Source organism: Campylobacter sp. CCUG 57310, from assembly GCF_013201975.1.
GTDB lineage: Bacteria > Campylobacterota > Campylobacteria > Campylobacterales > Campylobacteraceae > Campylobacter_A > Campylobacter_A canis.
On sequence record NZ_CP053845.1, the window covers coordinates 1149932 to 1611304 of the forward strand.

Consider the following 461373-nt stretch of genomic DNA (forward strand, 5'->3'; position numbering starts at 1 on the left):
ATATTCAAACTCTTTTTTCAGCTCGTTTTCATCAAGTCTAACAAGAGCCAAAAATAGCTTTTCATCGAAATTTTGACCGGTTTTTATAAGATCATCGCCGTTTTTTTGAAAAACCCCGTCCTTGTTTATGATGAGAGTTGAAGAAATCGGCTTGCTATTTTGCCAAAGCAGCTCATTTTCGTTTAAAGAAAATGAGCCATAGCTCTTAAAAGCGTTATTAAACCCTTTTAAAATTTTAGTCTGAGTAAAATTTCCGCTTATGTTTTGAGTTTTTATGTTTGATTTTATCTCTTCAAAGTTAGTCGCAAATAAACTTAAACCAAGACTAAGTATTGCTATTAAGTTTTTCATTTTGATACCTTTTTATCGCTTTTTTAATGGGTTCAGGCAACACAAGACAAGTTTGTATGTCCTTCATATCAACCGCTACTTGCGAGCTATTTGCCACACTTAGTTTCTCTTTTGTTTTAACGTTTCTTATGATGTATCTAAATTTTAAAAAGCTCTCAAATTCAACCAAAATAGCCTCAACCTCGATCTCATCGCCAAAAAACACAGGCTTTGCATACTTGATGTCAAGCTTAACGACAGGAAAAGCAAAGCCGTCGTTTTTCATCGCTTCGTAGTTATATCCTATCTCATCAAGCAGTTCGCAACGCGCTGTTTCAAGGTATTTGATATAGTTGCCGTGCCAAACCACGTTCATAGAATCCACATCGAAAAACTGAGCTTTTATGATAACTTTCTTTGAAATTTCACTCATCATTGACCCCAAAAATCAAAAAAATTAAACCACTGAGAAGGCGTTTGAACGCATCTTTTTTCAAGCTCTCTTACATAAGCTTCAAGATATGGCTTAACGCTTGCTTGTTTATCCCTAAAAAGCTTTATCTGATCAGCGATTTTAATTAGCTCTATATCAAATTTATCTCCCATTTTTTGACACCAAAGAGAGCTTACGCCAACGCCTAAAATTCCGGCTATCAGATACGGTCCGTAGTTAAATTTAGCGCTTTGCCCAAGGAAGCTAACCTCACTAAATTTATCCCCGCTTATAGGCACTCTATCGCCCATTATGCCTATATGAAAGCCGCTATCTACTATGTTTTTAAGCTCCAGCATAGCCTCTACGTCAAGCTCGTTAACAAGCATTACTCGCACGCTTTTACCGCTTATCTTGGCTATTGTCCCTGCAAATTCCCGTGTATTTTTATCATAGGCTAAAATGACTATATCAAGTCCGCCGACTTTTGTTGAAAGCGCTTTGCAAATTTCTATATTCCCAAGATGAGCGGTCAGTATAACCTGCCCTCTTTTAGCATTTATGAGCTCATTTTGAATGGTTTGTAAATTTACGGCTCTAATCTCATCTAGTGTTATCTCGCCTCGCCACACTCTAAATTTATCGCAAATCGCAACACCGAATTCATAAAAATTACTAAATACGCTACTATCTTTAACACACTCTTTGCCCGCAAATTTGGCTAAATTTTCTCTAAATTTCTTAATATTTTCACGCTCCTTCTTTGAGGTGACGTAGTAAAAAAACACTACGATTTTTATCAGAAAATTCAAAAGAAATTTTGGCGTGTATTTTGTTAAGAATAGTGTCAAATTTAATAAATTTTTACCGCCTCGCTCATACTTTTGCCACCACATTTTATCGCTTTTAGAGCCTATTAATCTATCAAAAGCAAATTTTGGCATAGTTAAAAAATACTTAGCGTGCATAAGCGATATAAGCGCGTTGTCTCTTAGCATTTTAAAGTGCGACACGCCGCCTTTTTCGTAAAACACCCTTATATCTATCCATTCCATCTTAACACCGCTTCTATGGGCGTTTACAAGGATTTCGGTGTCAAATTCCATCCTATCGGTCTTGCTTTTGGAAATTGCCGTTTCAAGCTCTTTTAAGGGATAAATTCTAAATCCGCACATCCCGTCTTTGATATCTGCACCAAGAGTGTTGATATATATCCAAAAATTTGTTATTTTCCTGCCGTGAACCCTCGCTTTTGGCGCGCTTTCATCATAAACAGGAGCTGCGCATATGAGTTTTTTAAGCTCTTTTTTGCTACAAGCTAAAAACTCGCTTATTACGCTAAGATCGTGCTGAGAGTCCGCATCTATCTGAAAAAGATGGCTAAAGCCGTTTTCAAGCCCGAATTTAAACCCATCCTTCATAGCAGCTCCCTTGCCGCCGTTTTGCTCTCTGGTTAAGATGCTAACGCCTTCAAGGCTATTTAGCACGGCTTTGCTGGCACTATCTGAGCCGTCATCTACGATTATGATAGGCAAATCGTGCTTTTTAAGCTCGGTTACAAGCTGCTTTATGCGAGCCGGATGGTTGTAAAATGGGATTAAAAAGCCGTATTTATATATCAAATTTTATCCTGCCGCTTGAGCACTTTTCGCCGTTGCAAAATAGCTCGAAGTTGATCTTCTCATCGCTCACGTCAAAACAGACATCAAGAGTATCGTTTGGACGGACAAATTTAGTAAATTTTAGATTTTCTACGCTAGTTTTATCACTAAATTTTACCCCCACGCTCCTAGCTAGGGCAAATATAAAATCAAGCTGAAAAAATCCCGGCACCAAAGGAAGCCTCGCAAAATGATGAGTAAATATATCAAGCTCAACGCTCATAACGCAGCTAAATTTATACTCCCAAACATCGCTTTTGGTTCTAGTCCACTTTGGTGAAATTTGCCTAAACAAAACCTCTTCGAATTTATCCTTTGAAAATTTTCCTTGAGGATTTCTAGGTAGGCTTTCAACTATCTTAAAGTGCCTAATGCTATTTTTGTATTCTATCTTTAGTATCTCTTTAAGCTGCTCCACTATGCCAGCTTTGCCAAATTTTCTAAATTTATCAAGCCCGCTTTTATTTAATTCCAAAAGCGCAACCGCACGCTTAAATTTCGGATGAACTGCGCAATAACAATCGCTTAAAATTCCGCTTTCAAATAGCTTTTTTTCGATATTTTCTAGGCTTATTCGCTTGTCGTTTAGTTTGATTATCCTATCGATCCTGCCACGCAAGATTAGGCGCGAACCTTCTATGCCCGCGCAGTCGTTACTTTGAAAAAACTCGCACCAAGGAGAGCTTACGTTTAGCGCCTCTCTTTCATCAAGTCCGCCTTTAACAGGCTCAAGAAGCATAAGCCCGTCGCCTAAATTTTGCGCTATCGTACCGGTTTCGGTACTACCGTATATGTCAATTATCTTTGCATTACAAAGCTTATTAAGCTCTTCTCTAAGCTCGCTTTTTAGCTCGCTTCCCGCCGAAACTATACCGCAAATAGGCTTTATCTCGTCCGCTCTTGGACTTTGAACTAAGGCTTTAAGCAACACGGGAGAAGTTATTAAAACATGATTGTTAAGATCAAGCTCCAGGATTGCTTCAGGGTAGTTAAGCTCACGCGCGATAGCCTTTGAGCCAATCATCATAGGAAGAAATATCCTATAAGCAAGCCCGAACATATGCTGGTGCGAAACGCTTGCAAATATTATATTTTCAGGACTAAAGCCAAAAATTTTAGCCAAATATTCGCCCTCTACAATCATGCTTTTAAGAGATTTTTTTATATTTTTACTCTTGCCCGTTGAGCCTGAAGTCTGAAGATAAAATTTGCTATCCTCATTTAAATTTAGCTCGTAAATATCATTTACATCTAAAAATTCGGCAAAATTTTCATCTCTTACACTAAGCATTTCGCCGCTAAAAATCGGCTTTGGCAAAATATAAGCAACCGCTCCTGCTATCATCGCGCCAAAAAATGCTATGCAAAAATCACAAGCCGAACTTAGATAAATTTCAATCTCTTTTATGTTATTTTGTTTTAAATAGCTTGCAAATTTTTGAGACTGGGCAAATATATCCCTATCATCATCTATAAATCTAAAATTCTTAAACTTATCAATAAAACTCATCCGCCATCTCTTAAAATAAAAATCTTTCTATACAAAATCTCACCGCCAAAAAGAGCGCCCATAAGCAGATATGAAATCACTCCCGTATAAACGCTCCAGTAAATCTTATCTTCAAGAATAGATAAAAAAAGCGCCAAAGCGGCGTTAAAAATAAAAAAACCACACCAAATTTTAGTCAAATTTCTAGTATAGGCTATAACTTTTTCATTTAAATTCGCCTCTTTCACTCTGGCAAATTTCGTTATGATCGCCTCATTTTTTAAGCTATATGCAAAAACAGCCAAAAATCCAAGACTTACTAAGACGGGATATAAAAAGGCTAAAGCCGATCCTTTAAAGATAAGACAAAGCCCAAAAAATACCGCCGCCAAAAAAGAAACAAGCCTTAAATTTTTGCTTTCTAAAATTCCTCTTAGCGTCCATAAAATTCCAAGTGCGGCAATGACGATTAGACTAAATCGGTTTGCAAAAAATAGTGCAAAGGGATAAGCTATGCTTGCTATAAATATTCCCGCCCTTATCGCCGTTTTAAGCTTCAAATTTCTTTGCAACCGCTTTAACGATATCTTCAAGCGTCTTTACGCTCTTAAAATCCTCGGGCATAAGTCTATGTCCCGTTTTTCGCTTGATGTGATCGATTAGATCTATCGCATCTATACTATCTATCTCAAGCTCTTCATAAATAAGCGTTTCTGGCTTTATCCTGCTTTCTTCTATCTCAAAAAGCTCTATCAAAGAGGATTTTAAAATTTCAAATATCTCTTCTTGCTTCATTGCTCACTCCTCTTTTCAAAAATGTATTTTGCAAGCGAATTTACGCTATAAAATATCTCTTTTAAATTCGCCGTCTTTGAATCAAGCACGAGGCCGTATCGCTTCTGCACGGCAAGTCCAAGCTCAAGCGCATCTACGCTATCAAGCCCCAAGCCTTCATTAAAAAGAGGTGCGTTTTCATCAATATCGCTTGGCTTCATATCCTCCAAATTCAGGCTGTTTATGATAAGCTCTTTTATCTCATTAACTAACTCTTGCATTCAAACTCCTTCCTGTAAATTTCATTCATATACCTATGCAGCTCTTTGGCTCTTATAGGATTTGGCTTATGAGCAAAAAAACCTTTCATATCAAGGCAAAAAAGCTCATAAAAGTCATATTTTATCATAACATCGGGCGTGCTATACCAAGGCTCGCCCTTTCTTAGGCTTCTTGGCTGCATATTAATAGCAATGCCTATGATTTCGCTTGCCGCTTTTGTCGCAATATGAGATGCGGCTTTGTGGAAATTTATCTCATCTTTAGTTCTCGTTCCTTCGGGAAAGACGATCAAATTTTCTCCGTTTTCAAGAGCGCAAACGCTTCTTTCAAGCAACTCTTCGTTAGCCGTATTTGGTATATATCCACACGCTTTGATGGCGGATGATAAAAATACGTTTTTAGTAAGATCGCCCTTTACTATGCAGTTTGCACGGCGAATTTTAGATATCAAAAAAACCACGTCTAAAAGAGACGGGTGGTTTGCCACTATCATTTGGGAATTTTTGCCCAGATCGGTTTTGATATAAAATTTATAGTCTAAATAGCCAAAAAATTTGCTTACCGCTATGAAAAATTTCCAAGACAACCAAACGCTATCGCGGGATAAATTTTGAACTGTTTTAAATTTATGAAGACCGAGTATCACGATAGGTAAAAATATTAGATTTCCTACCATGCAAATAACTCCAAAAATAATAAAAAGCACAGCCGCCAAAGCTTGACGCAAAAGCTTTTTAAGGCTCATAGTCCCACTGCCAAGTGCAGTTTTTATCACTGCTAGTCCACGATGATTTTTTACATATATCAAAATTGAGCAAAAATTTAAGCAGTAAATTTTCATCGAGATCTTTTTGCTTTTCGCCTTGAATTAGCTTTAAATTTTGCCCTTTAGAAACTACCATGGCAACCATAAAAGAGGCTTCGTCTTGTTTAAAATACTCCTGATTTACAGCTTCATAATAAGCAAGCAAAAGCACTCTATCGTTACCGTTTTCAAGATGAAGTTTAGCTTGCACGAGAGCGTATTCGAGCGTAGCATACGCACATACAGCGGAAATTTCATGATTATTTTGCATACTGATACTAAGAAGCGAAGATATGGCGTTATGAACCGAAAGCGAAAATGAAGTCGGCGAGATAAGCTCGCCTCTTGCAAGCGTGCTTTGCAGGTCAAAACATCTATTTATCTCTCCGCTATATGAGCTAAAAACCACAGGCATATCGATATCGCCAAGACTTTTTGTAAGATGAAAGGCGCACCTTGCAGCCTTGCTTAGCCTGCGTCTTTCAAGCGGCGGGATATGCGAGATATCAAATTCTTTTGTATATTTTAAAAGCTCTCTTCTGCCGGCATTATCAAAAACAATAGCGTCAAAAAATTCAACCTTAAAGCTTAAATTCATTATTTTGCTATATCGCCTTTTAGCGTTACACCGGACATAAGCGCTCCGGCTCCGCACTGAAACTTGGTTTTAGAGTCAAAAGGCTGCTTTTTGTAATAACTGGTAAGGTTTATAACTCTCGTGCCGCCCTCTTTAACGGCTCGCTCCTGAAATGTCTTGATAGCTGATAAAAATGCCCATTCGCAAGCCTCTTTATCGCTTTTATTGAACGCATTTGTCTTTTTGTTTGAGGTGAGGCCCTTTTGTAAAATTTTACCTTTTGTGCCCGAACCAAAGCTTAGCTTGATGTCTTTATTAAGAACTTCGGCAGCCTTTGGCGACTTTAAAACTTCGTCAATCGAAAAGTAAAGCACGTCATCGCGCGCACTTAAATTTAAACCCAAAACCAAAACCGCTATACCAGCAAAAATTTTCTTCATCATTTCTCCTTTATTTGGCTATATCGCCTCTTAGTCTAACCGTAAATTTGTTAGTATAGAGGCATTGAAATTCCGTTTTAGAACTAAATACATTGCCGTATAAAAAGCTTACTATATTTACGGCTTTTGATCCATTTTCTTTTTTAACTCGTCTTTGAAAAGCATTTACCGCATCCAAAAAAGCTATTTCACACTTATCTTTTTTATCTGATATTTCGCCTCTTTGCTTTCTGCTTGCAGTGGCTGCCACTACAACTCTATCGGCTGTGTATGTATCTGCAAATTCCACTTTTACATCGGGTAATATATATTTTTTAGCTAAAGGATTTTTAAACGCCTCTTCAATGCTTAGATTAAATATCTCATCGGCATTTAAGCTAAAAATAAAAACCGCCAAAAACAATATCTTTTTCACTACTGCTCCTTATTAAATTTTCTTAAATATAAGCGATGTATTTACTCCGCCAAATGCAAAGTTGTTGCTCATAACAAAGTCGGTATTTATGGCCGTTTCTTCTCTTAAATATCTTAGCGGAGCGCAGCTTTCATCAATATGATTTAAATTTATCGTAGGGAAAAATCGCCCCTCTCTCATCATCATAACGCTAAATATCGCCTCAAGCCCGCCACAGGCTCCAAGAGTGTGTCCAAGATAGCTTTTAAGCGAGCTGATAGCTATATTTTCGCCAAAAAGCTCATTTGTAGCTATGCTTTCTGCTATATCTCCTTGCTTGGTAGCGGTTGCGTGAGCGTTGATATAACCTATCATATCGGGAGTTAAATTTGCTTCTTTTAGCGCTAGTTGCATCGCGCCTTTCATAGTAGCGCTTTGCGGTCTTGTTACGTGCGTTCCGTCACAGTTTGAGCCAAACCCGACAACTTCAGCGTAAATTTTAGCTCCCCTTTTCATAGCGCTCTCTTCGCTCTCAAGCAGCATTATACCAGCTCCTTCTCCAAGAACCAAACCATCTCGGCCTGAGTCAAATGGCGCAGGAGAGAGCTTTGGCGCCAAATTCTTAACACTGGTTGCATAAAGCATATCAAAGACATAAGCTTCGCTTGGACAGAGCTCTTCCGCGCCTCCTGCAAGCATCATATCTATCCTGCCGCTTTTTATACTCTCATAAGCATACCCGATAGCGTGAGATCCGCTAGTACAGGCTGATGAAGTGGGTATTATGCGTCCTGTTAGCTTATAAAAAAGAGCTATATTAGCAGCCGTCGTGTGAGGCATCATCTTTATATAAGTGTTGGCGTTACAGCTATTTTCGCCCGTGCTTAAAAGATTAGCCATGGATAAAATCGACTCGGTGCTGCCGGTGGATGAACCGCATGCCACACCCATCCTGCCGTCAGTAATTCTTTCATCATTCAAAAGTCCTGCGTCACTTAGAGCAAGTCCTGCGGCTTCAACGCTATATCTTGATACGATACCAAGGCTTCTAAGCTGCTTTCTATCCCACTCCTTTGGACACTCGTAATTTAAAATGGGTGCGGCAAGGCGAGTATTTAGATCATTATACCTATCCCACTCCTTCATATAAACAACAGCGTTTTCGCACTGCTTAAATTTTTCTCTTACTTCACTCCAGCTCTTGCCAAAAGCGCTTACTATGCCCATTCCCGTTACAAATACACGCATCAGCAAAGACCTCCGTTTACGCCGATAACTTGTCTTGTTATATATGAGGCATCTTCGCTTAATAAAAACTCAACCAAGGGCGCTACTTCTTCTGTTTTGCCCGCTCTTTTTGCCGGAATTGCTTTTAAAATTTCATCCATCGGCAAATTTTCATCTATCATATCTGTTTCAATAAGTCCCGGAGCTACGCAATTAACGGTTATATTTCTTGAAGCAAGCTCTACGGCAAGAGCTTTTGTAGCTCCTATAAGCCCCGCTTTGCTTGCAGAATAATTAACCTGTCCTCTATTGCCGATAATGCCTGAAACCGAGCTTATCACAACTACCCTAGCAGGCTTTCTCGTGCGTATCATAGGCATGAGTGCAGGCTTTAAGACATTATAAAAGCTATTTAAATTTACATCCATAACATCAAACCAGTCCTCTTTTTCAATCGCTACAAAGGTATTGTCGCGAGTTATCCCTGCATTTAAGACTACGGCGTAGTAAGCGCCGTTTTTTGATATATCCTCTTCAATGGCAAAATTTGCAGCCTGCGTATCACTCACATCAAAAGCAAGGCTTTTAACTCCAAGTTCGTTTTCAAGGTTAGTTAGCACATCGCTTTTCTTCTTCCCGTGCAAAACCACTTCATAGCCGCTACTTGTAAGACGTCTTGCTATCGCCTCGCCTATACCTCTGCTTGAGCCCGTTATCAAAACTCTTTTTTTACTCATTTACAATCCTTTGTACAAACTCATCATTAGGACTTATTACATTTAAACGGGCTTTGGCGGCCATTTTGCCATCCGTATAAAGCTCGCAATCATAAATTCCAAACCCCTCCTCATCCTGCAAAGAACATCTTGCTTCTATTACAACTTCGTCCCCTATATTTAAAAACGGCTGAAACATCTCAAATTTTCTACTTCCAAGCAAGAATCCAAGTCCTGATTTTAACCCTTTTAACTCACGCATCTTAGAATCATATATCCCAAGCGCTTGCGCCATCATCTCTATGCTTTTATACATCTCAAATTTGCCGTCTTGCAAAAATTTATTATCGCTTTTTATGATACTTTTAGTCTTGATATAATCTTGCTTAAATTCTAAAATTTCATCTATAAGAACGATAGAAGTGCCGTGAGGCAAATGATCAGCCAAACTCATCTAACCCTTTCAAAAATAATCGCCGCATTATCTCCGCCAAAAGCAAAAGATAACGACATGGCAGAATTTACAACGGCTTTTTCATTGATTTTAACCAAATTTACTCTCTTTATCTCTTCGTCATAAATTCCATCATATATATGAGGTGGTAAAACAACTTCTTTTTGCATGCAAAGCATCACACAAATAGCGCTTTCAATCGCTCCTGCAGCGCCCAATGTATGTCCTATCGCAGGCTTTATAGAACTTGCCGGTGTATTTGGCAAATTTGCATTTACTACGGCAGCTTCAACCTGTTCGTTTGCCACTGTTCCGGTGCCATGCAAATTTATATAATCAACCTCGCTTAAATTTGCTTTTTTAAGCGCTTCTTGGATACAAATTCCTTGCATTTTGCCGCTTGTTTCAGGCTGAGTCATATGAAACGCATCGCAATTTGAATGTTCGCCCGCTATAACAATATCAGAAATCTCATCCTTACTTAGCACAAAAAGCCCAGCACCTTCGCCTATATTTATACCGTCACGATTTTTTGAAAAGGGATTAGTTTCGCCCTCACTTAGTATCCCAAGAGAATGAAACCCGTTTATCGTAAGAGTATTTAGACTATCAACTCCACCGCAAATAACCGCATCGCAAATCCCGGCTTTAATAAGCCTTTTGGCTTCAATTATCGCCTTAACGCCCGAAGTGCAAGCCGTAGAAACGGCAAAGCAAACTCCGCTTAATCCGTAAAAATCAGTAATAAACTCGGCAGGATTTGCCAGAGCGTTTTGGCTGACATTGTATCTAAATATATCAAAAAAGCCTGTCTTAGCATGCTCTTTAAATATCTTGTAGTTTTCTTCAACTCCGCTCGTTGTAGTTCCTATAACGACACCTACGCGATTTTTACCATGCTTCTTTATGGCGTCTTTTATTGTATTATCAATTTGCATCATAGCGTTTAAGGCAAGCGCGTTTGTGCGGGTTTTAAAGTATTTAGGCGTTTTGGGGCTAAATTTTTCAAAACTAATATCTATCTTACCCAGCATTAATGATTTGCCCTCTATAAAACTATCACAAAGAGTTAAAAATCTTTTACTTGTTTGTAAATTTAAAATATTTTTATCCGCACTCATGCCGGCTGCGCTCACTATGGACGGCTTACTAACGTATATCAATGCTTTTTACCTTAAATTTTTCTTCATCTATTAAAATTTCCTTTTCATGCTCTTTGTTTTTTATCATATCAAGAACAGCCGCAAAAAGATCGTTGTATCTTAAATTTGGCGGTAAAAATCCAATATTTTCAAATTTGCCGTCTTTTGTTAAAATTCGCCTTGCCAAAGGAGCTCCAAGTACACTAATCAAAGTAAAATTATACCCCTTGTCGGTACTGGCTACATAAAGAATGCCTGTTCCTTGCCTAGAAATAACTTCAAAATTTTTTTCACTGAATTTAGGCAAAATGGGCGGTTGAAATTTAGCATTACAAGAAGATAGTAATATCGCCAAAACAAACAATTTTAGGAATTTAACCACACTCAAACAAAACTCTCGTCTTTATAAAAATTTAATCATTATATCTTTTTTACCTTTAAAAACCGCAGAAACTATAAACAAATCATTAACAATAAAGCTTTTTTTAAAATATCCTCTTGATCTTAAAGAATCTACAACTTTAAGCTCGCTAAAGCCCAAATTTTGAGCCTTTATCAAAGCTTCTTTGGTAGTATAAATTTGATAAAATTTTTCTTTGTTTTTTAGCGACTTGTTCCACTCTTGCTCTTCAAATTCCATAAAACAAAATTCGCTTATGCGATCAAAATTTCTATCTTTTAACTCTTCGACATCCACTCCAAATGCACCTTTCCCAAAAAGCACCGCCACACATCCATCTTTATGAGATATACAAAATTTGGAGCGCTTTTTAAATGTAAATTTTATAGCACGAGAATTTATGAAAGATTTTGATTGCAACAAATACGGATATCTTTTAATTCTTTTTTTATCTACCTTGCTAAGCATTTTTTTATTAAATTTAAGCTCTTTTTTTAAGCAGACAACGAGCTCTAATAAATCTTTCAAAAATTCTCCAATATTATAAATTTTCTATATATTTTATTTTATGCATCGGTATTCTTGCTACTATAACTGAAATATAAGTTTGATATTTTGTTTTTTAGAATATAAAATAGTAGCGATTTTAAATACTTAAAATTTAAATATCTTACAGCCCTCACTTCCAATCAAATAATTACTATCTTGACTTATTATATTTCACACAGAAAAGATATCTTAAGAAAGTAAAGAAGGATAAATTTGATATGTCTTGCCAAATATAGACAATAAAACTAAATTTAGCCTATCTTCACCCTTTTTTATTTGATATACTCAATTTATAAATTCTTAACATAATATTTTACTAGATAATTTTTCATTCTATATAGTAAATCTATCTTTTTAAATTTCCTCAGTTAGATACCCTCTCTTAAACCTCAAGTTTGCTAAGAGCATACTTCCACTTTCCAAATCTCGCCTCCATTGTTGGAGGCACCCTCTTAAACCCTCTCACACCTTGATCTAAACCGCATCTGCCGCAGTAGTCTATTACCGCTACTCATCTTTCTATTATTGCGCTATCTTGCTTTCTTATTTATCCTTATTTAGTCTTTCTCGTTTTTTGTTTTTTTAATTCTCTTATTTGCATTTTTTGCCTCAACTTGCTTCCGTTTCATTACCCGAACCACCTTCAACTTCATAAACGCTATAAATGTCTTATAAGTGATTATCGTAGAATGTTTTAATGTTGTTTCATCAGTAGAAAGTGGCGACCACTATATGTCTCTTTCATAACCTCACTCTACCATTCTACATCCACTGTCTCTTTTAATATTTTCCTGTTTCCATCCTCTTATCTCTTTATAGTCTTTCTATATTAATCCACCCCTACTCACCTTTATTTTCTCCCCCCCCCTCCCCAAAAACCCTTACTACCCCTTCTTCTCTTTCTTTATTTTTCCGTCTTTACTCTCTTTTGTTTTTTTAGTATCCTTCTTCATACTCTCTTTGGCGTCTTGTATCTTCTCTTTTGCATCCTTAGCCTTATCTGTCTTATCTTCTTTACTCTTAGCCTTCTTTGCCTCTTTCTTTAAGTTATCTTCTTTGTCTTTAACTTTTTTGCTTAGACTGTCTTTAGTATCTTTTACTTTGTCTGCCTGTTTAGTTGTTTTTTCTTTTGTATCTTTTGTTTTAGATACTTTATCTTTTATCTTTTTAGTAGTATTAGCAGGCATTACGCTTTTACCCGATACCGATATATCTTGCTTTAACGCCTCAAATGTCTTATCTCCTATTCCGTTTACATTCTTAATATCATCTATAGAGTTAAACTTATTCATTTTTCTATATTCCATTATAGCCTCAGCCTTGGACTCTCCTATACCCTTTAAGCTCATAAGCTCCTCTTTAGTGGCCGTGTTTAAATTTATCTGAGCAAATGCAGATAGCCAAAGCATAATCAGTGCTAATAGTATATTTTTTACCGTATTCATAGTAAATTCCTTTTTATTAAGATGTTTAAATTTAAGTAGTTAAAATTCTATAACACTATGTTAAAGAAATGATAAATTTATAAATAAGTATAAGCAAATTTATTTTAATCTAAATTTCACAAGAAGCGTCTTAATCTATTAAATTTATGATTGTGTTACTAACAAAGCTTAATAACAGGGAGCTTTACAATTCTATGAAAAAATGAATTAAAAGACGACCATAAAAAAATATGGACTTTTTACAATATCTTTTAATTCGTAAAGTAATCATACAAGCTTAATAAATAAAATAAACAAATAAACTATAGATATAAAGAATAAATACAGAAGTTACTTTGGATAATTGTAAATAAAGCAGATAAATATATAAAGAATTTAAAAACTAATCGGTTTAAATTTAAAAGTATGTAAAAATATAATAAATGTAAAAAATTTTTATCTTTATTGTTAATATTTTTGGATTAGCTGTTTTTGATATGAATTTAGAAGAATAATAACAAAGCCCGCAACGACCTACTTTTCCAAACATCCCAGTAAGGGAGAGTATCATCAGCCAGGACGAGCTTAGCTTCTTGGTTCGAGATGGAGCAAGGCGTTTCCTCGTCTGTATAGTCACGGGCAGTGTTAAATAAAAAATCATTGCAGAGTTTAACCAAGATATTTTTATTTATATCTCAACAACCTGCTTCCTAATTTCTTATTTAACACTGTCTTTTATTTGTTAAGAGTTAAAGCGTTTTAAACAACAATCTTTTCTTGCAAGGTTTACCCTTAACAAGGAAGTGATGCTTATTAAAAGATAAGCAGACGACCTATTAGTACTGGTCAGCTAAAGGACTTTCATCCATTACACACCCAGCCTATCAAACATATAGTCTTTATGAGGTCTTAAAAGAAGATTCATCTTGGAGTTGGCTTCGAGCTTAGATGCTTTCAGCTCTTATCACATCCCAACTTAGCTACCGAGCGGTGCCCTTGGCAGGACAACTCGTACACCAGTGGTTGGTTCAACCCGGTCCTCTCGTACTAGGGTCAACTCTCCTCAATCTTCTTACGCCCACGGCAGATAGGGACCGAACTGTCTCACGACGTTCTGAACCCAGCTCGCGTACCGCTTTAAATGGCGAACAGCCATACCCTTGGGACCTGCTCCAGCCCCAGGATGCGATGAGCCGACATCGAGGTGCCAAACCTCCCCGTCGATGTGAGCTCTTGGGGGAGATCAGCCTGTTATCCCCGGGGTACCTTTTATCCTTTGAGCGATGGCCCTTCCACACAGAACCACCGGATCACTAAGACCGACTTTCGTCTCTGCTTGACATGTACGTCTCGCAGTTAAGCTGGCTTATACCTTTATACTCTACGAACGATTTCCAACCGTTCTGAGCCAACCTTTGTAAGCCTCCGTTACATTTTGGGAGGCGACCGCCCCAGTCAAACTACCCACCAGACATTGTCCTGCATGAGGATAACTCATGCCAGTTAGCTATCAGAATAAAAAAGAGTGGTATCTCAACAACGGCTCACTATAAACTGGCGTTTATAGATCAAAGCCTCCCACCTATCCTGCACATCTTTATCCCAATAGCAGTGTCAAGCTGTAGTAAAGGTCCACGGGGTCTTTCCGTCTTGCCGCGGGTAGGAGGAATTTTCACCTCCACTACAATTTCACTGGATCCCTCTTCGAGACAGCTCCCATCTCGTTACGCCATTCATGCAGGTCGGTATTTAACCGACAAGGAATTTCGCTACCTTAGGACCGTTATAGTTACGGCCGCCGTTTACTCGGGCTTCGATCAAACGCTTCGCAGAGCTAACGTCATCAATTAACCTTCGAGCACCGGGCAGGCGTCACACCCTATACATCCTCTTACGAGTTAGCAGAGTGCTGTGTTTTTGGTAAACAGTCGGGAGGGACTCTTTGTTGTAACCTTCTTTGCTTACGGAGTAAATCCTTAACAAAGCTAGGCACACCTTATACCGAAGATACGGTGCTATTTTGCAGAGTTCCTTGAAGAGAGTTCTTCCACGCGCCTTAGAATACTCATCCCACCCACCTGTGTCGGTTTACGGTACGGGCAACTATTACTAAACTTAGAAACTTTTCTTGGCTCGACAGTATCAAGGATTCAAACGCTGTTCCGAAGAACTTTGTCTGCCTGTGGGGTCTCGGATAAAGAGTTACGGATTTGCCTGTAACTCAACCTACACCTTTCGACCAGCACTTCCATCCGCTGGCTCCTTTAACTCTAAGCGTCCTTCCATCGCACATAATAGTTGGCATTGGAATATTAACCAATTTTCCATCGCATACCCCTTTCGGACTTTGCTTAGGACCCGGCTAACCCTACGATGACGAGCATCGCGTAGGAAACCTTGGGTTTACGGCGTTAATGATTCTCACATTAATTATCGCTACTCATGCCTGCATGCTCACTTCTATCCGCTCCAGCGCTCCTTACCGGTACACCTTCAACGCTGAATAGAACGCTCTCCTACCACTTGCACTTAATTATTCATACTATCAAATTTATACTCTAAATTCTAGTGCTTAACCTGAAATTTAAAAGAACGGATTAAGCAAAGTATTTTCAATGAAACATTTTTGCTTACGCAAAAAGCGCTTCACTTGTTTTGAGATGGATTTAAATGTTGCGATGACATTTTCGATTGAGACTAGCCATATAGGCTGTCGATTAAGAAAATTTCAAGCTCATTTAAATACGCTCAAAAGACGAGCTAGTATAAATGATTAAGTGCAAGTCTAAAGCTTCGGTACTCATTTTAGCCCCGTTATATTTTCCGCGCAGAATCACTAGACCAGTGAGCTATTACGCTTTCTTTAAAGGATGGCTGCTTCTAAGCCAACCTCCTGGTTGTTTCAGTAACTCCACATCGTTTTCCACTTAAATGAGATTTAGGGACCTTAGCTGTTAGTCTGGGTTGTTCCCCTCTCGACGACGGATTTTATCACTCGCCGCCTGACTGCCATGATTACACACTAGGTATTCGGAGTTTGATAGGGTTTGGTACATTGGTGTATGCCCTAGCCCATTCAGTGCTCTACCCCCTAGTGTTACTACATGACGCTATACCTAAATATATTTCGGAGAGAACCAGCTATCACGATGTTTGATTGGCCTTTCACCCCTATCCACAAGTCATCCCATAGCTTTTCAACGCTAGCGGGTTCGGTCCTCCACCGGCTCTTACACCGGTTTCAACCTGCTCATGGATAGATCACATCGTTTCGGGTCTGCAACATCTGACTAAACGCCCTATTAAGACTCGCTTTCGCTACGGCTCCGGGTTTCCTTAACCTCGCCAGACATCACAACTCGCAGGCTCATTATGCAAAAGGCAGTCCATCACCCTGATAAATCATAGGGCTCTGAATGATTGTAAGCAAATGGTTTCAGGTTCTATTTCACTCTGATCACCTCAGTTCTTTTCACCTTTCCCTCACGGTACTTGTGCGCTATCGGTCTAGTAGTAGTATTTAGGGTTGGATAGTGGTCTACCCGGCTTCAGACAGAATATCACGTGTTCCGCCCTACTCAGGATACTGCTAAGTAAAACATCGCTTTCATATACGGGAGTATCACCCTCTATGCTTAAGCTTTCCAGCTTATTCTATTAGCTTTGTTTAGTCTATATTGCAGTCCTACAACCCCGTTAGTAAACTAACGGTTTGCCCTCTTACGCGTTCGCTCGCCGCTACTAGCGTAATCTCGTTTGATTTCTTTTCCTGAGGGTACTAAGATGTTTCAATTCCCCTCGTTCGCTCCATTACGGTAACTGACATCGCTATCAGTTGGGTTGCCCCATTCGGAAATACCCGGATCAAAGCCCCTTGACGGCTCCCCGAGTCTTATCGCAGCCTGGCACGTCCTTCATCGCCTCTACTAGCCAAGGCATCCACCATTTGCTCTTTGCAGCTTACCTTTTATTAGTATATTTCATATTCTAATTCGCATCACTTCCTTGTTAAAGGTAATATAAATAACAAAAATTTAAAATCATATATGAATATATGAAGCAAATTTAAGTTTATTACTAAATTTAAACTCTCATCCCCAAGACGGAAAGCATTAACTGATATATAGATAAGTTTTAACTCTAGATATCTTGTGACGTTAAACTTCTGAATACTGATTATATTCAAGAGATAAGATATTTAAATCTTTAACAAGTCCTGTAAAATTGTTTTATTTAAAACTTGCTTGTGACTCTTAACAATGATAAATAAAAGAACGTTTTAGACTTCTCGCAAGAGCAAAGCTCTTGCTCCGAGCAGGAGTTTCACTCCCTGCACCCACCTAAAGCACACCAACGCTTTAAGCGTTGCCGTATTTATTAGTAGATAGGCTATAATTCAAAGTCTAAAGCAAATATTCATTTTAGAATACTTGATTTAAACTTTGATGTTTAAAATCTTTTGTAGTTAAACTAATTTATTTACTAATTAATGGTGGGCCTAACAAGACTTGAACTTGTGACCTCACCCTTATCAGGGGTGCACTCTAACCAGCTGAGCTATAGGCCCTAATGTATTTGGTGGAGAATAGCGGGATCGAACCGCTGACCTCCTGCGTGCAAAGCAGGCGCTCTCCCAGCTGAGCTAATTCCCCAATTAGCTTCAATATCAATCTTTCAAAACTAAACAAGGATGATTGAGTAGATTAGTTTAAAAGGCTAATCTAAATTTTCCTTTGATGAATATCTTGTGAGAGAATATTCATTGTACTCTAGAAAGGAGGTGATCCAACCGCAGGTTCTCCTACGGTTACCTTGTTACGACTTCACCCCAGTCGCTGATTCCACTGTGGACCATAACCGGTTTGGTATTTGGGCTTCGAGTGAAATCAACTCCCATGGTGTGACGGGCGGTGAGTACAAGACCCGGGAACGTATTCACCGTAGCATGGCTGATCTACGATTACTAGCGATTCCGGCTTCATGGAGTCGAGTTGCAGACTCCAATCCGAACTGGGACATATTTTATAGATTTGCTCCATCTCGCGATATTGCGTCTCATTGTATATGCCATTGTAGCACGTGTGTCGCCCCGGACATAAGGGCCATGATGACTTGACGTCGTCCACACCTTCCTCCTCCTTACGAAGGCAGTCTATTTAGAGTGCTCGGCCTAACCGTTAGCAACTAAATACGTGGGTTGCGCTCGTTGCGGGACTTAACCCAACATCTCACGACACGAGCTGACGACAGCCGTGCAGCACCTGTCTTAACATTTCTGCAAGCAGACACTCTTCTATCTCTAGATGATTTGTTAGATATCAAGTCCGGGTAAGGTTCTTCGCGTATCTTCGAATTAAACCACATGCTCCACCGCTTGTGCGGGTCCCCGTCTATTCCTTTGAGTTTTAATCTTGCGACCGTACTCCCCAGGCGGTATACTTAATCCGTTAGGTGCATTACTGCCAAGACTAGCTTGGCAACAACTAGTATACATCGTTTAGGGCGTGGACTACCAGGGTATCTAATCCTGTTTGCTCCCCACGCTTTCACGCATTAGCGTCAGTTAAGTTCCAGCAGATCGCCTTCGCAATGGGTATTCTTCTTGATCTCTACGGATTTTACCCCTACACCAAGAATTCCATCTGCCTCTCCCTTACTCTAGATTATCAGTTTCCCAAGCAGTTTAACGGTTAAGCCGTTAGATTTCACTCAAGACTTGATAATCCGCCTACGCGTCCTTTACGCCCAGTGATTCCGAGTAACGCTTGCACCCTCCGTATTACCGCGGCTGCTGGCACGGAGTTAGCCGGTGCTTATTCCTTGGGTACCGTCATAATTCTTTCCCAAGAAAAGGAGTTTACGCTCCGAAAAGTGTCATCCTCCACGCGGCGTTGCTGCTTCAGGGTTTCCCCCATTGAGCAATATTCCCTACTGCTGCCTCCCGTAGGAGTCTGGACCGTGTCTCAGTTCCAGTGTGACTGATCATCCTCTCAGACCAGTTACGCGTCATAGCCTTGGTGAGCCATTACCTCACCAACTAGCTGATACGATATAGCCTCATCCTACACCGAAAAACTTTCCCGACTTAACTTATGTAAAGAAGGAGTATAGAGTATTAGCAGTCGTTTCCAACTGTTGTCCTCTAGTGTAGGGCAGATTAGCTATACATTACTCACCCGTGCGCCACTAAGATTAAAATAAGCAAGCTTACTTTAATCTCCGTTCGACTTGCATGTATTAGGCACGCCGCCAGCGTTCACTCTGAGCCAGGATCAAACTCTCCATATAATTTATATGAAGTTTTTAATCAAAAAACTTTTAATTTTTATTTATATTAATTAGTTTTATTTACTAACTACTTTCCGAAGAAAGCCTGAAAGTAAATTGGCTCAATCGATCACTTGTTTAGATTTCAAAGATTGACTAATTAGTTTAACAGTGTTAAGTTAGAGAACATGACGATTAAATTTTAGTTTAATTGTTGTTATCCGTTTTTGTGAAGCGAAAATTGAAGTATATAGAAATCACGCTTAAACTAAGATAAAAAACTAGTCTAAGCGCGTAAATTTATAAAATTTATTAAAACATCGTAGCTAAAAAAGTTTTAAGAGAAATTTTATTGTTAAAAATAATATCCTGAGTGCGTTTATTGTAGTTAAATTTAGATTCGTAGCTATTGCCGTTTTGCACAAAAACTCCGCTATCAAGCAAGCTTTGATCAATCATAACTTTTTGATCCTGTAAATTTTTAAACAAAAATTCCCCTGGCGTAGTGTCTATCTTGATATATCCGCTTAAATTCAAAATTCTCATAATGCTATACATCATAGAAAAATCTTGCCCATTTGAAGGATCTAATGAAATTTCCAAATTCGACTCATAGGTTTTATTGTCACTATTCTTAAAATTTAGCTTTTCAAACACGAGCTTAGGTCCTCTTTGAAGTATCGCTTGAAACATATTTTGAAGCTCTTGAAAATATAGTTCGTCATCTTTAGCTTTGGAATTTAAAATACCTTCTATGGATTTTTTATCGATATTCTCAACTCTTGTATCCATAACAAAATCAACAAGCTCTATATCATCATACTTGATTTTAGAAATTTTAGTGCTATCAACCTGAGTTATAGTTTGGCTGTCTGTTATCAGTTTAGTATCGCTAGATATATCGCTTATATCTAGAGAATTTTGCATAAAATTTAAGCCTATTTTTTTGATATTGGTCTTGGCAACATCATTGGCGAAAGTATAGTTTGCAAGACTTGAGATATCAAGAGGTTTTTCGTATTTAACATCATAATGAATACCCTCAAAGGTAATATTCATAGAATCGTCATTAACTTTTATAAAGTCATTTGAAATTTTGCTCTGCAAAATTTTATAAGCATCATCAAACTTAAAATCCATAAAGGTATCAGCCATATTAAATTTAACTCCATCGGCTTCTTTATCTATCTTAACAAGCTCGAAACGGGCGTTTTTATCTCCGCCTATCTTTTCAATCACCTTAAATTTAAGAGGCTTGGTGGTGTCAAAAATTTTATTTGACACATCTTTTAAATTTTCGCTTGCTAACTCTACATCACCGATAGTTTCAATTCCATTTATCAAATTTGAAACTCCATGACTTATAGAAGAGGTGATTTTGAGTTTTAAATCCTCCTTAAGACCTTCTTCTTTATTAAGAGCAAAAAGATTGTTTATGCTATCTTTTTTGATAACAACATCAAAATTTCCGTTAGAGGCAAAAAATCCTCCGCTAAATTTCTCATTTTCTACTGCAACGGCTTCTACGTTCTTTATATTATTAAGAACGCTATAAAATTTCTCCTCCACTTTCATAGAGTAAAATTTAAGCCCTCCAAATACCAAAGCAGCCAAAACCGCTACAAATATTAAAATTTTCTTCAATTTTTTTCCTTTTTTTTAGTTACTTGTTGTAGATAAAACCAAATAGAACCCAAAAGCACAAACATAATAATAGGCATAATCCAGCCGTGCGAGCCGAAATAAGAGCCTATATTCATAAAAATTTCACCCATATAAAAGCTTCCCACACCAAGCGCAATAGCCCAAACGATAGAGGCAAGCAAATTTAAAACACCAAATTTGACCACAGGATATTTCGTAAGACCGATAGCGATAGGCACCAATGTCTTTATGCCATAAACAAATTTTTGCATAAAGATCACTTTATCCCCGTGTCTTTTCATCAAAATATGCGAGTATGCAAGCTTGCGTTTATGATTTGCAAGATAGGGCATGACGGCTTGTTTGTTGTAGCGACCTACATAAAAAAGCATCATATCGCCTATGGTGTTTGCCGCTGTCGCCACCACGATACTTACGCTTAAATCCATTTTCCCGGCATAACTCAAAACCCCTGCTGCAATGATGGCAACCATACCGCCACCAAGAGAGTACAAAAACAAAACTATATATCCATAAGTGGATAGCGATGTGAGCATATCTTGCAAAGGCTATCCTTAAAATTTAGAAAAAGCGTTCATCAAAGATGAAAAGCCGTATGAGTCCATCTTAGGAGAGCTTTCGTTGCTTTTTGATATTACTGCCCCGCCAAAGCTTGCTCCTGCGAAAAATCCATCATTGCTTGCATAGGCATATATGCTGCTTGAAAAGCTAAAATCGCTCATCTTAGCGTAGTTATCACCTATATCTCCAAATGCAAACGAAGCTCCAGCCTCTATGGTTATCTTTCCTTGCTTGATATCTTCTATAAGGCTATCTTTCATTATAAATAGCACTAAAGAGCTGTTTTCATAACCTATCTGAAGCCCTATGCTTCCGCCGCTTATCTCTACTGGCACAAGCTCGCTTGGCGAGTAAGGATTGCCCAGTACCATTATACCCTTGCCGTGCATACCGCCAAGAACCAGACCTATTTTTTTCACACTAGGAAATATAACTACTGCCCTTGCGTTTTGCATAAGCGCCTTTGTCGGAGCGGAGCTGTTTTTTCTCATTGTTAAAGTAAATGAATTTGAGGCATCAAGCACAAGCTCATCGTTTGCAAAGAGCAAAATCGCACTAAAAATTATCAGTAAAATTTTCTTCATCAAATACCTTATTTCGCGTAATCAACCGCGCGAATTTCTCTAATGACATTTACTTTTATCTCGCCCGGATACTGAACCTTATCCTCGATCTCTTGCGCTATCTCCTTAGCTACAAGCACCGCTTCATCGTCGTTTATAAGTTTTGCATTTGCTATAACGCGAATTTCGCGTCCTGCGTTGATAGCGTAAGCTTGCTTGATGCCCTCTTTGCTTTTTGCGATATTTTCTATCTCTTCAACGCGTTTTAAGAAGCTTTCAAGAACCTCTCTTCTAGCACCCGGACGCGCCGCACTTAAGCAGTCGGCCGCACAAACGGCGGCACTCTCTACGCTTGTTGCTTCTTCGTGACCGTGGTGAGCGTATATAGCATTTATAACGACAGGGTGTTCTTTATAACGTTTACAAATTTCAGCGCCCAAATCAACGTGGCTTCCCTCGTATTCGTGAGTTAAAGCCTTGCCTATATCATGAAGAATTCCCGCTCTTTTTGCAAGCTTCTCATCTCCGCCCGTTTCTGCAGCTATGATACCTGCAAGATGGGCTACTTCAAGACTATGTGCAAGTGCGTTTTGTCCGTAGCTAGCTCTAAATTTGAGCTTGCCTATTAACTTTACGATCTCAGGATGCATCTTGCTAAGACCAAGGTCTATTACTATATTTTCGCCCTCTTCCATTATGCTGGCTTCAAATTCTTCGCATACTTTTTTATGTATATCTTCAATTCTTGCAGGCTGAATTCGTCCGTCTTCCACCAAAATCTCGATGACTCTCGTAGCGATTGCACGTCTGTAAAGATTAAAGCTGCTTAATATAATCGCGTTAGGAGTATCGTCAATTATGATATCAACGCCTAAAACCATCTCAAGAGTCTTGATATTTCGCCCCTCTTTTCCGATGATTCTGCCTTTTAGCTCATCGTTTTTGATATTTACGACGTTAATTAGCCTCTCAGCCGCAAATTCGCCCGCAAAGCGCGAAGTAGCCTGAGCAAGGATGTAATTTACCCTCTTTTTAGCTTCCCTTTTAGCCTCTTCTTCATGTTTTCTTACGATATGAGCTATATCTGCGCGACTCTTTTCTTCAACCTTCTTAAGCACGACTTCACGAGCCTCTTCTTCGGTTAAACCTGCCGCATGCTCAAGCACCTTAAGCGCTTCTTGCAGTTTAGCCTGGTAACTAACCTTTAAATTTACGCCCTCTTCGTATAAATTTTTAGCTTCGGTTTTTGATCTTTCAAGCTCGTCTTTGCTCTCTTTTAAAATTTCTTGTTCGTTTAAAAGAGCTTGCTCTCTCTTGCCAAGCTCGTCAAATTTCTGCCCGTACTCTTTTTGTAGCTTAATTGTCTTATCGTCATATTTTTTCTTGGCTTCAAATTCAGCCTCTTGAACTGAAATTTTAGAATTTTTAAGCGTTAATTCCGCCTCATACTCGATTGCCTTTGCTTTTGCTTTTGCCTGTTCTAAAAATATATTATAGTTTGCGTCATTTATCTTTTTGGCGACAAGATATCCTGCGCCAACGCCCACCGCACCTGCTCCTAATCCTACTAAAACTTCTATCATAAGTTCCTCTTTTTATATAATTTTTGGTAGGGGTAATGTAAAAATCACCTTGAATATCGTGATTTTGAGTGATGATTTTATCGATAAAATTCTCTTTAATCTGAACAAATATCACAATAGGTCGGTAAGGTAAATCACTAAAAAATCTATCATAAAAACCTTTTCCGTGCCCTATCCTAGCCATATTTCCGTCAACCCCAAGGACGGGAACGATAGCTACGTCTATCCGCTTGTTTAAAAATTTAGGTGAGATAGGCTCTTTAATCCCAAATTTTGAACGCTTTAGCGGAAGTTTTGATTTTACCATTTTTAAACTAATATCAAACATAAACGGAATAAAAATTTCATATTTTTTACATAATTTTCTCTTTAAAATTTGCAAATTCGGCTCGGACGGCAGAGGAATAAATATCAAAATTCGCTTAGGTCTTAACTCGTCAAGCAAATTTAAAAGCGGCTCAAACATCTTATAATGCGATGATTTAGCCTTGAATTTAAGCTCTCTTTTTAGTCTTATTCTGCTATCTTTTCTAAAATTTTCTTTTTGCAAAATTTAACACTCATTTTATGAAAGTAATGTATAATTCACGCTGAACTTCAAATTTAACAACAGGAAACTATATGAAATTCAGACTACTGATTATAACATTTTTAATATTTTTTGTAAGCGGTTGCAGCGATACGGATAAAAAATCAAGCAATGATACTCCAAGTGTGCAATCAGCCAAAACAAGCGAATTAAAAGAGATAAAACAAAGCGATAACCAAACAAATCAAGAGATCAAACAAGCGGAAATCAAAGAGGAGCAAAAGCAAGAAGTTAAGAAAGAGACGGCTAAAAAAGATGACGCAAGTTCAAACGATCCATTTGAGCTTACGTTCTTAAACGAAGAGAAGATAAAACTTCAAAAATTTGATCGCGGAGTCAAGGTTGAAGGAAACGATCAGGCGATACTTTTTAACTTTTTTGCCACTTGGTGCCCGCCTTGTAAAGCAGAGATACCGCACTTAAACAACCTGCAAGATAAATTTAAAGGCAAGCTTAAAATCATAAGCGTTTTGATGGAAGATAAGGCAAAAGACGAGATTGAAGCGTTTGCTAAGCATTATAAAGTAAAATTTGATATAACTTACGGCGCGAACAACCTCCACTTTGCAAAGTCTTTAGGCGGAGTTGTCGGTATACCGTACATGGTGCTTTATAAGCCGGACGGGACATACGCAACTCACTACGTAGGGCTAGTTCCTGAAGAGATGCTAGAAAGCGATATAAGCAAGGTGATTAACTGATGTTTGGATTTTTCAAAAAGGGGCTTGATAAAACACTTGAGGCGATTCGCTCCTCAAGACCGGCGGATAAAAAAATTTCAAAAGAAATTTTAGAAGAGATGCTTTTAGAAGCTGACGTAAGCTACGAGATAGTCGAAGAGATCATCTATTATCTTCCGCCTCAAGACGAAGTTAAAAAAGATGATCTAAAGAGAATTTTAAAGACTTATTTCATATACGAAAATGTCGCAGAGATAAAGCTGGATAAGCCCTTTGTAGAGCTTATTTTAGGCGTAAATGGTGCGGGCAAAACTACAACCATCGCAAAACTTGCAAATTTATACAAAACTTCTAATAAAAGCGTTATTTTAGGAGCTTGCGATACATTTAGAGCGGGAGCCATCGAGCAGCTAAAACAGTGGGCAAAACGCATAGAAGTTCCTATCATAGCTACAAATCAGGGACATGATCCTTCAGCGGTCGCTTTTGATACTATCTCTTCAGCACTTGCAAAAAACATAGATAACGTGCTTTTAGATACCGCCGGCAGACTTCAAAATCAGACAAATTTGGCAAATGAGCTTAGCAAGATAGTTCGAATAAGTGCTAGAGCTTATGAAAACGCGCCTCACCGTAAAATTTTAGTGCTTGACGGCACTCAAGGCAACGCCGGAGTTGCTCAAGCTAAGGCTTTTAACGACATGGTTAAGCTTGACGGCGTTATCATCACAAAACTTGACGGCACACCCAAAGGTGGGGCGCTGTTTGGAGTAGCAAGAGAGCTTGAGCTACCTATACTATACATCGGAGTTGGCGAAAGTATGAACGATCTGGTTAAATTTGAGCCTAACGAATTTGTGGATACCTTAGTAGACGGGATGTATAGCTGAAATTTTAGCTATCAAATTTTGTGCAAAAAAATAAATTGAGGCTAATTTTATTTACATGCCAAAATTAATCCTTTTCTCCTATTAACTTTGATAAAGAAAAACTATCAAAACCCACTCATTTCAATGCTTTTATTGCTTTGTTTTTTGTAGTTTAGTAAAAAGTTATGTCAAAGTTCAAACAAAGTCTTCTCCAGCTCTAATTTTAACTCTTACTTTATATATAAATTGTTATCATTAAAGAGCTGTGCTCTAACAAGAGTTTTTGCCTCTACTATTGAATGACTGAGAGATAACAAATTTATAGAGTGTAGAAGATGGCGATCTCATAGTAGAGTAAAGCTGATGACGCTAAAAGGGCTAAAACCAAAGAGCTTACAAAGCGGTAAAAGCTTTGGTGAGAGCCTGAGAGAATACGCTAAAAAAGGAATTGACGCAGGTATAATCACAAAGGCAAACGAGATACTAAGCTCATCGTTTGCCTTTGTGTCTAAGCTTATGAGTTAGGATTTTTAAATTCTATAGTTTTTTGCTCGCCAGAGTTAGGAGGGTATACTCCTAAAATCTTATCTAAAAAATAGTCCGTGCCGATGACTTTTAAATTTCTATCTACGTATGTATGTGTTATTAAAGTTCCAGCTATCTTGTCGCCACATCCAAATACAACTTCATGATTTTTTAGTTTATTGATCCAATTATTGTCAATTATTTTAACATCTATGTTTTTGCCATGTATGATAGTCCATTTGCTATCCCCAGCCAAATCAGGCTTTTTAATAAAAAAGCTTCCTTGATACTCGCTCTTTTCCTCCACAACACCCTCTACGTCTAGCGGGTCAAAAGTATAATCACCGACAAGAGCTAAATTTTCATCTTGAACCATTATTATAGGAGGCATTTTAAATCCTTTTGAATTTTTTGATATACCTGAAAGTGATTTAAGTATAGACGCCTTATCTATACTATACCCATAGCCTTTTAATCCAGCTTCGTCTATTACTTCAGCGATAATTTCATCTGTGGCTTTTGGTAGCTCTTTTGGCTCTTCTTGCAATTTTTTAAGAAGCAAGTGTTTTGCTTTTATAACAACATGAGCTACCATATCCTTTGCTGTTTCTTTGGGCTTTTTGATGAAATTTGCTATAGCTTCATCTGGTATTTTTTTAATATTATCATGCAAAAAAGTTTTTAGCGATCCGCTAGATACACCATCAAGTATAACCTCTGTATCCATTTCTGTATTTAAACAAGAGCAAATAGCGTTATTTAAATCGTTTATGCTATTAAGCAAAGCAGAAACATCCTTAAAAAATTCTACACTATTTTGTTGTTCTTCTATCTCAATATGTAGGCAGTATGTATTATCTTTTTGCATCATATCTCCTATATAAGTTAAAATTTAGCCGACAAATCGGCTAAATTTTAAAAGCTTCCCTCTCTTTTTTCAAACATCAGATAAGCAATGTAACTTATAGCAAACATCATAAGGCTAGGTACTATCCATCCAAGCATTGCGTCATAAAAAGGCATAGTCTTTACAAACGGAGTTAAAAGCGGTATAGATACGCCTATAATATCGAGTCCGTTTACTAGCCCAACGACAACGCAAGTATAGACGCAAGAGCGATATACAAGCTTGCTTGAGTCGATAATAGGATTAATAAGCGAAAGAATTATCAAGATAATGGCTATAGGGTATATCGCAACAAGAACGGGGATGCTGCCTTTTATAATGGTAGTAAGACCGAAATTTGCCACGCCAAAGCCTATCAGACACCACAAAACAACCCAAATTTTATATTTTACTTTGCCGTTTGTAAGCTCCTCAAAATACTCGCTCGCAGAAGTTATAAGCCCAAGAGTGGTAGTTAGGCAGGCTAGGAAAAATGCAGAACCCAGTATAACGACACCTATCTTACCGAAGTAATAATCGCTGACTTTTGACAAAAGAGCCGCACCGTTTATTTCAGTAGTATCCTTAAATAACTCGGCTGAAGTTGCACCAAGATATCCAAGCATAAGATATATCACCATCAAAATAATTCCCGCCATCATTCCGGCCTTAATCGTAGAAACAACCATATGACGCTCATCGTGAACTCCGTTATCTTTGATAGCGTTAATTACGATGATACCAAAGGCAAGCGAAGCTAAAGCATCCATAGTCTGATAACCCTCCACAAATCCCTTTGATGCGGCGTGATTGGCATACTCTCCCACTGCCGTTCCGAATTCTCCGATAGGGTATAAAAACCCCGCCCCAAAAAGCAAAAGTATCAGTATCAAAAGCAAAGGCGTAAGGTATCTTCCAAGCAATTTAACAAGCCTTGAAGGATTTAAACATACGTAGTAATTGAGCGCAAAATAAGCCGCCGAATATACAAAGAGCCAAATTTGAAGATTACTAGCCTCTATAAACGGCTTAATCGCTATATCAAAAGGCATATTAGCCGCTCTTGGTATGGCAAAAAGAGGCCCTATCGTAAGATACAAAAGAACCGTAAAAACTATCGCAAAAACAGGATCTATGCGCCTAACTAAATTTTGCAAACCCTTAGCTCTTGCTATGCCTGCAACCCCAAGAACGGGTAAAAGAACCGCGGTAGCGCAAAAAAACATAATAGCTATATAAAAATTCTCTCCCGCATCCTTGCCTAAAGTCGGCGGGAAAATGAAATTGCCCGCACCAAAAAACATGGCAAAAAGCGTTAATGAGATAACCAAAAACTGATTTTTACTTAATCCGGGTTTCATAAAAACCTCCATTTCAAAAACTTTAATCGTTAATTTTATTTTCATTAAGTTTAAAATAAATTTATTTTAGTGCTATTTTATTAAAATTTATTAAAATTGTGTTTCGTTTTGAAATAGATAAATGAAATTTGTGTAAATTTTGATTAAACAAATTTAAGAATACAAAAATTTAAATTCACTATTTTCGTAAATTTTATAAAAGGTTAAGTATAATCGACAAAAAGGATAAAAATGGCTAAAGCAAAAACTATTTTTGAATGTCAAGCATGCGGAAATCAGCAAAGTAAATGGGTAGGCAAATGCCCTGAATGCGGCTCTTGGGATAGTTTTTTAGAGCTTAGCAAGACTCAGATTAAGGCACTGGATGAAATTTCAAAAACATCAAATTCTCTAGCTCTAGCAAAAGAGATAAAAGATATAAAAATAGAGCAAATTTCACGCATAAGCACTCAGGATAAGGAGCTTGATTTAGTGCTTGGAGGAGGTGTCGTGGAGGGTTCTTTGGTACTAATCGGAGGAAGTCCGGGCATAGGCAAATCAACGCTTCTTTTAAAAATAGCTTCAAATTTAGCCTCTCAAAATAAAAAGACTCTTTACGTAAGCGGCGAAGAGAGCGCAAGTCAGATAAAAATCAGAGCCGATAGGTTAAATGCCGTAAAAGACGGGCTTTTTCTGCTCACTGAAATTTTACTTGAAAACATTATGACCGAAATCAGAAAAAATGATTATAAGGTTCTTGTCATAGACTCGATACAAACACTATACTCCGAAAAGATCGCCTCGGCTCCAGGCTCCGTATCGCAAGTACGCGAGATAACTTTTGAGCTAATGCGCCTAGCCAAAAACGAAAACATCTGCGTTTTTATCATCGGCCACATAACCAAGGACGGCTCCATAGCAGGTCCTAGGATTCTAGAGCATATGGTTGATGTCGTGCTTTATTTTGAAGGCGACGCAAGCAGAGAGCTTAGGATACTAAGAGGGTTTAAAAACCGATTTGGCTCAACTAGCGAAGTCGGGATTTTTGAGATGAGTTCTCAAGGATTAATCAGCGCAAACGATATCTCAAGCAAATTTTTTACTCGAGGAAAAGCGGTTAGCGGCTCGGCGATAACTATCATAATGGAGGGCTCTCGCGCACTAAGCGTTGAAATTCAAGCCTTGGTATGCGAAAGCAGCTATCCTAAACGAAGTAGCACAGGCTATGAAAAAAATCGCCTCGATATGCTTTTAGCGCTACTTGAGCGAAAGCTGGAAATTCCGCTTGGTCATTACGATGTGTTTATAAACGTTTCAGGCGGAGTTAAGGTAAGTGAAACGGCAGCGGATTTGGCGGTAATAGCGGCTATCATAAGTAGCTTTAAAAATCGTCCGATCAGCAAAGAGAGCGTATTTATAGGCGAACTTAGTCTAAATGGCGAAATAAGGGAGGTTTTTAACCTAGATCAACGACTTAAAGAGGCAAAAACACAAAAATTTAAAAATGCCATCATCCCTTCAAAACCGCTTGATAATCAAGGTCTTAAATGCTTCACAACAAGCGATATCACACAGGTTTTAGAGTGGATGTAATCATTAAGTATTATTTTTTATATTTTCTGCTAAGTTTAAAAAAGCATTTTGAAGTTTTGCAAGCGTTTGCTCATCCTTAGCTTCAAATCTAGTAACTATAACCGGAGTAGTATTTGAAGCTCTTACAAGCGCCCAACCATCATCAAATCTAACGCGAACACCGTCTATATCGATGATCTCTTTTATCTCCGGAAGCTCTTGCAAGTTATCTTGAAGTCTGATTTTTAAATTTTCAATTATCTTAAATTTTTCACCCTCTGTCGTGTTAATCTTAATCTCGTCGGTGCTGTAAACCTTTGGAAGTTTATCAAGCTCCGCGTCTAAATTTATGCCCTTTTGTATAAGCTCAAGCACCCTAAACATGGCATACAAAGCATCATCAAATCCAAAATATCGCTCTTTAAAAAATATATGACCGCTAACTTCCGCCGCCATATCGATATTTAGCTCCTTCATAGCCTTTTTGATATTACTATGACCGGTTTTGCCCATGAAGCTTTTGCCGCCGTTTTTATCAATCTCATCATACATATTTTGCGAGCATTTTACCTCGCCCAAAACTCGTGGGTTTTTCATGGCAAGCGAGTATAAATAGGCTAGCTCATCGCCTTTTATGTTGCGATTTTTAGTAAGCACGGCTATACGATCGCCATCCCCGTCAAAGCCAAACCCTATCTCAAATTCACCCTTTAAAGCCTCTTTAATGTCTTTTAAATTTTTCTCTTCGCTAGGATCGGGGTGGTGATTTGGAAAATTTCCATCAGGGTTAGGGTATAAAATTTCAGCATCTAAATTTAAACTCTTACAAATTTCAGGAAGCACAGCTCCTACGGCTCCGTTTGCACAGTCCATTATGATTTTTAGATTCATATTTTTAAGGTGCGCAAACTGATCTATGATAAATTTCTTATATTCGCTTGCGATATCGAATTTAGCTACTCTAAAATCATCTTTTATCTGCGTTTTAGCCTCTATCGTAGAGACAACATCATCTTTTAGTCTCTGAAGATCGGTACCAAAATAGCTGTCCTTAAAAATAGTAATCTTAAATCCGTTATACTCTTTTGGATTATGAGAGCCGGTTATCATGATATTTGCGTCAAATTTGTCGTTAAACACACTAAAATAACCAACCGGAGTAGGAAGCAGTCCAATATCAAAAACTTCTATGTCAGCACCGTTTAATCCGCTAACAAGCCAACTAAAAATTTCATCCGCGCTAAGTCTGGCATCATATCCCACGCTTACGTTTTTAGCGCCTCTTTTTAGCATTTCGCGACCTAAATTCAGACCTATTGCTTTTACACTGGTTTCATTTAAATCTCTATCAAAAATACCGCGTATATCATACTCTCTAAAAATTTCTTCCAGCATCAATCACTTCTCTTTAAAATATAATAAATTTAAAAAATTAAAGCCGATTATATCATCTTTTTATTAATTATCATTTAGCTATTAAGGCTATTTTCATACCCACAGCCTCTATCAAGTCGCAAGGATTGAGTCGCAACTGCTTACCTCTAACGCCTGCGCTTATATAAATGAAATTTTGATTTAAAGCTCGTTCATCGATAAATGTATCAAAGGTCTTTTTCATACCGATCGGAGAGCAACCGCCCCTGATGTAGCCCGTTATTTTCTCAAGATCTTTTAAATTTAAAAGCTCGCAACGTTTATGCCCGCTAGCTCTTGCCAAAGCTTTTAGATCCAAGCTTAAATTACCCTGTATACAAGCTACTACAAAGCCTCTTGGCTCACACTCGCATACTATCGTTTTATAAACTTGAGTTATATCGGCTCCACATTTTAAAGCTACGCTAACGGCGCTTAGATCACTCTCATCGACTTCATACTCAAACAGCTCATACTCTACGCTCTTACCGTCCAAAATTCTTGCTGCATTAGTTTTATGTATCATATTTTCTCATTTTTTAAATTTTGTTATATAATTATACAAAAAAAGGAGTATTGATGGCTGAAGAGATGGAAGAAAAGCAAACTAAAAAGGGAAATAGCTTCATTCTCATAATAATAATCATAGTTTTGGTATTGCTTTTAGTTATAGGCGGTCTTATCGCGTATCTTGTATTAAGTGGCAACGATCAACCAAACAGTATGCAAGACGGACAAACTCAAGGACAAATGATTTCTAAAAACGCTTCTATCAAGCGTTCAACCGACTATATAAACATGGGCCCTGTCTATCCGATGGATCAATTTATCGTAAATTTGTTAAGCGACAGCGGGTCAAGATTTCTTAAAACAAAGGTCGAGCTGGAGCTAAACGCCGAAGCATTAACCCCTGAAATAGACAAGAAAAAACCACTCATTAGAGATATAATAGTAAGGACGCTATCATCTAAAACTTTTGAAGAAGTAAGCACGATAAAGGGCAAAGATCGCCTAAAAGACGAGATAGTTGATCGTATAAACGAAGTGCTTGCCGACGGTCATCTTAAAAATATCTACTTTACCGACTTTGTGGTTCAATGATAGGGATTGATATCGTTGCCATAGATAGAATTTCAAGACTTAAAAAGCGTTACGGTGAAGCCTTTGCCAAACGCTTTTTAAATGAAAACGAGATCATTTTAGCAAAAACCGATGCGACTCTAGCAGGGTTTTACGCGCTTAAAGAAGCTGTTAGTAAGGCTCTTGGTTGCGGTATCGGCGATGAATGTTCGTTTTTTGATATAGAAATTTATAAAACCGAAAAAAACGCACCAAAAATCAAACTTTCAGAGAAAATTAAATCTAATTTTAAAATCTCGCAAGTAGACGCAAGTATAAGCCATGACGGCGGCTTTGCTATTGCGGCAGTTATATTAAAATGAACTCACAAAATAGCTCAAAGCTTTTATACAGGCTTGATAGCAGAAATAAAACTACTTTATTTATAGCTTGCACACCTATACTCTTACTTCTTATATTTCCGACATCATTTATGCTCTTTAGCGATGGAGCGAAGCTTGTCATAGGAGTAGTTTTAGCTACGGTTTTGCTTTATAATCTTTTTGATAAGTTAAATTTCAGATATATTGAAATTTACGATGACAAAATTATCATTGCAAAGCTTTTAAAGGAGATAAGCTTAGCAAAAGATGAAGTTGTCTCATGTCACTTCAAAAGCTTTCCTTTTATGCCGTATAAAGTTGATATCATAGTCAAACAAGATGGAGATAAACGCAAATTTTACTCAATAGACGGATTAAATTTTAGCCAAAGCAAGCGTATATGCTGGTTTGTTTTATCATCCGGTAGCGAGCATAAATTTAGCTTATAAAATTTTCAAGCACTCCGATACCCTCTATCTCGCAACGAACCACATCACCGCTTTTTAGAAATTTAGGCGGTTCAAACCCCATGCCGACTCCGCTTGGCGTGCCAAGAGATATTATAGTGCCCGCTTTTAGCGTCATAGCGCTACTTAACTCCTCTATCACGTATCTTTCTTTAAATATCATATTAGAAGTGTTTGAATTCTGTCTAAGCTCGCCGTTTACATAGCATTTTATGGTCAAATTTGAGCTATCCAGTTCATCAGCCGTAACAACCGCAGGACCCATAGCACAATGCGTATCAAGCGACTTGCCGAAATAAAACTGCTTATGGCGAATTTGCAAATCTCGCGCACTAAAATCATTTAATATCGTGTAGCCAAAGATATAATCTTTCGCGTCTTTTGCACTTACATTTTTAGCATCTTTTTTGATTATCAAAGCTAACTCAACCTCGTAATCAAGCTTTTGCGTTACTCTTTCGTGAGCTAAAATTTCGCCCCCATGTCCCACCGCCTCATTTACTCTCTTTGAGAAATAAACGGGATATTCGCGCTTGCTGTCAAATTTTTCGCCTTTGAATTTTGCAGATTCGGCTGCGTGATCCATGTAATTTATGCCAAGACAGATGATATCTTGACGAGGCTTTATGATAGGCGCAAGAAGCTTTGCCTCGCCAATCTTAAGCCCCCTCGCTTGAGCCTCAAAAACACTTAAAAGCCTATAGTCTTTATCGCTTGCACGCTCTATAAAGTCATTTAAATCTTTAAATTTAAGCCCTATTTCATCAAAGCTTATAAGCTCGTTATCACTACTTACTATGCCCGTTTTTACACAGCCGTCAAAAAATGTTACAAATTTCATCTCGTCCCTTTGTCAAATTCTATCATCTTAAACCTCTCGCCTAAAAATTCAGGGCTAGTTAAAAATTTAAACTGCTTTAAAAAGCTTTTGTAAGCACTATCTCCGCCGTTTTTAAGCACACATTCAAGCACCTCAGCGCCGCCAAAATCCACTATCGCTGCGGACTGTTTTTTAAACCCTTTAAAATCAAAACCGCAATCTTTAAATTCCTGCCTAACCTGCGCGAAATTCAGATCATAAGTTATGTCACTTACTCCAAAAAACTCTTTTAAATTTCTAAGCTCAAACGGACTAAAAACCCTATGCTCTTTATAAATTCTAAGCGTTATATCGCTCCTAGAGCCCATATCTCCGTAATCAAAAGTTATAAACTTAAGTTTGCGCGCCGAATTTGCCAGATCTTTTGCAAATTCGCTTAAGCCGGTTATGATCTCGCCTTTAGTGATTTCAAATTTCTTGCAAACTGCCAAAATTTCCTTATCTGCGCTATCCCAAAATAGCTCGTCATCCTTAACGTAAAGCATCTTATCGCCATCTACTACCTCGCAAGCAAAGCAGTCAAATAGCTCATTTGAGATGAAAAACGCCTCATCAAATTTACACTCCTTTAAATGCAAAAAATGATTTATGATAACCTCGTCGCCAAATTTTTGCTTTAAATTTTGAGTTTGAATTTTGCGCAAATTTGCGTGAGGCTCTATGATGTTAAATTTCAAAGTTTTTAAAATTTCAGGCTGAAAAGTAAAAATTCCGCTTATAAAATCGCCCATCATAGAGCCGTCATTTGCGCCTATCTCAACGATATTTGCATTTGGCGAGAATTCGCCCTTTTTAAGCAAATTTAAAAAATGATAAGCAAGCGTAACCCCAAAAAGAGCCCCTACGCTAACGGATGTGTAAAAATCCCCATTTTTTCCTATATTAACACCGTTTTTATAGTAGTTTTTATTTAGCCAGTTATCAAAATACGAGCTAAATTTTATACTCACTTATAGCCTTTGTAAGCCTTTTAAATCCCTCTTTGATCTCGCTTTTTTTGATATTTAAAGAGGGTAGAAATCTAAGCGTTTTTACTCCTGATTTTAATATCAAGACACGGTTTTTATTTGCCAAATTTATAAGCTTTGATATATCAATTTCATCTTTTAAGCTAAGTCCTAGCATTAGTCCAAGACCCTCTTTTTTATCAAAAATTTGAGGAAATTTAGAGCATAGAGCATCTAAATTTTCATTAAAAATTTCTATAGTTTCATCTAGCTTACCACTTTTTTTGATCTTTTTAAGCTCGCTTAAAACGGCAAGTGCTGTGCTAGTAGCAAGAAAATTACCGCCAAAAGTAGATCCGTGATCTCCCGGAGCAAATACACTATGCCTGCAAGCGCAAGCACCGATAGGAACTCCTCCGCCAAGCCCTTTGGCAAAGGTAATGATATCAGGCTTTATACCATAAAGCTTAGATGTAACAAACTCGCCCGTTCTATACACTCCGCACTGAACCTCATCTGTTATGAGAAGTAGTTTTTTCTCTTTTAAAACTTTTGCAAGGCGCTTTACTTCGCTCTTATCAAGCGCATTTATACCGCCCTCGCCTTGAACTAGCTCTATCATAACCGCAACGGTTTTTTCATTTATATTTTTAATTATCTCATCTATGCCGTCATAAAATTTAAAGCCTTCTATGTAAGGAGCGTAAATTTCAGGATGAAATTTATCCTGTCCGGTTAGCTTCAAAGTAGCTAGAGTTCTGCCGTGAAATGAATTTTTAAGAGTTATTATCTCAAATTTTTTCTCTTTAAAATTTGTCGCACCATACTTTCTGGCTAGCTTTATGGCGCACTCATTAGCCTCCGCACCGGAATTACAAAAGAAACTAAAAGCCTTAAATCCAAGCTCCTTTGATATCGCTTTAGCGAGCTTTTCTTGAGGCTTTATAGCGTATAAATTTGAGCTGTGAAGCATCTTTTGGCTCTGCTCTTTAATCGCTTTTACTATGCTTTTATTTGCATGTCCAAGAGAATTTACGCCGATACCCGAAGCAAAATCTATATAATCTCGCCCCTTTTTATCAAAAAGCATGGCGCCGTTTCCTCTTTCAAATCCAAAATCAAATCTCGCATAAGTGTCTAAAAGATACATTTCATCCTCCTTTAATCAAGCCTTGGCAAGTGCCAACCCCTATAATAGGCCAAAAGCCTAAAAACAATACCGAAAGCAAAAAGCCCCATTATCCACCATATATTAGTAAATCCAAAATGATGCATCACAAAATAGACCGCACCGACTACGATGCTAACGGTCGCGTAAAGACCCGTTTTTAAAAACCAAGGAACTTCGTTAAATAAAACATCACGCAAAATTCCCCCGCCTACGCCGTTGCAAAGCGCAAGCATAACAACTCCAAAGATATTATATCCATATTGCAAGGCGATTATCGCTCCGACGATAGAAAAGCTTACCAGATCCACGGCGTCTGTCGTTACAAAAAGGAATTTCTTCTCTATATCGCTACGCTTGTGAATCCTAAAAAGAGCGGAGAGAACAAGCATGACTATAACTATAATGCAAGGCATGTAGTGAGTAAATGAGTATAGAGGTCTAGATACTATGGTATCTCTCATAAATCCTCCGCCAAGAGCCGTCAGTAGCGCTGAGACAAATATGCCAAGCCAGTCGCAATTTCTCTTAACCGCAAACAAAAACCCGCTAACCGCCGCAGATGCGATACCGATATATTCGGGTATTAAAAAAATTTGTAAATCGTCCATACAAGCTCTAAAGTTAAAATTTAAAGGCTATTTTACATCTTTAAGCTATAAATTTGGTTGAATTTTAACTTTTAAGCAGTTAGTTTCATCGCCAAAAACGGTCTTTAAATTTAGCCAAAACAGCCAAAAATATCATATAAATTTTACTCTGATACCTGCTTAAAAATACTTGAAATTTATCTAGTCGTATCAAAAGGCGACTTTAAATTCCGTTATGCCGTTACCGCTCTTGCAGCTTATTTTGAATTTCAGCTCATCGCAAAATTTCTTAACGATATTAAGCCCTATGCCAAATCCTCCGTTTGCCTCGTCAAATCTCGTGTAAAGATCAAATATATGAGGTAAATTCTCTTTTGATATTCCCTGTCCGCTATTTGTGATAACAAGAGCTTTTTTATCAAGCTTCACGCTTACATCTCCGCCTTCGTTTGAGTATTTCACGGCGTTACTTAAGAGGTTATCAACTATCTTTCGCACCTTAAATTTTGAAGTTACAAGCGTGACATCCTTGATATCAACAGTTAAATTTATGCCTTTTTGCTTTAAATTTAGCGAGAAAAACTCAAGCCTCTCGCTTACTATATGAGCTAAATTTACCTCTTCATTCTCTTCGTATTTTTTATTTAGCCTTAAGATCGTAAGGTCTTCGTATAAATTTGATATCGTATGCGCGGCGGTTTTGATATTGCCAAGATATTTTTCAGGATCGGTTTTAAATAGCTCTATACTCATCAAAATCACGCTTAAAGGAGTGTTTATCTCGTGAGTCGTATCGCGGATAAATCCGTCTAAAAACTCTATCTTTGCGTATAGCGGACGCAGAGATAGCCTGATGATAAGATAAGCTATTAGCAAGATCGCGGCCAAGACTCCAAGCGAAACGAGCAAAATTTGAGCCTTGAGTGCTAAGAGTTTAACCTTAACATCAGTGCGCTTAATGGCTACAAGATACTCGTTTTGACTTTTTTTATCATGGACTTTAAACTGCACTACATTTTCTTCACCGTCCATGTAGTTACGCCCCATTCCCTGCTTTGGCTTAAAGTCATCTTCTATCACTTCGCCCGTTTTTAAATTTACGACATAAGCCTTCATGTCGTCAAAGTCATCATCGTCAAGCTCGCCGTTGTTGTGAAGTTTTATCTGAAGTTCGCGCTTAAAATCCCTAAAATCAAATGCGTCCTTGTCCATTATGAAGTGTTTTTCTCTATCATAAAAAACTTTGCCGAAAAACACCAAAAACGCAACGCTGGTTAAAAAATACAGCAAAAATATGGGCAAAACATGGCGTTTCTTAAACATATCTATATCCTAGCTTTGATGCGCTTACTATACGCTCCTTGCCAAGAATTTTGCGCAGTTCGGTTATATAAACGCGCAGACTAAGCTCGCTTGGATTCTCGTCATAGTCCCAAATTTGCTCATAAATTTCATCTCTGCTTATGAACCTATCTCGGTTTTTAAGCAGCAGAGTTAAAAGTTTGGCTTGTTTTTTAGGCATGGTTACTATCTCTTCGCCCTTATAGAGCACGCCTTGCTTCATATCAAAGCTGAAATTTTCATCAAGCATTTCAAATTCGCTTACGTTATGCACAAATGTTCTTTTAAGGATGTTATTTACGCGCAAAAGCAGCTCTTTAAGCTCGAAAGGCTTTTTGATATAGTCATCACATCCGCTCAAAAAGCCCTTTTGAAGATCGTTTATGGTGTTTAAAGATGTAGTAAATATGCAAGGAGTAAGCCTTCTAGCCTCTCTTAGCTCTTTTAGTAGTTCAAAGCCGTTGCCGCCGATGATTTTAACGTCAAATATCCATAGATCAAAGCTATTTTCATAGGCTAGATCCAAAGCCTCATTGTAGCTTTTGACACCCTCTACTTCAAAATTTTCACTTCGAAGATACGAACACATCATATCAAGCAGCATCGCCTCATCTTCGACTACTAAAATTTTAGCCACCATTACTCCTTAAGCTAAATTTACGGATATTACTATTTTTGATTTTAATAAAGCATAAATTTTAGCTTTAAGCTCTTGAGCCAAAGAACGCAAGAGCCATAAATTTACTGCCACATACAGCCAAAGCCTGCACCGTATCCCTGCGCGCTATTTTTATTCATACCCATTCCCTGGGCTTGATTCATACCGCAATTAAAATTTTGATTGCAGTTTTGATGAGCTTTCATCTTGTGTCCTTTGCCTGATTTATGATGCCAGCCGTGACCGTTACTTTGACCTACGCCATAAGCGTAAAATCCCATTTTACGAGCCTCTTTTACGCTTAAAGCGTCTATTTTATCCCTCATCATTGCTCTATACTCTTGCATAAATTTTACTCTCTCATCAGGACTCATCGCAGACATCTTCTTTCTCATCTGCTCTCTAAAGTCGCCTCTTATATCCGCTATCTGCGAATCAATCTTGACCGCGCGCTTATGAATTTCAAACGAAATTTCACTTAGCGTCTTTGCGTCCGCACTTGCTATCATGCTGTTTAACTGCTCGTTTGAACTATCGCTAATTGAGCTTGCAAACAAACTTCCCGCGATTAATATCGCAATCAAACCTAACTTTTTCATCTTCTCTCCTTGTGTTGAAATGTAAGTAAAGTATAAAGAAAAGTTGTGAAGAAAAAGTTAAGCAAAATTTATAAAATAATCTATAGTGTGAATTTAAATTTATCTTTTTAGTTAAATTTGGTATGTAAATTTAAGATTATAAGAAAGTCAAATTTGACCGAGTAGTTTCGGTCAAATTCCGTGTTGTATTAGATTAAATTTCTATGGGCTTAAGTGCCAGTTCGTTTGCCTCTTTAACGCTTAAATTTAAGACTTTTTCATTGTAGCTGGCGATAAATTTTTCTTTAAATTTCGCTTGCTCATCTTGGCTTATAGAGGCTATTTTCTTATCAAACTCGGACTTAAAGTCTTGCTTTGAAGCCTCGGCTTCAACTCTTAGCTTGGCGGCTCTTTTATCTATCTCAAATGAAATTTCGCCCAAAGTCTTAGCATCGGCGTTTTTTATCATTTTGGCAAATCCGCACGACTGAGCTTTGTCAAATTTCGCCGATAAATAAGCTTTAAAAGCAACTAATATGCTCATGATTTTTAATCTTTTCATATTTTCTCCTTAAAAGTTATGAAAAGATTTTAAAAAGAAGTTGTGAAGAAAAAGTTAAGTCGTCAAACTAAAAAAGAGCGTTTATCTTTTTGATGAAATTTATCGGATTTACCTGCACTGAGTTTACGATAACGCCAAAATGAAGATGAGGACCGCTAACTCTGCCGCTAGCTCCGCTTAGTCCGATTATCTCGCCCTTTTTTATCTTTGCGCCAAGCTTTACGTCAATCCTGCTTAAATGATAATACTGCGTATAAATTCCCTCTCCGTGATCTATCACAACCGAGCCTCCGGCGTAGTATCTATCTTTTGCGATTACGACTATACCGTCATTGCTGGACACTACAGGAGTACCGATAGCCGCACGAAAATCGGTTCCTGAGTGATAGCTCTTAACCAGATCGTTAAAAACTCTAGCAGTTCCAAATTCGCTTGTGATAACAGAGCTCATGGGACTAATAAACTCGGAGTTAAATTTAAGCCCTTTTGAATAGGTCGCATAAATTTTACTAGCCTCTTTGCGCTCCTTTTCAATTCTTTCTAAGACATCTTTTGGCGGAGTTACTTTTGAAGGCTCTACGCTTATCTTTTCTTTTTTATAATCTCCTTGCTCCACTTTAAAAATAACGCTCGTAATTTCGCCGTTTAACTCGTTTTTTAAAACCAACTCGCCCTTTTTATGATAGCTTGCTGAAACTATGGCAAATTTTAAATTTTTATCTTCTGGATGAGGATGCCAACTTCTTTTTTTACCGTCGATACTCAAATTTCCTGCAAAATTTGAACCAATCTGAACTATTTCAACATCGCCGTTTATAATGCTCTGAGCTACCAAATTTAGGCATATTGCCACTATTAAAAAAATCTTTTTCATGTAAACACTTTATATAAATTTAGCAAATAATTTTTAAATTTAATAAAAAAATACTATAATAATGCAATTAGTTTATCAAAAAAAGGAAAACAATATGAATAGATTGTTCAAAGTTACGCTTGGACTGCTTGTAATGTTTCAATTCGGGCTTGCCGATCTTACTCAAAATCAAAAAGTAAGAACAGCGCTTAATATACTTGATAGCTTTGGAAGAGGAAACAAAAGCTACAATTTAAAAGATATTAAAGCAATCGCGATCATTCCAAACATGACAAAAGGCGGAGTTATCATAACCGGTCATAGCGGAAGCGGAATTTTTGTCGCAAGAAACGATGATAACGAGTGGAGCAGCCCTGTATTTATCGATTACAGAGGTGCTGGCGTTGGCGTGCAGGCAGGATATCAGTCAAGCGATTTAATTTTGCTTTTTAAATCAAGCAGATCATATGACGGACTGGTAAACGGTAAAGGCTCAATTGATGTAAGCGCAGATGCTTCGTTTTTTAAATCGGGTGTTAAAACAGGGATCATGACGGATTTGCCTGAAATTTCGGCTTGGGCTACTACTCCTGCTGATAATTCGGGGCTTTTTGTAGGCGTTAGCATGAATGTATCAAACATCGTAGTAAATAATCAAGATACAAATGACTACTACGAAAGAATCTACAATATCGAAGACATATACAACAACTCTCCAAAAGAGAGCAGATACACTCAAAAGTTAAAAGAAGTTATACTGAAATATTTTGATTAAAATTTAGAAGATATGGTTTAGTCTTTGGCTAAACCATATAAAGAGAAACGAATCTTTTTTTATTGATCGGAGAAAATTGAGTCATATACTCAAAAGCCTCTTCGTAATCGCCGTCAGTATATTTTGCAACCTCTTCGATTAGTTCAAAAAGCTCTTCATCATCCATTGACTCAAAACTGCCTCTATTTTCCAAAACTTCCAGCAACACGGCGTCTAGCTCAAGCTCATCGTACGTCATAATCCACCTTTTAAAAGTTTTTGCGGAATTATGCCAAAAGAAACTTTAAATTCGCTTATTTTAATAATTCTTAAAATTCGCAAAATATTTCCCGGTCGCTCTTAATTTTATAACCAAATCAGCTTATCTTAACTATAATATAAATTATGATAGCGATTATAAATTCTGCAAATAAAATTCAAAATTTCAAACATAAAGAGTAGCACAATGCAAAATTTTGATAAATTCTATTCAAAATTTTCGGCTTTCTTAAAAGACTTTAACTATAAAAATTCTATCCAAAAAGAAAGAATCCTAAAGATACTTTATGTCAGTGATGAGCACTTAAGTGCAGCCGATATAAAGGCTATTTTCAAGGATGAATTTGAAGAGAGTATAAGCCTGACGGCAATTTATCAATTTTTAAATTTTCTTGAGGAGATAGCTCTTGCTATAAGCTTTGAAAAAGGCGGGGTTAAGAAATTTGAGCTAAATTTAAAATCGCATCACGATCATATAATATGCATAAAATGCGGCAAAGTGGCTAGCTTTTACGATGAAACGATAGAGCGAAGACAAGATGAAATTTGCAAAGAGAGAGAATTTAAAAACGAAGGACACACAATGATACTTTACGGAGTTTGCGCACAATGTCAAATTTAGTTATAAAGTCCAAAACAAACGGACGCGTGAGGCTAAAATCAAAAGAATTTAGCCCGGCCAATATAGGCAAGATAGAAAAAATATTGCAAAATAAAGTTAAAAATTTAAGGCTCAATCCCTACTGCCACTCACTTATAGTGCATTTTGACGAGAGTAAGATAAATTTAGATGAAATTTTTAAAAATTTAAAAAGAGCCATTCCGAATTTAATTCCAGATCAAAATTTAGCAGACAAACCAAGCTTAAAAGATAAAAGCAAAAGAATTTCAAAAAGCGCTTCAAAAGCCTGTTTGCCTTGCAGTGTAGATACTAAACCTAACTGGAAAATCAAACTTCTAAAATTTTCAGCCCTTACTCTGATAGCAGGAGCGATTTTTGTTAAAGAGCATATCATGCTAACCCCGATCGGCATTATCTCTAAACTTGCTCTTGGCGCATTTAGTCTCTATCTTTCCGTCCCGCTTTTAAAAGAGGGCCTAAGCGAGCTAAAAGAGAAGAAAATCAGCCTTCAAAGCTTCATCGCATTTGCGCTTATTATCGCGATTTTAGGCGGAGAAGTAACGGCTGCATTTGAGATCATCTACATACTTAGAGGAAGTATGCTCTTTGAAGAATACACGGCGAACAAATCTCGCAGAGAGATTGAAAATTTAATAAGCTTAGATGCCAAAAAAGCGTATGTCCTGCAAGGAGATTTGGAAGTGGAAATTCCGCTTGAAGAGATAAAAGAAAAAGACATTATAGTATGTAGAAGCGGAGAGAAGATCGTAGCCGACGGAGTTATCGTAAACGGAAGTGCAGAGATAAACGAAGCTATCATAAACGGTCGAAGCGAGAGCGTTTATAAACAAAAGCACGATAGCGTCTTTGCAAATACGCTCGTTGAAAAAGGCAGAATATACATCAAAGTAAGCGCAACAGGCAGTGAAACGTATATTTCAAGAGTGATTAGCGAAGTGCAAAAAAGCCTTGCAAACAAAAGCCAGAGCGAACTAAGCGCCGATAAGCTGGCTAGCCGCGTGCTAAAGCTGGGCTCGGCTTTAAGCGTTGGGACGTTTTTTGCGATGGGTTCGTTTCTAAGAGCTTTTAGCGTGATGATCGTGATGAGCTGTCCTTGCTCTACGGTGCTTGCCGCAAGCTCGGCAATAAGCGCCGGCATAGCAAGAGCCGCAAAAGACGGAATCCTCATAAAAGGCGGAGAATTTTTAGAAAATATCAGCCAAAGCGATGTGTTTTGCTTTGATAAAACGGGCACTTTAACTACAAGCAAGCCGGTATTGGTGCATTTTGAGCTTAAAAAAGGCGTTAGCAAGGAGGAGTTTTTCAAAATTGCGGCAAGCTGCGAATACCACAACACTCACCCGCTTGCAGTCTCAATCCTTGAATATACAAAATCACTTGGCATAAGCGTAAATTCAAAATTTAAAAGCGAAATTTTACCCGGTCTTGGCGTAAAAGCGACATTTGAAAACAGCGAGTATCTGCTTGGAAATTTAAATCTGCTCAAAAATCACGGAATAAAAAGAGTAAATTTTAAAGTTGATGAATTTAAAAACAATGCAAACACTATCGTATATCTCGCAAAAGACGGCGTTGTGCTAGGCTTTATGGCGTATGAACACGAGATAAGAGAAGGAAGCGTAGAAGCGATAGAAGCTTTAAAAAACAGAGGTGTAAAAAAGGTCGTTTTATTAACGGGAGATGATGAGAAGGTAGCGACCGCATTTGCAAAGAAATTTAAATTTGACGAGATTTATCACTCGCTAATGCCTGATGATAAGGCTAAGATCGTGGAGTATTTGAAAGCCCACGGTAAAGTCGTAATGATAGGAGACGGCGTAAACGATACGCTTGCTATGAGCAAAGCGGATGTGGGTGTATCCTTTGCCAGCGGAGGAAGTGAAGCCGCGATAGAAATTTCAAATATAGCTATAACAAACTCAAGACCTATGGATATAATCAGGCTTTACGACCTAAGCAAATTCGCACTTAAAGTAGTAAATCAAAACTACCAAATCGGCACAAGTACAAATATGCTAGGAGCCGCTCTTGGCGCTCTTGGAGTGCTAAACCCTGCCGGAGCAGGTCTGGTACATATAGCTCATACCGCAGGGATCATAGCAAATTCAAGCAGAATAGGCATAAAAAGTTGATAACGATATGCAAAAAACTTTAAGTTAAGCTTAAGTTAAGAAGTGGATAATAACGACAAATAAAGTAAATTTCAAAGGAAAACATTGACCGCAACGCCAAATTTAGTAGCCACGGATATGATTTTAAAGATAGCTTCGTATTTCACGCCGATTCACCACACTACAGGACGCTTAAGAGTGCGCGTTAGCAGCAAGATAAAAGACGAAGCGCAAAATTTAGACATAAGCAAAATAGACGAGATGATAAACAGTATAGACGGCATAAAAAGCGTCAAATTTAATAAACTTATAGGCTCGGTAACCATAGAATACGATAAAGAAGTATTTGCAAAAGAAATTTGGGACGATCTGCTTGCGGGCAGAAACATGGATCAAATTTCAATCAGGATAAACGAACTTGCAAGGAATATATATGCAAAATGAGAATTTTGATGAAATTTTAGTTACGGCGTGCGCGCTTGAGTCAAGAGGCGTAAAGCTGTATGAGAATTTGCAAAAGCAAGATGATGTCTTTGCTCAAATTTTAGCGGTTAGAAAAAGCGGTCTAACGCTTTTAGAGCAAAGCTACGGAAGCGTTAGTTATAAGGAGCAGGAATGCTTTTTTGCGCCGTCAAACGACATTCAAAGCTCGCTTATAAAAGCTCTTAATTACGAGATAGAATTAAATGCCGCATATGAAAATTTAACTCAAAATTGCAATGATGAGGGCTTAAGAGATATATTGTTTAGACTTTGGGCCACTTCTCATAACGAATACATACCTGCTCTTAAAGCAAGGCTATGTACCGAGCTAAATGCCCAAAACAATGGCTATGCATCAAATTTCAACAAGCAAGAGTATAAAAAAGATGATTGCGATGATGATGATAAAGATGAGTATAAAAAGCATGAATACGGCGATAAATTCGGCTTTGGCGGATTTAACGAGAACTCATTTAAAGAGATGAGTAAAATTTTAGAAAAAGTAGCCTCAGGTAGAGGATCACAAGAAGATATTGCGGCGCTTTTAAACAGTCCTCATATATCATTTTTCGGTGGGCTTGCACTAGGTGGGCTTGCCGGGGTATTTTTAAACAACATGATAAAACAAGAAGGCAAAGAAGATGATAAACAAAACCAACAATAAAGGATTCAACATGGCACTACCATTTATAGCAGGAGTTGTGGCAGGCGGACTTGTCGTAGCGGCATTTAACAATAGAAAAAAAGTAAAATCGGCACTTGAGTGCGGACTTGAAAAAGGTAAAAACGTAGCAAACGAAGTAAAGGAATTTACTACAGAGAAATTTGAAAAAATTTCAAAAGACATCAAAAAAGAGGTCAAAAAAGGTAGAAAAAAAGCTGAAGCCAAAGTAGAAAAAACCGAAGAAAAAGCTCCGGCAGCAAAGAAAAAAAGAGCGCCAAGAGCTAAAAAACCGGCTGCTCCTAAAGTAGATACAACACCGGCGGCAGGCGCTGAATAATGAACCCGCTAACTTCAACAACAAGGCTTCCTATCGATCATATGATAAGCGGAGCCTTAATCGCAGGCATAACGGTGGGCGGACTAAGCTACAACGAATACAAAAAAGGCAACATAAGCTGCAAAGAAGCGACTAAAAAAACTCTAAAGCTAGGCTTGCAAGGAGGCATAGCCGCAGCTTGTGCGATCAGTGCTTCAAATAAACTCGTAAGAAGAAACTATATAGGTGCGGCGCTTACTACGGCAATCGGCGTAGGGACTATAGTATTAACAGAAAAATTAATAAATCCAGAGGAACAAATATGAACAACCCTTATATAAATTCAACTCAAACCGTAAACAAGCTAAACGATGACGGAAGCACTACTACGACGACAACGACCGTAAGAACTACGGGCATGCCAAGTGCTTTTGACAAAAGCGTAAATGGCGCATTAAAAGACTTCGTTCCTGAAAATTTTAACGCCGCTCACTTCATCAAAGGAGCTTTAATAGGCGGTGCGGTAGCTTACGTATTATCAAATGAAAAAGCTCAACAAGCGATATTCTCCGCTATCGTAAAGGGATCAAATTTGCTTCAAGCCGGATTTGAGGAGCTAAAAGAACGATTTGAAGACGTAAAGGCTGAAATTGAGTCACAAAAATAAAATTCGCATCGCTCATCAAAGCAAAAACCGAGTTAGGTTTATCTGCGATGAGATCACTTCAAACTGCGATGAAAGTTTTTTAGAAGCTCAAATTTCGGAATTTAAATACGTAAAAAGCGTAAGGCTCAATAAAAAAGCAAAGAGCATAATCGTAGAATTTTACTCAAATTTAGACGATATAACTAAATTTTTAGAAAATTTAAAGATCAAAAACCTAACTAAAACAAAAGAAGAGCCAAGCAAGGCAGAAATCTATAAAGCGGCTTTATCTATGGCGCTTAATCCGCTTTTGCCCGATCATAAATTTAAAGGATTAGCCACGCTTTACGCATCGGCTCCGCTTTTTAGCGAAGGTATTAAGGAGCTTTTTAGCGAAGGTGTCACATCAAAAGTACTTGAATCCATGGCTGTTGGAGTAAGTCTTGCAAGGCGTGATTTCTTGGCGGCAAACAGTACAAATTTGATGCTTGCGCTTGGTGAATACATGGAAGAAAGCGCAGTTCACAGAAGCGATGATTTGGTAAAAGAGCTTGCAAAGCCAAATATCGAAGAGGTCTGGGTAGAAAAGATAGAAAAAGGCAAAAAAACCCTTACGAAAGTAGCCACCCAAAGCGTAAAGATAGGTGATATCGTAGTAGTGGGTGCAGGCGAAAGTATCGGTATAGACGGATATATAGTAGAAGGCGCGGCAAGCGTAAATCAAGTATCCATGACAGGTGAAGCCGAACCCGTGAAAAAAGAGCGCGGCGATCGTGTGATGAGCGGAACGGTAGTTGAGGATGGACGCATAAAAATTTGGGCGGAAGGAGTCGGCGAAGAGACGGCGACAGCTCGCATAAAGCAATACATCCAAAGCTCGCTTAATGAAAAATCAAGCGTCGGGCTAAAGGCTACCAAGCTTGCCGATAAGCTAGTGCCAGTAACCTTATCGCTTGCCGGTCTTTCTTATATCATGAGTAGCGACATGACTCGTGTAGCTTCAGTGCTTCAGGCTGATTACTCATGCGCTCTTAAGCTTGCAACTCCCGTTGCCTTTAAGTCAAGCATATCAAAGGCGGGTCGCAACGGAGTTCTCATAAAAGGAGCAAAGGCCATAGAGGCGCTTGCCGCTGCGGATACATTTGTATTTGACAAGACCGGCACGCTTACTTACGGAAGCTTGCAGGTAGTAGAAATCCACTCGTTTAAAGAAAACGTAAGCAAAAGCGAGCTTTTAAATTTAACGGCAAGCGCAGAGGAGCACTACTTCCATCCTGTAGCAGAAGCCATCGTAAAAGCGGCTCGCGAGATAGGATTTCACCATATCCACCATGACGAGGTTGAATTTATCGTAGCTCACGGCGTTAAGACTTATGTAGGCGGCAAGGAAGTCGTGATAGGCAGTAGGCATTTTCTTGAAGATGATGAGAAAATTTGCTTCAAAGAGCATGAAAGCATCATAAGCAACGCCATTACCAACGGACTAACCCTTCTTTACGTAGGATATGATAAAGAGCTCTTGGGCGTAATAGCCATGAAAGATACGATGAGAGAAAACGCCAAAGAAGCACTTAAGCAGCTTAAAAAAATGGGCGTAAAAGAGCTCATAATGCTAACCGGCGATATCGAAAGTAAGGCTCATCAAGTAGCAAACGAGCTTGGTATCGATAGGGTATTTGCCAACTGTTTGCCTACGGATAAGGCAAAGATCATAGAGCGCCTCAAACAAGAGGGCAAAAACGTAGCTTTCATAGGTGATGGCATAAACGATGCGCCGAGCCTTATGCGTGCAAATGTCGGTATAAGTATGCAAAAGGGTGCCGATATAGCAAAAGCCACGGCTGACATAAGCCTGCTAAAAGACGATATATACGCAGTTGTTACCGCAAAAGATATGGCAAATAAAACCATGCGACTTATAAATACGAATTTTAACGCCACGGTCGGCATCAATTCGCTTATATTAGCAGGCGCTACATTTGGGCTTTTAAACCCTATCGCAACTGCATTTTTGCATAACGGCACCACGATAGGACTACTTGCAAATTCCATGAAAGGCGTAAGGCTTAAAAAGGGCGATTCATAATAAATTTTAATCTTGGGATAATTAATGGATAAATTTTTAAACGATATAAACGATAAGTTGGATTTTTTAAACGGGTTTTTGTATAGCTATTTTTTAGTTATTGTTCTTATTTTTGCGGGAATTTACTTTAGCTACATCACTAGATTTGTTCAGTTTAGGATGTTTGTCGAAGCCCTTAAAGTGCTAGTTGAAAAGAAAGATAAATACAACAAATACCAAATTTCGCCGTTTCAAGCACTGATGATCTCAACCGCCTCAAGAGTAGGCATAGGCAACATCGCGGGAATTTCCGCAGCCATAGTCGCAGGCGGTCCTGGGGCGCTATTTTGGATGTTTATCATGGCGTTTTTAGGCTCGGCTTCTGCGTTTGCTGAAAGCACCCTAGCGCAAGTTTATAAGACTAAAGACAGGCTTGGGTTCAAGGGAGGTCCTGCGTATTACATCAAAAACGGACTTGGCATAAAGTGGCTTGGAAGCTTGTTTGCCGTTATCCTGATCATTACTTACGCTTACGGTTTTAACGGACTTCAGTCATACACGATGACTTCGGCTTTTGAAATTTATTATGATCAAAGCGGAAGCGGAGTTTCATTTCAAGACAGCCTTCTTCCGTTTGCCATCGGGATAATTTTAATGGCGTTTAGCTTCTTGCTGTTTTTCTCAAAAAGCCACGTCATAGGCAAAGTAAGCTCTTATGTAGTTCCCTTCATGGCTCTTACTTATGTAACGCTTGCTTTTATAGCTATCATCATGAATTTAGACGAAATTCCGCAAGTTATGAGGCTTATATTAGATAGCGCATTTGACTTTAAGGCGATTTTTGGAGGATTTGCAGGTAGCGTGATAGTTATCGGCATTAAGCGCGGTCTATTTTCAAACGAAGCCGGTATGGGCTCAGCTCCAAATGCAGCCGCAGCGGCACACACAAGTCATCCGGTAAAACAAGGGCTAGTGCAAGCTCTTTCGGTTTTTATCGATATGACTATCTGTATAGCTTCAGGACTTATAGTATTATTTTCCAAGGCCTATCTTACAAAGCAACTAGCCGCAAACGGCGAGCCACTAACGGCGCTTCCGCTCATTCAAGCGGCTATGAGAGAGTATTACGGCGATATAGGGCTTCACTTTACCACGGTTGCGGTGGTGCTATTTGCGATCACTTCGCTTATAGGCAACTTCTACTACGCACAAGCGAATATGAAATTTTTAACCAAAGACAATAAACCTATGCTACTATTTAAAGCTACAGCCGTTATTATGGTATTTGTGGGCTCGCAGATGAATTTAAAAATAGCTTGGAATATAGCAGACGTTACCATGGCATTTATGGCCACCATAAACATCATAGCGATACTTCTGCTTTCAAAGGTCGTCATGAAGGTATTAAAAGACTATGAAAATCAACGCAAAGCAGGCGTAAATCCGGAATTTCACCCTGAAAGCCTCGGTATAGAAGGCACAACTTGCTGGAAAGGAAGATAATGATAAGCGGAGAGCTTTTAAATTTAAACACGCACAGAAAGGCTGCTAAAGTCGGCATGAGCGTAACTTTAGCGACAGTTTGCCTTACTTCATTTAACCTAAAAAGCAAAGCCGCTAAAAGACTTCATGTCGCTTCAGGATGGGCTTTTGTAGGCTTTTCTTTATATCATGCGGGGCTTTATGATAATGGAATTTTTAAAAATATGATAATAAATGCCCAAAAGAAGCAAGCCGTAGAGAAAAGACTTGCCAAAAATGCAAAGACGAAAAAGATCAAAGATGCTGATAAACGAAGCTGAAATTTTAGCCTACATCAACGAGGATTTGCCCTACTTTGATCTTACGACAAGTCTTCAGGATATAGACAAAAACGCTGTTTTAGAGATAAAAACAAGAGAAGATATCATCGTAAGTTGCGTTGATATCTCGGCTAAGATCGCAAATTTACTAGGATGTGAGGCTAAAATTTGCGTGCCAAATTCCAAGCAGGCAAGAGAAGGCGAAACGATAATTAAAATTTCAGGAAGCTATAATGACGTGCATAAGGCTTGGAAACTAGCTCAAATTACGCTTGAATACGCTTGCAAAATTTCAACTTATACGAATTTGATGGTTAAAGAAGCAAGAAAAGTAAGCGACAAATGCCAAATTTTAACCACAAGAAAGACATTTCCATTTGCCAAAAAGCTCTGCTTAAAGGCTGTCTTAGAAGGAGGCGGAGGAATTCACAGACTAAATTTAAGCGATAGCGTGCTGTTTTTTGATAATCACATTAAAGCATACGGTAGTTTTGATGATTTTTTAGCCCAAATTCCAAATTTTAAGGCTAGAGCTCCTGAAAAAAAGATCGCCGTAGAGTGTGAAAATCTTGAGAATTTCGCCAAGCTTTTAAAGGCCGGTGCAGACGTGATTCAGTGTGACAAAATGAATATAGATGAGCTTAAAGAGGCTGTAAATTTAAAAAACAGAGCTAACTCAAATGCTATCGTTATAGCAAGCGGCGGCATAAACGCTAAAAACATAGCTCTTTATGCGACTACCGGCATTGATGCGGTTACAACCTCGGCCGTATATACACAAGGGATGGCTGATTTAACGAGTGCATTAAGTCTGATATAATCTATCAACACTATCTTCTACCAACTTTATTCTTATGCCTGTTATCATCTCATCGTTGCAAGATTTAATTCTATCCGAACCGTAAAATAAAATTTCTTTATTTTTAGAAACCTTATAGAGAGATAATAAAAACTCGTCAAAATCCTCTAAATTTTTATACACATGACAACTTATAATTATTTTATTATGATTATAAAAAACGAGTGTAGAAAAACTCCTGTAACTCTCACATAGAAAGCAAATATTATCTAATGGGAATTTTTCGCCTACAAAGGTTATTAAATTTTTATTTGTTACTACAAGTCCTTGCCTGATAAATCCCAATACATCTCTATAAACAAGCACAATAAAGGTTATACCAAGCACTACTGCACCGAATTTATGAAAAATAGAATTTTCTATAAAAATGAAATACGAAGCTACGATAAAGAGAGTACTAAAAATAATTCTAAGAAGGGCTAAAAACCTTATGCAGCAAAGATATTCACATACTATCCCTTCATCACTATCAAGCTTTATGCATTCAGGAGTTTTGATAAAGTATCTCAAATTTAGCCCTCAAAATCAAAACGGCGGCGCGGCCAAACAGCAATACCGCCAAATTTTATCAAAGACTTATCTCTTTTATGTCCGCGATTTTTAAAAATTCCTTGTAAATTTGTCCGATTAGGGCGATACGATTCTTGCGAATTTGCTCATTATCAACGTTTATCATAACCTTATCAAAGAAGCCGTCAATCACGCACTTTAATCCAAACAGACTTTGCAAGCGCTCCTTATAAGGCTCATCTTTGCTTATAGCCTCTTTAAATTTCGCTTGAAGCTCTTTTTCGGCATCGCTTTCAAACAAGGCTTCATTAACCAAGCCTATCTCTTCGTCTTTAATGATATTTGCAAGGCGTTTAAAGGTGCTGAAATTCTCTCTAAAATCACTCGCCGCACTAATTTCACTAAGCGCATTTATGGCTTCACACTGAGCTAATATATCCTTTTTCTCGCTTGCTATACAAGCTTTGATGATGGAAGGATTGACGTCAAAAAATGTATAAAGCCTATCAAATATAAAATTTTCAAGCGTTTTTAGATCAAATTTAGCATAATTTGGCGCAAGCGAGCTAAGAATTTCGCTCACGTTAAATTTAAGCCCTTCATTTAGCACAATCCTTATAATGCCGTTTGCGGCGCGGCGCAAAGCGTATGGATCTTTATTCCCGCTTGGAATTTTGCCTACGCTAAATAGCCCCATGAGCGTATCGATCTTTGCGCTTATCGCAACAACCGAACCAAATACACCGCTTGGACACCGGCTATTTTCACCACTTGGCAGATATTGCTCGGATATCGCCAAACTTACCGCCCCACTCTCGCCCTTGGCCCTTGCGTAGTATCCGCCCATCACGCCTTGCAGCTCAGGAAATTCATAAACCATCTGCGTTGTCAAATCAGCCTTGCTAAGCATTACCGCTCTTTCAAGCAAAGCTTCATAATTCTCGCCCACCTCGGTCTTTAACCTAACCGCATAAATTTTAGCCAGCTCATGAGCCGCCTTAAGCTCTCTTAACTCTTTATCGTAAGTGCTTCCAAGCTCTTTTAGATATGTTATGTTTTTAAGCTTTTCAGGGCTAAAATCAGCCGCCAAATCGCTTTGCCAAAAGAACATAGCATCGCTTAGTCTTGCGCGAAGCACTTTTTCGTTACCTCTTATAATAAGCGCATAGTCATCGCATATCGCGTTACTTACAACTACAAAATGATTGCTTAGTTTGCCGTTTTTAAATACCGGGAAATAGCGTTGGTTTTCTTTCATGGAAGTAATGATAACCTCGCTTGGCACTTCTAAAAATTTTGCGTCAAACCCGCCAAGCAAAGCGGTCGGAAATTCAGTAATCGCCACAACCTCATCAAGCAAAGCCTCATCTATCTCTATGCTAAAGCCGCTTTCTTGCTCTACACTCTTAAACTGAGCGAGAATTTTCTGCCTGCGAGCTTCTTGATCTAAAATCACGCCTATCTTATCCATGCTATCAAAGTATTCGCGAGCGTTTTTTACACTAAATTTCTCATAGCTAACGCTTCTGTGCTGATAGATGCTATTTGATGACGCCACGTCAAATTTATTAAACTCAACAACTTCACCGTCAAGCAGACAAAGAAACGATCTAATCGGACGGATAAACTCGAATTTGCCTTCTCCCCAGCGCATTGATTTGCCAAAATTTAGGCTTAGTAAAAATTTCTCTATCATATCACCAAGTAGCTCTTTACTAGGTCTTCCTTCAACCGGCTTTTTATGATACAAAACTTCTTTGCCGTTTATCATCTCAAATTTCAGCTCACCAATATCTATACCGCACTTTTTAGCAAAGCTAAGCGCAGCAGGCGTAAATTCGCCATCTTTCATCGCGACTTGCTTTGGAGCGCCTATAAATTCGGCAAATCCATCAGGCTGCTTAATCGCAAATTCAGGATGATAAAAGACAATCCTTCTAGGTGTGTAATAAAACTCACACTCGCTTTTTAGGCTATTTTCAGCCAGCACCTCTTGCCATTTGGTCTTGATATTTCCCGCCTCTTTCAAAAACGGAATCGCCGGCAACTCTTCAACGCCGATTTCAATTAAAAGCTCTTTTTTCATAACTCACTCTCTTTAAATTTCATCTTTTTTATTAAGTTTTCTTTTTTCATTTTTATCTCTCACCTGCACGACAAATCCGCGCACCAAAAACACCATAAAAAGCACAAAAGCAACCAGTATCAAGCCATCAAGCAACGCCATCACTCGACCACCAACTGAATTTCGCCTTTATAAACCCCCACGCGCACGGCTTTAAATTCCGCATTTTTTGTATCGGCCAATTTGCCTTTAGGGCTATAAACCCTAACGCTTCCGTAAGGCGTGATGAGTCTGCCTTTTTTTATCTCGCCTGAAATGCTTTCTATCACGTCTCCGGCTCTGGCTTCATTTAGCCTGCTAGCGCTTAGCATTTGCGTTTTGACATCGGCAAGCTTATCGTGCATTTTAACCACTCTCATGGAATTTACCTCAAGAGCGCCTTTAAATTCGCCGATACTATTTACGACCACGTCCATTACGCTTCCGAGCAAATAGCTATTATCAGGGTCATATACGTAAATTCCGCGTCTGTTTTGCGATATGATAAAGCCTTTTTTATCCTTGTATATGACGCAAACTTTCTCAAGCTCATAAGGTGCTTTGCTTGGGTTGTTAAAAAGAGTATCGATACTTGCTTTAGTAAATTCATTTGCCTTTTTGCCAATGCTAATTTTAAATCTAAGCGGAAAATGATCGGAATTTAGTCCCGCAATCTTTTCGCCGAATTTTGGCTTTGAATTGGCAAAATTTAGAGGTTTTATGACTTCAAAACTGCCATAAACATACTCTATACCTCTTTTATCAAACATACTTTTTGACATCACGACGTGATCAATTGGGCTTAAATTTATATGCGAATATCTTTCATCTTTTGGCAAAAACTCCCACAAATCGCTCATCTGCCTGCTAATCAGTATATCGTTTAGCAAAGATTTCTCTCCGTATGGAGTGTTAAAATCACCCAGCAAAATAGCGTTTTTATCCTCTTGTATAGCGTTTTTGAGCGTTCTAAAGGCTGCTTGTCTGCTTTTAAGCGAGTTTTTTTGCGCAGGCATATGATTTACATATACGCTAAAAACCTCGCCGTCAAGCTCAAAATCAACCATTACGATATCTCTTGTTTTTACGTTTGGCACTTTGAAAATTTGAGTTTTAAGCGGCTTTATTTTTGACAAAAGCCCAAGCCCTATAGGCGCTCTTTTATCCTTTGAAAAGGCAAAATATTTATACCCCGTCTGCCTCATAAGCTCTTTTAAAATTTCTTCATTTTCTATCTCTTGAAGCGCTATTATATCGGCATCAAGTCTTTTTATATCCTCTTTGATACGGTCAAATTTAGCGTTTGCCTCTTTTAAATTCCATGCCGATTTACCGATCACAAAGTCTTTATACTCGCTTCCGTCGTTTTTAGCGTCAAAGAGATTTTCGACATTGTAAGTCGCTATGCTAAGCTCGCTAGCCAAAGCAAAAGCGGTAGCAACTAAAAAAAGTAAGAATTTTTTCAAATAGTGTTCCTTAAATCAAATTTATCTATATTTTGGCGTATTGCTTCGTATGTGATAATTCCTGCGCTCGTGGCCAAATTTAAGCTTCTTCCGAGCTTTCCCATAGGAATAGTTATAGCGTTGGCGAAATTTCTTTGCATAAGCTGCATAGGAAGCCCCGTACTCTCACCTCCAAAAAATATAAAATCTCCTTCTTTAAATTCAACGTCAAAATAAAATCTATCCGTCTTTGTCGTAGCGTAAAAAAACCTATCTTCAAATTTTGCATTTGCGTGCAAAAACTCATCCAAGCTCTCCCAAACGCTAAGCTTTAAATCCTTCCAGTAATCAAGTCCCGCTCGTCTAACGGCTTTTTCGCTTAGATCAAACACGGTTGGCTTAATGATGTGCAAATTCAAATTCGCATTGACGCACATTCTACCTATGGAGCCTGTGTTTTGAGGAATTTGCGGACTTACAAGAACGATGTTAAACATTAAAAGACTATAACCTTATTTTTATGCACGAAAAGTCTATCTTCCAAGGCAAGATCAAGTGCTGCCGAAAGCACGTTTTTCTCGCAACTTCTGCCTGCTTTTTGCATCTGTTGCCAGCTCATTTCGTGATTTACGCTAATAACGTCTTGAGCGATTATCGGACCCTCATCAAGATCGTCATTTACAAAATGCGCCGTAGCACCGATGATCTTAACTCCTCTTTCATAAGCTTGCTTATAAGGATTTGCGCCGATAAATGCGGGCAGGAACGAATGATGTATGTTGATAATTTGCTTTGGATAACGCTTAACGAAATTCGGCGATAAAATTCTCATATATTTTGCCAAAACAGCATAATCAAATTTATACTTACCCATAGTCTCAAGCACCAATTCTTCGTGCTTATCGCGCTCTATACCGTCTGCGTTGATATAGTGAAACGGGATATCAAATCTGCTTACAAGCTCTTTTAAATTTTCGCGATTTGCGATGACCGCAAGGATATTTGCATTTAGCTCGCCGCTATCGAATTTTATAAGTAGATCGCCGATACAATGCGCTTCCTTAGTCGCTAAGATAATGATATTTTTCTTAGTAGCCTCGATGCACTCTATGATAGCACCCTTTGGTAAAAACGCCTCAAGCGTGCCAACAAATTCGGCAGTCTTAACCTCGCCTGCAAGCGAAGCCCGCATGAAAAATCTATTGCTGTCATAATCGACAAATTCGTTATTAGTTTCGATATTAAGGTGGTATTTAAAAACCACATCGCAAATTCTATAAATCAAGCCCTTTTCGTCTTGACACTCAATTTTAAGTATGTATTTTTTCATCTAACCTCTTTTAAATAAGCTCTGATTTTAGCTAAATTGCGCTTTTATATCTATTAAATGGAGGTTTATTTTAAAAATTTAGCGAGCAAAATCTTTTAAAAATTCATCTATGGCTAGCCTTTGGCGCCTTAAAATTTCAGCTGCGATCTGCTCGTTTTTAAAGCCCTCTTTTATAACGGCTGCAGAGTCTATTTTGGTGTCAAATTTCTTATCATATATGCCAAATTTCTTGGCTCTTTTTACAAGACTAGCCGAATTTAGCCCGAGCCACTCTTTAAGTGGCATTTTAAGAGAAATTTCCAAAAGCTCCTTATCGCTTACCCTACGGCTAAAAAACGGCTGAGTAAAGCAAGCCTTAAAGCTATTTGGCAAATTTAGCTCCTTTAAAATTTGCTCTTTTAACTCAAACATACCTGCAAGCAGATACAAAAACTCACGCTCGTCTTTTTGAAATTTGATAGTGCTTGCTAGCTTTTTGATAAATTTATCAGCCTGATTGCGGCTTAAATTTAATCCAAAAAGAGCTTTAAAAAGCCCAAGCCTATATAGATATCTAGCTCCCACATCTTGAAATTTGGCTCTAAAAAGCTTCATTAGCTCAGCTGATATCCTATCCTTGCTAAGATCGTCTATGCTAAGAGTTTTCATTAGTTTTAATGTCTTTGGTGCAACCATAAAATTTAGCCTAGCGCTAAACTGCACAGCCCTTAAAACTCTAAGACTATCTTCGCAAAATTTCTCATCATCAATATGCCTTAAAACTCCCTTTTTAAGATCGCTCATCCCGCCGTTAAAGTCTAAAATTTCGCCGCTAAAGATGTTTATCATTATGGAGTTTATAGTAAAATCCCTGCGCTTTGAAGCCTGCTTTTCGTCATTACAGTAACTTACTTCAAACGCCTTATGACCATCGCCTACTTTACTTTCGGTGCGAGGCAAGGATAGATCAAAATTTTCAAATTTATAGACAAAGTAGCTTTTCCCAACTCCACTTGCACCGTTTTCATTCATCAAAGCATCAAATTTGGCAGGTTCAATATCATAAATTTCTATATCAAAGTCTGTTTTTTCGGGTTTAAATTTCGCTTTTAAGCCGGTAGCTCTAAGCTCGCCAAGAAGTATATCGCGCACAACTCCGCCTACCAGATATGCGCGATTGGTATGAGGCGAGAGTATATCTCGCACTCTATTTAGTTCATTTAGTTTGGAGATTTTCGAGCCTATTTTCGACATTTGCAAGCACAAATTCCAAAAATTTTAGCGTAAGTTCAAGTCTGTCTTCTAAATTTTCCCTGCCGGTTGCGTTTAGTCCTTCAAAAAGCACTAAAATTCGCTCTTTGAGATTGCGTAAAAATATCTCTTCGCCGTTTATCTCGCCGTTAATTTTACTCTCTTCTATGATTATAGGTTGCCCTGCAGGCTCTTTTAGCCCATGCTCTTTAGCGTTTTCAAGCTCTGCGGCAACCTCGTCGATAGCCATTTTTGCAATATCTTCAAGTTTCATATCTTAATCAGCCACCTTTTAAATTCATTTATCTCTTCGCTTGTTTTCATGTTTATAAAAAAATCCCGCATCTGTTCATTTACGCTCTTATCGCGTTTTCTAAGACCGCTAAGACGCTTAATGGCGTTTAGGGCGTCCTTATTATCAGGGCTTGCTTTAAGAATGTTTCTATAAACCAAAAGCGCATCATCTTTAAGCCCTTGGGCCTCATATATCAAAGCTTCGGTTATCGTATTTTTCATCATGCGTCTATAAAATCAACTATAATTCCGCCCATTTCGCTTGTAGAGCAGACCTCTTTAGCGCCAAATTCGGCTATATCTTTTGTCCTATAGCCCTCTGCAAGTGCTTTTTGCACGGCATTTTCTATGTCTTTTGCAGCCTCTTCTTCGCCAAATGAATATCTAAGCAACATTGCGGCGCTTAATATCGTAGCGATAGGATTTGCTATGCCCTGTCCTGCGATATCGGGAGCCGATCCGTGGATAGGCTCGTAAATGCCTACCTTGCCGCCTATGCTCGCACTTGGAAGCAATCCTATCGAGCCTACTACCATGCTTGCCTCATCGCTTAATATATCACCGAATAAATTTTCAGTAAGTATCACGTCAAATTGGCGCGGGTTTCTTACCATCTGCATAGCCGCGTTATCCACATACATAAAATCAAGCTTCACCTCAGGATAGCTCTTGGCAACTTCGGCAACCGTTTCCCGCCAAAGCTGACTGGTCTCAAGGACGTTTGCCTTATCAACCATACAGACGTGTTTCTTGCGACTCATCGCCGCTTCAAAGGCAACCTTTGCTATGCGCTCAATTTCAGGCTTTGTATATATCATGGTGTTAAAAGCGCTACCGTCTTTCTTCTCACGAGGCTGTCCAAAGTAAATTCCTCCAGTTAGCTCGCGAACTACTATAAAATCCACATTTTGAAGCACGCTTGGCTTAAGAGTGCTGGCATCCACAAGCTCGTCAAATACAAATGCAGGACGCAAATTTGCGTAAGCACCAAGTTCTTTTCTAAGCTTTAAAAGTCCGCTTTCAGGGCGCAAATGGCGAGGCATATTATCCCATTTATCTCCGCCTATCGCTCCAAAAAGTACCGCATCGCTATTTAGCGCACCTTGCAGTGTAACATCGGGAAGTGGCTCTTTAAAAACATCAATCGCGGCTCCGCCCATTAAGAAAAACTCGTAATTAAGCTCAAATCCGTGCTTTGCACTAACCACATCAAGAACCCTTACAGCCTCATCTACTATCTCAGGACCGATCCCGTCGCCTTTAATTACCGCAATATTATATCTCTTCATTATTTTCCTTGTAAATTTTTCTTCGCATATTCGATAAGTCCGCCACTTTTTAAAAGCTCTTGCATAAATTCAGGTATCGGGCTGAATTTATACTCTTTTTTAGTGCTTAAATTTACTATCACGCCGCTATCAACGTCGATTTTAAGCTCATCGCTCTCGTTTATCTCGTCAGTCTCGCTTATCTCTAGTATCAAAAGACCCGTATTAAAGCTATTTCTATAAAAAATTCTCGCATAAGATTTTGCTACTATAGCTCCTATGCCTGCTGCCTTAAGAGCCAAAGGAGCATGCTCTCTACTGCTTCCGCAACCGAAATTTTCGCCCGCTACTATAATGTCGCCGTTTGAAATTTTAGAGCTAAATTTAGGATCGGCATCTTCCATTATGTGCTTTGCAAGTTCATTTTCGTCAGAGGTGTTTAGATAGCGTGCGGCGATAATGATATCGGTATCTATATTGTCGCCAAATTTCCAAACTTTACCTTGTTTCATATCAAACCTTATCGTTAAATTTTGTTTGATTTTAACAAAATAAAGCTAAATAATTCATCAAATATAATTAAGAATACCGAATAAAAGAGCTTTAAAAGCAATCTAAAAATCGCCTTTAAAGCCTTTAATAAGAAAGGATAAGCAAATTTATCTTTTTATGGAGCACTTGCCCATAAAATAGCATGCCGGGCAAAATCCCGTAAGCCCTACAATGATAGGCACAAGCCCTATCAAAGCCCAATAGCTTTTAAAAAAATACCATATCAAAGCCATCAACAAAATTCCAAAAATCACTCTTATAGCTCTGCTTTTCGTGCTTAGCATTTTATGTCCTTTGTTTTAGTTTATTAGAATGATAGCTAAAAACAAATTTTTTATCTGTAACATTATCACTTAATTTTAATCCATAAAAAAACATAAAGCGTATAAAGATAAATTTGCCTTTAAAAACAAATTTAAAGAGTGCTATCAAGCAGATAAATTTTGCCTCTTTTTTGAGATATCGCTCCGCTTTTTTCCATCTCTTTTAATATCCTTGAAACGGCTTCACGCGCGCTTCCAAGGTGATTTGCAAGCTCTTCGTGAGTGATGGTTATTTCGCCGTTTTTAGAATTTTCCATTAAAAAATTTTTAACCCTACTTACAAGAGGCGCAAAGAGCGCTTGCTCCATAACGCTTATGGCAGCGGCAAACCTAGCAGAAATCAGACTAAGAGCATGATTTAGCACGCTTGCGTAGCTATTTTTAATATCTTTAAAAATTTGAATCGGTATAAGTATCGCCTCGACGTCTTCTTGTATGCTAAGCGTTATCTCGGTATCAAAAGAACTCATGGTGCAAGATGAACAAATAACGCAATTATCGCCGCTTTCAAGCTTAAATATCGTTATCTCCTTGAGATTTTGAGAGGTTATAAACGCCCTTAAAACACCGCTTTTTACTATGATGTAACCGCAGTTTTCATCTTTGCTATATATCAAAGCTCCCTTTTTAAGTCTCTTTGCAACTGCGCTTTCATAAATTTTCTTAGCATCTGCCGGAGAAATTTCAAACCTATCTATAAACTCTTTATCTAAAATTTTCTTATCTTCTTTGCTTAGCATAACAATCCTTTGTGACAACGTCACTGAGAAATAGAGCCATTATAGGTAATATTGCATAAAGATAAATTAAAAGGATTTTTATGAGCGAATTTCAAAATAAAAATGGCGCAACGAGCAAGATAAAGAACTTTCCTATTATGTTTTTTTGCCGTTATTATGGGGGCTTGGAGGGCTAAGTCTTGCTTATGAGAAGCTAAATTTGGTCTTTAGCCTATCAAATTTCGTATTTGAAATTTTAAGATCTCTAACAAGTTTGGTTTTTATCCTTATCACCACTATTTATCTGATTAAATTTATAAAATTTAACGAGCAGGTTAGAGAGGAATTTGCCCATCCCATCAAGATAAATTTCTTTGCGGCATTTAGTATTTCGCTATTTTTGCTATCTGCGATGTGGCGTGAATTTGATCTTTTGCATCAAATTTTATTTTATTTTGCACTCGCGATTCAAAGCTTTTTAACGCTTTACGTGGTTTCGTTCTGGATAAATAAAAACATGCTAATATCTCACTCAAATCCCGCTTGGTTCATCCCGATAGTCGGCAACCTCGTAGTAGTTATCGCAAGCAAAGAAAATGGCTTGTTTTTGTGGTATTACTTTAGCGTGGGAATGTTTTTTTGGGTGGTTTTATTTACTATCGTTTTTTATCGCATTATCTTTCACGATCAGCTCGCACAGAAATTTATCCCTACTCTTTTTATACTCATAGCTCCGCCTGCGGTAGGATTTTTAGGCTACTTGAAACTTACGGGCAATTTCGATACGATAGCTCAAATTTTATTAAATTTAACGCTATTTTTCGTGCTTCTTATACTTTTTATGTTTCGCAATTTCACAAAGCTAAAATTTTTCCTGTCATAGTGGGCATTTACCTTCCCTACCGCAGCTTCCAGTATGGCGTTTTTAAGAGCATACGAGCTAAGCGGCGAGCTGTTTTTTGCGATTTTAAGCGTGATTTTATTTATCTTGCTTGTCTTTTTCATATGCCTAGTAGGCTATTTTACGATAAGAGCGATTATTAAAAATGAAATTTGCGTGATCGAACAGCCCTAGATGCTAAGCATCCAAACACCTACTATACACATCAAAGAAGCGGTTGCTATCTCAAGTGCGCGCAGATGGTTTATAAGTAATTTTTTAAGCATGCTTCCGCCAAGAGCGTAGATGTTTAGGCAAATAAACTCGATGAGAACCAGCAGAAACAAAAGCAAATAAGCCTCTATACCAAAAGGATCGTTCTGGTTTAAAAAGGGCGGTAAAATAGCAGCTAAAAATATCCAAGCCTTCGGGTTTGATATGCTTACTACAAGCCCTTTAATAAATAGCTTTTTATGGTTTTTATCGTTTTTTACGCTTTTAACACTTAGTTTGCCGCGACTAAAAAAGAGCATAACGCCAAGATAGATGATATAAAGCGCACTGCAAAATTTTAAAATTCTAAATGCCGCTTCAAATTTAAGAAGCAAAGCTCCTGCACCAAATATACAAATAGAGGCTATAAATCCTACCGAAAAGAGCTGTCCAAGTAGCATAGCAAAAGAGCGCTTATAGCCTATGCTCATGCTAAGCCCCAAGATAAAAGTCATATTTATGCCCGGCATTAAGCTTATAGGAAAAAATATGGCGATAAAAAGAAGATAGTTCAAGCAAAATGCCTTAATTTAAAAAATTAATTTTGATTTTTAAAAGAAAAAGGATAAATTTAAGATAAAAATTTAATAGGCGACACTGAATTTGCCGCCTATTAAAACTTAATGAGTAAGGAAAAATTCTTGAATTTTTGCTTTATCGTTAGTTGTCGCAAGACCTAGCATAAGTAGCACACGAGCCTTTTGAACGTTTAGATTATCGCTTGTTACGAATCCGTATTTAGTGTCGTCAACTTCGCCGTTCATAGTAGTCTCGCCTGTGCCTACACGAGAGTCTCTAACCACGACTAAGCCGCCTTTTACCGCTTCACCTAGAGCCTCAAGAGCACTTGGGAATGGATTTCCGTTGCCCATGCCGGCATTAATTATACCTTTTGCACCCATTTTAACTGCGGTATTTACAAAATCAGGATTGTCGTTTGAGTGGCTATAAATGATATCTACGCGTGGAAGTTCTTTTATCTTAGCGATATCAAAAGCGCTATTTACGGTATGCTTTCTAGCAGGAGTCATATAGTATTTTACGTTTCCGTAAAAGACGGTTCCGATTCTACCCGTATTTGGCGACTTAAAGGTATCAACGCTTGTCGTATTCATCTTAGTAACCTCTCTAGCGGCGTGAATTTCATCATTCATCACTACAACCACACCTTTACCTACGCTATCTTTGCTCATAGCTACATTTACGGCGTTAAACAAATTCAAAGGACCGTCTGCGCTTAGCGATGTTGAGTTTCTCATAGCGCCAACCATAACTATAGGCTTATCGCTCTTAACGACTAAATTTAAAAAGTACGCAGTCTCTTCCATGGTATCTGTTCCGTGAGTGATAACCACTCCGTCTGCTTTACCGCTTGATAGCAGCTCATTTACTCTATTTGCAAGCTTTAGCCAAACCTCGTTATTCATCTCTTGAGAGCCGATATTTGAAATTTGCTCTCCTTTGATCGTTGCGATCTTGTTGATATCAGGCACGGCGGCTATTAGTTTATCAACCGTTACGGTTCCTGAAGTATAGCTTGTATCAAGAGCTCCCGATCCGCTTCCCGCGATCGTTCCGCCTGTTGCTAAAATATAAATCGTAGGCTTTGCTAAAGCCATCGTAGCACTAAAAATCATCACGATAAACACCTTTAACGAAAAACGCATATTAAATCTCCTTTGAAGTTTAAGTTTCAAACTGTCAAGATCTTGTATTTTGAAATTTCAGCTTGAATTATACACTTTAAACTATATAAAGTCAATTAATATTATTTTTTTATTATTTTTTAATTTTTCTACTAAATTCTCAAAAGAAACATATAAATAGCCGTTGAAAAAACTATGCTTAAAAGCGCATTTTTAAATTTAAGATGAATTAATATAGCGCAAACAGCAGAAACGATCTCGCGTCCACCAAAAGGAAATTCTTTAAAATTGGTATCCTTAAGGGCGTAAAAGACCAAAATAACCATTATAAAAAGCCCCATATGTCGCTCAACGCTTAAAAGCCACTTGTTTGGCTTGTCTTTTTTAAATATCCAAAACGGCGTAACTCTGGTTAAAAACGTCGCAACCGTAGCGGTTAGCACAACTAAAGACATAACAAGCGGGCTTGAGTTTAAATTTATGCCTGAAGTTAAGATATCGCTCATTTGATTCTATCTCCTATGACAATAACCGTAAATCCGATGAAAAGCGATAGTAAAAGCATATATGACGGCGGGAAAAATGCGGTTGCAAACACGCCCAGTCCAAGCGAAAAGAAAAGAAGCTTGTAGTTTTTATCATCCTTAAACATCTCGATAGCAAGAACTATAAAAAGCGCCGTTAGACAAAATTCAATCCCGCTATAATCAATCCTAATGCCCTTGCCGACTAAAATTCCAAGCAGAGTGCCCACCGCCCAGTAAGTTTGAGTAAGCAAATTTATAAGCGTGTATGCTTTGTCCTTTTCTTCTTGCGAATTTGTCTTAAGCGTCTTAAATATCGCAAAACTTTCATCGGTTAAGGCAAAGATGTTGTAGTATTTAAACTTAAGCCCCTTAAAGTCCTTTAAAAGGGCGAGCGAATAAAAAGTATGGCGCAAATTTATAACATAACTTGCGATAAAAATTTCAACCAAACCCGTACCCGCACTAAGCATCGAAAGCAAGGCAAATTGCCCTGCTCCGGCATATACTATCAAGTTTAAAGCCATGGTCATAAGAGGAGCTACGCCTATATTTTCCGCAAGCAAGCCAAAGGCTATACCAAGCGGAATAAAACCGAGCATAACGGGAATTGTGATCTTAAAAATGGTATAAAAGCTCAATATTAGCCTTGCGATTTAAAATTTAAGGCGAATATTACTCAAATTTTATTAAATTTTATAGTCCTTTTGAACTCTCGCCAAAATATATCGCATCAAACACCCAAATTCCAAGGATAAGCGCGATTATCAAGATAAGATATATCATGGCTTATCTCTTAAGATTATTTACGATTTGAAGCATATCATCGCTTGTCGTTATCGCCTTTGAATTAGCCTCATACGCACGCTGGCCGGTGATAAGATCGGTCATCTCCTCAACCAGCTGGACGTTACTCATCTCGACAAATCCTTGCTTGATCTGACCAAATCCGTCAAGCCCTGCCGTTCCTACGACCACATCGCCGCTTGAGCCTGTAGGAAGGTAGTTGTTATCGCCCATCGCGTGAAGCCCGCTTGGGTTTATAAAATTTGCAAGCTCTATCTGACCGATCTGCGTCATCTCGACATTACCCGGCTGCAAGACCGAAACCGTGCCGTCCGTGCCTACAGAGATATGTGTAGCATCGGCAGGTATGCTCATCTGCGGGATCAAAGGATATCCGTCTGAATTTACTATCGTGCCTTCGCTATCAAGCTTAAACGCACCGTTTCTGGTATAAGCCGTGGTGCCGTCAGGAAGTTGCACTTGAAAAAATCCATGCCCAGCAATAACCATATCAAGGTTGTTACTTGTTTCTTTAAAGTGTCCTTGCGAGAAAATTTTAGTTATCGCCGTAGGGCGCACGCCAAGACCAACCTCTATGCCTGTAGGGCTTTTTGTCGTAGAGCTGGTCGAAGTGCCTGCATACTCCATAACCTGATACATAAGATCGGCAAATTCGGCTCTGTTTTTCTTATATCCCATCGTATTTACGTTTGAGATATTGTGTGAGGTTACGTCTATTTGGGTCTGCTGCGCTATCATGCCGGTTGCAGCTGAGTAAATCGATCTCATCATGGCTTATCCTTTTAAATTTTTTAAACTTGTAATTAGCAAGTTATGTTCCAAATTCTGTTTTTTATATTAAATTCTGCAAATACTCGCAAATTTTTACAGCAATGTTTTAAACTGCAAAAGCGAAGTATTTTAATATGGATTTAAATGTCGTGCAGTAAAATTTTGGTGCAGATAGGACAAGTAGTCCATCAAGCCAAATTTTGCAACTTCATTTAAATGCGCTTAAAAGACGAGTTTTTAAACCTTAGTTGAAGCCAGCTTGCTGATGGCGTCTTGGTTAAGATCGTCCATATGGCTTCTCATCACTTTTTGATACATATCAACCAATCGGTTTGTCTCGATAAGCCCCACCATCTCGGTTACGGCATTTACGTTTGAAATTTGAGTATAACCCTGAGCAACGGCATCAACATCATCGCCAAGATCTCTTAACTCTTTTAAATTTGGCAAAACGTATAGATTATCACCCTCTTTTGTAAGATTTCTTATCTCTTTTGGCTGAGCCAGATAAAATCTTGCAATCTGCTCATCGTTTGCGTAGATATTTCCATTTTTATCCACACTTAACCTCTCGTCTTGCGGAATTTGTATCCCGTCTGCTCCGCCTTCAAAATAGTTATTTGGAAGCACTTTAAAGCCCTCTTTTGTAACCAAAAATCCCTCATCATCAAGGCTAAAAGCGCCGTTTTTAGTAAGCCTAACTTCGCCTGTTTTGGTTTCAACCAAGAAAAAAATATCCTCGCGCTTTATAGCAAAATCAAGCGTATTGCCGGTAAATTTCATCCCGCTATTGCTAAAATCAACATACTGTTCTGAAATTTGAGGCACTCTATCAATAGTTCTATTTAAAAATTTAGCAGCTTGCTTTGTGTGATTTTCAAGCGGCAAAACATCTCTAAACTCTTGAAAAATTCTCTCAAAATCACCCACAACCACATCGTCACGCTTAAAGCCGATTGTGTTTATGTTTGCAAGGTTATTTGAGATGACATCAAGGCGGTTAAACTGCGTAACCATCGCGCCGGCAGCTTGATAATATCCGTTTTGCATTATAAAATTTCCTAAATTTTAATATCTCAAAAAAGATTAAGCAAGTTGTGTTCCAAACTGTATTTTGGCAAAGATTAAGAAAATCTCGGTATAATACATACCTTTTACTTACAAGACTACGGATAGCAAAGGAAATTAATGAGCAGCGCAAAAAAAGAGACTTTATCCCTCGTTGAAGAGTTATTTAAAGAGAATTCCAAAGGCTACGTAACATACGAAAAACTTATCAAATTTTTTGAAAAGGCGCCTACAAGTGCGATCGCAAAAAAAGTAGAAGCCCTAGCTAAAACACACAAAATCAAACTGATAACCGCAGCTGAAATAGCCAAGATGAAAAACATCGAGGACGCTAAAAAGCGAAAAGAGGAGCGCGAAAAGCTTCAAGATGAGATCTTGGAAGACGAATTTGACCTTGCCAGCGAAAACGATCTGCTTGAGTGGTCACGCTCAGACAGTCCCGTGCGTATGTATCTACGCGAAATGGGGCAAATTTCGCTACTTACAAAAGACGAGGAGGTGGAAATAAGCAAGAAGATCGAGCTTGGCGAGGATATCATCATCGATGCCTTTTGCTCCGTGCCGTATCTGATTGATTTCATACTTGATTATAAAGAGCCTCTTATTAACCGCGAAAGAAGAGTCAAAGAGCTATTTAAGAGCTTTGATGATGAGGATAACGGCGAAAACGAAGAGGAGGAGGAATTTGACGAAGAGGCGGAATTTGAAGAGGAAACCTCAAAGAAACCTTCTAAAAAAGAGGATAAAAGAGCCGAAAAAGTTATAGAGAGCTTCAAAGCGCTTGAAAAGGCTAAAAAAGACTGGATGAAAATGGCCAATAAACAAAGCGACGTTGAGCAAGAAGATGAGCTTTTAGCAAAGCTAACATTAGTCTTTAAAAAGAAAATTCTAAAAGACAAGCTAATGGATCTAGGACCTACAAGCAAGCTTATAAGCGAAATCGTAAAATCAATGGAAACAGCCTTAAAGAGCGACGATGAGTTTGATAGAGAGCTTAAAAGACTTGAGTATAAACTTCCTATGTTTAGCGACGAACTTAAGAAAAATCACAAAAGTATCCTAAAAGACATCATCAAGCTTAGCAAAGAGGATATCATAGCTCGTGTGCCCGAGGCTACGATGGTTTCAACTTATGTCGAGATTAAAAAGCTATTTCAAACAAAAGAGGCTAGCAAGCAGGGATTTAACCTTGATCCTGTGCAGCTAAAAGAAATTTTAGAGCAGATCAAACGAGGTAAGAAAATTTCAGACGAGGCAAAAACAAGAATGGCTAAGTCAAACCTGCGTCTTGTGGTAAGTATCGCCAAGCGCTATACAAATCGTGGCTTGCCGTTCTTGGACCTCATCCAAGAGGGAAACATCGGTCTTATGAAAGCGGTTGATAAATTTGAGTATAAAAAAGGCTATAAATTTTCAACCTACGCCACATGGTGGATACGCCAAGCTATAAGCCGCGCAATAGCCGATCAGGCGCGCACTATACGCATACCTATCCATATGATCGAGACTATAAACAGGATAAACAAGATAAACCGTAAATATCTTCAAGAAGAAGGCAAAGAGCCTGACGTAAGTGTGATCGCCAAAGAGGTTGGGCTAAGCGTAGATAAGGTTAAGCAGGTTATCAAGATCACAAAAGAGCCGATCAGCCTTGAAGCACCAATCGGTAACGAAGAAGACGGTAAATTTGGCGATTTTGTCGAAGATAGAAGCTCGCTAAGCCCTATGGATCATATACTTAAAAACGACCTTAAAGAGCAGATAGATGAGGTTCTTGATCAGCTTAACGAGCGTGAAAAAGCGGTTATCAGAATGAGATTTGGTTTGCTTGAAGATGAAAGCGATCGTACTCTTGAAGAGATCGGCAAAGAGCTAAATGTGACTCGCGAGCGTGTCCGACAGATAGAAAGTTCGGCTATCAAAAAACTAAAACATCCAAAAGTAGGACGCAAACTTAAAAACTACATTGAGGGCTAACAAATTTAGATAGCCCTCACTCGCTTGCCCCGCACGAATTCATAAATCGCTCCAAAATTAATTTTATAAACCTACGCATTTCAATCCAAAAATACCAAAAATGCTAAGAGCAAAAGCCAAATTTATGCCCGCAATCTCTTAGCGTAAAAGAGTTGCAAAATTTATCTGCTTAAATTTTAAAAAGTAATTAAAACAATATCCAAAGCATCGCTTGGCAAGCAAGCAAAGAGAATTTGATAGCACACTTATACCTTGGAAGAACTTTAAAAAATATGCAAAGAAATTTATCTTATTTAAATACGTTTTTATATAAAATCAAAGCTAAATTTACAAAGGATAAAAATGCAAGAATTTAAAACCACGCAAAAAGACGAGCAAGAGATATCTTACATGTTAGCAGGTGCTAGAAAAAATGGTATAATCGCCGCTTTGGTAATGAGCTTTTCATCTTTATTAAACGCTATGTTTTTATTTTTTGCAAATAATCTACCGCAATTAACAACCCAAAAAACAGTCGGTTATAAGCAAATTTTTAGCCTTATCGCAGTGATAATATCAATATATTTTTACTACAAAGCCCTAAAAACGATATCAAATTTAAGCGGTAGTAACGCGCTAAGAAACTATCAAAAATTTATCGCTTCGTGTATATTTATTATCGCGCTTTATACAACCCTATATTTTACGCAGGCTAGCAAAACAACTCTTTATGCAATTTTCGCATTGGTTATTATAGCTACTGTATTTGGGCTTACAATGTGGTTAAAAATTCACTACAATCTTGCCCAAATAACCGAAAATAAAATTTTTAAGATATATGCCACAAGCTCCATCACAGCATTAATACTTACAATTATCGCGAGCATAGGCATCTCAGTATTCATATTTTTTACATATATGCCAAATCCAAACGAAGCTATATTAATGCAACTAAAAGCGCAAACTTATATGAATATCTCCGCCTATGTCACAATGCTTGGGCTAAATTTTATCTTACTATTTGCTTGGATTAAGGTAGAGGAGATAAATTTAATCCCGCTTAAGGCTTAGCGCGGATAGGCTGCAAGCAAGTCGCTTAAAAACAAAGCGATGATTTTAAGCCGGTTTTGCTTAGTAAAGCAAATTCAAATAATAAAATTTGCGCACAAGCGCTTTGGCTTCATAGCTACACGGTATAGCAAGTAGAGTTAGTCAGGCAAGAGCCTAAACTCTCGCCTCGCAAGATTAAAAATTATAGTGAAAATTCATCATAAACGATCTCTTATCACCCAGCCTTGCGTTTGAACGCCAATATTTTTTATCCAAAAGATTGTTTATGGCTAGGGTTATTTGAGCATTTTCATTAAAGTTGTAGCCCGCACTTAGATCCACTCTTGCAAAGCCCGGCAGGTGGTTTTGTTCTACTTTACTACTTGAAACCGTGTAGTTGTAGCGCTTAGAATATCCCGTAACGCCACTTTCCACATACCATTTCTTATCTTCTACGTAGCGAAGAAAGACGTTACCTTGCAGCTTAGTGGTGTTGTTTAAATTTAGCCCTTCGTATAGTTTGTTTGAATTGTCTTCAGTTGTTTTAGCATCCGTATAGCCAAGGGAGCTTCTTAGGTATAAATTCCCATAAATTTGCCCCAGCACGTTTAGTTCTACGCCCCTGCTTCGCTCTTTACCGCGCAAAGCCCAAGTGTATGGGTCGTTGGTGGCATCAGGTTGATAACGTATGTTTTTATGCTCTATTTGAAATACCGCCAAATTTGAGCTAAATCTATTATCCGCCCAGTTGCTCTTTAGTCCGATTTCGTATTGGACGTTGTTTTGAGGCTTTGTGTCAAGTGTTGATATATCGTTTGTGCTTATATTTATATTTCCTCGTCCGCCATAAGGAGCAAAGCTCTGCGAATAAGAAACGTAAGCGGTATGATTATCGGTAAAATCCCACAAAAGACCCACTCTTGGGCTAAACGAATTTCCGTCATAGCTATTTGTTTTGCCGTTTATATCTCTTGTCTTAAATTTATAAAAGTCAAATCTTCCGCCGATCAAAAGTCTGTATTTATCATCAAGACTGATGAGGTCTTCAAAAAACACCCCGTGATTTATAGCCTTGTGTCTATTGTCGGTAGTAAGCTTTTCTAGTCTCGGCGACGCCCAGCTGCTAGAAGGTGCATAAGGATCTACTACTGCGGTATGACTTCTGTTGAACCAAAGCTTTGGCGCTCTTTTTTCAAGGACATGATCGTATCCAAAAGCTATATTGTGCTTAATTCTTTCAAATTCAAGCTCCTTTGTTAGCGTAAGCGAGTTTGAGATGGTGTTGTTATCGGTCTGTTGCTTTGCATAGTTTTGCCTGATCTTGTTGCCGCCTACTATCGTTCCGCCGTAAAAGTGGTCGAAATTTTGACTGGCTTGCCTATAACCAAAGATCCATTTTAGGTTCATATCCTTTGCCAGCTCGGCATTTAATTCCGTGCGAAAGAAATGAAGTCTATCCTCGACGAAATCGCCGCTATGCGCAAAGCCCTTTTTATAATCAAGCCCAAGCTTATCGTATATATCCTTAGTAGGCGTTCTATCAGGAACTCTCCACGCATTGTCAAATGTGTATTGAGCCTCAAAGCTAATATCGCCCTCTTCGTTTGTTACTATAACGCTAGGACTTATCATAAAATTTCTATACTTGATATCATCTCGCCAAGATTTTCCTCGCTCGCCGTCTGCTGTTAGCCTAAAGGCTAGTTTGCTATTTGCAACGTGATTTACGTCAGCTCCCATACCCATTCTATACCAGCTGCCGTATCTGGCGGATATCTTTTGCAAAGGTATGAAATTTGCTTTTTTACTTACCAAATTCACAACCGCTCCGCCGTCGCTTCTTCCGTATAGTATAGAAGCCGGACCTTTTAGAATTTCAACCCTTTCTACGTTTGCGGTGCTTCTTCTTATTTGACCGGAATCCCTTACTCCGTCTCTATAGATATCTCCGCCGTCTACACTAAAGCCTCTTATCCTTATGCTCTCTCCGCGCATATCATATCCAGCGTCAACGCCCGCGTTTCCTTCCAGTATGCTTGAAAGATCGTTAGTGCCGTAGTTGCGGTTTTTTTGTATGTCGATTGTCTCGATAGTTTGCGGGGTCTGTTTATTGCTTAAACCATTTCTATTTAGCTCCGCGCTATCATAAGTAATGTAGCCTTTTAGACTATCTTGCTCTGAAATTCCTTCAACTTCTACACTTGGAAGCACAACCGAATAAGATTCGCCGGCATTGGCTAAAGCCAAAGTAGCCATGATGACGCTTGAAGCAAAAATGCTAATTCTCATTAATTTCCCTTAGATAAAAATAAAATTGATAGTATATATCATTATTTTTTAAAACCTTATTAATTATAAATTAAGTATATGTAAAAGATAAGTTATCTTTTAAGATTTTAAAAATTTGCAAGTATAAACTTATATATTCAAGCTCTTTTTTGATTTGGCAAGCAAATTTAATTCAAATTTATTCAAAAAGTAATACACAAATTTAAACCTCTTGCCTTCAAGCCGTGCGAGTACAAAAAGACAAATTTATAGCTATCTTTATATTGATTTTATATCAAATTTATATAACAAATTTTATAATATATTATTTTATATTTTATATATTATAAATACTAAATTTAAGAATTTAAAAAGTATATTTAAATAATTTCAAGGAGAGAGCATGAGTAAATTTTCAACTCTTATATTAAGTCTTGCGCTTTGCGCTTCATCTTTATTTGCAGACCGTGTCATCACCGATCAACTAGGAAGAGATGTAACCCTTCCCGACGAAGCTAAGCGCATAATCGTGCTTCAGCACCAAAGCCTAAACGTACTTAATCAAATTAATGCTATGGATAAGGTCATTGGCGTGCTTGAAACTTGGGAAAAAACGCTTGGCAAGAACTATGCTCGCCTTGCTCCAAGCCTTAAAGATATGCCAACTCCGGGCGACCTAAAGGTCATAAACTACGAGTCGGTTCTCAAGCTAAAACCCGATGTCGTTATCGTAACCAACTACATCCCAAGCGAATATATCGCAAAAATGGAAGAGCTTAAGATACCAGTTGTTGGCATCAGCTTTTCAAAAAGAGAGGATAAAGAAAAAGATAAGCTAAATCCTACGCTTGAAGACGAAGCCAAAGCTTACACAGAGGGCTACTATGAAGGCGTTGAGATACTTGGCAAAGTGGCAAACCGTGAAAAAGAAGCAGCTGAGCTCATTAAATTTGTAAAAGATCAACAAGCTTTCTTAAAAAGCAAAATGGACAATATAAAGATAGATAAAAAAGTTAGAATTTACATGGCAAATCCCGATCTTACCACCTACGGAAGCGGCAAATACACGGGAGTGCTGTTTGCAAGAGCAGGCGGAGAAAACGTGGCTGCAAAAGATATCAAAGGCTATAAGCAAATTTCAGCTGAAAATTTAATCGCCTATAATCCCGACATGATATTTGTCCAAGAGCGCTATCCGCAAGTTCCAAACGAGCTTAAGTCAAACCCACAGCTTGCAAACGTAACGGCTATCAAGATGAATAAAATTTACATGATGCCTGAATTTGCCAAAGCTTGGGGCTATCCTACCGCAGAAGCTATGGCGCTTGGCGAGGAGTGGCTGGCTATAAGGCTATATCCTGAGCATTTCAAAGGTGTAGATTTTGATAAGAAAGTTGAGGAGTTTTATCAAAAATTCTACCGCACATCATACTCTAAATGATGTTTCCAGCACTCATCATCATCTGGGTTATAACCTGCCTCGTCTCGCTTGGGATGGGGCAGTATCACATCGAATTTAGCGAAGTTTTAAGCATTTTAATAGGTAGTAGCGATAACGAAACGGCTAAAAGCGTCATTTGGAGCATTAGAGTGCCTAGAATTTTGCTTTCAAGCCTTTGTGGAGGAGTTTTAGCGCTTAGCGGGCTTAGCTTGCAAGCTGTTTTTAAAAACCCACTCGTAGGCCCTCATATCGTAGGAGTTAGCACCGCAGCGGCATTTGGCGGAGCGCTTTGCATACTCATAGGCTTTGGCTCGTTTTACATCGTAGGCTTTGCCTTTTTCTTTGGAATTTTAGCTCTTTTGGCGCTATTTTTCCTAGCTAAATTTGTCTCTAAAGCTGACATTTTCTCGCTCATCTTAGCAGGTATCGTCATAAACGGCGTATTTGCCGCACTTACAAGCTTAGTGCAGTATCTTGCCGATAACGAAGAGGTATTACCAAACATCATCTACTGGCTACTTGGAAGCTTCGTAAGCGCAAACTACGATAAGCTCACGCTTTTAGCCGTTATCAGCCTGCCTTGCGCGACACTTTTGATCATGCTTAGATACAGGTTTAACCTGCTTAGCCTAAACGACGACGATCTTAAAGTTTTAGGCGTAAATATCACGCTTCTTCGCTCGTTTATACTGATCCTTTGCACTCTTCTTATCGCCGTGCAGGTAAGTGTAAGCGGAAATATCGGCTGGATCGGGCTTGTCGTGCCTCACATCGCAAGGCTCATATGCGGAAGCGACCACACTCGCTCGATGCCCGCTTGCTTCGTTATAGGAGCTATATTTATGCTGTTTGTAGATGACTTAGCCAGAAGCATAAGCAGCGCGGAAGTGCCTCTTAGCATAATTTCAGCACTGATCGGAAGCCCAGTTTTTGCGATACTCTTAAAAAGGAGCGCGTCAAATGCAAAATCTGCTTGAGATAAAAGATTCTGCTTGAGATAAAAGATGCGGGATTTTACTACGAGGAGCAAAAATTTCTATTTCGCAGGCTAAATTTCGCCCTTGCCAAAGGCGAAACACTAGCGATACTGGGACTAAACGGACAAGGCAAAAGCACGCTTATGTTTTGCATGATGGGAGTTTTAAAGCTCAAAGAGGGCGAAGTAAAAACGCAGGCCAAATTCGCCTTTTTACCGCAAAATTTTAGCGTTGCGTTTGACTATAGCGTGCTTGATATAGTTTTGATGGGGCGGATTCGTGAAATTTCGCTTTTTTCAAAGCCGAGCAAAGAGGATATCAAAATTTGCGAAGATGCACTTTGTAGCTTAGAAATTTCACACCTTAAAAACAAAAGTTTTAACTCCCTTTCAGGCGGACAAAAGCAGCTTGTATTGCTTGCTAGAGCGATTGCAAGCAGAAACGAAGTGATGTTTTTAGATGAGCCCGCAAGCGCACTTGATCTAAAAAACCAAGATAGGGTTTTAACGCTGATTCGTAATTTAAAAAAGCAAAGCAATGCAAGTATCGTCTTTACCACTCATCAGCCAAACCACGCTCTAGCCGTAGCTGACAGCACTCTCATCCTTAAAAACGACCTTAGCTACGTCTTTGGCAAAAGCAGCGAAGTACTAAACGAAGGAAATTTAAGCTCGCTTTATGATGTGGATATAAGAGGAGTTAAATTTGATATAGACAGCAAGCAAATACCAAGTATAACGCAAATTTTTACTACTCAGATATAAAATAATTTAATAAGTATTTAAAGTATGTTTATATAAAATATTGTGATCATCTCACAACTAACACTACTATGAATAAATCTTATATTACAATAAGTAAGTGAGATAAATAAAAATAAAGAGTTGCTATGAAAGAAAATTTGATCAACGAAAAATTAAAAAATAATAGCTCTAAAGAGTTGTTTGAAAAAGCAAAGCAAGAAGGTATATTTGGTAGTTCGTTTTTAGGAGTCGGAATTTTAACAAGCAATGCTCCCATGTATTTTGATAATGGGACTATATCTGCTGCAATGTCAATAATGTCAGCAATTTATCTATACAAAGCTCTTAAAAAATTTGAGCAGATATCAAATGTAAGCGTTCATAAATTTTACAAATTAAGCCTTGTATTTTCAGTTATTTTTTTGATATCTTATATAGCTACTGAATTTTATTCATTATATTTTGCCATTCCTCTAGCGATATCTGCTGTCTGCATGGCTTATGCCTGGTTTATATCTACTCTTAAACTGGCAAACATCACTAGAATTTCAAATTTTAAATTATATTTAATACTTCTAACTATAGATATAATATTTGCATTATATATAAGATTAGCCAAAATAGATAATGAAATACTAATATATACAGAATTTGGACTGCTTGTCATAATTCAAATTATATATATTAGTGCTTGGGTTAAGATAGAAAACATTAAAAGCGAGCAGCCTTTAGCTTGTATTTAAACTAAAGTTATTCTTGTTTAGCCATTCATTTTTGATAAATTTTCATTCTTTAAATTTACCTCCATCAGCCTTATCTCCTCTTCGCCGCTTCTTACGATATCAGAGTCGCATTCAAAATTCTTCACGTCTATCTTCTTTGGATACTCGACATTTGCCAAAATATGCCTAAATATATTTATCCGCGCGTGCTTTTTGCTATCAGATGATACTATCGTCCAAGGACAAGCAGGCGTGTTTGAAGCAAGTAGCATGGAGTATTTGGCGATGGTGTATTGATCCCAGAGTTCTTGGCTCTTAGCATCCACAGGCGAAATTTTAAACTGCTTAAGCGGATCGGTAAGGCGCTCTTTGAAGCGTTTTTTCTGCTCCTCTTTTGAAACCGACAGGTAAAATTTAAAGAAAATTATGCCCGAGTTTTTTATCATCTCTTCAAATTTTGGCACCTCGCGCAAAAATTCCTTGTGCTCTTCTTGAGTACAAAATCCCATCACAGGCTCAACTCCTGCTCTATTGTACCACGAGCGGTCAAATATCACGATCTCTCCGGCGCTTGGGAGGTGCGCCACATACCGCTGAAAGTACCACTGCGAGCGCTCTACGTCGCTTGGCTTTTCGAGTGCTACTATACGACATCCGCGCGGGTTTAGATGCTCAGTTAGGCGCTTTATACTTCCGCCCTTTCCTGCCGCGTCACGCCCCTCAACGATGATAAGCACTCTTAGACCCTGCTCTTTTACGTGGTTTTGAAATTTCAAAAGCTCAATCTGAAGCTTTCTAAGCTCATGCTCGTAATCAAATTTAGCCTTTTTATCCTCTTTTTTATGTTTTGACATGGGCTTTCCTTTTATAAATTTCATATATAAAATGCTACTTTTTAGATTCTTAAATTTAAATTAAGCACTCTATATTCCTGCATATTTAACACTGGCTTTATATTATTCTTGTAAAATACGACTAGAAATTTTTAAGGACAAATATGTTTAAAAAAGCGATTTTTTCTATATTTTTACTTATCGTATCAGCCTTTGGAGATCCGCTTTCGGTTGCCGAAGCTTTTGGATTAAGCGCGAAAACCGACAGCCAAAATGTCGAATTTAGGTTTGATCTGGCAAAAGATATATACGTATATAAGGACACATTAAAAGTAATCAGCAAAGGCAAGACACTAAACGATCAGCTAAATTTGCCAAATTTTATAAACGACGGCAGTTTTGACGTATATCCTGAAAAATTTAGCTTATTTGTGCCTATAAGTTTGCTTAAAGAGATAAATCAAAGCGACAGCTTTAATATCACGCTTGAGTATCAAGGTTGCGCCAAAAACGGCATTTGTTACCAACCGCAAGTAAATAATTACAACGTATCAAGCGGCTTAAGCGGATACAAAATAGCGTTAATTCCAAAAGATGGCGATACGACCGTAGCCTCTAGCCTGCCTGGCGAAAGCGACTTATCCGAGCAAGACAGCATCGCTAAAAATTTAAGCGACAAAGGGTTTGTTTTATCGCTTATTACCTTTTTTGGATATGGAATTTTACTTTCGCTTACCCCTTGTATATTTCCTATGATACCGATACTTTCAAGCATTATCGTATCCAAATCAGGAGACAAACTAAACGCTAAACGCGGATTTTGGCTTTCATTTATCTATGTCTTTGCCATGGCTTTAGCCTACGCGGTAGCGGGTATAGTAGCAAGTATCTTTGGTGCGGGACTTAGCGGCATGCTACAAACTCCTGCGGTGCTTATCGGCTTTAGCTTGGTCTTTGTTGCACTTGCTCTATCGATGTTTGGACTTTACGAGCTTCAAATGCCTTTAAAAATCCAAAATTTACTCAACAAAAAAGCCGAAAATAAAGACGGAATTATAGGAATTTTCATCATGGGATTTTTATCCGCTCTCATTGCAAGTCCATGCGTCGCAGCACCTCTTGCGGGCGTGCTTCTTTATATAGCGCAAAGCGGAAATGTGCTCTTTGGCGGATCGGCTCTATTTATCATGGGGCTTGGCATGGGTGTACCGCTTCTAATCATCGGTGCAAGCTCGGGCAAACTGCTTCCAAGACCGGGAATTTGGATGGATAACATTAAAAGACTCTTTGGCTTTATCATGATATTTATGGCTATATGGCTTAGCGCGCGAGTACTTGGCTCTAAGATAGAATTCTTACTTTACGGGATCACAGGAGTATTTATGAGCGTATATTTTGGAGCTTTTGACAGCACAAATGAAAACAGCAGCTCCGGTAAAAAGGCTCTTAAATCGGTATCTCTAATCCTATTTATATACGCATTCATACTTATCATAGGCTCTTTTACGGGAGCGAAGTCGCTTGCAAATCCCCTTGCAAATTTCGGCACATCGGGAGCTATAAATAACAAAGAGGCAAAATTTATCAGCGTATCAAACGTAAATGAGCTTGAAAATGCGATAAAAAGCTCAAGCAAGCCGGTTATGATTGATTTTTACGCTACTTGGTGCGTAAGCTGCAACGAACTTGACGAGATAACATTTAAGGAGCAAGCGGTATTAAGCAGGCTTGAAAATTTAACTTTAATACGAGTAGATGTTACTAAAGGAAGCAAAGAAGACAACGAACTCATGAATAAATTCGGGCTTATAGGTCCGCCTGCGCTGATATTTTACAAAGGCGAGGAGGAGCTAAAAAGTGCAAGAGTTATAGGTTTTTATCCGCCTGAGAAATTTTTGGCCCACTTGGATAAATTTAATCTTTAGTCTAAGGAATTTAAGACAAAAATTCAGAAGCAAATTAAAAGTGCCTCCGCACAAAAGTCATAAATTTATGACTTAAATTTGACTTTGAAATATATCACAACACAAACTTAAATTACTAGCGGCATATGTTTAAAATTAACGTCCTTTCATCTGAATGGATTATTCAAAATCTGCCAAGGCTCTTAAAATACCAAATAGTATCACTCAAATCAATAAAACAAATCCTAATCAGTAGATAAACCGCAAACGAAATTTATCTCATACTTCTAAGCCAAAGAGGCAAATTGGATTGCTCATTTTTTAAAGTAGTAGCTCCGCCATGCCCAGGAAAAAGCTCAAAGTCACCGCTCATGCCAAGACATTTCTCAAGGCTTTTTTTCATATCGTTTTCATTTGAATAGGGAAAATCATAACGCCCTATCGAGCGATAAAATAAAAAATCCCCGCTAAATATCACGTCATCAACTCTTACCATCGAACATCCGGGAGTATGGCCCGGAAAATGCAGATAAGATATATCAAATTCTCCGATTTTAAAGCTCACGTCTTCAAATTTAACGCCGCCTACCGTTACGGCATCGCTCATAGTCTCGTATCCTTCACCGAAAATATCTCTTTGAAGCATGAAATTATCGTCCTTATGAATATACACGTCAATATTAAATAAATTTTTTAAGCTAACGTTTGAAAAAATATGATCTGAATGTCCGTGAGTATTAAGTATGGCGATAGGATTTTTTACATTTTCGGTTACAAATTTAAAGGCGTTTTCGCCAGGGTCAATGATGAGCTCAAAGCCGTTTTTAGAAACTATATAGCAATTTGTCTGGTATGAGCCGCAAGATTTAAATAACACTTTCATCTAAAAATTCTTTAATGTAAAATAAATATAATTTTTATTGTATATTTTTTAAGCTTAAAAGATTTTTTTATAAAAAAATAAGTATAATGCTAAAGAATAAATTAAATACTTGGTAATAAATATATGAAAGATTATAATCAGATCAGCTCTAAGTTACAAATTTTCTTATCTGACTACCTTGCAAAAAGCGGAGCGGAGAATTTTGTCATCGGTATTAGCGGAGGTATCGATTCAGCAGTTGTAGCAACGCTTTGTAAGATGGTTAAGCCTAAAAATACTTACGCTCTTATAATGCCTACTAAATTTTCAAACGAAGATAATTTAAAAGACGCCCTAACGCTTTGCAAAAAGCTTGACATCGGCCATAAGATCATAAATATCCAGCCCATTTTAGATAGCTTTAGCGGTAGCATAGGCGAAAAACTATCGAATTTAAGAAGCGGAAATTTAGCCGCCAGGGTTAGAATGAGCTTGCTTTATGACTATTCGGCAAGCATAAACGCTTTGGTAGTAGGCACAACAAACAAAAGCGAACTAATGCTTGGATATAGCACTATCCATGGAGATTTGGCATGTGCTTTAAACCCTATCGGAGAACTTTTTAAAACCGAAATTTTTGAATTTGCGAGATTTTTAGGAGTAGATGAAGGTATCATCACAAAACCGCCTTCGGCAGACTTTTATGAGGGTCAAACGGACGAAGGAGATATGGGATATGAATACGAAAAAATCGATAAGGTTTTAATAGATATAGAAAAAAAAGAGAGCAAAAAAAAGCTGTTAGGCAAATTTGACAACGCGCTTGTAAATATGATACTTACAAGAATATCAAAAAACAAATTTAAGCTTAGCATGCCACCGATTGCCAAGATAAACTAAATTAAGGAGTTGAAATTATGGAGGAAATTACATTTTACAAGCCATCTATCGACGAAAAAGAGATAGAGCTTATAAAAGAAGCCCTTAAGGACAACGGAGCTTCTATGATTAGTAGGTTTGAAGCGGAGCTTAAGAAGTATTTTGGCGTAAAACATGCGGTAACGACAAACAACGGAACGGCAGCACACCATCTTGCGCTTTGCTCTATCGATCTAAAACGCGGAGATAAGCTTATATGTTCGGTAAATTCAACTCCAAGCGTAGCGCAATCAATCAGGCATTTTGACGCCGAGCCGATATTTGTAGATGTAAACGAAGATGATTTTAACATGAATCCAAATTCGCTAAGAGATGTCCTTAAAGTAAATAACCACAAAAAGCTAAAGGGCATATTTGTAAATCACGTAGCGGGTCAAGCTACCGATATGGATGAAATTTACGATATAGCTAACGAATACGGCATAAAGGTATTTGACGACGCAGGCAAAGGCATAGGACTTACCTATAAAGATAAGAAAATAGGCTCTACGGACGACTCCTCACTTGCTTGCTTTAGTATTCATTCTCAGCTTACAAATCCGATCGCAACTGCCGGCTTTATGGTAACAAATGACGATAATATCGCAGAAAGAGCTAAGCTGCTTAGAAATCACGCCATCATAAACGGCATTGATAAAGACGGAAATTTAAGCTATATATACGATGTGGTTGATATCGGCGTTAAATACGATCTTACGGCACTTTGCGCAGCTTATGCGATGGGTCAATTCGGTAAAAACGATAAATTTATCAAAAGACGCCAAGAGATAGCTAAAATTTACGATGAACAGCTAAAAGACTGCCCGCACATCACGACTCCGATTAAAAAACGAGATCATACCTACGTGCAATACATCATAAAAGTCGATAAAAATCGCGATAGCTTTGCTAAAGAGCTACTTGAAAACGGTATTCACACTTCGCTTCATCATATACCGATGCATCTTTTAAGCTATTACAAAAACAAATACGCACTTAAAGTAAATGCTTATCCAAACGCGCTTAAAGTCTATCAGCAAGTGCTTTCATTGCCGATTTATGCGGCTTTAAAAGATGAAGAGGTTTATAAAATTTGCGAAACGATAAAAGAGATAGCTAAACACCGTGTTTAAGAGGTTTGTGCATAGTTTTGCGCAGCGATATTTTTATAGTCCTGATTTAGCCTGCAAGCTTCTTGCGATACTGCTTTTACCTCTTAGCGCCATTTATTTTATAGTTATTTGGGTCAAATTTAAGCTTGCTTCTAAAAAAAATTTTGATATCCCGATAATAAGTATTGGAAATTTGACTCTTGGCGGAAGCGGAAAAACTCCCCTTTGTATAGCTATAGCAAACGAATTTGAGGGCGGTTTTATCATCCTTAGAGGATATAAGCGCGCCTCAAAAGGACTTAAACAAATTTGCATAAACGGCGAAATTTTAACCGATGTCAAAACAAGCGGCGATGAGGCGATGGAGTATGCAAAAAGCGTTAAAAACGCAAATGTCATCGTAAGCGAAAACCGCGATGAAGCCATAAATTTAGCTCGCAGTCTTAAAGCCAGATACGTCTTACTTGATGACGGCTTTTCTAAATTTCACATCAAAAAACTTAACATCCTCATTAAGCCCTCGCACGAGCCCTATTTTGATTTCGTCATACCAAGCGGTGCTTATAGATATCCTAAGAGCTTTTATACATTTGCAGACCGTATCGTGCAAGAAGGAGTTGATTTCGCTCGAGAAAGCGAGATTATTAACCCAAGCGATAGGATGGTTTTAGTTACCGCCATAGCAAATCCGGCAAGACTTAGCCCATTTTATGAAAAGTGTGTGGGACGAGAGTTCTTTGAAGATCATCATAGCTTTACCAAAGGCGAGCTTGAAGAGATTTTAAAGCGTTACAAAGCCACTTCGCTACTAGTTACCAAAAAAGATTTCGTAAAGATAGAGGAATTTGGCTTGCCGATATCCCTAATCACTCTTAAAACAACTCTTTCAAGCGATTTTAAAGAGCTTATCAAAGCTAGTCTCTAGGCAAAATTTGCTATAATCGCCCAAAAAGGATCAAATTTGCAAAAACATATCAAAACAGCCGAGATTATCGTATCCGCACTCCCGTATATACAAAAATTTAGAGATAAAATTTTTGTCATCAAATACGGTGGCGCAGCGCAAATAGACGAAAAGCTAAAAAACGACTTTGCGCGCGATGTGGTGCTGTTAAATTTAGTAGGCATAAAAGTCGTGATCGTGCACGGCGGAGGCAAAAAGATAAACTCCATGCTTGAAAAACTTGATATCAAAAGCGAATTTGTAGACGGACTAAGAGTGACCGATGAAGCGACGATGGAAGTAGTCGAGATGGTGTTAAGCGGGCTAATAAACAAAGAGATAACGGCTCTTTTAAACAAGCATGGCGCAAAAGCCATAGGCATAAGCGGAAAAGATGCTAATATGCTAAATGCGGTCAAATCACATAGCGGCAAATACGGCTTTGTGGGCGATATTACCGATGTAGATGAAAATATCGTGCTAAATTTGCTTAAAGAGGGCTTTGTGCCCGTTATCGCGCCTATCGCAACCGATAAAAACGCAAACAGCTACAACATCAACGCCGATCTTTGCGCAAGCGCGATAGCCTGCAAGCTAAAAGCCGAAAAGATAATGTTTTTAACAGATACGGCAGGGATCTTAGACGGAGAAAAAAATCTCATAAGCAAGCTTGATGAAGCAAGCATAAAAGAGCTTAAAAACTCAGGCGTAATAAGCGGAGGCATGATACCAAAAGTAGATGCCGCACTTGCTTGCGTAAAAAGCGGAGTTAAAAACTCACATATCATAGACGGCAGACTGCCCCACTCCATACTTCTTGAGCTATTTACCGATGATGGAATAGGAACAATGATAAGATGAAATTTGTGATAACTTCCTGTGATAAAAAAGGCGCAAAAAAACTTTCAAAAAAACTCATAAAGCGTAAATTCGCAGCTTGTGTAAGCGTGATAAAGGCCAAAAGCACCTATGTATGGGAAAGGGAAATTTGCTCTGAAAAAGAGAGAATTTTGCTCATAAAAACAGCTAAAAAATTTAAAAAAATAAGCAAATTTATAAAATCCAACCACAGCTACGAGCTTCCTGAAATCGCAATTATAAAAGCTGACGGTGTGCTTAAAAAATACGCAAAATGGGTTAGAAAATCGACAAAAGGCAAAAAATGAAACTTCACCAAACAAGAGCCAATGAAAATGAAAATTTAAACGCGGTTGAATTTAGCCACGCGCTTCTTGCGCCTAGTTCAAACTACGGAGGGCTTTATGCTCCGCTTAACCTGCCTAAGCTGGATGATGAATTTTTCGCGCAAGCAAAGGAGTTAAATTACGAGCAAATCGCGCTTGAGATCATTAAAAAATTTGAATTTGACGTTAAAAACGATGTCTTTGAAAAAGCCCTTAAAAGATATCTGAAATTTGACAAGCCAAACGAGCCCGTTCAGATAAGAAAAATCGGCGAAAATTTATACATAAACGAGCTTTATCACGGACCTACTAGAGCTTTTAAGGATATGGCGCTTCAGCCGTTTGGAGTGATTTTAAGCGAGCTAGCAAGATCAAAAAACGAAAACTATCTCATAATGTGCGCCACAAGCGGAGATACGGGTCCTGCTACGCTTGAAACATTTAGCGATGCTCCAAATATAAAAGTAGTCTGCCTCTACCCAAAAGACGGCACAAGCGAAGTTCAGCGCCTTCAAATGATAAACGCAAGCGCTAAAAATTTAAAAGTTATCGGCATAGAAGGCAACTTCGACGATGCACAAAGAGCGCTTAAAACGCTTTTGGCTAGCGAGAATTTCAAAACAGCCCTAAAAGAACTTGGAGTATCTCTAAGCGCTGCAAATTCGGTAAATTTCGGGCGAATTTTATTTCAGATCATATATCACGTCTATGCTTATGTATATCTTTTAAAAACAGGTGTTTTAAAAGCGCAAGAGAGTTTTGATATCATCGTACCAAGCGGAAATTTCGGCAATGCGCTTGGAGCATACTACGCTAAAAAAATGGGTGCAAAAATAGACAAAATCAAAATCGTCTCAAACGCAAATAATATCTTAACCGAATTTTTTACCACCGGCGTTTATGATCTTAGAGGCAAAACCCTTGTAAAAACCATAAGTCCGGCTATGGATATATTGATCTCATCAAACGTAGAGAGATTGCTTTTTGATAAATTTGGAGCAGTTAGAACAAAAGAGCTTATGCAAAATTTATCTCAAAACGGTCTTTACAGACTAAATTTAGATGAACTAGAAGAGCTTAAAAAAGATTTTGAAGCTGATTTTTGTAGTGATGAAGAGTGCGAAGAGATAATTAAAGAGCAAGCAATCAAAGACGTCATAATCGATCCTCACACGGCCACTTGCTTTAAGATGAGTTCAAATTTGACCCGTCCAACCATGATCACCTCTACCGCTCATTGGGTTAAATTTGCGCCAAGTATGTTTAAGGCGTGCAAAAATGAAGATCTAAAAGATGAAAAATCAGGACTTGAAGCCTTAGCAAAAGAATTTAGCGATATCGTTCCTGAGTCTATAAAGTCGCTATTTAGCTCACAAGCCGTTCATACCGACATAGCGCACAAAGATGAGATAGAAGATAAAATTCTAAACTGGATAAGGCAATGATAGTAATACCAGCTCGCCTTGCTTCAACAAGGTTTCATAATAAAATTTTACAGCCCATCAACGGCTTGCCGATGTTTATCGCAACCGCAAAAAGAGTGCAAAACGTGGATGAAATTTTAATCGCGGTTGATAATGAAGAGGTGCTTGAAATAGCTAAAAAATATGGATTTAAAGCGGTCATGACAAGCAAGGATCATCAAAGCGGAACCGACCGTATAAATGAGGCGGTTACAGTTTTAAACCTTAACAAAGACGAAATCATCATAAACGTTCAAGCCGATGAGCCTTTTATAGAGCCTGAAAATATAGCCAAATTTAAAGATTTCTGCGAAAAAAACCTAGAAAAAGCATTTATGTTTTCATGCTACAAAACTATAGACGATAAAAATGCCGACGATAAAAATCTAGTTAAAGTCGTAACCGACAAAGACGGCTTTGCACTGTATTTTTCTCGATCAAGGATTCCTTTTAACAGAAGCGAATGCAACGCTTATAAAGCGCATCTTGGCATCTACGGATACAGCGTAAAAGCGCTTAGTGAATTTTGCGCATTTAAACCCTCTTTCCTTGAGGATACGGAAAAATTAGAGCAACTAAGAGCGCTTGAAAACGGTAAAAAAATAGCCATGCTTGAAGTAAGTAGCCAAAGCATAGGTATTGACTGCGAAGAGGACTTGCAAAGAGCCTTGAACAAATTCTTAAACAAATAGCCTTGTGTTGATTTAAATTAACGATTTGCGCGATGAGATTTGCTAAATTTACGCCAAAGGAAGCAAAATGACGCAAGAAAAATTTATAGAACAAGTTAGCACAATGGCAAAGTTTTTAAGCATAAATTGCAAGGATAATCATCCAAGCGCTTTTAAAAACGAAATAAATTTAAATCTTGCATACAAAGGCGAAAATCTCAACTTTAATGTTTCTACATCACTTTGCAAAGAGTGCGAAGAGTTGTTTTACTATGCTCACGAACGCCTTAGCCAGTGTCCGCACGAAATAAAGCCAAGCTGCAGAAAGTGTCCGCATCCTTGCTACGAAAAAAGCAGATGGAAACAGATGGCAAAGATAATGAGATATAGCGGCATGAAGCTTGGACTTACTAAAATTAAAAAGATATTTGGATTATCAAGTAACCACTAGGCTATAAAATACTATTTTAACCTTTTCAATAACTCTAAACTTTTATTGCTCTTTAGACTTCTCTTCCGCTCTTCTTATAGCTCCTTGCTTTTGCAGATTATCTTTGTAAATTTTAAAGATATGATCTTCTAAAACAACTATCTGAAAAGTTCCTTCAAAAACCTTTATATCTTTAGTTCTTCCAACTACTCTTACTTCACGTTTCTTGCTTTCGCCAAAGTGAGCGTGAGCATCAAATTCTATCATCTCGTTAAGCCTAGTCGGGGCATAGAAGTGAATTTTAGCTCCTATCATCACACTGTGAGTTTCATTTACGGAAGCAAGCGCCGCATAGCTAGCCGCAGAGAATACAAATCCACCATGTATAAGCCCTTCGCTGTCCGCCACCATTTCGCTGCTAGCGAAAAAATTCGTCTTAGCGTGATTTGGCTCAAGCGCCGTAACTGTTCCGCTTAAATTTAGCTTGATATTTGGAGATGTTTTAAGTTCGTTGCGAAACGGATTTTCATCCTCGGGCAGTATTACGCTTTCTTGCACACTGTCATCAAATATATTTTCACTCATACTTTTCCTTAAATTCCAAGTTTTAGGTAAACTCTTTTTGGCGCAGGATATCCTTCGATAGTCAAATTCGGATCGTTTTCATCTAAGAAATTTTCCAAGCTCTGACCCAAAATCCAATCCGTCTTTCTCTGCTCGCTAAAATCCGTATCCTTGGTAGCTAAAATTTCAATATCCTTAAATTTAGCTCTTTCACACCAACCCGTTAGCGCATCTATAGTCGGCACAAAATATATATTTGGTATCTTTGAATATGTCTTTTTAGGGCTCAGCGCGAATTCGCCGCGCATATCTATATACATCGTATCTAAAAACACCTCGCCGCCTTTATTTAATGAGCCTTTTAGCTCTTTTAGCATTTTTACCGGATCACTTCTATGATAAAGCACTCCCAAGCAAAAAAGCGTGTCAAATTTATGCTCACAATACGGCAAATGCTCAACTCCAAGCAGCTCATAATAAATACTCGAACGCACAAAACGATTGATAAATTTAAACTGCATAAACGTATTTATGCTAGGGTCAAAGCCAATCAATTTTTTTGGCTTAAAAGGTAGCATCTTAAATAGATAATAGCCGTTATTGCACCCTATGTCGCCTACGATTTTACCCTCTAAATTCATATGTGGCTTCAAGATGTTAAATTTCACAAAACTTCGCCACTCAGAGTCGATAAAGATATCATCTATCTTAAACGGACCCTTGCGCCATGAGCGTAAATTTAGCGCCATATCCAAGATATCTTCACGCTCGCTTTCATTTAAATTTGTGCGAATTTCTACACAATCGCCGAAATTTAGTTCGCTTTCACGCTCTTTCATATCACAAATTCGCTTCCAAATTTCAGCGTTTGTTTTGCTGTGAAGCTCTTTTAAGCGTAAATTTCTGATTTCGTCTAAGTTCATTTTGGCCAATCGACTATATTTTTCGGGCAATCCTTGCGGTAAGTTCCCGTAGCGTCATAATACTCTTTACAATCATTATAATAATTCGTAGAAACTCCGCGCTCATTTACGAACAAGCATCCGCCAAGCAAAATTCCAACCGATATCAAAAGCAAAATTTGTCTCATAATGCTCATCTATTAAAATTTATTTAAAAAATTTAGTGTATTTTTTCTTCATGTATTCAATTACTTCGATGACTTCATCAACACCCTCGGCTTCACTTGTTTCAAGGGCGTCTTCAATGCACTCTATATAAGCTTCAGCTGCATCTTGCAAGCACTCTTTTTTCACGCCCGCGTAGTAAAGCATGCCCTCAAGCATGACCGAAAGTTCGTAACTTAACTCATCTATACTTAGCTCTTCTTCTCTCATTTTTGCTCCTTTTGCATAGTTTTTTTAGTTATCAGATCAACCATCTGCGCTTTGATATTTTCATAATTAAAACTATCTTTAAACGCAGCAAACAGTCCGCCGCTAGCGTTTATATGTCCACCGCCATTTACCAGATGCTTTGCCATCGCGCTTACATCAACCTTGCCGTTAGCTCTGAAACTTAGCGTTTTTTTACTCGTAACATCGATAAAAAAGTCCATATCATCATTTGCAACCAAAAAATCATTGCCTATCACGGAAGTATTTCCGATATTATAGGTTAAAATTCCTCTAAATTCGTTGTAGTTAATCGTAAATTTTTCTTTGTTTTCGCTTAGTAACTTCACAACATAGCTTGATATAAGGTTACTTAGCGTGTCGTCTTTGTCTGCTCTAAAAAACTCTTTTTTAAACCCAAACACAGCTTCGTCAAGTCCGATGTAGTCGTTTTTGTCGTTAAAAAACTCTCTCGCTCTTGAGATAAGGTAGCTTATATACTCAAAGCTCGCTTGCTCAAACATCACTTTATTTATCTCTTTTGCATTTGCAACAAGACCCAAGCAGACCTTGCCCATCTCAAAGTTTTCATCATCTTTAAGCCATATATCAACAGCATTTACCACATCGCTAAATTTCTTAAGACTCTCGTCAACTCCGTAAATTCCTGCAAAAAAATCATGTGTTATCTTAGTAGCGCACCTTGAGCTATCAAGGAAATACCAGCCAAATTTGCTCGCACACTCGGCTCCGCTTTGGTGATGATCAAGCAAGATCAGCTTGGCGTTTTTACCGTCAAGCGCTTTTTCGAATTCTTCGCATTGAGTAACGGTTAAATTTAAATCCGTTATCAAAACAATCGCTTTTTCGTCATTCAAATTGGCCAAAATTTCACTAAATTTCTCATCGATCTCACGCCCGTAGTTTGAGTTATAAAATTTCACATCTTTAAAATAGTGCGCCGTGATAGTCTGCGCGCCGTATCCGTCAAGATCGGTGTGAGAGAGGTGATGTATCGTCATCTTTTTCCTTTATAAATTTTCAATCTCAATCGTGCCAAGCGTTTCAAAAGGCGTATTTGGCGCAACCTCGGCGAAGCTAAGCACCACGATATCTATGCCAAAATTCGTGCAGATATCGGCTATAAATTTTCTAAGACTTGGCTCAACGCAAAGCACCATAGCTCCGTGCTCCGAAAGCGCACGTCTAGTCCTTGCGTCTCTGAGGGCTTGAACGATAGCCGAAGTTTGAGCGACATTTATCATCAAATGATAAGCTCCGTCTTTATATTGCACGGCGTCTATTAACTTTTGCTGTGCAGAAGCTTCGATAATATAAAAATTTAGCCGTCCGCTCTCATCCACATACATCGAAGTTATCGCGCGAGCCAAATTTGAGCGCACATGCTCGATGATCATGTCGATATTTTTGCTAACTTCGACTATATCGCTAAGAGATTCAAGTATGCTAAGCATATCTTTTATAGGAATCGAGTCTTTTAAAAGAGCTTTTAAAACCTTTTGTATAAGCCCGATAGGCGCTATTCTAAGCGTATCTTCAACGATAACGGGATACTCTTTTTTAAGCTTGTCAAGTAGGTTTTGCACCTCTTGACGGGTTAAAAGCTCGGCTGAATTTTGCTTGATAAGCTCGCTCATATGCGTTGATATCACGCTTGCAGGATCAACTATCGTATATCCGCTTAAGATAGCGTCTTCCTTCACGCTTGAATCAATCCACAGCGCATCAAGCCCAAATGCAGGCTCTTTAGTAGCGATTCCTTCGATAGTATCGCTAACCAGTCCGCTATCCATGGCTAGAAATTTATCCGCGTAAATTTCACCCTGACCTATCACGATGCCCTTTAGCTTAAAGCGATACTCGTTTGGCGGAAGCTGAAGATTATCTCTTATACGAATTTTTGGCATTAAAAAGCCAAGCTGGGTAGCGATATTACGCCGCATAGCACGAATTCTCTCTATCAGATCGTTATCGGCTAGTTTTAGCAATCCATAACCAAGATCAAGCTCTAAAATTTCAAGCTTTAATATATCATTTATCTTCGCTTCCTCTTCGCGCGCTATCTCCTCATCGCTCTTTTTAGGAATTTTTTGAGTAGCGGCTTGCTGAGCGTTTTGCTCTTGCGTGGCCTGTGTTTTTGAAGCCGGCAAGATAGAAATTTTACCCTCTTGCGTCTGCTTCATAACGTATCCGATACCCAAAAAAAGCAGTCCCATAAAGCCAAGTGAAAGTGTAGGAAGTCCCGGAACCAAAGCAAACATAAACAGTATAAAGCCAACAATCAGCAAAGTTTTGTATTCCCCCAAAAGTTGAGTTAGCACTCCCTCTGCGAAATTTTCTTCATCTTTACTAGCTCTGGTTATGATGATAGCGGTTGCGGTTGATGTGATGAGTCCCGGAATTTGACTTACAAGCCCGTCTCCTATGGTAAGTATAGTGTATGTCTGAGCCGCGCTTGCCATGTCCATATCATGCTGAAAAGCTCCGATCAAAAAGCCGCCGATGATATTTATAAGAGTGATGATAATGCCCGCTACGGCGCCACCTTTTATAAATTTAGACGAACCGTCCATCGCTCCGTAGAAATTCGCTTCGGCGATTATTGATTCGCGCCTTTCGCGCGCTGTTTTTTCATCGATGAGTCCCGCATTAAGATCTGCATCTATAGCCATCTGCTTGCCGGGCATCGCATCAAGAGTAAAGCGAGCCTGAACTTCCGAAACGCGAGTAGAGCCCTTGGTAACGACCATAAAATTTATAAGCACTAAAATAGTAAAAACGATAATACCGATTACGTAGTTGCCGCCTACGACAAACTGCCCAAAGCTTGAAATAATCTCACTAACCGCGTCAGGACCGTTGTGTCCTTCGCTTAATATCATTCTTGTCGTTGCGATATTTAAAGAAAGCCGAAAGAGCGTAACGATAAGAATTAGCGTCGGAAAGGTGCTAAGGTCGGTAGGTTTTGGTATGTAAACCGAGATTAAAATTATCAAAACCGAGATAGACAATGAAAGCGCAAGGAAAAAATCAAGCACCGCACTTGGAAGCGGAACTATGATAATAGCTAAAATCGCCATTATCACACCTACAATCGCTAGACCCTTAAGCCTTAATATAGGCTCGATAAACGGCGCAACTAAAGTTATGATATTACGTTTTTTTTGAGCCAAGGCTACTTCTTAATGATGTGTGACAGTTTTATCGTGTCTAAAAAATCATCGATTTGAATTTGAAGAGTGTTAAACGTCGACCAAATTTTACACATAGCGCCTTGATTGCTAGGGCAATCCTCAAGCGACGAAGAGCACTCAAATACTGCTGTTTTGCGCTTTTCCGCGCTTTCAAATATACGCTTAATGCTTATATTTTCAGGAGCATCGGCCAGCAAAAAGCCTCCGTTTGCGCCCTTAAAAGATATCAAAATTTTCTCTCTGGCAAGTCCTTGTAAAATTTTTGCTAAAAAACTTTTTGAAATTCCAAGCTCGTTTGACATCGTATCGACATCCACGGGAGAGTCCTTTTGAGAGATGTATATAAGCGAGAGCAAAGCGTATTCGCTGGCTTTTGTAAAAAGCACAAATTCTCCTTTTTTGGTTGTATTTTATAAAAAACTATCTGCAAATTTGATTAAATAGTAATTTTTGAGATATTTTAGCAAATTTTTAAATTTTATGATATAATCGGCTTTTTTAATTTCACCAATCAGGAGGTCATTATGGCTTTGGATTCGGCTAAAAAAGCAGAAATAGTTGCGAAATTCGCCAGAAAAGAAAACGACACAGGTTCACCTGAGGTTCAAATAGCGCTCTTAAGTGCGAGAATTGCTGAGCTTACAGAGCACTTGAAAGTATTTAAGAAGGATTTTTCTTCAAGACTTGGTCTTTTAAAACTAGTCGGTCGTAGAAAACGTCTTTTAAAATATCTTAAAAACAAAGACTATACAGCGTATTCAAAACTTATAGCTGAGCTTAATTTAAGAGATAAATAATCAATAAGCCTCTTTTGAGGCTTTCTTCATTCAAAACCTATATATTTTATTTTGATCTAAAAACAAGATTCTTTAAATTTATATTTTTATTTACTCCGTTTTTCATTTTATCAAAAAATATAACTATCTTTTTATGTGACCACTCATAGATGTTTTTAAATTTTGATCCTCTGTTTGCATAAATTGCCGCAAAAACCTCTTCAAGCTGGGCTCTTTCTTTTTGTGTTAATCTATCCATCTAAATTTCCTATCAATTTTCTTATTTTTTTAACTACATACACGACATCTTCATCATCAAGCTCACAAAGAAGCTGACACACTGCGATAGCGGCTTGAGGCTTTGAAATTCCAAGCTTCCAATCCTGATAAGTTCTCATTGATACTCCAAGGCGTTTTGCCATTTGGGCTTGTGAAATTTTTTTACCCATATTTTTTGATTCGACAGCATTGTGCAACAAATTAAAAATATCACTTATCTCTACCATTGTGTAATTATACATTTTATATTATTAAATATACATAAATTATTATAATATAATGAAAATAATTTATATAAAATCTATTTTATATTATATAATATATTTTATTTATATTATTTTATACATTATTTCGTATAAATTTATTTAAATATATACAAATTTGATAAATCTAATATCCAAAAGACAATACTTTCCTTGTTAATTAAAATATGAGCATATAAGGCTAAAGTTATCTAAATAAAATCTTTTAATTTAAATACTTGACAATATCTAACTCAATATTGTATAATGCTTCTAGCAATTAAAATAAAAGAGTGCTAATATGATAAAAACCAGCAAGAGAGATTTGATACTGCAATCTATCATAAAAGCTTATTTGAATGACAATTCACCGATTGGTTCAAGCGAGCTTTGCTCTCGTATGTCAGTAGCGATTCCAGCTTCGACTATCAGGGTTTATTTTAAAAAACTATCAGATGAAGGAGCCATCACACAGCTTCATATAAGTGGAGGAAGGATACCTACCGCTTCAACTATGAACGCATATTGGCAAACTCATCTTAGCTTTGACAAAGGGCTTGAAATTTCAGATGAGTATTTTTTGAAAGAACTCGCCAGAGATTTTGAGATTTATTGTATGATTTACGGCAATAAGTATCAAATTTTAGAAGAAATTTTGAACTTAAACGATAGATTTTTAGTTTTAAATTTTAGTAGTGACGAGATTGCTCTTAAATTTGATCGTAGAGTCGAGAAATTTTTAAACAATCTTTTAGGAATTAGCTTGGATAGACTTGAGGAGATAGCGTCTCAAGTAGGATTAAACGAGCTTAAAAACAGAATCAAAGAGTTAAAGAGGACGAAAATTTATTTTCAGGAAAATGAAAAAATAGTCTTTAGTATGTTTAAAGACGAGAGATTTAAAATGATATTAGATCCCGGCTTTGAGCGGTTAATGGGCTCAAATTTAGCGTTTTCTCCGCTTTTTGACGACGGATATATCGGTATCAAGCAGGACGTAAAATATCTTGGCGATGAGGCTAAGATGATTTGTGCGGGAAGCGTTTATACGGATTATGAAAAATTTTTTAACTATATAAAGGATGCGGCATGAGTGAAGAGATAAAAGCACAAGATCTAATACCTGATGAAGGTAGCGATGAGAGCATTAGCTTTGGCGATGATAATCTAAAAAATCTTGAACTTCAAAAGCAAATTGATGAGCTAACGGATAAGTATTACAGAGCCAATGCTGATTTTGAAAATATCAAAAAACGCTTTGAAAAAGAAAAAGTTGATCTAGTAAATTATGCTAACGAAAAATTTGCAAGAGATCTTTTGCCGGTGATTGATGCTCTGGAAATGGCGGCGAATTTCAACCCGGAAGGCGATGAATTTGCAGCCAAAATCAAAGAGGGCATCAATATCACCATAGACCAGTTTAAAAAATGCTTTGAAAAGCACGGCGTAACGGCTATTAGCACGGACGGCGAATTTGATCCGAATGTGCACAATGCCATGATGAGGGTTGAAAGCGATGCTCACGAAAGCGGTGCGATCGTGCAAGTGATACAAAAAGGCTACCTTATAAACGGTAGAATTTTGCGTCCTGCAATGGTTTCTGTGGCTAAGTGATTTAGCTTAGTGTCAAAGATTAATGCTTAGTTGAAAAACGCGTTAAATTTAAGCTAAAGTTGCGCTAAATTTTAAAAATAGCGAAAATATAAAATAAAATTGAAATAAAAATCTAAAATAAAGGAAAAACAATGGGAAAAGTTATAGGAATAGACCTTGGTACGACAAACTCTTGCGTAAGTGTCTATGAGCGAGGTGAGAGCAAGGTTATACAAAACAAAGAGGGCAAAAACACAACTCCTTCTGTTGTGGCATTTACAGATAAAGGAGAGGTTTTAGTAGGCGACAGCGCAAAACGTCAAGCGGTTACAAACCCTGAAAAGACCATCTACTCTATAAAAAGAATTATGGGTCTTATGAGCAATGAAGATGCCGCAAAAGAGGCTAAAACTCGCTTGCCATATCATGTTGTGGATAGAAACGGTGCTTGCGCTATCGAGATAGCAGGCAAGGTATATACCCCGCAAGAAATTTCGGCTAAAGTCTTAATGAAGCTAAAAGAAGATGCAGAAGCGTATCTTGGAGAGAGCGTTGTAGATGCTGTTATAACAGTACCTGCTTACTTTAACGATAGCCAAAGAAAAGCAACAAAAGAAGCAGGCACGATAGCGGGACTAAACGTGCTTCGTATCATAAACGAGCCTACGGCAGCCGCTCTTGCATACGGGCTTGACAAAAAAGAGGCTGAAAAAATAGTAGTTTATGACCTTGGTGGCGGTACTTTTGACGTAACGGTTCTTGAAACAGGCGATAACGTAGTAGAGGTTCTTTCAACAGGCGGTAATGCGTTCTTGGGAGGCGATGACTTTGATAATCGCTTGATAGATTGGCTAGCTGACGAGTTCAAAAAAGAAAACGGAATCGATCTAAAAGGCGATGTAATGGCGCTTCAAAGACTAAAAGAAGCTGCCGAAAACGCCAAAAAAGAGCTTAGCTCCGCTCAAGAAACAGAGATAAATTTACCATTTATCACAGCTGATGCGACAGGTCCTAAGCACCTTGTAAAAAAGCTTACAAGAGCAAAATTTGAAAGCATGATCGATGATCTTGTAGGAGAAACGATTAATAAGATTAACGAGGTTGTAAAAGAGGCGGGATTAAACAAATCCGAAGTAAAAGAGATTGTTATGGTTGGTGGTTCTACGCGCGTGCCATTAGTTCAAGAAGAGGTTAAAAAGGCTTTCGGCAAAGAGCTAAATAAATCCGTAAATCCTGATGAAGTGGTTGCCATAGGTGCGGCGATACAAGGTGCGGTTATCAAAGGCGACGTAAAAGACGTATTGCTTCTTGACGTTACTCCGCTAAGCCTTGGTATCGAAACACTTGGCGGCGTGATGACAAAAATTATAGAAAAAGGCACAACTATACCTGTTAAGAAAAACCAAGTGTTCTCAACAGCCGAAGATAATCAAAGTGCAGTTACCATACATGTGCTTCAAGGCGAGAGAGAATTTGGAAGAGATAATAAATCTCTTGGACAATTCAACCTTGAAGGAATCCCACCTGCACCTCGCGGAGTGCCTCAAATAGAGGTTGAATTTGACATTGACGCAAACGGAATTTTAACTGTTTCAGCTAAAGATAAGGCGACAGGTAAAGCTCAAAACATCACGATTTCGGGTTCAAGCGGACTAAGTGATGACGAGATAAACAAGATGGTAAAAGACGCAGAGCTTCATAAAGAAGATGATAAAAAACGCAAAGAGGCGGTTGAGGCAAGAAATCAAGCCGATTCACTAGCTCACCAAACAGAAAAGAGCCTAAACGAGCTTGGAGATAAAATTTCAGGCGAAGATAGAGCAAATATCGAAAGCGCTTTAAATTCGTTAAAAGAGACTCTAAAAGATGAAAACGCAAACAAAGAGCAGATAGACGCTAAAGTAAAGGCGCTTAGCGAAGCAAGCCACAAACTAGCAGAAGCGATGTACAAAAAAGATAACGCGCAAGCCAGCGAGCAAAGCGGCGGAGCAAACAAGAAAAAAGATGACGATGTAATCGATGCCGAAGTTGAATAATATAGAAATTTAAGGGGTGGTTTCGCCCCTTAAATTTTATCTCAGCTCATGCAAACCACAAATTCTTTCAAATAAGTTTTACATCGATTAAGTAAAAGTTAATCGATGTAAAATCTAGCAATATACATCTGGCTGCTCTTATCCGCATAAACAAACGGCTTGATTTCCAAGATCACCATAAGCTTTTTTCTTAAGCCTGTTACAAGTTGCACTTGCTCTCGCAACATAAAACTCATCAGAGCTCCTAACTTGAAAAAAGTGTTTTACGAGCGGCATACTATGCAAAACCGATACGCTTTTATAATCAGAATTTTATAGATGATATGAAGCAGAAATTTAAAAAATGGAGAGTTTAAACCCTCCATTTAAATTTTATCCAAGTAGCCTTGCAACTTGATTTTGTAAATTTGAAGTATTGTGAATTTGAGCGAATATAGAAGCGTTAAGCTTGATAGTGTTTGAATTCAAAGAGCCGATGTTTTTTGCTAAATCATCGTTTAATAAATTAGCTTCGCTTGCTCTTAGCGCGGTGTTTTTAGCCAAACCTGCGTTTATGCTTGAAAAAATTCCGTTTTGAGTAGAGCCTATCTCGGAGCGAAGAGAGTTGATCGAAGATATAAAATCAACCACGCTTTGCTGATCGTTTATATCCAAATTCTTTAAATTCACACTCGATAAATTCACGCTTGCGGTTTTATCTCCCGTAAAAAAGCTCAAATTTTCAGAAAATATATTTTTACCGTTAAAGCTAGCTTGCGTGATACTATCTTGCATGGATCGCGTAAGAGCATTTGCTTCTCGGGTTAGCATATTTCTTTGATCTTGATTTAGTATAGGGCTATTCATTTTAACGGATAGTTCATTTATCCTATCGGCACTTTTGGTTATGTTTTCAAGCGTAGAATCCGCTATCTGAAGTATCGCGATAGCGTCGTTTGCATTAGCTATACCCTGCTCTAAAGCCGAACTTTGGCTTCTTAAATTATCCGCTATAATCAAATTCGCACTGTCCTCGCCGCTTATGGCACGGTTTGCCGCTATGTTGTTTAGGGCTTTTTGAGTCGCGTTTTTTGCTTGATCCAGATACTGATTTTGAGTGCTTGCAAAATTATTTCCAAGTTTCATACAAATCTCCTATTTTTTTACTCATTATACAGATAGGCTCATAAATTTCTTATAAACCAATGCCGGTTAGCTCGTTATATCTAATTTCAACCGATCGCTTATGCGCAGTCAATCCCTCAGCCTCCGCAAGCTTCATGCAAGCTTGCCCGAGCTCCGTGATGCCTTTTGCGCTAACGGATATGATAGAGCTTTTTTTAATAAAATTTTCAACACCCAAAGGCGAGTAAAATCTAGCGCTTCCTCCGGTCGGTAAAGTATGGTTTGGTCCTGCAAGATAATCGCCCATAGCCTCAGGCGTAAAATGCCCTATAAATATAGCGCCCGCATGCCTTATATCACTCATAATCTCCATAGCGTCATTTGTGGCTATCTCAAGATGTTCAACCGCCAGTTCGTTCATCAACTCAACGCACTCTTTTATATCGCGAGCTACGATAATCGCACTTTTATTCTCTATGCTGGCTCTTGCGATTGATTCTCGTTGCAAGCTTTTTAGCTCCTCGTTTATACACCTTTGAACCTGCGCGGCGAAAGCTTGGTTTGGAGTTATCAAAAACGCACTGGCAAGCTCGTCATGCTCCGCTTGACTTAGCATATCTATAGCTATATGGCGAGGATTTGCGCTCTCATCGGCTATCACCCCTATCTCACTAGGTCCCGCTATCATGTCGATATTTACTTCACCATAAACAAGCTTTTTAGCAGTGGCCACATAGATATTTCCGGGACCCGTTATCACATCTACTTTTTTTATCAAATTCGTTCCATACGCCATAGCGGCAATAGCGCTCGCTCCGCCTACTTTATAAGCCTCTTTGATGCCGCAAATATGCATCGCCGCCAAAAGCAGCTTATTTACCTTGCCTTCAACGGCAGGAGTGCACACGACTATCTGCTTAACCCCTGCAACTATGGCAGGTATAGCGTTCATAAGAAGCGAGCTTGGATACGCCGCCTTTCCACCGGGTATATAAAGCCCCGCTCTATCTACGGGCGTATATTTAGCTCCCAAAAGAACTCCTTGATCGTCCTTTTGTGTCCATGTTTGAGGAAGGCTTTTTTCATGATAAGCCTTAATGCGATCATAGGCTAAATTCAAAGCGTGTCTTAATGAATCATCTATTCCGTCATAGGCTCTTTGCATATCGACAGGATCTATTTTAAAATCCGCTTCATTTGGCTTCCAACGATCAAATTTGCCAACCTGTTCAAAAAGAGCCGCGTCGCCATTTTTTTTCACATCGTTTAAAATTTCCAAAACAACGGGAGTTACGCTTCCCATATCCATATCCGAGCGATTTACCAGCTGTTTAAAGCTATCTTTAAAATTCTCATCGCTTGTAAGTAAAAATTTCATCTTATCGCCTTTTATTTATCTTTCTTTCATATCTAAGCTTTTGGCTGACATTGCCCAAAATTCCGCCCTGATGGATATATAAAATCTCGTTTTCAAATTTATCCAAATTTGAAAAAAGAGTTATAAGCCCAACAGGGTCGTATATGAGATCAAATTCCACCTTTGTCTCTTTTAAAATTTCTTGCCAAATTTCATAAAGCTCAAATTTCAAATCTCCGAAGTGATACTTCTTTGGCGGATTTAAAATTTCAACTTTTGAATTCAAATCAAGAGCCGAAATTTGCTCCCTTAAATACTCCTCATCCCCCACGCAAGGACAAGTTAGCACTCTAAATTTAGTGTGCTTTGCAAGATAAGCCGCACTCGTTCCGGTTCCTGATGGCAAAAATATATCAACCGTTTTGTCGCTACCGCTAGCCCAGCTTTCTATCTCTCTAGCTTGAGTTATAAAACCCGCTTCAGCCTCGGGCTGCGCCACGCCTTCATTTATAAAAAGCGCTTCTTTGCCGCTTGCAAGCTCTTTTGCTTTAGCTTCTCTATTTCCATCTATAAAAAGCTTCATGCCGTTTTGCAAGGCGAATTTGAAATTTCCGATAGGATTTTCCTTCAAATTTGAGCTTAGATGAGATACTACGTAACAAAACTCAAGCCCCTTAATCTTGGCAAAAACGCTTAAGCTATACATCGCATTTGACTGGCTTGAGCCATAGCTTACTACTCTTTTAACGCCGTTTAGATTTGAATTTAAAAAATACTCAAGCTTTCTGGCTTTATTGCCGTTAAATTCGCCTCCGATAAGATCATCTCTAAGCAGATAAAAGCTAAGATTTCTAAATTTGATAGGCTCAATATTTTTTATTTTGTCGCTCCAAAAACTCTTCGATCTCTCTCATGGCTTCTTTATCCGAGATTGAAATCTTAATCTCAATCCGCCTTGAAGCCTCTGCATCTTCTTTGCCGTCTTTCATGATAAGATCGCTAAAACTACGCCCGCTAGCTATAAGATACTCTTCTAATCTCTTATCGCTATTCCAAGAGTATATAAACTCAAGCACCTCATAAGCGCGCTTTTGCGACAGATCAAGGTTATACAGATAGCTTCCTACCGAGTCGGTGTGTCCTTCAATTACTATCTTGTCGATATGCTTGCGAATTTCATCGCTATTTAAAACAGCCTCGAAGTAACTCTGCAAGATCTCTTTAAGCTTCTCTTTTGACTCTTCTTTAAGAGTGTGCGAGCCAACATCAAAAAGTATCGAATTTGGCAGAGCAACAACTCCTGAAGCAGGATCGATATGAACCTTATCGCCAAGCTTAGAACGTAAATTCGAGATGACGTTTGAGTGCAAAAGACCTAAATTTTTAATCTGCGTTTTAGTATCATTGTAATCTTTTTCAAGATTTTCATACCTCAATCCTTGAGCCTCAAGACTTGCCAAAAGCTCGCTTACTTGGCGTTCTTTTTCGCTAAGGCTTATTATAAGTTCTTTAACCTGCAGATCCAAATTTTCAATCGTCTTATTTGCATCATCAAGCTTATGCGCATAAGCTGAAGTGATATTTTCAAGGCGTGATTTTTCATCTCTTATCGTGCGCAAGCGCTGGTTTACAAGCTCGTTTATCTCTGCTAATTCTTGGTTTTCAAGCTTTGCGGTGTTTAAATTCGAAAAGATATTTTGTATAAGAGCCTCTTTGTTTCTAAGCTCTTTTTGAGCTATAGTAAGATTTTGCTCTTGGGATTTTAAATTTACTTGAAGACGCGCTATATCGCTTTGCGTAAGGACGTATTTGACGACTACCGCACCGATTATCAGCATAAAGACAAACATGAGCCCGGCCATCAAATCGGCATAAGATATCCAAAATGTCTGATCGGAATTGTGTCTTTTATCTTCTATCTTCATCTAATATGCTTGTTTTTTCTATGCTTTCAAGGATTTCACTAGCCTCTTCGTCAAGTTTCATAATGTCTTTTCTAAGCTCGCTAATAAGCGTACTGTTATCTTCGTATGCCAAGCTAGCTTCATCGTCAAAAGCCGTTTTAAAAGCCTGCACTCCGTCTATCAAAGAGTCCTTAAAGCCGTCCATAGCTTGCTTTTGCTTTTCTAAAATTTCATTGCTAAATATATGAAGCGAATTATTAAAGCTCATAACTCCGCTTTGAATTTCGCTCACGCTTCGTTCAAGACGTGAAATTTGATCGCCGCCGACTTCATAAAGTCTGTTGTATTGCTCTGAAAATTTTATCTGCATATCTTTGATGTTGCGATTAAATTGATTGATGACGTTTAAAATTTCGCTATGAATTTTAACCAAATCCCTTTGCTCTTTTGTCGTCTTTAGTAGCGTATTCATCGTTTGCTTTACGCTTTCACTGCTAAGCTTAACCGCATTTTCTTCGGCCTTTAAAATGTCAGTAAAAATTTGAAATTTCTTGTTTATAGCCCTATCAAGCTCGGTAAAAAACTCCTGATTGCTCACATGCTCAAAGATAACTCCGATCTTTTCAAAGTGCGTTAAGCTCTGCTGCAAATAGCGTTTATCGATCTCTTCCTTGCTCCAGAAAAAATCACTCGTGGCGTTTTTTTGCCGTCTAACGAGAGTTTCAAATTTACTCATCCCATATCGCTCAAAAAATATCCACCAAAGTGCAAGAAAAATTCCGTAAATAGAAACGTAAAACGCAGTCGCAACACCGCTTAAAAGGATAGAAATTTCCTTTTCAAGACCGACTGTGTTTGATGAGTTAAACTCGGGCATCGAGATAGCTATGCTTATAAATGTTCCTAAAATTCCAAGCATAGGGAAAATTCCCGCTCCGACCGAAGCGAAATTTTCATTTCTTAAATTTCTTGTATAGTAAGCTACAAAATCATCAAAGCTGGCATTTGACTTGGTATCTTTGCCGATCACCAAAAGATGCTTGATGATGTATTCTTTGAGACTTCGCTTGAAGTCAGCCCCGCTTTGCTCAAAATAGCAGCAAGCAAGCTCGGCGCTATGTTTAGCAAAGATTAGCGCAACGACAAGTATAACACCCATCATAATGACGGTGTGAAGTCCGATATCGAAATTTATCTTTTTAAAATAACCAAGAAGCGCTACTACATAGATAAGAACGGGTACAAAAACTATCTTAAGATAGACAAACGACGCTCTCCTGCCCTTGGTTTCAGGGATAGCCAAGTCGGCAAATGCGTTATTTTTGACATCCATACTTAAGCCTAGTTTCTATTTAAGCAGTTTAGATCCTCAAAGGCTACCATCAAACGATTAACCATACTCTCTTCGCCGCATCTTAACCATTTGCGCGGATCATAGTATTTTTTATTCGGCTTATCTTCGCCTTCAGGGTTTCCGATCTGTCCTTGCAGATAGGCTCTATACTCGAGCTCATATCCTCTTACTCCATCCCAAAACGCCCACTGCGTATCGGTGTCGATATTCATCTTGACAACTCCGTAGCTAACGGCATCTTTGATATCTTTTAGCTCGCTTCCGCTTCCGCCGTGAAAGACGAAATTTACGGGATTTTTGCAAGAAGTATTAAATTTATTAGCGACATACTCTTGAGAATTCTTTAAAATTTCAGGTCTTAACACTACGTTTCCAGGTTTATAAACCCCATGTACGTTACCAAAACTAGCCGCTATACTAAATCTATCGCTTATCTTGCTAAGCCTTTCGTAGGCAAGAGCCACATCTTCAGGCTGGGTATAAAGAAGCGCGTTATCAACTCCCGTGTTATCCACACCGTCCTCTTCTCCTCCCGTTACACCAAGCTCTATCTCAAGGCTGATACCCAGCTCGCTAAGCTCGGCTAGATACTTTTCGCAAGTGCTTATGTTATCTTCCAAGCTCTCTTCGCTAAGATCAAGCATGTGAGAGCTAAAAAGCGGGGTTGAGTGAAATTTCTTATAGTCGCGACTAAATTTGATAAGCTCATCTATCCAAGGAAGCAACTTTCTAGCAGCATGATCAGTATGAAGGATTACAGGCACTCCGTAAGCTTTAGCAAGCATATGTACATGCGAAGCTCCGGCTACCGCACCCAGTACCGCAGCGTTTTGGCAGGCTTTGCCCGCATAAAACGCTGCTCCTCCGTTTGAAAACTGAATAATAACGGGTGAGTTAGCCTTCTTCGCCGATTCCAATACGGCATTTACCGAGTCGCTTCCTACGACATTTACGGCAGGGATCGCAAACCCCTCTTGCTTGGCATAGTTATAGAGTTTATTTACATCATCGCCTACCAAAACTCCCGGCTTTACTATATCTAAAACACCCATTTTACACCTCTTATTTATATTCTATTTTTGCTTTAGAGCGAAGAGCGTCGCCTCTTTTTCTCATCTCGTCTCTAAATTTTTCCATCTTTAAGCCGGCTTCTATCTGTCCTTTTGCCTCGTTTAAAGGAACCGCTCCTGCAACTTTGCTATCTTCTTTTAAGATTACATGGTAGCCAAATTGCGATTGAACAGGTTTTGTTGTGATTTCGCCTTTTTTAAGTGCAAATGCCGCATCGGCGAATGGTTTAACCATTTGAGATTGACCAAACCAGCCAAGCTCGCCGCCATTTGAGCCTGAGCCTTGATCGATTGATTTTGATTTTGCAAGCTCCATAAATTTAGCCACAAGAGCGTCGCCTTTTAGATTTTTTAGTTGAGCTATTATCTCGTTTGCAGCCTTCTCGTCAGCTACTAGGATATGTTTAGCTTTAGCTTGAGCAGGGATTGAAAACTGCTCTTTGTTTTTATCGTAAAATGCTTTTATATCAGCTTCGCTTACTTTGATATCATCATAAATTTTCTTCATCCATATATCAAGCATAATAGCGTCTTTTGCCTCTTCAAGAGCCTCTTTAAACTGCGCTTCTTTTTCTACGCCGCTTTTTTTGGCCTCTTTTGCAAGAAGTTTTCTGCTGATAGTCTCGTCTATAACTTTTCTTTGAGTATCCTCAGGAAGTTGTTGCAAATGCACGCCAGGCATTGCGCCAAGAGTTATAGCCACATCCTTATCCTCGATATTCATACCGTCAACAGTTGCATAAACTGCTGCGTTTAGACTTACGGCCGCAGCCAAACTTAAAGCCCCGAATAAAACTTTATTCATCATGCTTATTCCTTTTTAAAAAATTTGTTTAAAATTATAGCAAGAAAGTAATTAATGTTAGGTTATAATTTATTAAAAATTTTTACTAAAAGGACTTAAAGTAGCCCGATATGAGAACAAAAAAAGATATAAAAGCGATCAAAGAGCAGTTTTTGCTCCATTTTAAAGATGCAAGAAGCGAGCTTAAATTTAACAATCTTTACGAGCTTTTGGTGTGCGTTATGCTATCTGCTCAGTGCACGGATAAGCGAGTAAATTTAATAACGCCTGAGCTTTTTAAAAGCTATCCGGATATAAAAAGTATGGCAAACGCGAACTTGGCAAGCGTTAAAATGCTCATACAAAGCTGTAGTTTTTTTAATAACAAAGCCCAAAATTTAATAAAAATGGCAAAAAGCGTAATGGAGAATTTTGGCGGTGAAATTCCGCTTAGCGAAGAAGAACTGGTAAGCTTAGCGGGTGTCGGACAAAAGACGGCTCACGTAGTTCTTATCGAGCACAACGGAGCAAATTTAATGGCCGTAGATACGCACGTATTTCGCGTATCTCATAGGCTAGGTTTAAGCAAAGCCAAAACGCCTGAAGGAGTTGAGATGGATCTAACAAAAGCTTTTAAAACAGACCTAAACACGCTTCATCAAGCAATGGTTCTTTTTGGCAGATATACATGTAAGGCGATTAAGCCAAATTGCCACGAGTGCTTTTTAAGCGATCTTTGCAAGAGCAAGGATAAGAGAATTTAGCTTAAATTTAATTGGCTTGCGAATTTAAAATAGCTACGGCATATAATGCTTAAAATACCGTAGCTAGGTTATTAAAGATTATTGAAAACGAGCGATTATATTTCTTACTACCTTATCCATCATCTGGACAGACTCTATCTCGCAGCGCTCATTTACCGAGTGAGGCGAGTGGATGTTCGGTCCTATAGAGCAAGCTTCAAGCCCGGGCTGCTTGCTTACTAAAATTCCGCATTCAAGCCCTGCGTGAACGGCTGAAAATTTAGCTTCAGGCTTAAATTTCTTAAGCTCTTCAAGTACTACTTCGCTAAATTCGCTAATAGACGGACTCCAGTTAGCCGAACGATCTCTTACGCTAACGTCAAATCCAAGAGCATCAGCTAATGTCTTAGTCTCAAAACCTACGATATCAAGCCCCTCTCTAGTCATAGCCCTTCCGAAGAAGTCAAATTCCACCAAGCCGTCTTTTTGCTTGACGGTTGAGAGATTTATGCTGTTATTTACCATATTTAGCTCGACATTATAGCTTCTTACGCCTTGCGGGAATGAGTTGATAAGGGCTAAAATTTTACCGCTATGAGCCAGCACCTCGGCACTATCTTCATTAAGAGCAACTACTTCTACAAGGCCGTTTGATTTTAGCTCTTGCGCGCAAAACACCTTGCATCTTGCATTTGCAGGGATAGAGTTGCTTCTTTCTCCAAAATCAAGATTGATTAGCTCACAATCGTTTTCGGCTAAAAATTTGCCGATTACTTTTATGGAGCTTGGGATGTTTTTATGAATTTCATTGCCCGAGTGACCACCCGGAAGCCCGGTAACGCTTACTTCATAAACTTTTCCGCTTTTTTTAACTTTTTCATCGCTTACCTTTGCGCTTACGTTTATACCGCCTGCGCAGCCTAAAGTCACACGATCATCCTCTTCGCTGTCTAAATTTAACAAATTTGGAGCGATAATCTTACCCTTAAATCCGTTTGCGCCTACAAGTCCAACTTCTTCGTCGTTCGTAAATAGACACTCCAAATTTGCAAACTCTCTCATCGCGCCCATCATCATGGCTACGCCTATGCCGTTATCTGCACCTAAAGTTGAGTTTTTAGCTCTTAAAATCCCGTTTTCTTCGATAAGCTCTAGCTTTGGAGCAGCACCTACGCAAACCATATCATAGTGGCTTTGAAGGCAAATTTTAGGATTTCCCTTGTGAGCGTGTATATTTCCAAGCTCGTCCACACCTACATTAAAGCCTTGAGATTTGGCAAATTCGACCAAGAATTCTCTCATCTGTTCTGTCTCATAGCTACAGTGAGGAATTTCACAAAGCTTTTTAAAGTCGCTCATAACGTCATTTTTTTGCATTTCTACTCCTTTAAGTTGTTTATTATCTTACCTTTATAGCCTGTTGTTGCTACTGCGTCTAAGAGTTGTTGCTCGCTTATATCTTTAAGCGTCTTAACAACTGCCGTCTTATCGCGCAAACTAGCCTTTACTTCTTTTACGCCATCTACTTTTAATAGCGCTTTTCTAACCATAGCCGTACAAAGCGGACAGTGCATCTCCTCAACCAAAATAACAACTTTTTGATCGGCAAACGAAAAAGCGCAAAGCAAGATAAGAGCGATAAATTCACGCATAGATAGCTCCCAAAACTTCAGGATATGATAGCAAAATAAACACAAAAACAGCTAAAAAAACGTATATCAAAAGCCATTTTTTGCCTATTTTTTTAAGTGAGCAACTTCTATCTTTTTTAAAAAAATAAAATATAGAAAGAGCCAAGCAAACAAGGGCAAGAATACTTAAAATCCCTCTAAATTCGCTTAGCTGCTCGGTAAAACCAAAAAGAGTAAATGTAGATCCAAATATCAAAAAAACAAGTGCCGGCAAGCAGCAAAGTGTAGCCGCAAAGGCACTTATTATCGAAGCAATAGCTAAAAATACACTTCTCAAGCTTTTAACTCTTGTGCGGTATAGTCGTAGCTAAATTCTTTTGGCGAATAATAATTTGCCGTATTTCCGTCAGTTTCCGCATACGGATAGCCAAAGTTGTTTAGCGGAATCTGCTCGGGCTCGGGCTTTAAGATGAAGTCGCGCCCGTAGTTAAATCCTACCCAGCACATCTCCCAGTTGCCAAAGAGATATTCGCGAATTTTGTTTAGCTTCTCATCGCTATTGCTTAGCTTTTCGCCCAGACGCACTTTAGTAACATCGGCAGGATCTACGGGTATCCAGCCGTATCCCTTAAGATAAAATTCCGCCCTGCAATGCTGTCCGCCTGAAATTTTAGCAAGTCCGTTTTCATCCGCCTTGCCCATCTCGTTTGAAAATCTGCTTTGACCAACTCTTATGCCAAAGAGCTCTCTAGCAGGTATCCCAACTGCTCTGCAAAGCCCTACAAAAACGGAGTTTATATCGGTGCATTTGCCCACAAGCTTTCCGCTTTCAAGTATCGCTTTTACATCTCCTAGACCGCATCCTATGACGCTATTATCACGCTGCATGGTGTTTGCAACCCAAGTGTATATCGCTCTTGCTTTTTCAAGATCGCCGTTAATTCCCTTGACGATCTCTTCGGCTTTTTGCTTTACTATTCCTGTGTTTGGGATTTGCTTGGTAGGTTTTAAGAAAAACTCAACTTCAGGGCTAAGTTTTTCGTTTTCGTTGAAATTTACCTTGCTAAAATCAGTGTTTCTCTCATGTGTCCGGACACGAAATTTAAGCTCCAAATTCGCATCTTTTTCGTTTTCGTTAAAGCCCGCATAAAGCGTAGGTATCACAAGATCTGAGATGTAGTGCTCTTTTGCGTTTGTCGATACATCATAGTTGCTTACAAGTTGCTGATATTCGTTACCGACAAGAAGCGGAACCCAAAGCCTGCTAAGCTTGCCCTGCTCTTTTAAACTATGCTTAAAGCTAACGTCAAAAACTCTATTTTTATTAGGAGACTTGAGCGCTTCACTACTAGCTAAAACAACATTAGGTGCAAAACTAGCCGCACCGACAACAGCACTAAATTTGAAAAAATCACGTCTTTGCATGAAAATGCCTTGTATAAATATAGTTGCACCGCAACTCTTAAGAGGTATTTTACTTGCTAATTACTAAAATTCGTTTGAAAATTTTATACTACTTAAAAGCTATAAATGTGGCGAAATTTGCCCACCTAAACAAGCACTCCACGCTCTTAAATCCCGCATTTAAAGCAAGCTCTCTGTTTTCGGCTTCAGTATATGGTATCAGCACGTTTTCAAGAGCTTCTCGCTTTTGAGCGATTTCAAATTTAGAATACCCTTGATTTAGCTTGTAGTTTTCGTAAATTTCGATGATATTTTTACTTAATGTCTTATCTTCAAATATCATCTTTTCGCTAAAGACGAAAATTCCGTTTTCATTTAGGCTCTCATAAATTTTGCCTACGAATTCCTGTCTTTTTATAGGGCGGATAAACTGCAAAGTATAGTTCATAAGCACCGCATCTTGCACACCTAAATCGCACTCCAAGATATCGGCAAGCTCAAGATTTATATTTGCGCCATAAGCTCTTATCTTGGCGTTTGCATTTTCAAGCATGGCGGCTGCGTTATCTATACCGCGCAAATTCAGATCATTTCTCGTCTCATAAAGCCTTAGCAAAGTAGAAGCCGTAGAGCAACCAAGATCAAGCACGAAAGCTTCTTTTTTTAATGTTTTTACAAGAAATTCGACAATGAGGCTTTGGGCTATATCATAGTGCGGAACCGAGCGGTTTATCATATCGTCAAACACGCTAGCGACCGCAGCGTCAAATTCAAACTGCTTTTTTATCGGCTCTTTAAAAATTTCATCTCTCATCTTTGCGCCACGCCCCCTCTTATCATCTTGTCGTCTATATACAGATCACAGGTTCCTACAAATTTAGAAGCCTCGCTTATATCGAATTTAATCTGCGCTTTTAAACTGCTTAAATCGGCAAATTTCATATTTCCGCGAAGTCGCTTTATAAAGCATACCGCCACGTGGCTTGCGTTTGATATATTTTCGTTTATGACGTGAGTTTCTACGCTAAATTTGCCGTCCGTGCTTAAGCGATTTCCGATAAAAGTTACCGAACCGTAAGTCTTATAGCCTATTCTGGTTCTGGTTGCATAAACGCCCTCGATAGGCAAAAGATAGTTTTTCACGTCCAAATTTAAAGTCGGCACAAGCTCTTTTTGCCCTATTCCTTGACCTTTGATCACATCGCCTTCGATTGAGTATTCACGCCCTATCAAGAGATTTGCCTCGTAAATTTGCCCCTGTTTTATAAACTCTCGAATCGCAGAGCTATGCACGCCCATACCTTCAAAGCAAACTTCCTCTACGATATCGACTTCGCCGTCAAAAATTCGCCTTAAATCATACTTATCCCACGCCCTGTTTCGACCAAATCTAAAATCAAATCCCACAACTATCTTTTTTAAATTTTTAAAATCTCTTTTCAAAAGAGCTATAAATTCATCTCCGCTAAGCCCTTTTATAGCGTTAAAATCATACAAAAAACACGGATATCTCGAGTATTCGGCGCGCTTAAGCTTTGGAGTGATGTTTGCCTTGTTTTTATCGATGACGACAAGTCCGCCAAATTCGCCTAAGCGATTTAAAAGCTCCCTGTGCCCGCGATGCACCCCGTCAAAATGCCCGATAGCAACGGCGGTGATATTATCCTTTGTTAAAAGCGTAGAAAAATTCGGCATTTCCTTCCTTTCCTCTTACTTCGCACTGCCGACACTCCCGTAATACCAAGCCCAAATTTGCAGCCGCAAGCTCAAATTTCGCTCTTGCTCCCGATAAAGCCTTGGCATCGGTTACGACTCCTTTTTTATTGCGCTTAGCTTCACGCCCCACCTCAAACTGGGGCTTAAAGAGTATTATTATATCCTTTTTGGCGACCTTTAAAATATCGGGCAAAATTTGCACTACCGAGATGAAGCTCACATCGCAGGTTACTACGTCAAATTTCATATTTTCATCTTCAAATTTTGCCTCACGGGCAAACTCTCTTATGTCGGTATCTTCTTTCACCTCAACCCTGATATCGTTTTTTAAGCTCTCGTCAAGCTGGCTATTGCCCACGTCAAGCGCGGTTACTCTACTTGCGCCCTCTTTAAGCAAAATTTGTACGAATCCGCCTGTACTGCTGCCGATATCAAGAGCGGTTTTGCCTTTTAAATCAAGCTTATAATGCTCTAAAAAGCTCTTTAGCTTAAGTGCACCTCGTCCGACGTAAACCTCTTCAAGCAAATTTATACTATCCTCGTCGCTAACTTGCGAATTTGGCTTGGTTTGAGTCTTGTTATTTAATAAAATTTTACCCGATTTTATGAGCTCGCTAGCTTTATTTCTGCTGATATTTAGCTTTTGCGCCGCAAATATATCAAATCTCATCACAACTCCTAAAAGCAGCCAAATCTAACCTCAAAACATCTCCACAAGCTCTTCTTCGCTTATAACCCTAACGCCAAGTTCGCGCGCCTTATCAAGCTTACTTCCGGCTTCGCTTCCTGCTAAAACAAAATCTGTCTTTTTGGAAACCGAGCCTGAAACCTTAGCGCCGTGAGCTTCTAAAATAGCCTTAAATTCATCTCTGCCCTTACTAAGCGTGCCTGTTATCACAAATGTTTTACCGCTTATATCGCTTTGCTTAACTTCAAATTTCTCAAATTTCGGAGTTACAAAGCTTAAAAGTTCTGTTAAATTTGATCTATTTACCTGCATAAACTCCACATAGCTCTCAGCCATCGCATCACCAAAACCGTCAATGCTCATAAGCTCCTCATAGCTAAGTTCTAGCCACTTGTCGCCAAACTGTCTTGCTATCTTCTTAGCCGCAACTTCTCCGATATGTTCTATTCCAAGCCCTGTTATGAAGCTATGCAGATTCGGAGTGCGCGCCACATTGATAGCATTTAGCAAATTTGAAATTTTCTTATCCTTAAAGCCCTCAAGACTTGATAATTCATTTGCACCAAGCCTGTATATATCGGCTATTTTATTTACAAAACCCGCTTCAAAAAGCTGATTTACGATAGCTTCGCCAAGCCCGTCGATATTTAGACATCGCTTTGAAGCGTAGTGGATGAGTGAGTTTATGACGCGTGCCTTGCACTCTAAATTTTGGCACTTGATAAAAACCCCTTCATCAAGCAGCATAGTACCGCAAACCGGGCAGTTGTGCGGACGCTCTATCGGCGTTTCAGAGCCGCTTCTGCGCTCTTTAAAGACTCCCGTTATCTTGGGTATCACATCGCCTGAGCGGATTATGCTTATAAAATCGCCTTTCATAACGCCAAGGCGCTTAATCTCATCGAAGTTATGAAGAGTAGCTGATTTAACCTTAACGCCGTCGATATTTACCTCATCAAGCACGCCTACGGGAGTTACGACACCGCTTCTTCCCACCTGAAGCGCCACATCAACAAGCCTTGTCGTCTTTTCAATCGCAGGAAATTTATAAGCAACCATAAATTTCGGGAATTTTTCGGTGTATCCAAGCTCGTTTGAAAACGCTACGCTATCAACTCTTACGACCATTCCATCCATCATAAATGGCTTATCTTCGCGCAAATTTAAAAGTTCGTTGTAAGCTGTTTTTACCTCTTCAAGCGTAGAGCAAATTTTAAAAAACTCCTCGCGGTCAAAGCCAAGCGAGTAGATAAATTCCATGATCTCAGAGTAGTTTTTAAGCCCTAAATTTTGCGCCCCATAACCCCACGGACGAAACTGAAGCCGCCTGCTTGCAGTTATCTTGCTATCAAGCTGTCTTAAGCTTCCAGAGGCTGCGTTTCTAGGGTTTGCAAGCTGGGTTTCGCCTCTTTGCATGCGTGCTAAATTTATATCGTCAAAATCACTCTTTGAGATGACGACCTCACCACGAATTTCGATCTCGCCGCTATAAGCGATAGTTGTCGGGATGTTTTTAATTACTTTTGCATTTGTCGTTACATCTTCGCCCGTTATGCCGTTACCGCGAGTTATGGCGCGTTTTAGCTCGCCATTTTCGTAAAGAAGATTAAGACTAGCTCCGTCAAATTTAGGCTGGATAACAAATTTTTGCCCGAGCTTATCGCCACGATTTAGCCAAGCTACCAGCTCAGCCTCGTCAAATATATCCTCCATGCTCCACATACGCTCGATGTGATCAGCCTTTATAAAGCCCTCGCTTACCTCGCCACCAACTCGCTTAGTCGGCGAAAACATCGAAATTTCAGCAGGATTTGCGCGCTCAAACTCAAGCACTCTGTGATAAAGCTCGTCATACTCCTCATCGGTTGCAAGCGGAGAGTCATCTTCATAATATGCCTTCGCCCACAAATTTAGCAGATCAACGCTTTTTAGATACTCTTTTTTATCCATTTTGGCTCCAAAGGCTTAAATTTCTCATCGCTTCATCCATCTTAAACATCTGCACATGTTCGCTCACATCGTGTGTTCTGATTATGCTTGCGCCGTTTTCAAAGGCTTTTTGATGTAGATAAAGGCTTCCCGGAAGTCGCTTGCTAACCTCGCTTGGACTATAAAAATTTATGACGGACTTTCTACTTGCACCGACCAAAAGAGGCAAGCCAAAGTGCAAAAAATGCTCCAAATGCTTTATCAAAAGCAAATTATCTTGCGGCGTTTTTCCAAAGCCGATACCGACATCAAGCACGATATCTTCGCATCCCAGCTCGCGCACTTTAGTGATTTTATCCGCAAAAAAGCTATCTATCTCGCCGAGTAGATCATCATAATACGGACTGTCTTGCATATTTTCAGGACTGTTTTGCATATGCATGAGGCAGTACTGTACGCCGTACTTAACGGCAAGGCTAGCTAAATTTGTATCTGCCGTGATATCATTTATCATCTTAAAGCCGTGATTTAACGCGTATTCAAGGCAGTATTCATCAAAGCTATCAAGGCTAAATTTCGCCTTTTCATGCAAATTTAGGCGGTAAATTTCAGCCACAATATCCTTAAGTCGCTCAAACTCGACTTTAGCGCCTACGTATTTGCTGCCCGGACGCGAGCTAACCGCGCCCACATCGATATACTCAGCACCATCTTCTATCATCTCTTCTATCTTTTTTATGCCGCTTTTTGTATCTACTCTGCTTTGCTCGTTAAAGCTATCTTCATTTACATTTACAACGCCCATAATTTCAGCCCTGGCTGGCTTTTTAAAGCTTGATTTTAAAAATTTAGCCAAATTTTTAAGTCCAAAATCCTGCGCAGCCTCTTTTTTTGCAAGCTCTTTTATCTGTGTATCGGTTGCGATTAAAAGCGCGGTTGAGTTCTCGCCGTTTAAAATCGTATTTTTGTGAGTGACAAGCTCGGCTCCTATGCTAAGCGCGTCTTGTTTTAGTATGTTTGCAGCAGGTGAGCGGATATCTTTTAAAAGGAAAAAATTTAGATTCGCCTTTTTTTTCATTATCGCCTGGCCTTCTTTGCTGGGGCTTATAAATTTGCAAATTTCATCAAAATTTGTCTCTTGATTTATCTTAAAAATTTTCACCTTCGGCCCTTTTCATATATCATTAGCAAAATCGGCGTTAAGAGCGCGTGTGATTTCGTATTTAGCTCGGCAAGCTTAACCGCCTTGTAAAAGTAGCTTAACTCATCTTGGCTAAATTTAACTCCCGCTTCGCTAGCCTCTAGGGCAATTGAGGAAATCAGCTCCTTTAGCTCGTTTTTACCGAGCTTATCGGCTCTTTCAAGTTCGATTTGTTCATCTATGAAGCGATAAATTTCTTTTAACTCAAGACGAGTGAAATTTAACCCGCTTTTTATGCGTTCTTTTTTTATAAGCCTGTTTTCAGTGATTAGACGTGAGCGAATCGTTTGAAGCAGCATGTTTTTAGATTCGCAAGCGATTATAAATTTGATATTTCTAGGAGGCTCTTCTATGATCTTAAGGAGTGAATTTTGCGCTTCTATGCGAAAATTTTTAGCCATAACAACAAGCAGTTTTTCGCTATTTTCTGCGATATAAGCCTCGACTATGACCTCTTTTGCATTTTCAAGCAAGAAATCTTCACTTATAAAAAACCTTAAAAAATTTGGATCATAAAGCCTTAAAAGCTCCTCTTTTAAAGCTTCAAAATCACTCGTGATAACGATCTTGCTATGCATGAAATCTAAAGCATTACTTTAGCAAAGAGCGCCGCATCAATGCTTTTATCAAAAAGTTTATAAAGCGATAAAAGCTTGATATCCAAAAGCTCGTCGCTTGAGCTTAGATAAAAGCTGTTTTGCGCTTGCTCGTCAAACAGCCACATGTAGCTATCATCCTTGCCTTTGGCTATCTGCGCGCTTTTGTCGTTGCTTTTTCCGACATAAAAGAGAACATATCCATTTGGAAAAGCAAGGCTTAGCATGTCTAAAAGCAGTGAAATTTCCTCTTTTGAGCTAATAGCATCAAAGGAAGGATAGATAGCTCTAAGCGACATAAACGGCAATATCGGGCGAGAATTTGTAGGCTTGTTTATATTTTTAAGAAAATATCTCTCAAACCAGCTTCTGTCATGATCGGTTATCATGATAAAGGTTCGCCCTTCAAGCAAAAATTTAAGCTTGGATGCAAGCAGAGGCGTCCATTCCGTGCGCCTTTCTTCCATCCAGCTCATTAGCGATCCTTGCTCTCTGATCGCTTCTAACGTCCACTTTATAAAATCGCTCATTTATCCAGCTTATATGCTTGATGTAGTGCGCGAACCGCCAGTTCTCCGTATTTTTGATCAACAATAACGGAAATTTTTATCTCACTTGTCGAGATCATTTGTATATTTATGCCCTCATCCGCAAGCGTTCTAAAAGCAAGCGAAGCTACGCCACTATGGCTTTTCATACCTACTCCGACTACGGAAACCTTGACTATATTTTCGCTGTATTCTACGTGTTTTGCCGCAGCTAATTTATCCACGCACTCTTTGGCTACTTCAAGCTCGTTTTGAGGCACCGTAAAGCCTAAATTCGTAGTTCCGTCTTGCCCTACGTTTTGGATTATCATATCGACATTTATATTTTTTTCAGCAAGAGCCGAGAAAATTTCAGCAGCTATGCCAGGCTTATCCACGACACCTCTTAGAGTAACTCTTGCTTGGTTTTTATCAAGTGCTATACCGCTTACTAAAACTGCTTCCATATTCTCTTCCTTTGTTATTAATGTTCCTTCGTTGTTATTAAAGCTACTTCTTGTAACTAAATTTACGTTTAATTTTTTAGCCAGCTCAACCGAGCGATTTTGAAGCACCTTAGCTCCAAGGCTTGCAAGCTCAAGCATCTCGTCATAGCTTATCTTATCAAGCTTTTTGGCTCTACTTTCTATCCTAGGATCGGTAGTATAAACTCCATCCACATCAGTGTAAATTTCACACAGATCGGCATCCAAAGCTCCTGCTATGGCAACTGCGCTTAGATCGCTTCCGCCACGTCCCAGCGTGGTTACATTTCCGTTTTTATCTATGCCTTGAAAGCCCGCTACTACTATTATCTTGCCCTCTTTTATCTCCTCTTTCATGCGGCTTGTGTCTATCATTTCGATTCGTGCTTTAGTATGCACTTCATCGGTAATGATGCCAGCTTGCCTGCCCGTTAAGCCGACCGCCTTATAGCCCATATTATTAATAGCTATCGTAAGAAGTGCGCAGGTAACGCGCTCGCCTGAGCTTAAAAGCATATCCATAGCTATATCGTCAGGATGCTTGGTGAAGTGCTCTGCGTATTCGATTAGTTGATTTGTTACGCCACTCATTGCCGAAACTACGACTATGACATCAGCACCGCTTTTTTTAGTCTCTATCACTCTTTTGGCGACCGATTCTATCCTTTCAAGCGTTCCTACACTCGTGCCTCCGTATTTTTGAACGATTAGCATTAGATAAATCCTTTCTCTTTAAAATATCCCATTACCTTGCTATAAATCGGCTTTTTAAAATGGTTTATATCGTTTAAAGCCTCTTTGGCATGGACGAATTTATACTGATTAAATTCCGGAATTTTGGTTTTGATATCTATTTTAGCACCGGCTTTTAGCTTTACTAAAAAGTATTTTTGAGTTTGTCCGTCATAAGGGTATCTCTTGGCTTTTAAGACATTTGGCGGGAAGTCGTAACTAAGCCACTCTGGATACTCGCACAAAATTTCAACCTCATTTGTGCCTATTTCTTCTTTAAGCTCTCTTAAAAGAGCCTCTTTAGGATTTTCCCCCTCGTCGATTCCTCCTTGAGGAAACTGCCAAACACCTTGCAAATCACATCTTTGAGCTATAAAAACCCTACAATCAAAAGGATATGTAGCAGCCAAAACAACGGCGGCGACATTTGATCTGTAGCTTTTTTGCATAAACTAAACCTAAAATAAAAATTTTGTTAGATTTTAACTTAAAAGAGTTTATATGAAGCTTTAAAATCGCCATTTTCAGCTATCGCAAAGAATTTAAAACGAGATTTGTTACAATTGCGAAAATTTTAGATTAAAGAGGATCATGCTTTTATACATACACATTCCATTTTGTGAAAGTAAATGCCCTTACTGCGCATTTGGTTCCGTTACGGGCAAACAAAACCTAGTAAGCGATTATTTTCATTCGATGATAGTTGATTTGCGCACGCAAATTACAAAATTTAACGTTGGTCACGGCGAGATCGAAAGCGTTTTTATAGGCGGAGGCACTCCAAGTGCCGTTAGTGCCGAATTTTATGAGTCGTTATTTAAAGAATTCGCTCCGTTTTTAACTTCAAACTGCGAGATAACCATCGAAGCCAATCCAAATTCCGCAGATTTAACATGGCTTAAATTTATGCGCTCACTTGGCGTAAATCGCATGAGTTTCGGAGCTCAAAGCTTCTTTGAAGACAAGCTTAAATTTCTTGGTCGCAGCCACGATTCTAAGCAGGTTTATAAAGCCGTCCAAAATGCTAAAATCGCGGGCTTTAAAAATATCAATGTAGATCTTATTTACGGTACAAAATTTGACACTAAAAAACGCCTATTAACGGAAGCTCAAAATATCAAAAATTTAGATATTTCGCATGTTAGCGCGTATTCTTTAACGCTTGAAAAAAATACTCCGTTTTATAAAAAGACAAGCTATCAAAAAGACAGCCCAAGACTTGCTAAATTCTTAATAAACGAGCTTGAAAACATAGGTTTAAAACAATACGAAATATCAAATTTCGGTCAAATTTGCAGACACAATCTTGGCTACTGGCAAGGCAAAAACTATCTTGCCGTAGGAGCTTATGCGGTTGGATTTATGAACAATGTTAGATTTTACGGAAGTGCAAATTTAAGCCAATATATCAAAAATCCTATTAGCAAACAGACCGAATTTTTAAGCAAAGACGAGTTGCAAACGGAACGAATTTTTCTTGGAGCAAGAAGCATAGTCGGTATAGACGCTCTTGATCTAACACCGCTTCAACTACAAAAAGCTGAAATTTTACGCAAGGCAAGAAAGCTTAACTTCAAAAACGGGCGATATCAGGTTAAAAATTTCTTGTTGGCCGATGAAATTTCTTTGTTTATAATCGGTTAATTTATGCAAATTTGAGATAAAACCTGATAAAATGCCTGACTTAAACTAAAAAATCAGGATAAAAAATGTTTGGTATGAGCCTACCTGAAATCATCATGATAGCCGTTATTGCAGTGCTTTTCTTAGGGCCTGAAAAGCTTCCTCAAACCATGGTCGAGATAGCGAAATTTTTTAAAACATTCAAAAAAACCATAAACGACGCTAAGGCGAATTTCGATCAAGAGATAAAAATTCAAGAACTCAAAGAGGATGCCAGAAAATACAAAGAGAGTTTTACTCAAACAACCCAAAGTGTGCGCAAAAAACTTACCTTTGAAGAGCTTGACGAGATCAAAAAAGGAGTTAGCGACGTTACGGGCGGACTTAGCGAAAATTTAAATTCCATTAAAAAAGATATAGAAAGCATAGAAAATCCAAAAGAGATGATAAAAGATAAAATTTTAAACTCAAGCACAGAACAAAAATCCGAAGCAAAAGGCGATGATAGCGTAACTGCAATAAAATCTGAAGAGAAAAAAGAGGCGTAATGTTTGAAGAGTTAAAACCACATTTAGTAGAGCTTAGAAAGAGGCTTTTTATAAGCGTTATGAGCGTAATCGTGATGTTTGTAGTATGTTTTAGCTTTTGGAATCCGATCCTTGCTCTTATGACCGCTCCGCTTAAAAACGCACTTCCCGCAGGAAGCAACATCATCTTTACTCAGGTTCAAGAGCCGTTTTTTACTGCGATGAAAGTCGGGTTTTTCTCGGGATTTATGCTATCTTTGCCGGTTATTTTTTGGCAGTTTTGGTTATTTGTAGCGCCAGGACTTTACGAAAACGAGAAAAAATACGTAATTCCGTTTGTCCTATCGGCTACTTTTATGTTTCTCATGGGGGCTGCGTTTTGCTATTACGTAGTGATTCCTATCGGATTTAACTTTCTCATAAATTTTGGCGGACAGTTATTTACCGCACTTCCTAGTATCGGTGAGTATGTGGGGTTTTTTACTAAGCTTTTAATAGCTTTTGGCATAGCTTTTGAGCTTCCCGTCATTACCTTTTTCTTGGCAAAACTTGGGCTTGTGGATGATGCGATACTTAAAAATTCATTCAGATACGCGATAGTTATTATATTTATCTTCTCAGCCATCATGACTCCTCCTGATATCATCAGCCAGTTTTTAATGGCGATTCCGCTCATCGGACTTTACGGGCTATCGATATTTATAGCCAAAAAAATAAATCCTGCCAAAATCGAAGAAGAAGAAAAGCAAGAGCCAAAGAAGAAGCATGTCGTAGAAGAAGACGATGATGAAATATACTACAATGGCGACTGATATCAACGCACTTTGCAGCTATGATTATCACTTGCCTGCTGAACTCATAGCAGATCGCCCCACTCTGCCCAAAGAGGATGCGAAACTGCTTGTTTATGAGAGGGAAAAAGATAAAATTCATCATCTTAAATTTAAAAACCTTCATGAAATTTTACCCCAATGCGATATCGTCTTTAACGATACTAAAGTGATAAAAGCTAGAATTTTAGGACACAAGGATAGCGGCGGGGCAAGCGAAGTGCTGCTTAACGCTGCGCTTAATGATGATAAATTTAGCGTTTATATACGCGGCAAAGTAAAAGCCGGAACGCAGATAAAATTTGACGCTAATTTAAAGGCTACGGTTTTTGAAATTTTTGAAGACGGAACAAGGATTGTCAAATTTAGCCAAGATGATAAAATTTTAAGCACAAACGAGCTATTTAGTTTACTTGAAAAGATCGGACAAGTTCCGCTTCCGCCTTATATAAAAAGAGCTGACAACAAAGACGACGAGAGCTGGTATCAAAGCATATTTGCAAAGCATCACGGTGCAGTCGCAGCTCCTACGGCAAGCCTTCATTTTAGCGACGAGATGATAAAAGAGCTTAAAAAAAGCCATGATATAAGCTTTATAACCCTTCATATAGGCGCGGGAACGTTTAAAAGCGTGGAGAGCGAAAATATAAACGATCATAAAATGCACGGAGAATTTTATGAAATTCCAAGTCAAACTCAAGAGCTTATCAAATCAAACAAGCCGATTTTAGGTATCGGAACGACTGTTACAAGATGTATTGAAGAGTTTGCAAGAAGCAAAAAACCTAGCGGAATTTGCAAGTTGTTTTTAAACCTTAACAACAAGCCAATTCGCCAAAACTACTTGCTTACAAATTTTCACCTGCCAAAATCAACGCTAATCATGCTCGTAAGCAGCTTTATAGGGCTTGATAAGACTATGCAAATTTATCAAACCGCCATAGAAAACAGATATAAATTTTACTCTTACGGCGACGGGATGCTTGTAATATGAATATCAGCCATCTTTTTGTGATTTTGTTTTTGATCTACATGCTTATTTTGATAATGTATGTTTTGTATTCCAAAAGCTTTAATACTAAATTTAACGATCAAAGAATAAAAATTGCGAAAAAAACAAACAAATATTTTTTAGATTACAAGAAAAAACCATACGAGCAAACTGATCTTGTAAGCTATATGTTTTTTCTTACCTCATCTCTTAACGAAGATGCCAAAAATAGTAAAAATTATCTTTTGCTTGATTACAATATCAGCTATCCAAGAGTTTTTAAAACCGACGCTTCTCATATCATAAAGCTTACGGACGCACTAGCTCAAATAATGCTTTTAAACCTTTCAAATTCAACCATTATCATTAAATTTCTACTAAGCAGTTACAAAAAAAATCAGATCAAATTTACTATCTCGGTCTGGGCTAACAAAAATTTCGCCAAAGAGTGCAAACAAGTCGAAAATATACATATCTGCATGAGTCAAAAAAGTAGAGAATTTTATCGATTTGCTAAAAAACTCGCCTCCGAAAACGACTCTGAGATAAGATTTGACTTTGAAACTCAAGAATCAATCAAAATTTCAACGGACATAACTTTAGAGCTATCGGAAACTAAAGTTGATATACTTAAAAAACTAAAGATAAGAATGGATAATAAATTTACCGCCCTCATTGCCGAGAGCAATCCCTATGCCTTTTCTATCCTTAAAAACGATCTTGAATTTATGGGTATTGACGTTAAGCCTACGTCAGATTGGGATATCATAAAAAGGCACGTGGAAGATACTATTTTTAGCCCAAATATCATATTTGTTCAGGCAAAACTGCTAAAAAGCGTAGATATTCGAAAGATCAAAGCTTCACTCATCGAAAAAAACATACCTCTGGTAATCATACAAAACGAGGGTCGTTGTATAAATATAGATTCTAAAATTTACGTTGAGTATTTAACGCAACCATACACTTCAGACGCGCTTATAAGCATACTAAACAACACTCACGAATATCGTTGCAATAAAAATCAAAATTAAATAAGCAAATTTGGGATTTATAAAATCTTTAAATAGCGCTTTAAAATAATCATCGCGGCTATACTATCAAGCTTTCCGTCTTTTGCGGAACTTTTATGAATTTCGCTTGCCTCAAAGCTGCTCATGGCTTCATCGACATAGACTATCTCTCCGCTAAAATTTAGAAGCGATACAAAATGGCTTATGCGCCTTCTCATCTCATCTTCGCTACTTCCGCCAAGAGGCACTCCTACGACTAAAGTCTTTGCACCAAGCTCTGATAAAACGGCGTTCACGTCGCGAGCCGCTTGATTGCGATTTTTTCTTAGAATCGGCTTTTGAGGCATTACTACACCGCCCACTCCAAGCGCTACGCCTATTCGTTTTAACCCCACATCTATAGCAACCACACTCATGTTAAACTCACTCTAAGGCCTGATATGACAAGCTTTCCAAATAGTTCATACTCATAAATTTTATCTCCGAATTTAGCCAACGCCTCATCCAAATTCGCTCCATTTTTGCAAAAATCTAAAATTTCATCTTTTGCTTTAGGTGGATTTGTTGTAAATTTAGAGGCAAATTCATCAAAATCATTTATAAGCTCGGCTTTGCCACAAGCCAAAAGCTTGTTTGTGCCATCACTTTCGCCAAGTCGCTGAGGCAAGACGTAAATTTTAACTCCAAGCTCTTGAGCCATCCTTGCACTTTGCATGGAGCCGCTTTTAAGATCGGCTTGCGCGACAACCAAAGCCTTGCTGAGAGCTACAACTATTCGGTTTCGCTCCAAAAACCTATGAGCAGCAGCAGGAGTAGAGAAATCATACTCGCTTAGAGCAAGGCAGGAGCCGTAAATTCGTTCTATGGCTTTTAAATTCGCTCTTGGATAGACTATATTAAGTCCGTTGCCAAAAACGGCTATAGTGTTTGGAAAAGCGCCTTCATGAGCCTTGATATCCACACCCAAAGCCGCTCCGCTTACTACGCAAATTCCGGAATTTGAGAGAGTTTTAGCTAAATTTAAAACGCAGTTTTTGGTATACACGCTTGCTCTTCTTGAGCCTACTATCGATACCATCGGAAGCTTTAAAAGCTCTAAATTTCCCTTATAATAAAGCTTCTTGGGAGGCTTTTTAAGTCTATTTAGCTGAGGAGGAAGCTCACTTAAAAAATTCACAAAATATCCTTTAGATAAACAACCTCTACGTCCTTTAATATCTCAGAGCTATTTTTCAAAACATCCATAGTGTTTTTATAAGGATGTCCTATAGCTATAGCTCTACTATGCTTCTTAGCAAGCGCAACGGCGTATTTTAGCTGCTTTGTTATAGCGGCCTTGCTGTCTTCGTGATCTAAAAATACATCCCTTGAGATATACGGCATGGAGTGCTTTTTGGCTGCGGCTGCGACTTTTGTATTGGCTATCGTTTTACTATCGATAAATATCAAATTCTCATGTTTAACAGCTCTCATAAGCCTATCCATGGCATCAAAATCGCTTGTAAATTTGCTGCCTGTATGGTTGTTTATATATATCAAATTAGGAAAATCGCGCTTAATCGCCTGAAGTCGGTTTAAAATTTTCTCATAGCCGTCATCCACTCTTAAAGTATCTATCTCCTCACCTTTAAAATTTTTAGCCTGAAGCGGTAAGTGAATCATATGAAAGCTGAATTTTTTCGCAAGCTTTGGCGTATCGGGATGATCTTTGGTGACAGGGAAAAACGACGGAGTAAGCTTTAGTTTGATTGATTTTATCGCATCTACTTGATGTTTGTGAGCAACATCGTCTATTATGATTACCAACTTTGGTTTGCCAAATTGCTTCTTTGTGCCGTTTAGCACCTGAGCTTTACTGGTATCCAAAGAGGATTCGGGCTCTTTTGTCTTCCTTTGAGGAGGTTGCTTCTTGGGCACTTCGCCAACTCTGCGCTCATCTTTCTTGGCTCCGTCTTTATCAAACACTTCTATATGTATAGAGCCTTTTTTAGCAGGCTTTTCATCAGGAATTTCAGGCGGATAAAATTCTTGCTGTTCTTTAGGAGCTATTTTTGGCTCCGGTGTAGTGCTATCTGTTTTATTTAAAGTATCTTCTTGCTTGATAGTTTCTGATTTTATCTCTGGCTTTACTTCGTTTTGAGTTTTAGGTTTTATCTTTGGCTCAACACTGATTTTAGGCTCGATTTTTGATTCTGTTTTAGGCTCAAATTTGACGGCAGGCTCTTTTGCCGGCTGGTCTTTTTTGACGCTTTGTTTATCAAGATACTTTTCTATTTTTTTTATAGTGTTTTGACTATCTTTATTTGAGTAGATATAAGACAAAGCCGCGTAGGTAAGAGCTCCTACGATAAGGCATACGATAATGATTTTAAGATAACCCCAAAAAGCGCTCTTTTGCTCTTTTTTCTTAACGCTTTTAGTATTTTTAGCTACGGTGCGCTTTTTGGTAGTTTTTTTCTTTGTTTTAGGACTCAATTTTAATTTTTGCTTTGATCTACGATTTTACCTGCGCTTATCCAAGGCATCATAGCTCTTAGCTTCTTGCCTGTTTGATTAAGCAAGCTTCTTTCGGCGATTCCTCTTTCGGCATTCATTCTTACGTATCCAGCTTTGCGCTCAAGGATGAAGTCTTTTGCAAATTTGCCGTTTTGAATCTCTTTTAAAATTTCCTTCATAGCCTTTTTACTGTCTTCGTTTACGACTCTTGTTCCGCTTACATAATCGCCATACTCGGCAGTATTTGAGATAGAGTAGCGCATATCCGCCATTCCACCTTGATACATAAGATCAACGATTAGCTTTAGCTCGTGCAGACACTCAAAATAAGCCATCTCAGGCTCATAGCCCGCCTCAACCAGCGTTTCAAAGCCTGCATTTACCAATGCGCAAAGTCCACCGCAAAGCACAGCTTGCTCGCCAAAAAGATCGGTTTCGGTTTCGTCTTTAAACGTAGTTTCTATGATGCCCGTTCTTCCGCCGCCTATAGCGCTTGCATAGCTTAAAGCAAGCTCTTTTGCCTGCCCTGAAGCGTTTTGCTCAACCGCTATCAGATCAGGAATTCCGCCGCCTTTTACAAATTCGCTTCTTACGGTATGACCAGGCGCTTTTGGAGCTATCATTATGACATCAATTCCTTCAGGAGCTTTGATCTGTCCAAAATGAACGTTAAATCCATGTCCGAAAGCTATCGCATTGCCCTCGCTTAAATTTGGCTTGATCTCGTTATAAAAAATTTCAGCTTGCATCTCATCCGGAGTTAAAATCATAATCACATCGGCCATTTTTGAAGCCTCGCTAACGGTTTTTACTTCAAAGCCTTTGGCTTCTGCTTTAGCCCAGCTTTTTCCGCCTTTTGCAAGACCTATTACTACTTTTACGCCGCTATCTCTTAAATTTTCAGCGTGTGCGTGCCCTTGGGATCCAAATCCTATCACGGCAACCGTCTTACTTCTAATAAGACTTAAATCGCAATCTTTATCATAGTATATATTTACCGCCATATTTTCTCCTTTGAGATAAAATTTGCGAGATTATACAATCAACCAACTCAAATGTCACTGAAACAAAATCAAATTTACGATTTAAGTTTTTTAAAAAGCCATTTAGTGTAAAATGCCCAAAATCAAATTCAACTTTAAAGCGTGAAATTATGAATCAATCAATATATAAACATATTAAAGCACTACCGCCACTTGATGATACGGTTATAAAAATTCAGACGATTTGTGCTGATGAAAATAGCTCTATTGGCGATCTTGCACAGATAATAGAAAAAGACCCTATGCTTACGGCAAACATATTGCGTTCGGCAAATTCTCCGCTTTACGGCTTTAGTCGCGAGATAACAACCATCTCAAGAGCGGTTTCGCTATTTGGCATGGCTACTATTCGAGGTTTTGCACTATCAAGTGCGGTCAAAAAGAGCTTTAAGATAGATCTTGATCCATACGATATCACAAGTCAGGATTTTTTAAACATCTCAATTATGCAAAACGCTCTTATGTATAACTGGTACTCTAAGATAAATCCAAGAGCATTAAGCGTTTTATCTCCGGCTTCATTTATGCTTGAAGTAGGCAAAACCGTCCTTTCTCACGAGCTGGTAGAGACCGGTAAGGGAGCTGACTTTAAAGCAAAATTAAAAGAAATTTCAAATCCTTTTGATCTTTCAGAGCTTGAAAACGAAATTTTAGATATATCAAACGAAATTGTAACGGCTAAGATATTTGAACAGTGGAATCTTGAGACCGAGCTTGTGGACTCTATCTTTTATTCAAATTCCCCTGAAGATGCTCCTGAGCATATCAAGTCTTACTCTGTAGCTTTAAGAATAGTAAAAAATGCGGTAAATATCTTCCATCAGCTTGATGACGAAAGCATCCAAAACACTCTGCCTTTCCTAGATGAATACGGCTTTGCCCACGATAAGTTTTTAGAAGCCGTGGCTAAAGTAAAAGCTAATTTGTGAAAGAATTTTTAACCAAACTACTTGATGGATTAAACGGGAAGGAGATTTTAAGCGAACACAAAGAGACGCTTAGAAATCTCCTAAATTTAGGCGCCATAACCTCTCATAACGACAAATTTTATCTTAATAACGGTTTTGTTTGCGGCAAGCTTGACATAAGCTCAAACGGCACAGGATTTTTGATACCATTTGATAAGAGATTTAAACAAGACATATTAATAGAAAATAAAAATTTAAACAACTCTCACTACGGCGATATCGTCTTAGCCAAACTGCTTCCCCTTAAGAAAAAACGTCAAAGCGCAAAGGTCGTTCTTGCTTTAAAATTAGCCAACGAAACGAGTGTGGTTTATACCAAACATTTTGGTCAAGCTATTTTAGGAGTAAATTTAAAAACAGGTCTTAGCTTAGCCTTAAAAGCTACTCAAAAATCACTAAAAACCCTACCGATAGGAACTCTGCTTAAGATAAATAATCTTAACAACGAGATTACCGAAGTTATAGGCAATATCAACGATCCTTTCTCCGATGAGAAAATTTCACTTGCGATCTATAATAAAAACGATAAATTTAGCGAGGCAAGCGAACTTGAAGCTGCATCTTGGGGAGATAGCGTTGATGCTAGCATGTATCCAAGCAGAGTTGATCTAAGTGAGCTTGAGTTTTGTACTATTGATCCCATTGATGCTAAAGACTTTGACGACGCGATATATTTTGATGAGAAAAATTTAGAAATTTACGTCGCGATCGCGGATGCAAGCGAATACGTAAGCAGCTACGGGGCAATTGACAAAGAGGCTAAATCACGTGGATTTTCGATATATTTTCCGCATATAGCCATACCTATGTTACCAAGAAGCCTAAGTGAAAACATCTGCTCGCTTAAACCGAACGTAACAAGGCTTGCGTTTTGTTTTAAGATCAAACTTAATAAAAATTTAGATGTCGTTGGCGAAGAGCTCTTTGAAGCTATTATAAATTCTAAAAAGCGATTCAACTACGACGAAATCGATGAAATTTTAGAAGACAAAAGGACAAGCGAAATATCTTGGATAAAGCCGCTTTTTGAGCTAACATCAAATTTACGCACAAAAAGGCTTAAAAACGCATTTGATTTTAGAACACAGGAGCTTAGAATGAGCCTTGATGATGAAGGCAAGCTTCTTTCAACTCGTTTTGAAACCGACTCAAACTCCCATAGGCTTGTTGAAGACTGCATGCTACTAGCTAATAAAGCCGCAGCAAGGCTGATAGATAGCGTAGGAGTTTTTAGAAATCACGGAGCGCCAGATATCAGAAAGATAGAAAATTTACTTCAGGATTTAGCCGCTCTTGGATTTGATTTCACATACGAAAGCGATTTAGCCAATCTAATACGCAAAATTCAAGCCCAAGCAGATACTATGGGCAACCGCGAAGAGATAGATAAACTGATCATAAAAGCTCAAAAAAAGGCCGAGTACTCAGCTCAGAATTTAGGACACTTCGGGCTTGGATTTGATCGCTACACTCACTTTACAAGCCCGATTCGCCGCTACTCGGATCTTACTTTGCACCGCTTGCTTAAAGCGAAAATGAAAGATGACAAAAAACTCTTTAACTACCTGCTTTTAAATATCGAAAGTACTTGTGCGAATTTAAGCGAACTTGAGCGAGAAGCTGATAAAGTGGCATACGACTTTATGGACAGGAAATTTGCCAGATGGGCAAAAGAGCGTATCGGACAGAGGTTTAAGGCTTACGTAAGCGAAAATCAAAATATGCTTGTCGCAAAGCTTGATGATGAGATAAAAGGCGCAAGAATATTTTTAAACTCATATTCTGCCGAGCTGCTTCAAAAACTTATCATAGAAATTACCGACGCGGACATAGCAAGCGGTGAAATTTTCGGCAGGGTAATTAAAAAAATCGATGTATAGAAGAGAGCTTGAAGGACTACTGCAAAGTCCAAAATTTCCAAATACATTTCTGCTTTTTGGAGCGGATGAATATCAAATAGAGCTATTTGCAAAGGAAATTTTAGCCAAATTTGAAGGGCTCAATTTACTTAGTCTTTACTACGACGAGTATGATTTTAACCTTGCTAAATCACATCTTTGCGAACCTTCGCTTTTTGGCGACGAGGCTTTGCTCCACATAAAAAGCGACAAAAAAATCCCTTCAAAAGAGCTTAAAATTTTAATCGAAGCTTGCAAAAACGGTGGCGCTTTTATATATGAATTTTACGAAGCGGACACAAAAATAACCTTTGATACACAAAAAGCCTTCGGCGTAAATTTCGCTAGATTTTTTAAGCCAAATTCGCCTGATGAAGCCGTAACTCTATTAAGCAGGCAAGCGGGTAAGATAAATTTAAATATAACCAAAAACGCTCTTTTTGAGCTTTATAGAATTCACAACGAAAATTTATATTTAGCCGCAAGCGAACTAAACAAGCTTGCAAGCCTAAATGAGCCGATAAATGAAAATACGGTCAGAAATTTGGTATTTTCGCTTTCAAGCATAAGTTTTGATGACTTTTTTGATAAATTTATAAATTTAAAAGACATCAGGCAGGATTTTTTCTCATGCGCAGACGATGGAAATTTCAACGAAATATTATTTATAAATTCACTCTATAGAGCCTTTTTTAGGCTGTTTAAACTGCATAGCTTCATAAAGATAAACGGAAAATTCGATATCAAAGAAACTCTTGGCTACACACCGCCTCCAAACATCGCAAACGAGCTTAAAAAGCAATGCTTGAGCATAAATTTAAAAACATATAAAGAAATTTTTATGGCCTTAAATTTAATGGAATTTGAGATAAAGACCAATGCAAAGCTTGATAAAACGCATTTTTTACTATCCTCGCTTATCTCTACGCAAAATTTAATCCATAAAAACAGCAAATATTAAGTAAAAAAAAGATAAAATCAGTCCTTGTCTTTAAACGGACATCCCCTTGCTCGCATGCGAGCTTAATACCCACAAGGAGAATTAATGAAGCATTACGAACTTTTATTCGTATTTAAGCCTACCTTGACAGAAGAAGAGGTAAGCGCAAAAGTTGATTTCATAAAAGAAATCCTTACAAAAAATGGTGCAGAGATTACGTCTTTGCTATCGCTTGGCACAAGAAAGCTTGCTTATACGGTTAAAAAACATGAGCGTGGCGTATTTTTTGTAGCTTATTTCACAGCTCCTACAGTTGCGATTGCAGAAGTTGAGCGCATCATAAGAATCAATGAAGATATCATCAAATTCTTAACAGTGAAATTTGAGAACAAAAAAGAAGTTGCGGCTTGGGAAAGACTAAGCAAAGGTATCAAGCAAAGCAAAAAAGAACCAAAACCAAAAGCTGAAGAGACTCCGTCACAGGAAGCATAAGGACGAAAAATGTTTAATAAAGTCGTTTTAGTAGGAAATCTTACAAGAGATATCGAGCTTAGATACACAACAGCTGGCGCAGCGATAGGAAACAGCTCTATAGCTGTTACTAGAAAATTTACCGCAAACGGCGAAAAACGTGAAGAAACCTGCTTCATCGATATTACATTTTTTGGCAAACAAGCTGAAATAGCAAACCAATATCTTTCAAAAGGCTCAAAGCTTCTAGTTGAGGGTCGCTTAAAGTTTGATCAATGGACTGACAATAACGGTCAAAACAGAAGCAAACATAGCGTAAGCGTTGAAAATATGGAGATGCTAGGCGGTTCAGGACAACAAGGCGGATTTAATCAAAACAGTAATCAACAAGCTAATTACGGACAAAGTAGCGGTTATGGCAATCAAGGCTACGGCAACCAGGGATATAGCCAAAACGCAAATGGCTATAATGCCTCAAAAGCTCAAAACCAACAAAGCTACAATAGGCAACCAAGGCAAGATGATTACAACGATAAAATTCAAGATATAGATGTTGATGCTGACAAATACGACAGCGACGAGACAATACCATTTTAATTAAGGATTAGGATTTAATTATGGCAGAGAAAAGAAAATATTCAAGAAAATATTGCAAATATTGTGAAGCAAAAGTTGATTTTATAGATTACAAAGACACAACGCTTTTAAAATACTCTCTTTCAGAGCGTTTTAAAATAATGCCAAGACGTCTTACAGGTAACTGCAAAAAACACCAAGAGATGGTCGAGCAAACTATCAAAAGAGCGAGACATGCGGCATTTATACCTTACATAGTAGATCGCGACAACGTAGTTACAAATCCTTTCGAGGGTCTATAATACAAAGCCCTTTTTAGGGCTTTTATCTTTTTATATATTTAAATTTCACTTTTAATTTCTTAAATTTCATAAACTTTATCAATATTTACGTAGTATAATTTCCTTACTCTATTCAAGGAGATAATATGCGACTTCATGAAATTCCAACACCCGCTTTAATAATAGATAAAAAAATCGTAATGCAAAATTTGCAAAAAATGCAAGAGTATCCAGAAAAATACAAAGTAAATTTGCGTCCTCATACTAAAACTCACAAAATGCCGTATTTCGCCAAGCTTCAAGAAAATTTTGGAGCCAAAGGCATAACTGTGGCTAAAGTAGGTGAAGCCGAAGTGATGGCTAGAAATGGGCTTAAAGATATATTTATAGCAAATGAAATAGCAGGCGATGAAAAATTTGAGCGAATCATAAAACTCACAAAAGACGGCATAAATTTAAGCTTTGGGATTGACAGTATCGAGCAATCAAATTTAGTTCAAAGCGTATTTGAAAAATTTAGAGTTAAAGCTAATGTGTTAATAGAAATAGAAGTAGGCGAAAATCGCTCAGGAGTAATCGAAAAAGAAGATTTTGCAGCTCTTATAAACCATCTTAAAATTTGCAAAAATATAAATTTCAAAGGCATATTTTCACACGACGGTCACTCATACAAAGCTACCGACAAAAAAGAGTGTGAGCAGATTCACTTAAAAAGCCAAAAGCGCACTCTTGAATTTGCGTCTATCGCTAGCGAGCTAAATTTACCAGCCGAGATAGTAAGTATCGGATCTACGCCTTCGTTGATTAATGATTTTGAGATACTAAAAGGCGTAACGGAGATAAGGCCTGGAACTTATATCTTTATGGACGCATCTCAAGCCATGGCTTACGGCGACTTTAGCATGAATGCAGCTACCGTGCTTACGACTATCATCAGCAAGCCTACAAACAAACGCGTGATAACCGATGTAGGAGCAAAGGGTCTAACCCAGCAAAGACGCACCGTAGGATTTGTGGCTACACCGGGACTTGGCAAGATAAAAGGAACTGACGTATGGATTGACTCCGTCTATGACGAGCATGCCATAATCTATGATAAAAATTTAAGAGATAGCGTTAATATAGGCGATAAGCTTGAAATTTACCCAAACCACATCTGCCCTGTCGTAAATTTATATGAATTTGCTTATTTAATTGAAGATGGGCAAGTTGTAGACAAAATAGAGGTAAGCTGCAGGGGTAAAATTTACTAAAGAATAACACGAAAAGGTATTAAATGTCAAAAATTAAAAATGTCCTAAAAATAGCTTTAATAGTCTTAATAATAGGACACATAGGAATGTATATAGCCCAGAGGAGCGAGTGGCTATACAAAGATCAACTATACAGAAAAGCAAAAGAGTGGCTAATAGGCGCAAATTTTATGATGGTGTATGGCAATTTTCTAACCAAACTCCCTTTCATAGACGAAAAAAGCTTTATCATTCAACCTGTACTTGCTTTGCAGGATTATTTCATAAAAAGATGGAAAGAAAATCTGCCAAACGACGATGCAGAGAAATACACGGACTGGTATGTTTTTAGATTGATGATGTATATCGCCTCCGACCGCATTTATCTGTTTATAAAGTACGATATGGACGAAGTCAAAAAAATAAATGAAAAAGCATGGGAAACTATAGAAAATATGGTTAAATATGAAGCCAAAGACAAGATGTTTCAAGAGATTAGATATGCCGCTTTTAATAACTCGTCCGTTATTTTTGCAAAAAACGTACTTGTGAATTGGTCTAATATAGAAAACAAAAACGGGCGCAAGTTGGTAAATATAAAAACCGAAATGAAATTGCAAGACGTGAAACAGCACGAAAGGCTCATAAAACTGCGCGAATATATAAAATATATGAATACGCTTTACTCCTCAAAATATCCCGAAATCTATGATAAAGCCAAAAAGGCCGAAGCGGCTGAGTATTATGAAAACGCAAGGCTACACTCCATCGTAAGCCAAATTTTACACTGGCAAATACTCACGAATGAATACGCAAATATAGACAGTTTTTGCCAAACGAATAAAAACGAATACTTAAAAGATTACACCCAAACTAGGGATTGGCTGGTAAAAAATAAAGAAGATTTGGAGAAACACGATATAAATATTCATACGACCGTAATAAGATCAGTGGACGATAAGATAAAGGAAGTTTGTGAAAATTTAAATCTTTAGATAATCAGCATTAAGTTTAAGCAACTTTAACAACAAAAATGAAGTCTTGCTTTTACTCCACAAGACTTCATTAAATTTCAAATTTATTTTGAGACCAAAGCGACTTTTAAAACATCTTCTATCGTATCAACAGCAACGATCTTTACATCGGTTTTTACGTCGTTTGGCACATCGTCTAAGTCGCGCTCGTAGTTTTTACGAGGGATTATTGCAGTCTTTATACCGGCCTTATGTGCCGCGATAAGCTTTTCTCTAAGCCCTCCTATAGGTAGCACCCTGCCGCTTAGCGTGATCTCACCCGTCATAGCCACATCGCTTTTTACTTTTGTATCGGTTAGTATAGAAGCGATAGCAGTTACCATCGTAATACCGGCACTCGGTCCGTCTTTTGGAGTTGCTCCTTCGGGAACATGAATATGCAGATCATATCTTCTATACACATCACTTACGGTCGGTTTTTTCTTATCTTCGGCCAAATTTGGAATTATCTTAGCAGGTACTTTTAGCTTTTTCTCATCTATTAGAACTTTAACAAGGCTAAATGCGATATACGCACTCTCTTTCATCACTTCTCCAAGAGAGCCCGTCACTTGCATGGCACCTTTGCCTTGTATCCTTATAGCTTCGATCTTAAGCACATCTCCACCCACACTCGTCCAAGCCAGACCATTCACCTGCCCTACTTGATCAACCTTGTCGGCAAGCTCTATCTCAAAGACCTTTTTTTCCAAAAATTCATTTAAATTCTTAGTCGTGATACTTACTTTGCTTAAGCTACTATCCATAAGCAGTTTTTTAGCCGCTTTTCTAAATATATCGGCAAGCCTTCTTCTCAAATTTCGCACACCGCTTTCTCTAGTATAGTCACTTATGATAAGCTTAAGCACATCTTTTCCGAAGCTTACCTCGCTTGGCTTAAGTCCGTGCTTTTTTAGCTCTTGAGGAATGAGATATTTTTTAGCTATCTCGAATTTTTCTTGCGGAGTATATGAACTAAGCTGGATAAATTCCATCCTGTCGCGAAGCGCAGGCGGTATTGACCCCACATCATTTGCAGTAGCTACAAATACCACTTTGCTTAGATCGATATTGAAATTTAAGTAATAATCTCTAAATTTATTATTTTGCTCAGGGTCTAAAATTTCAAGCAAAACCGCCGTAGGATCGCCGCGAAAACTTCTGCCGACTTTATCGATCTCATCAAGCACTACCACAGGATTCATCTGCTTAGCCTCTATGAGACCTTGCACTATGCGTCCCGGCATCGCTCCTATATAGGTTCTTCTATGCCCCCTAAGCTCATTTACGTCCTCAAGCCCGCCTAGTGCTACGCGCACGAGCTCTCTTTTAAGCGCTTTTGCGATGGAATTTGCAAGGCTGGTTTTACCCACTCCCGGAGGTCCCGCAAAGCACAAAATCGCTCCGTTATTTACTTTATCGGCAACTCCTCTAAGCTCCAAAAGCTCACGCAAAGCGAAATATTCCTCAATCCTTGCCTTCGGTCTTTCAAGTCCGTAGTGATCGGTATTTAGATGTTTGCTTACTTCGGCAACGCTTGATTTTTTATTAGCTATATTTTCAAAAGGCACTTCTATAACCCAGTCAAGATAGCTCTGTATAGTGTTTGCATCCGCGGAATCAGGATGCATCCTACCAAGCTTGTCTATCTGCTTTTTGATCTCCTTATAAGCATCTTCGCCCATAAATTTCTTCTTTTTCTCAAGCTTTTTTCTATACTCTTCGATCTCTTCCTCGCGAGTCGTATCGCTACCTAGCTCTTGCTGAATTTGCTTTAGCTGTTCTTTTAAAAAATACTCTTTATTTACTTTATCGATACGCGAATGAACCTTGCTTTTAATCTCTCTTTGAAGCTTATTAGCCTCTATCTCTTCGATGATAAAGTCGATTAGTTTAAGCAGTTTTTGCTCTAAATTTTCCTCTATAAAAAACTCATATGCCGTTTGCTTTTTAAGTCTAAGCGAGCTTAAAACCAGATCGCACACTCTGCTTACCTCAACGCTTTCTTCGATAGTTTTTAGTAAATCAGGCGGGAAAAAATGGCTAAGCGCAGCTAGATCACGCACCTTTTCGCGAAGCACGGTTACGAGCGCATCACTTTTTACGGCTGTCGGGCGCTTTTCATGGATGATATCCACTGTAGCTCTTAAAGGCTTGCCTTTAGACTCAAGGACAACCCTACCCTTACTCATGCCCTGAAAGAGAATTTTGACTCTTCCGTCAGGCAAAGGAACCTTGCGCATGATAGTCCCAATGACACCCGCATCATAAATTCCTTCAAAGTCACGCGCGCCTTCGTTTTGAGGCTTTGTCGGGGCTACTAAAATTTGGCTTTGGTTTTCGATAGCCAAATTTAAAGCGGATAAATTTTCATCATCGCTTAAAAATAGCGGAGTTATCATAAATGGATATAAAAATAGCTCGTCTTCAACGATTATAGGAAGCTCTGTGGGAAATGTTTTTGATTCGTTTATCTGCAAATTTATCTCCTACTCAAAAATTTTTCTATACCAAGGAAGCTGAGGCTTAATAAGCTTGGCGTCATTTAACGGCGAATTTTCAACCTTTTTCTTATAAATTTCAGCAGATTCGCTTCTGCCTGTTCGCTCGTACAAATCTGCAATCTGCTCGTCAAGATAAAATATCGCAAGCTGAAATTTCGTAAGCATCGTCTCTATAAGCGGTCGATATTTGGTATTTGGATAGATGTAAAGAAATTTTTCTATCTCGTTAATACTGTCTTGCATAAGCTTTTGATTGCGATTTGGTTGAGAAAACGAGTCGAAATTCGCCTTTATCTTAAGATAGTGGGCAAATTCGGTCTTAGGTCCGTTGTCGCCGTATCTCTTAATATACTCATCAAGATAGAAATTTGCCAGCAAATACTCCTCTTCGTTTGCGTGAGCCTGAGAAAGGATAAGCAAAATTTGCTCTAAAAGCGGGCTTGCTACGTGTTCGCTTGACATTGAAGTATAGTGTTTATCGGCACTTTCCAAGTCGCGATCTTTTATATCGGCAATGATTTGAGAGTACCATTCTTCTGGAGTTAAATTATAAAGCTCGCTGTATTTTTCGGCACAACCGCTTAGTAAAAAAATAAAGATCGTCGCATATAATATTTTAGTGACAAATTTCATAAATGTCCTTATATTAGAATTTAAAATGTGATATTTTACTATGCATTGGGTTATTTTTCGATAAATTTAAAATAAATTTACAATTTAGCTTAAAATATAAAAAAATTTGATACAATATTGTAACATTTTAAAAGCAGGAGAACTTTGATGGTATTTGAGGTTAAAAGTCCTATTTTAGGCTTTGAGCACATTAAAAGCATGGAGCTTATAGAGCTTGACAAATTTTTTGTAAAACTTAAAAGCAAAGATGATGAAACATCTTTTACAATGATAAATCCATATGCTTTAAGAAATTACGAATTTGAGATACCGACATACTATCAAGAACTCATGGATATAAATGATAATAGTGAGTTAAGAGTATATAACATAATGATTGTAAGCGTTCCGATAGAAACTTCAACCGTAAATTTTATGGCTCCTATCGTGTGCAATATGACAAATATGACGTTATCTCAAGTGGTTTTGGACGTATATAACTATCCTAACTATAAACAAGCTGAGAAAATTTCAGATTTTATACAAAAATAATGTTTTGCTTTTAACAAATAAGGATTAAAGATGAAAAAAATAAAAATAGCGTTGATTTTTCTTGTAATTATAAGTAGCAATGCTTTTGCGGAATGGATTTATGAGGACAAAAACGGATTAAAGCATACTATAGAAAATGTAGAAGGAAGTAAATACAAAGACATTAATGCAGAAAAAACTCTTACACAAAGAACTACAAACAGCAGAAAAATATATGGCGACATAGAAACTATAGGAGCTACTATATTAATCCCTGAAGAAAATCAGCCTGGAGGCGGGGGGTTTCATTACATCCCTGATTCTACCACTCAAAATGGCTCTTCTGTAGTAAAGGATTTTAAATACATACAAGAAGACGGTGGAGTAAATTCGGCAAAAGCTACATTTAATTTTACTAATAAATATGTTAGCGAAAATATTGATGCAGATAAAATAATTTTTGCTAGGCTATATTGGGGAGGTGGTTTTTCAAAACGTTGGAACTATACAGATATAGATAATATGTTATATTATTATCTTGAAGAAATAAAAGATTTTAATACCGTAACATTTAAAACTCCGGACGGAAAAACACATAACTTAAAAGCAGAAGGAGATCAAAATATAAAATGGTATGGATCCTATTCTGAAAGAGGTATGCAATTTATGTATCAAGCAAGCGCAGATGTAACTCAACTAGTAAAAGATTCTATCGGAAAAGGAAAAACATTTAGCGCAGGAAATATAAAAACAACAACAAAAAAACCCCCTAGCATAGGAGGCTTTAGGGACAACGGTTGGTCTTATGGTCTATATGCACCCCACTATGGAGGCTGGGCATTATCGATTATATATGATTTTGGACCCAATGAAGGAACAAGAGCTAAACTAAAGCCGCGTGGAGTATATGTATATGATGGACTTGCCATACTCGCACCTATACATTTAAATAAAAATCAGAATTCTAGAACCGACACTCTTCCTATAAATGTTAGCGGATTTTTTACTCCTGCTAGCGGCAAAGTAAATTCAAATCTAACAGTTTTATCCTTTGGCGCAAAAAAAGAGGTCGGAAGCGAGAATATTAAAATCAAAAGAGAGTCTGATAAAAAATTCTATGCCGTAACTTCAGCGCAAAACAACCCGGAAGGACAACAATTTAATAGTACTATAACAAGATTTGATAAACACATGGATCCAAACAAAGTTTACAATAATCAAATGGATCTTGATATATTTGACTTAGCGGATCATATGTCGCACAAACAAACTTCTACGGATATTGAACTAACTGCGCAAGTTATAAGAGGACGGCATTATACTTACGGAGAAAGAGCAAATATAGGTTTGGTTGCTTTTTCTACAGAATTATATATACCTGAAGTTTGTTATATAGAAGAACTATACCACCGAAGTAAAAACAAGACTGAAGAAAGTGATTTCAAAGAAGTAAGTAAAAATGCAAGCAGCAGAACAGAAGCAAAATCAGGAGATACTTTAAGGGTTAAGCTTACTATTTTAAATAGAGGCAACGAAGACGCATTAAAAGTAGCAATAGGATCTGAACTAAACGAAAAAAGTATAAAACATATCCCCGATACAACTTTTGTAAAACCTAATGCTGACGCTAAAGATGCGTTTATCGTTTCGGAAAGTGATAAACAAGGAGACAATAATGCAAATTTCTTCAAAAAACAGGACAATAAATTAAAATTTTTTGTAGGAAAAGGCGCAAGTAGTGGTGACGGCGGTACACTTAACAAAGAAAATAAAGCATTTATTCAATACGATACAACATTAGAAGAAAAATTTGAACAAAACTCATATAGTGCAAAATTTGAAAACAAAGAGATAGGCCTTCACTTTGAAGGAGCTATAAATAAATGCGACAACACAAATTATCACTTGATAATCATTAAAAAAGTTTTAAATAAAGTAGTAAATAAAAATTTCAACAATTTAGGAGATTCTGAAAATACCTTTACACAGCTAGCCGGAAGAAGCTTTGATGCCAAGCTTATTAATTTCAATATAACAGAAGGTAAAAATCTTGCAAATTTTGACTTAGAGAATAATATTGTAGTAGATGCTGTAGATAATGCTACTGATGATGTAAAATGCAAAACAGCGCCAAATATAATGCAAGATAAAAAAATATTTACATCAAAAGATTTAGAAGGCAAAAGTATAATAGATGTAAAAAATATTTTAATAAACGAAGCTTACCAAAGAGTTTATTTTAGAATTTCATATGTAGACAAAAATAACAAAGTAATACAAACATCATGCTCTTCAGATCCTTTTAGTGTAAGACCAAAAGAACTTAAATTTTATAATTCAAAAAATGGAACAACTAATTTTGGCAATCTTGTCGGAGGAAAAGGATATACTAATATATGGCTTCAAGCCGTAAATAACAATAACCAAATAACAAAAACATACTCAACTGTCGTAAACCCGATAAATTTCAGCAGATCAAGTGCGGCAGGAGCTCCGAACAAGACAGATTGCCCTGATTCAAATTTTGCATTTCAAAACCAAACTACATTAGAAGCTGATTTTAAAGACGGAAAAGGAGAATTAAAAAGAGTCTGGGATGGCGCTGGCAAGATTTTTGCACCTGAACACGGAACCAATTTTGTATATCCTAATGTAGGTCATGTGCTAATAGAAGCTAAAGACAAAAAATGGACAATAACAGATCAAACAGAAGATTGTATCGTAGACAATGATACAATTACTGAAAACAGCGAAGGTAAGATAGGTTGCGATATAAGCGCTAGAAATGATTTAAATTTGCTCTTTGTGCCAAATGATATATCAATTAATAATTTACAAATTCTAAATTTTAATAACGGAGCTATGACCTATCTTTCAGGAGATGCTACCGGCATGGAAGCGACTGCGAATTTCAATATAACTGCAAGACTGGCCGATAATGCAAATACGACAGCAACTCTATACACTAGAGGCTGCTACGCCAGAAACGTTACTTTCACTACAAGTATCGTAGGAGACGTGAGTGATTTTACAGATTTACAAGGAAAAGCCATAAACGATCCTTCAGACAGGACGGCTGCTGTTTTACAAAATATATTGTATTTCAATCAAGAAATCCAAGATCCTGACGATAGTAAAAAAATCATAAACAGTAAAGTAAAGACAACTATTGACAACAACGGAGCATATTTTGCCGATAAGAGATTTTTCTTAAACGGCACCGCACCTTATACAGTTAGATTTAACTTTGCTAGAGATATTAGATTTGCAAGAAATCCATTTAGAATCACTTCAAATAACTTTACTTTTAATAATATTTCAGATACTGATTCGGTAGCTGGCGCACCTTATGCGGCTCCTTTAAACGTTACAAATGCTGATTTCTACTACGGAAGAGTCTATGCACCTGACTATGAAGGTCCTGCGACAGGATTTAATGCTAATGTATACTATGGTATATTTTGTAACGGATGCAATCCGGCTGCCGAACCAAACAGATATCCTTTGGTAAACGCAACAAGCCAAACTCTACCACAAACAACAAGCTGGTTCATAAATACTGCTCATACAGCTATACAAGGAAGAGTAACCGCATATCAACCGACACTAAATACGACAACGGTAACTCCTGACACAACAACACCTACTATAAAAAACGGAATTGAACAGATACGACTTTCAAGCACTGCTGCTCCTGCGGAAGATACTATAAGAATGAGTGTGCCGCAATGGTTACTATTTAATCCTGTTGATGTGACAGCCTTAACAAACAACTTTAATGTAAAATTTTATGGAAATGTCATCAGATGGGGAGGAAGATCTCTTAATAAAGACAAACAAGAAGTAGGCGTAGGAAAAATAGTAGGTGGAGGGCAAGGAGATATGTCTGACAGATTTGATAATATATCAGAAAAAACAAACAAGAGGTTAAACTGGTAATGCAAAGAGGATTTTCTTTAATAGAGCTTATCGTATCTATCGTAGTAGTAGGTATAACGCTTATGTCTATCCCCGTTTTACTATCTCAAACAGCAGCCAACAATAATGCAGCTATTATTCAAGAAAGCGTAATGGATGCCAAAACAAGAATGGCGCTTGTGCTAAAGGCGCCATGGGGTTGCTTTGGAAATAAAGCGGATTTTGATAAATTTGGAAATTTACGAACGCCTATTTTTAATCAAACAGGAAGTGATAGAAATTTTAATTTTTATGCCGCCAACGGTATTGTGTCTGATAGAAGAAGAAATATCAATAATGTAGCAGACTTACCTGGTAACTGCGCAGGCGGACAAAGACTAAACGACTTTGCAGGCAGTATCATCGTAAATAGTGCCGCAGGATACAATAGAGATGCTATAGTAAATTCAACACTAAATACAACAATAAACCCCGATCCAAATACCAATATGAACGATACTGCAAACCCGAACATGAAAGAAATAGTGATAACAACAACTACAAACAATACGCAAAGCGATGGTGCTAATCATACTATAATACTTAGAGCATATTCGGCAAATATAGGCGATAGCCCTACAATCGAAACAAGAGTATGGTAATGAAAAAAGCATTTACTTTATTAGAGCTTATAGTAGTTATTGTTATAGTGGGAATTTTATCACTAATGGGAGTTGAAATTTCTCTTAATATATATAGAGGCTACCTTCAAAGTAGATCCATTAACACACTTGAAGCTCAAACAGAGCTTGTGCTAGAGCAAATTTCAAAAAGGCTTGCGGCACGCATAAAAAGCTCAACTATAGGAAGGCGAGATGCGGCTACTTTCGTATCTACGCAAGATCCAAATTTGAATAGTACTTATCCAATACTAGAATGGGTAAGCTATAGCTACGAAACGTTTCAAAATAGCGGATGGAGTGGCTTTATCGATTTAAACCATGCAAATACAACCAGAACCAATGCTGCAGGTGCAGGCACTATAGAGACCCCTTTTAGCAATCTAGCAAATGCTTCTACCGATATAGCTAATCTAACAAACAATCTAGCATCACTTAATGCTGGCAATAATCAAGTTGGTATATTATTCAGAGGAACTCCAATAAATATAGCTACATCTTTTGGATATAATGGTGCAAATGCTAATTCAATAGGCATAGTTACAGGAAGAATCAATAATACAACGCTAAATATAGTCTACCCTGCAGGAAGTCAAATTTCAGAGCAATACTACCTACTTCATACTGCTTATGCGGTGGTACCGACAAATGCTGCAGGCGGAATAATGCAGCCTGGAGCTGCCGAAAGTGATTTTACTCTTATGCTTCATTATAACTATAGACCGTGGATAGCAGGTGCTCAAAATCAGTTTAATGGAGTCAGTACAAGCAGGGCAGTTTTGGCAACAAATGTTACTAGATTTAATTTTTCTGAAGCAAACGGAATAATAATTCTAAAACTTTGCATAAGAGATGGAAATAGATCTCTTGGAACAAGAAACGGCGTAAATGAAGCCGAAGCTACCGTATGCAAGACAAAGGCGATATATTAATGAAACAGATGAGAAAAGGCTTTAGCTTAGTAACAGCTATATTTTTTATGGTTTTAGTTGCCACCATTGCAACCCTTGGGCTTAGTCTTTCAGTAACCACATCAAAGCATACTACGGATATCTTTTTAAGAGAACAAGCTGAATTGTTAGCTCAAAGCGCAACCGAGCTAGCAGTAATGAATTTATTACAAACTACTTTTAGTGCAACAAATTGCCCTACTGCAGCGGGTGGAGATAGGCGTATTTTCAAACCAAATCCTTTGAATTTTCCAGACAACGCTAATCCGCTATTCACCATCCAAGTTGAAGTAGTTGAAATTTTTGGTGTTATGAACGGTTGCGGCACTCCTATAACTCTAGACGGAGCAGGAAACAATCCCTCAACCGGCACAGTTATCTTAGATGTAACGGTAACTTCAAATCCTAATTTTAACATTCCGGTTACTTTTCATAGACGCACTATCCAAAAGCTTTAATATGTTATAATAGACGCACATTAATGCAAAGGAGCTATGATGAATACAAGCATCACAGGAAAACAATTTGAACTAACCGATCCGATCAAAAGCTACATCCAAAACGCTTTTGATTCGCTCAACAAATACAATTTAGATATTATTTCGGGACGTTGCGTCGTTTCGGCTGATGAAAAAAACGGCAAAAAAGGTTTTAGCGTAGAATTTGCTATAAATTTGGCTAGAAAAGATACTATAGTTATTCGCCAAAAAGACAAGGATTTATACGCAGCGGTTGATCTTGCGATAGATCGCGCCTCAAAGGTACTTCGCAGAGAGCATGATAAGAACGTAACCGTTAAAAACAAAGACGACGGCAAAGCTATAAGGGCAACCATAGCCGATGAGCCTAGCGACGAAGATATAGATGAGGTTATTCCTATGGAGCTTGAGCTATATAAGCCGCTTGAGATAGAAGAAGCGCTAGCAAAGCTTAAAGATAGCGATATGCAGTTTTACGTATTTAACGATATAGATGCCAAAATGAGAGTTTTATACAAACGCTCAGACGGCAAATTCGGACTTTATTAAAATTTAGGGGCAGCCTTTGCCCCATCATTCTATTTACTTAAATTTACTTTTAATCTCTTAAAAACTGACATAAACCAAACTATCAGCTAACTTAAGCGACTTAAATTTTACCATCAAAATTTGAAGTTAATTTTATCTTCCTTGTTTTTTCCTGACTTGAGTTATGCTTTCGCCTCCAAGCCCGTAATTATCCATTTCGATTTCATCTATTATCACTACCGTTGAAGCCTTGTTTCTTCCTAAAATTTCAGCCACAAGCTCGGTTACTCCCGATATCAGTCTCTGCTTTTGCTCTGTGGTTACAGGCTCTTTTTCTTTTGTGATTTTGATATTTACAAACGGCATTTTCATCTCCTTATGGTTATAAATTTCATGCCAAAACCCATCTTGCGGCAAATAAACAAGTCAAATTTTAGCGCTTTAGACAACGTTCTTAAAATTTATTTATGCTAATTTTCTCTAAACGATTTTTTGCCGCAGCCGTTAAATTCTCTTCAAATTCATAGTATTCAAACGTCGCTCCATGCTGAAACACTCCGCCTAATATATCTCCGCTTTGACGATTTTTAAGATCTATCTGCGCTATCTCAAATCCATCAAGCGTGGCACAAAATTCACGCAGTCTCTCAGGCGGATTTTTAAGCTTAGTAAAGAGAAAGCAAAAGCCCTCTCCACCCTGCCTACCCACTCTGCCTCGTAGCTGATGAAGCGTGGCAAGCCCTAGCCTTTCAGCCCCCACTACGACTATCGTACTAAGCCTAGGCAAAGAGATTCCCACTTCAACAACTGTAGTTGAGAGCAAGATATCTCCACTCTGTCTAAATTCACGCAAAATTTGCTCTTTTTGCCTATCTTTACCGTGGGTTATAAATACATTTTTAAAATTTTTAAGCCAAAAATCCTGCGCCTCGCTTAAGCTTTGATAGCTTGAACTTTCGCTTATTTCTACCAGAGGATACACGATAACTACTTGCTTATTTTTTGCAATTTCTTGCCTGATGTGATTTAAAAGCCGTTCAAAATCCCCGCTTTGTAAAATTTGCGAATGTATAGTTTTTTTAAACGGCATCTGCTTTAAAAAGCTAAATTCCACAAACGAGCTTTGTATCATACTAAGAGTACGCGGTATGGGTGTGGCTGAAAACTGAATCACATGAGCGTAGTTTTGCCCGTCGCGCACCAGCTGATTTATCTTCTCGCGCTGGTTTGAACCGAAGCGATGTTGCTCATCTATCATAACGACAGGCGATTTGACAAGCTCGTTATAAAGAAGCACATGCGTGCCTATTATCAAATTTACGCCTTCAAATTCAAGCTCTTTTTCACCGCTTTTTACAAGCTTGATATTCATAAATCGAGGCAACAACCTCACCGCTTCATCGTAAATTTGCTCGGCAAGTATAGAAGTAGGCGCCATCACGATTGCAGCTTTAGGATATACGCTTAAAGCCGTAGCAAGGATAACTATAGTCTTACCGCTTCCTACATCGCCCATGACAACTCGCCTTTTTGCCTTATCGCCGCTAAGATCAAGCCTGATATCGGCTATGGCGTTTTTTTGATCATCGGTAAGCTTAAACGGCAAGGATGCTATCCAAGGGCTTATATCAAAAGTTTCTACTTTTTCGCTTGCAAAATCGGTTTTTTTAGCACTTAGCTTTCTTAGATAGTTATAAATCTCAACAAATTTTAAAATTTCAAGCCCGTGCGAGCCTTTGTCTAAATTTTCAAGCAAATGTGCGCTATTATGATCGCTCTTGTGCAGATCGCTTAAGAATTTGGCTTCACTCTCGTTAAGTCCTTCGGCAAGCAAATTTTCTATAGTTACATATCTGCTTGCAAGCTCTTTAAATCTATCGTCACGCAAACTTAGTTTGTATTTTGGGATTATCTCGTTTATTTTTGTGATTATCTTTGGATTTGTTATCTGCCAAGAGCCAAAAGCAAAGGAGCATTTGCCGTTTATATAAATTTGCTTACCTGTTTTAAATGCTCCAAAATGCCAAGACTTGGCATTAAATATGATGATTTTAACGTTTTGCTCCCAGCTCTCACACCACGCCAAGATATGCAAGATCCCGCTTTGCCTATATGAGTTTTTTATCACCACTTCGATGCTCACGTTAGCGTCTTTTGGGCTTTGGGTTATAGTCGTGTCATCAAAGCTCTTTGGAATTTTAAGAGAAAGATCAAGTAGCGTAAATACGCCTATTTTGTTTAAAATTTCCTTGTCGCCGGGTTTAAATTTCATTATAAAGCACGGCAAAACTTAGCTTGGTTATCTCATCGTGAGAAGCTATAAATTCGTTAAGCTCGCTAAGTTTTAGCTTAGAAATTTTATCAAGCTCATCTTTAAACGAGCCGATCTTAAAGCCGTTATAAACCTCACCTTGAGCGATATTTAACCTGTTAAAAAGCGTCTCTTGGCGAAGCGGTTGAGAACCCAGCAAAAATCTCTTAGCCTGAGCTAATTCGCGTGCCGTAACGCCCTTTTTGACAAATTTATCAAATTCGTCCTTCACTACTGCTATAGCCTCGTCCTTACTCTCGTTTTTGGTTTGAAGATAACCTGAAATTTGAGAGTAGCTTAGCATAAATCCGCTTCTTGCGTAAGCTGAATACGCAAGTCCTCGTTTTACTCTAATTTCCTCCATAAGCCTAGCGCCAAAGCCGCTCTCACCTAGTATAAAACTAGCCACTTTAGCCTTAAATCTCTCATCTATACCCACCTCAAAAGGAGCGCCGAAGTATATATAAGCCTGTTGGCTTGGCTTAATGATAAACTTTTGACTCATCTTTTGGCTAGTTTGCAGCTTCTTTAGCTCTCGCGCCTTGCCGTCGCTTAAACCGCTTAAAATTTGCTCTAGTTTTAGCTCGTTAAGATCTACATCTCCGCCAAAAACAACCATCAAATTCGCCAAATCAAGATGAGAGCTGATAAATTCTTTAATCTCTTTAAGCGTGATTTTAGACACGCTCTCTTTAGTGCCTATCGACCCTCTTGCAAGTGAAGTGTTTGGATACAAAAGCTCGTTTAAAGCAGACCGCGCTACATAATCAAAGTCGCTTTCATTGCTTAAAATTTCGCCTATTACTAGCTTTTTTAGTTTATCAAGGATATCCTCGCTAAAATTTGGATCTTTTAAAAGCTCGGATAATTTTAAGCATGCAAACTCAAAATGCTCTTTTAAGCAGCTTAGATCGATATTTAGCGTTTCAAATCCTGTTTGTGCATGAAGCGATATGGCACGCATCTCAAGCTCTTTTGCAAAGGCATTTGAGCCTTTTTTAAGAGTGCCTTCGTTTAAAAGTCTTGCGCTTAAATTTGCAAGTCCCGCAAGCTTACCGTCCTCATAGCTTCCCGCCACTTTAAAAACAAGCTTTAAAGACACTACAGGCAAAGCCTTTGAGCTTTCAAAGACGACTGGAATTTGAGTGTTTTTAACTTTTAAATTTACAACTTTCATTAGTAGAATTTCTCCAATATATCGTAATTTGTATTGCGTTTTGCAGGTTTTTCGCCCACATCGCGTATTAAATTTATCATCTCGTCCTGATTCATTCTGTATGCTGCGCCTGCGGCTTTTACGACGTTTTCTTCCATCATGGTTGAGCCTAGATCGTTTGCACCAAAGAGCAGTGCAAGCTGCCCTATATAGCTTCCTTGCGTTACCCAGCTGCTTTGGATGTTTTTAAAATTATCCAAAAAGAGCCTTGAAACGGCAAGCAGTCGCAAGTAGCGGTTTGATGATTGTTTTTGTATTTCCGGTCTCTCGGCGGCTAATTTGGTATTTAACCCTTGAAAACTCCATAATATAAACGCCCTAAAGCCTCCGGTAAGATCTTGCAAATCCCTAATATGCTGCCAATGCTCAACTATCTCGCGAGTCGTCTCAACCGTGCCAAACATCATAGTCGCAGTTGATTTTACGCCGATCTCATGAGCCTCTTTATGGACCCTTAGCCAAGTTTCGGTGTCGCATTTTTTAGGTGCTATGATATCTCTAACCCTATCGCTTAGCACCTCGGCACCGGCTCCCGGAATAGAATAAAGCCCTTTTGCCTTTAGACGAGCTAAAACTTCGCGAGTTGAAATTTTAGAAATTCTTGCGATGTAATCAATCTCAATCGCAGAAAAACCGTGAATAGTGATCTGCGGATAAGTTTTACTGATCCACTCGACTAAGTTTTCATACCAGTCGATCTTAAGTTTAGGATGAACGCCGCCTTGAAAGAGAATTTGCGTACCGCCTATGGCTATTAGCTCCTCTATCTTTTGCCCGATTTCTTCAAAGCTTAACACATAAGCATCTTCTTCTTTTGCATGGCGATAAAATGCGCAAAATTTGCAATCAACCCAGCAAACGTTGGTATAATTTATGTTTCTATCAACGATAAAAGTTGTGATTTTTTCAGGATGAAGCTCTCGCTTTTTGGCTAGCGCCATAGCTCCAAGCTCGTTAAGCTCGGCATTTTCTATCAAATTTATAGCTTCATCTACACTAAGTCTTGCCAAAATTTTCCTTTGTTTCAATTTGCAAAAGTGTAGCTAAAAATGGTTTTAATTATAATAAAAAATGATTTATAAAGACAATTGTGAAATTTGAAATAAAAAATATTTTGTTAGAAGTTAAATTTGATTACCCCGAGATATGTTTCTCGGGGTAAATTTAGATTAAAAATCTGTTTTGATGTCTGAGTCTATTTGAATTTGGATAGTCTTACCGTCTACTTGATTTACGCTTTCATAGACTTTAAAGCCCGCTTCGGCTTTTGACTGATCGGCTGACTCTCTCCACTCGCCTTTGCCTGCAACTTTATCGTTAGCATCACCTAGTATCTTTAGTACGGTGTTAGAATCATCGGTCACGTCAAATACGTCTTTAGCTGTGATAGTTAGCTTAACAGCCCCACTAGCGCCGTCATTACCTAGCTTTATAGCCTCAAAGCTATCTATCTTCTTGTCTAGATTTGCAACTTTACTTAGATCGATATCTGAGTTAAACACTAAAGTATCTTTGCCCAAACCACCATAGATAGCTTTCTTGCTGGCATCATACTCAACAACGTTGTCTTTGCCGTCATCTGTGATTTTCATGCCAAAAGATACAAGCTTACTTGAAATACCTTTTTGATCAACAACTTTTGATGTAACAGTTATATCAGTTCCCGGCTTCGTAAGTATAGTTGCTCCAACTTTTCCAAAGTCTATATCTTGTTGAGCTATTCGGTATTCTTGTGTAATATTTTTTGTATTGTCATCAGGATCAGTATAGCTTATAACCATTTTATCGCCCACTACAACATCGTCAGGAAGACGCATAAATATCTTAGTAGAGCTTGCATCTCCGTCTTTTGCATTTTGCTCAGGATTGATAGTTATTACACCTTTATCAAAACTACCTTCAGTAAACTCCATAAATTTTACATCTTGCATTTTCAGCAACTGCGCGCTATCTTCACTTTCTGATTTATCTTTACCTTCGCTATTTGTAAGCTCTGCTTTTACAGATGTTTTTTGTTTTTCAATCATGGCTATATTTTCAAGCTTGATAGCATTATCAACAATTTTTAATTGAGCATTTGTAGTATTATCCGTAACAGTTACAACACCTTTATCATCTTTATGGATAGTAAATTCTTTGACAATAGGTGCTTTATTTGGTTCATTGATAGTTACTTTCAACTTATCGCCCTCTATAACGTTACTTGGAAGCTTAATGCTTACCGTAGTAGATCTGAAATTAATATCTTGCATAGCTTCATCTCTACTCATAATACCATCATTGCTAACATCCTCGTCAAATACAACCTCTAACTCTTGCTTAATAGTTTCTAGCTCAACTTCTTTGCTTTGAGTTATTATATCTTTTCCTGTAACGTCTTGAATTTTAGCAGTCACTGATGTTTTTTGACCTTCAAGCACTCTAAGGTTTTGAATTTTAATTGTATTTTCAATAACATCGACTTTTTGCCCTTTAGAATCAATTGCACTAATTATACCCCTAACATCTTTTTGAATAGTAAACGTTTCGGTTCTTGAAACAGATCCGCCACCTGCTTGCGGTTCGCTAATAGTAACTACTACTTTATCGCCAGAAACAACATCTTTTGGAATTGTTACGCTAGCAGTTGTCTTATGTAACTCTGTATCGCCCATACTTTCATCTCTGCTTAACTTGCCATTTCTGCTAGCATTATCCTCATCAAATGAAACGGTTAATTCTTTTGTAATAGGAGATAAAGATAATGTTCCTTCAGCAGAACCTCTGCCGTCTATTTCAGCTTTAACAGCAGAAGATCTATCCTCAGACATCCTGATGCCTTCTATTCTAATATTGCCGTCACTATCAACAGGGACATCCTTTCCCGCCTGATCTCTAACAGTTATCCCCGCCTTACTACTTTCTACCGCATATGTTCTAACCTCAATCAATCCGTCTGCATGAGTTATACTTACTTTTAAAGTGTCTCCCGTTGTTGCGTCGCTTGGGATAGTAACTCTAGCCGTAGTAGTATCCAAAGAGCCGTCCTTCATCGCTTCATCTCTAGTTAGCTTACCGTCTTTACTATCATTATCTTCATTAAATATCACGCCGATTTTTCTAACACCGGGACCTGTTCCGGTAATCTCAAGAATATTAGAAGCGCTTACTTTGTCGGTTCCTTTGCTATCCGTTACTTTGGCTTCAACATCAATTTTATTTTCTTCAGTGATATGTATAGCAATCTTGGCTACATTATCAGTTACTTGTATCTCTTCACTTCCACCCTTAAGAGTTATATTGCCACTATCGTCTTTATGAATGGTATATTGCTTTTCAAGAACACCTTTTTTATCTCCAACAGATAATGTTAATTTATCGCCATCTACTATATTGCTAGGAAGTTTAATGCTGACAGTCGTTTTATTTGTTTCATTATCTTTAGAATTTTCACCTGGAGACAAAATTCCGTTTTCACTAGTGTCCTCATCAAATTTAATAGACATATCATCATTTAGCTTAGTCAAGATACTAGAGTTATTAGCCTCTGCTTTACTTATGCCTTTACTATCCTGCGTTTTGGCTTCTACAGTAGTTTTCTTATCAGGACTCATAAAAACACCGTCTATCTTGATAGTGTTATTATCATAGACTTTTACTGCTTTTCCTTGCATATCTTTAATGATTACTACCCCGTTCAGATCTTTTTCAATGCTATACTGGGTATGCATTACGCTATCTGTTCCTTCTTTAACAGTAACCATAAGCTTATCGCCGCTTACGACATTACTTGGGATTTTAATGCTTACGGTAGTTTCATACAAATTCTTATCTTTAGATGCTTCATCTCTTGATAAAATTGTATTCTTACTAGTATCTTCATCAAACATTACAGCCATTTCGTTAAGATCTGCTAAAGTGTTTTCACTTGTTGCTGAAGAAGTTCCAAAAGCATCGGTTATCTCGGCTTTAACAGTTGTCTTTTTACCAGGAAGAGTATCGATACCAATTAGTTTAAAACTATTATTTGTAGCCATATCTATAGGCTTGCCGGTACTATTATCTATTATGGTTACTTTTCCGTTATTTTTGTCTTTATTTATAGTGTATTCTTTAATAGTTGTTTTATCAGCTCCATTTTCTTGAGGCTCTACTATAGTTACTTTTAGTTTATCACCTGTAACTGTATTTTTTGGAATTTTAATAGTTACTGGAGTATTGAAAAGATCATTATCAGACACTGCATCATTTCTACTTGTAACCTTAGCGCCTTTAGCTTCATCAAATATTACTTCAGGCGTTTTTAAGGCTTCTACGCCTATAGATTTAACATCTGTCGAGGCATCAGGCTTTGAGTCAGAATAATCAACTTTAGCCTTAATAGTAGTATCGTTCGCTTTGCTTTCAGGATCATTTATGTCTCTTGGCTTCATTGCAATATTAGGCAACTTAAATACGTAAGGATCGTCCGTTGGAACTAGAGCTTTATCCGTGCCGCCGCCTGAAATGGTTACAAGACCTGTATTTTCATCAACAGTAAACGTATATTCTACATTCTTCTCTGCCTTACCAGGCTCTTTGATAGTTAAAATCAACTTATCGCCTGTTTTTACATTATCAGGTATAGTGATTGTTGCTGTAGTTTTATCAAGCTTGCCATCAGAGATAGCTTCTTGTCTGGTTAGAAGCTCAAGATTTTGTATCTCGTCAAATTTAACATCAATAGTTCTTAGTCCAAGCTCAACGCAGTCTGTATTAGAATTTTCACTTTTATCGACACCGCCATCCTTATCTTTTAAGATAGCCGAAACTTCTGTTTTTACACCAGATAGAACAGGGATATCGGTAGTTACTTTTTTATTATCTATATCAGTTTGAGTAAGGGTTACCTCTTTTGTTAGTTTAGGTCCGTTAGGATTGTTAATATCAGTATAAGCTACTTTCATCTTATCACCGACAACAGCTCCTTCAGGTATAGTAATCTCTGCGGTTGTTTTTCGAAGATTATTATCTCCTTTTTTATTTTCTTCTCCGGAAAGGTATCCATCATTATTGGTATCTTCAATCAAAGTAACAACAGGCGCTATATCTATCCTTGCTTCATCAGAACCTAAATCGCTTATACTGCCGACCGCATTTGTAATAGTAGCTTCGACTTTATACATGCTCTTGTTTGTCAAATTTCCTATTTGTACATTTTCACCATTGTTTCTAAGACTATCTAGCATATTTTGATCGGTAATCTTTATAGTCTTTGTATCTATAACATTTCCATCTTTATATACTTTAATATTTAAGATATCGCCGATCGAAACTTTTTTATCGCCACTATCTTGAGGAATTTTTACATTGACAGTTGTCTTGCTTTGATCGCCGTCACTAGAATTTTCGTCATGATTTATAATTTTATTATCGGTTCCTGCGCGCGCGCCATCTTCTACAAAAGTAACTTCAGGTGGTGGTGGTGGAGTCAAGCTTACAAGTATTTTGTCGCTTACAGTTTCACTCTTGTTGCCTGCTTTATCGGTAATAGTAGCTTCTGCCGTATATGTTTTATTGTTTTCTATAGATACATTTACTTCATAAAATTTATCATTAAAAATTGATTGGTTAATAACCACCTTATTAGTTCTTGTTATCAAACCATCCGCAACTTTAATATCTATAGTATCTCCCACTTTGGCATCATCAGGTATAATTACTCTTACTCTTGTAAATTGCTCATTACCATCTGATCTATTTTCAAACCTATTCAATATTCCATCATTATTTAAACTAGGATTTGCATTTCCTACACTATATCCATCCTCTACAAAAATTATTTGAGGACTTTTAACTGATATATCTACTGTTACCCCATCACTTCCTTTAGGACTTTCATTACCTGCCTTGTCGGTAATAGTGGCTTCTACTTTTGAAAGCTTGCCGTCTTCAACAGGAATATTTTCCATAACATAGCCATTATTTTTGATGTCAGGAGTAACTATTACTGTTTTGTTTTCCTTTGTTCCATCCGGTTTTGTAATAGTGATATTTAATGTATCGCCTACCTCTGTTGCAGGAGGAACTGTTATGGTTACTTTTGTTTGATTTGGATTGCCGTCTGAATCGTTTTCTGATTTGTTTAGTAATCCGTCATTATTTGTATCTTCATCAAATTTAACCGTAGGCGCAGGGGTTGGAGTTATATCTACTGTTACCCCATCACTTCCTTTAGGACTTTCATTACCTGCCTTGTCGGTAATAGTGGCTTCTACTTTTGAAAGCTTGCCGTCTTCAACAGGAATATTTTCCATAACATAGCCATTATTTTTGATGTCAGGAGTAACTATTACTGTTTTGTTTTCCTTTGTTCCATCCGGTTTTGTAATAGTGATATTTAATGTATCGCCTACCTCTGTTGCAGGAGGAACTGTTATGGTTACTTTTGTTTGATTTGGATTGCCGTCTGAATCGTTTTCTGATTTGTTTAGTAATCCGTCATTATTTGTATCTTCATCAAATTTAACCGTAGGCGCAGGGGTTGGAGTTATATCTACTGTTACCCCATCACTTCCTTTAGGACTTTCATTACCTGCCTTGTCGGTAATAGTGGCTTCTACTTTTGAAAGCTTGCCGTCTTCAACAGGAATATTTTCCATAACATAGCCATTATTTTTGATGTCAGGAGTAACTATTACTGTTTTGTTTTCCTTTGTTCCATCCGGTTTTGTAATAGTGATATTTAATGTATCGCCTACCTCTGTTGCAGGAGGAACTGTTATGGTTACTTTTGTTTGATTTGGATTGCCGTCTGAATCGTTTTCTGATTTGTTTAGTAATCCGTCATTATTTGTATCTTCATCAAATTTAACCGTAGGCGCAGGGGTTGGAGTTATATCTACTGTTACCCCATCACTTCCTTTAGGACTTTCATTACCTGCCTTGTCGGTAATAGTGGCTTCTACTTTTGAAAGCTTGCCGTCTTCAACAGGAATATTTTCCATAACATAGCCATTATTTTTGATGTCAGGAGTAACTATTACTGTTTTGTTTTCCTTTGTTCCATCCGGTTTTGTAATAGTGATATTTAATGTATCGCCTACCTCTGTTGCAGGAGGAACTGTTATGGTTACTTTTGTTTGATTTGGATTGCCGTCTGAATCGTTTTCTGATTTGTTTAGTAATCCGTCATTATTTGTATCTTCATCAAATTTAACCGTAGGCGCAGGGGTTGGAGTTATATCTACTGTTACCCCATCACTTCCTTTAGGACTTTCATTACCTGCCTTGTCGGTAATAGTGGCTTCTACTTTTGAAAGCTTGCCGTCTTCAACAGGAATATTTTCCATAACATAGCCATTATTTTTGATGTCAGGAGTAACTATTACTGTTTTGTTTTCCTTTGTTCCATCCGGTTTTGTAATAGTGATATTTAATGTATCGCCTACCTCTGTTGCAGGAGGAACTGTTATGGTTACTTTTGTTTGATTTGGATTGCCGTCTGAATCGTTTTCTGATTTGTTTAGTAATCCGTCATTATTTGTATCTTCATCAAATTTAACCGTAGGCGCAGGGGTTGGAGTTATATCTACTGTTACCCCATCACTTCCTTTAGGACTTTCATTACCTGCCTTGTCGGTAATAGTGGCTTCTACTTTTGAAAGCTTGCCGTCTTCAACAGGAATATTTTCCATAACATAGCCATTATTTTTGATGTCAGGAGTAACTATTACTGTTTTGTTTTCCTTTGTTCCATCCGGTTTTGTAATAGTGATATTTAATGTATCGCCTACCTCTGTTGCAGGAGGAACTGTTATGGTTACTTTTGTTTGATTTGGATTGCCGTCTGAATCGTTTTCTGATTTGTTTAGTAATCCGTCATTATTTGTATCTTCATCAAATTTAACCGTAGGCGCAGGGGTTGGAGTTATATCTACTGTTACCCCATCACTTCCTTTAGGACTTTCATTACCTGCCTTGTCGGTAATAGTGGCTTCTACTTTTGAAAGCTTGCCGTCTTCAACAGGAATATTTTCCATAACATAGCCATTATTTTTGATGTCAGGAGTAACTATTACTGTTTTGTTTTCCTTTGTTCCATCCGGTTTTGTAATAGTGATATTTAATGTATCGCCTACCTCTGTTGCAGGAGGAACTGTTATGGTTACTTTTGTTTGATTTGGATTGCCGTCTGAATCGTTTTCTGATTTGTTTAGTAATCCGTCATTATTTGTATCTTCATCAAATTTAACCGTAGGCGCAGGGGTTGGAGTTATATCTACTGTTACCCCATCACTTCCTTTAGGACTTTCATTACCTGCCTTGTCGGTAATAGTGGCTTCTACTTTTGAAAGCTTGCCGTCTTCAACAGGAATATTTTCCATAACATAGCCATTATTTTTGATGTCAGGAGTAACTATTACTGTTTTGTTTTCCTTTGTTCCATCCGGTTTTGTAATAGTGATATTTAATGTATCGCCTACCTCTGTTGCAGGAGGAACTGTTATGGTTACTTTTGTTTGATTTGGATTGCCGTCTGAATCGTTTTCTGATTTGTTTAGTAATCCGTCATTATTTGTATCTTCATCAAATTTAACCGTAGGCGCAGGGGTTGGAGTAGTGTCGCCATCTGGAAAACTTGCTCCAAGTGATGTTCTAAAATCTCTAGTATTTGATAAAGGATTATCCAGATCACCATAATCTGCAACCACGTTAGATATACTACCACTTCTTGTAAAAGATGTTTGGCTAAAAGTTCCTTCAGAATTTATAGCGCCACTACCGCCTCCGGCTGCAGTCGCCTCCAAACCTTCTAAATTTTGACCCCTTAAGATACCCTGCTGCAAAGAATTTATATCTGCAATTACATTATCTTGCGATCCTGAGTCTATAAAACCTTGATTTAAAGCTAGTTCATCATTACCCAAAACTGTTGCTTCTTTACCATTGTTAAGAGCTATAACAATACTACTTGATTCTCCTTGGGTCTTTATGGTTTCTCCTAAATAAACTTCATCTCCAAGCTTAAGAGTTCTCTCGTTTCCGTTAGCGTCTACTGCTAAAACTGTTCCTGAAATTTGCTTTACTACACCAGTGATAGTTGCCATAGCACATTCCTTTTTTTAAAATTTTTTATATTATACATTAGACTGCGTAAAATTTTCTATTGTACTTGGGTACAATAGAAAATCTCTCTATCAATTCATTTTTCACACTGTTTAATTTGACAAAAATACTAATATCTAAAACAAATAATATTAATTTACGTATTTAAAATAATCTTTAATATGATAAAATAACTGCCCAATACCAAAATTTCAAAGGAGTTAATCATGAAAAAACTAGCTATCATAGCTACAATAACACTGCTTTTTGCAGGATGTGCACAAGACAAGCCAAAACCTACGGCAAACCAGATGCAAGATGGATGTCCGCATCATCAAATGCATCATAACGACGGCAAATCCTGTGGTCACTCTTGCGAGCAAGGCTGTGCTCATCATGGCGACCATGGACATCATCACGGTCATCACCACCACCATTAATATAAAATTTGAGTGCCCTAAAAGCACTCAAATTTCGCTTTAGTCGTTTTTTAGTATGACTTTATTTCCTTTTGTGCCGACTACTTGGACTTTCTGTCCATCTTTTAAATCACCGTCATAACTCCAAAGAGTACCTTTAAAATATACCATTCCTTCTTTTATCTCGCCCTCTCCGATCTCGTTTAAAAAGTCATCTTTTACCTCATCTTTTGAGCTATAAAACCTCTCTTTCATAGGCTTTTTAAGCAGGATTAAGAGCGCAACGGAGATAAGCGAGGCGAGTAAAATTTGAACATGCCACGAAAAATCTATAAAAAATCCTAAAATTCCGACAGCTAAAAATCCAAGGCCAAAAAATAGAAGAAAAAACGATCCCACAAGCAACTCTGCAACCACCAAAAGCATACCAAAAGCCAAAACAAGATACGGAGGTATCATCTCTACTCCTTATTTTGCTTTATTTGATATAAAATCCTTTAGAACGCTTAGCGAACCTATAAGTTCGGTAGCCTCATAAGGGACTAAAATTTTATCATTGGCACTGTTTTTAGCCAGCTCGTTAAATGCCGCGACTCTATCTCTAGCAAGCAAAAATTCAGCCGCATTTTTATTCTGAGCCATACTCTCGTTTATCATATCCATCGCGTCTTTTTGACCTTGGGCTATGGCGATTTGCTCGTATTTTTTCGCATCCGCCATTCTTTCGATAGCTTCAGCTTGAAGCACTTTTTCTTGTTTTAAAGCCTCTGCGTTGCGTATCAAAGCCTCTTTTTCAGCTTGAGCCTTAAGCTCGATAGCTCGCTTTTCACGCTCGGCTTTCATCTGCATATTCATAGCCGCTTCAATGCCGGCAGGAACCGAAATTTCAGAAATTTCAACGCGCATGATCTTTACGCCCCAGTTGCTGGCAGCATCGCCAAGAGCTACTTGAAGAGCCGAATTTAATCGGTCGCGAGAGCTTAACGTATCATCAAGATTCATAGCTCCTATCTCGCCGCGCAGGGTCGTCATAGCCAAATTTGCGATAGCTTTTTTATAGCTATCTACGTTATAAAGCGCCATTTTTCCGTCGGTTACTTTTAAAAATACGATTCCGTCAACGGATATATTGACGTTGTCTTTAGTGATAACTTGCTGCTTAAGTATATCCACAAGCTGTTCTCTTACCGTTATAACCGCGCGAATTTGATCTATAAAAGGTATGATAAGGTGAAATCCGCCATCTAAAATTTTATGAAATTTACCAAGCCTCTCGATAATCATAATATCAGATTGAGAGACGATTTTGATACCTGCTTTTAAAAACAAAAACGCTAAAACAGCTACCACGAGCCCAAACACCATAAATTCGCTATACATCTTAACTCCTTTTTGAAATTTATCAAATTATAACACATATACATTTAAAGGGCGGCAATACAAATTTATAAACAAATTTGTTATATAATTGCTAACTTTAATCAAGCTATAAAGGCAAAAAATGAAAAATTTTATATTTTTAGGCGTGGCTTTGATTTTATTTAGCGGTTGCGCCTCGCAAAATTTAAGCAAACAAGATTGTGATACCAAAGAAACTCTGCCAGCCTGTAGCGTTAGCGCCGACGTAGCGGGAGTGTATGAGGCTAGCATCTTATGTGCCGACTGCAAAGTGGCCGTTAGCACGCTAGAGCTTTTTAAAAACGGAAATTTTATGCTTGAAACTGTCATCCATAAAAAAAGCTCTCAAAGAACCCTTGAAAACGGAACATACACTATAAAAGGCACCGAAGTAACTCTAGTAAATCAATACAAAGAAAAGACGGTTTATAAATTTGACGGAAGAAATTTAACCAAGCTTGAAAACAAAGATAGCTTCATAAAAGAGGTTTTCGGACAAAATTTGATCTATAAACCTCTAAAGTAGGTTTTAAAACAAGATTGATTTACGATTTTAAAGCTTATAAATGCCTCTTTAAAGACTTGGTTTAATATCTTTTAATAATAAAAAGTTGTATAATCGTTTAAAATAATAACTTTAAGGAGGCTTTTTGATGAGAATTTACATAAATGCTTTACTGTCGATTTTAGTAGCCGTCATCTTCATAGGGTGTACTCCCAAAAGCGCTCCTGAGCCAATCGTAACGCCTGATATAAATACAACCCAAGAAGTAATCAAACCAAAGCCTAAGCCAAAACCAAAGCCTAAGCCAAAACCAAAGCCTGAAATAAAACAAGAAGAGGTCAAAAAAGAGCTTAGCCAACAAGATTACTATAATAAAATTTTCATCAAAAGAGACATATCGGCAAACTCTCAAAGTATAGTTTTTACACATTATAAAGACGAAACAAGAGTTGTTGTGTATTCAGATAGCCTAACCGATGAAGGCAGGCAAAAATGCAAATTTGACGAAGCGGTAAATTTCAAAGACGGAAAATTTTATTATGAAAAAGATGGAGTCAAAGCCGCATTTTCTCTTCTGATAGAAGATGGGATTTTAAGCGTTACGACTAGCGGTAAAAAAGTAAATTTATGCAAAAACGGCACCTTTCACGGTATATATAAAGAAAATAAAAAATCCAAAAACATAATCGCCAAATACTCATTTACAAAATTTAGCAAAGACGCCAAACTTGAAGACATCCTAAAAGAGTATCCACAAGATCGCATCAAAAAAGGTGCGGGGTATCCCGATAAAAAAGGCAACGAAACATTTGAATACTATGTGCTTGATTCTAAATTCGAGCCTCTGTTTTACATCATAACCGCAGCAGACGACAAGATACTTGAAATTCACGTCATATCACCGATTTACAAGACTCCGCAAGGACTATCCACGGCCTCTACGCTAAAAGATATCTTTAAGCAGCTTGAAGTGACAAAGATATCCTCAAAAGAGGATAAGATATTTATGGAGGTCAAAATACTTGGCGTGAAATTTGAATTTGACGGCTCAAATTTGATAGGCAAAAAACAACACAGCATAGATACTTTAAGCATTGACAGTCCAGTTTCTAAGATCATAGTGCTGTGGGATAAATAAGTTTGAATAAATTTATATCGCTTTTAAAGAGAGAGCGAATTTTTGCAAGGCTCTCTCTTATTCAACTCATTTGTTATTTTGGAGTTTGGTTTTCTCATACGGGAGTTTTTACGCTTCTTATAAAGCTTGACGCGCCTGTTTGGGCGATAACTCTAGCCGCAGCTACGGCGTTTTTACCCGGAGTCGTGCTAGCTCCTTTTAGCGGCGTTATCGTAGATAAATTCAACCCAAAACCTATGCTTGTATCTCTTATCGTGATTGAAGCGATAACTGTTTTTATCCTGATTTTTATCAACTCTCTTGATATGCTTTGGTTGCTTTTTATCATCATTTTTGTCCGATCGGCGGCAGGCGGGACATATTTTCAGGTCGAGATGAGTATGTTTCCTAAAATTTTAACCAAAGAGGATTTAAAGCTAGCTAACGAAATTCACGCTCTGATATTTTCTATCTCCTACACCTCGGGCATGGGACTTGCGGGAATTTATATACACTTTTTCGGGATTAAAAGCGCATTTTTGCTTGATTGCGCTCTATACGTATTTGCTCTATTTTTGCTTTTAAAGCTAGATATAAAAAATATGGCGAAAAACAAAGGCGAGAAGGCTTTGCATATGCTTAAAGAGGGGCTTGGCTACATAAAGCAAAATCCTCTTGTGATGCATCTAATTATCTTACACGGCATCGTAGGAGTTACTTCATATGATGCTCTTGTGGCGCTTTTAGCCGATTATCAATACAAAGAGCTGCTTTCAGCTTCGCTTGTAATAGGATTTATAAACGCGGCTAGATCCATCGCGCTTTTGATAGGTCCGATACTTCTTAGCAAATTTGTAAATACAAAGACCTTATTTTATATCTACATCGGTCACGGCATAGGCGTTTGCATATGGGGAATTTTGCAGTTTAACTTCTATCTTGGCTTTTTAGGGACGATGGCGGCAGGGTTTTTTACCTCAAGCCTTTGGAGCTATACCTTTACCCTGCTTCAACAGAAATGCGACGATAGATACTACGGACGAATTATCGCCTATAACGATATGGTTTATCTTGGCATAGGAGCGCTAACTTCAGCCGGCATAGGATTGCTATTTAAGCTAGGTCTTAAGCTATGGGGCATTACTATCATTATGGGGTGTATGTTTTTCCTAGGCGCTATCTACTGGAATGCGGTTTATAAGAGATATAGAAATTTGCTAGATTAAAAAAAGATAAATAAAATAAGACTTGCAACTCTAACTAAAGCACAAGTCTTAAAAATAGCTAAAAATCAGCAACTAAAGGCTAAAAATCAAAGCCTATTATGCTTCAGGTTCTAAATTCGGCTAATTTGTTATTAAGCGTGTCAGTCATTTTGTTTAAGTGTTCGGCGGCACTCGCTATTTCTTCTACGCTTCTTGCATTTTCGGTTGAAATTGAATTGATATTTGAAATTCCGCTCATTATTTCACTTACGCCTTCGCCCGTCTTGATATAATCCTCAGCTGTCTTATCAGACATTACTATAGCGTCACTCATTACTTCGCTCATTATATTTATAGTTTTTTCCACATCGTCTGCAACAATAGTAAGATCTTGTATCTGTTTTGAATTTATACCCATCTGTTCACTTGAATCAGATATAGCTTGAACTATCACGCTAATAGTTGCATTTATCTCAGTTAATGAGCTTTGTGTCCTCTCGGCTAGTTTTCTAACCTCATCGGCAACTACGGCAAACCCGCGTCCGTGCTCACCGGCTCTAGCAGCCTCTATAGCAGCATTAAGAGCAAGTAAATTTGTCTGATCGGCTATATCATTTATTACAACAAGTATGGACTTCACTTGCTCGGCATCTTTGCTGAGCCGTTCTATATTCATAGCCATTTCGCTCTCGGTTCTTGCAGAAGATTCTATTTGCGAACTAAGTTTTCTGATCGCATCATTCGCTGATTTTATATACTCGCTTGCTTTTTGAAGATCGTTTTTACTCTCTTTGGCTACTAAAACCGATGCTTGCATCATCTCTTGCATATTAGAGCATTTTTGGGTAGTATCGGCTACTATCAAAGTTGATTCCTCAACTCTTCTTCCTGTTTGCAAGGACGTGGAACTCAGTTCGTTTGCTACAGACGAATTTTCTGCAGATAGACCTTTGGCGTCACCTATAAGAATTCTTACTTTTTCTATAAAGCTATTTATCGCTTCACTTGCCTGAGCTATCTCGTCTTTGCCGTTTATAGCAAGCTTTCTTGTAAGATCTCCGTCTCCGCTTGAGAGATTTCTGGCTCTATTTATTAGACTATTTAAAGGATTAGTTATAGAAAATTTAGTATAAATCATCGCTAAAATTAAAGATATAACCATTATAACAGTTGAAGTTATAAAGAATTTTTTCATATTCTCATAAGAAGTTTTTTCCATATCATCATCTAACTCATTTACTCTAGCATAAGTGCCGTCAAGAGCGGTTCTTATGATAAATATCATATCCATGTCACCTACTTTTATTTTACGGCTATTTCCTATACTAGGAACTGCTTCCTTCTGATTTTGTGCTTTAAAGGAATATTCAACATATTCATCTTTTGTGCTAGTTTCTATAAATTTTTCTATGAATCTCATCCCGTTAGCATCAGTCACATCGAGTTTATTGGTATTATTCCAGTGAGGTAAAGTAGGATGAAGTATAAAGTTTCCTTTGTCGTCAATTATAAATATATATCCTTTGTTGTCTTCACCAAATCTTATCGATTTTACAAAGTTAATAACATTTCTCTTTATAGTCTCGCTAGACTCTCCTAAATCCTCATATTCTTTAATAATAGCACTAATAAAACCATTTACTATATCTATCTCTTCGTCTAAGGCTATCTTTTTTTCATTTACAATAGCTTTTAAAAATTCATGTTTAGAATACTCGATTGCTTTATCGTTCATACTATCATACAAATAAACTATTCCCGACAACAAAACAATAAATGACAAAACTATCATTATTGTTACTTTACTTGAAATTTTCACACCAAACTCCTTCTTGTAATACAAAAATATTTATCTATTATTTAAATAGCTCTTAAATAATTTGTAATTATAACTCTACTAAAATAAAGCAAAACTTATTTTTACTATTGTGTGTATAAATTTTTAATAAATAATAATCTTAAATTTTAACATAATATGACGAGCTTGTAACAATAACTTTTTTATAAAGCGAAGTATAAGGCACCAAATCCGCATGCCCGGTATAAAGCCTACCGTCATCATTTAGGATTTTATGAAATCTCTCGATAGTCTTTAGCTTATAATCCTCATCAAAATATATCATCATATTTCTTGAAAATATCACGTCAAATTTACCGAGCTTAAAGAGCGAATCGTCAAAGATATTTACCACGCTAAATTCGCTTCTTGGCAAAAGCTCTTTTTTAATCTTAAATCTATCATCAACCTTATCAAAATATATATTTTTTTGATTATCGTTTAGTCTATGAAGCGAGCGTTCGGAGTAAGTAGCTTCGCGGCATTTGTCAATCGCTTCTGAGTTTATATCTATGCCGACTATCGAAATTTCAGACAAATTTAGCAAATTCGAATTAGCTAAAATTCCAAGCGAATAGACCTCCTCTCCCGTTGAACAAGGTGCACAAAGTATGCGCGTAAATCCACGCTCTTTGGCATAATAAATCGCGGCTTGAAGCTGAGCTAACTCTCTATAAAAATAAGTTTCGTTGATAGTGATTAGATTTAGCACCTCTTGCCTTAAAACACGATCAACTATAATCCTTGTGCTTAAAAGCTCAAAAGTCTCGATCGAGTGAGCTTGAGCGAAATTTGCCACGCGTTGTTTTATAGTCTCTTTTTTACTCTCCAGATCAACACCGCAGATGCTTTTAATGTTTTGGATAAACTTATCAAGCCCTTTCATATCGCTAGGCAGAGGGGTTGCTTTAGACTCTTGCAAGTTATCCGAAGGCGAAACTTTCTTAAATTTATCAAAAAACACTCACAAACCTCTCTAGCTCCGCTCTTATCTCGCTGATAGAAAGCGATCTTAAATTTGAATTTATCTCTTTGGCCCGTTTTGGCATACCATATACTATCGCGCTTGCTTCGCTTTCGGCTATGCAAGTTGCGCCGGCTTTATATAGCTCATTTAGTCCTTTTGCACCGTCATCTCCGATACCCGTTAAGAGTATAGCCATCACATCGCAAAATTTACAAGCCTGCACGGCGGATTCAAAGAGCAAATTTACATTCGGATTATAAGTAGTCTCCTTGCCTTTTGCACAAACGGCTGCACTAAGCGGCTGGGTAGGCAAAATTTCAGAGTTCTTTTCGCATATATAAATTTTATTTTTTAGCTGCGTTTTGCCTTCAAGCTTTAACACATCGGCATTGCACTCTTTATCAAACTGAGTTATAAAACTCGGTATAAACATAAGGCTCATGTGCTGAGCTATGACTACACTTGCGCTGCCGATATCTAAATTTTGAAAAAGCTTTTTAAGGTGTCCGGGACCTCCCGTAGACGCTCCTATCAATACTAACTTCTGTTTCACTTTCCGCCAACTTAATTTTTAATTTTGCGCATTATATCTTAAAAACGCAATATATTTAAATTTAATTTATTTTTTATTCGTCATCTTATATAAAAAGCTAAAAATTTCAGCCACCGCCTTATACAAATTCGGCGGAATCTCCTCATTTATATCAACTTTGCTTAAAAGCTCGACAAGATCGGCGTCCTCTTTAATAGGTATATCATGCTCTTTGGCTAAATTTATAATGTTTTTAGCCACTTCCCCGGAGCCGCTTGCAAGCACTTTTGGAGCGTTATCTTTGGCTTTATTATAACCAAGAGCGACAGCTTTTTTTGTTTTTATCTTAGCCAAACAAGCTCCTAAATTTTCTTATCAAAGCCCATATCAAGCCCGTCAAATCCCGTATAAGCGGAATTTGCCAAAAGCTTTGGCAACGTTTTTAGACTAAAATTTGATACTATCAGACCCTGATCGCTTATAGACTTTTTAAGCTCTTTCGTGCCGCTTAAAATCAACTCTTTAAACTCATCTTTTTGCGTAGCTATTGATATATCAAGATATTTGTTTTCGCTTAATCCTACCATGATATTTATGGCGCCGAATTTTTGAAAATTTAGATCGATTTGCGCGTAATGTTTTTGCTTTTTGCCGCGTTTAAAGGATATATTTCCTCCATCAACTCCGTCCCAGACATAAGGAAGATAGGTTTGAAGTCCGCCGGCTACGCTTGAGACGAGTTGATTTATCTCGATTTGCGCAAGCAGTTTTGAGCTTAGTTGATTGATTTGAGAGTTTGGTTCGCTTTTGTTTTGGATATTTAAAAGCGTGCTTTTTACATCGTTTTGAAGCGTTTTTATAGCATCTTCTGTAATCTTTGGCTTTATTAGTTCGATATCTTTTTGGGCTAAATTTTGTTGCTTAAAGAGGTTTGAAATTTCATCAAGTCCGCTCTTAGCGTCAAATCCCGCCTTATCGGCCAGCATTAGAGCTTGATTTAGCCTTTTAGCAACGGTTTTTAGCATATCTTGAAGGCTTAAATTTTCGCTTGCGTTTGAACGATTTAAAATTTGCTCTCCGAAGGAATTTATCAAATTTGACTGCTTTAGGGTGCCTTCGACGGACTTTTCAAGCTCGTTTACGGCGCTTAAAAGCTCTTTTAAATTTGAGCTATAAATTTTGCTTTGGGCTAACTTTTCACCCGCCATATTTGGGAGTTTTTCTTTTAAATTTATTAAAATTTCAGAGATTTTTAAAAGCTTAGTTTTTACACCCTCTTCGCTTAAAGCAAGTCCTTTTTGATTCATTAAATTCGCCTGCTTATCTAAAAATTTAGCCATATTTTCAAGCTTAGAGCTTTGCGTCAGCAGATGCTTTATATTTGAAGAATTAAGAATTTCTTTATTTTGCGCTTTAGCACTGTTTAAAATTTCAGAAAGTTTATTAAAGCTTGCGTTTGTGCTTAAAGTATCGTCCTTTGCAAGAGTTAAAATTTCATTTAAAAGCTTTGGATTAGAAAGATTTTTTATATCTCCTAATAGCTTATTTATAGAGCTTGGAAGCGTGTTTTTATTTACAAGGAGATCTTTTAAATTTGCTTCAAGCATGACGCCTGAGCTTTTTATCTGCTCGTTAAACAAAGAGCCCTTAAGCTCGCTAATAGGCTTTAAAAACGCTTTTAGCTTCTGCGCAAGCCCTTTTAGTTCCGGATTTTGCTCGGCTAGAGCTATAAGATTTTTAAGATCTTTAGCCAAATTCGGTGACACTTGCAGGCTCTTGGCCTGATTTGTGATCTCTGCCAGTTTTGCTTCGCTAGGATTTGATTTTAGCTCGTTCAACAAGCGATTTACAAGTCTATCAAGATCTTGCAAGCCCTTTTCAACAATTACTTCGCTTTGAGTTTGATTTGAAGGGCTTGGCTGATTTTTAAAAAGCGAGCCGACACCCTTTGTGTCACTATTTTTATTAAGGGGTCTGTTTTCTACCCCTGCGCCTTTTGTGATTAAATTTTTAGTTACTTCCATACCGATAAATCGCCGAAATTCGATTTTATTTTAGCTGTTTGCCATAGTGCCTGGACTATGCTCAAAGCTTTTGCGATATTTTTCAGGAACCGTTTTTTGAGTAAGGGCAAATAGTATCAAAAGCGTTAAAAGCACGACATAAACCCACATAAACCCGCTAGCTCCGTAAAAACTCATAACCACACCCATAATAACAGGCGAAAACAGCGAGCCGATAGAGTAGCTAAAAAGTATCGCGCGCCCTACTTCGATCGATTTTGATTTATGCACGAGCATATCGTTTGCTCTGGCAAGCGCAAGAGCATATAGACAAAACACGCCCGAGCCCAAGAAAAACGACAATGCGTATTGTAAATTTATACTTAAATCAAATTTCACAAAAATAATCGCAGCCGCAAGAGAGACAAGGCAGCATCCGATGATAACGGGTCTTCTACCGAATTTATCTGAAATTCCCCCTATGATACCGTGCGCGATAAATCCTCCCGCCATCGCAATCGTCATAAAAAACGACACCTCTTTAGGACTAAATCCTTGAAGCAAGATATAAACGCTAGCCATGGAAAAAAACCCATTTACAAGCACTCCCGCTACTATGCTCGTGATCAAGGCAAGCGGCACGAGAGCGAAAATTTTAGGTATGCTTATGTTTTTACGCTCAGGTATCGGAGGCTCTTTTATGCGAACTAAATTTAAAGGTATGCTTGATATCAGGATAAAAGCCGCACTTATCAAAAAAATCTCCGAAGAGCTAAGATCAAGACTGAGCACCAAAATACCAAGCCCGAAACAGACGTAAAATACGATCTCGTAAAAGGCTATCACGCGCGAGCGAACTTCGTTTCTCGCTCTTTCGTTAAGCCAGCTTTCAACTATCATCAAGATAGAGTAATAGCAAAATCCAAGACAGCCCCGCAGTAGCGACCAAAAGTATAAATTTGAGCTTAGCTCATGAAACATCGCGGCAATGCCAAAAAGCGATGAAAATATCGCAAAACTTCTGATATGACCTACTTTTGAAACAATCTTGTGCGACATTATGGTACTAAGCATGGCTCCTATGAAAAACGCGGCTATTACAAGACCTGTCGCAAGCTCGCCTGCGCCCATTCTTTTAAGCTCTATACCCGCCGAACTTATCACAAGACCGTTTCCGATAAACAAAAACGAAATGCCGACAAACAGCGGCCCCATCGTCTTTATCGTCCTTTTACTACTAATCGCCACGAACAATCACTCCATACACCAAAGCTCCCACGGGCATAACCGCAAGAGCAAGCAAAAATGCCGTCATATCAAAAACTTCGTTTCTGTTTAACGCCAAAAATCCGACCACCAAAAACGCATAAGCCATGAGTCTAAACGGCACAAATGCGGTTTGCAAATTCTCAAATTTTATATTTTTTTTAGCAAGTCGCTTTTCTCTTTTTAAAAGCTCTTTTGCGCTTAAATTTTCTAAATTTTCCTCTTTTTTATCAGTCTGAGGATGCTTGTGAGAAGCCAAATTTGAGCCTTCATCAACCTCGCTGTTTTGATTTGCCCTAAATTCTTTCGCCTTAGCTTCAAATTTAGCTTTTAAGTCATCTTGCGAACTCTCGCCCCAAATTTCATCTTCATCATCGTCTTGCAAGGTAAGCCTAGCCTCTTCCACCTTTGAAAGGACGAGATTTTTATAGCTTCTAAAACTTGCCAGCAGTATTAAAATCGAGCCAAAAAATGCAACTTGCGAACTAAAAAACCAGCTTTTACCCATAAAAAACGAGCTTATCAAAAGCAAAATTTCAAATCCGCCATAAACGATAAAAAGCCTTTTATCAATGAGCACTACTCATCTTCCTCGTCGTCTTTATCGCTCTTTGCGGGCTTAAATTTACTCTCATCTTTTAACTCTTCAAAGCTCTTCATCTGCTTATCATAGGCTTTTTTTACATTTAAAACAGCAGCTGCGATACCAAGAGCAAATCCCGCAAAAAGCGCCCAAGTCCAGCCTGTTTCTTTCATTACCCAAAATCCAAGTCCTGCTCCTATTGCAAGCGCTACAACTATGGAAATTCCAAGGCTTAACTGCTCGGCCCCCTTTACAATCTCGCCTATTTTTAGTTTAGCCATTTTTTATCTCTTTAAAGGCCTCATTAGCCATATCTACGGCAAATTTGATCTCATCTTCGCTCATCACCGAGCAGATAAATCCCGTCTCAAACTGACTAGGAGCAAGATAAACGCCGCGATTTAGCATAGCTCTGTGAAATTTGGCATACATTTTCGTATCGCTCTTTAGCGCGTCGTCGTAGTTTTTAACCTCGTCTTTTGCAAAGAAAAAGCCAAACATAGAGCCGCTAGTACAAATTTGCAGATCTATGCCGTTTTTATCGGCAGCCTCTTTAAAGCCCTCAACAAGCATCTTGGCAAGTAAGCCGAGCCTATCATAGAGCTTTTCGTCTTTGTAAATTTTGCTAATCGAAGCGATACCTGCAGCCATAGCAACAGGATTTCCGCTTAGCGTGCCCGCTTGATAAACGGCGCCCTCAGGGCTTAAGCAGTCCATTATCTCGGCCTTCCCGCCAAATGCAGCCGCACTCATTCCTCCGCCTATAACTTTACCGAAAGTTACCATATCGGCTTTTATTTTATTAAATTCAAACGATCCGTGCTTGCTTGCTCTAAAGCCGCTCATCACCTCATCAAAGATAAGCACCGCCTTATACTCATCACAAAGTGCCCTAAGCCCTTTTAAAAACTCATTGCAAGCAGGCACAAGACCCATATTTCCGGCTATCGGCTCGATTATCACCGCTCCTATTTGCGCACCGCTTTTAAATATCGCTTCAACGCTTGCAAGGTCGTTATATTTTGCCAAGTAAGTATTTTTTACCACATCCTCAGGAACTCCCGAGCTTGAAGCGTTTCCATAAGTGGTAGCGCCGCTTCCCGCCTTAACCAAAAGCGCATCGCTATGACCGTGATAGCAACCTTCAAATTTGATGAGACCATCTTTTTTACTGTATCCTCTTGCAACTCTTATTGCGCTCATCGTAGCTTCCGTGCCTGAGCTTACGAAACGAATTTTTTCTACATTTTCAAACTCATCGCAAATAAGCTTAGCAAGTTTCGTTTCAAGCTCACAAGGCGCGCCAAAGCTAAGCCCTCTTTTAGCCGTTTCTATAACCGCATTTTCTATATCCTTATCACAGTGTCCAAATATAAGCGGTCCCCAGCTTTGAATAAAGTCAAGATAGCGATTTCCCTCTACATCCACAAGATAAGCGCCCTTGCCGTAACTTACCATAAATGGCTCGCCGCCAACGCTGCCGAATGCTCGAACGGGCGAATTTACGCCACCTGGAATATAGCTCTTTGCCTCTTTGAAAGCCTCTTTATTTGTCATCTTTTTTGTCCTTATCATCATTGAAATTTTTTACGTATTCGTATAATAAAAGCGTCTCTTCATCTGTTAAAAAATAGCTTGGCATAACGTCTTTTGGGCGCTTTAAAGCTTCGCTAAATTTCCAAAAATCAAGGTTGTTGATACGAGGAGCTTTTAGTTCTGCATCAACCATTTCATTTTTCTTTTTGTCAAAGTGCTTAAATTTAGCTATGAGCGCACCTTCGCCTTTTTTGCCGTGGCACTTATCGCATCCTATGCCGCGCGGGTTTGAGTAAAGCATCTTGGCGTATTCGTTTTTGGTTATAAAATCGCTTGCAAAAACGCAGTTAAAAAGCAAGATCGGCAGAATAAATTTTCTCATACGCCCTTTTCGTTTTTTGTAAAATTTAATATAAAATTAGCTATGATACAATCTTTGTGATTAAAACAGCATAAAGGATTGGTTATGATTTTGCTAGATGGAAAAGCCGTAAGCGCAAAGATGAAAGAAAGAGTTAAAAACGAAGCCGTGAAGCTCAAAAATTTAGGCGTTGAGCCTGCTCTTGCGGTGATACTAGTCGGAGAGGACAAGGCAAGCCAAACATACGTCGCTTCAAAAGAAAAAGCCTGCCACGCTTGCGAGATTAAATCCATCATGCACAGGCTACCCGAACAAACAACTCAAAACGAGCTTTTAGCACTAATAGATCTTTTAAATTTAGACGATAGTGTGGACGGGATTTTAGTCCAGCTTCCGCTTCCAAAGCATATCAACACGGATAAAATTTTAGAAAGCATAAGTCCAAACAAAGACGTAGACGGCTTTCACGCGATAAACGTCGGCAAACTTTCAAGCGGACTTGACGGATTTGTGCCTTGTACGCCGCTTGGCATAATGGAAATTTTAAAAGAGTACGACATAGACGTAAGCGGCAAAAACGCCTGCGTAATCGGAAGAAGCAATATAGTAGGCAAACCTATGGCAAATTTGCTCCTAAACGCAAGCGCAACGGTTACCGTAACTCATAGCAAAACCAAAAATTTAAAAGAAATTTGCAAAAGCGCAGACATCCTCGTAGCTGCGATAGGAAAGCCGTTTTTTGTAACCGAAGATATGGTAAAAGATGGCGCTATCGTGATAGATGTGGGCATAAACCGACTTGATGACGGAAGACTTGTAGGTGATGTGGATTTTGATAAAGTAGCTTCAAAATGCTCTTACATCACGCCGGTTCCCGGCGGAGTGGGTCCGATGACGATTGCCATGTTGCTTTCAAACACCATAAAATCAGCCAAAAACAGAGTAAAAAAGGCATAAATTTTGAAAAAGGCATTTAATAAATTTTTAGATTTCTCAAACAGCTGGACAGGCACCGTAGTAATCGTCCTTCTTATAATATTTTTCGTTGCGCAAGCCTTTGTTATCCCTTCAGGCTCTATGAAACACACGCTTTTGATAGGCGATCATCTATTTGTCAAGAAATTTAGCTACGGAGTTCCGACACCTCGCATTCCCTGGCTTGAGGTTAAGGTGCTGCCTGATTTTAGAGGCAACGGACACCTTATAAACGGAGAAGGTCCAAAACGCGGCGATATCGTGGTCTTTAGATATCCTCACAACGAAAAAATACACTACGTAAAAAGAAATTTCGCGCTCGGCGGCGATGAGGTTGTATTTAGCGAAAAGCAGATGTTTCTTCGTCCGCACGAAGGAGATGAGTTTATCAAAGCAAACTATCCAAGCGAAAAAATCGTAAATTTTGCAGGCAAAAATTTCGTAAAAGAGCCTTATGATTTTCCGGGAATTCAATACGATGAGAAGATAAATCTCTTCGAGCAAGCTTTATACTACCTAAACGCAGGCAAATTTGCCATGCAACCTGTGATAATAGATAATTTGCCAAAGATAAACGAGCTTCCATTTAATGCGTTTTATTTTAAAGTGCCTGATGAGGAATACTTCATGGTGGGCGATAATCGCGACCACTCAAACGACAGTCGCTTTTGGGGAAGCGTTGCGTATAAAGACATAGTCGGCAAGCCGTGGTTCATCTACTTCTCGCTTGATGATGATTATAAGATCAGATGGAACCGTATAGGAAGGCTGATAGACACTATACAAAACGAACCTGAATTTGCTAAAACCGCAAGAGATGAGAAACATGATGACGGCGACAGGATTGAGTAAAATTTCATTCTCGCAAAATTTAAAGGAATTTGATAGTGAGCACGCTTGAAAATATCGACATAGTAGAGATAGCAACTCTAGTCGTAGCTCTAACCATCGCTATCGTGGGGCATGAGATAGCTCACGGATTTGTAGCGTATAAATTTGGCGATGAAACAGCCAAAAATCAAAACAGACTTAGTATAAATCCGATAAGACACGTAGATCCCCTTGGCACCATCATAGTACCTGCGCTTTTGTATCTAAGCACCGGATTTGTGATCGGCTGGGCAAAACCCGTGCCCGTAAATACCTATACCGTCATAAGAAACGGCGGATACAAGGCTGCTATTTTGGTCTCTTTAGCAGGAATCATATATAACTTCATCCTTGCGATTTTAGCCTTTTTTGCTATCAAAAGCGGCTTTGTGCCGTCTATTTTGATACAGTTTTTCTTTATGCTGATGGCTGTAAATTTGATCTTAGGGATGTTTAATCTCTACCCTATCCCTCCGCTTGACGGCTCAAAAGCGCTTGAATATCTATTTAGGATGTTAAATTTACAAAGCGTGGCAAATTTACTATCAAGCGCACAAAAATACGGCATGATCGTGCTCGTTATCATTGTAATCTCACCTATCAGCCAACAAGTATTTTATCCTATAAGATATGCATTCGCCCTGTTTAGAAATATGCTTTAGGGCTTAAATTTTCTCCTAAATTTGCTCTAAATTCGGCAGTAAAATCTTTCTTTAATCCTACATTTGCTATAATCAGACATTTTTAAATCACGGAAAATTTATGAATATCGATAAAATTTTTATAGCAAGCGATCATGCAGGATTTGAGCTTAAAGAGGAGATAAAAGCGTTTTTAAAAACGCTAAATTTTGACGCAATCGACCTTGGCACAAACGACGCCGTTACAAGTGTTGATTATCCGGACTTTGCAAATTTGATGGCCAAAAATATCTGCCAAGCAGAAGAATACGGCATACTTATATGCGGAACGGGCATAGGCATATCAATAGCGGCAAACAGGCATAAAAATCTCCGTTGCGCGCTATGTCACGATACCTACACCGCCACTATGGCGCGCGAACACAATAACGCAAACGTGCTTTGCTTTGGTGCAAGAACGACAAATTTAGAAGACGCAAAGCAGATGGTTAAGACCTTTTTCTCGACCGAATTTGTAGGCGGAAGACACGCAAGAAGAGTTGATAAACTAAGCTGTTGCGAGGCAAAAAATGATCTCTGATTGGCTAGTCTTAACATTTTTAATCTGTATTTGCATCTACCTTGCCGTTATGGTATTTTACTTTAAAACACTGCTTAAAAAAGAGCGCTCCACAAAAGACTTCATGAAAGGAAATTTACAAGACACCGAAGTGGTAATAAGAAAGCTTCAGGTGCAGCTTCAAAGAAGCCTTGGAAATATCGACATCCTAACCGATGAGCTAAACAAAGTAAAAAACGACGCAAACGCTCTTCGCACAAGAAATTCTCAATACAGACTGGAAAACGAAAAACTCAGGCAGCGCATCCGTGAGCTTGAGGGCAAAATCGAAGCATTATTATAAATTCAAGGAACGATATGAAAGAACTAACTCCACAGCAAAGAAAATTTTTATTAGACTCTATCCGTTGCGTTAATGACTTCCCAAAGCCGGGTATCGTATTTCGCGATATAACTACACTTTTAAACAACAAAGAGGCTTTTGATCTGCTTATGGATCACTTGGTTGAGAGATACAAAGAGCTTGATATAGATTTTATCGCAGGAATCGAATCTCGCGGATTTATCTTCGGTGCTGCGCTTGCAGCTAGGCTAAGAGTGCCTTTTGTGCCGATAAGAAAGCCTAAAAAACTTCCATACATAACTATCTCTCAAAAATACTCTCTTGAATACGGAGTCGATGAGATAGAAATTCACATAGACGCTTTTGGCAACAAAAATGGTGCAAGAGTTCTTTTAATAGATGATCTTATAGCAACGGGAGGAACGGCAAAAGCCTCAGTTGAGCTTATCAATCAAACTGATGCCAAATGCGTTGAGGCTTGCTTTTTGATAGATTTAAAAGAGCTTAAAGGAAGTGAAATTTTAAAACCGCTTACTAAAATTTATAGCATTTTAGAGGTTTGAAATGGAAGAATTCCTAATCGAACTTCTTGCCAAATACGGCTACATCGTGCTGTTTTTATGGTGCATGATGGAAGGTGAGATGGCTCTTATAATGGGCGGAATTCTGGCACACTCGGGACACATGGATCTGCCTCTAGCGATATTTATCGCGGGGCTTGGCGGTTTTGCAGGCGATCAGGTATATTTTTATCTAGGCAGATACAACAAAAGATACATAGCCAAAAAGCTAGCAAAACAGCGGCGAAAATTCGCTATAGCGCACATCTTACTTAAAAAATACGGCTGGCCTATCATCTTCATACAGCGCTATATGTACGGTTTTCGCGTGATCATTCCGATGAGCATAGGCATAACAAGATACAGCGCAAAAAAATACGCATTTATAAATTTGATAAGCGCGTGGTGCTGGGCGGCTATCACGATAATACCCGCTTGGTATCTGGGCGAGGAAATTTTAATCATGTTAAAGCACGCCAAAGAGCACTGGTATATAGCAATCCCTATCGTGCTTGGATTTTTGGGCACTCTGCTTTATGGGTTTAAGAGGATTGAGGATAAAATTTTAAAAGAAAGAAAGGTAAGAAAAAATGAAATTCAACATAATCAATAAACCTATCGACAAGATAAAGGCTGACTTGGAGCTGATTTTTGTCGTGGATAAAAATTTAAAGCATAAATTTATAAAAGACGACAAAAGCTTTAAATTTAGCAACTACAAAGGTGATAGTCCCCTACTTCTCATAGAAAATGCAAGACTTTATATGCCGCTAGCCAAACTTGAATTTGAGGAATTTAGACTAGCTGCGGCAAAAGCTTATAACGCCGTCAAGGAGCTAAACGTAAAAAAACTCAAGCTTGCAAGCTATCTTGGCGAATGCACCAAAATGAGCTTTCAAAGCTTGGTTGAGGGCTTTGTGCTTGGAGCTTACGAATTTAACAAATACAAAGAGAAAAAAGAAGCTTACGCACTAGATGAGATCATCTTTAGCTCGGAGGAATTTAACGGCAAAGAAGTTGATATATCAAAAGCCCAACTTGGTATCAAGCATGGTGAAATAATGGCAAATGCGGCAAATTTCACCAAAGATATCGTAAATGAAATTCCTGAAATTTACACTCCGGTAAAAATGGCTGAAGATGCGCAAATTCTAGCTAAAAATTTAAAAAACGTAACATGCAAAATTTACGACGAAAAATTCCTAAAAAAAGAGAATATGAACGCATTTTTAGCCGTAAATCGCGCAAGCGTGCATCCTCCTCGCCTCATACATCTTGTCTATAAACCAAAATCTCCTAAAAAGAAGATCGTATTTGTAGGCAAAGGCTTAACATACGATAGCGGCGGACTTAGCTTAAAGCTTACTGATTATATGCTTACGATGAAAGCCGATAAAAGCGGAGCGGCGGCAGCGCTTGGTGTCATTAAGGGAGCAAGCGAACTTGAGTTGCCTTTTGAAATTCACGCTATTTGCGGAGCGACTGAAAATATGATAGGAGGAAACGCCTACAAGCCTGATGATGTACTGATCTCACGCTCAGGAGTAAGCATAGAAGTAAGAAACACTGACGCAGAAGGTCGTTTGGTACTTGCTGACTGCCTAAGCTGGGCGCAAGAGCTAAAGCCTGATATCTTAATCGATATGGCGACACTTACGGGCGCTTGCGTAGTGGGTCTTGGCGAATACACCATAGGGCTTATGGGAAATAACGAGGAGCTAAAGAGCGAGCTTAAGGCAAAAAGCGCAAAAAGCGGAGAATTTGCTTCTATCTTAGAATTTAACCGCTTTTTAAAAGAGCTTGTAAAAAGCCAGATAGCGGACGTTAGCAACACCGCTTCAAGTAGATACGGCGGAGCCATCACGGCCGGCATATTCCTTGATAAATTCATAAAAGAAGAGTTTAAAGATAAATGGATTCATCAAGATATCGCAGGTCCTGCATATACCGAAAAAGCGTGGGGATACAACCAATCAGGCGCAACGGGTGCGGGCGTAAGGATGAATTTATACTATCTTAACGCACTTGCAAAGGAGCTGTAATGGGTCTTGGAGTAGGCATAGTAGGGCTTCCGAACGTCGGCAAATCAACTACTTTTAACGCTCTTACAAAGGCGCAAAACGCAGAAAGCGCAAACTACCCGTTTTGCACGATCGAACCAAACAAGGCCGTCGTGCCGGTGCCTGATAAGAGATTAAACGAGTTGGCTAAAATCGTAAATCCAAATAAAATTCAGTATTCTACTATCGATTTTGTCGATATCGCGGGACTTGTTAAAGGTGCAAGCTCGGGCGAAGGACTTGGAAATAAATTTCTTTCAAACATCCGCGAAACCGAAGTCATACTTCATATCGTGCGCTGCTTTGAAGACGAAAATATCACTCACGTAGAAGGCGGCGTAGATCCGGTACGAGATGTGGAAATCATAGAAACCGAGCTCATCCTAGCCGATATCGAGCAGCTAAATAAAAAAATCGAACGCCTGAATAAAGATGCAAAAGCCAATCAAAAAGGCGCAAAAGAAGCGCTTGAAATAGCAACTAAGCTTTTAGCTCACTTAAATGAGGGCAAGAGCGCAAGTAGCTTTGAAGACAGAGAAGAAGAGGCGTTTGTATCCCTAAATAAAGAGCTAAGACTACTTAGTGCAAAAGAAGTAATATATGGCGCAAATGTCGACGAGGAAGGTATTAGCGAGGATAATGAGTATGTAAAAAAACTTCGCGAATTTGCCGCTCGTTCAGGGCATGAGGTGATAAAGCTATGCGCCAAGATAGAAGAGGAGCTTGTAGGACTAAGCGATGAAGAGGCGCATGAGTTTTTAAGCTCGCTTGGCGCAAACGAAAGCGGTCTTGAAAAGATCATTCGCACCGCTTTTGCTAAACTAAATTTGATAAGCTATTTTACCGCAGGCGTTGTCGAGGTGCGAGCATGGACGATCACAAAAGGCTGGAAAGCTCCAAAAGCCGCAAGCGTAATTCACAACGACTTTGAGCGAGGCTTTATCAGAGCAGAGGTAATCAGCTACGATGACTACATAGCTTGCAACGGCGAAACCAGTGCAAAAGAAGCGGGCAAAATGCGCCTTGAAGGCAAAGAATATATCGTGCAAGACGGCGATGTAATGCACTTTAGGTTTAATGTCTAACGACAAAAGTGGTAAATTTAAATAAAAGCTGGTCGAGGCTGTTTAAACACGCCTTGGCTAGCTTTTATGATTTTTGCCGCATTGATTTACTTGGATAAGCAAAATTTAATCATTAATTAAACTTTAAAAAACGATTATTTGGTTTGCTTCAATGTCATTTTTCTATCTTTAGTATTTTATCTTCATTTGAATTTTAAAAATCCTGCTCATAATACTTTAGTATGGATTTAACTTCGCAATTTAATCTGATATAATTGGCCTTTGCTAATTTAAATTTTACAAACACAAAAAGGAAATTTTATGAAAACAAAAGGCATCTTTGCTATAAGTTGCGCTGCTATTGCGCTATTTTTTACAGGCTGTAAAGAATCTACGTCATATACTATTCAGCCTCCTATGAGCGATCTTGAACTGATAAATTTGCCTAAAAATATTGAATTATACGGATCAAATTTTACGCTTAAAGGGCAAAATTTAAAAACGGCGGAATTTTATCTTGAAAACGAACAAAACTTCGGCTGGAGCAAACTAATTAGCGTAAGCTTAGATAGCAAAGCTGAAATCAAAGCATATAAAAAGATTTTTGAAAACACTCTAAAAAGTGGGCAGTTTGGCAAGACAAAATTTGAGTTTAAAGATATCTCTGATAAAGAATATCAAGGATATACGATCTACTATCCCGTAAAAGGAGATAAGAATTTTGATAACTATGAGATAAATTTAATCCAAACCAAAAAGCTTGATTGCGGACTTGCAGCTACGCACTATGCGGTTAAATTTAGTAGCGATACGGACGAAAAAGTTATTACAAATTTTATAGATCAAAAACTAAGCGCGATTAAAACTGATTTTCCAAATATAACTTGCAAATAATCCAAATCAAATCCGTCATTTATATGCTTTGACGGATTTGGATTTTAGTCTAATCTTAAAAAGGAATTTAATGAGTGATTATAGTTTAGCGCAACATTTTGGCGTGAATTTAGCAGAGCTTTTATCGGGCAAGATCAAGGCCGTTTATCCAAAATTTGACGAGCAAAAATATATAAAAAATATAGCAAACAAGGTTAATGACCTAGCATATTCAGGCAGGATAGAGCTTCACGCAAGAGAACTTAACTCTACGCTAAATTTGGATTACAAAAGCCAAATAGAAATTTTAACAAGCGTTTTAGGCGAAGAAAATCCAAACGAAACAGGCATGTTTAAGCAGTATTACTGGGTGTTGCCTATGGGCAAATTCGTTGAAATTTATGGCATTAACGACTTTAAAACCTCCATAGAGGCGATTTCTGAGATAACCAAGCGAAATACGGGTGAATACGCGATAAGAGCTTTTATAAGAAAATATCCCAAGGATACTCTAGAAGTCATGAAAAACTGGGCCAAATCAGAAAATTTTCACCTTCGCAGACTTGCATCTGAGGGCTTGCGTCCAAAGCTTCCTTGGGCGAGCAAGCTTGAAAATTTCATAAACGATCCTTCGTCGGTATTTGAAATTTTAAAAATTCTAAAAGAGGACGAAATAAAATTCGTGCAAAGATCGGTGGCGAACAATATCGCTGACTACCTAAAGGTAAATTTCAATGCCGCCAAAGAGCTACTGCTTGATTGGGGCAAGTCGCCAAATCAAAACACGCAGTGGATAGTAAAACACGCCACAAGAAAAATTAAAATTTAACCATTGAGCCAAATCGTACGATAAATTTGGCTCAAAATAAATTTTTAAGCTAACTATCCAAAAAATAACTTAACTAAAATCCCGCCTACTAGGGCTCCGATAGCAAAGGCACAGGCAAGATTTATCTTGTGCTTTTTATTGATGCCTTCTGATTGTTTTTCATAGTGTTTTTTAACCCCTTCAAAGGTTAGGCTAAGTATCTTTTCGTTCATTTGATTTAGCCCCTGCGCAAACTCCCTAACCTGCTCTTCGTTTACGTATCGCATAGTTTTTACGGTAGTGCTTGCAAGTCGCTCGAAATCCTGCGAATTCTCCCAAATTTCAACAACGGTGTTGTTTTCTATATGCTCTTTAAGCTCAAGCGTCTCTTTGAGCTCCGAATTTTCCACAAGTTGCGTTCCCATCGCGATCTCCTTATTTGATTAACCCTATAGATTCGCCGAATTTCAGTGTCTTGCCTTCAAAAAGATTATGTTCTAACGCACCATCTTCGGCTATCATCACAATAGTTGATCCAAGCTCGAAGTAGCCGAGCAAGTCGCCCTTATTAACCCGTAAATTTTCATATTCGTAGCTTTGTATAAAAGAAGCCGTAGCGTTTGTCTGGATTCGCTCGTCAAAAATAAATTTCATCTTGCCAACATTTAAAGCGCCCACAAATACCAGCCAAAGTATCTTACCCTCGCCTATTTTGCACTTTAGAATCACACGCTCGTTTTTAGCATACAAATTTTCAACCTCTTTAAGAGCCTTTATGCTTACGCTATAAAGATCTCCCGGGATATAAAGAGCGCTTAAAATTTGCATATCGCTTGGTGAGTGATAGCGATGGTAGTCGCGCGGAGAGAGGTAGATATTGATATAATCAAATTCGCTTGATCTGAATTTATCTTCAAGAGCCGAGCCTAAAAGTTCGGCGATATCATACTCGCGTCCTTTTATACTTAAAGCCTTTTGCGCGTTGCTTTTTCCACACTCAAGGCAAAGTCCGTCGCTTGGACTGATAAGAACCTCTTTGGCTTCATCAAATTTTCTCATTATCACAAGCTCTCTTGTAAAAAGCGCGGTTAAACTCTCATAATCTTGAGGTCTTTTAAACTCGCTCATATCGATTTTAAAATATTTGACATAGTTTGAATTTATAAAATCTTGCATAAATTTAGGAAATGCGGTTCCTGCAATTTTGCCGAAAATTTGAGAAATCCTCTTTCTCATCTACTCTCCTTTAAGCTCCAACAAAGAAATTTCACTAGGCGCAAGCACTCTTACGGGAGGTCCCCAAAATCCCGCACCCCTGCTTACATACACCTGCATTTTATCATTTACTTGATAAAGCCCCGCTAAATACTTCTGATCAAGCTTTACAAGAAGCGAAAATGGGAAAATTTGTCCTCCGTGAGTGTGTCCACACAAAACCAAATCCACATCTTTATGCATGTATTTGATAAATTTAGGCTGATGTGCAAGCAAAACGGTCGGCAAATTCTTATCGGTATTTTTAAGAGCAGCTTCTAAATCAGGCTCATAAAATTTATATCTATAGCCGATGAGATCATAAACTCCGGCTAAATTTATACCGCCTATACTCACGCTTTCATTGCCTAAAATTTGAATACCGATCTTTTTAATCTCTTTTAGCGTTCCTTCAATGCCGTTATAATACTCATGATTTCCCGGTGCATAAAATGTCCCGTAGCGAGATTTAAACTCGGCAAAAGGAGCTATATACTCGCCAAGCCTTCTTGGAGGAAGATCGGCTATATCTCCTACTATAACGACCGCATCGGCATTTAGTAAATTTATACGCTCAGCCAAAGCCTTGGCAAAAGGAACTCCTAAGAAATCTCCTAAATGAACATCGGTTATCATTGCTATCCTAAGAGGTCTTTTAAGCCCCTTAAGCACGATACTTTGGCGCTTTACTTCAGGAACGTGTGAAGCGTTATACATACCTTTAAAAAAGTAGCTAAATGCAAGAATTAATATCGTAACATCAAGATAAAATCTTAAAAATTTACGCCTACTTTCGCTAAAAACACGCTTCGTAACCGGTCTAAAGGCGACTATAATCAAATTTGAAAAGAGAACAAACGAAAATAGTATAAAGCTAAGTGCAAGCATAAGCGAAAAAGCGAGTCTAAATTCCGCATTTAAAAAGTTAAACCTAAGCGAAAAAGCAAGCAACACACCGCCCATAGCAAGAGTCGCAAAAAACACGCCAAGCAGGAATTTGTGCAGACCTCGCCCCTCGGTTTTAGCAAACAGCCCTCTATAGGCAACAAAATTCATAAAAATTATAATAAGTGAAGAAATTACATAAAACATCGCATAAATTTATCCAAAATTATTAAATATCTGTCACAAAATGGCGAAATACCAAATAAAACAATTAAATTTAGCAAAATCTAATTTATTAAACACAATCAAATCAAGTGATATAATAAAAAATATAAATATATAAAGGACGCAAATTTTGAAAAAATTTTATTTTATAAATGTGGTTTTATTGTTTTTGGCATTAAATTTTATTCAGGCAAGCAACTTTGAGCAGATAAATACACAGACACAAATCGACTCAAAGCGAGATTTTAAAAACACTTTTTTATATGGAGTTACCATAGATGATAGCTGGTATGACGCAGTCAAGTTATCAGGTATCATAAATACTCTAAAAAGCATGCCAAGTAAGCCTATAGTAAGGATAGTTATGTCAAAAGATACTCATCCTTCAGGCTACGTCCAAATGTTTAAAAAGATAAATGAAGTCGCTTACATAATGGCAACGCCCGTTGATTCGTATGAAATGAAATTATATAAAGACATTAAAAGCTATAAAAAACGCTTTGAGGATTCTTATAACAACTTAGCACCTTACGTTAAAATTTGGGAGGTTGCAAACGAAATAAACGGCGAAGGCTGGTTGGGAGATGATCTGAATTTGATAGTTGATAAAATGAACGCGGCTTATGAATTTATACTAAGCAAAAACGCTTTAAGCGCATTAACGCTTTATTATACGCCGCCAAATTTTCAAAAAATCAAGATGCTGGATTGGGTAAAAAGATATGTTGGCAAAAATATAAAACAAAATATAGACTATGTTTTTGTAAGCTACTACGAAGATGATAATGACGGATTTTTGCCTGATTGGAAAAATATTTTTGATGAGCTGCAAGTAAAATTTCCAAACTCAAAATTAGGCATAGGAGAGTGCGGAAATGTGAGCAAAGATGCAAACAAAACAAGCAAGGTTAATATGGCTAAAAAATACTACAATATGCCGAAATTTAATGAAAATTTTATCGGCGGATATTTTTGGTGGTATTTTGTTCAAGATTGCGTGATGGATAAAAACGATGAGCTTTTGTTTGAAATTCATAAAGCTATGAGAGTTAAAAAATAGTAAATTTAAAAAGATTATTTGAAAAGTAAATTTTAAAACAGGCGAGAAATCTCCCGCCCGTTTAATTTGAAACGATTATTCTATCGTTCCGCTTTTTAGTCTCTTGTCATAGATCTCTTGAAGTTTTCTGATATCGTCTTTCACCTCAAAAACTCCATGCCAGTGAGCATAATCAGGTCCGTTCATCAAAGCGCCCTGTCTCATACGGCGACCTTCGTGATGCCATAAGTGGTAGTAAATTCTTTGGAATTCATCTGCCCAAGGATCTTCTTTAAGAAGCTTTTTGGCTTTAAGATCATCAAGCATAGCTTTAGCGTCTTTGTGATAATCGTTATAAAGCATTACGTGCTTATCGGCCATCTCAAAGAAATTATCGGTATGCAAGGATACGTGGCACTCTTTACAAACCATCTTCATCTCTTTTCTGGCAGCTTCCGGACCATCTACGTGACCTGCCAAAGGCGTGCCTACGTTTAGTTTGCCTGTTTTTTGATACTCGCTTACCGCGGTGTCGTTACCGCCTGTTCTTAGCTCGCTATGCGGCGCCCAAAGATTCCATTTAAGGCGTCTTGAAACGTTGTGAGTAGTTTGCAACTCTCCAACTCCGCTCATATGGCAAGTCGCGCAAGTCGGCGCTCTATAATCAGGAACAGCCCAAGTATCGGGAGCACTGTCGAAATTCCACGTATGACCCTCTGAGTTAAAGATATGTCCGTGCATTGAGTTGTTGTAAATTTCTATATCCGGATGATCAGGTCCAAGGTGGCAAGATGCACAGGCTGCAGGTTTTCTAGCCTCGCTTATAGCAAATTTATGCCCGCTGTGGCATGATTTACATCCGCCGATTCCACCGTCAGGATATAAGTTTCCTATACCGTAGTTTGGCCATGTCTCTTTAGTCGGGCGATTATCGCCGTCCATCTTAATGATAGAGCCGTGGCACTGCATACAGCCTGTTGAATCAGGAGAAATTTGCAAATCAGGATGACCTCTACCTTCAAAGTGATACATCAAATCAAGCATGCCCTTTTTAGCATAAACCTGAATACCGCCTCTTGCGTGACCGCTCTCGTTAAATTCCTTAACTTCATTGGCGTGACACTTCTCACAGGTTTTTGGACTTACCAAAACCGACACGTGGTTATCGCTATCTTTTGGATGCACTTTTTTACCCACCATAGGACTATCGGCCGGATGCGAGTGACAATCCGTACAGCTTACTCCGACATGCGCGTGACGGCTATTTTTCCAATCAGCAACGATGCCGGGAGTCTCTTTTGCGTGGCACTCAACGCAGCTTTTAGCAAGCGGAGTTAAATTGCGATTAACTTTTAAGTTTTTCACAAGATTTGCATCCGAAATGCTTTCTGCAAATGCGAACGAAAAAAGACAGGTTAATAATACAACAACTTTTTTCAACATTGTTCCTCCTTTATAGGTTTTATTTATTGTCTGCATTTATATTGTCCCAGTATTTAGTAATCTCAATGCCCATATTTTTGTGTCCCACGTTATTATGACACTGAACACAGGTTTTATTTATATGACCTGCAAAATAATCCCTATGAGCAAGCCAAGCTTTATCGACTTGATTATTAGCCTCTTTTAAATTCGAATGACAGGTCATGCACCCGCTGTCGTAAGTAAATTTATAAGCGTGATCTCGCTTTTTATGCCAATCAATCTTACTTACATCGGTAAATACGGTTTTATACCCGTCATTTATAGAAACTTTTGCCTTCGTCCATAGATACATTAAGGTATTATCATGCGAAAGATGACAGGCTGAGCACTCGGCTTTGACGCCAAGTTTGTTGTTGCCTCCGTGAACGTCGTTTTTATATGCCGTTACCATAGGATTCATAGTATGACACATAGTGCAGAATTTATCGCTTCCGGTATAATGAAGCATATCAGCAATACCGATTGATGATATTAAACCTATAAATATGCCAAGTGCAACCGACCAAACAAAAAACTTCTTTTTCATACGGATCCTTCTTGTAACATTTTATTTTCTTTAAATATTATAATAAAATATTTAAATTATTATACCTAAGCCGGAATTAAAAATTATTGACGAAAATCAATTAATCTTAATTTGATATTAAATATTAGTTATCAAAAAAATCTTTAAGTTTATCTTCGGAAATACTGATGATTTTGTTATTTGAGTCCAAATTTACAAGCTCTTGGGCTTTAAATTTAGCAAGTATTCTTGAGAAAGTTTCAGGAGTTATGTTTAAAATAGAAGCTATCTTGATGTGTTTTAAGGCATTAAAAAGATCAGAGTGATTTACTAAAAATTTAGCCACTTTTGCCTCCGAGCTTAAAACAAGCTCTTGATGGATAAGTTCGCTTGCGATTTTTAGTTTCTGAGATAGAGATTTTATGATGCCGACTGAAATTTTAGGATTGGATAGAAATTCTTTGTAAAATTTATCATAATCTATCTTTAGCACTTCGCCGGAAGATACAAATATCGCCGTAGCTGGAAATTTGATATTTTCAAAATTCGCAAGCTCGGCGACAAAGGTCATGCCGTTTAGTTGATGAAGGAAAATTTCCTTGCCTTTAGGCCCGATTTTATAAAGTTTCAGCGAACCTTTTATCATGAGATGAAGCCACTTTGACTCCTCTCCTTCCATAAATAAAAACTCGCCTTTTTTATATTTTTTAACTATGCTTATATCTTCAAGTCTTTTAAGTTCGCTTTCATTTAGCTCGTTAAAAAATCCTATTTGCCTAAGCATTCCTCTGCCCGCTGTTATTTTGATTATATTCAATTTTCATGAAGGAGAGCTCCTTCATGAAACTAATTTTATTTTCTAAGAAGATCTCTAATCTCAGTTAGCAATACTATATCTTCGCTTGGAGCGGCAGGTGCTGCAGGAGCAGGCTCTTCTTTTGGTTTTTTAAGTGAATTTATAGCCTTGATAACACAAAAAATACAAAATGCGATTATTAAAAAATCAACCGTAGTTTGAATAAATGCACCGTAATTAACCGTTACGGCAGGCGCTTCGCCGGCAGCTTCTTTAAGCACAAATTTAAGATCGCTGAAATTTACTCCTCCGGTTAAAACTCCAACGATAGGCATTATCACGTCGCCAACCAACGATGAAACGATCTTGCCGAAAGCCCCGCCGATAACGACACCCACAGCCATATCAAGCACGTTACCGCGCATCGCAAATTCTTTGAATTCCTTAACGAAACTCATTTAGTACTCCTTGTGATTAAATTTTATTAGATATAAAATTCGATTTAGTTTTAAGACGCTAAATGAAAATCAAACTAAATATTGCGTTATTATAAACAATTTTGTTTAACACATTATTTACATACAAAATGCTATAATCAAGCCCAAATCAACTTAAGGAAATGCTCAATGTATCGTTTTGCACCCTCTCCTACGGGAGATATGCATCTTGGAAATTTGCGCGTAGCTATATTAAATTATCTTTGCTCTTTACAAGATAAAAGTGGCTTTATAGTGCGCATAGAAGATACCGATAAAGAAAGAAATATACCGGGAAAAGACCAAGAAATTTTAGAAATTTTAACTAAATTCGGCATCAAATGGGATCAGCTCTATTATCAAAGCGAAAATTTAAAATTCCACCGTCAGCTTGCTTCAAAACTAATGATAGATAAGCGAGCGTTTGCCTGCTTTTGCACCGAAAGCGAACTGGAAGCAAAAAAAGAAAACGCTAAAGCCAAAGGCATAGCATATCGCTATGACGGCACTTGCGAAAGGATGAGCAATGAAGAGGTTTTAGCTTGCGAAAAGCCTTTTGTGATCCGCATGAAAAAGCCAAAAGAAACGATGAAATTTACAGACGCTATCAAAGGCGAAGTAAGCTTTGAGCCCGAAAATGTCGACAGCTTTGTCATCATGCGTGCCGATAAAACCCCTACTTACAACTTCGCCTGTGCGACTGACGATATGCTTGAGGGCGTTACTTTCGTCATACGCGGAGAAGATCACGTAAGCAACACGCCTAAGCAAGAGCTTATCAGAGAGGGGCTTGATTACACGAGTAAAATTCGCTACGCACATCTTCCTATCATCTTAAATATAGATGGTAAAAAGATGAGCAAGCGCGAGAACGAAAGTAGCGTAAAGTGGCTACTTTCTAAAGGATTTATGCCAGAAGCCATAGCAAACTACATCATATCGCTTGGCTATAAAGCTCCTGTGGAAATTTTTACTATAAATGACGCTGCACAATGGTTTGACATCTCTAAAGTCTCGCCAAGTCCTGCGAAATTTGATATAAAAATGCTTGAACATATAAACAGAGAACATATCAAACTAGCTAGCAGCGAGCGACTTGCCGCACTTAGCGGATTAGATGAAAATTTAGCGGATCTAATCAAATTTTACACCCAAGAGGCAAGCTTGCTAAACGAGATCAAGCAAAAGATAGAGGCGATATTTGCGCCAAAAAACATCCCTGATGAGTTTAAAAAGGAGTGCGAGATCATAAAAAGCGCTGCAAATTCATTGAATTTAGATGAATTTCAAAGCTTTGACGAGTTTAAAAAGGCTTTAATGAGCTCTACAAATTTAAAAGGCAAAAGCTTTTTCATGCCGCTTAGAATTTTGCTCACAAACGAACGGCACGGACCTGAACTAAGCGAGCTATTTCCGCTCATCAAAGGCAATTTAAAGGAAATTTTAAAATGATTTTATCAACTCTCATCTCGGCCATAGCAAGTATTTTACAGATGGTTGTGCAAATTTACGTTTGGGTCATCATCATCTCGGCTATCGTTAGCTGGGTAAGACCCGATCCTTACAATCCTATAGTCCAGCTTCTTTATCGCTTAACCGAGCCCGTATATGCGCTTATAAGGCGCTTTGTGCCGACCGTGTTTGGGGGCATAGATCTAGCGCCCATCATCGTGCTTTTGGCTCTTAAATTTATAGAACTATTTTTCATAAGGCTACTCTTTGAATTTGCTGCTTCGCTTTAGTCTTACCTTGGTCGCATTGAGCGCATTTGCTTTTGGCGGAGTAAAAGATTTTGAAGAGATAAAGGATAAGCCAAAGGGTTTGGCGAAAGATTACTATATATATCGATTAATCAGCGAAGGCAATTACACTAAAAAGCAAGTTGAAATTTTAAACGAAGATATTTTTAGGCGCTCTCCTACGATGCTAAAAGTGCTTGATACTATCATAAAGCCTAAAAAAGTCGCTTCAAACTGCGATAGCGTAAACGCCACAAACATAATGGACGCAAATTTAACCTGCCAAAGAACTCTGCTTAGAGTGCCTTTTATGATGAAGATAAAACAGGCCCAGAGGGCGCTTCTAGCCGATAAATTTGATGATATAGATAAAAACGTCGCAAGAAGGCTAAGAGCGCTTAACGCTAAAAATGCCGCTTTAAAATTTGCCGATCAAAATGACACGGATGCGTTTATAGCGCTATTTAACTCAAGCAGTCAAAAAGACAAAGAGAAATTTAACGTCAAATTTGAGCCTCATTTTATGAATTTACTTTCAAACCAAAAATCATTTCAAAAGATCGCAAGTAGTCTTGTGATAGATAAAAAAATGGCTAAATTTAGAGAAAATTTCTTAAATATTGACGCTAACGCTTCAACCCAGCAGCACTCTTATATGCTAGGGCTTAACGCTATCTTGCTTGATTCGCCGCACATCGCGCTTAAATTTTTTAAACAAGCCGAAGAGAGCTTTCAAAACCAAGGCGCAAAGGACGCCGCAATTTTTTGGCAATACCTCATAACTAAAAATCAATTTTTGCTTGAAAAGCTAAACAAAAGCAGCGACATAAACATCTACACTTTATACGCAAACGAACTAACGGGCAAAGAAATTCCAAAAGTTTTTTCGCCGACACCGACCAAGCAAAAGCTCGAAGACTACGATATCAAAGATCCGTTTTTATGGCAAAAAACCTTTGCTATCGTAAAAGAGGTAAATGCGACTAAAGCTCTTGAATTCGCAGAGCTTTTTAATACTAAAGAAACACTTGGGCAGCACGCTTACTTCATGGAAAAAGCAAGCGGATATAAAGATCACTACTTTGTCATGCCGTTTTTAGAAGAACTTGAGGATATAAATGCGACCAGAAAGGCTACGATTTATGCTATCGGTAGGCAAGAAAGCAGGTTTATCCCATCTGTGATATCTACATCTTACGCGCTTGGAATGATGCAGTTTATGCCCTTTCTTGCAAATCACATTGGCAAAAAAGAGCTTATGATAGAGGGCTTTGATCAAGACGATATGTTTGATCCGAGGGTTGCTTTAAAATTTGCAGATCACCACTTAAACTATCTTGAAAAATTCTTGCACCATCCGCTCTTTATAGCTTATGCATATAACGGCGGTATCGGCTTTACCAAGCGCATGCTTCAGCGCGGAGATCTATTTAACGAAGGAAAATTTGAGCCGTTTTTATCGCTTGAGCTTGTGCCATATGCCGAAAGCAGGCACTATGGCAAAAAAGTGCTTGCAAACTACGTTATATACTCGCACTTGCTTAATTCCAGTACATCGATTTTGAAACTTTTTGAAACTCTAAGCTCACCTGATTTGACGGATAAATTTCGAAAGAAAGATTAAGTCTATCCGAACTCTTTTCAGGTGCGATTACTTCAATATATTTGCCCCACGGCATTTGAAACGTGATGAGCTTTAAAAGCTCGTCATTTTCGTCTAAAATTCTAGTTTTAATGCCGCTTATGTCGTTATTTAGACTAAAACTTTTTAAATTTACGTCAGCATCTTTTGGGTGGATGGCGATTATAAATTTCTCATCTTTGTCTTCTTTTATAAGCTCGCTATGAACGGGATTTAGATAAGTTCCTAAAATCAAAATTTTAAAATCTTGTTTGATTATTTCACTCTTGCTTGTATAAGCCAAAAGCTCGTTTTTAAGAGGTTCGTGAATGACAATTTTATTAGAACACCCCAAAAAAGCCGTCATAAGAGCTAAAAATATCAGTAAATTTTTCATAATAATACCTTGAAATTTTTTCTTATTTTATCTTTAATTTGGGTAATTTTTGCTTTAAGAAAGCCTAAATTTGTTATAATCTTACGAAAATTTAGAAGTTGGAACTAGATGAAAAGATTGGCAATGGCGTTTTCAGGACCCTCAAATAGCGGCAAAACTACGCTTATATTAAAGGTAGGGCAAAAATTTATAAAAGACGGACTAAAGGTGGTTATCATTAAGCACGATCCGGGCGACAAGGCTCGCTTTGACGTCGAAGGCAAGGATAGCTATAGATTTAGCGAGATAGGTGCTGACGTGGTTGTGCTAAGCCCCACGCGCACGACATACTTTTCAAAAGAGCAAAAGAGTCTTGATGAAGTAGTGTCTATGGTGGGCGAATTTGACCTACTGTTAGTAGAAGGGCTTAAAACCCTGCCGCTTCCTAGGCTAAGCGTGTTTAAGGACGAGATAAACGCTGAGTATATCGGGTTTTCAAACGCTATTGCAAGCTATAAAAAAGAGTGTGAATTTGATATTTTAAATATGAATTTAGACGATATAGACACTATTTGTGAGTGGATTTTACAAAACGCAAAGGCTTTATGATGGAAAGAATTTTTGAAACGATCAAACAAATCGCCGTTAAGATTGCAGAAGAGATAAAATTTGCCGATCTTGGCTACACAGATCACGCAAACGCTACTGGAGATACCCAGCTTAAGCTTGATGTGCTAAGTGATGAGATCATCACGCGCGAATTTGCAAATTTAGAGTGCGTAAAAGCGCTGGTTAGCGAGGAAAAGGACAAAATTTTAGCGCTTAACGAAAATGCAAAATTCATAGTAGCATACGATCCGCTTGACGGCTCAAGCTTAGTTGATGTAAATTTTGCTATAGGCTCGATATTTGGCATATATGCAAACGAACTAAAGCCTGAAAATTTAGTAGCTTCGGCATATAGCGTCTATGGGCCGCGCCTTGAGCTGGTTATCTGCACGGATAAGCCAAAGCTTTATAGACTTAACAAAGAGGGGAAATTTCAATTTATCAAAGATTTGCAGTTAAAAGAAAAAGGCAAGCTAAACGCCACGGGCGCTACGCAAAAAGGCTGGAGCGATACGCACGCTAAATTTATAAGAGAGCTTTTTGAGCAAGGATACCGCTTAAGATATTCAGGCGCAATGGTGAGCGACCTGCATCAAATTTTGCTAAAAGGCGGCGGGCTTTTTAGCTACCCGGCTACCACCGATGCGCCAAACGGCAAGCTTAGAATGCTTTTTGAAGTGCTGCCTTTTGCCTTTATCTATGAGCGCGCAGGCGGAGCTACGAGTGACGGCTACTCTGCAAGTCTTTTTGATATAAAGATAGAAAAAATCCACCAAACCACACCATGCTTCTTTGGCTCAAAAGACGAGATAAAGACGCTACACAAATTTTACGGAAGCAAAAATGGCTGACGAGCTTAAGCAAAAAGACAAATTCGAGCTTGAGCTTGATAACCAAATAGACATATTAAAGTCATGCCAATCTCAAAAAAACCTAACAAGCTGTTTTGCCTGCGAAAATTTATTTGAATGCGAAATTCGTAAAAATTATGTTGATGCCGTCTATAATTCGATGTCTAAGGGCAGCACCGGCGGATTTGATTTTTAATTAAGGAAGATTATGAAAGCTTATATAACAACACCTATTTATTATGTAAATGACGTTCCTCATATCGGACACGCCTACACTACGATCATCGCCGATACGATGGCTAGATTTGCAAGGCTTAAAGGCGAAGAGACGTTTTTTTTAACAGGAACCGATGAGCACGGACAAAAGATAGAACAAGCTGCGCAAAAAAAAGGCAAAAGCCCAAAAGCATACGCAGACGAGATAAGCGCAAAATTTAAAGAGCTTTGGGATGAATTTGAGATAAGTTACGATCACTTTATCCGAACGACCGATGAGAGCCACAAACTAACCGTTCAAAACGCTTTTAACAAAATGCTTGAAAAAGGCGACATCTACAAAGGCGAATACGAGGGTTTTTACTGTGTTAGCTGCGAGACGTTTTTTACCCAAACTCAACTTTTAGATAACGAGTGCTGTCCTGACTGTGGGCGACCGACAAACTTAGTCAAAGAGGAAAGCTACTTTTTTAAACTATCAAAATACGAAGACGCCCTGCTTAAATGGTACGAGCAAAATGAGCAGTGCATACTTCCGAAAGGTAAGAAAAACGAAGTTGTAAGCTTCGTAAAAGGAGGACTTAAGGACCTATCCATAACTCGCACCAGCTTTGACTGGGGTGTAAAACTGCCTGCAAATTTAAATGAACCAAAGCACGTGATGTATGTCTGGCTTGATGCGCTAATGAACTATCTTTCAGCACTTGGCTACACTAGAGACGGCGAGAAAATGGGCTTTTGGGAAAATGCGGTACACTTAGTCGGCAAGGATATCTTGCGCTTTCATGCGATTTACTGGCCAGCGTTTTTGATGAGTCTTGATTTGCCGCTTCCTAAGCATATCGCAGCACACGGTTGGTGGACTAGAAACGGCGAAAAGATGAGCAAGAGCAAGGGCAACGTAGTCGTGCCAAAAGAGGTTGCAGACGCTTATGGACTTGAAAATTTCAGATACTTTATGCTGCGTGAAGTACCTTTTGGTCAAGACGGGGATTTCTCGCAAAAAGCACTTATCGAGCGCATAAACTCAGAGCTCAGCAACGATCTTGGAAACTTGCTAAACCGCATAATCGGAATGAGCGGTAAATACTCAAACTACGAAATTTCAAGCAAAGACGTAAAAAAATACCATAAAGAAATCTTGGACGAATCAACCGCTCATCTAAAAGCAGCTTGTGAGAATTTAGAAATTTTTGCCACAAATCGCTACTTAGAGGAGCTTTGGCGAGCGCTAAATATCGCAAACGCAAGCATTGCAAAATTTGAGCCTTGGAATTTGATAAAAGAAGGAAAAAAAGATGAAGCAAACGCTCTTGTAAGCCTTTGTGCGAATTTACTTGCGCGCGTGGCAATCTTGCTAAGTCCTGCGATGCCAAAGACTTGTGAGAAGATAGCCAATGCGATGAAATTTGAAATTTCAACTCAAAATTATCAAAAGATAATACTTGAAAACGAAGTTTTAGACTTTGTTTGCGAGCCTACGGCGCCGCTCTTTCCAAAGATAGAAAAAGAGCTTATGAGCACTCCTGCACCAAGCGTAGCCGAACCTAGCAAAGACGAAACGCCAAAGATAAAGATAGATGAGTTTAAAAGGTGTGTTATCAAAGTTGGAACTATCTTAGAGGCTTCAAATATCGAAGGCAGCGACAAACTACTTAAATTTAAGATAGATCTTGGCGAAAGCGAGCCAAGACAGATCGTATCGGGAATCGCTAAATTTTATGATCCAAAAGAGCTTGTCGGCAAGCAGGTTTGCGTGCTGGCAAATTTAAAAGAGGCTAAGATATTTGGCAATATCTCTCAAGGCATGATACTTACGGCAGAAGACGACTTGCTAGCGCTGTTAAGTCCTATCTCAAGCGTTAAAAACGGAGCGATCGTCGGCTAAATGATGAATATAGAAAACTTAAAACGTCTAATCAACGGCGATAGCATGAATACGCCAAGTGTCACAAGCGTTGTTGATTTTTCGTTTGAGGCTAAGAGTATTCGCCAAGGGTACGCATATATAGGCATAGATGCTACGCAAGAAGACATCAAAGAAGCTACGGCAAACGGGGCATACGCGGTCTTAATCGATAAAGAGTGCGAGATTACTGACAAGGAAGTCGCATTTATCAGAGTTGATAATCTAAATACGGCTATCATGCGTCTGGTTCGCTTTGAGAGTAGCTCAAAAAGACTTAAATTCTGCTCCATAAATGCCGTTCAAAAGGCTATCTTAAAGCGTATGAGTCTAGCAAAAAACGCATCTATCCTTCCGACTGACATAAAAGAGCTCTTTATCAAAATTTTTCACGCCAAAGAGGCCGATACGTTCTTTTGCGATGATCTTAAAATTCTCTCTAAGGTTGCGCCTTTTTACGATACCGCATGGACAGATATGAGTGCTGAAGCCATAAATGAAGGCTCGATTTTCTTTACGACTCTTATTTGTAGCGGCATCTATTATCAAAATTTGGCTATATCCAAAGTCTTTAAAGGATTTTTAGCAGGACTCATAGGATATCTAAACAAAAACGAGATCGAATTTAGACTCGGTGATCTGCGAGGGATCGAGCACTTTGAGCCGATATTTGTGGATAGAAATTTTAAAATCACTCCATTTGGAGCAAGCTTTAGGGCTTTTATAGTAGAAAACGACGAATCTCTTTTTGAGATGGAAGCAAATTTTTTAAGGCGAAATTTTAGCGAAATGATAGAAATTTGCGTTCCTGCAAATTTCAGATCAAATTTAGAACCAACCTTTGTTTTTAATGATTTAAGTGAGCTTAAAGAGCTTACAAATTTCCGATATGCGCTTGTTAAATGCCAAAAATCAGAACTGGAAGCGATGCTAAACAAGCAAGACAAAGAGGCGAATTTATTTGGATTTTAAGCAGTAATCCCGCCAAAACTAAATACAAAAAACTGCTTTTGATGGCTTAGTCTAATTAATTTTACTTGCGTATTATAAATTTCTCTTATCGACACTAGTGATAAATTTACTTACTGATAGGTTCTTTGCAAACTCATGTGTTAAAAGCAAATTTGTTTAGTTTGTTGTTTTCTTATACCCTATCTCATCTCTTACGCCCGCTTGCTTAAATCCTCTAAGCCTAAGCAAGCAGCTATCACACTGCCCGCACGCCTCCTCTTCGCTCTCATAACAGCTCCAAGTAAGCTCTAAAGGCACTTTAAATTTCAAAGCCTTTTGCACGATATCAGCCTTTGTAAGATTTACAAGCGGGGTTTTTATCTCTATCTTTGTTTTTATAGCCGTGCCTTCGTTTATAACCGCCGTCATCTTATCTATAAACTCGCTCGTGCAGTCAGGATAGCCGCTTCCGTCAGCCTCTATCACTCCGATATATATCGCTTCGGCTCCTTCTTTTTCGGCAAGCGAGGCGGCGATTGATAAAAATATTCCATTGCGATACGGCACGTAAGTTATAGGGATATCTTCTCCAAGGCTATTTTTAGGAACGTCTATAGATGTATCGGTTAGTGCGCTACCTCCGATATGAGCGATGAAGCTAACATCAAGCACCAAGGATTTGCTTACGCCAAGATCGGCGCAAATTTGATAAAAAGCCTCGCGCTCTTTTTTCATGGTGAGCTGATTGTAATCAAAATGAAGCGCTATTATCTCATACCCGGCACGCTTTGCCATATAGGCACAAAGAGTGCTATCCATGCCTCCGCTTATGATACAAACCGCCTTTTTCATCTATTGCCTTTGGTCTAAATTTGATGTTTTGCTTTAAATTTGAGTTTATAAATGCAAAATTTAGCTAAAATTATACTCAAATTTATCAAAGGAAGTCTTATAAATGATACTTTGCGAAGATGATTATCCCGAAATTTTAGATGAAATTTGCGAATTTTTAACAAGCGGCGACGTGGAATTAAGTTTCGTTGATAATGAGCAGATGAGAGAGATAAATCTAAGCCAAAGGGGTATCGATAAGACAACAGATGTGCTTAGCTTTCCGCTTGTTTATCAACTTCATTTGCCTCTTGGATGCGTTGTTATAAACACAAACTTGGCAGAGCAAAAAGCTGTCGAACTAGGGCATGAAAGAGATTCCGAAATAGCCCTACTCTTTACGCACGGCTTGCTTCACCTGCTTGGCTTTGATCATGAGATAGATAGCGGAGAAATGAGAGCTAAGGAGTGCGAAGTGATAGAGAAATTTAGCCTTCCAAAAAGCCTGATAGTGCGCACTATGGATGAGGATTAAGAGGCTTTCTTTTTCTCTTTTTTCTTCTCTTCTTCGAGTTTCTTTTTCTCTTCTTTTTCAAGAGTGCTTTCGATAACGTATTTTTGATCTATGTAGCCAAGCTCTATAAGCTTGTTAAAAATTTTAGCCGTAAGCGGTCCTGCGGCAAGTCCGCCGTGTCCGCCATGCTCTATGATGACGGTTACGACATATCTTGGATTTTCATAAGGACCGTAAGTAGTCATCCACGCATGAGAGCGCTGAAGATACTTCATATCTTCTTCTTTCATACGTTTTTTCTCTGTTTGCGAGATCGCTACGACCTGTGCGGTTCCCGTTTTTGCCGCAAGCTTTAGCTTTGCCTCCTTAAAGTGCTTAAACGCCGTGCCTTTTTGGTGATTTGCAACCTCATACATCGCTTTTCTTATATATGGAAGCTGTTTTTTCTCAAAAGCCGTGAATACATCATCGCTTTGCTCAAATTTAGCCACCTCTTCACCCACACTATGCAAAAAATGCGGTGTGATATTTTTGCCGGTTGCAAGCATGGCGGTATGTCTTGCTATCTGCATAGGGGTTACTAAGAAATTTCCCTGTCCAATGGAGCTATTTAAAGTCTCGCCGTGATACCAAGGCTGACCGTACTTTTGCATCTTCCATTCACGACTCGGCACGATTCCTATAAATTCATTAGGTAGATCAACTCCAGTTTTTTGACCAAACCCAAGGCGCTCGAGCACCGGTGCGATAGCGTCTATACCGATTTTAAGGCTACCTTTGTAAAAATAATCATCACAACTTTCTCTAATCGCCGAGTTCATATCTACAAAACCGTGTCCGTACTGGTTCCAGCACCTAAAATTTCGTCCGCCGACCTCAAGAGTGCCGCTACAATAATACCCCGAGCTTCTATCCATCTTGCCTGAGTTTAAAAATGCAAGCGCAACGCCCATTTTGATAACGGACCCTGGAGGATAGTGTCCGTTTACCAGCTTATTTAAAAAGGGATGATCTATACCGTTTATCAGCTCGTCCCATTTGGCTTTTGAAATTCCCGTCACAAAAGGGTTTAAGTCATACTCAGGAAAGCTTCCAGCCGCCAAAATCGAGCCGTCTCGCACATCCATTACGATAACAGCGCCTGCGTCTTTGTCAAAAATTTCTTCCACATATCTTTGCATCTCAAGATCGATGCTTAGAGTGATATCTCTGCTCTTTGGATAGGTCATAGATATCTCTTCTACCTGCTCGTTTAGGGCATTTACCTTTATCTTCCTAACGCCCTCCTCGCCTTGCAAGATAGAGTTGTAAAACCTCTCTATACCGCTTTTACCCGTGTGATTGGTAAGCTTGGCGATAGGGTCGTTTAAAACATCATCTTTGTTCGCTCTTCCCACGTAGCCGATGATATGAGAAGCAAGGTGCGAATATGGATAATGCCTTTTGGAAGCGGGCTTTACGCTTAAAACTTCACGAAGCGAAAGCGAAGAGATGTGAGGTATCATCGTGTCATAATCGATAAAATTTATGATCTCGATGAAGTCTTGATTATAAGGCGAATCGGCTTTAACGTAATCGCGTTTTAGCTTGGTAACGTTTATATCTTCAAAAATTTGGGCCAAATTTAAAAGCTCTTCGTCTAAAATTTTACTCTTGCTTAAATGCGGCTTGACAGATACCGAAAATCCAAGACGATTTACCGCTACAGGATTTCCTTTAACGTCTAAAATTTGCCCTCTTACAGGGGGAATAAATTGAGATTTTACTACGTTTTGCTCGGCAATCTCTTCGTAAATTTCGTTTGACTTGATACTAATATGATAAATTCTAACAAGCAGCAAGATCCAAACGCTAAATATGACGGCAAAAACTATGCGCATTCTCATGCAAATCGCTCGCGAAATAAAATAGTCGCCAAAAGAGCTTCAAAGGCTATGTAAATAAAATACTTGTGGTCAAAATTTAGCATATGTAAATTTGCGACGTATCGCAATAGTAAAGTGATCAAACAAGTCATAAAGTATCCGCTTGCGACAAAAACTATAAGCAAAATTTCACGCGATTTAAATGTTACAAGCAGCCAATCAGAAACCAGATAATAAAACAGCAAAAACCCTATCATCGTAGAAAAAAGCGCATATCCATGCACCTGCTCGGCAAAAATCAGATAAAAGATAGCAAAATACCATCTTTTGTCATACTTTTTGACTTTTTTATTTTTTTCGATATTTAAGATAATCATATAGGTAAAAAATATACCTATAAGCGGCGGCAAGTAGGTAGCTACGCTTGTGGCGGCTTGATATACAAGCAAAAACGCCGTCCAAAGAGCGAATTTTAGAATTTGTAAATCAGAGCTATTTCGTCGCATACCGGAAAGTGCTTGCATTTAATACAATCGGCCCAAATTTTTTGCGCAGGCAAATCAGACTTTGGAATTTCAACAAAACCAAGCTTTTCAAAGAAGCTTTTTCGGTAAGTTAGAGTAAAAACGGTCTTGATTTCATACTCTTTAGCCTCCCTAAGTATCTTTTGTACGAGCTTGCTTCCAACTCCGCCGCCTCTTAAATTTTTAGACACTACAAGGCTTCTAACCTCGGCTAAATTTACAGTATGTATATGAAGTGCACAAAACCCGACAATCTCTTCTTCTTTGCCGTCTTGATGCAAACAAGCAAGCATATAAGACCTGATATTGGTTGAAATTTCATCGTCACTTCTTGGCAGGATAAGTCCGCTTGCAACCTCTTCACGGACAAGCTCTTGCATAGCTTTTATATCTTTTAGTTTAGGCTTTCTGAAGTTTATTGCGCCGTTCATCTATACACCCAATGCATTTTTTACTATTAGCTCATTAGCTTTATCAATGCCTATCTTTTTAAGAACAGATACAAAGTGAGCGTTTGGATAGGCCTTTAAAGCTGCGCTTTTTTCGCTTTGATTTAGTTTATCCGCCTTTGTTAGGATGTTTAAAATTCTCTGATCGGCTCTTAAAAAGCTTTGCAGGTAGTCATTTACATTTTTATCTATCTCAAGATCAAAATGCCTACTATCTATAAGATGAACGAACAACTTGATATTAGATCTTTGTTTTAAATATTCGTCTAAATTTCTCTTCCATTCGTTATGCATACTTTTTGCCACTCTTGCATAACCAAAACCGGGCAGATCGACAAATACAAGATTGATTCTTTGCTCATCGTATTCGTAGCCTACTTCAAAAAAATTTATAAGCTGAGTTTTACCTGGAGTAGAAGAGCTTTTGGCTAAATTTTTATGATTTACAAGAGCGTTTATAAGGCTACTTTTGCCCACATTTGATCGCCCCAAAAAAGCAACCTCGCTACCGCTAACAGGTGGAGCTAGGGAAATATTTGGCGCCGAGATTAAAAATTTAGCATTAAGCGCTCTAATCACTTGTTCTTACTCTTTTCTTCAACCTGAAAGATAAATTTAACCGGCTTTTTGTTTCCGCTATTTACATTATACGTTCCGCTGTTTTGATTTACGGTTATCTTTTCGCCATAGACTTTTTTATCGGTTTCTTCTTCGTGCAAAAAGCCGTTTCCGTTTATGGTGTATAAATTCGGTGCAGGCTCGTAAATAAGCTCGTTTCCGCTTCCGTTGTAATTTTTATTTTGTATAATGACTTTAAATTTGGCATCTCCGCTGGCTACATATTTAAGAGGGTTTCTTTTGGCGTCAAAGTATATCAAAACCTTATTTGCCGTTAAAACATCCTTGCCCTTTTTTATATTTACATTTCCGCTAAATTCGCTTATAAGCTTTTTTTCATCGGCGTAAAAATCATCAGCGGTTACCTCTACCTGCTCCGCAAAAAGAGCCGACAAACCAAATAAAACAAAAGCCCAAATTATCTTTTTTCCTCTATCCATGCGCGGATTCCTTTTACATATGTTCTTTTTAAATTTGCATCATAGACCAAAGCATCACCTACGACTTTGTCGCCATTTTGAGTCATCACAAACGAAGTATCGGATACCGCGAGCTTTGATTTGATATCATACACCACTTCATCCGAGACAAATTTAAGCCCATCGCTACTTATATAATCGACATTGCCTTTAAATTTAAGCGTATCGTTTTGATAAAAAGCCTTATCGGATGTTAAATTATGCTCTTTATTATCTTTTATAATTTCGGCTTTAAAGCTAAGAAATTCATCCTTATCGCTATACTTATTCCACTCGTCAGCCTCGTATCTTGCGTTTATGATAGTGGAATTTAGCTCATAATCAATTACATCGTTTATCTTCATACTGGCGATAGAATTATCAGGCTTAATGCTTTGAGTATGATACGGATCTTGTATGGTCAGATAAACCATCGCTACGCTAAAAATAGATATAACGAAGTAAAAAATCTTTATAACCAACGTTTAGACCACTCTTCATAAAGATTTTCATGCTTTATCAAAATTTCAATCATCTGCCTAATCGCCCCATTGCCACCCTTAAAATCAAGCTTGGTTTTTACATCAAGCTCTTTTATGGCATTTTTTGGCTTGAAGCTCCACTTTACAGCCTTTAAAAGCTTATAGTCATTATAGTCATCACCTATAGCGGCTGCGTTTTCAAAGCTTAGTCCTTCGAATTTTAAAATTTCTTCAGCTACGGCAAATTTATCGCTTACGCCTTGATATACGTGATCTATCTTTAAATTTTCAGCTCTTCTTTCTACTATTGCGGATTTTCTTCCTGTTATGATGGCTACTTTTTTACCAAGCTTAAGCCAGCTTTCTATGGCGTATCCGTCTTTAACATCAAAGAACTTAATCTCCTCGCCGTTTGCGCTATAGACTATCTTACCGTCAGTCATACATCCATCAACGTCTAAAAATATTATCTCTATCACAGCACTCCCTTTGTGCTTGGAACTCCGATTCTTTCGTTTTTAGCAAGCGCTCTTCTAAGAGCCACGGCTAGAGCTTTAAAGCTTGCTTCTATGATATGGTGAGAGTTTTTGCCACGAATTTTAGTTATATGAAGCGTGATATTTGCGTTAAATGCAAGAGCTTGGAAAAATTCATTAACAAGCTCGATGTCAAAATCACCTACTTTGCCATCGCTAATACTTTCATAAACTAAAAAAGGTCGGTTAGACAGATCAAGGGCGCAATTAACCGCCGCTTCATCCATTGCAACAGTAGCTTCTCCAAATCTTTCTATCCCGTTTACAGGATAAATGATCTCTTTTAAAAGAGAGCCTATAACTATGCCCGTATCTTCAACCGTATGATGAAAATCTATATGCAAATCACCCTTTGCAACAAGCCTCATATCAAACAAAGCATGCTTGCCAAAGGCTTCAAGCATATGATCAAAAAATCCTATACCCGTGCTTACCTCGCACTTTCCGCTTCCATAAATTTCCAAATCTAAGCTTATATCGGTCTCTTTGGTCTTTCTTATCTTTTGCACGCTTACTCCCTTGCGATAAATGCGCCTTCTATATGCCCTGCTTCAATGAAGTCTCTAGCCTCGTTTTCGCTTCTAAATCCTGTTAAGAAAACTCTATAAATCGGCTTATTATCAAGCGTATATTTTCTAATTTCGGCGGTATAGTTTTTAGTTGAATGCTTGTTTTTATAAGTTGTAGCACCGCTTAAATTTCTAAACGCCCCGATTTGAACCATAAATTCTCCGCCCACAAACACATCTTGCGGTTTTTGCGCTACAACTACGCCTCCGGTTGTCTTTTGCTCTTTTGTTGTACCAGAAACAACCGTGGAGCTATCGCTTATCTTGCCGTTAAATCCTATCACCTCTAAAAATACTGGAGCTGTTCCTGCGGCTATCATATCTATCTTGGATGCTGCGGTTTTGGAAAGATCTATAACCCTGCCTGCCACAAACGGACCTCGATCGTTTATACGCACCACAATGCTTTTTTTATTTTTTAAATTTACGACTCTAACCATTGTATTCATCGGCAAAGTCTTATGCGCGGCAGTCATATTGTACATATTATAAATTTCGCCGTTTGAAGTTTTTTTACCATGAAAATCAGGACCATACCAACTTGCAATACCGCTGGCCGTATCTCCTACGCTAACAACCGTAGGATAGTAAGTCTTGCCGTTTATCTTATAAGGGCGCATAGTGGCTTCATGCACTTTTTTAGAGTTATTTATCTTTTCTTGTGTTGGTCCCTTTGGTCCGCTTGGTCCTAATATCCCGCTCACGACAGAACAGCCTGTAAAAAATATAGCTACAAAAACACTAAGAAGCGTAAATTTTATACTATTCTGAAGTTGCAAGCTTTGCTCCGATAGAAGAATTTGAGCTCATCAAGCTATTTGCATCCTTTAAATCCTCAAAAGCGACATCAAATTTCTTTGCAACTTCACTTAAAGTGTCTCCGCTTTTTACTATATATTCAGCCAGATAATTAACATCTTGATCGCTAGGAATGACTAATTTTTGATTTGGCTTTATCTCGTTTGAAGCAAGAGCGTTATACTCCTTGATAATCTTATGACTTACGCCTGTTTTTTCAGCGATTGCAAGGAGCGTTTCGTTTTTGCCCACAGTGTAAATTTCAAATTTACGATTTTTAGCAACCTCGAAATTATTATCAAACATCTCTTTTTTATTTTTTGGTATATACATATAATACGGCTTATCAACAGGCGGAGTATAGACAAATTTAAGATGAGAGTTGTACTCTTTCATTCTTTTTAGACTAAGTCCGATACTGTCGCCTACCTCCATCAAAGTAGTTCCTCCGGGCACTTTTATCTTCTCAATCTCCATGCCCTTTGCATTTGTTATAAGCTCGGCATCTTTTGAACTAAGGAAGTTCTTATCGTTTGCGATATGCGCAACGGTTAAAATTTTCTTAACAAAATTTCTAGTTTCCTTTGGGATATAGCCTTTATTTGCGTCAAGCAAAGTAGCCAGATCATCCGTTCCTGCCTTTTTAATAGCCGATCTTAGCTTAGTGTTGCCGCAGTTATACGCCATCATAGCAAGATACCATTTCCCAAATTCGTCTTTTAAGCTCTGAAGATACTTGGTAGCCGCGATAGTTGCCGCGATAGGATCTTTTCTCTCGTCCGTATAGTTATCCACTCTAAGACCGTAAAGCCTTGCGGTAGGCGCCATAAACTGCCAAATTCCGATTGCACTCTTGCTTGATACGACATTATTGGAAAATCCTGATTCTATCATTGCAAGATACAAAAAAGACTCCGGAATACCTGAGTCTTTGATGATTTTTTGAAGAGTAGGTATGTGCCTATGTCCGTTTTTTAAAGTTTTTACGAATTCCTTCTTCTTGCTCTCTTTTATGCTATTTTTTATAGAGCTATAGTGTGGATTTTTCATAAATTTAGCATCTATATCAAACTCTTTTAATATCTTCTTTTGTATTTCTATATGATCTTTGTTTGCCGTTGATGCAGACAAAACTCCAAAACAGGTCATACACAAAAGAATTATCTTAAAATATCTCATTTTTCTCCTTGGTTTATGCTGTTTTAAAATGCCCAAAAAGCATCTTTGCATTTGACGTTGTTAAATTTATCAACCTCTCTTTATCTAAATTTAAAATTTCAGCCATTTTCTCAGCAACCAGCTGAGTATATATCGGCTCGTTTCTTCTGCCTCTATACGGCTCTGGAGAAAGATACGGACCGTCTGTTTCAATTAGTAACTTATCTTGTGGAATTTTAGGCAAAATTTCCACTAAATTTTTAGCGTTTTTAAATGTCAAAACTCCGCCTATGCCAAAATAGAAATTCCCGAATTTATTTAGCTCCAAAAGCAAAGGCGATGCGTTATAACAGTGCATTACGGCGCCTACAAGCCTACTTGCATACTCTTTTAGTATGTTAAAAGCATCCTCATTGGCATCTCTAATATGTAAAATAACGGGCATCTTTAGCTCGCTAGCCAAATCAAGCTGAGAAGCAAAAACCCTCTTTTGAAGCTCTTTTTCGGCTATTTTTTGACTATCGTCTTTTAGCAATCTAAAATAATCAAGCCCACACTCTCCGATAGCTATACACTTCTCATGACCGGCAAATTTACGAAGCGTATCGATATCTAAATCCTCTTTATGATATGGATGAACGCCTGCGGCAAAAAATACATTATCAAATTTCTCAGATATCTTAGCAGCTTTTGGTAAATCATTAATATCAGCCCCCGGGATTAAAACCCCTCCTACACCTTCGTTGTAGGCATTTTGCATGACCATATCAAGATCATCATCATATCTATTATCGTCAAGATGGCAGTGAGTATCTATGATCACAGATTGATCTCCACACGGTTTCTTCCGTTTTTCTTAGCGGCATAAAGAGCCTTGTCTGCAAGCTCTAGTATTTCATCTACGCTAGATTCGTTATCTCCAAATGCCAAACCAATAGAAACGGTCATTTGGATATTTGCTTTTTTTAGCATAACTACACTTGATGCTATAGCGGCTCTTAAGTTTACAAAAAATTTCACGGCCTCTTCTTGGCGTATATTCTTAAGTGTCACACAAAACTCCTCGCCGCCAAAGCGAGCTACTATATCGCTTCCCTTAGTGGAGTCTATAAGTTTTTTAGCTAAAAATTTAAGCGCTCTATCGCCGCCGTCATGCCCATATGTATCATTTATCTTTTTAAAATGGTCAATATCTATCATCGCCAAAGCGTAATTTTCATTTTTTTCTGCGATTTTCTTTAAATATTCATCCATGTCGCTATAAAAATAACGCCTATTATAAGCGCCCGTTAAAAAGTCACAATTAGCAAAATTTGCAATTCTTTCTATGTTTTCCATGGCTTCTATAGTGTTATTTACTCTAGATATTAGCTCTTCTTTTTCAAAAGGCTTTGCTATGAAGTCATTAGCGCCACTTTTAAGAAATACGGCTGCATTTATCTCGTCCTTAGGAGAGGTCATTACGATAACTCCCAAAGAGTTTTTATCCTTGTCTTTTCTTACCTCTTTTAAAACTTCAAGACCGTCTTTAACAGGCATTCTATAATCTGTAATAATCAGCTTTATATCGGGATTATCTTTAAAATAGCTAAGAGCTTCTTCGCCGTGAGCTGCGGCAAATACTTCAAACTGCAAGCTTTTTAAAATTTTTTTCGAGCTATTTCTAAAAGTCAAAGAATCCTCAATGACCATTACTTTATATTGTCTATTTTGCCTAAGACGATTAATCATATGAAATATATAATTTATATCCTCCATATTGCCTTTATAGACATAATCCACAATATCTTTATGTATGAAAGTCTCTCTTGTTTTGTTATCCACACTTCCGGTTAAAACTATGCTCGGCAAGCCTTTTGAGATGACATAATCAACAACTTCTCCGTCTGGTGCATCAGGCAAATTTAGATCAAGCAATGCTATAAAATAATCATTTGGATTTTTTAAAAATTCCTGCGCCTCTTTTAAACTATAAGCTATATCAACCTGCATATCGACGTTGTCTTCCATCTTTTTAGCTATTAGTTTTGCAAGTGATTTGTTATCCTCTACTATTAAAATTCTATTTTTTTCCATATTTTTTATATTACCTATTAAATTTTATATTTAAACTATATTAACTTTTTTCAAAAGCGTTAGATATTATCATCTTTTTTCTTTTTTAAAAATAAAATTTCGGACATAACTACCCGTCTAAAAGCTGCTTGGCAAATTCCATCGCCTCTTTGCTTACGGTCTCTCCGCTTATCATTCTGGCAAGCTCAGATATTCGTTCGCTGTTTTCAAGCTCTCTTACGATGGATTTTTCTTCAAGTTTTTCAACCAAAAAGTGAGAATTTGCTTTTGAGCTAAGTTGAGGCTGATGCGAGATAGCAAAAATCTGATAGAATTTCGCCAAATTTAAAAGCACATTTGCGATACTCATCGCCTCTTTTCCACTTAAATTCGCATCTATCTCATCAAGGATTATTACCCCTTCTCCGCTTCCTGAAATTTGCGTTTCACTTGCTATAAAGGCAAGTCGCAAGCGGTTTAGTTCGCCCGAGCTTAAATTTTTTAAATTGGTCTCGTTTAAACTCAAAGCTATCTCGTCAACGCCGAATTTATCAAGCGGCTTTTGGCTTATTTTAAGAGTGATTTTGCTCATATAAAGCTCTTTAAGATATGAATTTATAAGATCCTCAAGCTCTTTTAAATTTTCACTCCTTGCCTTTGTAAGCTTGCTTGACATATCGTTAATCTCGCTTTTTAAAGCGTTAAATTTAGCTTCAAGCAAGCTTTTTTCAAAGCTTATATTTTCATATTTACTAAGCTCGGCTTTTCGTTTTTTTAAAGTTTCAAGCGCTTCCTCGATGCTTGCGTATCTGCGAATTAGCGAATTTAGCGCCTCGATCCTATCCAAAACTCCCTCTATATCGATATCTTCAAGCTCGTCCATATTTAGGTTGTCGCGCGCTATTCTAAGCTCGTTCATACACTCTTCAAAAAAGCTCGCATCTATATCGCTGATATTTAGCGCATCTATGACGGCTCTTTCAACGTGAAATACGGCTTCGGCCCTACCCCAAGCTTCATTTATCTTATCTTTTTTACTAAGGCGTTTTTTTATCTCCATAAGCTCTTCAAATTCGCCTACTTTTGGGCTAACTGACTCTATTTTTGATATCTCAAAACTTGCAAATTCCTTAAGCTCCTCAATCCTTCTTTCATCTTCTATTATATTTTGCAACTCTTTTGAGATTTGATCAAATTCCTTAAATTTTGCCTCAAATTCCTGCTTAAATTTTAAAAATTCTCCGTTTTTTTTACTTTCGGCGATATCAAGCAAATTTAAAAATCTCTCGTTTTCAAACTCGTTTATCTCTTTGGCGGACAGATATTTTATATGCTCTTTTGCGATTGAGGCGAGATTTTTCTTTGAGATAGCCTGAGAGTTGATAAAATACCTTGTCGCCTTATCTCTAAACAGTTTAAAAGTATTTATCTGCTCGCTCTCAATCCCATACTCCTCGGCACTGAATTTATACTCCACATCCGCTTCAATCAGCTTTGCGTCGCTATCCTTAAGCCCAAAAACAGCCATTATCGCGCTCATCAAAACCGACTTGCCCGCACCGCTTACGCCGGTAAATACGCTAAGTCCCTCCTTAAATTTCAGCTCAACGCTATCAAAATTTAGATATTCCTTTATCAAAAGCCTCTCAATCATTATAACCCCAGTGAAGTTTTTCTTTTAAAATTTGAAAGTAATCCCTGCCGATATGGCGGATAAATTTTGCCGATTTTTCACTCAAAGCAACGCTAACACTATCTAAATTTGACATGTTAAACCTATCTTGCCCATCGATAACCAAAACAGCATCGCTTTGGGTTTTAAATTTCATCTCAAAGCCTCTTGGAAGCACAACCGGACGCTGAGTAAGCGAATGAGAGCATATCGGAGTAACGGCAAAAACATCGCTTAACGGATAGATGATAGGTCCGTTTGCGCTCATGTTGTAAGCAGTCGAGCCGATCGGCGTTGATATAAGAACACCGTCGCCAAAATACGAGTTAAAATCTTTTCCGTTTAAAAGCGCATTGATATGAGCCATAGAGCCTGGTTTCAAGCTTAGTATCGCAGCTTCGTTAAAGGCTATCTTTTTTACCGTATCGCCGCTTTTTTTATGCATAAATACATCAAGCATAAACGGAGTTTCGATATCAAATTTTCCCTCAAAAAAGTCTTTAAAAAACCCTTCGCATTCATCCATCGTGATATCGGTTAAAAACCCAAGTCTTCCTGCGTGAATTCCAAGCACAAACGGCGAAATTTCTGCACTCTGTCTGCAAACGGATATGATCGTGCCGTCTCCGCCTAAAGAGATTAGAAAATCACAATTTTTAGCCAAATTTATTAGCTCAAAACCTTGCTTATCAACCTCTTTAGCGCAACTTTTTTCAAGCAAAATTTCTACACCGTATTTGGCTAAAATTTTCTCAATCGTCTTTAAATTTTTAGCCAAATCGGCATTTATCTTAGCTATAACTCCGACTTTTTTTACATCGGCAATATTTAAATTTCTCTCTTTTTTCATAGTTTTGATTGTAGCATATTTTGGTTTAAAAGCTCGGCAAAAGCAAAATTTGAGTATAATCAGGCTTTCAAAAACGAATTTTAAGGAGTATCTAATGCGAAGCCATTATTGCGCAGAGCTTAGTGCGGCGGACATCGGCAAAGAAGTCGATCTTTGCGGCTGGGTCAATACATATAGAGACCACGGCGGAGTTATCTTTATCGATTTAAGAGATAGAACAGGGCTAATCCAGCTGGTTTGCGATCCTGCCGATAGCATAAGCGCTCATGAAATAGCGTCAAAAGTTCGCGACGAGTATGTTTTAAAAATTAAAGGCAAGATAAGAGCGCGTGGCGAAGGACTTGTAAATCCAAGGCTAAAGACCGGCGAGATCGAAGTCGTAGTTGGCGAAGTAATAGTTGAAAACCCAAGCGAACCGCTTCCGTTTATGATCAACGATAACTCGGTAAATGAAGACATCAGGCTTAAATACCGCTTTTTGGACTTAAGAAACGAGCGCTTGCAAAATATCTTTAAAATGCGCTCAAAGGCTGCGATTGCTGCTAGAAACGCACTTGATAGGCTTGGCTTTATAGAATTTGAAACGCCTATCCTAACTCGCGCTACACCCGAAGGCGCAAGAGATTATCTGGTGCCAAGCCGCGTATATCCGGGACAATTTTATGCACTTCCGCAAAGCCCTCAGCTATTTAAGCAGCTTTTGATGTGTTCTGGCTTTGATAAATACTTCCAGATAGCAAAATGCTTTAGAGACGAGGATTTGCGAGCTGATCGCCAGCCTGAATTTACGCAGATTGATATCGAGATGAGCTTTATTAAGCAAGATGATATATTAAATATGGCTGAAGAAGTTCTAAAAGACATCTTTGCAGCCTGCGGATATGATGTCAAAACGCCGTTTAGACGCATGAGCTACAAAGAAGCTACCGAAACATACGGCTCGGATAAACCTGACCTTAGATACGATCTAGCTATGGTTGACGTGATTGATATATTTGCTCGCTCGACAAATGAAATTTTTAGCTCTATCGCAAAAGATCCTAAGAAAAACCGCATAAAAGCGCTTAAAGTGCCAAACGGAGATAATATATTCAGCAAACGCGAGATGAATAGATTTGAAGAATTTGTGCGCAAATTCGGAGCTCAAGGACTAGGATACTTCCAGATGAAAGAGGACGGATTAAAAGGTCCGCTTTGCAAATTCTTTGAAGAAAAAGACCTTCAAGAGATAGTTGATAGATGCGAGTTAAAACTTGGCGATGTCGTATTTTTCGGTGCAGGCAAGAAAAAGATAGTGCTTGACTATATGGGAAGATTTAGAATTTTCTTAGCTGAGCAAATGGGAATCATCGATCAAGACAGAATGGAATTTTTATGGGTGCTAGACTTCCCTATGTTTGAACAAAACGACGACGGAAGCTACTCTGCAATGCACCATCCGTTTACCATGCCTAAAAATATAGACGAAGAGGACCTGGAAGATATCCTATCCATAGCTCACGACGTTGTGCTAAACGGCTTTGAACTAGGTGGAGGAAGCGTGAGAATACATAAAAATGACGTTCAGCAAAAGGTATTTAAACTTCTTGGCATAGATGAAGCCGAGCAAAGAGAGAAATTTGGCTTCCTGCTTGACGCGCTTAGCTTTGGAGCGCCACCGCACGGAGGTATAGCGATAGGATTTGATCGCCTTGTGATGCTGGCTACTAAATCAACCAGCATTCGCGACGTCATCGCATTCCCTAAAACACAGCGCGCACAATGCCCTATGACAAAAGCGCCAAGCGAAGCAAATTCCGAGCAACTTCGAGAGCTTGGACTTAGACTAAGAGAAAAAACCAACTAAGGAAATTTGATGAAAAAACTATTTTTAATAATCGGAGCACCGGGAAGCGGTAAGACAACAGACGCAAATTTGATCGCAAAAGGCGATGAAAGCTTTACTCACTACTCCACGGGCGATCTGCTTAGAGAAGAAGTTGCCAGCGGAAGCGAGCTGGGCAAACTTATCGACAGCTACATCTCAAAAGGAAATTTAGTCCCTCTTGAAGTGGTCGTAAATGCGATAATAAGCGCTATAAAAAGCTCCAAAACACCAAATGTCGTGCTTGACGGATATCCTAGAAGTGTTGAACAGATGAGTGAGCTTGATAAAGTCCTCTCTGCGCAAAATGAAATCGCGCTAAAAGGCGTTATCGAAGTTGCCGTTAGCGAAGATGTAGCCAGAGAGCGTGTGCTTGGACGTGCAAGAGGCGCCGATGATAACAACGAAGTCTTTAATAACCGCATGAAAGTATATCTTGAGCCAATCGGCGCAATTCGTGAATTTTATTCAAGCAAAAATTTGCTTCACGAGATAAACGGCGAAAGAACGATCGATGAGATCGTAGATGATATGAGAAAGCTTATTTTAAATTTACTCTAATGAAAAAGCTTATTATCGCTGCGCTTATGACGCTACTGGCAGGGTGTGGATTAACAAACACTTCAATAGAAGCCAGCTATACTAAGTGCAGCGATAACGCAAGTAAAGCCATTGAACGCAAGATAGATAAATTCTTAAAAAACACCAAGGCAAGTGATATAAATTTGGATTTTGTTTGTGAAATCGGTGAGGGTAGCGATGAAATTAGCGCACCTACTTATTTGATATTAATCCGAGAAAAAGCCCCAAATTCTTATTAACCTTTTCTTAACAAATTCCCATTACAATTTGACTTAATTTATAACAAATTTCACAGATAGTTATAATAAGAGCAACAAAAGTCGGCTCCACGGAGCTTAAAAAATAAAAATTTAAAAGGATAAAACAATGTTAAAGAAAATCACTATTTCAGCTCTTTTGGCTAGCTCGCTTCTAGCAAGCGGAGGATTTACGGGTGCTAACGCCAACACTACGCAAAATCAAGGCGGATTTACCGGCAAGGGAAGTGCGACTTTAATGAGCGTAAAAGAGGCTTTAAATTTAAGAGATGACGCCCCTGTCATACTTGAAGGTAAAATAAGATCGCAAATCAGAGCCGAACACTACGAATTTGTAGGTAAAAGCGGCGATGTAGTCGAGATAGAAATAGACAATCACATCTGGAAAGGCGTAACGGTAGATGAAAACACGCCTATAAGAATAACGGGCAAAGTCGATAAAGATCTTACAAAAACAACAATAGACGTAAAATCTGTTGAAATAATAAAATAACCAACCATACACTCTAAAGCCTTTTTTAAAACTCAAATTTTGCAAAGAGGGCTTTAGGGCAAATTTGATTTGCAACTCACCAAAACAGCCATATAACTTATCATAGCTTTACAAAGGCTAATTTAAACCAAAACTTTAAAACCGCCTCATCTCAATGTCTATTAGATTTAATCTCAAACCTGCTTTATCAAGTATCATAAATCAACTTATACCAAAGCCGATATCAAGTGCAGGCTGTCAAATTTAACTTAAATAAAAGCCGCAAATAAGTATAATCACACGCAAATAAACCAAGGAGCAAACATGGATATATCAAAAATCAAAGCGGGCTCAAATCCCGATAAAATCAATGCCGTAATCGAAATCCCATACGGCTCAAACATAAAATATGAAATTTGCAAAGACAGCGGTGCGGTTTTCGTTGATCGAGTACTGTATTCTGCGATGTTTTACCCTGCAAACTACGGCTTCGTACCAAACACGCTAGCAGAGGACGGCGATCCTGCCGATATCTTGGTGCTTAACGAGTATCCTTTGCAAGCCGGCAGTGTCATCCCTTGCCGATTGATCGGAGTTCTCGTGATGGAAGATGAGGCGGGAATGGACGAAAAACTTCTTGCGGTTCCTGTTAGCAAAATAGATCCAAGATACGAGAATATAAAAACATACAAAGACCTTCCTGAAGCGACGTTAAATAAGATAAAAAACTTCTTTGAAACCTATAAAATGCTTGAACCGAACAAATGGGTAAAAGTAAAAGAGTTTAAGTGTGCCGATACGGCAAAAGAAATTTTAGATAAAGCGATAAAAAGCTATAAATAATATAAGCCCCTAAATTTGGGGCTTTAAAAGGTAAAATTTGAAACAAATACTACTTATACTAACAGCTTGCGCCTCATTACTTGCCGCCTCACAAGAAAGAGGCGTCATAGATATGCACGGAGGCAAAACTCAAAAATACGGCGGATTTTCAAAGAAATTTGAACACAAAAAACCGGCAGACTCCAATACTACAAAATAAATTTTAAAATAAAACAATAAATAGCAATCATGCTGTTTATTGTTTTATCTACATCCATAAAATTTGATATATAAATCATTTAATATCTTGATAAAATTTTAAAGAAGTAAAATATAGAATTATATATTTAAACTTGCATTCTTTAAGATATAAACTACAACAATAAATTTATTATTTAAAAAGTTATAATAAGAGATAATTGTCGGTAATTTTATGAGAATGATTTTTAATATTTCCATATAAAAATCATATTACCAAAGTTAATCAATTCTTAAGAAGGATAAAACCATGCAAGACTTAACTCTAATGACCAACATAGAGGATCTAAGACAAGTTTGCTACCACAATGTTCCAAAAATGTTCTACGAATACGTAGATACGGGCTCTTGGACTCAAAGAACCTACCATGAAAATCACACTGATTTTAAATCTATCAAATTCAAGCAGAAAATTTTAGTTGATATGACAAACAGGAAGCTTGAAACCAAATTGTTAGGAGAGACGGTCAAATTCCCGGCTATGACCGCTCCTGTAGGTTTTATGGGTATGATGTGGGCGGACGGCGAGATACATATGGCTAGAGCCGCACAAAAATTTGGTATACCTTTTACTCTTTCTACTATGTCGATTTGCTCTATTGAAGATCTTGTAGAAGCAGGAATAGAGCCGTTTTGGTTTCAACTTTATGTTATGCGCGATAGGGATTTTATGAAAGATCTCATAAGAAGAGCTAAAGACGCTAAATGCTCTGCCTTAATGGTAACTGTTGATTTGCAAGTACTGGGAAATAGACATCGCGATATCAAAAACGGTCTTTCTACTCCGCCGAAATTCACAATACCGAATTTAATAAATTTAAGCACTAAAATACCATGGGGATTAAGATATCTTAAAAATAGAAGATGGACATTTAGAAACATCGCCGGACACGCCAAGAACGTAAGCGATTTAAGCTCGCTTAGCTCTTGGACCAAAGAGCAGTTTGATCCGAGTTTAAACTGGAGCGATATAGAAGAGATTAAAAATTTATGGGGCGGAAAGCTTATTTTAAAGGGCATTATGCTGCCTGAAGATGCAGAGAATGCGGTTAAGCACGGAGCCGATGCAATAATAGTTTCAAATCATGGCGGACGTCAAATGGATGACACGATCTCTTCTATAAAAGCTCTTCCCGACATAGTTTCGGCTGTCGGCGATAAAACGGAAGTTTGGATTGATAGCGGATTTTATAGTGGTCAAGATATGCTAAAAGCTTGGGCTATAGGAGCAAAGGGTATTATGCTAGGAAGAGCGCCTGTTTACGGATTGGGCGCTTACGGAGAAGCCGGGGTAACAAGAGCTCTTAAAATTTTATATGACGAGATGGATACTACAATGGCTTTTGCAGGACACCGCAATATCCAAAACGTTACAAGCGACATCTTGATACCGGGCACTTATCCTACTCCGATATTTCGCAAATAGTCATAGGCAAATTTAGCTTTAGCGGATTTAGATTAGGAGAAAAAATGCAAAATTACTTTATACAAAACTACGATCCTGTTTCAAATTTATGGCTTAGCGCAGCTATCGCCGCTTTGCCTATATTTGTATTCTTGCTTTCTCTTGTAGTTTTTAAACTAAAAGGATATGTAGCGGCATTTTTGACCGTCATCGTTAGTGTCGTGGTGGCTATTTTGTTTTACAAAATGCCTATTATAGCAGTCGGTATGAGTTTTATTTACGGGTTTTTATATGGTCTTTGGCCTATTGCTTGGATTATCCTGTGTGCTATTTTTCTTTACAAACTTAGTGTTAAATCAGGATATTTTGAGGTGCTCAAGGCTAGTATCATGATTATATCGCCCGATCATAGAATTCAAGTCATGCTCATAGCCTTTTGTTTCGGCTCTTTTTTAGAAGGAGCGATAGGTTTTGGCGCTCCTGTTGCGATATGTGCTGCACTGCTAATGGGCCTTGGGCTTAAACCTTTAAGTGCAGCAGGACTTAGCATGGTAGCCAACACCGCAGGTGCTGCCTTTGGAGCGGTGGGTATACCGATTACGGCTTTAGCGGGAACCGTAAATTTAGATCAGACTCTCATATCAACTATGGTAGCTAGGATGCTTCCGCCTATAACATTTTTAGTTCCATTTTTTCTGGTTTTTTTGGTGGGTGGCTTTAAACGAATAAAAGATGTATTGCCTCACGTTATCGTGGTTGCAGCTAGCTATACCGTTACACAATACGCAACAGCTAAATTTTTAGGTCCTGAGCTTGTAAATATAACATCGGCTATCGTATCTATCTTTATGCTATCCATTGCTATTAACTTATTTAAGATAAAAAATATTTTTAGACTTGACGGCAAAGAAGATTTCACACAAACAAAGAATCTTGGATTTGAGCAAATTGTAAAGGCGTGGCTGCCGTTTATATTTGTTATTGTTGCTATTGTTGTTTGGAATTTAGACATATTTAAAAGCATAATGGGATTTGCGGATATCAAATTCGAAATACCGAATTTACACAACACGGTAGTGCAAGCAGCTCCTATAGTAGAAGGAGAGCAAGCTATATCGGCTATCTATAGTTGGTCCATCATAAAAGCTACGGGAACGGCAATACTGTTAGCGGCAGCACTTACTATACTTACTCTTAGAATCAAATTTGAAGTGGCGAAAGATTCTGCGATAGAAGCTATAAAAGAGATGACAATGCCGATCATAACTATAGGATTCATAGTCTCTTACGCCTATATAGCAAAATACAGCGGTCAAGCCGCAACTATGGGACTTGCCTTTTCAAGTACAGGTAATGCATTTAGCCTATTTTCGCCTGTTATAGGTTGGCTTGGTGTCTTTTTAACAGGTTCGGTTACTAGTGCAAATTTGCTTTTTGGAACCCTTCAACAAGTAACGGCTAATCAGTTAAATGTACCCGATGTTATATTTCTAGCCGCAAATACTGTGGGCGGAGTAGTCGGCAAAATCATCAGTCCTCAAAGCATAGCCGTAGCATGCGCAGCCGTAGGAATGGCAGGGAGAGAAAGCGAAGTACTAAAATTTACGCTTAAATATTCTCTTATTTTTATAGTTTTAGCAAGCATCATAACTTGGCTCGTGGTTCATGTATTTCCACAGCTTGTGCCTATAGTAGTGAATTTCACTAATTAGAGTTTATAAATCAAAATAATGGGCTTAAAAAGATTTTTATTAACTAAAATTTTTAAGCCCATTTAATAAAATCACAAAATAACCTGCATATAAATTAGACAAAAACTTATTAAAATTAGAATAAAAAGAGCAATATCATTACTGCTAAAGAAATTTATCATACATTTTATATTATCGGGATCGCTTAGATAAATTATATATAAAATCGAAAGTCAAAATATCGTGCGTGCAGCACTCGCCACGCCACCGGGCTCAGTCTGAATCGACGGTCTAAACATATAGATAAAAGCGGTAAAAAACACTATTATAAGAGCAAGGACAAAAAGCTTTTTCATGGATTTATTATAACGAGTTATTTTATAAGACGTGATAAATATAGCTAGTGCTAATTAATTTGAATAGATCGCGTTTAAATTTTAAAAACTACTTAATGCCCTTTTTAAGCTTTCGTATCAAAAATCTAGCCGGATGAAGTGCGTCAAAAAGGCTCTTTTCTATACATAGCGGGCGTTCAAAAGCAAGATCACAGATGAGCTCAGCCGCAAGCACGGCGGTGCAGAGTCCGCGCGAGCCATGGGCGGTATTGATATAGACATTTGGGATATATTTGGCGTTTAAATTTTCGCTTTTATTTTTCGTCCAAAGAAGCGCTTTATAACTATTTTTATAAAATTCCTCATCATAAAGCCTTCCGACAATCGGAAATCTATCTCCGCTATAGCTTCTATAGCCTACTTTTGAGCCTAAAATTTCAGGCTCTTTGCCACTCAAAAACTCGACTATATCGGCTAAATTTTTCTCATCATCGCTGCTTCTAGGATCGTCTAGTTTTAAATTTCTATCATAGGTTGCACCGACAACCTGCACGCCATCAACCTCAGGGCAAACGTAGCCTTTTGCACTAAAAGGCAATTTTGTTTTGATAGCCTCTTTGATATGCGTAACCTGCCCGCGAACCGAGCTAAGCCGCATATCAAACTTCGCAAAGAATTCCATACTATCACTACCGATAGCAAGTATCAAAACGTCGCTAATTATGGTTTTTCCATTTTTAAATTTCGCCGATATTTTACCATCTGGCAAATTTTCATAACTCTCAAAATCGTATCCAAGCAAGACATTGGCGCACCTGCTTGCAACCTCACACATCTTGCGAGGTCTAGCCTTAGCACCCTCTTTTATAAATGCACTTGGATACGGCAAGCTGCTTAAATTTATATCAAAAACTCCATTTTGACTATCAAATTCCTGCCACTTTAAAAGACGCTCAAGCAGCTTATCTTCGTGTGCATAGTCTATAACACCGCTAAATTCGCACTCGCTTGAACTCATCGTATCTTTATAAAACCTAACGGCCTGCAAAAAAGCGTTCATGTGCATTCTGCCAAGCTCTACCTCCGGCTTTGTGATAAGCGGCATTAAAATTCCAGCATGATTTCCAGAGCCGTTTGTAGCTATCTTGTCTTTCTTTTCAGCCAAAGTAACTTTTACGCCAAGCTCATTTAGCTTATAAGCGCTAACACAACCTGCCACGCCCGCACCTATGATAAGCGCTGTTTTTGCCTTTTTAGAGTTATTTTGCGTGTCGTATCTACTAAACCAAGGGTTTTTTACTACGCCTTTTTCGCTCATAAGTCTAGCGCTTATCATCTCGCGCTTTTTGCCAAAGCCTTTTAGCAATGTAACTTCAAAATTATTTTTAACAAGAGCGTCTTTTACGACTCTTGCGCTTGAATATGTTCGCAATATCGTATCTGTTTTGCTTAGATAACAAATTCCTTTAAAAACTTCATCGCTCCACATACTATCGTTTTTGCTGGGTGCAAATCCGTCCATAAACCAGATATCGGCTCTAAAATCAAGCTCGGGCAAAATTTGATCGATCTTGCCAAAGCAAAGATCAAGCGTGATACGTGAATTTGCAAAATTTAGCCGGTGAAATCCTTGTATAAGCGGCGGATAGCTTTTTATAAGCTCATTTGAAAGCTCTTTAAAAACACCTAAATTTTGATAAATTCTAACAAGATTTTCCCTGCTGATAGGGTTTGCCTCGATACTAACATAATGCAAAAATTTGCTTGAGTCTTTAAATTTGTTTAGTGTTGTTAAAAAATTTAGCCCCGCTCCAAAGCCGGCTTCAGCGATGATAAACCGATCTTGCCTGTCCCAAATTTCATTAATTGCACTTGCAAATACATACTCGCTCTCGCCGGCAGGATTATCGGCGCTAAAGTATATATCTCCAAAATCATCGCTATAAGCAACTCCGTCTTTAAAGGAAATTTGAGCGGTTTTCATTGCTGATTTGCAAAATAGACATCAACGCCGTTAGCAATTCCTTTAGCGATAGCGTCTTGGTAGTTTGACTTACTTATTAGCTTGCCTTCATCAGGATGTGAGATGTAGCCCACTTCAAGCAAAACAGCGGGCATAAGCGCACCCACCAGAACCCAAAACGGAGCCTCTCTTACTCCACCGTCAACGACCTTTGAATTTATCTTTTTGGTTCTGGCAAGAACCTCTCTTTGGATATCGATAGCAAGCTTGTTTGAGGCTATGATCTTTTCTCTGTTTAAGAAATTTAAAAAGGTCTGTTTAGAGAAGAAATTCATCTCGTCTATGTCCGATTTGTTTTCAAGTGCGGCTACATTTTTGCTACGCTCGCTTCTTGCAGGCGAGAGGAAAAATGTCTCGATACCTTGCATAACTTCGCCTTTTTGCTTATTTGGAGCGGCATTTGCGTGTATAGAGATGAAAAGATCGGCAAGCTTGTCGTTAGCAAGCTTGGTTCTACTTCTGAGGTTTATAAATTTATCCTTTGTGCGGGTATAAAAGACCTTATATCCGCGTTTTTTAAGCTCATCGCCTGTCTTTAAAGCGATATTTAGCACGATATTTTTCTCTTTTAGCTTTCCATTTATAGCGCCCGGGTCATCGCCTCCGTGTCCCGCGTCAAGCACGATAGTCTTACCGCCTGTTTTTTTAATAGGTATCGCGCCTTTATTTGAGCTTTGCTCGTTTTGAACTTGCTTTTTATCCTGCTTCAAGCTTTTTTGCTTGTCGTCTTTAGCTACTTTTAAAGCAGGCTTTTTTTGTCCGGCCATTATAAAATGAACGGAATTTGCATCTATATAAAAATCAAGCTTTTGCTCTTTTTTGTTTGAAAAAACCACCCGAATAGTATTTTTATCAAACTGACTTACTCTAACTTCTTCTGAAAGCACATCTTTAAAAGTGTGAGATTTGCTTGTCCAAACGCCTCTGAAGTCATATACGTTTCTAAACATCCCTTGAGTGTTCAAAAGCATATGTTTGATATCGCTTGGGTGTAAGGGTTGATTGAATTTAATCTCAAAACTATCTTCATTTTTGATAATGGCAAGAATTTTTAAAGGGTTTTTCTTAGTAGAGTCTTTATCTATGATGATAGTCTCTTCTTCTACGTAAGTTTGCTTTTTTACATCCTTTTTAGCAGACGTCTTAGTGCTTTTAGTATCGGCTTGTCCGATATTTTTACCTTGATTTATTGTAGCAAGCTCTTTTTCATAAGGCTGTGCGTCAAGCTGAAGAGCCTTGGAACTCTCAATAAGCCTTTTTAAAGTTTCTATTTTGGTCTTGGTATCATTATCGATAATTGACTTGATATAAAGACTCTTCATATCGTGATGAAGCTCAAGCTTAACTTTTTTGCTCGCATTAGTAAATGCGCTGTCAAATTTCTTAAGCCTTGCGCTATCGGCGTATGAAAAACCGACAATCAAGAGCAATAATAGTAAAATTCTACCTATCTTCGCCATGTAAAAGTTTTGCAAAAAGCCTCTTTACGCTTATTATCTCTGTTAGTTTATATCCGTTAGCACCCGTAAAAAACAGCCCCGTTTCTTTTCGTCCTGAAAATGCGTCAAAAAGTCTATCGGCTATACAGTAGCCGACCTCTTTTGCCTCTTTTCCTCTTTGGCAAGGAGCTACGCAGTTGCTTATGCAGCTTATCTTTGGCCCGGTCTTTTGATCGACTAAATTTATAAGATTTGTCCTAACACCCCTTGCCGGATAGCCCACGGGGCTTTTTATAAGCTCAATATCCTCTTTTTTAGCGTTTAGCAAGACTTCCTTAAAGCCTTCGCTGGCATCGCACTCATGCGTTCCTATAAATCTAGTCCCCATCTGAACACCGTTTGCACCAAGAGCCATAACTCTTTTGATATCGCCATTATCCCAAATTCCGCCGGCTACTATTAACGGGAAATCACCCCACTCTTTAATTTCCTCTTTTACCGGCTTAATCAAATTTTCAAGCTGATATTCAGGATCAAGGCACTGCTCGTAAGTAAAGCCCTGATGCCCGCCGCTTAAAGGACCTTCAAGCACAACGGCATCAGGCAGGCGGTTATATCTCATACTCCAGCGCTTACAGATGATCTTAAGAGCTTTAGCCGAAGATACTATAGGCACAAGCGCTACTTCTTTAAAATTTTGCGTAAATTCCGGCAAATTCGTAGGCAGGCCTGCTCCGCTTATGATCACGTTTATACCGTGCTCGCAAGCATCCTTTACGATACGAGCATAGTCGTTACTCGCACAAAGCACATTTATACCAAGCGGCAAATTTCCGCAAATTTTTCTTGCGTTATCGATGACAGCCTTAAGTCCCTCGCGCGAATAGAAATTTTCGCTTCCCAAAGGCTTTGAATTAAGCTCTTTTGTGATATGAGTTCTGTTTTCATAATACCCTGTTCCAACCGAGCTAATCACTCCAAGTCCGCCTTCTAGGCTAACATTTCCGGCAAGTCTGTCCCAGCTTATGCCAAGCCCCATTCCGCCTTGAACTATCGGATACTTTATCTCGTATTTTCCGATTTTGATCGAGCTAAATTTCATTAAATTACCTTTAGTCTTGCAAATTTTCTCTTACCGACTTGCAAAACATACTCGCCCGAATCAAGTTTCATCTGCTCATCACCTATTTTTATCTGATTTACACTAACGGCATTTGCCGCTATATCGCGTCTTGCTTGCGAATTAGTAGAGCTTAGCTTGCAATGAGCAAGAGCTTCCACTATCCAAACGGGCGCTTTTAGGCTAAATTCCTCTATATCGGTTGGAATTTGATTTTGCGAATGCACTCTATCAAATTCAGCCTTAGCCTCATTGGCTTGCTCTTTGCTGTGATATCTAGCGGTGATCTCAAGAGCAAGAACCTCTTTAACCGCTTTTGGATGAGCCTTGCCGTTTGCGACTTCGTCTTTTAAAATCTTAATTTCACTTAAACTTTTTTCACTTAAAAGCTCGTAATATCTCCACATAAGCTCATCGCTCACGCTTAAAATTTTGCCGAACATATCGTTTGCGTTGTCCGTCACGCCGATATAGTTTTTAAGGCTTTTACTCATTTTATTAACCCCGTCAAGACCCTCAAGTAAAGGCATCATGATGACGGCTTGCTCTTTGCCGACATTATAAATTCGCTGCAAAGTTCTTCCCATAAGAAGGTTAAATTTCTGATCCGTTCCGCCCATTTCGATATCGCATTTCATCGCTACGCTATCATATCCTTGAAGCAACGGATATAAAAATTCGCTTATCGATATTGAAGCTCCGCTTTTAAATCTCTTTTCAAAGTCGTCTCTTTCAAGCATTCTTGCTACAGGAAACGTGCTTGTAAGCTCAACTATGCCTGCCGAGCCAAGCTCGTTTAGCCATTTTGAGTTAAACATTATCACCGTTTTTTCGGGATCTAAAATTTTAAAAACCTGCTCTTCATAGGTTTTAGCATTTTTTGCTACGGTATCTTTATCAAGCTTCTTTCTTGTTTCGCTTTTGCCTGTCGGATCGCCGATTTGCCCCGTAAAGTCGCCTATTAGAAACTGAACGATCGCACCGTGTTTTTGCAAAAGCGCCATCTTTTGAAGCACTACCGTATGACCAAGGTGTAAATCAGGAGCCGTCGGATCAAAGCCGGCTTTAACGTAGAAATTTTCACCCTTTTCGTAGTAGTTTTTAACTAAATTTACAACTTGCTCTTCGCCGATTATCTCCGCAATACCCTTTTTAACCTCTTCTATTATTTTTAAAATTTTTTCTTGCACCGCCTCTTTCCTTAATTTTGATGATAAGCATCATCAAGCGATATAAATTCCATTATCTTATAGCGATCTTTTAATCGCTCTTTTATCTCAGCCATATCTAAATTTTCTCCGATTTCTACGGTTAGATCAAAAAGATCAGCCGTAGCGTCGTGAGTCTCTAAAAGAGTTATTGTAGCTAAATCAACTTGCATTCTAGCAAGATATGTTAAAAATTCAGCCAAAGAGCCTCTGCGATTTTCAAGGCTTAAGATGATCTTGTATCTATGTGGAGCATTGCGAGTCCATTTGACAAATATCATTTCGTTTTTATCTTCGACAAGCTTCATCGCTCGCTCGCAAAGCTTGTGATGAACGGTTACATGAGATCCGCTCCTAAAGCCAAGGATATCATCGCCTCTTTTTGGATTGCAACAATAATCAAACTCAACGGTTGCTATTTTGTGATTTGAGTAGATAACTATATGATCAAATTTTTGCTTTCTAACAAGATATTTATCCGTTAGCCTAAGCGCAAAGGGTCTATCTTTTCTTATGTATTTTTTAAGCGCATTTACGACATCTTGCAGATACACCGAGTCATAAGCGGCTTTAAAAATTTTCTTAGTTAGCTTTTCGCTCTCTAGCCAAACCAAAATTCTATTTGTAGAAACTCCGAAAATTCCGCTTAAAATTTCAAGCGCTACGAGATTGTTTATGTCTTTTATCTTTTGTTTGCAAAGCGATCTTATAGTGGCTTTTGCCTTGCCCGTCTTTACGCTTCCAAGCCAAGAACAGCGATATTTAGGCTCATCTCCGGTTACTATATTTACTATATCGCCGTTTTTAAGCTCAGTTAAAAGCGGCACTCTCATACGATTTATGTAAGCTTCTTTTGCGTGAAGCCCTATCTCGGTGTGAATTTCATATGCATAATCAAGCGCCGTAGCACCGCGCGGCAGGGTAAAAATATCTCCCTTTGGCGAATAAACGGCTATATCCTCTACATAAAGGCTATCTTTTGCGTATTCGTATAGCTCTTCAGGATTGTTTTCAGTCTCGTTTTGCATGCCGATATCGCTTAACCAGTCAAGCTTAGGATTTAAAAACCCGCCGTTTTTATACTTCCAGTGTGCGGCAACTCCGTATTCTGCGGTTTTATGCATATCAAATGTGCGAATTTGAACTTCAAATATGCTTTTATTGTCAAAAATCGTAGTGTGGATTGTTTGATAGCCGTTTTGTTTAGGAAGCGCTATGTAATCCTTAAATCTTGAAATGAGAGGGTTGAAATTTATGTGTAAACTTCCAAGAGCAAGGTAGCAATCCTTAGGCTGCTTAACTAAAATTCTAGCCGCCAAAAGATCAAGCACCTCTTCTATAGAGATACCTTTTCTTTGCATTTTTAGGTATATGGAGTAGTGATGCTTAACCCGCTTTTGTATCTCAAAACTGCCTTCGGTAAAGCCGTTTTGCAATAAAATTTGACTAAGTTTATCAATAAATGAATTTAGCTTAAGCTGAAGCTGCTGCTTATGCTCAATTATGTAGTCATCTATCTTCTTATACTCTTGCGCAAGTGCATATTTAAAGCTTAAATCCTCAAGCAAATTTTTAATCGAAGAAATTCCAAGCCTGTGCGCGATCGGGGCATAAACCATAAGAGTTTCTTCGGCGATTCTTTTTTGCTTATCAAGCCTTAATGCATCAAGAGTAAGCATATTATGAAGCCTATCGCAAAGCTTGATAACAAGCACACGTACATCTTCAATCGACACCAAAAGCATCTTGCGAAAAGTCATCGCCGAGGCCGCAAGTCGCTCGTTAGAATCAGAACTTGCAAGCTTATCTTCTCTAATCGCAACAATCTTAGTTAGCCCCTCAACCAGCTTAGCTACCTCTTCGCCAAATTCTTCTTGTAAATTTTCCGTAGAGCATTCGGTATCTTCAACCACATCATGCAAAAGAGCAGAGATGATCATGCTGTCATTCCCACCCATATGAGCAACTATGGAAGCTACTAAAATAGGATGTATCGCGTAAGGTTCTCCGCTTTTTCTAAATTGCCCCGCATGAAAAGTTATGCACCAATCAATAGCCTTTTCGACATTTGGAGTAACTTCAAACAAAGAGTATAGTATCTCTTTTGCTTTTGTAACATCTCTGCAATCAGAAATTTTATCAACGAGTTGCTCTAAAAAAAGCCCGTTATTTATTATCTTCAACCATGCCCTCTAAGCCGATTTTTCCTTCGGCTATTTCGCAAAGCGCAATATCTGCAAATTTCATCTTGCTTACATCTTTATCAAGCAGACTTTTAGCTCCCGCGGCAAGCGCTTCAGCACGCTTTGCCACTACCAAAGAAAGCTTATATCTATCGTTTCCTACTGTTTTTAACGCTCTTGCGGCTACTTCTTCTAGTCTCATCATCTCTCCTTAAATTTAGTTTTTAACTACCGAACAAAATGCCGATTCGTCTTCGTTGATAATGCTTAATAAATTTCCGTCCTTAAACATATTGCATACTAAAATCGGTAGCTTGTTATCCTTGGCAAGGGCTATGGCAGTATCATCCATAACTTTTATATTGTCATTCATGGCCACTTCATAGCTAAGCTCTTTTAGTAGTTTGGCATCATCAAATTTCTTCGGATCTTTATCATAAACACCATCTACTTTAGTAGCTTTTATGATCATATCCGCATCAATCTCAATAGCCCTTAGGGTCGCAGCCGTATCGGTCGTAAAGAACGGATTTCCCGTTCCTGCGGCAAATATAACTACCCGTCCTTTTTCAAGATGTCTTTGGGCGCGTCCTACGATAAAGGTCTCGCAAATCGCTTCCATCTTGATAGCGCTTTGAACGCGCACGCTTAAGCCTGTTTTCTCAAGCGCCTCTCTCATGGCGATTGAGTTTATCACGGTAGCAAGCATACCCATATGATCGCCGCTTGTGCGCTTTATGATGCCGTCTTTTGCCGCACTTACGCCTCTTATGATATTTCCGCCGCCTATAACTATACCTACTTCAACGCCGTTTTCAACAAGTCCCTTAATCTGATTTGCGATAAATTTCAAAATTCCGTTATCTATCCCGAATCCGCTCTCACCTGCTAACGCCTCGCCCGAAAATTTAACCAACACTCGCTTTTTACGTTCCATAAATTCTCCTTAAAATTTACGCATTTTAGCAAATTTGTGTTTAAATTTTACTAATTCTAAGCCCCAAACAGCTATTTAAGGCTTATCATCTCAAGCGGATTTATGTGGTAGTTTTTCTGTGTAACTTCAAACGTAAGATCTCTTGCCACGCGTCCTATAACATATCCTCTAGGAACTTTTGAGCCGACCTTTATCGTAGGAGCTATCTGGCTTAAATGAGCATATATAGTGTGAATTCCGTTTGCATTTTCTATGATCACCACCTTATCAAGCATAGCCGTATCTTTGGCAAAGACTACTTTACCGCTTAGCACGCTTTTAACCTTGGCATTTGGCGAATTTGAGCTAAGAACTACCGATTCGTTAAAAATTTTGATGTTATATATAGGGTCTATATAGTTGCCGAATTTTTGCTTTACGGTAAAGCTATCAAGCGGAGCTATGGTCTTTTCGCCGCTATATTTTTTTACTTTACTTGCCTGATAACTTGATCCTATCTGTTTGACGTCGCTGTCATCGGGAGTAGTTTTATTTATCACTATTTGAGTGCTTCCGTCAGATTTCTTATCTTTTGATTTTTTAGCCGCCTCTTTAGCCTTTTTCTCAGCCTCTTTTTTGGCCGCTTCACTCTCTTCTTTGGCTAGTATCTTAAGCTGCTCAAGCGTCTTTCTGATCTCTTTTTGCTCTTTGTGGATGACAGAAAGCTGCCTTGAGTAGTTATTTTTATCTTTTTTTAAATTTGCAAGCGTCTTTGACTGAGCCTCTTGCAAAGCGGCAAGTTCTGATTGCTTTTCTTTGTATCCTTTGAGGTTTGATTTGATATTTTCTATCTTTTTGTTTTGCGTTTTTATAAGTTCCAGCGTCTTTTCATAATCTTTCGCCAAATTTTTAAAATCCTCTTTAAGCACGCTGTTTAAATTTGATAAAATTTCAGTGGCGATAATGCTTTCGTTGCTATCCTCATACTCTTTTGGCGTTATCAAATCAAATGCAAAATGATCCGCGATGATACGGATTAAGCTTTGTTCGATATATTTTTGATTCTCAAGAAGCTCTTTATTTTGCTCGGTTAAATCTCTTAGTTCGGAATTTGCATCTATAGCGTTTTTTTCAAGATCGGCTATTTGAGCGATAACCTCTTTCATCTTCTTGTCGCTTTCCTTAACCGCATCTTCGCCCGCCAAAATATCTTTTGCAAGATCGTCAAGCTTTTTATTAAGCTGTTTTTCTATCTCTTTTGAAATTTCCAAAGATGAGGTTTGAACCTTGATCTTTTCGTTTGTAGTCGCACAAAAAGCGAGCGAAAAACAAAAAAATAAAAGAGTAAAAATTCTCATAAGCTCTCTTTTTTAGCTCGTCTCATCACAAAGCTAACCGCTATCATGCTTAAAATAAGCGATATGCCAAGAAGCGTCGCTCCATCAACTATGATGTCGATTTTGGCTAGGTCTATACCCACTTCACTTGCCGTAGCTTTTATGATCTCAAAATCAGGAAGCATGATATAAAGAGCCACAACACAAACCGTAGCTATAAAAGAATCAATCACCGCGATCTTGTAAAGAACTCCCGATTTTAGCCAAAAGGAAGCGCCAAAAAGCGTCATGATATCAATTCTCTCTTTATGCTCATAAAGCCAAATTCTCATCTGCTTAAACAGCAACATAAGCCCTATAACAAGTATCAATAGCGAGAAAATTTGAGATATTTTCTTGATCAGCTGAAGAATTTTGTAAATTTTATCGTGAGTTTTTGAAAATGTCTCAACCTTGCTCACTCCGTCTATTTTTAAAATTTTATCTCTTATTTCGTTCATATAACCGGTGCTTGGAAAGCTATTTAGCTTGAGCGAATAAAATTTAGGCAAGGCGTTTTCAAGAGCGGATATATTTTTAGCCGAAATATCCTTAGATAGTCTATCAAGGACGGATTTAGCACTTAAGCTTTCAATGGATTCAAAAGTATTTACCATCGGCTTTATCATGCCCTCGTCAAGCTCTTTTGAGCTTACGATTATGATGTTGTAATCTTTATTCATCAATCTTTCATAATCTTTTATCGTATTTTCCGTAAGCGTTATAAACTGAACGCAAAAAAGTAGCGCTATCAGCGGAAAGATCACTCCCAAATGGTTTTTAAGCGATCTCATGCAAGCCTCCGTTTTCTATGACGAAATGGCGATAAGGTATGCGCAAAGTGGCAGGAATTTTATGCGTTACGACCACTACGCAAGTTCCCAAAAACTCTTTTGCCGATCTCAATAAAGACCAAATCACATCGCTAGAGTAATCATCCAAATTCCCTGTAGGCTCGTCGCACAAAAGCAGATGCGGATTGTGCGCTAAGGCTCTTGCCATGGCTACTCTTTGCTGCTCACCGCCGCTTAGCTCAAGCGGATATTTATGGGATTTATGAAGCAAATTTACATGCTTTAGCAGCTTTTGAGCTTGGTTTTTGCAAACGTTTTGCGAAAGTCCTTTTATCATCAAAGGCAGCATAACGTTTTTTTCGACACTCCATTCGTTTATAAGGCGGTAGTTTTGAAAGATGATACCGATCTTTTTTCTTAATTCGTCCAGCTTGCCTTGCTTGATGTTTGCCATCTCGCTTAAGCAGACGTTTAAAGAGCCCGAATACGGCTTGATCTCTCCGTAAAGTGACTTTATTATCGTTGATTTGCCGCTTCCGCTCTTGCCTGTTATTAAAACAAAATCGCTCATATCTATTTCGAAATTCACATTTTGCACGATGAGTTCGCTTTGAGTATAGCCCAAAGATAGCTCTTTAGCGCTAATTATTTTTTGCATTCGCCAAATACTCCTTTAACGCCAGATGCGCCTTTAAATTTTCCCTTGTAACAAGCGGCTTTTTGATTAGATATTCACACTTTTGATTTCCAACCAAGACATAGCAATGCTCCGGTGAAGCAAAAGCTCCAAACGCCACACGAATTAAAATTTCACCGCTTTCTAGCTCAAATTTCTCCTCTAAATGCAAAAAGCAATCATCCATTTTTATAGTGAAATTTTTAAAATTTGAAGCTATTTTTTGCGTATCGTATCCATGCTCAAATTTTAGTTCATCAAGTATTTCGAGCTCAGGACTATAAGTCTCACACTCAAAAATAGCGTCGTAGATGTCCTTAGACTGCTTTTTCCATCTGTCTTCATATTTACTACTAACGGCTAAATTTCTATTTTTATAAAGGCTTAGCTTTGCGCTTGTAAGATTTAAAATTTGCTCTATCGTGTAGTCGGTATAAGCTCTTGAATCGCTTCTAAGCTCAAATTTACCGCCATTTTTTAGCGTTCTTTCACACTCTTTTATAAATTTTTCAGACACTACCCTTCTGTGAGGTGCATCATCCCAAGGCACGGGAAAATGAAGAAAAATTCTATCTATAAAATTTGATTTTATAAGAGATAAAAGCAATCTTGCATCGGTATTTATAAGCGCTACATTGCTTAAATTTTTAGCTCTAGCAAGCTTTGCAACCTGCTCTAACGAGGGTTTATAAACCTCTATGCCGATTACCAGCGCATCCGCGCTAGTTTCGGCTTGATAGAGCAAGTGTCTGCCAGAGCCAAAGCCGATCTCTATAAAAATTTTGCTAAATTTAGACTCTTTTAAAATTTCTAAAATTTCGTTAGTATCAACGATAGCTGATGATTTTTGGGTTAGATGAGTTTTTTTAACAGCCATCGCTTCGGTTAAAATTTCTTTACAATTTAGCTCTTTAAATTTAACCAAAGCGCGTTGTAAAAGCCCTATTTTGGCTGGCTTTGTAAGCTTTTCACCCTTTATCACAAAGCCTTCTTTTTCGCGCTTTTTAATAACTATAAAAAACTCCTCGCCACCGCTTTTAGTGTAGATCAAATTTGAGTTTCTACCCTTTGCTTCCCACTGAAATTTGATATCTTCATCGCCGAAAGGCAAAGGGTTGAATTTTAAGTTTTTGGCTACGAAATTTGGCATTATTCGATACTTACCGATGCCTTTTTGGACTCGTCTGAATTTATGCCGTATTCATCTACGGCGATTACCCTATAAGTGTATTTAAGTCCGTAAGCTACGTTTGTATCGATAAATTCGTTGCCTGTTATATTTGTAAATTTTTGCTCTCCGCTATCGCCGCCCTCTCTTATGACCGTATAGCTTCTTGCCTTTTCGGAACTACTCCACTGAAGCTTCACCGCAGAGCTATCCGCAACGATTGAGGTTACTACAGGAGCTTCAATCGCCGCTAACGTAGACCCCACTACGGCTTCTTCCGGACGCTTTGACTCAAGTCCGTCTTTATCTACGATAGTGATTTTATAGTATCTTGTAGCGCCGTTTTCGTTTATTAAATCCTCGTAGCTGTTGGTTTTGGTTTTAGCAAGATAGGTGTAAGGCAGAAATTTATTTGAAGCGCTGTAAATTTTATAGTATCCAAAATCATCGCTTGCTACGCTATCCCAAGTTAAGATGATCTTTTTAGGAGTGTTGTTGCTGGCTTGAATGTTTGTCACTGTGCTAGGAAGTGGCTTGGTCGTAGAATCGACTATGGCGCTTGGCTTTGAGACGGTTCCCGTACTTGTTTTTACGAAAACTCGGTATTTATAAGCTCTGCCCGATTTTACGCTATCGTCTATGTATTCGGCATTTAGCCTGCCTTTAACCTCTGCGATCTGTCGCCAGTTTTCCTTGCCGATGTCAGCTTTTTCGACTATATAAGAAGCTACGCGAAGATCAGGGTGCGGTCTCCATATAAGCTTAACGCGCTCAGGCAAATTTGTAAGCGCTCTAACGAACGGCACCGAGTCCATAAGAGCTTTAGTGCTTGCACTTATCATGACACCGGAGTTTGAAATTTGCTTATTTGCGTTATATGTTCTCATTTCGTATGAATATGTCGTTTCAGGAGCCAAATTTGAATCCACGTGGTGGCTTGCGAAGCGATCTTTGATATCTGCTACCACTTTCATCTTGCCGTTGTTTTCGTTCGGATTTGAGCGATACAGATAATACCCCGCCACTTCAGGGCTTGGCGTAGGCGTCCATTCAAACCCGATTTCGGTCATATCGCTTATGGTTTTTAAATTTTGGATAGTCGGCAAGCTTGCATTGACTTGCGTAGGCGTGCTAGGAGATACGCAGCCACTTATCACAACCGCTAAAAGCGTCAAAGAGCCCTTTAAAATCAATTTTTTCATCAATAGTCCCTTTCTCAAATTTACTCAGTAAAATTTCTTCAAAATCGCCCCAAATAGAAGCGACAAAACTCATATGCTCACCGCTACTGGGATGCTTGAAATAAAGTCCGTAGGCGTGAAGCATAACTCGCCTGATTTTATCATTTTCGCTCTTAAATCCGTATAAAGTATCGCCTAAAATATGGCGGTTTATGCTTGCAAGATGAACTCTTATCTGATGAGTTCTGCCTGTAAAAAGTTTAGCCGCGATCAAATTTATATTTCCGCTTTCCACCAAATTCAAAAATGCGCTTTTAGCCTCTCTTCCGTCTTTAGTAATGGCTTTTTTAAGGCGATTATTTGGATTTCTGCCTATCTTTTTTTTAATTACGCAAGCTTCTTTTAGCGGCAAATCAGTGATGGCAAGATAAATTCTGCCCATTGTTTTATCGCTAAGCTGAGCGGAAAGTGCCGCGTGAGCGCGGTTGTTTTTAGCAACCACTATCGCTCCACTAGTGCCTTTATCCAGCCTATGAACAATTCCTGCCCTACTCTCTCCGCTTAAGGTAGAGAGCAAAAAGCCCTTTTTGCCAAGCCAATCCACAAGAGTAGCTTCCTTAACGCTTGGTGCTCCGTGCACGACTAAATTTGCAGGTTTATTTAGCACGATAAGATCATTATCTTCATAGATGATCGGCACATCAAAATCAGCTTCAAATTCTAAATTTTCACTCACGGCTTTTTTGAACTTAACTTCGATAACATCGTCTAAATTTAGCTTAACCGAGCCCTTTAAAACAGGTTTTAAATTTAGCTTTACACATTCGTTTTTGATCAAATTTGAAATTTGATTTCTTGAAATTTTAAGCTTTAAGGAAAGATAACTGTCGATTCTTTCGTTTATATTAGGCGCCTCTACGACGATAGTTTGGTTCAATCCATTACCTTTTTGTGTTATAATTCGGCTAAAAACAAGGCGAAAATTTTGATAAGACTTGATAGGCGAATTTTAACTCATTTTGATTTTGTGCAGCCCATTTTAATACTGCCTATTATAATTTTATCATATATTTTAGTACTAGAAGCAAACAGCGTCTTAGCCAGTAAGCAGATAGTTTATTTTGCGGTTGGCTTTTTGGCATTTGGCTTTTTTTTCTTGCTGCCGATTAAAAAGATCGAATGGATAATTCCGATGTTTTATTGGATTTGCATCATACTTTTAATAAGCGTTGACCTCTTTGGCGTAACCAAGCTTGGCGCAAAACGTTGGCTTGAAATTCCATTTGTCCACTTTACTATCCAGCCTTCAGAGATCATGAAGCCGTCATTTTTGCTTATGCTAGCATACCTCATCAAGCGCAGACCGCCTGACATCAAAGGATACGGGCTTAAGGATTTTTTGATATTTAGTTTTTATATCCTGCTGCCTACATTTTTGATTATGAAAGAGCCTGATCTTGGTACAGCTCTTATACTTCTTATAGTCGGATACGCCGTACTTTTTGTGATCGGAGTTAATAAAAAAATTTGGATTACTATCTTTGTAGCTATCGGAATTTCCGCACCTCTTATCTATGAAAACGTCCTTCACGATTACCAAAAAAAGCGAATAACCGATTTTTTAAGCGAAGAGTCAAGCTATCACGTGCGCCAAAGCATCATCGCCATAGGAAGTGGCGGACTTACTGGAAAACCAAAAGATGAAGCCACTCAGACGCACTTTAAATTTCTGCCGATTTCTACGAGCGATTTTATCTTTGCTTATACGATTGAGCGATTTGGCTTTATAGGCGGTCTTGGCTTGCTTATGCTTTATGGCTTTTTGATAGCTCACTTGCTTAGTCTAAATTACGGTCTAAAGGATGATTATTTCACGCAGGTTATCACGACGGGAATTGGAATTTTGATATTTATCTATGTCAGCGTAAATATCATGATGACTATCGGTTTTGCGCCTGTTGTGGGCGTGCCGTTACCATTTTATAGTTACGGCGGAAGTAGTTTTGTAACGTTTTTAAGCCTGTTTGGGATTTTACAAAATTTGCTTACATTTAGGTTTGATCCTACATACCGCTTTGTGAAGATTAAATTTTAATTTAAGCCAAATTCATGGCTTAAATTTAGACTTTCTTTAAAAACTCGGTTTTAAGCACGATAACGCCCATTTTATCGATCTTGCACTCAACCTCTTTGTCGTTTCCCGTTAGCTTGATGTTTTTAGCCATTGTTCCGCGTTTAAGAGTTGCGCCCGCACCTTTTACTTTAAGATCTTTAATCAAAGTTACGTTATCTCCTGCGTTTAGTTCTGTTCCGTTTGCATCTTTTGGCATGTTTTCTCCTTATAAAATTTCAGCCATTATAGCAATTAAATATACAAACAAGCAAAAACATATAATCCAAAACTAAAATTTGATAAAAATTTGCATTTAAGAGTATGGCAAAATATCCCCAAATTTAGGGGATATTTTAACTATTAATAAAAGCCGCTTGGTTTTCCCGTTAGATCGATCATGATATTTTTCATCTGAGTGTAGTGCTCAAGTATGATTTTGTGCGTCTCTCTGCCTATGCCTGAGTTTTTATATCCGCCAAATGGGCTTCCGGCAGGAATTTGGTTATAGCAGTTTACCCAGACGCGACCTGTTTCCATCGCGCGTGCGGTTCTTAGCGCTTTTGTGATATCTTTAGTAAAGACCCCACCGCCAAGGCCATATTCGCTATCATTTACCATCTTAATAAGCTCTTTTTCATTCTTAAATTTGATGATAACGCCTACAGGTCCAAATATCTCCTCTTGCGCTACTCTCATATCGTTTGTTACGTTTACAAGAAGAGTAGGCTTCACAAATGACTTGCCCGCACTTGCAAGCTCTCCGCCGACCGCTACTTTTGCGCCTTCTTTTTTGCCGATTTCTATGTATTCTAGTATTTTTTTGGCCTGCTTTTCATTTATCTGAGAGCCCATTTGAGTCTTTTTATCAAGAGGATCTCCAACTTTTATCTTTTTAAATTTCTCAACAGCTGCGGCTACAAATTTATCGTGTATACTCTCTTCGACAAAAATTCTACTTCCGGCACAGCATACTTGACCTTGATTAAATAAAATTCCTATCTGAATTCCATCAATTGCCAAGTCAAAATCAGCATCGGCATAGATGATGTTTGCCGACTTTCCGCCAAGCTCAAGTGTCGCAGGTATGATCTTCTCAGCTGCGGCGATAGCGATATCTCTTCCTATTTCGGTTGAACCTGTAAAGGCTAACTTATCTAGACCGTTATGCTTTGTTATATATTCTCCCGCCTTACTGCCTTTTCCTGTGATTACGTTTACCACGCCTTTTGGCAATACATCCTTAATCAGCCTCATAAGCTCAAGAACGCTAAGGCTGGTTTCTGAAGACGGTTTAAACACGCTGGTATCACCAGCTGCGATAACGGGAGCTAGCTTCCATGCCGCCATCAAAAACGGAAAATTCCAAGGGACTATCTGACCCACAACTCCGATAGGCTCGCGCAAGATCACGGAAAGCTGCTTTTCATTAAGGACATTTGCACTTCCCCCTTCAGCTTGTATAACGCCGGCAAAATACCTAAAATGCTCTGCCGCATAAGGGATATCTACGTTCATAGTTTCGCGAATCGGCTTACCGTTTTCCATCGTTTCGACAGTCGCCAAAAACTCTTTGTTCTCATCTATAATATCCGCGATTTTTAAAAGAATTTTTGAGCGCTCCGCTACGGTTGAGCGTCTAAACGTCTCAAACGCCTTTCTTGCGGCTTTTACCGCAGCATCGACATCTTTTTTAGTCGCATCGGCTATTGAGGCTAATTTCTTACCTGTTGCAGGATTAAAAGTATCCAGAGTTGCACCGTCGCTAGAAGGCACAAATTCACCATTTATAAACAGCTGATATTTATCTTGCAGTTTAACCATAATACAATCTCCTTTGGTAGAATTTAACAAAAAAATTATATTACTCAAACTTAAATACTCGGATAACTGGATAATATTTATTAATAAATTTTTATATAAAAATATCAATTTTACTTCCGGTATTTTTATATAAAAAGTTACTAATGGTGGGTTCGCCAGAAGCCGAACTATATCGTTTTAAGTCAATACCGATAAGGATTTAAGGTAAGTAGCCAAAGGGCTAGTCACCTAATTAGTCACCTAATAAAATTAAGTGAAAGTATGGTAAAAGCAAGTAAAAAGTATGCAAATAACAGCTATGTGATTTTTTGCCAAAAAAGAGAATACAATTTTAAACGAAGCAATAGCCTAAAAAATAGCATTACTTAAATTTACTTATAGTATAATTGCATACAAATAAATACAAAGGATATATAAATGACTACACTTATACAGTTTAGAGTTGATAAAGAGCTAAAAACCGAAGCCGAGAATTTATTTAAAGATATGGGGCTTGATCTAAGTACCGCTTTAAAATTGTTTTTAAAGCAGTCTATTAATAAGCGTAAAATTCCATTCTCTATCACTACTGCAAATGATGAATTTTATAGCGATAGTAATACGGAGTATCTAAAAAATATATTGGATAATATAGACAATAAAAAAGTAAAGATGATAAGAAAAAGTATAGATGAGCTTGAGGCATTAGATAATGCTTAATATAGAGTTTTATCCCGATGTGTGGAGTGATTATTTAGAGCTAATCAAAGACAAAAAAATATCGGCAAAAATCAATACTCTTATTAAGGATATAGCCGGAAATAAAAACAATAGTAATCTTGGTAAACCGGAAACTCTAAAAGGTGACTTGGTAGGTTGCTACTCTCGCAGGATAGATATTAAAAATTGAATAGTTTATAGAATAAAAGATAATAGCGTACAAATTTTACAGGCGGGGACGCATTATAATCAGAAATAATCAAAGATTGACAAATTCCGAATGGATAAATAAACAAAAATATGATCTTTTTTTATTACAATTCTAATATACTAAAAACTATCTAAGCAGATATAAAGCCGGTAGCTTCTAGAGTTTTAAAGAAACATATTTTTTAATGCAAGTCTAAAAGAGCTTGGCATATGTAAGATATTTTATAGTTTTTTAAATCCAAAATTTATTATGCCTTGAAATTTCAATTGGCAGTACTTCAAATTTTTCTTTAAAAATTTTACTAAAATGCGCCAAAGATCTGTATCCGACAATGCTAGCCGCCTCTTTTACACTTACATCATTTCTCAATAAAAGCTCCTTAGCACTTTTAAGCCTTTCCTCTTGTAGCATCCCATAGATAGTTGTGCCAAAACACTGCTTAAAACCTCTTTTTAGCTTAAATTCATTTATAGCACAAATTTTGGCAAGTTCTTTGATGGATGGCGGATTTGACATATTTTTGAGCAAAATTTCTTTAGCCTTTTTTATAGCGGCTATATCATGGTCGCATAAATTTAATCCTTTGCAGCAATCACAATTATCAGAAGTTGAAAAACTTTTATATATCATCTCTAAAATTTTAGACTCAATAAAAATTTCCCTCATTTTATCTCTATATATATGAGAATTTTCTAAATCCTTGAGAATAAGTTTTTGTGCTAAATTCGTAGAGCTTGCTTTAATGCTTATAGTTTCGGATTTTTCCATCTCGTTAAATATTGGAAAATCTTTTATTAAATTATTATCCATAAAAATGCACTGGCTTTTAAAGCGTTTTTTACGCTCATAAACAACCCTGCCCCTAAAAGGCTCTTTTATAACTCCTATCCAAGCATCATTTGGTCTAAATATACCATTATTGGCACTTTGACTGTTCATACAAACCGAACTATTTCCTGTATTAAAATACATAAAAGAGTATTTGCCTATATCAGCGGAATTAAATACCCTATCATCATCAAAATACATGTCAAATATTCCATAACCAAAACCGTTTGAGTTATTAAATATCTGAGTATTTAAAACCATATCATTGGTTTTTATACTTAACTCCTTTAAGCATCTCTCGTTATTACCCCATGTTTCGTTAAAAAATCTCTCAAGTTCGGGGAAGCTACTCATAAAATCCCTCCATCGTTAAATTTAATCCCTCTGCCATTAATAAAGTAATAGTAATAATTATCAAATTATAGTAGTATTAAGCTTGAATAAATTTTAAGGAGTGTTACATGAGTTCAGGTTATATAAAATTTATAGGCATTATCTCTGTTGTCGCAAGCACTTGTTTATTTGCAACCGATAATATTTCGCTAAAAGAAGTAACGGTATCGGCAAATAAAATGGAGGAGAATATCAAAGATATCCCTCAAAGCGTAAGTGTCATAGATGAAACCGAGATAGAAGAAAAGCGCATTAAAGATACCGATGGTGTAATGCGTCAGATTCCAAACCTAAGTGCCGAGCATTTTATCTATAAAACAAGAGTAAATTTTCGCGGTATAAATCACTCCGATTTTACCAATTCAAACCCTGTTACCGTCTATATAGACGGTATTGCCAGCAGTAACAACATGGGCAATTATAACTCTATTTTAAATAATGTCGAAAGAGTTGAAATTTTACGTGGTCCTCAAAGCACTATTTATGGCAAAGACTCGATCGGAGGCGTTGTAAACGTAGTATCCAAACAGCCTAAGAACGAGTGGAGCGGTGCCGTGGGAAGCGAATACGGTTCATATAACTATATGATGGGAAATTTTAACGCAAACGGTGCCTTAATAAATGATATTTTGTTTTTAAATGTCGGAGGATACGCTTCAAAAGATGACGGCTGGATAAAAAACGAATATAACGGCGATAAAAAAGCAAACAAAACAAACGATCATAAATTTGACGCAACCATTACGGTTAAGCCTACCGATAGGCTGACTGCAAGATTAACCTTGGTTGAAGAAAGAAGCAAAGAGTATTTTTATAGGGGCGGCACAGGTCTATTTGGAACTATAAATTTAAAAGATGCCAAAAGAGCAAATTTTGAAGTACCTACCGATAGTTTAGTTAAAACATTTTCTCAGGCGCTCGGAGTTGATTATGAGTTTGATAGAGTTAAATTTTCGTCCGTTACCACTCATAAGAAATCAAAGGCAAGCGGAATTTACGATAGCGACTTTACTTATGCACCGTCGCTTCCTTCTAACGGCTTAATCCAATTTCAAGATGTGCATTTAGACACTTTATCGCAAGAATTTAGACTAAACAGTATAAATACAGATAAATTTAAGTGGGTAAGCGGTCTTTATTTTGAGCGAGAAAAGACTCAAAATAAAAGAATGGGGCAGCAGTTTAATCAAGGCGGAATGAAGATGGAGATGGATGCTCCCGCAACCATCAAAGCAGATACCGCTGCAGTATTCGGACAGGGCAGCTATGAGTTAACCGATAGTTTTTTACTAACTCTTGGAGGAAGATTTCAAAAGATCAAAAAAGATATAGATATGGCAGCTTTTATGACTCCTCTTGGTATGTCTAAAGGAGCTCCTATTAATACCTTAAAAGACGGCAAGTCATGGAATAAATTCCTTCCAAAGGCGGGATTGACATATAAGATAAACGATGATTTAAGCGCTTTTGTTTCATACTCTCAAGGCTATTTGTCCGGCGGATACAACTACTATGCATTCATAAAAGAGCAAGCCTTTGATGCACAAAAGAGCTACAACTATGAGATAGGTCTTCGCGGAAATGCTTTTGACAATCGCCTTAGATTCAGTTTTTCCGCATTCCATATGGATATAAAAGACATACATCTATACTCAATCCTACCGGGAGGAATATTTGTTACAAGCAACGGAGGTAAAGCAAAAAGCGATGGGATAGAGCTTGAAGCCCTTTATAGAGTTAGTAGCGAGCTTGATATAAGCGGAGCGTTTGGTATAAATAAAACTAAATACAAAGAAAATATCCAGTATCCAAACGCCGTTAATAAAAGGATAGAGAATACTCCAAACTACACTTTTAACCTAGGTGTTGCCTACACTCATCCAAGTGGAATTTATACAAGGCTTGATCTAAGAGGTAATGGAGATAAGTATTTTGATGCGGAAAATAAATTTAAACAAAAATCTTGGATGACGGCGGACATTCGCGCCGGCTATAGGTTCAAGGCATTTGAAATCTACGGATACATAACAAATATCACAAACAATTCTCATGTGGTAACATTTATGCATCACGGAGGAATATCGGGCATGAATCACTTCGGTGATCCAAGAAGATTTGGCATGGGCGTAAGATACTCTTTTTAGGATTTAAACTCTCAAATTTAGGCTTAAAAACTTAAGCCTAAATTTTAACTTTGCATAACCAAAATTAAGGAATTTGTCATGAAAGAGAAGCAAGGAATTTTAACTAGGATTATGAATCCGGTTATAAAAGATATAAGGCTTGCAATGATACTTGCAGGCATCGCTTCGATTTGTTACGTGCTAGCTTTTAGCACCTTTGCTTTTGTAGTATCGTCTCTTGTAAAAGGCGAAGTAAATTACACTCTGATGTATATTGGAGCAGGCTTTATAATAGCAGAATATCTTTTGCGCTCAAACGCTTTTAAGACTTCTCACGTAGCCGCTTTTAAGCTGGAACAAATTTTACGAACCAGACTTTCTGAGCATATAGCCGCAATTCCTTTTGGTGAAGTTATAACCAAAGGAAGCGGAAGGCTTAAAAAAAATATGCTGGACGATGTAAAAAACTTGCACTCGTTTGTAGCCGATACTACTCCTATGCTGGCAAGAGTAGCTGTTACTCCCGTAGCGTGCTTAATCGCGCTTGGATTTTTTGATTTGAGGCTTTTATCGCTTAGTCTGGCTTTAGTTTTTGCAAGTGCGGCATTTATGAGTCTAGCGTTTAAAGATAATGAAAAATACAGAAGAGAATATGACGACAACCAGGCTCTTATAAACGCTTCCATAATAGAATTTGTTCAAGCTATGCCCGTAGTTCGAACATTTAGTGATGGAGCTAGCTCTTTTAAGCGCTACAACGATGCTCTCAATGCATACTGCAAGAGTCTTAAAGAGTGGATAGCGCTTACTACCACAGCCTCAAGAGTTGCTATAATGCTAGCCAGTCCCATTATAACTCTTGTTGTAGTGGGCGTTGCCGGTAGTTATTTTTATATAAACGGTAGCTTGGAATTTGGTAAATTTATCGGAGTATTGATACTTGCGGCAGGCATTATAGAGTCTATGATGCCGCTTATGTGGGTAAATAATTTTGTTCAACAATCAAGAGCCGCAGCAAGCGGAATTTTAGAAATTTTAGACATAAAACCTCTTAAAATTTCAGATTCTTTCAAAGAACCGAAGGATAGCTCGGTAGAATTTAAAAATGTAAGTTTTAAATACGAAACAAGAGACGAATTCGCTCTTAAGGATGTTAGTTTTAAGGTTGATGCCAGAAGCGTAACGGCACTCGTTGGTCCAAGCGGTGCGGGCAAGAGCACGGCGGCACAGCTTATCCCTCGTTTTTGGGATGTTTGTAATGGTGAAATTTTAATAGGCGGAGTTGATGTAAGGCAAATTGAGCCTATGAAGCTTATGAATTTTGTCTCTTTTGTATTTCAAGATACGTTTTTATTTAACGACACCATCTATGAAAATATATCAATGGCAAAGCCGAGCGCTACAAAAGACGAAGTGATAAACGCAGCTAAAGCCGCGCAAATCGATGAGTTTATAGATGCTTTGCCAAATGGATATGATACCCTGTGCGGCGATAGGGGTACAAATTTAAGCGGAGGGCAAAAGCAACGCATAACCATAGCTCGGGCAATATTAAGAGACGCTCCTATAATAGTGCTTGATGAAGCTACGGCATTTGCAGATCCCGAAAATGAAGAAAAGATCATAAAGGCCATTTCAAATCTCATAGTAGGCAAAACCGTAATTATAATAGCTCACCGCCTATCAACTATCAAAAAATCCGACCAAATAGTAGTCTTTGATAAAGGGAAAGTCGCAGAAAAAGGGCTTCACGAAGAGCTTTTATCAAATAATAGTTTATATGCCAAGCTCTGGGATAGTTATACACAAACTCAAATTTGGAACATATATAAAAGGACAAATCATGAGTAATAATGTAAAATTCGCCTCTATCAAAGAGCTTTATAATATGTTTTTAGAGATTGCAGGCTCGTATCAAAAAGAGTATAAAAATAGTCTTTACTCCGGCGTAATAGCAATAGTAGCTCAAGCCGTTTTGCTTTGTTTATTTTACCCTCTGCTTGTTTTTGCTTATCATGAAGATAAAAGCTTTTTAAATTTCGTTGTTTTATCCATGATGGCGCTACTTATAGTGTTTATGATAGCCAAATTTAAAAGCTCTTACTACGATCATGCCGGCACCTTTGTGGATGTAGGATACGATCTTCGCTTAAAGCTTGGCAAGAAGCTAACCTCAGTACCTCTTGAAAGCCTAGCTAAATATAAAACCGGCGAACTAAATGCGGTATTTGCAAGCAATGTTGATTCTGCCGTAATGTTTATGAACATGATACCTCTTATGTTTTTAGAGCCGATTTTAGTATGCTCTTTTGTCATAATCGCTACTATTTTTGCAAATTTCAAGATCGCCCTTATACTTATTTTTATACTGCCGCTTGTTATACCGCTTTATAAGCTAAAACGTAAGATGGCAGTAGAGGATAAAAAGATATTCATGGATGCAAATGCAACTCTTGAATCAAGCATAATAGAATATATCCAAGGCATAGGAGTGCTTCGCTCGGTAAATTTGATCGGCAAAAATTCACAAAAGCTACAAAAGGAAATAGCAAACGTAAGACAAATTCAGCTTAATGAAATGAAAGGCTCAAATTTACCAACTTTGCTAACGGGAAGCTTGATTATATTTACTACTTTGATAGCGGTTTTTACGGGAGTTTATCTAAATATAAACGGTGAAATTTCACTTGGTCTATTTGCGGCATTGCTTGTCATACTTCCAAGACTAAACGAGCCGTTTTCTATCCTTTTGATAGTAGCTAGCGTATTTGATCTTAGTGAAAACGGCTTTAGGCGAACAAAAGAAATTTTAAACATGAAAGAGCTTGAATTTTATCCGCCCATAGCGATACCCGATAAATTTGATATCGAATTTAATAAAGTTGATTTTGCCTATTTCGGTGCCGATAAAAATTCTCTCAATAATGTCAGCTTTAAAATTCCCGCTAAAAGCATGACCGCTATAGTAGGAGCCTCCGGAAGCGGTAAAACAACAGCGGTAAAGATGCTTATGCGATATTCAGATGCACAAAAAGGCGAGATAAAGATAGGCGGAACGGATATAAGACATATAAAACAAGAAGAGCTTATGAAGTGTCTATCCGTAGTCTTTCAGGATGTCTATTTATTTGACGATACGGTGCTAAATAATATCCGTATGGGTAGAGCAAATGCAAGCGACGAAGAAGTAAGAAATGCATCCAAAACCGCACTTTGCGATGAATTTATCACAAGGCTTCCGGACGGCTATGAAACTAGAATCGGCGACATAGGGGGGAATCTTTCAGGCGGAGAAAAGCAACGTATCAGTATAGCTAGGGCGATACTAAAAGACGCTCCTATAGTTATCTTGGACGAGCCTACGGCGGCTCTTGATACTGCAAGCGAGCTTGCGGTACAAAAGGCGATTGATACTTTAGTAAAGGATAAAACCGTCATAGTAATAGCTCATAGGCTATCTACCATCGTAGGAGCGGATCAAATTTTAGTATTTGACAATGCAAATTTGGTCGAAAAAGGATCTCACGAAGAGCTATTAAGCTACAAGGGCAGATACTATAATATGTGGCAAGCTCAGCAGAATGTAAAAATTTGGCATGCTAAAAATAAAAATGTATAGCAAAAAATCGATAAAATCATATTTGGTTGATTTTGATTTATCATACTATAAAATCGAGTTTTTCTTAGGTATAAAATTTAAGCGTTACATGGAAGCCTAGCTTGAATTCGTCTATTAAAATTTTAAATTTCAAAGCCCGAATCGCCTTTTTAATAGTCTGTTTAAATATGGCTCAATACATAAGCATTGGTTTTTTCTCCGAAAGCTTGGCGGCTATACTTAGACAAGACGGACTTAGCCTAGAAAAGATAGGCGCAGTATATTTTATAGGTTTATTTTACGGGTTTAGATTTTTGTGGGCTCCGTTTGTAGAATTTGCAGTTGCAAAAATGGGCGGAGTTTATAAAAATTTTATTACGGTTGTCTTAATGCTAATGATAGTATCTCTTGGGATAACTGCATTTTTAAACGTCAGAGAAAATTTGAGCTTTATTCTTGCTATGGCGGGCATGCTTGGCTTTTTGTCCGCCACTTCGGCTATAGCTTCAAGTGCTTTAATTATTAAAATTTCAACTCCTCAAAATTTAGCAGGCGCAAATTCGCTAGCAGCTAGCGGAAATTTCATAGGTCATGTTTTAGGAACAGGAGTTACGCTGATCATATATTCAAATTTTGGCTGGAAAGCTTCCACTATATTTTTGATATTTCTTACCATTGTTGCTCTTTTTATGATTGCAACCTTTAAAGAGCGACCAAGAGAACTTGAAAGAGGGCAAAATCGAGTTAGCTTTAAAAGTATGGCGTTATTTTTCAAAGATAAGGAATTTTGGCTAAGTGTGCTTATGATACAAGGCATCGGAGTGTGCATGTCTTTTGGACTAATCAATCCTATACTTGTCGATAGCGGACGAGGTCTTGACGAGATAGGCAAAGTAGTGCACATATACGGGCTTTGCGGTGTTATCATAGGTAGCATTACGGCAAGCTATCTTATAAATAAATTAGGCAATATTAAGACTATGATTTTGGCTATGCCTATTCAAGCTTTCGGGATTTTAACACTACTTTTGCCGATTTTAGGATATGCGAATTTAATAATATTAATTCTTGTGTGTCAAATTTGCTTTGCCGTATATACTATAGGCGCCGTAAGCATCTCAACTATGATAATGAGCAAAGCCACAAAATCTCCGGTAAGCGAGTGCGCCTTGCAAAGTAGCATAAGTATGTTGTTTCAGTATTTGTCGTTTGCCCTTGGCTTTATTATCGCTTCTTTAGTTGGCTACAAAATAACTGTTATTTTTTCGTTTGTTATCTGCTTTATTGTTTTTTTATATCTTTTAAAATTTAAAAAATTGATGTAAATATTACTTGATTTTAATTTAACCCAAACACAAACATCCTGCAAGAATTTCTAAAGGCGGGAATAAGTCCAAAAATCCTACCTCTAAGACTCCATCTGTTTTTATGCATATCCATCATCGTGCCTGTTTTTAGGTGTTTTATGGTGGTCTTATCCCACTCTTCAACCTCGCTTGGATCTTCTATGCCCATCTTAAAATCAACTCTTTTTTTCATAAATTTAAGCGTATCATGCTTCCTAGAATCCATATTTGCGGCAAAATTATTTATAAGATCAAGCGCGACTATGCCTTCAAACCTCTTAGCTAAATTTAAAAAGAACTCTTTAAAAACTTCTTTTTCAAAATACATCGCAACGCCTTCTAGAGCAAAGGCGAATTTAGCATTTGGATGCTTTGCTTTAAGTTCGTCCATCCAAGCGGTTTCAAGCATGGAGCTAGAGATACTAAAGTTTTTCTTGGCTTTTGGCATGAGTTTGTCGCGAAGTACGATCACATCGGGAAGATCAAGGTCGTAAAAGATAGCATTGGGACATACCGACTCAAGCCTAAGCGGTCTAGTATCAAGCCCGGCGCCAACCTGCACGATAACTACCTCATCGTTATCTTTGGCAAATTCCACAAGTGCGTCATCGATAAATTTCGCCCTTATTATAACTCCTACGCGACTTAGATCGCCAGCTTCAAATTTAGCAAAGTCATAATCTATCTTTTTAACTATCTTGCCTGAAAACTCATCTCTTAAAATCGGCTCTTTTACTTCGTTTTCAAGGCTTCTAAAGTATAAGTTTATAAGCAGGGTTTCCGAGATGTCATCGTTAAAACCAATCTTTTCCATATCTTTAACCTTTATAATAATTTGTATCAGTATTATAATCAAAAGTGGTTTAAAATTTGATTGTGAGTTAAAAATATATATCGTTTGATTCTTTTATTATTTATTACAAATACTCTTGTGCAAGCTTTCCTACTTCATTGCCTATCTCAAATTTTGTATTATCGATATATTTGTTTTCAAGGTCGCGTCTAAATCTATAAAGCCATAGAGACTTTGGGCACTGTAACCCTCTTGTATATTGCGATTTGGATAGCATTTTGGTCCTTTTTGTTTTTATAATTATAACAGATTGGATGAACAAGAGAGTGTCTTAAGTTAGCATAACTTATAGTATAAATCAACTTTAATAATTTCATATGTTATTTAGCATGATATGCAATATTTCTGTTGCACTACTTATCTGATTTATATAATTTGTTTTTAAATTTTAAATTTGCTATTATTTTTTAGATACTTTTGGTATTATTTTAAAATACTTAAACTTTATATTTTAGATACTTAAAAACACTAGTTACCTAATGCTTTGCTAGTCACCCAATTAGTCACTTAATAAAAGTAAAACTATTGTATTTCAAAATTATGGAAATAAAAGCTAAAAAGTGGAATATAAATGAATTTTAGGTAATTTTTTATACATTGAAAGTATAGTAAAAGGAAGTGAAAAGTATGTGAAAAAAGGTTATGTGAAATTTTAAAACAATTTATCTGTTTTTCTTATTTTGATTCTATAATCAATCACAATACAATTATCTAATATTCAAAAGATCTCTTTTTTTGTTTTTGGCATATTTTTATACTTTGTTTAATGCCATGAGAATTTTAGACTGTTTTAAAATGAAAGTCTTGTGCATTTGCTACATAATAACGTAAAAAATGCCAAACCAAGTCTTAAGTAGTTTAAATAAGTTGTTTTAAAAAATTTTGAGCCTGCTCTATTCAAAGACTTTGTTTTTTTGATTTATTTTTAACTTAAATGCTAGCTAGTTTTAAATTTGCTGCATCGGTTAAAAATTTAGAGCGGTTTGAGCTTACTTTGTCAATTTTTTCTAGTAATGTTTTAGGCAAATTTACATTTACTCTTACTCTTTTTTCTTCGCTGATAGGCTCAGGTATTACAGATCCGCTTTCTAGTAAAGTCTCTAATGTAGCCTTAAAAGCGATTTCAAGTTCATCTAATGCCTCAGTCTTACTCTCTCCATCTCCGTAAAAAAATGCAGTTCCGTTAAATTCAGGCATGAAAGCACCCCAGCCACCGCCTTCGTTTTCAGGTATCTTTTTTAGTTCTATTTTGTATGGTAAATTTAAGTAGTAGTTTATATCTTTTTTCATCTCCATTCTCCTTTTATGGCTTTTAAAACCGCTTTAACGTAAAAGATTTTCATAGGTTTATGATAAGGCAGTGTAATTAATAGTTTTCCGTTTGAAAAACTATGATGAGAACCTTTTACGCTTTTTAGCTCAAATCCATACTCTTTTAACAGTTTTTCTAAAACTTCAAATCTTACATTAGTTGGATTGTTTTCAAGCTCTTTCAGTAATTTGTCTTTTCTACTCATACTCTAAGCCTTTATTGTGTATTATACACAAAAATAGTTAAAGCAAGATAAATTAGCGTGATAAAAGTTTCATGTTGCAAGAATAAAAGACTTGTATATTTGTTACGAATTTATAGATAGTTCTATAATGTAGTTCAAATATTATACACTCCTATAAAAACCTGCATAGACAAATTATTATCTATGCAGGTTTTTAATTTATGCTAACTTAGTAGCATCTATAATATCTATTGTCCGGTCTGCCTTTTCGTCGTCTTTTAATTCAAAACTTGATTCGCTACAGAAAATGGAATAGAACAAGTTATGCAAATGAGGTATTGCAGGACTTAAATTAATATAAATAATTTTCTTAATCAACCAACACCTTTTTTAACATAACATACTCAGTTGTTCTATACTCTTCTTTAAAACCGCAACTTAGAAATAGTTTTATTGCTGTATTATCAATTGCTATATAGTCATATATCTCTTTGATACCGTTATCTCTTGCTTTTTCACACAATAGAATTAATGATTTCTTGCCATATCCTTTTTTACGGTAAGGTGCATATATAATAACGTTTACAACATATATACTTCTTTTATCATCAAAATGATAAGCAACTTCACCTATAAATTCATTGTCTTTTTGTATGTATCTATAAAAATATCTATTATCTTTATTTGAGATCCATTTATTATGCCATTGCTCCCACTCATACTGTGGAAAGGAAATTGTACCTCTCCAAGAGCGATTATACTCCATTGTCTTTTCATCGCTTAACATTTTTTCTCTAAACCATAGATCTTGAAGTTTTGGAATATATAGGGTTAGCATTTTATTTTACTTATCTCCATAATGTGTTTTACATTGAGCTATCTCTATGGTATCTTGATTGGTTAGTCTAAATACTAAACGATGTTTTTCGTCTATTCTGACGCTATAAAATCCGGATAGATTTCCTTTGAGTGGCTCCGGTTTACCGATACACTTATATCCGTTACGCTCAATGTCCTTAATAAGTCTGTTTATTCTCTTTAACATGTTCTTATCTTGACTTTGCCAATAAAGATAATCTTCCCAAGCATTATCAGACCATATTTTTTTCATGCGCTTACTCTTCTATAAGCTCGTGTATGGTACCGTCGCCTTTTTGCAGTTGCCTAATTGAATTTTCCAATCTGCTAATGTTATCTTGACCGTAAAACGGATCACCGGAAATCTCAAAAGGTATCTTACGTTCTCTAATTACTTTTTTAGCAAACATTGTAAAAGCCGAAGTCATAGTTAATCCCATCTCGGAACAAACTTGTTCTAAATCCTTTTTTAAATCATAATCCATTCTAAAATTTACATTTACACTTTGTGTGGCCATAATATCTCCTTTTTAAAGCATTATATTATATTTGTAATGATATATTATATCAGATTATTTACAAATATATATATTTTATTTTGTATATTTCATAAAATAATTATATTAATATTATTTTAATTTAAAATTTTATTATCATTCATACGCTCCTTTAGACGCATCTAAAAATATTTATCGGTATTGTTTAAATTAACAATAATCGCTTAATCAATATTTTGATATAATCAACTACATTTTAAAATAAGAGTTTATAAATGAAAAAAAACTTAAAGCTATTGACTTCTTCTGCTCAGGAGGCGGTATGACACACGGTATAACGCAAGCTGGCATAGAAGTTATAGCAGGCATAGACAACGATTTAAGAGTAAAAGAAACATATGAAAAAAATAACTCTAAAACAAAATTTATACTCGCCGATGTTTTTAGTCTTAAAGAGTCGGAACTGTCAAATGCCGTAAATATTAAAAAATGACGATAATTTAATATTGATAGGCTGTAGTCCTTGCCAGTATTGGTCCATTATACAGACCAACAAGAAAAAATCTCAAAAATCAAAAGATCTACTCAAGGAATTCCATAGGTTTGTAAGATATTTTAATCCCGGATTTGTAGTCGTTGAAAACGTTCCCGGCTTAGAGAGAAATGCAACGGAAAGTGGACTGAAGACTTTTATGGAAGATCTGGATAGTATGGGGTACGTTGTGGAATACGGCGTATATAATTTAAACGAATACGGTGTTCCTCAAACCAGAAAAAGATTTTCATTAATAGCATCGAGAGTTTGTAAAAATAAAATCTCTCCCATTAAATCAGGAGAAAAGAAGGTTGTGAAAGATTTTTTGGGAGAATTAAACGGTTTTGTAAAAGTGGAAGCAGGACATAAGGACGAAAGCGATTTTCAGCACAGTGTCGCTGGGCTTAGCAATGAAAATTTGATAGCTCTAAAAAAACACCTAAAAACGGTGGAAATGCCGCAAAAAAACGAAAATTTTTTAAAGGGACAGGTTTCGAGGATAGCTATAGTCGTATGAGTTGGGATAAGCCCGCTCCGACTATTACAACTCGTTTTTTCAGCATCTCGAATGGTCGTTTTGGACATCCCGAGGAAGATAGGGTCATATCAATAAGAGAAGGAGCTACACTTCAGACTTTTCCAAAAAATTATGTATTTTACGGAAACAAAGAAAATATGGCTCGTATGATAGGCAATGCGGTACCCCCGGAATTCGCTAAAAAAATAGGAGAATCTATAATGAGGAGCTTAAATGGCGAATGAAAATTTTAAAGTATCTCCTAGAATTTTATCCCATCTAGGTGAAGACTTGATAAAAAGTGAAGATATGGCTTTGCTTGAGCTAGTTAAAAACGCTTATGATGCCAACGCTACACTTTGTTCAGTATTTTTTGAATTTAATAAAGATAGAAATAAGCTAGAAAAAATAATAATAGAGGACAATGGCGACGGAATGAGCGCATATATCATAAAAAATATCTGGCTTGTCATAGGAACCGAGTATAAACATAAACAAATTAGCAAAAGTTTAAACAATAATGACACAAGCAAAAGAATACCATTAGGGGAAAAAGGTATAGGTAGATTAGGCGTTCATAAACTAGGAGAGAAAATTTTGCTAATTAGCAGGCGGATCGATAGCAAAGAAGTCGAGCTTGCAATAGACTGGGGCAAGCTTAGAGAAATCGATAATATAGATGACTTTAAAGTTTTAATTACCGAAAACGATACTCCAAAATATTTTAAATCAAAAACCGGAACAAAAATAATTATATCAGAATTAAAGTCAGAGTGGAACAATAGACAAATTAGGAACGTACATAGATCCATAAATTCGTTAAATAGTCCATTTGACGATGTTAATGATGATTTTAAAGTTAACATATCTTCAAATAGCGATATTTTTAAAGGTCTTCCAGAATTTAAAGATATCGTAGGCGCAGCTTTGTATTTAGGTAAAGCCACTATCGCAGGCGATAAAATAGTAAATATAGAATATAAATTTAAGCCTTGGGAAACGCTCTTGCAAGTAAAAAACGGAAGAGAAAAAACAACCAAGGATTTTCAATCATATGAATTAGAACTAAAAAGTTATTCCGGAAAAAAGGAAATTCCGATAGATCTCTCAAAATTTAAGATAGGAAAAATAGAATTTGATATAGCGATATTTGATCTAGATAGTCAAATATTTAGTTGGGTAAATACTGAAAAAACATCCGTAAAAGAGTACTTAAAAGAAAATGGAGGTATTCGTGTCTATCGCGATGGAGTAAGAGTATATGATTATGGAGAAAAAGACAATGATTGGCTGGGTATAGACATAAGAAGAGTTCGTAGGCTTGGTGGAAATATAAGCAACCATATTGTTATAGGTTCGGTAAAAATTAATAGACTGGAAAGCTTGGATCTCAAAGAAAAAACAAACCGTGAAGGATTTGTCGAAAACGAAGCGTATCAAGCATTTGTTGATGCTATTAATTATACTCTTGATTTAATTGTAAATGAAAGAAATGAAGACAAAGCGCGATTAACAACTCTATATAAAAAACATAAAGTTATGGAGCCAGTTTTATCGGATTTAGACGAGTTGTTAAATCTTGTTAGAGAGAAAGTATCGGAAGACGACTTAAAACAAGACATCATAAGATATATTTATAGAATCAACAAGCAATATACTGAAGTTAAAGAAATTTTAATAAAAAGTGCAAATGCCGGATTAAATTTAAGTGTAGTTATACACGAAATAGAAAAACTAATAGCTTCATTATTTCATACTATCGACAATAATCAAAAAGAGAAGGCTCTAAGCCTATCAAAGCAACTTGAAAAGATTATACAAGGATACTCTATATTAATAAAGTCTTCTAAAATAAAAAAAGGATTATTGTCAAGCATAGTTAAAACAGCTGTCGATAACTATGAATTTCGTTTCGAAGATCACAAGATCGAAATCTTGCTTGATTCGACTGAAAATTTAGAAGCTTACTATGCAAAAAGCGAGACGATCGCAGTTCTTACAAATTTGCTGGACAACTCTATATTTTGGCTCTCTTATTCAAGAACACCAAACGCAAGCATATCTCTTTACGTAACAGACAAGATAATAAACGGTCACGGTTCTATAGTTGTATCCGACAATGGTCCAGGGTTTGGTTTGCCTACAGATATAGCGATAAAGCCGTTTATTACAAAAAAACCAAATAGTATAGGCTCTGGACTTGGTTTACATATAGCGGATGAAATGATGAAAGCCATGAAAGGAAAAATGCTATTTTTAGATGAGCAAGATATAAATTTTCCTGGCGAAGTCATAGAAAAAGGCGCAACCAAAGCTATTGTAGCGTTATGTTTTCCGATGCAATAGAAATAAATAAAAGGAGTTATTTGTGAGTAGTTTTCTATCCGATTTTGCAAGAAGCGTTTTGATAATAGACGACAACGAGGAAGAAATTAAAAAATTAAAAAAATGCTTGGAAAAAAAGGACATAATGGTTAAATATGAAAACCCGCCTAAAAGTAAATCCGGAATAGATAAAAAATATAAAAAACCGTTTTTAAATAGAAAGCTTATTTTTGTGATTTTATGATAGATGAAAGTAAAGATGCTACGTACAACATATCTTCTGTTTTAAGACCGCTTTTTACAAAAAGCCATAGGCAAAGATTTTAGCATTTACGGCTTAGTTATGTGGACAAAGCACGAAGACCATATTGATGAATTTAAAACAAAAATGCAAGAAAAAGATAAATACAAATATGATTTTCCTTTGTTTATAATCAGTATGGATAAAACAAAATATCTATCAAATACTTTTGATACTGTCCTAGACGATCTTGAGAAGAAACTAAAAGAAGACATTGCAGCAAATTTTTTAATCAACTGGAGCAATTTGATTGACAATAGCAAAGCTAAAATATTGCGTTCTATTTTTGACATTGTTCCAAATCATCTTACAAATAGCAACAACATGGAATATGTTTTGGCAAAAATGGCTATGAGCAAGATAGAAAACGGTAATGATAAGGTTGATGAAAATACCGATTTGCCAGAAGAGTATTCAGATAATGCATTTAGGGCTTTTAACGATTTATTATTATCGGAAGCCGAAAATATTGATTTTAAAACTAAAATTTTTAAAAACATCAAAAAAGAAATTGCAATTGATATAAAAGACACAAAAACAAAACTGATAGAAACAAAGAATACCCCTATGGATGTATTAGATATAATAGCCGCTTTAAATAGTCAGATGTTAATAAAACCGGGAGAGGATATTAAAAATAAACCGATTATTCCAGGCATAGCGTACAAGATCATTAGGAAAAAGCATATTTTAAAATATCCCGAAGCAGGACTTGAAATCAAAAAACACAAGATTACAGACCTTATTCCGATTGTTATCGACATGACTCCTCCTTGCGATTTTTTAAACAACAAAGCATTACGACATAGATTGCTCTATGGTTTTATGTTTGAATACAGCAAAGATAATATAAAAATCATAAAAGATAACCTAAGTAAAGATTGTTATTATAAAGAATTTAAACCTTTTAAATTGAGTATTGAAAACAAAAATAAAATATATTGTGCCGTGTTTGATTTTAGAATAATAACATTTGAAGCAAAAGAAAATTTGCAAAATAAAAAAGCTTACAAAATTTTATTTAGAGCAAAAAGAAGATTATTCGCCGATATTCTACAAAAAATGTCTTCTTACGTATCAAGACTAGGGCTTCCGATTATAGAATAATGCCAGATATTTTTACAAAACAAAAACGATCCGAGATAATGTCGCAAATTCATAATAAAGATACAAAGCTTGAAATTATAGTAAGAAAATTTCTATTCGCAAATGGTTTTAGGTACAGAAAAAACGATAAGCGCTATCCAGGCAAACCGGACATAGTATTACCAAAATATAAAACTATTGTATTTATACACGGTTGTTTCTGGCATGGACACGATTGCAAAGTCGGTGCATTGCCGAAAAGCAAACAAGACTTTTGGCACAAAAAAATAGCTTCCAATATAAACAGAGACAAGAAAAATGTAAAAATAATTGAAGAATCTGGATGGAAAGTGTATATAATTTGGGGGTGTGAGCTCATTGGCATATTTAGAGATAATACATTGGAAAAATTAAAATCATTTTTAATTGAAAATAAACCTCGGTAATCATAAAATATTATCTATGATTTAATTACGCTAAAAACTTGCAATAAATACTGTTGTTGTAAGGCGTCAGACAGAATACTAAACACTTTAAGTATTTAATTTTACAAGAAACTCTACTTTCATTGATTGTCCGCTTTTTAGTCATCGATTCATTACTTTTCTACGATCGGACACTCGAAAAGACTAGACATTACAATCCGATATCCATCAAGAATCGCGAAACTAAACTCCAAATGTGTGCTAACCCGTTCGTTGAGGAATAAACTTTGTTTAGCCGAACTTGATTTGCTCTTAACCCCTCTACAAACTCATTAAAACCGTCTAAGCTAAGCCAAATCAAAATTCCTTTATCTTAAATTTCGCCAGCTTCTAATAAGGAGTCGCGATTTTATCAGAATCCATGGCATGAAGTTGAAGAATTAACTTGCCTTTATATATCAGCTGTTCACGATGAAAACTAAAACCGAGATTTCGAATGCTATTAGCGCTTGCCCCTACATCACATTCTGCAATCATTGTTTAATTGCCTTTTATAGGCTTATATATTCTGTATTAAATTATAATTTGTTATATAAATTTCTTAAACCAATTATCTAGAAAAATCATTTGTTGTTCTGTATGAAACCAATGCTCTCCGTTTTTCATAACCGTCAAATTTGCACTTATCTTATTTGCAAAATTTGTCATTGTTTCCAAAGAAGTCATATTATCATTCTCGGCATAAAGAATGCTAGTCGGTACATTCCAAGCGATCGGATTATCTCTAACATAAGAAAGATATTTCCAGGATAACGTTTCTCCAAAGGATGTTGTAATTGTTTTTTCTTTATACAGCTTCTCTTCTGATACGTTTTCCCATATCATCATATTTAAAATTAATTTTTCCATATCTACGATCGGCGAAATAAGCATAGCTTCTTTGATAGATTTATCCTTCAATGACAACATGGAATAATAAGCACCTATACTATTTGCTATTAAGAAAATTTCACGATATTGAGGTGCTATAAATTCATAGAATTTCGGAAATTCCATCTTAGCTTCCCAAGGAAATTCTGCCTTGTAATCAAAACCTATAACGTCATGTTCATCGCTGAAAAATTTTTTGTAGTAGTCAGCCTCTCGGACGTTTCCACCTTTACCGTGTATGTATATGACAGCATTTTTCATTATAGTTGCCTTGATAAATTTTAATTTGCCCAACTCGTTTTTGTTGCATTATATTATTTTTCATATATTTTGTCATTCATCAATAGCCAGTACGAATCTTTTGTGAAGCTTTTAAGACAAAAATACGGACTTGACAGGCTTTGAAAACTCAAAAATCGGAAGTGTTACTCTAAAAAGCTTCAATGGTACAAAAGAGGTTCAAATACAAATACAAAAACAGATAAGTTTTGACCAAAGATTGATTCTTGCAAAGGAGAAAATCGATGAATATCTTGATAAAAAGACCTAAGGCGCGGATGCAGAGATAAGAACTCTTACCACAAGAGCATTTGATGTTAAAAACGGCAAGATAGACGTAAAACAGATACTAAGGCTTAAAGTAATATCCGATCGAGGCTCCAAAATGAAAAGAAGCAATGCCTATGGTAGATGAAGCGACTAAGATAATAGGTACAAAAAGCTATATAAGATTCAAGAAAAAGCCAAGAATAAAGTAGATACTAAAATAACCATGATACAGCTTGATTTTGCGGCGATAAAAAAGAGATGAAATGTCAATACAGATACCAGTAGGCTTTAGAGACGAACCTACAACAACTACTGCATGATCTGGCAAATGCAAAAACTAAAAATTTAATACTTTTAACCTTTAATTTAAAGCTTCAAATATATAAGAAACTCAACTTTTTATCTATCAGATAGCTTATAGCAATATTTACTATGGCTTTATATTTGTGTTATTAGAGTTGAATTTTGCCTTGCCACCTAATAGTTTGCTTGCCACCCCATTTGCCACCTAATAAAAGTAAAACTATTGTATTTCAAAATTATGGAAATAAAAGCTAAAAAGTGGAATATAAACGAATTTTAGGTAATTTTTTATACAGTAAAAGTATGGTAAAAGAAGGTAAAAATACACTGAAAGTATGTAATGGTGGGTTCACCAGGACTCGAACCTGGGACCATCCGGTTATGAGCCGGATGCTCTAACCAACTGAGCTATGAACCCGCTAGTTGAATTGAAGTTGTGATTATAACAATGCAAACCTTATTTATCGCTAAATTTTGTTTTAATTTTTTAAAAATGTATAATTGTCATTAAATTTAAAAACGAAAGCGACAAAATGAATACAAATTTAACTAAAGCGATGCAATTTTTTTTAGATAATCCAGGCAAAGAAAATGAAAATAACCTTATACAAGAGCTTAAAAAAGCCCAGTTTATGGCTCCTGTTATTATCAATCAAGCCCTAGCGAAGCCTGACGGAAAGGCATTTTATGAAGAAGAAGGCTCAAATATCAAATTTATTCTTCTTGAAGACGAAGAGAGCGATCTTAGCTATTTTCCCGCTTTTACAAGCAAAGAAGAGATGATGAGGTGGAGAAACGATAGCGAACAAGAAATTTTAAATTTAGAGCTTAAAAACTATCTTGCTATGCTAGAAGCATCAAAAGAAAAATACACTGGCATAGTTATAGACGCATTTTCGTATAATCTAATCTTAAATTTCAAGACAATTAAGCAAATTTGTGAAATTTAACCTTAAATTTCACTCGTTTTCCAGCTCGCTTTGAGCAACGCTCTCATCAAATCCAAGCTCAAGCGTCTTTATCTCGCCGATAGAATTTCCTGCGATACCTTTGATCGAGCCAAACATCTCTATTGCATTATCACGAACCTTTTCTATCTGTTTTTCGCGGCTTTTCCAAATTCGCTTCATCGCATTTTGCTCTTTTATCAAGTCTTCTTGCATAGAAGTAAAGCCCTCTACGATAGCCTCAATTCGCATTTTAAACTCATTGCTCGTTAGATAAGAGTAAAGAAGCTCGATTTTGCCTGTTTTATTTTGCACGGAGCTTTTAGCGAAATTTAGCTCAATCACCGAATTTCTAAGCACGAAGCTAAGCGCCTTAAACTCCTCATACGAACACACCCACACTCCATCAACCAGCCCCAGCCGCTCCATATCTTTTGGGCGGGCTTCGCTCACAAGCACTCCCACGTCAGCACCGCTTGAGCGCATATCGGATCTAAATTTCTCTATCCACTCATTTGAAAAGTTCTTGGTTCGCTTGCTTTCATAGTAAATTTTACCGCAGTTTTGCACCTCTCTAGTATTTACTATCTGCATGCAGTCAGCGCCGTTTGCGCCCTTTTTAACCTCCTCGATAGTATCAAGCGGGAATTTCGCCCTCAACCACTCCTCGATCGCAAGCTCCTGCACCTCACCTTGAAGCTGCTGGCTACCCTGCTCTATGCGTCTTTGAGCTTCGCTCAGCTGCTTTTTAAGCGCTTCCATCTGCTCATCTTTTTGGCGAAATTTAAGCTCATTGGCAGATGAAATTTCCTTTTGCAAGCGCTCCTTTTCGGCTTGCAACTTAGCCGAAAATTCAAGCTCGCTTTTAGCCTTGATACTTGCTTCAAGCTCATCTTTTTCGCGTTTGAGTTTTTCTATTTCCACGGTTTTTAAATTTAGCTCGCTAACCTGCTTCGACTTGGCTTCAAGCTCGGCTTTTAGCGCATTTACAGCGGCTAAATTTTCATTTTCAAATTTTATCTTTATCTGTGCTTCAAGCTCACTTTGCCTAAGCTTTAAAGCCTCAGCTACTCTAGCGTCAAATTCCGCCTGCTTAGCTTCAAGCTCCTTTTGCTTTGCGTTTAGCTGCTCTAAATGCGTCTTATACTGCTCTCTTTTAGCCTCAACCTCTTTTTCAAAATTCTTTTTTTCGGCGGCTAATTTTTGGTTAAATTCCTGTTCGACTTGGCTTTTAAAAGCCGAATTTACATCTACATCAAACCCGCAGTTTGGGCATTTTACGCTATCTTTCATTTATAATCTCGTCTTCATCTTTTCAAATTCATCCTGCACGACTTTCTGATTTGGCTCATTTGTCATCTTATCTATGGCATCGCCCCAGATGCTAATTGCTATAATAGCGATACTTGAAGCTACAAAGCCCGGCAAAATTTCATAAACGTAAGAATTTAGCCCAAAAGCTATCCATGCAAGCACTGTTATGCCACCGACTATCATTCCTGCAAGTGCCGCCAGAGCGCTCATGCGCTTATAATAAAGACTAAACAAAAGCACAGGTCCAAAGCTAGCCCCAAATCCGGCCCAAGCGTTACCTACCACTCCCAGCACGGTATCGGTTGAGCCAAATGCCAAGAGTGTTGCCACTAAAGCAACCACAACTACGGCATATCTGCCAAATATCACCTGCGTCTTTTCATCGACTTCTTTTTTATAAAATGCAAGAATAAAGTCCTTCGTAACAGAGCTTGCGCTGACTAAAAGCTGGCTTGAAATCGTACTCATGATCGCTGAAAGAACGGCTGAAATGATAACTCCTACGATAAACGGATGAAACAGCGTCTCCCCAAGCTTTAAAAATACGGTTTCAGAGTCTTTTAAAGGCATGCCAAGCTGACTATAATAAACAAAGCCTATAAGCCCGCTCATGATAGCGCCAATGAGCCCAAGCGCCATCCAGCCGATACCTATCCTGCGCGCCTGAGCAAGCTCGCTAGAGCTTCTTATCGCCATAAAACGCACTATGATATGAGGTTGTCCGAAGTATCCAAGACCCCAAGCCATGAGTCCTAGTATGCTTAAAAATGTCTGATTGTGAAATAAATTTAGGTGGTTTTCGCCGTATTTACTAATCTCACTCCAAAGGCTAGTTCCACTTGGAATTTCGATGTTAAAAAACGCAACGGTAGGGACTAAAATAAGCACTAAAAACATAAGCGAACCTTGAAAAGCATCGGTTATCGCAACCGCTCTAAATCCGCCAAAAAAAGTATAAAACACAACGATAAATAGTGTAAATATCGCTCCTATTTTAAAATCAAGCCCGAAAAAACTCTCAAAGCTCTTGCCGCCCGCGATGATACCGCTACTTACGTAAAGAGTAAAAAATACAAGTATAACCACGCCTGAGACTATACGCAAAATTTTAGTGTTGTCTTTAAATCGGTTTTCTAAAAAATCAGGAATAGTTATACTATCGCTTGCAACTTCGGTATAAACGCGAAGCCTTTTAGCCAAAAATAGATAGTTACAATACGCTCCTATAGTAAGTCCTATCGCAATCCAGACGTTTGCGATACCTGTAGCATAAAGCGCACCTGGCACTCCAAGCAACATCCAACCGCTCATATCGCTAGCTCCTGCGCTAAGAGCCGTTACAACCGGTCCTAGTCTGCGATTATCCAGCAAGTACTCACTCATATTTGCGTTTTTGTTATAAGAATACTTACCGACAAACAATAAAAATCCAAAATAAAGAGCAATAGCAAGATATGCGCCAAATTCCATAAAACAAGCCTTTTGGTTAAATTTAAAGCGATATATTAACATTAAATTTATTAAAATTTAAAAATTTGCTCTCTTAAATTTGCTCGTATGAGCGGAAATTTCACACTAAAACAGTATCAATTAAGCAAAAAAATATCAATTTTTTTGTATATTTGACATTTACGTTTCATTAAAGGCAACCAAATTGAACGAGAAATTTTTCAAGCTTCTTTTTTTCTTAACCATAGTCTGTGTCGGTGTTTATTTTACCTACCCTACCGAGCTTAACGCAACTCAGCGCTTAGCATATCTGCAAAGTTATAAAACAACTCTCATACTAACCGCAGGCGGTATAACCATAGGCATAGTACTTGGATTTTTCCTTGCGTTTTTACGCTTCTTAAAGATCAAGCCGCTTACTTTTATCATAGACGAATACATCGACATCTTGCGCGGCACTCCGCTCATGCTCCAGCTTATGGTTTTTGCGTTTATCATACTTGTTTCGTTTGAAAATTTATACGCAGCCATCGTAGCTCTTGGGTTAAATAGCTCCGCATACGTCGCAGAAATCGTTAGAAGCGGTATCGCTAGCGTAGATAGAGGACAGATGGAAGCGGCGCGCGCTATGGGGCTTGATTACTCAACCTCAATGGGACAAATCATAATCCCTCAAGCGACAAAAAACATCCTTCCCGCTCTTGCCAATGAATTTATATCGCTGTTTAAAGAAACATCCATCGTAGGCTTCATAAGCGTAGCCGATATCACGATGCAAAGCAGAAGCTTTCAATCGGTTCTTTACAACCCAAAGCCGCTTATATTTGCGGGCGTGGTTTACTATACAAGTGTTAAAATTTTTTCGTATTTGGCTAAAAAGCTTGAAGAGAGGCTAAATAGACATGATTGAGATTAGAAATTTAAACAAAAACTACGGCGATTTGCAGGTTTTAAAAGATATTAGCGTAGATATCAAACAAGGCGAGGTAATAGCCATCATCGGACCAAGCGGCGGGGGTAAAAGTACATTTTTGCGCTGCATAAACCGTCTTGAAGAGCCTACAAGCGGACATATCAAGATAAACGGCGAAGATATACTGAGCAAAAAAGCCGATATAAATAAAATTCGCCAAAAGATAAGTATGGTTTTTCAGCATTTTAATCTGTTTGCAAACAAAAACGTCCTAGAAAATTTAACTCTAGCTCCGATTAAAGCGGGAATTTTAAGCAAAACGGATGCGGAAAAAAGAGCCGACGAACTTCTTAAAAGCGTAGGATTGCTTGATAAAAAATATGCCTTCCCACACAAACTTTCAGGCGGACAAAAACAACGCATAGCTATAGCCAGAGCGCTTGCCATGAATCCTGACGTGATACTTTTTGACGAGCCGACCTCAGCGCTTGATCCGGAGATGATCGGAGAAGTGCTTGATATCATGAGAGATGTCGCAGCCAAAGGCCTAACGATGCTTGTAGTTACTCACGAAATGGGCTTTGCAAGAAATGTGGCAAACCGTATATTTTTCATGGACGGGGGCAAAATTACCGTAGATGATACACCTAAAAATATCTTTGAAAATCCGCAAAATCAAAGACTAAAAGAATTTTTAGGAAAAGTGTTAAATCATTAATTTTAAAGTATTATAATTACGCAAATTTCATTAAGGAGAGTTAGATGAAAAAATTATTCGCACTGCTTTTGGCGGGCTTAGTTAGCCTTGGCGCTACCGAACTTAAAGTAGGAACAGCCGCAAACTATCCGCCGTTTGAGTTTATCGACGATCAAAACAAGATTGCTGGTTTTGATATAGATCTGATAGATGCTCTTTCTAAAAAAGTAGGATTTAAATACCAGTTCGTAAATATGAATTTCGACGGACTTATTGTTGCTCTTAAAACAGGCAAAATAAACGTGATCGCAAGCGCGATGAGCGCAACTGACGAAAGAAGAAAGTCTATTGATTTTACCGACGCTTACTATTTAACTGAAAATATCTACCTTCGCAAGAAAGGCAATGACGCTATAAAAGATAAAGAGAGCTTAAGCGGTAAAAAAGTAGGCGTGCAACTTGGCACGGTTCAAGAGATGGCGGCAAAAGAGATAAAAGGAGCTAAAGTAACTCCAGCCGAAGAGACCGTAAGTCTAACGCTTGGACTAAAAACAGGCAAGCTTGACGCGGTGATATTTGACAGCTCTATAGGATACGGATACCTTAAGAAAAATCCTGATCTGGAAGAATTTCATAAAGAATCAGACGGAAGCGAAGGGTTTTCTATAGCTTTTGATAAAGACAAAAATTTAGATCTGATAGAGAAGATAAATGCTGCTTTAAAAGAGCTTAAACAAGACGGCACTTACGATAAACTACTAGAAAAATACGATCTTAAATGATAACCTCTCACGCAATTTTTAAACTCAAATTTAAAAGTTGCGTGGCTCTTTTTGTTTTTTTACTTATTCCTACTTTCGCTTTAGCCGATCAAAAAGTAATCGCAACCTTTGTCAAAAAGATAAACGACGATACTTTTGTTTTTAAGATAAATCCTATAAAATCAGCTCCGTGCAAGCTTTACGGTATTGAAATTTATAAACTAAAAAAATGCATAGACGATGAAAAACAGCTAGAAGAATTTAATAAATTTTACGAAGATGAAATTTATAAATTTATAAAACCCGGAAGGAATTTTTACCTTGAAGCCAAACAAAATTTAGGCGATAGATGGCTTTGCGAGGTAAGCGATAATAGCAGAATTTTAAACAAAACTCTAGTAAAAAACGCTCTAGCCAAACCAAAAAACAAAGAATATAAGAAGATAAAGGTAACTTCAAACAAGATAAAAGATAAATTTCCCGAAATTTTCGAGTGCTTCCAAAGCGGCAAGAAGCCCGAAGCAAAACCAAAAGAAGATAACGAGCAAGAGATATTGTGGGACGAAACACAAGAAGAAGAGGAAAAACCAAAAATTCAAATAGAGTTTAAAGAGGCAAATGAATGAAAAACATACTTATCATAGCAGGATCTGATAGCGTCGGAGGAGCCGGTATTCAGGCTGATATCAAGACCTGCGAAGCCTTTGGCTGCTACAGCGCAACGGCGATTACTGCTCTTACTGCGCAAAACACCGACGGCGTAAGCGCTATCAGTGAGGTTTCGGGCGAATTTTTAAACGCACAGCTTAAAATGATAACAGACGAGCTTAAGATAGATGCGATCAAAGTCGGAATGCTCTTTAATAAAGAGCTTATCTTGTGTGCTAAAGGCTGGATAGAGCGTCTTAATGTGCCAACCGTTATTGATCCTGTCTGCGTTGCAAAATCGGGAGCAAACCTGCTTAAAGATGACGCGATAGACGAGCTAAGAGAGCTTTTAAATCTGGCAACGATAGCCACTCCAAACATATACGAAGCGCGTGTTTTAAATATCGATACTTCAAATTTGCCATGTGACATCATCTTTAAAAGAACTGTAGCAGATGAAATTTGCGAAGATACATTGCACACAAAAGCCGGCGAGATAATTAAATTCCAAGAGGAGTTGATAGAGCCAAAGATAATACATGGAGCCGGATGCAGTTTTGCCAGTGCGCTTGCTTGCGCTATTGCATTAGGAAATGACACGAAAAAGGCGATCAAAATCGCTAAAAAATTCATCTTAAACTCTATAAAATCAGCACACACAAGCAAATTCGGCGTGAGAATTTTAAATCACAAAGCAGGATTTAATGGCTGAAATTTATGCGATTAGCGATGATATTTTAACTCCCGATGATACTATCTTAGAGCAAACTCGTGAAATTTTAGAATGCGGGATAAAACATTTTCAATATAGAAGCAAAAAAGCCGTTAAAGATGAAAATTTAGCACGCAAGCTGCTAGCGCTTTGCGATGATTTCGGAGCGAAATTTATCGTAAATGACGATGTGGCTTTTGCTAAAAAAATCGGAGCGAAATGCGTTCATATCGGTAAAGACGACGGCGACATAAAAGCTATGCGAGAAATTTTAGGCAAAGATGCATTTATAGGTGCAAGTTGCTATGACGACATAAATTTAGCCATTAAGGCGCAAGACGCAAGAGCAAGCTACGTGGCATTTGGTAGCGTTTTTTCAAGCCCTACAAAGCCCGCCGCGACAAGGTGCTCTTTTGAAACTATACTGCAAGCTAAAGAAATTTTAGATATACCAATCTGCGTAATCGGCGGCATAAACGCTCAAAATATCGATATAATTTTAGCTCTTGAAATAGATCTTATCGCCGTTATCTCAGCTCTTTATAAACCTGAAAACATAAGCGAAAATTACAGAAATTTAAGCAGATTTTTGTAGTATTTTCAAAACATGAAAAAATAAAATTTTATAAAATTATATATGCAATAGTTGTCAATTCTTAAATTTTACCTGCAAATATCGAGTGAAGCGCAAGCTCCTCGCCCCAAACGTTTTTATGCTTCTCGATACTTTTTTTAATAGCGCTTATAAGATAAAGCACATCGTCTTTAGTATGCGTATAGTGCAGGCTCACTCTAACCCAGCCGGGCTTTTTGTCAAATGTTTGATTGTCTTTTAAATTTAGCAAATCATGCCCGTAAGGTCCTGCACAAGCACATCCTGCTCGGGTTTGTATGCCGTAGTCATTACTAAGAGTTGCGGCAAAATCATAAGGCGAAATGCCTTTAACATTAAATGCAAATATCGGCACGCGAGCCAAATTTTTAGGCGAGTAGCATATCACGTCATCGATATTTGCAAGTTCGTTTGCAAACAGCTCGTTTAATTCATCTTCACGCTCTTTAATACGCTCAAATCCGATCTCGTTTCTAAGCTTATAGGCCAAATTCGCCCTTATCATCTGAATTATCCCCGGAGTGCCGCCCTCTTCTAGCTGCTCGAAATTCTTTACAAACTGATGACTCGTCCTGCTTACGTAAGCCACCGTTCCGCCAGCCGCAAAAGTAGGCTCACAGCTATCTATAAGCGATTTTCTAATCGCCAAAAGCCCACAGCTTCCGACCCCGCCAAGCAGTTTATGAGGCGCTAGAAACAGCGCATCAAAATAATTGCAATCCACATTGGCATAAGCGCTAATACTTGACGCATCAAGAGCAAGTACTCCGCCATGAGCTTTAATCATCTCATAAATTCTTTTATAATCGCTAATAACACCCGTAACGTTTGAAGCTGCGCTAAAAGAGGCGATGATCTCGCGGTTTTTATTCATCTCAAGCACACGCTCAAGCATTTTAAAATCAATTCCGCCGTCTTCATCAAGCCCTATTCTAAAGACATCGCACATACCTTCGCGAAAACTAACTTCGTTTGAGTGGTGTTCGTAAGGCCCCACGATAACTAAAGGCAAATTTGAAATCGCTTTTATATTGTATCTTTTGCGAGTATTTGGCGGTATATAAAGCCCCATGATCTCTTGAAATTTCTTTATCGCGGCACTTGCTCCGCTTCCGCAACCAATGAGATAGAACTCATCGTTAAGAGCAAGTAAATTTTTAAGCTCGCTTCTTGCGTTTTCGTATCTGCGCTGGGTTAAAATGGCATTTGATGAGCTATCAGAATGTGTATTGGCGTAAGTTTTTAGAAATTTTAAAACTTCTTTTTCGATAGGCTCATAAGCAAGCCCCGAAGCGGTATAATCAAAATAATAAATTCCGTCTTTTAAAATGATATTTTTTCTAACTTCATCCAAATTCAGCACATTCTCGCCTTAGTTTTTAAAAGTGATTATAACCAAAAGTGTGCTAAAATGGGCTAAAAAGGAGAACAAATCCATACGTTAAAATCCTCTTATAAACGCTTCAAACACCTTGATATACATGAGCTTATAAATTTCCATTGCGTTTTTGACGCTCATGATATAAGTGCAAATTTTTACGATGTTTTTGAGGCGATTGAGGTTTGTATAGTAAGAGAATTTCAAAATTTAAAACCAAAATTTAGCTTTAACACTCCGCTTAAAAACGAACTTAGCCTTGCACTAATGCGCCTTGCAAAAAGCGATAGAAAGCGGTTTAATATCCATAAAATTTTCTCCCAACAAGTTGCCAAACGAGTTTATAAAGAGCTTTTTGAAAGAGAACTCATAAGTGTCGAAAAGAGCCTTGAAAAGCCTATAAAAGCGCCAAAAGGACAGCTTTTAAAAAAGCATTTAAGAAGATATCAGGTAGAGGATAAAATACGTTTTAGCGATAATTTCACTAGATTTTGGTTTAGATTTATAGAGCCAAATTTAAGCCTGCTTGAAGAGGCTAAATTTGATAACGTTATGCGAGATATAAGGGCGAATTTTGATGATTATGCGAGCTTTGGATTTGAGCTTATTTGTAGGGAGCTTTTGGCGCACAAATTTGGCGTAGAATTTGATAGAGTAAGTAGCCTGTGGACAAGAGAGGTTGAGATCGATCTGTTTTTAAAAATTAACGAGCAGATCATAGTCGGAGAGGCGAAATTTAAAGAGCATAAGATATGCAAAAATGTGCTAAATTTGCTTGCTAAAAAATGTGGCAGATTGCAGCTTGAACCGTATAAATTTGCGCTTTTTTCAAAGAGCGGCTTTAGTAAAGAGCTTGAGAGATTAAAAGACGAGCGAGTAATGCTTTTTGATATGAAAGATTTTGAGGAGCTGATAAATGGATGAAAAAACAAGCATACAAGATGGGTTAAAAAGCCTGATAGAGCAGACTTATCTAATCGAGCAAGAGTATAAAAACCTCACGAATTCATACTCAAATTTGCAAAATTTCATAAAAGAGATCGTGGAAATTTTGCCCACCGCCATCTGGGTTATAGATGAAAAGGGCGAAATTTTCTTGCAAAACTCAGAAGCGCTTAAAATTCCAAAACTTTTAAATTTAATCGATGAAAATAGCGAAGAGATAGAACTACACGGTCAAATTTATCTCATAAAAACAACTCAAAAAAACGGCAAAAAAATCATCTCGGCAACAGACATAACAAAAGAAAAGCGAACAGAGCGACTAGCCTCCATGGGACAGGTTGCCGCTCACTTAGCTCACGAGATAAGAAATCCCATAGGTTCGATCTCGCTTCTAACTTCAACCCTTTTAAAGCGAGCCGATGAAAAAACAAAGCCCGTAGTAAGCGAAATTCAAAGGGCCATTTGGCGAGTAGAACGTATCATCAAAGCAACCCTGCTCTTTACAAAAGGTCTTAGCATAAATCCTAGCGTGTTTAATTTTAACGAATTAAAAAGCGAATGCGAGGAAGCCATCGCCTACTACGCCTACTCAAAAGAGATAAATTTCAACTTAAATTTTCCAAACGCTTACTATAATGGCGACAAAGACCTGCTTGCGATAGTCTTTCAAAACATGCTTTTTAACGCGATTGACGCGATTGAGCAAGGCGATGATGAAAGCGGGGAGATGAGGCTTGATTATGAAAAAACAGCCGAGGAGCATCGCTTCGTCATATTTGATAGCGGAGTAGATATAGCAAATGCGCAAATCGTCTTTGAGCCGTTTAAGACGAGCAAGCTTAAAGGAAACGGGCTTGGGTTGCACCTGTGCTTGCAGATCATAAACGCACACAAAGGAAGTATCGAAATCATGCTAAATCCGAAGCGATTTTGCATAAATTTGCCTATTTATAAGGCAAAAAGCGAGTAAATTTATAAAATTTGAAAGGCAAAAATGAAACTTGATAGAAAAATTTTAGACGAATTAGAAATTTGGCACGAAGAGCTAAAACCACTTAAGATGAGCGAGCTTTTTAAAAACGGTGGCAAAAATATCGCCTTCGTAAGCGTAGATATGATAAACGGCTTTTGCTGTGAGGGCGCGTTATCTAGTCCTAGAGTGGGCGCTATAGCTAAAAATTTGGCAGATACATTTAAAAGAGCGCACGATGAATTTAGCTTTAAAAATTTCATCTTAATCCAAGATAATCACGGTGAAATTTCAAGCGAATTTGACGCATTTCCGCCACATGCGATAACAGGGACAAGCGAGGCTGAAACGATAGATGAGATTAAAAATTTAAGCTTTTTTGATGAGATGAAAATTTATTATAAAAACTCGATAAGTTCGGCATATTGCGACGGATTTAACCGCTTTTTAGAGCAAAATCCAAATGTCAATACCTTTGTCATCTTTGGTGACTGCACCGATCTTTGCGTTTACAACCTAGCCCTTCACATCAAGCTAAGCGCAAACGAAAAAAACATAAAACGCGAAGTTATCGTAGTAAGCGATCTGGTGCAAACCTACGACGCGCCTTGGCACAACGGCGATTTTTATCATCTGGTGTTTTTACGACATATGCAAATAGCGGCAAATATAAAAGTTGTCAAATCTCTTGAATAAATTTAGGTGAATTTAAACAAAACCGACCTAAAAGCGGCTTATTCTAGATATTAAAGACGAATTTCAAAAAGGCTTACTTTAGCATTTTGATAATGAGCGGGCAAGCCTTTAGTATCATTTAGCTCAGTAAGTCCAAGGAAGAAAAATCCGCACTTTTGACAATGCTTAATAAACCCTAAATTTTCACCTATCGTATCAAGCCTGATAAAATTTTACTACTTTTTAGAGCATACTCTTTAGCCCAATCTACTATATGCCAAACTAAATTTTGCCCTCTAAAGCTACGATTTACCGCTATACGATGTATAATGGCCGCATCCGCGCTTCTTTCTTGCCAAATTTGAGCGGCACCAAAGGCTATCCGCCCAAACGCAAGCTATTGTGCCCTCTATTTTTATGTTAAACCGCCTATTTTATTTGATCTCAGCATTTATAAACTCACGGCTAAATTTCGGCAAAGGAGCAGCACCTTTTATCTTTTGAAGCTTAACCGCCTCGTCATAAAGATATAAAATGTCGCCTACATCGTCTTTTGAACTGTTTTGTATAGTCACTGTTTATACTGCTAAGCTATTTACCTTTTCTTCAAAATTATCGCTTACTACAAATTCCGTGTTATAAACTAAAATTTGATTTTGCGCGGGGTTAGCTATCTTGATGATTAGACTTTTATTGTTCTTTTCAACTCCATTGCGGTGATCTTGCTGAGCTAGGCGGTAGATATTTGTTATCATATCCTTGCTAAGGCTTACCATGTCCAAATTGAGCTCAAGCGGTGTTAAATTTCTAGGCTTTTCTTTTAAATTTGAGCCGTTAGAGCCGTTTTGATAACTTCCGTTGCCGTTAAAATTTCGCTTCTTAAAGGTTCGCGCCTTAAAATTCATATCCTTAGCGTCCTCAAGACTAACCATCTCTATAAGCCTTATGCGGTTGAACTGTCCGTCTCGAGAGAAGTTTATCTTAAAGGCGTAAGGAGTCTCATAAACTGCATTTCCAAGCTTTTCAAGCTCGGCAAGTTCGCGATCAAATAGCGTTATTTCGATATTTCCGTGAAAATCAAGCACGTTTAAAGTGCCGATTTTCTTGCCGCTATTTTTAGCTATCCTCGTGCTGATATCTTCGATCTTTCCAACCACAAGCAGCTCCGCACTCTCGCCGACACTTTCAAATTCCGAGCTTAAAGTATAGCTTATCTCGTCAATTTGCGCCTTAAAGTCCTGCAAAGGATGACCCGAAAGATAAATTCCCACGCTATCTCTTTCGTATAAAAGCCTCTCTTTTAGCTCAAATTCCGTATCGTCCGCCAGCAAATTTACCTTCACGTTATTCATGCTCTCATCTTCGCCAAAGAGGCTTTCTGCGCTATTTTTCTTAATCTGCGCAGCGCTTTTGCAAGCTTCCATTATATTATCAAGGTTATTAAACATCATCTTTCTAGTAAAGCCAAAAGTATCAAAAGCACCTGATTTTATGAGGCTTTCAACAACTCTTCTATTTACCCTAAAGCTGTCTATACGGGAAACAAAATCGTCAAGCTCTTTAAATTCTCCATTTTTACGCTCCTCAATAATATTTTCTATCGCTGCACCGCCAACGCCTTTAATCGCTCCAAGACCGTAAATAATAGCGTCGCTTCCGTTTTCGCTAACAACGCTAAATTCTTGCATAGAGCGATTTATACAAGGTGGAAGTATGGATATGTTCATACGCTTTGTTTCGTCGATGTATTTTGCGATTTTATCCGCGTTATCCTCCTCGCTCGTTAGCAACGCCGCCATAAATTCGGCAGGATAATAGGTCTTTAGGTATGCAGTTTGAAAGATTATCATCGCATAAGCTGCGGCATGCGATTTGTTAAATCCGTAAGAGGCAAATTTCAAAATCATCTCAAAGAGCTCGTCAGCCTTTGTTCCGTTTAGCCCCTTTGTAATCGCACCTTCTACGAACTGCCCTTTAAGCCTATCCATCTCCTCTTTTATCTTTTTACCCATTGCACGGCGCACCAAGTCTGCACCTCCAAGACTAAATCCGCCTATGGTTTGAACTATCTGCATAACCTGCTCCTGATATACGATAACGCCGTAAGTAGGGGCTAAAATAGGCTCAAGTTCCGGGAAAATATATGTTATCTCGGCTTCTTTATGCTTCCTTGCAACAAAATCAGGAATAAGATCCATAGGCCCAGGACGATAAAGTGCAACCATCGCGATAATGTCATCAAAACAGTCAGGCTTTAGGCTAAAGCCAAGCTTACGCATACCCTCACCTTCCACTTGAAAGAGTCCTATCGCTTGTCCGCTTTGAATAATCTCATAAGTTTTTTTATCGTTTATATCAATCGTCTCCCAAATAATATCTTTACCAAAGCGATTTTTGATAAGCTTTATAGCGTTATTAATAACCGTTAGGGTTTTAAGTCCAAGGAAGTCAAATTTGATAAGATCCACATCCTCAAGATATTTTAGACTATATTGCGTTACAAAGTGATCTTCCGCGCTATTTGGCTGGCGAAATAGCGGAGTCTTATTCCAAAGCTCTTCATTTGAGATAACAACTCCCGCCGCATGCATGCCTGCGTTGCGGTTTAACCCCTCCAAGTCAAGTGCAAATTTCCAAATTCTAGCCGCATTTGCGTTTTTATCGATGAGCTCTTTTATTTTTGGTTCTTTTTCAAAAGCACCCTCAAGAGTTATGCCAAGCTCGTCAGGTATGAGCTTTGCCATCGCGTCAGCCTCGGCATAAGGCATATTGCAAACCCGTGCAACATCGCGGATGACGCCTTTTGCAAGCAATTTACCAAACGTTATAACCTGAGCTACGTTAAATTTACCGTATTTTTCGATCACATAATCAATTATCTCGCCTCTTCTATCCTGACAAAAATCCACGTCAATATCGGGCATGCTTACGCGCTCGGGATTTAAAAACCTCTCAAAAAGCAAGTTGTAAGGTATGGGATCGATATCCGTTATCCTAAGACTATACGCCACCAAGCTTCCGGCAGCAGAACCACGTCCCGGACCCACCGGCACGCCGCGCTTCTTAGCCTCCCTTATAAAATCCCAAACGATCATCATGTAGCCCGGAAAATTCATCTTATTTATGATATCTATCTCAACTTCAAGGCGCTTTTTATACTCTTCGTGCTTTTCTTCAGGCACAAATTTAAGCCGCTCGGCAAGACCGTTTCTGCACTCATACTCAAAAAATACCGAGTCGTTTGCAAAGCTGTAGCGATTATCAGGCTCCGGCAGACTTAGTCCTCGCTCGGCTGCGCATTCAAGAGTAAATTTAAAATTTGGCGGTGTAGCGTCGCCAAGCTTTATCTCAAGATTGCATTTTTCTGCAATCTCTTGCGTGTTTGCTATAGCTTCGGGGATATCGGCAAAAAGCTCGCTCATCTGAGCAGGAGTCTTAACGTAAAACTCATGCACGCTATGGCGCAAGCGGTTTGGATCATCAAGCAGTTTGTTCATCGCGATACACATGAAAACTTCGTGCGCGTCGGCTCTTTGCTGGAACGTATAGTGTGTATCGTTAGTGGCGATTATCTTTATGTCAAGCTCTTTTGCTATACGCAAAATTTGATCATCAATCCTGCGCTGATCACCGATACCGTGGCGCATGATCTCAAGATAAAAGTCCTCACCGAAAATTTCCTTATACTCGCGCGCCACTTCAAGCGCTTTTTCATATCCGCCCGCTCCGTAGCGCAAATTTCGTTCGCTTTCGTTTAGATGCCAATTTACTTCGCCTTGAAGGCATGCGGAGCTACATATCACGCCCTCGCTATGCTCTCTTAATAGTTTTTTATTGATACGCGGATAATAGTAAAAGCCCTCTATATAGCTCATTGAGCTTAGATACATCAAATTTTTATAGCCGATCTCGTTTTTAGCAAAAAGACACAGGTGAAAGCGCTGCTTAGAGCTCTTATCTCCGACATCTTCGCTGTTGTGTATATAAGCTTCTATGCCGATTATAGGCTTTATGCCCTCGCCCTTCATCGTCTTGTAAAAATCAATTGCGCCAAACATATTTCCATGATCTGTTATTGCTACCGAGCTTACGCCTTGTTTTTTAAGCGTTTTGGCAAGCTCTTTTATCTTGTTGGCTCCGTCAAGCAAGGAGTATTCGGTATGCAGATGTAAATGTGTAAAATCGCTCATAATCATTCCTTTATTAGGCTTGATTTTACAAAAGAGTAGCTTTTAGAGCGCTTTTATATGGCTTATATTTTCTTTAAAGGCTTCGAGCAAATTTGATAAAGTGTCGCATATTGCTTCGTTTAAGCCGAGTTTTTTAGCTAGAAATTTATAGTAAATTTTTGCACCGTCTTTTAAATTCACGGCAGGCGCATTTGAAGTTTTTGATAACTTTTTATCCCCACTTTTAAGCAGGCTGTGATGGATAAAATTTGCGTTTTTGAAATTTAATCCAAGCAAATTTGCCATATATTTTTGGGCGGCCGAACACTCAAGCAGATCCTCTCCTCGCACGAGCAAATTTACTCCAAGCATCTCGTCATCAATAAGGCTTGCAAGGTTATAAGCGGCGGCGCCGTCTTTTTTATATATCATAAAATCACCCATGTCTTTAGCCAAATTTATACTTTTGCTTTGGTTTAGATTTGCAAGCCCAAATCTTGTGCCGTCGCAACCAACTTCTATCATCTCATCGCTATTTACGTGAAGTCTGACGCAGGTTTTACCCAGAGTAAATTTTAGATTTTTGTTTAGGCAAATTTGTTTATAGATGCCGTTTTCAAAGGAATTTCTCATCGAATGAGAGCACTCGCAAGCATAACAAACTCCTAAATTTTCAAGTCTCTTAAGCGCGGCTTCGTAGTTTGAAGCTCTAAATTTAAAGCTAAATTTTGATTCAAATTCAGTCACCGAGCTGGCTCCGCCGTCAAAGTCGACACCAAGCATATCAAGCACACGAAAGATGTTTTCAGTATATTGGCTTTTGTATCTCACAAGATCGTAATCATCAATACGAAGGTGCAAAATTCCGTCAAAAGCACGCGTAAAAAGATAGGTTAAAAGAAAGTTATACACATTTCCGGCGTGAAGAAATCCGCTTGGAGTAGGAGCTATACGAGAGATAATTTGAGAATTCATCTAGAATAGTCAAGACTTATGAAATTTTAAAAACAAAAAAGAAAATTTAATCACATAAATTTAAAGCCGCCCAAGCGAGCGGCTAAATTTTAATCTTTCGGGCGAGCTTCATTGACTCTTAAAGTTCTACCACCGATCTCTTTATCGTTTAGTGCCTCTATCGCTTTTGCGCCTGCAGCGTCATCCATCTCAACAAATCCAAATCCCTTTGAGCGATCCGTCTCGCGATCTCTTACTATCTTTGCGCGTTTTACTTCGCCAAACGGCGAAAAAGTATCCTTAAGCTCTGCCTCAGTCATGCGATATGACAAGTTACCGACGTAAATATTCAAAGTAACATTTCCTTAAATTCAAATTTCCGATAAAATCGGTTGTCTGATAATACCTGAATTTGCAAAAAATAGCTAGTAAATTTAGCCTTTAATATAAATTTGGTCAAATTTTACCCAACAAATAAAAGACCTTCTTTTACATCTTTGTAAATTTGCTCACCACAAAGATTTCTAACCAGCTCAAGAGCAAATTCCATAGCCGTAGCAGGTCCGCGAGAAGTGATGATGTTGCCGTCTTTTACTACATTTTGTGAGCTTATATAGCCGTCTTTACCAACTTTTGTTTCAAAGCCGGGGTAGCAAGTGTAACTTTGTTTTATCACTTCAGCTTTTGCCAAGGCCATAGGCGCTGCGCAAATGGCTGCTACGAATTTGCCGTTAAGATCAAATTCTTTTAAAATGGCTTTAAGCCTATCGCTATCAGTCAAATGCTGAGCACCCGGTAAGCCGCCCGGAAGCACTATCATATCAAACTCACTCTCGGAAATTTTGTCTAAAGTAGTATCGGCATTAACTTTTACACCGTGAGCTCCTGTTAAAATATCTGCATCAAGTCCTACAAATTTCGCCTGAACTCCGGCTCTTTTTAATATATCAATAATGGTTATCGCTTCTATCTCTTCAAAGCCATTTGCAAGCATTACAGCAACTTTTTTCATATTTACTCCTTTGAATTTTTGTGAAATTTTATATTATTTTATCAAATATATGTTACAATTATTCAACTTTTTACCGGAAAGGAATTCACAATGGAAGTAAAGATAACTTATTGTAACTCTTGAAACTACAGACCGACAGCTTCTCGTGTAGAAGAAAAAATTTTAGAACAAGTCCCTGGCGCATCGGTAAGTAAAGTCGTAGGAGATAGCGGCAATTTCATCATTGAAGTAGACGGTAACGTGCTATACTCCAAAAAAGACCTGATAGGAACATCGGTAAATGCGCTTCCGAATCATGATGAAATAATGGAAATAGTAGAGCGTATAAAGGCGCTTTGATAAGTCATTAGTCAAAGTCAAATTTGGCTTTGACTATTTTGTTTTGCAATATCTTAATTTATTAGAGAACTCAAAAAGATTTTAAATCTTATTTTGTTTTCTTATTATTGTATCTTCGAATTTGATTCAAAGATTTTCTTTAAAAATATAGTAATGATTAAAATAGTCGTTTAGTAAGAATTTCATAATTTTAAAATTAATATTGAGGCACTATGGAAGCTTACTAAAAGTAAAAGTTAATAGGTTTTTCTAAAAAAGAAGCGATTTTAGAAAAACCAAATTATTTTAAGTGGTGCCTTTTGATAATTTTATAAAACACCAAAAGGCTATTTGTAAATTTATTTATTAGCTCGCTCGATATACTCGCCTCTAACGGTATCTACGCGGATAACTTCGCCTTCAAGCACGTGAAAAGGAATTTGCACCACAGCACCGCTTTCAAGCGTAGCAGGCTTCTTACCGCCTTGTGTATCTCCTTTGAAATTTGGTGGAGTTTCAACTATCTTTAGCTCAACTACTTGAGGAACTTCCACACCGATAGCCTTGCCGTTATGAAAGAGGATATCAACCATCATTCCGTCTATCATCCATTTTTTCACATCGCCCACATCATCATCGCTTATAGCCACCTGCTCGTAAGTAGCGGTATCCATAAACTGGCAATACTCACCGTCGTCATAAAGATATTGCATCTGTTTTTCTTCCAAATTCGGCTGATCGGCTTTATCTCCGGCGTGAAATGTCTTTTCAAGTACTTTACCGTCTATAAACGACTTAATCTTGGCTCTTACAAAAGCAGCTCCCTTGCCCGGTTTTACGTGTTGATATTCGACCACTTTGTAAGGAATACCGTCTAATTCGATCTTTAAGCCCTTTTTTAAATCGCCCATTGAATATGTCGCCATAAATTCTCCTTATAAATAAACTTGGCGATTATATCAAATTTACAATTATAAAATTATTATTTGAAGCGGAAATTTAGTAGTAAATTTTATAAATATAAAAAGCAAGAAGTGAAATTTAGCGCCAAATTTTAGTTCTGCTTGCTACCGAATTTAAATTTTCCTTCTTTTTTCTTACTGTGATCCATCTGAGAATAAATCTCTCTTGTTAGTTGCTCGCTAACACTTGGCTCATCCTCGGGCATTTTTTGAAATTTCTTTTTCTCGACTAAAATTTTCTCAAAATTTTGAGCACTTTTTTTACGCACTTCACTTTCGCAGCCCGCAAACAAAACCACCAAAAACGCAATGAAGAAAAATTTAATCAATAAAAGCCTTTAAATTTAAAATATAGCCCCTCCAAAAGAGGGGTTAAAACCATCAAATAACAGCGTATTTTGCCCAAACGCAAACATCAAGCTCGTTAAGCTTGCCAAGAGTCTCTTTGGAAACTTTTTCATCCACAAGCACTACCGCAAGCGCAAATCCATGATCGTCGCGTCCAAGACGGAAGTCTGCGATATTTATCTTCTCTTCGGCTAAAATTGCACTTATCTTAGCAATAACGCCAGGAACGTCTGAGTTTTTAAAGATTATCATCTTGCCTTTTGGTTTAAAGTCGGTCTTAAAGCCATTGATATTTACTATGCGTTGCTCGGCTTCGTTAAATACCGTGCCGCTAACTGAAGTGATGCCTTGATCGGTGGTTATTTTAACGGTTATTTTATTTTTATATCCGCTCTCAGGCACGATAGTAGTGTCTGTTAAAATTCCTTTTTCATCGGCGATAAATTGTGCATTTACATAGTTTATCTTATCCCCTAAACTCTCTTTTAAAACACCGACTATAGCAAACGTAAGCATTGATTTTATATAGTTGCCCACCTGCCCGTTAGCTTCAACCTTAATAGCCTTAACAGGAGCCTGAGTAAGCTGAGCTCCTAAAAACGACATCTTCGAGATAAGCTCGATATAGGGCTCCACAAAAGGCGGTAAGTCCTCTGTCTTGATAGGTAAATTTAAAGCGTTTGGATAGCTTATGCCTCTAGCTGCACTTATGGCTTGCTCGGCTGCGGCAACTGCGATATTGCTTTGAGATTCAAGAGTGTTTGCGCCAAGATGAGGGGTAACGCTTACATTTTCAAGATCAAGCAAAGGATGATCGGTAGCCGGCTCGCGAGAGAATACATCAATACCGGCAAAGGCTATCTTGCCGCTTTTTAGTCCGCTATAAAGCGCTTCTTCGTTGTAAAGTCCTCCACGAGCGCAGTTGATAAGCCGCACACCGTCTTTCATCTTCAAAATTTCATTTTCGCCGATGATATTTGCGGTTTCTTTCGTCTTTGGTGTGTGGATAGTGATAAAATCGCACGCTAAAATATCATCAAAATCTCTTGTATAAACTCCGCCCATATCGGTTACTTTTGACGGATCGATATATGGATCGTAAGCTATGATCTTCATACCAAAAGACGCCGCTCTAATGGCAACTCTTGAGCCGATATTTCCAAATCCTATGACACCTAAAGTTTTATTAAAAAGCTCAACTCCATACCACTTCTCGCGCTTCCAAATTCTATCCATCTTAAGGTCGTTATGAGCATAAGGAAGGCTTCTTGCAGCGGCCAGCATATGAGCCATAGTTAGCTCAACTGCGGCTATCGTGTTTGCCGTAGGAACGTTCATAGCGATAATGCCTCGCTTCGAGCAACCGTCTATATCGACATTATCTACACCAACCCCTGCTCTAACGAGAGCTTTTAAATTTTTAGCAGCATTTAAAAATTTCTCATCAATCTCCGTTGAGCTTCTAGTAATAGCCACATCGGCTTCGCCAATGATATTTAAAAGTTCATCTTTTGGCACCGAAGTAGCATCTATTACTTTTATATTTTCTTCTCGGTTTAAAATTTCAAAACCTATTTTATGAATAGCGTCGCATACAATTATCGTTTTCATAATCTGATCTCCTTTATGCTTGAGTGTATATCGTAAGTTTTAAGTTCGTTTATAACGTGGTTTAAGACATCTTTATCTTGTGTGTTTAGATAGATTAAATTTGTTGAATTTTGCTTGACTATACTAAAATCAACCGAGACGCTATCAAGAGTTTGGCTAAGACAAAACATAGAGTATATATCGTCTTTATCGATAATCAGTTGATATACACTCTTGGTTTTAGGAATTGCTTTGTCTTTAAACTCTATAAATATCTCGTTAGTCGCTAAAATATACTCTTTTTGAGGCAAATTTGCAAGCTCATTCACCCACAAATTTACCTGTTTATTCTCATTTTTTATCTCTGTTTGCTGAATTGTTTCGTTACTCAAATCGCCTTGAGCCAAATTTGCATTTGCATACCTCCAAAGCATAAAGCCCGAAGCGCAAACAAAAATCAACAAGCAGACGACGACAAAGGCAAACAGATGCCGTTTCATTTAAATTTACGACAATTGTTCTTTAATGATATCGCCCAAAGTTACCTTGTCATCGCTATTTATCTCATTTAGCACTTCGCGCTCTTTTTGCTTAGCAAGACGTCTGATACTTAGGCGAATTCTATTCTTTTTCTCGTCGATAAATGCGATTGCAGCTTCGATATTATCGTTGATATTAAGCTCTTCGGCTTTTACATTGCCCATATCTTCTTTACGAATAAGAGCATCGATATTATCGCCAAGCTCTACAAAAATTCCAAATTCTTTAATATCGCGAATTTTGCCGGTCACGATATCGCCGACATTGTATTTTTTAGCGTATTCTTGAACAGGACTTTGCTTTAGATCTTTTAAGCTAAGCGAAATTTTTTGCTCGGTATTGTCGATCTTAACGATCTTAACTTCAATCTCATCGCCAACTTTAAACATATCTTTGCACTTATCATTTCTGTCCCATGAAGCATCTTCGTTGTGAAGCAATCCTTCAACCGCTCCTATCTTAATAAACGCTCCAAAATTTGTAACCGTAGTAACGGTACCTTTTACCACATCGCCTTCTTTAAATTTAGCCTTAAATTCATCAAAAGGTTTTGGCAAAAGATTTTTTAAACTTACTCTTAAACGGCGATCTTTTACGTCTATTTCGATAACTTCGACATCAAGCTCTTCGCCCTCGCTTATATGATCTTTTGGATTTTTGATATTTTTATCCCACGAAATTTCAGAGATGTGCAAAAAGCCCTCTATGTCATTTCCAAGATCAACGAACGCGCCGTATGGTTCGATATTGCTAACGATTACTTTTATAGTATCGCCGACTTCCAGTCCATCTTTGATCTCGTCCCAAGGATCAGGCATTGCGGCTTTAATCGATAAAGAAAGATGTTTTTTGTCATCATCGTATTTGATAACTTTAACTAAAACCTTATCGCCTTCTTGATAAAGCGAACCCGGATTTACGGGACCTTTGTAGCTGATTTCGCTATAATGAACAAGTCCATCGACTCCACCGACATCAACAAACATACCGTAAGTCGTGATCTTTTTAACCGTTCCTTCTATAACTTCCAGATTATCTACTATTGAGGAGATGGCCTCTTTTTTCTTGCGACGATTCTCGTCAAGTATTCTCTTTCTTGAAACGACTATGCTTTGCTCTTCTTTGTCAACTTTAATAACTTTTACTTTGTAAGTTTTTCCTATGATTGAGCCGGCATCTTTAAAGCCGCTTTGGGATTTCGGCAAGAAAAATTCTATACCGTCGTTATTTTGAGCTACGAAACCGCCTTTGTTCTTACTTACGATTTTTACATCAAAAACATCTTCGCTATCTTCATTGTAAGCATCTATATAAGCTTTAACCTTCTCTTTTCTTAAAGCTTTTTTATGAGAAACTATAGGCCTTCCGCCTCTTGAACCAGTAATCGCAACTTTTAACGTATCGCCGACATTAAATTTAAGATTTCCATCCTCATCGCTAATCTCAGTGATATTTAAAATACCCTCTGATTTTTTACCGACATTGACAAAAACCTCATCGCCTTTTATATCAACGATAATTCCGTCGCTATCTTCTTCGGTCTTTTTAAAAGACTCCTCTAACATCGCAGCAAAGTCTATATCTTCGATATCTTCATCCTTTGCCTTATTTATTTGAACATTTTTGTTCACCTCAGCCATCTTGGTCCTTTTGAGTATATTTTATCTGCGCCTGCAAGAGGGCAAATTGAATTTATTATACTTAAAATATCTTATTTGCAGATTAACTATCTGAATTTTGGGTACAAATTTCAATTTAAATCTAAAATTTAATTTCAAATTTTCACAAATTTTAATTTCGTTTTAAAATTCAGATAGCATAAATTTTAATCAGGCTTTAGCTCTTTAATTTTATTTATAACATCTTGGATAATCCAATCAGGAGTGCTTGCTCCCGCGCTTATTCCGCAATGATTTTTCCCTTCAAACCATGCGCCTTCAAGCTCGCTTTCATTTTCTATGAGGTAGCTATCGTCGCAAAAATTTTTAGATATCAGATAAAGCTGTTTTGTGTTTGAAGAATTTTTTCCACCTATTATAACCATAACATCGGCTTTTTGAGCTAAATCCTTCACAGCTTCTTGATTTTCAAGAGTAGCGTTGCAAATAGTATTAAAGACCCTTACTTCTTTAGTTTTTAACATTAAACAATTTACAATCTGCATAAGTTTTTCGACTTTACGAGTAGTTTGGCTTACCACGGCAACTTTTTGAGATAGTTTTATGCCTTCTAGCTCGCTCTCTTCAAGTATCACATAAACCTTGCCTGTAGCGTATGATTTGACACCTTTAACTTCAGGGTGATTTTCATCGCCAAAGATAACGATATCATAGCCTTCTTTACTCATCTTTTCACAAATTTGCTGAGGCTTCGTCACAAAGGGACAGGTGGCGTCTATAACATTTACGTTACTGCTTTTAAGCCTTGCAAGATCGGTTTTGGTTATACCGTGAGTACGGATTATAGCCTTTTTTTCTTCGCTTAGCTCCTCAATTCCCTGCAAAGTTTTAACGTTAAAATTGAGTTTTAATCTATTTATCTCTTCGTTATTGTGTATAAGAGGTCCTATGGTTGCCGCATCTTTAGCGTTTTCAGCGATCTTTATCGCTCGCTTAACTCCAAAACAAAATCCGTAACTACTAGCAAGCTCAATCTTCAACGCTAGCTCCAAGCTCTCTTAATATAGAGCCGAATTTCGGAAAAGAGGTAGATATAAATTCGCTCTTTTCGATCACCATTCCGCATTTAAGACCTAAAATAGCAAAGCTCATAGCCATACGATGATCGCCGTGGCTATCTATGATCGCACTATTTGCCTGCGCACCCTTGACGCTAAAACCGTCTTCAAATTCACTCACTTCAAGCCCGCACTTCTTAAGTCCTTCAACCATAACGGCGATCCTATCGCTCTCTTTTACTCTAAGCTCTTTTGCATTTCTTATGACGCTTACTCCGCTTGCATTGGCAAAAGCCACGGCAAGAGCCGGCACTTCATCAATAAGCCAAGAGATATTTTCGCTTACTTCAACGGCTTTAAGAGGAGCGTATCTTATCTCGATCTCGCCTATGCTCTCGTATTCGCTGCTGGTCTCTTTAAATTTTATATCTGCACCCATTTTTTCAAGTACCCTGTAAGCCTCTATACGGGTTTTATTTAAAAGCATATTTTTAAGCACTAAGTGTGAATTTGGAATGATCGCCGCCGCAACCGCAAAGAAAAATGCAGAGCTTGGATCGTTTGGTACAAAAATTTCAAGAGGCTTAAGAGGATTTTGCATCGGTTTTATAGATACTTCCGTGCCGTTTCGCTCTATTTGCGCACCCATTCCTTTTAGCATTCTTTCAGTATGATCTCGGCTTAACTCAGGCTCATTTATCATGCATCCGTTTGATTTAAGACCCGCTAAAAGCAAAGCGGACTTAACCTGGGCCGAGGCTATTTTACTATCAAATTTAAAATACTCAAGCTTGCTTCCTCGTATCGCAAGCGGTGCTCTATCGCCGTTATTTGCGCCGTCTATCTTGGCTCCCACACCAACAAGAGGCTTTGCGATCCTTGCCATCGGGCGGCGGTTTAGATATTCATCTCCGCTTAGCACGAAAAATCCTTCGCTTGCAGCTAAAAATCCCATAAGCAGTCTCATCGCCGTGCCAGAATTTCCGCACTCAAGCACGACTTCGGGCTCTTTTAAATTTTTAGGCGGGATTATCGTTAGCTCATCATCAGTTTGGGAAATTTCAGCCCCCAAAAACTTGACAATATTTAAAGTATTTAGAGTATCTTCCGCTTTCAGATAGTTTTTTATGCGAGAAGGCTTATCAGAAAGCAACGAAAATATCGCACACCTATGAGATATCGATTTATCAGGAGCGATAACCTCTAATTTTGCATCTATCCTGTCTCTTAAAGCAAAAATTTTCATCTTATCGTAATACCTAAATTCGTATTTAATGCGCTTAAAATTTTATCCATTATAAGCGCGATATCATCGTCCTCAAGCGTCTTTTGATCATCTTGAAACGTAAATTTGACCGTTAAACTGGAATTTGATCCTAAATTTTTATCTCTATAAATATCAACAGGTAAAAATTCTTTTAGGCACTCGATGTTAAGAGCTTTTATACACTCTTTTATCTTTTCAAATCTCATATCTTCAGGCACGATAAGGCTTAAGTCCCTACTTATCGCAGGAAATTTAGAATAAGCCTTCGCTACCGTTTTTTTGCATTTTAGCTTATCAAATTCCACTTCACATAGATATGTTTTTGGCAAGTCACGACTGTTTTCAACTCTTATATCAACTCTGCCGATGTATCCTACGCAAATATCGTTTTGATAAATTTTAGCCTGCTCAAATTCGCTTAGATAGCCCACATCACCGCTTGGCTTAAGCTCAAAATCACCGATTATATTTTTAATGGCTAACGCAAAACTTAAGAAGTCAATCTCGGCAGGCTTTGCGGAATTTAGCAAAGTAGGCTCCTTAACAAGTCCGCTTGCGATAAAGCCAAATCTCTGTGCCTGATCGCCGTTTTCGTTAAATACGCTACCAAATTCAAAAATTTTAACTGATTTTTTATAATTTTTGATATTTCTCTCGGCAGATTTTAAAAGATGATTTATAAGAGTCGGTCTAAGCGTATTTAACTCGCTTGTAATAGGGTTTGCAAGCTCAGCCTTGCAAGGCTTAAACCCAAGCTCGCTTAATTCTTTTGCATCATCAAAGACATAGTGAACCGATTCAAAAAACCCAACATCAGCAGCTTTTCGCCTTAAATTAAGAGCTCGTTTGTAGTCTTTGTAAGTATCATTTATCCTGCTTTGCTCACTGAATTTAAGAGGTTTTGAAGCTATGTTATCAATACCTATCATTCGCACTATCTCTTCGCAAACATCTTGTAAATTTAGCGTATCATGACGAAATTCCGGAACCTTTACATTTACGCTCTCTTTTTCGGCGTTTAAATTTACTTCAAATCCAAGCTTTTTAAGTATCCTAACCACATCATTTCTAGCGATCTCTTGCCCTATCATCTTATTCATTTCGCTCATCGTAAAACTTACGAATTTAGGCTCTTTTGTAAGTAAAGTCTGCTGCGAACCCGCATAAAGAACGGCATTTTTGAAATTTGCAAGCAGTTTAAACAGATAATCCGCCCCAAAATCGATATTAGGCTCAGAGCCCCTAAGCGAACGATAAACTTGCGTAGAACGAGGAATTTGCTTATCTTCAAATATAGTCGTGGCTATAACTTCAGGGTCAGTATAATTAGCCTCGATAATGATCTTTTTGCTATCTTTTTCAAGAGCCGCCGAGTCGCTTTGATATATGCCCGCAACTCCTAAAATTTGACCGCCTACTAGAATTTTGCTGGCAAGAAATTTATCTTTTTCAAGATCAAAAACAACCCTGTCTTCATCTTTTTTAAGCTTATCATAATCATACGCGTTAAATAGCACTCCGGTTGAGTGCGTAGCATATTCCAAAAGTCTTTCCACACAGTGTTCTTTAGTGCATTCAATGAGTGCTAATCTAATCTTCATAAGCAAATTCTCATTAATAGCATCTTTTAGCTCAAACACCCTATATTGAAAGCTGCTTTTTAAATTTTCCTCTGCATGAATCGCTAAAATTCGCCCGATTCCAAGCAAATTTTCAGCTTCGTCGTATTTGCTTGCATTTTTTAAAGGCAGATCAAGAGCTGCCGAAACATCCCTAGCGATACCGTAAACGCTTAAGCAATCGCCCCTGTTTGGCGTTAGCTCTATCTCTATAAAAGTATCGTTTAGTATCGGATACTCGTTAAGCTCTTTGCCGAGTTTAAGCTCTCCGATACTCTCATCAAGAGGCATAATGCCGTCGTTTGTTTTTACTAATCCAAGCTCACTGGAAGAGCAAATCATACCGTTTGACTCTACGCCTCTAAGCTTAGCGCGCTTTATCTCAAGCCCGCTTGGCATAACCGCTCCCACAAGCGCTACAGGCACAAACTGTCCCGCTTCGACGTTTTTAGCACCGCAAACTATCTGAAGAGTTTCGCTTCCGACATCTACTTGACATACACTTAGCTTCTCGGCATTTTCATGCTTAGCTTTGCTTTTTACATACCCTACTACGATTTTTTCAGGAATTTTTATCTCATTAAAGCTATCAACCTCAAGACCTATTGAATTTAACGTCTTTAAAAGAGTTTCGTTGCCAGTATTTGATATATCTACCCACTCATTTAGCCAATTTCTTGAAATTATCATTTAAACTGCTCCAATAATCTTAAATCTCCCTCAAAAAGCGAGCGCAAATCAGGAATTTGATGAAGTAGCATTGCAAATCTCTCTACTCCAAGCCCAAAGGCATATCCGCTTACGTTTTTATAGCCGACCGCCTTAAATACGTTTGAGTCAACCACTCCGCATCCAAGCACTTCAAGCCAGCCTGTCTGCTTGCATACTCTACATCCTTCGCCCTTACAAAAGATACAGCTTATATCAACTTCGGCCGATGGCTCCGTAAAAGGAAAGAAGCTTGGGCGGAAACGAACCTGCACGTCGCCAAACATATATCTTAAGAAATTTTCAAGCATACTTTTTAAATTTGCAAAGCTAACCACTCCCTCATCCTCAACCACAAGCCCCTCGACCTGATGAAACATCGGAGTATGCGTTAGGTCCATATCGCGTCTAAAAACGCTTCCCGGAGCTATCATGCGAATAGGCGGCTTAGTGCTCATCATAGTTCTAACTTGAACCGGGCTGGTATGCGTACGAAGCAGCTTAAAGTCCTTAAAGTAAAACGTATCTTGCATATCTCGCGCAGGGTGATATTTAGGCAAATTTAGCGCTTCAAAGTTATGAAAATCATCCTCTATGAGAGGTCCTGTTTCAAGAGAGAAATTCTGCATCATAAAATACTCTATGATCTTATCCATAGTAGCCATCACAGGATGAAGAGCACCCGTTGAATTTGGCTCGTTAAAGAGCGTCACGTCTATGGCGCTTGCTTTCATATTAGCCTTTATTTCGCTATTTTCAAGCTCTGATTTTTTGCTTGCAAGCAGGGTTTCAAACTCATCTCTTAGCTTGTTTAAATTCGCCGCAAATGATTTTTTTTCATCATCGCTCATGTCTTTTAATTTCGCAAATTCGGATGTGATAAGACCTTTTTTGCCAAGTAGATCAACTCGAATTCTGTCAAGTTCGGCTAAATTACTGCACCTACTTATACTATCTTTATACTCTTGCAAATTCTTACCTCGTGTTAAATTTTTTGTTCTGATTGTAGTCAATTTTTAATAAAATCTGCATAAAAGGTCTTTTGCTTTATAAAATTTAGTTTTGAATTGTTATAATTTGAAAATTTTAAACAGGAGAAAGAAATGACAATTTTTGAAAAGATAGTAGCGGGCGAAATTCCTTGCAACAAAGTGCTGGAAAACGATAAATTTCTGGCTTTTAACGACATAAATCCAAAAGCGCCGATTCATATCCTCATAATTCCAAAAAAACACTTTAAAAATTTCCAAGAGATGGACGCGAGCTTAATGAGCGAGATGACTAAATTCATCCAAGAGGTCGCAACTCTTATGGGGCTTGATAAAAGCGGTTATCGCCTAGTAACAAACAACGGCGAAAACGGCGGTCAAGAGGTTATGCACTTGCATTTTCATATGCTTGGCGGCGCCAAACTCGGCTGGGTTGATGCAGCTACCGATCCGCAATCAACATTTTAAACCGACCGGAAGGGCTAAACACCCTTCTTTTGGTGTAAATTTCTATTTTTTAAATTTTATCTTCGATACAAGCCTTTTTCAAATCCAAATTTTAGATTATCTTAAATTTTTCAGCCACTCGTTAATCAAATTTATCTGCTTTTGCACGCTAGAATTTGCCGTGCCTCCAAGCGACGTTCTAGCCTCTTTTGAGGCGTGCAGATCTAAAAATTTAACCGCATTTTCGTCCAAATTTTCATCGACATCTTTTAACTGCTCAGAGCTAAGCTCGCTTAGATCAACGCCCAAACTCTCAGCCTTTGCCACAGCCTTACCCGTGATAAAGTGAGCGGTTCTAAACGGCACGTTTTTTTCTCGCACTAGAAAATCAGCCAGATCGGTTGCGCTTAAATGCCCTTTTTTAGTAGCTTCAAGCATATTTTTTTCATTAAATTTAGCCTCTTTCATCATCTCATTTAAAATATGAACCGATGTAAGCGCAGTATGTACGCTATCAAAAACACTTTCTTTATCCTCTTGCATGTCTTTGTTATAGGCTAACGGCAAGCCTTTCATGGTAGTTAAAAGCGCTATCAAATTTCCATTTACGCGACCCGTTTTTCCGCGGATAAGTTCCGCTACGTCGGGGTTTTTCTTCTGAGGCATGATAGAGCTTCCCGTAGAGTAAGTATCGCTAATGGTTACAAAGCCAAATTCTTGCGAACTCCAGAGTATCAACTCCTCGCAAAGACGCGAAGCATGAGTCATCAGCACGCTTATGTTAAATAAAATTTCCATAGCAAAATCACGATCAGAAACGCTATCCATCGCATTTTGCGTAACGCCGCTAAATTTAAGCTCTTGCGCCACAATCTTTCTATCTATAGGATGTGGCGTGCCCGCAAGTGCAGCTGAACCTAGCGGACAGAGATTATTTCGCTCGTGCGAGCTTGCAAATCGTTCATAATCGCGCTTAAACATAAAAGCGTAAGCAAGCAAGTGATAAGCAAGGCTTACCGGCTGAGCGTGCTGAAGGTGCGTAAAACCGGGCATTAGCGTATCAAGATGCTTACTTGCGATGGAATTTAAAGTAGAGACAAAAGAGTAAATTTCATCCATGATTTCAAGCGAGCTACGCTGCACATAAAGTCTAAAATCAAGAGCGACCTGATCGTTTCTGCTACGCGCCGTATGTAGTCTTCCTCCAAGCTCACTTCCGATGATCTCGCTTAAGCGCTTTTCAACCGCCATGTGGATGTCTTCATCCTCGATTTTAAACTCAAATTTATTATGCTCTATCTCGCCCAAAACTATATCAAGTCCTTTTATGATGGTTTGTGCCTCTTCTTGCTTTAGTATCCCGCACTCGCCAAGCATTTTTGCATGAGCCTTGCTACCTGCGATATCTTCGCGATAAAGGTTTTTATCAAATCCTATAGAGGCGTTAAACTCTTCAAGTAATTTGCTGCTTTCGTTTTTAAATCTGCCCGACCACATCTTTTTCATGATTTTTCCTTTTTAAATTTAAATGCTATTTTATAAAATTTAGCCTAAAGAAAATCCAAATCGCCTAAAGATTATAAAAATTCCACGATTTTAAAATTTGAAGCTATAATAGTAAAAACTCTAGGGAATTTTAAAACTTATGCCTTTAGAGCTTAATATGAAAGAGTATGCCTCAAAAGAGAAATTTGCAAATTTTGGGCAAATTTTATCCTCAAACGATTCCGCTTAAGGGGATATAAAAGTCGGCGATTTGTTGCTGTATAGATCAGATACCCTAGTGCTGTTTTATAAGGATTTCAATGAGAACTTTTATAAATACACAAAAATCGGCACTATAAAAAATACCGACGAGCTTTTAAAAGCGCTTGGAAATGGTGATGTGAAAGTAAAATTAAGCTTCAAAAATAGTCTTAAACCTACTTTCTTAAACCTCTTCCTATAAGAACAAATACTATTATCACGCCGATAACCATAAGTGTGGCTTTGATGATATAAATTTTGCGTTCGCTTTTGGCTTTTGGCGAACTTTCGCTAAGGCGAACTTTGACCTCATCTCCACCGCTTGTCTTTATCGTAAGTATATCACCCTCCAAGCCGCTTAAATTCACGCTTAAAGTGTTTGTTCCGCTTTGTTTAATCTCTGAATTTAAAAGAGCGGATGAATTATAAGAGTAGCTTGTAAGCAGGTCGTTACAGTCCTTTGGACGAAAGAAAATTTCATATACGGTATCCGGTTTTACGCTCAACACATCGCCGTCTTTTGCATCAAAATAAGGAAATTTAAGCGTTTTGGTCTTGAAATTCCACTTTATCTGTTTAGGTTCATTTTCTTGAGTGTAACTAAAAATAGCCGTATAATCTGCGCCAAATTCAAAAACATCTCTTGAAAACGCAGCAAACTGATGAGATGAAAATTTGCGGTTTATGTCGCTTTTTTGATCTAGAATTTTTAAATTTCTAAGCTTCTCATCGCCTTTATAAATTTCAAAATTCAGAAATTTTATATCTTTTAAGCTCTCGTTAAATTCTATACTTACAGGGTTTGAAGTGATCTTGCACTCAGGAAACGGATCTGGAACTTCGCCGCTAAAATAAGGCACAACAGGAGCTTTATCAGGGAATTTTACATGCTGTTTGGTTGATTTTAAAAACCCTTCAAGCCTAGTGTCTTTTACTTTGATATCTTTATTCGCACAGACATTTGTGTAGAATTTACCGAGGCCGTTATCACTCGCACCTCTTTTGCAAAAGCCATTAAGATTTGAGTTGCCCATCAAAAAAACATAAGCGCTAAATTTATCAGAAGTTGCCGCGCTGAAACCTACTTCATTTACGCTTAAATTTAAAAAGGCAAACCGATGATAAATCGCCGAAAAAAGCCCGTCTATGGAGGTTATAAAGTCACTCTTATAAGCTATATTTTCAAGCACGTGCATAGAGTTATAGCCTGCAAATTTTGCTCTATCGCCCGGAGTTACACCTGTAAATTTTGCAAGCCCGGCACTCTCGTCATGCCCCATATATGAGTTGGCCACGCTGTATTCGGCGTGATTTTTAGAAGCCAAGCTCAAATTTTCATTAAATTTAAGCGCAAACAGCCCCGAGCCTCTGCGGTAGTCGTTTAAATAGCTAAGCGCATCGCTATCGATTATGTAAGAAATTTGAGGCTGGCTTGCCTCTTTGAGTCTTGCGGGATCGTAGCTATTTTTGTAGTCGCACCCCGCAAGAAAAATAAATCCGAAAGCAATCAACCCAAATTTAAGCTTTTGGGCCTGCTTTTGCGTATTCAACGCCCTCTTTCACATCTTCATATCGTTTGAAATTTGCTTCAAACATCTTAGCAAGCTTATCTCTCATGGCTATATATTCATCTTTATTTTCCCAAGTATTTATCGGATTTAAAAGCTTTGTTTCCACGCCAGCAAGCTCTTTTGGGATAGATAAGTTAAATTTCTCAAAATTCTCAAACTCACACTCTCTTATGCTTCCGTCAAGTATAGCATTTATGCAAGCGCGAGTAGCTTTTATGCTCATTCTTTTGCCGACCCCGTAAGCGCCGCCGCTCCAGCCGGTATTTACAAGATATACATTTACATCGTGCTTATCTATTTTTTCACCTAAAAGCTTAGCATATACGGTTGGATGAAGCGGCATAAATGGCTCGCCAAAGCAAGCGGAAAACGTCGCTACAGGCTCGGTTATACCGCGCTCTGTTCCTGCAACTTTAGCCGTATATCCGCTTAAGAAATAATACATCGCCTGCTCTTTTGTAAGCTTTGCAACAGGAGGAAGCACGCCAAACGCATCCGCCGTTAAAAATATAATATTTTGCGGATGTCCGGCACTTAGACTTGGCTCGTGATTTTCAATATGTTCAATCGGATAGCTTACGCGCGTATTTTCAGTCTTGCTTCCGTCTTTATAATCAACCACTCCGTTTGCATCCGCCACGACGTTTTCAAGTAGTGCGTTGCGCTTAATAGCTGCATAAATTTCAGGCTCGCTCTCAGGATCAAGGTTTATACATTTTGCGTAGCATCCGCCTTCAAAGTTAAACACGCCGTCATCGTCCCAGCCGTGCTCATCATCGCCTATTAGCTTTCTTTTTGGATCTGTTGAAAGAGTGGTTTTGCCCGTTCCGCTAAGACCGAAGAAAAGCGCCGTATCACCTTCTTTGCCTACATTCGCAGAGCAGTGCATGCTTAGCTTGCCTTCAAGAGGAAGCCAGTAGTTCATCATCGAAAAAATACCCTTTTTCATCTCTCCGCCATACCATGTTCCGCCTATAACGGCAACGTTTTCTTCGATATTAAATATAACAAAAACTTCTGAATTTAGACCGTCTTCTTTGAAATTTTCATTTGAACATTTACAAGCGTTATAAACTACAAAATCCGGGCTGAATTTCGCCAAATCCTCTTTACTCGGGCGAATAAACATATTTTTTACGAAATGCGCCTGCCAAGCAACCTCTGTTATAAATCTAACCGATTTTTTACTCTTATCGCTAGAGCCGCAAAATGCGTCTTGTACGTAGATATCTTTACCGCTTAATCTATCCTTGGCCTTTTTAAGAAGTTTGTCAAAAAGCTCTTTTGAGATAGGCTGATTTACCTTTCCCCAAGCGATGTATTTAGCGCTTGGATCTTGCTTCACGAAATACTTATCCTTAGGGCTTCTGCCAGTAAAAATACCCGTATCGACCATAAAGGTTCCGTTGCTACTCACCCTTCCTTCGCCGTTATTTTTCTCATGCTCAAAAAGCTCATCATAGCTTAAGTTATGATAAATATTTTTGATACCCTGCAACCCCAACTTATCGAATTCATTTACCATTGTTGTTCCTTTTTATTTATATCATCTGATTTTATTTTTATAAAGCATAGATCAAAAAATACTAAATTCTAGCTAGAATTTGACCGTTTTTGACCGTTTGCCCCTGTTCTACTTCGATTGAACTCACTACGCCGTCTTTTGGCGCAACTACTTCTATCTCCATTTTCATAGCTTCTAAAATAATAAGAATTTGTCCTTTTTTAACCTTATCTCCCACTTTTGCTAAAATTTTAAATACATTTCCCGGCAAGCTGCTTACCACGGCTTCGCCGCTACCGTTTTCATTGGTAGCCTTTCTTCCCGCAGGTGAAATTTCAGGAGGCATCAGCATAGCATCGCCTACGGGCTTTATGCTTTTAACCTCTACTTCTGCATCTTGGCTATCGTAAATTTCAACTTCGAATTTTTTACCGTTTACGACAACGCTATATTTTTCATTTACGCCGTCCTTGCTCTCTTTGGTAGTGCAAATTTGCTCTTTTGCCTTAGGCATTTGAGAAATTTTGCGCACATTTACCTTGCCCTCTCCTTTTAAGAAAGCTATGCCTTTTTCCTTGCATGCGGCTGCTATAAAGATATTTTCTTCTGTTGCTTCAATGCCCTCTTTTTTAAGTAGCTCTTTTGTAAATTTGATTGATTTTGTTTCGTCACGATCTGCGATATCTATGGCATTTTCTTTGGTAGGTTTAAGCCCAAGCTGCTCGCTTGCAAGCTTGATGACCTCTTTATCAGGTTTTGACGGGGTCTTGCCGAAGTAGCCAAGCACCATCTTACCGTAGCCTTCGGCGATCTTCTTCCATTTACCAAACATTACGTTATTAAAGGCTTGTTGAAAATAAAACTGACTCACAGGAGTTACGCTAGTGCCATATCCTCCCTTTTGAACCACCTCTTGCATAGCGTCGATCACATCAGGGAATTTATCTAAGATATTATTATCTCTCATCATTTGAGTATTTGCCGTAAGCGCACCGCCCGGCATCGGAGAAAACGGTATAAGAGGGCTAACTTCGGTAGCTTCAGGCGGTATAAAGTAGTCCTTAAGACACTCTTTTAAAACTCTTTCATATTTTAAGACTTTTTGAGTATCAAGTCCGCCAAGATCGTAGTCCTTGCCTTTAACGGCGTGAAGCATAGTAAGTATATCAGGCTGGCTTGTGCCCCCACTTACGGGACTTGCGGCTAGATCGATACCGTCTGCGCCCGCTTCAAGTGCGGCTAGATAACACGCCACGCTAACGCCTGCTGTTTCGTGAGTATGAAGCCTGATGTGAGTTTTTGCAGGAAGTAGCTTGCGAGCCATTTTGATAGTCTCATAGACCTTTTGCGGACTACTTGTGCCGCTTGCATCCTTAAAGCAAACGCTATCGTAAGGAATTCCTGCGTCTAAAATTTCTCTTAAAATTCTCTCGTAAAACGCCACATCATGAGCGCCTACACATCCGGGAGGCAGATCCATCATAGTAACCACAACTTCGTGCTTAAGTCCGTGATGAACTATCCGCTCGCCGGAGTATTTTAAATTCTCAACATCGTTAAGCGCATCAAAATTTCTAATAGTAGTCGTGCCGTGCTTTTTAAACATCTTAGCATGCAGATCCACAAGCTCCCTACTGCCCGTATCAAGAGTTACGGTATTAACGCCTCTGCTTAGGGTTTGCAAATTTGCGTCTTTACCCGCTATCTCTCTAAATTTATCCATCATAACAAAGGCGTCTTCATTCAGATAAAAATAAAGGCTCTGAAAGCGCGCGCCGCCTCCGAATTCAAAGTGTGTGATACCCGCTTCTTTTGCTGCGCTCACGGCAGGCAAAAAGTCATCCATCAAAACTCTCGCACCAAAAACAGACTGAAATCCGTCTCTAAAGGTGGTATCCATTACATCTATGAATTTTTTCGCCATAAGTCGCCTTTCCGTCGTAGTTTAAATTTGCTCAACGAAGCTAATTTTATCTTTATTTGCTTTAATTAATAATTATAAAAATGCAAATTTTATTAATTATTTGTTGGCTTTGTAAGCTCGTAAGTAAATTCTACTTTTTTGTTCTCGTTTGGTTTAAGCTCAAATTTCCAGCTTACTTCGCCCTGCTTGCTTATCTCGCTCTCTTTTGGCGTATTTTTAACGGCTACGCTTATGCTCTCATGCGTTGAAACGGGAACTTTTTCTATGAGAGTTATATCCCAAGGCTTATCTGAGCCGTTTTTTATCTCGTAGCTAAAGCCGGTTGAAATTTTCTTTTTGTTACCGAAAAAGCTCTCTTTAGTAAAATTCACAAGACTCTCTTTTTTAACGCTTATGAGATCGTTTTTACCAAAATATACGAAATTCTCTTCGTTCGGTTTTAGACTAAAGCTTGAGCTCTTGCCTACGCTTATGCCGTCTATCTTCATGGCCGTGCTTGCATACTCCATGCTTTTTATAGGAGTAAAGATAGCCTTGATATAGCCGTTTGAGCCGCTGTATCCGTCTATGACTATCTCAAATTTAGCCTTTACGTTTTGTCTATCATAGACAAATTTATTATCTTCGCCCGCTTTTAAATTTACGTTTGAAATTCTCCATGAATTTGATAGGGTATTTTGAACGTTTTGTCCGCTTACTTCGCTTGCGGTCATCTTAGCGCTTCTCATCTTAAGACTTGCAGTATCAGCCATCTCCATCATCGGTGCAGCCATGCTATTTACAGGTCTAGGCTCGGGCTTGCCCTCATACCACGGATAAAAATGCGGCGGGATCAAATTTGACGAGTAGCTAAAAGGATAAAGCGCGATATCAAGGTTCTTTATATCTTTTACAAACGGGCTAGTTAAGCTTAAGCCCTGAATGATATCTACTTGCGATTTTGAGGTGTCGGCTGAAATTTCATTTTGCAGATCAAGTTTTACATTTACGGGATATGAAATTTTTACGAATTTAGGCTCGCACTCAAAGCTTAGATCAAGCTTTTTAACCTGCTTTACTTTAAATTTATTCAGTTCTAAATTTAGCTTTTCAAGCTCTTTTTGAGTGTCTGAAATTTCATCTAAATTTTTTAACACAACCTCATAAAGCTTATCGCTCTCATCTTTTAAACTATCAGCCGTCATCTTATCGCTTGGAGTAAAGTGCGATAAAAAATTTGACTTTGAGTTGAGCGCGGATAGTTTGTTATTAAGGTTTTTAATACGTTTTGAAAGCTCCTCATGCAAGCTATACTGATCGTCTTTTACGAACTCGGCATCATTTAAGGTTAAATTTTGTACTTCACAGCTTGCCGAAATGTCGATATCTCTTATATTTATGGTATTTGGAACCTCGATAGAAAAAGAGCTTTTAGCATCGCTTAAATTCTGATGAAAAAATGCTCTGTTTTTATAAATTTCAAGCAAGCTTGAATCAGCCAAAACAAAAACCGCAGGGATAGAAATAAGACTTAAGGCTTTCATAAATTCTCCTGTTTTAAATTTATAAAATTATAACGCCTAAATGTTAATGCTCTATTTTAATCAAACTCTCCTTGCAAATTTGCAAGGAGCGGTTTTAAAGTAGTATTATGGTAAATATTATAAGTATGGAAATTTGAAGCAGGATAAACGGCACTACGCCTTTATAAATATCCATCGTGCTAACTTCAGGCGGTGTAACTCCCTTAAGATAAAAGAGACTAAAACCAAAAGGCGGAGTTAAGAACGAAGTTTGTAAATTCATGGCTATTATAATGGCAAAATATAGAGGATTTATACCTAAATTCATAGCGATAGGCACCAAGATAGGAAGCACGATGTAAGAAATTTCAACAAAGTCTATAAAAAACCCAAGCACAAAGATAGTAATCATAGCTAAGATTATAAAGCCCCATTTTTCACCAGGCAAATTTGACATAAAGGCTTCTACAACCTCATCGCCTCCGGTGTAGCTAAATACCATAGAAAAGGCTGTTGCGCCTATTAGTATGGTAAAGATTATGGCGGTGGTCTTAACGCTTTCTTCAAGTGCTTCTTTTAAGATTTGAAATGAAAAAGTTCTGTAGCAGATAGAAAGGATTATCGCACCCACACAACCAAAAGCGGAACTCTCAGTCGGTGTAGCAATACCGTTAAAGATAGAACCAAGAACAAGCAATACAAGCACAAGAGGCGGCAAAATGGCCTTAATAGCATTAAAAATTTGCTTGCTTTTTGGTATCCCGCTCTCATCAATCACCGGCGGAGCGTAGTCTTTATTCATATAAGAAACAAATAAAATATAAGCTATATAAGCTCCTACAAGAGCAAGTCCCGGAGCTATAGCCTCGCGAAATAGATCTCCAACAGGCACGGTAAATACATCACCCAAGATGATAAGCACGATAGAAGGCGGGATAATCTGCCCAAGTGTTCCCGAGGCGCATATAGTACCGCATCCTAAGGCTTTATTGTATCTGTACTTTAGCATAACAGGCAAACTCATCACGCCCATAGCCACAACACTTGCTCCCACAACTCCCGTTGAAGCCGCAAGAAGAGCGCCGACTAAGACGGTGCTGATAGCCACACCTCCGCGAATTTCTCCAAATAAAAACGCCATGCTTTCAAGCAAACGCTCTGCAAGCTTGGTCTTTTGTAAAATTATGCCCATAAAGACAAAAAGCGGAACGGCTATTAGGATTTTATTCTCCATTATAGAATAAATTCTATAAGGCATAAAAGCAAACATCTCTTTAAAAATTTCAAGCCCGCCCAAAAAGCCGTCTCCGTCACCAAAGCTCTCCACCATAGCCCCTATAAGCCCAAAGATAACAGAAATCGCTCCAAATGTAAATGCAACCGAAAATCCTATAGCAAGCATAAAAAGAGCAGCCAAAAACATCACAACGCCGGTCATTTTCGCTCCTCTTTTTTGCACGCTATATATAAATTTAGGTATTTGATAAAGTAGCCTATGCTAAAAAATATCAAAAGATAGAAAGAAAACGGTATAAAAGCCTTTATAATCCAGCGATAAGGAAGTCCGCCCGGATCCGCACTTCCTTCATTTGATTCATAAGCTTCAACCACATAATCAAAGCTAAGCCAAGCCACAAGAAGCGCTAAAGGAAGGATAAAAAACACGACTCCAAGCATATTTATAATCGCCTTTGTTTTAGGCTTTAATCCCTCATAAAAGACATCGACTCTCACATGAACGTCCTCTTTAAGCGCGTAACTCATGCCAAGCATTATGATAACGCTAAAAAAGTGCCACTCAAGTTCCTGAAGCCCTACGTTGCCGTATTTGAAAAAATATCTAGCAGTTACGTTAAAAAACACATCGGCTATCATCAAAAACATCACAAATATACAGATATATCCGATAATATCTGCTAGTTTATTAAAAATTTTCTCTATCTTTAGTAATTTTTGCTCCATCTATTGCCCCACAATCTGCCTAATCATAACGAGCACGACGCAAGTCGGCGCTACGTATCTAAGCAAGAAATACCAAATTTTAAACACAATTTTACCCATATATGGCAAAAACAGCTCTTCTAACATCTCTTTTTTCATAAAAAATCCGACAAAGACAGCTATAACTATACCGCCAAGAGGAAGCAGGATATTTGAGCTGATATAATCAAGTATGTCAAAAAATCCTTTGCCGAAAAACGTTAAGCTCTCTTTAAACATATTCGTATTTGAAAGCGCACAAAGCACGCCAAGCACATACACGCAAATTCCTACGATCAAAATCGCTTTAAAGCGCGAAATTTTATACTCTTTTACTATGTGAAATATAAGCGGTTCGACCATAGAAATAGCCGAAGTAAGCCCTGCAAAAACAAGAGCGGTAAAAAAGGCAAAACTCAGTAAATTTCCTATAGCTCCAAGCTTGGCAAAAAGCGTCGGAAGCGAGATAAACGCAAGCCCAACACCTTGACTAGGCTTTTCTCCAAACTCAAATACAAATGTAAATACGATAAGCCCTATAACTATGCTAAAAACTATGTTTAGGATAACAACATAAAGAGAAGATGTAAATAAATTTGTCTTGCTATCAAGGCTAGTTGAGTAGGTGATGATCGCGCCTATGCCAACGCACATCGTAAAAAACGCAAGTCCAAGCGCCATAAACACGGCTTCGCTAGTTAGCTTTGAAAAATCAAATACAAGCAAAAATTTAACCGCTTCACCAAAGCCCTTCATCTGCATGGAATAAACAAGCATCGCAACAAGAAGCAGCGAAAACATAGGTAGCAGCCATAAATTTATGCGCTCAATTCCTCTTTTTACTCCACGTGAAAGTATAAAAAAGTAGGCAAAAAAAGCGATAGAAAAGTAAAAAACCTGCCCTAGGATATCAGTTGAGATGAAGTTGTTAAAATTCTCGCCCGATTGGCTTATCTTAACAGGCAAAGTTCCTAAAGACGCGACCGCATACTTGATAACCCAGCCGATGATAAGCGTGTAAAAAGAAGCCACAAAAACGCCCGTAATCATCATGACTCCCGCAAAGCTCCATAAATTTGAGTGTCTTGGAGCAAGTATCCTAAAGGCATTTACCGGATCTGCGTTTGAAATTTTACCCATCGCCATCTCGGCAAAAAATATACTAAGCCCCACAACTACGGCGAACACAAGATACAAAAGAACAAAAGCCGAGCCACCGTTGCTACCGACCATATATGGAAATTTCCAAGCGTTTCCAAGTCCGATAGCAGCACCTACGATTGAGAGTATAAAGCCTATTTTAGAAAATTTATCGCTTGGCATAATCTAGCTCAAAATGGCATTTACGGATATGACGACTATGGCAATCGGAGCAATATATCTAATCATAAAATACCAAAGATCAAACATAATTTTACTCATATAAGAACCGTAAAGCTCACGTAATGCCTCTTTTTTGATTACAAATCCGACAAAAACCGATACCGTGATACCGCCTATAGGCATGATGATATTTGAAACCAGATAATCAAGACAATCAAACAAACTTTTGCCAAAAAAGACCAAATTCTCTTTAACGCCTTCGATATTTGAAAATATACATAAAATTCCGGCGATATATACGAAAGCGGCTATGCTGATAAGGGCTTTTTTGCGCGTAAAGCCAAATTCTCTTATAAGATAATATGTAAACGGCTCAAGCATCGAGATAGCCGAAGTAATACCTGCAAATATAAGAGCCGTAAATAACGCAAAGGCAAATATATGCCCAAATGTGCCCAGCTTAGCAAACAATGTAGGCAAGGAGATAAACACAAGCCCTACTCCCTGACTAGGTTCGGCGCCAAACTCAAACACAAAAGTAAATATGACAAGACCTATTAAAATTCCCATTATTACGTTAATGATGACGATGATTATGGACGAGCTTACCAAATTCGTATTGTTTGGCAAATTTGCAGAATAAACTATGATGACACCCACACCCAAAGAAAGCGTAAAGAACGCCAGTCCAAGCGCTGTAAGAACGCTATCAAAAGTTATCTTGGTAAAATCAGGCACCAGCAAGAATTTAGCCGACTGCATAAAGCCGTCCATAGTAACGGAATATGCAAGCATTGCTATCACAAGCACCAGCAAAGACGGCATAAGCCACACATTTACACGCTCTATCCCACTCTTGATACCTTTTGAAACAATGTAAAAACAAATTATATTTGTGATAGTAAAAAATAGAATTTGAGACGATACGTCTTTTGAGACAAAATCGCTAAATATAGCGGCCGAAGTCTCTATATCAGCTGGTAAATTCGTTAAAACCATAAAAGCGTATTTAAATATCCAGCCTATAACGACGGTATAAAACGATACGAGAATGATCGCTCCAAGCATCGTAAAACCCGCAAATTTCCAGCTGTTTTTGTTCGTGGTCGCAAGCTTTTTAAAAGCATTTACAGGATCTGATTCTGAAAGTTTTCCTATCGCTACTTCACCAAAAAATATGGTAAGTCCGATAAAAAACGTCAAAAACAAATACAAAAGAACAAAAGCCGAGCCGCCGTTTTGTCCGACCAAATATGGAAATTTCCAAGCATTTCCAAGACCTACCGCACTTCCTGCAACGGCTAATATAAAGCCGATTTTAGAGAACTTATCCTGCACTTAGCAAACCTTAATTTTATTTAAAATCATTAAAAAATCTTAAATTAGCATAAAAAAGCTTTTAAATTTCTAAGCTTAAAAATATTTCATTAATTTTGTTAATAAATTCGTATAAAATCGAAACAGCTTAAAAATATTTTGTAAATTTGTAGCATTTTTAGATACAAACAAATTTAGTTGATAAATTTTTCAAAATTTAACTAAATCAAAGCAAATTTTATATAAAATGCGCTACAAAGTTTCAAAGTAGGGGCCTGATCCGAACTGGCTTAAATTCATCAAAGGAAATTTCATGAAAAAGATTCTTTTTCTTATGGCTGCACTTGCTTCATTTGCATTTGCAGGTGACGGCGAAATGCTAAAATCATACTCAGTTCTTGCAGCTGCTCTTGGTCTAGGTCTTGCGGCACTTGGTGGAGCTATCGGTATGGGAAGCACTGCTTCTGCTACAATCTCAGGAACAGCTAGAAACCCTGGCGTTGGTAGCAAACTTATGACAACAATGTTTATCGCTCTAGCGATGATCGAAGCGCAAGTTATCTACGCACTTGTTGTTACACTAATTATTCTTTACGCAAACCCAATGTTTTAATATTTCAGCCCAACTTCGGGCTGAATTTCTTTATAAATTTTACTTCTGTTGCGATCATGGTGGAATTGGTAGACACGCTATCTTGAGGGGGTAGTGCCGGTAGGTGTGCGAGTTCAAATCTCGCTGATCGCACCATACTTCAAACTTAAATCTTAAAATGTATTAAATTTTATTTAAATCAAATATAAGATTTAATTTATACCATAACTACAAAAAATACTAGCATAATAAATAATTTCAATCAACACTGCAAAGCTACACTTTAAATATAAAATATTTTATTTATATCTATAAATATTATTATCTTAAAATTTTCTTCAATCAAACATCAAAACAAGGAGATGAAATGAAAAACAAAAAAAGAGTTAGGTTTCCTTGAGGCTTACAAACAAAATCCTATCAAGGCTGATCTTGACATATTCAGAAGGAAGACCGATGAGAGCAGAAGAGGATTTTTAAAGAAAAGCTCGCTTCTAGCGTTTGCGGTACTGATTGGAGCAAACATCCTTTTTGCGGCTAATTATCCAAGCGAACTTATGCCTACAGCACTTGCCGCAGTAGATGAAAATTTCAAAATAGAGGGAAAAACGGACTTCTTTACCACAACGACAAGCCTATAACGGCAGAAACCTTGCCTCAATTTTTTGATTCGGAATTTGTAAAACCTGAGCATTTTTTTGTTAGAAACAATAGTTTAGCACCGGAGATAAAAGATCTCGATCCTAAAAATTGGAAGCTCGTAATTGACAGAGAGAGCTGTATTAAGCCTACTACTTTTACTCTTGAAGAGCTAAAAAAGAAATTTAAACACTACACTTACGCTCTAACTGTCGAGTGTGGCGGAAACGGTAGAGGCGAGATCATACCTGCCACAAGCGGTACTCAGTGGGGAGTTGGCGCGATAGCTTGCGGAAGATGGACAGGCGTGAGAGTAAAAGACGTATTAGAAAGTTGCGGTATTAAAAACGATGCAGTTTACGTAGGCTACGAAGGTATCGATATCCCGCTTGACGGAGATGCTAGTAAAAAGCCGATTAGCAGAGGAATTCCTATTAAAAAAGCTCTTGAGGAGGAAACGCTTATAGCATGGGCTTACGAAGGAGCCGATATTCCATTTATGAACGGCTATCCGTTAAGACTTGTTGCTGGAGGTTTTCCGGGTTCCGTTTCAGGCAAATGGCTAACTAAACTTTCTGTTAGAAATATAGTTCATGACGGACCAAAAATGTCAGAATCGTATAAAGTGCCTGTTAATCCGGTAGCTCCAGGAACAAAAGTAAGCAAAGATACCGAAATGAAGATAATTGAGTCAATGCCTGTAAAATCAGTCATATCTCATCCTGTTACAAATTTCAAAACGGAGCTTGACAAGACACTTGAAGTTCGCGGCAAAGCATGGGCAGGCGATTTAGAAGTAAAAGAGATGGATATCAGCATCGATTTTGGCGAAACATGGCAAAAGGCAACTATAGAAAAACCTCTAAATAGGCTTGCGTGGCAGTCATGGAAAGCTTCGGTCAAATTCTCTCAAAAAGGATACTATGAAGTCTGGGCAAGAGCTACGGATACAAACGGCAAAAAGCAGCCGATGGTTCTTCCTGCATGGAATCCAGCCGATGGTTCTTCCTGCATGGAATCCAAAAGGCTACCTAAACAACAGTTGCCATAGGGTAGCCGTATATGTGGGGTAGGCTATGAAAAAATTACTCGCACTGCTGCTTGGGCTTAGCTTTGCACTAGCAAGCGAGCCTAAGATCGACCCTGAAACAGGGCTTAAGATAGATGAAGGCTGGGAGCTTATCATAGGAAACTGTATGGCATGCCACAGCTTAACGCTCGTAACCAAACAAAAAGGTGATAGGCAAACATGGAAAGACTTGATAAGATGGATGCAAGAAACACAAGGGCTTTGGGAATTTGATCCTGAAAGTGAAAATTTGATCCTTGCTTACTTGGCTAAAAATTACCCTAACGACTACACGACAAGAAAGAGAATTCCTTTAAAAAATACTCTTAAAAATTAACATCAAAAGAGGGAATTTCCCTCTTTTGATCCCATTATTTATACTTGCTAAAACTAAGCTATCTAATTTTGTTTTGTATTTAATTTTTACCATTCAAACCAACCGCTGCTAGATTTTGATATTTAAATAGCTTAAATTTTGACTATTTAATAAAACATTTAAAAATGCGAAATCAATTTTAAATCATTGGAATTTAGCTAAAAAGGGCATATACGCCCTTTTTGTTACATAAATACCGGAATTTGCGTGTGTTTTAAAAAGTATCTCGTAGTTCCGCCAAGGAAAATTTCTCTAAAGCCGTTTTCGCCGTATCTGCCTGCAACTATAAGATCAAAATTCCCTTCCTTCGCAGATCTTAAAAGCGCTTCACCCGGAACTGAAGTAGTCTTTACGATTTCAAAAGTCGCGTTTATCTCGTGTATCTTTAGATACTCTTCAAGCTTTTTTAAGCTCTCTTCGGCAGATTCGTCAGGATGAGCCTTGCAAGTGATACAATGAACCTTTTTTGCTTTTTTAAGCAGTTCTATCGAGCTTGAAAGCGCGCGCGAATTTTGAGTAGAGCCGTTCCAGCTTACAAGGATATTGTCCGTGCCAAATTTCGTTAGTTTTCTTGGTATGGCTATTGCCGTCTTGCCGCTTTTTAGAACCGCAGCCTCAAATGTGCCAGTAACCCTACCGTCAAGCGGAGCTGCAGCTACAACCATATCGCAAAATTTTGACTCATGCTCTACAACAACGCTTCTTTTGCCACTTTTGGTAACAAATTTTGCACTTGCCTTGCCCGTAGGAGTATCGCTTATCTCCACGCCAAGTTCGGCACAAATTTTCTTAAACAAAGCCTCGTTTTGCTCATGCTCCACACCAAGCTCCGCCTTTGCAGCTTTTAAAAACTCCTCATACAAAACTCCGCCACGAAGAGTCATTTTCATATTATAAACCGCGCTTGGATCAAGCTGACTAGCTAAAATTTCAATATGCGTATCAAAATGCTTGGCTACGAGCAAAGCCCCATAAATTCGTTCTTTTACATCATCTCCGGCACCTATTGGGAAAAGCAACTTCTTATACTGCATGATACTATCCTTTTGAATTATTCTGCTAAAACAAGGGAAATTTTATGCCCTTTTTGCTCGCTTACTTTGACCTTTACTCTATCGCCCTCTTTTAGCGGTGTTGAAATTTTTGAGATATGAAGCAAGCCGTCAACTCCGCCCTTAAGTCCTACAAAAGCTCCAAATTCGACTACTTTTTTAACCTCGCCTTCAAATTCATCGCCTATATTAAAGGTAGGCTTTGCTCTATCTTTATCTCTGCCGTCTCTTCTTTTTCCGCCAAATCCGTTTTTAGAGCCGTCTTTTGATACTATTTGGATGATATAATCTTTCGCCGCATCAACCTTTGTCTTTTGAGCTCCTGCGATTTTTACTTCGCCCTTTTCTCTATCAAGATCAATGGAAACTTCAAATTTCTCTATGATCTCTTTTATGGTCTTGCCGGCTTGTCCGATGATATCTACTATCTTACTAGGATCAACGCTAAACAGCTCAAGTTTAGGTAAAATTTCATCGTTTACGGCTATCTCTTCGTTTGCTTTTTCCATCAAATTTAAGATATGAAGTCTTCCTTCACGAGCTTGATAAAGAGCCTCTTTTAAAACATCAAGGCTAATTCCTCCAAGCTTTATATCCATTTGAAGCGCGGTTATACCCTCGCTACTTCCGGCAACTTTAAAGTCCATATCGCCGTCATGATCTTCAAGCCCCATTATGTCGGTTAAAACCGCATGCTTGTCGCCTTCAAACACAAGCCCCATGGCAACACCTGCTACAAGTTTTACGGTATCTACTCCTGCGGCACGCAGAGCAAGAGAGCCGCCACACACGCTTGCCATAGAACTTGAGCCGTTTGATTCTAAAATTTCAGAAACCAGACGAATCGTATAAGGAGAATTTACATCCACACTTGGAGCAAGAGCGCGCTTAGCCAAGTTTCCGTGCCCAAGCTCTCGTCTGCCAGGAGCCTTTAGAGGGCTAGCTTCGCCTACGCTAAAGCCCGGGAAGTTGTAGTTAAACATAAATTTATCCACGATTGCAGATTTTTCGGTAAGCATATCATACATCTGCGCATCCGTATCCGTTCCAAGCGTAGCTACCACAAGCGCTTGAGTCTGTCCGCGCGTAAAGAGACAAGAGCCATGTGCATTTGGCAATATATTTGTCTCGATACTTATAGGGCGCACATCCTTAAGTCCTCTGCCGTCGGCTCTTAAACCTTCGTTTATGATCTGGTTTCTAACGATTTTTTTCTTATATTTGCCAAGAACGTTCATTATCACGTCCTCTTCCCAGCCCTCTTTTTGCGCAACTTCATCGGTTAAAACTTGTTTGGCTATCTTATTTAGCTCGCTTGCGCGCTCGCTCTTTGCCATCTGATTGATAGCAAATTTCACATCGTCTTTATAAAATTCATCAAGATATATCGCGATACTTTCGTTTTCTATCTCAGGCTTTAGTTCAAGCTCGGCGTCAGCCTTTTTATGCGATTCAAACGCCTCTTCATAAGCGTTTGATGCTCTAAGTATCGCTTTGCCGGCTTCGGCTATAGCCTCTACGATAAGATCTTCGCTAAATTCATTCATGTCTTGCTGTAAAATAATACCGTCGTTTAAATTTGGATCCATAATCGCATCAACGGCTATCATAGGCATAACTTCACCTCTTGCTTGAGCGATACTCCTCATCTCTATCATCAAAAGCTCGTCTTTAACGCCCGCCACATATAGATCAAGAGCGCTACTTTTTAGCTCCGAGTTGCTTGGGTTTATAACAAATTTATCGTCTATATACCCGACTCTTACACCACACACAGGAGAATTCACAGGAATATCACTTAGATAAAGAGCGACAGAAGCTGCATTTAAAGAAACTACTTGCAAATCAACTTCAGGATCGGCAGAGAGTACCATAACTACGATTTGCGTAGGATACGCATAACCCTTTGGGAAAAGAGGTCGCAAGGAGCGATCTATGATGCGAGCTGTTAGAGTCTCAAAGTCACCAGGCTTAGTTTCGCGCTTAACGTATCCGCCGGGAATTCTGCCCGCGCCATAAGCTTTTTCTATATATTGCACCGTTAGCGGTAAAAAATCCTCACTTACTTGAGTATCCTCTCTTGCTACGGTTGCCAAAACGACCGTATTTTTCACTCGCAATAAAACAGCTCCGCTTGCTTGTTTTGCGACTTTGTTTATATCATAAATTTCAATCTGGTTATTAACTTCTATTGAATATTGCATGCTTTAATATCTCCTTGTTTTTGTAGTGGTATATAAAATGGACTCTCTTCCAATATAGAGAGTATAACTGACGGCTTTGGTTCGATCTTGTTCTTGTAGTAAAAATCCACGTCAATAAAATTTGCGATCTTATGTACGGCATAAATTTCATCTACAAGTTGAGTTAATTGACTTGCTACATTGGTAGCTATAAGCGGAGTAGCGTATCTAACGGATTTAACACCTTCTTTCATAAGAGTTTTGATGCAAATGAGAGCAGTTATGCCCGTCTCGCAACCCTCGTCAATCAACAAGATGTTTCTATCTTTTAAATTTCCTATTAAATTTCCTTTTCTGTACTTATATACGTTTTTTAAAATTTTCTCCTCATACTTTCTTTGAGCTTCACCGTATATGAAGTCATAACTTATCCCAAATGACTTAACAAGCTCGTCATGCACAAGTATCTCATCGGTTTCGCTTACCATAGCAATCTCGCACTCAGGATTGTTCGGAGCAAAAACTCTTTCCGTAAAGAGCATTTCGTAGCTTAAATTTAGCCCTCTTGATACTACGTCAGTTAATATAACGGAGTCGATAGAAGAGCAGATAACAAGATAGTTGTTCTCCGCAAGCTCTTTTTTGGGCAAAATTTCAAGTAGCTTAGCAGCGGCTTCAAGCTGGTTTTCAAACATAAGCTCGTCTATATAACTCATCTGCTTTGATCCTTTGAGCCGTCATCAGTAATACTGTCTAACGAGAAATCGTAATTAATACCACCCATAGGATAGAAATTTATCGTAAAATAAACGCCTTTTGACTTCTTGGATGCCGAACCGCTTGTTGTTGTAACGGGTTCAATCTCTTGCTGATAAATAACGGAGTAGTTCCAGCATTTTCTCTTATGCGAAACTCCTAAATGCCACTGCTTGGTATATTTTTTTTGCATATCATACTGGAGTCCGCCAAGCAGTCTATACTGACGAGGCAAATTTATAAAACCTGAGCCGTAAATAAAATTTTGCTTATCTTGTAAGTTTTTGCGTTCAAAGGTATGCCATAAATTTGAGCCAAAATATTGGTTTGAATAGTTGATGCCCGATTGTATTTTTTCTAATTTTTTATATTTATTAGAATACTCAAGCTTATTATAAAGAGATAAATTCGTAAAAGGAAAAACGGCTATTATATTTTTTAAATTCGAGTACTCGCTCTTTTGCGTATAGTATCCTTGAGAAATTGTGTGTCTTAGATACTTTCTGCCCTCACCGGTGAAAAAATACTGTGTTAATCTGCCGGCAACTTCATCTTGGGTGTATTGAGAGCCTATGAAATTTTGATATTTGCGACCAAGCATATCATAGACATAGATATCCTCATCGTTTTGAGTAGCTTCATAATCATCAGGCAAACTACCGTCATGATATCCTCTAAACACATAATCAATCCCAAAATTTAAGCTATGATAAAAGCTCTCATAAGCTTTAGCCAAATCAGTATGAAGCGAGAATTTATGCGCATTTTCCATATAACTTGCACTCTTATCCTCATCGCCTGTCGGTCTATAAATTTTGTTTGAATAATTAACCAAAGTAGCATAAAAATCATGATAGTAGGAGAAATTCAGATATTCGTCTACAAGAGGAATATGCAAAGACAAAGGAAGCTTAAACTCGTATTGAGTAGCCTTTACACCTATCTTTCTAGTGTAATTGTGCGAATGCAAATCAACAGAGTATAGCAAATTCGGCAAAAAGATAGAATCTACGTATTTGTGATACTGAAAGCTAGGATACTCCTGCAATGTGTCTTTATTTTCGTTTAGGCTACCTACTTTTGCAGTATCTATATAATATCTTGCATAAGCTCCAAAATAGTGCTGATCGCTACTTATAAAGTAGTTAAATTTAGAAGTAACAAGTGAATTTTCATCATTATTACCCCCGCTTCTACTCTTTAAATTTATATAATCTATATCGTTTAATTTAGTAGCGTCAAGCCACAATCCCTCTTGCAAATTCTCGTTTATAAGATGCTTTACCAAGCGATCACGCTCATACCTTACCTCTATGCCTTCGTGAGTTTTATTTTTCAAAGGAAGTCTGTTTGAGTTTTTGGCAATCTGCCTTTCTTTATAGCTTGCCTTGTCCCAAAATTTGCCCATAGCAATAAAGCCTTTAGAATAAGGCGAATCAACAAATCTAAATTTAGAATAAATTCCATTACCGCGCATCGTTCTAATCTGCGGATTTAGCTCTATGTCCCATGAGTTATATTCGGCTATATAAATCGGCTGCCTGTAAAAAAATCCATCGCTTTTACCGTAGCCAAATTCAGGCGGAAGCAGCCCCGTTCTGCGTCTGGTATCGGTTGAAAATCCAAAATAAGGCAGATAAAAAACAGGAACTTTGCCCAGATAAAAAACCGGATTATAAAGGTGCAAGAATTTACTTTGCTTATTTAGCTTTCCGCTACTAAATTTGATACTCCAATCAGGATCTTGGACATTGCAACTTGATACGATAGAGCCGCTTGTTTTGTAGTATTTCTCATTGCTCTCACTCTCATCGCTTTGCATCCAAACTTCCATATCGCGATTCATCATAAATAGCGCTTCGTAGCTACTATCCTTGCTGTTTAGATCGATTTTAGCATACCCGCAGCGAGATACTTCATCCTCTCCACGCATTACGTTTACGTTGCCAAACAGCTCTAAGATACGTTTTTGCTGATCATAAACAGCCTTGTCCGCGCTTATCAGATACTCTGAAGAATAAACAAGTACGTTTTTTTCAGCCGTTACGATATCTCCTTGACGATTTACGTCATCGGCTAAAAGCTCAAAATCCTGAGCGCTTAAAAGAGCTGAAACGGAAAAAATAAGTATAAAAAATATTCTAATAAACATCGATCACCACTGTCTTTGCGACCAAATCATGCCACGTTTGAAGGGTTTGGTTTCCAAGCGCCCAAGCAAAGCCAAGGAAAAAGCAGTTTTCACTAATGATCCTAACGATACTTCTTATGATGGAAGCGCCCAAATTCGGCTTATCTAAAAGCGCTAAATCTACACAAACTATCTTCATGGCGATTTTGCCAAGAGTTGCGCCGTAATACCAGATAAAAAACGCTTGATACAAAACCTTTAGCATCACAACTTGAGGAATCAAAGAGTAAGTGATATTCATCACCTCTTCATAGCTGCTCGTCTCTGCAAATTTGCCCCAGTAAATCACGGTAAACAAGATGGATATCAAAAGCTCATCTATCAGATAAGACATGGCGCGCTTTTTGGCAGAAGCTAAGCGAATACCTTCTCTGTCAAGCTTATCTAGGATATTTTCGCTCATCTAAGAGCCTGCCAAGCGATATCTTTGCGATACTGCATACCGTCAAATTTTACATTTTCGCATAGTTTATAAGCCCTATCTCTAGCCTCTTTTATGTTTTTTGCACTTGCTACGCATACTAGCACTCTACCGCCGTCAGCGTAAATTTCACCGCTCTCCTCGCTAACGCCCGCATAGGCTATATGAGAGCCTAGGGGAACATCTTCTACGCTTATTTTGGCTTTAGGGCTATTTTTATAAGGATAGTTTTTGCTAGCAACTACGACTCCAACAGCAAATTCATCCTTTATCTTAACGTCTATTTCGCTAAGCCTTCCGCTTGCTGCCTTATATAAAATTTCACTCAGATCAGATTCAATCAAAGGCATCAAAACCTCACACTCGGGATCACCGAAACGAACGTTAAATTCAAGCACATAAGGCTCGTTTTCAACCACCATGAGTCCTACAAAGAGCACTCCGCAAAACTCATTTCCCTCAGCTTTCATACCCCTTAAAGTAGGCTTTACTACTTCTTCTTCAACTTGTTTTATAAGCTCTTTCGTAGCTAGCGGACTTGGTGCATACGCCCCCATACCGCCCGTGTTTGGACCCTCGTCATTATCAAGCAGTCTTTTGTGATCTTGAGCTACCGGCAAGCTTACGAAATTTTCGCCATCGCATAGAGCAAAAAAACTAAGCTCAAATCCGTCCAAAAACTCCTCTACAACTACTCTTTTTCCGGCCTCGCCAAAGCTTTCGCCGCTTAACATCTCTTTAGCAGCTTCAAAAGCCTCTTCATGAGTTTTTGCTATTATTACGCCCTTGCCTGCGCATAGTCCGTCCGCCTTTACCACGATCGGCGTTTTTAAAGATTTTATAAATTCATTTGCTTTATTTACGTCATCAGTATTTAGATATTTAGCCGTTTTTATAGCGTGTCTTGCAAGAAAATCTTTCATATAAGCTTTTGAGCCCTCAAGCCTAGCGGCACTCTTGCTTGGTCCAAAGACAGTTAAGTCGTTTGTCTTAAAGATATCAACTATCCCTTCGCTAAGAGGCGCTTCAGGACCTACGATAGTTAAATTTATACCTTTGTCTTTAGCAAATTTTGCAAGCTCTTCATAATTTTTATATTTGATATTTTCGCCAAGTTTTGAAGTGGCTCCATTGCCCGGAGCAAAGTAGATTTTACCGACGTTTTTTTCACTTTTAAGCTTTAAGCCTATGGCGTATTCGCGCCCGCCGCTGCCGACTATTAGTATATCCATGCCGTCTCCGTAAATTTAAAACACCCGAGCGAGCGGTGCGTAAGTAAGCGGCCCTAAATTAAAGCCAACCTTGCAAATAGGCGACATCCCTTAGGTTGCAACTTCTCGCGCTTTTAGGCGTTCAGGCAAAGCCACATCACACAGATATCGCACATCTTCGCCCATACTAATGTGTTGGACCCAAAAAAGTACGCTGCCAAATCACTCAGGCAAGTAAATTATATAGTGATTTTGCTTAAAGTAATGTTTTAGCAAGCCTTATACAAGACTCTACGCTTTGAATTTCACTTGTGGTAGCAGTTGTAAATTTATCCAGCTCTTTGCTTGTCGTTTGTCCTATGCTAACAGCCTTATAGCTATCATCCCAGCCAAAATTTGAGATAAAATTCTTAACCGCCGAAGGAGCGGTAAATATGATCACGCTTTTTGGTTCAGGCTTTAGCCCTATTTCCGCCTTCAAGCAGACATTTTCGTAAGCTACTATCTGAGTTATATTAACGCCTGCGGTTTCTAAAATCCCACCTAAATTTGAAACTGTTTTTTTAGCTCTTAGATAAAGCGTTTTTTTATCTTTTAAAAGCAGTAAAATTTCGCTTGCAAACTCTTTTCCATAGGAGTTTTGCCCGATATAAATTCTATCAAATCCTACCTGCTTTGCCGCGTTTGCACTTGCGTCGCCTATGGCGTAAATTTGCAAATTTTTATCGATTTTGATTTTATTAAATTCTAACGCTTTTATAGAGTTTTTAGAGGTTATGATAAGCGCTTCAAATTCGCTTAAATCAACTTCAAATTCGCTAAATTTAATCTCATTTAACCTAAGCGTCTTTGCGCCCTCATAATCAAAATTTGAACCGACTAGATAGATCATTTTAGACTTCCCTTCTTTTGAAAATAGGCTTTTGCTCTATCTTTTAAAATCGTATATATCGTAACTCCATCGCCGCTGCCGTATTTTTTTATAAGTGCGTTATGAAACTCCAAAGTGTTCTTACTTTCTCTTGCTATCTTTTTTATCTCCTGGGAATTTTTGGATAAAAGATTGTTTGTCTCGGCATTTTTTATTGGGCTTAATTGATCTTGTTTGGTTTCATCATCCAAATTTGAGCTGTTTTTAGACTCCTTGGACAGAGTTTTTATTTTAGGTGAAGCAAGCATTTTGGAGGCATAAATTTGTCTTGCTTTTTGTTTAAAAGTTTTATATATAACCAGCCCATCATCATCGCCGTAAGCGTTTTTTAGCATGATATGAAGCTCTTGAAGATTTGAAGATTTTAACAAAATATTTTCAACCTCTTTGCTTCTATTCTCGTCTATTTTTAAACTTACATCTTTTTGTAAAGTTATTTTTTTAAATTTCTCCCTTTTTTCGGCTCTTAAAGCGTTAAAAAATCCTATTACGCTATCATAAAATTTATCATTGCTAACTACGCAAATTTTACCCTTCTTATCAAAAAATTTTCCCATTAAAAATACTATTATCTTATCTGCAAAATCCCTATCCGCATCACTTATCATAAAAATTTTAAACTTTACTTTTTTAGAGTTTAAAATTTTTAAAGTCTGCATGGATATCTTTTTTCTTGCATTTGTAACTATATAAACCCTATCTTTTTTCTTGGGATCTATTATCTTAAAGATATTATCAACACATATATTTTCATCATCTATTATAAATCTTTTCAATTTTCTCTCCAAATTTAGAGTTTATCTATGCTTAAAAACCCTCTCAAGCCAAAAGCCAAATGTCGTATCGGGGATAAAAAATTCCCCATCTTGCTTATCTATTATCTCTTTAGCAAAAAGCTGTTTAAGTGCCGCTTGCAAGGACGTTTTGCTTATGTTAAATTGCGACAAAACACCGAGTGAAAAATACTCTTTTTGTCCTTTGATGATGATTTCAAGAGCTTTTTTTTGATTGCCTGTAAATGTATCAAAAACCAGCCTGTAAGCGCCATCTTTGCTTTGCAGCACTATATCAAGTGCGCCTAAAACCGCTTTTTTATCAATTGTTTTTTCATTTTCATAGATAAAATACAAAACATTTTGTATAAGCTTCGTATCAAATTTGCATATACCGGCAAGCTCGTTTATCTGAGCCTGAGTTGTTTTTAAGAAATTTTTAGCGTATTTATAAATTTCATTTTGCTTTAACGCGCCAAGTTCAAAATGAGTAGCCATCTCAAAAAGAGGCATTTTATGGCTAAAAAGTGAAGTTAATATATGCCGCTTTGAGCCAAGAAATATAAACGAGATATTTTTACTGGTCTGCATAAATTTACGCAACCTCGCATCTATCCTAAGCCCGCTAAACTCGGCTATTTGCTGAAATTCATCGATGATAAAAACTACTTTTTTCTCTTTTGAAATTTCATCAAGCATATTAAACAGATCATCCATCGCCTCGTCAAAGCTTGCGTTTTTTATCATCGGACTTGCCGAAAGTTCGTAAGTAAGCGGATCAAGCGTGATCTCAAAGCTTATTCTTTTGAGTTTGGCAAGGATAAACTTAAATGTACTTTGAAAATTTGCTTTTTGTGATTTGGCGACATTTCTAAGCAGCTCTTTTACAAAATCCTCTCCGCAAGTCATATCGAAGATGTCGCTATATATACAGACAAATTCCTCTTGATGACGGCGCATAAACTCCTTAATGAGCGTGGTTTTACCCATGCGTCTTTTTGAATAGATAAGCAAATTTGAAGAGTTTTTGGCAAATTTATAAATTTTATCAAGTTCGTTTTGCCTACCGTAAAATGTCGAGCCGTCAGCTAAGGTTTCAAATGGAAACGGATTTTTCATAGAGCGCCTTATATTGTTTGGTATGTAGATATTATACCATTATTTTTATACTAAAACTAAAATTTAAAAGATACTTTTTATTTTAAAAGTCCGTTTTTAACTAGATATTCTCTTGCAACATCATTGGCGCTACGCTTTAAAACCCGCACGGCATAGTTCATATCACTCATCTGCTCACTACTTATCTTGCCGTTTAATTTACTTAGAGCATGCCCTATCTGCGGATATTTATCAAGCGTATCTTGTCTCATCAAAGCGGCCGCTTCATAAGGCGGGAAAAGTCTCTTATCATCCTTAAGCGCTACAAGATCAAATTCTCTTATCTCGCTATCGGTCGAGTAAGCATCTATCACCTGAACTTCTCCGCTTAATATAGCTTTGTACCTTAATGCAGGCTCAACGGTTTTAACATTTAAATTTAAACCGTAAAGGGATTTAAGGCCTAAATTTCCATCTTCTCTGTCGTTAAATTCAAGAGTAAATCCGGCAGCTAGACCGTCTTGAACCGACTTTAAATCAGATATGCTTTTGATATTGTTTTCATGAGCAAATTTGCGCAAAACCGCAAGCGCATAAGTGTTTTCAAACCCAAGCGGCTCAAGTAAAACAAGGTTATCCTGTTTTGCCAAACCCTCTTTTGCCGCTACATAAACTGTTTTTGCGTCATTTGATAAATTTGTGCTCGGAGCTTTAAGCAGGCTTGAGACGATAGTGCCTGTAAATTCGGGATAAATATCGATATCTCCTGATTTTAACGCCTCGTATAAAAAGCTTGTCTTGCCAAAATTCGCTTTAAGTTTGACCTTTAAATTAGTCTCATTTTCTATAAGTTCTTTAAATAAATTGATTAAAATTTCAGGTTCGGCACCAAGCTTGGCCGCTATCACGATACGATCCTTTTGCATACTCATATTCGGCACAAAAGACAGCGCAAGAGCGAGTAGAAGCGTTGCAAGAGCGGTTATAACGAGCTTAAGCTTTTGTCGCTCTAAAAATTTAATCCCCGCACTAAAAATCATCGCCAAAAGCGCAGATGAGATCGCTCCTATCAGAATTAGCGAAGTATCGTTCCTATCGATACCAAGAAGCACAAACGTCCCAAGCCCGCCCGCTCCTATGAGTGCTGCCAAAGTAGCAGTTCCTATGATCATAACCGCAGCCGTTCTAATGCCTGAGATGATAACAGGCATAGCAAGAGCCAGCTCAAATTTCTTTAGGCGCTCAAATTTACTCATACCAAACGCTCTGGCGGCTTCTTTTAGCGCAGGATCTATCTCACGAAGACCCGTAAGGGTATTTTGCACGATAGGAAAGAGTGCGTAGATGACAAGAGCTATTATGGCCGGTATCGCACCGATACCAAAAATCGGTATAAAAAGCCCCAAAAGAGCAAGCGAAGGTATAGTTTGAAAGATGCCTGCAACCTGCAAAACAAACTCGCTTATACGCTTGTGATTTGAGATAAAAATCGCAAGAGGAATCGCTATAAAGATAGCCAAAAGAAGCGAAGAAAGCGAAATTTGCAAATGCTCAAGAGCAGCTCGCACAAGCTCATCTTGCCTCCCATAAAGCGTAGAAAAAAGCTCACTCATACTTGCGTCGCCTGGAAAAATTTAGCCACAAACTCATTAGCGGGCATATCTTTAATCTCTCCTGCGGTTCCCACTTGCACGATCTGCCCGCTATTCATCACACAAATTCTCTCTCCGACATTTTGCGCTTCGTTCATATCGTGAGTAACAAACACGACAGTCATGCCAAGATCTTTATGAAGCTCCTTAATAAGCTCCTGAAGTTCGGCTCTTGAGATAGGATCAAGCGCGCTAAAAGGCTCGTCCATAAGTAAAATTTTAGGCTCGGTTATGATGGCTCTAAGGATGCCTACTCGCTGCTGCTCTCCGCCAGAAAGCTCGGCGGGATAGCGGTGCAGATAGGTATCAGGCTCAAGACCTACTCTTTGAAGCAAATCTTTAGCCAGTGATACACGACGCTTTTTGCCGTATTTTTTCATTTCGGCTATAAGGGTGATATTTTCGCAAACGTTTAAATTCGGAAAGAGCGCTATTTGCTGCAAAACATAGCCGATATTTAATCTAAGCTTGCGCAGATCGTAGCTTGTGATATCTGCGCCGTCTATGCTAATCTTTCCTGATGTCGGCTCTATGAGGCGATTTATCATCTTTAGCGTAGTCGTCTTGCCACTACCGCTTGATCCTGCAAGAACAAAAAATTCGCCCTTTTTTATGTTTAGAGTGAAATTTTTAATTACTTCAGTATCGCCGTAAAGCTTGCTAACTCGCTCAAAGCCGATCACCACATTCCTTTAAATTTGCTTTAATTTTTGATAGTAGTTTATCATAAAAAATTGTATGTTGCCTTGCAAATTTAAAAATATAATGTCTAAAAAACAGATACAATCTCGATAAATTAGTAGTTTAATCAACTTTTAATATTGTCAAACTTAATTTCAATCTCGGATTAAAAATTTAATCAAGCTTGCAAATACTTTAAAAAAGTAAATTTGACATTATATAAAGCTAACTAGACTCTAAAATCAAAAGAAATTCATTAAAAATTTGCTTTTGATTTCCAAGTTTGCTAAAAAATTTTATATCTATATCTTCGACTACAGGAAGGGCTTCATTTATCTTTTTTCGCCCTATTTTCGTAGCACGAACCGTTTTTGCACGAGAGTCTTGCGGATGAACGGTTCTTTTTACAAAATTCTTTTTCTCAAGCAGCTTTAAAATTTGTGATACAGTCATTATGTCCATGTCGGAAAACTCGGCGATCATTACTTGCGTAACCTGCTCATGCTCTCTTGCAAGCGAAGCAGCGGTACATAACACGACAAACTGAGGATGAGTAAGTCCGCTATGAGTAAGTGCTTGTTTTATCATGCCGTGCCATTTGTTATAAGCCTTGATAAACAAAAGACCTGTTGATTTTTGTGGCTCATCTTTATATATGGAATCGAATTTTTCTTTACTCATTAAATTTCCTTATACGATTTTCCTAAAAACTGAAAAATCATAACATAATTTTACATTGATACTTCTATAAAATGTATGTCTTATTGATTTTATTTTTTCATAAACTTATTGTTTATCTTAAGATATTACCGGCAAGATTTAAGTTTTGCCGGTATTTGAGTTTAAAAGTTCTTACTTAATTTCTCGCAGATCAAAATTTAAATCGTTAAATTTACACTACTTTTTTGATTTTATTTTTTAAAATTTAAAGTTTATACTAATAAATTTACAAATACTAATTATACTTATTTTATACTTTGCGCTTTTTGTCTTAAAGCAAACATTGATTTTGGCACATCAGCAAAAATTTGCTTAAGAAGTTCCATTTTTTGCACGTTTATGTCTTTGCTTTCAAGCCTTACGGTATGCTTTATATATACGAAATTTTTATTCTCAAATATCTCATGACCAAAACAAAGAGTTCCAAAAGGAGTATTAGACTGATTCCAAAATTCCTTATTTGGCTCGACTTTGGTAAGGATAAATTTGATTTCAGGCATTTCTTTTAATTTCATAATTCCCGTAGAGCCTGTGCTAAATTTGCCATTTAAAGCCATATTTTCCAAATTGTTTTCCCATTCGAACCATTTATTTGTATCCAAATAAAAGCTCCAAATCTTCTCCTTTGAAGCATCAATCCTAACTGTAAAACTAAATTCCATACTTTACTCCTTCAAAAATTATAAGTATACTTATTATATGTATATTTATAATATATGTCAAGTGCAATTTATCCGCCATGCTGTTTTTAAATTAGCCTTGCAATTTAATATAAAAATAATATGATAAATTTAGCCTCTACAGCCTTAACAACAAGCGTCACTTTTTAGCCGAAATAAATTTATGTATTTTATTCTTTTTAAATAAAAATCGTGACAAGCTTGAAATATAAACAATTGAAGTCTCGCAGTTGCCCATTAAACCTAATAGATAAACAAGTAATTGCAGGCTTTGAAAGTTAAAATTTTATTTATCTCTTGTTACTATTAAAAGCATTTTAAATTTATCTTTTATCTTTAGTCCGTGCGGGATCTTGCCCGGCATCACGATACTATCGCCCGCTTTGATATTAAAATGCTCATCGCCTATCGTAAGCGCAAGCTCTCCTTCAAGAGCAACTAGTAGTGCGTCACCCGGCGCAGCGTGGGTGGAAAGCTCCTGCTCACCGTGAAAACCCATAAGCGTCATCGTGCCGTTTTCGTTTTTGACAAGGGTTTTGCTTACGACCTTATCCTCTTGATACTCGATCGCATCCGTAAGAGCGAAAATTTCAGCCTTCGGCAGGTGGTTTATCATTGTATTCTCCTTAAAGTCTATTAAAATCATCTTTGTCTTTTCTTTACTCACGACCTTGCGCCACGTCTCTTTTTCTATAATAAAAGCTTCGTTTTGTTTAAGGCTTAATTTCTCATCTTCACAAAATAGCGAAATTTCACCCTCTAAAATCCATACTAACGAATCGCCAAATCGCTTCTCCTTATCAAGCTCTTCGGTCACATCAAGCGCGTAAAGATCAAGGTCTAAATTTTTATTTGAAAAAAGTCTTTGGCTTACTATACCGCCGCTTTCAAAGCAAATTTCGTCTTTGATATTGTAAATTTTACTCATTATTTTCCTTTGTAAATTTGTATCAACTATCAAATCAACAAATGAATTTTAGCAGGCTGAACGATAAATAATCTTGATATAGATTATCTTTTTTTTAAATTTATTAAATAAATTTTAGTGTCAATATAGACTTGTTATTTTAGTATTTATAATTTAGACTTAACTATAAATAAATGAATTTATAGTGGCTATTAAATACAAAATCCAAACGATATTCAAGATGCAAAAGAAGAAACAATCAAGAAGATAAAGAAGGCAAAAATAATTTTTCAAACAAATCGCCTAGATGATATCTAAGCAATTTGTTTGAAATTAATTGATATAAAATATTGACTTGAAAAAATCAAAAGCTTATTTTATTACTCCCACTCAATCGTTGCAGGCGGTTTAGAGCTTATATCGTAAACTACGCGGTTTATGCCACTAACTTCGTTGATGATGCGGCGCGAAACATTTTCAAGCAGATCATAAGGAAGCCTTGAGAAGCTAGCCGTCATGCCGTCACTTGCATCCACCACGCGGATACAAACGGCATTTTCGTAAGTGCGGTTATCACCCATTACGCCAACTGAATTTACGTTTAGCAGTACGCAGAATGCTTGCCAAGTTTTGTTATACCAGCCGGTTGATTTAAGCTCGTCACGAAGTATCACGTCAGCTTTGCGAAGCAGCTCTAGGTTAGGAGAATTTACCTCACCCATGATACGTATCGCAAGTCCAGGACCAGGGAATGGATGACGGAAAACAAGATCACGAGACAAACCAAGCTCAAGCCCAAGCTGGCGAACTTCATCTTTAAAAATATCTTTTAAAGGCTCTATCAGCTCAAAGCTCATCCATTCAGGCAGCCCGCCTACGTTATGATGACTCTTTATCGTCTTGCTTGATCCTACTACCGAGCTTTCTATGATGTCTGTATATAGCGTGCCTTGAGCTAGGAATTTTACGTTATCGTGCTTTTTGGCTTCTTTTTCAAAAATTTCTATGAATGTTTCGCCGATTATCTTGCGTTTTTTCTCAGGATCGGTTACGCTAGCAAGCCTCTCAAGAAAAATCTTGCTAGCATCGATACTTACAAGCTCCACGCCAAGCTTGGTTCTAAAAGTCGCTTCAACTTGCTCTCTTTCGCCTGTTCTTAAAAGTCCGTTATCGACAAATACAAGTATGACGTTTTCAGGGATTGCGTTAGCTAAAAGTGCTGCAACCACGGAGCTATCCACGCCTCCGCTTACTGCGCATAGGACTTTTTTATTGCCCACTTGCTCTTTTATCTTCGCAATTTGCGTTTTAGCAAAGCTTCCCATATTCCAAGTGCTTTCGCAGCCGCAGATATATTTGGCGAAATTCTTTAAAATTTGCGTTCCAAATTCGCTATGCTGCACCTCTGGATGAAACTGAAGTGCATAAATTTTACGCTTATCATCGCCAAATACGCAATAAGGAGAATTTTCGCTTACGGCAAGCGATTCAAAGCCGTTTGGTAAATTTAAGACCATATCCGAATGGCTCATCCATACGATCTGTTTTTCAGGCGTATCCTTAAATAAATCATGAGGCTTGATTACGTTTAATTCGGCCTTTCCGTATTCTTTTTGATTTGCAGCCACAACTTCGGCTTTATTTACGTGAGCGATAAGCTGCATGCCGTAGCAAATTCCCAAGATAGGAAACTTCATTTTAAATACGCCCTGATCGCAAAAATACGCATCATTTGCATAAACGCTTGCAGGTCCGCCGCTTAAAATTATCCCTTTTGGCTTTTTAGCTTTTATATCTTCAAGCTTAGCGTTAAACGGCAAAATTTCGGTATAAACGCCTTGTTCGCGAAGGCGACGAGCGATAAGCTGGGTGTATTGCGAGCCAAAATCCAAAACTATAATATCTGATTGCGTCATTAGTATAATCCTAAAATTTCAAATTGCACATACCAAACGACAAGCGATACGATATAGCCTACCACTATCGTCCAAGCATGCTTCATGTGAGCGCCAAACGTATAAATTCCTTTTAGCTTGCCCATTACTCCAACACCCGCAGCAGAACCAAAGCTGATCATAGAGCCGCCGATTCCCGCTGTTAGCGTTACGAGCAACCACTGATCAAGTCCCATTTCAGGGCTTGACTTAAGCACCGCAGACATTACAGGGACGTTATCAACGATTGCCGATAAAAATCCCACCGCGATATTCATAGTCGTAGGTCCGAATTTATCATAAAGCGCAACAGCGTGATTTAAAAATCCTAAATAGTGAAGCGCGCCGACTGCCGCCAAAATACCGAAAAAGAAGTAAAGAGTGTCGTTTTCTATCTTTGACATGTAGTGAAATACATGCATAGGCTCTTCGTTTTTATACACTCTTTTATAGTAGTAAGTATAAAGACTAAGCAAAGAAAGACCAAATATCATACCCCACATAGCAGGCAAATGGAAAAGTTGGTGCGACATTACGGCAGAAAAAATTGTGAAAATTCCAAGCCCGATTACTACTTTGCCGCCTTTTTTGATAGTTACTTTAGGCTCTGTAGCAGGATCAAAGTGAGGACTTCCTTCAGGAACTACGCGCACAAGCAATACCGCAGTAACGATCCAGCCGATAAGAGAAGCAGGAAAAAGAGCCAAGAAATCAATAAACGGAGCCTTGCCTGCAGCCCAAGCCATAAGCGTAGTAATGTCGCCAAACGGACTCCATGCACCGCCTGCGTTTGCCGCTACGACGATGTTTATAGCTCCTGCGACCAAGAAATTCGTATTGTGTCTATCTATGGTTATTAAAACCGTAGAAAGGATAAGTGCGGTAGTTAGGTTGTCAGCTACCGGGCTTAAGAAAAATGCTAGCACACCCGTTAGCCAAAAGAGTTTTTTGTAAGTGTAGCCTTTTGAAACGAGGTTATATTTAAGCGTGTTAAACACGTCTCTTTCGATGAGCGCTTCGATATAAGTCATCGCAACCATTAAGAAAAATACAATTTGCGAAATTTCAAGGATCAGGTGATCGACCTCGTTTTTAAGAGAGCTTATCTCCATGCCGTTTAAAACCATATAAAAGCCGATAAGTATAAACATAAACGTTCCGATAAACATAGCAGGCTTTGCTTTATTTATATGGAAATTTTCTTCAGCGGCGATAAAAAAATACCCCACGACAAAGATGACAAGACAAGCTATGCCTATCCAAGTCGTAGTAAGGTCTACAGGCTCGTTACTACCGCCTCCTGCGGCGAAAGCAAGCCCAAACAAAAGGCTTAAAAGTCCAAAAATCCTCATTTTTTCTCCTTAAAGTTTATTTATTTTTTCGGTTTTAGTAGTGTTTATTCTGTCTGAGTCGTCATAAAACGGATCGGCTTTATACCCGCACCCGCTAAGAAAAATTAACAAAAAAAATGCTAAAATCGCCTTATGAAAGACGCTAAATTTATCATAAATCATATCGTAAACAATCCCTTTTTCTATAAGCTAAAAAACCAAAGCGAGTGCGCTAAATTCGTTAAGCTACTAAGCTTAAATCATCAGCGCCTCATAGCCTTTTGCTACGTTAAAAACAGCATTTTGTTTTTTGCTCTTAAGCACCCTTTGGGGCTTCAAGAGTTTAAACGAGATAGTAATATAAATATGTTAAAAGGCTTATTAAAAATTTATGCTAGCGCAAACGAAGGCTCTATTTTAGGTCAAATTTCAGATATAAAATTTTTCGTTACTAAAAATTTGCGCTTTAGCGTTACACCTAAAATCGCAAAAAAACAAATTTACATAGAAAAATCCAAAGGCAAATTTATAAATCTAGCCAAAAACCCTCAAATTTACGCTAAATTTGAGGATATTCGAGAGGTTATAAGGTCGAATTTAGATGCTAATTGACGAGATTCGCTCGCTGCCAAGCAGCTCGGGAATTTATCAGTATTTTGACAAATTCGATAAGCTTCTTTACGTAGGCAAGGCTAAAAATTTAAAAAACCGCGTTAAGAGCTACTTTAGCTTCACACCCTCTCTTGCGCCTTCGCCTAAAGTAGGAGCTAGAATTTTTCAAATGATAAGCCAAACGGTTCGCCTTGAATACATAGTAACTCCAAGCGAAGCCGACGCGCTGATACTTGAAAACTCTTTCATCAAGCAGCTAAAGCCAAAATACAATATTCTTTTGCGAGATGACAAGACCTATCCTTACATATATGTCGATTTTGACGATGAATTTCCACGATTTGACATTACTCGCAGGATCATAAAAGGCAAAAACATCAAATACTTCGGACCCTATTTTAAGGGAGGAAGAGAAATGCTTGAAGCGCTTTATCTAAATTTTAAGCTCGTTCAAAAAAGAAGTTGCGTCAAGGGCAAAAAATCTTGTTTATTTTATCAGATCAAGCGTTGCGAAGCGCCGTGTGAAGGCAAAATAACCAAAGAAGACTACGGTAAAATAGTAAATTCAGCCATATTAGCCCTTCAAAACCCGCACAGCTTGCAGGCGAATTTGTCAAATTTGATGATGCAATACGCAAAAAACCAAAACTACGAACAAGCTGCTAAAATTCGCGATAAGATAGAAATAATAAAAGATTTGGAAGTAAAGATAGAAGTTGATCTTGCCAAACTTGAAGATTTTGAAGTATTTGCCATAAATCTGCATGAAAATTTTATCTGCGCGGTTAGATTTAGCGTGCAAAACGGCAAAATAATCGGTGTAAATCAAAACATAACACCTTCTAAAACCGCCTCAAGCGAAGAGATAAACGAGGCTTACAAGCAGATCATCTTAGAAAGCTTTAGTATAGACAGCCCGGTGATAACGACTAAAATTTATACTAATGACGAATTTGAAGATGCAAGCTTGATAGAGGAAATTTTAAGCAAAAGGCACGGCAAAAATTTTAGCGTCAAAACTCCAAAAATAGGTGAAAAAAAGCGAATTTGCGAGATGGCTAAAACAAATGCCGAAATTTCTATCAAAAACTATATAAAAAGCCACGATAATGACTTTTTACGCTCGCTTAAAGAGTATTTTGAACTCACTCACACGCCTTATAGGATCGAAGCATTTGACAACTCTCATATGTTTGGCGAAGCTTGCGTGGGAGCGATGATATGCTTTGATAACGGCGAATTTGTAAAAGAGCGATATCGTCATGTGCATTTAGAAGCTAGAAACGACTATGATCAGATGAAAGAAATGCTTATAAACAGAGCTTTGCGCTTTGACAAGCTGGCTCCGCCCGATCTATGGGTGATAGACGGGGGCGAGGCTCTTTTGAATTTAGCTAACGAAATTTTAAAAAGCAGCGGTGCAAATATCGATGTGATCGCAATATCAAAAGAAAAAATAGACGCTAAGGCGCACCGAGCAAAAGGAGCCGCAAAGGATAAAATTTACACCGCAAAAGGAATATTTTCGCTCGCTACGGACGATAAAAGGCTTCAGTTTTTTCAGAGGTTGCGCGACGAGGCGCACCGCTTTGCCATAACCTTTCATCAGAAAAGCAAAAAGAAAAAGGATTTGCACGCAAGCAAGCTTGCAAATGCGGGAATTTCAGCAGGAAGTATCGCCAAGCTCATTAAATTTTATGGAAATTTTGAAAGTATATTAAACGCCCAACTTAGCGAAATAGCAAAAGTTACAAACAAAAGCGTAGCAAGTAAAATAAAAGCTCTTAAGGATAGTGAAATTAAAGACTAAATTTTAAAGAGCAAATTTGCCAAGCGTTTAGCGGCTTTTCTTTTCTAAATCCTCATATCTTTTATAAAATTCGCAACTATCCTCATATCCCATATCGCAACCCATTTTTAGTAACTTATTCGCTCTTGCTTTGTCTTTATTCACCCCCTTTCCTTCATAGTACAAAAATCCTAAATTCATACAAGCGCCCGGATATCCTCCCTCACAAGCCATGGTAAATAAATTTGCGGCTTTTTCATACTCAATAGCGCCGTATAAAGAGTTGTTGTATAGATTTCCAAGCGCAATGCAACTATCTAAAAATTCATTTCGCAAGCGTTTTTATAAAGCTCTTTAGCTCTATTTATGTCCATATCGACACCATATCCGCTCTCATACAAAGATCCCAGCTCATAGCAAGCCTGCATTAGTTTGCCGTCGCAAGCAGTTTTAAAAAGTTCGCCCGCTTTTTCATAACTAAGCTTAAGATCAACCCCGTCATAGTATAAATAAGCGATTTCTAAGCAAGCCTTTGCATATCCGAATTTGCAATATTTGTAAAAAGACTCATTAATAATCTTTTGGTTTTGGCTAGGCTCAAACGATGTTGCGTAACGTGTCGCGGCAAGATAACACTCTAAAGAGTCGTTTATCTCGCAAGCCATTTGAAAAGAGGCGTTAATTTTTGGATATTTAAGCTCAAGCTTGGCTGCTAGAGCATAAGAAATTCCAAGCTCTTTGCAAGAGATGATATCGTTAAGCAAGCAAGCTTTTTTTAAAAGATTATTTGCTTTTATATCCTGCTCCTTGGTATCTTCTTCAAAATAAACAAATGCAAGATAGCGACACCCTAAAGGTTCCTCAAGATTACAAGCAACATGAAAAAACTCACTCGCCTTATAGCGGTTCATAGTTAATCCAAACGCTCCATGCAAATAAAAGCTTCCAATGCAGTAGCAAGCAAAGCCAAGCCCCATATCGCAAGCTTTTTTATGGAATTTAACTCCTTTTTCATAGCCTCTCTCATCTCCTTCAAGCAAAGAAGCTCCTGCGACAAGACAGCTTCTTGCATCTCCTGAATTACAAAGCGCCTCTTCGTCGCTTAAATTATCAATGCCGGCGTTTAAAACGAGAGTAAAAAACAGCAAAACGTATAAAATTTTTATCATTGATTTTGGACTTTTATTGATATCAAAAATCAAATTCTATAATTTAACTACTAGATATTTGCTTAAATTTGTTAGAAATTTTATGAATTTATAAATAGAAGATAAATTTGACTTGAAAGTCTAAAATTTCAAGTCAAATTTGCTAAATTTTAGGCTTAATAACCCTTTGCTTTTAGCGTTTTGTAGTTATCGCACGCAGGCTGATATCCTAGCTCGCAAGCTCTACCGTAGTGCTTTTTAGCCGTTCTTAAGTTTCTCTCTACGCCAAAAGCTTTATCGTAAAGCTCGGCAAGATTATTGCACGCTCTGTATTCGCCGGCATCGCATGCGGTACCGTATAGCATGATAGCCTTTTTGTTATCTTGCTTTACGCCTTGTCCGTTTGCATAGAGAACTCCAAGATTACTGCAAGCTAGAGCGTGTCCACCGTCGCATGCCTTAGTAAATAGCTCAAAAGCTTTTTTAAAGTCTTGCTTGTCGCCCTCTTTCATATAAGCCGTGCCTAAATCATTGCAACTTACAAAGTTTCCGCCTTCGCACATCGCTTCAGCATTGTTCATGTTTGCCCACAGAGCCAAAGCTCCGACAGTTAAAGCAAGGATAATTTTCCTCATTTTAATTCTCCTTTTTATAGAAATTTTATTTATCACTCTTTTTTTCTTGCGAACTATCGCCTTTAAACCAGTTTATAACCTTATCAAAGACGCTTTCATCGGCACTACTTTTGCCGCCTTCTATACCAAAACTCGCCTGAAGCTTGTTTAAAAGCTCTCTTTGCTCGTCATTTAGCTTGCTTGGAGTTTGAACCGAAATTTGAGCTATCAAGCGACCTACTTTTTTGCTATTTATACTTTTTACGCCTTCGTTCTCAAAGACAAATTGCTGCTTATCTTTAGCCCCTATCGGCAATTTTAGCTCAGTCGTGCCCTTAAGCGTCGGTATAGTTATCGTCTCGCCAAGCATCGCCTGAGTAAAAAACACAGGAATTTCGATATAAACATCATTACCGTTTCTTACGAAGTGCTCATCCGGCTCAACAGAGATATTTACGTAAAGATCTCCTCTGCTTCCATCAACCGAGACATTGCCTTTACCGCTAACTCTCATCCTCATACCGTCATCAACGCCGGCAGGGACATTTATCTTGACGCTATGTTTTTCCTCTTCGTATCCTACGCCGCTACACTTACCGCATCGCTCTTTGACAACTTCGCCGGTACCGTGGCAATACGGACACTCCTGCACAAAACTCATAAAACCGCGTTGCTGGCTTATGCGACCTCTTCCGTGGCAATGCGGACAAGTCTGATGCAAGCCGTCTTTCGAGCCTGTACCCTTACAGCTTGCGCACGGCTTTTTAACTTTATACTCAAGCTCTTTTTCTATACCGAAAATCGCTTCGTTAAATTCTATCCCTATTGATATCTCAAAGTCAAGCGGATATTTATCCAGGCTTCTTTTTTTCCTGATTGTGCCGCCAAAATCTCCGCCGAAAAACGAGCTAAATATATCTCCCAAATCAAAATCCGCTCCAAATCCGCTAAAGCCGCCCATGCCGCCTTGAAGACCTGATTTGCCGTATCTATCGTAAATGCTCTTTTTCTCCTCGTCGCTTAGCACTTGATAAGCTTCGTTTATAAGCTTAAATTTATCTTCGGCCTCTTTATTTCCTTGGTTTCTATCCGGGTGATACCTAAGAGCAAGCTTTCTAAACGCCTTTTTTATAGTTTCTTGATCGCTTGTTTTACTGATTTCTAAAATTTCGTAGTAATCAATCTCCAAAAAAATCTCCTAAATTCGTCTATTTTAAAAGGCGATTTTATCCTATTTAAACTAAATTAAATTTTATTTATCATTTTTTAAAGAAAATACAGGAGCGGTGAGGGTTGGTTTTGTGTTTTCTATAATTTTAAAATTTTTAGTTATAATTGCGCTATCATAGTAAGAAAGGAAACAAAATGATTAATGTTTTAATGATTGAAGACGATCCGGAATTTGCTCAAATTTTGTCTGAATACCTAGATAGTTTTAACATCAAAGTTACAAATTTCGAAGATCCTTACCTCGGACTAAGTGCGGGGATAAAAAATTATGATTTGATCATTCTTGATCTTACGTTACCGGGAATGGACGGACTTGAAGTTTGCAAAGAAATTCGCGAAAAATACGATATACCTATCATTATCTCTTCAGCTAGAAGCGATATAAGCGATAAGGTCGTAGGTCTTCAAATAGGTGCTGATGATTACCTGCCAAAACCATACGATCCAAAAGAGATGCACGCTCGCATCATGAGCTTAATTCGCAGATACAAAAAGACTAGCGAAAGCGTTGAAGAGACGATTGATTCTCTCTTTAGAATAGATGAAAAAAGACATGAAATTTACTATAATAACGAGGCTCTGACCCTAACTCCTGCAGAATACGAGATACTTACTTATCTTATCAAGCAGCACAGCTTTTCGGTATCTCGCGAGCAGCTGGTATATAACTGTAAAAGCCTAAAAGATAAAGACTCAAAGAGCTTAGATGTCATCATAGGAAGATTAAGGGCAAAGATAGGCGATAACTCAAAAAGCCCTAAACATATCTTTTCGGTAAGAGGAATAGGCTATAAACTCGTAGGATGATACGCTACTCTATAACCACGAAAATAACGGTAGTATTTGCTATCGCTTTCTCACTTGTTTGTATGTTGCTTTTAACTTTTGGCAACATACAACTAAACGATATGCTCGAAAAGACTAAAGACAAGCAGATGAGTGCTATAACTTATCTTGTCGATCTTTACGAGCGCTCAAATCCGCCAAGCGACCTCTCTCAGTATTTTAAAAATTTCGGTTTAACCTACGTGGATAATAAAAATTTAGCTGCAGATATCATCGCAAACGGGCATGTGGTCCAAGCCAAGCAAACCCCGATAGGCATGATGCAATCAATCCACTACAAAGACAATGTTTTTTTGCATATCAAAAATTCAGCCTTTCAAATTCTGCTTGAGAGCAATGACGCTAAAAACATAAACGATCCGCTTTGGATAGGATTTTTTATCACGACAACCCTACTTGTATCGTTATATATATCGGTTATCAACTCGCTTGCTCCGCTTAAAAAACTTGGTAATGATATGCGAAAATTTGCTGCTGGCAACATGGACGTAGAGATAATCTCTCCAAAAACAGTAAAAACGGATGACGAAATTTCACGAGTCGCGATCGAATTTGATAACGCTGCAAGCAAGATTAGAGAGCTTATCCGCTCGCGCCAACTGTTTTTAAGAACTATTATGCACGAGCTGAAAACCCCTATCGGCAAGGGGCGGATAGTATCTGAAATGGTGCAAAACGAAACGCAAAAAAACAGGCTAATAACCATATTTGAAAAGCTTGATATGCTCATAAACGAATTTGCTAAAATCGAGCAGCTACTATCTAAAAGTTATGCGCTTAACTACCAAGAGTGCTTCTTTTCTATCATCATGGATCAGGTTAAAGATATGCTCATGCTTGACAAATTCGAAGAAAAAGTATCCTGCGAGATCAACGACGACATGCTGCTTCGCGTGGATTTTCAGCTCTTTACTCTAGCGCTTAAAAATTTGATAGATAACGCCATAAAGTACGCCGACGATAAAAAAGCTCATATAATCTGTGATAAAAACGAAATTTACGTTAAAAATTTGGGCAAACCGCTTGAAAAACCGATTGATTATTATATGCAAGCTTTTATCAGAGAAAAAAATAGCAAAAGCGCAGGAATGGGGCTTGGACTATACATCATCGAACAAATTTGCAAGATGCACAAATTTAGCCTCACATACTCCTACAAAGACGGTTATCACATCTTTTGCATAAATACAAAACCAAAGGAAGCAGTTGAAAAAAGGGCTTGAGAAATTTAACGAGCTTGTGTCCGCGTTTGAAAAGCTTCCCGGAGTCGGCAAAAAATCAGCCCAACGCTTTGCTTATCACGTCTGCTTGCAAGATACTTTTGGCGGGCTTAAGCTGGCTCAAAGTATAGAAGATGCTGTTAGATTTACAAGAAAGTGCCAAATTTGCGGCGGGCTTAGCGAAAACGAGATATGCGATATCTGCAGCGATGAAAAGCGCGACAGTACCCTTGTAGCCGTAGTAGAAAACGCAAAAGATATCTTAGTGCTTGAGCAAAACGGAATTTATAGCGGGCTATACTTCGTGCTTGATGAGATAACTCCTGAAAATATCGGCAAGCTTGAAAATATGATAGTCAAAAACGGCACTCAAGAGATAATTTTCGCCTTCACACCAAACATAAACAGCGACGCGCTTATGCTCTTTATCGAAGATCAGCTAAAAGATCTAAATGTAAAATTTAGCAAGATAGCTCAAGGAGTTCCGACCGGAGTTAGCCTTGAAAACATCGATCTACTCTCGCTTATGAAGGCGATTGAAAGCAGAACGCAGGTATAAATTTACGCTTAATCTGCAAAGAAAGCTCATAAAAGCTTTGAAATTATAAAATCAAACAAAACATGTGCTAAGCCGTAAGCCTTGCTTTGGCACAAATTCAAATTTCTAAAATTCGTAAGTCAAATTTTAAAAGCCGATAGTTCAAGCTTAAAATTTGATGATTATCTCTTTGTATGATTTAAAATTTACGGCATTAAGCCGTAAATTTAAGTTGATTATTTTGAAGATTTTTCTATATAAGAAAACTCAGAAATTTTAGTCCATTCTCTAGCTTTTTTCAAAAACGCTCTTTGAGAATCAAGAATTTCTTTAAACAACGCGTCCTTGCTAGCCTCTTCGTCTAAAATTTCATCAGTCGCTTTCTTAAGCGCACTCATCACATCCTCAGGAAATGACTTAACCTGAATATCAGGAAATTCGCTTTTCATCTTGTTCCAAAATTCGCTATTTTCATAATACGCTTTTGTGAAAAGATCGCTTGCGACTTTATTCATAGCTCCTTCTAAAATCGCCCTTAGATCCGCAGGTAGCTTTTCAAAGCTCTTTTTATTTACGAAAAACTGAGTCTGACCGCTTGGTTCTTGCCAGCCGGTGTAGTAAAATTTAGCAACCTTATGAAAGCCAAGCCCCATATCAAAAGCAGGACTTACCCACTCTACAGAGTCAATCGTCCCCATCTCAAGCGCCATATAAAGCTCGCCGATAGGAATCGTGTTTATCACTACACCGAGTTTAGCCATAACCTCGCCGCCAAAGCCGGGAATTCGCACTTTTAGGCCTTTAAGATCATCTAAGCTCTTAACCTCTTTTTTAAACCAACCGCCCATTTGAGTGCCTGTGTCGCCCGCGTTAAATACTTTAATGTTGTATCTATCATAAACTTTAGCCTCAAGCTCTTTACCGCCGCCAAATTCATACCAAGCGCGAAGCTCGCTTGCCGTCATACCAAAAGGAAGCGCGGTAAAAAACATCGTTCTTGCGTCTTTTCCTTTATAATAATAAGAAGCAGTGTGTCCAATATCGTATTGTCCGCTCTTTACAAAATCAAGTATGCCAAATGGCGACTTGTGCTTTGACGGATGATCAACTCTTATCTCAAGTCTTCCTCCCGACATCTCTTCGGCAAGGCGCTTAAATTCCTTAATCGCATCTCCAAGCACCGGTGTAGTGCTCTCCCAAGTGCTGGCTACTTTAAGTTTATATGTCTTGCTGTCCGCAAAGCCAAAAGTTACGGCAGCCATCGTTAATAAAACAGCTAAAACCGCTTTTGGCTTCATCGCGTTTAAAAACATTATCTCTCCTTTAGGTTAAAAATATCTAGGAATTATATAAAATTTTGCAAGAGGCTTTATAAAAATGTGTAGATAAAAGTTTCGTTTTTCGTTAAAAGCTACGAATTGTAACTATTTTGTTTCTAAAATTTAGATAGAATTACCAAAATCAAATCAAGGGCAACTATGATAAAAAAGACAAAAATTCTAGCGACTATCGGACCCGCCAGCGAAAGCGAAGAGATACTTGAAGAGCTTGTAGAAGCCGGAGTAAATGCATTTAGACTAAATTTCAGCCACGGCACGCACGAATATCACAAAGCAAATATAGAAAAGATAAGAAGAATAGAAAAAAAGCTAAACTATCGCATCGGCATCTTTCAAGATATCTGTGGACCAAAAATAAGGATAGGTAAGCTCAAAGAGCCTTTTGCACTCAAAGCGGGCGATATCATAGAGGTTTACGGCACTGAAATACTAGGCGAGCAAACTGCACAAAATCGCTACAAACTAAGCATCAACCAGCCTCAAATTTTACCTATATTAAAAGAGGGAGAATACATCTACTTATATGACGGCTCAATCCGTGCAAGAGTCATAAAAAGCGGAAAAGTCGTAGAGGCGATGATAGAAAATAACGGAATTTTAAGCTCAAACAAGGGAGTAAATTTCCCAAATACAAAGATAAATATCGAAGTTATTACGCCAAAAGACAAGGAAGATCTTAAATTTGGCGCTCAAAACGGAGTAAATTTCGTAGCGATATCCTTCGTACAAAACGCAAACGACATCATCAAAGCAAGAGAAATTTTAAAAACCTTTGGCTCAAAAGCTAAAATTTACGCCAAGATAGAGAAATTTGACGCCGTAGAAAATATAGACGAAATCATAGCAGTAAGCGACGGTATCATGGTTGCGCGTGGAGATCTTGGCATAGAAGTACCTTACTACAAAGTGCCAACCATACAAAAGCTAATCATCAAAAAAGCAAATGAAGCGGCCAAACCAGTCATCACGGCAACTCAAATGATGCTAAGCATGACAGAGCATGAAACCGCAACAAGAGCCGAGATAAGCGATGTGGCTAACGCCATCCTTGACGGTACCGACGCGGTCATGCTAAGCGAAGAAAGTGCCATAGGCAAAAACCCCGTAGCCGTCGTAAAAGCGATGAAAAATACTATCGTGCAAGTGCAGCAAATTTATCCTTTTAATAAATTTGACGCTTTTAGCTACTACGATGAGACCGACATGGTAGCCTCCAGCACCACACGCCTTGCTACTCAACTTAAGGTTGACGGCATACTTTCAGTAACGGGCTCGGGAAAATCGGCTATAAAAATGGCAAGGTACCGCACGGATATCGATATCATAGCAGTTACCCACGATGAAGAGACGGCTCATTCGCTAACTCTGGCTTGGGGCGTGATACCTGCGTTTACGGTTGAGCAGGATATGCTAAATTTAATCATCGCCAAAACAACCAAAAAGGCGTGCGATCTTGGATTTATCCAAAAAGATAAGACTTACATAATGACTGCGGGATATCCTGCCGGAGTTGAGGGTAGCACCAACCTTATACGTATATTAAAACAAGATCAGATCGATTATTACATCGACGTGGCAAACAGCTTAGAGAAGTGAGGCAAAAATGCAGAGTATAAAAAAATGGCTTAAAATAGGTGCGATTATCGCGGTTGTGCTTGCTATCATCATAGGTTTTCTAATCGTGCCGTTTTTAAACGTGGATCGAATTCAAAGATTTATCCTAACTGATAGCCAAACAAAGGTTACCGAGAAGCTCTCAAAACAGCAAGATGATATGCTCATGCTTTTAAAGGAGCAAAACGAGCTTCAAAAGCAAATTTTAACCGAGCTTAAAAGACTAAATTTAGATAAATCTCAGTAGATAAATTGTCTGTAAAATTAATAAATCAGCAGGCGCAATTAAATCAAAAAAGCTTTCCTCATAGAGACTTCTATCCTGCTTTCATCAAGTTCGTTTGAATAGAATAAATTTAGAGCTAAAACCGCTTGATAAAGAAGCATATCGCTTCCATTTTTAGCGGTAGCTCCAAGTGAAACGGCTAAGGTTAAAAACGGTGTAGGTTTATTGTAGATAACATCAAAAGCAAATTTGCTTCGTCGTAAAACATCTTGTAAAATTTCTTTTGGCGATGGCAAGCTATCGTCATTTAATCCTGCGGAAGTAGTATTTACTACCAAATCAAAATCACGAATTTTAAATTTATCCCAAGTAAATTTATTAAATTCGCCAAAATTTTCTAGCCTAGCCAAGCCTCTATTTAATACGCAAACATCGACATTTGCGCTACTAAGAGCGTAAGCAACGGCTTTAGCGGTGCCGCCCGCTCCTAAGATGAGAGCTGATTTTATCTCGCCAAAATTTTCTATCGCTTTTAAAAACCCGAGCGCATCCGTGTTATATCCGTAAATTTCATCATTTTTTAAAACAATTGTATTTACAGAGCCGATTTTTAAGGCGCTTTCTTCAACTACGTCGCATTGATTTAGAGCTATCTCCTTATGAGGGACGGTTATGTTGGCTCCGTTAAGTTTTAGCTCTTTAAATTTATTGACTAAATTTGATCCGTCTTCAAGCAGATATCTTGAATAAATCCCGTCAAGCCCCATTTCGCTAAGAGCCAAGTTATGAAGTCTCGGCGAAATGGAGTGTGATATAGGATTTCCAAAAACGGCAAAGAATTTCATTACTTAATATTTACTATAAATGCACCGCTTGCAATATTTTTCTTAATTTTAGCCAGCTCGCCCGCAAGCTCTTTGCTGCTATAAGGACCTACTAGAATTTTAATTACTTTGTTTCCTTTAACCGTAGTTCCGTAGAGATTATAAGTATAACCGTTTGCTTTAAGCTTTCTTATCTCTGCTGAATTTTCATCAAATTTACTAACGGCAAATACTTGGATATATGTCCCGCTAGGAGGAGTTACGCTAGGATCTTTTGAGTCAGCTTTAGAAACAGGCGTATCTTTTTTAGGCTGCTCTGCTTTTTTCTCAGGCTTTTTAACTTCATCTTTTGGATTAACTACTGTTATCTTTGGCTCTTGCTTTGTAGATTTTTCTGCTTTAGCGTCTGTTTTTTTAGTAGTTTCGCTAGCTTTTTTCTCAGGCTCTATAACTTTTTGTATAGTCTTAGGCTCTTGTTCAACGCTTAAATTTTGCTCTTGCTTATGCTTAGAATCTTTATCTTTTAAAGCCTTAACCATATCCTCAAAACTATCTTGCGTCTTTCCTTCCGGTATGATAGGAACTTGCTGGAACAACTCGTCGTTTTTAGCAGGTTCTTCAGGTTTTGGCTGCACAGGAGTAGGCACCGGCTTAGCTTCGTTTTGAGCTAAAGCACCATCTTGAGTTTTGGTTGTAGCAGGAGGCGTAGGTTTAGGCGCCTGCGGTTCCGGAGGAAGAACAAGTCTTGAATCAGGCTGCGCTACAGTGCTATCTTGTCCGCTTGAGTTTAAAATTTTCATCGCAACCAAAACACCTAAAAATACTATAAGCGCCAGCGCGATTAGCATTAAAATTTTCTTTGTGTTTTTACCTTTTTTTTCATCATTTTTTTCGAGCATGATATCTCGTAATTCATTATATTCCATCTTATCTCCTTACATATGCTTAGACCACGATGCCCCACGTTCCTTTTGATAGACTTTATAGGGCAAAGTAAGTATGTTAAAATCTCTTGGAACTTCAAGTGTCGGAAACACTCTCCACTCCTTTGCTAGCCGCTGAGACAAAAGCATGGATAGCTTGCTTGCCAGCTGATAGCCTTCATTTAGCGTTGTGTGACCTTTATGTATATACAGGTGCAAATGCCCAGGTGTCTTAGTCTCATACGCCGTAAAATTTATATACCCCTCTTCTCTAAGCAACAACTGTGCCCTGTGCCAAAATCGCTCGGGCGTGCGTCCGTTATAATCAAACACGATATTTTCAACTTTATCGCTTGCACTTATCAAAGAGTGCGCTGCAATAATCTTGCCTTCGTTATGATCTTTTATCACTTGAAAATTTAACGGTTCGTCAATTTTTTCAAATTTATTAAAAAATATCCTTCCTTTGTGATCAATCTTATTTACGATATTATCGCGCTTAACCCAATAATGGGTCGTGATCATCTTAATTAGCGTTATATCTATATTTTGCATTAATACATTGCTCTATCATAGATGATAAATTTGCTCGCAAGCTCTTTTAGTTCGGCTTTTATCTTGCTTTGAAGCTCTGTATTATTTATATCATCAAGCACGTCGGCTATCTTATTTGCGATAAGCTCAAATTCGCTCTCTTTCATTCCTCTAGCCGTAAGCGCCGGGCTTCCTACACGAATTCCGCTTGTTACAAACGGGCTTCTTGTCTCGCCTGGGACCGTGTTTTTATTAACTGTAATTCCTGCGTTTCCAAGAGCTATGTCAGCCTCTTTACCGCTAAATTCTTTATTTAAAAAGCTCATTAAGATTAGGTGATTATCAGTACCTCCGCTTACTAGATCGTATCCTCTAGCCATTAGCACTTCGCCCAGCTTTTTAGCGTTTGCTTTAACTTGCTTTGCATAAATTTTCCACTCAGGAGATAAGTTATGCTTAAATCCTACCGCCTTACCTGCGATAACATGCACGAGAGGCCCACCTTGAATTCCGGGGAAAATCGCCGAATTTATCTTTTTAGCATACTCTTCGTTGTTTGTCATTATGATACCGCCGCGAGGTCCTCTTAACGTCTTGTGAGTCGTTGAGCTTACCACGTCACAATGCGGAAACGGATTTTGATGCTCGCCTGCAACGACAAGTCCTGCGATATGAGCTACATCCGCAAATAATATCGCGCCAACCTCATCGGCTATCTCGCGAAATTTCTTAAATTCAATCTCTCTTGTATAAGCACTAGCTCCGCAAACTATCATTTTTGGTTTTACGATTTTAGCGATATCAAGCACTCTTTCGTAGTTTATCCTGCCGTCAAGCTCAACTCCGTAAAAAAAGCTCTCATAAATTTTACCCGAGCTACTTACCTTTGCACCGTGCGTAAGGTGTCCGCCATGGCTTAAATCCATACCTAAAATTTTATCTCCCGGATTTAAAAGCGCTCCATATACGCCTTGGTTTGCTTGAGAGCCCGAATTTGGCTGAACGTTTGCAAATTCGCAACCAAAAAGCTCTTTACATCTATCTATGGCGATCTGCTCGATCTGATCTACGAATTCGCATCCGCCATAGTAGCGTTTGCCAGGATAACCCTCGGCATATTTGTTTGTAAGGATTGAGCCCATCACTTCCATCACTTCAGGATAGGTAAAATTCTCGCTAGCTATCATCTCCAAATGATCGCATTGGCGCTTTAGCTCGGATTGTGTTAAGTCAAAAATTTCTTTATCATAGTTTTGTAAACTCATTTTTCATTCTCCTTGATTTCGTTTTTAAGAGGTCTCATCGCAGGAAACAGCACCACATCCCGAATGGATTTTTTATTAGTTAGCAGCATCACAAGTCTATCTATGCCTATACCTTGCCCTGCAGTCGGCGGCATAGCGTACCCAAGAGCCTTTACGTAATCCTCATCCATGGCGTGCGCTTCGTCATTACCGGCATCTTTAGCTTTAATTTGCTCAGAGAAGCGGTTATACTGATCAATCGGATCATTAAGCTCGTTAAATCCGTTTGCTATCTCTCGGCCTGCGATAAAGAGCTCAAATCTTTCAGCTATTTCAGGATTAGAATCGCTTCTTCTTGAAAGCGGGCTAATAGAAATAGGAAAATCTATAATAAAAGTCGGATTTATAAGCTTGCTTTCTACGTAATTATCAAAAAGCTCGGCTTGCAAATGACCCAAATCAAGCTTGGCGTTTGCCTCAAATCCATCGGCCTTTAACTTAGCTAAAATTTGATCCTTGTCTTCAATTACATCTGCCGGAATTTCGCCTACTTCAATGAGAGCCTTTTTATAACTCATCCTCTTAAAAGGCTTTGAAAAATCAATCTGCATTCCGTCAAATTCTACAACTTTTTCCATATCAAGCTTATCAAACAACACTCCAAACAGCTCTTCCGTAAGCCCCATAAGATCGTGGTATGTGTGATACGCCCAGTAAAATTCGATACTTGTAAATTCAGGATTGTGAGTTAGATCCATGCCCTCGTTTCTGAAATTTCTATTCATCTCATAAACGGCTTCAAATCCTCCTACTATAAGACGCTTGAGGTAAAGCTCAGGCGCAATTCTCATATAGCGATTTATACCAAGAGCGTTATGAAAAGTTACAAACGGCTTAGCGTTAGCTCCGCCTGCTATCGGGTGCATCATCGGGGTTTCAACTTCTAAAAAGCCCTTATCTTCAAAAAATCTTCTTATAGTGCTAACTATGATAGAGCGCTTTTTAAAATCCGTCCTTACCTCAGGATTCATAATCATATCAAGGTATCTTTGGCGATATCTAGTTTCGATATCCACAAGCCCGTGATACTTTTCAGGAAGCGGGCAGATAGCCTTAGTGGCTAGAGTAAGTTCGCTAACATGCATAGAAAATTCGCCTGTTCTGGTTACAAACGCATAGCCTCTAACAAAGATGATGTCGCCTACTTCGATATTTTTCTTTACGACTTTAAACCAGTCGGGATCAAGAGTCTTGTTGCTAAAATAAATTTGTAAATTTCCATCTTCATCTTCGATATTGGCAAATATCGCTTTGCCCGCATCGCGTATTAGCTTAACGCGACCCGCAAGGCTTACGAACTGCCCTTCGGCACTCTTTGACTCGGTATCTTTGATATGGTTAAATTTAAGTCTGAATTTTGAGATATTCATATCTCGTCTTAAGAAGTGAGGATATGGGTTTATACCCATTTGTCTTAGCTCCTCGATGGTTTTTAATCTTTGAATTTCCAGCTGATTTTCAAATATCACTACTTTACCTTTTAAATTTTTTTGCTGCAATCTTTACAAATTCCGTAAAGTTGCATCATGTGGCCGGTTAGTTTAAATCCGTGCTCTTTTGCTATATTCATCTGTCTTTTTTCTATAGTGTGATCTTCAAATTCTATTATGGCGCCGCAACGTCTGCATATCATATGATCGTGGTGAGGCTTTGTGGCAAGTTCAAATTTTTTACCTTGAGAGCCAAAACTGATTGAAGTAACCATCTCTGATTCCTCAAGCAAATTTAGAGTTCTATAAACTGTTGCGATGCCTATATTTAGCTCGGGATGAGCCTCTTTGATAAACAGATATAATTTCTCAGGCGTAAAATGCTCGTCGTTATTATAAAGAGTTTTTAGCAAAACTTCACGCTGCTGAGTATATTTAAGCCCATTTTCTTTTAAAACTTTTTTGAATTTTTCAAGCAGTGCGTCATATTCTAAATTTTCAATCATCTTTTACTCCTTTTGTGTTGTGTTGCTATCTACGGTATTGTTTGAATCAATCGAAATTTCATCTTTTAATGTCGTATTTATAGGTGGTTGTATAGTATTTTGTATATTTTGCTTTACTTCATTTACGTCTATATTCATTATCCATTTCCCGGTTTGTAAAAGCACGGGATAAAGCACGCTGTCTTTCAGATACGGTTTTAGCTTGCTGTCTAGCACTCCGATATTGGCGACCGTTACTACCAAAACTGCAAATATCAGGAAAATTTTGGCACTTCCCATTATAAATCCGCCGATCTTGTTTAAAATCCCAAGACCGCTTAGATCTAAAAGCTTTGATAAAAACATACCTATAGCCAAGCAAACCACCCAAAAAACTATGAGTATGGATAAAAACCCTACAAAGTGTACTATGGAGTCGTTATCAAGCTTGTAAATTTTATCGTTTATAAATTTACCCGCTTCATTTACAAATCTGCTTGCAACTACGATACCGCCTATAAGTCCTATAAGTCCAAAAATTTCTCTTATAAGACCGTGCATAATGCCTTTTATGCCAAGCATCAAAACAAGAACACCTGCACAGATATCAAAAATACTTATACTAGCAAAAACCATCTACATTCCTATTACACCGGCTAATTCTTGCTGACTTGTTGAATATCTCATCGCCATATCCTTTGTGATTTGACCTAATTTTACAGCTTTTGTCAAGGCCTGTGTTTGAGTCGTCATACCGGTCATTTGCTGGTTTAGCTGCATTTGAGAGTAAATTTGATGAACTTTATTCTCTCTTATGAGGTTAGCAATCGCAGGGTTGTTTATCAAAATTTCATGAACCGCTATACGCCCTCCGCCGTTTTTAGGCATAAGGCTTTGAGAGATAACCGCCGTTAGCGAAACGGACAGCATGTTTCTTACCTGAATTTGCTCTCCGCCTTCAAAACTGTCTATAATACGGTTTATAGTCTGTATGGCCGAGTTGGTGTGAAGAGTGGCAAAGACAAGGTGTCCCGTTTCAGCAGCTGTTATAGCGATAGATATGGTCTCTCTATCACGCATCTCGCCTACAAGTATTATATCGGGATCTTCACGAAGCGAGTACTTAAGCGCTTGTGCGTAAGAATGCGTATCCGTGCCTATATTTCTATGAGAAAATAGGGATTTTTTATTTTCATGGACGAATTCTACCGGATCCTCGATGGTTATTATATGTTTTCTTTCATTTAAATTTATCTCATTGAGCATCGCCGCAAGAGTGGTTGATTTACCGCTTCCCGTAGGTCCCGTAACAAGTATCATGCCCTTTTCGCGCTTTACTATCTCTTTAAAGATTGAAGGCGCTCTAAGATCGTCAAGCGAAGGAATTTCGGTAGGAATTATACGAAATGCCGCCGCTAAATCGCCGTTCATAGTGTAGTAGTAGTTACCTCTAAAGCGCCCGATATTAGGCAACTCTATAGCAAAGTCAAGCTCTTTTTTCTCTTCCAGTTCACTCTTTTGGGCATCAGTTATGAGGGCATAACAGATATCTTGTATGTCATGGCCCGTCAAAATTCCCATTTCAAGAGGTCTTAAAGTGCCGTCTATTCTTATCTGAGGCGCACTTCTTGCGACAAGGTGTAAATCACTAGCTTTGTTATAAACAACAGTCTTTAAAAACGTTTCTAAATTCGTGCTAAATTTTCCGGTCTCTGTCATGGCGATCACTCTATGATTTTAGGAACGACAAAAAAGTGTTCGTTTCTTGCCGGAGCATGCTTTAAAATCGAATCTATTACGTCTGATTTGATCTCAACATCTTCCCTAAGCAAAGTACCGCCGTCTATGGAGCTTACCACAGCTTCGACATTGCTTAAATCAAGCTCGTTTAAAACATCGACAAAAGTCAAAATTTCAGTAAGTTGCCTCTTAATCTCCCCCCGTTTATCCTCGCTTATTTCAAGCGAACTAAGCTTTTCCAGCTTAACAAGTAACTCATCGTCTATCTGCATAATGCCTCGTTTGATTCAAATTTTAGTGCATTATATCACATTTTAGCTTTAACCTTTGTGATGTTTCAGATTTATTATGCTACAATTACAATCTTTTAACTACAACAATTTAAGGAAAAACATTGGCTATAAAAGAAGATTTAAAATCCATAAAAGAAGAGTTAAATACACAGGAACAATTTTTAGAAAACATAATAAAAAGCGAAAGATTTATCAAGAAATACAAAAAACCTTTCATAATTACTTTAGTGTTGGCAATATTAATGGTTGGTGCTTATTACGTCAATAACTTTATAAAAGAGAAGAATTTTAAAGCAGCGAACGAAGCTTACGCTGCACTTATAACAAATCCCGGCGACTCTAAAGCAAAAGCCACCTTAAAAGAAAAGGATATATCTCTTTATGCTCTTTACGAGTTTAAAAGATCGCTTGAAAATAACGATACCGCCACTTTAAATTCGCTTATAAACGAGCCTATCGATCCTATCTTAAAAGAGATAATTAAATCCCAAACAAACGAACAAAGCGGACAAATTTTAAGCAATTACAAAACGGTTTTAAAGGGTTACGAACTTATAAAAGACAATAAAATAGAAGAAGCAAAGATAGAATTTAAGAAAATTCCTCTCAATTCACAGCTTCAACCGATAGTAAAAAATCTTGAACATTACCAAGGAAGCGTCAAATGAAAAAATTTCATATATTTTTAGCCGTTATTTTTGCATCGATTTTGCTTAGCGGATGCGGAACCAAAAGGCAGTATTTTGAGCCTGAAAACGTAAATTCAAAAGCTGATTTTGAATATAAATTGCCTGACAATATCGCTTCAACAAGCCTAAATGCGGCAGTTCTTGAAAACGGAATGGTAATCACAAAACACGGCTTACTGGAAAATGTAAAATTTCCAAAAGGCACGACGCTCTTAAATGTCCAAAAAGACAAATTTATAACCTCAACGCTTGATGGAAATTTAATCATCACAGACCAATACGGACAGGCATTATACGAAAGAAAATTTAACGAAGCCATCGTATCTGCATCACTTGAAGACAATAGACTTGCGCTATTAAGCGCTTCAAATACTATATATCTTGTAAATATTGCGACTGATTCGATCCTGCTTGAATTTGAATCATCAGACGTATATGCGCAAGATTCTCGCACGGCATCACCTTACTTTTTAAGCTCTCTTGTGATATTTCCGACGCTCGACGGAAAGATTATGATAGTTGATAAAACCACAGGAAGAATTTTAAGGGATGTTGTTGTAAGTAGTGAGCAATTTTTTAATAACATAATATTTTTAGACGTGGTAAATGACACTATGCTTGCATCAACAGGCAAAAGAATCGTGTCGATAAGTCCGGAAAAAACGCTTTATTATAACGGCGAAATAAAAAATGTCATTTCAAATAAAGATAAAATTTATATCTTTGAAAAAGACGGCACGGTAACGCTAACCGATCTTAATCTACAAAAGCTAAATTCCGTAAATTTCAAATTCGCTATCTTTTCAAATGCAGTAGCATTTAGCGATCATCTTTATATCATCGAGAAAAAAGGCTACCTTATAAAAACAGGGCTAGATTTAAGCGATGCGCAAATTTTTGAGCTAAATGATGAGATAAAAGATAAGAGTTTTGTGGGATTTAAGGATTTTTATTACGATAACTACTACCTGAAGCTAAATTAAAATGAGCTCTGAAATTTATAAAATTTTTGAGGCTCATAATCTTGTTTTAAAAGATATAAAACAGATTGATTTAAGCGAATTTAGCAAGAAAAAAACTCTCAAATCGGCTATAGGCATTGACACAAAGGGATTTTATACTATAGTTTTCATAAGAGAAGCCAAAAGCAGGTTTTTAAAAAAAGAATTTGAAGATATTGTTGAAATTTGCCGAAAAATAGAAGAAAAGCTTGGCTTGAAAATTAAAAAAAGAGTTGTCTTTTACAGCTCGCAAATTTGTTCAAAAACACAAAATTTGATAAAAGAATCAGGATGGAAATATGACGCTGTGTGATATCGGCAATACAAACGCCACCTTTTTTAAAGAGGGTAAAATTTCAAAGATCGATATCCAAAGCTTTAAAAATTTTAAAAGCAGTGAAAAAATATACTACATAAGCGTAAACGACTCTATTAAATCCAAGCTTGAAAATGATGAAAATTTCATAAATTTAGAGCCGTTTTTTGAGATTGACACTATATATAACGGACTTGGAATCGATCGCATAGTAAATTGCTACAGTATCGATAATGGCGTAGTTATCGATGCAGGAAGCGCCATAACCATAGATATAATGCAAAACAAAATGCATCTTGGAGGGTGTATCCTGCCGGGAATATCTCAAAGCCTAAAAACCTATGAAAACATATCCGCTCGACTTAAGGTATCGCTAAATTCACAGATAGACCTTGAAGCTTTACCCCAAAAGACATCAGATGCTGTAAGCTACGGAGTAATCAAGCCTATCGTCCTTCTCATAGAAAATATCTCAAATAACTCTAAAATTTATTTTACGGGCGGAGACGGAGAATTTTTATCTAGATTTTTTAAAAATAGTATTTATGACAAGAGATTGATTTTTCGCGGTATGCAAGCGTTAATCGAAGAAAAAAAGGAAATTTTATGCTGACAGTTGCACTGCCAAAAGGTAGAATCGCCGAAGAGACTCTTGAAATTTTTAGAAAAATTTTCAAAACTCCGTTTTTGTTTGAGGATAGAAAACTAATCATGCAAGAGGGGGATTTTAAATTTTTAATGGTTCGCAACCAAGATATCCCCGTTTATGTCATGAACGGAGCCGCCGATATCGGCGTAGTAGGACTTGACGTGCTTGAAGAGCACAAGCCTGATGTATTAAGACTGCTTGATTTAAAAATTGGCAAATGTCGGGTTTGTGTAGGAGTTAAAGAGGGCGAAGAACTTGATTATAACGTCTCTGAACTTAAGGTCGCAACCAAGATGGCAAATATCTCTCGTAACTACTTTTCAGCCAAAGCGACACCTCTAAAAATCATCAAACTATACGGCTCTATAGAGCTGGCTCCGCTTGTTGGGCTTAGCGACGTTATCGTCGATGTGGTTGAAACAGGCGCCACAATGAAGAAAAACGGGTTAAAAGTGGCAGAAACCATCATGCACTCATCTGCACATCTGATAGCCAATAAAAATAGCTTTATTATCAAAAAAGACGAGATAATATCACTTTACGAGAAGATAAAAACTCAAATTTAAGTGTTGTAAAAATCGGAAATTTTCTTATAAATTTAAGTTATTTTAAGAGTATATATCTAAATTTTAGTGCCAAAACCTCTTATCAAATCACAAAAAATTTCATAGAGCTTTTCTACTTCATCCACGCAAACCCTCTCGTCTACAGCGTGAATTCTATCGTTTATAACGCCAAATTCAACTACTTTAACTCCAAATTCGGATAAGTATCTAGCGTCGCTCGTGCCGCCTTTTGTATTAAGATCAGGCACAATACCCGTGATATTAGTTACGGAATTTTGTAGAGCTTTTACGACAGCGCTATTGCTATCAGTTAAAAACGGTTTTGAGCTCTGCTTGATATCAAGACTGTAGTCAAACTCTCCAAAAAGCTCTTTAACGTAATCTTGCACGCGCGCGACATCCGTTTTGGTCGAATTTCTTATATTAAACATCACTTTTACGCTACTTGGAGTTACGTTACATACTTGCATTCCGCCTCTAATGTCAGTTATTACGATCTTACTGGCGTCAAAAAACTCTCCTCCTTCATCAAGGTCAAATCCTGCAAATTTATGAAAAACGCTTGCAAGCTGATGGGTTGGATTTACGCATTTGTCTGGATATGCCGCGTGTCCTTGAATTCCGTTTATGGTAAGAGTTGCGTTTATAGAACCGCGCCTGCCAACTTTGATAGTATCTCCAAAAATTTTATCACAAGTAGGTTCGGCTACTACTGCAAATTCAGGCAAACTTTCATTTTCTTTCATAAATTTTAAAGCTTCAAGCGTGCCGTATATAGCATCCCCCTCTTCATCGCTTGTCAGTATCATAGATAAGGTGCCGTCAAATTTAGCCTTACCCAAACTTATTTCAGAGCAAATTTGCTTGCAGGCACAAACAAACGCTGCAACTCCGCTTTTCATATCTTGAGCTCCGCGAGCGTATATAAATCCATCCTTTTGCACAGGATCAAAAGGCTCACTATTCCAATTCTCCCCGGCAGGCACAACATCGACATGGCCCGCAAATGCAAGATGTGCTCCACTGCCAAATTTCTTAGTAAGTATTAAATTTTTAACTCCGTTTTTATTAACGAATGTGGGTTTAAATTCATCGCAATAATCCTTGATAAATTCAAGAAATCCGTCATCATCCGGAGTAATGGATCTGAATTTCAAAATTTCTTTAAAAAACTCAATAACTTGCATAGTATTTCCGTCTAAATATAAATTTAAAGTAGAGTATGAGAAGGCTCGCCTAGATAAAAGCCTTGAAATTCATCAATACCAAGAGCCACGCAGGTTTCAAATACGCTTTTTGAATGAACAAATTCGGCGATTACCGTAATATTTAATCTCTTGGCAAAAGCGATTATCGCACTTGCAACCGAGCGCGAATCATCGTCTGTATCAATATTTTTAATGATTGAGCCGTCTATTTTGATATAATCCGGTTTAAGTTTTAATATATAAGAGAAGTTGCTATATCCGGAACCAAAGTCGTCAATCGCAATCTTTGCACCCATTCGCTTAACACGCTCTATAAATTTACTAACCCGCTCAACGTTTTCGACATTTTCATCTTCCAAAATCTCAAACACCACACGATTTGCGACCTTATATCTGTTTATCCTGTCTATGATAAATACGCTCATATCGCCATCAGTCATATCTCTGCCTGATAAATTTATAGAAATGATCGCGTCAGGACTTTCGTGAAGAAGTTTAAAGCTCTTTTCCATCAGCATCTTTTCGATATCGACATATCTTTTTATACGCTTTGAAACTTCCAAAAATATATGAGGAGAAACTACTTCGCGACTATTTTGGATACGCATTAAAGTTTCATATTTCATAACCTTTTTTTGCGCATTAAATATCGGCTGATAATAAGGAGTTATCTTATCGTTTACAATAGCGTCTCTAATCAAATTCGAGCGCTTAATCTGCTCTACGTACTGAACTGTATCATCAATGCTTTTAAAATAGCAAAAATAATCCTTGCCGCTTTTTTTTGCAAATTCAAGTGCAACTATAGCCTTTCTAAGAGTATGTGTATCATCCAGGCAAAAGCCGATAGTGCAATGAACTTCTATAAGATCTTGCTTGTCATCAACTCCGCGCTCAACGTCTATTATGAGACCTTTAAGACCCTCTAAAAGATCGATCGCAAAATCCTCGTAACGATCTATAAAAAAATCTCCGTCTTCAACGAAAGCGAATTGATCTGCACCGATTCTATAAACTTTCATGCTTTCTTTTTGAGCAATTTTTTTAGCTAAATCGGTAAGATATAGCAAGATTTGATTACAAATTCTCGTACCAAAATAGTTGTTCATCTTTCTAAAATCATCAATGTCCATAATGACTATTTTTGGCTTTCTCATATCGTCTATATCTTTTTGCAAAGACGTTCTATTGGGAAGTCCTGTAAGCGGGTCAAAGTAAAGTCGCTTTTCTATCTCATTATTTTTAGAAACTAATTCGGCGTTTACCGTAGCTAATACTACTTGATTGGTTTCAAGTCTTTTGTAAAATAAGAAATACTGAAATAGACCGACTACCACCATAAAAGTAGCTACTATGATGGTGTTTTTCATATTTGCAAAAAACCATTCACTAAAATAGCTATCGTGAATTCCTGAGATTTTGATATTATCCATTGTGTTGTATCCAATTACAACATCATCATATTTTTTAAAATAGCAAATTTTAACTTTATTATCAGGAAGTAATTTTATGTCTTTATAATACCCTTCACTTATAAATTCTTGATATTTAACTTTATCTATACCGCAAATTTCAATAGGCAAAGGCTCTCCTATAAGTTCAGGATACCTAGAGCTTGCTAAAACTACAAGCTCTCTTTCATCTTCCGTCTCTTTAAGAACCCAAGAAGATAAAGCTTTTGTCTGTTCTGCATAGTTTTGAAATGTCGCAATATCGTGTTCTGAAATAGTGTTATACAAAAGCTCAACGGCGTTCATATAAGATTTTATTTTAGTATCAATGTTTATGTTTGATATACTACTTATGGAAGTTTTGTATTTGGTATAAAATATATAAGATACAAGCATCAAAGAGCATATAATAAGTATAACTACAGGCAAAATTATAAATTGCGTTGTAGATTTTTTAAAATCAATATTTTGCATCCGGTCTGTTAACCTTTTATTAAATCCAAATTATATCAATATTTTATAGTATCACAATTTGTTTTAAAAAGCTATTAATAAAATATTAAATATTTAAATTAAAAAATATATTGTAAAAAAGACTTATTGCAAAGCCTATTAAAATAACTGCACAACTATAAGACATATACTTTATAACTCTAGGCGAAATTAGCGTGGAACTCTTAAAAACAGCCAAAGGCATAAGAGTTATCCAAAGCCCGATAGCGGTAATTAATCCTGCCACCATAACCCACGCGTATCCTGCAAAGCTACTTGCAAGAGTAGCCACACTTAGCCAAAATCCTATCGTATAAGGGTTGCTAAGAGTTGCAAACAATCCCTTAAAATAATTTTTAGCAAATTGTGTTTTATCTTTATCTAACGTTTTTTCAAGCTTGATTTGGTTGCTTGCTCCTTTAAAGATAAGCCAAGAAATAAAAAGTAGATAGCAAATTCCAAAAATTCCGATCGCCTTTAAGATAAGTTCGTTTTGCAGATACTCCAACACTCCAAAACTAAGCAAAAGCAGATAAAGCACGTCCGCACTCATCGCTCCAAGACCGATAGCAAACGCTCTTAAAAACGAACTAAGCGCGGCGGTCATTATCATTATATTAATAGGTCCAAGCGGTATGGCCGCTGAAAATCCAAGCAAAAGCCCTTGCAAAAAGATACTCATATAACTATGCCGATCATATATTTTTCACAAATGTATTTACTATCGCCACCCTTGCAGATAGTCGCAACAAACAACCGATAGTCAACAATCTCATCATCGCTACAGCACTCTTCATTAAAATTTACCCAAAAAGACTTTAACTCATACATAAAAGCAAATTAAACAAGCCGATTCTATCCTCAGCACAACGAAGCAAACCACATAAAGCGAGTCTAAAGCCTTATTATCTTAGCTCCAAATCCACCTTGATTTGGCGGCGCATCGAAGAATTCCTTTACGCTAGGATGAGTCTTTAAAAAATTCCTAACCGCAAAGGCAAGCTTACCGGTGCCGATCCCATGAAAGACGCTAACCTCATCAAAGCCCATTATCAAGCTATCGGAGATAAATTTATCAAGCTTTTCTATCGCCTCGTCTGCTCTAAGTCCGTGCAGATCAAGAGTAACGCTGGCCGTTTTTGGTTTTTGAACTTTTAAATTTACGCCTGATTTTGGAGCACTTGGAAACGGATTACCGCTTTTTTTAAGCATCTTGATAGGTACTCTAAGCTTAACGCCGTCGGTTTGTATAGTAGCGTCATTTTTACTAAGTCCTACCACGACGCCTTTTATCTTATTATATTTTACGTTATCACCGATTTTTAGCTCAATTTGAGTTGAAATTTCGGGCTTTACGATGGCCTTTTTAGCCTCATTGGCACTATTTAAGGCACGCTGTTTTTCTTTGGTATCGTCTAAATTTATAGCTCTTTTAGCCTCGTTTATCGCCTTAAAATACTCTCTTTCAAGCCTATTTATAGTCTCTTGCTCTCTTATTTCGTTTTGCTCTTTTTGCTCTTTTAAGCTCTCAATCAGCAAGTCAAGCTTTTGCTCTTTTTTTACCGTGCTTTCAAGACGCTCTTTTAGCTCTACTTCCAAATTTAAAGTCTTGCTTATCATCTCGTTTAGATTTTCTTTATCTTCACCGTAAATTTTCTTCGCTTCGCTAACTAAATTTTGAGATATGCCGTATCTTGCGGCAGTTTCAAAAGCATAAGATTTGCCGATAGTTCCTTTTAAAAACTCAAATTTCGGACGAGAATTCTCCTCGTCATAAAGGGCTGCTATGAGCTCTACTTCGCTGTTTTTAGCAAGCAGCATAGCAAGACGCTTATGGTGAGTAGTGATGATCATCTTGATATCGTTTGCTATAAGCTTTTCAATCATCACGCTATATAGACTAGCAGCCTCTTCAAAGTCCGTTCCAAGCTCTATCTCATCAATTCCGATGAGCAAATTTTTCTTGTTAAAAAGCCTTGAGAAGTGAAGCATGCGCCCTGCAAAAGTAGAGATATCGTTTTTTACATTTTGCGGATCTTCGATGATGGTATCAAACTCCTTAAAGCTTCCGATGTGCGAATTTTCAGCATCTATCCTCATAGGCAAAAGATACTTTGCTAAAAACGCCGCGGAAATTATTGATTTTAAAAGCATTGACTTGCCGCCCGCATTTACACCCGTTATCAAAAGCACTTTTTTACGAAAATCCACGCTAACACTCTTTGGGTTTTTAAGGGCGGGATGAGCGAAATTTTTAATAACTATATTTGACGAGCTATCACTTAGCACAAATTCATAATCCATACTCTTAGCCATAAGCACCCGCGCGCTATAAGCGTCAAATATATCAAAAGCCGAATTTATAAATTTCAAAAATAGCAAATTTTTGTGCATAACGCCACTCATCAGCTTGCAGTGCTCATATACTATCAGCTCTTTTTTATCCAAAAGCTCGCTTTGCTCTTTTTTAAGCTTTTCTATGTTTGCAGGCATTACGTAAAAGTATCCGCCCGAACTTCTTGCGACGACCGTGCCTTTTAGTACGTGATTAAACCCTCCGCGCACCAGCAAAGCTTCTTGGGCATTGACATAATGAACCTGAGTATCCACAAGATAAGGCGTTATTGATTTTGAGTAGATAAGTCGCTTTAAATCAGCGTCAATCTGAGACTTTTTCATAGCAAAAGCCGATTTTATGCCTGCAAGCCTCTCATCGACCTCATCTTTTAGCTCGCCGTCTTTATCAAAGGAATTTGCGATTTTTAAAATAGCCGAAGGAATTTCTATCTTATCCAGCCACTCGCCAAGACGTCTTTCAAATTTAAGAGATTTAAGATACGAAAAATAGTTTATAATCTTAGCAAATTCATAAATTTCGCTGATATGAAGCACGGCTTGTTTGTTTAGCCTAATGAGAGCATCGTCTAAATTCGCAACCTCGCCAGGCTCTTTAAATTCCACATTTGAAAGCTCTAAAATTTTTTCATAGTGAAGCCTGCTATCTCCTTGCATAAAAAGCGGTTTTTCGCGAGCCAAAAACGAGCCGAATTTAGCGATATACTCGGTCAGATCAAGAGTATGAAGCAGTCTATCCACCTACTTCGCCTCGCAACTTTTTATCTCGATTATGACGCTGCTAAGCTCTTTAAATTCCCGCTTTGCGACAAAAGAGGCGGTGCCAAATTCGTAGTTAAATTTTTTATTGCTTACTTCCATCTCCCCGCATTTTAAAATTTTACCTTGATTAAACGCGCTTAAAAGCTCGCGGGTTTTAGCCTGACTATCTTCAAAAGCACTCTCATAAACATAAGCCAAAACTCCTACAACCACGACAAAAGAGGCTATTAAAATTTTAGCCTTTTTGCTGATTTTCTCATCGCTTATACTAAAGAGCAAAATAGCTACTAAAATAACTACTAAAACAAGTATAAACCTCATTATTTTCCCCTTAATTGATATGTGATGTCGCCTGCGCCAAATCCTATCACAAGTCCGTCATCAAGCAAATTCTTAACTCCGAATTCATCAAAAAACACAATACTATCATCCTCTCTGCTAACGTGAGTGGTCATTATCGGATTATACTCTTTAAATTCCTCTTTCATATCTATCTCTATAGGCTCTTCTCCTGCCGCATAAACGGGCAGTATCACAAGCTCGTCAATACCTTTAAAGCACTCTTTAAACCCTTGCAAATTTGCACTCAAGCGAGTATATCGGTGAGGCTGAAATATGGCCGTTATCTTTGAAATTCCAAGCAGCTTTGCGTATTCAAAGACCGATTTGAGCGTCGCTTTTATCTCTGTGGGATGATGAGCGTAGTCATCTATAAGCACGAATTTCTTAGTTGCCGTAAGTATATCAAAGCGTTTTTTTATACCTTTAAAATTCATCAAATTTTCACGAATTGAGCTTAAAGAGACCTCATTAATCGCGGCCAATATCGCAAGGCTAGCGTCTATTGCGATATGCTCGCCCATGCCAAGCACTTCAAATTTGCCCAAATTTTTAAGATTAAAGGTAGTGTAAGGCACAAAATCCCTTACTACCATGGTCATGTCGGTAATATCAACGCTTGGATTTAGTCTGATAGCATCAAACTTAAGCGTGTTTAAAAACTCATCTTCGGCGTTTATCACCCGAATTTTAGCTCGCTCCAAAAATCCCCTGTAAGCTGCGTGAAATTTCTGCATATCGTATTCGTAGTGCTCCATATGCTCGGGCTCTGCATTGGTTACGATGGCCAAATACGGGTTTGAGTTAAGGAAGCTTGAGTCGCTCTCATCGGCTTCAAAGATGACGTTTTCGTGAGTGTTGTATTTCATGTTTGAATTAAACTGCTTTGAGATGGCGCCTATGATGACAGAGCCCTCAACAAGGCTTGCAAGCATCGCCGAAGTGGTACTCTTACCATGCGCTCCCGCAACGGCAAACACACGCTTGCCCTCAAGCACTATGGGCAAGGCTTCTTTGCGCGAAAGACACTTTATGCCGCGTCTTTTAGCTTCGATCAGCTCTATGTTATCCTCTTTGATCGCAGCTGAATAAATAACAAAATCCTGATCCGTTATCGCCTCTTTGCAGTGAGGCGTTATGACATTTATGCCTTGCTTTACGAGCTCTTTTGTCGTAACGCTTTCTTTGATGTCGCTACCGCTTATGATGTAGCCCTTTTCGTTTAAAAACCTAGCGATAGCCGATATGCCGATACCGCCGATACCGATAAAATGAACTTTTCTCAAATTTGACCTTAAATTAAATTTTAAATTTGATTATATCCAAAAGGAGCTTAGAGATATTGGTTTAGCTTTTTGATTTGGTTAGTTCATAACTCTCATCAATCAGATCAAATACCGCCTCATCTAAGATATCACTGCTTAAATTCACGCTTATCCAGTGCTTTTTGTTCATATGATAAGCAGGGAAAATTCGCTCATCATCTCTTAATAGGCTTGCCAGATCAGGCCTGCACTTTAAATTTAAGATAAAAGTTTCGCCCTCTTTTTTAAGACCAAGCTTTTTATAATCAACTTTTAAGAGCAGGCAAAACCATTTTTGATTTTTCTCATGGCGAAAAATAGCATGGTCAGGATAGTTTTCAAAAACTTTTTCGTTTTTAACTCCAAATTTTTCGCTTATATATTCAAAAACGGCTTTTAGTTGCATTTGGTTTCATCGCTCTTTTTTAAGGCTTTCATTCAAAGATAGATTTATCAAATTTGCTAAAAAGAAAACTTTCCATCTCGTTCATCTCATACTCGCTAAATTTACTGACATCGATTAAAATCGCCTGTTTAGAGCCAAACATAAGCGCAAAGCCATCTTTTAGCTTATAAATTTTAAAAATTTGAGAGTATTTAAGCGCAAGAGCAAAGTCGCCTTCATTCATATAAATTTTATCGCTAAATTTAAGCCACGTTTCATATCTGTTTTTATCATGAATCGCATCACTACCCTGCTTTATCGCATTTAAAGTCATCTTTGGCGTCAGATAAATGATAAATATCCCAAGGAATATCATCGTTACCATAGCGCTTAAAATTCCCGCTTCAAACCTGTCAAATTCATCTTTTACCGAAAAAAGTAAGAGCATAGAACATATCGCAAATATGGTAGCAAAGAAAATTTGCCTGATTTGACCTCTCGTGATAACGCGCACATACTGCTTTAAAAGCTCGTCACCGACGCTAAATTTACACTCAAATTCGCTTTGCATTTTAGCTTCTTGCCTTAAGTCTTATTTTGGAAGCTTAAATTTACGCAAATTTAACTCGCCGCTACTCATATCAAGATAGTAAAGCAGGTCTTTTTGTACGCTTAAGCCCGCAAGATACCTAAGAGCCAAATTTGCCTGAAAGCTAGCTATAAACATAACTATAGGAGCGGCAATTCCTGCTGGCTTGATATCTGAAACCGCAAAGGCAGAAGTTAGCGAAGCTTTATCAAACAGACAAACCTGTCCGTGAAAGCTCTCAACAGACCCGTAAAGCCAAGGTACGCCCAAGCTCTTTGCGTATTCGTTTATCTGAGCTCTTGTTTTTAGATTATCGGTAGCGTCGATGATAAGATCAAATTTAAGCCCTTTAGTCGCAAATTCATCAAATTTACAAGCATGAACCGTTATCTTTACGCCGTCATATCTTCGCTCAAGGCGACTTTTAAAAATTTCAGCCTTAAATTTGCCCTCATCTCCAATGTCAAAAAGAATTTGGCGGTGGATATTATGCACGCTCACTTCGTCAAAATCGACAATGTGAATTTCGCCTATCCCGCTTGAACCAAGAGCATATCCAAGCGAACTTCCAAGTCCGCCCGAGCCGATGATAGCTATGCTTTTGCTTGCCAAATTCGCTTGCGTCTCCTCGCCCCAAAGCTGAATTTGTCTATGAAAATAGTTCATATAAATTTCCTTTTATTTATAATGCAGCCAAATTCCCACATACTTCTTGCTTTAGTAACTTCCTTTTTGCTTACATCTACAAGCAACATCTCTTCGTTTTTGCCAAGCCTCGCCTCGATATCGCCAAGCGGATTTATAAGCATGCTGTCTCCGTAGAATTTCCACTGCTCGTCGTTTGATTTGTGATTTCCGACACGATTAACTCGCAGGATATAAAGACTGTTCGTAAATGCTCGAGTTTTTAAGAGCTCCTCCCATCTAGCCCGACTAAAAAACGTGCAAGCTGACGGCATAAGCACCACATCAACTCGCTTTTTCATCATATACGCCCAACACGCATCAAAGTGAGCTTCATAACCAAACATCACGCCAAATTTTATCTTCTCGTGAGTAAATGTCAAAAACTCAAATTTATCATCATCGGAGTCGTTTTGAGAATTTGTAAAAAATTTCGCTTCGTTCCAGTGAGAATACGGCATCAAAATTTGCTGTTTAAAAAATTTAGTCTGATTCGGGCTAAATTTACCGACCGCTTTTATAAGCTCTTTGCCTCTGCTTAATACTATAGGAGCGATGATCGTGATATCGTATCTCTTTGCGAATTTCGCCAATGTCTCGCGCTTGATCTCGCTTTGTTCTTTTATGATGCTTTTTGGCATACTTTCAAGCTCTTTAAAGAAGCTGTTTAGCACGTATTCTCCAAGCACGACAAGCTTCGCGCCGCTATCTGCACACATCTTAAAATAATAATCAAGCCTTAAATCGCTGATAGGCTGAGTGGGAAGTTGTAGGGCGCAAATTTTACTCATTGGATATCTCTTTTATCTGAAGTTTTGCATTTTGTAAAATTTCCCCGGCCTCATCAAGCAGCTTCTTGCCCTCTTTGTGAAGCTTTACACTCTGCTCTAAGCTTAAATCATCCTTGCTTAACTTCTCTAAAATTTCATTCGCCTTTATCAGCTTTGATTCAAAACTATCTTCTTTTAAATTTTCATCATTTTGCATCCAAAACCCTTTTTACATATTTTTCAAATTTATCAACTTCAACCAAAAACGCATCATGTCCATAGCTGCTATTTATCTCGATATATTCGCATTCGCAAGGCTTTTCAAGCTTGGCAATCTCATCAGCCATCTCCTTCATACAACTTGGCGGAAACAATATATCGCCGCTAAATGATATGAGCGTAAGTCTCGCGCGAATTTGTGAAAGCGCGTCGCCAAGGCTATCATAGTGCCTCGTGCAGTCAAAGATATTCATCATCTTAACGATATAAAGATAGCTTAGCGGATCAAAGCGCTTCGGGAAATTATGCCCGTTATATTCCATATATCTATCCACCTGAAAGCGTCCCGTAAGCTCGTAAAGTCCGTCGGTTTCTACATAGTTTCTGCCAAATTTCACGTCCATTGACCCAGGACTTAAAAAGCTTATGTGTCCTGCCATCCTGCCAAGCGCCATGCCGACAAGTCCGCTTTCTGCGATATCAACAGGATCGTATTCGCCGTCTTTAAACTCCCTATCGCGTAAAATTCCCTCGATTGCGATTTTATTAAACGCGATCGCCCAAGGCTTGGTCTGGTAGGTGCTCGCCATGATTATTACATTTTTTGCAAAATTTGGAAATTCTATCGCAAAACAAAGAGCTTGCATACCGCCAAGACTTCCGCCGATAACTGCGTGAGCCTGCTTGATGCCAAGCCTTTCAAAGAGCTTCATTTGAGCTTTTACCGCATCGCTTATCGTTAAAACGGGAAATCGCAAACGATACTGCTTGCCTGTGCTTTTTTCTATACTAAGCGGATTTGTCGAGCCGAAATTTGAGCCCAAGATATTTACGCAGATAACAAAAAATTTATTCGTATCAACTGCCTTACCCTCGCCTATGAAGCTATCCCACCAACCTGGCTTTTGCTCGTTTTCATAAAATCCCGCCGCATGATGCGAGCCCGTAAGTGCGTGGCAGATGACAATGACGTTGCTTTTATTTTGATTTAAATTTCCGTAGGTTTCATAAACAAGCTCGAAATTTGAGAGAATTCGACCGCTCTCAAGGTAGAGCGGTTCGTCGAATTTCTCTTTGCCTGTTTTTAAATTTAGCACTAATTGACTTTGTAATTCGGCGCTTCATGCGTGATAACTACGTCATGAACGTGGCTTTCTTTAAGCCCCGCACTCGTAATTTCTACAAATTCGGCCTTTTCTTGAAGCGTTAAGATATCTTTTGAACCACAATATCCCATCGCACTTCTTAATCCGCCAAGCAGCTGATGCACTACATCTTTGATACTGCCTACATATGGAACGCGACCTTCGATACCTTCGGGCACAAGCTTATCTTGAGCGGTGCCTTCTTGAAAATATCTATCCGAGCTTCCCTTACTCATCGCGCCTATAGAGCCCATACCGCGGTAGGTTTTGTACTGGCGTCCTTGGAAGGTTATAAGCTCGCCTGGACTCTCGTCACAACCGGCAAGCAAGCTTCCCACCATGATACTGCTTGCACCTGCGGCAAGCGCTTTGGCCAGGTCGCCTGAATACTTGATACCGCCGTCTGCGATAACGGGAATGCCGTATTTTTTAGCTTCGTTTGTGCAGTCGTCAATTGCTGAAATTTGAGGCACGCCAACGCCTGCTACGATCCTTGTAGTACAAATCGATCCGGGACCTATACCTACCTTTATGCCGTCAGCTCCCGCTTGCGCTAGGTCTTTAACGGCTGCAGGATTTGCGATATTTCCCACGACTACATCGACGTTAAAATTCGCCTTTATCTCTTTAAGCGTATCGATGATACCTTTCGTGTGTCCGTGAGCAGAATCCATAACTATCGCATCAACTCCTGCTTCCACAAGCGCTCTTGCGCGATCTATCTGCCCTACTCCGATAGCCGCTGCCACTCTGAGTCTGCCGTAGCTGTCTTTATTTGCATTTGGATACTCTTTGCGTTTTTTAAGGTCTTTTATGGTTATAAGTCCTTCTAAATGTCCGTTTTCATCGATTATCGGAAGCTTTTCTACGCGATTTGAGTGAAAAATTTTCTCCGCTTCATCAAGAGTGCAACCCTTTGGAGCGGTTATCAAAGGAGCCTTTGTCATACGCTCTTTTACAAGCACTTTCGGATCGGTTTCAAAGCGAAGATCACGGTTGGTTAAAATTCCTATAAGCTTATTTGCCTCATCAACCACAGGTACGCCCGAGATATGAAGATCTGCCATAAGCGCCCAAGCTTCGCCGACCGTTGCGTCAGGACGTATGGATATAGGATCGATGATAACGCCGCTTTCGCTCTTTTTCACCCGTCTTACTTCACGTACTTGCGAGGCTATGTCCATATTTTTATGTATGACGCCGATACCTCCAAGACGTGCCATCATGATAGCCGTCCTATGCTCGGTAACCGTATCCATAGCGGCTGAGATAAGCGGGATGTTTAAGCTTATGTTCTTGCTAAAAACGGTCTTTACGCTCACCTCTTTAGGCAAAATTTCAGAGTATTGCGGGACTAAAAGCACATCTTCAAAGGTTAAAGCTCTTTTAACTATCTTCATTTTTATCCTTTTATCAAATTCTCTAAACTATACGCTCCGTCAAGTAGTATCTGCTCGTCCCAAGCCCTGCCTATAAGCTGAGCCGAGACATTTAGTCCGTCACTTGTCTTTGCAACAGGCACTGATATCGCAGGAAGGCCTGCTAGATTTACGCTAATGGTATAAATGTCTGCAAGGTATGCTTTAAGCGGGTCTGCAAGCTCTCCGAATTTTGGAGCCACGGTAGGTGCTACAGGCATTAGCATGAGATCGCATTCGCTTAAAATTTTCTCATATCTTGCTTTCGTGTATGCGCGCGCCTTTTGAGCCTTGATGTAGTAAGCGTCGTAATATCCGCTACTAAGCACAAAGGTTCCTAGCAAAATTCTTCTTTTTACCTCATCGCCAAAGCCCTCGGAGCGAGAATTAATGTAAAGTTCTTTTAAATTTTTAGCCTCTGCGCGTCTGCCGTATCTTATACCGTCAAATCTGCTTAAATTTGCGCTCGCTTCGGCGGTTCCGATGATATAATATGTCGCTATATCGCATTTTGAGTTTTCCAAATTTTTATAAATTATCTTGTGCCCGGCTGATTTTAGGATGTCAATTGCTTTTAAAAGCTCTTTTTTAGTCTCTTCGCTGGCTTCATTTACGTAGTTTTCTATAACGCAAATAGTTAGCTTTCGCTCGCCGTTTAAATTTTGGCTTACTTTTTTATATTCGATATTTGCACTTGTGCTGTCTTTTTCGTCATGTCCAGCGATGATATCATAAAGTATCGCTGCGTCTTCTACGTTTTGAGTTATGGGACCAATTTGATCTAAACTACTTGAGTAAGCCCCAAGACCGTATCTGCTTACGCGTCCGTAAGTTGGTTTAAAGCCGACACATCCACAAAATGCCGCAGGCTGACGCACGCTACCGCCGGTATCGCTACCAAGTGCGGCTATGGCTATACCACCGCCTACCGCAGCCGCAGAGCCGCCGCTACTTCCGCCTGCAACGCAAGCGTGATTTAGCGGATTTAAGGTTTTGCCGTATATCGAGCTCTCAGTAGTGTTTCCCATCGCGAATTCGTCCATATTGGTCCTGCCAAAAGGCGCTAAATTCGCTTCTAAAAGCTTTTCTATGACGGTTGCGTTGTAAGGCGCTACGTAGCCTTCTAAAATTTTAGAGCATGATGTTATGCTCCAGTCTTTTACTTGGATATTGTCCTTGATCGCTATAGGAATGCCTTCTCCAAGCTTTGATATCGGTAAATTCGCAAGCTGCTCCACATAAGCTCCAAGCTTTTTCTCGGACGCAATCTTTGCTTCAAGCTCGCTTCTTAGTGATCTTATCTCCTCTTTTGAGAGCTTTAAAGCCTCTTTTAAAGTTGTCATCTGTTTTCCTTAAATTTATTTACTAAAACTATCCCGATGCCGACTACGCATAAAATAGTAGCGATGGTGATTACGATGATGCTAAAGCTGATCGGCTCAGAGAGCATTTTTTAGCACCCTTTCACATCTTGGGCAAGTTTCGCCGTCATGTTTAGCGGTAAATTTCCAACACCTCGGACACTTAAATTTGCTTGACATTACAAGCTTAAATTTATCATGCCCGACTTCAAATTCAGCCAGACTGTCCTTGCCGTCAAGACTCTCTATCTCGCTTACCATATACCAATCCGTTATCTCGTCCAAATCTTCGCTTAAGATAGAATTCGAGCTGGTTTGAAGCACTAGCTCAAGGGTTGATTTTATCTTTTTATCTTTTTTAAGCACGTCTATAAGCTCAAAGAATTTCTCCCTACTTTGAACCAAAAGCTCGTCATCCACTTCAAATTCAAACTCAATCGGCGCATACTCAAGATCAAATGCGTCTTTGGCTCCGTTCTTGATAATCTCAGGCGCATAGTCCATAACCTCATCGACCGTATACGTAAGTGTCGGCGCAATGAGCGGCAAAAGAGCTCTTGTGATGATAGCCATAACGCTTTGAGCCGATCTTCTGCGATCATCATCGCTACCGTCGCAATACAGCCTGTCTTTGCTGATATCAAGATAAATTCCGCTCAAATCCGCACTTAAAAAATTCATAAGCAGGCTAAAGCCCTTTGAGAAATCATAATTTCTAAATGCCGCTTCAGCTTCGCTAAAAGCTCTTCTGGCACGGCTTAGTATCCATTTATCAAGGATATTGAAATTTGAGGTTTGCAAATCCTGCAAGTCATTTACGTTTGCAAGCAAAAATCTTATCGTATTTCTTATCTTACGATACTGCTCGCTAACTTGTTTTAGGATATTGTCGCTGATTTTTAAATCGCTTGAATAATCGCTCAGCGCAACCCAAAGGCGTAAAATTTCAACGCCGTAAGTTTTGATGACATCTTGAGGTGCTACGACGTTACCCTTGCTCTTACTCATCTTTTGTCCGTTTTCATCAACGGTAAAGCCGTGAGTTAAAACACTTCTATAAGGAGCTTTGCCTTCGGCTGCACAGCTTAAAAGAAGCGAGCTTTGAAACCACCCTCTATGCTGGTCGCTACCCTCTAAATACATATCCGCCTGATAACCGCCCGCATCATAATCGCCACTCTTTAAAACCGCAGACCAAGTGCTGCCGCTATCAAACCAAACATCAAGGATGTCGGTTACTTTTTCTAATTTTTGCGGGTCATATTTGGAATTTGGCACTAAAAGCTCTTTAATTTCCATATCCCACCAAGCGTCAGCTCCCTTTTCTTCAAAAATTTTGGCTACAAATTCCAAAACCTCATCGTCAAATATCGGTTCTTTCGTCTCTTTATCCCTAAAAAACGCGATTGGCACACCCCAATCCCTTTGGCGAGAGATACACCAGTCAGGGCGATTGGCAACCATGAGCCCTATCCTTCTTGCACCGCTTGCAGGATAAAATTTCACCTTTTCTATCTCGCTTAAAGCAACCTCTCTTAGAGTTTTTCCATCTATCTTTGGCTCGTCCATAGCGATAAACCACTGCTTTGTAGCGCGGTAGATAACAGGCTTATGGGTTCTCCAGCAAAACGGATAAGAGTGGGTAAATTTACTAACTTTAAGCAGATCTTTGCCCAAAATTTCTAAAATTCTCTCGTTAGCCTTAAATATATGCATACCGACAAGCTCATCCACTACGTCCGCGCGGAAAAGCTTCTTAGTTCTAAGTGTAGAGTCGTAAAGTCCGCCCTCATCTACCGGCATGATAACCTCGATGCCGTATTTTAAGCTTATGTGATAGTCATCCTCACCGTGTCCGGGAGCCGTATGCACAAGACCCGTTCCTCCGTCCATAGTAACGTGCTCGCCAAGGATAAATTTAGACTCGCGGTCGTTTAGAGGATTTATCGCATGTAGTTTTTCAAGCTCTGTGGCTTTAAATTCCTTAACGATCTCGCCTTTAGTAAGCCCTTCTTTAACAAGTTCTTCGATCATCTCTTTGGCAAATATCAAATTTTCGCTTGTGATTACGTAAATTTCATTTGGGTTTAAGCTGATGGCTTGGTTTGCAGGAAGCGTCCAAGGAGTCGTGGTCCAGATAACCGCTCGCGCTTCTTTTACGCCTAGTTTTCTAAGCGCCTCTTCGCCGAGTTTAAAGGCTACGTAGATGCTATAGTCCTCTTTGTCTTCATACTCTACCTCAGCCTCTGCAAGGGCCGATTTCGCCGCCCAACTCCAATAAACAGGCTTGCTTCGCTCTATCAAAAGTCCGCGCTTAGCTACTTTACAAAGCGTTTTGTAAATTTCAGCCTCAAATTTAAATTTCATCGTAAGATAAGGATCATCCCAGTCGCCGACTATGCCAAGCTGCTTAAATCCCTCTTTTTGGATCCTTATAAACTCTCTTGCATGCTCTCTACAAAACTCTCTGATCTGAGTTGTGCTCATCTCCTTTTTCTTCTCGCCGAGCTTTACTTCGACCTGTTGCTCTATCGGCAAGCCGTGGCAATCCCAGCCCGGAGTATATCGGATCTCTTCGCCAAAGAAATAGTGAGTCTTAGTGATGATGTCTTTGAGTGTTTTATTAAGCGCGTGTCCGATGTGCAAATTTCCGTTAGCGTAAGGGGGTCCGTCGTGAAGGTTGAAACTCTTTTTAGCCTTTTGGCGTTTAGCTTTCATCTTGGAGTAGATATTTCGCTCGCCATACCATTTTTCCAGCCGTTCAGGCTCATTTTGCGGCAGGTTGCCGCGCATAGGAAACTCCGTGCTTGGAAGCAGGAGCGTATCTTTATAATCCATACTTTTACCTTGTTTTAAATTTGCAAATTTTATCTAAGCAGTGATTAAAGGCTACTGAAAATAGAGCTTTAAGCTAAAAATTTAGTCGATTTTTTTGTGATATAATTTCAAAAATTAAGGAGGTTTTTATGAAAAATGCACTTTTAATAATCGGGAAAGATTTAAGCATAAATGCCGCTTTTTTGGGATATATTTTTAGCTTTTATAAGGCTCATTTCAAAGAGCTTGGGGAGTTTAATTTCGCCGATAAAAGCGACAAAGAGTTGCCCTTTATCATAGAAAAAATATGCCTTAAATTTGACACTCTTACGATATTTAGCTCTGATGAAACATACGCGACGGTGGCTAAAATTTTAGCCACTTTAAGCTCGGATAAGCTTGAGCTAAAAGATGAAAACACGCTTGCCTTAAGCAAGGCCGCTAAGGTTTCAAAAGATAGCTTTTTAATAAATTTAAACACAACGCAAGTAAATTTACTTAAGGCAAATCCGACTTGCGAGCTTCCTGAAATTCTCATCGAACCAAATTTAAATTTTGAGTATTTTAATCTAGTTGATATCGATAAAGAGAGTGCGAAAATCCTGCTTGAGCCGATAGCCAAAACTTACGAGGTTCAAATTCACTTCTCGGAAATCACTAAAAATTTAATAATAGTGCGCGCAGAAGCCAATAAATTCGGTCAAACAAAAGGCTTCATAGAAAGTGCGGTCAATCTATTTTCAAACAAAATAATTTTAGGCAGAAATTTCATAGAGCATATCGCTAAAATTTTGATTAAAAACGAGCTTAAAATCACATTTGCAGAGTCTTGTACCGCAGGTCTTATCGCAGCAAAATTTACAGCCACGGCAGGAGTATCTGCGGCATTTGACGGCGGACTTGTGACATATGCAAATGAGATAAAGCGCGATTGGCTTGGGGTTAGCGATGAAGTGCTTAAAACTTACGGTGCAGTTAGCGAGCAGTGCGTAAAAGCGATGTTAAGCGGTGCGCTTACATCAAGCGGAGCTGATTTTGCACTTGCGGCAAGCGGTATAGCAGGACCGGGCGGAGGAAGCGAAGAAAAGCCGGTCGGAACGGTATTTGTAGGTGCGCTTGCAAAGGACGGAAGTAGTATCATTGAAAGGCTAAATTTAAAAGGCGACAGAGGCTATATCAGAGAGCAAAGCGCTCTGCACGCTTATCTTTGCTTGCTTAAACTAAGACCAAGGCTATTTTTTAGACAAATTTAAATCGCCAAAATTTATATGAAAATATATATTTTGCTGAAATTGCAGAACTATTTTTATAAAAATAGAATTAAAAACGGCTTAGTAAAATTTTAATTTACCAAGCCGAAAGTTACAAATTTTATAAGCTCAAAAAGCTAAGGTAAAATTTCGACTAAAATAAATTCTAATTATAAGGTTCGGTTTTAAATCCCTGTCTTATAAGGCTCCCCATACCACCGTTTAAATTTATGATATTTATCTCTTCTGAATCGATCATTGAGGCTGCATTATAGCTTCTGCTACCGCTTCTGCAAATTATCGCGATAGGTTTTTTCAGATCAAATTTCTTAGTAAGTTCTTGCAAGAATCCGTCTTTATTATAAGGGTCAAAAGTAATGAGCTGTGCTCCCTTAATAACACCTGTTTGACGCCACTCCATAGGGGTTCTTATATCCACGATCTGTTCGTAGTTTTTGATATTATCAGGTGTTACATTAACGTGCTCTATTTTGGCTAATGCAAAAGAAGCCAGCAGTGATAATACAATAAGTTTTTTCATAATTTTACTCTTTTAATAAAAAATTTCGTTGTATTATCGTAAAAAACAGTAAATAAAAGATAAATTTAATCAATTCTCGTCCTTTATGATAATTAATATTATAATAAGCAATAAATGATACTATTACAAAAAAAATATCATTTTAAAGGATAAATATGAAAAAAAGTTTATTGGCACTTAGCTTGCTAGCGGGCTTCGCACTGGCCGCAGAGGTAAATATCTACTCTGCTAGACACTACGATGCAGATAATGAAATTTACAAGTTGTTTGAGCAAAAAACAGGTATCAAAGTAAATGCAACTCAAGCAAAAGCAGGAGAGCTTATTAAAAAGCTTGAAGCTGAAGGCGATACTTCTGCAGCGGATCTTTTCATCTCGGCTGATGTTGGAACGTTTTTTAACGCCAAGGAAAAAAATCTTTTACAACCTGTAAAATCAGACTATCTAGAAAAGACAATACCTTCTCAATACAGAGATAATGAAAATCAGTGGTTTGCTATCTCAAAAAGAGCAAGAATCATCGCTTACGATAAGAGAAATTTCGATCCAAGCAGTATAAAAACTTACGACGATCTTACAAAGCCCGAGCTTAAAGGCAAGCTTTTAATAAGAAGCGCAACTTCAGGATACAATAGATCCCTTCTAGCGTCAATCATAGCTAACGAAGGAATAGATGGCGCTAAAAAATGGGCTGAAGGCACGCTTAAAAACCTAGCTCGAGATCCAAAAGGCGGTGATAGGGATCAAGCCAAGGCTATCTTTGCAGGAGAGGGTCAAGTAGCCGTTATGAACACTTACTACATAGGACTTATGCTTACATCTCCAAAACCTGAAGATGTAGAAGTAGCTAAAAATTTAGGCGTGATCTTCCCAAATCAAGCGGATAGAGGAACTCACGTAAATATAAGCGGTATCGCACTTACAAAAGCATCTAAAAACAAAGAAAACGCCGTTAAATTTATGGAGTTTTTAGTTAGCCCTGAAGCTCAAAAGATATTTGCGGGCATTAACTACGAATATCCGATCAACAAAGAAGTTGAAGCAAGCGATGTGATTAAAGCTTTTGGAACATTTAAAGAAGACACAACTCCGCTATATAAAGTTGGCGAAAATATCAAAGAAGCCGTCAAAATCTACGACATGGTCGGCTGGAAATAAGTGAATATCAAATTTTGGGCGATTTTTATCGCCCTTATCATCTTAATCCCGATTTTTAGTATATTTGTTGAAATTTCCTTCGGCGATTATTCGCTGCTTGGGCACTTTTTCGAGTATCTATTTTTAAGGTATGTTCAAGGAACATTTTTTGTAGCCATCGGAGTTTTAACCCTTAGCATCATCATAGCTACGATATCTGCGTGGATAGTGGCTAACTACAAATTTCCTCTTTCAAATTTCTTTGAATATGCCCTAATGCTTCCACTTGCGGTGCCTGCTTACATATTTAGCTTTTGCTACGTAGGCATCATGGAGTATGGCGGATATTTTCATAAAATTTTTGGCGTTAGATTTGAGTTTATGAACATTTACGGCGCGATATTTGTGCTGTCAATGTCGCTTTATCCTTACATATATATGTTTGCTAAAACATCTTTTAAAACGCAATCTCAAACGATATTTGACACCTGTAAAATTTACAAATTAAGCCAGTTTCAAATTTTTTATAAAGTCGCCATCTTCATCTCTCGCCCTGCAATCATCGGAGGAGCGATGCTTGTACTCATGGAGACGCTTAGCGATTACGGAACGGTTGCGTATTACGGAGTTGAGACGTTTAGCGCGGGAATTTTCAAGCTATGGTTTGACATGGGCGATTCTTACTCGGCATCCGTTCTTGCGGCGATGCTAATGGTATTTGTCTTCATCATCATGATATTTGAGCATTTTAATAAAAACTCCAAAAGATACAGCTTCAACACCCACAACACATCAAAGCTCACCGCCAAAATCAAACTTAGCAAATTTGGCTCGGTTGCTGCATTTTTGTGGTGTTTTGCGCTATTTTGCCTTGCGTTTTTATTTCCTTTTATCTGGCTTGTTTATTGGAGCATTAAGACTATAGGCTCGTTTAAATTTGAGTTCGTGCAGATGGCTTTTAACTCGCTCTTAATGGCTAGCGTAAGTGCGGTTTTGATAACTGCGATTAGCTTCTTTTTAGTTTTTGCAACGCGCATCATAAAAGATAAGAGGCTAAATACTTTTTTACTCAAAGCAACCTCGCTTGGCTACGCGCTGCCGGGAGCCAGCATAGGGCTTTGCGTGATTATCGTATTTGGATTTATTGATAGAAATTTCAGCCTCCAGCTTCTCTCATCCAGCTTTGTCGTACTTATATTTGGCTATGTAGTGAGATTTTTGGCCACTTCGATATATGCAGTTGAGAGCGGATACTCTAAAATTCCAAGCAATATCGATGACGCAAGCTTGCTTTTAAACAGATCAAAATTTACTCTGTTTTTTAAGGTTCATTTTCCGCTTTTAAGGCATTTTTTCTTTTTATCACTGATAGTCGTTTTTATCGACATCATCAAAGAGCTTCCGCTAAGTCTTATTTTGCGTCCGTTTGACTTTGAAACGCTTAGCATAAGGGCGTTTTTTTATGCGACCGATGAGAGACTTTACGCGGCTGCATTGCCATCTTTACTGATAGTTCTACTATCGCTTGTTGCAGTGGTCTGGCTTGAAATAATATCTAGGAAAAAATCGTAATGGAAATTTTAAAAATCAAAAAATTAAATAAAAAATTCGGAAACCTGCAAATTCTAAAAGATATAGACCTGACCTTAAACGAAGGCGAAATTTTAAGCATTTTGGGAGAGAGCGGGTGTGGTAAGAGCACTCTGCTTAGGATTATTGCGAATTTGGAAAGCAAAGATAGCGGAGAGATAGAATTTTGCGATGTTTGCGGTGTTGCGATGATGTTTCAAAACTATGCGCTTTTCCCACATTTAAATGTCTATAAAAACATCGAATTTGCCCTTTTTAAAATGCCTAAAAACGAACGAGAATATCGCATAAAAGAGCTTTTGCAAAAATTTAAGATAAGCGAACTAAAAGATAAAATGTGCGATCAAATTTCAGGCGGACAGGCTCAAAGAGTCGCCTTTGCAAGAGCCGTAGCCAATAGAGAAAAGCTTTTGTTGCTTGATGAGCCGTTTGCAAATTTAGACCACAACTTAAGAAGCAGCCTTAGGCTGGAGCTAAGAGATATGATCAAGCAAAACTCCCTTAGCGCGATAATGGTGACTCACGATAAGGAAGATGCGTTTTTGCTAAGCGATAAAATAGCCCTTATAAAAAACGGCAAAATTTTAGCCATAGACACTCCTAAAAATTTATATTTTCATCCTCAAACTAGAGAAATAGCGCTTTTTCTAGGGGATATGAACTGTATAGATAAAGATATGGCGACAAATTTGCCAAGCGAATTTCAAAGCTGGCTTCAGAATAGAAACTTTATGTTTCGTCCTGAAGAGATAAAGCAGGGTAAAACTTATGAGGCGAAAATTCTAAAGGCTCAGTTTTTGGGCGCATTTTATGAGCTATTCTTAGACTTTAAAGGGATTAAATTCAAAGCTATCGTTAGCTCAAATTTAGATATCAAAGAGAATTTTAAATTTGATTTAGTTTAAATTTAAATCACAAGTTTATAAATAAAACAAAAACACTCCCATTAACTTTACTGATATACAATTCTTAAATATTAACACAAAGGATTTCGTATGAAAAATATTTTAATTTCCCTAGCAGCTATATCGATGCTTTTGCTTGCCGGTTGTTCAGACAGCAGTAAAAAAGAGGTCAAAGATAAAGTAGAAGCCACAAAAGAGATGACAGAAAAAGCGGTTGATAAAACTAAAGAGATGGCAAATGATACCAAAGAAGCGACAAAAGATATGGCGAACAAAGCTATAGATAAGAATGCCGAAATGGCAGATAAGGCTAAAGAAAAGGCTGTCGAGATGAAAGACGCTACTAAGGATATGGCTGAAAAAGCCATGGATAAAACCAAAGAAGTAGTAACAGAAACAAAAGAAAAAGCTGCCGATATGATGGATAGCGCAAAAGAAAAAACTATAAATGCAGGCGAGAAAGCAAAAGAGATGACAAAAGATGCTATAGACGCTACAAAAGAAAAAGCCTCGGAGATAAAAGATGCGACTGGCGAAAAGATGCATGATATAAAAGAAGGTGCTAAAGAGCTGGGCGAAAAAGCCATGGATAAGACAAAAGAAGGTGTCGATAAACTAAAAAATTAAACCTCGCAATTTACAAACTAAGCGATGGCGCTTGGCTGTCGCTTTTACTCTTTTTTTACTTCTTATAATATTAACAAAACAAAAATAGCTATATTAACTTTATTTATATACAATAGCCTAAATTTTAAAAAGGATTTGTAATGAGACGAATTTTAATACCTGTGTCGATATTGATGCTGATATTCTTGGGTTGTTCAGATAGCGATAAACAAGAGGCTAAGAACGCTGTTGAAAGTGCTAAAAACATTGTAAATGAAGCCATAGACAAAAGTGCCGATGTAGCAAACGAGGCTTTAAAAAAGACTGAAAATTTCAGGCAAAACGCTAAAGATATGGCCAAAGACGCTATAGACGGCGCTAAAGAAAAAGCAAATGAAATAATGGATAGCACTAAAGAAAAAATTGACAACACAAATAAAGATCCTAAGGATGATGGTATACTTAGAACTTAAATTTATGAAGGCAAGAATACTCGCCTATTTTGCAAATCTACTCAATCATTAAATCTATTAGCTGGATAAATTTATACTATTTGCTGTGATTAAAAATTTATTTATTGTCATTATAGGTATTTCATATTTTAATTACAATAAATTTTAGCACCTTACATAAAAGCCAGAAGGTGGTGTCCTCAGCGAGATTCGAACTCACGGCCTCAAAATTAGGAATTTTGCGCTCTATCCTGCTGAGCTATGAGGACAATTTTAAGAATAAAAAGTATATCAAAAAATATAAATTATATTTCATGTCAATTATATTTTTCAAATAAGTTCTTTGAACTCTTTTTATAGAAATTTCTAATTTATATATAAAAACTCAGAGTTCATTTGATTATTTATAGCAACTTTAAATACTATGATATAATTTTTGATTGTTTTAAGTAAAACTACCTTGGTTAATAAATTTAAAAAGGGCGAGAAAACCTCGCCCGAAATTTTAGCCGTTTCTCTTTTTGATAATCTCTTCGGATACGTTTTTAGGAACTTCCTCATAGTGATCAAATTCCATAGAATACGTAGCACGACCTTGTGTTTGACTTCTAAGATCCGTTGAATAGCCAAACATCTCAGCAAGTGGGCAAAATGCCGTAACAATCTTATTTCCACTTCTTTCATCCATAGAGCTAATCTGTCCTCGGCGCTTATTAAGATCGCCGATAACATCACCCATATAATCCTCAGGAGTTTCAACCTCAACCTTCATCATAGGCTCAAGGATAACAGCGCCCGCTTTTCTAGCACCTTCTTTAAAGCCCATTGAAGCGGCAAGCTTAAACGCCATCTCGGAGCTATCCACTTCATGATAACTTCCGTCAAACAACGTAACTTTAACGTCCTCTACAGGGTATCCTGCAAGAACACCGTTTTGAAGTGCCTCTTTACAACCTTTATCAACAGCAGGGATATATTCTTTAGGAACTACGCCGCCCTTAATGTCATTAACAAACTCATAGCCGCTGCCCGGCTCAAGTGGCTCAAGACGCAAGAATACGTGCCCATATTGACCACGTCCGCCTGATTGTTTAGCATATTTATACTCTTGCTCAACTGTTTTGCGAATTGTCTCACGATATGCAACTTGTGGCTGACCGACTTCTGCGTCAACTTTAAATTCGCGAAGCATACGATCAACGATAATCTCAAGGTGAAGCTCGCCCATACCAGATATAATTGTTTGACCACTCTCTTCATCTGTTCCTACTCTGAAGCTTGGATCTTCTTGTGCAAGCTTTTGAAGCGCAAGAGCCATTTTCTCTTGATCGGCTTTTGTTTTTGGCTCAACCGCAACAGAAATAACAGGCTCAGGGAAGTCCATCTTCTCAAGTATTACTTTATCTTTCTCACTTGCAAGAGTGTCTCCTGTAAGCGTATTTTTAAGACCGACTACGGCACCGATCTCGCCTGCGTGAAGGACTTTAATCTCTTCTCTTTTGTTAGAGTGCATCTTTAAAAGACGACCGATTCTTTCTTTGTTGCTTTGAACGGTATTGTAAGCATAGCTTCCGCTCTCAAGCTCACCGCGATAAACGCGTATAAAAGTAAGTTGTCCTACAAACGGGTCTGTCATAATCTTGAATGCAAGAGCCGCGAATTCACCGTTATCGGTTGATTCTACAAGAACCTCTTGACCGTCTTCATACTGACCCTTTATAGCCTCAATCTCATCAGGAGCAGGCAAATAATCGACAACAGCGTCAAGTAAAGGCTGAATTCCTTTATTTTTAAACGCAGTTCCGCAAAGCATAGGCGTCATAGTCATTCTTAAACAACCAGCTTTTATGCCTTTTTTAATCTCTTCTTCGGTTAACTCTTCACCGCTAAAGAATTTCTCCATCAGGCTATCATCTGTTTCAGAAACAGCTTCAACAAGCTTATTTCTATATTCGTTCGCTTTTTCTACTAGCTCGGTAGGAATTTCTTTTTCTACATAAGTTGTAGGCTTGCTTTCATCTTCCCAAACATATGCCTTCATTCTTACAAGATCGATAACACCTTTAAAGTTATCCTCGGCTCCTATTGGAATTTGGATAGGCACGGGGTTTGCTTTTAGCCTATTTTTAATTTGCTCTTCAACGTTAAAGAAATTTGCGCCGATTCTGTCCATTTTATTTACAAAAACTATTCTTGGAACGCCGTATTTATTAGCTTGTCTCCAAACCGTTTCAGATTGAGGTTGAACACCGCCAACCGAACAAAATACCGAAACCGCTCCGTCAAGAACGCGCATAGAACGCTCAACTTCAATAGTAAAATCAACGTGGCCCGGAGTGTCGATAAGATTTATTTGATGCTCTTTCCAATAAGCGGTAGTAGCGGCGGAGGTTATAGTGATACCTCTTTCTTTCTCTTGTTCCATCCAGTCCATAGTAGCAGCGCCGTCATGAACCTCGCCAAGCTTGTGGCTAAGTCCCGTAAAAAATAAAATTCTCTCGCTAGTAGTCGTTTTGCCCGCATCAATGTGAGCTGCAATACCGATATTTCTAACCATATGAAGTGGGGTTTTTCTGTCTGACATGAATTTTCCTTCTTACCAGCGGTAGTGAGCAAATGCCTTATTAGCCTCTGCCATTTTATAAGTATCTTCTTTCTTCTTAAAAGATGCACCTTTTGAATTTGCAGCATCAAGTAGCTCGTTAGCAAGCTTATCTATCATAGTTCTTTCGCTTCTTTTTCTTGCATAGCCGATTATCCATCTGATTGCAAGAGCTTGCTGGCGTGCAGGACGAACCTCAACAGGAACTTGATATGTAGCACCACCCACACGACGTGATTTAACTTCCATGATAGGCTTTACGTTTTCTATAGCATCGTTAAAAACATCTATGCCTTTAACTTCGCTGTTTCTCTTCTCGATAGCTTTGATAGCACCGTACATAATCTCAGTGGCTACGCTTTTTTTGCCGTCATACATAAGTGAGTTAATAAATTTAGTGATTACTTTATTTCCGTAAATCGGATCAGGTAAAACTTCCCTTGCAGGGGCTTTTCTTCTTCTCATTTGATTATTCCTTCAAATTTTTATAAATTTTACTCAAACGCAACTAAATTAAAAGCGCGTCTGCGAACCTAATTTTATTTCTTTGCTGCGCCTGCTTTAGGACGTTTAGCACCGTATTTAGAACGCGAAACCGTTCTTTTTGCAACACCGGCCGTATCAAGAGCACCGCGAACGATATGATATTTAACACCCGGTAAGTCTTTAACCCTTCCTCCGCGAACCAGCACAATGCTGTGTTCTTGTAGGTTGTGACCCTCACCGCCGATATAGCTAATAACTTCAAAGCCGCTAGTTAATCTAACCTTGGCAACTTTTCTCAAAGCAGAGTTTGGTTTTTTCGGAGTTGTAGTATAAACTCTCGTGCAAACGCCTCTTCTTTGAGGACACTCTTTTAGCGCAGGCGATTTTGATTTTACAATCACTTTCTTGCGCTCTTTTCTGACCAATTGATTTATGGTTGGCACAGTAATTCCTTTCGACTAAATTTATTAAAAAGACCTAATTATATTTAAATACAACTTAAATTAATGTAAATCCTGTATTTTTGCTGAAATTTAATCAGCCTTTAATGCGTATTTGCCGCTACCTGTAAATAAAATAGACAAAGCAAGAGTCATATAAAGATATACAATTTCGGCTTTAAATCCACCGACATTAGTAAGCTCAAACAGATTTGCAAGACCGTGAAATGAATACAAAATAGTAAGGCATGTCCCAATAAGCAAGATGCTTCCTATCCTTGAAAAAATTCCTAAAATTATCATCAAAGGAGCCAAAACCTCTCCGACATACGCAAAATAAGCCATAAATTCAGGCAAGCCTGCTTTACTAAGAATAGCCTTTACTCCGCCGATTCCGTTCATGATTTTGCTAAATCCGTGTGTCAAAACACAAATTCCAAGACCAAGTCTTGCAACAAGAATTCCTAAATCTAAATTTTTCATGTTACTCCGATTAAATTTTGATATTTTATTTGTTAAAAATAGAATTTGATTAAAAGCTCCGCCGAATTTAAAGGCGGAGCAAAATGTTAGTTTTGTTTTAGCTTGATTTTTTTATCTTGATAAAGACCTGTTCCAACAGGTATCATGCGACCTAAAATAACGTTTTCTTTCAGATCCTCAAGATAGTCAAATTTAGCCGCTATACTGGCTTCTGTTAAGACTTTTGTAGTCTCTTGGAAAGATGCGGCGGATATGACGCTATCACTTCCTATAGCAGCCCTTGTAACACCAAGCAAGATAGGCTCTGCTATGGCAGGGTTTCCACTCATGCGCATAATTCTTTCATTTTCTTCTTTAAATCTTGCGCGTGAAACCATATCTCCAACGATGAAATTTGTATCTCCGCTGTCTATGATCTTAACCTGTCTTAGCATCTGAGAAACGATGATCTCGATATGCTTATCGGCAATCGCAACACCCTGAGAGCGATAAACTTGCTGAATTTCGCTTATCAGATAGTAGTGAAGCGCTTTTTCGCCTAAAATTCTAAGCACGTCATGGCTTGAGATGAGACCATCTGTTAGCTTCTCGCCCGCATGGATAAACTCCCCGCTTCTTACTTGAATTTGACGAGTTTTATCTATAAGATATTCAGCCGTTGTGCCGTCTTCCGACTCGATGATAATTCTTTCTTTCGAGCGAAGCGGTTTATCAAATCTAACAACACCGTCAATCTCTGCAATGATAGCCGTATTTTTCGGGCGTCTTGCTTCAAAAAGCTCACTAACGCGAGGAAGACCTCCGGTGATATCTTTTGATTTTGCTACCGCTTTTGGAGTCTTAGCTAAAATTTCAGCCTGCTCTACACTAGCTCCGTCTTTTACAAATATCGCAGTCTTTGGCTCAAGCTGATATCTGATAAGTTTTCCGTCTTTTGTCGCGATAACTATCGTAGGCTTGATGCCTGAAGGCAAGTATTCGTTGATAACCAAACGGCTTTGACCGGTTGTTTCGTCATACTGCTCGGCAGCAGAATACCCAGGCTCGATATCCTCATAAGTTACCGTTCCTGCTTCTTCGGCTATCGTAGGAGTCGAATATGGATCCCACTCTGCAATAATAAGTCTCTCTGCATCCGAAGGCTCAGCCAAGATCGTTTTAGACGCTACTATATCGCTATCGTTTACTTTTATGACCGAATTTCTAGGTATATAGTAACGAACCGCTTCTCTATCTTCCTCATCGGCTACAACTACAAATAGGCCCTTTTCGGTTACTAAATGTCCTTTTTTTATATCTCTTATACGCTCTAAATAGTCGCCCTTAAGGACATAAAATTTAAGCACTCCGTTTGCACCTGCGGTTATCTTTTTAGTTATAGGATCTCCGTCTTTTACCTTTATCTCGCTTGCAAACGGGATACGATTAGGTACGTTCCAACCCTCTTTAATAACCTCAACTATACTTTCGTTTTCTTTTACCTTATCTCCGTCGGCATACGGTATGTAAATTTTACCCTCTACCTTACCGCTAACGCCTGCTAGCTCGTTTGGTTTAGCCACGTCGTTTCTACGAAGAGTATATTTAACCTCTTCTTTTTTGCCTTTTATCGTTATATTGATATCTTCGTGAGCTATCTCGATCTCTAATTTTCCGTCAAACGGCGCTTTTATCTTTGGCTCAACCAAAAGCACGGCAGCATTTCTACGATTTGCAACTATATCTTTGCCGTTATTTTCATAAACGTTTAAATTATAGTATCTTATAAAGCCCTCTTTTTGAGCTACAACTTGGCGATCTTGTTGCTCCGTAGATGCCGTTCCGCCGATATGGAAAGTTCTAAGAGTAAGCTGTGTTCCGGGCTCACCGATTGATTGAGCCGAGATGATACCTACGGCCTCACCCGGTTTTACCAGCTTGCCTTCACCCAAATTTATACCGTAACATTTAGAGCATACGCCCTTTGCAGCCTTGCAAGTGATCGGTGTTCTAATGCTTACCGATTTAATACCGGCTTCAATGATAGCTTTTGCTTTTTCTTCATCTACTAAAGTGCCTTCCGCAAATAAAATTTCATTTGTTATCGGATCTATAACGTCATCTGCAAGAACACGTCCTAGAACTCTTTCTTCAAGGCTTTCTATAAGCTCGCCGTTTTCGGTTATCTCGGTAATCTCAACACCCTCGTGCGTACCGCAATCTTCAATTGTAACCTTAACGTTTTGCGCAACATCGATTAGCTTTCTAGTTAAGTATCCGGCGTTTGCCGTTTTAAGTGCGGTATCGGCAAGTCCCTTTCTAGCGCCGTGAGTTGAGATAAAGTACTCAAGTACGTTTAGTCCCTCGCGGAAATTTGATGTAATAGGCGTCTCGATAATTGAGCCGTCAGGCTTAGCCATAAGACCACGCATACCGGCAAGCTGGCGAATTTGCGCAGCAGATCCTCTAGCTCCAGAGTCCGCCATCATATAAATGGAGTTAAATCCGCCCTTATCGTTTTGGATGAGCTTCATCATCTCGCCTGCAACCACGTTATTTGTATCGGTCCATATATCGACTATCTTATTATATCTCTCTGAATCGGTTAAAAGACCTGCACCGTATTGGTTTTGAATTTCGCGAACTTTTTTCTTAGCACTATCTATATGTTTTTGTTTTCCTTCAGGAACGATGATATCGGCTATAGATATAGAAATTCCCGCCTTTGTAGCATAACGGAAGCCTAAATTTTTAAGCTTATCTAAAAATCCTGCAGTTATCTCAAGTCCGCCTACTTTATAAACATAATCAACCAAATTCGCTATATCTTTTTTCTTAAGAACTCTGTTCCACATATTTTCAGGAACAAAATCAGGTAGTATCGAGCGGATAATCAAACGTCCGGCAGTCGTAAATAGCGTCTTGCCCTCAATCATAGTCTTGATCTTTGAGTGAACCTCAAGGCAGTGCGCTTCCTCGGCTATCATCACCTCATCAACACTTGCAAAAATTTTATTTGCGCCTTTTGTATCACTCTTTTCTAGGCTCAGATAGTAAATTCCTAAAACCATATCCTGACTTGGAACGGTTATAGCCTTACCGCTTGCAGGAAGCAAGATATTCATCGAACTAAGCATCAAAATTTTGCACTCTGCGATAGCCTCTTGTGAAAGTGGAACGTGAACAGCCATCTGGTCGCCGTCAAAGTCCGCGTTAAACGCAGCGCACACAAGCGGATGAAGCTGTATCGCTTTGCCCTCGACTAGCACAGGGTGAAACGCTTGAATAGAAAGTTTATGCAGTGTCGGAGCACGGTTTAGCATGACGGGATGATCTTTAACAACCTCTTCTAAGCACTCCCAAACTTCATTCGTCTTATCCTCTATCATCTTTTTAGCTTGTTTAACGGTCGTTGCATAACCTTTTTCTTCAAGGCGTGCTAAAAGGTGTGGCTTAAACAGCTCAAGAGCCATTCTCTTTGGAAGGCCGCACTGATCCATCCTAAGCTTTGGACCAACAACGATAACGGAACGACCCGAGAAGTCAACACGCTTACCAAGCAAATTTTGTCTAAAGCGACCTTGTTTTCCTTTGATGATTTCAGAAAGCGACTTGAGCGGGCGTTTATTTGCACCTTTAACGGCATTTGCTCTTCTTCCGTTATCAAATAGAGCATCAACTGCCTCTTGAAGCATTCTTTTTTCGTTTCTGATAATAATTTCAGGTGCGTCAAGCTCCATAAGTCTTTTTAGACGCGCATTTCTATTGATAACACGGCGGTAAAGATCATTTACGTCAGAAACGGCAAATTTGCCTCCGTCAAGACTAACAAGAGGACGCAAATCAGGCGGGAGCACAGGCAAATTCGTAATCATCATCCACTCAGGACGGTTGCCAGAATTTAAAAATGCTTCAACAACTTTAAGTCTTTTTACGATAGTTTTTTTCTTGGCTTCAGAATTTGTAGAGCTTACTTCATCTTTAAGTGTATTTAAAAGCTCAACAAGATCTAAATTTTCAAGCAGATCGCGGATAACTTCGCCGCCCATTCTAGCCTTAAATCCGCTATCTTCAAATCGCTGAATTAAAGATTGATACTGCTCTTCGTTTAAAACATCATAAATTTCTACTTTTTTACTGTTTTCATTATCATAAAACGCTTCGCCCGCCACTTCAACTATATAAGCCTCATAGTAAAGCACGCGCTCTAAGTCCTTCATCTTAATACCAAGAAGCGTTCCTATACGGCTTGGAAGTGAATTTACATACCAGATGTGAGCCACAGGAGTTACAAGCTCGATATGACCCATGCGTGAGCGACGAACTTTCGAGCTGGTTACTTCAACACCGCACTTCTCGCACTTAACGCCCTTATAGCGCATTTTTTTATACTTACCGCAAAGGCACTCATAATCACGAATCGGGCCGAAAATTTTGGCACAAAACAGACCGTCACGCTCAGGCTTTAGAGTTCTATAATTTATAGTTTCAGGCTTTTTAACCTCGCCGTAACTCCATGATTTTATCTTCTCAGGACTTGCTAAGCGAAGTTGGAAAGCTTCAAAATCACGCGGGCGTTGCTCTTCTTTTATTTCAATCGGTTTTAATTCACTCATCGTTATCTTCCTCGTCATATACTTCAACATCAAGCGCTAGAGATTTAAGCTCGTTTGTTAATACGAAAAATGTTTCAGGAATTCCTGTTTCAGGGACGTTTTCACCTCTTGTTAGAGCCTTATACGCCATTAAACGACCTTCAACATCATCTGATTTTACGGTTAGCATCTCTCTTAAAGTATGAGCCGCACCATAAGCTTCAAGCGCCCAAACTTCCATCTCACCAAATCTTTGACCACCAAATAGCGCCTTACCGCCGACAGGTTGCTGTGTAACAAGGCTATATGGTCCGGTACTTCTTGCATGAACTTTTTCGTCGACAAGGTGGTGAAGCTTAAGCATATACATGCAGCCGACATTTACTCTCTCTTTTATTCTTGAACCGGTGCGTCCGTCATAAAGCTCGGTTTTACCGTCCATATCGACTTTTGCCATCTCAAACAGCTTGGCAAATTCTTCAACTCTAACGCCTTCAAAGATAGGAGTGGCAAATTTAACGCCACTTGCCCAATCTCTTGCGTATTCGATAAGTTGCTCATCATCTATTTTAGCAAGCGTTTTTTTAGCATCCATAAATTTAGAAACCGAAGCGATCTCTATCATCTTAGCACGAAGCTCTTTAACCCACTCGCCTTTTTTCTCTTCGAAAATTTGACTTATCTGCTCGCCTAAACGATATCCGACAAGGCCTAGGTGACTTTCTAAAATTTGACCGATATTCATACGGCTTGGAACACCCAGCGGATTTAGCACAATATCGACAGGTTGTCCGCTAGGAAGGTATGGCATATCAACTTCAGGAACGATGTTTGAAACGATACCTTTATTACCGTGACGTCCCGCCATCTTATCGCCCACTTTTAGTTTGCGCTTGGTCGCCACATATACTTTTACCAGCTTTACAACGCCGCTTGGCAATATATCATCTTTTTCTAAAATTTCGATTTTGTTATCGTGCTCTTCTTTTAGCTTTTTCTTCTCGTTTTGGAAATAGACTTTTAGCTCATCGTACTTCTTCTGAACGTCTTTTGAAAAGCCCTTTACTATGCTGTTTAGGGTAAAACGATTGATATTTTCAAGCTCAGCTTTATCTATCTTTTCGCCTTTTTTATACTCTTTTTTGCCTATGGTTTGAGCCGATGCAAGAGTGTTTTTAGAAAGAAGAGAGGTAACCTTTAGCATCTCTTCTCTATCCATCATAAGAAGTCTATCGTGATGCTCTTTTTCTAAAGCCGCTTTTTCCTCTTCGTAAGTTTTATTAGTTCTGCTATCTTTTTCATGACCTTTTTTGGTAAAAATTTTAACATCTACCACAACGCCTTCCATAGAAGCCGTTGCATATAGTGATTTATTTACTACATGACCAGCCTTTTCACCAAATATCGCTCTTAAAAGTCTCTCTTCAGGAGTTGGTTTAACCTCGCCCTTTGGAGATACTTTTCCTACCAGTATCATGCCGGGTTTTACGTGCGTTCCTATCTTGATGATTCCGCTTTCGTCAAGGTGCATAAGATCTTCTTCTTTTATATTAGGGATATCTTTTGTAATCTCCTCTACACCGTCTTTTAACTCTCGAGCTTCTATCTCTTTTTCATAGATATGCACGCTTGTAAAAGCATCTTCACGTATCATTTTTTCGCTGATTACAATCGCATCTTCGTAGTTGTATCCGTTCCAAGGCATAAATGCGATAAGTGCGTTTTTACCTATGGCAAGCTCGCCACGCTCCATGCTAGAGCCATCGGCTATAACTTGTCCAGCTTCAACCACATCGCCTTTTTTAACTATCGGATGTTGAGAGAAGGTTGTGTTTTGGTTGGTTCTTAAATTTTTCTCCATAGAGTAGTGATCTATATAAGGACCTACCTGATCTTCACCCAAAATGAAAATATTTTTATTATCGACTTTTTCAACAACGCCCGAGCGTTTTGCCTTGATAGCCTCCCAAGCATCGCGCGCTACGATTCTTTCCATACCTGTTCCTACGATAGGAGCAGATGAGCGAAGAAGCGGTACTGCTTGACGTTGCATGTTTGAGCCCATGAGAGCACGGTTGGCGTCATCATGTTCCAAAAACGGGATAAGCGAAGCAGCAACACCCGCTATCATACCCGAACAAAGGTCGATTAGCTTAACGTCTTCACGCTTGGCGAGTATCATCTCGCCGTCTTGTCTAGCCTCGATCAGGTCTTCAACTATATATCCGTTATCATCTATCAAAGTTGAAGCCGGAGCTATAACGCTATTTTCCTCTTGAGTAGCCGTTAGATAAACGATCTCATCGGTTACCTTGCCGTCAACTACTTTTTTATACGGCGCTTCAACAAAGCCAAGGTTATTTACTTTAGCATAAGTTGAAAGCGTATTTATAAGACCGATGTTTTGACCTTCCGGAGTCTCAACTGGACAAATTCTGCCGTAGTGGGTAGGATGAACGTCACGCACTTCAAATCCTGCGCGCTCTTTTACAAGTCCGCCCTCACCGAGTGCCGATAAGCGGCGCTTATGCGTAACTTCGCTTAACGGGTTTGTCTGATCCATGAACTGGCTTAACTGCCCGCCCGTAAAAAATTCCGTTATAGTTGTAGTGATCATCTTTGGATTTACTAAGTCATAAGGCATTATCTCTTCGATATTACTGCTTAAACTTGTAAATTTATCACGGATTGCCTTTTGCATTTTCACAAAGCCAAGGTGAAGTTCGTTTGCTAAAAGCTCGCCAATAGAGCGGATACGTCTATTTCCGAGATGATCTCTATCGTCTATATGTCCTTGTCCGTTTTTAACTTTTATAAGATATTTTGCCGTTTTGATAATATCTTCATTTGTTAAAACTGTTACGTATTCAGGAACGTCAAGACCTAGCTTGTGATTCATCTTCATACGACCGACTTGTGTTAGATCATATCTTTCAGGATTAAAGAAAAGATCGTTTACAAATGTCTTTGCGGCGTCTTTTACGACAGGTTCACCGGGTCGCATAACTTTGTAAATTCTAATCGCCGCAAGGTCGTTTTCATCTTCAACATTTTCAGTTTGTTTAAGAAGCTTTAGAGTCTCGCTATCTGCAATAAATGAGTTTATAATCGCATCATCAACGCCAGCTGCCAAGTCGTTTGCTATCTCTATAGTGTCTTGCTCGGCTAAAATTTTAACTAGTTTATTTTCATCAAGCTGCGCAAGAGTATCATAAAGCACCTCTCCGCTCTCTTTATCGATAACAGGAGAAGCTAAAAATCTATTAACCAAAATTTCAGTCGGATACTCGACCCACTTTACGCCTTCGCTTATTATCTTATCTGCTTTTTTCTTAGTTAGTCTTTTGCCTGCTTCATGAAGCACATTTCCGTCTTCATCTTTTATATCATATTCGATTCTACCGACATAATCTTCAGGATTAAACGGAGTTAAAAATTTATTATTCTTAATTGATAAGGTTTGGATAGGATAAAATAGCTTTATAATATCTTGTTTTTTATATCCAAGCGCTCTAAATAGTATAGTTACAGGGACTTTTCTGCGCTTATTGATACGAACGTATAAAACGTCTTTTGTGTCGTATTCAAAATATAGCCAAGAGCCACGATCAGGGATAATCTGAGCCGTATAAATTAGTTTGTTTACAACAGTCGGGCTTTCCTCTTCTTTAAATATAACGCCCGGGCTTCTGTGCAGTTGGTTTACGACAACTCTTTCAACGCCGTTTATAATAAATGAAATTCTATCTGTCATAAGAGGAATTTCGCGTATAAAAATTTCTTGCTCTTTTATATCTTTTACACCGATCTTTTCACCGGTTTTCTCATCTTTTTCATGAACTATGAGGCGAATTTTCATCTTCAAATTTACAGAGTATGTAAGACCTCTTTCCATACACTCTCTGATGGTATATTTTGGTTTACCGATCTCTGAGCTTACGTATTCAAGCGAAAGTCTATTTTGCGGATCATGTATAGGAAATATTGATTTAAAAACTTTTTCGATACCGCTTTCGCCTTGATTTTCGCTCAAATTTAAAAAGTGATCAAAGCTCTTTTTTTGTAATTGTAGTAGGTTAGGAACATCTATCTCTTTAGCGACATTTGAAAAATCAACTCTAAGACGATTTCCTGAGTATAAGCTGTTTAACATGCATCTACCTCGTGGTATAAGTTTGAAAGAAAAGTATTGAGCCACAAATTTGCGGCATCTAAAATTTAATTAAGGAAGCCCGAGAGCTTCCTTCCAAAAATAACAAAATAATAAATATTATTTAAGCTCGACTTTAGCGCCTGCTTCTTCAAGTTGTTTTTTAGCTTCTTCAGCTTCAGCTTTGCTAACTCCTTCTTTAAGAACTGAAGGTGTTTGCTCAACTGCGTCTTTAGCCTCTTTAAGACCAAGACCTGTAAGAGCTCTAACAACCTTAATAACGTTGATTTTCTTATCTCCACCGTCAAGCAAAACAATGTTAAATTCAGTTTTTTCTTCAACTTCTGCCGCTGCTGCGCCGCCTGCTGCGCCTGCTACCATAACCGGAGCTGCGCTTACGCCAAATTTCTCTTCAAATTCTTTTACTAATTCGCTTAACTCTAATACTGAAAGATTAGAGATAAATTCTAGTACATCTTCTTTAGTAATTGCCATTTTTAAATTCTCCTAATTTTATGCTGATTGTTCTTTTTTCTCTTTAAGCGCATTTAATCCAATTGTGAAATTTTGGATAGGCGCATTCCAAACTTGCAATAACATTGCAATAAGCTCATCACGACTTGGCATTTTAGATAGTGCTTTAACTTTTTCAACACTAGCAACTTCGCCATCAATGTGTGCTGTTTTAATCTTAAACAACTCACTGTTAGTCTCTTCAAATTTAGCCGCAACTTTAGTAGCCGAAAGCTGGTCGCCCCAAATGAATATATTGGTATCTTTAAGAGCCATATCGCCTTTATCCGCATTCTTAAGTGCGATATTTGCAAGAGTGTTTTTTACTACTTGAACTTTTACGTTTTGCTCTCTTGCAGCATTTCTTAATACTTCAAGCTTCTTAACGCTAAGTCCACGGTAATCACATACTATAATCGCTTCATTCTCTTTAAATTCAGCTTCAAGTTTTGCTATTATTTCAGATTTTTCGCTTCTTGTCATTCATTCTCCTTTCCGACCGGTGATTTCAAGCAGAGCGGGTCGTCCAATTAAGTCTACTGACCTCGGCTATCTCCAATCTAAGATATAAATTTATTAAAATTTAGTTAACGTAAATCCATCAACTCTTGAGTCTCAAGCGATACAGATGGACTCATAGTTAGTGATAACGCTGCATTTTTAATATATCTTCCTTTTGCAGCTGCCGGCTTATGTTTGTTTATAGCTTTAATAAAAGTTGAAATGTTATCGTTAAGTTGCTCTTTTGAAAAACTTACTTTACCAAGCCCGGCATGGATATTTCCTTGTTTATCTACACGGAAATTTACCTGACCGCTTTTTGCATTATTAACAGCTTGAGCAACATCCATTGTAACAGTTCCAGTTTTAGGGTTTGGCATAAGACCTTTTGGTCCAAGTATACGACCCACTTTACCTACAAGACCCATTAAATTTGGAGTAGCTATGAGGACATCAAAATTCATTACGCCTTTTTGGATATCTTCAATCAAATCATCACTTCCGACGATATCCGCACCCGCCGCTTTAGCTTCATCAGCCTTAACGTCTTTTGCGATAACCGCTACACGAACAGCCTTACCTGTTCCAGCAGGAAGAACAACCGAACCTCTTACCATCTGATCGGCATGTCTTGGATCAACGTTAAGTTTAAGTGCTATTTCAACCGTTTCATCAAATTTTGCAGAAGCAAGAGTTTTAACAGTATCGATTGCTTCATCTAGTGCATAAATTTTATTTGCATCTATTTTTTTAAGTAGTTCGCTAAATCTTTTTGTAGTTTTTTTTGACATTAATTTCTCCGCATTTTAAAGTGCTTCCGCCTTAAAATTTAAATCCTTGGCGGTTTAAGGATTTTAATCAATGATATCTATGCCCATCGAGCGAGCAGAACCTGCAATAATTTTAGCGGCTTGCTCTTTGTTGTTAGTGTTTAAATCAACGATTTTTCTATCTACGATTTCAAGTACTTGAGCTTTAGTAAGCTTTCCTACTTTATTTTTTAGCGGATTATCCGCACCTTTTGATATGCCGGCTGCTTTTTTAATCAAATCTGTAGCAGGCGGTTGCTTTGTGATAAAAGTAAAGCTTCTATCCGCATAAACAGTGATAACTACAGGGATATTATATCCTGCCATATCTTTTGTTCTTTCGTTAAACGCCTTACAAAACTCCATAATATTTACACCTTGCTGACCTAGAGCAGGACCTACCGGTGGGCTTGGGTTTGCTTTAGCTGCTGCAATTTGTAATTTAATTTCGCCTATAACTTTCTTAGCCATAAACTTCTCCTTATACTATCTTCTCAACTTGTGAATACAAAATTTCAACCGGTGTACTTCTGCCAAAAATAGAGACATTAAGTCTTAACTTACCATGTATCATATCATACTCTTCGACTATACCGGTAAAATTCGCAAAAGGCCCATCTATAATGCGAACACTCTCACCGTTATCAAATGAAATTTTAGGTTTAGGTGCTCCGCGTTTTTGAACTTTTTCTAATATTAAATTTATATCTTTATCGCTTAAAGGGGTTGGTTTTTTTGATTCACCTATAAATCTTCCAACTTTTGGCAATGATTGAATTTTATGCCAAAGCGCAGTGTCCAAATCAAGATGTGCAAAAGCATAGCCCGGATAAAGGCTTCTTTCGTTTATTTTTTTCTTGCCGTTTTTAATCTCAATCACATCTTCAGTAGGAACAACAACTTCTTTAAGCTGATCTTCTATATTATGATCTCTTACTAAATTTTCAATAGCTCTCTTAACACTCATCTCGCTGCCGGCGTAAGTTTGAATCGCATACCATTTATGTGCCATAACCTACAACCTTTTAAATTAATTTTGAAAGAGAATAAGACATCACCACATCAACAAGTGCTAGAAACAGTGAAACTACCGCCACAACCGCAAAAACAGTTATAAACGCATTTCTTACTTGCTCTTTCGTAGGGAATATAACCTTTTTTATTTCTGCACTAGAGAGTTTTAAATAGTTCGTTAATTTTTCCATTTTCAACCTTATGATGGCAGGGCAAGAGGGATTCGAACCCCCAACCATTGGATTTGGAATCCAGCGCTCTACCGTTGGAGCTATTGCCCTAAGTGAGCATATTAGCTCTTTAGTTTAACTTCTTTATGAACTGTGTGTTTTTTTAATCTTGGACAATATTTTTTAATTTCCAACTTTTCAGTAGTTGTCTTACTGTTTTTTGTCGTAGTGTAATTAATATCACCAGACTCTGAACATTTAAGACCAATCTTTACTCTACTATTATTTTTTGCCATAAATTTCCTTTAAAAAGCGGAGAAAAATCTCCGCTAAAAATCAAAATATTAAATTAAGCTAATATTTTAGAAACAACACCTGAACCAACTGTTCTACCACCCTCACGGATCGCAAAACGTGTTCCCTCTTCAAGAGCAACAGGTGCTATAAGTTCAACTGTAATTTTTAGGTTGTCGCCAGGCATAACCATCTCTGCTCCCTCAGGAAGTGTGATAGAACCTGTAACATCAGTTGTTCTTACATAAAATTGTGGTCTATAGTTGTTGAAGAATGGAGTGTGGCGTCCGCCTTCCTCTTTTGTAAGGATATAAACTTCACCCTCAAATTTTGTATGTGGAGTAATTGATTTTGGCTTACATAGAACCATGCCACGCTCAACATCCTCTTTTTTAGTGCCTCTTAGAAGTACACCAACGTTGTCGCCTGCTTCACCTTGCTCCATCTCTTTTCTAAACATCTCAACACCAGTAACTGTTGTTGTTTGCGTATCTCTAATACCAACAATTTCGATTGTGTCGCCAACTTTTACAAGACCTTTTTCAATTCTACCTGTAACAACCGTACCACGACCAGAAATTGAGAATACGTCTTCGATTGGCATCAAGAAATCTTTATCTGTAGCGCGAACTGGAGTTGGGATATAACTATCAACAGCAGCCATAAGCTCCATAACTTTTGCTGACCACTCGCCGTCTTTACCTTCTTTAGCTTCATTTAGAGCTTGAAGAGCAGAACCAGCTACGATCGGAGTGTCGTCTCCTGGGAAGTCATACTCACTAAGAAGTTCGCGAATTTCCATCTCTACTAGCTCAAGAAGTTCGGCATCATCAACCATATCAGCTTTGTTCATGAAAACAACGATATATGGAACACCAACTTGGCGAGATAGAAGGATGTGCTCTCTAGTTTGTGGCATCGGGCCGTCCGCTGCAGAAACAACTAGGATAGCGCCGTCCATTTGAGCAGCACCTGTAATCATGTTTTTAACGTAGTCGGCGTGACCCGGGCAGTCAACGTGAGCATAGTGGCGATTGTCTGTCTCATACTCAATGTGTGAAGTTGCAATCGTAATACCGCGCTCTTTTTCTTCTGGAGCATTATCGATATTGTCATAATCTTTAAGCTCAGCAAGACCTTTTCTTGAAAGAACAGCAGAGATAGCAGCTGTTAGAGTTGTTTTACCATGGTCAACGTGACCGATAGTACCTATATTTACGTGTGGCTTGTTACGTGAAAATTTTTCTTTTGCCATATCTTCCTCCGTAATGATATTTGTTACTTTAAAATTAAAAATTCATGCTTGTTTTATACTTTATCTATATTTTTAGTAAAATCCGTGGAGCTCATAGCGGGACTTGAACCCGCGACCTCTTCCTTACCAAGGAAGTGCTCTACCTCTGAGCCATATGAGCGTTACAAACGCTTGGCAATACAGAATTTCATAAAACAAACATAAACAACTCTATGGAATAAATTTGGCAGACTGTATAAATGTATAAAAATTTTACAGCTCCCAGTTTTACTCCAAATTCTTACCCAAATCTTGGAGCGGGAAACGGGACTCGAACCCGCGACCCTCAGCTTGGAAGGCTGATGCTCTAGCCAACTGAGCTACTCCCGCGTATAGCATGGTGGTGAGACGTGGATTCGAACCACGGAAGACATAGTCAGCAGATTTACAGTCTGCCCTCGTTGGCCACTTGAGTATCTCACCCTATTTAACATTAATAATTTTATTTGGTATTTCTGGTCAAACACTGTTACAAAATGGAGCTGGTGAACGGATTTGAACCGCCGACCTACTGCTTACAAGGCAGTTGCTCTACCAACTGAGCTACACCAGCACTTAATTTGTGAAAGCTGAATTATATCTCAAAAAATTTTTAAAGTCAAGGATTTTGGAGCCAAATTTCACTTTATCAAGTTATTTTAACCACTTTTTCTCATAAGAACAACTAAATTTACCCTATCTTTCACGCCTGTCTTTTCAAAGATCGCAGAGATATGCGCTTTAACGGTTCGTAAGCTTATGTTTGCCACCTCGGCTATCTCTTGATTATTAAGTCCTTGATAGATAAAATTCGCCACCTCTTTTTCTTTTGGCGTTAGCTTTTCAAGAGCTACTAAAGATTTTTCGTTTGAGCTATCTTTAGTCATCATCATTATCATGCTTTGGATAAATTCAGGATACAGCCAGACATTTCCCGCTTCGATACTCTTAATCGCATCATTCAAGTGAATTTCTAGCATGTGGGCGTTACCGTATCCTTTGATTCCATGCGCTAGAAATTCCTTACCTTCGGTAAAATTTGGCTCTTTTGAGAGCAAAAACACTTTTAGTTCGGGATAAATTTGTAAAATTTCAAGGATAAGATCTCTTACGCCTGCAAAAAATTCCACACAAAGCACGGCATATTCGCTTGTGTCTATATTTATTAAAAGATCAGACTCCGAAGCAAAGGCTATCACTTCACGCTCTTGCAGCTTGCTTTTCCACTCTTTTACAAGAGAGTCGCTAGATGCGTATAGTCCGACTTTCACTGTAACTCTTTTAAATTTTTATATCAAATTTATACAAAAGTTTATCATTAACTATAATATAAATTTCTTTTGCTTTTTTTGGGGCTAAAGACATTTTCGTATAGGCAAACGTCTTTAAAAACTCACTTATAATCTCAGCTTGCATATGTGTAGATATGGAAATTTCGATAGTATCGTTTGTGATTTTATACTTATACACGCTTTTACTATCAAGAATTTGCAGATCAAGATATATACTTTCACTGCTTTCATCATATCCGTTTATAAAAATTTTAACGCTTCTTACGATATCGTCTGAAATTTTTATATCCTCTTCAAATTTATACACACAAGAGTCGCTTTTACATTCATCAAAAGGCTCTTCTATAATCTCAAATTTAAAATTTTCATCTGTATTTACATGACTCTTTAGGCTTACTTCATTTAAAACTTGATCAAATTTCTTAACGCAATCGCTAAAGATAAGCTCTTTGATAGATGAGTTAATCACATCTACGCCGTCTCTTTCGTTTATCATATCAGTAACCACAAGAGTATCTACAAGCAGATGCGATCTAGTAATGATATATTCTTCAAATTTTCCGCTATAAACAGCTTTATTTATATCATCTTTTACTGTTTTGTGAGAACTATCACTCTCTTCTATCGCAAATGCTCTTGTTTGCACTAGCGCTCCCTTAGAGCGTTTTGTTTAGCTTTTAAAATCGGTTTTAAAAGATAATCAAGAACTGTTTTTTTACCGGTAATAATATCAGCACTGGCTATCATACCAACTTTTATACGAAGCGGCTTATCTTCGCTGCCTAAGAAATTCTTTTCGGTTTGAATTCTAACTAGATAGTAGCTTTCGCCACTTTTTTCATTTGTTTCGGTGTCGGCTGAAATTTGAACAACTTCGCCGTTAAGTCCGCCGTAAATAGAAAAATCATAAGCCGTAAGTTTTACCACCGCTTTAAGCCCCGGACGCAAAAACGCTACGTCCGCGGGTTTAACCTTAACTTCGGCTATAAGAGTATCTTCCATAGGAACGATCTCAGCTATATCCATTCCTGGTTTTATAACGCCCGAAACGGTATTTACCATAAGCTTACTTACGATACCGTCAACCGGTGAGCGCACAAGAGTCCTATCGACTCTATCGCTTAAATTTATCTGGCTTTCATTTAGTCTTGAAATTTCGGCAGATACTTCATTCAGCTCTTTTTTGACATTGTTTTTAAAAGCAAGTCTAGTTTCGGTTATCTTGTTTTCAACCTCTTTTATAGTGGATTCTATCCTAGGTACCGAAAGAGTCGCGGCATTTAAATCACCCTTTAAATCATTAACTCTTCGTTGCAACTGCAAGTATTCAACTTCACTTACAAGCCCTTTTCTAAAAAGCGGTTCAGTGATATTTTTCTCTTTAAGCATTAGATTGTAACTATTTTGCGTTTGAGATATCTTATTTTTAAGCTCGACAAGTTCATTTCTGCGCTGTTTTATCTGCTCTTCAAAGATGCTTACTTGCTCTCTTAGTCTTGCCTTATTTGTCTCAAAAAGACTCTTTTCAAACAGAACAAACTGAGCCATATCCTTATCTCTAGTCTCGTTATAGTCAAATTCTTTGTCATTTGCTTCGGCAAAAAGACGCATGTACTTAGCCTGAAGCTCGTCCATTCTTAGCTTTGACTCGCCATAGCTACTCGAGAAGGTCTTATTATCTATCTTCAGTATCACTTGACCCTTTTTAACCTCATCTCCTGTTTGGATCAAAATTTCTTCGATTATACCGCCCTCAAGGTTTTGAACGATCTGGTTTTTACCGGAAGGGATGATCTTGCCCGCACCTCTGGTTATCTCATCTACTTCCGCCCAAGATGCCCAGATGATAAGCCAAGCGATAGTGATAAAAACTGCATATAAAATTCCCCTAGAAGCCGACGGCGCCTTAGCAAGGACAGCTTCAGACAAGCTTGACATAAAGCGAAGATCGTGAGCGTCATAATTTTTTGACTGAACCGTTTTTTTGATACTATCAACAGAGTCATTTAGATTTGAACCTATGTTCTTTTGTTTTTGTATATCGTTTTTTAAATTATTATCCATCTTCTTGCCGCCTATTTACCGCTTAATTTAGCCAAAACTTCATCTTTTGGACCGTCAAGCAAAATTTTGCCCCCATCAACGACTATAAGCCTATCAACCAGATCAAGCAAGGAGGTCTTATGTGTTATCAACATCACGGTTTTTTCTTTAGTATTGTATTTTAAATTGTTTTTAAGTTTATTTTCAACACTACTATCAAGAGAATTTGTAGGCTCGTCAAGCAGTATGATAGGACTATCAAGCAAAAACGCCCTCGCAACGGCAATAGCCTGACGCTGACCGCCGCTTATACCCTCACCTCTTTCAAATACAGGCATATCAAAGCCGAGCGGATGCGCATCGACATACTCATCTACTCCGCTTACTTTGGCGGCTTTTATTATCTGCATATCATCGACATGAGGCGCTTTATAAACGATATTTGCCCTAACTGTTCCTTTAAATAACATAACATCTTGCGGCACGTAGCCGATATTGCGACGAAGGTCGGCAGGATCTATCTGATTTATATCTATGCCGTCTATCAAGACAGAGCCCTCAGTCGGAGAGTAAAGTCCCAAAATCAGCTTTTCTATAGTTGTTTTTCCTGAGCCGTTTCTGCCTATAAGACCCACTTTTTCGCCTGCATTTATAGTGAAATTTACCCTATCAAGAGAGGCTTTTGTACTTTCCGGATATGTAAAACTTACGTTTTTAAACTCAATCTTTCCTGCAAAATTTGTTCTTCGTACAAATTTCTTTCCGTCAGGTCTCTCAACAGGCATTTCCATTATCTTTTGCAAGCTCTCATAAGCCGTCTTGGTCTGCTCGAAATTTGCTAAAAGCGAAGCGACCTGCCCCATAGGAGCAATCGCTCGCGAAGAGAGCATAACAGATGCTATAAGCCCACCCATTGTCAAATTCATATCCTGTATCATATATACGCCGCATACCACCACGGCTATAGTATTAAGCTGAACAAGAAAAGATGTAACGGTGCTAATTGAGGCTGAAATCAGCTTTGATTTTATGCTTTTATTGGCAATTTCACCCGTAGCTTCCTCCCAGTTCCACTGCGCATGGCCCGTAGCGCCCATCGTTTTTATCGTTTCAAGACCATTTAGGGTTTCAATCAAAATTCCGTTTTTCTTGGCACTTGCTTCAAAGGTGCTTTTAATGCTGGCTTGCAGTGGATCTTTGATAAGCAAAGTATAAATTACGATAATAACGATAAACACCAAAGGCACCAGCACCATGAGTCCACCGATAAAATAAATCACAAATAAAAATAAAAGCGCAAAAGGCAGATCCACAAGCACAGTTAGAGTGCTTGAAGTAAAGAAATTTCTAACAGTATCAAATTCCCGCAAGTTGTTTGCAAAAGAGCCTACCGATTTTGGTTTAACCGACAGCTTGATATCCATAACTCGCTCAAAAAGCAAAGAGCTCATGATGATGTCGCTTTTTTTGCCCGCTATATCAAGAAAATAAGTTCGTATAAATTTCAAAAACAGATCAAGCATATACACAACGCCTACGCCAAGAGCGAGCACCCAAAGCGTCTCAACGGCGTTATTTGGCACAACCCTATCATATACGTTCATCGTAAACAAAGGACTTGCAAGCACAAATAAATTTATCACTATACTAGCTACTATAACATCTATATAAATTTTCTTAGAGCGCTTTAAAGTACCCCAAAACCAGTGGCTTGACTGACTATCGATCAGATGGGTTTTATTATCTTCCGGCACAAATTCGCGCTTAAGCAGATAAGCGTATCCCAAATACTCTTTTTTAAGTTTACTAATCTCAATACTGCTTGAGCCGTTTGGCATCTCGGGAGTTATGATCTTAGCATGCGTTTTGCCTTCAAAACTCTCTAAAATGCAAGCCTTTTTACCGCGCAAGATAAGTATACAAGGCAGAACAAGAGGCGAAATTTTCTCCAGATCTTTATTAACTAAAGTCGAAACAAATCCTGCACGTTTGGCAGCCCTTGTGAATAATGATTTAGAGCCTTTTAAAGAAAATAGCTCCACGCTATCGTTTTCGCTTACCGGAAGTCCCGTAATAAGCGCATCGGCGGTATAAGGGTTGTTATGAAGTTTGGTAAATATAACCAGACAGTCTAAGAGTTCGTCATTTTTTGATTTTTCTTGCATATTCTTATCCAATATTTTGTATATCGTAAATAAACATTCCTTGCATCGAATCTATGCCGATGTTTTTAAGCTTGGCTTTTTGTTCGCCGTTTTCAACCCCGATTGCAATGATCTTTATCTCTTTGCTTCTCATTATAAAGTCAAAAGATTGCTTTTGCTCGGAGCTACTCTCGCCGAGAAAATCTATCAAATTTCTAGCCGGAATTTTAACATAATTCGGACTTATATCCTTAAGTCTTTCAATACTTTTGGCATCAAATCCAAAGTGATCAAGCCCAAGTCCAAAGTCAAATTCGCGAAGTTTTTGATGAAACTTAAGTATTATTGACATATCCATATCGTCTTTATTTGGAATTTCTATAAAAATTTTGCATTTAGCGTGCTGTTTTATCCTGCGTAAAATAAGCTCAATCTCCGCAAAATACTGAGTCGATGAAAGAACATCCTTGCCTAAATTTATAGATATAGCCGAATTTGGCAAGCTGTCTTCTCTAAGCATATTTGCAACTTTGTTTAACACGTATAAATCAAGTTTAGCGGATAAATTCAGCTCATTAACCATCGGCATAAAATAGCTTGCCATTTGCCATTTGCCGCTATCATCGACAAGCCTTAAAAATAGCTCGCAATGCTCAAGCTCAGGAGTGCTTGAGATGATCTTTTGTCCTGCAAATTTAAACATATTGTTTTCAAGAGAGCTTGTTATAAGCGATCTATACTGATCTTTACCAAGCAAAATTTCGCTATTGCTCTCATAAATTTTGATACTGAAATTCCCGCTTCCTTTAGCTCTTGCAAGAGTTATATCGGATGTTATCAAGATAGTTTTAAGGTCGCTGCTTGGAGCATAATCTACAACCGAGCCGTTAGCAAAGCAGTCATCTCCCCTGATATTAAATTTGGCAAATTCCTGTCTTATATCAAGCAAAATTTCCTTGCCAAGCTCTGCGGTTTTAAATGTCGTAAAGCTTGGAGCCACGACGATAAAGTCATTTTCATTAAGTCTAGCGCAAAGCATATCTTTAGAGTGAGATGATATCGCGTTTGCAACGCCGACTACCAAATTCTGCCATTTTTCAAAGCCTAAATCCTTTTTAAGCTCTCTTAAATCCTTGCATGAAATCATCATCACAGAGCCGCTTGAATACTCTTCGCTAGATAAAAAATCACCGAATTTGTTCTGAAAATACCTTCTGTTAAACAGTCCCGTCTGATCGTCTTTATAGAGCAGGTCTTCATATCTGCTAAGAGTCTTTGCTCCTTGTTCAAATATATCTTTTACTTTGCCGACCATGCTATTCATGGCTAAAACCATACGTTTTATATCAATAGTAAACGGAACTTTATCCTGAATAATAAATCTATTTTCAAGGATAGCTTCAGCCTGAGCTTGAACTTTTCTAAGAGGAGTAAATATAAATTTAAGTCCAAAATAGCTTAATAAAAGCGCTAAAAGCATCATTGAAAATAGTATATAAAATACGTTTTTAACGATGTTGTATAGTTCGTAATACGCGATGCCGGTATTGCTTTGCACATAAAGAGTGCCGAATTTACTCCAACCAAGCATTATCTCGCTACTTTCAATAGGAGCATCAAGCTTTACGTTTTTAACAAACCAGCTAGGAACGCCACTTACTACGGTAGGCTGAGAACTTTCTACAAGAGTATTGCCATCCACGTCAACAAGCTTTATCATCGAATAGTATCCGCTGTCAAATATCGAATTTATCATAACTTCTACGCTTGATATATCCTCCAAATCGCCAACGGATTTTATCGCAAGCCCAAGAGAGTTGGCGGTGTGCCTTGCATTTGTGCTAAGCTGAGTTGCGATGTAGTTGTTTATAGTAGTAAAATTTAATATACCCACAGCGATAAATAGCAACAACCCAAACGATATAATCGCCATCATAATCTGTTTAAAAAGTGTCATTAACCATCCTCTTTCATTCTATCAATCAAATTTAGCCATTTTGGATTTTGCTTTTTATTTCCGCCGGGAACCGCCTGTCCCAAGCCCTCTTGCTTAGATAAAAATAGCGAATCACCGTTAAAGCTATAAACAGGGATTAGATCTTTTCTCTGTGTGGCTATTTTAATCTTTGAAACTATATTATCTAAAACTAGAGGAATTGATTTGGGACTATCATAATAAGACAAGACCATATGAGCTTGGTTAAACTCAACGGCTTTAACGTAAGTAAAATAAAGCTTTTGGGTAGGAACTCCGAGTTGTTTTAAAGTAAAATATTTTGCCGTAACGAAATCTTCGCAATCTCCTGCGCCTTTACCTAAAAATTCCATCCTCGTAGCCCAATAGTCCTTCTGATTCCAAACCTCTTTATCGTCTTTCCATATAAGCTGATTAAAAAAATCATTAACCTTAACCAGCTTCTCTTGCTCGCTAGCGTCTTTTAGCTCAACCATAAGCTTGTTTAGTCTGATTACTCTTTGTTTTGCATTATCGCCGTAAATTTTAGCGATCTTTTCATAAGTGGCGGCTTTGATGAATTCATTTTCAGCCAGAAGTGTAAATAAAAAAAAGGCACTCATTAAGAGTGCCGTATATATAAATTTGTCCGTAATCAGACGGCGAATCATCCTTGACTCTTGCTTGTGCTTAGATATTATTTATTAAGATCGTCTTGGATAGAGCAAGCGCCTTGGATATATTTTTTAGCAAATCCAGGCTCGAAGCTATCCGTTAGCATGCCCATATTATCAAGCAATCTATACTTAGAGTATAAAAGTGCGCTTTTTGTATTTATCATCTCTTCAAGAGCATTGTTGTATTCGCTTTCAGCATCAAGAAGGTTGATAAGATCGCGTCTTCCTATTCTAAATTCATCTCTATAAGAATCAAGTGTTTGCTTAGCGTAAGCAACGTGTTTTTCTAGGAATTTAATCTTTTCTTGATTTAAAACATATGTCTGCCAAGAAAATTTTAGACTTTCTGAAAGATCTCTTTTTACGGTTTCGATAGCGTGCATTGATTCAGTAACGGCTAGCTTGCTCTTTTCTTTTTCTAGCTTGTCGGTATTTTTATTATAAAGGTTATATTTAAGTCTTAAGAGCACGTCATATTTTGTGTCTTTATAATCATCATAGAATACGTCATTTTTTTCATATCCAGCAGACGCTTCAAGATCAAGCTTCGGTCTAAACGGAGCATTTTTCTCTCTTACGACAGATTGTGCCATTTTCATATTTGCATCTTTTAAAAGAACAGTAGGATTACATCTCATAGCCGTTGCATAAACCATCTCTTCTGTGGCAGGAAGAACTTGGTCAAACACAGGAGTAGTAAGCATGGCTGCATCCACTCTAGCGCCATATAGCTTCTCAAATGTGGTAAGCGCATCAAGATAGTTATTTTCCTGAGAAACCAAATTCGCTTGAGCTAAAGTCAGACGAGAACCCGCTTGTCTCTCTTCCGAGCCGCGAGCAAAGCCTGATTGTGTTCTATCTTTAATTTGACCGTAAATGCCTTGGTGAGTCTTTACATTAGCTCTTGAGATATCAAGAAGCTCTTTATTTCTAATTACTGCAAGATACGCATCAACAACTTGAAGCATAAGTCTATCTGCTTTTTGAGCTATGCTGTAAGCTGCCGCGTCAAGTCTGTGGCTTTGAGATTTTATTCTGTTTTTATCGGCACTGCCGTTATATAAATTTTCTACTAAAGTAACGCCTGCCGTTAGTTTTTTACCGCTTCCTTTTTGAACGGTTATGCCGTTATCTATCTTTTCTCTTTCATATCCGTATGTTCCATACGCATCAAGAGTTGGATAATAAGCGTTATTTGCTATATTTAGATCTTTTCCTACCTGCAAATAAGCAAATTCCGTCTCTTTTAAATTTGGGTTATCTTGTAAAACAGTTCTTACGGCATCCAAAAGAGAGACTTTATCACCCGATGAAACCGATGTATTTTGATTTGCAAACAGCACGACCGAAGCCACTAAACTCACTAAAGCGATCTTTCTCATAATAAATCCTTAAATTAATTTTATGCTTATTACTATCTTGTTACAAATTAACATTTTAGCTTATATTAATATAATATCTAAAATTTATTTAATGTTTTTTTAAATTTACACTATAAATTTTAAACTCAAAGCGCCCTAGCTATCAAATCTATCGGGTTTTCAAATTTAACATTTGAGCCGTGAATATGAAGCGAATTTGAAATTTGCATCTTGCACGCACTACACTCCGCACTTACAAATTTCACGTTAAGCTCATCTATCATGCCTACTTTTTTAAGACCTGCGGCACGACTTAAGTGGTATTTTTCAGCCTGCATAGTAACTCCGCCAAATCCGCAACACTCATTTGGATCACTCATTTCTACTATATCGTAATTTTGCGCCAAAAGTTTACGGGGCTCTTTATAAACTCCTTGCATTTTTCTTGCATGGCAAGGATCGTGGTAGGTTATACTCTCAAGCTTCTTGCCCTTGCTTGCTAAAATTTCAGCCAAATTTGTCCGGTTTTCAAGATATTCGGTGGCAAGGAAAATTTTCTCGCTTATTTTTTTTGCACGTTCTCTCCACTCGTGGTTATCGTGAAAAAAGTGCTCATAGTCGATCTTAACCATCGCCGAACAGGTCGCTTCCGGTATGATTATCGCATCAAGCTTATCAGATAAGCTCTCAAAATACTCGATATTTCTTTTTGCAAGCACCTCAACCGTATTAAAATCACCTGTAAAATATGCAGGCGCACCGCAACAGGCTTGTTGCTTCATTAAATTTACATTTAGCTTTAGCTCTCGCGCTATCTTTAACAAACTCTCGCCGATACTTGTATAAGCATAATTCCCCATGCAACCGATAAAAATTCCTATTGTTTTTTCTCCGCCGTTATCTATAAATTCAGGATGCGAGTTTAAAAAGCTCTTATTTGAAGCGGTAGGCAAAAGTCTCTCTTTTTTTACCATAGGAAGGCTAAAGCGTGGCGTCATGGTGTTTTCTTTGATCTTAAACGCACAGCTTTGAAACACATAGCCAAGCCTAGCGCAAACATCCATGATAAAGCGATGTCTAAGTAACCAAAAAAACATCTTTTTATACCAAGCTATGCCAAATTTCTGCGCTAAATTTCTGCGCACGTTTTCTATGGCGGTATCTACCCTAAGCGAATTTGGGCAGACATCAACGCAATTTGTACACAAAAAACAGCTTTCAAAGATATTTTTAGCGTTTCTATCAAGCTCCAGCTCGCCTCTTTCATAAGCCCCAAGCAGATCCAAAAATCCGCGCGGAGATGTAACCTCATCACTATTTATGTTGTGTATCGTGCATACTTGGATACACTTGCCGCACTTTACGCACTTATCTGCAATTTCACTAAACTTATACATCATACGGTCTTTGAAAAACGTCTTAAATTTTCAGGAATTTGCTTTAAATAAGCATCAAAGCACATCGCTATATTGCGAATTATGAGCGTTCCTGTTTCATTTACACTGATTTTTTCAGGCGTTACGGTTACGAATTCGTTTAAATTTTCAAGCTCTTTTAAATCATCCTTAAAATACTCAAAAAATTTCACGCCGAATTCAGCTTCAATCGCCTTTATATCAAGCGCAAAGTTGCTCATCAAGCTCATTATCACAGCCTTTCTAATCAAGTCATCTTCGCTTAGATAAATTCCTTTCATATAAGGCAAAACTCCTCTATCAATCGCCGCTTCATACTCAGGCATATCTTTGAAATTTTGCGCATAGTGGCGCTTGCACTCGCCGATACTTGTTAGTCCGATGCCTATAAGATCGGCTCCGCCCTTAGTTGTATATCCTTGGAAATTTCTATGCAAAGTTCCGTTAGCAAGTGCGGTAAATAGCTCATCATCAGGCTTTGCAAAGTGATCCATACCTATCATTTTATAGCCGTTTTTGATAAAAAATTCAGCCGTATATTTTAAAATTTCAAGCTTGGTTTTAGGGCTTGGCAGAGTCGCTTCATCAAATTTACGCATCGTCTTTTTAAGCCAAGGCACGTGAGCGTAGTTAAACACCGCAAGACGATCAGGATCAAGAGTTAGCGTCATATCAAGCGTGCGCTTAAAGCTATCTAAAGTCTGAAGCGGCAGACCGTAAATAAGATCCATGTTTATGGATTTTATGCCCATCGCGCGCGCCATTTCAATGGCTTTTTTAGTAACTTCATAAGGCTGAATTCGGTGAATTTCTTTTTGAACCCTATCGTCAAAATCCTGCACGCCGTAACTAATGCGATTAAATCCATGTCCTACGAGCACGTCAAGCTGAGCTTGAGATAAAAACCTAGGATCTATCTCACAGCTTATCTCAGCCTCTTTTGAGTAATTTTTAAATTTCGACTTTATCGCTCGGATGATCCTATCAAGCTGCTTGTCGTCAAAAAACGTAGGCGTTCCGCCGCCAAAGTGCATCTGCAAAACTTCGGCACCGGTATCAAGGTAGCGAGATAAAATTTCAAGCTCTTTTTGGATATAGTCGATATATCTTTCCTTTTTATCCTCTTTGCTCGTATAAACTACGTTACAACCGCAAAAATAACAGGCCGAACGGCAAAAAGGCAGATGCAGATATAGCGAAAGCAGGCGAGTTTTATCGCGATTTTTAAGCTCTCTTATATAATCATCATAAGTGAATTTATCGCTAAATTCGGGTGCAGTCGGATAACTCGTGTATCTTGGTCCAGGTCGTGAATACTTCACATATGCGTCAAAATCTACCATTAGGCTCTGTTCCTTTTCTCCATCAAATCCTCCATATCCACAAACAAATTCGGATGCTCTTTTTTGATATTTTTTACTAAATTTTCCAAATTTACATCTAGGCTTCTCTTGCCGTTTTCTTTGACTGCGATCTTGCGAATTTCATCCATTACGACAACCCAAACGTCGCTAAAATCAACGGGCACGTTTTGCCAAATCGTCTTTTCAAGTTTAAGCTCAAAATTCTCTTTTTGCAGCTTGCGGTGGCTCTCGATTAGCTCGGTTAGGGATTTTACCGAAACCATGGTGTGTAAATTTTGATTTTCGTCTATGCCAAACCACGGCTCAACCCCATTCCAAGTGCCGCTTTTTAGGCTCAGGCTCATTTGATTAGGATTGCTTGTAGGGATTATCTCAAATACCGTCTTTTCGCTCTCGTCTATGCCAAGCTCGCTGCTTATCTCATCGATTTTTTTATAAGTATCTTTTAATTTTTCATCTTTGTTGTTCATATTATTTCCTGTTCTTATTAAGCCAGACCATTATGCCTTTTTGTGCGTGAAGGCGATTTTCCGCCTCGGCAAAAATTTCATCTGCATGCGCTTCAAAGACCGCTTCGCTCACCTCATATCCTCGGTAAGCAGGCAAGCAGTGAAGAAAAATCGCGCCGTTTTTGGCTAGCTTCATCAAATTTTCATCCACGCAAAATCCCTCAAAGTCTTTTATGCGTCTATCCTTTTCGTCCTCTTGACCCATCGATACCCAAGTATCGGTCGTAACGACATCTGCGCCGCTAACGGCTTCTTTGATATCTTCGGTCAGATAAATTTTAGCTCCTGAAAGTTTAGCGTTTTGAATGGCTTTTTCTAAAATTTGTGCATCAGGTTCGTAGCCTTTTGGCGTGGCTATCCTAAGCTCAAACCCAAGCTTGCTTGCAAGCATAAGCCATGAATGAGTTATATTGTTGCCATCACCCACGTAAGCGACTTTTTCGCCGCTTGAAAACTCAAGCATAGTTAGATAATCAGCCATAAGCTGCACGGGATGAAATTTATCACTAAGTCCGTTTATAACGGGAACTTTGCTAAATTTTGCAAACTCTTCAAGCGTTTCGTGCTTATTTACTCTAAGCATCGCCATATCACTCATCGAGCTAATAACTCTCGCCGTATCTTTTATCGGCTCGCCGCGACCTATCTGAAGGTCGTTTGCGCTTAAAAACATTCCCTTGCCGCCAAGCTGATGCATGCCTACTTCAAAGCTGACTCGCGTTCTGGTCGAGCTTTTTTCAAATATCATGGCTAGAATTTGATCTTTTAGATAGGGTTTATAAATTTTAGCCTTGGCTTCGCTTTTTATCTCGCGAGCCAAATTTATCATCTGCAAAATTTCATCTTTGCTAAAATCATCAAGCGTTAAAAAATGTCTCATTCATCATCCCTTTCGCACTTAAATTTATCAAATTTCAAATGCCGCCGATCTTAAATTCATCTTTTAAAAATTTCGCCTTAAAATTTCAGCCGCCTCTTTTGCATGATAGCTGATGATAAGGCTTGCGCCCGCTCTTTTAAACCCTAGCAAAGTCTCCATCATTACGCGCTCATAGTCGATAACTCCTGCCTTAGCGCCCGCTTTTAGCAAAGCATATTCGCCGCTTACGTTATAAACGCAAACGGGAAGCAAAGTAGCGTTTTTGATCTCACGAATCACGTCAAGATAGGCAAGTGCCGGCTTAACCATGAGTATATCAGCACCTTGAGCCTCGTCTTCAAGGCTTTCGTTTATCGCTTCAAGGCGATTTGCAGGATCCATTTGATAGCTTCTTCTATCGCCAAAGCTCGGTGCGCTCTCGGCTACATCGCGAAACGGTCCATAGTAAGCCGAAGCAAATTTGGTCGAATACGCCATAATCGGCAAATTTTCAAATCCCTCTTCATCAAGTGCGCCGCGAAGAGTAGTGATGATACCGTCCATCATACCGCTTGGAGCTATCATATCGGCACCGTTTTTAGCATGTATTATCGCTTGTTTGGCTGAAATTTCAAGCGTTGCGTCGTTATCTACCGTCTCATGAACGTGATCTAAAATTCCGCAATGTCCGTGATCCGTGTATTCGCAAAAGCAAAGATCGGTTACCACGACAAGATGCGGAAATTTATCCTTTATAGCTCTTAAAGCCGTAGCTATGATACCGTCGTTGCTTAATGCGTCGCTTCCTATGCTATCTTTTACGCTCGGAATCCCAAATAAAATAATTGATTTTATCCCTAAATTTACAACTTCTGCGCACTCTTTTAAAATTTCATCCAAACTCATCTGAAAAACGCCCGGCATAGAAGCTATCTCTTTTTTTATGCCGCTACCAGGCACCACAAAAAGCGGATAGATAAAATCACTTACATTTAGCCTGCTTTCTCTTACCATATCGCGCATTGCAGGGGCTAGTCTTAGTCTTCTGAAGCGTTTAAACATAATTTTCCTTTTCTTTGATACAATATCGTTTTATAAGTGTAACATATTAGGAGTTAAATTTCGATGAATATAGAATTATCCGAAGCCGCAAATCTTCCTTCGCGTTTTGGAATGTTTCAAATCAAAACATTTAAAGAGGGTGAAAAAGAGCATTTGGCGATATTTAAAACGCCTTTTAAAGATATTGTAGATGTGAGAATTCATTCAGAGTGCCTAACCGGAGATGCGATAGGAAGCCTTAAATGTGACTGTAGAGATCAGCTTGAAGCAAGCCTTAAGCATATAGAAGAGTACGGCGGTATGGTTATATACTTGCGCCAAGAGGGACGAAATATAGGGCTTTTAAATAAAGTAAACGCTTATCATCTGCAAGATTTGGGCTTTGACACGATAGAGGCAAACCACCAGCTTGGATTTAAAGCCGATGAGCGTACTTATGAGATGGTTGATTTTATCCTTAAGCACTTTGGTATAAGCAAGATAAATTTACTTACGAACAACCCTGAAAAGCTAGCCGGTCTTACGAGTGTTCAGATCGTTGAAAGGCTGCCTATCGTCATTCACGCTAATAAATTTAACGAAGGCTATTTGAGAGTTAAAAAAGAGCAAATGGGGCATATGCTGGATGAGTAAATTTGAAATTCCGTCAAATTTCAACGAACAAATAGATGAATTTGAGCGAATTTTATATAAATTTAATAAAATCCACAGCCTAACAAATTATAAAAACATCAAAGAGATCGTAGCAGACAGCATAAAACCGCTTGAATTTATGAAATTTTATCCGCGCGTCGCTATTGATGTGGGAAGCGGTGCAGGATTTCCAGCGATATTTTTAGCTCTTATTTTAAAAGATTGCGCTTGGACACTCTTTGAGCCAAATTTAAAAAAGGCTTCGTTTTTAAGCTATGCAAAAATCGCTCTTGACATCTCAAATTTAAGCGTTAAAAGCGAGAAAATAGAAGCTTCACAGCCCTTTATAGCAGAGCTCATCACTTCGCGCGCATTAATGAAGACAAAGGAGCTTATAAATTTATGCGAAGGTTTTTACGATAAAAACACTCAATTTTTGCTATACAAAGGAAGTAGCGTAGAGAGCGAGCTTGATGGCGTTAAAGCCAAAATTTATAACGACAAAAATAGAAATTACGTATGCATAGGTGAAAAATGGTAACAAAAATTTTAGCTCTAGCGGTCGTTTTGCTGCTGGTTTATATAGTATTTTTTAAAAATAGAAAAAAAGACGCAAGCGATACCAAAGAGATAGAAAATTTCGTAGAATGCAAGGAATGCGGCACCTTCGTAGAGGTAAAAGAGGCTGTTTTAAGTAGCGGAAAATATATCTGCAAAGATTGCATAAAAGGCTAATTAGCAATGAAAATCATAGGGCACGAACTGATAAAATTTGAGCCGTTTTTTGAGTGCTTAAAAGAGCAAGACATCGGCTCTAATCGCGAGAATTTATTTGCCTATAACAAGCTCATGATAAAGCACGCACAAAAAATGGGGGCGAATTTTAGTTTAAAAACAGATGATATAGTGCAGACCATCCTTGCCAATGCGGCCGGGGCTAAATTTATCATCGTGCCGTGCGAACTTGCAAGCAAAGCCGCTAAAATAGCGCAAAACTATCTCTTTGACGCACAAATCGCAGTCATCATCAAAGATGAGCGCGAGATAGAAGCTTTAAGCGAAGTAGGCGTGGACGCGGTGATATTTGAGAAGGGAATTTACAATGGAGATATTTAAAACTACATTTTTAATGGTTGCACTAATGCTGCTTTTTGTCTTCGTAGGCGGCATGATAGGCGGGCAGCAGGGCATGCTCATAGCCTTTGTCGTGGCTGTCGGAATGAATTTTTTTAGCTATTTTTTCTCAGACAAGCTTGTGCTTAAGCGCTATAGAGCGGTAGAGGTTCACGAAAACGACGCTCAGGGGCTATTTGAGATAGTTCGCAAATTAACCGCAAAGGCAAATTTACCGATGCCAAAGGTCTATATCATACCAGAGCAGGTTCCAAATGCATTTGCCACTGGCAGAAATCCCAAAAACGCTGCCGTTGCGGTAACTGAGGGGCTTTTAAATTTACTTGATAAAAACGAGATAGAAGGAGTTTTAGCTCATGAGCTCTGTCACGTTCGCCACTACGACATCCTAACAGGCTCGATCGCCGCAACGATAGCGGGCGCGATTGCCATACTTGCAAATTTTGCCAAATTTGGGGCAATAAGCGGAAACAACAGATCAAATAACGCAAACGGAATTTTGATGATAGTAGCGGCAGTTGTAATGCCAATAGCCGCAAGCGTCATACAAATGGCGATCTCAAGAGAGCGTGAATACAAAGCAGACAAAGGCGCCGCTTTGCTTACCGAAAATCCGCAGTGGTTGGCAAGTGCGCTAAGAAAGCTTGAAAACTATTCCAAAAACTACATGATGAGAGATGCCGCGCCTCAAAGCGCACATATGTTTATAGTAAATCCATTTGGAAGTATAAAAAACACTCTCGGTTCGCTATTTCGCACACATCCAAGCACGGCTGATCGCATAGCAAGACTTGAAGAGATTGAAAGAAATTTGCGCTAGATTTTTAAAAAAGTAATCAAATTTGGGCTAGAACAAGCCCAAATTTAAAATTTATTGCGCTCGCAATCTTCCTTGCTTACTTTGAATTGATAGAAGAAATTTCCGTTTTCAAGAGTGTAGCGATACTCCATCACGACACCTAAATTTAGCATCGCTCTAGCATCTTCAGCCGCACAAACCGTTCTCATAACGCCTTCGTGTCTGATTTTCTTCTCTTGCTCTATAGCTTGCCAACTAAATTTGCTAAATTCGGCCTTTGACGTATCAAAAACCTGATAGCTGTAAACAAGCTTATTTCCAAAGGCTTGGATATTTTTAAAAGTGATAGAATCGCTTAGTTTTTTCGGTAAATTCGGCGATATCTCAACCTCTATACTCTTTGCGATTTGCTCAGGCGAGTGATCGCTCTCGGTAGGTGTCTCGCTTGGCGGCATAGCCATAACCAAAACCCCGCAAATTGACGCAACTAAAATCTTTTTAATCATATTTTCCCTTTATTTTTGAAATTAATCTTTGTATTTTAGCCTTAAAATTTAAAAAATACGATTAATTAAGCCAAGCTTGATCATATTTTTCATTAAACAAATCGCCTATTGATACTCGGCGAAAGCTTTACTAAGATTTCATACTCTATCGTATCAAAAAATTTCGCCCAAATTCGCGCGTCTTTTATCACGCAAACTCGCTCTCCGCCGTTTTGAGCAGAAAAGTTATCCATAGACATCTTGCCTAAAATTCGCTCGCCGCTTGCTAAATTTAGCTCTCCCACTCCGTCGTATCGTAAAAGCCCATCGCCATAGCCAAGGTCGTAAGTTGCGATTTGCATATCCTCTTTGGCACAAAATTTGCCGCCGTATCCAACTCCCTGCCCAGCTTTTAGTACACGAGAGCTAATCTTATCGGCATAAAGGCTTAAAACTCGCTCAAGCTTTAAACTATCATCAAACTGAGCGTAGCCGTATTGAGCGATGCCTACTCTTACGAGTTCATCATCAAGCTTGCTAAATCTCTCAAGTCCTGCAGAGTTATGCGAATGAAAAGTTAAATTTTCCTTACTTTCGCCGCTAAATTTCATGATAAGCTCTTTTGCGGTTTTGAAATTTTCTCTTTGCACGAAATAATCGCTACTCACCTCATCCGCCGAGCGAAAATGCGTATAAGCTCCGCATACTCTAAGTCCTCTTTGGCAAGCCGTTTTACAGGCGAGCTCTATCTCATCTATGGCGATACCGTTTCTGTGCATGAGCGTATCGATAGCAAAATGAACTCTTGTGCCGTGTTTTAAGATATTTAAATTTGAAACATCATTTACGGCATAGATGAATTTTTCGCTCTCTTTTCCAGTAGGAAGGTGCGAAAGGATAAGGATTTGTTTAAAATACTTCTCTATCTGTCTTGCTTCCGTTTCGTTTTTGACGGCTGCAAATTTCACACCGAATTTTGCAGCTTCACAAGCTATTAAATCCACTCCATGCCCGTAAGCATTGTCTTTAAGCACCAGTATGACACGCTCTTTTCCGCCCGCTTTGGTGCAAATTTTAGAAAGGTTATTAAGATATGCGGCGCGATTTAATAAAATTTCAGACATTAAATTTCACGCCGTAAGCTTCATATGCGTCTGGCAAAAGCTTTCGCACACCGTAATCATAAGCGTAAAATTTCGCATAAATCGCCTTTAAATTGCCATTTTCGCACTTGCTAAAATCAAACACGTCAGTGCCTTCTATCTTTGGCACCTGTTTATCAAGCTCGGCGAAAAACTCGCTGCGAGCCTTTAAGATCGCCTCTATCTTAGACTTTACAATTTCACTTTTTTCTTGCATTTCACCTCTCCGTTATGATCTTTGCTTTGCCGTTTTCAAGCCTTACATAAAGCTCCTTTTTGCCGCTAAATTTATGCGACGGAGCTTTATAATCCTCATGAAAAATAACTCTATAAATTTTTAAATTTTCCACATTCGGATAGGGAGTAACGGCGAAATTTGAGAATTTTATCTCTTTTTGTTCGTTTTTGGCAAAAATTCTCTTTTTAAATTTCACAAATTCGCTAAAATTCATCCCGTCAAACCGCACAAAATCCTTGGAATAAAATTTCAAATACCTATCTATATCATTACTCTTCCAAGAGCTCTTCCAGCTAAACACAAGCGCCATTATTTGGGCTATATCGTCATCATTTGCAAGTGTATCATGCTTCTCGTCTATAAGCACTAAACCATTATCTTCTATAACTTTGCCGAATTTCAAAAGTCTATCGTTATCCATCGCCACACAGCCTCTTGTCCTAATCTCATTATCGCGTCTGCCGTCCATAGGAAAGCCGTGTATCCAGATACCGCTGCCTGTTTTTTTAGAAATTTTATCAAGCAAATTCGGATACGAAAGTTCAAATGCAAGCGGTCCGTAGTATCGATCCGGCGGGGTAAAACGACTAGTAATATCATATACGCCCACAGGAGTTTTTAAATCACCCTCTTTTTTCTTATCGCCCTTTTTGCCGGTGATTACGTTTTGAGTAAATTTTTCGTTTAAAACGCCGTCTTCATAAAAAAACGTTCGCATATCCTTCGTGTGTTTATTTACCGTGATTATCGTAGTTTTAGCTTCGTAATAACCAAATTTCAAATCCTTGCCGACAAATTTATCCTTCCAGTAACCGATATCTTTCAAATTTTCCGTGCTAGCAAAAGCAAAGACGGCAAGCGTGCAATATATAAATAATTTTTTCAAACAAAACCCTATGCGGTGATAATAAAAAGCCCAATTATAGCACAGCGAGTTTAAATTTTAAAAAATATATTTTCTGATATAATTTACATTTGTTAATAAAATTTTAAAAGGGTAAATGATGAAAAAAATGGCGTTATTCTGTGCTTTGATCTTGAATTTTTGCATAGCAAATGCAGCCGATATCGAAGTTTCAAACGCTTTTGCAAAAGCCACTCCTCCGCATGTAAAAAATAGCGCGGCTTTTATGGATATTAAAAACAATACGGACAAAAACATAAAACTGATCGCGGCAAGCTCAAACATCTCCAAAACTGCCGAACTTCACACTCATAAGCACGCAGAAGGCATGATGCAGATGATTCAGGTAGATGATATAGAAATTCCTGCCAAAAGCGAGGTAAGCCTCAAGCCCGGCGGACTTCACGTGATGTTTATGAATATATTTTCGCCAGTAAAAGACGGTGACAAGATAGACATAACGCTTGAATTTGACAACGGCTCAAAAGTTAAGCTTAAAGATGTGATTGCCAAACCGGTTATGAAAAAAGAAAATATGAGTAAGCACTAAGATGAATAAAAAAATTATAGCCGCACTCATTTTTGCCGTAGCCTTTGTGGCGGGTGGATTTTATCTGTTTAGCGAGAAATCACAAAATCAAGAGAGCGAATTTGCCGAAGTTGATACGAATTTAACTCCGCTTGAATGCGACATGAACTCAAATTTTTCATGCCCTGTCAAATTTAAAGGCAAAACGATAAATTTCAGCCTCTCGCCAAGACCTGTTTATTTGATGCAGCCCGTGTCCATGTGGATAGAGGGGCTTAATGAGCTAAATTTCAAAGAACCAAGCCTGGAAATTCACGGCGTAAATATGGAAATGGGCGTGATAAAAGCCAAACTCGAAAAAAGAGAAAACGAATACAAGGCGGATGTCGTGCTAAGCGCATGCATAATAAGCCTGATGAGATACCGCTTTGAAGTGTTTGACGAGGGTAAAAAAACAGGGCTTTACATAGACTTTGACTTAAAGCAATAAGGAGCTAAGATGAAGCTTTTTTCTTCGATCGTCGTGTTTATAATGATCATCTCCGCAGGGGTATTTTTGGGCATCAAATACGCAAACGGAGGAGTTTACAACTTCAGTGCCAAGAGCGTTAACGGCGATGTAACTCTAAAAAGCTTTGACGGTAAATATAAAATCATCTACTTTGGCTTTGGCTCCTGTCCCGATGTCTGCCCTGCTACGCTTGGGCTTGTTGGCAGCGTACTTGGCGAGATTAAAAGAGATGATATCGTGGTGCTTTTTATCACGCTTGATCCTGGGCGCGATACACCACAGACGATGGATGAATACGCCAAATACTTCTATCCAAACTCATACGGACTTGTCGTGGATAATCTAAAAAAAGTAACTCAAACTTACGGAGCTAAATATAAAAAGATAAGACTTGAAAAATCGGCTATGGATTACTCGGTAGCTCATAGCTCGTCGATATATCTGCTTGATAAAAAAGGTAAGCTCGTAAACGAAGTTTCAAATTTAACTATAGAAAACATAAGAGATAGCATTAAAGAGCTGGTAAAAAACTAATAATCCTCATCATGCATTTCATCTGATATAACGTATATAATACCTACTAAAAGTAGAGCAAGAAGTGCGGCTAAAATAATCTGAAGCATTTAATCCCTTAAATATAATCGGCTAATTATATCACAATTATTTTTCCTAAAAATAAGTTATAAAATTTGGCATATTTATTTAATGAATGATAAAGATTTTATTTATTAAGCAACTAATCTTATATAATTCATAGAAACCTAGAAAGCTTTTAAGAGATACCGGCAAAATGAGCGTAGATGATATCATCAAAAAAACACTTTGGTAAAGATATAAAAAACAGCGAATTTTGGCTTGAGTGTATCAATAGTGCACTTGGTTATGCTGAGGAGTTTAAGATGCTAGATAAAAGCAAAATTTAAAAATTAATATTTTATCTGCAACTTGATGAAATTTTGAAAACATTTGAACGGCTCTTATTTGAGGATATCAAAGTGATTGATGTGTAGTAGTTTTTTAATTTTATAAAAAAAGAAATTATCAATTAATATATACCTCTAATTAAAATTTTTTGACATTCGGAGTAGTAGTGCAAAATATATTTGGTAAATTTAAGCTTATTTCTGAAGTATAAATTCATATCAAATGCTATTTTATTAGTTATAAATTAAAAAGCGATAACTATTTTTAATACTATTATTTTCATAATTTTTATGAAATATTTAAACTTTTTTTAGTTATCATTATCCGTTTTTCAAAGGAGATAAATTGTTTTCATCGTTTTTTAAGAGCAGAAAATGGGCATGGTGGGCGTATATTGGAGTTTTATTTTTACTCCTTTCGCTTTATATACAAACAGATATAAACGTAAAGATAAACAACTGGTACAAAGAATTTTACGATATGCTTCAAAAGATAAAAGATCATAATATAAACGATTTTTGGAATAGCATCAAAGATTTTTGCTATCTTGCGTTTCCGTATATTTTTATCATCACGATCACAAATTATTTTACTAGAATTTGGACGTTTAAATGGCGCGAAGCTATGACTTTTGACTACTTGAAGTATTGGAGAAGCGTAGAAAAAGATATAGAAGGTAGCTCGCAACGTATCCAAGAAGATATTTATAGATTTGCAAGGATAGTAGAAAGCCTAGGGCTTCAAGTAGCTAGAGCCATCATGAAGCTAATCGCCTTCATACCGATACTTTGGGGTCTTAGCAAGGGCGTTGATATACCTTATCTAAAAGACATTCCCGGCTCTCTTGTGTGGATAGCTCTTATAGTTAGCGTAGGCGGTCTTGTCATATCTTGGTTTGTGGGCATTATGCTACCGGGACTTGAATACAACAACCAAAAAGTCGAAGCGGCTTTTAGAAAAGAGCTGGTTTACGGAGAAGACGATAAGAAAAACTACGCACACACGGAAACTCTAGCGGAGCTTTTTACGGGGCTTAAATTTAACTACAATAAGCTATTTTTGCACTACGGGTATTTTGATGTGTGGATCAACTTCTTTAGGCAACTTATGGTGATAGTTCCGCTTATCATTATGGGACCGGGGCTCTTTTCGGGACTTGTAACGCTTGGTATTATGATGCAGGCAAATAACGCATTCTCGCAGGTTAGAAATTCATTCTCGGTATTTATAAACAACTGGACTACTATCACCGAACTTCGCTCTATACACAAGCGCCTAAAAGAATTTGAAACAAATATCGGATATAGACATCGGCAAACTACAAGCGGCGAGTAAAATTCTTGCCGCTTTAACTTAAATTTAATCCAAATTTGATTAATTTTAAATCCAATCTTAAAATATAAATTTAAAAAATATTTTTATTATTGACCGCTATTTTTAACTCTTTATTAAGTCTTTTAAATGTATATTTGTGTTACATTTACTTATACACCAAGGAGACTTAATGCAAGAGGCAAGAGGCAAGAGATACGAAAAAGCTGATTATCGGCACCGTCGCTTTGATAGCGGCTATAGTTTTCTTTGGCGGCTTCACCAAAGATATTGCAGGCGGAATTTTTGACTTCAGCAAGCTCACGGGTCAATTCCCCGAGTGGTTTAAGACTGCGGGCGGAACTAGCGCAAAAGGCGGATTTTTATTTGCATTGAGCCTCGTTCCTAGCGTTATGCTTGCACTTGGATTTGTTGCTATATTTGAAAGATACTACGCTTTATATGCAGCTTCGGCTTGGCTTACTCCTATCTTAAAGCCTATGATGGGAATCCCTGGAGCTTGCTCGATATCGCTTATGGCAAGCACTCAAAGCACCGATGCCGGTAGCTCTACAGCGAAATTTTTGCGTCAAGAGGGCAAGATGACGCACAAGGAGCTTTTGATATTTGCGGCGTTTCAATTTAGCGCTGGAGCTATGATTACGAATTTCTTAGCGTCTTTTGCGCCGTTACTTGTGATACTTGATAAAAACGGGGCTTTAGCGCCTGCTTCTATCGCGCTTTGCCTCGGTATAATCTTTGTTTTTAAAGTTTTTGGTGCAAATTTAATGAGACTTTACGTCAAAAAATTCGTAAAAGACGACGAGGATGAAGTATGAGTGATAAAACAAACAATAAACTACTAACGGACGTATTCGTAGAGGGCGCAAGAAAAGGTTGGGATATCGCCATACACAACACTATCCCAAATGTTTTGATGGCGTTTGTCATCATATATATACTAAACGTATCCGGAGCCCTTAAAATCATAGGAAACTACCTTGGCTTTATCATGGTGCCGCTTGGGCTTCCCGGTGAATCCATAGCCGTATTTATGGCTGCATTTTTAAGCTGGGGAGGCTCGGCGGGCGTACTTGTAGCATTGGTTCAAGCAGGCACATTAACCGCAGGCGACATAGCCGTATTGCTTCCAGGAATGGCGCTTGTAGGCTCAACCGTGCAGTATATGGGTAGGGTTTTAGGTGTGCTTGGAATTCCGGGCAGACACTATGCGGTGCTTTTTGGAATTTGTATCCTGAACGCCTATCTTGCGATGTTTGTGATGAGCATCATCGTCTAAAAGGAGTCATGATGAAACAAGAGGAGTTGGCTCAATTTTTAGACGAGCTTAAACAGCTAACGCAGATAGAAAGCCATACTTCGCATATAGAGGGTGTAAATTCGGTCGCAAAATGGTTCATAGATAAAGCAAATTCGCTAGGATTAAAGCATAAGATAATCAAGCTTAACAGCGACAAAGTGGCCGATTGCCTGCTGATATCAAACGATCCTGAAGTGCAAAATTTCGACATACTTTTTGTGGGGCATATGGATACGGTTTTCCCTATTGGCTGGGGTAAAGATGTACCTTTTAAAGAAAATGACGGCAAGATAAACGCACTTGGCGTGATAGACGATAAGGCGGGCGCTTTGCTATCTTTATACGTCATAAAGGACCTTGATCTAAGCAAACTCAATGTGGCTGTATTTTTAAATTCCCACGAAGAAACGGGCTCAAATTTCACAAAAGAGCAGATAAGAGAGTATGCCAAGAAGTCAAAATACTGCCTCGTGATGGAGCCTGCCAGAGAAGACGGCTCGATGGTAGCAACCAGAAAGGGTATGATAGCTTATACTATAGAATTTCACGGAGTCTCGGCACACGCAGGAAATCATCCTGAGCGGGGTCGCTCGGCGGTAGTTGAGGCGGCAAATTTCATAGTTGAGCTTTCTAAATTAACTGATTTTAGCGCGGGACACACCTTTAACGCCATAATGACAAACGGCGGAACCGCGCAAAACGTAGTGCCTGATTTTGCTTCGGTAAATTTTGAGATGAGATATAAATTTGCCTCTTCGGTTGGGTTTTGTAAGCAAAAGCTGGATGAAATTCTAAGTAAACCCTTTGTGCAAGGCGTAACGCATAAGATAACCTTAACAAACGACGAAGGCCCTATGATAGATGAGGTAAATTTGCCAAAGATCAAAGCTGTGTTTGACGAAGTCGCAAAAGAAAGCGGAGTCAAAGTAAGCTGGGTCGATGCGGGAGGATTAAGCGACGGCAATATCGCATCTTCGGCGGGTTGCCCTACCATAGACGGGCTTGGACCGACAGGCGGCAATATGCACTCAAAGAGCGAGTATCTAGTCGTGGATTCGGTAGTGCCAAAATGCAATCTGATCTTAGACGTCATTAAAAAGATAGTATAAATCTACTTTAGTAAAAGGGCTAAATTCAGACGCTCTTTTACTAAAATTTTTATTGCAAATCAATAAAAAAATAATTGATAATTAATGAAGCGGTTTGTATAATACGACATAAATATTTTTTATACTCTTTAAATAAAAAATATACTCGATTTGTAACATCAAAAAATAAAAAAGAACAAATTTAAAATTTATCTTGCATGGAATATACCAATGACAACTTACAGTAAGAGCAAAAAATCTTTACAAAGCTCCTCTAGGACTCCATTTTATTTCTGGCTTATTTTAGTTGGATTTCTTATACATGTAGTGTTTGAGTTTATATTTGTATATAACGGCAATAAGCTGATGATGACTTATAATATCATTAGTATAATCGTATTTGGCGGGGCTTTGAAATTTTTACAGCGCCACCAAAAGATAGCCGTACTTACCTGTTTTATAGAAGCGACCGTTTTTATAACCATTTCAACGATAAATCTAGGCTGGCATATGGGCTTTCAAACTTGGTTCGTGCCGTTTATAATCCTTTCCATAACCGTTCCTTTTAAAGAGCGCGGAGTTTTTTATTCGCTAGGAATTATTCAATCGATCCTATACATATACTTATACTTTTCAGCCAATCTTAAAATCCCTATACTGCAGATAAATTCAGCCGATGATCTGCTAGTTAGGCTTAATATAATCTTTGCATTTATACTTATATTTTTCGTAGAGAGAGTGCTTAAAATTTCAAAAGCGATGGAGATGGTATTTTTAAAAAACGAGATCGAGCATATAAAAAATATCGTAAAAACCGATGAGCTTACGGGGCTTACGACAAGAAGACAGATGAACGATATACTAAAAAACATCGATATGACTCAAGAAAAAAACGAGGGAAATTTCTATCTGATTTTTGGCGATATAGATCACTTTAAAGCGGTCAATGATACTTATGGACATGAGTGCGGAGATGTCGCACTGGCCGAGATATCGGCTATTTTAAAAAACGAATGCAGAGTAAATGATATAATCTCTCGCTGGGGCGGAGAGGAGTTTTTGATACTGATTAAAAGTGCGGGCAAAGAGGACAAGTTGAGTAAAGAAAAAGTCGAGAAAATTTTAAATCGTATCCGCAAAAAAATAGAGCAAAAAATCATAAAATACAAGGATATAAGATTTTCGGTAACCATCACTTTTGGAGGAGTGAGCTCTTTAAATTTTAACAATATCCAAGATATGATTAGAGCGGCTGACGAGCAGATGTATATAGGTAAGAAAAGCGGAAGGAATAGAGTCGTCATACAATAATCTGTTATAAAAAGATAGATTAAAATGTGAGAATTTTACACAAAAACAATAATTCTTTAAAAGGATTATGATGATAAATTATACTCTACAGCAAATTTTTGGCAAAAATAAAATTTGGGCGGGCGTTCTTGCTACGGTGATGGGATTTTTCTCGGACGTATGCCAACCGCTTGCTCCTTTTAGCAAGTATCTGTTTTTTGCAAGCATTATCGTAACTTGCGTGTTGTTTTTGGCATATATAGCTCTATCAAGCCTTCGAGAAAGAGTCTTGCCCGTTATAGTATTTTCCGTATTTTCCGCACTTGCGACAGGAGCCATGTATGGATTACAAAAGATTGACGATCAGGGAGATGAGAAGGGATTTTTAGCGGCATATATCCCGATTTTTGAAGATATACAAAAATCGCTTGGAATCATCAGCCAGGACATATCTGAGATAAAAAAAGACACTACCGACATCAAAACATCGGTTAAAACAGTTGATGAAAAGATAGATAAGCTAATTGACGGTATCGGCAAACAAAGCGGCATAGTCCCAAGCCCTAAAACAGCGCAAGAATTTTATCACAATGCCAGAATTTACGAACTAAACGGCGATTACGCAAATGCCAGAAAGGCTTATATTAAGTACTTTACATTTGACGATCAAAAACTTGATCCGCATATAAGATTTCAAAAATTTTTAAAAATTCAAGAGGGAAAAGCCAGCGCTAAAGAGCTTTATAACGATATGTTTGGCTCAAGCACTCGCCAAATAGACCAATATGCAAGGATACTTTTAGAAGATGCGAAAGAAAAGAGTGAGTATCTTTTAAATTTTATTAAACAAAATCCCGACTTCGCACCCGCTTACTACGAACTGGCTAGACAATATTCAAAAGCCGTTTTAGGCGAGCAAAGCCTTAATGATAAAAAGCTTGAAAAAGATCACATCAGCAAATTTTTAGAACTAAACGATAAAGGCAAGCTGGCAAGATATTTTATCGATAAAGAGGAGCTGGACTCTCAAATAAAATATGCAAAGGAAAGAAAGGCCGAGCTTGACAAGATAGATGAAAGCGTCTTTAAAAATCCCATTTCAGTAGACAGAATTCATACGAATTCGTCCTGGCAACTAAGCATTAACATCACAGATAAGCCGGCTGAAATTTTTTATAGGATAGACGGGCTGGGCGATTTTATAAGCACCGGCTATATCGATGCAATGACATATCAAGGCAGCAGAAAAATACCCCAAAAGATGGTTCGTATATCAAATAAGGCTGACAGCGTAAAAGAATTTATAGAGTTTAAATACATCGATCAAAACGGGAAAGAGAGTGAAATTTTTAAATATGAGTGGCTTAACAAGACCGCAGACGGAGAAACTCTGGACCCAAAAGCCCAAAACGACATAAGAATTCTTAAACAAACTCAAACTTATTGGTTTACTAAAGAGTCGCGCAGAGCACCTTGGATAGAGGGCGATACAAACTATTATTTATATTTTTCGCACCTGTTTTCTTATGCGGACGGCATAGAAAAGATAGAGTACGGCATCGACTCTGACGACGTAAATACCGTATTAGAAAAACCATATAGCACGGATAGCGATAAAAATTTACTCAAAGTGGATCATAAATTTAATAAAATTGTCGTTAGAGTGTATTTCAAAGACGGTACCGATAGTGGAGTTGTGGAGTATAAATTTTGAGGTTAGAATTTTTAATTAATAATTAAGTAATTGTGTCTAAAATTACATCCGATTTTAGACATAGTATTGTTTAAATTTATTCATTAAAAGATTCAAGATCTAGAGGCAAATAAGTATCTTGTTTATTCTAATTTTATGTTTGATTTATTTATCATAAGCACATTTCATTTTTTAAAAGCCTTGGAAAAAGAAAATTTTATACCCTAATTAACAAAAAACGATCATACTATAGACACATTATCGCATAATATATTAAAATTACACAACAAGGAGAATTTTAATGTCTAGTAAAATATATTCCGCAGAAAATATTCTTTATATTATAAAAAGGCTAAATGAAAATCAGACGATCTACATAAAAAGATTAAACGAAGAGATGAATTGGAATATGAGTGAAAGAAATATGGTTAGATATTTTGATACTATAGAGTCAGTTTTTCCAAAATTATTTACAAAAGGAAAAGATGAAAAAGGAATTTATTATAAGCCTAATCATAGCGATTTTATAAAGCTTAATCCATCTTCTTTGGCAATTACGGCTATAACTTATAGTTTAATGTCAAAAAGAGAGATTGGTAGAATTTTTAGTATATTGGAAAATAAATCCAAAAAAGCCATAAAAAAAGAGATGAAAGAGATAGATCAGTGCTATAGATTTATCACCAGACCGTTTGAAAATATAGATAGCGAGATCATGAAAAAAATAGAAGAATGTATTAAAAATAAGATAGAAATAGCGCTTATTTATGACAATACATTGGTAAAAGAAAAGAAGATAGTAAGACCATATAAGATAATTTTTATAGACGAGAATTTTTATTTGGCTTGCTTATGTAACGGTGAATTTAATATGCTTAGAATATCGTTTATAAAAAACCTCAAGGCAGGAAGTAAGTTTAAATACATCAAAAGTAAAGTTGATGACTTTATAGAAAATGGCTTACAAACATCTTTTAGCGATTACAATAGTTTCATAGGAAATAATTTAATAACAGTAAAACTTAAAATTTCCAAAAGAGTTGCTAGATATTTTACGCATAAAAAGAAATTTTTTGATAGTCAAAGGATAGAAACCTTAGAAAGCGGAGAAAAAATAGCAACATATGAAATAACAAATTTTAAAGAGATAATGCCATTTATCAAAAAATGGATTCCTGACGTAGAGGTTATTGAACCAAAGGAGCTAAGAAAACAAATTTTAAAAGATATTAAAGAGTATCACAAAAATAATCTTTTATACAAGTAATGTTTTTGGGTTATTCATACTCCCTAAATCTCTCGTGCTTAAACTCTCGCCTGATTACTAATCTACCGTTCTCCAATTGCTCGGTAACGATTCTGCAGGTGGTTGCATAGATGGGTTTTAGTCCGATATTTTTAGCAAAATTTACCATGGCATACGTAGCACCAAAATCCCCTTGCACTAATAGCAAGTCGCCATTTTTTGACTTTTCTTTCAGTTTTTCTTTATAACTTTCAATACTATTTAAAATGCTTTTATTGGAAGGATCTATATTGCTCCAATTTTCATCACTTATAACCACAAAATTATCTATATTTAAATTTTCTAAGGCATCTTTTTCTTGTTCTTTTGTTAGTGAGTGGTTCATTAATATAAAAAGAGTTTTCACGCTATCTTAGCTCCTATCCATTTCAAAATGGTATTTTTTCATATTTTTTATGCTTTGAATATATCCAGGAAGATTATTTACGCTGTCTCTTGGGTTAGACTTAGACCTTTGATTTTCTTGATCAAGCTTATGTGCTATATTAACTCTAATACTATTTATTTTAAGGTATTTTTCTGCTAACTTTTTTCTATCATCCCCATATCTTTGCTTTGCGTATTTGACTAGTGTATTTTTTGCATCCTCCCTATTGTCCCTATTTAACGGATCTTTATGATTTTGCTCGCAAACGAGACTTAAAACAGCCTCGGCAAGAGTTAAGTATGACATCGCGTAATTTTTATTACTTGAATACCACTCTGCAAGCTCTAGCTGCAAATCAGATATTTTTTCCTTTTTGAAAATATCTATAAATTCCTTGATGTCCTTAGACACAATCTTTAATATTGTATTATTAGTATAGTTTAAGTCAAAAATTTGACTATTTAAAGACTTGATACTTTTTTGTATAGCACTTACATCAGACATGCTCAATGCATAAGAAAAGTCGGTATAACTATTTATTATTCTTTCAGGCTGTTGAGATTTATTCACAAGTAGCATTAGATCGTATCCATTGCCAAATTTTTTTAGATTTTTAATAGCTTTTGACCACTCTAAAAGCTCAAAAAACATTTTCAAATCTACTATGGGCGCTATATTGTCATTTTCTGACATTATGTCTATCATTCCATAATAGACACCTCCGATATTTAGATTATAATCTCTTGTATTGGCATAAAATTCACTCATAACAAAACTCATTAAAGATAAAGATCTAAAAGAATGAGTTATATCAAGATAAACTTCATCATCTTTTGTAATTTCATCAAAAATTTTTAGAAATTGATTAAAATTTGACCAAAGCTGCTCCTCATCAATGCCGTACTCTATGATAAAGCATTTTGAACCGCTTACGCCTAACTTCTTATCTATCTGTTCTGTTACCACAGGAATATATTTTATGACTTCGTTGTTTTCTTTCGCCTCGTAAATTTTAAACTCATCCTCGTCACTACCTCCAAACTCTTTATATACAGCATCCCAAATAGATTTTTTTGTTCCGATCAAAAAGAGCTTATCTATTTTAATATGTTCGCACAAAACATCCGCTATAAATTTTTTATCTTTATATATCTTTCCATCCATAGAATAATTTGATAGTCTATAGTTACCGCTTCTTTTATCCCCTGCTCCTATAGAACTTATTAAAATTTTAGACATATTTACTCCATTTATTATTAGTGTTCATCTTGCGCATAAGTAAGATCATAATGCCTAACTCGATAATCCGTTGTAGAGACATATTGCAAATGTCTATTATTCGGTATAGCAAATATCGCGCCTGCTATACTAACAGCCTTTTGACCTCCCGTAACGTCAAACACTATATCTTTTTCATCTATTTTTGCCACCTTTAGCTCCTGATAAGTGTTTTCTAGGCAGTCGTAGATATCTTTTGCTATCTCCAGGTTGTCAACATGTTTAATCTCGATGATCTTGACAATATTCTTGCCGAATATGTTTTCAATGCATTTTAAAAATTTCTCTTTTTCCTGTAAAGACTGATCAGAGCAGATTAAAATAATTTTTTCCAGCATATCTTTGTGGTAATCTATAGATATCAAAGGCATTCTGTAGTTACTTTTAAAATCACCTATCTCTTTCAAGTTTTTATCTTCATCGGCTCTGCTGTTTTGGCTTAAGAATAGCACTAAAGCCTTAGCCTTCTTTGGTTCTTCATCAATAGAAATATCAACACTGGCAACCTTTTTGGGAATCATTTTTATCACGATATAAAGCATTAAAACAGCGCCTAAAATTTGGCAAAGCATAGTTCCGTCTTTTAACTCCCACTTAAGGATATCTCCGCTAAAAATTTTATCAAATAAAGCACTAAGTCCGTCAGGAAGCCAAGCAAAAGATACAACTATCATGATAATGATAGCTATGCCCTTTGTGCTTAAAGCATTGCTTCCTAAAAAAGATACGAATATCTTATGAAGTTCTCTGTTTTGATATTTGTTCATTTGCTAGACCTTATTAAATAAGCTAAAGTCAATATGATTGCCAAAGCTTTTACTTTCGGGCTTTTTATTATAACTCTTATTTTTTGGGTTCTTTGAATTTGGCTTCATTTTGTTTCTTTTGTTTTCTCTTTCCTTATATATATTAGTATTAACTTCTATCTTGTCTTGTGAGTAGGGCATTAAAAAACGCTTATTGTCTTTATCTTTTGCAAATTCATTAATCGACTTATTGTTATTTTTTGGATCTAACTTTTGATATCTTAAAACATTATTCTCTTTACATTTAGTGGAATCTGCCATAGCAAAGAGCTCTTTAATTTGATGAGATTTTATCCAGTCAGAATGAAATTCATTCATCTGATTTTCAAATTCTTCAATGTATATGTCTTGAGTAAATCTCAAATTTATGAGAGCCGCTTTTATGCTTATCTTTCCATATCCATAAGACTTTGCAAGACCTATGTTATGCATTCTATCTTGTTCTCCGTGAAATGTTATAGCACTTAAAAGAGCTCCTATTTCAAATTTTTTGAGATTGTGAAATACTACCTTGCCTTTGAATACCGCACCTTGTTTAAGAGGTTTAAATTTTGTTTTTACATCTTGGTTTCTATCGTCACTTTGACTTAATTGTAACAATCCTTTGCGCAAAGGATATCTTTTGTATCCTCTTATTTTGGCATCCTTATCCATTAAAGTTTGATAACTATGGACAACTCCTTCTTTACCGTATTGTTCTAAGTAATTAGGATAATAACTTTCTTTTGGGGAACCAAAAACACACTCTTGTTCTTGATCAAACTGTGCATTGGCGGATTTGAAATGTGAAAAATATACTCTACCTTTTAAAGCTTTGTCTTTTTTAACAAAACCGAATATCGCTTCAGACAAATCAACTCCATTTTCTTTAGTGTTACTTTGTCTTGCCGCTTCAAATATTGTTTTATTGTAAGCAATCTTAAAAATTTGAGTTAAGCCAATATGTGTTATTTTGCCTCCATTTTTTTCTTGTTTATAAAAAATAGGTATTTTGTTTCCTTTTTCAAATTTATCTTTCAGAAACTGCCCGTCTATAGCATTTTTATTTTCAAAATAAACTTTTTCAAAATTTTTAAATACACTTCTATCTAATGGTATTTTTCTCTGGTTTTCACAAAAAATAAATTCATGTTTTTTATTTTGTATATCGCCCGTAAATACTAAAAATGCTTTCTTGTTTCCTCCTAAAGTGCCTCTAGTGATAAATTTCTTTTTTTGATTTTGATGCTCTGAAAATTTTATCTCGTTTAAAAACCCAAATTTTTCATATTTGTCTTTCCCGTATTGATATTTTTTTATACTTTCATATTCTTTTTCTTTTTGTAGATTGACGGTAACCACTTTTCCACAATCAAATATTATATACTCATCACCTTGCTTTACTAAAAATCCACAGCCATCAGCAATGCCGGCAAGAAGATGCCTATTTGTCATATCTCTAACGCTGAGATATTTTTTGTGTTTTTCTTCGTCTATGCGAATTCTAGAAAAGCTCATTATCTCTAAAACATTTCTAATTGCACCTTTCATGGTTGTGGCTGGTATATAAAATTCCTTTTGTCCGTTTTCTTTTTTAAAGTGACAAAATTCAGTTGAATATTTTTTAATACCTCCATCTGTTTTTACTTCATAAAATGTATCACCGACTGCATAATGATTTCTTATAAATATTGGACTTTGTGCCGTGATTTCAAGCTCTATAACTCCGCTTTCTCCGTCTTCAAAAGGTACATCATGACTTATTTTATCCGCCCAAGAAGGATAGAAAACCTTATCGTTTAACGGGACAAAATTATACGGTGCTGTTATCATCTCTCATCCTTTTCATCATCAGCAAAACCGGCAAAAACCGCTTTTTTTAATTTAAATACAGGCAATCCTTCACAAAGCTCGTCATTTTCCTCTTCCCAAATTTGAGCCATTTTTATCTTAAGACCGAATTTTGACCAAAATTCTTGCAAATTGTCTTCATTTTTTAAGTTGATTTTGCTCAAATCAACTTCATCCACAATCCAAGAGTCATTGATCTGCCTGATTAAGATACTTTTATTCTCATTTTTACTAAAAAAATGAGCCTCATAAATATACTCATTTGGTTGCAAATTTACATTTATACCACGTTTAAAAAATATATCGTCTTCGGATATTTTGCTACCAAGTTTTTGGATATACCCCTCATACCCGTCAAGACTTTTTATATAGTTCAAAATTTCATCTTTAGTTTTTCTCATTTTTTCGCTCCATCCTAACGCCGTTTTTTATAACTTCACCGCTAAAAAATCCATGTCCTTTCGTAGTCATTCCTCCAAGAGGCAAAAGACCCTCGGCTACGTCCAAAAGAGCATTTTCAAAAGCATTTACGGCATCTTTAAACCTTTTTAAATCATCATCCATACTTTGAGGAGGTTTTACTAAAATCCTTATAACAAATTTAACATTATAGCTTTTTACTCCTATTGTCTTTTCCTGAAACAAAGCTCCGTCTATAGCTCCACCTGTAAATCTATCTATGCTTACATGATCAAATACTTTTGTGTCCATATCTTCGCAAAACTCTTTAAAACAATCGCTAATTAAAATTCTTCCCTTTCTGCCTCCATTGCCGTCTTTTTTATATCCGAAAATTTCTCTTACGGCCTTATTTTCTTCGCCCACTTTTTGATAATCACCGTTATTAGAAAGCATAAATTTATTATAATGAAAGGCGGTTCTATGTGATAAAGCACCCTTTATGCCACTTGCAGGGATTAAAATTTTTTCATCACTCAAAGGCATTTTTTCATAATCAATTGTTTTTTCCATCATAGGCGCTTGGTCCGATTCATCATCTCCTATCCCGCTTCCAAATATGAAAAAATCATCAGGAGTAAGTGATAATTCATATTTTATAAATCTTTCATTTATGTTTTTTTGATCGGTAAAATCATTCAATAATACATCGTCATTCAAACTGCTTGAATAACTACTTAGATAAACTTTGCCCCATTTTATGCTATCTACCGAAAATTTTCCAAATCCTTTAGAGCCTCCTCCTCCAAGTCTCAACGTATTATCAAAAAGAGTATTTAGTATCTTTTTAAAATCATCTTCAAGACTATCAAATTCAAATGAAAATTTAAATTTAGTTCCTTTAAATACAATCTCTTCGTCAAATTTGCCATGTTCTGATGCAACACCTTTGTTGTTAATAGAGACATGCTCCCTAATAGGCAAATCATCAAAAAATGATAAAAAGCTTCCTTTATCAAGCAAAAGATCTTCGCAAACTTTTCCATCTTTATTTACTACAAGAAGAGCATTTGATACGATTAACTTTGAGCCAAACTGCTTATTTGTATTTTTCTCATCTTTTGAGCCAAAAATTTCATCCGCAAATTTCTTATCCTCACTCTCTATGGCAGACCTTAAAACTCCAGCAATCGATGTGCCAAGTATCATAGGTAGACCATTCCAATCCCTTTGTACAGGTGCATCGCAAAACAAATCGCTATCGCCGCCGCCAACTTTTAGCGGAGTGTTTGTCCGTATAATTACATGTGCCAAAAATCTTTCCATTACTTCTCTCCTTTTATTCGCGGAAATCTCATAGATAGCAGTTGAGTAAACTGAAGTTTGTTTTTACTACCCCTTATCCCTTTTAAAAGAATTTCACTTTTTTTATCTCTCCACTTATATTCGGCCACGCCTTTATTTACAAATTCTTTTATATCATCATAAATACTATCTTCGCAACTTGTTTTGCAAATAGCTCTAATTGCTCCCCACTGAGAATTTGGAATATCTTTTAACTTTTCACCGTCCATACCGATAAATTTTGCCACCTCTACCGCCACATCAAGAATTTGAAGTCTTTTAATCTCTTTTTGCTTTAAGAATTTTGCCAAATCACTTTTAATCTCAATGTCTTCTTTTTTCTCGGTATCTAAAATTTCTTTAAGGATAATAGCACTATCAACGGCACCCATATCCAAAAATTTAGGATTTATCAAAACCTCCCCAAAACCCTCGTTTAAATATGCTCCAACGCCATTTTTAACACTATCTTTTTGCTCTTTTGTTAGATTTTTTAAGGCTATTACGCTACCTTTATTTATACAAAGCCTCTCATAGTCTTTTGTTCCCCTTGACATATTAAAAGGGGTAAAATTCGAGGTCCTTATCTGTGTTTTAGCGTAGTCGATATTTTTATCACTAAGTCCGCCGCAAAAATATTGTAAATCATAAGTCGGATTTCCATTGTCATCAACCAGAGCAAGTCTTGATTTTGCATAGATATAAGTATAGTCATCTTTAGGCTCAAATTTATCTACTTGTTGCTCACTATCGCTGATGAATTTTATACTTACGACTCCATATTCGGAACTTTTAGACTTACCAAGCCTTTTACTGTTTTCTAACGTATCTATTATTAGCTTTTCATTATCTTTAGTGATGATATCATCTAGGCTTACTTTAAATCTCCAGACGCTACCTGCTTTTAACGCTTCATACCCATACATAGCACTATCTTTAGAGCGTCTATTTTCCTTGTCGTATCCGCTCTTTTGAGAGTATTCGTAAGTAAGATTTAGTCTTTGTCCATCTAGGCTCATATATCCGCTTCTTATTTGTTTTAATTGCGCGAAAACTTTAAAATCACAATCTGTTAGTAAGTGATGGTTGTAAATTTTACTACTATCTAGTTTTTCATGAAAATAAGAAAGCGGGATTTTAAAAAATTCTTTGCCGTCAATGACAGGATACGCATCGCCAAACTTCACTTTTCCGCTGTGAAATATATCAAAAGGCTTGCTAAATTCGCAGTATCTACTAGCCGTCATGCCCAAAAAATTACTCCCGGGGATAAAATCAAGCACATCTATCTTGCCTTGCGTATTAGAGGTAGCTTGCAAGATAACTGCACTTTTAAACGTGATTTCAAAAACAAGCTCTCTCATAACTATCCTTTTATAACAAATTTACATCTACCAAGTCCGCGATTTCGGTTTAGTCCGGCTCTCTTGATCATATCCATTGCCTTTTTCATATCATGTACATGCTCTTGGGCAATATCTATATTACCGTGCAACACAACGGGCACGACTACTTCTATATCCCTTAAAGACCTATCGATAGCAACTCCATTTTCATCTATTCTAGTAGAAGATACTACTTCAAATAGGTTATGTGCGAGATTGTTTGACACTATCTCTTTTGCTACGCCTTCTTCAAGTACGGCATTACTAAAATAGCATTCTCCCATCACAGTATCGTCACTATCTTGACCGTAATTATTACTTTGTTTGCCGAAGCATTTATCGATACTATCCTGATTCCAAAACAATTCCGCCATCTCTCTTAAAAGTCCTTTTATGGTTTTGCCGGGCATATAAGGAAGTCCGCGATCATCTTTTATCACATAGCTATCAAGTGCCGCGCCGCCACTTAGTCCGCTACCGGCATGCCAATAATCAAAAAATTTAAGCTCATATCTTAAAGTCATTTTATATCTCCACTAACAGACAAAATTTGCAAAACATCATAAATCGGAGTTTTTATTAGACCATCCTTCTCTATTATCAAATCACCACTTGAAAGTTTCTCGTTTAAAGATTTTAGAGGCACATCAAAAACATCTCTTTTATTACCTAAAATTTCATTTATCCTATCTAACATATTGCTTGCGTATTTACCGCTTATACCAAGCTCTTTTAACCACTCTCTAAGCTTAGTCTTTGGACTATCATCTCCGCTATAAACCTTAACAAGAGCCAACAAATCATCAACTTTAGCTTGTGATTTTTCATTTATATAGTATGGTCCGAAGTCAAACCTTATAAAACCATCTTCGTTTTTTACGGCAAGTTCATCTATAATAAACTTATCCCAACTTTGAAAATTTGAACTTTGTATATTATGAAACATCAAACAACTTGGAGCTATGTCTTTATTTGGATCTTTTACATAGATGTTTTTAGAGTGCTTCTTAGCTACAGAGCAAAGCGCTTCTGCAAGTTCAACAGCATAATGAAACGGATATTTTTCATTACAGTATGCTATGCCTGCACACATAGTTAGCTTACCCTCTATGGCACTATCCTGCGCTGTAAGTTTTTCAAATTCTTGAATAAAATACTTAGTAAATTCAAGAGCCACATCTGCACTACAAACTGCCGTCATATCATCTCCGCTTAAGATGATGTTTTTTATTTTACCGCTATCTTTATAGTCTTTTTCTTTTATTTTTTCTTTTGCACTTTTAAAGGCATTCTTAGTAGCTTTATCCAAAGCTTTTGAGAATTTTGTTATCTCGTTAAGGTTGCTAAAATTTATCCTATCGGAAAGCCTTTTAACCAAGACCCCAAGCCCGTTACCATCAGCGTGTATAATAGCTATTTTATTTTTAGAATTTGAAATTTGACTAAATTCCTTTAGTTCTACAAATTTATCGTTATTTTTGCGATTTTTATCAAACCAAACTTTATGCGCTTCACGTTTTTGAGAACTCGAGATATCAATTCTCTCCTCATGCTCTATCTTATACGTAGCTCTTGCGGTTTTAGGACTAAGAAGCATTAAATTTATACTAGTATCAAGCGGGATGCTAGGTTTGTTTCTTTGTATCTTTAATCTCTTCTCGAGTTCATAAGATACATTTTTATACTCTTCGTTATCCTTGCACTCTACTGCGGCTTGCGAAACTGTAATGCCGTAAGCATTTTGCATAATATCTTTAGGTAAATTTAAAACTATTTTTTCAAGTTTATCTTTGCCGGAAACTATAGCCCTAAAATTTCCTGCCGCATTTAATAAAATTTGATCCACCAAGCCATCTTTTTTAAATTTATCAAAGATAGCATAAATCTTACTTGTATTTTGCAAAGTTTGATCTAGATCAAATTCTCTTCCAAGCCAATCCACTATCTCACTTGCGCCTATTATCTCCTGAAGCTTGTTTGTTTTATAGATAAACTCTTGGATGCCTTGCACACTCACGCCGTAAAGGTATTTTGCCATCTAAGCTCCTTTGTCAATATTCACAATATTCTATCATATTTTTTAATACATTTTAAACAATAGTATTAAGCACTTTTAAAAAAAATTGAATTTTAATATCATATTATGCAAATTTGAAACATATTTATTTTATAAAGCATAATTTCAAATAATCCGATTATCATACTTGCAATTATTTATTTGCCGTTTAAAACAATGACTTTATTAAATACGCCAAGTGTTCTAAATTTTTTATCCCCTCTATCTAAACTACAAACGCTAAAAAGCTTAAACTGTTCCGTTAGTCCGTAAATTTCACATTCTATACCCTCTATCAGAGAGTTTTTGACTCCCATAGATGCACTAAGTAGAGTCATCATATTAGCAAGCATATTTTGCTCTTCTTCGCCGCTATCTTGACCAACCTGAGCCACCATATAAGGATAGTGCTCAATAGGCATAGGACATGTCTCATCCGCAAAAAATATACCGGCTATAATAGCTACTGCAACTAATATCTTATCCATACTACACCTCTTTTGTTATTAAATTTAGACTCTATCTTTTAGTATTAACTAAAAAACAAAATCAAGTAATTCTACAAAGAGTTTATGTCATATATTGTCATTTTAAGCTTGAATTTTATTTTTTTGAAATTTTTAGCATAAGAGGAAGTAAAAGAGTATTAAAAAGTAAAATAAGTCGCTATTTTGCTTTTTAATAGCTAACCATAAAAGGGAAGCTTGAGCAAAATACATAGTAGTGGAATAGGTTTAATTTTAGAGTTGAGAGGGTTTCAATCCCCTAAAACGGGGAAGCTCGAGCGAAATGCGAAAACGCTGTTTTAACATCGGTAGCCAATACGGTTAGGTTTCAATCCCCTAAAACTGGGGAGCTCGATCGAAATACAATATGCAAGGCTTTTGCTCTACTAAAATCGAGTTGGTGTTTCAATCCCCTAAAACGGGGAAGCTCGAGCGAAATTAAGATACTTGCAAGCGTATTGCACGCTCAGAAATGAGTTTCAATCCCCTAAAACGGGGGGCTCGATCGAAATGCCGCAACCCGACGGCTCCGTACTAAAGAAAGCGATTTTTCGCGTTTTAATCCCCTAAAACGGGGAAGCTCGAGCGAAATGTTTTACTAGAAATATCAATAGATTCTCTTAACCTATGTTTCAATCCCCTAAAACGGGGAAGCTCGAGCGAAATTCCTGGCGAAATGGGAGTCGGTTTTCAGGTATTCCAAAGTTTCAATCCCCTAAAACGGGGAAGCTCGAGCGAAATATGGCTGCCGGGATCGAAATGGGTAAAATCAAAAAAACCCTCTCGTTTCAATCCCCTAAAACGGGGAAGCTCGAGCGAAATATGTTTCATGTTCTTGCCTACGATATTGTGGGCAGTGACGTTTCAATCCCCTAAAACGGGGAAGCTCGAGCGAAATCCGAGGTACCAAACTTAGGTGTAATCTACCTACCAAAGGTAGTTTCAATCCCCTAAAACGGGGAAGCTCGAGCGAAATGTTCTTACAACACTAAATCCAAAGGGCTTGGTTGCACAATGTTTCAATCCCCTAAAACGGGGAAGCTCGAGCGAAATAGTGCTCGCTGAGGGAAAACGAGAGGCTAAAGAATTTTTTGTTTCAATCCCCTAAAACGGGGAAGCTCGAGCGAAATCGCGCAAGTGGTATTGATGGGTCTTGCTGCGGTTTTTGGCAAAATGTTTCAATCCCCTAAAACGGGGAAGCTCGAGCGAAATTTTTCCGGAGTTCAGAGTTTCTCTGGGAGAGGAAACTGAGAGTTTCGTTTCAATCCCCTAAAACGGGGAAGCTCGAGCGAAATGATTTAGAGGCTTTCAGGACTCGGTAGATGCCACGGTTTCAATCCCCTAAAACGGGGAAGCTCGAGCGAAATAGCCATCAAAACGCATTAAAATTAACAATGAGTTTTTAAAGAACTACTTGTAAGCGGCATTATATCACAAAGAGCTAAAAAGTTCGAAAATACGACAAAAAATATTTTTTAAATTTGAGGTATTTTGCTTATAGTTACATTAAAGTATCGATAAAAAGCATATTTACAATCTCTAAAAAGTTCGAAAATCCAAAACAAAATTTAATAAAATTGTTCTTTTTCGAAATTTATAACAAATTTAGATAGCTCAAAAGCCGTGAAATGAAGTTTTTCAAAAACTAGTTTAGATAAAAATACGAAAATCTCGATTTTAAAAATATCAAATTTCTGATTTTCGAATATATTTATACTTAACCCAATATAAAATATCGATTAACACACAGGTTTGAAATTTTAAAAAGTTCGAAAATCTTTTGCGGATAGATGGCGCTAGATATAAGTATCAAGCGGGTTAAAAATTTTGCCTTCTCCCATACTTTCACTTTTAGCCAAGCAGGTTTTGCACACACGATAAAATAGAACTTTATCACTTTTTGGCTCTATGAGTTTTGCAATTTTAGATTTAATGAGATAATAATCGCTCTCTTTTATATCAAGTTCAAAAACAGAGTAATTTGCCCTTAGCCCATAGCTTTCCAGTAAATTTGAGACTTTATTTCTGCGTTTGGTCGAACGTATATCGTAGCATATTATTAAATTCATTGAAATCTCGCTATAAAGGGTTTGTATTTTACGTTTTCTAAAATAGAATGTTTGAGCGCGTATGCCTGTTTGGTTATGATGTCTTGAGTCTTTATCTCTTCGCTTCTAAATGTAGTATATGCAAATAGTTTTTCATTGACGTTTTTGGTGATATTGCGCCTAGTATCGACGCTTAATAACCCGTCTTTGATATCAAAAGGCTCATTTTTGTTTATCATGGATATGATTGCGCGATCAACAATAAACGTCCTAAATTCCTCTATTAAATCAAATACCAAAGCAGGCTTTTGCTCGTCTAATGCGTGCAGATATGAGACGTGAGGAGAAAGACCTGCTGCAACTATGGACTTTAAAACTTTAGAATAAAGGATGGCGTAAGCATAGTTAAGCGCCGAATTTACAGTATCGGTTGCACCTTTTGTAATACGCCCACAAAAGCCGAATTTATAATCAATAGCCTTTGCGATAGCCTGCCAGTATGAGTTGGCGCTTGTGCCTTCGTACCCCATAAGCTCCGCCGAAGAGGAGGATGTGGGTATAAAATTTTTTAAAATTCCCTGCATTGCTTCTATTTCGGCATCTAAAATTTTGTGATATTTATTCAAGTATTTTAAGTAGTTGATTTGATTTCTTACTTTACCGATAACGAATTGCTGGGCTATCCTGAGTGATTTTTTGGTTTTTACAACCGAAATTTGAGAGACGGCGGTTTTGGTTATAGAGCTATTTGAAGTAAATAGTGTAGCATAGCTTAAATTTGTCTTTTCATCTATAAAATCTATAGGAATTTTCTTTTTAGAACACTCTTTGATGACGGACGAGCTTATAGAAGTGTCGGCGTTTATTATGATTTGTGAAATTTGATTAACGGGAAATTTATGCTTTATTTTGCCATGCTCCTTTAAAACAAATTTGCCCTGAGAAAGAGCCAAGAAATAAAACGGAGTAGTAATATGAACAAGGGAACTATGGGAGAAATTTTTAAGATACTCTCGTTTTTTGGCCTCTAGTGTGTCTTCGACAGATTTTATGCGAGGCTGTTTGGCATTTTTGTAGCATGATAGGAGCTTTGATTTTTTAAGCTGTAGGGTTATAGGATATGGAAATTCCAAATTTACAAGCTCATCTACTAATGTTCGCTTATCGGTAGTTTTTATAAATTTTCTAATTAAATTTGTAATAGTTTCATCAAAATGCCTTATAAGCCTATCTTGTTGAGATAGTGAAAGTAACTTTAGCTTGATGCTTTTTAGATGAAAAATGTAAGAATTTAAATTTTCTATGCTCTCTTTTATATTCGGCTTTTTAGCTTGAGATGAAAGCTTTTTGAGAGTAGATAGAAGCTTTTCTTCGGATATGCTTAAATTTGCTCCCTTGAAATTTACACCCAAAAATGCGAATTCAGTATTTTGATCGTAAATAGCAGTTTTTATTTCATTTATAGATAGCTTAATAGTGGATAAAAAGGCTTTAAGCTCGGCTAGAATTTGTTCGGCATTATCTTTGGACGCTGAAAAGATAACAAAATCATCGGCATAGCGTACGAAGTCGATAGCTTTTGAGTGTAAAAACATATCCATTTGATTTAGATATATATTTGAAAGTAACGGACTTAAAACATCTCCTTGATGAACGCCTTTTTGATGAGGCAGATAGTCAAATTTAGAAAAAATCCCATTTTTTATCCAAAGTTCAATTAGTCTGGTGATACGAGAGTCTTTTATATGATTATTTAATATCTCAAGCAAAAAATTATGATCTATATTTTCAAAAAAGTCTTTTATATCACTTTTTATCGCATAGGTTTTTAAAAAATCTCTTGCACGATAAATTGCATTAGTGTAGGACTTGCCGCTTCTATAGGCATAAGAGCAGTTTGAAAAGCCTTTGTCAAAATATCTTGATAGCTCGGATACAAGTATATTTTGTATAAATTTGTCCTTTAATGACGGAATCGCCAATTTTCTAAGTTCATCCTTGTTTTCTTTGGGCATAAAAGCTCGCTTTAATGGCTGAGGCGAGTAAGATAGATGAAAAATTTCGTCTTTTAAATCTTCATAAAAAGATGCGGCACAGATATCATCTATACTCAAATCATCAAGTCCAAGCGATGACTTCTTGAGTCTTTTTAAGGCTAGATCATAAGCATTTTGAGTAAATATTTCCTCAAGACTAAGATCAAACACAACTATTTCCTTTGCAGATTTGTTATATTAAAATCGATATAAGTTAAATTCGCTCTACCTTTATCTTGCCAAGCCCAAATGCAGTGCTCTTGCCGACATTTATTAAAGTAGCAAGTTCTAGAAATCTAGCCGAATTCTCATCAAGCCCACAAACCTTCATTTCTCCCATAAGACCGCCGAATTCCATTTTTGTTTTTTGGCGATTTGAGTATCTCTCAAAACTATAAAACTTAAAATTTTGCTCGAACTCATCAAATTTAACTTCAAATTTATCGATATTTGCATCTGTTAGCTCGCCAAATCTCATAGCTATTTGCCTAATGAATGATTTAAAATCAAGCTTTGAGCGAACCAAGCCGTTTTTTGTTTGATACGTATCGGAGTTAAGGCGGTGATTTTATAGTCGCCAGCAGAAAAGCTTGGCGAAAAAACAAGAGTGTGATCGGATGAGTTGATAGACTCTTGAGGCGATATAGTTTTGTCATTTATAGTTAAATTTTTAAAATAAAATTTCTGCCTAGATATACCAAGTCCTATCTGCCGCATATTTTCTATGGCAATAATAATATGGGTTAAGTATGATACGGCATTTTCGAAAAGTAAAATTTTAAAATCAAAACTATTTGAGTTAAAATCTATATCAAGTATAAATTTGGGTGATTTGGATATATTTTCAAAAAACTCGGCATATATGCACTTGTCAAAATAACGGCAACTATCACAACTCGCATCAATATATGGACAAGCAGCCTGCCTTAAACCCCTTCCAAAAACACCTCTGATAGTAGAGCCTATAAATGCGTGAGTAGGTTTTATACTGATGCCGTTTACGCCAATGGTTAGATATTTAATCATTATTATTTGCTTGTAAATTTTAACATCGATTATACTATAAAATACTTTTTCATACCAATATGTAATTAGTCATTCTTCTTATAGCCGTTATCTTATTAAGCGATATATCTATTCTTGCTCATTTATTTTTAACCTATATTGTCCTTGATATATTCTTGTTTCTATTGCAGGACTATTTGTGGAACTACTTATATGCTTTTTATTAAAGCCTGATTAAAACATTACTTTTGAATATTGAATAGATTTTAGGTTTTTTTCGCATACGGCTGAGATTATTTATTATTTACAAGACTTAGTCATAATAATAGAATGCTTTATACTTTTTACTAAAAGTTTTATTAGGTTTATCCTGCCTTTTAAACACCATCAAACTCACCATCATAAGCATCACTTCTGTTTCTAACACCAAGTACAAGTACTATAAGCTCATGATCTTTTATCTTGCATATTATTCTATATCCTCCGACCCTATATCTCCAAAGACCTGATAGATTTCCTATAAGTGGTTTACCTTCATCACGAGGATTATCTAAGCCTTCTATCTCTTTTAGTTTTTTAAGTATTTTAATGCTAACACTATTATCTAACTTTTTAAGCTCTTTTAACGCATTTTTACTGAAATTTACTTTCATATTTTTACGCCAAGCTCTTTAGCTACTTCATCAAGAGTATAAAACTGAGGATTGGAATCACTCTCTATCTTTTTTAACTCTTCCATAGCATCTATATAATCATTCATATCTTCTAAGAATCTTTTTATGGCTTCTTGAACGTAAAAGCTTTTTGTTCTTTTAGTATCCTTTGCTAATCTCTCAAGCTTAGTTCCTATATCTTTATCTAGTCTCACTGAAATTTGCATATTTAATCCTTTGTATTATTTGCATTACAAGTATTATATCATATTTTATAAAGCAATTAAAGTTGATGTGTTAAGATATGAAGTATAGATTAATTATATTGCCTAATAACCATAAGCTTTAAATTCACTCTTTTATTTTTTTATTTCAATAATTCACACCCTCACATCCACTCTCTTATAGAATCTATCCTTCTCTTGTATCTGTTTATCATTGCTATTTAGAGTATGGTTAAGATATGAGATATTGTATAACTCATTTGAGCTTATTATGTTATTATCTGCTAGATGTATTAAAAACCTAACTTCATTATTTTTCATTATCTTGCTTATCGCTGTTGCTCCAAGCTCTTTTAGACTTACGAATTTATTATCTTGTTTAATAAAGCAAACAAATTTGTGTTTCCATTAGGACAAGTTAATTTCAGCTCATCATTTGAGAATTTATAGTGATAACCGTCTTTAAAATATTCAAATATTAATCCAAATTTATCTATGGTTATAGTTTTTAAAGCTTTATAAAAATCATCGGAATTTATAGAGCCAATACTTGAAATAGTAGCTTCAAAAGCAACGCCGACAACCATGTCGACTGTGGCTCCAACCAGATTAAACGCAGAACTTACAATTCCACCAGCTCACATACTAATAGATCTACCAATATTGCTAACAAGATAATCAATAACCAGTGGTGCTATTATCTCATCTAAACTTTTATCAGGATTCATATTTTTATCAAATGCGGCAGTTATTATTCCATCGGCGACTTCAAAAATACGACTTGTTTTGACCCCTATAAGTTTCATGGCAGCAGAACCGTATTCTTTTTTCATTTGTTCGCCAACTTCTTTTGTGATTTGACCTGAATTAACTTTTATATCAACTGCTTTATCATAGAGCTGTTAGCCATTTGTTTTAAAGCCGATTCTAACAAAGAGCCACTAAATGACATATATCCGCTAAAGCCAGCAAGAGCCTTTTCGTCTGATGTGATATTTTTGTCATAAACGTCATATTTTTGACCATCTATCCATATGGTTGTTTGCATTTTTGTTTCTCCTTATTAATTAATTTTATTTTATAGTATTATGCGATCTATTTGTGCTTCTATCTCATCGGCTTGTTTGTGCGTGAGGCCTGCTATTATGGTCATCTTGGCTTTACGATGTTGCGTCTTTTGAACTATTTCTACGTGCGCCGGTAAAAAAGCGCGTTCAAAGGTACGACAGTGTATTATATTTTCTGGTTTTATAATCTGATTTCCAAATATAAATCTATCTATAACAATCTTGTCTTTATAAATTTCAACGTAGTTAAAAAATATCACCGAGTATAGCAGCCAGATCAAAAGTGCGGAGCCCAAAATCCCAAGTATGCGCATCCAGCCGTCGTAATATATCGCAGTAGGCAAGGCAGGCACGAGTAGGAAAAAACCATACTTGATAAAGTCGATCAGCACCATAAGCGGATTTCGTTTGTCTAGCCTATACAGCAACTCTAGTTTATTGCTTTCTTTTTCCATTTACTCCACCAAAATTCAAATTTATGCATTTTACCCACAATACTTTTAAGTCGTATTTAAGCTACAATTAATCTTTATTTTTAAAATATTATAAAAAATATTATATGTTTAACCTGTTATTACGCACATTTAAGATTAAGACCCCAAGCTTTATTTTTATCATCACTTATATAAGCTTTTTTATTCTTATCATACGTTCCGCCCTTTAAGATATCTTTTTTATTGCCTCCTTTTAAGACATCATCTCCTCCGTTACTATCTATAAGGATATTATCGGCGTTTTGATCTCCTACTAAAACATGGTCGGTTTCGTTTAGATTAAGTATGTTTGATTCTATAAGCACTTTGTTTTGAAGGAAAGATACTCTTCCTTCATCAACCAGCCAAGTATTTAGTTTAAGAAGATCTTTTGTAACCATACCGTTTCTCTGTGCTATGGTTGAAAGGGTATCTCCGCTTTTTACTTTATAAATTCCTCTACTTCCTAGATCTATCTCTTCTCCTGCTCTTATGAGGATATTAGAAAGTAAAAAAGATACCTTAGGTATATTATCAAGTGCATTTCTTATCTCTAAATTCGATAAGGATTTAATGTTGTAGGTGTGGGAGTTTAGGGTTATTTGTTTGATGCTGTTGTGTTTGGTTATTTCTTGAATTATTGATTTTTCTATTTCATCTTTTTTTGATTGATTGATATTTGTAATTTCTATGTGACTATCTGTATTTAATTTCATACTATAAATTAAACTTCCTTCTCCGCTCACAGGCGGTCTGCCAAAAAGATCTTTTATATCTTTCCAAAATTGTTCTAAAGTAACTTCTGAATAATATTTGCTTAATTCACTATATTTTGGAAGCAAGGATTTAGTGGTTTCTAAAATTTTATCTCTATATTCTTTATCATTATACAATCTTGTATAAAATTCATCTGCATTTCTCACATAAGTATCGAAAATACTAGACATATAATTACCAAGGGGACTGTAGTGATTTATAACATACGAAGTTCCTCCATTTGATAGTAAGTTTAGAGTCGTTCCTGATTTGAATATTTTGTCTACTTGTTTGCCTGCAATAACTAATGTTATTGTGTCGCCAACCACTTTTCCAATTGCTTGATAAGAATTCTTATCATCAAGAATATTTCTTGTATAATTTAAACCAACAGAATGAGAATTTACATACCAATATTGTAATGCATTTTTTCCAGTTGGACCTCCTGGCACAGCAGCGGCACCAATAGCCAACATAGTGTCTGCAACATTTAACATTTCATTCATAAAATCTTTTGATTCCATTCAAAACTCCTTGAGTACAAAATTTAATTAATCTTTTTCAAAATCCTACTGTAATTATCATCCTATTTTAGTTTCTTCGTGCGAAGTATATATTAAATTTAGTTTATTTTTTATGGCTATATTTTTATTTTTAAAAAATAACAAAAGCTCATCAAATTCGGCTTTGTTGTTTGGAACAATATTTAAATAACCACCATCTTTAAAAAATATTAAAAATGTTTTTATGGATTTGCGAGAAATAAATTTAAAAGGCAAAATAAAAAAAGCATATATAAAAGCTATTAAAATTTTAGTAGATACATAAAAGAAAAGCTCCAAAATATCAGTTTTAAAAGCAAGACTTAACAGTGATTTATCTTTATAGGCATCTTTTCCATACTCGTGATTTGTTGCTAAAACAAATTCTACACTTTCTATATTATCAACCACAAAATCAGCCTTTAAATCAAAAGTCGAATATTTGATATTTTGATTATTTATCTCAAAAATTTGTTTGCCATTTTTATAATATTGGATATTTTTATATATGCTATAAAATAACAAACCAATGGAGATTGCAACAAGTATAATAGTTTTAGTAAAAACACCATTATTATAGGAGTTTGCCAAACTATAAAACAACAACGGAAGCATTACTAAGGTAAACGTAAAATATCTGTAAAACCTACTTAAGTCTCTTACCACTATCGGCTCTTTATCGTAATCTCTCAAATTTATCCTTTTTGTTTTTTGCAATATTGAAGTTAAATTGATTGATATTCTATATTAGTATAATTTATTGTTGCCCCGACCGCTATACCAGCTCCAGCTACCGCCATCCATACTTGAGCATTGGCTAATCCTATTTTAGCAATATACTTGCCAGATTGGACATCTTTTCTGACAATAGTTATAAAATTTGAAACTGCATCAAAGTACCTGCTAGGAATATTTTGGATATATTCGCTACCGTCTAAATTAACTTCTTTTGACATATTATTCTCCTAGTATTTTATTAACTTCTTTATTATATAATTGCCAACAAATGGATACGTCCCGCTACTTAAATCAAATTTAAAATCCTCATTAAGTGAAGTATCGTAAATAGCATTCATTAGTTTTTGAAACTCACCATCATTCTCTCTTACAAATAAAAAATATAAAAACTTTTTGTTTTTATAAAAAATAATTATAGGATAATATCCGAACACATAGATTGAATATTTATAGAATATATCCTCTTTTTTTATTCTTAGATTATTTCCAGTAATAAGATTTTTATTAGTAATATATATATACTGCCTTGCATAGTTTGATATCTCACAATATATAGTATAAAGCAAGAATATTAAAAAAATAGGTATGATTATCATAGATAAAATACCACTATCTATGATATGAATCAAAATGAATATCAAAAATATACAAATAAAAATCCTGACACCAAAAAAAGAATTTGTATTTTTAAAACAATACAATATCTCTTCGCCATCTTCAAGCTTAATATGCTCGGGTAAGATTATTGGCTCTTTATCATAATCTCCCAAATTTATCCTTTTTTATAGTTTTTTTGCAATATTGAAGTTAAATTGCTTGATATTCTATATTAGTATAATTTAAGGTGTGTTTAAAATTTAGTTTATTGAAGTTTGATACTCTTTATTTCCGGCATTATAAAGCAAATACACAAAACTAAAATTTAATACTCTAACTCTTTAAATTCAAACTTCTACCTATAGGAAACTCTACTTTAGCTTTTCTTTCAAATATCTTGGTAAAGTCATAGTTATCTATTATGGTTTGGTGTTTTTGATAGAATTCTCTGTTTGATCTGTTTACTTCTTCTAAAAACTCATCAAACATCTTATTAGCTAACTCCATATTCTCCAAACCAACTTCTTTAGTATATTCAGCTATTAGTTTTTCTAGCCTATCAGCTCCTAGAAAGCCTTGAATACTATTGGAAGTCATAGTAAGCTTTAACTCTTTGAGTTCTATCACTTGTCAAATCCATACCTATACTTTCTACTTCTATAAAGTATCCAAACATTGTTCCTATGGATATCTTATCTTTTGGTTCGTTTTAATCACAATCAACTTCGATTAACTCTTTATATCAGTCTTTTGCTCTATGTAGTGTTCTAGTATCAGAAGTTGGAGATCTTGCAAAATTTATCATTGTTAAACCGGTATATCTAGTTCTCGTTAATTCTATTTGCAGTTAAAGTATTCTATTATGTAGTAAATATACAAAACATATAATAAAGTGAGAAAATATACTTCTTAAATTTAATATCAAAAAAAATAATATAAAAAATCCTTACTATAGTATTCGAACCAACAACTAAAAAGTAAACTGTTATTTTTGTAATAGCGTATAATCATATCAACTGTTAAAATAATACTTTATTAAAAAGTGAGACAGTAAAAAATTTTATACTTACTGTCTCACTTTTGTCTCACTTTTTTTCGGAATAGAATAGAATCAATAAGAAATTTAAGGAAAAAATAAGAAAAGTTTAAGCGAAAACAGATCAAAAATCAAAGAAAAATAGTTAATTCTAAGCTCGTATTTAAGGCTTTTTAAGAACTTTTTGGAAAGAAAAAGAATAAAACGGAAAAATAAAGAAAAAAATGGAACTGAAAGTAAGTGGCTCCGGATGCTGGATTCGAACCAGCGACCAATCGGTTAACAGCCGACTACTCTACCGCTGAGCTAATCCGGAATAAGTTGTTAAAGAAAGTGGCATTATAGAGAAAAATATAGATTTTGTCAATAAAATTTAGCTTAAATTCTAGGCTTTTACCAATATTTTCAAAGCATTATCTAAATTTAGCTTAGTTTATAAAAATGAGCTCCGGCTATATTTACTATTTTTATTTTTTTAGATTCTAAAAGTTTATTTAAATTTTTTTTTGAGTTTTCAGAAAAGCTGTTTTTAACGTCATTTTCGCTCTGAGGACGACGAGCAAGCAGCTGTAAAAGCTGCTCCTCATCAAATTCAAGCAGATCACCGCTATATTTAGCACTAGCTACTACGCATGGAATGTTTTTGATCTCACAAGCAAGCTCATTTAAAAATTCTCTTGAAACACCCTTAACAGGATATGACGGAGGGCGATCGATACTGCTTATATCAACCCTACTAGGCGATATTTTATTTATAGCCAAATTTAAAGCCTCAAACTCCTTTTTAGTGTCGTTTAATCCTTTGACAACTAAAATTTCAAGCACAAGTTCGCCTTTAAATTTCTTACTAAATTCACTCATTTTTTCAATCAAATCCGAAACGTACAGATCTTTTTTGCCTCGATCTACTTTAAGAAATGTCTTTTGAATAGCACTATCAAGGCTAAATTTAACTAAATCAAGCCCCAAAAGAGCATTGTAAATTTTAGGATTAAGCACGCCCGTGCCATTTGAAAGTATAAGAAGTTTCAACTTGCCTTTTATCAAATTTAACTCGGCAATTAGCTCGGCTAAATTCGGATATAAAGTAGGCTCGCCGTTTGCGGTAATCGTTATAACGTCAATATTTTTATCTTTCTTAAGGGCTTGCCTGACCTCATTTACTACATCATTAACGCTTGGCGGATCTGATATCTCGTCCACTATCTTAGCTTGAGTTAGCTCGCAATAAACACAATCAAAATTACAACACTTCCCTTTAGGAGACAGATCAACCCCAAGGGAAGTGCCAAAACGTCTAGAGCTTACAGGCCCAAAAACGATCATTAACTAAAACCTCTTCCTCTTCACATCATCTGCTATATCTTTAGCCATACTATCAACTTCAGCTGTTACCTCGTTTGTCTTATTGGCTACTATTACATTTTGTCTGGTTAGATCATCTATATTGGCAACCGATTGATTTATCATGTTTATTCCGTCAGCTTGTTCTTTTATAGATTCACTCATCTCGTTTATGCTTTGAGCGAGTACATTTGTATTAGCTTCTATCTCACCTAATGATTTTTGAGTTCTTTCGGCTAGTTTTCTTACTTCATCGGCAACTACCGCAAAGCCACGTCCATGCTCTCCGGCACGTGCCGCTTCTATAGCAGCATTTAATGCTAGTAAGTTTGTTTGATCTGCTATATCTCTTATTATTACTATTATGTTTTTTATCTCTTCGCTTTGTCTTATTACATCTTGAGTCTTTTGAGATATGGCAGACATTGACGAGCTCATCTGCTCTACTGCGGCTGCACTTTCTTGAAGTGAATTTGCTTGCCTATTAGCTCCGCTTGTTAGTTCGTTCATGTATTCAGATAGAGCTTGTGCTTTTTGTCTTAAATTTTCAGCCTGAGACAAATTTGCACGAAGCATGTTTGATATCTCTTCACCTAGTCCGTTTACTCCTTCTGCCATCTTACCGTTATCATCAAGTCTAGCCGTAAAGTCTTGATTTTTAAATTTATCAAGAAGATTTATAAGTTCTATGCCGTTTTTGGCAATATTATCTTTTAAAGCCTCTTGAAGCTCTTTAAATGTATGTTTTAACTGATTTAATGCAGGGTTTGACGTTTGTGCATTAAGAGTTGCCGTAAAGTCTCCGGATTTGATACTGTCTACGAATGTATTTGCTTCTTTTATAAAGTCGTTTTCAGAGATTTTGGCTGATTCTATCTTGCTTATGTTGTCATTTATTAAAGATGCCATTTGTCCAAATTCGTCTTTGGTTTTTACGTTTAATTTAGCAGGCTCTTTTATCTCATGGTTTAGGAATTTAAAGAAGGATATTAATCCTGTTGAAATTAGGTTGAGGGGTTTGAGAAAGTATCCTACTACAAAGATTAATGCACCTATGATACCCATAACAAATACGGTTGAAAATATAGTTTCGTGATAAATAATTTCATTTAAAACAGGGTCATAATCACTAAGTGAGTTATCAGAGCAGATAAGCCAATTAGCTTTATCGTATTTATGGCAAGCAAAAAGTCTCTCGTCCCCACCTAAAGTATGGATATATGCTTTGCCTTGACTGGATGCATAACTATCTATAGCCAAATTAATAGCCGTTTTTAAATCAGGCTCTTCAGACAAAATGAAATTATTATTTGGATGATAAACCAAAAGTCTTGCATCAATATCAACGATAGCTACGCTGCTACTTTCTGACTCTTTCATCTGTGCTACATCTTTGGCTATATCATCTAAATACATATCCGCAGCTACGACACCTACAGCTTTACTATCTATGATTATTGGCTTAACTATAGTAAGAGTGTATTTACCGCTTGATTGAGCCAAATAAGGATGAGTAAATACTAAATCACCTTTTGCCACACTTTGCTTGTACCAAGGTTTGGTTCTTGAATCGTAATTATCTTTTTCTGGTGTTAAATGTAAAAATTCAGGCCTGTGCCCAGGCTTAGTCACCGCATCAAACAAATGACCGTTATCGCTAAAACCTATATAAAATTCCGCTATATTCAAAGCCGTAGCCATAGTTATTAAACGATCTTTAAGGCTCTCTCTGTCTTGCATTAGATAAGGATTGTCCTGAATGTATTTTGTCAAATTTTCAACCGCAACTATTTTAGAGTTAAAATACTCTCTTACATATATTGCCACAGAGCGTGTAGAAGCCTCTTTGGATGTTTTAGATACATCTATGATAGTATTTTTCATGCCTTTATAGCTTACGGTTTCAAATACGGAAAATGCTATTGTAAGCAACACAAATATAATTAAAGCTATTTTGCTAGCAACTTTTTTCATAACAACTCCTTTTTACAATATTATAATTATTTGCTACTTTTTTCCTGAACCCGCCTGATGAAATGTTTTGCGTTTTCTACAGGAATATCAGGCAAAATTCCATGCCCCAAGTTAAATATATGAGGCGTATCTTGCATAACTTCTAAAATTTTATCGACACCTTCGTCAATCGCTGATTTTGAGTATAGCCTTGTCGGTTCCATATTGCCTTGAAGGACAAATTTAGGGCTTAACTTCGCCTTGGCAAGCTCTATCGGAGTACTCCAATCCACGCCAAAAACCTCGAAATTTCCATCTATCTTATCAAGATATCCGCTTATGCCCTTTGGAAATACGATAACGGGAATTTGCGGAAATTCAGCCTTAAGCGCATCAACTATCTCCAAGATGTATTTAAACCCGAATTCAAAATACGCACTCATCTCAAGCGCCGCCGCCCAACTGTCAAAAATTTGCACCGCATTTACGCCCGCTTTAATTTGCTCTTTCATATAGCCGATAAGTGCAGCGGTAACTTTGGCTAAAATTTGATGCATAAATTCGGGATTTGAGTATAAAAGCTTCTTGCTAACGGCATAAGTTTTCGTCCCTCCGCCCTCAATCATATAAGTAGCTATCGTCCAAGGAGCACCGCAAAATCCGATTAGAGCTTTATCCTGAGCCAAATTTTCGCGAGTTAGCTTGATCGTATCATAAACATAGCTTAAATTTTTGATTGATTTTTGCACGTCAAGCCTGTCTAAGTCCTCTTTTGTCTTGATCGGATCGCTAAAAACAGGCCCCTCGCCTTGCACAAATTTAAGATCCATACCCATTTCAAGCGGCACGACCAAGATATCGCTAAAAAGTATCGCCGCATCAACACCTAAAATATCAACAGGCTGGATAGTTACTTCACTTGCCTTTTTATAATCCTTGCAAAGCGATAAAAAATCTCCCGCCGACTTGCGAACCGCCATATACTCGGGCAGATAGCGCCCCGCCTGACGCATCATCCAAACAGGAGTATAAGGCGTAGGTTTCTTAAAACAAGCATCTACAAATATCATTAAATTTCCTTTAAATTTTTGCCGATTGTATCACATTTATTATTAAAGTATTTAAAATTTGACAATAAGCCGAGTATTATTTTTTCTGCGTATTTTAAAATTTCATTTACCAAATATTCATTCTATATCGGCTGTTTTAAAATTTAGTTTAACCTTATTTTGGTTGAAAATATTAACTTGCTAAAACAAAATTTTAAATCCTAAACTAAGAGCCTAAAACCCTTAGTTCGTCAAGTAAATTTTGTAAATTTATACAAGAGAGTTTGTTTTGCATAGCGTTTTGCGCAGCTAAAAAATGTCCGCTTAGCAAATTTTGAATTTGTCCGCCGAGAGGACAAGCGGCAGGGGATTTTTGATGTATTTTAAAAAGCTCTTTTTGATCCGAATTTACAGCGTTATAAATATCTAGTAGCGTAATTTCACTTGGCTGTTTTAGCAAGGATAGTCCGCCTACACCGGGAGAAGTTTTTATCAATTTAGCTTTTTTCAAAAGAGTCGTGATATTTCTTATGATTACGGGATTTACACCTATACCTTCAGCCAGAAATTCGCTAGTGTTTTTATCCTCTTTAAAAAACTCGACACTCAAAAGAATATGAACCGCAATTGAAAATTTTTGCCCTATTTGCATTTTTACCTAAAAATATTTTTTCGTTATTCTAGCTAAAAATAGCAAATTTTACGGGCAAAAACATAAATTTTAGCCGCTTACCGCAGTTAGGCATCTATTTATATGATTTTGGTTTTTTATCTCATCAATTATCGCCAAAGCAAGATCAGGATAGCTTATGTAGCTTTGGTTGCTTGAATTTAAAATAAGCTCATCGCTTCCGATTTTATATTTACCTGTTCTAGCTCCCTTTTCATCGTAGTTTGCAGCAGGCGAAACGTAAGTCCAAAGAGTATCTTTTCTATCTTTTAGCTCATAAAAAGATCCTGCGTCAGCCTTTGCTACGTCTAGGTATTCAGGCGGGAAATCAGGTGCGTCCATTAGCATTACTTTGTGGTCGCTATCTACATAAAGAGTTCCCGCTCCGCCCACGATAAATAGTCTAGTTTTACTACCGCTAAGAAGATCGGCAAGATGCTTGGTGTGCTTTGCATGAAGATAAAAAGTCTCTTTCGTCCATACGGCAAATGCGCTTATAACTACGTCAAATTCGCTCAAATCTTCTTTATTAAGCTCAAACACGTCTTTATAAACAACCTTAACTTTATCGTTTTTATACTCTTTGTTTCGCACGATAGCGGTTACTTCATAACCTTGAAGCAAGGCTTCTTTTACCAACTCTTTACCGCTCTTTCCGTTTGCGCCTATGATAGCTACTTTTTGCATTTTAGATCCTTTAAAATTTTGTTGTAATAATTTTAATTACAACTTACGAGCGAAGTCTATCTAATTTTTATTGTAATGTCAATAGTTACAACTAATTTTAAATTTGACATCAAATTTAAAAGCCTATAAAATTTAGCTTAATTCAAACAAAGGAATTTCATGAAAAATAGCGCTTTTAAAACGCTAAAACTCATCGCCAAGCAAAATTTCAAAAAGCTATTTTTAGCATTTAGCTTGGTGCTTGCCGAAAACGGACTGTTTCTTATATATCCGCTGCTAGCAGGTATCGCCATAAACGCCATCATAGAAGGTAAAGTCTTGCTAGCGCTTACTTATTCGCTCATGGTCTTTATAGGATGGGGCATAGGAGCTGCAAGACGCAGGATTGATACGCAGGTCTTTACTAAAATTTATGCAGATCTTGCCGTAAAAGTGATAATGAATGAAAAAGCAGAATCCAAAGATGACTCCGTAATAATAGCAAGAGCGAATTTGTCGCGGGAATTTGTGGATTTCTTCGAGCAGCATTTTCCTATGCTTTTTACGTCGGCGGTTTCTATTTTTGGCTCTGTGGTTATGCTATTTTTTATCGAATTTTACGTGGGTCTGGCGACATTTATAGTAATCGTTATATTTGCTATTTTGCTACCAAGATACATAAGCAAAAACGACAAACTCTACTTAAGACTAAATAACCAAATAGAAAAAGAGGTTAGCAGGATAAAAGAAGCTAGAGAAAACAAGCTAAAAAGGCACTACAATCTACTTTCGCTATTAAGAGTAAGGATATCAAACCGCGAAGCAATGAGCTTTTTAATCATCGGCATAAGCGCCGCCGTACTTTTTGGTCTAGCTATCATAACTCTTGCAAACGATAAAGCAACCGCAGGACATATCTACTCGGTAATAACATACCTATGGACATTTGCCATAAGCCTTGATGACGCGCCAAACCTCATCGAGCAGTTTTCAAAACTAAAAGATATAGGCAAGCGGGTAAATACTCAAATTTAGCGAAAAATAAAAGATTTTTTGGCAAAATAAGACAAATTTTAAACACAAGAGCAAATTTGAATGAAAAACATAAGAAATTTTAGCATCATAGCCCACATAGATCACGGCAAAAGCACTCTTGCGGACCGCTTAATCCAAGAGTGCGGAGCGGTAAGCGACCGCGAGATGAGTAGTCAGATAATGGACACGATGGATATCGAAAAAGAACGCGGTATCACGATAAAAGCTCAAAGCGTGAGACTTGAACACAACCTAAACGGCGAAAAATATATCTTAAATCTAATCGACACTCCGGGACACGTTGATTTTAGCTACGAAGTAAGTAGAAGTCTAGCAAGCTGCGAAGGTGCGCTTTTAGTGGTGGACGCAAGCCAAGGAGTCGAGGCTCAAACCATCGCAAACGTCTATATCGCACTTGAAAACAACCTTGAAATCATCCCCGTGATAAATAAAATTGACCTTCCGGCAGCAGACCCTGAGCGCGTAAAAAACGAGATAGAGCACGTTATCGGGCTTGACTGCTCAAATGCTATCGAAGTAAGCGCAAAGAGTGGCATAGGTATAAAAGAGTTAGTTGAGGCTATCATCACGCGAATTCCGCCACCGCACGGAGATATAAAAAGCCCGCTTAAGACGCTGATTTACGATAGTTGGTTTGACAACTACCTTGGCGCGCTGGCTCTTGTGCGCGTGTATGACGGCGAGTTAGCCAAAAACGATGAAATTTTGGTTATGGGCACGGGCAAAAAGCATATCGTGCTTGATCTTATGTATCCAAACCCGATCGCACCGATTAAGACAAGCAAGCTAAGCGCGGGCGAAGTAGGCATAGTCGTGCTTGGGCTTAAAAACGTAAGCGACGTGCAGGTAGGAGATACGATAACGCTTGCCAAAAATCCGCTTAAAGAGCCGGTCGGCGGCTTTGAGAGGGCAAAGCCATTTGTATTTGCAGGACTTTATCCGATAGAAACGGACAAATTTGAAGATCTGCGCGACGCTCTTGATAAGCTTAAGCTAAACGACAGCTCCATAAGCTACGAGCCTGAGACTTCTGTGGCTCTTGGATTTGGCTTTCGCGTTGGATTTTTGGGACTGCTTCACATGGAGGTCATCAAAGAGCGTTTGGAGCGTGAATTTGACCTTGATCTGATAGCAACTGCACCGACCGTGACATACGAAGTTATCCAAACGGACGGGCAAATTTTAGAGATTCAAAACCCAAGCCAGCTTCCGCCGGTAAATAAAATCGAGATGATCAAAGAGCCTTACGTGCGCTCGACTATCATCACGCCTAGTGAATTTTTAGGCAATATCATCACGCTTTTAAACAACCGCCGAGCGATTCAGACTAAGATGGACTACATAACACCAGAGCGTGTGTTGCTTGAATACGATATACCGATGAATGAGATCGTGATGGACTTTTACGATAAGCTTAAATCAAGCACCAAAGGCTACGCGAGCTTTGATTATGAGCCTAGCGAGTACCGAGAGGGAGACCTGGTGAAGCTTGATATCAAGGTTGCGGGAGAAACGGTAGATGCGCTCTCTATCATCGTACCTGAAAGCAAAGCTCAAAGCAAGGGTCGAGACTTCGTAAAAGCGATGAAGGAGATCGTGCCAAGACAGCTTTTTGAAGTAGCTATCCAAGCAAGTATCGGCAATAAAATCATAGCGCGCGAGACAGTTAAATCAATGGGCAAAAACGTCACTGCAAAGTGCTACGGAGGCGATATCACACGTAAGAGAAAATTGCTTGAAAAGCAAAAAGAGGGCAAAAAAAGAATGAAAGCCATAGGCAAGGTAAATTTACCGCAAGAAGCGTTTTTAAGCGTGCTTAAGATAGATTAAGGCTTAAATTCGGGCTAAATTTCGCAGGCGGAATAAAATTTGCTTGGATTAATATAAAATTTTAAGGATACAGTATGAAATTTAAGACGATTTTTTTGATGATAGCGGCGGCTTTTTTATTTTTAGGTTGCTCTTCAAAGACAAGCGATGGAGCTGTTGTAACCGGTAACTTTTCTAGCTCATCTTCAAGCGATGCTAAATTTCACTTCGAAGAGGTTATGAAAATTCCTATTGATTGCAGTTCTTGCAAAGGCTCAGGAAACACCGTAACTATAAACGGCACAAAATATAGAAGTGATGTTGCCATAAAATGTTGCCTCAAAAAAAATATGATAGACACAAAAACCGCACTTAAAAAAGTATACATACACAGGATAACGGACGAGAGGGAGGATGCTCAAAGCATAAAATATATAAGACAAAACGGAAGCACCGTTGTATTTAATTCAAACCCAAGACTTGAGCCACTATTTTATATGTTTTTAAAACAAGAGCTTCTTTCAAGAGGTATTCTTGTTGTAGAGAATCAAACATCTCCTTACACATATAGACTTGATTTTTCATTTACCGAGCTTAAAGGAGTTTATAGCAGAAGTCAAGAGCAGCTAAATTCACAACTTTTTGGAGTACTTAAAATTAAAAACATAAATTACGGCAGAATACTCAATATAACTACAAAACAAGAAGTAAAAAAACTTGCAGTAAGCAGGACGGGACAATTTGACATATACGTATCTTTGCTGGTCAAACAAGCGGCTAACAAAGTCGCTGAAGAAATTTCAAAGCTATAAAGGAAATTCATGAAAAAATACATACTTATCGCCCTACTTCCTTTTTTATTTTTAGGTTGTGCACAACAAAGTTCGGTTCTCAATTTATCTCCTTATAACTCAACTTCAAATTCTTTAGGGTTTGCCAAACAGGTTCAAATAAACTCGGTCATAGACAATCGCCAAAACAAAAGCATAGTCGCAACGATAACGAATTCAAAAGGCGATGTTAGCGAATACGTTACACTTCAAAACGACATCTCCGTCTGGCTAAAAGACGCTCTTGAAAAGGAAATTTCAAGGCTCGGCGGGCAAGTTGTGAGCTTTTCTAGCGATATAATAGTTGATGTGCAGATCGTATGGCTTAAAGCGAATTTAAGCGGATATAGCACGGACAACCTAAAAGGCGAAGCAAAAGTAATGCTAACGATAAGGCGCGGCGATCAGACCATAACAAAAAATGTCGCACAAACACAAACCAAATTCGCCCCTATCCAGACAAGCGGCGCATTTGACAAATTTATAGACGAACTTTTAAGCGATATCGTAAAACGAGCCGCCGTTCAAATTCTAAAAAGCTGATGAGGTGCGCAAATTGTGGGCGCTTAAGCATTAAAATTTTATGTAAATTTTGCGCCTTGCACCTTAAAAATTCATCTTTAAAAACAAGAATTTTAAAAGACGATTTTAAAATTTACAGCTTCTTTGACTACTCCGAAGTTAAAAATTTAATCCACTCCAAGCATAAATTTCACGGCAGATTTATATACAAAAGCCTTGCGAATTTGAGTCTCAAAAAATTTGCCCAAAATTTCAAATTCGGCTCAAAAATAAATGCCGTAGCGATAGACGATAGGGTTAAATTTGATTATTCTCACACGGCGATTTTGGCTCGCGCTCTTAAAAGCGATGAGATCAAGCCGCTTCATTCTTGCCTTTATGCAAGCTCTGATGTAAATTATTCGGGCAAGGATTTAGCCTTTCGCATAAAGCATCCAAGAAATTTCAAACTAAACAAAATTCCAAAATTTCCCGTTATCTTGGTTGATGATATAATAACTACGGGAACTACAATGATTGAAGCTAAAACAGCACTTGAAAAATTTGGCGTAGAAGTCTTGTTTGGACTTGTTTTAGCCGATGCGAAGTATTAATAGCTAAAGCCAAATTTGCCATACAGCTTTATTGTATAAGACCCAAGAGATATTTGATAGATCACAAATCATTTAATCAGCCTGCACAATAAAACATCAATGCACAAGCTTTCTTTTACCGGATTAATTCAAAAAACATATCAAATTAATTTACTAACAAATGCTTAATAATCTACGTATCAAATTTCGCATTTAGCCATCTTTTATCAAATTTTAGCTAGAATCTATGAGTTAATTTTAAGGATACAAATGGAAAACATATTTGAAGCAAATCAAGATATCGAATCTATAGACATTGAAGACTCTATAAAAGCAAGCTATCTGGACTACTCTATGAGCGTTATCATAGGACGTGCATTGCCTGATGCAAGAGACGGACTTAAGCCTGTTCATAGAAGAATTTTATACGCCATGAACGATCTTGGAGTAGGCTCAAGAAGCCCTTATAAAAAGTCGGCTCGTATCGTAGGTGATGTCATCGGTAAGTACCACCCGCACGGCGATACAGCCGTATATGACGCGCTTGTTCGTATGGCTCAGCCATTTTCTATGAGATATCCAAGCGTTGACGGTCAAGGAAACTTCGGTTCGGTCGATGGCGACGGTGCGGCGGCGATGCGTTATACGGAAGCTAGAATGACAAATTTGGCTGAAGAGCTTCTTCGCGATATAGATAAAGACACGGTTGATTTTATTCCAAACTACGATGACAGCACCGTTGAGCCGGATGTTTTGCCTAGCAGAGTTCCGAATTTGCTTTTAAACGGTTCAAGCGGTATAGCGGTAGGTATGGCCACAAACATTCCTCCGCATAGTCTTGATGAGCTGATAAGCGGACTTTTGTTGGTTCTTGATAATAAAAACGCAACTCTTGAGGAGGTTATGGAGCATATCAAGGGTCCTGATTTCCCGACAGGCGGTATCATATTTGGCAAAAAAGGCATTATCGAAGCTTACAAAACAGGTAGAGGTCGCGTAAAGATAAGAGCAAAAACCCATATCGAAAAAAAGCCGAACAAGGACGTGATAGTAATTGACGAGCTTCCTTACCAAACAAACAAGGCTCGCCTCATCGAGCAAATAGCCGATCTTGTCAAAGAAAAACAGATAGAGGGCATTAGCGAAGTGCGCGATGAGTCCGATAGAGACGGAATTCGCGTAGTTATCGAGCTTAAACGCGATGCGATGAGCGATATCGTGCTAAACAATCTCTTTAAATCGACAACTATGGAGAGCACCTTTGGCGTCATAATGCTTGCGATAGACAACAAAGAGCCTAAAATTTTCGGTCTTATCGATCTGCTTAAGTTGTTTTTAAATCACCGCAAGACGGTTATAATAAGACGCACTATTTTTGAACTTCAAAAAGCACGCGCAAGAGCCCATATCTTAGAGGGTCTTAAAATCGCGCTTGATAATATCGATGAGGTAATAGAACTTATAAAAAATAGCCCCGATACGACTTCGGCCAGAGATGGGTTGATGGCTAAATTTGGACTTAGCGAGCTTCAGTCAAATGCGATTTTGGATATGAGGCTAAGCAAGCTAACCGGTCTTGAGCGAGAAAAGCTTGATAACGAGCTTCAAGAACTACTATCCGAGATAGCAAGACTTGACGAAATTTTAAAGAGCGAAACTTTGCTTGAAACACTGATTAGAGAAGAACTCATCGAAATAAAGAGCAAATTTAAAGTTCCGCGCGTTACCGAGATAGTGGATGATTATGACGATATCGATATCGAGGACTTGATACCTAATGAAAACATGGTCGTAACCATAACTCATCGCGGATATATCAAACGAGTGCCAAGCAAGCAATACGAGAAGCAAAAGCGAGGCGGTAAGGGCAAAGTAGCAGTAACTACATACGATGATGACTTCATCGAAAGCTTCTTTACGTCAAATACTCACGATACGCTGATGTTTGTAACCGATCGCGGACAACTATACTGGCTGAAAGTTTATAAAATTCCTGAAGGAAGTCGCATGGCAAAAGGCAAAGCGGTAGTGAATTTAGTCCAACTTCAGCCTGACGAAAAGATAAAAGCGATCATTCCGACAACTGATTTCAACGAAAACAAGTCGCTTGCGTTCTTTACGAAAAACGGCGTAGTAAAACGCACAAATTTAAGCGAATTTAAAAACATACGCTCTATCGGAGTAAGAGCCATTACTCTTGATGAAAACGACGAACTGGTAACCGCGCTGATCGTTGAGAGCGATGAAAATGAATTTATCCCGCCTATTAGCGATGATGAAAATACAACCTTAACTCAAGAGATAGAAATTCAAGATGAAAATTTAGACGAAAACGTAGATAGTGTAGCTGCCGGCAAAATGCTCTTTATCGTTACTAAAAAAGGTATGTGTCTTAAATTTAATGTTAGCAAAGTTCGCCAGATGGGAAGAACGGCTCGCGGCGTAACGGGAATTAAATTTAAAGAGCTTGGCGACGAGGTAGTAGGTGCGGCAGTAATTGAAAGCAACGATCAAGAGGTGCTTAGCATATCTCAAAAAGGTATCGGCAAGCGCACAACCGCTGAAGAGTACCGCTTAACAAATCGTGGCGGCAAGGGCGTAATCTGCATGAAGCTAACCAACCGTACAGGCGATCTGGTAGGAGTCTTGATGGTTGATGAAGAGCAGGATTTGATGGCTCTAACCTCAAGCGGCAAGATGATCAGGGTAGATATGCAAAGCATCAGAAAAGCCGGTCGCAATACAAGCGGTGTAATAGTCGTAAATGTCGATGGAGACGACGTAGTAAGCGTAGCGGCATGCCCTAAGGAAGAAAGTCAAAGCGAAGAAGGCGATGAGCAGGGCGAAGACGGCGGCAGTATTTTGGAATAAATTTTGCTTTAATGATTAGCAAATGAAATTTATAAAAAGGTTATAAAATGAAGAGTTTTTATGTTGCGATGATCGGCGTGGCGGCTATGGTTATGAGCGGTTGCTCTAGCAAAGACGCTAATTTAGGCATGGCACAGCAAGATGTCGTGATACAAAAGATCGACAAAGACGATATAAGAGATGTCATGAAGCAAGAAAAGATGATATATGACATAGCTCCGGTAGAAGCGATGTTTAGTGCGGTAGGCGAAGGCATAGCGCCTCTTAACACCGTCTCTCAAGCCCAATCTTTAGCTCTTGCCAAACGCGCAGCGATAGCCGACGCTCACAGGCAGCTTGCAGAAAAGCTTTACGGAGTAAAGATCAACTCTCGCGATACCGTTAGAGACGCAATGCTAAAAGACTCAACCATAACGGCTCAAGTAAGCGGTCTTGTCAAAAACGCTTCGATAGTCGAGCATGACTTCAAAGACGGTCTTTACCGCGTTAGAATGGAACTTAAACTAGATCAAAGCAAGTGGCAAGAAATTTTTGCATACTGATACTTCTGATATCAACTCTATTTGGCTCGGAGGAATTTATCCTTTGGGCCAAAATTTCTACTAAGAATCACATTATAAACTACGAAAATTTAGCAATATCAAAAGCTATGGTTTTAACCAATCTTCGAGATGAATTTTTATGCGAAATCAACGAAAAGAAAAATGAGCAAAATGACGCTTTAACCTATCTAAATTTGCACAAAGACAAGCTTTTTGAATGCTTCATATCTTATAAATTTAAAGTTCAAGACTTCTACACTCACAGCCAAAATTCACAAGGAATAAATCTACACACAAAAACCGATGTAACGCTTTTGCCGATTCGATTTACAATTAAATTTAAGCCAAATTCTGCTATTATCGGCGTATTTAAGATAAAAGAGTAGGTTATGAATATAGTCATTGTCGAAGATGACATAAATATGCGCAAATCCCTTGAAATAGCGCTTGGCGAATACGAAGAATTGCAAATCAAAAGCTACAAAAGCGCAGTTGAGGCTCTTAAGAAGCTAAGCGATGATACCGATCTTATAATAACCGATATCAATATGCCTACAATGGACGGACTTGAATTTATAAAAAAATTAGAGGGCAAATTTGACGTTATCATAATGACGGGAAACGCTACTTTAAACAAAGCCATTGAGAGCGTAAGGCTTGGAGTTAAGGACTTTTTAACAAAGCCGTTTGATATAGAAACGCTTTATCAAGCCATAAAAAGAGTTGAAATTCTAAATCAAAAATTATCTAAAAAAATACAAAAACCAAGCGAAGTTAAAGCTACCGAGTCAAGCGAATTTTACTCCACTTCGCCCGCTCTTGAAAAAACGCTTCATATAGCCAAAAAATCGGCTTTAACCGATGTTAGCATAATGCTTAGCGGCGAAAGCGGAGTGGGAAAAGAGCTCTTTGCAAATTTTATACACAAAAGCTCTCCTCGCGCAAATAAGCCTTTCATCGCGCTAAATATGGCGGCCATTCCTGAAAATCTCATTGAAAGCGAACTTTTTGGCTTTGAAAAAGGAGCGTTTACGGACGCTTCGGCTCAAAAAAAGGGTCAGTTTGAGCTCGCTGACGGGGGGACGCTATTTTTAGACGAGATTGCAGAGATGCCTTTAAATTTGCAACCAAAGCTTCTAAGGGCTCTTCAAGAAAGGGAGATAACGCGTCTTGGAGCTACTAAAAGCACTAAAATAGATGTAAGGATAGTTTGCGCGACTAACGCAAATTTGCAAGACTTGATAAAACAGGGCAAATTTAGGGAAGATCTTTTTTACAGATTAAATACTATTCCTCTTTTTATCCCGCCTCTTAGAGAGCGCAAAGAGGAAATTTTGCCCATAGCAAATCGCGCTCTTGAAAATTCCTGCAAAGAATTTGGCTTCAAGGCTAAAAAATTCTCCAAAGAAGCTGCAAAAGAGCTTGAAGAGTATGAATTCCCTGGCAACATAAGAGAGCTTATTTCCGTAGTTCAAAGAGCGGCTATAATGAGCGAAGGAGATGAAATTTCGGCTAGCGATCTGTTTTTACAATCAAGAAAGCCAAAGGATAAAGAAGGGATAAAAAAAGACCTTATAATCGACGTAGTAAAAAGCGTGGACGGAAATTTAAAAGAGGCGTGCGAAATTTTAAATTTAAGCGAAGAAAATTTACGAGAGAATCTTAAAAAATATGGTATAAAGGAGGGTTTATGAGAAAGTTTAATGTTGCAGTAGTAGGCGCTACAGGTGCGGTCGGCGAAGAAATTTTCCGTGTGATGGAAGAAGTTAGCTTCCCTGTAAATGAGCTGTTGCCGCTTGCAAGCGCAAGAAGTGCCGGAAGCGAAGTTGAGTTTAACGGCAAGTCCTATAAGGTCGTAGAGCTTACTGAAAGCGTATTTGATGAGCATGAGATCGATATCGCATTTTTTAGTGCAGGCGGATCGATATCTGCGAAATTCGCACCCCTTGCGGCTCAAAGCGGAGCGGTTGTGATAGACAACACAAGCCACTTCAGGATGGATGAAGATGTGCCTTTGGTGGTTCCTGAGTGCAATCCGCAAGATATAGTCAAATGGGTAAACCGCGGCATCATTGCCAATCCAAACTGCTCGACTATCCAAATGGTGCAAGCGCTTAAGCCTCTTGATGACACATACGGCATAACTCGCGTAGATGTCGCCACATATCAAGCCGCAAGCGGTGCGGGCAAAGAGGGCATGGAGGAGCTTGTCTTACAGCTTCAAAAATTCTTTGAATTTAAACTTGACGAGTGCGAACCAAAAATTTTCGCTCACCAACTGGCATTTAACCTCATCCCTCATATCGACGTGTTTTTAGACAACGACTACACGAAAGAAGAGATGAAAATGGTAAACGAAACACAAAAGATTCTCCATAAAAATATCGAAGTAAGTGCGACCTGCGTGCGTGTGCCGGTGCTTAGAAGCCACTCCGAGGCTATCACTATACACTTTAGCCAAGATATCAATGCCGACAAAGCAAGAGAGGTATTAAGAGCCGCGCCTAGTATCGTCATAGAGGACGAGCCTTCAAAGAAAATTTATCCTATGCCTCTAACCGCAAGCGACACCAACTACACTTATGTAGGCAGAATTCGAAAAGACAACTACCGAGATAACGTCCTTCACCTTTGGTGTGTAGCCGATCAAATTCGCGTAGGAGCCGCAACCAACGCGGTAAGAATCGCTCAAAAATGGGCGCAAATGCAAGAGTAATTTGCAGGTTTTAAAGCCGTGACTAAGGCTAAATTTAATGACTTAAGAGCACAAATTTAGCCTTTAAATCCTAAAATTTATATTATCCTCAAGAAAAAATGTCGCAATAAAGCTTCTGTCAAAGCTTAAATTTTACCAAGCATTGATCTGCGGGTAAAATTTAATAAAAACAAAGTCATAAATTTAAGAAAAAAACTGTAAAATACGAGCCAAATTAAAAATAAGGAATTTGATGTTTTCAAAAGTATTTGAAAAAATCTTGCTTGCAAGCAATAAATTTACCATACTTCCCGTTATATTCGGTCTGCTTGGGGCTATCGTGCTCTTTATCATAGCAAGTTACGATGTGTTGGTTATCATGAATGACGTTTGGAACTACTTCTTTAAAGGTATTCATCCTGATAATTTCCACTCGGATGTAGTGGGCGTTATCGTAGGAGCGATCGATCTATATCTAATGGCGCTGGTTCTTTATATCTTTAGTTTCGGTATCTATGAACTCTTTATCTCGGAGATTGAAGCTCTTAAGGAGTCAAAACAAAGCAAGGTTTTAGAGGTACACTCGCTTGACGAGCTAAAAGACAAGATCGGAAAAGTCATCATTATGGTCTTAATCGTAAATTTCTTCCAGCGCGTCTTGCACGCAAATTTCACAACTCCGCTTGAGATGACTTATCTTGCAGTGTCGATTCTTGCGCTTTGTCTTGGGCTTTACTTCTTGCACAAAGGCGAACACTGATTTAAGAGGTAAATTTGCCTCTTAAATCATCTTTAAAAGCACAAATTTAAACTTTGCTTTATAGTCTTGCTAAATTTTACCAAACAAATTTGGCTCATTGCTCCTGCTTTAAAAGCCCGTTTGCGGTAAATAAAAAGCATTGCGCCTCTTTGCTTAAAATTTCTTTTTTGCTATGAGTTATCACCACAAAAGGCTTATTTTTGGCATTTAAATTTGCAAGCGTAAGAGCTGATTTAACATCATCAAGTTCGTTAAAAGGCTCATCAAACAAATACAAATCAGCGTCTTTTATCAAAGCGCCGGCTATCGCCACAAGCCGTTTCTCGCCGCCTGAAAGATAGTAAATCGATCTATCTGCAAGATGAGAAATTTCAAATTTCTCAAGCATATCCATAGCCCTTTGTTGTGCAATTTTGGGATTAACCCCGCTAGCTAAAAGCGAAAAAGCGACATCTTCGATGACGGTTGGGGCTACGAATTGATCAAAGCTGTTTTGAAAAAGATATGAAATTTGCAGATTGTCCTGTTTTATTATCTCGCCCGAATTTGGCGAAGCTATACCTGCAAGAATTGATAAAAACGTGCTTTTACCGCTCCCGTTAGCTCCATAAATCACAATTCTTGAACTTGAAGAAATTTGCAAATTTATATTTTCAAAAAGCACGCTTTTGCCGTAACTAAAAGATAAATTCTTAGCCTCTACCAGCATATATCCTCTTTAGATAAAATTTTTATAAGCTCTAAAAATAGCCGTTAAAATAACAATTACAAACAGTAAAATTTCTGCCAAGCTTGCCCGCAAAGCAGGTAAAAACGCTATCTTTCCGCTATATCCTCGCACCTTCATAGCGTTAAATATGCCAAACGAACGATCAAGCCCGCTAACGATAATCTTACCGATAAGGCTTGCATAAGCCTTAAAGAAAAAAAGCGAAATTTCACGTTTGACACCGCGAATTTTAAGAGTTTTTGGCATATCCTTGACCCACACTAAAAGCTCTTCAAAAACTTTAGCGTAAATCATCATTATGGCGATTAATTTTTGCGGTAAGCGCAAAGAAAAAAGAGCCTTAATAACAAAATAACTATCCTTGCCAAGAAGCAAGCTTAAAACCAAAAGTAATATTAAATTCGTCCTTACAAAAATGCTTTTTGCACTTGCAAAATCGCCGTTTAAAGCGTAAGAAGCAACGATAAAAATCAAAAATATATTTAAATAAAGCAGCCAAACAAGAGCTCTTTTTTTATCTTTTTGAAACAGGATAAAAGAAAGCACGGGCGCTACAAAATCAACCGCATAAATTTCGCTCGCATTTAGCAAAAAGATATCATAAACGATAATGCTTAAAAGATAGCAAACCGGTCGGCTCATAAGAAATTTGGCTTATAACGCAAGATAAAACGCAGTGCAAAAACCGATATCAAGCCCTCTATAAACATCAAAGGCAGATTAAAAATAAAAATCATATAAACAGCATAATCAAGCCTTGCGCTGCTTATTAAAAGTATGGTTATAAGCAAGGCAACGCTTAGTAAAACAGGCGCAAATCCACCGATAAAGGAGATCAAATTCGGTTTTAAGCTTAAGTGCGGCCTTAAAAAATACCACACCAAAACTGCAGGAGCCGCCATTATAAAGGTATTTACCCCAAGTACGCCTATACCTCCAAAACCGTAAAGCAGAGCTTGGAAAAGTAGCGCTATCATAATGGCTAAAAACGCCTGCAAGCCACCAAGCGCACCGATAATGCCGTTAAAAAGCAGATGTACGCTACTTGGACCCACGGGGATATGCACAAAAGATCCAAGGAAAAACAGCGCCGTTAGCATAGCGACTTTCGGGATACTCTCAAAATCAAGCTTATAAAGCGCATAAGCGCAAATTCCGCCCGAGACAATCCAGCCCGCAACTAAAATTTCGCTATTTAAAATTCCTTCTGATATGTGCAAATTTCATACTTTTCTTGATTTAGTAATAGCAATGATACCAAAAATACCAAAGATTATGCCTATGGCACTTAAAATTCCAAGATATTTTTGATAAACAGGCTCTTTATAACTATTAAGAGCCAGCTCATCGTTTGCATCGATATCAAATTCTTTCGTATGCTCGCCATGATCGCTACTTGCGGTAATCTTAATCCTATACGCTCCCTTGCGAGGCGGCAAAAATGAAAAATTCCCGCCGCTATCCATTGTGCTGGTTAGTAGCGGTATGGCAGAATCACCCTCGTATATGACGATCTGGGCATAAGCGGCAGGAATTTTCTCGGTGAAATTTGCATTTATGATTATGGCTTTGCCCTCATGTGCGCTATAAAATAGCCCGTGAGCGCTTAAATTTAAGCATAAAGCCGCTATAAAAGCTAGAATTTTCACTACTTGACCTCAAATGATATTGAGCTTTGTATAAGCATTCTTTCAGCGCTTTCGTCGGTAAAAATAGGCTCTGAAGATTTAGCCGCGATGATGTTTAAGCCCTTTTCTTTAATAGGAATAAGCGCAATGCCAAATTCATTTGTTACGTTATCTATATCATCTTTTGCCGTTTCAAAACCAACGTTTTTAGCAGGCTTGCCGTCTTTTAGAACAAGTACGGGCAAGCTCTCGCCTACTTTTATCTTAAACGGATCGCTAAGCGCTATAACCTCGAGTTTAAGACCTATGGGCTTTAAGAAGTTTTCATTCCACGAAAAGTAGGTTTTGCCTATCTTCATGCTTCTAATCGCGTCAAAAACTATCCCTTTTGTCTTTGCTCTATCGCCCACGACGTAGCCTTTATCCGTTTGCACCCAATGTCCTGCATCAAAGGTCATTGTAACTACCGCAGGCGATTTATCTGTCAAGATTTCAGGCAACTTCTTATCATCGTCATAGTTATAAACTATGCCTGTTTTGATTAGCTTTAAATTCTCGTCATAAGCCTTAGCACCCAAAACTTGTTTTGAAGCGTAGCCTTCAAATTTATCGTGAGCCCAAAATTTAAGCTCGAATTTGTTTTTACCCACACTTTGAGCGACCACTTGGTGCGCCTGTGCACTCATTGTTAGAGCCGTAGCTATAAAAATAGCTTTTAATAACATTTTATTTGACATACTACTCCTTTAATAATAATTTATTATAATTAGTATTATAGAGCCGAGGAATTTAATGTATTCTGAAATTTTATTAAGCGGATAAAGTATTTTATCAAACAGTATAAATTTTACACTTGATTAACACAGGGAATATAAAATACGCCAACAAATTAAAACCGACAAGGAGAAAATATGAGAGTATTTAAAATTTTAGTCGTCGCTTTAGCGTTTGCGACCTTTTCATTTGCAGGAGAAGCTTTTAGTAAAGCTAAATTTGACGAGCTTATGAGCGAAGGCAAAGGTATAGTAGTACATATCCACGCTACTTGGTGCGGTACTTGTAAAAAGCAAGAAAAAGTTTTAGACCAAATCGCCAAACAAAACAGCGACAAAGCTAGCTTCTTAACCGTTGATTTTGATAGCCAAAAAGACGAGGTAAAGAGCCTTGGAGCAAACGATAGATCAGTTATCATAGTTTTTAAAGACGGCAAAGAGGTTTCAAGGACATTTTATGAAACCAACGAAGAGAAGATTAAAGAGCAAGTAAAGCTGGCGTTTTAAGAGAATTTTATGGATATCAGCGCTACCACACTGTTTTTTAGCTTTTTATCGGGAATTTTAACCACGTTAAGTCCTTGCGTTTTGCCGATACTGCCTATTATAGTCTCTTCGGCTCTTAGCAGATCAAAATTCGGGCTTATAACGCTTGCGCTTGGTATGGCGCTATCTTTTAGCCTTATAGGCACTCTGCTTTCCTCGGTAGGACTTGCGCTTGGGCTTGATAGCTCTACCATAAGAACCGTAGGCGGAATACTGTTGCTTTTGGTTGGAATTTGGCTTATTAGTCCAAAAATGCAAGAGCTAATAAGCTCTAAAACAAGCGGCTTTAGCAATCAAGCTCAAGGATTTTTAGTCAAATTTAATCCTGACAGCGCCAAAGGGCAATTCATAGTAGGAGTTATGCTTGGAGCCGTTTGGTCTCCGTGCGTAGGGCCTACTCTTGGAGCGGCGATAGCTCTGGCTTCACGTGCAGAAAGCCTGCTAAACGTATTTATAGTTATGACCGTATTTGGAATTTCGGCAGTCATACCTCTCATAGCCATAGGGCTTGCCTCAAGACAGAGCTTTAAAAATAAAAGAGAGAAAATCGCAAATTTTGCAAGCAAAAGTAAAATCATCATGGGAATTTGCTTAATCGTAATTTCTCTTATGGTTTTAACGGGGCTTGATAAGGTAGTTGAAGGGTTTTTAGTAGAGATTAGCCCTGAGTGGCTAACCGATCTTACGACAAGATTTTAGGCTTTTGCCTAAAATCTTTTTAAATTTCTATCCAAATAGCGAATTTACGCTTTCGTTGTGATAGACACGTCTTATCACTTCGCCAAATATCGGTGCGACACTTAGAACTTTTATCTTATCAAGTTGCTCTTTTAGCGGTATCGTATCGGTTATAACAAGCTCATCTAAAGCATCATCGCTTAAATTTTCATACGCCTTGCCCGAAAGCACCGCATGAGTACAGCATGCCATCACGCTAGTTGCGCCTCTTTCTTTAAATACTCTAGCAGCTTTTACTATCGTGCCCCCCGTATCGATCATATCATCTACAAGTATCACGTCTTTGCCGTTTACGTCGCCTATGACGTTCATCACTTCACTTTCGTTTGCCTTTTCGCGGCGCTTATCGACGATAACGATATCAAGGTCTAAATTCTTAGCCACACTTCTAGCGCGCGCTACACCTCCGATATCAGGGCTTGCTATGATAGGGTTTTTCAGATGTTTGTTTTTGATGTATTCGTTAAATATTATCGAGCCGTAAAGATTGTCCACCGGGATATCAAAAAAGCCTTGAATTTGCCCTGCGTGAAGATCGATGGTAACCACGCGGTTAATACCCGCCGTTTGTATCATGTTTGCAACCAACTTAGCGGTAATCGGCACTCTAGGAGCGGCTTTTCTATCCTGTCTTGCGTAACCGAAGTAAGGAATCACCGCAGTTATCGAGCTAGCGGAGCTTCTTTTAAGAGCGTCCGTTAGTATCAAAAGCTCCATCAAATTTACGTTTGCAGGCGCACATGTCGGCTGAACGACAAAAATATCCTTACCGCGCACGCTCTCACCGATTTGCACGCTGATCTCGCCGTCGCTAAATCTCTTAATAGTAGCCTCGCTAAGCGGAAGCGAAAGATAGTGAGAAATTTTTTTGGAAAATTCGACGTTTGCGGTACCGGAGAAAATTTTATAACCTCTCATGAAATTTTACCTTTGTGAGTTTTTGGATGAGTTATTTTAGCAACAATGAACTTAAATTTGCTTTTGCGACTTAAAATTTAGCTTTGAGTAAAGAGCGATAAAAAGCTCAAACGTAACGATTTTAGCGCAAATTTTAAGCTTACTTACAAATTTGAGCTTATATCAAGTCGGCTTATGATAATTTTTTTAAAATTTTAAAGGAGACACAATGGTAATAATGCAGGTTTTATTTGATTATAAAGGCGGTTATGGCGAGGAAATGTATGAGCAGTGCCGAGAGTTAGCCCAGTTGATAACCAAAGAAAGCGGATTTATCTGAAAAATTTGGACCGAAAATGAAGAAAAGGGCATAGCCGGCGGAATTTATGCCTTTAACAGCGCCCAACAAGCCGAAACTTACGCCAAAATGCACGCTAAAAGGCTTGAGGAATTCAAAGTTGCTACAAATTTCAGATATGAAATTTTAGACGCTAATGAAAAACTAAGCGCAATTACAAATTTTAAATTAAAATAGATGAGATTTACGGGCGTTTTAAGTCTTGATTTGAACATAAAGTATATTTACAGAAGGCTTCAAAAGGCGGTAATGTAAATTTCCAAAGATAAGGCAGCAAATCAATGAGTGAATTAAAACATCTAAAAGTTTAATTCACTCTGACTAAATTCAAATTTACGAAATGTAAATTTAAACTATAAACCCGCTTCCGATAACCAAATCATCTCGGTAAAACACCGCTAGCTGTCCGCTAGCTACTCCATAAGCTCTATCTTTTAACTCTATATGTCCCGTTTGTCCGTCTATCAAAACACGAGCGCGTAAAGGCACGCTTCGGTATCTAACTTTCACATCACACTCAAATTCTCGCTCGTTAATAAACATATTTATATCTTGTATCTTGATATCGCTACGCTCAAGCTCATCTTTTGAGCCGACAACTATCCGGTTGCTTTTACTATCTATGCTTAAAACAAAATGCGGCTCATGCGCGCCAAAGACCTCAAACCCTCGCCTTTTGCCGATAGTATAGTGCATATAGCCGCTATGTCTGCCGATTATCTTGCCACTTTTATCAACCACGTCTCCCGGCAAATTCGTATCATAGTGGCGATTTAAGACATCTATATATGTAGTATCCACAAAGCAAATTTCGCTACTTTCGGCTTGCTCGCCAAATTCGCGCAAGCTCTCAACGCTCTTTGCAAGCTCTTTTATATCACTTTTAAGCTTATCGCCAAGCGGAAAAATCATATCCTTAAGCACCTCTTGGGGCACCTGAGCTAAAAAATAACTCTGATCTTTATTAAGATCTTTTGCAACCTTGATAAATCCGTCTTCAACCTGCACATAATGCCCTGTAGCAAGCTTATCGCAGCCTAAATTTTTAGCAAATTTCAGCAGCTCGCCAAGCTTTATAAATTTATTGCAAAGAGCACATGGATTTGGCGTGCGACCATCTTTATAAGTATCCACAAACGGCTGATATACGTATTTATCAAACTCATCTTGCAGATCAAGCACGTGCATTTTGATACCTAAAAACTCACAGGCCTTTTTTACTTTTTCAATGTTTTTTTCGTGATAACCGGGTTTTTTGTGTAGCTTCATATAGCAAGCTATTATCTCGTGTCCTTGCTCTTTTAGCATTTTCGCACTAATCGTAGAATCAACGCCTCCGCTCATCGCCATTAAAATTTTCATTATTTTCCTTTTATATACCCTATCGCAAATTTAAAACTACTTGAATACACCCGCAGACTTTAACATTAAAAATATCAAAAACGGGTTTAAGAGTATCTTTGAATAAAATTTGTGCGATTTTATAAAATAATTTTAAATTTGAGAAATTTCAGCTGCGATTTTTGGTAAATCATCGCTGATTTCATAAAGATTCAGATCTTCGGCACTGATGGCTTTTTCCTCGATCAAAGTAGTTTTGATAAAATCGTCAAGCTTGCCCCAAAACTCGCTTCCGATAAGATAAATTTTAGCTCTTTTATTGCGAATTTGAGCAAGAACCAAAATTTCAAAAAGCTCATCAAGCGTACCAAATCCTCCTGGGAAAATCAAAAACGCCTTTGATCTTTCAATAAGCGCAAATTTGCGTGCATTCAGGCTCTCAAATACGAATTTGCTAGTCGCATAAGGATTTGTCATCTGTTCAAAAGGAAGGACGATATTTAGTCCTATTGAAGGGCTCTTGCCGCTATCAAAAGCGCCTTTATTAGCAGCTTCCATTATGCCTCCGCCTCCGCCGCTAACTATGGCAAAGCCGTCATTTGCAAGCGAGTAGGCAAGCTCGTAAGCCATCTTACAGAATTTATTATCAGGCTCAAATCTAGCCGAACCAAAAAACGTAACGCTAGGATTTTTATACGCGGCAAAATCCCTAAATTTCGTTAAATCATTTAAAATTTTTTCCATTATTTCTCTTTAAGTCCTATTTATAAGGCTTAAGCGGTAGATTAAGGCTGCTTTGCTCAAACAAAAGCCTTCAATCGCTTAAGCGAGCGAATTACCTAAGCTGCTCCAAGCGCTCTTTTTTGCTTCCTATTTGCGTTATCTGGATACCGAAATTTCCATCCACGATAACGACTTCGCCAAGAGCTACGACTTTATCGCTGATTAATATCTCAAGCGGATCGTTTGCAAGCTGATTTAGCTCGATTACCGAGCCTATATCCATACTTAAAACATCTTTTAAAAGCATTCTTTTTGAGCCGATTCGCACCCGTATAGGCAGGCGAACGTCCATGATAAGACCGATATTTCGCATCTCTTCGGCGCTAAATTCGCTCTTTGCGCCGTCATCTTGACTCTTTGAATTTGCATTGCCGTCTTTATGGTCTTTGTTAAAAAATTTAACGAAAGAAAAATCAACCACAACTCCGATTTGTTCTTGTATATCTTCGATATTTACGGTATATACGTAGAGTTTTTCAAATGAACTTATATCGAAATTCGAGCTTTCGTCTATGAAATTTACCTTTGAAATTTCAAAATTCAGCTTCGGCATATTTTTTTGCGCGCCAAGCGAAGTTGCAAAAGCGCCCATTATGTTTGAAAATATCTCTTTTGTAGCGTCAAGCTCATCTTCGCCAAGCTCGTCGTTTCGCGAAATTTCCTCTTCGCCCATCATCCACTCGCTTACCGCACTCATTAGCACCGGTGTAGCTACGAGTATCATTTTAGCCGTTATATCGCCGCTTATATTTACGTTTGCTACTGCCAAAGGAGGCTTTACTCCCTCTTGATTTGGGGCATCATATTCGGCTTTTGGGCCTATATCGGGGGTTTTGCCGGTAAGTCCTTCGATGGTCGCTTTTACTTCATTTACAAATAACTTAAAAAATTCATTCATCATATTCGCTGCTTTCATCTAACATATTATCGTCATATTCGTTATGCTCTTGCTCGTAACTCATAAGTTTTGCTTTGCGCTCTTCTTCATACTGCTCTAATATATGCTTAATCTCGTCCCTATCAGTTCTGATAAGCTCTTCTATCCTGATTGATTTTCTAAATCTATGAAGTCCCACTTCTGCTAAAAAGACATCTTTTTTATCGATTGTTACGATAGCTTTATCATTAGCCGAGCGATCAAGACGAAGTATATCGCCCTCTTTTAAATTCAAAAATTCATCTACGCTTATATTTGCCTTACCTAAAATCGCCTCATAAAGCACTTCGGCTCGCCCGATTAGAGTCTTAAGCTCTTTATTTCTACTCTTTTTTGCACTTGTTTCGCCAAGCATTATATCGCGGTTTGCCAAACGGCTTAATATCGGCTCAAGATAGATAACGGGATAACATATATTTATCATACCGCTTGAATTTCCTACAATGATCTCCATAACAACCATGATAACGATTTCGTTTTGAGAGACTATTTGCACGACGTTTGGACTACTCTCTTTAGCTTCTACGTTTGGATACATGTCGGTTATCATGCTCCAGCTATCCTTAAGACGCTGCATCATCATTCTAAGGATCGCGTCAAGCAAATTTACCTCTATATCGGTTAGCTCTCTGCTGGTTTCAAATCCTTCGCCGTTACCGCCAAGCAAGCGATCTATCATCGGGAAGGCTATACTTGGATTTATTTCAAGAACGCAGTTTCCATCAAGCGGTTTAATGGAAAACACGTTAAAGCTGGTAGGACTTGGCAAGCTCATCAAAAATTCGCCGTATGTCATCTGATCAACGCTATGCAAGCGAATTTCAACGATGCTTCGCATAACGCTTGAAATTTGACTTGCCAGGTTTCGTGCAAGCTTATCGTGAATGCCTTTTATCGCGCGAAGTTGCTCTTTAGAAACGCGATTTGGGCGCTTAAAGTCATAGATAATTATCTGTCTTTGATCTTCTTGCGATGAGCTTCCTATATCGCTTGTATCGCCGTCCTCATCGACAACTTCAAGCAGCGCGTCTATCTCTTCTTGACTTAAAATATCAGCCATTATCTACCCTCAAGCCTATCTCTAATCTTACTCATTAAACGTTTATGAATTTGCGAAATTCTCCCTTCGGTAATATTCAAAATTTCGCTAATCTCTTTTAAATTTAACTCTTCATAATAGTATAGCTGAATTATCAGCTGATCGCGCTTACTAAAGGTGGATAAAATTTGCTCGATATTTTCTATCATGTCCTCTTTTTCAACTCTATCAAGCACGTTTTCTTCGCTTAAAATTTGCATCTGATCATCTAAACTAAGGGTCATCACAACTGAACTTACGTTTCTGGCATCGCGAATTTTATCTATATCTTCATCAAGAACGCTAGCTAAATACTCATCGCTAGGCTCCTCTTCGTGAGTATTGAAATATTCGTCAACCAAGCTGTCAATGCTCTTTATAAGCGCTCTGCTGGCTCTGCTTACCACATCAAGGCTTCGCAAGAAATCAAGCATCGAGCCGTAAACTCTTTTTTTAGCATAGCCCCAAAACGAGTCATTTTGCTCCTTATCATACTTGCGAGATAGCTTGATCATCTCTTCAAGCCCGGTGCTTATGAGGTCATTTACGTCTATGTGCGAAGGCAGGCGTTCTTTTAGCCGAAAAGCCATCGCGCGCAGTGCCGGCATGTACTGCAAGACTATATCGTCTTGCTCTTTTTTTATCGTTTGCGCATAAGCGTTAAGCTGCTTTTGCTTTGCTCTGTCCATGCTTTTTGCTACTCAAAGTTTGCTTAATAAGCACATTTTCCACCGCAAGCTTGGCAAGCAGGCTATCTATACGCTTTTCTCTTATGCCAAGCTCGGATATGAGATAATCAGCCGTCTCTTCATACTCCTCTTTGCTGTGCCCTTTTAAAATTCTCTTAGCGTCGATGTAGTTCATGATGATGATGTGAATAAGCAGGTAAAAGACAAATGTTATAAGAAAGGTATATACCATCATCTCGATAGGTTCGCTTACTTTTAAAGTAACAAACATAAGCCCTATGAAAAAGCCGCACACCGTAAAAAACGCTATAAAATTTTCCGCTCTCAAAATTCGTCCTAAATTTAAAATTGCTCTATCAAACGTTTAAAAAAGCCCTTAAAGCTCCTATTATCCGTCGTATCAAGCACTTTTCGTTCCAATCTGTAAAGTAGCCTTGAAGCGATATCCTTCATCTCGCCGCTACTTAAGCTAAATTCACTCTCCTGAGTAAAAAGTGTTCGCTGCTTTATGCTGCGCGATACGTTTTTATCATCACTTAAATAGCCCAAAAGCTCAAGCTTCAGTTCGCTTCCTATATTTGCGCGCGCTACCTTTTGGATATTTTCAAAAATTCTAACCGCTTCTTTTTCGTTTTTAACCATGTTAAAAACCATAAGCATGTTGTCTTTTATCTTTGAAGTTACTTTTATAACCGCGTAGGCATCGGTAATCGCCGCAGGATCAGGCACTGTTACTACTATCACCTCATCGGCGGCTTCTAAAAACATATGCGTATTGCCGCCTATGCCCGCGCCCGTATCGATGATGAGAAAATCAAGCCCGTCAAGCACGCTGGCCTCATCTAAAAATCTCTCATATAAAAACTGGTTGTTAAATTTTAAAATTTCATCGCCGCTTTCGCCAGGAATCAGCGTCAAATTCGGCTTTATCTCGATTAAAACATCTTTTAGCGAACACTCACCCTTTAGCACGTGAAGCAAATTTTTACTAGCACGCACATTGAGTATCACATCTAAATTCGCTAGCCCGATATCCGCGTCAAACAAAGCCACTTTATAGCCGTTGTTTGCAAGGATGTTTGCCAAATTTGCGCTTATCGTGCTCTTGCCAACGCCGCCTTTACCGCTTGTGATAGCCACAAAATGAGTGTTTTTGGCTCTTTTATTTGAAGCTACGAGAGATTTTAGTTTATCGGCTTGACTACTCATCGTTTGCTTCCTTTTCAAAGCCTTCCAGCACGCACTCGACTAAAAATTCGCTCTTAGCCACCATGATATCATCAGGCACCTCTTGCCCGACCGAAAAGAAGCTAACGGGCGTATTTGTCTCATAAATAAGCGAAAAGACGTTACCGAAAATTTTCGTCTCGTCAAATTTGGTGATAATTAAAGTATCTATATCAAGAAATGAAAATCCATCGTAAATTTCAAGCAGATCTTCGACTTTTGAGCCCGCAGAAAGGACTAAATTCACATCTATCTGCGCATCCGCACTCTTTAAAAACTTCTCAAGCCTTGCTAGTTTTTCCTTATCATACTGCGAATTTCCCGTCGTATCTATTAGTATCACGTCGCAGTGATTTAGCTGCTTTATCGCGCTTTTAAAGTCCTCAACCTCGATCACGTCAAGTATCGGCAGCTTCATCATCTTAGCATACTGAAAGAGCTGTTCAACCGCCCCGATCCTATAAGTATCAAGGGTGATAATGCCCGTTTTATAGCGCTTCTCGCCGCTATAAGCAAACCGCGCGGCAAGCTTGGCAAGAGTGGTAGTCTTGCCGACTCCCGTTGGTCCAACCAGCATCATTATCTTTTGTTTTTTGTTATCTTGCTCGATCCTGCACGGAAGCATCTTGCGAAGCAGAGAATAAAAATACCGCTTAACGGCGTTTGGATTTGTTTTCATCGAAGTTGGCATATTTTGGGTTGTAGTTTGCATGATCGCTTCTAAGTGCTCTTCCTTCATACCGCTTTTTTTAGCCGCTTTATAGATACTTGCAAATTCAGGCGGTATCACGAGGTTATTTCTGCCAGGTGCCTTTTCTTCCCAGATCATGTCGGCTATCAAATTTACCTTATCGCTTAGCGCATTCATCTGCTTTGCTACATCATCGATTTTTTTGCTATAGCCTTCGGGATTGTCGTTTTGTATGCTTTGCATGCCGCTTGATTTGGTTATCTCGCTTATCTCTTTTGCGGCTTTTGAGATATTTACAAGGATATTATCATCGCTTTTAAAATCGTTTTTAGTACGGGATTTACCAAAGAGCTCATCGTCCGAAACGGTAAAATCGTTTCTTAAAGGAAGCTCTTCTATCTCAAATTTCGGCCTTTGTTCAAATTTGTTATTTTGGTTTTGAAATTTATCATAGCCCTTTAAATTCACGCTCTTTGCGACTTGCTTTGGCTCATCTTCCTCTTCCACGCTTACTAAAATTTCATAAAGAGGCTTTTTGTTTATCGTTTTTGGTCGAATTTGCTTAGTGGTAACCAGCATAGCTCTCTCTCCGCACTGCTCCTGCGCCTTTTTAAGAGCTTCTATGCTACTTTCGCCCGTAAATGTATAAAGCTTCGTTGCCAAATTTACTCCTTACCTAACCCTTTTCATTAACCCAAGCGGCAAAATCACGCTTAACCTGCTCTTTGCTCCCACATGCGGAAGAGTAAGTCTCGCGTCATTTCTACTCGCTCCGCTAAAATATAAAACATCTATATCAAGCGTTCTTGGCGCATCCTTAAAGCTACGAATCCGCCCAAAACGCCTCTCTAAATTCGCCGTTATTTTAAGAAAATTTCTAGCACTTAGGCTAGTTTGAATCAAAACTGCCGAATTATAAAAATCCGCTTGCTCTTTAAACCCAAAGGCTTCATTTACTAAAATTTCGGAACTCTCTACGATATGTATCCGTTTATCGTTTTGCAAAGCTCTATAAAGCCTATCAAAACGCTTTTTAACCTCTCCGATATTACCGCCAAGTCCTAAGACTGCGACATTTTTAAAGCCGTGTTTGTAATTTAAAACTCTCGGGAAAAAAACGCTTTTTTCAAAACGTCTCATTCCGGCTATCTTCATAAAATTTCAGCTCCGTCTTGGCGAACCACTACGACATCCTCGATCCTTACGCCAAATTCACCCTCGATATAAATCCCAGGCTCCACGCTAAAAACCATACCCTCTTTTATGATCTCGTTTGAGCGGGCAGAGATAAACGGAAGCTCGTGTATATCAAGCCCCACACCGTGTCCCGTAGAGTGAAAAAACTGCTTTCCAAAGCCTTGCTTTGCGATAAATTCACGCGCCGCCGCATCTATTTCGCAAGCTTTTTTACCGATTTGAACGGCTTTGATAGCTAAAATTTGAGCCTCTTTTACTATCTCGTAAATCTCTTGATGCTTTGAGCTTTTAAAATTTTGCTCTTTTGAGAAGTTAAAATTTTCATCAAAGCACGCAGTTCTAGTTCTATCAGAACAGTAACGCTTAAATTTTACACCGGCATCAAGTAAGAGCAAATCGCCATGTCTTAGCTTCTTTTTGCTTGGCAAGGCATGCGCTTTAGCCGCATTTTCATTTATTGCAACGATCGGGCTAAAGCTAAGCTCAAGCTCGCCGCGCTGCTTAAATATAAGCTCGGCATTAAAAAACAGCTCCTCTTCGCTCATTCCCTCGCCGTTTTGCCTTACAAACAGAGCAAATTCATCAAAGCACTTTGCTCCAAGAGTTGCTGCCTCTTTTAAAATTTTTATCTCGTCTTCACTCTTTACCATGCGTGAAATTTGTGAGAAATTAGGCTTTGGCGTGAAATTTATCCTAAGATTTTTACTAAGCTCGCTAAATGCGCCGTAGCTAAAATCAAGCGGGTTAAAATCCATCTTTTTAACTCCGTTTTTGCGCAAAAATAGCCTAGTATCCTTTATTAAAGAGCGCTCTATCTCAACGACATCGCACCCTTTGGCAAGCTCTCTTGCTTCGATAGCGTATCTTGCGTCGGTCAGGAAAAATTTACGCCCGTTAATGCTTAAAAATATCGCATTATCACAGCTATATCCGCACTGCGCATAGATAGCGTTTTCATCTCTTAGGATAAAATTTTGCATTCTTACTCCGCTTTTTGAGCCGCTCTCATCGCTTTTACTTGCTCAAAAACTTGAAGCATGCCGATCATAGCCAGATGGTATCCCACAGGTCCAAAGCCTATGATTTGACCTGCGGTAACAGGTGCGATCATGCTTTTTTGTCTAAATTCCTCTCTGCGGTGGATGTTGCTTATATGCACTTCAATAACTGGCAAATTTACCGCACTTAACGCATCTCTAATGGCGATTGAAGTATGCGTGTAAGCGGCAGGATTTATGATGATACCGTCAACCTCGCCAAAACACTCTTGAATTTTATCTACGATTTCACCCTCTAAGTTGCTTTGAAAAAATTCTATGTCTATGTTATTT

The 461373-nt window shown here is 37.9% G+C and carries 479 protein-coding genes, 11 tRNA genes, 3 rRNA genes, 5 pseudogenes and 1 CRISPR repeat array (2 of these 499 only partly in view); of the genes and pseudogenes, 174 read left to right on the plus strand and 324 right to left on the minus strand.

The window, feature by feature from the left end; genetic code table 11:
- From CORI_RS05660 to CORI_RS05795, 28 genes and pseudogenes are all read right to left on the minus strand, one after another.
- Positions 1 to 351, minus strand: partial view of an outer membrane lipoprotein carrier protein LolA gene (locus tag CORI_RS05660; protein WP_173031169.1) — the 5' portion only. Its footprint begins 171 nt before the window's first position; 351 of the gene's 522 nt are visible here — the first part of the coding sequence; its start codon is at positions 349 to 351; its stop codon lies beyond the left edge, outside the window.
- Positions 326 to 766, minus strand: coding sequence for a thioesterase family protein (locus CORI_RS05665; protein WP_169942869.1), 441 nt, complete (start codon positions 764 to 766; stop codon positions 326 to 328). Before CORI_RS05665 ends, CORI_RS05660 begins: the two co-directional genes overlap by 26 nt.
- The gene (locus CORI_RS05670) at positions 763 to 2385 is read right to left on the minus strand and encodes a glycosyltransferase (RefSeq protein ID WP_367889819.1); all 1623 of its coding nucleotides are present in this window, start codon (positions 2383 to 2385) and stop codon (positions 763 to 765) included. Before CORI_RS05670 ends, CORI_RS05665 begins: the two co-directional genes overlap by 4 nt.
- Positions 2375 to 3934 carry an AMP-binding protein gene (locus CORI_RS05675; RefSeq protein ID WP_173031170.1) on the minus strand — a complete coding sequence of 520 codons (1560 nt, stop codon included), beginning with the start codon at positions 3932 to 3934 and terminating at the stop codon, positions 2375 to 2377. Before CORI_RS05675 ends, CORI_RS05670 begins: the two co-directional genes overlap by 11 nt.
- Positions 3931 to 4506, minus strand: a complete 576-nt coding sequence (locus tag CORI_RS05680; protein ID WP_254064888.1) for a DNA gyrase subunit B — start codon at positions 4504 to 4506, stop codon at positions 3931 to 3933. The genes CORI_RS05675 and CORI_RS05680 overlap by 4 nt, the downstream gene beginning before the upstream one ends.
- A complete protein-coding gene (locus CORI_RS05685) occupies positions 4463 to 4708 on the minus strand; it encodes an acyl carrier protein (protein ID WP_169942873.1) in 246 nt (81 codons plus the stop codon). Before CORI_RS05685 ends, CORI_RS05680 begins: the two co-directional genes overlap by 44 nt.
- Complete coding sequence (locus CORI_RS05690) at positions 4705 to 4968, minus strand: phosphopantetheine-binding protein (protein ID WP_172199443.1); 264 nt, start codon at positions 4966 to 4968, stop codon at positions 4705 to 4707. The genes CORI_RS05685 and CORI_RS05690 overlap by 4 nt, the downstream gene beginning before the upstream one ends.
- A complete protein-coding gene (locus CORI_RS05695) occupies positions 4956 to 5744 on the minus strand; it encodes a lysophospholipid acyltransferase family protein (RefSeq protein ID WP_254064889.1) in 789 nt (262 codons plus the stop codon). The genes CORI_RS05690 and CORI_RS05695 overlap by 13 nt, the downstream gene beginning before the upstream one ends.
- Positions 5704 to 6372, minus strand: a complete 669-nt coding sequence (locus CORI_RS05700; protein WP_173031171.1) for a beta-ketoacyl synthase chain length factor — start codon at positions 6370 to 6372, stop codon at positions 5704 to 5706. The genes CORI_RS05695 and CORI_RS05700 overlap by 41 nt, the downstream gene beginning before the upstream one ends.
- On the minus strand, positions 6372 to 6791 hold the full coding sequence (locus CORI_RS05705; RefSeq protein ID WP_173031172.1) for an excinuclease ABC subunit A: 420 nt from the start codon (positions 6789 to 6791) through the stop codon (positions 6372 to 6374). The genes CORI_RS05700 and CORI_RS05705 overlap by 1 nt, the downstream gene beginning before the upstream one ends.
- Positions 6792 to 6801: 10 nt before the next feature.
- Positions 6802 to 7206: a hypothetical protein gene (locus tag CORI_RS05710; RefSeq protein ID WP_172199434.1), complete on the minus strand. Its 405-nt coding sequence runs from the start codon at positions 7204 to 7206 to the stop codon at positions 6802 to 6804.
- A 12-nt stretch (positions 7207 to 7218) separates the two neighbouring features.
- Entirely contained in the window at positions 7219 to 8433 is a 1215-nt protein-coding gene (locus CORI_RS05715; protein ID WP_173031173.1) for a beta-ketoacyl-ACP synthase, read from the minus strand.
- Positions 8433 to 9149, minus strand: a complete 717-nt coding sequence (gene fabG, locus CORI_RS05720) for a 3-oxoacyl-ACP reductase FabG (RefSeq protein WP_173031174.1) — start codon at positions 9147 to 9149, stop codon at positions 8433 to 8435. The genes CORI_RS05715 and fabG overlap by 1 nt, the downstream gene beginning before the upstream one ends.
- A complete protein-coding gene (locus tag CORI_RS05725) occupies positions 9142 to 9582 on the minus strand; it encodes a thioester dehydrase (RefSeq protein WP_173031175.1) in 441 nt (146 codons plus the stop codon). Before CORI_RS05725 ends, fabG begins: the two co-directional genes overlap by 8 nt.
- Entirely contained in the window at positions 9579 to 10745 is a 1167-nt protein-coding gene (locus CORI_RS05730) for a beta-ketoacyl synthase N-terminal-like domain-containing protein (protein ID WP_173031176.1), read from the minus strand. The genes CORI_RS05725 and CORI_RS05730 overlap by 4 nt, the downstream gene beginning before the upstream one ends.
- Positions 10732 to 11106 (minus strand): hypothetical protein, encoded by a 375-nt coding sequence (locus tag CORI_RS05735; protein WP_254064979.1) that lies wholly within the window; start codon positions 11104 to 11106, stop codon positions 10732 to 10734. The genes CORI_RS05730 and CORI_RS05735 overlap by 14 nt, the downstream gene beginning before the upstream one ends.
- 21 nt (positions 11107 to 11127) lie before the next feature.
- On the minus strand, positions 11128 to 11652 hold the full coding sequence (locus tag CORI_RS05740) for a 4'-phosphopantetheinyl transferase superfamily protein (RefSeq protein ID WP_173031178.1): 525 nt from the start codon (positions 11650 to 11652) through the stop codon (positions 11128 to 11130).
- Positions 11653 to 12875: 1223 nt separating this feature from the next.
- A pseudogene (locus tag CORI_RS10715) lies at positions 12876 to 13082 on the minus strand (ComEA family DNA-binding protein); the annotation flags it as partial.
- A gap of 536 nt (positions 13083 to 13618) precedes the next feature.
- A 5S ribosomal RNA gene (gene rrf, locus CORI_RS05750) occupies positions 13619 to 13738 on the minus strand.
- A gap of 175 nt (positions 13739 to 13913) precedes the next feature.
- Positions 13914 to 17063: ribosomal RNA gene (locus CORI_RS05755) — 23S ribosomal RNA — on the minus strand.
- 524 nt (positions 17064 to 17587) lie between these two features.
- A tRNA-Ile gene (locus CORI_RS05760) sits at positions 17588 to 17664 on the minus strand.
- A gap of 9 nt (positions 17665 to 17673) precedes the next feature.
- Positions 17674 to 17749 (minus strand) — tRNA-Ala (locus tag CORI_RS05765).
- A 121-nt stretch (positions 17750 to 17870) separates the two neighbouring features.
- Positions 17871 to 19385: ribosomal RNA gene (locus tag CORI_RS05770) — 16S ribosomal RNA — on the minus strand.
- Together the 16S, 23S and 5S rRNA genes with 2 tRNA genes alongside form the textbook arrangement of a ribosomal RNA operon.
- Positions 19386 to 19676: 291 nt before the next feature.
- Entirely contained in the window at positions 19677 to 21008 is a 1332-nt protein-coding gene (locus CORI_RS05775; RefSeq protein ID WP_173031179.1) for a DUF945 family protein, read from the minus strand.
- Positions 21005 to 21574: a DedA family protein gene (locus CORI_RS05780; RefSeq protein ID WP_173031180.1), complete on the minus strand. Its 570-nt coding sequence runs from the start codon at positions 21572 to 21574 to the stop codon at positions 21005 to 21007. Before CORI_RS05780 ends, CORI_RS05775 begins: the two co-directional genes overlap by 4 nt.
- A 9-nt stretch (positions 21575 to 21583) precedes the next feature.
- Positions 21584 to 22174, minus strand: a complete 591-nt coding sequence (locus CORI_RS05785) for a lipid-binding SYLF domain-containing protein (protein WP_173031181.1) — start codon at positions 22172 to 22174, stop codon at positions 21584 to 21586.
- Between the two features lie 8 nt (positions 22175 to 22182).
- Complete coding sequence (gene rny, locus CORI_RS05790) at positions 22183 to 23736, minus strand: ribonuclease Y (RefSeq protein ID WP_173031182.1); 1554 nt, start codon at positions 23734 to 23736, stop codon at positions 22183 to 22185.
- A complete protein-coding gene (locus CORI_RS05795) occupies positions 23657 to 24286 on the minus strand; it encodes a 5-formyltetrahydrofolate cyclo-ligase (protein ID WP_173031183.1) in 630 nt (209 codons plus the stop codon). The genes rny and CORI_RS05795 overlap by 80 nt, the downstream gene beginning before the upstream one ends.
- Positions 24287 to 24357: 71 nt before the next feature.
- Here CORI_RS05795 and CORI_RS05800 point away from each other — a divergent pair, with 71 nt between their 5' ends.
- The 3 genes from CORI_RS05800 (at position 24358) to CORI_RS05810 (ending at position 26399) form a co-directional block, all read left to right on the plus strand.
- The gene (locus tag CORI_RS05800; protein WP_173031184.1) at positions 24358 to 25026 is read left to right on the plus strand and encodes a TlpA disulfide reductase family protein; all 669 of its coding nucleotides are present in this window, start codon (positions 24358 to 24360) and stop codon (positions 25024 to 25026) included.
- Positions 25026 to 25895, plus strand: coding sequence for a signal recognition particle-docking protein FtsY (ftsY, locus tag CORI_RS05805; RefSeq protein WP_173031185.1), 870 nt, complete (start codon positions 25026 to 25028; stop codon positions 25893 to 25895). Before CORI_RS05800 ends, ftsY begins: the two co-directional genes overlap by 1 nt.
- Positions 25896 to 26237: 342 nt before the next feature.
- The gene (locus CORI_RS05810) at positions 26238 to 26399 is read left to right on the plus strand and encodes a hypothetical protein (RefSeq protein WP_173031186.1); all 162 of its coding nucleotides are present in this window, start codon (positions 26238 to 26240) and stop codon (positions 26397 to 26399) included.
- On the opposite strand, the gene CORI_RS05815 is transcribed toward CORI_RS05810, so the two are convergent.
- Together CORI_RS05815 and brnQ are read right to left on the minus strand one after the other, a co-directional pair.
- The gene (locus CORI_RS05815; protein WP_173031187.1) at positions 26389 to 27267 is read right to left on the minus strand and encodes a hypothetical protein; all 879 of its coding nucleotides are present in this window, start codon (positions 27265 to 27267) and stop codon (positions 26389 to 26391) included. The two genes, CORI_RS05810 and CORI_RS05815, sit on opposite strands and share 11 nt — an antisense overlap.
- Positions 27268 to 27314: 47 nt before the next feature.
- Positions 27315 to 28646, minus strand: a complete 1332-nt coding sequence (gene brnQ / locus CORI_RS05820; protein ID WP_173031188.1) for a branched-chain amino acid transport system II carrier protein — start codon at positions 28644 to 28646, stop codon at positions 27315 to 27317.
- Between the two features lie 231 nt (positions 28647 to 28877).
- Here brnQ and radA point away from each other — a divergent pair, with 231 nt between their 5' ends.
- The gene (gene radA, locus CORI_RS05825) at positions 28878 to 30218 is read left to right on the plus strand and encodes a DNA repair protein RadA (RefSeq protein WP_173031189.1); all 1341 of its coding nucleotides are present in this window, start codon (positions 28878 to 28880) and stop codon (positions 30216 to 30218) included.
- A gap of 3 nt (positions 30219 to 30221) precedes the next feature.
- On the opposite strand, the gene CORI_RS05830 is transcribed toward radA, so the two are convergent.
- Together CORI_RS05830 and ybaK are read right to left on the minus strand one after the other, a co-directional pair.
- Positions 30222 to 31592, minus strand: a complete 1371-nt coding sequence (locus tag CORI_RS05830; protein ID WP_173031190.1) for a phosphomannomutase/phosphoglucomutase — start codon at positions 31590 to 31592, stop codon at positions 30222 to 30224.
- Between the two features lie 70 nt (positions 31593 to 31662).
- Positions 31663 to 32136 carry a Cys-tRNA(Pro) deacylase gene (gene ybaK / locus CORI_RS05835; RefSeq protein WP_173031191.1) on the minus strand — a complete coding sequence of 158 codons (474 nt, stop codon included), beginning with the start codon at positions 32134 to 32136 and terminating at the stop codon, positions 31663 to 31665.
- A 53-nt stretch (positions 32137 to 32189) separates the two neighbouring features.
- On the opposite strand from ybaK, the gene fliL reads away from it, so the two are divergent.
- The 3 genes from fliL to CORI_RS05850 are packed head-to-tail and all read left to right on the plus strand — an operon-like array spanning position 32190 to position 33501.
- A complete protein-coding gene (fliL, locus tag CORI_RS05840; protein WP_173031192.1) occupies positions 32190 to 32711 on the plus strand; it encodes a flagellar basal body-associated protein FliL in 522 nt (173 codons plus the stop codon).
- Entirely contained in the window at positions 32708 to 33052 is a 345-nt protein-coding gene (gene acpS, locus CORI_RS05845) for a holo-ACP synthase (protein ID WP_173031193.1), read from the plus strand. Before fliL ends, acpS begins: the two co-directional genes overlap by 4 nt.
- Complete coding sequence (locus CORI_RS05850; protein WP_173031194.1) at positions 33049 to 33501, plus strand: hypothetical protein; 453 nt, start codon at positions 33049 to 33051, stop codon at positions 33499 to 33501. Before acpS ends, CORI_RS05850 begins: the two co-directional genes overlap by 4 nt.
- Here the strand turns inward: CORI_RS05850 and CORI_RS05855 are convergent.
- The 9 genes from CORI_RS05855 to CORI_RS05895 form a co-directional block, all read right to left on the minus strand.
- Positions 33491 to 34360, minus strand: coding sequence for a fumarylacetoacetate hydrolase family protein (locus CORI_RS05855; protein ID WP_173031195.1), 870 nt, complete (start codon positions 34358 to 34360; stop codon positions 33491 to 33493). The two genes, CORI_RS05850 and CORI_RS05855, sit on opposite strands and share 11 nt — an antisense overlap.
- Positions 34357 to 35349 (minus strand): SAM-dependent methyltransferase, encoded by a 993-nt coding sequence (locus CORI_RS05860; RefSeq protein ID WP_254064890.1) that lies wholly within the window; start codon positions 35347 to 35349, stop codon positions 34357 to 34359. Before CORI_RS05860 ends, CORI_RS05855 begins: the two co-directional genes overlap by 4 nt.
- Complete coding sequence (locus CORI_RS05865) at positions 35333 to 36496, minus strand: acetylornithine transaminase (RefSeq protein ID WP_173031196.1); 1164 nt, start codon at positions 36494 to 36496, stop codon at positions 35333 to 35335. The genes CORI_RS05860 and CORI_RS05865 overlap by 17 nt, the downstream gene beginning before the upstream one ends.
- An 11-nt stretch (positions 36497 to 36507) precedes the next feature.
- The gene (locus CORI_RS05870; RefSeq protein ID WP_172197834.1) at positions 36508 to 37125 is read right to left on the minus strand and encodes a trimeric intracellular cation channel family protein; all 618 of its coding nucleotides are present in this window, start codon (positions 37123 to 37125) and stop codon (positions 36508 to 36510) included.
- A 189-nt stretch (positions 37126 to 37314) separates the two neighbouring features.
- A complete protein-coding gene (locus CORI_RS05875) occupies positions 37315 to 38427 on the minus strand; it encodes a HAMP domain-containing sensor histidine kinase (RefSeq protein WP_173031197.1) in 1113 nt (370 codons plus the stop codon).
- Positions 38420 to 39082, minus strand: coding sequence for a response regulator transcription factor (locus CORI_RS05880; protein ID WP_173031198.1), 663 nt, complete (start codon positions 39080 to 39082; stop codon positions 38420 to 38422). Before CORI_RS05880 ends, CORI_RS05875 begins: the two co-directional genes overlap by 8 nt.
- Before the next feature lie 104 nt (positions 39083 to 39186).
- Complete coding sequence (locus CORI_RS05885; RefSeq protein WP_173031199.1) at positions 39187 to 39702, minus strand: DUF1104 domain-containing protein; 516 nt, start codon at positions 39700 to 39702, stop codon at positions 39187 to 39189.
- Positions 39703 to 39895: 193 nt separating this feature from the next.
- The gene (locus tag CORI_RS05890; RefSeq protein ID WP_173031200.1) at positions 39896 to 40243 is read right to left on the minus strand and encodes a DUF1104 domain-containing protein; all 348 of its coding nucleotides are present in this window, start codon (positions 40241 to 40243) and stop codon (positions 39896 to 39898) included.
- 67 nt (positions 40244 to 40310) lie between these two features.
- Positions 40311 to 41117, minus strand: coding sequence for a M23 family metallopeptidase (locus CORI_RS05895; protein ID WP_173031201.1), 807 nt, complete (start codon positions 41115 to 41117; stop codon positions 40311 to 40313).
- 94 nt (positions 41118 to 41211) lie between these two features.
- On the opposite strand from CORI_RS05895, the gene CORI_RS05900 reads away from it, so the two are divergent.
- Positions 41212 to 41871, plus strand: coding sequence for a lipid-binding SYLF domain-containing protein (locus CORI_RS05900; RefSeq protein ID WP_173031202.1), 660 nt, complete (start codon positions 41212 to 41214; stop codon positions 41869 to 41871).
- 28 nt (positions 41872 to 41899) lie between these two features.
- On the opposite strand, the gene CORI_RS05905 is transcribed toward CORI_RS05900, so the two are convergent.
- Positions 41900 to 42109: a hypothetical protein gene (locus CORI_RS05905; protein ID WP_169943090.1), complete on the minus strand. Its 210-nt coding sequence runs from the start codon at positions 42107 to 42109 to the stop codon at positions 41900 to 41902.
- A 207-nt stretch (positions 42110 to 42316) separates the two neighbouring features.
- Here CORI_RS05905 and CORI_RS05910 point away from each other — a divergent pair, with 207 nt between their 5' ends.
- From CORI_RS05910 to modD, 11 genes are all read left to right on the plus strand, one after another.
- Positions 42317 to 42751 carry a Fur family transcriptional regulator gene (locus tag CORI_RS05910; protein WP_173031203.1) on the plus strand — a complete coding sequence of 145 codons (435 nt, stop codon included), beginning with the start codon at positions 42317 to 42319 and terminating at the stop codon, positions 42749 to 42751.
- Positions 42739 to 44904, plus strand: a complete 2166-nt coding sequence (locus tag CORI_RS05915) for a cation-translocating P-type ATPase (protein WP_173031204.1) — start codon at positions 42739 to 42741, stop codon at positions 44902 to 44904. Before CORI_RS05910 ends, CORI_RS05915 begins: the two co-directional genes overlap by 13 nt.
- A gap of 84 nt (positions 44905 to 44988) precedes the next feature.
- On the plus strand, positions 44989 to 45327 hold the full coding sequence (locus tag CORI_RS05920; protein WP_173031205.1) for an HMA2 domain-containing protein: 339 nt from the start codon (positions 44989 to 44991) through the stop codon (positions 45325 to 45327).
- Entirely contained in the window at positions 45317 to 46030 is a 714-nt protein-coding gene (locus tag CORI_RS05925; protein WP_173031206.1) for an aminotransferase, read from the plus strand. Before CORI_RS05920 ends, CORI_RS05925 begins: the two co-directional genes overlap by 11 nt.
- A 10-nt stretch (positions 46031 to 46040) precedes the next feature.
- Positions 46041 to 46367, plus strand: coding sequence for a hypothetical protein (locus tag CORI_RS05930; RefSeq protein WP_173031207.1), 327 nt, complete (start codon positions 46041 to 46043; stop codon positions 46365 to 46367).
- Positions 46367 to 46672, plus strand: coding sequence for a Cys/Met metabolism pyridoxal-phosphate-dependent enzyme (locus CORI_RS05935; protein WP_249934728.1), 306 nt, complete (start codon positions 46367 to 46369; stop codon positions 46670 to 46672). Before CORI_RS05930 ends, CORI_RS05935 begins: the two co-directional genes overlap by 1 nt.
- Complete coding sequence (locus CORI_RS05940; RefSeq protein ID WP_172197804.1) at positions 46669 to 47013, plus strand: YtxH domain-containing protein; 345 nt, start codon at positions 46669 to 46671, stop codon at positions 47011 to 47013. Before CORI_RS05935 ends, CORI_RS05940 begins: the two co-directional genes overlap by 4 nt.
- On the plus strand, positions 46997 to 49078 hold the full coding sequence (locus tag CORI_RS05945; RefSeq protein WP_173031208.1) for a heavy metal translocating P-type ATPase: 2082 nt from the start codon (positions 46997 to 46999) through the stop codon (positions 49076 to 49078). The genes CORI_RS05940 and CORI_RS05945 overlap by 17 nt, the downstream gene beginning before the upstream one ends.
- 24 nt (positions 49079 to 49102) lie before the next feature.
- On the plus strand, positions 49103 to 50560 hold the full coding sequence (locus tag CORI_RS05950; protein ID WP_173031209.1) for a sodium:alanine symporter family protein: 1458 nt from the start codon (positions 49103 to 49105) through the stop codon (positions 50558 to 50560).
- Entirely contained in the window at positions 50560 to 50859 is a 300-nt protein-coding gene (locus CORI_RS05955; RefSeq protein ID WP_173031210.1) for a helicase, read from the plus strand. Before CORI_RS05950 ends, CORI_RS05955 begins: the two co-directional genes overlap by 1 nt.
- Positions 50816 to 51679, plus strand: coding sequence for a ModD protein (gene modD / locus CORI_RS05960; RefSeq protein ID WP_254064892.1), 864 nt, complete (start codon positions 50816 to 50818; stop codon positions 51677 to 51679). Before CORI_RS05955 ends, modD begins: the two co-directional genes overlap by 44 nt.
- On the opposite strand, the gene CORI_RS05965 is transcribed toward modD, so the two are convergent.
- The 13 genes and pseudogenes from CORI_RS05965 to CORI_RS06020 form a co-directional block, all read right to left on the minus strand.
- Positions 51665 to 52228: a hypothetical protein gene (locus tag CORI_RS05965; protein ID WP_173031211.1), complete on the minus strand. Its 564-nt coding sequence runs from the start codon at positions 52226 to 52228 to the stop codon at positions 51665 to 51667. The two genes, modD and CORI_RS05965, sit on opposite strands and share 15 nt — an antisense overlap.
- A 58-nt stretch (positions 52229 to 52286) precedes the next feature.
- Entirely contained in the window at positions 52287 to 54314 is a 2028-nt protein-coding gene (glyS, locus tag CORI_RS05970; protein ID WP_173031212.1) for a glycine--tRNA ligase subunit beta, read from the minus strand.
- A gap of 12 nt (positions 54315 to 54326) precedes the next feature.
- Complete coding sequence (locus tag CORI_RS10790; protein ID WP_301952194.1) at positions 54327 to 54455, minus strand: hypothetical protein; 129 nt, start codon at positions 54453 to 54455, stop codon at positions 54327 to 54329.
- The gene (locus CORI_RS05975; RefSeq protein ID WP_173031213.1) at positions 54455 to 55798 is read right to left on the minus strand and encodes an endonuclease/exonuclease/phosphatase family protein; all 1344 of its coding nucleotides are present in this window, start codon (positions 55796 to 55798) and stop codon (positions 54455 to 54457) included. Before CORI_RS05975 ends, CORI_RS10790 begins: the two co-directional genes overlap by 1 nt.
- Entirely contained in the window at positions 55795 to 56274 is a 480-nt protein-coding gene (locus CORI_RS05980) for a tRNA (cytidine(34)-2'-O)-methyltransferase (protein ID WP_173031214.1), read from the minus strand. Before CORI_RS05980 ends, CORI_RS05975 begins: the two co-directional genes overlap by 4 nt.
- Positions 56274 to 57107 carry a formyltetrahydrofolate deformylase gene (gene purU, locus CORI_RS05985; protein WP_173031215.1) on the minus strand — a complete coding sequence of 278 codons (834 nt, stop codon included), beginning with the start codon at positions 57105 to 57107 and terminating at the stop codon, positions 56274 to 56276. The genes CORI_RS05980 and purU overlap by 1 nt, the downstream gene beginning before the upstream one ends.
- Positions 57108 to 57185: 78 nt before the next feature.
- A complete protein-coding gene (locus CORI_RS05990) occupies positions 57186 to 58340 on the minus strand; it encodes a CCA tRNA nucleotidyltransferase (protein WP_173031216.1) in 1155 nt (384 codons plus the stop codon).
- Positions 58303 to 58470: pseudogene (locus CORI_RS10860) on the minus strand (GlcNAc transferase); the annotation flags it as partial. The gene CORI_RS05990 and the pseudogene CORI_RS10860, both read right to left, overlap by 38 nt.
- 137 nt (positions 58471 to 58607) lie before the next feature.
- Complete coding sequence (locus CORI_RS06000) at positions 58608 to 58853, minus strand: hypothetical protein (RefSeq protein ID WP_169943074.1); 246 nt, start codon at positions 58851 to 58853, stop codon at positions 58608 to 58610.
- Entirely contained in the window at positions 58853 to 59920 is a 1068-nt protein-coding gene (leuB, locus tag CORI_RS06005; protein ID WP_173031218.1) for a 3-isopropylmalate dehydrogenase, read from the minus strand. Before leuB ends, CORI_RS06000 begins: the two co-directional genes overlap by 1 nt.
- On the minus strand, positions 59920 to 60411 hold the full coding sequence (locus CORI_RS06010) for a 3-isopropylmalate dehydratase small subunit (protein WP_173031219.1): 492 nt from the start codon (positions 60409 to 60411) through the stop codon (positions 59920 to 59922). Before CORI_RS06010 ends, leuB begins: the two co-directional genes overlap by 1 nt.
- 147 nt (positions 60412 to 60558) lie before the next feature.
- On the minus strand, positions 60559 to 60735 hold the full coding sequence (locus CORI_RS06015; RefSeq protein ID WP_169943071.1) for a DUF2892 domain-containing protein: 177 nt from the start codon (positions 60733 to 60735) through the stop codon (positions 60559 to 60561).
- Between the two features lie 131 nt (positions 60736 to 60866).
- The gene (locus CORI_RS06020) at positions 60867 to 61514 is read right to left on the minus strand and encodes a Crp/Fnr family transcriptional regulator (RefSeq protein ID WP_173031220.1); all 648 of its coding nucleotides are present in this window, start codon (positions 61512 to 61514) and stop codon (positions 60867 to 60869) included.
- A 145-nt stretch (positions 61515 to 61659) separates the two neighbouring features.
- On the opposite strand from CORI_RS06020, the gene CORI_RS06025 reads away from it, so the two are divergent.
- On the plus strand, positions 61660 to 62376 hold the full coding sequence (locus tag CORI_RS06025) for an SLAC1 anion channel family protein (RefSeq protein WP_254064893.1): 717 nt from the start codon (positions 61660 to 61662) through the stop codon (positions 62374 to 62376).
- A 33-nt stretch (positions 62377 to 62409) separates the two neighbouring features.
- Positions 62410 to 62568, plus strand: a complete 159-nt coding sequence (locus CORI_RS10720) for a hypothetical protein (protein ID WP_254064894.1) — start codon at positions 62410 to 62412, stop codon at positions 62566 to 62568.
- On the opposite strand, the gene CORI_RS06030 is transcribed toward CORI_RS10720, so the two are convergent.
- From CORI_RS06030 to CORI_RS06055, 6 genes are all read right to left on the minus strand, one after another.
- On the minus strand, positions 62565 to 63161 hold the full coding sequence (locus CORI_RS06030) for a LysE family translocator (RefSeq protein ID WP_173031221.1): 597 nt from the start codon (positions 63159 to 63161) through the stop codon (positions 62565 to 62567). The genes CORI_RS10720 and CORI_RS06030 overlap by 4 nt on opposite strands.
- A 105-nt stretch (positions 63162 to 63266) precedes the next feature.
- Entirely contained in the window at positions 63267 to 64313 is a 1047-nt protein-coding gene (locus CORI_RS06035; protein WP_172197757.1) for a type II asparaginase, read from the minus strand.
- A 131-nt stretch (positions 64314 to 64444) separates the two neighbouring features.
- Positions 64445 to 64798, minus strand: a complete 354-nt coding sequence (locus CORI_RS06040) for a branched-chain amino acid transporter permease (protein ID WP_173031222.1) — start codon at positions 64796 to 64798, stop codon at positions 64445 to 64447.
- Positions 64795 to 65457 (minus strand): AzlC family ABC transporter permease, encoded by a 663-nt coding sequence (locus tag CORI_RS06045; protein ID WP_173031223.1) that lies wholly within the window; start codon positions 65455 to 65457, stop codon positions 64795 to 64797. Before CORI_RS06045 ends, CORI_RS06040 begins: the two co-directional genes overlap by 4 nt.
- A 148-nt stretch (positions 65458 to 65605) precedes the next feature.
- Positions 65606 to 66394 carry a flagellar basal-body rod protein FlgG gene (flgG, locus tag CORI_RS06050; RefSeq protein ID WP_172197748.1) on the minus strand — a complete coding sequence of 263 codons (789 nt, stop codon included), beginning with the start codon at positions 66392 to 66394 and terminating at the stop codon, positions 65606 to 65608.
- Between the two features lie 237 nt (positions 66395 to 66631).
- Positions 66632 to 67444 carry a flagellar hook-basal body protein gene (locus tag CORI_RS06055; RefSeq protein ID WP_173031224.1) on the minus strand — a complete coding sequence of 271 codons (813 nt, stop codon included), beginning with the start codon at positions 67442 to 67444 and terminating at the stop codon, positions 66632 to 66634.
- 138 nt (positions 67445 to 67582) lie between these two features.
- Between CORI_RS06055 and rpoD the strand changes: the two genes are divergently transcribed.
- Together rpoD and CORI_RS06065 are read left to right on the plus strand one after the other, a co-directional pair.
- Positions 67583 to 69439 carry an RNA polymerase sigma factor RpoD gene (rpoD, locus tag CORI_RS06060; RefSeq protein WP_173031225.1) on the plus strand — a complete coding sequence of 619 codons (1857 nt, stop codon included), beginning with the start codon at positions 67583 to 67585 and terminating at the stop codon, positions 69437 to 69439.
- 342 nt (positions 69440 to 69781) lie between these two features.
- Positions 69782 to 70489: a hypothetical protein gene (locus CORI_RS06065; RefSeq protein WP_173031226.1), complete on the plus strand. Its 708-nt coding sequence runs from the start codon at positions 69782 to 69784 to the stop codon at positions 70487 to 70489.
- A 174-nt stretch (positions 70490 to 70663) separates the two neighbouring features.
- Here the strand turns inward: CORI_RS06065 and CORI_RS06070 are convergent, their stop codons facing one another.
- Entirely contained in the window at positions 70664 to 72757 is a 2094-nt protein-coding gene (locus tag CORI_RS06070) for a TonB-dependent siderophore receptor (protein WP_173031227.1), read from the minus strand.
- A gap of 382 nt (positions 72758 to 73139) precedes the next feature.
- Here CORI_RS06070 and CORI_RS06075 point away from each other — a divergent pair, with 382 nt between their 5' ends.
- From CORI_RS06075 to CORI_RS06090, 4 genes are all read left to right on the plus strand, one after another.
- Positions 73140 to 74177: an ABC transporter substrate-binding protein gene (locus CORI_RS06075; protein ID WP_173031228.1), complete on the plus strand. Its 1038-nt coding sequence runs from the start codon at positions 73140 to 73142 to the stop codon at positions 74175 to 74177.
- Positions 74174 to 75154, plus strand: a complete 981-nt coding sequence (locus CORI_RS06080) for an iron ABC transporter permease (protein WP_173031229.1) — start codon at positions 74174 to 74176, stop codon at positions 75152 to 75154. Before CORI_RS06075 ends, CORI_RS06080 begins: the two co-directional genes overlap by 4 nt.
- Positions 75155 to 75174: 20 nt before the next feature.
- Positions 75175 to 75918 carry an ABC transporter ATP-binding protein gene (locus tag CORI_RS06085; RefSeq protein ID WP_254064980.1) on the plus strand — a complete coding sequence of 248 codons (744 nt, stop codon included), beginning with the start codon at positions 75175 to 75177 and terminating at the stop codon, positions 75916 to 75918.
- A 125-nt stretch (positions 75919 to 76043) separates the two neighbouring features.
- Positions 76044 to 76640 carry a hypothetical protein gene (locus CORI_RS06090; protein ID WP_173031230.1) on the plus strand — a complete coding sequence of 199 codons (597 nt, stop codon included), beginning with the start codon at positions 76044 to 76046 and terminating at the stop codon, positions 76638 to 76640.
- 17 nt (positions 76641 to 76657) lie between these two features.
- Here CORI_RS06090 and ppk2 read toward each other — a convergent pair whose 3' ends face one another.
- On the minus strand, positions 76658 to 77473 hold the full coding sequence (gene ppk2 / locus CORI_RS06095; protein WP_173031231.1) for a polyphosphate kinase 2: 816 nt from the start codon (positions 77471 to 77473) through the stop codon (positions 76658 to 76660).
- 143 nt (positions 77474 to 77616) lie between these two features.
- On the opposite strand from ppk2, the gene dsbD reads away from it, so the two are divergent.
- The gene (gene dsbD, locus CORI_RS06100) at positions 77617 to 79377 is read left to right on the plus strand and encodes a protein-disulfide reductase DsbD (RefSeq protein WP_173031232.1); all 1761 of its coding nucleotides are present in this window, start codon (positions 77617 to 77619) and stop codon (positions 79375 to 79377) included.
- A gap of 253 nt (positions 79378 to 79630) precedes the next feature.
- On the opposite strand, the gene CORI_RS06105 is transcribed toward dsbD, so the two are convergent.
- Positions 79631 to 80239 carry an MBL fold metallo-hydrolase gene (locus CORI_RS06105; protein WP_173031233.1) on the minus strand — a complete coding sequence of 203 codons (609 nt, stop codon included), beginning with the start codon at positions 80237 to 80239 and terminating at the stop codon, positions 79631 to 79633.
- Positions 80240 to 80362: 123 nt separating this feature from the next.
- On the opposite strand from CORI_RS06105, the gene CORI_RS06110 reads away from it, so the two are divergent.
- The 8 genes from CORI_RS06110 to CORI_RS06145 all read left to right on the plus strand — a co-directional run bounded on the left by CORI_RS06110 (position 80363) and on the right by CORI_RS06145 (position 86960).
- Positions 80363 to 81118 (plus strand): NAD+ synthase, encoded by a 756-nt coding sequence (locus CORI_RS06110; RefSeq protein WP_173031234.1) that lies wholly within the window; start codon positions 80363 to 80365, stop codon positions 81116 to 81118.
- 17 nt (positions 81119 to 81135) lie between these two features.
- Positions 81136 to 82269 carry a DegT/DnrJ/EryC1/StrS aminotransferase family protein gene (locus tag CORI_RS06115; RefSeq protein ID WP_169942393.1) on the plus strand — a complete coding sequence of 378 codons (1134 nt, stop codon included), beginning with the start codon at positions 81136 to 81138 and terminating at the stop codon, positions 82267 to 82269.
- Entirely contained in the window at positions 82262 to 83173 is a 912-nt protein-coding gene (locus CORI_RS06120; protein WP_173031235.1) for a tetraacyldisaccharide 4'-kinase, read from the plus strand. Before CORI_RS06115 ends, CORI_RS06120 begins: the two co-directional genes overlap by 8 nt.
- 36 nt (positions 83174 to 83209) lie before the next feature.
- Positions 83210 to 84052 (plus strand): acetylglutamate kinase, encoded by an 843-nt coding sequence (argB, locus tag CORI_RS06125; RefSeq protein ID WP_173031236.1) that lies wholly within the window; start codon positions 83210 to 83212, stop codon positions 84050 to 84052.
- Positions 84049 to 84357 carry a divalent cation tolerance protein CutA gene (gene cutA / locus CORI_RS06130; protein ID WP_173031237.1) on the plus strand — a complete coding sequence of 103 codons (309 nt, stop codon included), beginning with the start codon at positions 84049 to 84051 and terminating at the stop codon, positions 84355 to 84357. Before argB ends, cutA begins: the two co-directional genes overlap by 4 nt.
- Positions 84354 to 85820: a threonine synthase gene (thrC, locus tag CORI_RS06135; RefSeq protein WP_173031238.1), complete on the plus strand. Its 1467-nt coding sequence runs from the start codon at positions 84354 to 84356 to the stop codon at positions 85818 to 85820. The genes cutA and thrC overlap by 4 nt, the downstream gene beginning before the upstream one ends.
- A complete protein-coding gene (kdsB, locus tag CORI_RS06140; protein WP_173031239.1) occupies positions 85817 to 86530 on the plus strand; it encodes a 3-deoxy-manno-octulosonate cytidylyltransferase in 714 nt (237 codons plus the stop codon). Before thrC ends, kdsB begins: the two co-directional genes overlap by 4 nt.
- A 67-nt stretch (positions 86531 to 86597) precedes the next feature.
- Positions 86598 to 86960, plus strand: a complete 363-nt coding sequence (locus CORI_RS06145) for a nitrous oxide-stimulated promoter family protein (RefSeq protein WP_173031240.1) — start codon at positions 86598 to 86600, stop codon at positions 86958 to 86960.
- A 42-nt stretch (positions 86961 to 87002) separates the two neighbouring features.
- On the opposite strand, the gene CORI_RS06150 is transcribed toward CORI_RS06145, so the two are convergent.
- From CORI_RS06150 to CORI_RS06180, 7 genes are read right to left on the minus strand one after another with little or no spacing between them, the layout of a single operon-like run.
- Positions 87003 to 87524, minus strand: coding sequence for a PaaI family thioesterase (locus tag CORI_RS06150; protein WP_173031241.1), 522 nt, complete (start codon positions 87522 to 87524; stop codon positions 87003 to 87005).
- An 8-nt stretch (positions 87525 to 87532) separates the two neighbouring features.
- Positions 87533 to 88426, minus strand: coding sequence for a tRNA 5-methoxyuridine(34)/uridine 5-oxyacetic acid(34) synthase CmoB (gene cmoB, locus CORI_RS06155; RefSeq protein WP_173031242.1), 894 nt, complete (start codon positions 88424 to 88426; stop codon positions 87533 to 87535).
- Positions 88423 to 88593 carry a hypothetical protein gene (locus CORI_RS06160; RefSeq protein WP_254064895.1) on the minus strand — a complete coding sequence of 57 codons (171 nt, stop codon included), beginning with the start codon at positions 88591 to 88593 and terminating at the stop codon, positions 88423 to 88425. Before CORI_RS06160 ends, cmoB begins: the two co-directional genes overlap by 4 nt.
- Positions 88594 to 88612: 19 nt before the next feature.
- Complete coding sequence (locus CORI_RS06165) at positions 88613 to 88840, minus strand: hypothetical protein (RefSeq protein ID WP_173031244.1); 228 nt, start codon at positions 88838 to 88840, stop codon at positions 88613 to 88615.
- Positions 88837 to 89859, minus strand: a complete 1023-nt coding sequence (locus CORI_RS06170) for a DHH family phosphoesterase (RefSeq protein WP_173031245.1) — start codon at positions 89857 to 89859, stop codon at positions 88837 to 88839. The genes CORI_RS06165 and CORI_RS06170 overlap by 4 nt, the downstream gene beginning before the upstream one ends.
- Before the next feature lie 9 nt (positions 89860 to 89868).
- Complete coding sequence (flhA, locus tag CORI_RS06175; RefSeq protein WP_173031246.1) at positions 89869 to 92031, minus strand: flagellar biosynthesis protein FlhA; 2163 nt, start codon at positions 92029 to 92031, stop codon at positions 89869 to 89871.
- A gap of 2 nt (positions 92032 to 92033) precedes the next feature.
- The gene (locus CORI_RS06180) at positions 92034 to 92438 is read right to left on the minus strand and encodes an Rrf2 family transcriptional regulator (RefSeq protein WP_172197900.1); all 405 of its coding nucleotides are present in this window, start codon (positions 92436 to 92438) and stop codon (positions 92034 to 92036) included.
- A 138-nt stretch (positions 92439 to 92576) separates the two neighbouring features.
- On the opposite strand from CORI_RS06180, the gene rpsO reads away from it, so the two are divergent.
- Positions 92577 to 92849 carry a 30S ribosomal protein S15 gene (gene rpsO, locus CORI_RS06185; RefSeq protein WP_169942968.1) on the plus strand — a complete coding sequence of 91 codons (273 nt, stop codon included), beginning with the start codon at positions 92577 to 92579 and terminating at the stop codon, positions 92847 to 92849.
- Positions 92850 to 92895: 46 nt separating this feature from the next.
- Here rpsO and CORI_RS06190 read toward each other — a convergent pair whose 3' ends face one another.
- Positions 92896 to 93087, minus strand: a complete 192-nt coding sequence (locus CORI_RS06190; RefSeq protein WP_173031247.1) for a hypothetical protein — start codon at positions 93085 to 93087, stop codon at positions 92896 to 92898.
- Entirely contained in the window at positions 93080 to 93334 is a 255-nt protein-coding gene (locus CORI_RS06195; RefSeq protein ID WP_169942380.1) for a DNA-binding transcriptional regulator, read from the minus strand. Before CORI_RS06195 ends, CORI_RS06190 begins: the two co-directional genes overlap by 8 nt.
- Before the next feature lie 316 nt (positions 93335 to 93650).
- On the opposite strand from CORI_RS06195, the gene CORI_RS06200 reads away from it, so the two are divergent.
- The 3 genes from CORI_RS06200 (at position 93651) to dnaK (ending at position 96978) form a co-directional block, all read left to right on the plus strand.
- On the plus strand, positions 93651 to 94442 hold the full coding sequence (locus tag CORI_RS06200) for an HrcA family transcriptional regulator (RefSeq protein WP_173031248.1): 792 nt from the start codon (positions 93651 to 93653) through the stop codon (positions 94440 to 94442).
- Positions 94439 to 94963 carry a nucleotide exchange factor GrpE gene (gene grpE / locus CORI_RS06205; RefSeq protein WP_169942376.1) on the plus strand — a complete coding sequence of 175 codons (525 nt, stop codon included), beginning with the start codon at positions 94439 to 94441 and terminating at the stop codon, positions 94961 to 94963. The genes CORI_RS06200 and grpE overlap by 4 nt, the downstream gene beginning before the upstream one ends.
- A 131-nt stretch (positions 94964 to 95094) precedes the next feature.
- Positions 95095 to 96978: a molecular chaperone DnaK gene (gene dnaK / locus CORI_RS06210; protein WP_173031249.1), complete on the plus strand. Its 1884-nt coding sequence runs from the start codon at positions 95095 to 95097 to the stop codon at positions 96976 to 96978.
- A 98-nt stretch (positions 96979 to 97076) separates the two neighbouring features.
- Here the strand turns inward: dnaK and CORI_RS06215 are convergent, their stop codons facing one another.
- The 8 genes from CORI_RS06215 to CORI_RS06250 all read right to left on the minus strand — a co-directional run bounded on the left by CORI_RS06215 (position 97077) and on the right by CORI_RS06250 (position 104572).
- Positions 97077 to 97214: a hypothetical protein gene (locus CORI_RS06215; protein ID WP_173031250.1), complete on the minus strand. Its 138-nt coding sequence runs from the start codon at positions 97212 to 97214 to the stop codon at positions 97077 to 97079.
- 136 nt (positions 97215 to 97350) lie between these two features.
- Positions 97351 to 98103: a flagellin gene (locus CORI_RS06220; protein ID WP_173031251.1), complete on the minus strand. Its 753-nt coding sequence runs from the start codon at positions 98101 to 98103 to the stop codon at positions 97351 to 97353.
- Positions 98104 to 98152: 49 nt separating this feature from the next.
- On the minus strand, positions 98153 to 99460 hold the full coding sequence (gene hisD / locus CORI_RS06225) for a histidinol dehydrogenase (RefSeq protein WP_173031252.1): 1308 nt from the start codon (positions 99458 to 99460) through the stop codon (positions 98153 to 98155).
- Between the two features lies 1 nt (position 99461).
- Positions 99462 to 100310, minus strand: coding sequence for a 1-aminocyclopropane-1-carboxylate deaminase (locus CORI_RS06230; RefSeq protein ID WP_173031956.1), 849 nt, complete (start codon positions 100308 to 100310; stop codon positions 99462 to 99464).
- A complete protein-coding gene (locus CORI_RS06235) occupies positions 100306 to 101364 on the minus strand; it encodes an OmpA family protein (RefSeq protein WP_173031253.1) in 1059 nt (352 codons plus the stop codon). The genes CORI_RS06230 and CORI_RS06235 overlap by 5 nt, the downstream gene beginning before the upstream one ends.
- Positions 101348 to 102676, minus strand: a complete 1329-nt coding sequence (locus CORI_RS06240; RefSeq protein WP_173031254.1) for a MotA/TolQ/ExbB proton channel family protein — start codon at positions 102674 to 102676, stop codon at positions 101348 to 101350. Before CORI_RS06240 ends, CORI_RS06235 begins: the two co-directional genes overlap by 17 nt.
- Positions 102677 to 102684: 8 nt before the next feature.
- Positions 102685 to 103749, minus strand: coding sequence for a class II fructose-bisphosphate aldolase (gene fbaA / locus CORI_RS06245; RefSeq protein ID WP_173031255.1), 1065 nt, complete (start codon positions 103747 to 103749; stop codon positions 102685 to 102687).
- 10 nt (positions 103750 to 103759) lie between these two features.
- Positions 103760 to 104572 (minus strand): peptidyl-prolyl cis-trans isomerase, encoded by an 813-nt coding sequence (locus CORI_RS06250; RefSeq protein WP_173031957.1) that lies wholly within the window; start codon positions 104570 to 104572, stop codon positions 103760 to 103762.
- A gap of 110 nt (positions 104573 to 104682) precedes the next feature.
- On the opposite strand from CORI_RS06250, the gene nth reads away from it, so the two are divergent.
- The gene (nth, locus tag CORI_RS06255) at positions 104683 to 105315 is read left to right on the plus strand and encodes an endonuclease III (RefSeq protein ID WP_173031256.1); all 633 of its coding nucleotides are present in this window, start codon (positions 104683 to 104685) and stop codon (positions 105313 to 105315) included.
- Positions 105316 to 105393: 78 nt separating this feature from the next.
- Here the strand turns inward: nth and CORI_RS06260 are convergent, their stop codons facing one another.
- The 13 genes from CORI_RS06260 to CORI_RS06320 all read right to left on the minus strand — a co-directional run bounded on the left by CORI_RS06260 (position 105394) and on the right by CORI_RS06320 (position 116652).
- The gene (locus CORI_RS06260; protein WP_173031257.1) at positions 105394 to 106671 is read right to left on the minus strand and encodes a M20/M25/M40 family metallo-hydrolase; all 1278 of its coding nucleotides are present in this window, start codon (positions 106669 to 106671) and stop codon (positions 105394 to 105396) included.
- A gap of 2 nt (positions 106672 to 106673) precedes the next feature.
- The gene (locus tag CORI_RS06265) at positions 106674 to 106946 is read right to left on the minus strand and encodes a heavy-metal-associated domain-containing protein (protein ID WP_173031258.1); all 273 of its coding nucleotides are present in this window, start codon (positions 106944 to 106946) and stop codon (positions 106674 to 106676) included.
- Complete coding sequence (locus CORI_RS06270) at positions 106939 to 107262, minus strand: aryl sulfotransferase (RefSeq protein ID WP_173031259.1); 324 nt, start codon at positions 107260 to 107262, stop codon at positions 106939 to 106941. The genes CORI_RS06265 and CORI_RS06270 overlap by 8 nt, the downstream gene beginning before the upstream one ends.
- Positions 107259 to 108350, minus strand: coding sequence for a transglutaminase-like domain-containing protein (locus CORI_RS06275; protein ID WP_173031260.1), 1092 nt, complete (start codon positions 108348 to 108350; stop codon positions 107259 to 107261). Before CORI_RS06275 ends, CORI_RS06270 begins: the two co-directional genes overlap by 4 nt.
- A gap of 88 nt (positions 108351 to 108438) precedes the next feature.
- A complete protein-coding gene (cmoA, locus tag CORI_RS06280; RefSeq protein WP_173031261.1) occupies positions 108439 to 109143 on the minus strand; it encodes a carboxy-S-adenosyl-L-methionine synthase CmoA in 705 nt (234 codons plus the stop codon).
- Positions 109140 to 110024 (minus strand): bifunctional riboflavin kinase/FAD synthetase, encoded by an 885-nt coding sequence (locus tag CORI_RS06285; RefSeq protein ID WP_169942348.1) that lies wholly within the window; start codon positions 110022 to 110024, stop codon positions 109140 to 109142. The genes cmoA and CORI_RS06285 overlap by 4 nt, the downstream gene beginning before the upstream one ends.
- A complete protein-coding gene (locus CORI_RS06290; RefSeq protein ID WP_173031262.1) occupies positions 109990 to 110715 on the minus strand; it encodes a TlyA family RNA methyltransferase in 726 nt (241 codons plus the stop codon). Before CORI_RS06290 ends, CORI_RS06285 begins: the two co-directional genes overlap by 35 nt.
- Positions 110716 to 110745: 30 nt before the next feature.
- Entirely contained in the window at positions 110746 to 112683 is a 1938-nt protein-coding gene (gene ligA, locus CORI_RS06295) for an NAD-dependent DNA ligase LigA (protein WP_173031263.1), read from the minus strand.
- Positions 112676 to 113824 carry a dihydropteroate synthase gene (gene folP / locus CORI_RS06300; protein WP_173031264.1) on the minus strand — a complete coding sequence of 383 codons (1149 nt, stop codon included), beginning with the start codon at positions 113822 to 113824 and terminating at the stop codon, positions 112676 to 112678. The genes ligA and folP overlap by 8 nt, the downstream gene beginning before the upstream one ends.
- Positions 113821 to 114441, minus strand: coding sequence for a DNA polymerase III subunit delta' (locus CORI_RS06305; RefSeq protein ID WP_173031265.1), 621 nt, complete (start codon positions 114439 to 114441; stop codon positions 113821 to 113823). The genes folP and CORI_RS06305 overlap by 4 nt, the downstream gene beginning before the upstream one ends.
- A gap of 5 nt (positions 114442 to 114446) precedes the next feature.
- Positions 114447 to 114989, minus strand: coding sequence for a HobA family DNA replication regulator (locus tag CORI_RS06310; RefSeq protein ID WP_169942338.1), 543 nt, complete (start codon positions 114987 to 114989; stop codon positions 114447 to 114449).
- Positions 114986 to 116185, minus strand: a complete 1200-nt coding sequence (locus CORI_RS06315; RefSeq protein ID WP_172197646.1) for an aspartate kinase — start codon at positions 116183 to 116185, stop codon at positions 114986 to 114988. The genes CORI_RS06310 and CORI_RS06315 overlap by 4 nt, the downstream gene beginning before the upstream one ends.
- Positions 116185 to 116652, minus strand: coding sequence for an RNA pyrophosphohydrolase (locus CORI_RS06320; protein WP_169942334.1), 468 nt, complete (start codon positions 116650 to 116652; stop codon positions 116185 to 116187). Before CORI_RS06320 ends, CORI_RS06315 begins: the two co-directional genes overlap by 1 nt.
- A gap of 142 nt (positions 116653 to 116794) precedes the next feature.
- On the opposite strand from CORI_RS06320, the gene hemW reads away from it, so the two are divergent.
- From hemW to CORI_RS06345, 5 genes are all read left to right on the plus strand, one after another.
- Positions 116795 to 117847 (plus strand): radical SAM family heme chaperone HemW, encoded by a 1053-nt coding sequence (gene hemW, locus CORI_RS06325; RefSeq protein WP_173031266.1) that lies wholly within the window; start codon positions 116795 to 116797, stop codon positions 117845 to 117847.
- A gap of 65 nt (positions 117848 to 117912) precedes the next feature.
- Entirely contained in the window at positions 117913 to 118374 is a 462-nt protein-coding gene (gene tatB / locus CORI_RS06330; protein WP_173031267.1) for a Sec-independent protein translocase protein TatB, read from the plus strand.
- Positions 118374 to 119165 (plus strand): twin-arginine translocase subunit TatC, encoded by a 792-nt coding sequence (gene tatC / locus CORI_RS06335; RefSeq protein WP_173031268.1) that lies wholly within the window; start codon positions 118374 to 118376, stop codon positions 119163 to 119165. The genes tatB and tatC overlap by 1 nt, the downstream gene beginning before the upstream one ends.
- The gene (queA, locus tag CORI_RS06340) at positions 119155 to 120177 is read left to right on the plus strand and encodes a tRNA preQ1(34) S-adenosylmethionine ribosyltransferase-isomerase QueA (protein ID WP_173031958.1); all 1023 of its coding nucleotides are present in this window, start codon (positions 119155 to 119157) and stop codon (positions 120175 to 120177) included. The genes tatC and queA overlap by 11 nt, the downstream gene beginning before the upstream one ends.
- Positions 120174 to 121208: a hypothetical protein gene (locus CORI_RS06345; protein ID WP_173031269.1), complete on the plus strand. Its 1035-nt coding sequence runs from the start codon at positions 120174 to 120176 to the stop codon at positions 121206 to 121208. The genes queA and CORI_RS06345 overlap by 4 nt, the downstream gene beginning before the upstream one ends.
- A 17-nt stretch (positions 121209 to 121225) precedes the next feature.
- Here the strand turns inward: CORI_RS06345 and ruvX are convergent, their stop codons facing one another.
- From ruvX to ilvC, 4 genes are read right to left on the minus strand one after another with little or no spacing between them, the layout of a single operon-like run.
- A complete protein-coding gene (gene ruvX, locus CORI_RS06350) occupies positions 121226 to 121603 on the minus strand; it encodes a Holliday junction resolvase RuvX (RefSeq protein WP_173031270.1) in 378 nt (125 codons plus the stop codon).
- A complete protein-coding gene (gene dprA, locus CORI_RS06355) occupies positions 121600 to 122364 on the minus strand; it encodes a DNA-processing protein DprA (protein ID WP_173031271.1) in 765 nt (254 codons plus the stop codon). Before dprA ends, ruvX begins: the two co-directional genes overlap by 4 nt.
- Complete coding sequence (locus tag CORI_RS06360) at positions 122361 to 123662, minus strand: divergent polysaccharide deacetylase family protein (protein WP_173031272.1); 1302 nt, start codon at positions 123660 to 123662, stop codon at positions 122361 to 122363. Before CORI_RS06360 ends, dprA begins: the two co-directional genes overlap by 4 nt.
- A 2-nt stretch (positions 123663 to 123664) precedes the next feature.
- Positions 123665 to 124687: a ketol-acid reductoisomerase gene (gene ilvC / locus CORI_RS06365; RefSeq protein ID WP_172197622.1), complete on the minus strand. Its 1023-nt coding sequence runs from the start codon at positions 124685 to 124687 to the stop codon at positions 123665 to 123667.
- A gap of 149 nt (positions 124688 to 124836) precedes the next feature.
- On the opposite strand from ilvC, the gene CORI_RS06370 reads away from it, so the two are divergent.
- The 8 genes from CORI_RS06370 to CORI_RS06405 all read left to right on the plus strand — a co-directional run bounded on the left by CORI_RS06370 (position 124837) and on the right by CORI_RS06405 (position 132087).
- On the plus strand, positions 124837 to 125655 hold the full coding sequence (locus CORI_RS06370) for an HDOD domain-containing protein (RefSeq protein ID WP_173031273.1): 819 nt from the start codon (positions 124837 to 124839) through the stop codon (positions 125653 to 125655).
- Positions 125652 to 127574 carry a ribonuclease R family protein gene (locus tag CORI_RS06375; RefSeq protein ID WP_173031274.1) on the plus strand — a complete coding sequence of 641 codons (1923 nt, stop codon included), beginning with the start codon at positions 125652 to 125654 and terminating at the stop codon, positions 127572 to 127574. The genes CORI_RS06370 and CORI_RS06375 overlap by 4 nt, the downstream gene beginning before the upstream one ends.
- On the plus strand, positions 127567 to 128553 hold the full coding sequence (holA, locus tag CORI_RS06380) for a DNA polymerase III subunit delta (protein WP_173031275.1): 987 nt from the start codon (positions 127567 to 127569) through the stop codon (positions 128551 to 128553). The genes CORI_RS06375 and holA overlap by 8 nt, the downstream gene beginning before the upstream one ends.
- A gap of 84 nt (positions 128554 to 128637) precedes the next feature.
- Positions 128638 to 129024: a 30S ribosomal protein S6 gene (gene rpsF, locus CORI_RS06385; protein ID WP_169942310.1), complete on the plus strand. Its 387-nt coding sequence runs from the start codon at positions 128638 to 128640 to the stop codon at positions 129022 to 129024.
- 9 nt (positions 129025 to 129033) lie between these two features.
- Entirely contained in the window at positions 129034 to 129600 is a 567-nt protein-coding gene (locus tag CORI_RS06390; RefSeq protein WP_173031276.1) for a single-stranded DNA-binding protein, read from the plus strand.
- A gap of 20 nt (positions 129601 to 129620) precedes the next feature.
- Positions 129621 to 129881: a 30S ribosomal protein S18 gene (gene rpsR, locus CORI_RS06395; protein ID WP_173031277.1), complete on the plus strand. Its 261-nt coding sequence runs from the start codon at positions 129621 to 129623 to the stop codon at positions 129879 to 129881.
- A 125-nt stretch (positions 129882 to 130006) separates the two neighbouring features.
- Positions 130007 to 131113 (plus strand): alanine racemase, encoded by a 1107-nt coding sequence (locus CORI_RS06400; RefSeq protein ID WP_173031278.1) that lies wholly within the window; start codon positions 130007 to 130009, stop codon positions 131111 to 131113.
- Between the two features lie 23 nt (positions 131114 to 131136).
- Positions 131137 to 132087, plus strand: coding sequence for a hypothetical protein (locus CORI_RS06405; RefSeq protein ID WP_173031279.1), 951 nt, complete (start codon positions 131137 to 131139; stop codon positions 132085 to 132087).
- Between the two features lie 83 nt (positions 132088 to 132170).
- Here the strand turns inward: CORI_RS06405 and lon are convergent, their stop codons facing one another.
- Both lon and CORI_RS06415 read right to left on the minus strand, forming a co-directional pair.
- The gene (gene lon, locus CORI_RS06410; protein ID WP_173031280.1) at positions 132171 to 134585 is read right to left on the minus strand and encodes an endopeptidase La; all 2415 of its coding nucleotides are present in this window, start codon (positions 134583 to 134585) and stop codon (positions 132171 to 132173) included.
- Between the two features lie 9 nt (positions 134586 to 134594).
- The gene (locus CORI_RS06415) at positions 134595 to 135242 is read right to left on the minus strand and encodes an outer membrane protein assembly factor BamD (protein ID WP_169942300.1); all 648 of its coding nucleotides are present in this window, start codon (positions 135240 to 135242) and stop codon (positions 134595 to 134597) included.
- Between the two features lie 147 nt (positions 135243 to 135389).
- Here CORI_RS06415 and fliW point away from each other — a divergent pair, with 147 nt between their 5' ends.
- From fliW to raiA, 6 genes are read left to right on the plus strand one after another with little or no spacing between them, the layout of a single operon-like run.
- Positions 135390 to 135773: a flagellar assembly protein FliW gene (fliW, locus tag CORI_RS06420; protein WP_173031281.1), complete on the plus strand. Its 384-nt coding sequence runs from the start codon at positions 135390 to 135392 to the stop codon at positions 135771 to 135773.
- A 51-nt stretch (positions 135774 to 135824) separates the two neighbouring features.
- A complete protein-coding gene (locus CORI_RS06425; RefSeq protein WP_173031282.1) occupies positions 135825 to 139691 on the plus strand; it encodes a hypothetical protein in 3867 nt (1288 codons plus the stop codon).
- Entirely contained in the window at positions 139691 to 140311 is a 621-nt protein-coding gene (locus CORI_RS06430) for a prepilin-type N-terminal cleavage/methylation domain-containing protein (RefSeq protein WP_173031283.1), read from the plus strand. The genes CORI_RS06425 and CORI_RS06430 overlap by 1 nt, the downstream gene beginning before the upstream one ends.
- Complete coding sequence (locus CORI_RS06435; protein ID WP_173031284.1) at positions 140311 to 141261, plus strand: prepilin-type N-terminal cleavage/methylation domain-containing protein; 951 nt, start codon at positions 140311 to 140313, stop codon at positions 141259 to 141261. The genes CORI_RS06430 and CORI_RS06435 overlap by 1 nt, the downstream gene beginning before the upstream one ends.
- Positions 141261 to 141737, plus strand: a complete 477-nt coding sequence (locus CORI_RS06440) for a hypothetical protein (protein ID WP_254064896.1) — start codon at positions 141261 to 141263, stop codon at positions 141735 to 141737. Before CORI_RS06435 ends, CORI_RS06440 begins: the two co-directional genes overlap by 1 nt.
- Before the next feature lie 39 nt (positions 141738 to 141776).
- The gene (gene raiA, locus CORI_RS06445) at positions 141777 to 142307 is read left to right on the plus strand and encodes a ribosome-associated translation inhibitor RaiA (RefSeq protein WP_172197586.1); all 531 of its coding nucleotides are present in this window, start codon (positions 141777 to 141779) and stop codon (positions 142305 to 142307) included.
- A 132-nt stretch (positions 142308 to 142439) separates the two neighbouring features.
- On the opposite strand, the gene CORI_RS06450 is transcribed toward raiA, so the two are convergent.
- The 5 genes from CORI_RS06450 to CORI_RS06470 form a co-directional block, all read right to left on the minus strand.
- The gene (locus CORI_RS06450; RefSeq protein ID WP_169942444.1) at positions 142440 to 142652 is read right to left on the minus strand and encodes a 2-hydroxymuconate tautomerase family protein; all 213 of its coding nucleotides are present in this window, start codon (positions 142650 to 142652) and stop codon (positions 142440 to 142442) included.
- Positions 142653 to 142740: 88 nt separating this feature from the next.
- The gene (recG, locus tag CORI_RS06455) at positions 142741 to 144558 is read right to left on the minus strand and encodes an ATP-dependent DNA helicase RecG (protein WP_173031285.1); all 1818 of its coding nucleotides are present in this window, start codon (positions 144556 to 144558) and stop codon (positions 142741 to 142743) included.
- Positions 144548 to 145774, minus strand: coding sequence for a pitrilysin family protein (locus tag CORI_RS06460; RefSeq protein ID WP_173031286.1), 1227 nt, complete (start codon positions 145772 to 145774; stop codon positions 144548 to 144550). The genes recG and CORI_RS06460 overlap by 11 nt, the downstream gene beginning before the upstream one ends.
- Complete coding sequence (locus tag CORI_RS06465; RefSeq protein ID WP_172197577.1) at positions 145774 to 146823, minus strand: dehypoxanthine futalosine cyclase; 1050 nt, start codon at positions 146821 to 146823, stop codon at positions 145774 to 145776. Before CORI_RS06465 ends, CORI_RS06460 begins: the two co-directional genes overlap by 1 nt.
- 159 nt (positions 146824 to 146982) lie before the next feature.
- Positions 146983 to 154881, minus strand: coding sequence for a retention module-containing protein (locus CORI_RS06470; RefSeq protein WP_173031287.1), 7899 nt, complete (start codon positions 154879 to 154881; stop codon positions 146983 to 146985).
- Between the two features lie 225 nt (positions 154882 to 155106).
- Here CORI_RS06470 and CORI_RS06475 point away from each other — a divergent pair, with 225 nt between their 5' ends.
- On the plus strand, positions 155107 to 155319 hold the full coding sequence (locus CORI_RS06475) for a hypothetical protein (protein WP_173031288.1): 213 nt from the start codon (positions 155107 to 155109) through the stop codon (positions 155317 to 155319).
- A 39-nt stretch (positions 155320 to 155358) separates the two neighbouring features.
- On the opposite strand, the gene CORI_RS06480 is transcribed toward CORI_RS06475, so the two are convergent.
- Entirely contained in the window at positions 155359 to 155757 is a 399-nt protein-coding gene (locus CORI_RS06480) for an NfeD family protein (RefSeq protein WP_173031289.1), read from the minus strand.
- Between the two features lie 9 nt (positions 155758 to 155766).
- Positions 155767 to 156663: an SPFH domain-containing protein gene (locus tag CORI_RS06485; RefSeq protein WP_173031960.1), complete on the minus strand. Its 897-nt coding sequence runs from the start codon at positions 156661 to 156663 to the stop codon at positions 155767 to 155769.
- A 136-nt stretch (positions 156664 to 156799) separates the two neighbouring features.
- Here CORI_RS06485 and CORI_RS06490 point away from each other — a divergent pair, with 136 nt between their 5' ends.
- From CORI_RS06490 to CORI_RS06500, 3 genes are all read left to right on the plus strand, one after another.
- Entirely contained in the window at positions 156800 to 157222 is a 423-nt protein-coding gene (locus CORI_RS06490; RefSeq protein WP_173031290.1) for a copper resistance protein NlpE N-terminal domain-containing protein, read from the plus strand.
- 127 nt (positions 157223 to 157349) lie between these two features.
- Positions 157350 to 158339, plus strand: a complete 990-nt coding sequence (locus tag CORI_RS10795) for a TonB N-terminal domain-containing protein (RefSeq protein WP_301952195.1) — start codon at positions 157350 to 157352, stop codon at positions 158337 to 158339.
- A gap of 2 nt (positions 158340 to 158341) precedes the next feature.
- Positions 158342 to 159544 (plus strand): MFS transporter, encoded by a 1203-nt coding sequence (locus CORI_RS06500; protein WP_173031291.1) that lies wholly within the window; start codon positions 158342 to 158344, stop codon positions 159542 to 159544.
- Positions 159545 to 159647: 103 nt separating this feature from the next.
- On the opposite strand, the gene CORI_RS06505 is transcribed toward CORI_RS06500, so the two are convergent.
- The 10 genes from CORI_RS06505 to CORI_RS06550 form a co-directional block, all read right to left on the minus strand.
- Positions 159648 to 161342, minus strand: a complete 1695-nt coding sequence (locus CORI_RS06505) for a methyl-accepting chemotaxis protein (RefSeq protein ID WP_173031292.1) — start codon at positions 161340 to 161342, stop codon at positions 159648 to 159650.
- 139 nt (positions 161343 to 161481) lie between these two features.
- Positions 161482 to 162324, minus strand: coding sequence for a protein-glutamate O-methyltransferase CheR (locus CORI_RS06510; protein WP_254064897.1), 843 nt, complete (start codon positions 162322 to 162324; stop codon positions 161482 to 161484).
- Entirely contained in the window at positions 162314 to 162880 is a 567-nt protein-coding gene (locus tag CORI_RS06515; protein ID WP_173031293.1) for a CheB methylesterase domain-containing protein, read from the minus strand. The genes CORI_RS06510 and CORI_RS06515 overlap by 11 nt, the downstream gene beginning before the upstream one ends.
- Positions 162881 to 162946: 66 nt before the next feature.
- Positions 162947 to 163213, minus strand: coding sequence for a FlhB-like flagellar biosynthesis protein (locus CORI_RS06520; protein WP_169942468.1), 267 nt, complete (start codon positions 163211 to 163213; stop codon positions 162947 to 162949).
- An 8-nt stretch (positions 163214 to 163221) separates the two neighbouring features.
- A complete protein-coding gene (locus tag CORI_RS06525) occupies positions 163222 to 164883 on the minus strand; it encodes a flagellar hook-length control protein FliK (protein WP_173031294.1) in 1662 nt (553 codons plus the stop codon).
- A 30-nt stretch (positions 164884 to 164913) separates the two neighbouring features.
- Positions 164914 to 166110 (minus strand): MFS transporter, encoded by a 1197-nt coding sequence (locus CORI_RS06530; protein ID WP_254064898.1) that lies wholly within the window; start codon positions 166108 to 166110, stop codon positions 164914 to 164916.
- Positions 166100 to 166708: a hypothetical protein gene (locus CORI_RS06535; RefSeq protein WP_254064899.1), complete on the minus strand. Its 609-nt coding sequence runs from the start codon at positions 166706 to 166708 to the stop codon at positions 166100 to 166102. The genes CORI_RS06530 and CORI_RS06535 overlap by 11 nt, the downstream gene beginning before the upstream one ends.
- Complete coding sequence (locus CORI_RS06540; RefSeq protein ID WP_173031295.1) at positions 166708 to 166992, minus strand: AtpZ/AtpI family protein; 285 nt, start codon at positions 166990 to 166992, stop codon at positions 166708 to 166710. The genes CORI_RS06535 and CORI_RS06540 overlap by 1 nt, the downstream gene beginning before the upstream one ends.
- Positions 166985 to 168268, minus strand: coding sequence for a glutamate-1-semialdehyde 2,1-aminomutase (gene hemL, locus CORI_RS06545; RefSeq protein WP_173031296.1), 1284 nt, complete (start codon positions 168266 to 168268; stop codon positions 166985 to 166987). Before hemL ends, CORI_RS06540 begins: the two co-directional genes overlap by 8 nt.
- The gene (locus CORI_RS06550) at positions 168258 to 168629 is read right to left on the minus strand and encodes a c-type cytochrome (RefSeq protein ID WP_169942476.1); all 372 of its coding nucleotides are present in this window, start codon (positions 168627 to 168629) and stop codon (positions 168258 to 168260) included. Before CORI_RS06550 ends, hemL begins: the two co-directional genes overlap by 11 nt.
- Before the next feature lie 84 nt (positions 168630 to 168713).
- On the opposite strand from CORI_RS06550, the gene folD reads away from it, so the two are divergent.
- From folD to CORI_RS06605, 11 genes are all read left to right on the plus strand, one after another.
- Complete coding sequence (folD, locus tag CORI_RS06555) at positions 168714 to 169565, plus strand: bifunctional methylenetetrahydrofolate dehydrogenase/methenyltetrahydrofolate cyclohydrolase FolD (protein WP_173031297.1); 852 nt, start codon at positions 168714 to 168716, stop codon at positions 169563 to 169565.
- Positions 169566 to 169568: 3 nt separating this feature from the next.
- Positions 169569 to 170435 carry a signal peptidase I gene (lepB, locus tag CORI_RS06560; RefSeq protein WP_169942480.1) on the plus strand — a complete coding sequence of 289 codons (867 nt, stop codon included), beginning with the start codon at positions 169569 to 169571 and terminating at the stop codon, positions 170433 to 170435.
- Positions 170436 to 170470: 35 nt separating this feature from the next.
- Entirely contained in the window at positions 170471 to 171115 is a 645-nt protein-coding gene (locus tag CORI_RS06565; RefSeq protein ID WP_173031298.1) for a site-2 protease family protein, read from the plus strand.
- Between the two features lie 100 nt (positions 171116 to 171215).
- Positions 171216 to 171674: a ribose 5-phosphate isomerase B gene (gene rpiB, locus CORI_RS06570; protein WP_173031299.1), complete on the plus strand. Its 459-nt coding sequence runs from the start codon at positions 171216 to 171218 to the stop codon at positions 171672 to 171674.
- Positions 171664 to 171996 (plus strand): hypothetical protein, encoded by a 333-nt coding sequence (locus tag CORI_RS06575; RefSeq protein WP_169942486.1) that lies wholly within the window; start codon positions 171664 to 171666, stop codon positions 171994 to 171996. Before rpiB ends, CORI_RS06575 begins: the two co-directional genes overlap by 11 nt.
- Positions 171997 to 172010: 14 nt before the next feature.
- Positions 172011 to 172559, plus strand: coding sequence for an adenine phosphoribosyltransferase (locus tag CORI_RS06580; RefSeq protein WP_173031300.1), 549 nt, complete (start codon positions 172011 to 172013; stop codon positions 172557 to 172559).
- 1 nt (position 172560) lies between these two features.
- A complete protein-coding gene (locus tag CORI_RS06585; RefSeq protein ID WP_172197544.1) occupies positions 172561 to 173169 on the plus strand; it encodes a DedA family protein in 609 nt (202 codons plus the stop codon).
- Positions 173147 to 174598 (plus strand): leucyl aminopeptidase, encoded by a 1452-nt coding sequence (locus CORI_RS06590; RefSeq protein ID WP_173031301.1) that lies wholly within the window; start codon positions 173147 to 173149, stop codon positions 174596 to 174598. Before CORI_RS06585 ends, CORI_RS06590 begins: the two co-directional genes overlap by 23 nt.
- Positions 174598 to 175701 carry a redox-regulated ATPase YchF gene (gene ychF, locus CORI_RS06595; RefSeq protein WP_173031302.1) on the plus strand — a complete coding sequence of 368 codons (1104 nt, stop codon included), beginning with the start codon at positions 174598 to 174600 and terminating at the stop codon, positions 175699 to 175701. The genes CORI_RS06590 and ychF overlap by 1 nt, the downstream gene beginning before the upstream one ends.
- Positions 175702 to 176001: 300 nt before the next feature.
- Positions 176002 to 176574 carry a hypothetical protein gene (locus tag CORI_RS06600; protein WP_173031303.1) on the plus strand — a complete coding sequence of 191 codons (573 nt, stop codon included), beginning with the start codon at positions 176002 to 176004 and terminating at the stop codon, positions 176572 to 176574.
- A 70-nt stretch (positions 176575 to 176644) separates the two neighbouring features.
- A complete protein-coding gene (locus tag CORI_RS06605) occupies positions 176645 to 177382 on the plus strand; it encodes a DNA alkylation repair protein (RefSeq protein WP_173031304.1) in 738 nt (245 codons plus the stop codon).
- A 53-nt stretch (positions 177383 to 177435) separates the two neighbouring features.
- On the opposite strand, the gene CORI_RS06610 is transcribed toward CORI_RS06605, so the two are convergent.
- The 3 genes from CORI_RS06610 to CORI_RS06620 are packed head-to-tail and all read right to left on the minus strand — an operon-like array spanning position 177436 to position 179671.
- Positions 177436 to 177786, minus strand: coding sequence for a hypothetical protein (locus tag CORI_RS06610; RefSeq protein ID WP_169942500.1), 351 nt, complete (start codon positions 177784 to 177786; stop codon positions 177436 to 177438).
- A 10-nt stretch (positions 177787 to 177796) separates the two neighbouring features.
- Positions 177797 to 178597, minus strand: a complete 801-nt coding sequence (locus CORI_RS06615; RefSeq protein WP_173031305.1) for a phosphatidylserine decarboxylase — start codon at positions 178595 to 178597, stop codon at positions 177797 to 177799.
- A complete protein-coding gene (locus CORI_RS06620; protein ID WP_173031306.1) occupies positions 178598 to 179671 on the minus strand; it encodes a metallophosphoesterase in 1074 nt (357 codons plus the stop codon).
- Positions 179672 to 179855: 184 nt separating this feature from the next.
- Between CORI_RS06620 and CORI_RS06625 the strand changes: the two genes are divergently transcribed.
- Positions 179856 to 180785: a hypothetical protein gene (locus CORI_RS06625; protein WP_216842240.1), complete on the plus strand. Its 930-nt coding sequence runs from the start codon at positions 179856 to 179858 to the stop codon at positions 180783 to 180785.
- A gap of 75 nt (positions 180786 to 180860) precedes the next feature.
- On the opposite strand, the gene CORI_RS06630 is transcribed toward CORI_RS06625, so the two are convergent.
- The 4 genes from CORI_RS06630 to mscL form a co-directional block, all read right to left on the minus strand.
- Complete coding sequence (locus CORI_RS06630) at positions 180861 to 182207, minus strand: multiheme c-type cytochrome (RefSeq protein ID WP_173031307.1); 1347 nt, start codon at positions 182205 to 182207, stop codon at positions 180861 to 180863.
- Between the two features lie 19 nt (positions 182208 to 182226).
- The gene (locus CORI_RS06635) at positions 182227 to 182775 is read right to left on the minus strand and encodes a NapC/NirT family cytochrome c (RefSeq protein WP_173031308.1); all 549 of its coding nucleotides are present in this window, start codon (positions 182773 to 182775) and stop codon (positions 182227 to 182229) included.
- Between the two features lie 124 nt (positions 182776 to 182899).
- Positions 182900 to 183538: a Crp/Fnr family transcriptional regulator gene (locus tag CORI_RS06640; RefSeq protein ID WP_173031965.1), complete on the minus strand. Its 639-nt coding sequence runs from the start codon at positions 183536 to 183538 to the stop codon at positions 182900 to 182902.
- A 68-nt stretch (positions 183539 to 183606) separates the two neighbouring features.
- A complete protein-coding gene (gene mscL / locus CORI_RS06645; protein ID WP_173031309.1) occupies positions 183607 to 184008 on the minus strand; it encodes a large-conductance mechanosensitive channel protein MscL in 402 nt (133 codons plus the stop codon).
- A 168-nt stretch (positions 184009 to 184176) separates the two neighbouring features.
- On the opposite strand from mscL, the gene gltX reads away from it, so the two are divergent.
- The 3 genes from gltX to CORI_RS06660 are packed head-to-tail and all read left to right on the plus strand — an operon-like array spanning position 184177 to position 187389.
- A complete protein-coding gene (gene gltX / locus CORI_RS06650; protein WP_173031310.1) occupies positions 184177 to 185478 on the plus strand; it encodes a glutamate--tRNA ligase in 1302 nt (433 codons plus the stop codon).
- The gene (locus CORI_RS06655; RefSeq protein ID WP_169942518.1) at positions 185475 to 185768 is read left to right on the plus strand and encodes a YggT family protein; all 294 of its coding nucleotides are present in this window, start codon (positions 185475 to 185477) and stop codon (positions 185766 to 185768) included. Before gltX ends, CORI_RS06655 begins: the two co-directional genes overlap by 4 nt.
- Positions 185746 to 187389, plus strand: a complete 1644-nt coding sequence (locus tag CORI_RS06660) for a lytic transglycosylase domain-containing protein (RefSeq protein ID WP_173031311.1) — start codon at positions 185746 to 185748, stop codon at positions 187387 to 187389. The genes CORI_RS06655 and CORI_RS06660 overlap by 23 nt, the downstream gene beginning before the upstream one ends.
- On the opposite strand, the gene CORI_RS06665 is transcribed toward CORI_RS06660, so the two are convergent.
- The gene (locus CORI_RS06665) at positions 187307 to 187783 is read right to left on the minus strand and encodes a hypothetical protein (RefSeq protein ID WP_254064901.1); all 477 of its coding nucleotides are present in this window, start codon (positions 187781 to 187783) and stop codon (positions 187307 to 187309) included. The two genes, CORI_RS06660 and CORI_RS06665, sit on opposite strands and share 83 nt — an antisense overlap.
- A gap of 108 nt (positions 187784 to 187891) precedes the next feature.
- Here CORI_RS06665 and mobB point away from each other — a divergent pair, with 108 nt between their 5' ends.
- Genes mobB through CORI_RS06690 form a run of 5 tightly spaced genes read left to right on the plus strand, consistent with a single transcriptional unit; the run spans position 187892 to position 192316 of the window.
- The gene (gene mobB, locus CORI_RS06670; RefSeq protein WP_173031312.1) at positions 187892 to 188371 is read left to right on the plus strand and encodes a molybdopterin-guanine dinucleotide biosynthesis protein B; all 480 of its coding nucleotides are present in this window, start codon (positions 187892 to 187894) and stop codon (positions 188369 to 188371) included.
- Positions 188368 to 189222, plus strand: coding sequence for a class 1 fructose-bisphosphatase (locus tag CORI_RS06675; protein WP_173031313.1), 855 nt, complete (start codon positions 188368 to 188370; stop codon positions 189220 to 189222). Before mobB ends, CORI_RS06675 begins: the two co-directional genes overlap by 4 nt.
- Positions 189215 to 189418 carry a hypothetical protein gene (locus CORI_RS06680; RefSeq protein WP_169942526.1) on the plus strand — a complete coding sequence of 68 codons (204 nt, stop codon included), beginning with the start codon at positions 189215 to 189217 and terminating at the stop codon, positions 189416 to 189418. The genes CORI_RS06675 and CORI_RS06680 overlap by 8 nt, the downstream gene beginning before the upstream one ends.
- A 12-nt stretch (positions 189419 to 189430) precedes the next feature.
- Positions 189431 to 191326 (plus strand): methionine--tRNA ligase, encoded by a 1896-nt coding sequence (metG, locus tag CORI_RS06685; RefSeq protein ID WP_173031314.1) that lies wholly within the window; start codon positions 189431 to 189433, stop codon positions 191324 to 191326.
- The gene (locus CORI_RS06690) at positions 191327 to 192316 is read left to right on the plus strand and encodes a ferrochelatase (protein WP_254064902.1); all 990 of its coding nucleotides are present in this window, start codon (positions 191327 to 191329) and stop codon (positions 192314 to 192316) included.
- A gap of 156 nt (positions 192317 to 192472) precedes the next feature.
- Here the strand turns inward: CORI_RS06690 and queC are convergent, their stop codons facing one another.
- Positions 192473 to 193147, minus strand: coding sequence for a 7-cyano-7-deazaguanine synthase QueC (gene queC, locus CORI_RS06695; RefSeq protein WP_173031315.1), 675 nt, complete (start codon positions 193145 to 193147; stop codon positions 192473 to 192475).
- 103 nt (positions 193148 to 193250) lie between these two features.
- Here queC and ybeY point away from each other — a divergent pair, with 103 nt between their 5' ends.
- On the plus strand, positions 193251 to 193661 hold the full coding sequence (gene ybeY / locus CORI_RS06700; RefSeq protein WP_173031316.1) for an rRNA maturation RNase YbeY: 411 nt from the start codon (positions 193251 to 193253) through the stop codon (positions 193659 to 193661).
- Here ybeY and mrdA read toward each other — a convergent pair.
- From mrdA to CORI_RS06770, 14 genes are all read right to left on the minus strand, one after another.
- Positions 193658 to 195526: a penicillin-binding protein 2 gene (gene mrdA, locus CORI_RS06705; protein ID WP_173031317.1), complete on the minus strand. Its 1869-nt coding sequence runs from the start codon at positions 195524 to 195526 to the stop codon at positions 193658 to 193660. The two genes, ybeY and mrdA, sit on opposite strands and share 4 nt — an antisense overlap.
- Positions 195523 to 196029, minus strand: coding sequence for a hypothetical protein (locus CORI_RS06710; protein WP_254064903.1), 507 nt, complete (start codon positions 196027 to 196029; stop codon positions 195523 to 195525). Before CORI_RS06710 ends, mrdA begins: the two co-directional genes overlap by 4 nt.
- Positions 195978 to 196460: an N-acetyltransferase gene (locus tag CORI_RS06715; protein ID WP_173031318.1), complete on the minus strand. Its 483-nt coding sequence runs from the start codon at positions 196458 to 196460 to the stop codon at positions 195978 to 195980. Before CORI_RS06715 ends, CORI_RS06710 begins: the two co-directional genes overlap by 52 nt.
- Positions 196461 to 197057: a ribosome biogenesis GTP-binding protein YihA/YsxC gene (gene yihA, locus CORI_RS06720; RefSeq protein ID WP_173031319.1), complete on the minus strand. Its 597-nt coding sequence runs from the start codon at positions 197055 to 197057 to the stop codon at positions 196461 to 196463.
- Positions 197054 to 197536 carry a lipopolysaccharide transport periplasmic protein LptA gene (gene lptA, locus CORI_RS06725; protein ID WP_169942545.1) on the minus strand — a complete coding sequence of 161 codons (483 nt, stop codon included), beginning with the start codon at positions 197534 to 197536 and terminating at the stop codon, positions 197054 to 197056. The genes yihA and lptA overlap by 4 nt, the downstream gene beginning before the upstream one ends.
- Entirely contained in the window at positions 197515 to 198036 is a 522-nt protein-coding gene (gene lptC, locus CORI_RS06730; protein WP_173031320.1) for an LPS export ABC transporter periplasmic protein LptC, read from the minus strand. Before lptC ends, lptA begins: the two co-directional genes overlap by 22 nt.
- Positions 198027 to 198515: an HAD family hydrolase gene (locus CORI_RS06735; RefSeq protein WP_169942549.1), complete on the minus strand. Its 489-nt coding sequence runs from the start codon at positions 198513 to 198515 to the stop codon at positions 198027 to 198029. The genes lptC and CORI_RS06735 overlap by 10 nt, the downstream gene beginning before the upstream one ends.
- Complete coding sequence (gene hisB / locus CORI_RS06740) at positions 198512 to 199081, minus strand: imidazoleglycerol-phosphate dehydratase HisB (RefSeq protein WP_173031321.1); 570 nt, start codon at positions 199079 to 199081, stop codon at positions 198512 to 198514. Before hisB ends, CORI_RS06735 begins: the two co-directional genes overlap by 4 nt.
- Before the next feature lie 2 nt (positions 199082 to 199083).
- Positions 199084 to 199920 carry a septal ring lytic transglycosylase RlpA family protein gene (locus CORI_RS06745; protein ID WP_301952196.1) on the minus strand — a complete coding sequence of 279 codons (837 nt, stop codon included), beginning with the start codon at positions 199918 to 199920 and terminating at the stop codon, positions 199084 to 199086.
- Positions 199904 to 201118 (minus strand): lytic transglycosylase domain-containing protein, encoded by a 1215-nt coding sequence (locus CORI_RS06750; protein WP_172201857.1) that lies wholly within the window; start codon positions 201116 to 201118, stop codon positions 199904 to 199906. The genes CORI_RS06745 and CORI_RS06750 overlap by 17 nt, the downstream gene beginning before the upstream one ends.
- Before the next feature lie 13 nt (positions 201119 to 201131).
- Positions 201132 to 201920, minus strand: a complete 789-nt coding sequence (locus tag CORI_RS06755) for a TatD family hydrolase (protein WP_173031322.1) — start codon at positions 201918 to 201920, stop codon at positions 201132 to 201134.
- Complete coding sequence (locus tag CORI_RS06760; protein ID WP_173031323.1) at positions 201917 to 203173, minus strand: diguanylate cyclase; 1257 nt, start codon at positions 203171 to 203173, stop codon at positions 201917 to 201919. Before CORI_RS06760 ends, CORI_RS06755 begins: the two co-directional genes overlap by 4 nt.
- A gap of 109 nt (positions 203174 to 203282) precedes the next feature.
- On the minus strand, positions 203283 to 204806 hold the full coding sequence (locus CORI_RS06765) for an AAA family ATPase (protein WP_173031324.1): 1524 nt from the start codon (positions 204804 to 204806) through the stop codon (positions 203283 to 203285).
- The gene (locus CORI_RS06770; RefSeq protein ID WP_173031325.1) at positions 204799 to 205674 is read right to left on the minus strand and encodes an NAD(+) kinase; all 876 of its coding nucleotides are present in this window, start codon (positions 205672 to 205674) and stop codon (positions 204799 to 204801) included. The genes CORI_RS06765 and CORI_RS06770 overlap by 8 nt, the downstream gene beginning before the upstream one ends.
- A gap of 94 nt (positions 205675 to 205768) precedes the next feature.
- Between CORI_RS06770 and aspS the strand changes: the two genes are divergently transcribed.
- The 8 genes from aspS (at position 205769) to CORI_RS06810 (ending at position 213046) form a co-directional block, all read left to right on the plus strand.
- On the plus strand, positions 205769 to 207520 hold the full coding sequence (gene aspS / locus CORI_RS06775; RefSeq protein ID WP_173031326.1) for an aspartate--tRNA ligase: 1752 nt from the start codon (positions 205769 to 205771) through the stop codon (positions 207518 to 207520).
- A 9-nt stretch (positions 207521 to 207529) separates the two neighbouring features.
- Positions 207530 to 208099 (plus strand): adenylate kinase, encoded by a 570-nt coding sequence (locus tag CORI_RS06780; RefSeq protein ID WP_173031327.1) that lies wholly within the window; start codon positions 207530 to 207532, stop codon positions 208097 to 208099.
- Entirely contained in the window at positions 208099 to 208359 is a 261-nt protein-coding gene (locus tag CORI_RS06785; RefSeq protein ID WP_173031328.1) for a hypothetical protein, read from the plus strand. Before CORI_RS06780 ends, CORI_RS06785 begins: the two co-directional genes overlap by 1 nt.
- Positions 208360 to 208486: 127 nt before the next feature.
- Positions 208487 to 208870: a YgiW/YdeI family stress tolerance OB fold protein gene (locus CORI_RS06790; RefSeq protein WP_173031329.1), complete on the plus strand. Its 384-nt coding sequence runs from the start codon at positions 208487 to 208489 to the stop codon at positions 208868 to 208870.
- 303 nt (positions 208871 to 209173) lie between these two features.
- A complete protein-coding gene (gene ppa / locus CORI_RS06795; protein ID WP_169942569.1) occupies positions 209174 to 209692 on the plus strand; it encodes an inorganic diphosphatase in 519 nt (172 codons plus the stop codon).
- A gap of 37 nt (positions 209693 to 209729) precedes the next feature.
- On the plus strand, positions 209730 to 209891 hold the full coding sequence (locus CORI_RS06800; RefSeq protein ID WP_173031330.1) for a hypothetical protein: 162 nt from the start codon (positions 209730 to 209732) through the stop codon (positions 209889 to 209891).
- Positions 209892 to 210179: 288 nt separating this feature from the next.
- Entirely contained in the window at positions 210180 to 211355 is a 1176-nt protein-coding gene (locus CORI_RS06805; RefSeq protein WP_173031331.1) for an alpha-hydroxy acid oxidase, read from the plus strand.
- A 44-nt stretch (positions 211356 to 211399) separates the two neighbouring features.
- Positions 211400 to 213046, plus strand: coding sequence for an L-lactate permease (locus tag CORI_RS06810; protein ID WP_173031332.1), 1647 nt, complete (start codon positions 211400 to 211402; stop codon positions 213044 to 213046).
- Positions 213047 to 213258: 212 nt separating this feature from the next.
- On the opposite strand, the gene CORI_RS10800 is transcribed toward CORI_RS06810, so the two are convergent.
- The 14 genes from CORI_RS10800 to CORI_RS06875 all read right to left on the minus strand — a co-directional run bounded on the left by CORI_RS10800 (position 213259) and on the right by CORI_RS06875 (position 228381).
- Positions 213259 to 213381 carry a hypothetical protein gene (locus CORI_RS10800; protein ID WP_301952197.1) on the minus strand — a complete coding sequence of 41 codons (123 nt, stop codon included), beginning with the start codon at positions 213379 to 213381 and terminating at the stop codon, positions 213259 to 213261.
- An 88-nt stretch (positions 213382 to 213469) separates the two neighbouring features.
- Positions 213470 to 215344, minus strand: a complete 1875-nt coding sequence (gene mnmC, locus CORI_RS06815; RefSeq protein ID WP_173031333.1) for a bifunctional tRNA (5-methylaminomethyl-2-thiouridine)(34)-methyltransferase MnmD/FAD-dependent 5-carboxymethylaminomethyl-2-thiouridine(34) oxidoreductase MnmC — start codon at positions 215342 to 215344, stop codon at positions 213470 to 213472.
- Positions 215341 to 216858 (minus strand): N-acetylmuramoyl-L-alanine amidase, encoded by a 1518-nt coding sequence (locus CORI_RS06820; protein WP_254064904.1) that lies wholly within the window; start codon positions 216856 to 216858, stop codon positions 215341 to 215343. Before CORI_RS06820 ends, mnmC begins: the two co-directional genes overlap by 4 nt.
- Positions 216827 to 217924, minus strand: a complete 1098-nt coding sequence (locus tag CORI_RS06825) for a nitronate monooxygenase (RefSeq protein WP_173031334.1) — start codon at positions 217922 to 217924, stop codon at positions 216827 to 216829. Before CORI_RS06825 ends, CORI_RS06820 begins: the two co-directional genes overlap by 32 nt.
- The gene (tyrS, locus tag CORI_RS06830) at positions 217924 to 219132 is read right to left on the minus strand and encodes a tyrosine--tRNA ligase (RefSeq protein WP_173031335.1); all 1209 of its coding nucleotides are present in this window, start codon (positions 219130 to 219132) and stop codon (positions 217924 to 217926) included. Before tyrS ends, CORI_RS06825 begins: the two co-directional genes overlap by 1 nt.
- 11 nt (positions 219133 to 219143) lie before the next feature.
- Positions 219144 to 221333 carry a bifunctional (p)ppGpp synthetase/guanosine-3',5'-bis(diphosphate) 3'-pyrophosphohydrolase gene (locus CORI_RS06835; protein WP_173031336.1) on the minus strand — a complete coding sequence of 730 codons (2190 nt, stop codon included), beginning with the start codon at positions 221331 to 221333 and terminating at the stop codon, positions 219144 to 219146.
- The gene (locus CORI_RS06840; protein WP_173031337.1) at positions 221317 to 221535 is read right to left on the minus strand and encodes a DNA-directed RNA polymerase subunit omega; all 219 of its coding nucleotides are present in this window, start codon (positions 221533 to 221535) and stop codon (positions 221317 to 221319) included. The genes CORI_RS06835 and CORI_RS06840 overlap by 17 nt, the downstream gene beginning before the upstream one ends.
- A 15-nt stretch (positions 221536 to 221550) precedes the next feature.
- Positions 221551 to 222270, minus strand: coding sequence for a UMP kinase (gene pyrH / locus CORI_RS06845; RefSeq protein ID WP_169942578.1), 720 nt, complete (start codon positions 222268 to 222270; stop codon positions 221551 to 221553).
- A gap of 71 nt (positions 222271 to 222341) precedes the next feature.
- A complete protein-coding gene (locus CORI_RS06850) occupies positions 222342 to 223607 on the minus strand; it encodes a murein hydrolase activator EnvC (RefSeq protein ID WP_173031338.1) in 1266 nt (421 codons plus the stop codon).
- Positions 223604 to 224419 carry an FtsX-like permease family protein gene (locus CORI_RS06855; protein ID WP_173031339.1) on the minus strand — a complete coding sequence of 272 codons (816 nt, stop codon included), beginning with the start codon at positions 224417 to 224419 and terminating at the stop codon, positions 223604 to 223606. The genes CORI_RS06850 and CORI_RS06855 overlap by 4 nt, the downstream gene beginning before the upstream one ends.
- Positions 224406 to 225077, minus strand: coding sequence for a cell division ATP-binding protein FtsE (locus tag CORI_RS06860; protein ID WP_169942584.1), 672 nt, complete (start codon positions 225075 to 225077; stop codon positions 224406 to 224408). Before CORI_RS06860 ends, CORI_RS06855 begins: the two co-directional genes overlap by 14 nt.
- Positions 225061 to 226245: a tRNA (guanosine(46)-N7)-methyltransferase TrmB gene (trmB, locus tag CORI_RS06865; RefSeq protein WP_173031340.1), complete on the minus strand. Its 1185-nt coding sequence runs from the start codon at positions 226243 to 226245 to the stop codon at positions 225061 to 225063. Before trmB ends, CORI_RS06860 begins: the two co-directional genes overlap by 17 nt.
- Positions 226245 to 227465, minus strand: a complete 1221-nt coding sequence (locus tag CORI_RS06870; RefSeq protein WP_173031341.1) for a fibronectin type III domain-containing protein — start codon at positions 227463 to 227465, stop codon at positions 226245 to 226247. Before CORI_RS06870 ends, trmB begins: the two co-directional genes overlap by 1 nt.
- Positions 227395 to 228381 (minus strand): RluA family pseudouridine synthase, encoded by a 987-nt coding sequence (locus tag CORI_RS06875; protein ID WP_254064905.1) that lies wholly within the window; start codon positions 228379 to 228381, stop codon positions 227395 to 227397. Before CORI_RS06875 ends, CORI_RS06870 begins: the two co-directional genes overlap by 71 nt.
- 48 nt (positions 228382 to 228429) lie before the next feature.
- Between CORI_RS06875 and CORI_RS06880 the strand changes: the two genes are divergently transcribed.
- Entirely contained in the window at positions 228430 to 229539 is a 1110-nt protein-coding gene (locus CORI_RS06880) for an FtsW/RodA/SpoVE family cell cycle protein (RefSeq protein WP_172201892.1), read from the plus strand.
- A 25-nt stretch (positions 229540 to 229564) separates the two neighbouring features.
- Here the strand turns inward: CORI_RS06880 and CORI_RS06885 are convergent, their stop codons facing one another.
- Both CORI_RS06885 and CORI_RS06890 read right to left on the minus strand, forming a co-directional pair.
- Positions 229565 to 229774, minus strand: a complete 210-nt coding sequence (locus CORI_RS06885; protein WP_173031342.1) for an alkylphosphonate utilization protein — start codon at positions 229772 to 229774, stop codon at positions 229565 to 229567.
- A 143-nt stretch (positions 229775 to 229917) separates the two neighbouring features.
- Complete coding sequence (locus CORI_RS06890; RefSeq protein ID WP_173031343.1) at positions 229918 to 231378, minus strand: aldehyde dehydrogenase family protein; 1461 nt, start codon at positions 231376 to 231378, stop codon at positions 229918 to 229920.
- Positions 231379 to 231795: 417 nt separating this feature from the next.
- Here CORI_RS06890 and CORI_RS06895 point away from each other — a divergent pair, with 417 nt between their 5' ends.
- Both CORI_RS06895 and CORI_RS06900 read left to right on the plus strand, forming a co-directional pair.
- Positions 231796 to 232077 carry a type II toxin-antitoxin system RelB/DinJ family antitoxin gene (locus CORI_RS06895; protein WP_173031344.1) on the plus strand — a complete coding sequence of 94 codons (282 nt, stop codon included), beginning with the start codon at positions 231796 to 231798 and terminating at the stop codon, positions 232075 to 232077.
- A complete protein-coding gene (locus CORI_RS06900) occupies positions 232070 to 232267 on the plus strand; it encodes a type II toxin-antitoxin system YoeB family toxin (RefSeq protein WP_173031345.1) in 198 nt (65 codons plus the stop codon). The genes CORI_RS06895 and CORI_RS06900 overlap by 8 nt, the downstream gene beginning before the upstream one ends.
- 252 nt (positions 232268 to 232519) lie before the next feature.
- Here CORI_RS06900 and CORI_RS06905 read toward each other — a convergent pair whose 3' ends face one another.
- Positions 232520 to 233470 (minus strand): AraC family transcriptional regulator, encoded by a 951-nt coding sequence (locus CORI_RS06905; RefSeq protein WP_173031346.1) that lies wholly within the window; start codon positions 233468 to 233470, stop codon positions 232520 to 232522.
- A gap of 107 nt (positions 233471 to 233577) precedes the next feature.
- Here CORI_RS06905 and CORI_RS06910 point away from each other — a divergent pair, with 107 nt between their 5' ends.
- The 4 genes from CORI_RS06910 to CORI_RS06925 all read left to right on the plus strand — a co-directional run bounded on the left by CORI_RS06910 (position 233578) and on the right by CORI_RS06925 (position 240555).
- On the plus strand, positions 233578 to 235653 hold the full coding sequence (locus CORI_RS06910) for a TonB-dependent receptor (protein WP_173031347.1): 2076 nt from the start codon (positions 233578 to 233580) through the stop codon (positions 235651 to 235653).
- A 78-nt stretch (positions 235654 to 235731) separates the two neighbouring features.
- Positions 235732 to 237483: an ABC transporter ATP-binding protein gene (locus CORI_RS06915; protein ID WP_173031348.1), complete on the plus strand. Its 1752-nt coding sequence runs from the start codon at positions 235732 to 235734 to the stop codon at positions 237481 to 237483.
- Positions 237476 to 239251: an ABC transporter ATP-binding protein gene (locus CORI_RS06920; protein WP_173031349.1), complete on the plus strand. Its 1776-nt coding sequence runs from the start codon at positions 237476 to 237478 to the stop codon at positions 239249 to 239251. The genes CORI_RS06915 and CORI_RS06920 overlap by 8 nt, the downstream gene beginning before the upstream one ends.
- A gap of 101 nt (positions 239252 to 239352) precedes the next feature.
- Positions 239353 to 240555, plus strand: coding sequence for an MFS transporter (locus tag CORI_RS06925; protein ID WP_301952198.1), 1203 nt, complete (start codon positions 239353 to 239355; stop codon positions 240553 to 240555).
- Positions 240556 to 240568: 13 nt separating this feature from the next.
- Here the strand turns inward: CORI_RS06925 and CORI_RS06930 are convergent, their stop codons facing one another.
- From CORI_RS06930 to CORI_RS06960, 7 genes are all read right to left on the minus strand, one after another.
- A complete protein-coding gene (locus CORI_RS06930; RefSeq protein WP_173031351.1) occupies positions 240569 to 241390 on the minus strand; it encodes a class I SAM-dependent methyltransferase in 822 nt (273 codons plus the stop codon).
- 103 nt (positions 241391 to 241493) lie between these two features.
- Positions 241494 to 241646 (minus strand): hypothetical protein, encoded by a 153-nt coding sequence (locus CORI_RS06935; RefSeq protein ID WP_173031352.1) that lies wholly within the window; start codon positions 241644 to 241646, stop codon positions 241494 to 241496.
- Positions 241647 to 242359: 713 nt separating this feature from the next.
- Positions 242360 to 242719, minus strand: coding sequence for a type II toxin-antitoxin system HicB family antitoxin (locus tag CORI_RS06940; RefSeq protein WP_173031353.1), 360 nt, complete (start codon positions 242717 to 242719; stop codon positions 242360 to 242362).
- Entirely contained in the window at positions 242716 to 242946 is a 231-nt protein-coding gene (locus CORI_RS06945) for a type II toxin-antitoxin system HicA family toxin (protein ID WP_173031354.1), read from the minus strand. Before CORI_RS06945 ends, CORI_RS06940 begins: the two co-directional genes overlap by 4 nt.
- A gap of 349 nt (positions 242947 to 243295) precedes the next feature.
- Entirely contained in the window at positions 243296 to 243763 is a 468-nt protein-coding gene (locus tag CORI_RS06950; protein ID WP_173031355.1) for a GNAT family N-acetyltransferase, read from the minus strand.
- Between the two features lie 6 nt (positions 243764 to 243769).
- On the minus strand, positions 243770 to 244036 hold the full coding sequence (locus CORI_RS06955) for a Txe/YoeB family addiction module toxin (protein ID WP_173031356.1): 267 nt from the start codon (positions 244034 to 244036) through the stop codon (positions 243770 to 243772).
- Positions 244037 to 244040: 4 nt separating this feature from the next.
- Positions 244041 to 244301 (minus strand): type II toxin-antitoxin system RelB/DinJ family antitoxin, encoded by a 261-nt coding sequence (locus tag CORI_RS06960; protein ID WP_173031357.1) that lies wholly within the window; start codon positions 244299 to 244301, stop codon positions 244041 to 244043.
- Positions 244302 to 244575: 274 nt separating this feature from the next.
- Here CORI_RS06960 and CORI_RS06965 point away from each other — a divergent pair, with 274 nt between their 5' ends.
- The 7 genes from CORI_RS06965 to CORI_RS06995 all read left to right on the plus strand — a co-directional run bounded on the left by CORI_RS06965 (position 244576) and on the right by CORI_RS06995 (position 249490).
- The gene (locus CORI_RS06965) at positions 244576 to 244773 is read left to right on the plus strand and encodes a DNA cytosine methyltransferase (RefSeq protein WP_301952211.1); all 198 of its coding nucleotides are present in this window, start codon (positions 244576 to 244578) and stop codon (positions 244771 to 244773) included.
- A gap of 13 nt (positions 244774 to 244786) precedes the next feature.
- Entirely contained in the window at positions 244787 to 245332 is a 546-nt protein-coding gene (locus tag CORI_RS06970) for a DNA cytosine methyltransferase (protein WP_173031359.1), read from the plus strand.
- The gene (locus tag CORI_RS06975; protein ID WP_173031360.1) at positions 245329 to 245577 is read left to right on the plus strand and encodes a DNA cytosine methyltransferase; all 249 of its coding nucleotides are present in this window, start codon (positions 245329 to 245331) and stop codon (positions 245575 to 245577) included. The genes CORI_RS06970 and CORI_RS06975 overlap by 4 nt, the downstream gene beginning before the upstream one ends.
- On the plus strand, positions 245567 to 247678 hold the full coding sequence (locus tag CORI_RS06980) for an ATP-binding protein (protein ID WP_173031361.1): 2112 nt from the start codon (positions 245567 to 245569) through the stop codon (positions 247676 to 247678). The genes CORI_RS06975 and CORI_RS06980 overlap by 11 nt, the downstream gene beginning before the upstream one ends.
- Positions 247679 to 247700: 22 nt before the next feature.
- Positions 247701 to 247901 (plus strand): hypothetical protein, encoded by a 201-nt coding sequence (locus CORI_RS06985; RefSeq protein ID WP_173031362.1) that lies wholly within the window; start codon positions 247701 to 247703, stop codon positions 247899 to 247901.
- Positions 247902 to 248045: 144 nt separating this feature from the next.
- Positions 248046 to 249065: a hypothetical protein gene (locus CORI_RS06990; RefSeq protein WP_173031363.1), complete on the plus strand. Its 1020-nt coding sequence runs from the start codon at positions 248046 to 248048 to the stop codon at positions 249063 to 249065.
- A complete protein-coding gene (locus tag CORI_RS06995) occupies positions 249065 to 249490 on the plus strand; it encodes a very short patch repair endonuclease (protein ID WP_173031364.1) in 426 nt (141 codons plus the stop codon). Before CORI_RS06990 ends, CORI_RS06995 begins: the two co-directional genes overlap by 1 nt.
- Positions 249491 to 250057: 567 nt before the next feature.
- Here the strand turns inward: CORI_RS06995 and CORI_RS07000 are convergent.
- On the minus strand, positions 250058 to 250660 hold the full coding sequence (locus CORI_RS07000; RefSeq protein ID WP_173031365.1) for a carboxylesterase: 603 nt from the start codon (positions 250658 to 250660) through the stop codon (positions 250058 to 250060).
- 130 nt (positions 250661 to 250790) lie between these two features.
- On the opposite strand from CORI_RS07000, the pseudogene CORI_RS10725 reads away from it, so the two are divergent.
- Together CORI_RS10725 and CORI_RS10805 are read left to right on the plus strand one after the other, a co-directional pair.
- Positions 250791 to 251093 (plus strand): annotated as a pseudogene (locus CORI_RS10725) (DUF3164 family protein).
- Positions 251083 to 251157, plus strand: a complete 75-nt coding sequence (locus CORI_RS10805; protein ID WP_301952212.1) for a hypothetical protein — start codon at positions 251083 to 251085, stop codon at positions 251155 to 251157. The pseudogene CORI_RS10725 and the gene CORI_RS10805 overlap by 11 nt, the downstream one beginning before the upstream one ends.
- Before the next feature lie 435 nt (positions 251158 to 251592).
- Here the strand turns inward: CORI_RS10805 and CORI_RS07010 are convergent.
- Positions 251593 to 251669 (minus strand) — tRNA-Ile (locus tag CORI_RS07010).
- A 115-nt stretch (positions 251670 to 251784) separates the two neighbouring features.
- Between CORI_RS07010 and CORI_RS07015 the strand changes: the two genes are divergently transcribed.
- Entirely contained in the window at positions 251785 to 252201 is a 417-nt protein-coding gene (locus CORI_RS07015; protein ID WP_173031366.1) for an SseB family protein, read from the plus strand.
- A 9-nt stretch (positions 252202 to 252210) separates the two neighbouring features.
- Here the strand turns inward: CORI_RS07015 and CORI_RS07020 are convergent, their stop codons facing one another.
- Together CORI_RS07020 and putP are read right to left on the minus strand one after the other, a co-directional pair.
- Positions 252211 to 253491 carry a DUF2130 domain-containing protein gene (locus tag CORI_RS07020; RefSeq protein ID WP_173031367.1) on the minus strand — a complete coding sequence of 427 codons (1281 nt, stop codon included), beginning with the start codon at positions 253489 to 253491 and terminating at the stop codon, positions 252211 to 252213.
- Entirely contained in the window at positions 253492 to 254982 is a 1491-nt protein-coding gene (putP, locus tag CORI_RS07025) for a sodium/proline symporter PutP (RefSeq protein WP_173031368.1), read from the minus strand.
- A 223-nt stretch (positions 254983 to 255205) separates the two neighbouring features.
- Between putP and CORI_RS07030 the strand changes: the two genes are divergently transcribed.
- The 6 genes from CORI_RS07030 to thiE are packed head-to-tail and all read left to right on the plus strand — an operon-like array spanning position 255206 to position 259287.
- Positions 255206 to 255871, plus strand: a complete 666-nt coding sequence (locus tag CORI_RS07030) for an amino acid ABC transporter permease (protein ID WP_254064982.1) — start codon at positions 255206 to 255208, stop codon at positions 255869 to 255871.
- Positions 255864 to 256592 (plus strand): amino acid ABC transporter ATP-binding protein, encoded by a 729-nt coding sequence (locus tag CORI_RS07035; protein WP_169940388.1) that lies wholly within the window; start codon positions 255864 to 255866, stop codon positions 256590 to 256592. Before CORI_RS07030 ends, CORI_RS07035 begins: the two co-directional genes overlap by 8 nt.
- A gap of 44 nt (positions 256593 to 256636) precedes the next feature.
- On the plus strand, positions 256637 to 257353 hold the full coding sequence (locus tag CORI_RS07040) for a basic amino acid ABC transporter substrate-binding protein (protein ID WP_173031369.1): 717 nt from the start codon (positions 256637 to 256639) through the stop codon (positions 257351 to 257353).
- Between the two features lie 41 nt (positions 257354 to 257394).
- On the plus strand, positions 257395 to 257958 hold the full coding sequence (locus CORI_RS07045) for a hypothetical protein (protein WP_173031370.1): 564 nt from the start codon (positions 257395 to 257397) through the stop codon (positions 257956 to 257958).
- A complete protein-coding gene (locus CORI_RS07050) occupies positions 257955 to 258692 on the plus strand; it encodes a hydroxymethylpyrimidine/phosphomethylpyrimidine kinase (protein ID WP_173031371.1) in 738 nt (245 codons plus the stop codon). The genes CORI_RS07045 and CORI_RS07050 overlap by 4 nt, the downstream gene beginning before the upstream one ends.
- Positions 258685 to 259287 carry a thiamine phosphate synthase gene (gene thiE / locus CORI_RS07055; protein WP_173031372.1) on the plus strand — a complete coding sequence of 201 codons (603 nt, stop codon included), beginning with the start codon at positions 258685 to 258687 and terminating at the stop codon, positions 259285 to 259287. Before CORI_RS07050 ends, thiE begins: the two co-directional genes overlap by 8 nt.
- A gap of 61 nt (positions 259288 to 259348) precedes the next feature.
- On the opposite strand, the gene CORI_RS07060 is transcribed toward thiE, so the two are convergent.
- Positions 259349 to 260668, minus strand: a complete 1320-nt coding sequence (locus CORI_RS07060; RefSeq protein WP_173031373.1) for an aminotransferase class V-fold PLP-dependent enzyme — start codon at positions 260666 to 260668, stop codon at positions 259349 to 259351.
- 282 nt (positions 260669 to 260950) lie between these two features.
- On the opposite strand from CORI_RS07060, the gene CORI_RS07065 reads away from it, so the two are divergent.
- From CORI_RS07065 to CORI_RS07075, 3 genes are read left to right on the plus strand one after another with little or no spacing between them, the layout of a single operon-like run.
- Positions 260951 to 261607 (plus strand): DUF234 domain-containing protein, encoded by a 657-nt coding sequence (locus CORI_RS07065; RefSeq protein ID WP_254064907.1) that lies wholly within the window; start codon positions 260951 to 260953, stop codon positions 261605 to 261607.
- Complete coding sequence (locus CORI_RS07070; protein WP_173031374.1) at positions 261600 to 262598, plus strand: PAS domain-containing sensor histidine kinase; 999 nt, start codon at positions 261600 to 261602, stop codon at positions 262596 to 262598. Before CORI_RS07065 ends, CORI_RS07070 begins: the two co-directional genes overlap by 8 nt.
- Positions 262599 to 262622: 24 nt before the next feature.
- A complete protein-coding gene (locus tag CORI_RS07075) occupies positions 262623 to 263294 on the plus strand; it encodes a cysteine hydrolase family protein (RefSeq protein ID WP_173031375.1) in 672 nt (223 codons plus the stop codon).
- Positions 263295 to 263481: 187 nt separating this feature from the next.
- Here the strand turns inward: CORI_RS07075 and CORI_RS10865 are convergent, their stop codons facing one another.
- The 6 genes from CORI_RS10865 to CORI_RS07100 all read right to left on the minus strand — a co-directional run bounded on the left by CORI_RS10865 (position 263482) and on the right by CORI_RS07100 (position 269408).
- On the minus strand, positions 263482 to 263655 hold the full coding sequence (locus CORI_RS10865; RefSeq protein WP_367889828.1) for a GNAT family N-acetyltransferase: 174 nt from the start codon (positions 263653 to 263655) through the stop codon (positions 263482 to 263484).
- A gap of 52 nt (positions 263656 to 263707) precedes the next feature.
- Positions 263708 to 263848: a hypothetical protein gene (locus CORI_RS10605; protein ID WP_216842241.1), complete on the minus strand. Its 141-nt coding sequence runs from the start codon at positions 263846 to 263848 to the stop codon at positions 263708 to 263710.
- 3 nt (positions 263849 to 263851) lie between these two features.
- On the minus strand, positions 263852 to 267463 hold the full coding sequence (dnaE, locus tag CORI_RS07085; RefSeq protein ID WP_173031376.1) for a DNA polymerase III subunit alpha: 3612 nt from the start codon (positions 267461 to 267463) through the stop codon (positions 263852 to 263854).
- Positions 267464 to 267505: 42 nt separating this feature from the next.
- The gene (locus CORI_RS07090; RefSeq protein WP_173031377.1) at positions 267506 to 268417 is read right to left on the minus strand and encodes a glutamate--tRNA ligase family protein; all 912 of its coding nucleotides are present in this window, start codon (positions 268415 to 268417) and stop codon (positions 267506 to 267508) included.
- An 89-nt stretch (positions 268418 to 268506) separates the two neighbouring features.
- Positions 268507 to 268749, minus strand: a complete 243-nt coding sequence (locus CORI_RS07095; RefSeq protein ID WP_172200173.1) for an RNA-binding protein — start codon at positions 268747 to 268749, stop codon at positions 268507 to 268509.
- A 110-nt stretch (positions 268750 to 268859) separates the two neighbouring features.
- Complete coding sequence (locus CORI_RS07100; RefSeq protein ID WP_173031378.1) at positions 268860 to 269408, minus strand: DJ-1 family glyoxalase III; 549 nt, start codon at positions 269406 to 269408, stop codon at positions 268860 to 268862.
- Positions 269409 to 269498: 90 nt separating this feature from the next.
- Between CORI_RS07100 and CORI_RS10810 the strand changes: the two genes are divergently transcribed.
- On the plus strand, positions 269499 to 269747 hold the full coding sequence (locus tag CORI_RS10810) for an Rdx family protein (protein WP_301952199.1): 249 nt from the start codon (positions 269499 to 269501) through the stop codon (positions 269745 to 269747).
- A gap of 338 nt (positions 269748 to 270085) precedes the next feature.
- Here the strand turns inward: CORI_RS10810 and efp are convergent, their stop codons facing one another.
- From efp to CORI_RS07150, 9 genes are all read right to left on the minus strand, one after another.
- Positions 270086 to 270652, minus strand: coding sequence for an elongation factor P (efp, locus tag CORI_RS07110; protein ID WP_169940415.1), 567 nt, complete (start codon positions 270650 to 270652; stop codon positions 270086 to 270088).
- A gap of 128 nt (positions 270653 to 270780) precedes the next feature.
- Positions 270781 to 271017, minus strand: coding sequence for a hypothetical protein (locus tag CORI_RS07115; protein ID WP_254064908.1), 237 nt, complete (start codon positions 271015 to 271017; stop codon positions 270781 to 270783).
- A 52-nt stretch (positions 271018 to 271069) separates the two neighbouring features.
- A complete protein-coding gene (serA, locus tag CORI_RS07120; RefSeq protein ID WP_254064983.1) occupies positions 271070 to 272650 on the minus strand; it encodes a phosphoglycerate dehydrogenase in 1581 nt (526 codons plus the stop codon).
- Positions 272644 to 273126 (minus strand): hypothetical protein, encoded by a 483-nt coding sequence (locus CORI_RS07125; RefSeq protein WP_173031380.1) that lies wholly within the window; start codon positions 273124 to 273126, stop codon positions 272644 to 272646. The genes serA and CORI_RS07125 overlap by 7 nt, the downstream gene beginning before the upstream one ends.
- A gap of 6 nt (positions 273127 to 273132) precedes the next feature.
- The gene (locus tag CORI_RS07130) at positions 273133 to 274806 is read right to left on the minus strand and encodes a 30S ribosomal protein S1 (protein WP_173031381.1); all 1674 of its coding nucleotides are present in this window, start codon (positions 274804 to 274806) and stop codon (positions 273133 to 273135) included.
- Between the two features lie 185 nt (positions 274807 to 274991).
- A complete protein-coding gene (locus CORI_RS07135) occupies positions 274992 to 275825 on the minus strand; it encodes a 4-hydroxy-3-methylbut-2-enyl diphosphate reductase (RefSeq protein ID WP_173031382.1) in 834 nt (277 codons plus the stop codon).
- Positions 275815 to 277089 carry a 3-phosphoshikimate 1-carboxyvinyltransferase gene (gene aroA, locus CORI_RS07140; protein ID WP_173031383.1) on the minus strand — a complete coding sequence of 425 codons (1275 nt, stop codon included), beginning with the start codon at positions 277087 to 277089 and terminating at the stop codon, positions 275815 to 275817. The genes CORI_RS07135 and aroA overlap by 11 nt, the downstream gene beginning before the upstream one ends.
- Positions 277086 to 279419, minus strand: coding sequence for a phenylalanine--tRNA ligase subunit beta (gene pheT / locus CORI_RS07145; protein WP_173031384.1), 2334 nt, complete (start codon positions 279417 to 279419; stop codon positions 277086 to 277088). The genes aroA and pheT overlap by 4 nt, the downstream gene beginning before the upstream one ends.
- Positions 279416 to 280408: a phenylalanine--tRNA ligase subunit alpha gene (locus CORI_RS07150; RefSeq protein WP_173031385.1), complete on the minus strand. Its 993-nt coding sequence runs from the start codon at positions 280406 to 280408 to the stop codon at positions 279416 to 279418. The genes pheT and CORI_RS07150 overlap by 4 nt, the downstream gene beginning before the upstream one ends.
- 132 nt (positions 280409 to 280540) lie before the next feature.
- On the opposite strand from CORI_RS07150, the gene CORI_RS07155 reads away from it, so the two are divergent.
- A complete protein-coding gene (locus CORI_RS07155; RefSeq protein WP_173031386.1) occupies positions 280541 to 280894 on the plus strand; it encodes a histidine triad nucleotide-binding protein in 354 nt (117 codons plus the stop codon).
- Positions 280895 to 280990: 96 nt separating this feature from the next.
- On the opposite strand, the gene argH is transcribed toward CORI_RS07155, so the two are convergent.
- The gene (gene argH / locus CORI_RS07160; protein ID WP_173031387.1) at positions 280991 to 282379 is read right to left on the minus strand and encodes an argininosuccinate lyase; all 1389 of its coding nucleotides are present in this window, start codon (positions 282377 to 282379) and stop codon (positions 280991 to 280993) included.
- Between the two features lie 139 nt (positions 282380 to 282518).
- Here argH and CORI_RS07170 point away from each other — a divergent pair.
- Positions 282519 to 282821 (plus strand): annotated as a pseudogene (locus CORI_RS07170) (cyclophilin-like fold protein).
- Here CORI_RS07170 and CORI_RS07175 read toward each other — a convergent pair.
- The 8 genes from CORI_RS07175 to CORI_RS07210 form a co-directional block, all read right to left on the minus strand.
- The gene (locus CORI_RS07175) at positions 282796 to 284169 is read right to left on the minus strand and encodes a CAP domain-containing protein (RefSeq protein ID WP_173031390.1); all 1374 of its coding nucleotides are present in this window, start codon (positions 284167 to 284169) and stop codon (positions 282796 to 282798) included. The pseudogene CORI_RS07170 and the gene CORI_RS07175 sit on opposite strands and share 26 nt — an antisense overlap.
- Positions 284138 to 285715, minus strand: a complete 1578-nt coding sequence (pckA, locus tag CORI_RS07180; RefSeq protein ID WP_173031391.1) for a phosphoenolpyruvate carboxykinase (ATP) — start codon at positions 285713 to 285715, stop codon at positions 284138 to 284140. The genes CORI_RS07175 and pckA overlap by 32 nt, the downstream gene beginning before the upstream one ends.
- 61 nt (positions 285716 to 285776) lie before the next feature.
- On the minus strand, positions 285777 to 287618 hold the full coding sequence (locus CORI_RS07185; protein ID WP_173031392.1) for a biotin/lipoyl-containing protein: 1842 nt from the start codon (positions 287616 to 287618) through the stop codon (positions 285777 to 285779).
- A gap of 92 nt (positions 287619 to 287710) precedes the next feature.
- Entirely contained in the window at positions 287711 to 289141 is a 1431-nt protein-coding gene (locus tag CORI_RS07190) for a DUF4139 domain-containing protein (protein WP_173031393.1), read from the minus strand.
- Positions 289142 to 289235: 94 nt separating this feature from the next.
- Positions 289236 to 290558 (minus strand): TRAP transporter large permease subunit, encoded by a 1323-nt coding sequence (locus CORI_RS07195; RefSeq protein WP_173031394.1) that lies wholly within the window; start codon positions 290556 to 290558, stop codon positions 289236 to 289238.
- Positions 290555 to 291082 (minus strand): TRAP transporter small permease subunit, encoded by a 528-nt coding sequence (locus CORI_RS07200; RefSeq protein WP_173031395.1) that lies wholly within the window; start codon positions 291080 to 291082, stop codon positions 290555 to 290557. The genes CORI_RS07195 and CORI_RS07200 overlap by 4 nt, the downstream gene beginning before the upstream one ends.
- A complete protein-coding gene (locus CORI_RS07205; protein WP_173031396.1) occupies positions 291083 to 292423 on the minus strand; it encodes a sodium-dependent transporter in 1341 nt (446 codons plus the stop codon).
- Between the two features lie 3 nt (positions 292424 to 292426).
- Positions 292427 to 293761 (minus strand): sodium-dependent transporter, encoded by a 1335-nt coding sequence (locus CORI_RS07210; RefSeq protein WP_173031397.1) that lies wholly within the window; start codon positions 293759 to 293761, stop codon positions 292427 to 292429.
- A gap of 292 nt (positions 293762 to 294053) precedes the next feature.
- Here CORI_RS07210 and CORI_RS07215 point away from each other — a divergent pair, with 292 nt between their 5' ends.
- The 4 genes and pseudogenes from CORI_RS07215 (at position 294054) to CORI_RS07230 (ending at position 296377) form a co-directional block, all read left to right on the plus strand.
- Entirely contained in the window at positions 294054 to 294353 is a 300-nt protein-coding gene (locus CORI_RS07215) for a F0F1 ATP synthase subunit C (RefSeq protein WP_169940457.1), read from the plus strand.
- A 50-nt stretch (positions 294354 to 294403) separates the two neighbouring features.
- A tRNA-Leu gene (locus tag CORI_RS07220) sits at positions 294404 to 294488 on the plus strand.
- Positions 294489 to 294841: 353 nt separating this feature from the next.
- Positions 294842 to 296044: pseudogene (locus tag CORI_RS07225) on the plus strand (sulfite oxidase).
- A gap of 3 nt (positions 296045 to 296047) precedes the next feature.
- Positions 296048 to 296377 carry a cytochrome C gene (locus CORI_RS07230; protein WP_173031398.1) on the plus strand — a complete coding sequence of 110 codons (330 nt, stop codon included), beginning with the start codon at positions 296048 to 296050 and terminating at the stop codon, positions 296375 to 296377.
- A gap of 224 nt (positions 296378 to 296601) precedes the next feature.
- Here CORI_RS07230 and CORI_RS07235 read toward each other — a convergent pair whose 3' ends face one another.
- From CORI_RS07235 to nhaD, 16 genes are all read right to left on the minus strand, one after another.
- A complete protein-coding gene (locus CORI_RS07235) occupies positions 296602 to 297450 on the minus strand; it encodes a universal stress protein (protein WP_173031400.1) in 849 nt (282 codons plus the stop codon).
- A 17-nt stretch (positions 297451 to 297467) separates the two neighbouring features.
- Complete coding sequence (locus CORI_RS07240; RefSeq protein ID WP_173031401.1) at positions 297468 to 299672, minus strand: polyribonucleotide nucleotidyltransferase; 2205 nt, start codon at positions 299670 to 299672, stop codon at positions 297468 to 297470.
- A complete protein-coding gene (locus tag CORI_RS07245; protein WP_173031402.1) occupies positions 299657 to 300367 on the minus strand; it encodes a phosphoribosyltransferase family protein in 711 nt (236 codons plus the stop codon). The genes CORI_RS07240 and CORI_RS07245 overlap by 16 nt, the downstream gene beginning before the upstream one ends.
- Positions 300364 to 302559, minus strand: coding sequence for an LPS-assembly protein LptD (locus CORI_RS07250; protein WP_173031403.1), 2196 nt, complete (start codon positions 302557 to 302559; stop codon positions 300364 to 300366). The genes CORI_RS07245 and CORI_RS07250 overlap by 4 nt, the downstream gene beginning before the upstream one ends.
- Positions 302549 to 303001, minus strand: coding sequence for an RDD family protein (locus CORI_RS07255; RefSeq protein ID WP_173031404.1), 453 nt, complete (start codon positions 302999 to 303001; stop codon positions 302549 to 302551). Before CORI_RS07255 ends, CORI_RS07250 begins: the two co-directional genes overlap by 11 nt.
- Positions 302998 to 304251, minus strand: coding sequence for a phosphoribosylamine--glycine ligase (gene purD / locus CORI_RS07260; RefSeq protein ID WP_173031406.1), 1254 nt, complete (start codon positions 304249 to 304251; stop codon positions 302998 to 303000). The genes CORI_RS07255 and purD overlap by 4 nt, the downstream gene beginning before the upstream one ends.
- A 235-nt stretch (positions 304252 to 304486) precedes the next feature.
- Positions 304487 to 305122: a uroporphyrinogen-III synthase gene (locus tag CORI_RS07265; RefSeq protein WP_173031407.1), complete on the minus strand. Its 636-nt coding sequence runs from the start codon at positions 305120 to 305122 to the stop codon at positions 304487 to 304489.
- A complete protein-coding gene (locus CORI_RS07270) occupies positions 305119 to 305937 on the minus strand; it encodes a hypothetical protein (RefSeq protein WP_173031408.1) in 819 nt (272 codons plus the stop codon). The genes CORI_RS07265 and CORI_RS07270 overlap by 4 nt, the downstream gene beginning before the upstream one ends.
- A gap of 21 nt (positions 305938 to 305958) precedes the next feature.
- Positions 305959 to 307053 carry an ATP-binding protein gene (locus CORI_RS07275; RefSeq protein WP_173031410.1) on the minus strand — a complete coding sequence of 365 codons (1095 nt, stop codon included), beginning with the start codon at positions 307051 to 307053 and terminating at the stop codon, positions 305959 to 305961.
- Between the two features lie 77 nt (positions 307054 to 307130).
- Positions 307131 to 308645: an ABC transporter permease/substrate-binding protein gene (locus CORI_RS07280; RefSeq protein WP_173031412.1), complete on the minus strand. Its 1515-nt coding sequence runs from the start codon at positions 308643 to 308645 to the stop codon at positions 307131 to 307133.
- Complete coding sequence (locus CORI_RS07285; protein ID WP_173031414.1) at positions 308642 to 309367, minus strand: ABC transporter ATP-binding protein; 726 nt, start codon at positions 309365 to 309367, stop codon at positions 308642 to 308644. The genes CORI_RS07280 and CORI_RS07285 overlap by 4 nt, the downstream gene beginning before the upstream one ends.
- Positions 309368 to 309590: 223 nt before the next feature.
- Entirely contained in the window at positions 309591 to 310046 is a 456-nt protein-coding gene (locus tag CORI_RS07290) for a MarR family winged helix-turn-helix transcriptional regulator (protein WP_173031415.1), read from the minus strand.
- Positions 310047 to 310330: 284 nt separating this feature from the next.
- Positions 310331 to 310747: a polyketide cyclase gene (locus tag CORI_RS07295; protein ID WP_173031416.1), complete on the minus strand. Its 417-nt coding sequence runs from the start codon at positions 310745 to 310747 to the stop codon at positions 310331 to 310333.
- 304 nt (positions 310748 to 311051) lie between these two features.
- Positions 311052 to 311693 carry a cupin domain-containing protein gene (locus tag CORI_RS07300; protein WP_173031418.1) on the minus strand — a complete coding sequence of 214 codons (642 nt, stop codon included), beginning with the start codon at positions 311691 to 311693 and terminating at the stop codon, positions 311052 to 311054.
- Positions 311694 to 312052: 359 nt separating this feature from the next.
- Positions 312053 to 313588, minus strand: a complete 1536-nt coding sequence (guaA, locus tag CORI_RS07305; protein WP_173031419.1) for a glutamine-hydrolyzing GMP synthase — start codon at positions 313586 to 313588, stop codon at positions 312053 to 312055.
- The gene (gene nhaD, locus CORI_RS07310; RefSeq protein WP_173031421.1) at positions 313588 to 314958 is read right to left on the minus strand and encodes a sodium:proton antiporter NhaD; all 1371 of its coding nucleotides are present in this window, start codon (positions 314956 to 314958) and stop codon (positions 313588 to 313590) included. Before nhaD ends, guaA begins: the two co-directional genes overlap by 1 nt.
- 132 nt (positions 314959 to 315090) lie before the next feature.
- Between nhaD and CORI_RS07315 the strand changes: the two genes are divergently transcribed.
- Both CORI_RS07315 and uvrC read left to right on the plus strand, forming a co-directional pair.
- Positions 315091 to 315549 (plus strand): hypothetical protein, encoded by a 459-nt coding sequence (locus CORI_RS07315; protein ID WP_173031423.1) that lies wholly within the window; start codon positions 315091 to 315093, stop codon positions 315547 to 315549.
- On the plus strand, positions 315539 to 317359 hold the full coding sequence (gene uvrC, locus CORI_RS07320) for an excinuclease ABC subunit UvrC (RefSeq protein ID WP_173031425.1): 1821 nt from the start codon (positions 315539 to 315541) through the stop codon (positions 317357 to 317359). Before CORI_RS07315 ends, uvrC begins: the two co-directional genes overlap by 11 nt.
- Positions 317360 to 317386: 27 nt before the next feature.
- Here the strand turns inward: uvrC and CORI_RS07325 are convergent, their stop codons facing one another.
- From CORI_RS07325 to dnaJ, 4 genes are all read right to left on the minus strand, one after another.
- Entirely contained in the window at positions 317387 to 317674 is a 288-nt protein-coding gene (locus CORI_RS07325; RefSeq protein ID WP_173031426.1) for a tetratricopeptide repeat protein, read from the minus strand.
- Positions 317656 to 318507, minus strand: a complete 852-nt coding sequence (locus tag CORI_RS07330; RefSeq protein WP_173031428.1) for a tetratricopeptide repeat protein — start codon at positions 318505 to 318507, stop codon at positions 317656 to 317658. The genes CORI_RS07325 and CORI_RS07330 overlap by 19 nt, the downstream gene beginning before the upstream one ends.
- A gap of 155 nt (positions 318508 to 318662) precedes the next feature.
- On the minus strand, positions 318663 to 319121 hold the full coding sequence (locus CORI_RS07335; protein ID WP_173031430.1) for a tetratricopeptide repeat protein: 459 nt from the start codon (positions 319119 to 319121) through the stop codon (positions 318663 to 318665).
- Between the two features lie 25 nt (positions 319122 to 319146).
- A complete protein-coding gene (gene dnaJ / locus CORI_RS07340; RefSeq protein WP_173031431.1) occupies positions 319147 to 320289 on the minus strand; it encodes a molecular chaperone DnaJ in 1143 nt (380 codons plus the stop codon).
- 176 nt (positions 320290 to 320465) lie between these two features.
- On the opposite strand from dnaJ, the gene CORI_RS07345 reads away from it, so the two are divergent.
- From CORI_RS07345 to recR, 3 genes are read left to right on the plus strand one after another with little or no spacing between them, the layout of a single operon-like run.
- A complete protein-coding gene (locus CORI_RS07345; RefSeq protein ID WP_169940512.1) occupies positions 320466 to 321137 on the plus strand; it encodes a response regulator transcription factor in 672 nt (223 codons plus the stop codon).
- Positions 321137 to 322399, plus strand: coding sequence for an ArsS family sensor histidine kinase (locus CORI_RS07350; RefSeq protein WP_173031975.1), 1263 nt, complete (start codon positions 321137 to 321139; stop codon positions 322397 to 322399). Before CORI_RS07345 ends, CORI_RS07350 begins: the two co-directional genes overlap by 1 nt.
- The gene (gene recR / locus CORI_RS07355) at positions 322383 to 322955 is read left to right on the plus strand and encodes a recombination mediator RecR (RefSeq protein WP_173031432.1); all 573 of its coding nucleotides are present in this window, start codon (positions 322383 to 322385) and stop codon (positions 322953 to 322955) included. The genes CORI_RS07350 and recR overlap by 17 nt, the downstream gene beginning before the upstream one ends.
- A 215-nt stretch (positions 322956 to 323170) precedes the next feature.
- Here the strand turns inward: recR and CORI_RS07360 are convergent, their stop codons facing one another.
- On the minus strand, positions 323171 to 324196 hold the full coding sequence (locus tag CORI_RS07360; RefSeq protein WP_253908143.1) for a TRAP transporter substrate-binding protein: 1026 nt from the start codon (positions 324194 to 324196) through the stop codon (positions 323171 to 323173).
- Between the two features lie 216 nt (positions 324197 to 324412).
- On the opposite strand from CORI_RS07360, the gene pyk reads away from it, so the two are divergent.
- Both pyk and CORI_RS07370 read left to right on the plus strand, forming a co-directional pair.
- A complete protein-coding gene (gene pyk, locus CORI_RS07365; RefSeq protein ID WP_172200297.1) occupies positions 324413 to 325870 on the plus strand; it encodes a pyruvate kinase in 1458 nt (485 codons plus the stop codon).
- Positions 325871 to 325877: 7 nt separating this feature from the next.
- Positions 325878 to 326135: a hypothetical protein gene (locus CORI_RS07370; protein ID WP_173031433.1), complete on the plus strand. Its 258-nt coding sequence runs from the start codon at positions 325878 to 325880 to the stop codon at positions 326133 to 326135.
- A gap of 38 nt (positions 326136 to 326173) precedes the next feature.
- Here the strand turns inward: CORI_RS07370 and CORI_RS07375 are convergent, their stop codons facing one another.
- The 9 genes from CORI_RS07375 to gatC are packed head-to-tail and all read right to left on the minus strand — an operon-like array spanning position 326174 to position 333626.
- Positions 326174 to 326959 carry a shikimate dehydrogenase gene (locus tag CORI_RS07375; protein ID WP_173031434.1) on the minus strand — a complete coding sequence of 262 codons (786 nt, stop codon included), beginning with the start codon at positions 326957 to 326959 and terminating at the stop codon, positions 326174 to 326176.
- On the minus strand, positions 326959 to 327864 hold the full coding sequence (locus CORI_RS07380; protein ID WP_173031435.1) for an SPOR domain-containing protein: 906 nt from the start codon (positions 327862 to 327864) through the stop codon (positions 326959 to 326961). Before CORI_RS07380 ends, CORI_RS07375 begins: the two co-directional genes overlap by 1 nt.
- Positions 327865 to 327873: 9 nt before the next feature.
- Entirely contained in the window at positions 327874 to 328416 is a 543-nt protein-coding gene (locus CORI_RS07385) for a DUF1882 domain-containing protein (protein WP_169940526.1), read from the minus strand.
- The gene (locus CORI_RS07390) at positions 328416 to 329660 is read right to left on the minus strand and encodes a serine hydroxymethyltransferase (RefSeq protein ID WP_173031436.1); all 1245 of its coding nucleotides are present in this window, start codon (positions 329658 to 329660) and stop codon (positions 328416 to 328418) included. The genes CORI_RS07385 and CORI_RS07390 overlap by 1 nt, the downstream gene beginning before the upstream one ends.
- A complete protein-coding gene (lysS, locus tag CORI_RS07395) occupies positions 329657 to 331165 on the minus strand; it encodes a lysine--tRNA ligase (protein ID WP_254064984.1) in 1509 nt (502 codons plus the stop codon). Before lysS ends, CORI_RS07390 begins: the two co-directional genes overlap by 4 nt.
- A 14-nt stretch (positions 331166 to 331179) precedes the next feature.
- Entirely contained in the window at positions 331180 to 331635 is a 456-nt protein-coding gene (locus tag CORI_RS07400) for a Fur family transcriptional regulator (RefSeq protein ID WP_173031438.1), read from the minus strand.
- Positions 331636 to 331638: 3 nt separating this feature from the next.
- Positions 331639 to 332250 (minus strand): CvpA family protein, encoded by a 612-nt coding sequence (locus tag CORI_RS07405; RefSeq protein ID WP_173031439.1) that lies wholly within the window; start codon positions 332248 to 332250, stop codon positions 331639 to 331641.
- Positions 332251 to 333333 (minus strand): type IV pilus twitching motility protein PilT, encoded by a 1083-nt coding sequence (locus tag CORI_RS07410; RefSeq protein ID WP_173031440.1) that lies wholly within the window; start codon positions 333331 to 333333, stop codon positions 332251 to 332253.
- Positions 333334 to 333338: 5 nt separating this feature from the next.
- Positions 333339 to 333626 carry an Asp-tRNA(Asn)/Glu-tRNA(Gln) amidotransferase subunit GatC gene (gatC, locus tag CORI_RS07415; RefSeq protein WP_173031441.1) on the minus strand — a complete coding sequence of 96 codons (288 nt, stop codon included), beginning with the start codon at positions 333624 to 333626 and terminating at the stop codon, positions 333339 to 333341.
- 122 nt (positions 333627 to 333748) lie between these two features.
- Between gatC and CORI_RS07420 the strand changes: the two genes are divergently transcribed.
- From CORI_RS07420 to hisG, 5 genes are read left to right on the plus strand one after another with little or no spacing between them, the layout of a single operon-like run.
- Positions 333749 to 334315, plus strand: coding sequence for a hypothetical protein (locus tag CORI_RS07420; RefSeq protein ID WP_173031442.1), 567 nt, complete (start codon positions 333749 to 333751; stop codon positions 334313 to 334315).
- Positions 334312 to 335319: an L-seryl-tRNA selenium transferase gene (locus tag CORI_RS07425; RefSeq protein WP_173031443.1), complete on the plus strand. Its 1008-nt coding sequence runs from the start codon at positions 334312 to 334314 to the stop codon at positions 335317 to 335319. Before CORI_RS07420 ends, CORI_RS07425 begins: the two co-directional genes overlap by 4 nt.
- A 1-nt stretch (position 335320) precedes the next feature.
- Complete coding sequence (locus tag CORI_RS07430) at positions 335321 to 335650, plus strand: hypothetical protein (RefSeq protein ID WP_173031444.1); 330 nt, start codon at positions 335321 to 335323, stop codon at positions 335648 to 335650.
- A complete protein-coding gene (locus CORI_RS07435; protein WP_173031445.1) occupies positions 335637 to 336266 on the plus strand; it encodes a type III pantothenate kinase in 630 nt (209 codons plus the stop codon). The genes CORI_RS07430 and CORI_RS07435 overlap by 14 nt, the downstream gene beginning before the upstream one ends.
- Entirely contained in the window at positions 336260 to 336868 is a 609-nt protein-coding gene (hisG, locus tag CORI_RS07440; protein WP_169940549.1) for an ATP phosphoribosyltransferase, read from the plus strand. The genes CORI_RS07435 and hisG overlap by 7 nt, the downstream gene beginning before the upstream one ends.
- A 56-nt stretch (positions 336869 to 336924) precedes the next feature.
- On the opposite strand, the gene dapE is transcribed toward hisG, so the two are convergent.
- The 16 genes from dapE to ileS all read right to left on the minus strand — a co-directional run bounded on the left by dapE (position 336925) and on the right by ileS (position 354188).
- Positions 336925 to 338055, minus strand: coding sequence for a succinyl-diaminopimelate desuccinylase (gene dapE, locus CORI_RS07445; RefSeq protein WP_173031446.1), 1131 nt, complete (start codon positions 338053 to 338055; stop codon positions 336925 to 336927).
- Between the two features lie 23 nt (positions 338056 to 338078).
- Positions 338079 to 340001: an EAL domain-containing protein gene (locus CORI_RS07450; protein WP_173031447.1), complete on the minus strand. Its 1923-nt coding sequence runs from the start codon at positions 339999 to 340001 to the stop codon at positions 338079 to 338081.
- An 85-nt stretch (positions 340002 to 340086) separates the two neighbouring features.
- Positions 340087 to 340701, minus strand: coding sequence for a LysE family translocator (locus tag CORI_RS07455; protein ID WP_173031448.1), 615 nt, complete (start codon positions 340699 to 340701; stop codon positions 340087 to 340089).
- Positions 340698 to 340850, minus strand: coding sequence for a hypothetical protein (locus CORI_RS07460; protein ID WP_173031449.1), 153 nt, complete (start codon positions 340848 to 340850; stop codon positions 340698 to 340700). The genes CORI_RS07455 and CORI_RS07460 overlap by 4 nt, the downstream gene beginning before the upstream one ends.
- A gap of 63 nt (positions 340851 to 340913) precedes the next feature.
- Positions 340914 to 343115, minus strand: a complete 2202-nt coding sequence (locus tag CORI_RS07465) for an endonuclease MutS2 (RefSeq protein WP_173031450.1) — start codon at positions 343113 to 343115, stop codon at positions 340914 to 340916.
- Positions 343116 to 343457, minus strand: coding sequence for a hypothetical protein (locus tag CORI_RS07470; RefSeq protein ID WP_173031451.1), 342 nt, complete (start codon positions 343455 to 343457; stop codon positions 343116 to 343118). It lies immediately after the preceding gene.
- Entirely contained in the window at positions 343457 to 344761 is a 1305-nt protein-coding gene (gene murC, locus CORI_RS07475; RefSeq protein WP_173031452.1) for a UDP-N-acetylmuramate--L-alanine ligase, read from the minus strand. The genes CORI_RS07470 and murC overlap by 1 nt, the downstream gene beginning before the upstream one ends.
- 61 nt (positions 344762 to 344822) lie before the next feature.
- On the minus strand, positions 344823 to 345185 hold the full coding sequence (locus CORI_RS07480; protein ID WP_173031453.1) for an MmcQ/YjbR family DNA-binding protein: 363 nt from the start codon (positions 345183 to 345185) through the stop codon (positions 344823 to 344825).
- 28 nt (positions 345186 to 345213) lie between these two features.
- Positions 345214 to 345735 carry a YcxB family protein gene (locus CORI_RS07485; RefSeq protein WP_173031454.1) on the minus strand — a complete coding sequence of 174 codons (522 nt, stop codon included), beginning with the start codon at positions 345733 to 345735 and terminating at the stop codon, positions 345214 to 345216.
- A 21-nt stretch (positions 345736 to 345756) separates the two neighbouring features.
- Complete coding sequence (locus CORI_RS07490) at positions 345757 to 346419, minus strand: ThiF family adenylyltransferase (protein ID WP_173031455.1); 663 nt, start codon at positions 346417 to 346419, stop codon at positions 345757 to 345759.
- Entirely contained in the window at positions 346416 to 347228 is an 813-nt protein-coding gene (locus CORI_RS07495) for a carbon-nitrogen hydrolase family protein (RefSeq protein WP_173031456.1), read from the minus strand. Before CORI_RS07495 ends, CORI_RS07490 begins: the two co-directional genes overlap by 4 nt.
- Positions 347221 to 347424, minus strand: a complete 204-nt coding sequence (gene xseB / locus CORI_RS07500) for an exodeoxyribonuclease VII small subunit (RefSeq protein ID WP_169940571.1) — start codon at positions 347422 to 347424, stop codon at positions 347221 to 347223. The genes CORI_RS07495 and xseB overlap by 8 nt, the downstream gene beginning before the upstream one ends.
- The gene (locus CORI_RS07505; protein ID WP_173031457.1) at positions 347414 to 348523 is read right to left on the minus strand and encodes a homoserine O-acetyltransferase; all 1110 of its coding nucleotides are present in this window, start codon (positions 348521 to 348523) and stop codon (positions 347414 to 347416) included. Before CORI_RS07505 ends, xseB begins: the two co-directional genes overlap by 11 nt.
- A complete protein-coding gene (guaB, locus tag CORI_RS07510) occupies positions 348523 to 349971 on the minus strand; it encodes an IMP dehydrogenase (protein ID WP_173031458.1) in 1449 nt (482 codons plus the stop codon). Before guaB ends, CORI_RS07505 begins: the two co-directional genes overlap by 1 nt.
- Positions 349972 to 349973: 2 nt before the next feature.
- The gene (gatA, locus tag CORI_RS07515; RefSeq protein ID WP_173031459.1) at positions 349974 to 351332 is read right to left on the minus strand and encodes an Asp-tRNA(Asn)/Glu-tRNA(Gln) amidotransferase subunit GatA; all 1359 of its coding nucleotides are present in this window, start codon (positions 351330 to 351332) and stop codon (positions 349974 to 349976) included.
- Between the two features lie 96 nt (positions 351333 to 351428).
- On the minus strand, positions 351429 to 354188 hold the full coding sequence (ileS, locus tag CORI_RS07520; protein WP_173031460.1) for an isoleucine--tRNA ligase: 2760 nt from the start codon (positions 354186 to 354188) through the stop codon (positions 351429 to 351431).
- Between the two features lie 128 nt (positions 354189 to 354316).
- On the opposite strand from ileS, the gene CORI_RS07525 reads away from it, so the two are divergent.
- Entirely contained in the window at positions 354317 to 355420 is a 1104-nt protein-coding gene (locus CORI_RS07525) for a CinA family protein (protein ID WP_173031461.1), read from the plus strand.
- Positions 355421 to 355583: 163 nt separating this feature from the next.
- On the opposite strand, the gene CORI_RS07530 is transcribed toward CORI_RS07525, so the two are convergent.
- Entirely contained in the window at positions 355584 to 355958 is a 375-nt protein-coding gene (locus CORI_RS07530; protein WP_173031462.1) for a rhodanese-like domain-containing protein, read from the minus strand.
- Positions 355959 to 356113: 155 nt separating this feature from the next.
- Between CORI_RS07530 and CORI_RS07535 the strand changes: the two genes are divergently transcribed.
- The 5 genes from CORI_RS07535 (at position 356114) to CORI_RS07555 (ending at position 360668) form a co-directional block, all read left to right on the plus strand.
- Positions 356114 to 357115 carry a Fe(3+) ABC transporter substrate-binding protein gene (locus tag CORI_RS07535; RefSeq protein WP_173031463.1) on the plus strand — a complete coding sequence of 334 codons (1002 nt, stop codon included), beginning with the start codon at positions 356114 to 356116 and terminating at the stop codon, positions 357113 to 357115.
- Positions 357116 to 358666, plus strand: coding sequence for an iron ABC transporter permease (locus CORI_RS07540; protein ID WP_173031464.1), 1551 nt, complete (start codon positions 357116 to 357118; stop codon positions 358664 to 358666).
- A gap of 5 nt (positions 358667 to 358671) precedes the next feature.
- Positions 358672 to 359589 (plus strand): ABC transporter ATP-binding protein, encoded by a 918-nt coding sequence (locus CORI_RS07545; RefSeq protein WP_367889829.1) that lies wholly within the window; start codon positions 358672 to 358674, stop codon positions 359587 to 359589.
- 90 nt (positions 359590 to 359679) lie between these two features.
- The gene (locus CORI_RS07550; RefSeq protein ID WP_173031466.1) at positions 359680 to 360216 is read left to right on the plus strand and encodes a hypothetical protein; all 537 of its coding nucleotides are present in this window, start codon (positions 359680 to 359682) and stop codon (positions 360214 to 360216) included.
- A gap of 140 nt (positions 360217 to 360356) precedes the next feature.
- Positions 360357 to 360668: a hypothetical protein gene (locus CORI_RS07555; RefSeq protein WP_173031467.1), complete on the plus strand. Its 312-nt coding sequence runs from the start codon at positions 360357 to 360359 to the stop codon at positions 360666 to 360668.
- A gap of 171 nt (positions 360669 to 360839) precedes the next feature.
- Here the strand turns inward: CORI_RS07555 and CORI_RS07560 are convergent.
- The 32 genes from CORI_RS07560 to hemB all read right to left on the minus strand — a co-directional run bounded on the left by CORI_RS07560 (position 360840) and on the right by hemB (position 392636).
- Positions 360840 to 360916, minus strand: a tRNA-Arg gene (locus CORI_RS07560).
- A gap of 236 nt (positions 360917 to 361152) precedes the next feature.
- Positions 361153 to 363231 (minus strand): elongation factor G, encoded by a 2079-nt coding sequence (gene fusA / locus CORI_RS07565; RefSeq protein ID WP_173031468.1) that lies wholly within the window; start codon positions 363229 to 363231, stop codon positions 361153 to 361155.
- Between the two features lie 12 nt (positions 363232 to 363243).
- Positions 363244 to 363714, minus strand: a complete 471-nt coding sequence (rpsG, locus tag CORI_RS07570; protein ID WP_173031469.1) for a 30S ribosomal protein S7 — start codon at positions 363712 to 363714, stop codon at positions 363244 to 363246.
- Positions 363715 to 363788: 74 nt separating this feature from the next.
- Positions 363789 to 364178, minus strand: coding sequence for a 30S ribosomal protein S12 (rpsL, locus tag CORI_RS07575; protein WP_169940604.1), 390 nt, complete (start codon positions 364176 to 364178; stop codon positions 363789 to 363791).
- Between the two features lie 90 nt (positions 364179 to 364268).
- Positions 364269 to 364658, minus strand: coding sequence for a DoxX family protein (locus CORI_RS07580; RefSeq protein WP_169940606.1), 390 nt, complete (start codon positions 364656 to 364658; stop codon positions 364269 to 364271).
- Positions 364659 to 364744: 86 nt separating this feature from the next.
- Positions 364745 to 369253 carry a DNA-directed RNA polymerase subunit beta' gene (rpoC, locus tag CORI_RS07585; protein WP_173031470.1) on the minus strand — a complete coding sequence of 1503 codons (4509 nt, stop codon included), beginning with the start codon at positions 369251 to 369253 and terminating at the stop codon, positions 364745 to 364747.
- Positions 369246 to 373385: a DNA-directed RNA polymerase subunit beta gene (gene rpoB, locus CORI_RS07590; protein ID WP_173031471.1), complete on the minus strand. Its 4140-nt coding sequence runs from the start codon at positions 373383 to 373385 to the stop codon at positions 369246 to 369248. The genes rpoC and rpoB overlap by 8 nt, the downstream gene beginning before the upstream one ends.
- A gap of 117 nt (positions 373386 to 373502) precedes the next feature.
- Positions 373503 to 373877, minus strand: coding sequence for a 50S ribosomal protein L7/L12 (gene rplL / locus CORI_RS07595; RefSeq protein WP_173031472.1), 375 nt, complete (start codon positions 373875 to 373877; stop codon positions 373503 to 373505).
- An 18-nt stretch (positions 373878 to 373895) separates the two neighbouring features.
- Positions 373896 to 374378 carry a 50S ribosomal protein L10 gene (gene rplJ / locus CORI_RS07600; RefSeq protein WP_173031473.1) on the minus strand — a complete coding sequence of 161 codons (483 nt, stop codon included), beginning with the start codon at positions 374376 to 374378 and terminating at the stop codon, positions 373896 to 373898.
- A 104-nt stretch (positions 374379 to 374482) separates the two neighbouring features.
- The gene (gene rplA, locus CORI_RS07605) at positions 374483 to 375187 is read right to left on the minus strand and encodes a 50S ribosomal protein L1 (RefSeq protein WP_173031474.1); all 705 of its coding nucleotides are present in this window, start codon (positions 375185 to 375187) and stop codon (positions 374483 to 374485) included.
- Between the two features lie 63 nt (positions 375188 to 375250).
- On the minus strand, positions 375251 to 375676 hold the full coding sequence (rplK, locus tag CORI_RS07610; protein WP_173031475.1) for a 50S ribosomal protein L11: 426 nt from the start codon (positions 375674 to 375676) through the stop codon (positions 375251 to 375253).
- Positions 375677 to 375686: 10 nt separating this feature from the next.
- On the minus strand, positions 375687 to 376217 hold the full coding sequence (nusG, locus tag CORI_RS07615; RefSeq protein ID WP_169940620.1) for a transcription termination/antitermination protein NusG: 531 nt from the start codon (positions 376215 to 376217) through the stop codon (positions 375687 to 375689).
- A gap of 13 nt (positions 376218 to 376230) precedes the next feature.
- The gene (secE, locus tag CORI_RS07620; protein WP_169940622.1) at positions 376231 to 376410 is read right to left on the minus strand and encodes a preprotein translocase subunit SecE; all 180 of its coding nucleotides are present in this window, start codon (positions 376408 to 376410) and stop codon (positions 376231 to 376233) included.
- Positions 376411 to 376424: 14 nt separating this feature from the next.
- Positions 376425 to 376500, minus strand: a tRNA-Trp gene (locus tag CORI_RS07625).
- An 11-nt stretch (positions 376501 to 376511) separates the two neighbouring features.
- Positions 376512 to 376685, minus strand: coding sequence for a 50S ribosomal protein L33 (gene rpmG / locus CORI_RS07630; protein ID WP_172201359.1), 174 nt, complete (start codon positions 376683 to 376685; stop codon positions 376512 to 376514).
- Between the two features lie 53 nt (positions 376686 to 376738).
- Entirely contained in the window at positions 376739 to 377938 is a 1200-nt protein-coding gene (gene tuf / locus CORI_RS07635; RefSeq protein WP_173031476.1) for an elongation factor Tu, read from the minus strand.
- A gap of 85 nt (positions 377939 to 378023) precedes the next feature.
- Positions 378024 to 378098: transfer RNA gene (locus CORI_RS07640), tRNA-Thr, on the minus strand.
- Positions 378099 to 378230: 132 nt separating this feature from the next.
- A tRNA-Gly gene (locus tag CORI_RS07645) sits at positions 378231 to 378307 on the minus strand.
- An 8-nt stretch (positions 378308 to 378315) separates the two neighbouring features.
- Positions 378316 to 378400 (minus strand) — tRNA-Tyr (locus CORI_RS07650).
- A gap of 54 nt (positions 378401 to 378454) precedes the next feature.
- Positions 378455 to 378530 (minus strand) — tRNA-Thr (locus CORI_RS07655).
- 85 nt (positions 378531 to 378615) lie between these two features.
- Positions 378616 to 379227, minus strand: a complete 612-nt coding sequence (locus CORI_RS10730) for a response regulator transcription factor (RefSeq protein WP_254064911.1) — start codon at positions 379225 to 379227, stop codon at positions 378616 to 378618.
- A gap of 10 nt (positions 379228 to 379237) precedes the next feature.
- Positions 379238 to 379894: a DUF5416 family protein gene (locus tag CORI_RS07665; RefSeq protein ID WP_173031477.1), complete on the minus strand. Its 657-nt coding sequence runs from the start codon at positions 379892 to 379894 to the stop codon at positions 379238 to 379240.
- Positions 379894 to 381312, minus strand: coding sequence for an HlyD family type I secretion periplasmic adaptor subunit (locus tag CORI_RS07670; protein WP_173031478.1), 1419 nt, complete (start codon positions 381310 to 381312; stop codon positions 379894 to 379896). Before CORI_RS07670 ends, CORI_RS07665 begins: the two co-directional genes overlap by 1 nt.
- Positions 381313 to 381323: 11 nt before the next feature.
- Positions 381324 to 383456, minus strand: coding sequence for a type I secretion system permease/ATPase (locus CORI_RS07675; RefSeq protein WP_173031479.1), 2133 nt, complete (start codon positions 383454 to 383456; stop codon positions 381324 to 381326).
- 4 nt (positions 383457 to 383460) lie between these two features.
- Positions 383461 to 385392 (minus strand): LapD/MoxY N-terminal periplasmic domain-containing protein, encoded by a 1932-nt coding sequence (locus tag CORI_RS07680; RefSeq protein ID WP_173031480.1) that lies wholly within the window; start codon positions 385390 to 385392, stop codon positions 383461 to 383463.
- Positions 385392 to 386012: a transglutaminase-like cysteine peptidase gene (locus CORI_RS07685; protein WP_173031481.1), complete on the minus strand. Its 621-nt coding sequence runs from the start codon at positions 386010 to 386012 to the stop codon at positions 385392 to 385394. Before CORI_RS07685 ends, CORI_RS07680 begins: the two co-directional genes overlap by 1 nt.
- 74 nt (positions 386013 to 386086) lie before the next feature.
- Positions 386087 to 387448 carry a TolC family protein gene (locus CORI_RS07690; protein WP_169940639.1) on the minus strand — a complete coding sequence of 454 codons (1362 nt, stop codon included), beginning with the start codon at positions 387446 to 387448 and terminating at the stop codon, positions 386087 to 386089.
- A 125-nt stretch (positions 387449 to 387573) separates the two neighbouring features.
- Entirely contained in the window at positions 387574 to 388824 is a 1251-nt protein-coding gene (locus tag CORI_RS07695; protein WP_173031482.1) for a (Fe-S)-binding protein, read from the minus strand.
- Positions 388824 to 390185, minus strand: a complete 1362-nt coding sequence (gene hemN, locus CORI_RS07700; RefSeq protein ID WP_173031483.1) for an oxygen-independent coproporphyrinogen III oxidase — start codon at positions 390183 to 390185, stop codon at positions 388824 to 388826. Before hemN ends, CORI_RS07695 begins: the two co-directional genes overlap by 1 nt.
- Positions 390185 to 390676 (minus strand): DUF2603 domain-containing protein, encoded by a 492-nt coding sequence (locus CORI_RS07705; RefSeq protein ID WP_173031484.1) that lies wholly within the window; start codon positions 390674 to 390676, stop codon positions 390185 to 390187. Before CORI_RS07705 ends, hemN begins: the two co-directional genes overlap by 1 nt.
- A gap of 1 nt (position 390677) precedes the next feature.
- A complete protein-coding gene (argF, locus tag CORI_RS07710; protein ID WP_173031485.1) occupies positions 390678 to 391595 on the minus strand; it encodes an ornithine carbamoyltransferase in 918 nt (305 codons plus the stop codon).
- A gap of 63 nt (positions 391596 to 391658) precedes the next feature.
- The gene (hemB, locus tag CORI_RS07715) at positions 391659 to 392636 is read right to left on the minus strand and encodes a porphobilinogen synthase (RefSeq protein WP_173031486.1); all 978 of its coding nucleotides are present in this window, start codon (positions 392634 to 392636) and stop codon (positions 391659 to 391661) included.
- A gap of 63 nt (positions 392637 to 392699) precedes the next feature.
- Between hemB and ribA the strand changes: the two genes are divergently transcribed.
- Genes ribA through htpX form a run of 5 tightly spaced genes read left to right on the plus strand, consistent with a single transcriptional unit; the run spans position 392700 to position 395223 of the window.
- Positions 392700 to 393269: a GTP cyclohydrolase II gene (gene ribA / locus CORI_RS07720; protein WP_173031487.1), complete on the plus strand. Its 570-nt coding sequence runs from the start codon at positions 392700 to 392702 to the stop codon at positions 393267 to 393269.
- Positions 393262 to 393810, plus strand: a complete 549-nt coding sequence (rsmG, locus tag CORI_RS07725) for a 16S rRNA (guanine(527)-N(7))-methyltransferase RsmG (RefSeq protein WP_173031488.1) — start codon at positions 393262 to 393264, stop codon at positions 393808 to 393810. The genes ribA and rsmG overlap by 8 nt, the downstream gene beginning before the upstream one ends.
- Positions 393804 to 394004, plus strand: a complete 201-nt coding sequence (locus tag CORI_RS07730) for a PP0621 family protein (protein WP_172201387.1) — start codon at positions 393804 to 393806, stop codon at positions 394002 to 394004. The genes rsmG and CORI_RS07730 overlap by 7 nt, the downstream gene beginning before the upstream one ends.
- A gap of 6 nt (positions 394005 to 394010) precedes the next feature.
- A complete protein-coding gene (locus CORI_RS07735) occupies positions 394011 to 394385 on the plus strand; it encodes a hypothetical protein (RefSeq protein ID WP_173031489.1) in 375 nt (124 codons plus the stop codon).
- Entirely contained in the window at positions 394372 to 395223 is an 852-nt protein-coding gene (gene htpX / locus CORI_RS07740; RefSeq protein ID WP_173031490.1) for a zinc metalloprotease HtpX, read from the plus strand. The genes CORI_RS07735 and htpX overlap by 14 nt, the downstream gene beginning before the upstream one ends.
- Before the next feature lie 44 nt (positions 395224 to 395267).
- On the opposite strand, the gene CORI_RS07745 is transcribed toward htpX, so the two are convergent.
- The 4 genes from CORI_RS07745 to CORI_RS07760 form a co-directional block, all read right to left on the minus strand.
- Positions 395268 to 395708 (minus strand): hypothetical protein, encoded by a 441-nt coding sequence (locus CORI_RS07745; protein ID WP_173031491.1) that lies wholly within the window; start codon positions 395706 to 395708, stop codon positions 395268 to 395270.
- Positions 395709 to 395800: 92 nt separating this feature from the next.
- The gene (locus CORI_RS07750; protein ID WP_173031492.1) at positions 395801 to 396811 is read right to left on the minus strand and encodes an alanine racemase; all 1011 of its coding nucleotides are present in this window, start codon (positions 396809 to 396811) and stop codon (positions 395801 to 395803) included.
- Positions 396804 to 397046 (minus strand): CmeU family protein, encoded by a 243-nt coding sequence (cmeU, locus tag CORI_RS07755; protein ID WP_173031493.1) that lies wholly within the window; start codon positions 397044 to 397046, stop codon positions 396804 to 396806. Before cmeU ends, CORI_RS07750 begins: the two co-directional genes overlap by 8 nt.
- Before the next feature lies 1 nt (position 397047).
- Positions 397048 to 397953 carry a L,D-transpeptidase family protein gene (locus CORI_RS07760; RefSeq protein ID WP_173031494.1) on the minus strand — a complete coding sequence of 302 codons (906 nt, stop codon included), beginning with the start codon at positions 397951 to 397953 and terminating at the stop codon, positions 397048 to 397050.
- Between the two features lie 118 nt (positions 397954 to 398071).
- Here CORI_RS07760 and CORI_RS07765 point away from each other — a divergent pair, with 118 nt between their 5' ends.
- The 11 genes from CORI_RS07765 to CORI_RS07810 all read left to right on the plus strand — a co-directional run bounded on the left by CORI_RS07765 (position 398072) and on the right by CORI_RS07810 (position 407905).
- Positions 398072 to 398521 (plus strand): copper chaperone PCu(A)C, encoded by a 450-nt coding sequence (locus CORI_RS07765; protein ID WP_173031495.1) that lies wholly within the window; start codon positions 398072 to 398074, stop codon positions 398519 to 398521.
- Between the two features lies 1 nt (position 398522).
- Positions 398523 to 398990 carry a hypothetical protein gene (locus tag CORI_RS07770; protein WP_173031496.1) on the plus strand — a complete coding sequence of 156 codons (468 nt, stop codon included), beginning with the start codon at positions 398523 to 398525 and terminating at the stop codon, positions 398988 to 398990.
- A 9-nt stretch (positions 398991 to 398999) separates the two neighbouring features.
- Positions 399000 to 399545, plus strand: a complete 546-nt coding sequence (locus tag CORI_RS07775; RefSeq protein ID WP_173031497.1) for an SCO family protein — start codon at positions 399000 to 399002, stop codon at positions 399543 to 399545.
- Between the two features lie 266 nt (positions 399546 to 399811).
- Positions 399812 to 399934 (plus strand): hypothetical protein, encoded by a 123-nt coding sequence (locus CORI_RS10815; protein WP_301952200.1) that lies wholly within the window; start codon positions 399812 to 399814, stop codon positions 399932 to 399934.
- 346 nt (positions 399935 to 400280) lie between these two features.
- Positions 400281 to 401270, plus strand: coding sequence for a putative transporter (locus tag CORI_RS07780; protein WP_173031498.1), 990 nt, complete (start codon positions 400281 to 400283; stop codon positions 401268 to 401270).
- Positions 401271 to 401494: 224 nt separating this feature from the next.
- Entirely contained in the window at positions 401495 to 402085 is a 591-nt protein-coding gene (locus tag CORI_RS07785; RefSeq protein WP_254064912.1) for a nucleoside recognition domain-containing protein, read from the plus strand.
- Positions 402082 to 402546, plus strand: a complete 465-nt coding sequence (locus tag CORI_RS07790) for a YjiG family protein (protein ID WP_169940683.1) — start codon at positions 402082 to 402084, stop codon at positions 402544 to 402546. Before CORI_RS07785 ends, CORI_RS07790 begins: the two co-directional genes overlap by 4 nt.
- Positions 402547 to 402557: 11 nt before the next feature.
- Positions 402558 to 403676 (plus strand): M20/M25/M40 family metallo-hydrolase, encoded by a 1119-nt coding sequence (locus tag CORI_RS07795; RefSeq protein WP_173031499.1) that lies wholly within the window; start codon positions 402558 to 402560, stop codon positions 403674 to 403676.
- A gap of 210 nt (positions 403677 to 403886) precedes the next feature.
- Positions 403887 to 404966: a GGDEF domain-containing protein gene (locus CORI_RS07800; RefSeq protein ID WP_173031500.1), complete on the plus strand. Its 1080-nt coding sequence runs from the start codon at positions 403887 to 403889 to the stop codon at positions 404964 to 404966.
- A gap of 70 nt (positions 404967 to 405036) precedes the next feature.
- The gene (locus CORI_RS07805) at positions 405037 to 406659 is read left to right on the plus strand and encodes a lipopolysaccharide assembly protein LapB (RefSeq protein WP_173031501.1); all 1623 of its coding nucleotides are present in this window, start codon (positions 405037 to 405039) and stop codon (positions 406657 to 406659) included.
- A 280-nt stretch (positions 406660 to 406939) separates the two neighbouring features.
- A complete protein-coding gene (locus CORI_RS07810; RefSeq protein ID WP_173031502.1) occupies positions 406940 to 407905 on the plus strand; it encodes a WYL domain-containing protein in 966 nt (321 codons plus the stop codon).
- A gap of 10 nt (positions 407906 to 407915) precedes the next feature.
- Here the strand turns inward: CORI_RS07810 and csx20 are convergent, their stop codons facing one another.
- From csx20 to CORI_RS07965, 31 genes are all read right to left on the minus strand, one after another.
- Positions 407916 to 408290: a CRISPR-associated protein Csx20 gene (gene csx20, locus CORI_RS07815; protein WP_173031503.1), complete on the minus strand. Its 375-nt coding sequence runs from the start codon at positions 408288 to 408290 to the stop codon at positions 407916 to 407918.
- A gap of 6 nt (positions 408291 to 408296) precedes the next feature.
- The gene (gene csx2 / locus CORI_RS07820) at positions 408297 to 409550 is read right to left on the minus strand and encodes a TIGR02221 family CRISPR-associated protein (protein WP_173031504.1); all 1254 of its coding nucleotides are present in this window, start codon (positions 409548 to 409550) and stop codon (positions 408297 to 408299) included.
- Between the two features lie 17 nt (positions 409551 to 409567).
- Entirely contained in the window at positions 409568 to 410356 is a 789-nt protein-coding gene (locus CORI_RS07825) for a hypothetical protein (protein WP_173031505.1), read from the minus strand.
- Between the two features lie 3 nt (positions 410357 to 410359).
- Positions 410360 to 412207, minus strand: coding sequence for a TIGR03986 family CRISPR-associated RAMP protein (locus CORI_RS07830; protein ID WP_173031506.1), 1848 nt, complete (start codon positions 412205 to 412207; stop codon positions 410360 to 410362).
- A complete protein-coding gene (locus CORI_RS07835) occupies positions 412204 to 412626 on the minus strand; it encodes a TIGR04423 family type III CRISPR-associated protein (RefSeq protein WP_173031507.1) in 423 nt (140 codons plus the stop codon). The genes CORI_RS07830 and CORI_RS07835 overlap by 4 nt, the downstream gene beginning before the upstream one ends.
- Complete coding sequence (locus CORI_RS07840; protein ID WP_173031508.1) at positions 412613 to 413950, minus strand: RAMP superfamily CRISPR-associated protein; 1338 nt, start codon at positions 413948 to 413950, stop codon at positions 412613 to 412615. Before CORI_RS07840 ends, CORI_RS07835 begins: the two co-directional genes overlap by 14 nt.
- Entirely contained in the window at positions 413950 to 415332 is a 1383-nt protein-coding gene (locus CORI_RS07845; RefSeq protein ID WP_173031509.1) for a hypothetical protein, read from the minus strand. The genes CORI_RS07840 and CORI_RS07845 overlap by 1 nt, the downstream gene beginning before the upstream one ends.
- A gap of 2 nt (positions 415333 to 415334) precedes the next feature.
- Entirely contained in the window at positions 415335 to 415877 is a 543-nt protein-coding gene (locus CORI_RS07850) for an RAMP superfamily CRISPR-associated protein (protein WP_173031510.1), read from the minus strand.
- Complete coding sequence (locus CORI_RS07855) at positions 415874 to 417391, minus strand: hypothetical protein (protein ID WP_173031511.1); 1518 nt, start codon at positions 417389 to 417391, stop codon at positions 415874 to 415876. Before CORI_RS07855 ends, CORI_RS07850 begins: the two co-directional genes overlap by 4 nt.
- A gap of 176 nt (positions 417392 to 417567) precedes the next feature.
- Positions 417568 to 417897, minus strand: a complete 330-nt coding sequence (locus CORI_RS07860; RefSeq protein WP_173031512.1) for a hypothetical protein — start codon at positions 417895 to 417897, stop codon at positions 417568 to 417570.
- 266 nt (positions 417898 to 418163) lie between these two features.
- Positions 418164 to 419282: direct repeats of the CRISPR family, unit length 37 nt; unit sequence GTTTCAATCCCCTAAAACGGGGAAGCTCGAGCGAAAT.
- Positions 419283 to 419711: 429 nt separating this feature from the next.
- Complete coding sequence (gene cas2 / locus CORI_RS07865) at positions 419712 to 419984, minus strand: CRISPR-associated endonuclease Cas2 (protein WP_173031513.1); 273 nt, start codon at positions 419982 to 419984, stop codon at positions 419712 to 419714.
- Entirely contained in the window at positions 419981 to 422170 is a 2190-nt protein-coding gene (gene cas1 / locus CORI_RS07870) for a CRISPR-associated endonuclease Cas1 (RefSeq protein WP_173031514.1), read from the minus strand. The genes cas2 and cas1 overlap by 4 nt, the downstream gene beginning before the upstream one ends.
- Before the next feature lie 43 nt (positions 422171 to 422213).
- Positions 422214 to 422477: a CRISPR system precrRNA processing endoribonuclease RAMP protein Cas6 gene (cas6, locus tag CORI_RS07875; protein ID WP_173031515.1), complete on the minus strand. Its 264-nt coding sequence runs from the start codon at positions 422475 to 422477 to the stop codon at positions 422214 to 422216.
- 2 nt (positions 422478 to 422479) lie between these two features.
- The gene (locus CORI_RS07880; protein ID WP_173031516.1) at positions 422480 to 423025 is read right to left on the minus strand and encodes a hypothetical protein; all 546 of its coding nucleotides are present in this window, start codon (positions 423023 to 423025) and stop codon (positions 422480 to 422482) included.
- Between the two features lie 356 nt (positions 423026 to 423381).
- Positions 423382 to 423657 (minus strand): type II toxin-antitoxin system RelE/ParE family toxin, encoded by a 276-nt coding sequence (locus CORI_RS07885; protein ID WP_173031517.1) that lies wholly within the window; start codon positions 423655 to 423657, stop codon positions 423382 to 423384.
- Positions 423654 to 423884, minus strand: coding sequence for a DUF6290 family protein (locus CORI_RS07890; RefSeq protein WP_173031518.1), 231 nt, complete (start codon positions 423882 to 423884; stop codon positions 423654 to 423656). Before CORI_RS07890 ends, CORI_RS07885 begins: the two co-directional genes overlap by 4 nt.
- Positions 423885 to 424240: 356 nt before the next feature.
- A complete protein-coding gene (locus CORI_RS07895) occupies positions 424241 to 424468 on the minus strand; it encodes a hypothetical protein (protein WP_173031519.1) in 228 nt (75 codons plus the stop codon).
- A gap of 51 nt (positions 424469 to 424519) precedes the next feature.
- Positions 424520 to 424714 carry a hypothetical protein gene (locus tag CORI_RS07900; RefSeq protein ID WP_173031520.1) on the minus strand — a complete coding sequence of 65 codons (195 nt, stop codon included), beginning with the start codon at positions 424712 to 424714 and terminating at the stop codon, positions 424520 to 424522.
- Positions 424715 to 424755: 41 nt separating this feature from the next.
- Complete coding sequence (locus tag CORI_RS07905; protein WP_173031521.1) at positions 424756 to 424929, minus strand: hypothetical protein; 174 nt, start codon at positions 424927 to 424929, stop codon at positions 424756 to 424758.
- Positions 424930 to 424959: 30 nt separating this feature from the next.
- The gene (locus tag CORI_RS07910) at positions 424960 to 425403 is read right to left on the minus strand and encodes a hypothetical protein (RefSeq protein WP_173031522.1); all 444 of its coding nucleotides are present in this window, start codon (positions 425401 to 425403) and stop codon (positions 424960 to 424962) included.
- 119 nt (positions 425404 to 425522) lie between these two features.
- Positions 425523 to 426701: a LysM peptidoglycan-binding domain-containing protein gene (locus CORI_RS07915; protein ID WP_173031523.1), complete on the minus strand. Its 1179-nt coding sequence runs from the start codon at positions 426699 to 426701 to the stop codon at positions 425523 to 425525.
- A gap of 57 nt (positions 426702 to 426758) precedes the next feature.
- The gene (locus CORI_RS07920; protein ID WP_173031524.1) at positions 426759 to 427412 is read right to left on the minus strand and encodes a hypothetical protein; all 654 of its coding nucleotides are present in this window, start codon (positions 427410 to 427412) and stop codon (positions 426759 to 426761) included.
- Between the two features lie 32 nt (positions 427413 to 427444).
- Positions 427445 to 427675, minus strand: coding sequence for a hypothetical protein (locus CORI_RS07925; RefSeq protein ID WP_173031525.1), 231 nt, complete (start codon positions 427673 to 427675; stop codon positions 427445 to 427447).
- 9 nt (positions 427676 to 427684) lie between these two features.
- The gene (locus CORI_RS07930; RefSeq protein WP_173031526.1) at positions 427685 to 428227 is read right to left on the minus strand and encodes a hypothetical protein; all 543 of its coding nucleotides are present in this window, start codon (positions 428225 to 428227) and stop codon (positions 427685 to 427687) included.
- A 160-nt stretch (positions 428228 to 428387) separates the two neighbouring features.
- The gene (locus CORI_RS07935; protein WP_173031527.1) at positions 428388 to 428651 is read right to left on the minus strand and encodes a hypothetical protein; all 264 of its coding nucleotides are present in this window, start codon (positions 428649 to 428651) and stop codon (positions 428388 to 428390) included.
- A gap of 680 nt (positions 428652 to 429331) precedes the next feature.
- Positions 429332 to 429406: transfer RNA gene (locus CORI_RS07940), tRNA-Asn, on the minus strand.
- A gap of 107 nt (positions 429407 to 429513) precedes the next feature.
- Entirely contained in the window at positions 429514 to 430416 is a 903-nt protein-coding gene (locus CORI_RS07945) for a radical SAM protein (protein ID WP_173031528.1), read from the minus strand.
- 3 nt (positions 430417 to 430419) lie between these two features.
- The gene (locus tag CORI_RS07950) at positions 430420 to 432408 is read right to left on the minus strand and encodes a methyl-accepting chemotaxis protein (protein ID WP_173031529.1); all 1989 of its coding nucleotides are present in this window, start codon (positions 432406 to 432408) and stop codon (positions 430420 to 430422) included.
- A 26-nt stretch (positions 432409 to 432434) separates the two neighbouring features.
- Positions 432435 to 433457: a uroporphyrinogen decarboxylase gene (hemE, locus tag CORI_RS07955; protein WP_173031530.1), complete on the minus strand. Its 1023-nt coding sequence runs from the start codon at positions 433455 to 433457 to the stop codon at positions 432435 to 432437.
- Positions 433458 to 433662: 205 nt separating this feature from the next.
- The gene (locus CORI_RS07960) at positions 433663 to 434088 is read right to left on the minus strand and encodes an Rrf2 family transcriptional regulator (RefSeq protein ID WP_173031531.1); all 426 of its coding nucleotides are present in this window, start codon (positions 434086 to 434088) and stop codon (positions 433663 to 433665) included.
- 69 nt (positions 434089 to 434157) lie between these two features.
- Complete coding sequence (locus tag CORI_RS07965) at positions 434158 to 434793, minus strand: NAD(P)-dependent oxidoreductase (RefSeq protein WP_173031532.1); 636 nt, start codon at positions 434791 to 434793, stop codon at positions 434158 to 434160.
- Positions 434794 to 434952: 159 nt separating this feature from the next.
- On the opposite strand from CORI_RS07965, the gene CORI_RS07970 reads away from it, so the two are divergent.
- From CORI_RS07970 to CORI_RS08020, 11 genes are all read left to right on the plus strand, one after another.
- Entirely contained in the window at positions 434953 to 435807 is an 855-nt protein-coding gene (locus CORI_RS07970) for an ABC transporter six-transmembrane domain-containing protein (RefSeq protein ID WP_173031533.1), read from the plus strand.
- Positions 435808 to 435867: 60 nt separating this feature from the next.
- Positions 435868 to 437658, plus strand: a complete 1791-nt coding sequence (gene lepA, locus CORI_RS07975; RefSeq protein ID WP_173031534.1) for a translation elongation factor 4 — start codon at positions 435868 to 435870, stop codon at positions 437656 to 437658.
- 74 nt (positions 437659 to 437732) lie between these two features.
- Complete coding sequence (locus tag CORI_RS07980; RefSeq protein ID WP_173031535.1) at positions 437733 to 438449, plus strand: hypothetical protein; 717 nt, start codon at positions 437733 to 437735, stop codon at positions 438447 to 438449.
- Between the two features lie 9 nt (positions 438450 to 438458).
- Positions 438459 to 439010, plus strand: a complete 552-nt coding sequence (locus CORI_RS07985; protein WP_169942632.1) for a YajG family lipoprotein — start codon at positions 438459 to 438461, stop codon at positions 439008 to 439010.
- Positions 439010 to 439582, plus strand: coding sequence for a ComF family protein (locus CORI_RS07990; protein ID WP_173031536.1), 573 nt, complete (start codon positions 439010 to 439012; stop codon positions 439580 to 439582). Before CORI_RS07985 ends, CORI_RS07990 begins: the two co-directional genes overlap by 1 nt.
- Positions 439583 to 439831: 249 nt before the next feature.
- A complete protein-coding gene (gyrA, locus tag CORI_RS07995; protein WP_173031537.1) occupies positions 439832 to 442432 on the plus strand; it encodes a DNA topoisomerase (ATP-hydrolyzing) subunit A in 2601 nt (866 codons plus the stop codon).
- A gap of 86 nt (positions 442433 to 442518) precedes the next feature.
- Entirely contained in the window at positions 442519 to 442974 is a 456-nt protein-coding gene (locus CORI_RS08000) for an LPP20 family lipoprotein (protein WP_301952213.1), read from the plus strand.
- The gene (locus tag CORI_RS08005; RefSeq protein WP_173031539.1) at positions 442950 to 443360 is read left to right on the plus strand and encodes a hypothetical protein; all 411 of its coding nucleotides are present in this window, start codon (positions 442950 to 442952) and stop codon (positions 443358 to 443360) included. Before CORI_RS08000 ends, CORI_RS08005 begins: the two co-directional genes overlap by 25 nt.
- 3 nt (positions 443361 to 443363) lie before the next feature.
- Positions 443364 to 444668 (plus strand): sigma-54 dependent transcriptional regulator, encoded by a 1305-nt coding sequence (locus CORI_RS08010; protein ID WP_173031540.1) that lies wholly within the window; start codon positions 443364 to 443366, stop codon positions 444666 to 444668.
- Positions 444665 to 445690, plus strand: a complete 1026-nt coding sequence (locus CORI_RS08015; protein ID WP_173031541.1) for an aspartate-semialdehyde dehydrogenase — start codon at positions 444665 to 444667, stop codon at positions 445688 to 445690. Before CORI_RS08010 ends, CORI_RS08015 begins: the two co-directional genes overlap by 4 nt.
- 232 nt (positions 445691 to 445922) lie before the next feature.
- Positions 445923 to 446429: a YqhA family protein gene (locus tag CORI_RS08020; RefSeq protein WP_173031542.1), complete on the plus strand. Its 507-nt coding sequence runs from the start codon at positions 445923 to 445925 to the stop codon at positions 446427 to 446429.
- A 94-nt stretch (positions 446430 to 446523) separates the two neighbouring features.
- Here the strand turns inward: CORI_RS08020 and CORI_RS08025 are convergent, their stop codons facing one another.
- The 5 genes from CORI_RS08025 to CORI_RS08045 are packed head-to-tail and all read right to left on the minus strand — an operon-like array spanning position 446524 to position 449524.
- Complete coding sequence (locus tag CORI_RS08025) at positions 446524 to 447138, minus strand: energy-coupling factor ABC transporter ATP-binding protein (protein ID WP_173031543.1); 615 nt, start codon at positions 447136 to 447138, stop codon at positions 446524 to 446526.
- A 9-nt stretch (positions 447139 to 447147) separates the two neighbouring features.
- Entirely contained in the window at positions 447148 to 447801 is a 654-nt protein-coding gene (locus tag CORI_RS08030) for a CbiQ family ECF transporter T component (protein ID WP_173031544.1), read from the minus strand.
- Complete coding sequence (gene cbiM / locus CORI_RS08035) at positions 447798 to 448379, minus strand: cobalt transporter CbiM (protein WP_173031545.1); 582 nt, start codon at positions 448377 to 448379, stop codon at positions 447798 to 447800. Before cbiM ends, CORI_RS08030 begins: the two co-directional genes overlap by 4 nt.
- A 3-nt stretch (positions 448380 to 448382) precedes the next feature.
- Entirely contained in the window at positions 448383 to 448808 is a 426-nt protein-coding gene (locus CORI_RS08040; protein WP_173031546.1) for a carboxypeptidase-like regulatory domain-containing protein, read from the minus strand.
- Positions 448808 to 449524 (minus strand): DUF4198 domain-containing protein, encoded by a 717-nt coding sequence (locus CORI_RS08045; RefSeq protein ID WP_173031547.1) that lies wholly within the window; start codon positions 449522 to 449524, stop codon positions 448808 to 448810. The genes CORI_RS08040 and CORI_RS08045 overlap by 1 nt, the downstream gene beginning before the upstream one ends.
- Positions 449525 to 449698: 174 nt before the next feature.
- Between CORI_RS08045 and CORI_RS08050 the strand changes: the two genes are divergently transcribed.
- A complete protein-coding gene (locus CORI_RS08050) occupies positions 449699 to 450067 on the plus strand; it encodes a thioredoxin family protein (RefSeq protein ID WP_173031548.1) in 369 nt (122 codons plus the stop codon).
- Between the two features lie 9 nt (positions 450068 to 450076).
- Positions 450077 to 450805: a cytochrome c biogenesis CcdA family protein gene (locus tag CORI_RS08055; protein WP_173031549.1), complete on the plus strand. Its 729-nt coding sequence runs from the start codon at positions 450077 to 450079 to the stop codon at positions 450803 to 450805.
- Positions 450806 to 450832: 27 nt separating this feature from the next.
- Here CORI_RS08055 and CORI_RS08060 read toward each other — a convergent pair whose 3' ends face one another.
- Positions 450833 to 451762, minus strand: a complete 930-nt coding sequence (locus CORI_RS08060; protein ID WP_169942662.1) for a ribose-phosphate pyrophosphokinase — start codon at positions 451760 to 451762, stop codon at positions 450833 to 450835.
- Positions 451763 to 452084: 322 nt separating this feature from the next.
- Here CORI_RS08060 and CORI_RS10735 point away from each other — a divergent pair, with 322 nt between their 5' ends.
- Positions 452085 to 452276, plus strand: a complete 192-nt coding sequence (locus CORI_RS10735) for a YdhR family protein (RefSeq protein WP_301952214.1) — start codon at positions 452085 to 452087, stop codon at positions 452274 to 452276.
- 171 nt (positions 452277 to 452447) lie between these two features.
- Here CORI_RS10735 and mnmA read toward each other — a convergent pair whose 3' ends face one another.
- From mnmA to aroQ, 11 genes are all read right to left on the minus strand, one after another.
- Complete coding sequence (gene mnmA, locus CORI_RS08070; protein ID WP_301952215.1) at positions 452448 to 453491, minus strand: tRNA 2-thiouridine(34) synthase MnmA; 1044 nt, start codon at positions 453489 to 453491, stop codon at positions 452448 to 452450.
- A 102-nt stretch (positions 453492 to 453593) separates the two neighbouring features.
- A complete protein-coding gene (locus CORI_RS08075; RefSeq protein WP_254064986.1) occupies positions 453594 to 454187 on the minus strand; it encodes a TIGR00730 family Rossman fold protein in 594 nt (197 codons plus the stop codon).
- 88 nt (positions 454188 to 454275) lie between these two features.
- Entirely contained in the window at positions 454276 to 455124 is an 849-nt protein-coding gene (gene fliY / locus CORI_RS08080; RefSeq protein ID WP_173031552.1) for a flagellar motor switch protein FliY, read from the minus strand.
- Positions 455114 to 456220 carry a flagellar motor switch protein FliM gene (fliM, locus tag CORI_RS08085; protein ID WP_173031553.1) on the minus strand — a complete coding sequence of 369 codons (1107 nt, stop codon included), beginning with the start codon at positions 456218 to 456220 and terminating at the stop codon, positions 455114 to 455116. Before fliM ends, fliY begins: the two co-directional genes overlap by 11 nt.
- Positions 456220 to 456927, minus strand: a complete 708-nt coding sequence (locus CORI_RS08090) for an RNA polymerase sigma factor FliA (protein ID WP_173031554.1) — start codon at positions 456925 to 456927, stop codon at positions 456220 to 456222. The genes fliM and CORI_RS08090 overlap by 1 nt, the downstream gene beginning before the upstream one ends.
- Positions 456899 to 457255 carry a hypothetical protein gene (locus CORI_RS08095; RefSeq protein WP_173031555.1) on the minus strand — a complete coding sequence of 119 codons (357 nt, stop codon included), beginning with the start codon at positions 457253 to 457255 and terminating at the stop codon, positions 456899 to 456901. Before CORI_RS08095 ends, CORI_RS08090 begins: the two co-directional genes overlap by 29 nt.
- 14 nt (positions 457256 to 457269) lie before the next feature.
- Entirely contained in the window at positions 457270 to 458136 is an 867-nt protein-coding gene (locus tag CORI_RS08100; protein ID WP_173031556.1) for a MinD/ParA family protein, read from the minus strand.
- Positions 458129 to 459508: a flagellar biosynthesis protein FlhF gene (gene flhF / locus CORI_RS08105; RefSeq protein ID WP_173031557.1), complete on the minus strand. Its 1380-nt coding sequence runs from the start codon at positions 459506 to 459508 to the stop codon at positions 458129 to 458131. The genes CORI_RS08100 and flhF overlap by 8 nt, the downstream gene beginning before the upstream one ends.
- Before the next feature lie 9 nt (positions 459509 to 459517).
- Complete coding sequence (gene folK, locus CORI_RS08110; RefSeq protein WP_173031558.1) at positions 459518 to 460000, minus strand: 2-amino-4-hydroxy-6-hydroxymethyldihydropteridine diphosphokinase; 483 nt, start codon at positions 459998 to 460000, stop codon at positions 459518 to 459520.
- Entirely contained in the window at positions 459997 to 461022 is a 1026-nt protein-coding gene (locus tag CORI_RS08115) for a Xaa-Pro peptidase family protein (protein WP_173031559.1), read from the minus strand. The genes folK and CORI_RS08115 overlap by 4 nt, the downstream gene beginning before the upstream one ends.
- A 2-nt stretch (positions 461023 to 461024) precedes the next feature.
- Positions 461025 to 461373: the 3' portion of a type II 3-dehydroquinate dehydratase gene (gene aroQ / locus CORI_RS08120; RefSeq protein ID WP_172200824.1), read on the minus strand. 131 nt of this gene lie beyond the right edge of the window; 349 of the gene's 480 nt are visible here — the last part of the coding sequence; its start codon lies off the right edge, out of view; its stop codon occupies positions 461025 to 461027.

What these genes read in the sequence shown, in the direction of transcription:
- CORI_RS05665 (WP_169942869.1), bottom strand. Translation starts at nt 766, where the DNA reads ATGATGAGTGAAATTTCAAAGAAAGTTATCATAAAAGCTCAGTTTTTC.
- CORI_RS05675 (WP_173031170.1), bottom strand. Translation starts at nt 3,934, where the DNA reads ATGAGTTTTATTGATAAGTTTAAGAATTTTAGATTTATAGATGATGAT.
- CORI_RS05685 (WP_169942873.1), bottom strand. Translation starts at nt 4,708, where the DNA reads ATGAAGCAAGAAGAGATATTTGAAATTTTAAAATCCTCTTTGATAGAG.
- CORI_RS05690 (WP_172199443.1), bottom strand. Translation starts at nt 4,968, where the DNA reads ATGCAAGAGTTAGTTAATGAGATAAAAGAGCTTATCATAAACAGCCTG.
- CORI_RS05700 (WP_173031171.1), bottom strand. Translation starts at nt 6,372, where the DNA reads ATGAATTTAAGCTTTAAGGTTGAATTTTTTGACGCTATTGTTTTTGAT.
- CORI_RS05705 (WP_173031172.1), bottom strand. Translation starts at nt 6,791, where the DNA reads ATGAAGAAAATTTTTGCTGGTATAGCGGTTTTGGTTTTGGGTTTAAAT.
- CORI_RS05715 (WP_173031173.1), bottom strand. Translation starts at nt 8,433, where the DNA reads ATGCGTGTATTTGTAACGGGAATGGGCATAGTAAGCGCTTTTGGCAAG.
- fabG (WP_173031174.1), bottom strand. Translation starts at nt 9,149, where the DNA reads ATGAGTAAAAAAAGAGTTTTGATAACGGGCTCAAGCAGAGGTATAGGC.
- CORI_RS05725 (WP_173031175.1), bottom strand. Translation starts at nt 9,582, where the DNA reads ATGAGTTTGGCTGATCATTTGCCTCACGGCACTTCTATCGTTCTTATA.
- CORI_RS05785 (WP_173031181.1), bottom strand. Translation starts at nt 22,174, where the DNA reads ATGAAGAAAATTTTACTGATAATTTTTAGTGCGATTTTGCTCTTTGCA.
- rny (WP_173031182.1), bottom strand. Translation starts at nt 23,736, where the DNA reads ATGATAGAAGTTTTAGTAGGATTAGGAGCAGGTGCGGTGGGCGTTGGC.
- CORI_RS05800 (WP_173031184.1), top strand. Translation starts at nt 24,358, where the DNA reads ATGAAATTCAGACTACTGATTATAACATTTTTAATATTTTTTGTAAGC.
- ftsY (WP_173031185.1), top strand. Translation starts at nt 25,026, where the DNA reads ATGTTTGGATTTTTCAAAAAGGGGCTTGATAAAACACTTGAGGCGATT.
- CORI_RS05810 (WP_173031186.1), top strand. Translation starts at nt 26,238, where the DNA reads ATGACGCTAAAAGGGCTAAAACCAAAGAGCTTACAAAGCGGTAAAAGC.
- CORI_RS05815 (WP_173031187.1), bottom strand. Translation starts at nt 27,267, where the DNA reads ATGCAAAAAGATAATACATACTGCCTACATATTGAGATAGAAGAACAA.
- brnQ (WP_173031188.1), bottom strand. Translation starts at nt 28,646, where the DNA reads ATGAAACCCGGATTAAGTAAAAATCAGTTTTTGGTTATCTCATTAACG.
- radA (WP_173031189.1), top strand. Translation starts at nt 28,878, where the DNA reads ATGGCTAAAGCAAAAACTATTTTTGAATGTCAAGCATGCGGAAATCAG.
- CORI_RS05830 (WP_173031190.1), bottom strand. Translation starts at nt 31,592, where the DNA reads ATGCTGGAAGAAATTTTTAGAGAGTATGATATACGCGGTATTTTTGAT.
- ybaK (WP_173031191.1), bottom strand. Translation starts at nt 32,136, where the DNA reads ATGATACATAAAACTAATGCAGCAAGAATTTTGGACGGTAAGAGCGTA.
- fliL (WP_173031192.1), top strand. Translation starts at nt 32,190, where the DNA reads ATGGCTGAAGAGATGGAAGAAAAGCAAACTAAAAAGGGAAATAGCTTC.
- acpS (WP_173031193.1), top strand. Translation starts at nt 32,708, where the DNA reads ATGATAGGGATTGATATCGTTGCCATAGATAGAATTTCAAGACTTAAA.
- CORI_RS05850 (WP_173031194.1), top strand. Translation starts at nt 33,049, where the DNA reads ATGAACTCACAAAATAGCTCAAAGCTTTTATACAGGCTTGATAGCAGA.
- CORI_RS05855 (WP_173031195.1), bottom strand. Translation starts at nt 34,360, where the DNA reads ATGAAATTTGTAACATTTTTTGACGGCTGTGTAAAAACGGGCATAGTA.
- CORI_RS05865 (WP_173031196.1), bottom strand. Translation starts at nt 36,496, where the DNA reads ATGTATCTTTTAGACACTTATGCGAGATTTGATTTTGGATTTGAAAGA.
- CORI_RS05870 (WP_172197834.1), bottom strand. Translation starts at nt 37,125, where the DNA reads ATGGACGATTTACAAATTTTTTTAATACCCGAATATATCGGTATCGCA.
- CORI_RS05875 (WP_173031197.1), bottom strand. Translation starts at nt 38,427, where the DNA reads ATGTTTAAGAAACGCCATGTTTTGCCCATATTTTTGCTGTATTTTTTA.
- CORI_RS05885 (WP_173031199.1), bottom strand. Translation starts at nt 39,702, where the DNA reads ATGAAAAAGTTAGGTTTGATTGCGATATTAATCGCGGGAAGTTTGTTT.
- CORI_RS05890 (WP_173031200.1), bottom strand. Translation starts at nt 40,243, where the DNA reads ATGAAAAGATTAAAAATCATGAGCATATTAGTTGCTTTTAAAGCTTAT.
- CORI_RS05895 (WP_173031201.1), bottom strand. Translation starts at nt 41,117, where the DNA reads ATGAAAAAGATTTTTTTAATAGTGGCAATATGCCTAAATTTGGTAGCT.
- CORI_RS05900 (WP_173031202.1), top strand. Translation starts at nt 41,212, where the DNA reads ATGAATAGATTGTTCAAAGTTACGCTTGGACTGCTTGTAATGTTTCAA.
- CORI_RS05905 (WP_169943090.1), bottom strand. Translation starts at nt 42,109, where the DNA reads ATGACGTACGATGAGCTTGAGCTAGACGCCGTGTTGCTGGAAGTTTTG.
- CORI_RS05910 (WP_173031203.1), top strand. Translation starts at nt 42,317, where the DNA reads ATGCAAAATTTTGATAAATTCTATTCAAAATTTTCGGCTTTCTTAAAA.
- CORI_RS05915 (WP_173031204.1), top strand. Translation starts at nt 42,739, where the DNA reads ATGTCAAATTTAGTTATAAAGTCCAAAACAAACGGACGCGTGAGGCTA.
- CORI_RS05925 (WP_173031206.1), top strand. Translation starts at nt 45,317, where the DNA reads ATGCAAAATGAGAATTTTGATGAAATTTTAGTTACGGCGTGCGCGCTT.
- CORI_RS05930 (WP_173031207.1), top strand. Translation starts at nt 46,041, where the DNA reads ATGGCACTACCATTTATAGCAGGAGTTGTGGCAGGCGGACTTGTCGTA.
- CORI_RS05935 (WP_249934728.1), top strand. Translation starts at nt 46,367, where the DNA reads ATGAACCCGCTAACTTCAACAACAAGGCTTCCTATCGATCATATGATA.
- CORI_RS05940 (WP_172197804.1), top strand. Translation starts at nt 46,669, where the DNA reads ATGAACAACCCTTATATAAATTCAACTCAAACCGTAAACAAGCTAAAC.
- CORI_RS05950 (WP_173031209.1), top strand. Translation starts at nt 49,103, where the DNA reads ATGGATAAATTTTTAAACGATATAAACGATAAGTTGGATTTTTTAAAC.
- CORI_RS05955 (WP_173031210.1), top strand. Translation starts at nt 50,560, where the DNA reads ATGATAAGCGGAGAGCTTTTAAATTTAAACACGCACAGAAAGGCTGCT.
- modD (WP_254064892.1), top strand. Translation starts at nt 50,816, where the DNA reads ATGCAAAGACGAAAAAGATCAAAGATGCTGATAAACGAAGCTGAAATT.
- glyS (WP_173031212.1), bottom strand. Translation starts at nt 54,314, where the DNA reads ATGAAAAAAGAGCTTTTAATTGAAATCGGCGTTGAAGAGTTGCCGGCG.
- CORI_RS10790 (WP_301952194.1), bottom strand. Translation starts at nt 54,455, where the DNA reads ATGGCGTTGCTTGATGGCTTGATACTGGTTGCTTTTGTGCTTTTTATG.
- CORI_RS05980 (WP_173031214.1), bottom strand. Translation starts at nt 56,274, where the DNA reads ATGTTTAACATCGTTCTTGTAAGTCCGCAAATTCCTCAAAACACAGGC.
- purU (WP_173031215.1), bottom strand. Translation starts at nt 57,107, where the DNA reads ATGAAAAAATACATACTTAAAATTGAGTGTCAAGACGAAAAGGGCTTG.
- CORI_RS05990 (WP_173031216.1), bottom strand. Translation starts at nt 58,340, where the DNA reads ATGTCGAAAATAGGCTCGAAAATCTCCAAACTAAATGAACTAAATAGA.
- CORI_RS06000 (WP_169943074.1), bottom strand. Translation starts at nt 58,853, where the DNA reads ATGAAAAATACGATAACCGAAGCTTTGATATATGAGGCCCAAGGGCTT.
- leuB (WP_173031218.1), bottom strand. Translation starts at nt 59,920, where the DNA reads ATGAAGAGATATAATATTGCGGTAATTAAAGGCGACGGGATCGGTCCT.
- CORI_RS06010 (WP_173031219.1), bottom strand. Translation starts at nt 60,411, where the DNA reads ATGAAACAAGGTAAAGTTTGGAAATTTGGCGACAATATAGATACCGAT.
- CORI_RS06015 (WP_169943071.1), bottom strand. Translation starts at nt 60,735, where the DNA reads ATGCTAAGCACGAAAAGCAGAGCTATAAGAGTGATTTTTGGAATTTTG.
- CORI_RS06020 (WP_173031220.1), bottom strand. Translation starts at nt 61,514, where the DNA reads ATGCTAAGCAAAGAAGATAAGAAAATTTTAGATAAAGAGTTTATAGAT.
- CORI_RS10720 (WP_254064894.1), top strand. Translation starts at nt 62,410, where the DNA reads ATGGCGTTTTTAAGAGCATACGAGCTAAGCGGCGAGCTGTTTTTTGCG.
- CORI_RS06035 (WP_172197757.1), bottom strand. Translation starts at nt 64,313, where the DNA reads ATGCGTTTTTCGTTAAAGGTGTTTATCGTGATGATTTTTAGTGCTACG.
- CORI_RS06040 (WP_173031222.1), bottom strand. Translation starts at nt 64,798, where the DNA reads ATGAGCGATATCTTAACTTCAGGCATAAATTTAAACTCAAGCCCGCTT.
- flgG (WP_172197748.1), bottom strand. Translation starts at nt 66,394, where the DNA reads ATGATGAGATCGATTTACTCAGCTGCAACCGGCATGATAGCGCAGCAG.
- CORI_RS06055 (WP_173031224.1), bottom strand. Translation starts at nt 67,444, where the DNA reads ATGCAAAACGGATATTATCAAGCTGCCGGCGCGATGGTTACGCAGTTT.
- rpoD (WP_173031225.1), top strand. Translation starts at nt 67,583, where the DNA reads ATGAGCAGCGCAAAAAAAGAGACTTTATCCCTCGTTGAAGAGTTATTT.
- CORI_RS06065 (WP_173031226.1), top strand. Translation starts at nt 69,782, where the DNA reads ATGCAAGAATTTAAAACCACGCAAAAAGACGAGCAAGAGATATCTTAC.
- CORI_RS06070 (WP_173031227.1), bottom strand. Translation starts at nt 72,757, where the DNA reads ATGAGAATTAGCATTTTTGCTTCAAGCGTCATCATGGCTACTTTGGCT.
- CORI_RS06075 (WP_173031228.1), top strand. Translation starts at nt 73,140, where the DNA reads ATGAGTAAATTTTCAACTCTTATATTAAGTCTTGCGCTTTGCGCTTCA.
- CORI_RS06080 (WP_173031229.1), top strand. Translation starts at nt 74,174, where the DNA reads ATGATGTTTCCAGCACTCATCATCATCTGGGTTATAACCTGCCTCGTC.
- CORI_RS06090 (WP_173031230.1), top strand. Translation starts at nt 76,044, where the DNA reads ATGAAAGAAAATTTGATCAACGAAAAATTAAAAAATAATAGCTCTAAA.
- ppk2 (WP_173031231.1), bottom strand. Translation starts at nt 77,473, where the DNA reads ATGTCAAAACATAAAAAAGAGGATAAAAAGGCTAAATTTGATTACGAG.
- dsbD (WP_173031232.1), top strand. Translation starts at nt 77,617, where the DNA reads ATGTTTAAAAAAGCGATTTTTTCTATATTTTTACTTATCGTATCAGCC.
- CORI_RS06105 (WP_173031233.1), bottom strand. Translation starts at nt 80,239, where the DNA reads ATGAAAGTGTTATTTAAATCTTGCGGCTCATACCAGACAAATTGCTAT.
- CORI_RS06110 (WP_173031234.1), top strand. Translation starts at nt 80,363, where the DNA reads ATGAAAGATTATAATCAGATCAGCTCTAAGTTACAAATTTTCTTATCT.
- CORI_RS06115 (WP_169942393.1), top strand. Translation starts at nt 81,136, where the DNA reads ATGGAGGAAATTACATTTTACAAGCCATCTATCGACGAAAAAGAGATA.
- cutA (WP_173031237.1), top strand. Translation starts at nt 84,049, where the DNA reads ATGAAATTTGTGATAACTTCCTGTGATAAAAAAGGCGCAAAAAAACTT.
- thrC (WP_173031238.1), top strand. Translation starts at nt 84,354, where the DNA reads ATGAAACTTCACCAAACAAGAGCCAATGAAAATGAAAATTTAAACGCG.
- kdsB (WP_173031239.1), top strand. Translation starts at nt 85,817, where the DNA reads ATGATAGTAATACCAGCTCGCCTTGCTTCAACAAGGTTTCATAATAAA.
- CORI_RS06145 (WP_173031240.1), top strand. Translation starts at nt 86,598, where the DNA reads ATGACGCAAGAAAAATTTATAGAACAAGTTAGCACAATGGCAAAGTTT.
- CORI_RS06150 (WP_173031241.1), bottom strand. Translation starts at nt 87,524, where the DNA reads ATGAGTGAAAATATATTTGATGACAGTGTGCAAGAAAGCGTAATACTG.
- cmoB (WP_173031242.1), bottom strand. Translation starts at nt 88,426, where the DNA reads ATGAACTTAGACGAAATCAGAAATTTACGCTTAAAAGAGCTTCACAGC.
- CORI_RS06160 (WP_254064895.1), bottom strand. Translation starts at nt 88,593, where the DNA reads ATGAGACAAATTTTGCTTTTGATATCGGTTGGAATTTTGCTTGGCGGA.
- CORI_RS06165 (WP_173031244.1), bottom strand. Translation starts at nt 88,840, where the DNA reads ATGAGAGAAGAAGAGCTAAGTATAGATGAGTTAAGTTACGAACTTTCG.
- CORI_RS06170 (WP_173031245.1), bottom strand. Translation starts at nt 89,859, where the DNA reads ATGACGATACATCACCTCTCTCACACCGATCTTGACGGATACGGCGCG.
- rpsO (WP_169942968.1), top strand. Translation starts at nt 92,577, where the DNA reads ATGGCTTTGGATTCGGCTAAAAAAGCAGAAATAGTTGCGAAATTCGCC.
- CORI_RS06190 (WP_173031247.1), bottom strand. Translation starts at nt 93,087, where the DNA reads ATGGATAGATTAACACAAAAAGAAAGAGCCCAGCTTGAAGAGGTTTTT.
- CORI_RS06195 (WP_169942380.1), bottom strand. Translation starts at nt 93,334, where the DNA reads ATGGTAGAGATAAGTGATATTTTTAATTTGTTGCACAATGCTGTCGAA.
- CORI_RS06200 (WP_173031248.1), top strand. Translation starts at nt 93,651, where the DNA reads ATGATAAAAACCAGCAAGAGAGATTTGATACTGCAATCTATCATAAAA.
- grpE (WP_169942376.1), top strand. Translation starts at nt 94,439, where the DNA reads ATGAGTGAAGAGATAAAAGCACAAGATCTAATACCTGATGAAGGTAGC.
- dnaK (WP_173031249.1), top strand. Translation starts at nt 95,095, where the DNA reads ATGGGAAAAGTTATAGGAATAGACCTTGGTACGACAAACTCTTGCGTA.
- CORI_RS06215 (WP_173031250.1), bottom strand. Translation starts at nt 97,214, where the DNA reads ATGAGTTTTATGTTGCGAGAGCAAGTGCAACTTGTAACAGGCTTAAGA.
- CORI_RS06220 (WP_173031251.1), bottom strand. Translation starts at nt 98,103, where the DNA reads ATGAAACTTGGAAATAATTTTGCAAGCACTCAAAATCAGTATCTGGAT.
- hisD (WP_173031252.1), bottom strand. Translation starts at nt 99,460, where the DNA reads ATGAAATTTTTACTTACAAGCGATGAGAATTTTAAAGATAGCTTTAAA.
- CORI_RS06235 (WP_173031253.1), bottom strand. Translation starts at nt 101,364, where the DNA reads ATGAAGATAGAAGATAAAAGACACAATTCCGATCAGACATTTTGGATA.
- CORI_RS06240 (WP_173031254.1), bottom strand. Translation starts at nt 102,676, where the DNA reads ATGGATGTCAAAAATAACGCATTTGCCGACTTGGCTATCCCTGAAACC.
- fbaA (WP_173031255.1), bottom strand. Translation starts at nt 103,749, where the DNA reads ATGGGTGTTTTAGATATAGTAAAGCCGGGAGTTTTGGTAGGCGATGAT.
- CORI_RS06250 (WP_173031957.1), bottom strand. Translation starts at nt 104,572, where the DNA reads ATGAATAAAGTTTTATTCGGGGCTTTAAGTTTGGCTGCGGCCGTAAGT.
- nth (WP_173031256.1), top strand. Translation starts at nt 104,683, where the DNA reads ATGAGAACAAAAAAAGATATAAAAGCGATCAAAGAGCAGTTTTTGCTC.
- CORI_RS06260 (WP_173031257.1), bottom strand. Translation starts at nt 106,671, where the DNA reads ATGCAAAAAAATGACGTTATGAGCGACTTTAAAAAGCTTTGTGAAATT.
- CORI_RS06265 (WP_173031258.1), bottom strand. Translation starts at nt 106,946, where the DNA reads ATGCGTGAATTTATCGCTCTTATCTTGCTTTGCGCTTTTTCGTTTGCC.
- CORI_RS06275 (WP_173031260.1), bottom strand. Translation starts at nt 108,350, where the DNA reads ATGCAAAGACGTGATTTTTTCAAATTTAGTGCTGTTGTCGGTGCGGCT.
- cmoA (WP_173031261.1), bottom strand. Translation starts at nt 109,143, where the DNA reads ATGAGAGATGAAATTTTTAAAGAGCCGATAAAAAAGCAGTTTGAATTT.
- CORI_RS06285 (WP_169942348.1), bottom strand. Translation starts at nt 110,024, where the DNA reads ATGCCGAATTTTTCTACGCTTTTAACAAAGGATAATATCACCGCCGTT.
- CORI_RS06290 (WP_173031262.1), bottom strand. Translation starts at nt 110,715, where the DNA reads ATGAGATTTGATATATTTGCGGCGCAAAAGCTAAATATCAGCAGAAAT.
- ligA (WP_173031263.1), bottom strand. Translation starts at nt 112,683, where the DNA reads ATGGATAAAAAAGAGTATCTAAAAAGCGTTGATCTGCTAAATTTGTGG.
- CORI_RS06305 (WP_173031265.1), bottom strand. Translation starts at nt 114,441, where the DNA reads ATGCATAGCAAGATCGTTATCACGAGTGATTTTGAAGCTTTAAAAGAG.
- CORI_RS06310 (WP_169942338.1), bottom strand. Translation starts at nt 114,989, where the DNA reads ATGAGCGATTTTATAAAGTGGACGTTAGAAGCGATCAGAGAGCAAGGA.
- CORI_RS06315 (WP_172197646.1), bottom strand. Translation starts at nt 116,185, where the DNA reads ATGCTAATCGTTCAAAAATACGGAGGCACGAGTGTAGGAACGCTTGAA.
- CORI_RS06320 (WP_169942334.1), bottom strand. Translation starts at nt 116,652, where the DNA reads ATGCAAAAAAGCTACAGATCAAATGTCGCCGCCGTTGTTTTGGCTGCT.
- hemW (WP_173031266.1), top strand. Translation starts at nt 116,795, where the DNA reads ATGCTTTTATACATACACATTCCATTTTGTGAAAGTAAATGCCCTTAC.
- tatB (WP_173031267.1), top strand. Translation starts at nt 117,913, where the DNA reads ATGTTTGGTATGAGCCTACCTGAAATCATCATGATAGCCGTTATTGCA.
- tatC (WP_173031268.1), top strand. Translation starts at nt 118,374, where the DNA reads ATGTTTGAAGAGTTAAAACCACATTTAGTAGAGCTTAGAAAGAGGCTT.
- queA (WP_173031958.1), top strand. Translation starts at nt 119,155, where the DNA reads ATGGCGACTGATATCAACGCACTTTGCAGCTATGATTATCACTTGCCT.
- CORI_RS06345 (WP_173031269.1), top strand. Translation starts at nt 120,174, where the DNA reads ATGAATATCAGCCATCTTTTTGTGATTTTGTTTTTGATCTACATGCTT.
- ruvX (WP_173031270.1), bottom strand. Translation starts at nt 121,603, where the DNA reads ATGAGTGTGGTTGCTATAGATGTGGGGTTAAAACGAATAGGCGTAGCG.
- ilvC (WP_172197622.1), bottom strand. Translation starts at nt 124,687, where the DNA reads ATGGCGGTAAATATATACTATGATAAAGATTGCGATTTAAGTCTTATT.
- CORI_RS06370 (WP_173031273.1), top strand. Translation starts at nt 124,837, where the DNA reads ATGAATCAATCAATATATAAACATATTAAAGCACTACCGCCACTTGAT.
- holA (WP_173031275.1), top strand. Translation starts at nt 127,567, where the DNA reads ATGTATAGAAGAGAGCTTGAAGGACTACTGCAAAGTCCAAAATTTCCA.
- rpsF (WP_169942310.1), top strand. Translation starts at nt 128,638, where the DNA reads ATGAAGCATTACGAACTTTTATTCGTATTTAAGCCTACCTTGACAGAA.
- CORI_RS06390 (WP_173031276.1), top strand. Translation starts at nt 129,034, where the DNA reads ATGTTTAATAAAGTCGTTTTAGTAGGAAATCTTACAAGAGATATCGAG.
- rpsR (WP_173031277.1), top strand. Translation starts at nt 129,621, where the DNA reads ATGGCAGAGAAAAGAAAATATTCAAGAAAATATTGCAAATATTGTGAA.
- CORI_RS06400 (WP_173031278.1), top strand. Translation starts at nt 130,007, where the DNA reads ATGCGACTTCATGAAATTCCAACACCCGCTTTAATAATAGATAAAAAA.
- CORI_RS06405 (WP_173031279.1), top strand. Translation starts at nt 131,137, where the DNA reads ATGTCAAAAATTAAAAATGTCCTAAAAATAGCTTTAATAGTCTTAATA.
- CORI_RS06415 (WP_169942300.1), bottom strand. Translation starts at nt 135,242, where the DNA reads ATGAAATTTGTCACTAAAATATTATATGCGACGATCTTTATTTTTTTA.
- fliW (WP_173031281.1), top strand. Translation starts at nt 135,390, where the DNA reads ATGGTATTTGAGGTTAAAAGTCCTATTTTAGGCTTTGAGCACATTAAA.
- CORI_RS06430 (WP_173031283.1), top strand. Translation starts at nt 139,691, where the DNA reads ATGCAAAGAGGATTTTCTTTAATAGAGCTTATCGTATCTATCGTAGTA.
- CORI_RS06435 (WP_173031284.1), top strand. Translation starts at nt 140,311, where the DNA reads ATGAAAAAAGCATTTACTTTATTAGAGCTTATAGTAGTTATTGTTATA.
- CORI_RS06440 (WP_254064896.1), top strand. Translation starts at nt 141,261, where the DNA reads ATGAAACAGATGAGAAAAGGCTTTAGCTTAGTAACAGCTATATTTTTT.
- raiA (WP_172197586.1), top strand. Translation starts at nt 141,777, where the DNA reads ATGAATACAAGCATCACAGGAAAACAATTTGAACTAACCGATCCGATC.
- CORI_RS06450 (WP_169942444.1), bottom strand. Translation starts at nt 142,652, where the DNA reads ATGCCGTTTGTAAATATCAAAATCACAAAAGAAAAAGAGCCTGTAACC.
- recG (WP_173031285.1), bottom strand. Translation starts at nt 144,558, where the DNA reads ATGAAATTTAAACCCGGCGACAAGGAAATTTTAAACAAAATAGGCGTA.
- CORI_RS06460 (WP_173031286.1), bottom strand. Translation starts at nt 145,774, where the DNA reads ATGAAAGTTGTAAATTTAAAAGTTAAAAACACTCAAATTCCAGTCGTC.
- CORI_RS06470 (WP_173031287.1), bottom strand. Translation starts at nt 154,881, where the DNA reads ATGGCAACTATCACTGGTGTAGTAAAGCAAATTTCAGGAACAGTTTTA.
- CORI_RS06475 (WP_173031288.1), top strand. Translation starts at nt 155,107, where the DNA reads ATGAAAAAACTAGCTATCATAGCTACAATAACACTGCTTTTTGCAGGA.
- CORI_RS06480 (WP_173031289.1), bottom strand. Translation starts at nt 155,757, where the DNA reads ATGATACCTCCGTATCTTGTTTTGGCTTTTGGTATGCTTTTGGTGGTT.
- CORI_RS06485 (WP_173031960.1), bottom strand. Translation starts at nt 156,663, where the DNA reads ATGGTGTTTGGGCTCGTGGTAGCTGTTTTAGCGTTTTTGTTTTTAAAA.
- CORI_RS06490 (WP_173031290.1), top strand. Translation starts at nt 156,800, where the DNA reads ATGAAAAATTTTATATTTTTAGGCGTGGCTTTGATTTTATTTAGCGGT.
- CORI_RS10795 (WP_301952195.1), top strand. Translation starts at nt 157,350, where the DNA reads ATGAGAATTTACATAAATGCTTTACTGTCGATTTTAGTAGCCGTCATC.
- CORI_RS06525 (WP_173031294.1), bottom strand. Translation starts at nt 164,883, where the DNA reads ATGGAAGTAACTAAAAATTTAATCACAAAAGGCGCAGGGGTAGAAAAC.
- CORI_RS06540 (WP_173031295.1), bottom strand. Translation starts at nt 166,992, where the DNA reads ATGGCTAAACTAAAAATAGGCGAGATTGTAAAGGGGGCCGAGCAGTTA.
- hemL (WP_173031296.1), bottom strand. Translation starts at nt 168,268, where the DNA reads ATGACAAATAAAGAGGCTTTCAAAGAGGCAAAGAGCTATATTCCAGGT.
- CORI_RS06550 (WP_169942476.1), bottom strand. Translation starts at nt 168,629, where the DNA reads ATGAGAAAATTTATTCTGCCGATCTTGCTTTTTAACTGCGTTTTTGCA.
- folD (WP_173031297.1), top strand. Translation starts at nt 168,714, where the DNA reads ATGATTTTGCTAGATGGAAAAGCCGTAAGCGCAAAGATGAAAGAAAGA.
- rpiB (WP_173031299.1), top strand. Translation starts at nt 171,216, where the DNA reads ATGAATATCGATAAAATTTTTATAGCAAGCGATCATGCAGGATTTGAG.
- CORI_RS06575 (WP_169942486.1), top strand. Translation starts at nt 171,664, where the DNA reads ATGATCTCTGATTGGCTAGTCTTAACATTTTTAATCTGTATTTGCATC.
- CORI_RS06580 (WP_173031300.1), top strand. Translation starts at nt 172,011, where the DNA reads ATGAAAGAACTAACTCCACAGCAAAGAAAATTTTTATTAGACTCTATC.
- CORI_RS06585 (WP_172197544.1), top strand. Translation starts at nt 172,561, where the DNA reads ATGGAAGAATTCCTAATCGAACTTCTTGCCAAATACGGCTACATCGTG.
- CORI_RS06590 (WP_173031301.1), top strand. Translation starts at nt 173,147, where the DNA reads ATGAAATTCAACATAATCAATAAACCTATCGACAAGATAAAGGCTGAC.
- ychF (WP_173031302.1), top strand. Translation starts at nt 174,598, where the DNA reads ATGGGTCTTGGAGTAGGCATAGTAGGGCTTCCGAACGTCGGCAAATCA.
- CORI_RS06600 (WP_173031303.1), top strand. Translation starts at nt 176,002, where the DNA reads ATGAAAACAAAAGGCATCTTTGCTATAAGTTGCGCTGCTATTGCGCTA.
- CORI_RS06605 (WP_173031304.1), top strand. Translation starts at nt 176,645, where the DNA reads ATGAGTGATTATAGTTTAGCGCAACATTTTGGCGTGAATTTAGCAGAG.
- CORI_RS06610 (WP_169942500.1), bottom strand. Translation starts at nt 177,786, where the DNA reads ATGGGAACGCAACTTGTGGAAAATTCGGAGCTCAAAGAGACGCTTGAG.
- CORI_RS06615 (WP_173031305.1), bottom strand. Translation starts at nt 178,597, where the DNA reads ATGAGAAAGAGGATTTCTCAAATTTTCGGCAAAATTGCAGGAACCGCA.
- CORI_RS06620 (WP_173031306.1), bottom strand. Translation starts at nt 179,671, where the DNA reads ATGAATTTTGTTGCCTATAGAGGGCTGTTTGCTAAAACCGAGGGGCGA.
- CORI_RS06630 (WP_173031307.1), bottom strand. Translation starts at nt 182,207, where the DNA reads ATGTTGAAAAAAGTTGTTGTATTATTAACCTGTCTTTTTTCGTTCGCA.
- CORI_RS06635 (WP_173031308.1), bottom strand. Translation starts at nt 182,775, where the DNA reads ATGAAAAAGAAGTTTTTTGTTTGGTCGGTTGCACTTGGCATATTTATA.
- CORI_RS06640 (WP_173031965.1), bottom strand. Translation starts at nt 183,538, where the DNA reads ATGCTTAGGCAAATAGGATTTTTTAACGAGCTAAATGAAAGCGAACTT.
- mscL (WP_173031309.1), bottom strand. Translation starts at nt 184,008, where the DNA reads ATGAGTTTCGTTAAGGAATTCAAAGAATTTGCGATGCGCGGTAACGTG.
- gltX (WP_173031310.1), top strand. Translation starts at nt 184,177, where the DNA reads ATGTATCGTTTTGCACCCTCTCCTACGGGAGATATGCATCTTGGAAAT.
- CORI_RS06655 (WP_169942518.1), top strand. Translation starts at nt 185,475, where the DNA reads ATGATTTTATCAACTCTCATCTCGGCCATAGCAAGTATTTTACAGATG.
- CORI_RS06665 (WP_254064901.1), bottom strand. Translation starts at nt 187,783, where the DNA reads ATGAAAAATTTACTGATATTTTTAGCTCTTATGACGGCTTTTTTGGGG.
- mobB (WP_173031312.1), top strand. Translation starts at nt 187,892, where the DNA reads ATGAAAAGATTGGCAATGGCGTTTTCAGGACCCTCAAATAGCGGCAAA.
- CORI_RS06675 (WP_173031313.1), top strand. Translation starts at nt 188,368, where the DNA reads ATGATGGAAAGAATTTTTGAAACGATCAAACAAATCGCCGTTAAGATT.
- CORI_RS06680 (WP_169942526.1), top strand. Translation starts at nt 189,215, where the DNA reads ATGGCTGACGAGCTTAAGCAAAAAGACAAATTCGAGCTTGAGCTTGAT.
- metG (WP_173031314.1), top strand. Translation starts at nt 189,431, where the DNA reads ATGAAAGCTTATATAACAACACCTATTTATTATGTAAATGACGTTCCT.
- CORI_RS06690 (WP_254064902.1), top strand. Translation starts at nt 191,327, where the DNA reads ATGATGAATATAGAAAACTTAAAACGTCTAATCAACGGCGATAGCATG.
- queC (WP_173031315.1), bottom strand. Translation starts at nt 193,147, where the DNA reads ATGAAAAAGGCGGTTTGTATCATAAGCGGAGGCATGGATAGCACTCTT.
- ybeY (WP_173031316.1), top strand. Translation starts at nt 193,251, where the DNA reads ATGATACTTTGCGAAGATGATTATCCCGAAATTTTAGATGAAATTTGC.
- mrdA (WP_173031317.1), bottom strand. Translation starts at nt 195,526, where the DNA reads ATGAGAATGCGCATAGTTTTTGCCGTCATATTTAGCGTTTGGATCTTG.
- CORI_RS06710 (WP_254064903.1), bottom strand. Translation starts at nt 196,029, where the DNA reads ATGCAAGCACTTTCCGGTATGCGACGAAATAGCTCTGATTTACAAATT.
- CORI_RS06715 (WP_173031318.1), bottom strand. Translation starts at nt 196,460, where the DNA reads ATGAACGGCGCAATAAACTTCAGAAAGCCTAAACTAAAAGATATAAAA.
- lptA (WP_169942545.1), bottom strand. Translation starts at nt 197,536, where the DNA reads ATGGATAGAGGAAAAAAGATAATTTGGGCTTTTGTTTTATTTGGTTTG.
- CORI_RS06750 (WP_172201857.1), bottom strand. Translation starts at nt 201,118, where the DNA reads ATGAGATATTTTAAGATAATTCTTTTGTGTATGACCTGTTTTGGAGTT.
- CORI_RS06760 (WP_173031323.1), bottom strand. Translation starts at nt 203,173, where the DNA reads ATGGAAAAAAATAGAATTTTAATAGTAGAGGATAACAAATCACTTGCA.
- CORI_RS06765 (WP_173031324.1), bottom strand. Translation starts at nt 204,806, where the DNA reads ATGATTGAGAGGCTTTTGATAAAGGAATATCTAAATTTTGATAGCGTT.
- CORI_RS06770 (WP_173031325.1), bottom strand. Translation starts at nt 205,674, where the DNA reads ATGAAAAAAGAGAGAAATTTAAATATTGCCGATGTAAAAAAAGTCGGA.
- aspS (WP_173031326.1), top strand. Translation starts at nt 205,769, where the DNA reads ATGCGAAGCCATTATTGCGCAGAGCTTAGTGCGGCGGACATCGGCAAA.
- CORI_RS06780 (WP_173031327.1), top strand. Translation starts at nt 207,530, where the DNA reads ATGAAAAAACTATTTTTAATAATCGGAGCACCGGGAAGCGGTAAGACA.
- CORI_RS06785 (WP_173031328.1), top strand. Translation starts at nt 208,099, where the DNA reads ATGAAAAAGCTTATTATCGCTGCGCTTATGACGCTACTGGCAGGGTGT.
- CORI_RS06790 (WP_173031329.1), top strand. Translation starts at nt 208,487, where the DNA reads ATGTTAAAGAAAATCACTATTTCAGCTCTTTTGGCTAGCTCGCTTCTA.
- ppa (WP_169942569.1), top strand. Translation starts at nt 209,174, where the DNA reads ATGGATATATCAAAAATCAAAGCGGGCTCAAATCCCGATAAAATCAAT.
- CORI_RS06805 (WP_173031331.1), top strand. Translation starts at nt 210,180, where the DNA reads ATGCAAGACTTAACTCTAATGACCAACATAGAGGATCTAAGACAAGTT.
- CORI_RS06810 (WP_173031332.1), top strand. Translation starts at nt 211,400, where the DNA reads ATGCAAAATTACTTTATACAAAACTACGATCCTGTTTCAAATTTATGG.
- CORI_RS10800 (WP_301952197.1), bottom strand. Translation starts at nt 213,381, where the DNA reads ATGAAAAAGCTTTTTGTCCTTGCTCTTATAATAGTGTTTTTTACCGCT.
- mnmC (WP_173031333.1), bottom strand. Translation starts at nt 215,344, where the DNA reads ATGAAAACCGCTCAAATTTCCTTTAAAGACGGAGTTGCTTATAGCGAT.
- CORI_RS06825 (WP_173031334.1), bottom strand. Translation starts at nt 217,924, where the DNA reads ATGAAATTTAGCTCGATCAAAATCGGAAAATACGAGATAAAGTATCCG.
- CORI_RS06840 (WP_173031337.1), bottom strand. Translation starts at nt 221,535, where the DNA reads ATGAGACTAGAAGAAGTAGCCGCAAGAGCGTTAAAAACAGTAGGAAAC.
- pyrH (WP_169942578.1), bottom strand. Translation starts at nt 222,270, where the DNA reads ATGGAACGTAAAAAGCGAGTGTTGGTTAAATTTTCGGGCGAGGCGTTA.
- CORI_RS06850 (WP_173031338.1), bottom strand. Translation starts at nt 223,607, where the DNA reads ATGAGAATTTTTACTCTTTTATTTTTTTGTTTTTCGCTCGCTTTTTGT.
- CORI_RS06855 (WP_173031339.1), bottom strand. Translation starts at nt 224,419, where the DNA reads ATGAGATCGCTTAAAAACCATTTGGGAGTGATCTTTCCGCTGATAGCG.
- CORI_RS06860 (WP_169942584.1), bottom strand. Translation starts at nt 225,077, where the DNA reads ATGCAAAAAATAATTAGCGCTAAAGAGCTATCTTTGGGCTATACTCAA.
- trmB (WP_173031340.1), bottom strand. Translation starts at nt 226,245, where the DNA reads ATGCCAAATTTCGTAGCCAAAAACTTAAAATTCAACCCTTTGCCTTTC.
- CORI_RS06870 (WP_173031341.1), bottom strand. Translation starts at nt 227,465, where the DNA reads ATGAAAAAATTGATTTTAAAGGGCTCTTTGACGCTTTTAGCGGTTGTG.
- CORI_RS06885 (WP_173031342.1), bottom strand. Translation starts at nt 229,774, where the DNA reads ATGCCAAAAGATGCAAACGGAACAGAACTAAACGCAGGAGATAACGTA.
- CORI_RS06890 (WP_173031343.1), bottom strand. Translation starts at nt 231,378, where the DNA reads ATGGTTAAACTGCAAGATAAATATCAGCTGTTTATAAATGGTGAATTT.
- CORI_RS06895 (WP_173031344.1), top strand. Translation starts at nt 231,796, where the DNA reads ATGACTACACTTATACAGTTTAGAGTTGATAAAGAGCTAAAAACCGAA.
- CORI_RS06900 (WP_173031345.1), top strand. Translation starts at nt 232,070, where the DNA reads ATGCTTAATATAGAGTTTTATCCCGATGTGTGGAGTGATTATTTAGAG.
- CORI_RS06905 (WP_173031346.1), bottom strand. Translation starts at nt 233,470, where the DNA reads ATGAGTAGCTTCCCCGAACTTGAGAGATTTTTTAACGAAACATGGGGT.
- CORI_RS06910 (WP_173031347.1), top strand. Translation starts at nt 233,578, where the DNA reads ATGAGTTCAGGTTATATAAAATTTATAGGCATTATCTCTGTTGTCGCA.
- CORI_RS06915 (WP_173031348.1), top strand. Translation starts at nt 235,732, where the DNA reads ATGAAAGAGAAGCAAGGAATTTTAACTAGGATTATGAATCCGGTTATA.
- CORI_RS06920 (WP_173031349.1), top strand. Translation starts at nt 237,476, where the DNA reads ATGAGTAATAATGTAAAATTCGCCTCTATCAAAGAGCTTTATAATATG.
- CORI_RS06930 (WP_173031351.1), bottom strand. Translation starts at nt 241,390, where the DNA reads ATGGAAAAGATTGGTTTTAACGATGACATCTCGGAAACCCTGCTTATA.
- CORI_RS06935 (WP_173031352.1), bottom strand. Translation starts at nt 241,646, where the DNA reads ATGCTATCCAAATCGCAATATACAAGAGGGTTACAGTGCCCAAAGTCT.
- CORI_RS06940 (WP_173031353.1), bottom strand. Translation starts at nt 242,719, where the DNA reads ATGAAAAAAGATATAAACTACTACTTAAATTTACCATACAAAATAGAA.
- CORI_RS06945 (WP_173031354.1), bottom strand. Translation starts at nt 242,946, where the DNA reads ATGAGTAGAAAAGACAAATTACTGAAAGAGCTTGAAAACAATCCAACT.
- CORI_RS06950 (WP_173031355.1), bottom strand. Translation starts at nt 243,763, where the DNA reads ATGCTAACCCTATATATTCCAAAACTTCAAGATCTATGGTTTAGAGAA.
- CORI_RS06955 (WP_173031356.1), bottom strand. Translation starts at nt 244,036, where the DNA reads ATGAAAAAAATATGGTCTGATAATGCTTGGGAAGATTATCTTTATTGG.
- CORI_RS06960 (WP_173031357.1), bottom strand. Translation starts at nt 244,301, where the DNA reads ATGGCCACACAAAGTGTAAATGTAAATTTTAGAATGGATTATGATTTA.
- CORI_RS06975 (WP_173031360.1), top strand. Translation starts at nt 245,329, where the DNA reads ATGAGTTGGGATAAGCCCGCTCCGACTATTACAACTCGTTTTTTCAGC.
- CORI_RS06980 (WP_173031361.1), top strand. Translation starts at nt 245,567, where the DNA reads ATGGCGAATGAAAATTTTAAAGTATCTCCTAGAATTTTATCCCATCTA.
- CORI_RS06990 (WP_173031363.1), top strand. Translation starts at nt 248,046, where the DNA reads ATGCAAGAAAAAGATAAATACAAATATGATTTTCCTTTGTTTATAATC.
- CORI_RS06995 (WP_173031364.1), top strand. Translation starts at nt 249,065, where the DNA reads ATGCCAGATATTTTTACAAAACAAAAACGATCCGAGATAATGTCGCAA.
- CORI_RS07000 (WP_173031365.1), bottom strand. Translation starts at nt 250,660, where the DNA reads ATGAAAAATGCTGTCATATACATACACGGTAAAGGTGGAAACGTCCGA.
- CORI_RS07015 (WP_173031366.1), top strand. Translation starts at nt 251,785, where the DNA reads ATGAATACAAATTTAACTAAAGCGATGCAATTTTTTTTAGATAATCCA.
- CORI_RS07020 (WP_173031367.1), bottom strand. Translation starts at nt 253,491, where the DNA reads ATGAAAGATAGCGTAAAATGCCCAAACTGCGGGTTTGATGTAGATGTA.
- putP (WP_173031368.1), bottom strand. Translation starts at nt 254,982, where the DNA reads ATGGAATTTGGCGCATATCTTGCTATTGCTCTTTATTTTGGATTTTTA.
- CORI_RS07035 (WP_169940388.1), top strand. Translation starts at nt 255,864, where the DNA reads ATGATTGAGATTAGAAATTTAAACAAAAACTACGGCGATTTGCAGGTT.
- CORI_RS07040 (WP_173031369.1), top strand. Translation starts at nt 256,637, where the DNA reads ATGAAAAAATTATTCGCACTGCTTTTGGCGGGCTTAGTTAGCCTTGGC.
- CORI_RS07050 (WP_173031371.1), top strand. Translation starts at nt 257,955, where the DNA reads ATGAAAAACATACTTATCATAGCAGGATCTGATAGCGTCGGAGGAGCC.
- thiE (WP_173031372.1), top strand. Translation starts at nt 258,685, where the DNA reads ATGGCTGAAATTTATGCGATTAGCGATGATATTTTAACTCCCGATGAT.
- CORI_RS07065 (WP_254064907.1), top strand. Translation starts at nt 260,951, where the DNA reads ATGCGCCTTGCAAAAAGCGATAGAAAGCGGTTTAATATCCATAAAATT.
- CORI_RS07070 (WP_173031374.1), top strand. Translation starts at nt 261,600, where the DNA reads ATGGATGAAAAAACAAGCATACAAGATGGGTTAAAAAGCCTGATAGAG.
- CORI_RS07075 (WP_173031375.1), top strand. Translation starts at nt 262,623, where the DNA reads ATGAAACTTGATAGAAAAATTTTAGACGAATTAGAAATTTGGCACGAA.
- dnaE (WP_173031376.1), bottom strand. Translation starts at nt 267,463, where the DNA reads ATGAGCGATTTTACACATTTACATCTGCATACCGAATACTCCTTGCTT.
- CORI_RS07090 (WP_173031377.1), bottom strand. Translation starts at nt 268,417, where the DNA reads ATGAATTCTCAAATTATCTCTCGTATAGCTCCTACTCCAAGCGGATTT.
- CORI_RS07100 (WP_173031378.1), bottom strand. Translation starts at nt 269,408, where the DNA reads ATGAAAAAAGTTGCTGTAATGCTTGCAAATGGCTTTGAAGAGATAGAA.
- efp (WP_169940415.1), bottom strand. Translation starts at nt 270,652, where the DNA reads ATGGCGACATATTCAATGGGCGATTTAAAAAAGGGCTTAAAGATCGAA.
- CORI_RS07125 (WP_173031380.1), bottom strand. Translation starts at nt 273,126, where the DNA reads ATGAAACGGCATCTGTTTGCCTTTGTCGTCGTCTGCTTGTTGATTTTT.
- CORI_RS07130 (WP_173031381.1), bottom strand. Translation starts at nt 274,806, where the DNA reads ATGGCTGAGGTGAACAAAAATGTTCAAATAAATAAGGCAAAGGATGAA.
- aroA (WP_173031383.1), bottom strand. Translation starts at nt 277,089, where the DNA reads ATGAAAATTTTTGCTTTAAGAGACAGGATAGATGCAAAATTAGAGGTT.
- pheT (WP_173031384.1), bottom strand. Translation starts at nt 279,419, where the DNA reads ATGATAATTTCAAGAAATTGGCTAAATGAGTGGGTAGATATATCAAAT.
- CORI_RS07155 (WP_173031386.1), top strand. Translation starts at nt 280,541, where the DNA reads ATGACAATTTTTGAAAAGATAGTAGCGGGCGAAATTCCTTGCAACAAA.
- argH (WP_173031387.1), bottom strand. Translation starts at nt 282,379, where the DNA reads ATGAAAAAGATGTGGTCGGGCAGATTTAAAAACGAAAGCAGCAAATTA.
- pckA (WP_173031391.1), bottom strand. Translation starts at nt 285,715, where the DNA reads ATGGTAAATGAATTCGATAAGTTGGGGTTGCAGGGTATCAAAAATATT.
- CORI_RS07185 (WP_173031392.1), bottom strand. Translation starts at nt 287,618, where the DNA reads ATGGCGAAAAAATTCATAGATGTAATGGATACCACCTTTAGAGACGGA.
- CORI_RS07190 (WP_173031393.1), bottom strand. Translation starts at nt 289,141, where the DNA reads ATGAAAGCCTTAAGTCTTATTTCTATCCCTGCGGTTTTTGTTTTGGCT.
- CORI_RS07195 (WP_173031394.1), bottom strand. Translation starts at nt 290,558, where the DNA reads ATGACCGGCGTTGTGATGTTTTTGGCTGCTCTTTTTATGCTTGCTATA.
- CORI_RS07200 (WP_173031395.1), bottom strand. Translation starts at nt 291,082, where the DNA reads ATGGAGCAAAAATTACTAAAGATAGAGAAAATTTTTAATAAACTAGCA.
- CORI_RS07205 (WP_173031396.1), bottom strand. Translation starts at nt 292,423, where the DNA reads ATGCCAAGCGATAAATTTTCTAAAATAGGCTTTATACTCTCAATCGTA.
- CORI_RS07215 (WP_169940457.1), top strand. Translation starts at nt 294,054, where the DNA reads ATGAAAAAGATTCTTTTTCTTATGGCTGCACTTGCTTCATTTGCATTT.
- CORI_RS07230 (WP_173031398.1), top strand. Translation starts at nt 296,048, where the DNA reads ATGAAAAAATTACTCGCACTGCTGCTTGGGCTTAGCTTTGCACTAGCA.
- CORI_RS07235 (WP_173031400.1), bottom strand. Translation starts at nt 297,450, where the DNA reads ATGCAGTATAAGAAGTTGCTTTTCCCAATAGGTGCCGGAGATGATGTA.
- CORI_RS07240 (WP_173031401.1), bottom strand. Translation starts at nt 299,672, where the DNA reads ATGCAATATTCAATAGAAGTTAATAACCAGATTGAAATTTATGATATA.
- CORI_RS07245 (WP_173031402.1), bottom strand. Translation starts at nt 300,367, where the DNA reads ATGAGTTATATAGACGAGCTTATGTTTGAAAACCAGCTTGAAGCCGCT.
- CORI_RS07250 (WP_173031403.1), bottom strand. Translation starts at nt 302,559, where the DNA reads ATGTTTATTAGAATATTTTTTATACTTATTTTTTCCGTTTCAGCTCTT.
- CORI_RS07255 (WP_173031404.1), bottom strand. Translation starts at nt 303,001, where the DNA reads ATGAGCGAAAATATCCTAGATAAGCTTGACAGAGAAGGTATTCGCTTA.
- purD (WP_173031406.1), bottom strand. Translation starts at nt 304,251, where the DNA reads ATGGATATACTAATAGTCGGCAGCGGCGGGCGCGAATACGCCATAGGC.
- CORI_RS07265 (WP_173031407.1), bottom strand. Translation starts at nt 305,122, where the DNA reads ATGATCTATCTAGTCGGTTCAAATTTTGATTATGAGGGCGCAAAGACG.
- CORI_RS07275 (WP_173031410.1), bottom strand. Translation starts at nt 307,053, where the DNA reads ATGAAAAATCCGTTTCCATTTGAAACCTTAGCTGACGGCTCGACATTT.
- CORI_RS07280 (WP_173031412.1), bottom strand. Translation starts at nt 308,645, where the DNA reads ATGAGTGAGCTTTTTTCTACGCTTTATGGGAGGCAAGATGAGCTTGTG.
- CORI_RS07290 (WP_173031415.1), bottom strand. Translation starts at nt 310,046, where the DNA reads ATGAGTAAAGAAAAATTCGATTCCATATATAAAGATGAGCCACAAAAA.
- CORI_RS07295 (WP_173031416.1), bottom strand. Translation starts at nt 310,747, where the DNA reads ATGGAATTTAGTTTTACAGTTAGGATTGATGCTTCAAAGGAGAAGATT.
- CORI_RS07300 (WP_173031418.1), bottom strand. Translation starts at nt 311,693, where the DNA reads ATGAGTAAAATTTACAATATCAAAGACGAAATTTGCTTTGAAAGCGGC.
- guaA (WP_173031419.1), bottom strand. Translation starts at nt 313,588, where the DNA reads ATGACGCAATCAGATATTATAGTTTTGGATTTTGGCTCGCAATACACC.
- nhaD (WP_173031421.1), bottom strand. Translation starts at nt 314,958, where the DNA reads ATGAGGATTTTTGGACTTTTAAGCCTTTTGTTTGGGCTTGCTTTCGCC.
- CORI_RS07315 (WP_173031423.1), top strand. Translation starts at nt 315,091, where the DNA reads ATGAAAGACGCTAAATTTATCATAAATCATATCGTAAACAATCCCTTT.
- uvrC (WP_173031425.1), top strand. Translation starts at nt 315,539, where the DNA reads ATGCTAATTGACGAGATTCGCTCGCTGCCAAGCAGCTCGGGAATTTAT.
- CORI_RS07330 (WP_173031428.1), bottom strand. Translation starts at nt 318,507, where the DNA reads ATGATAAAAATTTTATACGTTTTGCTGTTTTTTACTCTCGTTTTAAAC.
- CORI_RS07335 (WP_173031430.1), bottom strand. Translation starts at nt 319,121, where the DNA reads ATGAGGAAAATTATCCTTGCTTTAACTGTCGGAGCTTTGGCTCTGTGG.
- CORI_RS07345 (WP_169940512.1), top strand. Translation starts at nt 320,466, where the DNA reads ATGATTAATGTTTTAATGATTGAAGACGATCCGGAATTTGCTCAAATT.
- CORI_RS07360 (WP_253908143.1), bottom strand. Translation starts at nt 324,196, where the DNA reads ATGGCTGCCGTAACTTTTGGCTTTGCGGACAGCAAGACATATAAACTT.
- pyk (WP_172200297.1), top strand. Translation starts at nt 324,413, where the DNA reads ATGATAAAAAAGACAAAAATTCTAGCGACTATCGGACCCGCCAGCGAA.
- CORI_RS07370 (WP_173031433.1), top strand. Translation starts at nt 325,878, where the DNA reads ATGCAGAGTATAAAAAAATGGCTTAAAATAGGTGCGATTATCGCGGTT.
- CORI_RS07375 (WP_173031434.1), bottom strand. Translation starts at nt 326,959, where the DNA reads ATGAAATTCTTTGCCGTTTTTGGAAATCCTATATCACACTCCATTTCG.
- CORI_RS07380 (WP_173031435.1), bottom strand. Translation starts at nt 327,864, where the DNA reads ATGGAATATAATGAATTACGAGATATCATGCTCGAAAAAAATGATGAA.
- CORI_RS07385 (WP_169940526.1), bottom strand. Translation starts at nt 328,416, where the DNA reads ATGCAAAATATAGATATAACGCTAATTAAGATGATCACGACCCATTAT.
- CORI_RS07390 (WP_173031436.1), bottom strand. Translation starts at nt 329,660, where the DNA reads ATGAGTTTACAAAACTATGATAAAGAAATTTTTGACTTAACACAATCC.
- CORI_RS07400 (WP_173031438.1), bottom strand. Translation starts at nt 331,635, where the DNA reads ATGATTGAAAATTTAGAATATGACGCACTGCTTGAAAAATTCAAAAAA.
- CORI_RS07405 (WP_173031439.1), bottom strand. Translation starts at nt 332,250, where the DNA reads ATGGTTTTTGCTAGTATAAGTATTTTTGATATCTGTGCAGGTGTTCTT.
- CORI_RS07410 (WP_173031440.1), bottom strand. Translation starts at nt 333,333, where the DNA reads ATGACAGAGACCGGAAAATTTAGCACGAATTTAGAAACGTTTTTAAAG.
- gatC (WP_173031441.1), bottom strand. Translation starts at nt 333,626, where the DNA reads ATGCAGATAGACGATGAGTTACTTGTTAAGCTGGAAAAGCTTAGTTCG.
- CORI_RS07425 (WP_173031443.1), top strand. Translation starts at nt 334,312, where the DNA reads ATGAAAAAATTTCATATATTTTTAGCCGTTATTTTTGCATCGATTTTG.
- CORI_RS07430 (WP_173031444.1), top strand. Translation starts at nt 335,321, where the DNA reads ATGAGCTCTGAAATTTATAAAATTTTTGAGGCTCATAATCTTGTTTTA.
- CORI_RS07435 (WP_173031445.1), top strand. Translation starts at nt 335,637, where the DNA reads ATGACGCTGTGTGATATCGGCAATACAAACGCCACCTTTTTTAAAGAG.
- hisG (WP_169940549.1), top strand. Translation starts at nt 336,260, where the DNA reads ATGCTGACAGTTGCACTGCCAAAAGGTAGAATCGCCGAAGAGACTCTT.
- dapE (WP_173031446.1), bottom strand. Translation starts at nt 338,055, where the DNA reads ATGCAAGTTATTGAGTTTTTTAAAGAAATTTTGAAATTCAGATCCATT.
- CORI_RS07450 (WP_173031447.1), bottom strand. Translation starts at nt 340,001, where the DNA reads ATGCAAAATATTGATTTTAAAAAATCTACAACGCAATTTATAATTTTG.
- CORI_RS07455 (WP_173031448.1), bottom strand. Translation starts at nt 340,701, where the DNA reads ATGAGTATCTTTTTGCAAGGGCTTTTGCTTGGATTTTCAGCGGCCATA.
- CORI_RS07460 (WP_173031449.1), bottom strand. Translation starts at nt 340,850, where the DNA reads ATGTATGAGTTAAAGTCTTTTTGGGTAAATTTTAATGAAGAGTGCTGT.
- CORI_RS07470 (WP_173031451.1), bottom strand. Translation starts at nt 343,457, where the DNA reads ATGAGGTTTATACTTGTTTTAGTAGTTATTTTAGTAGCTATTTTGCTC.
- CORI_RS07480 (WP_173031453.1), bottom strand. Translation starts at nt 345,185, where the DNA reads ATGCAACTAAAAGCCGTTTTTGAATATATAAGCGAAAAATTTGGAGTT.
- CORI_RS07485 (WP_173031454.1), bottom strand. Translation starts at nt 345,735, where the DNA reads ATGCAAAGCGAATTTGAGTGTAAATTTAGCGTCGGTGACGAGCTTTTA.
- CORI_RS07490 (WP_173031455.1), bottom strand. Translation starts at nt 346,419, where the DNA reads ATGAACTATTTTCATAGACAAATTCAGCTTTGGGGCGAGGAGACGCAA.
- CORI_RS07495 (WP_173031456.1), bottom strand. Translation starts at nt 347,228, where the DNA reads ATGAGTAAAATTTGCGCCCTACAACTTCCCACTCAGCCTATCAGCGAT.
- xseB (WP_169940571.1), bottom strand. Translation starts at nt 347,424, where the DNA reads ATGCAAAATGATGAAAATTTAAAAGAAGATAGTTTTGAATCAAAGCTG.
- guaB (WP_173031458.1), bottom strand. Translation starts at nt 349,971, where the DNA reads ATGAAGATAGTTAAAAGAGCTTTAACCTTTGAAGATGTGCTTTTAGTC.
- gatA (WP_173031459.1), bottom strand. Translation starts at nt 351,332, where the DNA reads ATGACAACTTTAAAAGAGGCTTTAAAGCTCTCAAAAGAGGAGATAAGA.
- ileS (WP_173031460.1), bottom strand. Translation starts at nt 354,188, where the DNA reads ATGGATTATAAAGATACGCTCCTGCTTCCAAGCACGGAGTTTCCTATG.
- CORI_RS07525 (WP_173031461.1), top strand. Translation starts at nt 354,317, where the DNA reads ATGAAAAATGCACTTTTAATAATCGGGAAAGATTTAAGCATAAATGCC.
- CORI_RS07530 (WP_173031462.1), bottom strand. Translation starts at nt 355,958, where the DNA reads ATGAAAAAACTTATTGTATTATCACTGCTGGCTTCTTTTGCATTAGCC.
- CORI_RS07535 (WP_173031463.1), top strand. Translation starts at nt 356,114, where the DNA reads ATGAAAAAAAGTTTATTGGCACTTAGCTTGCTAGCGGGCTTCGCACTG.
- CORI_RS07550 (WP_173031466.1), top strand. Translation starts at nt 359,680, where the DNA reads ATGAAAAATATTTTAATTTCCCTAGCAGCTATATCGATGCTTTTGCTT.
- CORI_RS07555 (WP_173031467.1), top strand. Translation starts at nt 360,357, where the DNA reads ATGAGACGAATTTTAATACCTGTGTCGATATTGATGCTGATATTCTTG.
- fusA (WP_173031468.1), bottom strand. Translation starts at nt 363,231, where the DNA reads ATGTCAGACAGAAAAACCCCACTTCATATGGTTAGAAATATCGGTATT.
- rpsG (WP_173031469.1), bottom strand. Translation starts at nt 363,714, where the DNA reads ATGAGAAGAAGAAAAGCCCCTGCAAGGGAAGTTTTACCTGATCCGATT.
- CORI_RS07580 (WP_169940606.1), bottom strand. Translation starts at nt 364,658, where the DNA reads ATGAAAAATTTAGATTTAGGAATTCTTGTTGCAAGACTTGGTCTTGGA.
- rpoC (WP_173031470.1), bottom strand. Translation starts at nt 369,253, where the DNA reads ATGAGTGAATTAAAACCGATTGAAATAAAAGAAGAGCAACGCCCGCGT.
- rpoB (WP_173031471.1), bottom strand. Translation starts at nt 373,385, where the DNA reads ATGTTAAACAGCTTATACTCAGGAAATCGTCTTAGAGTTGATTTTTCA.
- rplL (WP_173031472.1), bottom strand. Translation starts at nt 373,877, where the DNA reads ATGGCAATTACTAAAGAAGATGTACTAGAATTTATCTCTAATCTTTCA.
- rplJ (WP_173031473.1), bottom strand. Translation starts at nt 374,378, where the DNA reads ATGACAAGAAGCGAAAAATCTGAAATAATAGCAAAACTTGAAGCTGAA.
- rplA (WP_173031474.1), bottom strand. Translation starts at nt 375,187, where the DNA reads ATGTCAAAAAAAACTACAAAAAGATTTAGCGAACTACTTAAAAAAATA.
- rplK (WP_173031475.1), bottom strand. Translation starts at nt 375,676, where the DNA reads ATGGCTAAGAAAGTTATAGGCGAAATTAAATTACAAATTGCAGCAGCT.
- nusG (WP_169940620.1), bottom strand. Translation starts at nt 376,217, where the DNA reads ATGGCACATAAATGGTATGCGATTCAAACTTACGCCGGCAGCGAGATG.
- secE (WP_169940622.1), bottom strand. Translation starts at nt 376,410, where the DNA reads ATGGAAAAATTAACGAACTATTTAAAACTCTCTAGTGCAGAAATAAAA.
- rpmG (WP_172201359.1), bottom strand. Translation starts at nt 376,685, where the DNA reads ATGGCAAAAAATAATAGTAGAGTAAAGATTGGTCTTAAATGTTCAGAG.
- tuf (WP_173031476.1), bottom strand. Translation starts at nt 377,938, where the DNA reads ATGGCAAAAGAAAAATTTTCACGTAACAAGCCACACGTAAATATAGGT.
- CORI_RS07670 (WP_173031478.1), bottom strand. Translation starts at nt 381,312, where the DNA reads ATGGATAATAATTTAAAAAACGATATACAAAAACAAAAGAACATAGGT.
- CORI_RS07675 (WP_173031479.1), bottom strand. Translation starts at nt 383,456, where the DNA reads ATGCAAGAAAAATCAAAAAATGACGAACTCTTAGACTGTCTGGTTATA.
- CORI_RS07680 (WP_173031480.1), bottom strand. Translation starts at nt 385,392, where the DNA reads ATGACACTTTTTAAACAGATTATGATGGCGATTATATCGTTTGGGTTG.
- CORI_RS07685 (WP_173031481.1), bottom strand. Translation starts at nt 386,012, where the DNA reads ATGAGTGCCTTTTTTTTATTTACACTTCTGGCTGAAAATGAATTCATC.
- CORI_RS07690 (WP_169940639.1), bottom strand. Translation starts at nt 387,448, where the DNA reads ATGAGAAAGATCGCTTTAGTGAGTTTAGTGGCTTCGGTCGTGCTGTTT.
- CORI_RS07695 (WP_173031482.1), bottom strand. Translation starts at nt 388,824, where the DNA reads ATGTATAAGTTTAGTGAAATTGCAGATAAGTGCGTAAAGTGCGGCAAG.
- hemN (WP_173031483.1), bottom strand. Translation starts at nt 390,185, where the DNA reads ATGGTAGATTTTGACGCATATGTGAAGTATTCACGACCTGGACCAAGA.
- CORI_RS07705 (WP_173031484.1), bottom strand. Translation starts at nt 390,676, where the DNA reads ATGAACAACAAAGATGAAAAATTAAAAGATACTTATAAAAAAATCGAT.
- argF (WP_173031485.1), bottom strand. Translation starts at nt 391,595, where the DNA reads ATGAGACATTTTTTAACGCTTGATGATTTTAGCAAAGATGAAATTTTG.
- hemB (WP_173031486.1), bottom strand. Translation starts at nt 392,636, where the DNA reads ATGTTTAAACGCTTCAGAAGACTAAGACTAGCCCCTGCAATGCGCGAT.
- ribA (WP_173031487.1), top strand. Translation starts at nt 392,700, where the DNA reads ATGAATATAGAATTATCCGAAGCCGCAAATCTTCCTTCGCGTTTTGGA.
- rsmG (WP_173031488.1), top strand. Translation starts at nt 393,262, where the DNA reads ATGAGTAAATTTGAAATTCCGTCAAATTTCAACGAACAAATAGATGAA.
- CORI_RS07730 (WP_172201387.1), top strand. Translation starts at nt 393,804, where the DNA reads ATGGTAACAAAAATTTTAGCTCTAGCGGTCGTTTTGCTGCTGGTTTAT.
- CORI_RS07735 (WP_173031489.1), top strand. Translation starts at nt 394,011, where the DNA reads ATGAAAATCATAGGGCACGAACTGATAAAATTTGAGCCGTTTTTTGAG.
- htpX (WP_173031490.1), top strand. Translation starts at nt 394,372, where the DNA reads ATGGAGATATTTAAAACTACATTTTTAATGGTTGCACTAATGCTGCTT.
- CORI_RS07745 (WP_173031491.1), bottom strand. Translation starts at nt 395,708, where the DNA reads ATGATTAAAAAGATTTTAGTTGCGTCAATTTGCGGGGTTTTGGTTATG.
- CORI_RS07750 (WP_173031492.1), bottom strand. Translation starts at nt 396,811, where the DNA reads ATGTCTGAAATTTTATTAAATCGCGCCGCATATCTTAATAACCTTTCT.
- cmeU (WP_173031493.1), bottom strand. Translation starts at nt 397,046, where the DNA reads ATGCAAGAAAAAAGTGAAATTGTAAAGTCTAAGATAGAGGCGATCTTA.
- CORI_RS07765 (WP_173031495.1), top strand. Translation starts at nt 398,072, where the DNA reads ATGAAAAAAATGGCGTTATTCTGTGCTTTGATCTTGAATTTTTGCATA.
- CORI_RS07770 (WP_173031496.1), top strand. Translation starts at nt 398,523, where the DNA reads ATGAATAAAAAAATTATAGCCGCACTCATTTTTGCCGTAGCCTTTGTG.
- CORI_RS07775 (WP_173031497.1), top strand. Translation starts at nt 399,000, where the DNA reads ATGAAGCTTTTTTCTTCGATCGTCGTGTTTATAATGATCATCTCCGCA.
- CORI_RS10815 (WP_301952200.1), top strand. Translation starts at nt 399,812, where the DNA reads ATGATATCATCAAAAAAACACTTTGGTAAAGATATAAAAAACAGCGAA.
- CORI_RS07790 (WP_169940683.1), top strand. Translation starts at nt 402,082, where the DNA reads ATGAGTGATAAAACAAACAATAAACTACTAACGGACGTATTCGTAGAG.
- CORI_RS07795 (WP_173031499.1), top strand. Translation starts at nt 402,558, where the DNA reads ATGAAACAAGAGGAGTTGGCTCAATTTTTAGACGAGCTTAAACAGCTA.
- CORI_RS07800 (WP_173031500.1), top strand. Translation starts at nt 403,887, where the DNA reads ATGACAACTTACAGTAAGAGCAAAAAATCTTTACAAAGCTCCTCTAGG.
- CORI_RS07805 (WP_173031501.1), top strand. Translation starts at nt 405,037, where the DNA reads ATGATAAATTATACTCTACAGCAAATTTTTGGCAAAAATAAAATTTGG.
- CORI_RS07810 (WP_173031502.1), top strand. Translation starts at nt 406,940, where the DNA reads ATGTCTAGTAAAATATATTCCGCAGAAAATATTCTTTATATTATAAAA.
- csx2 (WP_173031504.1), bottom strand. Translation starts at nt 409,550, where the DNA reads ATGTCTAAAATTTTAATAAGTTCTATAGGAGCAGGGGATAAAAGAAGC.
- CORI_RS07825 (WP_173031505.1), bottom strand. Translation starts at nt 410,356, where the DNA reads ATGAACAAATATCAAAACAGAGAACTTCATAAGATATTCGTATCTTTT.
- CORI_RS07830 (WP_173031506.1), bottom strand. Translation starts at nt 412,207, where the DNA reads ATGATAACAGCACCGTATAATTTTGTCCCGTTAAACGATAAGGTTTTC.
- CORI_RS07835 (WP_173031507.1), bottom strand. Translation starts at nt 412,626, where the DNA reads ATGAGAAAAACTAAAGATGAAATTTTGAACTATATAAAAAGTCTTGAC.
- CORI_RS07840 (WP_173031508.1), bottom strand. Translation starts at nt 413,950, where the DNA reads ATGGAAAGATTTTTGGCACATGTAATTATACGGACAAACACTCCGCTA.
- CORI_RS07845 (WP_173031509.1), bottom strand. Translation starts at nt 415,332, where the DNA reads ATGAGAGAGCTTGTTTTTGAAATCACGTTTAAAAGTGCAGTTATCTTG.
- CORI_RS07850 (WP_173031510.1), bottom strand. Translation starts at nt 415,877, where the DNA reads ATGACTTTAAGATATGAGCTTAAATTTTTTGATTATTGGCATGCCGGT.
- CORI_RS07855 (WP_173031511.1), bottom strand. Translation starts at nt 417,391, where the DNA reads ATGGCAAAATACCTTTACGGCGTGAGTGTGCAAGGCATCCAAGAGTTT.
- CORI_RS07860 (WP_173031512.1), bottom strand. Translation starts at nt 417,897, where the DNA reads ATGGATAAGATATTAGTTGCAGTAGCTATTATAGCCGGTATATTTTTT.
- cas2 (WP_173031513.1), bottom strand. Translation starts at nt 419,984, where the DNA reads ATGAATTTAATAATATGCTACGATATACGTTCGACCAAACGCAGAAAT.
- cas6 (WP_173031515.1), bottom strand. Translation starts at nt 422,477, where the DNA reads ATGAGATTTGGCGAGCTAACAGATGCAAATATCGATAAATTTGAAGTT.
- CORI_RS07880 (WP_173031516.1), bottom strand. Translation starts at nt 423,025, where the DNA reads ATGATTAAATATCTAACCATTGGCGTAAACGGCATCAGTATAAAACCT.
- CORI_RS07885 (WP_173031517.1), bottom strand. Translation starts at nt 423,657, where the DNA reads ATGAAAGTAAATTTCAGTAAAAATGCGTTAAAAGAGCTTAAAAAGTTA.
- CORI_RS07890 (WP_173031518.1), bottom strand. Translation starts at nt 423,884, where the DNA reads ATGCAAATTTCAGTGAGACTAGATAAAGATATAGGAACTAAGCTTGAG.
- CORI_RS07895 (WP_173031519.1), bottom strand. Translation starts at nt 424,468, where the DNA reads ATGGTTGTCGGCGTTGCTTTTGAAGCTACTATTTCAAGTATTGGCTCT.
- CORI_RS07900 (WP_173031520.1), bottom strand. Translation starts at nt 424,714, where the DNA reads ATGAAAAAAGAATACGGTTCTGCTGCCATGAAACTTATAGGGGTCAAA.
- CORI_RS07905 (WP_173031521.1), bottom strand. Translation starts at nt 424,929, where the DNA reads ATGCAAACAACCATATGGATAGATGGTCAAAAATATGACGTTTATGAC.
- CORI_RS07910 (WP_173031522.1), bottom strand. Translation starts at nt 425,403, where the DNA reads ATGGAAAAAGAAAGCAATAAACTAGAGTTGCTGTATAGGCTAGACAAA.
- CORI_RS07915 (WP_173031523.1), bottom strand. Translation starts at nt 426,701, where the DNA reads ATGGAATCAAAAGATTTTATGAATGAAATGTTAAATGTTGCAGACACT.
- CORI_RS07925 (WP_173031525.1), bottom strand. Translation starts at nt 427,675, where the DNA reads ATGTCAAAAGAAGTTAATTTAGACGGTAGCGAATATATCCAAAATATT.
- CORI_RS07935 (WP_173031527.1), bottom strand. Translation starts at nt 428,651, where the DNA reads ATGACTTCCAATAGTATTCAAGGCTTTCTAGGAGCTGATAGGCTAGAA.
- CORI_RS07945 (WP_173031528.1), bottom strand. Translation starts at nt 430,416, where the DNA reads ATGATCGTTTTTGGGCCTGTAAGCTCTAGACGTTTTGGCACTTCCCTT.
- CORI_RS07950 (WP_173031529.1), bottom strand. Translation starts at nt 432,408, where the DNA reads ATGAAAAAAGTTGCTAGCAAAATAGCTTTAATTATATTTGTGTTGCTT.
- hemE (WP_173031530.1), bottom strand. Translation starts at nt 433,457, where the DNA reads ATGATATTTGTAGATGCTTGTTTTAAGAAACCTACGCCTTATACTCCT.
- CORI_RS07960 (WP_173031531.1), bottom strand. Translation starts at nt 434,088, where the DNA reads ATGCAAATAGGGCAAAAATTTTCAATTGCGGTTCATATTCTTTTGAGT.
- CORI_RS07965 (WP_173031532.1), bottom strand. Translation starts at nt 434,793, where the DNA reads ATGCAAAAAGTAGCTATCATAGGCGCAAACGGAAAGAGCGGTAAAGAG.
- CORI_RS07970 (WP_173031533.1), top strand. Translation starts at nt 434,953, where the DNA reads ATGAAAAATAGCGCTTTTAAAACGCTAAAACTCATCGCCAAGCAAAAT.
- lepA (WP_173031534.1), top strand. Translation starts at nt 435,868, where the DNA reads ATGAAAAACATAAGAAATTTTAGCATCATAGCCCACATAGATCACGGC.
- CORI_RS07980 (WP_173031535.1), top strand. Translation starts at nt 437,733, where the DNA reads ATGAAATTTAAGACGATTTTTTTGATGATAGCGGCGGCTTTTTTATTT.
- CORI_RS07985 (WP_169942632.1), top strand. Translation starts at nt 438,459, where the DNA reads ATGAAAAAATACATACTTATCGCCCTACTTCCTTTTTTATTTTTAGGT.
- CORI_RS07990 (WP_173031536.1), top strand. Translation starts at nt 439,010, where the DNA reads ATGAGGTGCGCAAATTGTGGGCGCTTAAGCATTAAAATTTTATGTAAA.
- gyrA (WP_173031537.1), top strand. Translation starts at nt 439,832, where the DNA reads ATGGAAAACATATTTGAAGCAAATCAAGATATCGAATCTATAGACATT.
- CORI_RS08000 (WP_301952213.1), top strand. Translation starts at nt 442,519, where the DNA reads ATGGTTATGAGCGGTTGCTCTAGCAAAGACGCTAATTTAGGCATGGCA.
- CORI_RS08010 (WP_173031540.1), top strand. Translation starts at nt 443,364, where the DNA reads ATGAATATAGTCATTGTCGAAGATGACATAAATATGCGCAAATCCCTT.
- CORI_RS08015 (WP_173031541.1), top strand. Translation starts at nt 444,665, where the DNA reads ATGAGAAAGTTTAATGTTGCAGTAGTAGGCGCTACAGGTGCGGTCGGC.
- CORI_RS08020 (WP_173031542.1), top strand. Translation starts at nt 445,923, where the DNA reads ATGTTTTCAAAAGTATTTGAAAAAATCTTGCTTGCAAGCAATAAATTT.
- CORI_RS08025 (WP_173031543.1), bottom strand. Translation starts at nt 447,138, where the DNA reads ATGCTGGTAGAGGCTAAGAATTTATCTTTTAGTTACGGCAAAAGCGTG.
- CORI_RS08030 (WP_173031544.1), bottom strand. Translation starts at nt 447,801, where the DNA reads ATGAGCCGACCGGTTTGCTATCTTTTAAGCATTATCGTTTATGATATC.
- CORI_RS08045 (WP_173031547.1), bottom strand. Translation starts at nt 449,524, where the DNA reads ATGTCAAATAAAATGTTATTAAAAGCTATTTTTATAGCTACGGCTCTA.
- CORI_RS08050 (WP_173031548.1), top strand. Translation starts at nt 449,699, where the DNA reads ATGAGAGTATTTAAAATTTTAGTCGTCGCTTTAGCGTTTGCGACCTTT.
- CORI_RS08055 (WP_173031549.1), top strand. Translation starts at nt 450,077, where the DNA reads ATGGATATCAGCGCTACCACACTGTTTTTTAGCTTTTTATCGGGAATT.
- CORI_RS08060 (WP_169942662.1), bottom strand. Translation starts at nt 451,762, where the DNA reads ATGAGAGGTTATAAAATTTTCTCCGGTACCGCAAACGTCGAATTTTCC.
- fliY (WP_173031552.1), bottom strand. Translation starts at nt 455,124, where the DNA reads ATGATGAATGAATTTTTTAAGTTATTTGTAAATGAAGTAAAAGCGACC.
- fliM (WP_173031553.1), bottom strand. Translation starts at nt 456,220, where the DNA reads ATGGCTGATATTTTAAGTCAAGAAGAGATAGACGCGCTGCTTGAAGTT.
- CORI_RS08090 (WP_173031554.1), bottom strand. Translation starts at nt 456,927, where the DNA reads ATGGACAGAGCAAAGCAAAAGCAGCTTAACGCTTATGCGCAAACGATA.
- CORI_RS08100 (WP_173031556.1), bottom strand. Translation starts at nt 458,136, where the DNA reads ATGAGTAGTCAAGCCGATAAACTAAAATCTCTCGTAGCTTCAAATAAA.
- folK (WP_173031558.1), bottom strand. Translation starts at nt 460,000, where the DNA reads ATGAAGATAGCCGGAATGAGACGTTTTGAAAAAAGCGTTTTTTTCCCG.
- CORI_RS08115 (WP_173031559.1), bottom strand. Translation starts at nt 461,022, where the DNA reads ATGCAAAATTTTATCCTAAGAGATGAAAACGCTATCTATGCGCAGTGC.